We start from the raw sequence: 461,373 nt of genomic DNA, 5'->3' as shown, positions 1-461,373 counted from the left end.
TATCATCAGGGGCAGTTGCCCGCGCGCGAGCAGCGCTATCTGGACGCCGTGCTCCGGCTGGCGAGCCAGGCGCAGCGGAGGAAGCGCACGCTGATCGTCGGGGTGATGGCGGGCCTCGCGCTGCTGGTCGCCGGGGCGACGCTGGGGATCATCAAGGTGGTCCGCCAGAACCGGGTGATCACCGCGCAGCTCGAGGAGATCCGCCAGACCGAGTACAACCTCGAGATGGCGCTCGCGAGCGAGCGGGCGGCGCGAGAGGCCGCCGAGAGGGCCCGGCAGGACACGGAGGACCAGCGGAAGCGCGACGAGCGCTTGCAGAGGGACGCCGAGGAGCGGAGGGCCAGGGAGGCCGAGCACGAGCGTCGCAGCCGGGAGCCGCTGGAGCGGCCCGGCCCGCGGTCCGTGGAGGGCCTCGGGGAGGGGCGCCGGTAGCGGGCGCCTGGCGCGCCGAGCCGGCGCGGCGCCCTGGGAGCGCGGGGCGGCCCTGGCCGGCAGCCTGGTTTGGTAGGATGGTCCCGTGCATCGCGAGACCTGGATCTTCGGCTACGGGTCGCTGATCTGGCGGCCGGCGTTTCGCTTCGAGCAGATGGCGCCCGGGTACGTCACGGGGTGGGCGCGCCGTTTCTGGCAGGGCTCCACCGATCACCGCGGCGTCCCCGGCGCGCCGGGCCGGGTGGTCACGCTCATCCCCGAGCCAGGCGCGCGCTGCTGGGGGATGGCCTACCGGGTCGCGGAGCCCGATCTCGACGAGGTGCTCCGCGCGCTCGATCACCGCGAGAAGGGCGGCTATGCCCGCCACGACATGCCGCTGTTCATGGCGGACGACACGGCGTCACGCGCTGCGCGGACAGCCATCGTCTACATGGCGACTCCGGACAACCCGGACTACCTCGGTGAGGCGCCGCTCCCCGCGATCGTCGCGCAGGTGCTCGCGTCCCACGGTCCGAGCGGCTCCAACGTCGAGTACGTCCTGCGCCTCGCCGACTCCCTTGCGGCCATGAACGCGGATGACGCTCACGTGGCCGAGCTCGCGAGTCTCCTCCGCGCCCAAGAACGGGCCGCGATGTGCCGCTCGGACCCTCCAGCGCGCGGATCGACCTCCACCCCCGTCGCCGAGACATCGCTCTAGCGAGCGCCCCTCGCCGAGCTGGCGATCCAGCGATCCTCCCTCGGGGCCGGCCCCCCCGGCTCTCCCGCCCCCCCCGGGGGGTCTCCACGCTCGCTCAGTTCACGTCGCTGCTGCCGCCGCCGTCGGCCCCGCCGCCGTCGGCCCCGCCGCCGTCGGCGCCCCCGTGATCCGCGACCCCGTTGGTCCCCTCGGCGCCCGGCGGCGTCGACCCGCCGCTCTCCACCGCCTCGGCCGCCTCCGCCGCGAACGCCTCGACCGCGACCACCCGCTCGTCCTGGCCCACGTGCATGATCCGCACGCCCTGCGCGTTGCGCCCCGTCTCGCGGATCTCGCTCGCCTTGGTGCGGATCATCTGCCCGCGGTCGGTCACGATCAGCACCTCGTCGCTCGGGCTCACCATGGCCACCCCGACGACCGGCCCGTTCCGCTCGCTCGCGTCGATCAGGATCACGCCCTTGCCGCCGCGGCTCTGGAGCCGGAACTCCTCGAGCGCCGTCTGCTTGCCGTAGCCGCGCTCGCACACCGTGAGCACCCGGTCGCGCCCGTCGCCGCTCACGCCGAGGCCCACCACCACGTCGCCGTCGTCGAGCTCGATGCCCTTCACGCCCATCGTGGCGCGGCCCGTCGGGCGCACCTGGTCCTCGGGGAAGCGGATGCTCATCCCGCTCCGCGTCGCGATCACGAGCTCGCGCTTGCCGTCGGTCAGCGCCGCCGTGAAGAGCTGATCGCCCTCCTCGATGCGCACGCCGATGATCCCCTTGTCCCTGTAGTTCTCGTACTCGTTGAGCGCCGTCTTCTTGATCTGCCCGCGGCGGGTCAGCGTCACCACGAACGTCTCGCCGTCGAAGCTCGGCACCGGCGTGATCGCCGCGACCTTCTCCCCCGGCTCCATCCCGACGAAGTTCACGATCGCCCGGCCCTTCGCGTTCCTCGGCGCCTGCGGGATCTCGTAGACCTTCTTGACGAAGACCTTGCCCTTGTCGCTGAAGAAGAAGACGTACGAGTGCGTCGACGCCACGAAGAGCTGGCTCACCCAGTCCTCCTCGCGCGCCTCCATCCCCACCATCCCCTTGCCGCCGCGGCGCTGCGCCCGGTAGGTCGAGGTCGGCGTCCGCTTCAGGTAGCCGGCGTGCGAGATGGTCACGACCATGTCCTCTTCCTGGATCAGGTCCTCCATCTGGATCTCGGCCTCGGCCGGCACGATCTCGGTGCGCCGCTTGTCGCCGAAGCGCGCCTTGATCTCCTCGAGCTCCATCACGATCACGTTCATGAGCAGCCCCATGTCCGCGAGGATCGCCCGGAGCCGCTCGATCGTCTGCGACAGCTCGCCGTACTCCTTCGCGAGCTTCTCCCGCTCGAGGCCGGTCAGGCGCGAGAGCCGCATCTCGAGGATCGCCTTGGCCTGCCGCTCCGACAGGAAGTAGTCGCCGCGCCCGTCCGCCTCGACGCACTCGGGCTCCGGGCGGCCGGCGCGTCGGAGGAACTCGCCGAGCCCGCGCAGCGGCAGCTTCTGCAGGTTCTCCCGCGCCTCCTCCGGATCGCTCGAGGCCCGGATCGTCGCGACGATGCGATCGATGTCGCTCGTCGCCATGCCGAGCCCCTCGATGAGCTCGCGCTGCGACTCGGCCTGCCGGAGCTCGAAGCGGCAGCGCCGCGTCACGACCTCGCGCCGGTGCTCGATGAAGTGCGAGAGCGTGTCCTTCAGGCTCAGCACGGCCGGGCGCCCGTTCGCGATCGACAGGTTGATCACGCCGAACGTCGCCTGGAGATCCGTCAGCCGGTAGAGCTGGTTCAGGACCACCTGCGGGAAGATGTCCTTCTTCAGCTCGACGACGATGCGCATCCCCTCGCGATCGCTCTCGTCGCGCACCTCGCTGATCCCCTCGATGCGCTTCTCCTTCATGCACTCGGCGATCTTCGCGACCAGCCGGGCCTTGTTCACCTGGTAGGGGATCTCGGTGAAGACGAGCTGCTCGCGGTCGCCCTTCATCGTCTTCTCGACCTGGCTGCGCCCGCGCATCGTGATCGAGCCGCGGCCGGTCGTGTACGCCTGCACGATCCCGCTCTTGCCGTAGATGAGGCCGCCGGTCGGGAAATCGGGCCCCGGGACGAGGTGGAGCAGCTCCTCCAGCGTGATGTCGGGGTTGCGGATGATGGCGATCGTCGCGTCGATGATCTCGCCGAGGTTGTGCGGCGGGATGTTCGTCGCCATGCCGACGGCGATGCCGCCGGAGCCGTTCACGAGGAGCTGCGGGAACTTGGCCGGCAGGACGCTCGGCTCGAGCTCCGAGTCGTCGTAGTTCGGGACGAAGTCGACCGTGTCCTTGTCAAGGTCGGCGAGCAGCTCGACGGCCATGCGCGACAGGCGCGACTCCGTGTACCGCATGGCCGCGGGCGAGTCGCCGTCGACCGAGCCGTAGTTGCCCTGCCCGTCGATGAGCGGGTAGCGCAGGCTGAAGGTCTGCCCCATGCGGACGAGCGCGTCGTAGACCGCGAGATCGCCGTGGGGGTGGTACTTGCCGAGGACGTCTCCGACGACGCGCGCGCACTTCTTGTGCGCGCCGCCGGGGCCGATCTTCTGCTCGTTCATCGAGTAGAGGATCCGGCGGTGCACCGGCTTCAGGCCGTCGCGCACGTCCGGGATCGCGCGGCCGATGATCACGCTCATCGCGTAGTCGAGGTAGCTCGTCCGGAGCTCGTCCTGGATGCTGACCGGAACCTTCTGCTGGATGTTCGACGTCTCTTCCATGGGATCTGCACCCGAGGCGCGGGGGCGAGCGCGGCGCGCGCGGCCCCGTCGTAGAGGCCCATCCCAGCGCGGCTCGAGCGTCGAGCGGGTCGGCGGAGGCGCCTCTGGCCTCTATCGACGAGCGACGAGGTCGAGTTCAGCCTCCGCCGCGCGCCCTTGACCCGCGCTGTTCAGGGGATGCGACGGATGCGTTCAGGTACTCCAAGGGGCAGGCCGGCGCAAAGGGTTTGCCGGCCCCGGGGCGTCTCTGGCGAGCGGGACGCGCGGGCGGGACGCGCGGGCGGATCGAGGCTGCGCCGGAGGCTCAGGGGAGGCGGGTGCAGGCGGCGCGGGTCGTCGCGCCGGGGCGGACCTCCCCGCGGCAGGTCGCGGAGAGCGCCGAGGCCCCCTTGGCGTCGCGCACCTCGACCGTGGCCTCGTACGCGCCCGGGGCGAGCGCCTGCAGGAGCGCGCGATCGCCGCAGAGCACGGGGCCGACCTCGAGCTTCTCCGCCCCGGGCTGGTCGCCCGCGGGCGGCGACACGGTCGCGGTGTAGGTGGACGCAGCCGCGCCGCAGGCGAGGTCCTCCTCGGCGAGGAGCGCGCCGAGGTCGACCTCGAGCGCGCCCGTCGCGGACAGCCCGTCGCAGGTCGCCGTCACGGTGACGCCCTCGCTCGCCGCGGCGAAGCAGCTCGCCGCGAACAGGAGGTCGCCCGCGGCGTCGTTCGCCTCCAGGCGGAAGACGTAGGCGCGCCCCGGGTCGACGCCGAGGTCGTAGACGACCGGCTCGGCGGGCGGGCAGCCGACCCCGAGCACCGGCGCGAGCGCGCCGTCCTGGGGGACGATATCGAACGACGCGATCGCGCCGTCGTCGCCCTCGCAGCGCAGCGCGCCGAGCGCGCTCGCCGGGTCGATCACGATGGCCGAGCCCGCCGGGTCGATGGGCCCCGTGAGCGGGGCGCAGCCCTGGACGACGACGTTGACGCCCGTGGCCGCCACGAGCTTGTCGGCGTCGTCCGCGGCGTCAGGGTCGGGGCACCCCCACGTCCAGCGCGGCGCGACCGGGGCCCCGTCGAGGAGCATGTGGCGGCTGCCGGACGTCTCGTCGCCGACCGGCGTGAGCTCCTCGGCGTACTGCTCGTAGCCGTCGATCCTCGCCGTGTACTCGTGCCCCGCGACGACGTGGGTGAACGACACGCGCGACGAGCAGGGGATCGGCGGGGACGAGGCGAGGGTGAACGGCCCGCCGGCCGCGCTCTCGTCCGTGAGCGTCGCGACGTAGCTGCGGATCGCCCCCGGCTCGTTCGAGCACCGCACGTCGCCCAGGAAGGCGAGCGGGTCGATGGTGAGCGACGTCTGGATCGGCTGGTCGTCGGCAGCGCCGGTCCCCTCCTCGCAGGCCCCGAGCGCGAGCGCGAGCGCGCCGAGCGCCACCGCGCGCCGGCCGGTCAGGGCGAGAGAGAGGAGGGAGGCGTCCCGGCGACGCGCGCCGAACCAGGTTTCGAGAGCAGCACGAGCTCGGCCCATCGGCAGGGGGCACTAGTCCAAGCCGGGGAACGGCGCCACCTGAAACGCGGCGCCGCGCGCGGGGAGGGCGGCGGCCGGCGCGCTCCCCGCCGGGCCGTGCGCTCCGGCCGGCGCGCGGCTTCGGTCAGCGACGCCGCCCCGGCGCGAGAGCGCCCGCCGCGTCGCCTGGCCGCCGCCGGAACAGCTCGCCGGCCTCGCGCGACCTGAACCATCGTGTCCCGGGCGCCGTCGCGATGTCCCTCTGTTGGCAGATCGCGAGTTCAGAAGTGGGGCGCGCTGGATGCGTGGAATTCATTCCGGTTGATGGCCATCAATCGTCAAGAAAAGTTCCTGTTCAGCCACGGGCTCCAGCGTCGGTGTCCTGATCGCGTCCGCGCTCTCCGAGCAACCGGCGTGAGCGACGCGCACGCAGAACATAGTGTGCTTCGCTGCCTGAGATTGCCAAGCACAGCGCCTGCGTCGTCACGTATTTCAGCACCGGAGTTGAGCACCGCGAGGTCTCGTGGAGATCGCGATGCTTTAGGACACCAAACAGGTTGAAACCCCGAGAGAACGAACCACAGAGGCACAGAGGGCACAGAGTTTTTTATGTTGTTCCTCTGTGCCCTCTGTGCCTCTGTGGTTCAAATCTCTTCATTCCTGGGGGTTTCGAGCTGATCGGCGCTCTAGGGATCCGCGGAGCCGCCAGCACCGCCGCCACCGACGTCCGCGCTGCTGCCGCCGCCGCCCCCCTCCGCGCTCATGCCGCCAGCGCCGCCGCCCCCCTCCGCGCTCATGCCGCCAGCGCCACCGCCACTCCCGTCCGCGCTGCTGCCGCCGGCGCCACCGCCACTCCCGTCCGCGCTGCTGCCGCCGGCGCCACCGCCGCCTGCGTCGCCGCCGTCCGGTGCTTTCGTCGGCTCGACCGTCCCGACGAAGGCGCACGCTTCGAGCGCGTGCGCCTTCTCGGTGATCACGACGCAGGGGCTGATCGAGCCATCCTCACCGGCGGCGAGCTCGGCGGAGCACTCCGCCATGGACGCGACCTTGTTGCTCGCGCACGCGCGCGTCGCGCCGACCGCGTCGACGCAGGCCTGGACCTGGGCGTCCGCCGGCTCCGCCAGCGCGGCGCCGGTGCCCGTGCTGGTGGTGACCCCCTTGATGCCGTGCAGGCACTGGTCCCAGTAGAACTCGACGCAGGTCTTCACCTTCTCGTCGGCGCTGGCGGTTCCGACCCACTCCGGGCACACGGCGGCGGCCTCGCACCGGGCCGTCTCGATTCGCCGGCAGGCGTCGACGCCCACGGCGTCGTTGCCGCAGCTCTGCGCTGCGAGGATCACGGCCCCGAGGCCGAGCAACCCGGCCGCGGCCCACGGCGCGGAGCTCCGCCGCGCGGCGGAGAAGACGGCGAGCGCAGTTGAACGCACCCGGCGGAGCTACCACGTGGCCACCGGGGGCGTCGAGTTTTCGGCCGCCCACACGCCCGCAGGGAGGGCGACGGACGCGCCCGCGCAGCGCACACCGCGCCCCGCCGGCGAACCGCGTCGAGGCCGGAGCGGGCACGACCGGCCCGACGCGGCCGCCGGGGCGACGTCGACCGCGCGCCCGCGCCGACGTTGCGCCGACGGCCTGCTCTCCGCGCCGGCGCTCGCGCCGACGTCGCCCCGGCGCGAACGGCGATCGGCCCGGGCCCTGTCCGATCTATGCTCCTATGGCCTCGATCTCCCGATGGATCCGCCGAGCCTCGCACCGCTCAAGCCCGACACGATCTTCCACGGGCGATACCGTGTCGTCCGCGCGATCAAGGCGGGCGGAATGGGGGCGGTGTACGAGGTCGTGGACGAGGTCACCGACCGCCGCCGCGCGCTCAAGGTGATGCTCCCGGGGTCCATCCAGGACCCGAGCATGCGCGCCCGGTTCGCCCAGGAGGCCAAGATCACCGGCGCGATCGAGAGCGATCACATCGTCCCGGTCTCCGACGCCGGCATCGACGCCGACTCCGGGATGCCCTTCCTCGTCATGGACCTCCTCCAGGGCGAGGAGCTCGCGACCCTCTCGGCGCGGCGCGGGCCGCTGCCGCCGGGGGAGGTGGTGCTCTACCTGTCCCAGGTCGCGCGCGCGCTCGACAAGATGCACGCGGCGGCGATCGTCCACCGGGACCTCAAGCCAGCGAACCTCTTCCTGACGAGGCGGGACGACGGGTCCCCGTGCGTCAAGGTCCTCGACTTCGGCCTGGCCAAGGTCGCGGCGCAGAGCAGCATGGCGGACCGCACGGCGCTGGTCGGGACGCCGCTCTACATGGCGCCAGAGCAGATCCGCGGCGACGGCGCCGTCGGGCCCAAGGCCGACATCCACGCGCTCGCGCACGTCGCCTTCACGCTGCTCGTGGGCAGCCCCTACTGGCTGACCGAGGCCAACGTGCTGCCCTCGATCTTCGCGCTCCTGCAGCGGATGGCGGCGGGCCTGCCCGAGCCGCCGAGCGTCCGCGCCGCGCGGCGCCGGACCATCCGGCTGCCGCCCGCCTTCGACGCCTGGTTCCAGCAGGCGACCGCGATCGACCCCAGGGACCGCTTCGAGCGCGCGACCACCGCCGTCACCCTGCTGGCGGAGGCCCTCGGCACGCCCGCGCCGTCGACCCCGCCCCCGGCGCCCGTCCCTCCCACGAACCCCCCGCCGTCGTCCCGCCGCGGGATCGAGCTCGACGACCGGCGCGCGGTCGCGCCGCCCGATCCCGCGCCGAAGCCTCCGGAGCCCGCGCCGAAGCCGGCCGACGCGCGGCAACGCGACGGCGACGCGCGGCAACGCGACGGCGACGCGCGGCACCGCGACGAGGATCTCGCCGCGGTCGTCCACGAGGAGCGGCTGCGGGCCTTCCTGAAGAAGGAGGTCCAGCGCGCCAGGGAGCAGCGGACGAGGAGGCTCTCGTTGCTGCTGCTCGGCGTGGAGGGCCTCCAGGACATCGAGGAGAAGCACGGGCGCGCGGGGGTCGAACGCATCCTCGGCGACCTCGCGCGCGTCGTCCGGATCTACGTGCCGGAAGGCGGCCTGCTCGGGCGGTACCGCCGCGACATCCTCGCGATCGTCTGCCCCGGGATCGGCAGGACGCGCTCGTCCGCGTTCGCGAAGGTGCTCGGCGAGAAGGTGCGCCAGCACCGCTTCCGGCGCATCCCGTCGATGCCGTTCCGGATGGTCATCCGCATCGGCGTCGCGCACCTCGAGGAGGGCGACGTGTCGGGGCACGATCTGCTCGAGCGCGCGGCCCGCGAGCTCCTCGTGCGGGGAGAGTGAGCTCCCGGGGGTCGATCGGCGCCCGCGCCTCGTACCCGCGCGCCCGCGCCCCGCAACCGCGCGCTCACCCTCGATTTCTTTGACGTTTCCCGCGAAGGGGCGATCCTCCCGCGCATGGCCTCTGCCATGATCCTGGCTGCGGGGCTCGGGACCCGGCTCCGCCCGCTCACGGACGAGCTGCCGAAGCCGCTCCTGTGGCTCGGCGACCGCCCGCTGATCGCGCACATCGCCGAGCAGCTCGCCGCGGGCGGCGTGCGGCGCGCCGCGCTGAACAAGTCCCACCTCGCGGAGCGCTTCTCGCGCGACCTGATCGCGGCGTTCCCGGTGCCGGTCGACGTCCTGCACGAGCCGGAGCCCTTCGGCACCGCCGGGGGCCTCGCGAACGCGGCGGGCGCGCTCGGCGACGGCGACGTGATCCTCTGGAACGGCGACATCCTGATCGACCTCGACGTGGCGGCGCTCTGCGCGGCGCACGGCCAGCGCGGCGCGGCCGCGACGCTCGCGGTCGCGCCGCGGCCGGCCGGGGAGGGGACCGTGGGCGTCGGCGCGCAGGGCGAGGTGGTCCGGCTGCGCGGCGAGCGCTTCGGCGAGGAGGTCGCGGGCGGCGACTTCGTGGGCGTCCACGTGGTCGGCGAGGCGCTCAGGCGGCGGTTGCCGCCGCGCGGTTGCATGGTGGGGGACGTGTACCTGCCGTGGCTGCGCGAGGGGCGCGCGATATATCGCGACGTTCGCGGCGCCCGCCGAGTGGCACGACATCGGCACGGTCGCCGCGTACCTCGCGGCGAGCGCGCGCTGGCTCGCGCAGCGCGGCCTGCAGAGCCACGTCGGCCCGGGCGCGTCCGTCGCCGAGGGCGTGGACGTGACCGGCAGCGTCGTGGGCGCGGGCGCGCGGGTCGAGGGGGCCGGGGCGCTGCGCGGGTGCGTTGTGTGGCCGGGGGCGCGGGTGGACGTCGCCGCGCCCGTCGAGCGCGCCGTGGTGACGACGCAGGGGCGCGTCGTGCGCGCGGCCGGCTGATCGCTCCGCCAGGGCCGAACGGCGAGGCGAGGCGCGGCGCGCAGCGCTGCCGGCGCCACGGCCGCCCCCACTGGAGCGACGCCGCGCAGCGGATGAACATCTGGAGTACCGGGACACTGGGCATGGGCCGGCCTTCGCTCCATGTAGCCGCGAAACGACCCAAGAAAGGCACGGTGCACCGGTATGCGCTCGACGTCCTACACGCCCCTGCGACATGTGTTCCTGCAGTTGCCCTTGCTCCTGTCCGTGCTCGCCGGAGGCGCATGCGTGGACGAACGATCGCGGTCGGATCTCCCGCCGCCGTCGCCGCCCTCGATGCCGACGCCGACGCCTCCTGGCGGGCAGAACAGCGGCGACAGCGCCGGTGACGAGGGGGCTGGCGCGCAGGGAGGCGGCGAGCAGGGGCCTGCCGGCCAGACCTCCGGCGGGCAGGACGGCGCTGGCGGCCTCGGCGGCGGGCAGGGCGGCGCCGGTGGCCTGGGGGCGGGCGGCGACCTGGGGGCGGGCGGTGGCCTCGGCGCGGGCGGTGGCGGCGACCTGGGCACCGGTGGCGGCCTCGGCGCGGGCGGCGGCGGCGACCTGGGTGCGGGCGGTGGCCTCGGCGCGGGCGGCGGCGGCGACCTGGGCACCGGTGGCGACCCCGGCGCGGGCGGCTAGCTGGCCGTCACCTGCCCAGGCCGGCGAGCGCGTCCCCGGCGGCCGTCACGCGCCCAGGTCGGCGAGCGCGGCCCTGGCGGCGTTGTGCCCCGCCGCGCCGATGACCGATCCGGCCGGGTGCGTGCCGGCGCTGCACGAGTAGAGCCCGGCGAGCCCGAACCGGTACGGCACGCGATCGGCGAAGCCGAAGCCGTTGTCGATGTGGTGGATGTGCCCCCGCGTGATCCCGAAGTGCCGCTCGATGTCCGGCGGCGCCAGCGTGAACGTGTCCAGCACGAGGTCGCTCATCCCCGGCGCGAAGCGATCGCAGATCGACAGCAGGTGCTTCACGTAGCGCGGCGCGGCCTCGGCCCACGCCTCGCCGCCCGCGAGCGCGTAGGGCACCCACTGCACGAAGAGCGCGGCGTTGTGGTGGCCCTCGGCGTCGCGCAGGCTCGGGTCGATCGGCGTGTGGAAGTACCACTCGATCGCGGGGAACTCGGGGAGGCGCCCGCTCATCGCGTCGCGGTGGGCCTGCCGCAGCGTGCCCATCACGACGTCCTCGTCCGGCAGGAGATGGATCGTCGGCCCGAACTGCCCGCGGTCCTCCGGGAGGCACGTGAACCGGGGCAGGCCCGTCAGGGCCATGTTGACCTTGAGCGTCGAGCCGTCCCTCGCGAGCGCGTCGAGCCGCGCCGACAGCGGCGCCCCGATCGCCACCTCGCCGGCCAGCGCGCGGGTGCGGAACGGATCGGCGTTCGACACGACCACCTTCGCGGCGATGCGCGACCCGTCCTCGAGCAGCACCCCGGAGACGGCGCCCCCGGACGACTCGATCTGCGCGACCCGGACGCCGGTGACGATCTTCGCGCCCTCCGACCTCGCCTTCTCGGCGAAGAGGCGGCTGACCGTGCCCATCCCGCCCTCGACGATCATCCACGTCCCGTCCGCGCCGGGGAGGCGGCACATGTTGTGGACGAGGAAGTTCATCCCGGTGCCGGGCGTGTCGAAGCCGCCGGCGAGCCCGGAGAAGGCGTCGGTCACGGCGTACATCGCCTGGAGCAGATCGCTCTTCCAGCCGAACCGCGCGAGGTACTCGGAGATGGTGCCCCGGCAGAGCGCCACGAACGTCTGCCGGAGGGCGGGGCGCACGTAGCGCTCCGCGGTCTCCTCGATGGAGAGCGGCTCCTCTAGCCAGGTCGGGGCGATGTCGTCCCGGAGCGCGGCGAGCTCGGCCTGGAGCGCGCTGTTCGCCTCCCAGTCCTGCTGGGAGAAGAACTCCAGGAACTGCCGCTTCATGGCGGCCTGGTCCGAGCCGAAGAGCAGGTAGCGCCGGTCGGTCGTCGGGACGAAGTAGTGCGGATCGCGCCGCCGGAGGGGCAGGTCGACGCCGACCTCGCGGAGCAGCTCGGGCGGGGCGAGCCCGAGCAGGTAGGCGCCGCTCGAGACGCCGAGCTTCGGCGCCTTCGCGAACGGGTGCTCGGTCTTCACCGCGCCGCCCACGGCGTCCTTCTCCTCGAGCACCACCACCTCGAGCCCGCGGCGGGCGAGGAGGACGGCGGCGACGAGACCGTTGTGGCCCGCGCCGACGATGACGACGTCGGCCCGGGCCGGAGCTTCACTGCGTTTCACGGGGCACCTCCAGCGTTGTGCGCGTCCTCTGCCGCGGCCCGGCGCGCCGGCGCCCGGCCACTCGCGCGAGGTGTTGCACGGATGGTGGGTCGGGGAGAGGCTTTTCGCGCCCCGGAATCCCGACGAGCGCGCCGCGCTGGCCCGAGAGCCGCCGCGTCGGGGGGCCCTTTCCAGTCTGTCCTCGGCGCAGCGCGCGCTGCGCTGACCGCTCGCTCCTGGCCGGGATCACCTCCCCGCGGCCGCCCCCGGCGCCTCCCACGCGGCGGCGACCTCCTCGGCGATCGCGCGCACGGTCAGGGGCGCCGACCCCTCAGCCTTGTTGTTCACGAGCACGAAGCTCTCCATGCCCAGCGCCGCGGCCTCGCACACGATCCGCGCGACCTCCGCGCGCATGGCGGGATCGGGCTCGACCACCCGGTCGAAGGGGTGGAACCGCCGCTGCTCTGCCTCGTAGCGGCGCCCGGGCTTGAGCAGGAGCCGCACGAGCGCGAACGGCGCGTTCGAGACGGGCACCACGTCCGCCTGGGGCCCGGGCGTCGGCATGGTGCGAAAGTAGCTGTAGGTATGGGCGACGCCGCGCGCGCCGAGGATCTCCCGGTACTCGCCGGTGAGGTAGGCGCGTTCCCTGATCTCGACGGCGTAGGTGAGCTCGCGCGGCAGCGCGCCCAGGAAGGCGTCGAGCCGCTCGAAGAACGCGCGCGGCGGGAGCCGGTGGGACGGGCCGACCGGGGGCAGCTCCAGCAGCACCGGCCCCGCGTGGGCCCGGAACGAGGACAGCAGCGGCGCGGCGACGCGCGACAGGAACAGCGGCACCGACAGGAAGTCCGGGTTCGGCTCGACGCGCGCGCGGTCGGCGCGTCGCGCCTCGTCCTCGCCCGAGGGCGTCTGTCCTTGATGCACGGTCTGGGAGACGACGGCGTGCAGCGCCTTCGACACGCACCGGAAGCCGTCCGGGAGCTGCGCTCCATAGCGACGGAAGTCGCTGTCGGGGATGGGGGCGTAGAAGCTGCGGTCGATGCCGACGGTCGTGAGCAGCGGGTGCCGGGCGTACTCGGCGAGGCCGTCGCGCGCGAGCTCCTCCGTGCTCCGCCGCCGGGCGTAGACGATGCCCTGCCAGCCCGGGAAGCTCCACGAGCTGGTGCCGAGGAGCACGCCCTTCGGCAGCCGCGCCGCGACGCGGGCGGCGTCGTCGTAGACCGCCGCCATCGCGTCGGGCTCGCTGGCCGCGGGCGCCTCGGCGGCGGCGGGTCCCGGCGCTGGTTCGAACAGCGAGAGCTGCATGGGAGAGGCGCCACGGCGCCCGGGTGAGCGGCCCACCCGGGGGATTCTACGTCTTCTGGAGCTCCCCGGGACCCGGCCGCGCGCGTCGGCGCGGTTCCTCCGGGAACATCCAGCCCGCCCCGGGGTACAAGCTCGTGACGTGCTGCGCCGCTTCGCCCTCGTCCTGCGCACCCTGGTCTCGACGGCCGGCAAGGACGCCGTCGCGCGCGCAATGCCGCTGTACATGGGGCTCGGCCTCGTCGTGGCGGTCGTGTTCGGGGGCAACGGGATGCACCCCTCGCAGCTCACCGGCCTCGCGGGCGCGTCGCTCCCGTTCCGGCTCGCGCTGTGGGCGGTGTGGCTGCTCGTCGCGATGCCCGCGGCGCGCGCGCTGCTCCGCGCTCCGGCGACCTTCTTCCTGCGCGCGCTGCCCGTCCCGCGGGCCCAGCTCCTCGCGGCGCACGCGCTGCTCCTCGCGGTCGCCGAGCTCCCCTGGGTGGCGCTCTGGGCGATCGGCGTCGGCGCGCTCGACGGCCCGGCCGCCGGGGCGCTCGCCGGCTGCGCCGCCGGCGCCGCGGCGGTCGCGGCGCACGGGATGCTCCTCGCCCGGCCGCGCGGCGCGCGCGAGCTCGCGCCCCTGTCGCTGCTCGCCGGCGCGATGCTGCTCGGGGCGCCCGCGCCGCTCCTGCTCGCCGGCGCCGCGCCGGCGCTCGTCGTCGGGCTGCGCGCGGCGTTCGTGCGCGCGCCGGAGGTCGCCGCCGGCCGCGAGCCCTCGCTGATCCCGTCCGCCGCGCCCGCGCTCGCCTCGCTCTCGCTCGCCTACCTGACGGCGCTGGTGCGGGGCCACCGCGCGGTGCTCGTGCGCGCCGTGGCGCTCGCGGCGCTCGGCGCGTTCATCGGGGCTGCCTATGCCCGGAGCATCGGGCCGCTCGCGGACGAGCCGCTCGCCGCGGCGTCGCTCGTCGCGCTCGCGCCGTTCGTGCTCTGCGCGGGCGCCGGCCTCGCCGGCCCGGTGCTCCGCGAGGAGCGGCGGATCGCATGGCTCCTCGCCGCCTGCGGCGCGGCGGCGCCGCTCAGGGCGGGCGCCGCCGCTGCGGCGGTCGCCGCGCCGGTGACGGCGCTCGCGCTCGCGCACGGGGCGGCGGTCGGGGCGCTCCACCGCGCGGCGCCCCTCGCGGCGCTGCGCGTCCTCGGCGGCGCGGCGCTCGCGGGGTTGCTCCTGTCCGCGGTTGCGCTCGGCTGCGTCCGCTGGTCGGTGCGGGAGGACGGCCGCGACAGCAGCCGGGTGCTCCTCACGGTGCTCGCCGCCGTCGTGGCGGCGACCGCGACCGCGTGGACGCTGCGCGAGCTCGCGCTCGCGGCCTGGGCTCCCGCGGCCGCGTGGCTCGCGGTGCCCGCCGGCGCGCGCTGGTCTTCGCGGAGCCGCGGGCGCGGCGCCGCGGTACGAGAGAGGGCGGCGCGGTGATGCTGGAAGCGACGGGGATCCACAAGCGGCTCGCGGGCAGGGACGTGCTCTCTGGCGTCGATCTCCGCTGCGGGCCTTCCGACGTGGCGGTCGTGATGGGCGGCAACGGCGCCGGCAAATCGACCTTGCTGCGGATCGTCGCCGGGGTGCTGGAGCCCGATCGCGGCGCGGTGACGCTCTCGGGCGATCCCATCCACGGCGGCGGGGCCGCGGCGCGGCGCCGCCTCGGCTACGCGCCCGACGCGACCGAGGCGCTGCCCGACCTCCAGGTCGCCGAGCTCTGCGCGCTCGTGCGCGCGCTCAAGCAGGCGCCGCCGCTCGACCGCGCGTGGGTCGAGCGGGTCGGCGCCGGTGCCTTCTACAGGCAGCGCCTCTCCGGGCTGTCGTTCGGCCAGCGCAAGCGCGCGCTGCTGCTCGCCGCGCTGGTGGGCGACCCGTGGCTGCTCGTGCTGGATGAGCCGACGAACGGCCTGGACGCCGAGGGCGCGCGCACGGTGATCGAGCTCATCGAGCAGCGCCGCGCCGAGGGGAAGGCGACCCTGCTCACGACGAACGACCCGGCGCTCGCCGCGGCGCTCGGCGGGCGGCCGCAGCGGCTGAGCGCGGGTCGGCTCGGCGCGCCCGGCGCCGGAGACGCTGCGGGCGTGGTCCTGGAGGGGGGAGCGGGGCAGGGGGGGCACCGCCCGTGAAGGCCCGGCGCCGGACGCTTTCTACCGGTCGGTCCGCCTGGGCGGCTGCGGGCAGAGCAGCTTCTTCAGCTCGTCTGTCGCCGCTGCGCCCCGCACCACCGCCGAAGCCAGTCGTTGCACCTTGGGCGCGAAGGAGCAGTCGACAGGCTCGTTGGGCGCCTTGTGCAGCAGGGATTCGACCTGATCGGCGGGGCCCTCCACGCTCTTCCTCGTGCAGAGGATCGGGCTCCCCTGGTGGTAGTAGTATCTGCGCTGCAGAAGGCGGGTCGCCGTGACATCGCCGAAGGGGAAGGCGTCATTCAGGGCGAAGATCAGCTTTCCGCCGTCGTAATAGAACTGGTAGGTGGACCCGGCGTCTCCCGCGGCGATGTCCTTGAGCTCTGCCCTCGAGACGGCGTTGTTCTTCTGGTGCAGCCGAATCTCGGCGCTCCCCTCGTCAGCAGGACACGCCATGCGGAACTCGCTCTTCGTCAGCGCCTTGTCCGCCTGGATCTCCGCGTATCTCTTACGGATTTCCTCGATGCGCGGGTCGTCCGGCGCCTCCCGGGCGGCGCTGGGGCTCTCGGCGCCAGCCGCTGCGTCGGGGGTCGCCGTGGGCGGCGCGGACGGAGCGGACGACGCCGTGGCGGCCGGGGTCGCGGCCGCGGAAGGCTGAGCTCGATTCTCGGTGCCGGGCACCGCGGCTGTCGTGGATGAGGCTGGCGCCACGTCGCCGCGCCCGCAGGCGGTGGCGAGCAGGACGCCTGCGAGGACCATCGCAGATCGACTCATGACGTGTTCCTATTCTCCATCGGGCGTCGAATCCACCTCGGCGCTCCGGGCGAGCGGCAGCAGCCGCAGCACCCGTGTCTCGCGCTGCTCGCGGCCCTCGAGATCGAGCGAGGTCGGGACGAGGTAACGCGCGATCTCCTCGACGCCTTCCGTCGGGCAATACGAGCGCCCCGGATCCCCCACGAGCACCGCCGCCGCGTCCCTGGCCTGCCAGCGCAGCCACGGAAGCAAGCGGTCGACCATCGCGCGCTCGTAGCAGACGTCGCCCGCCACGATGACGTCCCACGCGCCGCCCGCGGCGCTCGCCGTGAGATCCTCCGTGATCACGTCGAAGGCGACGCCGTTCAACGCCGCGTTCAGCCGGAGCGCCGCGGCGGCGAACGGATCGATGTCCGCGGCGCTCACGCGCGCCGCGCCGGCGCGGACCGCGGCGATCGCGACGACGCCCCCGCCGGCGGCGAGATCGAGCACGCGCTTGCCGGAGACGACGGCGGGGTGGTCGAGCAGGTACCGCGCGAGCGCCTGCCCGCCGGCCCACGCGAACGCCCAGTAGGGCGGCGGCACGCCCGCGCGCGCGAGCGCCGCCTCGGTCGCGTGCCAGAGCGGCGTGACCTCGGTCGCGAGGTGGAGCCTCACCTCGGGGACGAACGGCGGGCAGGCCACGGCGGTCTCGCGCGCCACGAACGCCGCGGCGCGCTCGTCCCGCGCGAGGTCCTCTGCCGGCTGCTGGGGCGGCTCCGGTCGCGCAGGCGCCCTCGTCACAGCGCCTCGAAGATCCGCAGCGGATCGGCGACGCGCGCGGCCCACGCCGCCTCGTCGTGCGTCGCGCCCGCGTGCCAGGCGTAGAACACGCTCTCGCCCTCCACGTAGGGCGACCCCGCCCTCGTGAGGACGTCCCGGAGCTGGAGGTTCTCGCAGTAGTTGTCGGTCGCCGCCGGGTCGTCGTCCTCGATGCCGTCGCCGTCGCCGTCGACGCAATCGCCGCCGCCGCCCGAGTCCAGGTAGAGCGTCGCCGCGCGCTCCGTGTGCGCCGCGTACCGCTCGATCATCGTCTCATGGCGGACGTCCGCCCCGATGCTGCCCCAGCCCATCGTGCCGGACAGGCTCGCGGCGAACGCGTACTCGCCCCGGTGGCGCGCGGCGGCGTGGAAGCTGATGAGGCCCCCGAGCGACGAGCCCATGACCCCGATCGGACCCGGCTCGCCGTACCGCGCCCTGATGAACGGCCGGACCGTGTCCCTCAGGAAGTCGGCATGGGCGTCGCCCTCTCCGCCGATCAGCGCGCCGCCCTCCTCGATGCGATCCTCGACGTGCGTGTACTCCGCGAGCCGCGCCGGGGTGCTGTCGACGCCGACGAGGAGCACCCCCGGCGGCGCGTGGTCCTGGAGGTGCCAGCCGCCCGCCGGGCCCGCGGGATCGAAGAGGTTCTGGCCGTCGTGCACGTAGAGGACCCGGTCCACGGCCCCCTCCGGGACCCACACGCGCACGGTCCGCGGCGCCATCGACGCGTCGCCCACGGCGAAGTGGCGCTCGAGGTGCGCCTCGCGGGGCGCGACGAGGCTCATCTCGCCGAACTCGTCGTAGGTGCATGCGTGCGACCACGGATCGGCCGCCCACGCAGTCCCATCGGTGAACTTGTAGCGAGCGCCCGCGGGCACGTTCAGCACGATCCAGTGGAAGCCGGCGTCGCCGGTCATCTCCGCGCCGGTCCACGCGTCGTGCTCGCCCGCGAGCAGGCGCAGGGTCGCGCTGGTCGAGACGAAGAGGTAGCCGCCGTCCACGGGGACGGGCCAGCCGGTCCGCGCCGCGTGCGCGAGCAGCGCCGCGTCGCGGTCCTCCCGCAGCTCGGCGACGATCGCCTCGACCGGCGTCTCGCTCGCGCCGCCGCCCTGGCCACCCGCGCCGGTCGCGGCGCCGTCCGACGCGCGCGGTGAGCCGCCCGGCTCCGCGTCGCCGCAGCCCGCGAGCGCGGCGAGGATCCCCGCGCCTGCGGCCGCGCGCCGGGCCGCCGCGTCCCACCCCGGCGCGGCCACGGCTACTGCGCCGCCACCCGCGCTTCCGCCGCGCGCAGCGTCGTCTCGAGCAGCGAGGCGATCGTCATCGGGCCGACGCCGCCCGGCACCGGCGTGATCCACGCGGCGCGCTCCCTGGCGGCGTCGAAATCGACGTCGCCCACCAGCTTGCCTGCCTCGTTGCGGTTCAGGCCGACGTCGATCACCGTGGCCCCTTCCTTGATCCAGTCGCCGTGGATGAGCCCCGGACTGCCCGCGGCGACGACGAGGATGTCGGCCTCGCGGCAGAGCGCCTGAAGATCGCGCGTGCGGGTGTGGGCGATCGCGACCGTCGCGTGCTGCGCGAGCAGGAGCGCCGCCATCGGCCTGCCGACGAGGTTGCTCCGCCCGACAACCACCGCGCGGGCCCCGGCGATCTCGACGCCCGCCTCGGCGAGCAGGCGCATGCACCCCCTCGGCGTGCACGGCGCGAGCACGCCCGGGCGGCCCATCGCGAGCAGCCCCGCGTTCACCGGGTGGAGCCCGTCGACGTCCTTCGCGGGATCGATGGCCTCGAGCGCGCGTTGCTCCCGGATGTGCCCCGGCAGCGGGAGCTGGACGAGGATCCCGTCGACCGTGTCGTCCGCGTTGAGCTCCGCGATGCGCGCGAGCAGCGCGTCCTCGGTCGTCGCGGCCGGGAGCGTGAGGAGCCGGCCCCGCATGCCGACCTCGTTCGACATCCGCTCCTTGGTCCGCGTGTGGGTCACGCTGGCCGGGTCCTCGCTGACGAGCACCACGTCGAGGCCAGGGGGCCGGCCGTGGGCGGCCGCGAAGCGGGCCACCCCCTCCCGCACCTCGTCGCGGACCTTCTGCGCGATCGCCTTGCCGTCCAGGATCTTCGCTGCCACGGCCGCGGAGCTTAGACCACCCGCGGCCATCCCGGGGGCGCGGCGTGGGGAACGCGACGACCGGAACATCCGCCGCGCGATGTTCAGGTTGACCCTTCCGTCCAGCGTCTCTAGCCATGAGCGGTGGACGCGCTGCACACCGACCTCTACCAGCTCACGATGGCGGCGGGATACTTCCACCGCGGCATGACCTCGCGCGTCGCGACGTGCGAGCTCTTCGTGCGGCGGCTGCCCAGGCACCGCCGCTTCCTCGTCGCGATGGGGCTCGACCGGGTCGTGCGCTACCTCGAGGGGCTCCGCTTCACCGACGAGCAGATCGCGTACCTGAGCGCGATCCCGGCGCTCGCCGACGCGATGACGCCGGCGTTCTGCGCCTACCTGCGGAGCTTCCGCTTCCACGGCGACGTCTGGGCCGTCCCCGAGGGGACGGTGTTCTTCCCGAACGAGCCGCTCCTGCGGGTCACGGCGCCGCTCATCGAGGCGCAGCTCATCGAGACGTTCGCCCTGTCGGCCATCAACCACGCGACCACGATCGCGTCGAAGGCCGCGCGCGTCGTCCTCGCCGCCGGCGACGCGGGCGTCATGGAGTTCGGCACCCGCAGGGCTCACCCGGAGGCGGCGCTCGACGCGGCGCGGGCCGCGTACGCGGTCGGCTGCGTCGGCACCTCCAACGTCGAGGCCGGGATGCGCTTCGGCATCCCGGTGCTCGGCACGGCCGCGCACATGTGGACCATGGCCCACCCGACCGAGGAGGCCGCGTTCGAGAGCTACGTCGCCGTCTTCCCGAGCGCGGCGATCCTGCTCATCGACACGTACGACACGCTCGTCGGCGCCGCGCGCGCCGCGGCGATCGCGCGCGACAGGCTGAAGGGCGTGCGCATCGACTCCGGCGATCTCGGCGCGCTCAGCGTGGCCGTGCGCAGGATCCTCGACGCCGCGGGGTGCGCCTCGGCGAAGATCGTCGCCTCCGGCGATCTCAACGAGCACCGCATCGCCGAGCTCAGGCGCGCCGGGGCGCCCATCGACCTCTACGGCGTCGGCACGGACCTCGTGACCTCGATCGACGCCCCCTCGCTGGGCGGCGTCTACAAGCTCGTGGAGATCGGCGGCGTCGAGCCGGGCGCCGCCGGCGAGCGCACGCCGATCGCGAAGTTCTCGGAGGGGAAGGCGACCCTGCCCGGCGCGCACCAGGTGCACCGCTTCCGCGATCAGGCCGGCAAGCTCGCGCGCGACGTCATCGCGCTCGACAGCGAGCCCCTGGGCGCCGGGGCCGAGCCGCTGCTCGCGCCCGTGATGAAGCGCGGCGCGCGCGTCGCGCCGCCCGAGGGGCTCGACGCGATCCGGGCGCGCGTGCGCGAGCAGCTCGGCGCGCTCCCGGAGGCGATGCGGCGCATCGACGACGATCCCGCGCCGGGCGCGGCGTTCGCGGTCGAGGTGTCGCCGCAGCTCGGCGCGCTCGTCGAGACGGTGCGCGCCCGCGTCGTCGCCGGCGCAAAGTAAGGAGCGCGCGGGGCGCCGCCGCGCGCTGCGCGCCTCCACGCGAGAGGAGAGAGGACATGGCGAGTGGCAACATGACCCGGCAACCGTCGCCCCCGAGGGTTTTCGTCGATGTCGACGTGCAGCGGGACTTCTGCGATGAGACCGGCGCGCTGTACGTGAAGGGCTCGCCGAACGCGCTGTTCCGGCGGCTCACGGAGCACGCGGTCGCGCGCGGGATCCCGATCGTCGGCTCGGTCGACTCGCACGCGTGGGACGCGTGGGAGTTCGGCTCGAACGACACGCCAGCCCCCGAGGGCGGCAAGCCGGGCTTCCCCGATCATTGCGTGAAGGGGACGCCGGGCTGGCTGAAGGTCGAGGGCACGCTCCCGCCGCGCTTCCGCTTCATCCCCAACGTCCCGCACGCGCCGGTCGACACGGCGGTGCGCGAGCTCGCGACCGGCCAGACCCACGGCGTCTACTTCGAGAAGGAGGTCTACAGCCTGTTCGCGAACCCGGTCGCCGAGGGGTTCCTGCGCGAGCTCTCGGCGGCGCTCGGCGGCGCGCCGGAGTTCGTCGTCTACGGCGTGGCGACCGACTACTGCGTCCGCGCCGCCGCGCTCGGGCTGGTCCAGCGCGGCTGCCGCACGACGCTCCTGACCGACGCCGTCGCCGGCATCACCGAGGCCGGCGTCGCCGCCGCGCTCGGCGAGATGCAGGCCGCCGGCGTCGCCCTCACGACGTCGTCGGCCGTGCTCGGCTGACGAGGGCGCGCGGGGCGGCGCTCCTCGCGCGACGCCCCCGCGCCGGCGACGTCAGCGGCCCGCCGGGGAGCCCGTCGGGTCCGGGTCGCTCGGGTCGCCCTGGGCGCGCAGCGACCCGCAGAGGTCCACGAGCGGCTGCGGCTTGTCGAAGTGCCACCCCTGCGCGTAGTGGATGCCCATCGACGTGAGCAGATCGGCGATCTCCTGGTTCTCCACCTGCTCGGCGACGGTCTTGATGCCGAGCGTGTCGCCGATGCGGTGCACCGACTCGACGATCGCGCGGTGGAGCGAGTTGTCGTGCAGATCGCGCACGAACATGCCGTCGATCTTCACGTAGTCGACCGGCAGGCTCTCCAGGTAGCCGTACGACGCGTGCCCGCTGCCGAAGTCGTCGATGGCGAACCGGCACCCCATGGCGCCGAGCTCCTGCATGAACCACAGCACCTCGCCGAGGTTGGCGAGCGCCGCCGTCTCGGTGATCTCGAAGCAGATCTTGCTCGGCGGCACCTGCGCGCGGTGGAGCTGCTCGACGAGGAAGTCGAGCAGGCCCTCGCGCAGCAGCGACACGCCCGACAGGTTGATCGAGCACGTGTCGAGGCGCCGCAGCGCGTGCTGCGGCAGCGCGCCGATCAGCCGGAACGCCTGCCGCGCGACGTAGCGATCGATGACGTGGATCAGGCCGCTCTGCTCCGCCGCCTGGATGATGCCGACCGGCGAGTAGAACCGGCCGTCCTCGCCGAGCTGCCGCACGAGCACCTCGAAGTGCGCGCCCTTCGGCGTGTGCGCCGCGCCCGGCTTGACGAGCGGGTGGATCCCCTGGGCGTAGAGCCTGAGCCGCCCCTCGGCGAGGTGGCGCTGCAGGCTCGCGACCCACTGCATCGAGCGCCGGCTCGTCGTCATCTGCTGGTCGTCGAGGTAGACCTGCAGCCTCCCGCGCCCGTTCTCCTTCGCGATCCGGCACGCGTGATCCGCGGCGCCGAGCACGTCGACGGCCCGCTCGAAGTGGGGGGTCAGCACCACGAGCCCGATGCTCGCGCCGATCGAGAACGTCTTCTCGGCCCACCCGAACCTGAACTCGAGCAGGCAGATCTGCAGGTCGCGCGCGATCCGCTCCGCCTCGCGCTCGCCCTTGTCGGCGAGCAGGAGGACGAACTCGTCGCCGCCGATCCGCCCGGCCGCGTCCTTCGGCCCGACGATCTCGTGCACGCGCGTCGCGACCCACTGGAGCAGATCGTCGCCCGCCTCGTGCCCGCACGTCGCGTTCACGAGCCGGAACCGATCCAGGTCGATGTAGCAGAGCGCGTACGGCGTCCCGTTCTTCCTGCAGTCGTTCAGCGCCTCCTCGATGCGATCGATGATCGCGTACCGATCGAGGAGCCGCGTCAGCGCGTCGTAGCGCGGCTTGGCCGGGTGGATCGGCAAGGGCCCCGGGGCGCCGAGCTCGCGGAAGAGGACGATCTGCCCGGGCGGGGGAGGCGGCTTCGAGTCGCGCTGGCTCTCGCGCGTCGGCCGCCCGGTGAGCGCGCCGATCGTGTGGAGGATGGGGAGCACGGACCCGTCGCGGCGCTCGAGCAGCGCGGTGTACCGCCCCTGCGGCCTGGCCGCGGCGCCCGCGTCCGGCGCGGCGAGCGGCGCGCCCGGCGTGCGCAGCGCGCCCTCGTCGATGATCACCGGCGCGAGCGGCACCACGGGCTCGCGCCGCGGCGTGAGCGCGGGCGGCGCGGCCTTCGCGGGCGCGCCCTCGTCGAACAGCTCGTTCATCTCGCCGACGTCGATGTCCGGCTCTCCGCTCGTCGCCCCCGCCGCGGGGATCAGCCGGAGCACGCGATCGAGCAGCGCGCCGCGCGCCTCGACGATCGACCAGCCCGTCAGCCGCTCCGCCGCCCCGTTCAAGCGCACCACGCGCTGCTCGGCGTCGATCTCGATCACGCCGACGTCGACCTCGGACAGCCACGCCGTGAGCTGTTTGTCCGGCGAGCCACGATGCGCGTCCGAGCGATCGAACGTGGCGTGCAGGCTCGACTCCGGCCGGTCTTCGATCTTTGCCACCACCCCGTCATGGTAGTTGCATTCCCGGAGAAGCGGACTTCTTAAGCGCCGACGGCGAGGAAACTCACGGCCACGGCCCCGCTGGGGTAGGCTCGGGGCCATGGGTGGTCACGAGGAGAACATGCGCCCCCGGACGGCGCTGAGCGCCCGCGCCGCCGCGCTTTCCCCGACGTCGCGGGCTTTTCTCGATCTCCGACGCTGCTGGCGCTCTCCGGGGCGTACGGCAGGGAAGGTAGAGAATGGTGCGACGCGTCACGACGGCGCATCGCGATCGACGGACGGCGTCGGCGCGCGCTCTGTCCTCGGGGGGAGCTGCGGCGCGATGGGGCTCGTCCTGTTCGGGCTCACGGGCGGCCTCGGATCCGGCAAGAGCACGGTGGCCGCTCGCTTTCGCGCGCAGGGGCTTCCGGTGATCGACGCCGACGCGCTCGCGCGCGAGGTGGTGGCGAAGGGGACCGAGGGGCTCGCGGAGGTGGTCCGCGCCTTCGGTCCGGAGGTGCTGTCGCCGGACGGATCGCTCGATCGCGCGCGCGTCGCCGCGATCGTGTTCGCGGATCCCGACAGGCGCCGGCAGCTCAACGCGATCGTGCACCCGCGCATCACGGCGCTCACGCTCGAGCGCGCCGCCGCGCTCGAGGCGCAGGGCGAGCCCCTGGCATGTTACGAGGCGGCGCTCCTCGTCGAGAACCGGGTCACCGACGCGTTCCGCCCGCTCGTGGTGGTCGCGGTGCCCGAGGCGGTGCAGATCGCCCGCGCGATGGCGCGGGACGGCGCCACCGAGGACGAGGTGCGCGCCCGGCTCGCCGCGCAGCTCCCGCTCTCCAGCAAGGTCGCGGTCGCCGATCACGTCATCGAGAACTCCGGCGATCGCGCCGCGACCGAGCGCCAGGCCGACGAGGTGCTCGCCGCGATCCGGGCGAGGTTCGGCGTCCCCGCCGGCGCGGCCCGCCCCGCATCCGGCCAGGGCTCCTGACGTCGCTTCGCCGGACCACTGACTTGATGCGCAGTGCCCGGCGTGGAAGTCTCGGGGCCGGCCGATGACGTCGTTCAAGTCGAAGCTCGCGCGGCTCGGGCCGCTCCCGATGGAGCAGCGCAGCGGCGCGCCGCTCGCGCCCGCGCGGCCGCCGCTCGCCCGCGGGGTCGCGGCGGAGGACGCTCAGCCGCCGATCGTGCCGGTCGCGACGCCATCTGCGCTCGACGCAGCGCCGGCCTCGACGCCGCCGGCGTGCGGCGTGGCGGACGACGCGACGTCGTCATCGGCGCCGTCTGCGCGCGACGCGGCGCCGGCTGCTCGCGAGGCGGCCCGGTCCGCGGCGATTTCCCCGGCGTCGGGCGGCGCGCGGCCGTCGCTGGACGAGCTGCGCGAGCGCATCTCCCGCATCGTCGCCCGGGGCGCGCCGCCCACCCCCAGGGCCGACCCGGCGCGCGGCGAGCTCCCCTTCCTCGTCGAGCAGACGCCCGGCGGGCCGCTCTATGTGAGCCGCACTCGCTCGCTCGCGGCGGCCCGCGTCGGTCGCGCGCCGCTCGTCGCCGCGCGCGACGCCGACCCGGCGATGCTCGCGCTCCTGGCGCTCGACCCGGCGCTCGCCGGCTGCGACGTGCGGAGGGCGCTGTTCCTCGACACGGAGACCACCGGCCTCGCGGGGGGCACGGGCACCGTGCCCTTCCTCATCGGCCTCGCCTGGTTCGACCCCGGGGGCGCCGGCGCGGGGCCGCTCGGCGAGCCGTCGTCCGACGGCTTCATCATGGAGCAGCTCCTGCTGCGCCGCCTCGGCGAGGAGGAGCCCATCCTGCGCCGCCTCGCCGAGCGCCTCGCCGACGCCTCGATGATCATCACGTACAACGGCAAGGCGTTCGACATGCCGCTCCTGCGCACGCGCTACGTGATGAACCGCCTGCCGCCGCCGCCGGAGCTGCCGCACCTCGATCTCGTCCACGTCGCGCGCCGGATCCACAAGGCGCGCCTCAAGACGCGCACGCTGATCGCCCTCGAGCACGACGTGCTCGGCCGCGTCCGCGTCGGCGACGTGCCCGGCGGCGAGATCGTCGCCTGCTACGCCCACTTCCTGCGCACCGGCGACGAGGAGGCGCTGCTCGGCGTCGTCGAGCACAACGCCGCCGACGTGCTCGCGATGGTCGCGCTGGTCGGCCTCTACGGCGAGCCGCTCGGCAGCCTCGCCGCCGGCGATCTCGCGGGCGTCGCCGCGACGCTGCGGAGGGCGGGCGCGCTCGAGCGCGCGGCGGAGCTCGCGGACGCGGCCGTCGAGCGCGGGGGCGGCGCGGCCGCGCGGCGCGCGCGCGGCGACATCGCGAAGGCGCGCGGCGACAAGGCGCGGGCGCTCTCGGACTACGAGGCGCTCGCCGCCGAGATCGACGACCCCGCGGTGCGCCTCGAGCTCGCGAAGCTCTACGAGCACCACGTCCGCGCCTTCGCCCGGGCCCTCGAGCTGGCCGACCAGGGCACCGCCGAGCCCGAGCCGGCGCAGGCGCGCCGCCGGGCCCGTTTGCAGCGCAAGATCGACCGCCGATCCGGCGGCGGCGCCGCCCTCGCGCTGCCGTTCGATCAGGCCGAGGGCGCCGGGGCGCGCCCTCGCGAGGGGGGCGCCGCCGCGCCGCGCCGCGAGGGCGAGGAGTGAGCGGGCATCCCGCGCCCCGCGCTCGGCCTGCGCGCCCCGCCCCGCGCTCGCCGCTCTTGCCACTCCCGACGCGCGCCTCGCGCCCGCGCTGCGCGGCGGGGCCCCGGCGCGGGACGCGCTGGCCGGGACGCGCGGGACAGCGAGCGGCCGAGGGGTCGCCGGGGGCTCTGGGCGAGCCCGTCGAGAAATCCATCGCTCTGGCTTCTCGCCGGGGCGTGCGTGGGCTAGGGTGGGGGCGATGATTACCGTCGGCTGCGCCGGTTTCCCCGTCCCAGCGACGCGCTATTTCCGCGAGTTCATGTTCGTGGAGGTGCAGGAGACCCATGTGTCCCTCCCGGGACCTGGAACGATCCGGCGCTGGCGGCGCGAAGCTCCGGTCGGATTTCGCTTCGCCTTGCTGGGTCCGCGCGAGATCGGGCAGGAGGGTTTCAGGGACGGCAAGGTGATCGAGACGGCGCTGAAGAGCATCGAGGCCGTCGCGGACGAGCTCGAGGCGAAGCTCGCGGTCTTCGTCGGCCCCCCGGAGTTCACGCCCACGCGCGCGAACAAGGCGATCCTGCGCGACTTCCTCGTCAACGTGAAGAAGCGCTTCGACCGCGTCGTCTTCGAGCCGCCGCCCGGGTGGGATCCCGACGAGAGCGACGAGCTCACGCAGGAGGTCGGCGCGCTCGCCGCGCGCGATCCGCTGACCGCGGGGCTCTCGCGGCTGAAGGTGGCCTACTACCGCCTTCACGGCCCGGCGGGCCACAAGTCGCGCTACGAGGACCCGGCGATCGAGCGGCTCGCGGAGATCGCGCGCGGGGCGAAGCACGACGACGCGACGTACGTCTTCACGAACGTCGACATGTTCGCCGACGCGAAGCGCTTCAAGAAGGCGATGAAGCTGTAGGGCCGCGCGTCATCAGGCGGGGATGCTCCCGGCAGGCCGGGGATGCTCGCCAGCGCTGGCCCGATCCATGCGTCCGGCAGATCTGCTACGCTGCTGCGCATGTCCTTCTCGGCCGAAGAGCTCCTCGATGAGGCGATGAAGCTCCCCGAGAGCGAGCGGCGCGTCCTCGCGCTGCGGCTGCTGGAGAGCGTGGGCGACGAGTCGTCGGAAGAGGTCGAGCGCGCGTGGGTCGAGGAGGCCCGGGAGCGCTTCGATGACATCCGGTCGGGGCGCTCCCAGCCTGTTCCCTTGGATGAGGCCCGCGGCCGCATGTTTGCGCGGGGCTGAGGTGCCTCGCCGTCCTGTCGTCCTCGCGACAGAAGCAGAGCGCGAGGTCCACGAAGCGTTCCTGTGGTACGCCGCGCGCGCCCCGAACGTCGCCGATCGCCCGCCGCCCCGGGAGCTGGCGACGCCGGGGCCCGTGAGCTCGGGCGACGCCTGCGACGCCTTGGTCTGCGCCGCGGCCGCGCTCAGCCCGCGACGCGCTGGCGGCGCCAGCGCTCCGGGCGCGTGAACAGCGCCATCGCGGCGATCACGACCGCGGCGGCGTACCACGGGATGTCCTGCACGGTCCCGTAGACGGTCCGCGCGCGCATGAACCGCGCATCGCCGAGGAGCGACTGCTCCTTGAAGGTGTCGCTGTGCACCACGACGCGGCCCACCGGATCCACGATGGCCGAGACGCCGCTGTTCGTGGCGCGCACGAGGTAGCGGCGGTGCTCGATCGCGCGCATCTTCGCGAGCGCGAGGTGGATCCACGGCTCCGTCGTGTCGCCGAACCAGGCGTCGTTCGTGAGGTTGACGAGCAGGTCCGGGTCGCCCTCCGCGACAAGCTTGTTCACGAAGTGAGGCAGGATGTCCTCGTAGCAGATCATCGTCGCGAGCCTGTGCCCGTTCCACTCGAGCGGCGCGAGCGACGTGCCCGGGCTGAAGCGGCCCGAGTTCGGCGACAGCGTGTAGAGGTACGGGATTGTGTCGCCGAGCGGGAGGTACTCGCCGAACGCGAGCAGGTACTGCTTGTCGTACCGCCCGAGGATCTCGCCCTCCTCGCCGGCCATGAGCGCCGTGTTGAAGCTCACGCCGCGCTCGTGCGTGTTGGGGGGTAGCCGGTGGACGACCGTGCCGACCACCGTCGGCACGCCGAGCCGGCTCGTGAGCGAGCGCTGGACCTCGGTCTTGTAGGCCGACTCGCGGAAGGCCTGCGGCACGCCGGCCTCGCTCCACACGACGAGCCCGGCGCCCTGCTTCGCGAGCTCGCGGGTCCGGTTCACGTGGATCTTGACCGCGTTCCGGCGGTCGAAGAGCGCCAGGTTCGGCTGGACGATCCCGATCGTGATCGGTTCGGCCGCGGCGGCGGCCGCGTCCACGGCGCGCATCCGGAGCACGCCGTACACGGCGGCGAGGGCGGGGGCCGCGACGCCCACCGCGAGGACCGCGCGGTTCAGCGGGCGACCGCGCCCCGGCGGGGAAACGGCGCCGCGGTAGGCATGCGGATCGCGGTGCGCGCCCGGGGGCGCGGCGCGGAGCAGCCCGCGATCCAGCCGGAACATCACGAGCTCGGCGAGGGCGAGGTTCGCGGCGACGAGCACCAGACCGACGAGGTACGGGCCGCCGAGATCGGCGACCTGACCCATCACCGGCGCGTTGTGCACCGAGGCGCCGTAGTACCAGGGGAAGAGCAGCGGAAAGACGAGCTCGCTGGTCACGAACGCGAGGGCGAAGGCCACGGGGCCCGGCCAGCCGCGCGCCTCGGCCCGCCCGTAGAGCCAGCCGCACAGGGCGATGCGCCCCGCCTGGTAGGCGCACAGGATCGCCATGAAGAGCGCGCAGAGGATCGTCGGGAATCCGCTGAACACCCGCAGCATCTCGAGCAGCCAGTAGAAGCCGGTCATCGTCATGACGAAGCCGGCGATCCAGCCGAGCAGCGCCGCGCGCCCCGGCGTCTGCCCGCGCAGCGCCACGATCAGCGGGACGAGGCCGAAGAACGCGATCGGCCAGAGATCCATCCCCGGGAACCCGAGGAAGTAGAAGAACCCGGAGAGCGCCGCGAGCCCGTAGGCGAGACGCGCGGGCAGCGGACGCACCGCGCTCGGGGCGCTCGCGGCGCTCGCGGCGCTCGCGTCGCGCGCCTCGGGCCGAGGGAGGCCCGCGGCCTCGCCGCCCGCCGGGTCTGCGCCGGGAGCCTCGCTCTCTTGCTGGTGCGCGGTCGTCATCGGGAGCGCCGGAAGAAGAGGAAGGAGAAGCAGCGCGCCGCCGTGACGGCGCGGTGGAACCTGAAGGGGCCGGGCATGGCGGCCCCCGTATTGAAGGGGCGCCGCCGCTACGTCAACCCGCTCGGCGCGAAGCTCGATGACGCGCTCGGCGCGAGCCCGATGACGCGCTCGGCGCGAGCCCGATGACGCGCGGCGCGCGTACGCCGCGAGCGGACGATCCGGGCATTGCCGCGTCGGCGCACGCTGGTGATGGCGGCGGAAAGTCGCGCAGAACGTGCCTGATCCCCGTCGTTCGTGACTACTATGCGCACGTAGAGCCCATGTCGAAGATCCTTCACATCGAGGACGATCCCGCGAACCGCCTGCTCGTCCGCAAGCTGCTCCAGAACGCCGGCTACGAGGTCCTCGAGGCCGCCGACGGGCTCGAAGGGGTGCGCCTCGCCTGCGCGCAACGCCCGGACCTCGTCCTCGTCGACCTGAACATCCCGGGCCTCGACGGGTTCGAGGTCACCCTGCGCCTGCGCGGCGAGGCGTCGCTCGCCGGCGTCCCCATCGTGGCGATCACCGCCGAGGGCGACCGGGACACGAGCCTCGCCGTGGGTTGCGACGGCTTCCTCCAGAAGCCGATCGACGCGCGCTCCTTCTCCGCGGTCATCGCCCGCTACCTCAGCGGCGCGCGCGAGGAGCTCCCCGCGTCGCAGGGGCCGCTCCGGCTCCGCGAGCAGAGCCAGCGCATCGTCGCCCACCTCGAGCAGAAGGTGGCCGAGCTCTCGCGCGCCAACGCCCGGCTCCGCGAGCTCGACGCCGCGCGCACCGAGTTCTACCGCAACATCTCGCACGAGCTCGCGACCCCGATGACGCCGATCGTCGGGTACGTGAAGCTGCTCGCCGACGAGGAGCTCGGCCCGCTCAACAAGGCCCAGAAGAAGGCGCTGCTCGCGATGGAGGACTGCGTCCGCAGGCTCCGGTCGCTCATCGACAACCTGCTCGACGTGACCGGCATCGAGACGGGCCGGATGCGGTTCATGCACTCCGAGTACGACTTCCTCGACACCACGCGGCGCGCCCTCGCCCAGGTGGCCGACCGCTTCGCCGAGGGGAAGGTCCAGCTCGTCGAGGACCTGCCCCGCGGCCCGCTGCCCGCGTGGGGCGACGCAGGGCGGCTGCAGCGCGCCATGATCCAGCTCTTCGAGAACGCGGCGAAGTTCACGCCCGCCGGCGGCACGGCGGGCGTGCGCGTCAGCGTGCTCCAGTCGGGGCACTACGAGCTCTGCGTCGCCGACACGGGGCCCGGGGTGAAGGCCGACCGCCAGCTGCGCATCTTCGAGCCGTTCTACCAGGTCGACGGCTCGGCCACGCGCGCCTACGGCGGCGTCGGCGTCGGGCTCGCGATCGCGCGGCGCACCGCCCGGGGGCTCGGCGGCGACATGCGCGTCGTGTCGCCCAGCAACGAGGTCATCGAGGGCGAGACGCTCACCGGCGCGGCGTTCTACCTGACCGTCGCCCGGCGGGCGCCCTTCCAGGACGACGGCAGCTCGCCGGGCCGGCTCGGCCCGCCCTCGTCGCCGCCGGCCGATCCGTCTGGCTGATGCGCTCGGTCGCCCGCGTCATCTACCTCGACTGGAACGCCACGACGCCGCCGCACCCGGAGGTCCTGGCAGCGATGCAGGCCGCCGCCGAGGTGGCCTGGGCCAACCCGGCCAGCGTGCACGGCCCGGGGCGGCGGGCGCGCGCCTTCATCGAGCAGGCGCGCGAGGCGGTGGCCCGGCTGACGGGCTTCGACGCGCGCGACGTGACGCTCACCTCGGGCGGCACCGAGGCGAACAACCTCGCGCTGTGGCACGCGTTCGGCGATGAGACCTCCGGGGCCGGCGCGCCGGCCTGGGGGCGGCTCCAGGGCGCGCTCGTGGTCTCGCGGATCGAACACCCCTCGGTCGCCCGCGCCGCGGAGGCGCTCGCCGGCCGCGGCGTCGAGGTCGCCTGGGTCGATCCGGAGCCGTCCGGCCGGGTCGCGCCGGAGGCGCTCGCGGCCGCCATCGATCGCGCGGCGGCGGTCGCGCCCGTGCGGCTGGTGAGCCTCCAGGCGGTCAACCATGAGACGGGGGTCGTGCAGCCGGTCGCCGAGGCCGCGGCGCTCGCCCACGCCCGCGGGGCGCGTCTCCATGTGGACGCGGTGCAGGCCGTGGGGCGCCTCCCGCCGGAGGCGTGGGCCGGGGCGGATCTGGTGTCGGTCGCGGCTCACAAGATCCGGGGACCCAAGGGGATCGGCGCCCTCGCGGCGCGGCCGGGCATCCGGCTCCGGCCCGTCCTGCTCGGCGGCGCCCAGGAGCGCGGGCTCCGGCCCGGGACGCAGGACCCGATCGCCGCGGCCGGCTTCGCCGTGGCCGCCCGGCGCGCGCTCGACGCCCCCGCCCGGTACGCCGCGCTCGCGCCGCTCCGCGACCGCCTCGAGGCCGAGCTCCTCGACGCGGGGCGCGCCGTCGGCGGGGCGCCGGTCCGCAACGGGGAGGGCGCGCGCGCGCCCCACGTCGCGAACCTCTCCTGGCCCGGCTGGCGCGGCGACGAGCTCTGCGCCGCGCTCGACCTCGAGGGCGTCGCCGTCTCGAGCGGCTCGGCCTGCAGCGCCGGGACCGCCGAGCCGTCGCCGGTCCTCACCGCGATGCTCGGACCCGAGCGCGCGGCGTCCGCCGTGCGGTTCTCGATCGGCGAGGAGACGACCGAGGCCGACGTCGTCGAGGCGGCGCGCCGCGTGGCCCGCGTGCTCTCCCGCCTGCGGCCGCTTCCAGCCGGAACCTGAGCCGATCCGGCGGCTTACCGCGAGGCCATTGGTTCTTGAACCATCCCTCGAGCCATTCCGGACAACCGCGCAGAGAAGGGTGAGTCCACAGGGGTAACTCCAGGCAAGAACTTGTGTTTTCAGGGGGGGTGTGGATTCTTTTTCTCGATCCATTGAATGGATCGAATCGGTCGTCTTCCTGGGAGCCTGTTCAGCAATGGAGCTGGCGCTCGAATCGTCATGAGGTTCAGATCGTATCTGTTTGAAATTGCTTATTAATATGACGTAGTAAGGGATCTACCGACGGCGCGTCCGGGGGCCCCCGCAGTGCTCGAGGGCGCCGGCCGCGGGCGCATTGCTCGATCAATGCGGGCCATTCTTCCCCCTGGACCAGGGGGTCACCCGCGGCGCGCTCGGATTGTTCTCCAGCGCGCTTGCCCTGCTCACTTCATCACGCCGGCGCAGGGTCCCGCAGCGCGGGCTCGCCCCGCTCCTCGGGGCACCTCGGCCGCAGGGTCTCGCGGCGCGCGCCGGCCCCGCCCGCCGCGGCACCCCGACCGACCCGACCTCGCCGCGCGCGTTCGCTGCGCTCACCGGGGCGCCCGCGCGCGCGCTCCGGCGCGGGCCTCCGCAGGTCTTCTGCCGGGCTACGCGCGCGCCGCGCGGCGCTGGCGGACGACCTCGTAGAGCGCGATCGCCCCGGCGACCGAGGCGTTCAGCGAGGAGATGGGGCCGGTCATGGGGAGCCGGGCCACGTGCTGGCAGACGCGGCGGACCGAGCGCCGCGTGCCCTTGTCCTCGGCGCCGATGACGATCGCGACAGGGCCGGTCAGGGGCAGCTCGCCGAGCTCCACCGAGCCCTGCGCGTCGAGCGCGATCGCGGCGACGCCGCGCGCGGCGAGCGCCTCCAGGGCGTCGGGCAGGGAGCGCACCCGGCAGAGCCGCGCGTGCTCGATGGCGCCCGCCGAGGCCCGGAACGTCGCCGGGGTGAGCGGCGCCGAGCTGTGCTCGGGCCACAGGATCGCCCGGGCGCCGAGCGCGACGGCGCTGCGGATCACCGCGCCGAAGTTCTGCGGGTCCATCACGCCGTCGAGCGCCACCGTGATCGTGCCGCCGCCGGGCTGGCCCTCCTCGACGACCGGGATCGCGTCGACCCCGACGATCTGGAGCTCCGGCGCCGACGCGACCGCCCCCTGGTGACGGCCGCCGGCGCTGCGGCGGTCGAGTTCGCCGCGGGGCGCGCGCTCGGTCGGGATGCCCTGGCCCTCCGCGAGGCGCGCGAGCGCGTCCAGCTTCGGGCCGCCGTCGCGCTGGACGAGGACCCAGCCGACGCCCGCGCCGTGCGCGCGGATCGCCTCTCGGACCGGCTGAAGACCGTAGACGAGTCGGCTCACGTCAGCGCGGGGGGTGAAGCGTGTGGGCGATTTCCTGCACGATCGACCGGGCCGCGGCGAGCGGGTCGACCGCGTCGCGGATCGGCCGGCCGACCACCAGGAGATCGGCGCCGGCCGAGATCGCGGCCGACGGCGTGGCGATGCGCTTCTGATCGTCGGCGCGGGCGCCGTCCGGCCCCGGACCGAGGCGGATGCCCGGCGTCACGAGGAGCTCGCCCGGCCCGAGCGCCTGCCGCAGCGCCGGCACCTCCTGCGGCGAGGCGACGAACCCATGGATGCCGGCGGCGCGCGCGAGCCGCGCCACCCGGACCACGTGCTCCGACGCGCTCCCCTGGATGCCCTGCGCGGCGAGATCGGCCTCGTCGAGCGACGTGAGCATGGTGACGGCGAGCAGGATCAGATCCCGGGAGCGCGCCGCCTCCTGGGCCGCGCGCCTCAGCATCTCGGCGCCGCCGGCCGCGTGCACCGTCAGGTAGCGGACGCCGAGCGCGGCGGCGCTCGCCACCGCGCCGGCCACCGTCGCGGGGATGTCGTGCAGCTTCAGATCGAGGAAGACGTCGAGCCCGAGCTCCCTGCCGATCTCGACCGCGTGCGGCCCCTCGCGGACGAACAGCTCCAGTCCGACCTTGAGCACGCCGATCGACGGCGCGACGCGGGCCGCGGCCGCCCTGGCCTCGTCCAGGCTCGGGTAGTCGAGCGGGAAGACGAGCCTGCGGCGCGCCTCGTCGAGCGAGCTGCCGCCGAGGCTCGTCCTCTGCCTCACGGAGTTGGGCATGCGGTGAACCTGTCCCGATCAGAGGCAGCTACAGAGCGGATCGCCAGGGGCGCAGTTGCAGGGAGCCTTGGTGCCACCGCCGCTCGCCGGGGCGCCGCCGGCGGCCGGGCGGCCGCCGCCGCCGCGACGGAGCTGCTCCTGCTTCTGCTGCTCCTGCTCGAGCTGCTTCTGGAGCGAGAGGCGCGTCGCCTCGTCCTTGGCGGTCGCGAGCTGATCGCGCAGCCCGGCCATCTTGCCCTCGGACTCCTTGAACTGCGCCTCGAGGCGCTTGTTCGCCTCCTCGAGCTCGCGCGCCCTCGCGGCCTCGGCCGCGATGCGCGCCTCGTTCTCCTGGGCCGACTTGACGGCCGCGATCGTGACGCCGCCGATCACCAGCACGCTGGCGACGGCGCCGCCGATGAGGAGCTTGCGCAGCTTCTTCTTCGACTCGTCCTGCTGCAGCGCCGCGAGCGAGCGCTCGTGGTGCTGCTGCGCGGCCATCGCCTCGAGCCGCGCCTTCTGCTCGGCCTCGACGCGCGCCTTCTCGATCTCGGCCTGACGGATCGCCTCGAGGCGCGCGGCCTCCTCGCGGGCGCGGCGCTCCTCGTTGCGGCGGCGCTCCTCCTCGGTGCGGATGCGCAGCTCCTCGGCCTCGCGCGCGGCGCGCTCCGCCTCGACCCGGGCCTTCTCGGCGGCGGCGGCGGCGGCGGCCTTCTGGGCCTCTTCGGTCTTGATGCGATCCTCCTCGAGGTTCATCAGCTCCTTGAGCGAGAACAGGACCGAGCTTTCCTTCTGTTCCGACATGACCTCGTGGCTCCTTCGATCGAGCGCGTGCGGTTTGGCTACCGGGGGGCGTTGCGGAGACCCTGCAGGTCGCCCTGGGCGGGGCCACCAAGCAGGGAGATTGTGACCCGCAGAGCGGCTTTCACGCAATTATTCACGACAACCGCGACCCTCGTCACGCCGAGGAACCGCGGAGCCGGCAGGCAGATTATCGCCGTGGTGCACGGTAGGTACCAGCGGAAATCGCAGCGCTCCGTCCCTTCCACGTCCGCTGCCGTCCGTGAGCGTCCGTTACCACCGTTGCCCTCCGCGTATACCCGCCTACCGCGCCGAGGACCGCGCCGCGGATACGCCGGGCGACCTGTGCCGTCGGGGAGGGTGCCCGGGGCATGCTCGGACGGGGAGCACCCGATGCGGCGCCGCCGCGCGCGTCCTGGGTACGGTCCCGTTGGATTCTCGACGGCTCTCCGGTAGCTTCGCGCGCCCATGGCAAAGGTCATCAAGGCGCACATCACCGGTACGGTCTGGAAGATCGAGGTCAAGCCGGGCGACAAGGTCGAAGAGGGGACCGTCGTCGTCATCCTCGAGTCCATGAAGATGGAGATGCCCGTCGAGGCGGAAGACGAGGGCACGGTGGAGGAGATCCTCGTCACCGAGGGGGCCTCGGTCACCGAGGGCGCGCCGCTCGTCAAGCTGGCCTGACCGCCCGGGCCGGCCGGCGCCCGTCCTTCGCGTCCGCGGCCGGCGCGCGCCCGCGCGCGCCGGCGTCGACGACGTCGGCGCGCGGCGGCGCTCACTCGCGCCAGAAGAACTTCCAGGGGTTGTGCTTGAGGTCGCGCGCGAGCTCCTGGAGGTCATCGAAGAGCTGCTCGTCCATCACGAGCGCGCCTACCGTCCCCTTGCCGCGCTTGACGTGGGCGAGGACCTCCTGGGCGTCGGCGGTCGCCGACCTCGCGCGTCCCGCGATCTCGGCGATGTCGTCGAGCGTCTTCTTGATCTTGGCCTGCTCCGCCTCGCTGCCCACGGTGGCCGAGAGCCGGCGCGCGTTCGCCAGCGTCTCGCGCGCGTCCGCCATGAGCGGCGGCAGATCGCGCGCGGCCGTGCCGCTCACCTGATCGGCGTTCGCGAGGATCCGGTCGATCTGCGGGTTGTTCACGTACTTCTGCCGGGCGTCCTTCACGAGCTCGGTGCCGTCGAGGCTGATCTGCTCGACGTTCTCGGCGATGCGGTCGAGCCGGTCCTGGTTCCGGTGCATGAAGTCGCCGGTGCCCTTCAGCGTCTTCCGGAGCCCGTCGAACGCCTCGCCGACCTCCTCGCGGTGCTCGCGCATCGCCGAGACGGTCGCGTGCAGGAGCTCGTATCCCTCGGCCAGGAGCATGTCGAGGCGCGGCGGATCGAGCCCGCGGACGACCGCGTTCTCGGCGAGCACCGGCCGGTCGTGCGAGCCGGGCTCGATCGCGAGGAACTGCTCGCCGAGCACGCCCTGCGTCGTGACGTAGAAGGTGGCGTTGTCGTGGATGCTCTGCTGATAGCGCTCCTCGACGCGCACCTGGATCCGCACGAGCGGCTCGCGCCGGCCGTCCTTGCCGGGCTGGCCGCCGCGGAAGTGGATCTCGCTGAGCTTGCCGACCTCCACGCCGGCGATCTTCACCGGCGCCCCGGTCTGGAGGCCGCCCGGGTTGTCGAAGTCGACGTAGATGGAGTACTTCGGCTGGAAGTTGACCCCGCCCATCACGAGGATGAAGGTGGCGAGGAGCCCGATCGCCGTAAGGATGAGGATCCCGACTTTGACCTCGATCGACCGCGGGCTTGCCATGGGCCTGTCATCTTCTCCTATCTTGCGGCGGGGAGGTGAGGGAAATGGGCCAGGATCCGCCTGTCGCAGCGCAGTATCCCACGTCAGCGCCGTGACGCTTCGCGCTGCCCTGTCGCTGCATCGCGCCGCCTCACCGCTGTCATGCGTTGCCTTACCGCTGCCATGACCTCACTTGCCCTGACGCAACCGTTCTTGCCTCGAAAACCGCGATGATTTCGTTCCGGAATGTCAGAAAATCCTTTGGAGCCAAAGAGGTCCTGAAGGACGTCTCGTTCGACGTCGCCGACGGTGAGGTGTTCTTCATCATCGGGCAGTCGGGCGTCGGGAAGAGCGTGCTCATCAAGCACCTCGTGGGGCTGCTCTACCCGGACGGGGGGGAGATCTGGCTGGACGGCGAGGACGTCAGCCGCTTCGACGAGGCGCGGATGTACCCGGTGCGGATGAAGTGCGCGATGGTCTTCCAGCACTCGACGCTGTTCGACTCGATGACGTGCGCCGAGAACGTCGCGCTCCCGCTCCGCAAGCACAAGGGGCTCAAGCCGAAGGAGGCGCTCGCGGAGGCGCGGCGGCGGCTCGAGCAGGTGCACATGCGCGAGTTCGGCGACCGCTTCCCGCCGGAGCTCGGCGACGGCATGCGCAAGCGCGTCGCCATCGCCCGCGCGCTCACGCTCGACCCGCGCTACGTGCTCTTCGACGAGCCGACCACGAGCCTCGACCCGGTGAGCGCGCGCCGCGTCGACAAGCTGATCCGCGAGCTCAGCGACACGCTCGGCGTGACCAGCATCGTCGTGAGCCACGACCTCGTCAGCATCTTCACGATCGCCGATCGCATCGTCATGCTCTATCAGGGGCTCGTCCGGCTGCTCGGCGATCGCGGCGCGTTCCAGGGCTCGCCGGACCCGGTCGTGCGGCAGTTCATCACCGGGAGCGCCGAGGGGCCGATCGAGTGAGGCGTCGATCGCGGTGAGGGGCCGGCGCGCGGCTAGCGGAAGATCAGGAAAGAGGCCGCCGAGATCAGCATGTTCAGCACGATGACCGCGAGCGAGGAGTTCACGACCGCCCGCGTCGTCGCCCAGCCGACGCCCTCGCTGCCGCCGAACGTCGACAGGCCGGAGTGCCCGGAGACGACAGGGATCGCGGCGCCGTAGGCCAGGCACTTCGCGAGGCCGGTCGCGAGGTCGCCCGCGTCGACGAGGCTCACGTTCATGAACGTCTCGGGGCTCACGTCGAACATGCTGTACGCGGTGATCATCCCCGTGGTGAAGGCGACGGCGGCGCTCCAGACGAGCAGGCACGTGGTCATGAGCAGGCTGGCGATGAACCGCGGCTTGAGCAGGTAGTCGATCGGATCGGCCGCGCACATGCGGAGCGCGTCGACCTGCTCGGTGACGACCATCGAGCCGATCTCGGCGGCGATGCCCGCGCCGACCCGCGTGGCCAGCATCAGCGCGCCGATGGAGGCGGCGAGATCGCGCACGAGCAGCTCGAGGTAGGTCGCGCCGAGCATGGTCAGATCCGGGATGACCCGCTTCGCCTGCTGGCCGGCCTGGAAGACCATGATCATCCCGATGAAGCCCATCACGACCGTCAGGAAGAAGAGCGATCTGTTGCCGATCTCGTACATCTGCAGGAGCACCGCGCCCGGCTCGCGGCGGCCCTTCACGCAGTAGTAAAGCGTCCTTACGAATACGGAGTAGAGCTCGCCGGCGGACCGGAAGAGCGACAGCGCGGCGCCGCCGAGCGCGGCGACCCCGGACAGCTCCGGCGCGACGTCCCGGAGCTCGCTCGAGGGGGGGCCCGCGCTCGCGCGATCCCGGAAGCTCTGGTCGGAGTGGTCCATGCGCGGCGCCGTCGATCAGTCGAGCGTGAACGAGACGAAGTAATCGAGGATGAAGATGCCGGCGGCCGAGGCGACCACGGTCGCGTTGACGGCGCGGCCGACGCCGGGGGCGCCGCCGGTCACGCCGAGGCCGTACTGGCAGCTCGAGAGCGCGAGCACGACGCCGAAGACCACGCTCTTGACGAGGCCGCTCATGACGTCGCCGATGCCGAGCAGGCCGCTCGTGAGGCCGTTGTAGAAGACGGCCGGCGCGACGCCGAGCAGGAGGTCGCCGGTGAGCGCGGCGCCGATGAGCGCGAGCGCGTCGGCGAAGATCACCGAGAGGAGCAGCGTGAGGACCATCGCGAGGAAGCGCGGGGCGATGAGGAAGCTCACCGGGTCGATCGCGAGGACGCGGAGGGCGTCGATCTGCTCGGTGACGACCATGGTGCCGAGCTCGGCGGTGTTGTTGGCGCCGACGCGGCCGTTGATCATGAGCGCCGTGAGCAGCGGGGCGATCTCGCGGAGCGTGCCGAAGCCGGCGCCCCAGCCGAGCAGGCCGTGCGCGCCGAACCGCTCGACCAGCGGCGCCGCCTGGATGACCATGATCGCGCCGGTGAAGAGGGCGGTCACCACGACGATGGGCATCGACTTGACGCCCATCTTGTAGAGGTTGCGCATGAACTCGGCGCCGTCGACGCGGAGCGTGGCCACGCGCGCCGCGATCTGCCCCGCGAGCACCGCCATGCCGCCCACCGTGGCGGCGATCTGGAGGAAAGAGCCGCCGAGCTGGTGGACGCCGGAGGGCTCCGCCGCGATCGGCGCGCGCCGCCGCGCCGGGCGGGGGCCGCCGGAGGGGGCGAGCGCCGCCGGGCCGCGCGCGGCGGTGCCTGGGCCAGCGGGAGACGTCATGAGACCCGGGAGCTTAGCCCAACGCCCCGGCGGAGCGCGGCCCGATCCGACGCGATCCGACCCGCGCGGACGCCTGGACGTCTGGTCAAGCGGGTGATCGTCCTCTACCTGAGATGGGGCTCCCACGCTCGACCCCCTGTGCGATGGCAAACGCGTGGTTCCACGCGCAATGCCGTCGCGCCTCACGCCGGGCGAGCGCCGGCCGGCAAGGACGGTGACGGCGGCGAGGGCGATGTCCGGTCTGCATCGCTTGATCTTCGTGAGCCGCCGTCGTGAGCCGCGTGGACCTTTGAAGCCCGTGAAAGAGAGAGAAGCGGAACCCATGTCGATCGGCGAGCGCGTACACGCCTTCAGCGACGAGCACCGGACTGGCCTCCTCGACGACGGCCGGACGTTCGCCGTCCTCTCCGCGGCGACGTTCGCGCTGAAGGCCATCTTCGTGAAGCTCGCGTACGCCGCGCACCCCATCGACGCGGTGTCGCTGCTCGCGCTGCGGATGGGCATCGCGCTGCCGTTCTTCCTGTGGCTCGCCCGCCGCGAGCGCGACGCGACCGCCGAGCCCATGACGCCCCGGCTCTGGGGCGGCGTGCTCGTCGTCGGGTTCCTCGGATACTACCTGTCCAGCCTCTTCGACTTCATCGGGCTGACGTACATCAGCACCGGCCTCGAGCGCCTGATCCTGTTCGTGTATCCGACGCTCGTCCTCCTGATCGGCGCGGTGTGGCTGAAGCAGCCGGTGCGCGGGAAGGCCTGGGGGGCGCTCGCCGTCTGCTATCTCGGCCTCGCGGCGGCCGTCTGGCACGATCTCGAGCAATCCGGGGACGCGCGGGCCGTCGCCGTCGGGGGAGCGTGGGTGTTCGCGAGCTCGGTGACGTACGCGCTTTATTACATCGGCGTCGGCAAGCTCGCCTCCAGGGTCGGCTCGACGCGCCTCGCGGCGTACTGCGGGGCCGCCTCGTGCCTGATGGTGCTCGCGCACTACGCGGCGACCGGGAGCCCCGCCAGGCTCGCCGAGCTCCCGGCCTCGGTGTGGGGGTATGCGGCGGCGATGGCGACGATCAGCACGGTGCTGCCGATCGTGCTGCTCGCGGCCGCGATCCGGCGGCTCGGCGCGGGCCGCGCCGCGACGTTCTCGACGCTCGGCCCGGTGCTCACGATCGCGTTCTCCTGGGTCATCCTGGGCGAGCCGTTCACGTGGCAGCAGGTCCTCGGGCTCGCGCTGGTCGTGGGCGGCGTGAGCTGGCTCGGCAAGGCGCGCTGACCCGGCTCAGCCGGCCTGCGCCGGCTGGCCGAAGAGCTCGCTCCGGACGCGCTCGCGCTCGCGCTCGATCTGCTCGGCCGTCGCGCCGAGCCGCACGAGCAGGCGCTCGGTCATCGAGAACGCGACCTCCGCCTCGCCCGTCACCACGACGTCGGCGCCGGCCTTCTTCAGCGGCGCCACCTCGCGCAGGTAGAAGGCGCGCGCGAGGACGAACAGGCTCGGGTTGATGCCCTTCGCCTGCTCGATCACCCCGTCGCCGGGCGCGCCCGCCGACGTGAACAGCAGGCTGTCCGCCTTGCCGATCCCCGCGCGCTCGAGGATCTCCCGCTGCGTGGCGTCGCCGTAGATCGCGCAGATGCCCTGCGCCTGGAGCGTCTTCACCGTGTCGAGGTTCAGCTCGACCACGGTCGGCTCGATGCCGTTCTCCCGGAGCAGCCGCGTCAGCGTCCTGCCGACAGGGCCGTAGCCCACGACGATGGTGCGGTGCGCGAGCTCATCCACCGCCGCCGCCTCCTCGCCGGCGGCGCCCCCGGCGGCGGCCGCGGCTGCCTGGCGGCGCAGGAAGAAGGCCGACGTCCACCGCGCGAGGCGGTCGCGGGCGCTGAAGAGCAGCGGGTTCAACGTGATCGACACGATCGAGGCGACGACGAGCACCTGCGTGGCCTCGTCCGGCATGACGCCGAGCTGCCGGCCGAGCGTCGCGAGGATGAACGAGAACTCGCCGATCTGCGCGAGCGAGAGGGCCACGGCGAAGGCGGTCTTCATCGGGCGGCGGAGCAGCACCACCACGATGAGCGCGGCGAGCGGCTTGCCGAGCAGCACGACGGCGAGCGTCGCCGCGGCCACGGGCCAGCTCGCGGCGAGCTGCGAGGGGTCGAGGAGCATGCCCACCGAGACGAAGAACAGCACCGCGAACGCGTCGCGCATCGGGAGCGCCTCCGAGGCGGCGCGCGAGCTGAAGTCGGACTGGCCGACGACGAGGCCGCCGAGGAACGCGCCCAGCGCCATCGACGAGCCGAAGAGCATCGCCGAGCCGACCGCGACGCCGAGCGCGACGACCAGCACCGTCAGCGTGAAGAGCTCCCGCGAGCCGGTCCTCGCCACGTAGCCGAGCAGCACGGGGATGGCGCGCTGCCCGACGATGAAGGTGAAGGCGACGAGCCCGGCGAGCTTCAGGACCGCGAGCCCCACGGACATCGCGATGCCCGCGCCGCCGCCGGAGGCGCCGCCGACCAGGCCGGGGAGCAGCACCAGCACGAGCACGGTGAAGACGTCCTCGAGCACGAGCCAGCCCACGGCGAGGTGGCCGGCGGGGGTGTGCAGGACGTGGCTGTCGCTCAGGACCCGCGTGAGCACGACGGTGCTCGCCACCGAGATCGCGATGCCGAAGACGACCGACGCGGCCCACGACCAGCCCGCGGCGTGGCCGACCAGGGCCCCGAGCGCCGTCGCGACGGTGATCTGCAGGAGCGCGCCGGGAACCGCGACCTTCCGCACGGCGAGGAGCTCGCGAACGTGAAACTGCAGGCCGACCCCGAACATCAGCAGGATGACCCCGATCTCCGCGAACTGGTCCGCGATCGCCTTGTGGGCCACGAAGCCTGGCGTGAACGGGCCGACGAGGATCCCGGCCAGCAGGTACCCGATGATCGGGGACAGCCTCAGGCGCTGGGTGATGAAGCCGAGCGCGAGGGCCGCCGTGAGCCCGCCCGTGAGCGTGAAGATGAGGTCGAGTTCGTGCGGCATGTCCGGCACTAGTAGCGCTTCTCGTCGTCGGCCGCAGCCGCTGCTTCGCGCGGCGACGAGGTTCGCGGCGCGCGCGGCGCGGGGCGGGATCGCGGCGCGTCGGGCGCGGCCGGACGGCGAGCTCCCCTACTTGCCGACGACGCCGATTGCCTCGTACTCCTCGATGAAGTGCGGCTCCTCCCTGGCCTTCGCGATCCACTGCTGCATCGCGGGGAGCCTCAGGATCGACTCGACGTAGCGCCGCGATACAGCGTCGAGCTCGACCCCGTACGTGTCGAACCGCGTCGCGACCGGCGCGTACATCGCGTCCGCCGCGCTGAAGCGCCCGAACAGGAACTCGCCTTCCTGGCCGAAGCGCGCGCGGCAATCGCCCCAGATCGACTGGACGCGCGCGATGTCCTGCGACGCCGCCTCCGTGATCGCCACGCCCTGGATCTTCCGCCGCACGTTCATCGGCAGCGCGGTGCGGAGCGCCGTGAAGCTGCTCGCCATCTCGGCGCTCACCGCCCGCGCGACGGCGCGCGCTTCGCGCGCGTCCGGCCAGAGCTTCGCCTCGGGGAAGAGCTCCGCCACGTACTCGGCGATCGCGAGCGACTCCCATACGGTGAGCGCGCCGTGCTTCAGGGCAGGCACCTTGCCAGAGGGGGAGTGGCGCTGGATCTCCGTCGTGCGTTGGCCCGGCCCCCGGAGCGGGATCATCACCTCGTCGAACGCGACACCGGCGTGCTTCAGGAGAAGCCAGGGCCGGAGCGACCACGACGAATAGGACCTGTTTCCGATGTAGAGAGTGAGCTCTGCCATGCGGCCGAGCCTACCATCGCCGACGACCCGTGACGGCGCGCAGCGCGCCTCACGCCGCCGGCTCGCCCCCGAACACCTCGCTCGCCAGCGCCTCGACCGCCATGCGCACCGCCTCGTCGCTCGTGTGGCGCACGCGAAAGCCGAGCGCGGCCAGCTTGCTCGGATCCATGCGCGATCGCGGCACGTCGCCGGGCCAGCCGCGCTCGCCGCCCTGATACCGGATCACCGCGTCCGGGTAGGGCGACGCCGCCACGCACAGCTCCGCGATGCGGGAGACGCTCGTCGCGTCCTCGGGCGCGAGGTTGTAGATGTTCAGCCGCTCTCGGGCCCGGTCGAAGCCGAACAGCATCCCCTCCGCGCAGTCCCGGACATCGAGGTACGGCTTGGACTGGCGCCCGTCGCCGAGCACCTCGAGCTCCGTCCGCCGATCGCGCAGCTTCTTGAGGAAGTCGAGCGCCGCGCCGTGCGTCCCGCGCGGGCCGACGACGTTGCCGAAGCGGTAGATCCACGCCGTGAGGCCGAAGCACTCGACATAGGCGCTGATGAGCGCCTCGCCCGCGAGCTTGCTGGCGCCGTAGAGCGAGATGGGCAGGGCGCCGAGGTCGCCCTCGGCGCAGGGGCGCGCCGTGTCGCCGTAGACCGTCCCGGAGGACGAGAAGATGAGCCGGCCGACGCCCGCGCGCCGCGTCGCCTCGAGCACGTTGTACGTGGCGATCGTGCCCTGATCGAGGTCGAGCCGCGTCCGCGCGAGCCCCCAGCGGGCCTCGGGGTTCGCCGCGAGGTGCACGACGAGGTCGTGGCCCGCCATGGCCCCGGTGAGCCGCTCCAGATCGAGGGCGTCCGCCTCGATGAGCGTCGCGCGCCCGGAGGCGAGGTGCGGCGCAACGAACGCGCGGCGCCCGACCGAGAGGTTGTCGTACAGCGTCACGGGGCCGCGCTCGACCAGCCGATCCGTGAGGTGGCTGCCGATGAACCCGGCGCCGCCGACGACGAACGATCGGAGCTCCGTCATCGCGCGCCCCCCGAGGCCTGCGCGGCCGCGCGCTCGATCCGCGCCGCGAACTGCAGGCGATCCTGGGTGACGAGGCGGAACGGCAGATCGTGGATGCGCAGCGGCCACTCGAGGCCGGTGATGCGCCCGCCCGCGCCGCGGACGAGGTCGACGAGCTCGCCCGGGGTGAAGTAGGTCCCCCGCACCTCGACGCCCGGCGCGGCGTTCCCGACCAGATCCATCCAGAGCAGGATCTTCTCCGAGACCGGGCCGAAGCGGAAGTGATCCTTGAGCGCGACGACGCGCGACGCGACCCGGAGGGCCTCCGCGAGCAGCGCGCCGGGGCGCGCGCAGTGGTGCAGCACGTCGGAGAGGAGCACGGCCTCGAACTCCGCGTCGGGGAAGGGGAGGCGCTCGCCGTCGTACGCGACGACCGGCAGCGCCGCCCCGGGCCGCGCCTTCACGTCCACGCCGACGACGCGCGGCGCGCCCACGCGCCGCGCGACCTCGAGCGCGACGGTGCCGTCGCCCGCGCCCACGTCGAGCAGCGACGCCGCGTGGCCCACCTGCGCGGCCAGCGCCCGCGCGACGCGGCCCACGCGGGGCACGTGGACCAGGCGATGGTGCAGCGAGAACAAGGCGTGTTCCAGGACCGTCATCTCACATCCCACATCCGCCCCGGCGCCGCCCGCGCCGGAGAGCCGCGCCACGCTAATCGAGCGCACGGGGACCGGCAACGCCCCGGGGCCACCCGTCATCGGACGGCGTGCGCCGAGCGCCGGGAGCCCGCGGGCAGCCCTCGCGCGCCGGGCGGCGCGGCCTGACAGCGGCCTGACAGGACAGCGACGACATCGCGAAGAACAACCCATCTCCAGGACTGCCCTCAAGGCGCGCTGGACCGCGGAATCGGCGTCAGGTCGGCGCACCCCCGCGCACCTGACATGAGGCCTGAACCGCGGACTTCATGGCTGTCGACCCGAACGGAGGGCCGCCGAGAGACAGGCACTCTTCCAGGGTCTACGGCGATGACCGGTCCGGGCTCGCCGCTCGCGCTGTAGTCGCCCGCTCGGGCTTGACCGATTCGCGACATCGAACATAGCTGAATCGATGGTCGGCACGCGCGGAAAGGGCTTCATGAGACATCGTGTGCGCTGGTTTTGCCTGGCCTCTCTCTACATCGCTGTTCCGGGGTGCAGCGGAGAGCCTGGAGACAAGGAATCGGGCCAGGACACCGCGCCTCCGGGCGGCCCGGCGCCCGGCGAGGCGACGTTCGCGCCGGATGAGCCGACGGAGCTCTGGTTCGTGGAGTTCGAGGGCGCGCCGGCCGTGAGCGGCGGCGGGCGCGCGCGCGTCAAGGGCCTCTCCGACGAGGAGCGCGAGCGGTTCCGGCGGACGGCCGCGGAGCGAGGGCTCCGGTACAAACAACGGTTCTCGTTCGATCGTCTCTGGAATGGACTCTCCGTCCGCGTCGCGCGCGAGGGCGCCGAGGCGCTCGCCGACATGCCCGGGGTCAAGGCGGTCTATCCGGTCGTGCAGGTCGACCTCGACGTCGTCCGCGCCGCGTCGGCGATCGAGCCGGACCTCGCCGTCGCAGGCGAGATGTCGGGCGCGGACGTCGTGCGCCGGGACCTCGGCGTGAGCGGCGACGACATCCGCGTCGGCGTGATCGACAGCGGCGTCGACTACCATCACCCCGATCTCGGCGGCTGCTTCGGCCCGGGATGCCGCGTGGCGTTCGGCCACGACTTCGTCGGCGACGACTTCGCCTCCGGCGACGCGAACCGGCAGCCCGCCCCTGACGACGACCCCGACGATTGTCTGGGCCACGGCACGCACGTCGCCGGCATCATCGGGGCGAACGGGATCGTGCAGGGCGTGGCGCCCGACGTGACCTTCGGCGCCTACCGCGTGTTCGGCTGCCGCGGCGGCTCGCGCTCCGACATCATCCTCAAGGCCATGGAGCGCGCGGCCGACGACGGCATGGACGTCGTCAACATCAGCATCGGCACGCCGTTCCAGTGGCCGGACTACCCGACCGCGGCCGCCGCGAGCGCGCTCGTGGCGCGGGGCGTCGTGGTCGTCGCCTCGATCGGCAACAGCGGCGAGAAGGGGCTCTGGGCCGCGGGCGCGCCCGGCGTGGGCGAGGCGGTCATCGGCACCGCGTCGATCGACAGCGCGCGCGTCACCCGCCTGTCGTTCACCGCGGCGCCGGGCGACGTGGCGATCGGCTATACCCGCGCGGTCGGCAGCCCGCCCGCGCCGCTCTCGGGGAGCGCCCCCCTGGCGCGCACCGGGACGCCGACCAGCGCGCGCGACGGCTGCGCCCAGCTCCCGGCGGGCAGCCTCGCGGGCAAGATCGCGCTCATCCGGCGCGGCGGCTGCCAGTTCCCCGAGAAGGCCGCGCGCGCGCAGGCCGCGGGCGCGGTCGGCGTCGTGATCTACAACGATCGCGCCGGGACGATGACCCCCTCGGTGGTGGGGCGCGACCGGATCACCATCCCGGTCGTGGGGATCGCGCAGGCGGACGGCGAGCTCCTCAACGCGCGCCTCGACGCGGGCGCCGTGACCCACACCTGGACCGACCGGGCCGTGGCCGCGCAGAACGGCACCGCGGGCCAGATCTCGGGCTTCAGCTCGTACGGCCTGAGCGCGGCGCTCTCGTTCAAGCCGGACCTCGCCGCGCCCGGCGGCTCGATCTACTCGACGATCCCCGTCGAGCAGGGCGCGTACGACTCGCTGAGCGGCACGTCGATGGCGGCGCCCCACGTGGCGGGCGCCGTCGCGCTCCTGCTCGGCGCGCGCCCGGAGCTCTCCCCGGCGCGCGTGCGCGACGTGCTGCAGAACAGCGCGATCCCGGCGCCGTGGGGCGGCGATCCGGGCGCCGGGTTGCCGGAGAGCGCGCACCGGCAGGGGGCCGGGATGATCCGCGTCGACCGGTCGATCCGCGCGACCACGCTGATCAGCCCCGGCAAGCTCGCGCTCGGCGAGAGCGAGGGAGGACCCGCCGCGCGCACGCTGACGCTCGAGAACGTGGGCGCGCACGACGTCACCTACGACCTGTCGCACGCGCCCGCGGCGTGCGCGACGGGCGACGACCACTGGGCGCCGAGGAGCGGGACGACCGGCGCCGCGCGCGTGGACTTCAGCGCCCCGAGCGTCACCGTGCCCTCCCTCGGGAGCGCGACCGTCTCGGTCACCATCCGGGCGAGCGACGCGCTCGCGGACGGCGGCCTCTTCGGCGGCTACCTGGTGTTCACGCCGCGCGGCGGCGCGGCGGACGGCGCGCTGCGGGTGCCGTACGCGGGCTTCAAGGGCGACTACCAGCGCGTGCCCGTCCTCAAGCCGTCGGGGCACGGGGCGCCGTGGCTCGGCAAGGTGAACGGCACGCGCGTGACCCCCCAGCCGGGCGGCGCGACCTACACGCTGGAGTCGGGCGACGTCCCGCTGGTGATGGTCCACTTCGACCACGGCGCGGAGCGCCTGACCCTGGACGTGGTCGAGGCCGCCACGGGCAAGCCGTGGGGGCGCGCGCTGGAGCTCTCCCATGTCGGCCAGAGCTCCTCGACGACGGCGGTCACGCGGTACGCTTGGAAGGGCACGACGAGGCACGACGGTCGGTCCGTCGTCGTGCCGGACGGCGGTTACCTGATCAAGCTGCGCGCGCTCAGGGCGCTCGGCGACCCGGGCAACGAGGCGCACTGGGACACGTGGACGTCGCCCGTCGTCACCCTCGACCGGCCGTGACGGGCATGACCGCGCTGAGCGCGCCGTCCTCGGTCCGCGCGAGCCGCGCGAGCGACGCGCTGCGCGCGCCGCTCGCGCCGTCCGGGAGCCACGCCCAGCGAGCGCGGCGCTACGTCGCCTGACGATACGAGTGCGCGTGCGCGGCGCACTGGCGCTCGGCGACGGTCGCCACGTAGCGGAGCATCCGGCGCGTGACGAGCTGCATCAGGGGCGCCGTCAGCGCGTCCCAGAGGAACAGCTGCCGCCGCGTCCGCGTGTCGGTCGCGCGGATCCGCGCCTCGTACGAGAGCAGCGTGCGGCGCTGCCCGTAGGGCGTCACGACGAAGCTCGCGGCCCCCTTGATGTGCCCGGGGCAGTCGAACGCCTTGAACTCGGCGGCGGTCCGCCCCGAGAACAGGCTCTCCGTGCTCATCGGCCGCGCGATCGCGCCGACGGCGATCTCGGAGCCCTCCTTCTCGGCCAGCTTGATCTGGCCGTAGTCCTGGACGTTCTGGAGCGAGACCCGCGCGGGCGCGGGCAGCGGCGCGAGGCCGAGCCGGCGCCGGGCGCGCCGCACGTCGGCCACCCGGAGCGCGAGGACCGCGCGCAGCACCAGAGAGCGGCTCTTCGCGAAATCCACCCTCCTCAGCGCGGCGTAGGTCACCTCCGGAGGCGCCATCACCACGATCTCCTGGTTCACGACGATATCGGCCTCCGGCAGGAACGACTCGAGCAGCGTGGGGCCAGCGGCGGCGCGCTGCTGGCCCTCGTGCGGGACCTCCGTCGTGGCCTGTCCCTCTTCGTGCCGGCTCTCACCCTGTTGTGTCGAGATGCTCTGCATGGCGAACTACCCCCCGCGGAGATTCCTTGGGACAGGCGCGACGGATCGCCACCGGGCGTCTCCTGCTTCTGGATCGCGAGGGAGGGAGAGCGCCTGGAATGTCAGGTGGGTTCACAGGATGCGAGAACGACGCGATGACGACGTGGAAACGCGCGATGACGATGAGAGAAAAAGAACAGGAACCACAGAGGGCACGGCGGGCACAGAGGACATCAGGGAGAGAGAGATGTGCCGTCCGCGCTCACGAGGGCTCGGGCTTCAAGGGGGCCGCCGCATGGGCGCCCGGGTGGTCAGCCCTTGATACGCCGGGAGGACTCCGCCATGCGGTGGGCGATGCGGAAGGCCATCTCGAGCGACTGGCGGTAGTTGAGCCTCGGATCGCACAGGCTCGCGTAGCGGCGGTCGAGATCGGACTCGGTGAGCCCGGCCCCGATGCACTCGGTGACATCCTCGCCGGTGAGCTCGAAATGGACGCCGCCGAGGTGCGAGCCGAGCGACTCGTGCACCTCGAAGCTGGCCTCGATCTCGGTGAGGATATCCTCGAAATTCCGTGTCTTGATCCCGCCGGACGTCGTCTGGGTGTTGCCGTGCATCGGGTCGCACATCCAGAGCACCTTGCGCCCCGCCGCCCGCACCGCCTCGATGAGCGGCGGGAGCCCGTCGCGCACGCGGCCGGCGCCCATGCGCACGATGAGCACGATCTTGCCCGGCTCGTCCGCCGGGTTCAGCCGGTCGAGGAGGCGGATCACCTCGCCGGGGAGCGTCTTCGGGCCGAGCTTGATGCCGAGCGGGTTCTGCACCCCGCTGAAGAACTCGACGTGCGCGCCGTCGGGCTGCCGCGTGCGCTCGCCGATCCACGGAAGGTGGGTCGTCAGGTCGTAGTAGCCGGGGCGGCGCGCGACCTTCCGGGTCTGCGCGGACTCGTAATGCAGGTTGAGCCCCTCGTGGCTCGTGAAGAACTCGACCCGCGACAGCTCCCCGACAGGGACCTCGGCGAGCGCCTCCATGAACCGGAGGGCCTCCCCGACCTGCTCGGTCATCCGCTGGTAACGCTCGCGCAGCTCGCCGGGCAGATCCGCCCGCTCGAGGAAGCTCAGGTCCCAGTATTCCGGGTGGTGCAGATCGGCGAAGCCGCCCTCCGACAGCGAACGGATGAAGTTCAAGGTGAGCGCCGCGTGCTGGTAGCCCGCCACCATCAGGTTCGGATCGGGGCGGCGGGCGGCGGCCTCGAAGGGAGCCCGGTTGATGAGATCCCCGAAATAGCTGGGCAGGCTCACGCCGTCGCGCGTCTCGACCGGGCTCGAGCGCGGCTTGGCGTACTGGCCGGCAAAGCGCCCGAGGCGCACCACCGGCTGCCGGGCGCCGTGCACCAGCACGAGCGACATCTGGAGGAGAATCTTGAGCTTGTTCGTGACGATGTTCGGGCGGCAGTCGTCGAGCGTCTCCGCGCAGTCGCCGCCCTGCAGCACGAACCTCCGGCCGAGCTGCGCCTGGGCCAGATGGCCTTTGAGCCGCTCGACCTCCCACGAGGTCACGAGCGGCGGCAGCGCGCGGAGCTTCTCGACGGCCGCGACGACGGCCTCGGCGTCGTCATAGGGCGGCGGCGCCGCGTTGGGACGTTCACGCCATGAATCAGGCGACCAGGATTGAGCAGGAACGGACATGAGTTGAGCCCTGATATGGCAAAGGCTCCCACCCGCGCAACCCTCGGTCAACGTCGTCGATTCGCGGGCGCGATCATCGACCCTCGGGCGCCGGGGCCGCCCCGGGCGACGGCCCGGTGCGCGCCTCGATCGCCTGGATTGCCGCCTTGATCTCGCCCGCGATCGAGGCGCACGGCGCCGCGCAGCGGCTCATCCCGAGGAAGCCGCATCCCTTGCCCTTGCCGGCGATGAGCGGCGCGAGGACGTCGACCGCGCGCCGATCGCCTTCGGCCGTCGCGCGCGCGAGCAGCGGCTGCCGCGCCTTGCAGGAAGGGGCGACGCGCAGCTCGTGCGCGATGCGCAGCGCGGGCGTCGCCCGCTCCAGGACCGCGGCCTCCGCGAGCCGCCGGGCGGCGCGCTCCTTCATCGCGGAGCTGCCCACCGAGAGGTCGTAGAGGAGGTCGGCCCCCTGGCTCCCCATGGAGCCCGCCATGAGGTCGAGCGCGGCCGACGCGGCCTCGGGCGGCCCCGCGGCGGCGCTCGAGACGACGCGCCTCACGTCGTCGTCGGCCGCCGCCCCCGGATCGAGCTCGAGGAGCCGCTTCGCCGCGGCGAGCGAGGCGGCGTGGTAGGGCGGCGGGAGCGCGTGCCGCAGCATGAGGGCCCGGAAGATCGTCGGGTCCTTGGGGTAACGCGCGGCGAGCGCCTCCAGCGCGAGCACGCCGCCCGCGTTCGCCGCGGCGAGCTCGTCGGCCGGGACCGCGTTGCTCGGGCGCGGGACGACCGGGCGCCGCGGCGCGGAGCCCTCCGGCGGCGCGCGTTCGGCGCTCGCGGCCGCCTCGAGCCGGTCGAGGGATGCGTCGTCGCGCAGCAGGGCGGCGGCGCCCATGAGGGCCGCGGCGGCGGCCGCGCCGATGACCATCCACCGCGCCGCGACCGGCGCCTGCGCCAGCATGGACGCGCGCGGGGCCGCTGCGGTGACGCTCGTGGCGAGCGCGCTGCCTGTCCCGGGGAGCGAGCCCGGTCTGTCGGGGGAGCTGGCCCGGCTGGCGCCCGTTCCAGATGCCTGCGCTGGCATGGTCCGCTCCCCTAACACAGGCGCGCGCCGCGGCCCATGGCCGGCGTCGCGCGGCCCGGCCACAGCGGGCTCATCGGCGATGTTCCCGCCACTGGAACACGGCGGCCGCGAGCGCGGCGCCCACGCTGATCAGGAAGAGCAGCGCGTCCCATACCGGCCAGGCGATGCCGACCGCCCGCCGCAGGAACACCGCCTCGAGCAGCCGCACGAGCAGCGACGCGGCGCCGTAGGCGACGAGGGCGAGCACGACGGGCGTCGTGAGCCGCGGCGCGAGCGCGTTCAGCCGGACGTCGTCGCGCCAGATGTGGCGGAAGACGTAGAAGCCGCCGAGCAACCCGACGCCGAACACGGCGCACAGGATCCCGAACGTGAGCAGCGCGGCGCCCTGGCCCGACAGCGCCGCCGCATCGCCGCGCGCCGCGCGCGCGAGGCCGGCGAGGCTGCTGACGAGGCCGGCGCCGAGCCATCCCAGGCCGAGGCTCGCCGAGAGGAACACCATCTGCCGCGTCAGGTACGCCTCGGACGCGGGCGAGGCGGGCAGGCCGAAGGCCTGCGAGAGCGCATAGGGCCGCCCGAGCACGACGGAGGAGCGCGCGAGCGGCGCGCGCGTGCTCGACGGCATCTGCCCGGGCGCGGCGGCCTCCTCGTACGGCGCGAGGTCGCTGGCGAGCTCGCTCATCGAGGCGTGGCGGCCCTCCCTGTCCTTCGCCATGGCGCGCTGGAGGACGAGCTCCAGCGCCGGCGGGATCTCCGGGTTCAGCGAGCGCGGCGCCGGCGGCTCCTCCGTCATGACCGCGAGGAGCATCGCCGTCGGGTCGCTGCGCTCGAACGGCCGCTGCCCGGTGAGCGCGTGGTAGAGGACGGCCCCGACGGCGTAGATGTCGGCCCGGAGATCGATCTCCTCGCCCTTCGCCTGCTCCGGGGCCATGTAGGCCGGCGTTCCGAGGACCATGCCCGTCCTCGTGAGCGCCGACGGCTCCGAGGTCTTCGAGATGCCGAAATCGAGGATCTTCACCGTCGGACACGCCGGGTCGCCCGCGAGGAAGATGTTCTCCGGCTTGATGTCCCGGTGCACGATCCCGGCGGCGTGCGCGGCCGCGATGCCGTCGCAGACCTCGCGCGCGATCCGCACCGCCGTGCCGACCGGCAGCCGTCCTCCGGACGCCGCGAGGAGCTCGCCGAGCCCCTGGCCGTCCAGGTACTCGGCGATGATGCACGGGCGGCCGTCGTTCAGGCGGCTCACGTCGTAGATCTCGACGACGTGCGGGCTCTTGATCGACGCCGCCGCCTCCGCCTCGCGCTGGAACCGCGCGAGCACGGTGGGCTGCTGGGAGAGCTCGGGGTGGAGCGTCTTCAGCGCGAACCGCTTGCCCGGGATGCGGGTGTGGTGCGTCTCGTAGACGCGGCCCATGCCGCCCTCTCCGAGGAGGCGGGTGATGAGGTACGCGCCCGCCACCGTGGTGCCGACGAGCGGGTCCGCCTCGGAGGGCCGCTCGCCCGGCGCGCTCCCCGGGGGAGGCGCGGGTGGACGGACCGTGTCGGCCGTCGCGTAATGCGATGCGGCCCGGAGCCCGGTGGGGACCGCGGGCGGGCGGACCGTCTCGGGCGCCATGTCGGGCGCCGCCGTGCTCCCGGCGCCGGGGGGCGGAGGCGGGCGGACCGTCTCCGCGGTCGTGGACGCGGCGGGCGCGATGGGCGTGGCCGTGGCCGACGCCTGGGCCAGCGCTCCACGCACGGCGGCCAGAGCGGCTTGCCGCTCCGTGTCGCTCATGACGCGGGTCGGCCCGTCGCCCTCCTCGGGCACGTTGGAGGGCGCGCCGCCCGTAGGACCGGACGAGGGTACGGCAGGGCTGCCCGAGCGACCGGGCGAAAAGCTCGAATCCGACACGCTCAGGGCCTCGCTCCCATGAATCCAGGTCGGCCCGCGCTGGAGGCGGGGACCGACGATCCGTCGCCGAACCGCAGGCGAACACCGCGAGGCGACGCTACCACGGATCGCGCCGCGCGAGGACGCCGACCTTGCCGGACCTGGATCGGCACGCGACGTCGAGGCCTTCGCGCGGCCGGTCCGGCCATCGCCGCACGGCGGTCCGCGGGTCAGCCCGTGGGCTGCTCAGCCTGGGCGGGCTTCTGCTTGGCGGCCTTGCGCTGCTCCGCATCGAGCAGGCCGATCCGCGCCTTCTGGCAGCGCTTCAGGCGCTTCTTCTTGAGCGGGGTGGCGAGCCATTCGTGACGCAGACGGACATTCCACTTCGGGGTATTGGCCATGATCGTAGGACTTTCTCTGCGAGGGCGGCGGAGACTACACAAACGTACGGGGGCGTCAAGCTACCAGTGGGGTCGTTCGCTTCGCTTTTGTCGTCGAACGTTCGCTCGAGCATCCGCTCCTGGAGGCGGATCCAGAGCGCGCGTGAGGCGTCGGACGGACGCAGAGGCGGGAGCGCGCGCGCGGCGCGCAGCAGGGACGCAGCGGTGGCCTCGAGGGAGCGCTCCAGCGCAGGGAGGGCGCGCAGGGCGCTGCGGCGCTCGCGGGACTGGCGCGCGACCGCGGCGCGGAAGTCCTCGCGGGCGAGGCGCAGGCGGGAGCGGACCGTGTTCTCCTTGAGCTGGAGCTCGCGGGCGATGTCGGCCACCGGGACGCCGAGGACGTCGTACATCACGAGGATCACGCGCCGCTCGGGCGCGACCTTCAGGAGCAGCGCGGTCACGATGTCGGCGCGGTCCGCGCTCGCGAGCGATTGCTCCGGCGTCGGCGCCGGGTCGCGCCCCTCGAAGGGCCAGGCGCCGCCAGCCCCGGACGGGATCTCGCGGCGCCGGTGGGCGCGCGCGTGGTAGTGGCTCGTCTTCCGCCACGCGATGCCGAAGAGCCACCGGTGCAGCGCCGCCTCGGGCTTGATCCGCAGGGGCGGGGGCCCTGCCGCGGACAGGTCGGCCCGAGGCGCCGCGTGGTAGCGCCACGGCTCGTAGGCGCCGAGGCCCCGGTAGGCCGCGAGGAAGATCTCCTGGAGCACGTCGTCCAGATCGTTCGCCGCGACGCCGAGCCAGCGGAGCGCGTGGTGGAGGAACGGCAGGCCCACCGCGTAGACCGTCTCGAACGACGGGCGTGCCGGAGAGAAGGGCGGCGAGGGCAGCGTCATCCGGCGCCCCGCGCCGCCGGGAGGTCCGCGCCGGCGTAGAGGGGGTAGGGGCGCGGCGCGGGCTGGCTCGCGGGCAGATCGAGCGGCGGGAGTGGCGAGAGCGGCGGGAGCCAGCGCTCGATCGGCTCGAGCTCGACGAGCATGTCGAGCGACGTCCGGAGGGAGAGGCGGAAGTCGTCGTCCTCGGCGGCCCGGGCGCTGTGGAACGCGACATAGAACAGCACGGTGCCGAGCTGGGTCGCGCGCGGATCCCCGCGGCGTTGCAGGAAGCGATCGGCGAGATCGCACAGGTCGTGAAACAGGCGGCCCCCCGGGCGACGGCCCTCGGGGCCGCACACGTCGAGCGTGGAGCGCCGGCGGGCGCGCCGGGCTGGTTTCTTGGTGACAGACGCGCAGGTCAACGCCTTCGAACTGCTCCGCTTCGGCATACTCCCGTCCACGGTGAGGGTTGAGGTCGCGATGGCTGCTGCGGGCCGCCATCACCATGGATTACGGAGAGCGATCGAGGATGATTTCGACTTCTGCGGTCGCGCGACGGCGGAGCAGCGGAGGGCGGCGCCGAGCGGTGAGGACCGGAGGAGCTCGGTCCGGCGAGATCGTCACTCCGGCACGCGCGTCATCTGCACTTGCAGGTGGACCGGCGGGTCGCCGCTCCTGGCCTCGACCAGGCGGTCCCACGCGAAATAGCCGACCTTCTCGACCGTGATGCGGTGGGTGCCGGGCGGCAGCGCGACGCCGCGGGCGGCGACGAAGGCGAGCGCGCCGACGTACTGGTCGTCGATGGTGACCGACGCGTCGGGCACGTTCCCCTTCATCCGCAGCGAGACCGTCGCCGGCGCGCGCGGGACGCACGCCGAGAGCCCGAGCATCAGGAGCGCCGCTGCGGCGCGCGTCCTCTTCGCGCTCGCGCCGGTCATCGTCTTCGCGCTCGCGCCGATCATCGTCACTCCCACTCGATGGTCGAGGGCGGCTTCGAGGACACGTCGAGCACCACGCGGTTCACGCCGCGCACCTCGTTGATGATCCGCGAGCTCGCGCGGGCGATGAGGTCGTAGGGCAGCCGCGCCCAGTCGGCGGTCATGCCGTCGGTCGAGTGCACCGCGCGGAGAGCGATCGCCTCGTCGTAGGTGCGCTCGTCGCCCATCACGCCGACGGAGCGCACCGGGAGGAGCACGCAGAAGCTCTGCCAGAGCGACTCGTACAGCCCGGCGGCGCGGATCTCCTGGTCGAAGATCGTGTCGGCCGCCCGGAGCACGCGGAGCTTCTCTGGCGTCACCTCGCCGAGGCACCGCACCGCGAGCCCGGGACCGGGGAACGGCTGGCGATAGAGGATCTCCCGCGGCATGCCGAGCGCCTCGCCGGCGGCCCGCACCTCGTCCTTGAAGAGCTCCCGCAGGGGCTCGATCAGGCCGAGGTTCATCCGCTCGGGCAGGCCGCCGACGTTGTGGTGGCTCTTGATGACGGCGCTCGGACCCTTGAACGAGACGCTCTCGATGACGTCGGGGTAGAGCGTGCCCTGGACGAGCCACTTCGCGCCCTGGACCCGCTTCGCCTCCTCCTCGAACACCTCGATGAACAGGCGGCCGATCACCTTGCGCTTCTGCTCGGGATCCACGACGCCGCGCAGCCCCTCGAGGAACCGCGCCGACGCGTCGACGGCGTCGAGGTTCATGTGGAAGTGGTCGCGGAACGTGCGCTCGACCGTCTCGGCCTCGCCCTCGCGCAGGAGGCCGTTGTCGACGAAGATGCACGTCAGCCGGTCGCCGAGCGCGCGCTGGCACAGGACGGCGGCGACCGAGGAGTCGACGCCGCCCGAGAGGCCGAGGATGACGCGGTCGTGCGGGCCCGCCTTCTCGCGGACCGCGGCGATCGCCTCCTCCACGAACGACGCGGGCGTCCAGGTCGGGGAGAGGCCGGCGACGTCGAAGAGGAACGCCTGGAGGATCTCCTTGCCGCGCGGGGTATGGACGACCTCGGGGTGGAACTGGAGACCGTAGAGCTTGTCGCGCTCGCGGGCGACGGCGCAGAGCGGGCTGCCGGGCGAGGTGCCGAGCGCGACGAACCCCTCGGGCAGCCCGGCGAGGCGGTCGCCGTGGCTCATCCAGACGTCGATGGCGTCGCCCTCTACGAAGCGCGAGAAGATGCCGGTCGGGCGCTCGATGCGCACCGTGGCGGGGCCGTACTCGCCCCCCGTGTGCGCGCGCTCGACCTTGCCGCCGAGGTGGTGCGCCATGAGCTGGAGGCCGTAGCAGATGCCCAGCGTCGGGACGCCGAGCTCCAGCACCTCGCGGGAGCAGTGGGGCGCGCCTTCCCCGTACACGCTGGCGGGGCCGCCGGAGAGGATGAGCGCCCGCGGGGCGAGCCGGCGCAGCTCGGCGACGGGCACGTCGAAGCGGTGAATCTCGCAGTAGACGCCAGACTCGCGCACGCGCCGGGCGATGAGCTGCGTGTACTGAGAGCCGAAATCGAGGATGACGACGAAGTCCCGCCGGGCTGAGAGCATGGCTGCCGCTAGCACGGCGGGCCGGGATCCGCCAGGGGCGGCAGAGCGCGTGCGGCCTGGGCGCGGCGGGCGCAGCGGACGGGCGGTCGCCGTTCCGAGGCGGGAGGGGGCGGGCGATCGCGCGGCGGCGCGCGTGACGCGGGTGACGCGCGTGACTGGCTATGTCGCGGACAGCGGCGAATGCGGCGTCGCGCTGCGGCGCCGCGCCGGTGCCCTCGAGAGATCGATTCGGCTACGCTGAAGCGCCTATGGACGGCGCCGGGGGACGAGGGATGCGTGCCAGAGGCGTCGCTCCGCAGCGCGCGGGGCGAGCGGGCAGGCGGCTCGCGCTCGTCGCCGCGGCCGCAGCCCTCTCCGCGTGTGGGGGCGACGCGCAGCGCGGTCGCGCCGTGGAGACGACCGAGGCCGCCCCGCACGCGTGCCGCGGGGCGACGGGGTGGCCGCGCGAGATGGCGCTCGACGTCGCGGAGGGGGGCGTGGTGCTCCTCCCGCTGTCCGGCGCGCGCATCGCCTCGTTCACGGCGGAGGGCCCGGCCCTGGAGGCGCAGCGCAGCGAGCGCGGCGACTGGGTTCGCCTGCTGTTGAAGGCCGCGACGGCGTCCCTCGTCGTCATCGACGACGGCGGCGGGCGACACGCGATCTCGATCCGCCGGGCGCCCGATACGCCAGCGTTCGCGATCATCACCCGGAGCGGATCCACGTTCCACGCGACCCGGCTCCCTGGCGGCCGCTATCACACCGGGGGCCTCCCCCACGTCGACTTCCCGACGCTCGAGGCCGCGGGCGAGGCGCTGCAAGACCACGAAGAGAAGGCGGTATTCCCGCCGAAATGCTGAATACGCCGCGCGAGGCCGAGCGCGACGCCGACGTGCGCCCGGGCCACGCGATCTCGTTGTCGCCGGCACGGCGATTTCGATGGCTCGAGGCCGGCATACCTGCTCGTCCATTATCGATTTACAAGTAATTCTGATTGCGCTTAGCTGTGTCCCTGCCCGATTGAATTCAATCGCGGGCGGGGGAGGGGACCGTGCCGAAGGAGCTCAGGTACCGCGGGCGTGTCGTCGTCATTCCCGATTACACGTCGGTTCACGCTCGGCCCGAGGCGACCCCGGAAGCGCACGCCCCTGCGGAGCACGTGGCGCACGACGCCGGTCCTGGGCACGAGCACGCCCCTGCGGAGCACGTGGCGCACGGCCCCGGTCCTGGGCATGAGCACGCCCCTGCGGAGCACGTGGCGCACGACGCCGGTCCTGGGCATGAGCACGCCCATGGCGGGCACGAGCCGCACGACCACGGTCACGGACATGGCGCGCCCTCTGGCCATCCTGAAGGCTGCCAATGCCCCGATCACCGCGATCCGGAGAAGGATACCGCTCCGGTGCATGGCGGGCATGGGCCGGCCATTCTTTTGAATATCGACGGCAAGGACGTCATGGTCCACGAGGTCGGGCCTGGCAAGTTCCACACGCACGAACTCCCGTTTCAAGCGTTTCCCACCCTCGAGGCCGCGGCGATGGCCGTGATCAACCATCTCGATTTCGGGGTCTTCGATGGGCGTACGAAAAAATCAGAATAAGCTGACCAGCGCCGAGAAGGCGCGGTTCGTCAACGCCGTCAAGAGAATGAAGGCGGACGGGAAGTACGATCCCTACCCCTCCATTCACGCAAACGCGTTCGCTGGCGACCCCGACACGAACCCCGCGCACATGGGCCCGGCGTTCTTCCCGTGGCACCGCCATTTCCTGGCGCTCTTCGAGAAGGACCTCCAGGACGCGGACCGCGCGCTCGGGCAGGACGGGAGCGTCACGCTGCCTTACTGGGACTGGACCCACGACAACGGCGATCGACCGAACCGGCAGCGGGGATCGATCTGGAGGGACGATTTCATGGGCGGGTTCGGCAGCCCCGTGACGACGGGACCGTTCCGCCAGGGCCAGTGGACGCTGTTGGGCGGCGGGAGCCTCGTCCGCGCGCTCGGCCGAACCTCGATCGACCCGAACGCCGTCGCGACGCTGCCCGACAGGTCGCAGGTGAACCAGGCGATGGGCATCGCCGGGTTCGATCACGCGCCGTGGGACATCAACGTGACGGGCCCGGCGGTCGGCGAGCCCGCTGCCCCGGCCCTCACCGGCGCCGCCGGCGGCAGCCTCGGGCCAGGGATCTACCGGGTCTCCGTCACGCTCGTGAACCCGCGCGGAGAGACGCGGCCGTCGCCGGAGGCGACCATCACGCTCGGGCCGACGGCCGTGCCCGCGAATACGCACGGGACCATCCGGGTCGCGTCGCCCCCGGCGAGCGGGTCGGCCACGCACTTCAACGTCTATGTCTCGGCCGCGAACGGACCTGCCCGCTCCGGCACGAGGCAGGGCGCGGCGATCGCCATCGGGACCCAGGCCACGATCGCCAGCGTGGCCGCCGGCGCCGCATTGCCCACGATCAACACGACGGGCAGCTTCCGGAACGTCCTCGAGGGGTGGGCCGGCGCGAGCGGACCCGAGAACCACAACCGCGTTCACGTCTGGGTGGGCGGATCGATGGCACCCGGCACCTCACCGGACGATCCCATCTTCTTTTTGCACCATTGCAACATCGATCGTCTGTGGGCGCTCTGGCAATTCCGCCACCCGGGCCAGAACTATCCGCTCGTCGTCCCGAGGACCGGATCCGCGGGCAATCGGCCGCATGGCCTCAACGATCCCATGCCGCCGTGGACCGCGGGGCCCGGCGTCAAGCGGCCCATCGACGTCCTGAACCACACGGCCCTCGGAACCACGTACGACACGGATCCGGTCGGCGCGAGCATCAACGTATCGCCCTGAGAAACGAGCGTCCGCAATGACGAACTTCCTCGGAGAGATCGCCACCGGGCTGCGTTGTGCGCTCGAGCCGCTGCAGGACGCGTTCTCGAACGAGCTGCGCGTGCGCCAGTTCTTCGCCGAGCTCGGCTGGGACGTGAACGTCGCGCCCGGATCGGTCGCCCTGCTCCGCACCGGCTTCGCGCTCGACGCGACGTTCGACGCGGCGAAGGCGGTCGCGGACCAGCTCGAGGACGGCGCGGGGGACACGACGGCCCTCGCCCGGGCGCTCGTCGAGGCCGTCGTCCGGATGATCGACGCGCTCAAGGCGCTCGCCACGGCGCCGCCGGGAGGGCTCCCGTTCCCGTTCGACCAGCCGGCGTTCTGGAGCGAGATACCGTCCGCGCTCGCCGATTACCTGCTCCTGCGCCTCCTCGAATCCCAGGTGCCAGCGCTCCACGGCGTGCTGCGTCTGGTCGGGCTCGCGACGCTCACGCACGAGGCGCCCGCCGGCGCAGGGCGCGTTCCGTACATCAAGAGGGCCATTCGCTGGGACCGCATTCCGCGGCTGGTCAGCGACCCGGTGGGGCTGTTCAAGGAGATCTACCGGTGGGACGTCGCGGGGCAGCCGCTCGATCACCCGGCGCTGCTCGAGGCGCTCCAGGACTTCTTCCACGGGGTGCGCTTCCCCGCGCGGCTGCACGCGCCCGGCCCGCTCGCTGCCCGCTACTACGACCCCGCGAACCCCGCGCTCGCGGCGATGCGCCAGCTCTCGGTGCCGGTGTTCATGACGGCGAGCGCCGACTGGAGCAGCTTTGCCGAGGTCGGCGTCGCCGTCCTGCCGATCCCGCCGAAGGGCGGCCCCGCGCAGGCCCCGGTCGGGATCGTGATCGCGCCGCTCGCCTCCGGCGCGTTGAGCGGGGCGACGGGCGCGCCCGGGACGGGCTTCTCGATCGCGCTGCGCGGCGGGTTCCACGACGACGGCGTGTTCGGCGCGGAGATCCGGCCGTCGGGCGTCGAGCTCTTCGCCGCGCCGGGGAACATGACCGTGGACGCCGAGCTCGTGTTCTCGGCGCGGCCCGAGGCGCCGTGGCGCCTGCTCGGAGATCCCGACTCGTTCCGCCTCGAGGTCGGCGGGTTCACCGCCGGGATCGGGATCCGCGGCCAGCTCACCTCGCCGGAGGTCCTCGTCAGCGCCGGCACCGGGCGCGGCGCGAGCCCGCCGAAGCTGGCGGTCGTCCTCCAGACATCGAGCGCCGACGGGTTCCTGAGCTCGCTCATCGGATCGAACCCGATCCGGATCGAGCTCGGCGGGACGATCGTGTGGTCGTCGCAGACCGGGCTGCACTTCGACGGCGGCGGCGGCTTCCAGGTCGCGTTCCCGTTGCACCTGAACCTCGGGATCGCCGAGATCAGCGTCCTGTCGATCGGGGTCAGCGGGTCACCGCAGGGCCTCGCCTTCGAGGCCGGCGTCACGGGGAAGGCGATGCTCGGCCCGCTCACCGCCGTGGTCGAGGAGTTCGGCTTCCGCGCGACGCTCGATTTCTCGGGGTCCGACGGCAAGCTGGGGCCCGTCGACGTCGGCTTCGGGTTCAAGCCGCCGAAGGGCGTCGGCCTGTCCGTCGACGCGGGCGTCGTGAAGGGAGGCGGCTACCTCTACTTCGACGTCGAGAAGGAGGAGTACGCCGGCGCCCTCGAGCTCGTCTTCAGCGGCTTCGTCGCGCTCAAGGCCATCGGCCTCGTGACGACGCGGATGCCCGACGGATCGCGCGGCTTCTCGCTGCTCATCATCATCACCGCCGAGTTCGGGACCGGCATCCAGCTCGGGTTCGGGTTCACGCTCCTCGGCGTCGGCGGCCTCATCGGACTGAACCGCACGGTGCTCCTCGAGCCGCTCGCCGAGGGCGTCCGCACCGGCGCGGTGAACCGCATCCTGTTCCCCGAGAACGTGGTCGAGAACGCGCCGCGCATCATCAGCGACCTGCGCGCGATCTTCCCGGTGCAGCAGGACCGCTTCCTCATCGGGCCCATGGCCAAGCTCGGCTGGGGTACGCCGACCCTCGTCAGCCTCTCGCTCGGCATCATCATCGAGATCCCGGGCAACATCGCCATCCTCGGCGTGCTGCGCCTCGTGCTGCCGACGAGCGAGGCGGCGCTGCTCGTCCTCCAGGTCGCCTTCGTCGGCGCCATCGAGTTCGACAAGAAGCGCGTCTTCTTCTTCGCCTCGCTCTTCGAGTCGCGGATCCTGTTCATCACGATCGAGGGCGAGATGGGCCTGCTCGCCGCCTTCGGCGACGACGCCAACTTCGTCCTCAGCGTCGGCGGCTTCCACCCGCGGTTCACCCCGCCGCCGCTGCCGTTCCCGAGCCCGCGCCGGATCGCGCTCAGCATCCTGAACGAGTCGTGGGGCCGCATCCGCGTCGAGGCGTACTTCGCGGTCACGAGCAACTCCGTCCAGTTCGGCGCGCGCGCGGAGCTGTTCTTCGGCTTCAGCGCCCTCTCGCTGGAGGGGCACCTCGGCTTCGACGCGCTGATCCGCTTCTCGCCGTTCTATTTCATCGTCGAGATCGGCGCCTCGGTGTCGCTCAAGGTGTTCGGCGTCGGGCTCTTCAGCATCCGGCTCGAGTTCGCCCTCGAGGGGACGTCGCCCTGGCGCGCGCACGGCCGCGGCTCGCTCTCGATCCTGTTCTTCGAGATCTCGGCCGACTTCGACGTCACCTGGGGCGAGCCGCGCGACACGACGCTGCCGGCCTCGCCGGTGATGCCGCTCCTCAAGGGCGAGCTCGACAAGCTCGAGAACTGGCGCGCCGCGCTGCCCGCCGGCAGCAGCCTGCTCGTGTCGCTGCGCAAGCTCGATCCGGCGTCCGACGCGCTCGTGCTGCACCCGGTCGGGACCCTGCGCGTCAGCCAGCGGGCGGTGCCGCTCGACATCTCGATCGACAAGGTCGGGAGCCAGAAGCCGAGCGACGCGCGGCGCTTCACGCTCGGCGTGACGGGCGGAGGCTTCACGAAGAAGGGCGACGTCCTCGAGAAGTTCGCGCCCGCTCAGTTCCAGGACATGAGCGACGCCGACAAGCTCTCGCGGCCGGCGTACGTCGACGACCACGGCGGCGTCGAGCTCTCGCCCGGCGCCGAGCTCGCGGCGGCGAGGATGGTCAAGCGCGTCGTCCGCTACCGGGAGATCGTCGTCGACACGAACTTCAAGCGGTTCGTCCGGCCGTTCATCCTCCTCGCGCCGGGCGTCTTCGCCCACTTCCTGCGCGGCAACGCCGCCGCGCAGAGCGCGCTCTCGCGGCAGCGCAAGAAGCAGGTCCAGCCGTTCGACGCGAAGGTCACGACCCGCTCCGAGGCGTTCGCCGTGGCGCTCTCCCAGGACAACACGGCCCACAGCGCGGCGGCCGCCTCGTTCTCCAGCGAGACCCTCGCCCGCGAGCACCTGAACGCGCTGATCGCGGGCGATCCGTCGCTCGCGGACAGCCTCCACGTCATCCCGCGGCACGAGCTGAGCGCCCCATGACAGACCTCCTCGCCACCTACTCGTTCCTGCCGTGGCTGCGGCAGGGCATCGCCAACAAGATCACCGCGAGCGATCACGACCCCGCCGTGAAGCTGCGCGCGACGATCCCGGTCGCGCTCCAGCTCACCGGCGACGGGCTCGGCGCCACGGTCGCGGAGGCGATCTCGAAGGACGTCCAGCTCTTCGGCCCCGGCGACATCGTCGGCGTCGACAGCCGCGCCATCATCCGCGTGGATCCGCGCCCCTCGATCGCGGACTTCGAGCCGAACTACCTGCCGTGCATCGAGTTCTACGACGAGGACTTCCCGTGGCGCTACACGCCCGCGGCGCCCGACGGCGCGCGGCTCCGCCCCTGGATCATGCTGGTGGTCCTCAAGGAGGGCGAGTTCGAGGAGGGCGCGCGGACCGGCGACAGGCCGCTGCCGAACATCAAGGTGGCGAGCCCGGCCGTGTTCCCGCCGCTCGAGCAGCTCTGGGCGTTCGCGCACGTGCACCTCAACCGCGACCTCGGCGCGTCGCCCGCGGAGATCGTCTCGGCCGACATGGGCGCGGTGCTGCCGAAGCTCGCGGCCGCGCTGCACGAGAACCCGGATCACGGCTACTCGCGGATCGTCTGCCCGCGCCGGCTGGAGGCGGGCGCGGCGTACCACGCCTTCCTGATCCCGGTCTTCGAGAGCGGGCGGCTCGCCGGCCTGGGCCTCGACCCGGGCAAGGCCCCGAGCGCGACGCACGGCGCGTGGGCGGCCTACCCGAGCGGGACGCGCGAGGCGCCGGACCTCTATCCGTTCTACCACCGCTGGTCCTTCCGGACGGGCAGCGCCGGGGACTTCGAGTACCTCGTGCGCCTGCTCCTGCCGAAGGCGGTCGACCCGCGCGTCGGCGCGCGCGACATGGACGTGACGCGGCCGGGCTCGAACCTGCCGGGCATCACCGACCTGGCCCTCGGCGGCGTTCTCAAGCTCGGCGGCGCGCTCCGCGTCCCGCGCGCGAGCCTCGACCCGGACGCGCTCGCCGAGGCGGACAGGTACGACCAGTGGGCGGCGCCGTACCCGCACCCGTTCCAGGAGGCGCTCGCGGGCTTCCTCAACCTGCAGGCCGAGTACGCGGCGCAGGGCGCCGAGGCGGCCCACGCGGCGGCCGGCGTCGACCCCGAGGACGGCGATCCCGATCCGCTGATCACCCCGCCCATCTACGGCCGCTGGCACGCTCTGATGAACCGGCTGCTCACCGAGGCCGACGGCGCGCCGATCACGCCGGACGACAACTGGGTTCACGAGCTCAACCTGGACCCGCGCTTCCGGGTCGCCGCGGGCCTCGGCACGCGGGTCGTCCAGCAGAACCAGGAAGAGTACATGCGCCTGGCCTGGGAGCAGGTCGGCGACGTCCTCGAGGCGATCCGGCGGATCCGCGCCGCGCAGCTCGCGGCGCAGGTGTCGCTCGTCTGGCACGGGCACCTCCGGGCGCTCCAGGCGGCCAGCGTCGCGAAGAGCTTCGCGCTCACGGCCCCCCTCCACGCGCGCGTCGTCGCGGGCGGCGTGACGGTGCGCCACGAGGTGAGCCGCAGCGCGCTCCCGCGGGCGGCCGTGTCGGCGGCGATGCGGCGCATCACCCGACCGCGCGGCCGCCTGGTGCGGGCGCTGCCGTTCGACGAGCGCGTCAGGCCCGACGCGCTGCTCGAGCGGCTCAACAAGGGCGACGTCCACGCGGCGCCGTCAAAGGCGGTCCCGGCCGGCGTGAACACCGTCGACAGCGCCGCGGCCAGCTACAGGCCGGCCGCCGGCCTGATCTCCGAGCGGGCGCAGCACCCCGACAAGGTCGGCTCGCTGCCGCGCAACCCCGAGTTCAAGGTGCGCGAGCCGAAGGAGGGCGCGGAGGGGCCCCGGGAGGGCGACGTCGACAGCAAGGAGGCCGAGCGGTTCAAGCGCGGCCTCATCGACGCGTACGCCCTCATCGACGCGAGCGCCCGCGTCTCGGTCGAGGCGCCGAGGCCCCCGCTCGATCTCCACGCGCTCGCCGACGCCGTCCTCGCGAAGCTCCACCCGAGCCTCACGATCCCCCGGCGCACGTTCGCGGGGATCGACGTGCCGCCGCACATCGCCGGGCTCCTGGTCGAGCAGTTCACCGAGCCGATGGTCTACCCGCAGATCGACGTGCCGATGTACGGCCCGCTCAAGGACATCTCGACGGAGCTCTTCCTCCCGAACGTGCACCTGATCGAGGAGAACAGCGTCACGCTGCTCGAGACGAACCAGCGGTTCATCGAGGCGTACATGGTCGGCCTCAACCACGAGTTCGGCCGCGAGCTCCTCTGGCGGGAGTACCCCTCGGACAACCGCGGGAGCTACTTCCGGCAGTTCTGGGACGTGAGCGCGTACCTCGATCTCGAGGGCGGCGACGAGGAGGCCGCGCGCGAGCGGCTCCGCGACATCCCGCCCATCCACCGGTGGAGCAAGGCCTCGCGCCTCGGCGATCACGACCACCGCGAGGTGGGCGGGGCCAGCGAGGAGGAGGCGGTGCTCGCGATCCGCGGCCAGCTCCTCAAGCGCTACCCGAACACGGTGATCTACGCGCACCGCGCCGAGTGGCAGCGCGACGCGCACGGCAACATCGATCGCACGAAGGAGCGCCGGATGGTCGCGCTGACGGCCGCCGAGGGCGCGAGCCCGCCGCGGTCGCTGGTGAGGACGCCGCTCTACGCGGCGAAGATCGACCCGGACATCTACTTCTTCGGCTTCGATCTCGTGCTCGACGAGGCGCGCGGCGGCACCGGCGAGGATCCGGGCGACGATCCCGGCTGGTTCTTCGTGCTGAAGGAGCGGCCCGGCGAGCCGCGCTTCGGCCTGCGCGAGGCGCCCGCCGGGAGCCTCCAGGTCTGGAGCGATCTCGCCTGGAGCGACGTCTCGCCCGGCGGCGCCGCGGGCGGCCACATCCCGGTCGGCAGCGCCGCGCACCCCCGCGCGCTCACGGAGCCGACCGCGCCGGAGGACCAGGAGAAGGTGGTGCAATGGCAGGACGACCGCGCGGTCGCCTGGAACGCGGGCGCGAGCGCGGCCGACCTGGCCTACGTGCTCTTCCAGGCGCCGGTGCTGGTGGCGATCCACGCGGCCGAGATGCTGCGGAGAGGGTGACGGAGGCAGCCAATGGCCGACTTTGCCGACGCGCGAAACGACGTGATGAAGGCGCGCTCCGAGCGGGAGCGCGCGGAGGCGGACCTCTACGCCGCGGTCGAGCAGGCGAGGAAGCTCGACGCCGAGATCGCCCGGCTCGAGCGGGTGGCCGCGAAGGGCGCGGCGGGCAGCGACCGCCTCGCCGAGGCGCTCAAGCGGCGCGAGGAGGCGGAGAAGGCGGTGAAGGAGCGCGGGCGCGCCCTGGACGAGGCGCGGGAGCGCGAGCGGCGCGCGGTCGACGGCTTCGCCCCGCTCACGGACCCGAGCAAGCTGCTGGAGGCGCTCGACGACGCGACGCCGTTCCTGCTGTTTCCGCTCCGCGTCGAGACCCGCTTCAAGACCTCCGCGGCCGACGGCAAGCCGCAGCTCTGGGTCCGCGTCTACCCCGACGACTGCCTCATCGATGCGTTCGAGGAGCTGCTCTCGGAGGCCGAGGTCGCGAACGCGCGCCTCTTCTGGATCGACTGGTGGCGGGCCGGCCGGAAGGAGAGCCAGCGGCGCGCCGCCTGGCGCGCGCTCGTCGCGAGCCACGGCGCCGGGCGCGCCACCTACATCGTGCAGCGCTACCGGCCGGTCAACCCGCACGAGGAGCCCACGAAGGCCGACGACGCGGACATCGTCCTCACGATCCCGGCCGAGGAGGCCCTGTCCCCGGCGGCCGCGACCGCCGCGTCCGCCTACTGGCGCGCGGCGTGGCGCGCCGCCACGCGCGCGGAGCTGAGCGCGGCGGAGCAGGCGCTCACGGCGGCCGTCGGGGCCAGCGACGCGAGGACGATCGTCGAGCGCTACGTGCCCAGGAACCTCGGCGAGGCGCCGGCGCCCCCGCGCACCAGGGCGAGCGTGTCCGTGAGCGTCGCGTTCGTGATCTTCCCTGCCGCGGACGCGACGGCGACGAAGCAGCGGTCGTGGACGCGCGCCCCCAGGGTCGGCCTGCTGCCCGATCGTCTCATGCTGCTCGCTTACGAGGGCGACGTCGAGGCCGTCCGGATGCTCGGCGAGCTGATCCCGCAGCCGCTCGTGTGCGGGCTCGATCCCTCGGCGCCCGCGGAGGACCAGCTCCGGCCCGACGGCGGCGACCTGGCGATCCCCGAGGACATGCGGTGGATGGTCGACTTCGAGCGCGCCGTCGCCTCGGGGCTCGGGTTCAAGGTCGATCTGACCCGCGCGCAGGCGAGCAAGGGCTTCGACCGCCTGCTCGTGCTGGGGGCGCGCCTCTCCGCCGACGAGGAAGCGAGCCGGGCCCTGCTCGAGGAGCTGATTGGGCACCACCAGCACAGTGGCCGGGGCGTCGCGATCCTCCCGCACGGGACGCCGACGAACAACACCGAGGGCGCGAGCGCGGGCCACGCGCGCGGCGACGACGCCGACGGCAGCTACGACGACCTCTTCGTGCGCGGCGAGCTCTTCGAGGAGGTCGAGGATCCGCTCGACAAGCGCGACGGCCAGCGGCTCGCCGAGCTGCTCGGCATCGACCCCGCGCGGCTCAAGAAGGTCGCGGGCAGCGGCGGCGCCGACCAGATCGAGGGCCGGGCCATGAACGTCGCGCTGTGGCCCGCGACGCTCGGGTACTTCCTGCAGACCATGATGCACCCGGTCGTCGACGAGGCCGACGTCGACGATACGCGCTGGTTCTTCACGCGCTTCGTCAGCGGGCGCGGCGCGCTGCCCGCCCTGCGCGTCCAGCGGCAGCCCTACGGCGTCCTGCCCACGACCGCGTTCTCGCGCCTCCGGCCGATCAAGGCGTCGCGCGGCGACGACGAGCGCCGCGCGCGGTACCTGGAGCGGCTCCACGCGCTGCTCCGCAAGGTGGACGCGGACTGGACCGCGCGCGTGGCCGACGTCTCGCGCGTGGGCAAGCCCGGCGATCCGCACCAGATCCTGCTCGACGTCGTGGGGCTCCACCCGAGCTCGGTCGAGTACCACCAGCGCTACGCCGAGAGCCTCGAGCACCTCTTCAACGTGCTCCACCTGCGCGGCCTCGGCGGGGTGCTGATCGCGGCGCTCATCGCGGCCGGCTACCTCAAGCGAGGCACGGAGCTGCTGAGCTCACTCGGCTACGGTGGCGCCGACGTCCCCGACATCCTGAACAGGTTCTTCTTCACAGGCCAGAACCTGCTGCGAGGCCCCGTGGTCGACGACCGGCCGCTCTCGGAGCGAGAGCCGATCCGGCCCACCACCCGGGATGGCCAGAACTACATCCGCTGGCTCATCGAGGCGGCGAGGAAATCGCTCGAGGTGCTGCGGAAGCAGGAGGGGTTCGCGGACGACCGGGCGCCCACCGCGCTGCTGTACCTCTACCTCCGGCACGCGCTGATGCTCGGCTACTGGGACAGGAGCCTCCGCCTCCGCCGCGAGGCGGCGGTGCTCACCCCCGCCCAGGTGAAGGCCGCCCGCCGCGAGCGCGCGTTCGTCCACGTGTCCGGAGGCCCGAGCGAGAGCCGCTTCGACCCGCTCTACACGGCCGAGACGGCGGTCACCGGGGATCCGAAGGTCACGGTCGCGGAGTTCATCGCCGGCGCCCTGGGCAGCTCGCGCACGCCCGAGCTCAACGAGCAGCTCGCCGCGCTCGAGCGGCTCGCCGACGCCCCGACCGCGAGGCTCGAGCGCGCCTTCGCCGAGCACATCGACTGCTGCTCCTACCGCTTCGACGCGTGGATGCTCGGCCTCGTCCACCACCGGCTCTCGAGGATGCGGTTCCCCGACGAGAAGGAGGGCAAGGAGGCGCGGCGGGGGATCCACCTCGGCGCCTACGGGTGGCTCGAGGACGTGCGCCCGGAGGGCAAGAAGCTCGAGCCCGTCGCGCTGCCCGGTGAGCTCGACGGGATCTTCAACAAGAACCCCGCGGAAGCGCCGCTGATGCGCGATCCGACGAACGGCGGCCACGTGATGACCCCGTCGCTGAACCACGCCGTCACGGCCGCGGTCCTGCGCAACGGGTACCTGTCGAACGCCACGCCGGAGAGCCCGTCGCCGCTCGCCGTGAACCTGTCGTCCGGCCGCGTCCGGCGCGCGCTGTCGTTCCTGGAGGGCCTCCGCGGCGGGCAGAGCCTCGGCGCCCTGCTCGGCTACCAGATCGAGCGCGGGCTCCACGATCGGCACGCCGTGGCCGAGGTTGACGCCTTCATCGCGGCCCTGCGCAAGGAGTTCCCGCTGCGCGCCAACCGCATCCAGCCGACCCGGGTCGACGACGCCGACGTGGCCGTCGAGCGCATCGAGGCGCGCAACGTCGTCGACGGCCTGCGCCTCCTCGAGCACGTCCGCGCCAGCGGCGCGGCCTCGTACCCGTTTGGCAGGCCGCTGCCGCCCGCGTCGCCCGCCCAGGCGAGCGCGATCGACGCCGAGGTCCAGGGGCTCCTCGACATCCACGACGCCATCGCCGACCTGGGGCTCGCGGAGAGCGTGCACCAGGCGGTCCAGGGCAACTTCGACCGCGCCGCGGGCACCCTCGACACCTTCGCGAAGGGGAGCACGCCGCAGGAGCCCGACATCCTCAGGACGCCGCGGACGGGGCGCGTGCTCACCCACCGCGTCGGGCTGCACCTCAAGGTCGGCGTCCCGTCCACCGCCTCGCCGGTCGACGGCGTCGCGATGACCCCGCGCGCGAAGGCCGAGCCGGCGGTCAACGACTGGCTCGCCGCGGTGCTCCCCGCGCCGGACGTCGTCGCATGCGAGGTCCGCCTCCACGACCCCGCGTCCGCGGCCACGGTCGCGCGCGTCGTCACGCAGCGCGATCTCGGGCTGCAGCCGATCGATCTGCTCCACGTGCTCCGCCTCGAGGATCGCCAGGCGATGAGCGAGCTCGACGACCGCATCCTCGCCCACGCGTCCGCCGCATTCGCGCCGCGGCCGGACGCGAGGATCGAGGTCCGCTACGCGGCGCCCATCGACGGCCGGGTGACCTTCTTCGAGCTCGCGCCGCTGATCCGGCACCTGCGCGCGCTGCTGCTACGGTCGCGCCCGCTCCGCGCCGGCGACGTCGCCCTGGGCAACGAGGTGCGGCAGGCCGACGACGCGACGGTCTCCCTCCCGAGGGCCCGCGCCGAGCTCGTCCAGGCCGACCTCGACGCGCTGCGCGCCGAGCTCGTCGCCTTCGTCGCCGGGCTGACGCCGCTGCTCGACGACCTGCCGAACCGGCGGGCCGACGTCCTCGCGGCCATCGACGCGACCTTCGCGCGCGCCGTCGAGCTCCTCGAGCGCGCGAGCCGCTTCGGCCTGCCGCAGACCGGGTGGGGGTTCGCCCTCGAGTGGCGGCAGGCCCGCTTCGCGGCCCTGATCGGCAAGGTGACGGGGCTCGTCGAGCGCTGGGGCGCGCGCCTCGCCGGCTTCGATCAGCTCGTCGCGGCGTACGACGCCCTGCCGGGCGGCGCGACGGACGACGTGACGTACGATCAAAAGATCGCGCTCCTCCGGCGCGCGGAGAGCGAGGTGAGCACCCTCGCGATCGCGCCGCTCCCGGCCACGCCGGACGACCTGAAGGCGGCGATCCTGGCGAAGCGCGGCGCCTTCGCGGCGCGGCTCGCGGCGTTCGCCGCGGTCGCGGCGCTCGACACGACGTCGCTCAGCGCCTTGCTCGGCGCCGTCGCGGCGCTGCTGCCGGTCTCGGACGTCGACAGGGAGCCGTTCGTCCTCGCCGACGTCGAGGACGCCGTCGTCGCGTTCACCGCGGACGTCGCCGCGCGCGCCAGGGCGCTCGCCGACGCCGCCGCGGGGATCCTCGCGAAGGTGGCCGCGGATCTCGCGGCGCACGACGCGGCCACGACCGACGCGCAGCGGGTCGAGCGCGTGACGGCCGCGCTCCAGCGCATGCTCGGGGACGACTTCAAGGTCGTGCCCGCGTTCGCGGTCCCGGCGCATCAAGGCGACGAGTGGGAGCTCGCGCTCGCGGCGAGCGAGGGCGGCGCGCTCCTCGAGCACGCCGCGTCGCTCCACGACTTCCCCGTGGACGACTGGCTCTACGGCGTCGCCCGCGTGCGGGACAAGCTCCGCGCCTGGGAGCAGGCCGTCATGCTGAGCGGCGCGTTCCTGGGCGCCGAGCCGTCGCTCGTGCCGCTCCAGCTACCGTACCGGAGCGACGACCGCTGGCTCGGCCTCGAGGTGCCGGACAGCGTCGCGATCGACGGCGACCGCCTGCTCTACACGGCGCACTACGCGGCGCCGTTCGAGAAGGGGGAGCCGCAGTGCGGGCTCCTGCTCGACGAGTGGACGGAGGTCATCCCGACCCGCGAGGAGACGGTCGGCCTGACGTTCCACTACGATCGGCCGAGCTGCGAGGCGCCGCAGTGCCTGCTCCTCGTCGCCCCGCCGGAGCTCACGGGGGCCTGGCGCTTCGACGATCTCGCCGCCGCCGTGCGCGAGACGTTCGATCTCGCGAAGAAGCGCGCGGTCGAGCCGACGCACATCGACGCGACAGCGTACGCGCAGTTCGCCCCGGCCACGGTGATGGCCGCGGCGCTCCACCCGATCACCATCGCGACGACGATCGCGGTGAACAACGGCGTGCTCGCCGCCCTGGCCGACCATGAGTGACAAGCGCTTTCTCATCGAGGACATCCGCGAGGCGATCGCGAAGCAGGCGTTCCCGACCGTCACGCTGTGGAACCGGCTCGAGGGCCGCCCCCGCGCGCCGTCGTTCGACCGCGCGCTGCGCGCCGAGGTGCGTGACGCGCTCTGGTTCCTCACCCGCCAGTGGCAGATGGGCGAGCTCACGGGCGACGACGCGGGGACGCCGGTGCTCGCCAAGCTGCACGTGAGCACGACGCGCCTCACCAAGTACCGCGCGGCCGGCGGCGCCGTGGAGCCGTTCGACGACGGCGTGCCGCTCGAGGCCAAGGTCGAGCGCAGGCCGGTGCAGCTCACCCAGAACGGCCGCCCCGCCTCGCTCGACCTGCGGCTGCTCATGGGCCGCCAGTGGCTCAAGCTGGTCGACGCGGTGGGCGACTACCGCGCCGCGTACGTCGCCCGCTACCCGATCGCGCGGCCCGATCCGAGCCTCAAGGAGGACGCACCGTCCGCCGCGCACATCGAGGCCCACGCCACGTTCGCCGCCGTCGCGCAGCGCCGGATGGACGGCGCGAGCCTCTACCTCTACCTGCGCGGCGACCCCGCCCGCCGCGCGTTCGACGGCATCGCCGTCGCCCCGCAGGACGAACCGAAGATCGACGCGATCGCGGCCAGGTTCTTGAAATGGTTCGAGGATCTGTTCCTTCAGCCCGCCGAGGGGCAGGGCGACGCCTGGCAGCCCGCGCGGCTCGAGTACGCGTTCGCCTGCTCGGCGCCGGGCGACGGCGGCGAGAGGGTCCTCACCGCCGACGAGTACTTCCACGGCCACCTCGACTGGTACAGCTTCGACGTCGACCCGGGTGCGTCCTCGCTGGGCGGGCTCCCGAAGGAGGCCGCCGATCCGCGCGCCCCGGTGACGCAGACGTCGATCCCGGTCCCGATCGCGTTCGAGGGCATGCCGAACCCCCGCTGGTGGGCGTTCGAGGACGGCAAGACCAACTTCGGCGACGTGAAGCCCGACACGACCGACCTCGCGAAGCTGCTCCTGATCGAGTTCGGGCTCGTGTACGCGAACGACTGGTGCCTGATCCCGCTCACGCTGCCCGCGGGCAGCCTCGCGCGCGTGGAGGGCCTCGCGGTCACGAACGTCTTCGGCGAGCGGACCTGGATCGAGCCTGCCGGCGCGGGCGGCGACGACGACTGGCAGGCGTGGCGCTTCCTCTCGCTCAGCGCGAAGGGCGACATGAACGAGCCCGCCGACACCAGCTTGCTCCTCGTGCCGGCCGCCGCGAAGGTGCACGAGGGCAAGCCGCTCGAGGAGGTCGCGCTCGTGCGCGACGAGATGGCCAACATGGTCTGGGGCATCGAGCAGCGGATCCCGCTCGCCACCGGCGAAGGAAAGCCCGGCGCCGAGGCGGCCGCCGAGACGCTGAGCTACCACCGGCGCCTCCTCGGCGAGCTGCTCGCCGGCTCGCCGCCCGCGCCCGCGAGCGTCGCCTCGATCCGGTACGAGCTGATGAACACCGTGCCCGAGCACTGGATCCCGTTCGTCCCGGTGCGCGTCCCCGGATCGAGCCGGGAGGTGCAGCTCCAGCGCGCCGCGATGCCCCGCGTCCTCGAGGGAGACCCCGAGCGGCCGGTGAGGGTGCGCCCCCGGACGGGCCTGCTCCGCGAGGGGCTCGATGCTTCCCCGCCGTCTCCCTATTTCGTGCACGAGGAGGAGGTCCCGCGCGCCGGCGTCCGCGTGTCGCGGTCGTTCCAGCGCACGCGCTGGCTCGGCGGCAAGGTGCTCGTCTGGCTCGGCGCCCGCAAGCAGACGGGGCGAGGGGAGAGCTCGAGCGGGCTCGCCTTCGATCGCATCGTCCCCCGCGACCGGAACGGCTGATCCGGCGCGAAGCGAGGCCGCGGCGCCTGCGGAGCGCCCGCCCGCCTCGCCGGGGTTCACGGCTGCGTGGGAGGCGGCGGCGGCGTGGCGGCCGGCGGCGCGCCCGTGGGCGGCGCGGCCGGCGACGGGGCGAGGAGCGGCGCGCCCGGCGCCGCCGCCGGATCCTCCGGCGGCGGCGGGGCGTCACCGGGGGCGCCGCTGCCCGGCGCGCCGCCGTCGAACGCGCGCGGGGGCTCGTACTCGGGCGGAGGACCGCCCGGGAGCGGCTTCGGGGCGGACGAGCACGCCGCGGCGAGGAGCGCGGCGGCGATCGCGGCGATCGCGGCGATCTGCGGGGCGTTCTGGGCTCGTGTCATAGCTGGACTCCGCTCCCCGCGGCGCTCCCGGCAGGATCTGGAGCCGGCGGCAGGTCGGGAGGGCCGAACGGATCGGGCGGGATCTGGAGCCGCTCCGGATCGCCGAACGGCGCGGAGGGGATGGAAGGTGCCGTCGGCGCCGTCTCGAGCGGCGCCCCGCGCGCGTTCGGCGCCGCGAGCGGGATGCCCGTGCTCGGCGGGGCGGGCGCGTCCTCGGCCGCGTCCAGGCCGCCGCACGCCGCGGGCGCGAGCGCCGCGAGCATCGCCCCCGCGACGAGCGCCGTCGCGGCGCGCGGCGCGCGACAGACCGGGCGGGAGCGGCAGGCGAGGAACACCTGGATCGACCTTCGGAGATCGCCGGACACGGCCGGTACGCTAGCACGGACGCGCAGGAGAACGGTTGGCCCGCGCAGGGAGGCGAGCTAGGTTCCCGCTGTGGAACAGAGCAACGTCGATCTGGAGGGCACGCTGCGAGCGCTCTGTCAGCGCGCCCGGAAGGCTGCCCGGGCCCTCGCCCCCCTGGACCGGGCTCAGAAGGACCGCGCGCTGCGCGCCATCGCCGAGCGGCTGCGCGCCGAGGCCGGCGAGGGCAAGCGCTCCGCCGTGCTGGCCGCGAACGCCGAGGACGTGGCCGCGGCCCGCGCCGCGGGCGTGTCCGAGTCGCTCGTCGACCGGCTCGTGCTCGACGAGGCGCGGCTCACGGCGATCGCCGGCGCGGTGCTCGACGTCGCCGCCGCGGGCGATCCGGTCGGGCAGGTCGTCGGGATGGAGCGGCGGCCGAACGGGCTGCTCGTCGGGCAGGTGCGCGTCCCGCTCGGCGTGATCGCGATGATCTACGAGTCGCGCCCCAACGTGACGGTCGACGCCGCGGTGCTCTGCCTGAAGAGCGGCAACGCCGCGATCCTCCGCGGCGGCAAGGAGGCGGCGCGCTCGAACGCGGCGCTCGCCGCGCTGATCTCGGACGCCCTGCGCTCGGTCGGGCTGCCGGCCGACGCGGTGCAGATGGTCCCGTCGCTCGATCGAGAGGCCACGCGCGTCCTGCTGGGCCTGACCGGCATGATCGATCTCGCCATCCCGCGCGGCGGCGAGGGGCTCATCCGGTTCGTGGCCGAGAACGCGCGCGTCCCGGTGATCCAGCACTACAAGGGCGTGAACCACCTCTACGCCGACGCCGGGTGCGACGTCGACATGGCCCTGCGCCTCGTCGAGAACGGCAAGCTCCAGCGCCCCGGCGTGTGCAACGCGCTCGAGTGCCTGCTCGTCCACGAGAGCGTCGCCGCGCCGCTGCTCGGGCGCGTCGCCGCCCTCGCGGAGCGCGGCCTCGAGCTGCGCGGCGACGAGGCCACCTGCGCGCTCGTGCCGTCGGCGCGCAGGGCCTCCGAGGACGACTACGGCCGGGAGTTCCTCGCGCCGATCCTCGCCGTGCGGGTGGTGCGCTCGCTCGACGAGGCGCTCGAGCACATCGGCCGTTACGGATCGATGCACACCGAGGTCATCTGCACGCCGCGCTACGATCACGCGCAGCGCTTCCTCCGTGAGGTCGACGCGAGCTGCGTGCTCGCGAACGCGTCGTCGCGGTTCAACGACGGCGGCGAGCTCGGCCTCGGGGCGGAGATCGGCATCTCCACGACGAAGCTCCACGCCTATGGCCCGATGGGGCTCGCGAGCCTGACGGCGCTCAAGTGGATCGCGTACGGCGAGGGCCAGACCCGCTGACGCGGGCGAGACGAGGGGCCCCTGGCGAAAGGGGCCGGGCACAAGAAAGCGAGAGAACGTTGGCGACGAAGAAGGACGCAGGCGCAGGGAGCAGCAAGCCGCGGGCGAAGTCGGGGTCGAAGGCGGGCGAGGGCGCGGAGCCGCGCGTCCCGGCGCGCAAGAAGGCGGCCACGGCCAAGGCGGGCGCGGCGGGGCGGGCGTCGTCCGCGACGAAGACGAAGCGGCCGGCGTCGCCCCGGATCCGCGCCTCCCACACCGGCGTGGGCGATCCCGCGGCGACGAAGGCGGCGCGGGCGCGCCGCGCGGCCGGCGGGGGCGACGAGGGGGAGCAGCTCGAGCGCCCGGCGCGGCCGATCCCGGCGGACCGGCCGGCGACGAGGGCGCGGCGCCCGGCGCGCGGCGACGGCGACGCGCCGCGGCCCACGCGGGGCGGCGGGGAGGGCGGGGCGAAGGCGGCGCTGCCGCTCGCGGGGCGGTCGCCCGCGCGGGCCAAGGCGCCGCTCGCCGGCCCGAAGCGCGCGGCCGCGCGCCGCAGCACGCCGCCGCCGATCCCCGAGGCGTCGGCCCCGGCGCGCGAGCTCGCGCTGACGCTGGCGGCGGCGGGCCTCGACAAGAAGGCGATCGGCGTCGAGATCCTGGAGGTGGTGGGGCGCGTCGACTACGCGGACTACCTGGTGATCATGACGGGCCGCTCCGACCGGCACGTCCACGCGATCGCGACGGGCCTGGAGGAGGCGACGCGCAAGCACAACGTCGCGCCGCTCTCCATGGAGGGCCTCGCCGCGGCGACGTGGGTGCTGATCGACTTCGGCGACGTCGTGGTGCACGTGTTCCAGGAGGAGACGCGCCGCCTGTACGACATCGAGGGGCTCTGGATCGACGCGGGCCGCGTCCCGGTCCCGCAGGACAGCCCGCCCCCGGGGGCGCAGCCCGCCCCGCGGTTCGACCCGAGCTGAGCGCGGCCGTGCGTCTCGTCGTCGCGGCCGTCGGGCGCGTGAAGGACAAGCCGCTGCGCGCGGCGATCGACGAGTATCTCGGTCGGATCCGCCGCTACGTGGCGTGCGACGAGATCGAGATCCCGGACGGCCCGCCGGCGAAGGTCGGGCCGCTGCTCGCGCGCGCGTCGGCGGGGGCGAGCGTCATCGCCATGGAGGTGAACGGCAAGGCGCTCGGCAGCGAGGCGTTCGCGGCGGGCGTCGAGCGGTGGGGCTCGCGCGGCAAGGGGGTGGTCACGTTCCTGATCGGCGGGGCGGACGGGCTGCCGCCGGACGTCTCCGCCGCCGCGGACGACCGGTGGAGCCTGTCGCCGCTCACGTTCCCCCACCGCCTCGCGCGGCTCGTGCTGATCGAGCAGCTCTACCGCGCGATGACGCTGCTGCGGGGCGAGCCGTACGCGCACTGAGCGCGCGCGGTCACTCCTTCGGCCAGTCCGGCGCCGCGAGGTCCATCGGCCCGTCGCGCCAGCTCGCGTAGGCCGCCTCGTCGGCCTTCCGGTACGGGCCGAACGTCTTCTCGAAGTACTCTCCCCAGTGGGGCTGCCGGCCGTCGACGTCGGTGAATCCGTACTCGCGGGCGAGGTCCCACGAGCTGAAGACGCGGCCGGCCTTGGCCGCGACGTTCGGGTCGGCGGCGAGCGCCGCGACGGCGCGGCCCACGAAGAACGGGGTCTCCGAGGCGATGAAGTGCGGGTCCTTCGCGGTCGCGTCGCGCCAGTTCTCCTCGGTGACGCCGAAGCCGTCGAGCATGGCCTCCGACCGCAGGAAGCCGGGCGTGATCGCGAGCGCCGTGATGCCGGGGTGGCGGCGCAGCTCCCAGGCCATGGCGAAGGCGAGGCGGATGACCGACATCTTGGCGAGGTCGTAGAAGAGGTTGCCGCGGTACCCGAAGTTGTCGCCGTCGGTGACCTCGACGATGAGCCCCCGGTCGCGCTCGAGCAGGATCGGCACCGCGTGGCGGCTCGTGACGATGTGCGAGGTCACCGCGCGCTCGAGCAGGAGCTTCCCCTTCGGCACGGAGAGCTTCCAGAACGGCTGGCCGAACTCGGCGAGCTCGTCGCCGCCCCAGACGTCGTTGACCAGGACGTCGAGCTTCCCGTGATCGCGCCGGATCCGCGCGCAGAGCGCCTCGACCTGCTCCTCGACGGTGTGGTCGACCTGCACCGCGATGCCGAGTCCTCCGGCCGCGGTGACCCGCTCCGCGGTCTCCTCGATGGTCTCGGGGCGCTGGCCGGTGGCGGGCCGGCCGCGGACGCTGCGTCCGGTGCAGTAGACCGTCGCGCCGGCCTCGCCGAGCGAGCAGGCGATGGCGCGCCCCGCGCCGCGCGTGGCTCCGGTGACGAGGGCGATCTGTCCTTCCAGCGGTTTCATTCGGTGTCTCCTCCTTCGTGGGGACCGGCGCGTGGCTGGCGTCGCGCGCCGCGCCGCGCGTGCTGCGCCGAGGCGCCGCCGCTTCCGGTCGTCTTCCGCGAGGCTACGGGGCAATTCCTGACACCTCCTGTCATGAATTGCGCGTAGGCTGGGAACCGGGTCGAATCGGGGTCGAATCGGGGTCGGATCGAGGCCAGGACCACGGACGGACTTCATGCGCGCGGATCGGCTGCTCAGCTTGATGTTGCTCCTCCAGCAGGCGAAGGGCCGGCAGCTCACGGCCGAGGACCTCGCGCGGCGCCTTCAGGTCTCGGCGCGGACGATCTACCGGGATCTCGACGCGCTCTCGTCGGCGGGCGTGCCTGTCTATGCGAACCGCGGCCCGAACGGCGGCATCGCGCTCCTGGAAGGGTGGCAGACGAGCCTGACGGGGCTGACGCAGCCCGAGGTCCAGGCGCTCTCCGCGGTGGCCGCGCCGGGCGCGCTGGCCGACATCGGCCTGTCGGCGGCGCTGGAGAGCGGCCTGATCAAGCTGTCGGCGGCGCTCCCGGTGGTGCAGCGGTCCGCCGCGGAGCACGCGCGGCAGCGGCTCCACGTGGACTCGTCGGGGTGGTTCCAGGGCAGGGAGGTGGTGCCGCACCTCGACGTGCTGCGGGAGGGGGTCTGGCAGGACCGCAAGGTGTGGCTCGCGTACCGGGACTTCGACGGCGAGGCGAGCGAGCGGGTGGTGGACCCGTACGGGCTCGTGATCAAGGCGGACCGCTGGTACCTCGTGGCCGGGACGGCGCGCGGGCCGAGCGTGTTCCGGGGCGCGCGCGTGGAGGGGGCGCGGCTCCTCGACGAGGGGTTTGCGCGGCCCGAGGGGTTCGACCTCGCGGCCTGCTGGAAGGAATGGTGTCAGCGGTTCGCGGAGCGCCGTGCGAGCTACGTGGTGACGCTCCGCGCGAGCGAGGAGGGCGAAGCGGCGCTCCGGCGGGTCCGGCCCGCCGGCGAGCACGAGCGGTGGGGGCAGGGGAGCCGCGGGCGCGACGGGACGAGGACCGTGACGGTCGACTTCGAGCGGGAGTCGATCGCGGCCTCGCAGATCATCGGTCTTGGCAGGGGCGTCGAGGTGCTGGAGCCGGCGGCGCTGCGGGCGCGGCTCGGGGCGATCGCGGAGGACCTGCGCGCGGTGTACCGGGCGCGCGGTGAGGCGCGGGCGAGCGCCGGGCCCGGCGTGGCCGACGGCGCGCTCGCGCGATGCCGCTGGCCGGATCTCTCGCCGAGGTACGCGACCGCGCTCCGCGCGGCGGTCGACTTCGTGCTCGAGCGGTTCGAGCCGCTCGCCATCGTCGCGGCCGGATCCATCGTCCGCGGCTGCGGCGACGCGTCGAGCGATCTCGACGTCTTCGTGATCCACGGCGCCCCGTACAAGCAGCGTTTGCAGCGCTGGTTCGGCGACGTCCCCGCGGAGATCTTCGTGAATCCTCCCGCCGCCGTCCGCGAGTACTGGGCCGCCGAGCACCAGCGCGGGCGGCCGTCCACCGCGCACATGCTCGCCACCGGCTTTCCGGTCCTGGGATCTCCGCTCCTCGACGAGCTCAGGGCGGAGGCCGCCGCGTGGCTCGCGCGGCGCGCTGCGCTCACGCCGGAGCAGGACATCTGGGAGCGGTACAGCGCCGCGACGCTCCTCGAAGATGCCCTCGACGTCGTCGAACGCGACCCCGTGATGGCCAGCGCCCTGCTGGCCGAGGCCGTGCTCGCGATGGTCCGCCACCACCTCCGGGCGCGCAACGGCGTCCTGCCGCGCACCAAGGAGCTCTTCGCCGAGCTCGAGAGGTGCGACCCCGAGGTCGCCCGCTCGGCGCGCCGGTTCTTCGAGGCGGCCTCCCTGGAGAGCCGGATCACCGCCGCGCACGCGATCGCCGACGCGTGCGTCCGCGCGCGCGGGTTCTTCGCGTGGGAGTCGGAGCGCGTCCCCGTGGCGGCGCCCGTCTCGGATGGTCACCGGGATCCTGCCTGAAGCGGGCGCGCTGGCGCTGCTGCTGCCGTGACGTGCGCGCGGGGCAGGCTATCCGGAGCACGCGAGCACTGATATCGATCGGCACTCACGACAAGGAGGGGAGCGCCGCATGTACCACGCTCGTTCTGGATTCGTGTTCTTCGTCGGGCCCGTCGAGGTCTGGCGAACGCTCACCTTTCGCCTGCAATTCCGGATGAAGTGACCGTCGCAGGTCGATCCAGGCGTCAAGCAGCATTGGAGCAGCAGGACGATGGGCCCGTCTTGCCGTGGACGAGAGCCGATGGTCACGAACCTGATGAATCCGCCTTGGGCCCTCGGCGCGCGACCTCGTCGAGGATCTCGTCGGCGAGGAGCGACTCGCACACGGGAAACAAGTCCCGCTCTTCGAAGCGCACGTGCTCGGCGAGCTCTGCTCCGAACGCCCGAGCGGCGCTCGCGTCGCCCGCCGACGCCGACGCGGCCGCGCGTCGCAGGCGGGCGTGGTCGCGTTCAACGCGTTCGCAGAGGTCGAGCCGGCCCGCGGCGCGCAGCGCGGGCAGGAGCACCTGCTCCTCCGCGAGAAAGTGAGGCTCGAGCTGCCGATCGAACTGCTCGCGGAGGCGTGCGCCGTCCGACGTCGACCAGGCGTCGATCTGCCGCTCGATGACGCGGGCCAGGACGAGCGCGTGGTGATGCTCGGACGACAGACCGCGGAGCCGCCGATCGCGCTTCATGACGGCTCCGGTCCCTGCAGCGCGCCGCCGTCGACGACGTCGGGCGGGACCGCGTGGGTCTCCGGGCACGCGCGACACGACACCTCGAGCGACAGGTGGTGGGCAAGCTGGGTCGAGAGCATAGGCGACTCCTTTCACGGGACGCTTTCACGGGATTCTGGAGCAGGAGACGTGCCATCAGCTAGCGCTGTACTCGCGCAGCTTGCGCCAGAGCGTGTTGCGCCCGACCCCCAGCACGCGCGCGGCTTCGGCTTGAGAGCCGCCACAAGCATCGAGAACGCGGAGGATGTGCTCTCGCTCGACCTCCGCGAGCGACCGAAGCGCGACGGGCGCGCGAGGTGGGGGCAGCGCCGTGAGCAGCTCCTCCGGGAGGTCCTCGGCGTCGATCGACGCGCCGGTCGCGAGCGCCGCGCCGTGCTTCACGGCGTTCTGCAGCTCGCGCACGTTGCCCGGCCAGTGGTGGCGAAGGAGCACGGCTTTCGCGGCGTCGGTGAAGCCGTGCGCCCTGGTGCGCTCCTCGCCCAGCATGCGGCACGCGAGCGGGAGGATGTCGTCTCGCCGCTCACGGAGAGGCGGAACCAGCACGGAGAGAACCTTGAGGCGGTAGTAGAGATCTTCCCGGAAGCCACCCCCTCGCACGCGCTGAAGGAGATCTCGGTGCGTAGCGCAGACGATGCGGACGTCGCTCTCGAACGCCTGGTTCTCGCCGACGCGCCGGATCTCGCCGTCCTGCAGAGCGCGCAGCAGCTTGGCCTGCAGCGGCAGAGGCAGCTCGGCCACCTCGTCGAGGAAGAGCGTTCCCTTGCTCGCCGCCTCGAACAGCCCACGCCGAATTTGCGTGGCGCCGGTGAAGGCTCCCTTGCCGTGCCCGAAGAGCTCGGACTCGAGGAGCTCGGCCGGCAAGGCCGCGACGTTGACCGGAACGAAGGGGCCGGACGCGCGCGGTGAGTTCGCGTGCAGCATCCGCGCGACGACCTCCTTGCCGGTACCCGTCTCGCCCAGGACAGCGACAGGCGCCTCGCTCATCGCGAAGCGCGCCACCCGTCGAAACACGGTCTGCATCGCGGCGCTACGGGCGACCACGTCGGTCGCCCCCGACAGGCGCGGTGCGCGCGGGATCAGGCCGCAAACCTCGCAGCTCTGCGGGCACTGGTGTTCCATATGTTCCATTTTGGAACGCGCCGCGGCAGGGGGCAAGCTAGCCAGCGATTTCGAGGGCGAAACCACGCGGATTCGTGCGCGATGGAGCGCCGGCACGCGCCGTGCTGCACGGACGGCAGGAGGTCCACCGTGCTGAGCCCAACCCAACCCGTCGCCAACATCGTCCTTGATCACTCCGAGTGCGCCCAGGTCTTCCAGCAGCACCGCATCGACTTCTGCTGCCGCGGAGAGCTCAGCCTCGAGCAAGCCGCCAAGGAGCGCGGCGTCGAGCTCACCGCGCTCCTGGGGCAGCTCGAGCGAGCCATCGCGGAGCGGCGAGGCGACACGCCGGTCGCGATGCGCGAAGCCTCGACGCCCGCGCTCATCGACCACATCGTGGGCAAGCACCACGCGTATCTGCGAAAGGCGCTGCCCTTCGTGCGACCGCTCGCGGCGAAGGTCGCGCGGGTTCACGGGGAGCACAACCCGAAGTTGCGCGCCCTCGACGGCGCGGTGGGCGAGCTCTCGGAGACCCTGCTCGCGCACCTCGACGACGAGGAGGCGAACCTGTTTCCGGCGCTCCGTTCGGCGGGCGCCAACGTCGACCCGGAGACGAGACGGGCCCTCGCGGCGATGCGCGACGAGCACCTCGCGGTGGCGAAGCTCCTCGAGACCCTCCGTGATGCGAGCGACGATTTCGCGCTCCCCGACTGGGCCTGCGGCAGTTATCGCGCGCTGTTCGGCGAGCTTCAGGCGATCGAGCGGGACGTCTTTCAGCACGTTCACCTCGAGAACCACGTCCTCGCGCCGCGCTTCGGTCACGGTCAGGACGCTGTTGGCGCTCAGGCTGGCTGATGGTCCGCCGAGCAGGCCCACACCCGGTGGTGGCGGGCGACGGCGCAGGGGGGCTCCCGCGGCGCGCGGGAGCCCGTGTGCAGGAGATCGGGGCTGCGGGGCGGCTAGGGCGCGCCCGCGTGCGTCATCGTCTCCCAGCCGATGTGGTTGCCGACCCGGGTGGAAGCGCTGCTCATCGCCCTGATGCGCGTGATGAGCTCCTGGGTCTTCGGCATGCTGATCCCGCGCCGGTTGCGGAATTCGTTGTACCCGATCTCCCAGCCCATGACCGCCGAGCCGCCGCCGGCGGTCTTGGCGAAGCTGCTGCATGGCCAGTTCCGCGCCGGCATCCAGCCCGCGGGCGTCACCTCGACGCCGACCCGATTGCCCGTATTGTCGAGGTACTGCAGCACGTAATCGGCGTTCAGCTCGAGCGCCTCCCGCAGGCGGTTCTCGTGATGAACCGGGTCGTCGCCGTAGGCGCTGCGAGCATCGCCTTGGATGCGAAGGGTCTCTGCCATGTTCGCCAGCGAGCTCATGCCCATCTGCATGTGCCCGAGGTCGCGGCAGGTCTCCTGCTCGAGGCCGGCGATGTAGCGCGTCGGGTTGCTCCAGATCCCCGCGAGATCGCCCTTCGCGTCGTTGGTGTAGCGCAGCTTGCCCTGATAGATGGGATAGAGCGGCTGGCGGCCGTCGCTCGGCATGTAGACCATGGCCTTGCTGGAGTGCTCTACCTGGCTCACGACGTACTCGTACTTCTCGCGATCGTTCGTGAAGATCGCGATGCCGAGCGCCGTCTCGTTCATCACGGAGGTCCGGTTCGCGCCGCCCGTCCAGCCGTCTTTCACCAGGTCCCAGTAGACGGTCTTGAAGTGGTTCTCTTGCAGCGCCGTGTCCTCGGCCGTCCAGCCGCTGTACGTGTAACGCAAGATCTCCGCGGCCCGCAGGAAGTTGGTGCCTGCCCAGCCAGCGGCGAAGTGGCCGTTGGCGTAGACCTGGCCGTTGTTGTCCGGGAAGCGGGGCTGATCGAACAGGATGGCGGTCAACGTGCGCGCCCAGGCGTCGAGGATGCGCCTCGCGTTCTCGGCATACTGTGCGTCGCCGCTGTAGTGCCAGAGCAGCGCCTGCGTATAGGCGGCGTTCGCGTCGTCGACGATCTCGCTGCAGCCCGCTTGCTCGTAGCCCAGATCGAGGGCTTTTTGCTTCGAGCCAGGCGTGGAGCACTTCACGACCGGCACCGGGCTGGCGACGTAGTCCCGCCGCGCGTGCCTCGAGCCCCTGGCGAGCTGGTACTCCTTGCTCCAGGGCTGCTGACCGCTGCCGATCTTCGCCTTGACGAAATCCAGTTGCTCCTTGCTGACCAGGATGCCCGGATGGACGAAGGCGCCGGCGGGGGCCGCGCTGCCGGAGATCTGGAGCTCCGTCACGCTGGCGTAGTCGTTCACGGTATTCCCGTTGACCGTGAGGCGGACGTACCGCGCGTCGACGGCCTGGACCTCGACCGGCTGGAGCGCGGTGTTGGGCAGGCTCTTCCCCGCGAAGAGCGGCGAGAATTCTCGGCCGTCCGTGGACGTCGAGAGCGCGTAGTCGTAGATGCGCCCATCGACCCCGCCGTTGTACCAGCCCAGAGAGATGCCGCAGATGCGCTGCGTCGCGCCCAGGTCCGCCGTCACGTAGGCGCCCTTGCCGCGGCCCGACCAGCGGGTGGCCAGGCTGCCATCGGCGACGTTCGCCGCCGGGTTCTCGGCCTGCGCGACGCTGGCGACGAGGCTCGTCGGCGTGAGACGAACCGTGCAGCCAGGCGCCGCGAGCGGCGATTGCTGCTGGTCACCGACGTGATCGCCGTCTGTCGCGGCGCCCTCGTCAGCGCCCGTATCGGCGCCCACGACGCAGCCCGCGAGAACGGCCGCCAGGGCGACACACAGTGTGGGGGCGACAGTGCGCAAGCTCAACGTGTTCTCCTTTCGGTGGATCATTTCACCCGCATCAGGGAGGGAGCGTGTGCGATGGTGCCACCAAGCAAGATCAAGGCTATCAAAGAGATGAGATACGGTATTCCCGGGCATTGTCAAGACTGTGCCGGGGAGCCTGTTTCAGGTTGAGATCTCGTCGCTTTGCCTGTGGTTTAATTTGCCTCTCTCCTGGAAGAAGGATGCGTTCTGGAGACGAGGATCCCGCCCGGCGTCGATCGACATGTGGCCTGTGTAGGTGCCAGTGTGACCGTTCGAATCCACGACAAATGACGCTCTCATGAGCTCATCCACCCTGGGGCGGTTCGCCATCGGCGTCACCTGGGTTGCACCATGTATATTTTGTGGTTAGTTTCCTCTCCGTTATCGAGCCGCTTAACTGGAGAGCTGCTTAACAGTAACCGAAAGGAAACCTACGTTGAATTTGACGAATCTCGGCGCCAGAGCCTGCGTCGTTGGCGCGATCTCGCTGCTTGGATGGGCTGGCTGCGTCTCCCCCGATCTCCAGGGCACGGACCTCGAGGGCGAGAGCGCCGGTGAGATGGGCGAGGCCGCCCAATCCCTCTCGACTGTAACCTTCCGCTCCAGCTCGACAGCGACCGCGAAGAACGTGACCTCGTTGGTCGTCGCGAAGCCGGCGGGCGTCGTGCAAGGCGATGTCCTGATCGCGCGCATCGCCAACCGGGACCACGTGGAGGCGGTGATCGCTCCGCCGGCGGGATGGACGCTGCTCCGCTCGGATCAGAGCGCGTCCGCCGTCAAGTCCTGGGTCCTATGGAAGGTGGCGACCAGCGCGGAGCCCGCGAGCTACTCCTTCGGCTTCGACGTCTCTGCCTACGTGGCGGGGAGCATCGTGGCGTTCAGCGGCGCCGACCCCGCGAACCCGATCGACGCGGTGAGCGGCCAGAAGAACGGCAACTCCGCGACCCTGGCCGCGCCCGCGGTCACCACGACAGCGGCGAACGGCGTCGCGGTCTGGTTCGGCACGCAGGTCTGGACGGGCTCGGCCTGCCCGGCGAGCCCGATCCAGCCGCCCTCGGGCTTCACCGAGCCCTTCGATACGTGCCTCCTCTCGTCGTCCACGGGGCTCCTGTTCGACGCGGCGTACGCGCAGCTCGGCGCTGCGGGCGCGCAGCCGGCGTGGAGCGGCAGCTCTCCGTTCCCGAACACGAACACCGCGCAGGTCGTCACGCTGAGGCCCGCCGGTACCCCGAGCTGCTCCGCGGGCGATTCGTTCGCCAGCACCTACACCACGCTGGGGAAGCTGGCCTCGACCGACATCGTCGAGATGTCCGGGCTCGCCGCGAGCCGCGTCAACCCGGGCATCCTGTACGCGCACAGCGAGAACAACGCGAACTTCGTCGCGATCAACAAGACCAACGCCGCGCTGGTCGTCGGGAACTACGTCGCCGGCGTGCTCCCCTGGGACTGGGAGGACATCGCGACCGGCCCGTGCCCCGCGGGGAGCTGCATCTTCATGGGAGACATCGGCAAGATCAGCGGACACGACCCGCCCGAGCCGACGACGTTCGCCGTGTACCGCATGCGGGAGCCGAACCTCGCCGCGGGGGAGACGAGCGGCACGGTGTCTGGCGACAGGTTCCCCTTCCAGTATCCGGACACGCCGCAGAACGCGGAGGCGCTCATGGTGCATCCGACGACGGGGGACATCTACGTCGTCACGAAGAACGGCACCACAGGGCTGAGCAAGGCGTACAAGTTCCCCAAGCCGCTTCCGGCGCCCAACACCATGTCCACGCTGATTCACGTGGCAGACCTCCAGATACCCCTGGGCGTGGACGGGAACGCCCGATCGGTCACCGCTGGGGCCATCCATCCGTGCGCAAACCGGTTCCTGTTGCGCACCTACCGGGCCGTCTACGAGTACCGAGCGCCTGCCGGAGGGAGCTTCGAGTCGGCCTTCGCGGCGTCGCCCGTCGCGCTCACGGACACGAACGAGGTGCAGGGCGAGTCCATCGAGTACGATACGGACGGCTCCGGGTATTTCACGATGACCGAGCTGGAAGCTGCGCCGTACCCGCTGAAGCGCGTCGCTCGCCAGTAGGGCGAATCGGGGGATCTCCTCGGCGGCGAAGCGCGCCGAGGCCGAGCAGCACGCTGCGGGGGCCTGGCACCTCCTGAAGCACCACGCGGCCCTCGCTGGCACATCGGCGGTCTATCACCGCTGTGGGCCAGTGAGGGCCTGCGCCGCCGTCAGGCGCGCGCGGGACGCGGGCCGCACAGCGGGCGTAGCGCGTCGCGCTCGGCCGTGGACAGCACCGTGACCGCGTACCTGGGATTGCCGCTCGCGCGATCGAAGAAGGGGTGTGGCCAGGCGTTGCCGCGCAGCTTCCAGCTGATCAGCTTCCGGATCGTGTGCGCGAGGAGACGCACGTCCGGCTTCAACGACCCGGGCGGCGGCTCGCCGATCGCGAACTTGCCCATGATGCGCCCGCGCGGCGCGCCGAAGACCTCATCGCACGGGCGCGCGCTCGGCGCCTGCTGGAACAGCTCGGTGACGATGCCGATGAACGGCACGCGCGGCGTCAACGAGTTGCCGAGAGGCGTCTTGCAGCAGCTCGCGTACCAGCGATAGAGGCCCTTCGGCGTGAGGCGCAAGGCGGCGACGAGCTCGCTGCCGCGGTCGAACGAGATCATCGAAGGAGCGACCTGCACGATGTCCGAGCCGCCGCGCTCGTCGAGCAGCTCCGCGCGGCCGAGGTGGTGCAGGAAAGCCTGACAGTCGTCGCAATAGCAGACGACGCGGTTCGACGTGCTCGGCGACGCGTCGCGCAGCCATCCATGAACCTTTCCGCAACGACACTGGAGCTCGACGTCTGTGGACATGCGGCTCGCCTATCACGTCTCGCGGCCCGCCGCGCGCGCTTCACGAGCCCGCCTGCCCGCCGCTCACTCCGGGAAGAACGTCTCGATCGTGAGCGCCGGCGCCCCATCCGGGTGGGCCCCGCCGATCAGCGCGAGCGTCCCGTTCGGTGCGGGCACGGCGGTCGCGCCGCGCCGCGGCTCCCGCAGCGGCAGCTCCTCGACCTCGGCCGCCGCGACGTCGACCACGAAGCTCCTCGTCAGCCCCCCGTCGCCCGCCTCGGAGCCCACCGCGAGGACGCGCCCGCCTGGCAGGGCGAACGCGGCGACGTCCACGACCGCCGCGGGCAGCGCGGCGCCCGCGACCTCCGCGGCGGCGCAGCTCGCCGCGCACCCCGGCGCGAGCCGCCGCGTCGGCGCCGGCGCGCCGCCCTGGACCCCGCCGACGAGCGCGATCTCCCCGGGCCCGGTCACCGCGGCGCCCGCGCCGCGCGCGGCGTCCGGCGGGAACGCCCTCGGCAGGAACGCGGTCGCGCCGTCGCCGAGCACCTCCACCCCCGCGCCCTCCGCGCTCCCGCCGGCGACGACCAGGCCCACTCCCTCCACCCACACGGCCGCGGCGCCGGCCCGCGCGTGTCGGAGCCGCGCCACCGAGAGCGTCAGGTCCGCGCCGACGACGAGCACCGCGTCCGACGGCTGGCCGGGCGCCTCCGCGGGCTCGCCCGCGCGCGCGGCGCCGACCACGAACGAGCGCCCGTCCGTGGCCTCGATCGTCCGGCCGCCCGCCACCTCCGCGAACGAGCCGAGCCCCGTCGGCAGCGCCGCCTCGGCGCTCTGCCCGGCCACCAGGTCGGTCCACGTCGCGCCCTCGTCGTCGATCGCGAGCAGCACGTCCCCACGGACGACGAGCGACCGCGCCGCCCGCGGGAGCGCGCCGCTGGAGGCGCTCCCGCCCCATAGGGCGATGTCGTACGCGTCGATCCGCGCCGGATCCACCGCGCCCGCCGCGGCGCCGGCGCTGGCGACGGCGGCGCCGCCGGTGAGGATCAGGTAGCGCTCCGCGAGCGCCGCGCCGGGCGCGCCGACGCGGGACGCCGCGAGCCCGCCCGGCGGCCGCGCCCACCGGCCGGTCCGCTGGGCGAAGAGCGGCAGCACCTCGCCCGACAGCGCGGCGAGGTAGATGCCCGACGCGGAGCGCCCGCGCGCCACGGTCGCGCCGCCCGCGTCGAGGCCGCGCACCTCGAACGTGTACGCGCGATCGTCCGGGATCTCGCCGAAGTCGAGCGCGCCGCCCGGCGCGGCCCACGCGGACACGGCGACGTCGCCCTCGATCGCCGCGGCGGTCACCTCGACCCGGGCGACGGGCGGATCTTCCTGGAAGGCGCCCGTCTCGTGCCCCGGCACGACCTCGACCGTGATGGTCCGCGGCTCGGAGGCGCAACCGACGCAACCGAGCAGCAGCAGGCCGAGCGCAGGATGGGCGCGCCCCGGAGGCTGGGTCTTCATGAGGGCGGAGTCATAGCGCCTCGCGCGCGCGAAATCCCAGCGGACGCGCGGAGCGGCCGACGGCGGGGCCGCGCGCCGCGCGCAGACCGGCCCGGATCGATCGCGACAGCCGCCCGGTGCGCCGGCCTCGGGCGGCGGCGGGGGCGCGGCTACAGGTCGACCTGCACGCCGAGCTCCACCACCCGCTCCGGCGGCAGCCTGAAGTAGCCGGGGACGGCGCCGGCGTTGCGCGCCATCACCGCGAAGATCGTCTCCGCGACCCTGCCCATCCGCCCCCGGTCGGTGGCGAGGATCGTCTCGCGGCCCAGGTAATACGTCACGTCCGCGAAATCGATCGGCAGCCCGTGCTCCGCCGCGGCCCGCCGCAGGAGGGCCGGCACGTCGGTCGACTGCATGAAGCCCGAGCGGATGATGAGCCGGTGGACGCCCTTGTCGAGGCTCGTCAGATCGAGGCGATCCTTGTCCGCCACCCGCGGGACGTGCTCCGTGACCACGGTCAAGAGCACCACGGTCTCGTGGAGCACCTTGGTGTGCTTGAGGTGGTGCGCCAGCACGTACGGCGTCTTGCCCGTGCGCGAGCTCAGGAACACCGCCGTGCCGGGGACGCGCGCGCGGCACGACGCGTCGAGCCCGCTCACGAACGCCTCGACCGACGGGACCGCCCGCGCGAAGCGCTCGACGAGGAGCGCGCGGCCCCGCTTCCAGATCACCATCATCGCGAACAGGACCGCCGCGATGGCGACCGGCACGTACCCGCCGTCGAGGAACTTGAGCAGGTTGGCCCCGAGGAACGGCAGATCGAGCGCCAGGAAGAGGAGCAGGAGCGGCAGCGCCCTGGCGAGCGGGACACCCCACGTGCGCCGCAGCACCACGAAGTAGACGATGGATGTGATCCCCATCGTGCCGGTCACGGCGAGGCCGTAGGCGGCGGCCAGCCCGCTCGATCGCTGGAAGATCAGCACGAGCGCGAGGCAGCCGGCCGCGAGGGCCCAGTTCGTCGCGGGGATGTAGATCTGCCCCTCGGCCGTGCTCGAGGTGTGGAGCACCTGGGTCCGCGGCAGGTACCCGAGCTGGATGGCCTGGTGCGTGAGCGAGTAGGCGCCGGAGATCAGCGCCTGCGACGCGATCACGGTGGCCATGGCGGAGAGCGCGACCAGCGCGTAGGTGAGGGGGCCCTTCGGCACCATCGCGAAGAACGGGTTCGCGGCGGCCTCGGGCGCCTGCAGCAGGAGCGCGCCCTGACCGAAGTAGTTGAGCGCGAGCGCCGGCAGCGCGAGCCCGTACCACGCGAGCCGGATCGGGCCGCGCCCGAAGTGCCCCATGTCCGCGTAGAGCGCCTCGCCGCCCGTGATGACGAGGACGACCGACCCGAGGATCGCGACCCCGTGGAGGCCGTGATCGGCGAAGAAGCGCGCCGCGTGCGCGGGGCTCAGCGCCGCGAGCACCGCCGGGTTCCTGGCGATGAACGCGAGCCCGAGCGCGGCGAGCGCGGTGAACCAGAGGACCATGATCGGGCCAAAAACCTTGCCGACGCGCGCCGTCCCCCAGCGCTGCACGCTGAAGAGCCCCACCAGGATCGCGCAGGTGAGCGGCACGATGAGCGGCTCGAGCGCGGTCGTCGCCACCGCGAGCCCCTCCATGGCGCTCAGCACCGAGATCGCGGGCGTGATGACCCCGTCGCCGTAGAGCAGCGCCGCGCCGACCACCACGAGCCCCGCGACCCAGCCGACGCCCTCCGTTCCCCTGGCGCGGAGCCGCGCCGGCACCAGCGCGAGCAGGGCGAGGATGCCGCCCTCGCCGTCGTTGTCGGCGCGCGTGATGAAGGTGACGTATTTGATCGTGACCACCATCATGAGCGACCAGAAGATGAGCGAGAGCACCCCGAGCACGTTGCCGGGCGTGGGCGGCACGCCGTGCGTCGGGCTCACGCACTCCTTGAGCGCGTAGAGCGGGCTCGTGCCGATGTCGCCGAAGACCACCCCGAGCGCGGCCAGCGCGAGCGCGGCGGCGCCGCCGTGGTGGCCGTGCGCCTGCGCCGCGGCGTCGTCCGGGCCCTGCCCAGGCGCCCCGCCGCGCGCCGGCCCGGCGTCGTCGCGCGTCGCCTCCGGCTCCGTCGATCCAGGCGCATCGGGCCGCGCGCCAGGAGGGCGCCGTTGGTCGTTCATGGTGCGCAGTCATAGCGCCGCCGCTCGACGCCACACAGCACCTGCTCGGCCCCACCGATGTCGAGGTGAGCGGACGCGAGGCCTCCGCGGAGTTGCCATGTCCGCGGCCATCACCCGCACGCCAACGCGGCCCGGCGCCCGCAGCCGGGAACTTTCCCCGCGCGCGCCCCGCGTGCGAGGCTACCCGGCCCAGCGGAAGCGCGGGCTCACCGCCGATGCGCTCTCCGTCGAGGCCCCTCCGGCGGATGTAGGATAAAGTGAGACACGAAAGTTGTCGCGTCTCGGATGGGCAGGGTAGACGGGCCGAGGAGGAAGCATGAGGCGCAGCAAAGGCGAGAGCATGGACACCGGGGCGGTGCGCAACCTCGAGGAGATCCAGGAGGAGGATCCCGGGGCTCGCCCATCGCGCGCGGGCGCGCTGGTGCTGGCCTCGCTCGGCGGGGCGTGCATTGTCTTCGCGGCCGTGGCGCTCCTGCGCGCTCCGCAGCGCGAGCGGCCGGTCAGCGCCGATCCGCTCGGCGATCTGGTCGCGCGCGCCCACCCGGCCGGCGTGAAGCCGGCGCCGCGCCCTGCCACGATCGGCGAGGACGTGACCTTCCCGGCGATCCTCTCCGACGCGGAGCACCCGACGACCGCGCTCGAGGCCGTGCGCGATCCGCGGGCCGCGAAGGCGGCGGCCTCCGCTCAGCCTCCCGTCGCCGACGCCGCTCCGCCGTTCCCCGCGGACCGGCTCCCGGTGGTCCCGCTGCCGGCGCAGCACGTCCTCGGGCCCGCGGCGGGCGAGGTCGCTCCGAACGACACGCTCACGGCGATGGCCCGCCACGTGTCGCGCGAGGAGGGGCCCGAGACCGAGCGGGGCGGGCCGGGCGGCTACCAGCTCCAGGTGAGCTCGTTCAAGGAGCCCGCCGACGCCGAGGGCTTCGCGGCGGCCCTGCGCCGCCGTGGTCACAAGGCCTACGTCGAGCCGGCCTACGTCAAGGGCCGCGGCCTCTGGCACCGCGTGCGGATCGGCCCCTTCAAGTACAAGCGCTCGGCGGTCATCTACCGGCAGGAGTTCGAGGCCAAAGAGCGCCTGGTCACATTCATCGTCGATCCGCCCAAGACGACCGTGAAAGTCGCTGACACTACCGGCGACGACGCGTAGATCAGAAGCTCAGGAGAGCTCCGATCTGATGCATGTGCGAACGGTGCGGCACCTCGTGTCGCGGCGAACGGTCACGCTCCTCGTCGCGAGCCTCGGGGCGCTGCCCGGGTGCGCCGCGCTCTCGGGGCTGAGCGAGCTCCAGTTCGAGGGGGGCTCGGGCGGCTCCGGGGGAGCCGGCGGCTCCGGTGGCCTGGGCGGCGCTGGCGGCTCCGGTGGCGCGGGCGGCGCTGGCGCGGGCGGCGCTGGCGCGGGCGGCGCTGGCGCGGGCGGCGCTGGCGGCGCGGGCGGCGGCTGTCCGGAGGGCGTCTGCGGTCCCGTGGAGATGGCCGTCGGGCTGAACAGGCCGCTCGGCATCGCGGTGGACGCGACGCACATCTACTGCGCGATCCAGGGGGAGCCGGGGGCCCTCAACGGCTCGGTGATCCGGGTGCCCCTCGACGGCAGCGACACGATGCCCCCGCCGCTCCAGGACGGCCTCGACGAGCCGGCCAGGATCGCCGTCGACTCGAGCTGGGTCTACTGGACGAACTACGCGGGAGGCAAGCTGGAGGCGGGGAGCGTCATGAAGGTGTCGCTCGATGGAAGCGACAAGCCGCCTCCGATCGCCACGGCGCAGAGCGGCCCGTTCGGGATCGCCGTCGTCGATGGCCACGCCTACTGGGCGAACCGCACGGGCAGCCGGGTCTACGGGCCGGCCGTCGACATCGCGGTGGTCGGCGAACCCAACAGCATCGCGGTGCGCGACGACCGCGTCTTCTGGTCGAACACGACCGACAGCTCGATCGAGAGCTGGCAGTTCGGCGCCTCGGCCTTCGGCAACATGGTCTCCGGGCAGGCAGGCCCGACCGGCGTCGCGGTCGACGACGAGAACGTCTACTGGGTCAACACCGACGGCGGCACCGTCATGAAGGCGCCGATCGCCGGCGGTGGACCGATCGAGCTCGCCTCCGGGCAGGACCATCCGTACCTCATCGCGGTGGACGCGGATCATGTCTACTGGACCAACTTCGGTGGCATGGGCGCCGCGAACGGCTCGGTGATGAAGGTGCCTGTCGCCGGCGGCGAGGCGCTCGTGCTCGCTGACGCCCAGGACGCCCCGACCGGGATCGCCGTGGACGAGACCCATGTCTACTGGGCGAACGAGGGCAGCGGCACGATCGTGAAGCTGCCCAGGTGACGGGCCGCGTCAGCCCCGCTGCCGGCGCGCGTCCTCGGGCGCCGCATCCGGGAGCGCCGCGGCCGGCGTGAGCGCGCAGGACAGCACGCCCTTGGCCCCGGCGAGCTGCCCCGCGAGCTCGGACAGCGCCGCGCCGCGGCCCCTGAGCGCCATCACCTGGAGCAGCCGGCCCTCGTCGAGGCGGACCAGCAAGCTGGAGACCACCGCCCGCGCGTGCTGCTCCTCCAGCGCGGAGATCCGCTGCACGAGCTCCCGCACCTCGGGCGCGTAGACGACGGTCAGCGTCGCCGCCACCTCGGCCCCCTCGTCCCAGGCGGCGCGCGTCAGATCCGCGCGGACCAGATCCCGCAGCGCCTCGGAGCGGTTCTCGTAACCCTGCGCGGCGATGCGCCGATCGAACTCGGCCAGCAGCGCTCGATCCATCGCCACACCGAAGCGGACCAGGTCGCTCATCGTGGGCGCAGGCTAGCGGCGCACGGGTGCAGGCGGGAAGGGGGCTCGCCGCCGGGCGCGCGCTTCGCCGGCGTCATCCCCGAGCGCGCCGCGCCGGCGTCGGCGTCGGCGAGCCGCTCGCCCGCCTGCCCGGCGCTCGCGCCGGCCCCTCGCGGCGTGCTGCGTCAGCTCTTGCGCCGCTCGAGGTGCCGCCTGGCGGCGTCCTTCACCGGCGAGGTGACGTTCTTGCTCTTCGCGATGCCCCGGAGGTCCGACTCGCGCAGGTGCTGGACCAGCCGCGTCGCGACGAGCACGGGCGTCCTCGGGTTCTCCACGAGGTTCCGCTTCACCGTGTAGCTCTTCATCCACTCCGGCGTGGTCGCGACGATCCGCAGCACCTCGTCGGAGATGTTCCGGTTGCGGGTGATGAGGACGACCTCCTCCTCCTGCATCTGCGGGCTGCGCACGGCGGCGCTGGCCACGAGGCGGTTCGAGTCGCGCACGAGCAGCATGCGCTCCTCGCGCGAACCGAGCATCGCCCGCCGGATCCGCTGCGACATGGTCATGTCGGCGAGGCGCTTGTAGAGCGGCACGTACTGCTCCTTGATCTCCTCCTTGCCCTCCTCGTCCTCGACGTGGGTGTCGACCGGCTCGTCGGCCGCGAGGGCCTCGGCGAGCGCCTGGGTCTCGCTGAACAGCACGTCGTCGGGCGTGGGCTCCGGCGACGGCTCGGCGATGAGCTCGTCCTTGATCGCGAGGCTGACCTCGCGCCACGCCGGGATGCCCGTGAGCTCGACCCCGTTGCGCGACGCGAGGTCGACGAGCCGATCGGCCGTCGACATGCGCGTGTGCTTGTTGAGGTAGAGCCTCTCGATGATGCGCGGGTTCTTGAGCAGCCGCTCCTCGTTGACGGCGATGAGCTCGGTCACCGCCTCGGTCCCGGTCCGCGCGAGCTCCTCGAGCGTCTCCGCGGCGATCGTCGGCATCGCGCAGAGCCGCTCGACCACCGGGATCCGGCCCGCGTGGAGGCGGGCCAGCCGATCGACGACCGCGGGCTGCAGGTCGCCCCCGAGCGCGCCCTGGAGCAGCGGTTCGGGGAGCGCGGACAGCGTCTTCTCGGCGGTCTCGCGGGCGGGTTCGTCCTCGCGCGACGCGAGCAGCACGAGCAGCGTCACCACCTCGCCCGGCTTGAGCCCGGGGGCGATGCCGCGCGCCGCCATCTCCCGCATCTTCTGCGGCGCTCCCGGCTGAGCCACCTTCTGCGCGGGCGCCGAGAGGGCGCCGACGTCGATCGGCGCGATCATCGGCGGCGCCTCCCCGGCGCGGCATCGCGCCAGGCATGCCGGGAAGACAGGCGCGTCGCTCGCCGAGCGACGGAGCTCGCGGGCGGTCGACGCGGAGCCTGCGAGGGTGGCGGAGGTGGCGCGAGCGAGGCGACGGGCATGCGATCCTCCCCGGCGGGGGCATTGCTGCCCCGCGATCTGCGGATTATCTTGAGCTCGCTGTGTGCCTGAAGGGCGCGGCGATCGTCAACGGATAACGGACAGCGCAGGTGGAGCGCGCCGCGTGCCGAGAAGAGCTCGAGGCGGGGGCACGGCGCGGGCACGCTCGTCAATCCAGCACAGGCAGAGGAGCGCGACATGGGGATTTTCGATTTCGTGAAGAGCGGCGTCCGCGAGATGATGATCGCGCGCCCGGACGCGGCGAAGCATCTCATCGTCTACAAGCACCCGGACCAGAACGTCCCCTTCTGGTCCCAGCTCACGGTCGACAGCGATGAGTGTGCCCTCTTCTTCAAGGACGGCAGGTACATGGGTTACCTGCCGACGGGGCGCCACACCCTGCAGACCCAGAACATCCCGTTCCTGAACAACCTGGTCAACAAGTTCACGGGCGGGGACGTCTTCATCGCCGAGATCTTCTTCGTCAAGACGCAGCCGGTCCGCGGCGTGCCCTTCGGCGGGCCGCTGGAGTCGATGGAGGACCCGATCCTCTACGAGTTCGTGACGCCGCGCATCTTCGGCGAGTTCTCGCTGGTCGTGGTCGACCCGGTGCGGTTCGTCGTCGGCTACCACGGGCAGTGCGGCGGCAGCGGCGACAACGACGTCGTCCTGAGCTGGATCAAGGGCAAGTTCTTCATGAGCGTGAAGACCGTGATCGGCCAGGTCTGCGCGCAGCAGCAGAAGAGCCTCCTCAACCTCGGCGGCATGAGCATGGAGCTCGGCGCCCGCATCGTGCAGTCCGCGCCGAACCTCGAGGAGATCGGCTGCAAGATCCTCGAGATCGGCAACTTCAACATCAACTTCTCGGCCGAGGACCAGCGGCTCCTCCGCGAGGCGAACAAGGCGCGCGGCGAGGCGCGCCGCGGCATCGGCGTCGCGCAGGACTCCGCCCGCGCGAAGCAGTTCGAGCTCGATCAGCGGTTCCAGCAGGACGCGCGGTACGTCCAGCAGCTCGCGGGCAACTGGCAGAACTACGCCGCCGGCCAGGCGATGATGGGGGCCGGCCAGGGCATGGCGCAGGGCGGCGACGGCAGCGGCGTCGCGGGCCTCGGCGCGCAGGTGGCGATCGGCGCCGGCCTGGCGCAGGCGATGAACCCCGCCATGGCGGCGCAGGGCCAGCCCCAGTTCGTGCCGCCGCACATGCAGCATCCTGGCGCGCCGCAGCAGGGTTACCCGGGCGCGCCGCAGCAGGGCTACCCGGCCGCGCCGCAGGCCGCCCCGGCCGCGGGGCCGTCCATCGAGCAGCGCCTGGAGCGCCTCGCGGACCTCAAGAACAAGGGCCTCATCACGGACGAGGAGTTCCAGGCCCGCAAGGCGAAGATCCTGGAGGAGATCTGACGCCCTCCGGGCGCCCTGCGCGCCGCGCCGGGCGCTCCGTCGAGGCGGGCGCTCGCCCTCCGTCGCCACGATGCTGCCATCTGATCCGAAACACCGCGCGCGCTTTCGGCTAGACTCGCCGGGGTGCCAGTAACGCTCCGCATGGCCGGGGATGCTCAGTCCGAGATGACCGCCGGCGACTCCGAGACCGCCGAGCTGTTCCATCGGGACGACATCCCGCGGCCGCACGGGGACCTCGGGACCACGCCGCCGCCGGCCCGCAGCGACGCGCCCCCGCGCGGCGACGCGACGGGCGCTCACGAGGACGCGCCGCCGGCGAGCGGCCACGGGCTGCCGGTGATGCAGGCGCTCCCGACGCGCGGCGACATGTTCCAGGCGCGCCGGGGGAAGGTGAAGCAGATCCCGCGCGCGCGGCGCTGCCCGACCTGCAAGCTGACCTTCTCGGGCGACTCCAGGTTCTGCCCGTTCGACGGCGATCCGCTCGTCGACGCGCCCGACTGGAACCCGGCCGCGGATCCGCTGCTCGGGCGCACCATCGACGGCCGCTACGAGGTGCAGGCGGTCGTGGGCGAGGGGGGCATGGGGACGGTGTACGAGGTGCGCCACAAATCCCTCGGCCGCCTCTTCGCCCTGAAGGTGCTGCGGCGCGACATCGCGCAGGACGCCGAGCTCGTCGCCCGCTTCATCCAGGAGGCCAAGGCGGCCGCGGCGATCGGCCACCCCAACATCGTCGCGGTGAGCGACTTCGGCGCGATCGAGGTCGAGCCGGCGCAGCCGGAGCTGCCGTTCTTCGTGATGGAGTTCCTCACCGGGACCTCCCTCGCGGCGCTCCTGCGCACCGAGAAGACGCTGCCGTCCGAGCGGGTCGGGCAGATCATGCTCCAGTGCGCGGCGGCGCTCGGGGCCGCGCACGCCGCGGGCGTCATCCACCGCGATCTCAAGCCCGACAACGTGTACCTCGTCCGCAACGGCGACCAGGAGTTCGTCAAGCTGCTCGACTTCGGCGTCGCGAAGGTCGCCGGCGGCAAGCGGCTCACCCGCATCGGCATGGTGTTCGGGACGCCGCACTACATGAGCCCGGAGCAGGCGGAGGGGAAGCGCATCGACGGCCGCGCCGACATCTACGCGCTCGGCGTCCTCATGTACGAGTGCTTCGCGGGGCGCGTGCCCTTCGAGGCCGACACGTACATGGGCGTGCTGACCAAGCACATGTACATGTCGCCCGAGCCGCTCGAGCAGGTGATGCCCGACGCCTCCGCGCTCGGCGCGTTCGGCCCGATCGTGATGCGCTGCCTCGCGAAGAGCCCCGAGGAGCGCTTCGCCTCGATGGCCGATCTGGCGGCGGCCATCGAGCTCGCCCTCGGCGCGCCGGGCCGCGCGGCCGCCTCCATGCTCCAGGACGAGCACCCGCGCCGCGATCCGCTGAAGCTGCGCGAGCGCGACGAGATGCTCGGCCCGGTCCAGGTGCCCCGAGAGCCGGCCGACTCGCTCTCGATGGGCGCGCGCGTCGCCATCGCGCTCGCGGCGGTCCTCGTGCCGATCGCCATCGCCCTCGGCTTCCGCGCCCTGCGGGCCTCGGCGCACGAGGCGACGCCCGACGCCGCCGCCCCCGGCGCGCTCCAGGCGCCGGCGGCGCTCGAGCGGGCGTCCGACGAGCCCCCACGCGCGGTGCGCGACGAGCCCCAGCGCGACGCGCGCGACGAGCGCCAGCGCGGCGAGCCGCCGCCCGGGAGCACGGCGGCCGCGCCGCCCGCGCAGGACCCGCCCCGCCTGCAGGGGACACCGGTCGTGAGCCCGGCGAGGCCGCCCGTGGCGACGGCCCGACCGGCGGCGACCGGGGCGCCGAGCGCGCCGACCGTGAGGTCGCCTTCAGCCGGCGATATCATCGATCCCTGGAAGCGCTGATCGCGGGCGCGGCGCTCGACGAAACCTGGCCTTTCCAGGCGTGATGTGCTCACGATGGGCGCCGCCGATCACCGGGCTCACGGCCGCGGGACAATGCGATCGTCGGCAGCGGCGACGCTCGGGGCGGACGCTTGACAGCGTCCGCTCGGGCTCGCCATCCTTCGCGAGGGCGGAAACCTCTAGTGGCCAAGCAACAGCTCCTCCTGGTCGACGCGGATCCACGCAGCGTTCGGGTCCTCGAGGTCAGCCTGAAGAAGGCCGGTTACAGCGTGACCACCGCGAAGGACGGGGCGGACGCCCTCGCGAAGCTCGAGGTCTCCACGCCGGACCTGGTCCTCAGCGACACGCGCCTGCCGAACGTGGACGGCTACGCGCTCGTCCGCAAGATGAAGGAGCACGCCGACTGGGCCGCGATCCCGGTCGTCTTCCTCACGAGCCAGCGGTCCATCGAGGACAAGATCCGCGGGCTCGAGCTCGGCGTCGAGGACTACCTGACGAAGCCGATCTTCGTGCGCGAGCTCATCGCGCGGGTGACGCTGCTCCTCGCGCGGCGGACGCGCGAGGGGATCACGACGCGCCACTTCTCGACCACCGGGCGGACCCGGTTCTCGGGCTCGATCCTCGACATGAACGTCGTCGATCTCCTGCAGACGTTCGAGGTGAGCCGGAAGAGCGGGATCGTGCACCTCTCGCACGGGGACAACGAGGCGCAGGTCTACTTCCGCGAGGGCAAGGTCGTCGACGCGACGCTCGGCCGGCTCTGCGGCGAGGAGGCCGTCTACCGCGCGCTCCTCTGGAACGAGGGGACGTTCGAGGTCGAGTTCTGCAAGGTCGACAACCCCGACGTGATCGAGACGTCGACCCAGGGCCTGCTGATGGAGGGCATGCGCCGGGTCGACGAGTGGGGCCGGCTCCTCGAGGCGCTGCCGTCGCTCGCCACCGTGTTCGAGGTCGACAGCGAGGAGCTGCTGGAGCGGCTGAACGAGATCCCCGACGAGCTGAACGGGATCCTGCGCCTGTTCGACGGCAAGCGGACGCTGATGCAGGTGGTCGACGCGTCGCCGTTCGAGGATCTCTCGACGCTCTCGACCATCTCGAAGCTCTATTTCGAGGGGCTGCTGGTCCCGGCCGCCGCGCTGCCGCCCGACGACGTCGTGCCGAGCGAGCCGGACGCGGCGTTCCACGACGAGTTCTCGCCGCTCTCGTCGCCGTCGAGCGCGCGGCGCTCCTTCCATCCCGAGGGGGGCCCGGGCAACGCCGGCGCCGACGACCTCGAGGACGCCGCCGTGGTGCCGGCGCCGCTCTCGAACCGGGTGTCGCCCGGGGTGCTCCCGCGCTCCCGGTCCGGGCAGGAGATGCTCGCGCAGCAGGCGGCGGACCCCGACGCAGAGTCGTCCGGGCGCCCGGTGACGGCCCGCAGCGCGGTCCACGGCGCGGTCGGCCGCTCGGCCGGCGCGGGGCGGCCTGGCGCGGAGGGCGGCCGGGCGCCGTCGGATCCGCCGCGCAGCGTTGCGTCTGGCGCGGCGGGTGGCCGCGTGCCGTCGGAGCCGCCGCGGGGCGGCGCGTCGGCCGCCGCGGGGCGGTCTGGCGCGGCGGGTGGCCGCGTGCAGTCGGAGCCGCCGCGAGGCGGCGCGTCGGCCGCCGTGGGGCGGCCTGGCCCGGCGGGGGGCCGTGTGCCGTCGGAGCCACCGCGGGGCGCCGCGTCGGCCGCCGCGGGGCGGCCTGGCGCGGCAGGGGGCCGTGTGCCGTCGGAGCCGCCGCGGAGCGCCGCGTCGGCCGCCACGGGGCGACCTGGCGGGGAGGGCGGCCGGTCGCCGTCGGAACCGCCGCGGAGCGCCGCGGCGGCCGTCGAGGCCGTCTGGGGGCGCGTGGCGGCGGGGGTGGAGATCGACAAGGACACCACGCTCGCCAGCAGCGATGAGGCCCCGCTCACGCGGCCGCTGGTGACGCCGCGCAGCTTCGCGCAGAAGCAGCGCCCCCCGAGCGACAGGCCCCCGGCCTCGAGCCCTTTCGAGAAGCGCTTCCGGTCCTGGCCCCCCGAGCCGCCCGCGTCCTCCCGGGCGCCCGCGTCGTTCCGGGCACCCGCGCCGCCGTCGTTTCCGCTCGCTGGGCTGCCGCCGCTTCCGCCCGCGGGGCTGCCGCCGCTTCCGCCCGCAGGGCTGCCGCCGCTTCCGCCCGCAGGGCTGCCGCCGCTTCCGCCCGCAGGGCTGCCGCCCCGTCCGGCCGTGGCCCCGTCGCCCGAGGCAGCGGCGGCGCCGGCCGCCGGGGAGGAGCGCGCCGCGGCGGCGTCGGCGAGCCCGACGCTGCGGCCCCGCCCGCCGAGCGACGCGCCGCCCGCGGTCGTCATCCCGCGCGACGCGCCGCCCGCGCAGGCGCCGTCTGCTGGCGAAGCGACGGCCATGGAGGCTCGCTCGCCCGAGGCCGCCGCGGCGGCGCCGGACGACGCGCCGGCCGGCGACGCGCCGCCCGGAGAGGCGCCGCCCGGAGAGGCGCCGCCGGCGAGCGTCGTGGCGGCGCCGGACGACGCGCCCCCGAGCGAGGGCGAGCCGCTCAGCGAGAGCGAGCGCTTCTTCCTCCGCGCCGGGCAGGACCCGCCGGAGAGGCCGGCGCTGCGCGCGCCGTCGTCGACCGCCGAGGACGCCGACACGACCGCCGGCGCGGTCGAGGCCACCCTCTGGGCGCCGCGCCAGGAGGCGCGCCGGGCGCGCGCCGCGCGGATCGTCGCCGGCCTGGTCACCGCGGCCGCGATCGGGGTCGCCGGCGTGTGGTTGATGAGCCAGGACCGGCGCTCCGCGCCTTCCGCGCCGGTCGACCCGTCGCTCCAGGGCGAAGACCAGAGCCCGACCGCGGCGGCCCCGACGCTTCCCGCTGCGCCGGAGCCGGAAGGGGATCCGACCGGCGCCGTCGCGCCCGGGCTCTCCACCGCAGGCACGGCCGATCCCCCGGCTGGCCAGCCGAACGACCCCGCGGCGAGCGCACAGCCCGGACCGGCGGCGACGAGCCCCGCCGCGCCGACGGCGCAGACGGCCGCTCCGGCGACGACGGGGCAGGCCTCGCCTGCGCCCCGGGAGGCGCCGCGATCGGCGCCGCCGACGCCGGCGCCCGCCGCGCCGGACGAGGAGGGCGGGCCCCTCTCGGCCCGCGTGATGCGCGCGCTGGAGTCCGGGCAGACCGGCAAGGCGGTGCAGCTCGCCCAGCAGCTCACGGCCGCCTCCCCGGGGAGCGCCACGGCGTGGCACCTCCGCGGCGCCGCGGAGCAAGCCGCCGGCCGCGGAGGGCGGGCGTCGTTCCGCAAGTGCGCCGAGCTCTCCTCGGCGGACTCCCCGCTCGGCGCCGAGTGCCGCGCGCTCGCCGGCATGCCCTGAGCGCGCGGTTCGCCGGCCGCGACCGGCCTGAACGCGCCCGCCGCGCTCAGCGCGGCCGCGATCGGAGCCGGGGATCGAGGGCCAGCGCCGCGAGGTCGAGCGCCAGGGTGGCGAGCACGATGGCGGCCGAGGCGAAGAGCACCGTGCCGACGATGAGCGGGCCGTCCCGGTTCTGCAGCGCCTCGACGGCCATGCTCCCGACGCCGGGCCACCGGAAGAGCTTCTCCGTCACGATCGCGCCGCCCGCCAGCGCGCCGAAGTCGAGCGCGGCGAGCGTGGCGAGCGGCAAGAGCGCGTTGCGCAGCGCGTGGACGACGAGCGCGCGCAGGCGAGAGGCACCCTTGGCCCGCGCGGTCCGGATGAAGTCCTGGCGCAGCAGCGTCCTGAGCTCCTCGCGGACGATGCGCGCGTAGAGGGCGCTGCCGAACAGGCCGAGCGTCAGCGCCGGCAGCACGAGCGAGCGCAGGTGATCGGCCGCCGTGGCGCCGTACCCGTCGTACGGCAGGAGCCGGAGCTCGTGGGCGAGCACGTACTGCAGCGCGGGTCCGATCACGAAGGTCGGGGCGCTGGCGCCGACCAGGGCGGCGCCGAGCGCGGCGTCCTCCCAGATCGTCCCGCGGCGGGCCGCCGCGACGATCCCGAGCGCGAGGCCGAGCAGGAGCTGCACCAGCAGGGCGGCCAGCGCGAGCTCCACCGAGCGCGGCGCCTTCGCCTCCAGCAGATCCACGACCGGCTTACGGTAGTGGAAGCTGTAGCCGAGATCGACGTGCACGCCGAGCGGCCCGGCCGCGCAGCTCCGGTGCTCGGGATCCGCGCGCGGGCGCTGGCCGCCGCCGTCGCCGCCCCCCGCGGGACCGAGGTGCACGAGCCGGCGGACGAACCGCGCGAACTGCACGGGAACGGGGCGATCCAGCGCGTAGATCGCCCGGACGCGCTCGAGATCCGCGGCCGAGGCCTGCGGGCCGACGAGCATCCGCGCCGGGTCTCCGGGCAGGAGGTACGCGATCCCGAACGAGACGGCGGTGACGCCGGCGATCAGGATCGCCGCCCACGCGAGGCGCCGGAGCAGGTGCGCGAGCGCGGCGCCCGTCGCGGAGGCGCGGCCCGCGCGGGGCGCGGCGGTGGGGCGCGGTCGCGGGGCGCTCATCGCGGAGGCGCGGTCCGCGCGAGAAGCGCCCGCAGCGGCCCGCCGGGCCGGGAGCTGTCCGCGCGCGGCCCGCCGCCGCCCGCGGGCCGCGCCGCCGGGTCGAGCCAGACCTCGTGGAAGCGCGACGGGATCACGGCCGAGCGCTCGTAGCCGCGCAGGTACGGGTGCCAGAGCTCGATCAGGCGCGCCGTGTGCGTGGGCACCCAGGGCGCGAGATCGCGGACGATGCGCTCGGCCTGATCGTAGAGCGCGAGGCGCCGCGCGCGGTCCTGCTCCGCGTGGGCGGCGTCGAGCGCGCGATCGAGCGCCTCGCTGCTGAAGAAGGCGTAGTTCTGCGAGCCCTCGTCGCGGATGGCGCGCGACGAGAGCGTCGGCTCGAAGATGCTCGCCGGATCGGGGAAATCGGCCTGCCAACCCACCCAGCCCATGGCGACGGCGCGGCGGCGCGAGACCTCGGCGAGGTAGGTCGCCCAGCTGACGAGGCGCAGGCGGACGCGGAGGCCCACCCGCGCGAGCTGCTGCTGGAAGATCTCGCCGAGCGCCTGCTCCAGGGTGTCGGGGACGGCGATGTAGTCGATCGTCTCCGGGTAACCGCCCTTCCCGGTCGCCGGGTCGTACGGGTAGCCGGCGGCGGCCATCTGCGCGAGGGCGCGCGCGAGGTCGTGCCGGCGCATCGGCTCGTGGCGCGCGGGGCCCGGGATCGACGGCGGCAGCACCCGGTCGAGGGCGACGAGATCGGGGCGCACCTTCTCGAGCACGGAGGGGTCGAGCGCGAAGGAGACCGCGCGCCGGACGGCGAGCCGGTCGAACGGCGCGAGCTCGGTGTTGAGGAAGACCGCGTTGGTCCTGTGCCGGGTCACCCAGCGCATGCGCCCGGCCCACGCGGGGTCGGCGCGGTAGGTCGCCGCGTCGATCGCCGTCAGATCGCGCAGGTAGTCGAGCTCTCCCTCCTCGAACTTGTAGCGCTGCGTCGTCGCGCGCACCCCGGTCTGCCACGCGATCCCGTCGAGGTACGGCAGGCCCGGGCGGAAGTACCCCTCGTGCCGGGCCAGCCCGATGCTGCCGTCCTGGTCCCACCGCTCCAGGCGGAACGGGCCGGCGCCGCAGGGCGGGGGAGGGCTCGCCGCGTCGACCACGGCGCCGGACGAGGGGCACACCGGCGCCATGAACGCGAGCGTCATGCGCGGCAGGAACGTCGCGTCGGGCGCGCGCAGATCGATGGCGACGGCGTGGTCGCCGAGCACCCGCACGCCGGCGAGGTGCGGCGCCGCGCCGCTCCGGTACGCGGCGAACCCCTCGATCATGTCGTACTCGCTCGCGCCCGGGCTGGGCGTCCCCCGGTGGAGCGTCCGCTCGATCGAGCGCTTCACGTCCGCGGCGCGGAGCTCCGCGCCGTCGTGGAACCGCACGCCCTCGCGCAGCGTGAACACGTACGTCTGCCCGCCCCGCTCGACCGCGATCGCGCGCGCGAGATCGGGCGTGAGCTGCCCGTCGCGGTCCCACGTGACCAGGCGGGAGAAGACGAGCTCCGCGACCGCGGTCGAGAGCTCGTCGTAGGCGATCGCCGGATCGAGCGTGCGGACGTTGACGGTGGTCGCGAGGCGCAGCGTCCCGCCGCGCACGGGCGCCTCGGGCGCGCCCGGCGGCGCCTCGCTGCCGAGGGGCGGGCGCACGCGGCTCGGCGAGCCGGTCGAGAGCAGGAGCAGCGCCCCGCCCGCGAGGAGCAGGTCGACCGGCAGGCGCCGCCCGCGCGGCAGCTCGGCGCCGCCCGGATCGAGCGCGTCGCGGAGCCCCTCGCTCGCGCGGTGGAAGCCGAGCACGGCGAGCAGGATGGCGAACCCCGGCGCCGCGACCAGGAGCGGCTTCACCCCGAGGTACGGCTCCGCCTCGTGCAGCATGCGGCCCCAGGTGGCGGTCGGCGGCTGCACGCCGGCGCCCAGGTAGCTCAGGGCCGCCTCCGCGAGGATCATCTGCCCGGCGCTGATCGTCGCGAGCGCGAGCAGCGTCCCGCCGACGTTGGGCAGGACGTGCCGGCGGACGACGTGCAGCGGCCCGGCGCCGAGCGCGCGCGCGGAGACCACGAAGTCGCGCTGCGCGAGCTCCAGCGTCTTCGCCCGGACGACCCGCGCCGCGCCGGTCCACCCCGTGAGGCCGAGCACGAGCAGGATCGTCCCCGCGTCGGCCCTGCCCACGGCGACGCCGATCGCGGTCACGAACAGGAGGTAGGGCAGGGCGAGGATCACGTCGACGAGCCGCATGAGCGCGCCGTCGAGGGCGCCCGCCCGCGTGCCGCTGGCCATGCCGGCGGCGACGCCGACGAGGGCGCCGAGCCCCGTGGCGACCGCCGTGGACGCGAGCGCGATGCCGAGCGAGAGCCGCGCGCCGTGCGCGAGGCGCGCGAGGAGGTCGCGGAACAGCGGGTCCGTCCCGAGCCAGTGGGCGGCCGACGGCCCGGGCGGCGCGCCGAAGGCGTCGCGGGACAGGCTGAAGTCGCTCGCGTCCGGGTCGTGGCCGACGACCGCCGGCCCCGCGACGGCGAACAGCGCGAGCAGCGCGACGATCGCGAGGCCGAGCAGCGCCGACCGGTCCGCGAGCAGGCGCGCCGCCGCGTCGTCGCCGAGGAGCGCCCGCGCCGCGCGCCGGCCTGCCCGCGCCGCCCCGCGCGCGGGCGCGAGCCGGGCAGAGCGATCCATCACCGCTTCCCTTCGAGGAACTGCGTCACGAGCGCGACGAACTCCTCCGGGCGCTCCTCGTGGGGCGAGTGCCCCGCGTCCATGATCTCGAGCATCGCGCCCGAGATCTCGCGGGCCAGCCGCTGCGCGCTCGCCGCCGGGAAGATGCGGTCGTCGCGACCCCACACCACGAGCGTCGGCGCCGTGACCCGGGTGAGGCGCGCGACGACGGGGCGCGCGTCGAGCACCGCGCGCATCACGGCGTGGGCGCTCTCGCGCGCCGAGGGGGCGTTGAAGAGGTCGTAGTGCCGGTCGACGCGCGACATCGGCACCGCCGCGTCCGCCCGGAAGATCTCGTCGCGGAAGAACGACCGGAACGTCCCGCGGCCGTGGAGCTGCTTGAAGAAGATGCCGCCCACGATGGGCAGGAGCGGGAGCTTCATCCTGAAGCTCTTCGGGAACGGGTAACAGAGCGCGTCCTCCAGGACGAGCCGCTGGACGAGCTCCGGGTGCTCGGCCGCGAGCGTGAGCGCGACGGCCGCGCCCATCGCGTGGCCGACGATGTGCGCCCGGCCGACGCCGAAGGCCGCGATGAGGTCGGCCACCGCCTCGGCGAACGTCTCGATGCCGTAGGCGTACCGCGCCGGGCTCGGCTTCTCGCTCTCCCCGAACCCGGGGAGGTCCGGGGCGATGACGTGGAAGCGCTGCGCCAGCGCGTCGATCACGTCGTCGAACTCCAGGTGGCTGACGAGGAAGCTGTGGATCAGCAGGAGCGCCGGGCCGTTGCCGGCCCCGGCGACCAGGACCCGCATCCTGACCCCCCGGGCGGTGACGTCCCTGATGACGCGTTCGACCGGTCGGGGCGCGGCGGGCGGGGCCGCGCCCCGACCCTCGCTGGCGAGGGCCTTGGCCATGGTGGCGACGAGACTATCAGCCCTTTTGTCTGAATTGGCCGATGTGTGTCAGGGTAAGGGCGATGTCGCCGCACGAGCTCCCCCGCGCGCCGGGCGCCCCCCCGCTCCCACCCATTGCCCCCGGCGCCCCGTTTTTCCCCCCTGGCCCCCGACTTCGCGACGTGCGGAGCGGATCGAGCCGCGACCACGACGGACGAAAAATGTCCGAGGCGTGTCAAGAACCCCAGGAAAGCACCGCGTCCCGCGACAGCGACACAATAATCGTAGTCGCGTCAATTGACTGTATTCCATTCAGTGGAATAGAGTCGCCCGCGTCGGTTGGGTAGGGCCTCCGGCAATCGATGGGAGGACCGGTGCAGAGGATCCCCGAGGACGTGCTGGACCGCATTGAGCGCGAGCACGCCCAGGGGATCACCTCGAGCGATATCCTCGAGCTGTTCGCAACGCATGGAATCAAGTTCAGCGAGGCGACGCTCCGGAAGTACGTGCAGCTCGGCCTGCTCCCGCGAAGCGTGCGGGTCGGGCGCAAGGGCAAGCATCAGGGTTCGCAGGGGATGTATCCGGCCACGGTAGTCCGCCAGGTTCAGCGCATCAAAGAGATGATGGCCCAGGACTACACCATCGAAGAGATCCAGCGTGAATTCCTGTTCGTGAGAGGTGATATCGAGGAGCTCGAGCGCACGATGACCAAGGTCTTCAGCGCGCTCAGGGATGCCGCGAAGGAGAGGCGGAGCGAGACGAGCGGGAGGGCGATCGCCCAGGACCTCGCGAGCGCGGAGACGCTCGCGCGGGAGCTCGTCGCGAAGCTGTCGTTGATAGAAGAGCGCTTGATGGCGCAAGCGCGGCTCACGAAACAGGCGGCCTCGTCGTGAGGGGCCGAGTCGCAGGACCTTCGTCTTCGTTGATGTGATCGGGGCCGCAAGCGCGGCCCCTCCTGGGGACTGGTGCGATCGACGGAACGGGCGTCGGCTCGTTTCGTCGTAATTTTTCAGGGACGGCATCCGGCGTTACGTCGGGCAGAGAGCGGTGACCTTCGCGCTCGAGCTGGGACTCGGGACGTTGAGGGAAACGCGCGCGCTTGAGAGCGGAGACGCTACCAAACGGAGGCAGCGCATGGCGACGGTGTCTGAGAGCGAGCTCGAGATCTTCGGCCTGGACGGTGCGGATGCGGTGGGCGGTGAGTGCGACCCGGCCGGCTCGAACGAGCCAGTCGTGGAGGGGGCGCTCGCGCTCCAGGTCGACCCCGCGGCGCCCGGGAACCCCATCACGCGCGAGCAGCGCCGGTCCCGGCGCAAGCGCGAGATCCGGGCGCGGACGATCAGCGTCAAGCGCATGACCAAGCGCGAGCTGGAGATCGGCCGGATGCTCTATCCGGAGACCGATTATTACAAGCCGCGTATGCGCGCCGAGTGCGTCGACGGCCCGAGGCCGTGCCCGTACGTCTCGTGCCAGCACCACCTCTATCTCGACGTGTCGGCCAGGACCGGCGCGATCAAGCTGAACTTCCCCGATCTCGAGGTCTGGGACATGAACGAGACGTGCGCGCTCGACGTCGCCGACCGCGGCGGCACGACGCTGGAGGACGTGGGCGCGATCATGAACCTGACCCGGGAGCGCATCCGCCAGGTCGAGGTCAAGGCGCTCGCGAAGCTCGAGGCGCTGAAGGACATGATGGCGCTCCGCGACTACATCGACGAGGGCCCGGTCGGCAAGCGCCGGCTCCCCGTGCTGACCCAGCCCGAGGAGGACGAGGACGAGGACGAGGTCGCGCTCGACGAGGACGAGGACGAGGGCGCGGGCGGCGACGCGGAGGACGAGGGCCTCGAGGCGACGGGCGCCGAGCGGACGTCCGGGATCGAGGACGCCGGCGACTTCGACGGCGGGGAGTGATCAGTCGGGCCGTGCTTCCACGGTCACGATCGCGTCCGCGCCGAGCGCGCCCGAAAGGAAGGCGCGCCACGCGGCGAGCGTGGCCTTCGCCGGGGGCGTGCGCGAGGCGCGGCCGCTGAAGAGGTTGATGAGCCGGCGCCGGGGCTCCGCGAGCGCGTCGCGCTCGCGCCGGGCGACGAGGGCCTCGGCGCGGCCGAGATCGGCGTCGGTGACGCGCTGCGCGAGGCCGGCGAGGAGCTCCTTCACGCGGGTCGAGGCCTCGCCGAGCTCGGCGCCCGGCGCCCGGATCTCCACCGCGAGCGCCGCCGCGCGCGTGCCGCCGAGGACGCGGGCGCTCGCGCGCGCCGCGAGCTGCCGCCGCGAGGTCGCGGCGTCCGGAGCCGCGGTCGCTGGCGCTGCCGGGGAGGCCTGGACGCTCGGAGGGGCCGGCGCGGTCGCCGGCGCGGCGAGCGCCGCCGCGAGCAGGCCGTCGGCGCCATTGAGGGCGGCGACCGTGAGCTCGGCGAGCTCGCGCGCCGTGGCCTCTCGCGCGGCCGGGAGCCGCGCGCCGACGACGGCCTGCGAGAGGGCCGTCCCCGCCGGCAGGCGGGCGTCGTGGTGACCGGGGCGGGGCACGACCGCGCCGTCCGGTGAGCCGCACGTGCGCGGCGCGAGCCGCGGCGAGAGCCAGCGCTCGGCCGCCTCCGCGGCGGCGGCCGCCTGCGCGGCGTCGGCGTTGGCGAGGACGGCGAGCCGGAGCGGGCCGGTCGCGAGCGCCTGCCAGCGGAGCTGCACCGTCTCGAGCGCGCCGCTCGCCACCCGGTCCCAGACGCCGAACGGCTCGATCCAGGACGGGTGGTCGGGCGCGATCGCGGAGGCGAAAGCCTCGAGCGCCGCGGCCCGCCCGCCGGAGAGGCGCTCCAGGTGCTGGAGCGCCGCGGCGCGCGCCTGCGTGAGCGCGTCGGGGCCGAAGGTCGTCGCCGCGACCGCGCGCGCTGCGGCGCTCGCCACGCGGCGCCCGAGCTCCGCCGGGGTCTCGCGATCGTCGCGGAACGGCGCGTGCGCGATCACCCCGACGGCGTCCGCCGTGACCCAGGGCTCGATCGTCACGTCGAGCTCGCGCCGCCGCGTCTGCACGGCGGCGAGCGCGGCGAGCGCGGTCGCGCCTGCGTCGTAGAGCCCCTCCTCCGCGACGCCGCACGGGCTCGCGAGCAGCACCCAGACCTCGCCCTGCCCGCGCTCGACGAGGGCGCGCCGCTCCAGCGCGGGCTGCGCGCCCGCCGCGAGCGCGCGCGCGAGCTCGGCCTCGAAGGTCCGCGCGCCGGCCTCGCCGGCCCCCGCGGGCCGCGGCGGCTCGGCGCTCGGGGGGACGCCGAGCGCCGTCGCCCAGCGCTCCGGCGGCGCGCCCGGGGCGCTCCCCGAGAGCGCCCACCAGGAGGCGCGCGCGCCGGCCTCGCGCGGGTCCTGCGCGGTGAGGATCTGCCGCGTGACGACCGCGGGGCCCGGCGGCGCCGCGAGGTCGCGGCGGATCTCCTGCCGCGCCACCGCGGCCGCGAGCGCCGCCGAGGTCTCGACGGGCGGGGCCGCGGGCAGGTCCGACGCCTCGATGGTCACGCTCACGCAGCCGCCGCGCGGGCGGGCGATCCCGAGCACCTCGACGGTGCGGAACGGGGAGGGGAGCGCCGAGAGCCGCGCGCGCAGCGCCGACCCTGGCGCGCCGAGCCGCTCGGCCGCGGCGACCGCCGCCTGCGGGCTCGCGACGCGCGCGGCGATCGTGACGCGCGCGGCGCGCCGCTCGATCTGGTTCGTCGCGTACACGCCGATCGTGTCCGCCGCCGGCCACGCGTCGGCGGGCGGGCCGCCCGCGGGCCAGCCGCCCGCGCCCTCGGCCGCGCGCGCGGCCTCCGCGCAGAACGCGGCGGGGCCGACCGCGGCGATCGAGGTGCGCCCGGCGTGCAGCGCCGCGGTCCGCCACCCCTCGAGCTCGCGCACGCCCGCGGGCGACGCCAGGTCGACCACGGGCTCGGCGCCCGCGAGGCCCAGCCGGCCGGTGCACGCCGCGATCGGCGAGAGCTCCGGCGCGTCGAGCGGGCTCGCGCGGAGCGCCCGCACGCGCTCGATCGCGCGGGCGACCTCCGGGCTGCCGGCGACGATGGGCTGCGCGAACGCCGTCGAGAGCGCGCGCAGGAACGGCGCGACGCGCGCCGCGTCCTTGACGAGCAGGCGCACGCGGAACGCGCTGCGGTCGATGCGCGCGTCCACGTCGAAGCCGGCGGCGAGCAGCCGCGCCTCGACCACAGTGGCGAGCGCCGTCGTGGCGACGGAGCCGAGATCGGTCGCGACCGAGGCGACGAGCGCGGGCGCGGGGTCGCCGTCGCGCGAGACGAGCGTGAGCCGCGGCCGGGCGTCGAGGTGGCGCACCTCGATGCGCCCGACGCTGCCGTCGGGCGTCGAGACGAGCGCGTTCCCCGGGGACGGCGGGGCGCCGCGCGTCGCGCCGGCGCAGGCCGCGAGCAGGACGAGCGGCAGCGGGAGCGCGGGCCTCAGGGAGCGCATGCGTCGTCGACCGGGAGCGGCGCGTCTTCCGGCTGGAAGTCGGCCGGGCATCGCGGGGCGATCTTGAAGCCGTAGAAGTAGGTGAGCACGCCGGTGACGGAGCGGAACGAGGCGCCGGCCGCGAGGGGCGGCCCCTGGGCCTCGAGGTCGTAGAGCTCGTTCGACAGGCTCGGGACGTCGGCGGCGGGCACGCCGGCGCCGACGTTGATCGACGCGGTGTAGCGGCCGCCGCTGCTCCTGGGGTCGCCGGCGAGCTTGATGCCCTCGACCCGCACGAGCATGCCGATGTACCTGCGGGCGGACGCGTAGCGCTTCAGGTCGTCGAGCGGCACGCGGATCGGCCTCACGGGGCCGTCCTCGAAGCGGAAGCTCATGGTGCCGCCGATCTCGGGCAGCGTGCGGCAGTCGCCGAACCGGCCGGCCGAGGGGCCGAGGAACTCGGTGAGCATGCCGCTCAGGTCGACCACGTCGCCCGGGACGAGCCGCAGGTCGGGCGGGCTGAACGCGGGCTGGAAGACCGTGATGCCCGAGTAGGCGACCGGCTCGTCGGCGAGGTCTTGCACGTAGTGGTTGCCGTGCGCGCCCTCGCCGGTCTCGTCGAAGCGGTCGATGGCGATGAGGGTGGCGCCCGTGACGTGGGCGCGGCGATCGGGCGGCACGGCGCAGCGCTCGCTGTCCTCGTCGTCCGGGTCGAGCCACCCGGCCTCGCCCACGAGCTCCGCGATGCGCGCGCCGCCGCCGCGCTCGTCGGCGAGGGGGATCCAGGGGGCGTCTCCGTTGCCGCCGCCGCACGCGGCGAGCAGCGGGGCGGCGGTCACGACGACCGCGGCCGGGAGGGCGGAGGAGGTGCGAAGCGAGCGGGCCATCCTCTCCGGCTCATACCACAGGGCCGACGGGCGCCGAGCCCTCTTCGGGCCCTTCGATGCGGGGCGCCTCACGCCGCGAGGCGCGCGTCCGACAGCATCGCCTCGAGGCGGCTCTGGATCTTGTGCCGCTTCGTGTAGACGGTCTTCACGCTGATCCGCATCCGCTCCGCGATCTGCTCCGGGGGCAGGCCCTCGCCGAAGTAGAGCGCGACGAACTCGCGGTCCTTGTCGGAGAAATCGTGGAGCACCTGCCCCACGAGCGCGGCGCGCTCGCGGCGCTCGGCGTGGTCCTGCGGCGACGGGCGCTCGCACGGGAGCTCGACCGCCGCGTCGTCGAGCGGGGCGCAGCGCGGCGCGCGCCGCGCCCCGCGCAGGTGGTCGTAGGCGCAGTGGACGGCGAGCGTGCCGATCCAGGAGCTCAGCCGCGCGCCGCGGCCTTCGTCGAAGGTCCTCAGCTTGCGCATGTCGTTCGAGAGGAGCTGCATGAGCAGCGTCGCGTGGATGTCGCGGATGTCGTCCTGCGCCACCACGGCGGAGAAGCGGGCGATCACGCCGGCGATACACCGGTGGACGAGCCGGTCGTACCGGGCGTGGAAGGCGCGCCAGGCGCGCTCGTTCCCCGCGATCATCTCCTTCACCAGCGCCCCTTCGGCGACATCGCCGAGGTCTTCCGATCGTTCCTTGCCGCAGAGAAGCACGTCGTTGGACATGCCGGGGACGAGTGCACCCAGCGTGCCAGCGCCGCCAGCGCGGGAGAGAACGGCGGCATGGGGGCGGTGTGCCGCCGCGGGCCTGTGACCGTACCTCGATCGCTGTTAACGAGGGTTCACTGCGCTCCGAGCTCCGGCGCAGGGCGCGGAGCGCTGACCGCCGCGCCCCCTGTCCGGGGGGCCTCGCGGGCCGGCGGTGGTCACGGGTAGCGCTCCGCGGAGACGCCGCGGCCGAGCGCCACGTCCTTCAGCACCTGCGCCCTGAAGAAGTGCTTCTCGACCTCCTCCTTCGAGATGCGCGTGCGCGCCTCGAACGCGTAGAGCTTCGCTGGCTTGTGCTTCTTCTCGTCGCGGTAGCGCTCGGCTCCGGCGCTCGGGATCGCCCAGATAGTCAATCTGATATCGACCTTGAGAGCATGGTTGCTTCCCCCGGGGACGCCGGCGCGTGCTGCCGGCGAGCAGAGGTGTCGTGTCCGTCGAGGCGCCGGCGGGCGCGGCATCGACGGAAGCGCGATCGTGAGTCCTGGAGCGCGTGTCGACGCCCGTTGCTCAGCGCCGGCGCGGTGTTCGATCGCGTCTTCGCGGGCACGACGTGATCGCCGTCCTGAGGTCGGGCGCGGCACGTCACCCCAACTCTCCCCGGGAGACCGCGTGCTCGGGATGGGCCCGGCCGCCCCGGCGACGCTCCGCGGGCGCGCGCCGCACGGCGTGAGGAGGTGGGTCGCCGCCGAGAGGTGACCCCCGCTACCCGGGTGAAAAGATCCAACCACGCGCCCCTGGCGCGGCGTCGCTCCGGCGGCGCCGCGCACATCGGCTCTGCGCGCGGCCAAGTTTCGGGCTATGGACGGATCGTGCTTTCCGGTCGCGCCCTCGCCCTCGCGGTCCTCGCGTGGTCGTTCCTCAAGGTCGCGGTGCGCCGTCTCTTCGACGGGCCGAGCGGCCTTGCGCTCTTCCACGAGAACTACGACGCCGATCGCCTGCCGCCCCTCTCGCCCGCGGAGCGCGCGGCCCTGCCCGGCTTCTCCCGCTGCATCGCGTGCGGGCGCTGCGACCTCGGGGAGGCCGAGCGCATCGCCGCGTCCGGCGGGGCCTACCCCGGCCTCATGACCGTGGTGCTCGCGTCCTCGCGGAGCATGCCGGACTTCGACGCCGCGGCGCTCGCGCTCGCGCACGTGCCGGAAGCGGTGCTCGCGGAGAAGGAGCGGATCTGCCCGACCGGCGTGCCGTTCCGCGAGCTGGCCAGGTTCGTGCGGTCCAAGGCCAGCGCCCAGGCGGCCCTGTCCGCGAACGGGGAGGGGAGCGAGCCCGCCGCCCTCGCCCTCGTCGCCGCGGTCACCCCGCCCGCCGCCGACCTCGACCCCTCGTCGGCCGACCGCGCAGCGCCCGAGGCGACGTGACGACGCCGCAGGGGCGCCGCGTCGCGGGGAGGGCGCTCGCCTTCCTGCTCCTCTTCTGTACCCCCGCCTGCGCCGCCCACCAGCCGGTCGCCCCGCGGACGAGCGCCGAGCCGATCGCGCGCACCGTCGCGCCGAGCACCGCGCCGGTGCCCCCGCGGGGCCGCGACGACGACGAGCCGGACGAGGACGACGGCCGCATCTCCACGCCGGTCGCGCCCGCGAGCGCGCGCGACGCGAAGAAGGGGGTCGCGATCCAGCGCGGGCGCGCCACCTACTACGCCGACAAGTTCAACGGCCGCGCCACCGCGAGCGGCGAGCGCTACAACCCCCGCGCGCTCACGGCCGCGCACCGGACGCTCCCGTTCGGCGCGCTCGTCGACGTGATACGCCGCGACGGCCGCCGCGTGCGCGTGCGGATCAACGACCGCGGCCCGTTCAAGCGCGGCAGGATCATCGATCTGTCGCGCCGCGCCGCCGAGCGGATCGGGCTGATCAAGGACGGCGTGGCCGACGTGACGCTCGAGCTCATCTGGAAGCCGTCCCGGCGGCCGCGCTGACGCGCGCGCGGACGTTCGGCCGCGCGACGAGGCCGGACGTCCGCGCGCGCGGCCCGCGCCGCCGCGGCGGCGCGGGCCGCCGCTACTGGACGAGGCTGAGCCGCGGGGCCGCGGCGAAGGCGGCGAGGTGGCCGCTCTCCTCGGCGACGTAGACGTCGCACCGCTCGTCGACGCGCAGGAGATCCGGGATGAGATCGGTCGGCACCTTGCCGAGCAGCGCGCCGTCGCGCGGCCGGACCACGTGCACCTCGTTCTGCGGCACGAACAGCGCGCCCGAGCGGAGCACCGGCTCGAGGCGCCGCGGCCTGTCGCCCTCGACGCCGCCCGCGATGACGTGCCGGTACCGGACCGCGCCGTCGTGCGCGCCGACCCCGACGATCTCGCCCGCCTCGCTGTTCACCACGACCACGTCGTCGACCATCAGGCACGAGGCGGTCGCCGCGCACGCGGTCAGGTCGAAGCGCGTCGCCCCGGTGCGGCGGTCGAGCCCCACGAGCCCCGTGCCGCGCCGCCCGTGGGTCACCACGCACACCGTCTCGGGCCCGAGCAGCGGGGCGCCGACCGGCGCGACGTGCTTCGGCAGATCGACCGTCCACCGCGCCTCGCCGGACCACGGGTCGAGGTGGTGCAGCCGCGCCCCGCCGCGGCCGACGAAGGCGCCGTCGCCGGCGACGGCGAAGAGCGCGTCGTGGTCGACCGCGACCGGCGACGCGAACGGGAGCCGGTCGCAGAAGCGCCAGACGACCTCGCCGCTCAGCACGTCGAGCGCCGCGAGCGCCGGCTCGCCGCTGCCGACCACGACGAGCTTGCCCGCGCGGCGCAGCCGGAAGTTCTCGCCGCGGCGCGCGGCGTAGCGCCAGCGCACCTCGCCGGAGTAGAGGTCCACCGCGGCGAGGTGGCGCGTCCCCTCGCTCACGATGAGCATCCGGGGCAGCCCGGGGGCGCTCACCACCGCGCCCGAGGCGTTCGCGCCGACGCGCGGCGAGAGCCGCGTCGACCAGGCGACCTCGCCGGACGCGAGCTCGTGGAGCTGCAGCGTGCCGTCGGGCAGCAGCCGGCCGAGGCCGACCGGCGTCATCACCGAGACGGCGCGCGGCGCCGGCTTGCGCCACAGGCACTCGCCGGTGCGCCGGTCGATGCAGGTGAGCTCGCGCGTCGAGCCCACCACGAGCACGTCGCCGCACAGGAAGGTGGCGCGCAGGTCGAGCGACGGGATCGCCGCGATCCACCGCGCGGTGAAGCGCAGGCGGGTCCGCCCGAAGGTGTCCTCGGCCGCGGCCTGCGGGCGCGCCGCCGCCGCCGCGAAGGCGCGGTACGTCTCCGGGGCGACGTTGATCTTCGCGTCGTTGCGCGTCAGCTCGCGGAGCCGCTCGGCGAGCTCGCGGACGCGCGCCCGGAACTCGAACAGGCGCAGGTTCGACGCCTGCCCGCGGTCGCGGCGCACGAGGCTGCGCGCGAGCGCCCGCCCGAACGCGACGACGCCCTGGGCGAGCGCCGCGACGTCGACGGCCGGGAAGGTCCAGGTCTGCGCCCGGTCCTCGGCGGCCGAGAAGGCCGAGCCGCGGCCCGGGCCGAGCGCGCGGGGGTCGGCGGACCCGGGGCGGCCGGCGCGGGGCACGCCGAGCGTGAGCGACAGCGCGCCCTCGCTGTGCAGCCGCACGCCGAGGATGGCGCCGCCGACGGTGAGCCGCCGGTGGTACGGCTGCCGCCGCGCCCACGCGTCGAGCGACTCGAGCGAGAGCGACGCGAGCTGCTCGGCGAACGGGAAGATGAAGACGTCGGGCAGCTCGCGCGCCTCCTCGCCCACGAGCACGCGGAGCTTGCCCCGGAAGAGGAGCGAGAAGAGGTCGGCGCGGAGCACGGCCGGCTGCGCGGCGGCCGCGCCCTGCGACGTGCGCAGGAGCGCCTCGGCCGCGATCACGATCGGGATCTCGCCGGTCGGCTCGACGCCGACGATCGCGGGCTCTCCGCCCGGATCGTCGGACGAGAACGGGAGGGCGGCGGTGAGCGCCCTGCGCGCGGCGGGGAGCCGGAGCTCGCCGAGCCCGCCGCGCTCCGCGTCGTTGTCGGCGAGGGCGGCGTCGCGGCGCAGGGCCGCGCTCCTCGGCGGGGCGAGCCGGTCCATGGCCGCGAGCAGGCGCGCGCAGAGGGCGTCGCCGTCGAAGCGCCGCTCGTGCAGGGCGATCTCGGGCACGTCGCCGCCGTGGAAGACGGTGACGAGCAGATCGCGGCCGACGCGCTCCAGCCCGAGCTCCCAGGGGTCGGGCTCGAGGCACAGGCGCACGACGGCGCGCGCGCGGCGTCCGGCGGCGAGCTCCGCGGCGGCCTCGGCGAGGTCGCAGAGGAGCGGCAGCGCCTCGGTCTCGGCGCGTAGCGGCAGCGCCGCTTCATCGAGCGGAGGGGGCGTGTTGCGCGCCCCCTCCAGGACGAAGTCGAGCAGCTCGTGCAGCGACGTGCGCTCGGGCTCCGGTGAGCATCGGGTGGTGTCGGCGACAAGAGACAGTCCGGGCATCCGTTGCGGGATGCTAGGCAGGGCGGAGCCGGGTCCTAAGTTTTGTGCGCGGATAGCCGCGGAGTGGACAAGCCCGTGGCACCTGACTAGACAGCGCCGCCGCCGGGGGGCCCGCTGTCGGCGCGGTCGTTCGAGGAGCGCTGCGGCGGGAGGGCGGCTCGGGTACGCTGGCGCGCCGCGCGGATTGGTGGGCAATCCAACCGGACGTGCAACCCTCCGCACCCCGAGCGCCATGTCTCCCGAAAGACCGCCCCATTTCTCGATGCTCCGGTCGTTCGCGCTGGCCGATTTCGTCACGCTGGCGAACGCGGCGAGCGGGACGCTCAGCATCCTGCTCTGCCTGAACTACGTGGCCGAGCGCGAGCGCATCTACATCTGGGTGGCCTTCGGGCTCCTGCCCCTCGCGCTCGCGTGCGACGTCCTCGATGGCACGATCGCGCGCTGGCGGCGCAAGCACTCGCCGCTCGGGGCCGATCTCGACTCGCTCGCCGACGTGGTCTCGTTCGGCGTGGCGCCGGCGGTGCTCGGCTACGCGCTCGGCCTGCGCGGGCCGTGGGACGCCGCCGCGCTCGTCTACTTCGTCGCGTGCGGGATCAGCCGGCTGGCGCGGTACAACGTGACGGCGGCCGAGCTGTCGGACGAGCGCGGGAAGGTGCGTTATTACGAGGGCACGCCGATCCCCACGAGCCTGCTCATCGTGCTGCTCTTCGGGGTGCTCTTCGCCATGCATCGCGTGCACGAGCAGCTCTGGCTCGGATCCATCGCGCTCGGTCCGTGGTCGTTCCACCCGCTCAGCCTGGTCTACGTCGTGAGCGGCAGCGCGATGGTCAGCGGGACGCTGCGGATCCCGAAGCCGTAGCGGGGAGGGGGCGGCGCAGCGCCGATCGGATCGGCTCTCCGGCCCTGCTCCTCCACCGCCTTGCCCCGCCGCACGCCCCCGGGCAGGCTTCGCCCATGGGCCAGCCCGCCGAGAAGCCCCGCCGCGCGACGTACGCCGACCTCGAGGCCGTGCCGCCGAACAAGGTGGCGGAGCTCGTCCGCGGCACGCTGCACGTGTTTCCCCGGCCGGCGCCGAAGCACGCATGGGCATCGTCGGGCTTGGGGGCCGAGCTCATCGGCCCCTTCCAACGCGGACGCGGCGGCCCGGGGGGCTGGATCATCCTGGACGAGCCGGAGCTGCACTTCCTCGACCCGGGCGCGCCGGGCCAGGTCGACGCGCTCGTGCCCGACCTCGCCGGATGGCGTCGCGAACGCATGCCCGCGCTGCCAGACACGCCCTATTTTGAGCTCGCCCCGGACTGGATCTGCGAGGTGCTGAGCCGGTCGACGGAGGACGTCGACCGCGACGAGAAGATGCCGATCTACGCGCGCCAGGGCGTGCGGCACGCGTGGCTCGTCGACCCGAACGCGCGGACGCTGGAGGTCTACGTGCTCGGCCAGGATCGTCGCTGGGGGTCTGCGGTGGTCCACCGCGACGCCGCGTGCGTCCGCATCGCGCCCTTCGACGCCATCGAGCTCGATCTCTCGGTGCTCTGGGCGAAGTAACGGAGGGAGCCGCGCCGGCCTGACCCGGCTCCTCACCGCCTTGCCACGCCGCGCGCCCCCGGGCACGCTCATGGCCATGGGCCAGCCCGCCGAGAAGCAGCGCCGCGCGACGTACGCCGACCTCGAGGCTGTCCCGTCGAACAAGGTGGCGGAGCTCGTCCGCGGCACGCTGCACGTGTTCCCCCGCCCGGCGCCGCGGCACGCCAACGCCGAGGGAGCCCTGCAGGGCGAGCTGTTCGGCCCCTTCCATCGCGGTCGCGGCGGTCCGGGCGGATGGTGGATCCTCCCCGAGCCCGAGCTGCGCATCCCCGACCCAGACGCGCCGGGCGAGATCGACGCGCTCGTGCCCGACCTGGCCGGCTGGCGCCGCGAGCGCATGCCCGAGCTGCCCAAGACGGCCTATTTCGCGCTCGCTCCGGACTGGATCTGCGAGATCCTGAGCCCCTCGACGGAGCACCTCGACCGCGACGAGAAGATGCCGATCTACGCGCGCGAGGGCGTTCGGCACGCGTGGCTGGTCGACCCGATCGCGCGGACGCTGGAGGTCCACGTGCTCGGCCAGGATCGTCGCTGGGGGTCTGCGGTGGTCCACCGCGACGCTGCTCGCGTCCGCGTCGAGCCCTTCGACGCCATCGAGCTCGACCTCTCGGTGCTCTGGGCGTAGGGAGATCTCCGCTCATCATCATGGCGCACCGAAGCCGCTCGTTCGGCTCCCGAAGCCGTCGCGGGGAGGGGGCGGCGCGCGGCGGGTGCCGTTCCCCTTTTCGGGCCGACCGCGTCTCCGCGCGGACTGGCTCCCGTCGCGACCCACCGGGACGCGGCGCGGGTCCGGATCGGGCCCTTCGACGCCATCGAGCTCGACCTCTCCCTGCTGTGGGCGAAGTAGCGGGCGGCGCGCAGCCTGTCGCCATCCCTGGTTGCCCCCTTCGAACCCCTCGATCCGGGCCGCTGCGCGCCGTGGCGAGGCAGCGCCGCTCACGGTCGCTCTCGATCGCGGGCAGCCGCCGGCGATAGACTGTCGCGATGCGGCCCTGCAGGAGCTGTGGCGCCTCGCTGGAGGCAAGTGGTCATGGGGGGGTCGCATGTCCGCGCTGCGGCGCCGAGAACCCCCCCGTCCGCGGCGCGGCCGCGCCGCCGGTCGCGCCGCCCGCAGCGCCGCTGAACGCCCCTGCGCCCACCCCGGGCCCGTCGAGGGCGGTGAAGGCGCTCCTCGCCGCGACCATGGCCGTGGTGGGTGTCGGCTTCGCGGTGATGTTCTTCGCGCGCGTCGAGCAGCCGCAGGAGCCGGCGCCGCGCGCGCGCCAGCTCACGACGCAGCTCGACGCGCTCTGCTTCGTGGACGCGAACGGCGACGACGCGCCCGACCCGGTGCTGTGGCAGGACGGCAAGACGCGCGGGCGGGTCGTGGCCATCGACGGACGGAGCGGGCAGGGGCTCTGGTCGTCGCAGGAGTTCGAGCGTCCGGACGCGCTCGCCTGCCCGAACGGGAGCACGGTGCTCGCGGGCGGCGGGGAGGAGCCCAGGCTGCGCGCGCTCGACGCCCGCACGGGCCAGGAGCGCTGGGCGGCGAGCCTGCCCGCGGTCCCCGACGAGGTCGCCGGCGGCGAGGGCTGCGCGACCGTGGTGATGAAGGACGGCGCGGCGATGGGGATCGCGCTCTCGGGCGGCGAGGCCGCCGACTGCCCGACCGCGCCGGCGCCGGCGGCGATCACGGGGCACTTCTGGGAGCGCAAGAAGAACCCCCGCGTGGTCCAGGTCGGCGACGTGGAGGTCGCCCTCACCGTGCCCGCCGAGGGGCCGCCGCGCCTCACCGCCGAGGGGCGGCGCGGCGGCGCGTCGATCTGGAAGCGGGATCTCCCGGCGCGCGCGCCGGTCTCCGGCGGGCGGCCGGACCTGTTCCTTGTCTCGAGCGGCGGCGCCGCCGTGGTGCTCGGCGTCGACGTTGTGGGCGGCACGGAGCCGCGGATCATCGCCCTCGATCCCGCGTCCGGGGCGAGCCGGTACGAGGTCCCGGCGGGCTACCTCGGCGAGCGGCTCCTCGTGGCGAAGGCCTCGGGCCCCTACGTGTACATCGTGAGCGGCGCGGCCGTGAGCGGCGCCGCGCTGCGCGCGATCGATCCGGCGACCGGAGGCACCGTGTGGCGCGCGACCCCGCCGACGCCGTGATCCGGCCCTGCGGGCGCGCTCAGCAGAGACAGCCGACGAACGTGCCCGAGAACAACGGCCGCTCCATGACCGCGGCGCCGCACGTCGGGCAGGTGTCGCCCAGCTTCAGCTCGCGGGGCGGGGGCGCCTGCTTGGCCGGCTTCGCCGCCGGCGCGCCCGCCGACGCGGCGGTCGCGGCGAGCGGCTGGAACTCCACGATCGACACCCGCGAGAACCCCTGCCTCGGGGTGGCGCTGCGCTGCGGTGAGGCCAGGAGATCCTGCTTGGTGCGGACCGGCAGGATCGGCCTCGACATGTTGATGTACGCGAGCTCGGACGTGTAGAGCGCCGGATCGAGCATGCGCGGATCCTCGGGCTGGACGATCCCGTGCTGGAAAGCCTCGATCAGCATGTCGACGTCCGTGCGCGCGTTGCGGTTGCGCGCGGCGTCGACCAGGAAGAGGCCGTTGCCGTAATAGGCGGCGTTGAGCCAGAAGCCGGTGCCCGCGGTGTGGTAGCCGCCTGTCGCCCACTTGTAGCCGCGCAGCGAGCGGACGTGCGTGGTCAGCGCGTTCGCGAGCGCGTAGGACGTCATGCCGAGCGGCAGCAGGCTCACGAGCGCTGCCGGATGGAAGTTCAGGCAATCGCTGCAGCAGACAGGCACAGTCGGCACGAGCGCCTGCGCCGGATCGATGCAGACCTGGACTTCCGATTCGCTGCGATAGCAGCCGGTAAAACAGGAGTGCCGCTCGACGGCGGCCAGGAGCGCGGCGGGAAGTGCCATGCGAGCAACTATACCGTCCACGAGGGCGCATGGCTGCCGCCGCGAGCCGCTGCAGCGGCTCCGTCGCCGCTCCCTGCGAGACGACGACGCGGGACGCCGGGCCCAGGCGTTCACGACGTCCGCGAGCTCTGCGGCGTGCACACGCGTCCACGTCGATGCGCCCCCACGTCCCCATGAGCCTTTACGCGCCTCCACACGCTTTCATCCGCCTCGATGCACGGTTGCGAGCAGGCGAGCGCGATTGCGTCCCTCGTGCGCCTGCCACAGGATCGCTGCACGTGGCGAACGCCGTACAACACGAACGCATGTTCCCCGGGCGATGCGTCCTCGATGAAGCGCGACCGGGGGAGCGCGCGATGCCGCCGGGGGCGGGCGCCGGCTCCTCCTGCCGGCCCGAGCGCCGCGCGGACGCACGGGCGGCGTGACGGGGCGGAGGCGCGCGCTGCTGGTCGCGCTCGCCGGCGCGCTGTCGGCGCTGCTGCCCGCGCTCGCGCTCTCCGGGTTCACTGTCGACGACGCCCTGATCACGGCGCGCTACGCGCACCACATCGCGCGCGGGCTGGGCTACCGCTTCAACGCGGCGGGGCCGGTGACCGACGGCGTGACGCCGCTCGGGTGGGCGTTCATGCTCGCGCCGTTCGCGGCCGGCGGCCCGCTCGCCGCGCTCGCGGCCGCCAAGGCGATCGGCGTCGCCGCGTGGACGCTCGCCGCGGGGGTGCTGGCGCTCGCGGTCGACCGGGCCTCCGACCGACCTGCGCGGTTCGCGGCGCTCTTGCTCGTGCCGGCGTCGGCCCCGCTCGGCGCCTGGAGCGCGGCGGGCATGGAGACGGGGGTCGTCGCGGCGCTCGGCGCGCTCGCCGTCGCGCTGCCGGCGCTCGGCCAAGCCCTCGCCGGCGCCGCCTGCGCCGGGGTCGCGGCGGCGCTTCGGCCGGAGCTCCTTCCGTTCGCGCTCGTGGTGGCGGTCGCGGCCTCGGCGGCTCCGCGAGGCGGCGGCCGGGGCGAGGCGGCTCCGCGGCGCGACCACGATGGCCAGGCCGAGGCGCCACCGCGACCGGCGCGGGCGGCGTGGGCCCACGCGCTCGCCGCGCTCGCGCTCGCGGGCGCCCCGTTCGTCGCCGTGGCGCTGACGCGGCTCGCGATCTTCGGGCGCGCGGCGCCGCTCGCCGCGCTCGCGAAGGCGCCGGACGCGGCGCTCGGGGCCCGCTACGCGCTCGCGTGCTTCCTGCTCACCGGGCCGGTGGCGCTCGTCGCGCCGCTCTCGTGGCGCGCGCTCCCGGCGTGGCCGCGCGGGCTGCTCGCGGCGGTGGCCGTGCACTTCCTCGCGGTCGCGGCGGCGGGCGGCGACTGGATGCCGCTGTCGCGGCTCGTCGTCCCGGCGCTGCCCGCGGTGGTGCTCGCGGCGGCCCACGTCGCCGCCGCGGCGGACGCGCGCGCCACGGCGACTCGGATCGCGCTCGCGCTCGCGGGCCAGCTCTTCGTGATGGTGCGGATCGGGCCGACCGCCGCGCGCGTGGCCGGCGAGCGGCTGCGCGTCGTCGAGGAGCTCCGCGGCGCGCTCGCCGGCGCAGAGGTCGTCGCGGCGCTCGACATCGGCTGGCTCGGGGCGGCGACGGCCGCGACCCTCGTCGATCTCGCGGGGGTCACCGACCCGGCCGTCGCCGCGCTGCCCGGCGGGCACACCACGAAGCGGATCCCCGCGGCGCTGCTCGACGCGCGCGGGGTGGACGCGCTGGTGCTGCTGCTCGCCGAGGGGCAGGCGCTCGCGTCGCCGTGGACCGCGTCGCGGTTCGCGCGCGGGGTGGAGCAGCGCCTCGCCCGCCTGCCCGGCGCCGGCGAGGCGTTCGCCCCGGTGGCGGTGAGCGGCGTGCCGCACCTGCGGTACGTGGTGCTGCGGCGCACCGGCGCGGAGGGCGCGGGCGCCGCCCCGCGCTGACGCGAGCGCGGTCGAGGTGCGCCGCCCTGCGCGCCGCGCGCCGCGATGACGCCGGGCGCGGGCGAGGTGCGCGCTCGTGCGCGGCGCGCGCCGCGTCGCCGTGGCCGCTGGCAACGTGAGCCGGCACGCGCGCCGCGCGACGTCGAAGCAGGCGGCAGTGGACGCCGGATGCGCGTCGCTGGCACGCTGCGTAGAAGCGGCAGTGCGCCCGCCCGGAGCGCGTCAGCTCGATGCAATCAGGAGAGGTCGTCGACGACCGGTTCGAGATCGAGGAGCACGCCGGCTCGGGCGGGACGGCGCGCGTGTACCGCGCGCGCGACCGGCGGTCCGGCGAGCTGGTCGCGCTCAAGCTCCTGCAGACGGCCGCGACCCCGGCGCTGAGCGCCCTCGCGCGCGAGGCGCTCGCCCTCGCGACGCTCAGGATCCCGGGCACGGCCCGCCACGTCGCGCACGGCGCGACGCCGGGGGGCCGCCTCTACCTCGCGACGGAGTGGATCGAGGGCGAGACCCTCTCGGAGCGGCTCGACCGCGCGCCGCTCACCCTCGGCGAGAGCCTGACGCTCGCCGCGCACGTGGCCGAGACGCTCGCCTCCGTTCACCGGCTCGGCTTCGTGCACTGCGACCTGAAGCCGGGCAACCTCGTCCTCGAGGGCGGCGACCTCCAGCGCGTCAGGCTCATCGACTTCGGCGTCGCGCGCCTCTCCGGCGACGAGGAGGAGTTCCCGACGCTCGGCGAGATCCGCGGCACGCCGCAGTACATGGCCCCGGAGCAGGCCCGCGGCGAGCCCCAGATCGACGCGCGCGCCGACGTGTTCGCGCTCGGCAGCGTGCTCTTCGAGTGCCTGACCGGGCGCGCCGCGTTCGCCGGCGACGACCCGCTCTCGGTGCTCATGAAGGTCCTCCTCGAGGAGCCGCCGCGGCTCAGGGAGCTCCGCGGCGACGTCCCCACCTGGCTCGATCGGCTCGTCGCGCGGATGCTGTCGAAGCCGCGGGAGTCCCGGCCGCGCGACGGCGCCGCGGTCGCGGCGGCGCTCGCCTCGGAGGCGCACGATCGGCGCGTCGACGCGGGGCCGCTGTCGCAGCCCGCGTCGTCCCACCCCCCGTCGCACTGCGCGCGCGAGATCACGACCAGCGAGCGGAAGGTCATGTGCCTCCTCCTCGCGCGCGAGGGCCACGCCGACGCGGAAGCGACGCTCTCCGACGCCCAGGACGAGCGCCGGACGCAGGCGATCCGCGAGCTCGTCGAGCGCCACCGCGGCCGGATCGAGCTCCTCGACGCGCGCTGGCTGCTCGTCACGCTCTCGGGCTCGTCCGCGCCCACCGACCTCGCGGCCCAGGCGGCCCGCTGCGCGCTCTCGCTCCGGGAGCTGCTCGGCGACGCCCGCCTCTCGCTGGTCACCGGCCGGGCCGAGGTCGCGGCGCGGCTGCCGGTCGGCGCGGTGATCGATCGGCTGGTGCAGCTCGTCCAGGGCTCCCGCGAGCCGCGCCGCCCGGCGGCGATCCGCATCGACGACACGACCGCGGGCCTGCTCGGCGCGCGGTTCGACGCGACCCGGGACGCGTCGGGGTGCTGGCTCCACGGCGCGCGCGAGGAGCCCGAGACGCCGCCCCCGCTGCTCGGCCGGGCGACGCCGTACGTCGGTCGCGAGCGCGAGCTCGAGCAGATCGCGGCCGAGATCGACGGCTGCCTCCGCGGCGGGGCCCCGGGCGCGGTGCTCGTCACCGGCGCGGTGGGCGCGGGCAAGTCGCGGCTCTGCTACGAGCTCATCCGCGCGCTCAGGGCGCGGGGCGAGCCGCTGGAGGTGTGGGTCGGCCAGGCCGATCCGATGAGCGCTGGCTCCGCCTTCGGCCTGCTCCAGCGCGCGCTCCGCCGCGCGCTCGGCCTGCACGACGGCGAGCCGATCGCGTCGCGGTGGCGCAAGATCCAGGGCCGCGTCGCGCGCCGCTGCGGGGCGGCGGCGGTCGCGCGCGTCTCGCCGTTCCTCGGCGAGCTCGCGGGCGCGCCGTTCCCGGACGACGACGACGTGCGGCTCCGGGCGGCGCGGCGGCGCCCGCTCCTGATGAGCGACCAGCTCCGCCTCGCGTGGGAGGACTTCCTCGACGCCGAGTGCGCCGCGCAGCCGGTGCTCCTCGCGCTCGACGACCTGCACTGGGGCGATCTGCCGACCGTGACGCTGGTCGAGGCGGCGCTGCGCAACCTGAAGGGCAGGCCGTTCGCGGTGCTCGCGCTGGCCCGGCCCGGCGTGCACGACCTCTTCCCGGGGCTCTGGGGGTCGCGCCTCGTGCGGGAGGTCCGCCTCGCGCCGCTGCCGTCCGCGGGCGGCGAGCGGCTCGTGCGCGAGGCGCTCGGCGACCGGGCGAGCGCGGAGCTCGTGCGGACGCTCGTCGATCGCGCCGACGGCAACGCGCTCTATCTCGAGGAGCAGATCCGCGCCGCCGCCCGCGGCAGGACCTCGGCGCCGCCGGAGACGGTGCTCGCGATGGTGCAGGCCGGGCTCGACGCGCTCGGCCCGGAGGCGCGCCGGGTGCTCCGCGCCGCGAGCGTCTTCGGCGAGGCGTTCACCGAGGCGGGGGTCGCGGCGCTGGTGGGCGGGGCGGAGGTCGCGCCCGAGCTCGACGAGCTCGCGCGGCGCGAGACGATCCTGCGGCTCACGCCGCCGAGCGCCGAGGGGGACGCGGCGTACCGCTTCCGCCACACGCTCCTCCGCGAGGCCGCCTACGGCATGCTGACCGAGGGCGACCGGCGGCTCGGCCACGCGCTCGCGGGCGGCTTCCTCGCGCAGCGCGGCGAGGCCGACCCCATGGCGCTCGCGGAGCACTTCGAGCGCGGCGGCGAGCCCGCGCGCGCGGCCACGGCGTACCTCGTGGCGGCGCGGCAGGCGCTGCGCGGCAACGATCTCGGCGCGGTGCTCGCCCGGGCGGCGCGCGGCGTCGCCTGCGATCCCGCGCCCGCGACCGTCGGCGAGCTCCGCCTGCTCGAGGGCCAGGCGCACTTCTGGCGCGGCGACGTCGCGCTCGCCGAGGAGCGCGCGGAGGCGTCCGCGGAGCACCTCGCGCCGGGCAGCGCGGCGTGGTTCTCCGCGGTGACGCAGATCATCCTCGCCGCGGGCACGATGGGCGGCCACGAGCGCGTGGAGCGCTGGGCCGGCGTCGCGCGCGACGCGCCCGCGCCCCTCGACGACGGGAGCTCGGCGAAGAGCGTCTGCCTGAGCTCGGCGGCGCTCATGCTGGTCTTCGGCGGGCGCTACGCGCTGGCCGACGCGCTGCTCGAGGCCGCGGAGGGCGCGATCGAGGGCGCCGCGACGCCGGATCTCGACGCGCTCGCGAACCTCCACGAGGCGCGGGCGATCCGCGCGCACGCGAGCGGCGACGCCGGCGCGAGCCTCTCGGGCATCGAGGCGGCGCTCGCGGCGTTCGAGCGGGCCGGCGACGTGCGGCGGGCCTGCATGGCGTGGATGAACCTGGGCTACTGGTATGGCCAGGCGGGTCAGCTCGAGGAGGCCGAGGCGGCGCTGCGCCAGGCGCTCGCCGAGTCGGAGCGGATGGAGCTGCGCGGCACCACGGCGTATGTGCTCCAGAACCTCGGCCTGGTGCTCGCGTACCGCGGTCGGCTCGACGAGGCGAGGTCGGTCGAGGAGACCGCGTGCGCGATGCTGGAGCGCCACGGCGACGTGCGCATGGAGGGCTGCGCGCGCGTCTACCTCGCGAGCATCCTGGTGCTCGCGGGTGATCCCGAGGCTGCGGCGCGCGAGGCGCGGGCCGCGGAGGCGCTCCTCGAGCGGGCCCCGCCGCTGCGCGCCTACGCCGTCGCGGTGCTCGGCCGCGCGCTGCTCCACCTCGGCCGCGCGCCCGACGCGCTCGCCGCCGCGCAGCGGGCGCGCGCGTTGCTCGACGAGGTGGGCGTGGAGGAGGGCGAGTCGGTGGTGCGCCTGGTCCACGCCGAGGCGCTCTGGGCCTGCGGTCAGAGCGCCGAGGCCGCGCAGGCGATCGCCGCGGCCCGCGCGCGGCTGCTCGAGCGCGCGGCCAAGATCCGCGACGCCGTGTTCCGGGAGCACTTCCTGGAACGCGCGGCCGACAACGCCCGCACGCTGGAGCTCGCGCGGGCGTGGCTGGGCGAGGCGGCCGAGTAGGAGCGCTCACGCGGCGAGCGCTCGATCGCCTCTCCTGGCGAGGTGCTGCGCGGCGCGCGCTGCGCTGCCGCGCGTTGCGCCGCCGGGCGGACGTGGTCCCGGAGGCAAAGCGGCGCACACGCATCGGCAAACCCACCCGGAACGATGCAATGCCATCGACGTGGCATCGCTCGAGGTAGGCTCGGCGTGCCCGCGCGGAGCCCGATCTCGAGATGCGACAGCTCTCCCTCTTCGAAGGCCGCACGCTCCCCGCGGAGCCGCTCGGCGGGGCCGCGGGGCTCTCGCCAGGCGGCGGCGCGCGCGCCGGTCAGCTCGACCTGTTCGCGCAGCGCACGTTGCAGCTCTCGCTCGCGGCCGAGGCGGTCGCCGCGGGGGAGCTCGGCGAGGCGCGGCGGATGCTCGCGGAGCTCGCGGCGCTCCACCCGGCCGACGCCGACGTGCGCCGCCAGTCCGAGCGCGTCGCCGCGCTGGAGCAGGGGCTCGTGCAGGCGAGCGGCTCCGCCGCGCCGGCGGCCGCGCTGCTCGGGGTCGCGCGCAGCCTCGAGCCCGCGAGCGGCCCCTTCGCGTCGCTGCACCGCGTGCTCCTGCGCCGGGTGGCGGGGGCGCTCCGCGAGGCGGACGGGGACGACGGTCGGCTCGACGGGCAGCCTCCCGGCTACTACTGGCTGGCCGCCGGCGACGCGGCCGAGGCGCACGCCTCGCTCTCGGCCGCCGCGCAGGCGCGGCGGAGCGCGCGCACGCTGTTCCTGCTCGCCGATGCGGCGACGGCGCTCGGGGAGCCTGCGGCGCGGCGGCTCTACCTGGAGGCGCTCCTCTGCGATCCGTTCGACGCGGCGCTCGCGTCGGCGCGCGACGAGGCGGTGCGCGGCCTGCCCGACGTCGCGCGCTACGAGCTCGAGATCGAGGAGGAGCCTGCCGCGTGGTCGGCGCCCGTGGGGATCGTGATGGGCGTGCTGCCGTCGCCCATCGGGATCGCGCTCGACGAGGTGGGCTCCGGGGCGGCGGTCGCGCCCGGTGGAGCTGCGGTCGCGCAGCCGCGGTCGGCCGGGCAGGGCGAGGCGCTCTCGCGTGCGCGGCGCTTCGTCGCGGCGCTCGCGACGGCGTCGTCGCGGGAGGCGCGCCGGTCCGGCGAGGCGGTGATCGAGGCGCGGCGCGCGATGAAGCGGCTCGCGCCGGCGCTGTTCGCGGCGTACATGGCGCGCGGCGGAGCGACGCTGCGGGGCGGGTGAACCGCGCGCTGCTGGGCAGACAGGCGCGTTGCTGGGCGAGCAGGGCGGCTACGCCGGAGAGAGCGCGCCGGCGAGCGCCATCGTTTACGCTCGGGGGCGATGAGGAGCCGTCCGTTCATCGCGCTGCGCCTGCCCGAGGTCGTGCATCCGGGCGAGACGTTCGACGTCGAGCTCTCGCTCGACAGCGCCTCGGTGACGCCCATCGACTTCGTGCGCGTGACCCTGAAGTACACGCAGACGCTCTGGTCGATGGGCCGCCAGGATGTCCTCCAGGCGCGCGATCGGCTCGTCCTCAGCGAGGAGGTGACCGGGCGGGGGCGCCTCGACGAGGGCGTGCATCGCTACCGGGCCTCGTTCACGCTGCCCGGCGATGTCCCGCCGACGCACATGGGGCTCGTCGCCGAGCTCCAGTGCGGTATCCGCGTGGTTGTATCCATCCCGTGGTGGCCCGACGCGGAGGAGAGCGGGGACGTCGTCGTTCGGCCCGCGGTCGGGCCGCGGCCGAGGACCGAGCCGTTCACCGGCGCGAGCGCCCGTGGGGCCGGCGCGTTCGTCGAGGTATCGCTGCCGGATCGCACGTTCGCCCCCGGCGACATGCTGACCGGCGCCGTCGCCTTCGGCGGGCTCGGGGGGCGTCGCGCCAGCGCCCTCGAGGTCGCCCTGGTCGGCGTCGAGCGGGTCCATGCAGGAGGGCAGCGCTCGTCGAGCGAGACCCACAGGCTGTCGTTCTTCCGGGATCTCGGGGGGACCCATGAGGGGCAGGAGGTGCCTTTCCGCATCGAGGTGCCGGGCGATCTCGCGCCCACCTTCAGCGCCGAGGAGGTCTCTCTGGAGTACGCGCTGGAGGCGGTGCTGGAGCACGCGGCTGGCCGGGTGGTGCACCGTGTGCCGGTGGACATCGGCTCGTTCGCGCCGCGGCCCGGGGGCGACGCGAAGCGTCCACGGGTCGGCGCGGCCCGATGGCGCGCGGTCTGGGCGCGCGCGGGCGAGAGGGCTGGTCTCTCGCTGCGTGAGGGGGTGGACGGGCTGGGGCTCCGCGGCGTCCAAGCGGGCTGCGTCGTCGAGGTGGCTCCGGTGGACGAGCGGTCGGCGCCCGGCCTGGGCGCGACGGTGCACATCGCGGAGCCCTGGGGCCTCGATCTTCAGGTGCGGCCGCGGCGCGCCCTGGAGCGCGTCGGCGTGGTCACCGGGGATCCCACGTTCGACGGGCGTTTCCGGGCCTCCGGGCGGGAGGACGCGCAGGTGCTGGCGGCGCTCGCGCCTGCCTTGCGGGCTGCGCTGGGCGCGTTCCGTGGGGTCGACCTGAACGACGCGCGGGCGCGGGTGCGGAGCGCCGTGGGGGCGTTCGACGAATCGGTGCTCGGCCTGTTCCTGGATCAGGTCGCGGCGCTTGCCCAGGCGATCGCGGAGGCCGGTGCGGCCCTGCCGCCGCCGGCGTCGATGGCGGCGTGGTTGCCCTCGTGGCGGCGCTTTGCAGAGGAGAGCGATGGGGCGCTGCATGTTGGGCCGATGCGGCTCTCGGGGACCTTCGAGGGGTCGCAGTTCGAGGTGCGGACGCGGTTCAAGGGGGCTGCGCCGGCCGGCACGCGGCTCGCGGTGCGGCTGGATCCGCCGAGCGGGGGGGCTGGAGGATCGATGAAGCCGCCGGGAGAGGCGATCGCGGCGGAGATCCTGGACCAGGCGGCGCGGCTCGGGGGCGTCGTGGAGGAGGAGGGGATCGCGGTGGCGCCGGGGGAGATCGCCGTGGCGCTCGCGGCGCCGCTCGCGGATCCGGCGGCGGCGCGGGAGGTGCTGCGGTCGATGCTGGCGCTCGCGCGCGAGCTGCGGGGGGAGCGACGGGGAGGGCCGTACCGGTGAGGGGCGCGGCCAGGGACGTGGCCGGGGAAGCTAACCGGAGCGCGCTCGGAGCGCCTCGACAGCGCGCCGGATGCCGAGCGCCACGTCAGTCCAGGCTTCGTCGCGATCCCGCCAGAGGGTGACCGGTCTGGCCTCCTTGGGTAGCGCCTGGAGCCTGGCGAACGGCGCGCTGTGCCAGTCGCTCTTCCGGAGGACGACCGGGATGACGCGGGCCTGGCCGGCGTCGTGGCGTTCGAGGGCGCGCTTCATCTCCGTGTCGAAGCGGTAGTCGGAGGCGAGAAAGTCCGCGCTGACGAGGAGGAGGATCACGTCGGCCTCGTCGAGGTTCCTGTCGATCTGGCCAGCCCACTCATCGCCGGCGGCGATGCGTCGGTCGTGCCAGCTCTGGAGGAGACCTTCGCGCTTGAGGAGGGCGAGATGGGTCTCCAGCTCGTCGCGGAGGGCCTCGTCCTTGTGGGAGTAGCTGAAGAAGAGACGGATGGGCCTTCTCGCAGTAAGGCTTTCCTCTTGAGGTTCCGAGTTCGTGAAATAGAGATGCCAGAGGTTGCCGTTTGCGTCGCCCGCACAGAGAATCTGCTGCGACACAGCCACGCTGACGAATGGGCTGGTCCCGCGCGCTGAAGCCAGGAGTTCCCCTTTCAAGCTGTCCCAGACCTTGAGCGTGCTATCGTACGATGCGGAGACGATGCGCTGGCCGTCGGGGCTGATCGCGCAGGCATTGACCCCCAAGTAGTGGCCTTCGAGCGTGGCGAGGAGCTTGCCGGTCGCAAGGTCCCAGACCTTGAGCGTGCTATCGTGTGATGCGGAGACGATGCGCTGGCCGTCGGGGCTGATCGCGCAGGCATTGACCGCCTCGGAGTGGCCTTTGAGGGTGGAGAGGAGCTTGCCGGTCGCGAGGTACGAGACCTTGAGCGTGCTATCGTGTGATGCGGAGACGATGCGCTGGCCGTCGGGGCTGATCGCGCAGGCATTGACCGCCCGGCGTGGCCGTGCAGTGTGCGCTCCTCTGCGGTCCACATCCGTACCGGATGCCGCAGCCGGATCCTCGGTAGGCCGCGCGGCAGCTGCAGCGTTCGCGCGATGCGCTCCGCCTCCCATCCGGCCGAGCGCAGCCGGTTGTAGACCAGCTCTGGCAGCGCCTCCGGCGCTCCAATGAGCCAGTGCGACTCGGCCCGCACCGCCCGGTAGAGCAGATCGAGCTCGTCGTCCCCGAGCTCCTTCGCCCCGAGGCTCAGCGCATCCTCGAGCGCATCCGGCCCCTCCTCGCGGCAGAGCGCCTCCAGCAGCCCGAGCTCCCGGCAGAGCCCCCGCACCTTCTCCCATTCACCCGCCGCGAGCGCATGGGCGATCGCGTGGCGCGCCGCATACCGCCTCCGGAAATCGCTGTCCCCCTCTGCCGCTGGCCACCGCGCCGTTGTCTCCAGGAGCCGCCGGTGCAGCTCGGCCATGCGCTTCGGCCCGAGCTTCTCCGCGAGGAAGGCGCGAAACGCCTCGTGGTACGGCCGGTACGCCCGCGCGCCACGCCACGACGCCGGCTCCTCGAGGAGCAGCGCCCGCGCAGCGCGAAGGAAGTCTTCCCCGGCCTCGATGTCGTTCCACCCCCACGCCGCCTCGATCTCCTCGAGCGGCAGCGCCTCCCGCGCCGCGCAGATCAGCCCGAGCCCGTTCGCGACGAGCCCGAATTGCTCGCGCGGCAGGCTCCGGAGCTGCTGCCAGATTTGCTCCAGGAACCCGTTCAGCCCCCGCGGCAGGCGCTCCACGCGCCTTTGTTCGACCGGCTGCTCCTCGAGCCATTCCCGCAGTTTCACCGCATAGAGCAGGTTCCCCTCCGCTCGCGCGATCGCCTCCTCGACGAGCCGGCTGTCCAGCCTCGGCGTGAACCGCGGCGCCTGGTCGGCCCAGAACGCGCGGCAGGCCTGCTCGTTCGAGCCCGTCCACTCGGGCGCGTCGAGATCGATCCGCCGCACGTTCCCTCGGCTCTCCAGCCACCCGAGGTGCGGGTACTGCGGGCGCGAGGCGCAGAGCGCGTGCACGCGCGGCGGCAGCGCGTACGGCAGGAAGCCCGGCAGCGGGTTCTGCCCGGCGCCCTCGCTGCGCGCCTCGTCGAGGCCGTCGACGACGAGCACCAGGCGCTCTCCACGGGGGACGAGCTCGTGCTTCGACACCCTGGCGAGGAGCTCGATCAGCCGGCTCTCCGGCCTCGCCGCTGGGTCCTTCTGCGCCGGGTAGTGCGCCTCGATCTGCGCCGACAGGGAGCGCGTGACCGCCTCGGGCCGATCCCAGTCCATCACGTCGCGCCGGAGGAAGTGGTGCGGCGCCCTGCGGCCGCGCTGCTCCTCCAGGTCGAGCCATCGCGAGAGGATCGCGCTCTTGCCCATGCCGGGCCCGCCCGTGACGAGCACCCAGCGCCCCGACGCCCCCGCGCCTTCGAGGTGGCGATCGATGGCCGCGAGCACGTCCTCGCGGCCGAAGAAGTGCTCGTGGCGGCTGCGCTCGATGCCGAAGTCGATGAGGTCTGCCGCCACGGCGTCAGTCTAACAGACGACCTTCTCGGGCCGCCGCATGGGCCTGCTCAGGACGGGGAGGGTGCGCAGCGCGCGGCGCACGCACGGCGCACCCTCCACATCGTTCAACGGGTCATCCGTCCGCGATCCCGGCCGGCGCGCCGTCCGTGATCTCGGACGGCGTCTCCGCCGGTGCCTCCTCCTGCGCCGCGGCCGCCCCGTTGCTGCCGAGCGCGACCGCGGCGCGGAGTGCCGGCAGCAGCTCGTCGGCCTTGCGCTTGCCGAGCGCGACGGCCGCGAGCACCTGGAGGTGGTCGTAGCGCTCGGCGACGAGCGCCGCGATCCGGTCGCGCAGGATCGCCTCCTCGGTGCGCTTCGGCACCGCGGCGGCGGCGTTGCCTGGGCGTACCTGCTGCACCAGCGCGCCGCCCAGCGTGGCGAGCAGGTCGAGCCTGTCGGCCGGGAACGGGTGCTTTCCAGCGAGCGCCGCGGAGAACTCGGCGAAGAGCCCCGGGAGCGCGACGAAATCGCGCGCCTTGTCGAGCTTGCCCGAGCCCGCGCGCACGGCGGCGACCCGCTCGCGCGGCAAGAGGCCGAGCAGCGGGTGCGACGCCACCTCGAGGTAGCTCAGCATCAGCTCGCGCCACGGCGCGCCTTCGGCCAGCATCCTGTCGATCTCTCCCGCGCTGAGCGTCGCGACCGGCACGCGCGCCGCGCTGAAGTCGAGCGCCATGACCAGCGCTGGCAGCTCGAAGACCTCCTTGAGCCTGGGCTCGCGCAGCGCGCTCACGGCGGCCGGAAGGTGCGGCTCGAGCGCGTCGAGCGCGGCCCTGACGTTCGCGCGCATGAGCAGCGGCTGCCCCGTGAAGACAGGCAGATCCGCCGCCGGCACCCGCTCGGCGAGCGGCCGGAAGTGCGCGAAGGCGCGCTCGGGGGCCTCGTCGGTGAACGCGTCCTTCCGGGCCTCCGCGATGAGCGCCGCGGGATCGACGCCCGCCCGATCCCGCTTGCGCGCGCTCCGTGCCTCGTTCTTGCCGGCCTTCGCGGCCTTCACGTCGTCGCTCTTGCCGGCCTTCGCGGCCTTCACGTCGTCGCTCTTGCCGGCCTTCGCGACCTTCGCGTCATCCCTCTTACCGGCCTTCGCGCCAGCCTTCTTGTCGGCCTTCGCGTCCTTCGCACGAGCCTTCTTGTCCTTGTTTCCGCCCATGGGTCTCCCTCCGCGTCAGCGCGGTTCGTTCAGCCGGCGACCGTGCCACGGCGCCGGCGACCTGTTCAATCCGACCGCACTGACCGCGCCCCGCACGCACCGGCGAAATCGTGCCCGCGCGACGGCCCCGGCACCGGAGGCGCGACCTGCATCCCTCCGACCGACGCGACGCGCCCGGCGTCGCCGTGCGCTCAGGGCTCCGTCCCGTTTCGCGGGGCAGGCGCAATCTGGCTTACAAACCTGTCACCGGGGTGGCGGGCAGCCCGTGGTTGGGCCTGGGGGGACGTGTCCGATCCGGCGGGTAAGCGTTCCCGGGCACCCCATCCGGTCCCGGCCGCGAGCCGCTACCGTCCTGTGCGCGCGCATCGCGGCGCGCGTCTCCTCCTCGAGCGACGCGCCGATCACCTCCGGCTCCGGCCACGTGTCTTGATCGCCACGGCGACCGTCGCCGCGACGAACACGATCTGAAGGAGCGTGCGCGGCACGAGCGGCGTCACCGGGCTGCCGCCGAGGGTGAGCCCCGCGCGCGCGGCGTGGACGTTCGCGGGGAACATCGCCAGGAGCAGGATCGTCAGCCCGATGGCGGCCCAGGGCGCGAGCCTCGGCACGAGGAGCGCCGCCGCGCCCGCGATTTCCAGGACCCCCGTGGCGGTCACGAGGAGCTCGGGATCGGGCAGCGCCGGCGGCACCATGGCCACGAGCTCCGCCCGCCGGCTCCCCCAGTGGGCCGATGCGGTGAGCAGGAACATCGCCGCGAGGGCGTACCGCAAGCACGTCACCCAGCTCGCGAGGTGTTGGACGCCGAGCCGACCGAGGACGAGGAGCAACGCGAACGAGACCGTGAGGACAAGGAGAGGTGCCATGCACGCAAGGTGGCAATCGGCCCTTCAGCCGTCTTGAACCAACTGGCTACGGCGTCTCAGGTCGGAGGGGCTCACCCCGAACATCCGGCGGAAGGTCCGGGTCATGTGCGCCGCGTCCGCGAAGCCGGCCGCGGCGGCTGCCTCGGCGAGCGGCGCGCCGCCGGCGATCGCCGCCCCTGCGCGCTCCAGCTTGAGCCACAGGAGGTACGGGCGCAGCGGCACGCCGACGCTCTCGGTGAAGGCGTGCATGAACCGCCCCGGCGAGAGGCGCGCCATGCGCGCGAGCGCCTCGAGCGACGTGTCCGCGCTCCCGCCGTCCGCCCGCAGGTGGCGCAGCACCCGCTGGATCCCCGGGTGCCGCGGCCTCGGCGAGGGCGCCGGGAGCGAGACCCCCAGCGCCTGGAACACGCCGGGCAGCGCCGCGGCGAGCTCGCCGTCGCCGACCGCGGCGATGCACGACCGCAGCCGGTCCGCCGTCTCGCCGCCCACGATCTCGAGCTTCGACGCCCCGAGCGCCTGGGCCAGCCCATCGCCGGCCGCGCTCTCCGGCTCGACGAACACGAGGAGCACGCGCCTGCCCGACGCGTCGATCGCATGCGCGACGTCCGGGGTGGTGAGAACGGCGCTCCCCGGCTGAGACGGGCTCTTGTCGGTCGTGCGGACCTGAAGCTCTCCCTCGAGCGCCAGCACGAGGTGCCAGCAGTGGTGGGCGTGCAGCGTGCTCCGCTCTCCAGGGCCCCACGTCGCCAGCACGGAAGGCCACGGACGCGCCACGCCTGCGGGGGCGGCGAAGCCGGTCGCTTTCGGGGGGAGGAGCATCGGCCGGAGTCTAGGCGGGCTCGGCGGATGCCGGCCTGCCAGAGGGGTCCCGGAGCAGCGAACCTCGCCCGCGCACGTTATTCCCGGCGCTTCCGCGAGAACCGGTGCTGCCGCTCCCGGGGTGGGTGCTGCGCCCCTACCGTCCGATGCGCGCGCGGATTGCAGCGCGCGTCTCTGCCGAGAGCGTGTCGAGGTAGGAATCGGAGAGCGCCCGGAGCACCTCGTCCGGCAAGGCGAGCAGCACCTGTTCGGGCGGCAGGCCCGCGACCCGCTGCTCCGGCGGCAAGCCCGCCATGCGCTGCTCCGGCGGCAAGCCCGCGAGGCGCTGCTCCGGCGGCAAGCCCGCCATGCGCTGCTCCGGCGGCAAGCCCGCGAGGCGCTGCTCCGGCGGCAAGCCCGCCATGCGCTGCTCGGGGGCGTAGGCCGACAGCACCCGCTCGGGCGGCAGGGTGGCCAGGAGTTTCCTGATCACCTCGTCGAAGCCTTCCAAATCGTGCATGTCCATGGCGATCTCCTCGGCTCCAAGCTGCTGCGAGAGCCACCGGCGGGCCTCGATGGTGCGCGCCTCGCCGTGCCCGAACAAGCGTAGCAGATCGTCGTCCTCGGCCTCCGCCGCGGCGTCGATCTCCACGACCAGCAGCGCGAAGGCCCCGCCGTGGAGCCGCCAGTAGCCGCCGCCGAGGTCGCCCCATTCCAGGCCGAGGTCGGCCACGTCCGCGTCGAGCGACCTGGTGCGCGACGGGACGAGCAGCACGCCGCACAGGTCGCTCCGCCGCTCGATGCGCTCGGATTCGTCGGCGCAGTACAGGTGCAGGTAGCTGCACAGCCGGTCGAGGTTGCGCCGGCGGTAGGGCCGGCCGATGCTCTTGAACTCGACGATCGTGTCCCTGGGCAGCAGGTCCCAGAGCCGCTTCAGCGTGCCGGCCGGCTCGCTCGGCCCCGCGCTGCCGCGCAGCAGCAGGTAGTCTGCGCGGAGCGGCTCCGTCGAGAGCGGCACCTCGCTGCGCACCTCGAACCGCCGCGAGCCGCGCTGGCTGAGCAGCGCGACGAGCAGCACATGCCAGGCCGTCCGGGTCGAGCCCATCGGGCGCCGTCTACAGGCGTGTCCGGGGCGGGGCCAACAATCCGCGCTGTCCCGCGAGCGGGGACCGAGGCCGAGGCCTCGCCTGTACGACCGTGGGCGGGATCGAGGTGGTCAATCGCCCTCGATGTCGAGGTCCTCCCACCAGATGGAGAGATCGATTTCCATCTCTTCGAAGGGCTCGGCGCGCACCCGCTCCGTCGGGCCGTGGACGCCGAGCTCAAGCCACCTGCCGTCGATGAGACGGCTGACCGACAGCGATCTCGCCTCGGGGTCCACGTACCAGAGGTGGCTCACGCCGATCTCGGCGTAGAAGCGCCGCTTGACGATGAGATCATGAGCGCGTGTCCCGGGTGACAGGACCTCGCAGACCCAGTCCGGCACGACGCGGATGGGCTCCTTCACGGGCAGGCGAGGCAGCCGCTCGCGCCGCCACCCCGCGACGTCCGGCGAGATCTCCGGGGCGCGAGGGAGCTCGACGCCCGGCTCGATGAGGATCCACCAGCCCCCTGGGCCGTTGCGCCGCTTCTGAAAAGGGCCGTGAAGGTCGGTGGCAATGCTGGTCTCGAGGCTCCCGTGCGGGGCGCGAGGGCGAGGGAAGGCGTAGAGGTTGCCGTCGATGATCTCGCCACGCATCGTGTCAGGCAGCGCGTCGAGGTCCGCCCTCGTCGCGGGGTGATCCAGCTTTCGGGCAATGCTCATCGAGAGGCTCCTGGGTCGCGCGGAGCTTACCTCAGCCGGGGCGCGGCGCGAACGCTACCGTGGCAGCGGCCGGCCAACAGGCGACGCCCCTGGTAGCCGAGCAGCCGGACGACGCACGCGCCTCGACCGCGATTGGCCGGGAGCGGCTTACCTCTCGACCACCCTGCGCTCATTCCCCGCGAAGCGTAGGCCGCTCGGGGAGCAGCGGCTCGTCGTCCGGGATGCGCAGGCCAGGGATGAGCGCGTCGAGCTCGCCTGGCTCGAACCGGCAGAGGTTAATGGCGTGCCAGAAGCCGCCTGCGACGTTGCCGCCGAGCTTGTAGCGACCGTCGGGGCGAAAGGCGACCCAGCCCTCGGGGAGCTGGAGCAGCACGGCGAGGCACGCGCCGGTACGCACGTCCCAGAGGCGGATTGTATTGTCGGAAGAGCAGGAAAAGAGCGTCCGGCCGTCGGGACTGAACGCCATGCTCAGCACCGCATCCGAATGCCCGAGGAGTGCGCGAACGAAGGCTCCAGTCGACACGTCCCAGAGCCGGATGCTCTCGTCGGATGAACCCGACGCGACCCATGCGCCGTCCGGGCTGAAGACCACGCTGGTGATATGCGCGGAATGACCCGGCAGCGTACCGAGCATTTCGCCGGTCGCCGCTCGCCACAAGATGAGCTCGTGATCGGAGCCGCCGGAGGCCAACGTCGCGTTATCAACACTGAAGGCCACGCTCAGGACGCTGCCGTTGTGCCTGCGTAACTCGTGAATCATGCCACCATCCGCGACGCCCCAGATCCGGACGGTCCCATCTCCCGAGCCGGAGGCCAGGGTGGAACCATCAGGGCTGAAGGCCACGCTCCTGATGCCGCTGCCGCGCGTGTGACCCCGGAGCACGTGCAGCAATGCGCCCGTCGTCGCCGCCCATAGCCGTATCGTGCTGTCCTGGGAGCCGGTGGCCAGCGCCGCGCCGTCTGGGCTGAACGCGACGCTCAACACCGAGTGAGAATGCTCTTGAAGCCTGTGCACCAGCTTGCCGGTCACGACGTGCCAGAGCCGGACGGTGTTGTCGTACGAAGCGACAGCCAGGGTCTCGCCATCGGGGCTGAAGGCGAGATCCATCAAGTAGTCGCGGTGCCCCACCTGAGCGCACGACACATCTCCCATCGACACGTTCCAGAGCTGAATGCTGCCTTCTGCGGAGGCGGAGGCGAGCGTCGCGCCGTCACGGGCCAGCGCCATGTTCACCATGAGCTGGGAGCGCCCCTTCAGCACGCGCAGCGTTTCGCCGGTCGACACCTGCCAGAGCCGCACCGTGCCGTCGCGAGCGCCCGTCGCCAGCGTTGCGCCGTCAGGGTGGAACGCCACGCTCAAAACACGATCTGAGTGGCCCTCGAGGACGCGCAGCGTTTCGCCGGTCGACACCTGCCAGAGCCGCACCGTGCCGTCGCGGGAGCCTGAAGCCAGCGTCATGCCGTCGGGGCTGAACGCCACGCTCAGCACCGAATCCGAATGGCCTCGCAGGACGTGCAGCATTTCTGCCGTCGACACCCGCCAGAGCCGCACCTCATTATCGCGGGAGCCTGAAGCGAGCGTCGCTCCATCGGGGCTGAACGCCACGGTCGGCAGCCAGGCCGCGTTGCCACCGACCTCTTGCAGCAATCGGCCTGCTAACGACTGCCAGAATCGCGCCAGCACCATGGCGTCCCGGGAGCCCGAAACCATCGTGTTCCCCGAAGGACTGGCGGCCACGACCAACGGCGCATAGGGCTGATTTTGCAGCAGTCCGATTTCATTGAGGGTCGCCACTTCCCAGATGCGTGCATCCTGATTCCAGGTGCTCGAGGCCAGCGTCATGCCGTCGGGGCTGAACGCCACGCTCATCACGGCGCGCGAATGTCCTTTCAGCAAGCCGAGCGGATTGCCTGTGGAAACGTCCCATAGCCGAACGGTGCCGTCCTTCGCGCCGGAGGCGAGCGTGTCGCCGTCAGGGCTGAACGCGATACTCATCACCGGTCCGGAGTGCCCCAGCAGCATGCGAAGCGCGCTGCCGGTCGCCATGTCCCACAGGGCGAGGCCGTCAGCATGGCCGGATGCGAGCAACGCCCCGTCAGGACTGAACGCCACAGCGTTGCATTCCGCGACCTGCACCCAGCTCGGCTCGAACCTGGCCGCGTTTGGCAATGCCGCGCCGAACGTGTCGCACTCCTCGAACCGCGCGCCCCGCGCGCCCACGAGCTTCGCCCCGCGCAGCCTCACCGACGCGAGCGTCGCTCCGGTCAGATCCGCGCCCACCATCCGCGCCCGCACCGCCGTCGCACCCGTTAGATCCGCCCCAGCGAGCGCCGCCCTCGAGAGATCCGCTCCATCGAGCAGCGCCCCCTCCATCCGCGCCCCGCTCAGGTTGACCCCCACGAGCTTCGCCCCCCTCAGGTCCGCTCCCCGCAGGTCGCAGCCGCTCAGGTCCTTCCCCGAGAGGTCCTGCCCCCGCAGGTCCGCCCCGGCGAGGTTCATCCGCTCGCGCACGCCGAGCCCCATTCGCCCGTCGATCCGCAGCGCGTTCGCCGCCGCCACCGCCCCCCACGCCCCGCCGAGCGCCACCCGCGCCCACGCCGCCGCCGCCTCGCGCCCCGCGAGCGCCCCGAAGAAATCGGCCATCAGCTCGCTCACCTCGCGCTGCGCGAGCGCCGCCGCCTCGCCGGAGCGGTGCACCTCCTCGGCCGCCTCCCGCGCCACGAGCCACTCGAGCACCGACTGGTGGATGAACCGGAAGTTCTCCTGGTCGTCCCACACGAGCAGCGTGCCCGATCCGATCTCGTGCGTCGCCACCCCCACGTCGAGCTCGTGCCGCCCGAGCGCCTGCAGCGCCGCGATGAGCTCCGGCGGCAGCTCGCGGATGCTCACGCTCTGCTCCGTGCGCTGCCACAGCCGCGTCGCGAGCGCCGTCACCGCACGCCACCGCTGCGCCACCGACAGACCCGGCTGCGCGCCCCTCGGGTGCGCGCGCTCGTACTCCCAGACGAGCCACCGGTCCAGCAGGAGCCGGTACAGCCCCGCCGACGTGATCTCCCCGTCGCCCGCCTTCGCCTGCCGGAGCTGCGCCTCCTCGATCTCCGCGATGAACCCCAGCATCCGCGGGTTCGCCGACAGGCCGAGCAGATCCTTCACGTCGGCGAGCAGCCGCATACGCGCGTCCGCGGCCTCCTCGCTGCCGAGCCGGTTCACGAGGAACCGGTGGATCTGCGCCCCGGTGAACGGCAGGAGGCGCGCGAGCCGGTAGCCGGGCAAGAGCGCCGCCTTCTCCGCGAGCGCCGAACGCACCTGCTGCTCCGAGATGAAGTGCTGGCTGCGGCTCGTGACCACCACCTTCGCCGCCTTGCCCTGCGCCGCCTGGATCAGCGTGTCGAAGTGCTCGACCGCGCGGTCGTAGGTGACGCGGAAGGCGAGCTCGTCGAAGCCGTCGAACAGGAGCGCGATCCGCCCCTCGGCGAGCATGTGCCGGAACGCGGGCAGGTCGATCTTGCCGAGCCCCGCGAGCGCGAGGTGCTGCGCGATGAGGGCGTTCAGGTCGCGCGCCTTCTCCAGCGCGCGCATCTCGATCAGCACCGGCGTCAGCGGGCCTCCAGCCTTGCCCATGCGCCGCGCGAGCTCGCGCAGGAGGAACGTCTTGCCGGTGCCGAAGTCGCCGAGCACCAGCACGAACCGGCTGTGCTCCGAGTCGAGCAGCTCGATGAACGCGTCGAGCGCGCGCTCGCGCAGCGCCTCCTCCTGGCCCATCGTGAGCGCGATGCGCTGCTCGACATAGAGCGCCGACGGGTACGTCGGGTCCCGATCGAGCCTGGCGTTCTGCCACGCCAGGTAGCCGCGGAAGTCGATGAGCCCCTGGTACTCGAGGAAGCGCACGAGGCGCACGCGCCGCGCGCTCGCGTAACGCACGAGCTCCTCCGGCGCGGGCTCGCCGCCGTAGACCAGCGTGGACACGAGGCCCGGATCGTCGCGCCGGTACGAGGCGTCGATGCTCTCCAGGAACGCGGAGACCGCCTCGGTCGAGATGCCGCTCTCGAGCGCCGCGAGCGGCGCGATCCGGACGATGCCGCCCTCGTTGACCGACACGCGCAGGTAGACGCCGAAGGGGAGGGGCGCGTCGAACCACTCGATCTTGACGCCGTCCGGCTCGCGCAGCCTGCACACGCGCTCGACCCGCGAGAGGAAATCGTCGCTGCGCCCCTCGCCCGGCAGGAGGATCTCATCGCCGTGCGGCTCCGCGTGGCCGCCCCGCGCGCGCGCCGGGAAGCGGCGCAGCCCGCGGCCTCGCCCGGCGTGCTCGGCGCGCCCTGGCGAGAGGGTGCGCCGCAGGAACGCGAACAGGAACTCCGCCGAGGCGCGGCACGCGAACGCGCGGAAGCTGTCGTCCTTGTCGTGGTCGCCGTGGTCCGAGACCGCCTTCGCGATGATCGACCGCCGCCCGAGGCGCTCCGCGACGTAGCCGATCGCCGCGGCCTCCATCTCGACGCCGAGCACCTTCCGACCGATCGGCCTCAGCCGCTCGAACAGCGCGGGGTCCTCCTGCACGGCCTTGCCCGTGACGATCGGGCCGACGTGCACGCGGAACGGCCGGGCCGGCGGCGGGCCGTCCGGGTGGATCACGCGCTCCCGGCGCACCTGCGCCACGCCCGCCTCCGTGAGCTCGAGGCCGCGGTCGCCGATGCAGAGCACGCCCTCGGCCTCCAGCTCGCCGACGCGCTCGGTCCACCCCGGGCACCGCGCGGCGCGCTCCGGCAGCGCGACCGGCGGCGGCGCCCCGTCGACGACGCTCGCGTAGAGCGCGTGCCGGAGCCACCACGCCTGCGACGCCCTGGAGGGCGGGCGCTCGCGCGCGAGCGGCGTCGCGCGCTCGAACTCGCGCGCGAAGAGCGCGGCGTCCATGTTCCACGTGCGCTCGAGGTTGTACGTCTCGATGTCGTGGAAGAAGCCGGCCTCGCCGTCGCCGCCGGGCGCGACGCGCTTGCCCTCGTCGTGGCTGTAGACGCGGTCGGCGACGATCACGTCGCCGAGCGACACCTCGCCGCGCTTGCCGGCGCAGATGCCGCACATCGCGAGGCACCCCGGATCGAGCTCCTCGATGAGCCCCTGCGCCCTCGCCGCGGCAGCGCTCTCGCCCATCCGCCCCGACCACGCCGCGGCGACGCGGAGCGGCTGGCCGCGGTCGTTCGGGAGCTCGCGGACGTAGTACGGAAACCCGGCCGGATCCCGCGCCTCCCGCCAGCCGTCCCGGCCGCCCTCGCCGAGCGCGAGCACCGCCTCGAGCTCGTCCTGCAGCGCGGTCACGACCAGCGCGTCGACGCGCCCTGCGAGGATGTCCGGCGGCACGAGGCCACTCTACCAAACAAGCGCGCGCCCTCGACCGGGCCGATTTTCTTGGACGACCGCCCTCTCCCGGGGCTTTCATCCGGGCCATGGCGAGGCTCGTCGAGGCGCTGAATCGATTCTTCGGGCGGGTCGAGATCCTCGCGCTCGGCCTCGAGAACGAGCGCAGCGCCGCCGAGGCCGCGCTCGGGAAGGGCATGCCGCTCGACGCCCGCGAGCACGCCCGCACCATCCTCTCCGTGCTGCCCGACTCGGCCGTCGGGCTCGCGCTCTGGGCCGACGCCGCAGAGGAGGCCTGGCTCGACGAGGAGGTCGTCACCGCGCTCGCGGACCTCTCGAAGCGCGTGCCCTGGCGCGCCGACGTGTGGCTCCGCCTCGGGCGCGCGGGGCAGCGCGTCGGCTGGGAGGGCGCGCGCGACGCGCTCGAGCGGGCCGCGTCGGCCCCGGAGGAGCGCGACGCGGCGCGCCTCGCGCTGCTCGACCTCTGCGACCTCGACCTCGCCGCCGGCGATCCGGCGCGCGCGCAGCGCTGGCTCGACCGCATCCCGGCGCCGCTCTCGACCGTGCCCGACCGCGACGCCGCCCTCCGCCGCGCCGCGTGCGCGCTGGCGCGCGGCGACCTCGACGGCGCGCGCGCCGCCGCGGAGATCCTGGGCGAGCCCGCCGCCATCGAGGGGCGCGCCGCCCTCGTCCTCGCCCAGCTCGCGCTCGCCGAGGCGAGCGCCGCGGCGGGGCCCTCCGCGGGGGCGCCGCCGCCCGCCGTCGTGGCGCGCGCGCTCGACCTCGGGCTCCGCGCGCTCGTGCTCGACGTCCCCGGCGCGGCGGAGCTCTGCGCCGCGCTCGTCGCCGCCTCCCGCGACGTGCTCGTCGTCGATCGCGTGCGCCGCGTCGTCCGCGCCGCGGGCGCGCTCGACGAGCCGACCTGGGCCGCCGCGTTCGCGTTCGCCGAGGGGCGGCGCGACGACGCGCGGCGCGCGCTCGCGCGCGGCCTCTCCGCCGGCGACCGCGCGGCCGCGGCGGCGCTGCTCCGCATGGCCGTCGAGACGCGCGACCTCGGCGCGCTCGACGCGCTCGCCGCGCGGGCGGCGGGCGAGGATACGCGCGGCGCGACGGCGCCGCCGCTCTCGCCCGACCTCGTCCGGCTGCGCGACGCCGCGACGATGGCGTCCGAGGGGCAGGGGAGCAAGGCGCTCGACGCGCTCGACGCGGTGACCGGCGAGGGCGCGGCGTGGGCCGAGGACATCCGCCGCTCGATCCTGCGCGGGTGGATCCCCCCCGCGGAGGGCGGCGCCGCGCCCCGCCCCGCCGCCTGGGGCGACGTGCTGCGCGAGCTCGCGCGCACGGCCAAGCTCCTCGACCGGCTCGACCTGCTCGCGGGGACCGAGGCGCTCGCCGTCGAGCGGGAGCGCCCGCTCCGCGCCGCCGTGGTCGGCGAGTTCAACGCCGGCAAGAGCACCTTCCTGAACGCGCTGCTCGGCGAGGACGTGGCGCCGACCGGCGTGCTGCCGACGACCGCGACGCTCCACTGGGTCGCCTGGGCGCCCGATCCGTTCGCGCGCATCGTCGTGCGCGGCGGCCAGGACCGCGTCGTGCCGCACGCGGCGCTGAAGGACACGCTGCGCGCCCTCGCCGCGGCCGGCGACAAGGTCGCGCGCGTCTTCATCTACGCGCCGATCGAGCGGCTGAAGCGCGTCGAAATCCTCGACACGCCCGGCTTCAACGCGCCGGACCCCGACCACATCGCCGAGGCGCGGCGGGCGTTCGACGAGGCCCACGTCGCCCTCTGGCTGCTCGACGCGCCGCAGGCGATGAAGGAGTCGGAGCGCCGCGTGCTCTCCGAGATCAGCGCGCTCGGCGTGCCCGTGCAGATCCTCGCGAACAAGGCCGACCGGCTCAAGCCGGACGCCCTGGAGACGGTGCTCGCGCACGTGCGCGACAGCCTCGCGGCGAGCGCCATCGCCTCGCTCGCGCCGCCGATCGCCTTCTCGGCGCGGCTCTCGCTCAGGGGGCGGCTCGGCGACGAGGCGGCGCTCGCGGCGTCGGGGTGGGCCGAGGTCGAGGCGCTCTTCGCCGAGCAGATCGTCGACGCGAGCGAGGCGCTCCGCGAGCGCGCGCTCCGGCGCAAGGCGGGCCGCATCGCGGTCGAGCTCGCCCAGGCGGCCTCCGCGCGCGCCGCGGAGGACCGGGAGGCCGTGCGCCGCGCGCGCGCCGAGGCCGACCGGCTGCGCGCGAGCGCGGCGTACCTGCGCCGCGAGCGGCGCACGATCGCCGCGGTGATCGACAAGGCGCTCGAGCCCGCGCGCCGGGAGCTCGCGGCGGACCTGCGCCCGATCGCGGCGCTGCCCGAGGAGCGCAAGCGCACGGACGCCGGCGTCCGCGCCTACGTGCAGGAGCGGCTCGTGGCGCGCCTGAGCTGGCCGCTCTCCGCCGAGATCGCGAGGGCGGCGGCCCACGCGGCCCACGCGGGCGGGGACGCGGGGGGCCGCGCCGCGCGGGGCGAAGACGCCGAGCCGTCGCCGCGGGCGGCGGCCCACGTGCGCGCGGTGCTGATGGGCATGGTGGCGGTGCACGACGCGCCCGACGAGCTCGCGGCGCGCCCGATCGAGGGCGTTGTCGAGGCCGCGATCGACGCCTTCGCGATGGCGCTGTCGGCCGAGGCGGAGGCGCCGGTGCCGCCGCCGGCCTCGGCGGCGATCGAGCAGCGCGCGCTGGCGCTGCGCGTCGCCTTCGAGGCGCCCGCGGCGCCGGCCGACAGCTGAGCGGCCGCCTCTGCGCCCCGGCCCGTGCGAGGCCGCGAGGCGTCAGCGGCTCAGGAAGAACGCGATCACCCCGAGCGCCAGCCCGATCAGGATCGCGATCGGCACCACGAGCCGGACGAGCCAAATGTCCGTCGCGTGGGCCGGCGGCCGGCGGTCGCGCCGGACCAGGAGCGCCGGCGCGCCCTCGACCGTGGGCAGCGCGGGTGGCCGCGGCAGCGGGGCGGCGGCCTGCGGCGCGGCCGGCCGGGGGGACGGCGCGCGGGCGCCCGCGGCGGGGAAGAGCGGCGGGAAATCCTTGCGGTCGCGGATCACGATGTCGCTCGACGGCGGGTCGCTCGAAGGGACGTTGATCCGCGCCTGCGGGAGCGTGCGCGAGAACTCCTCCGACGTCGGCCCGGCCAGCGCGTCGTGCCCGTGGCCGCCGGGCAGCGCCGCGGCGCGCGACGAGATCGCGCTCGACGGCGGCCCCTCCGACAGCGCGCCCTCGCGGAACATGGCCTTCGCGAGCACCTCGCCGCGCTGCGCCGGCGGCGGCGGCGGCACGTCGATCTCGCGCAGCGGCGGCGCCGCGGTCATCGTGCTGCGGATCGACACCGGCATCGCCGACTCGATGGTCGGCGCGTCCTCGGGCGCGCTCGCCGACGCGGCGGGGAGCAGCGCCTCCGACAGGTGCGGCAGGAGCCGCTCGAGCTCGTCGCGCAGGTCGCGCGCGGTCTGCTGCCGCTGTCCCGGCAGCTTCGCGAGCGCCGTGAGGATGATCGACTCGAGGCCGGGGTGGATCTGCGGGACGAACAGGCTCGGCGCGGGCGGCCGCTTCCGGATGTGATCCATCGCCACCTGCCACACGACGTCCGTGGGCGGGAAGGGGAGCCGGCCCGTCAGGAGCAGGAAGAGCAGGACCCCGCACGCGTACACGTCGCTGCGCCCGTCGATGGCGTCGCCCCGGCACTGCTCCGGGGACATGTACGCCGGCGTGCCGACGACCACGCCCACCGTGGTGACCGAGCCCCACACGCTGATGGGCGCGCTGTTCGGCCCGTCGTCGCCGGCCCGCGTGCCCCCCTCGACCATCTTCGCGATCCCGAAGTCGAGCACCTTCACGCGCTCGACCGACGGATCCGCGGGATCCCGCAGGATCATCACGTTCTCGGGCTTGAGATCGCGGTGCACGATGTTCCGCTCGTGCGCGGCGGCGAGCGCGTCGGTGATGCCGATCAGGATCCGCGCGGCGCGCGCCTCGGAGAGGCGGCGCTCGGCGAGCAGGAGCTCGAAGAGGTCCTGCCCCGAGACGAGCTCCATCACGATGTAGGGCAGGTGCCCTTCGACCCCGGAGTCGACGATCTGCACCGTGTTCGGGTGGCGCAGGCGCGACGCCGCCTTGGCCTCCCGGTGGAAGCGCGTCACGAACGTCGCGTCGCCGAGGAGCTGCGGGTGCATGATCTTGATGGCGACGTCGCGCGGCTCCGCGTCCTGCACGCCGCGGTAGACAGCCGCCATCGCGCCCTCGCCGATGAAGCCCGTGATGTGGAAGCGGCCTGCGATCGTCCGGCCGATGAGTTGCGGGCCCGCGCTCATGAGCGAGACTTCACCATAGAGTCCTCTTGGAGAGCTACCAAGGCCATCGCGATCTACGGCTTCGCCGGCGCGGGCCGGGGCTCCGCCTTCGTCCCGAGGATCGCCTCCAGGATCGGCCGTGACCCCTGCACCGCGGTGCGCTGCGAGTAGAAGTGGAGCCCGCGCAGGCCGCCGAGCTCCTCGCCGCCGCCGGCGCGGCCCGGCCCGCCGTGGATCGTCTGCGGCAGGACGGTGCCGGGGCCCGGCGCCTGATCGGCGATCCGCTCGCTGCCGAGCAGGACGCGGCCGTGGTACGGCGCGACGCCGAGCAGCACCTCCGCCGCGAAGCCGCGGTCGTCGCTGTAGACCGCGCAGACGAGGCTCCCGCGCCCGCGGCGCAGCAGCGCCACCGCGTGCGCCGCCCCGCCGTCGTAAGGGAAGAGCGTCGCGACCGGGCCGAACACCTCGTGCTCGTGCGCGGCGGGGGCGCCGTCGGGGCCGCCGGCCACGATCAACGTCGGCGGCACGAAGTACCCCTTTCCGTCGGGCACCCCGATCTTCTCGAAGGGCCCGGTGCCGCCGAGCGCCACCGTCGCGTCCGCCGCGAGCCGCTCGATGCCCGCGCGCACGCCGCGGAGCTGGTCGGCTGTGGTGAGCGGACCCACTGTGACGCCGTCCTGCGCCGGATCGCCGACCCGCGCGTCGCGGAGGCGGTCGACGAGGTCGTCGCGCACCGTGGCGAGGACTGACGCGGGCACGAAGATGCGCCGGATCGCCGTGCACTTCTGGCCGGCCTTCTGGGTCATGTCGCGCACGACGTCGCGCAGGAACATCGCGTACGTCTCGGAGCCCGGGGCGGCGTCGAGGCCGAGGACCGCGCCGTTCAGGCTGTCGGCCTCGACGTTCACGCGGACGCTCTCGCGCGCGAGGCCCGGCAGCAGCCGGAGCGCCGCGCCGATGGCGCTCGAGCCGGTGAAGGCGAGGACGTCGTCGCCGCCGAGGTGATCGAGGAGATCGCCCGGCGGGCCGGCGACGAACGAGAGCGCGCCGCGCGGCAGCGGGGCGCTCTCGGTGAAGATCTTCATCAGCCGGAACGCGACGAGCGCCGTGCTCGTCGCGGGCTTCGTGATGACGGGCATGCCCGCGAGGAGCGCGCAGGCGGCCTTCTCCGCGAGCCCCCACGCGGGGAAATTGAAGGCGTTGATGTGCACCGCCACGCCCGGGCGCGGCACCAGGATGTGCTGGCCGAAGAAGCGCGGCGAGCGCCCGAGCTGCACGCCCTCGCCGTCGGCGAGGAGCCGCGCGTCGCCGAGCTGGGCACCGAGGTCGGCGTAGTAGGCGAGCGTGCCGATCGCGCCGTCGATGTCGAACTTGGCGTCCCCGCGGGTGTTGCCGCCGTTCTGGATGGCGACATCGAGGAGCGCGTCGCGGCGCGCGTGCGCGGCGCGCGACATGGCGCGGAGCAGCTCGCCGCGCTCGGCGAACGTGAGCGCGCGGAGCGCGGGGCCGCCCTCGGACCGCGCGAACGCCACGGCGGCCGCGAGGTCGAGCCCGTCCGTGCTCGTCTCGGCGAGCGGCTCCTCCGTCGCCGGGTTGACGAGCGTGTGCGGCGCTCCCCGACCGGCGCTCCACTGCCCTTCGACGTAGCTCTCGAGCCGCTCCATGGGGCGCGTAGCCTACTCGCGCGGTCGCTCGGCACAACCCCCAGGCGAGCGGGGCGCGGCGCTCATCGCTCGCTCGTGCATTGCTCGAGCGTTGCGCGGGTTACCGCGCATCGCGACGCGCGCGGCCGCGCCCGCCGCGTCCGTCACCGCAGGCATCACTTGCACATCACTTGCACGAGGCGGACGCGAGCAGCGCCGTGATCTTCGCCCTGACCACCTCGAACTCCCGCACCGCGAGGTCGATCTCGGCCTCGCGCTGCCTGCGGCCGGACTCGACCAGATCGAAGCTCGTCACGGTGCCGGCCTCGAACGCGACCTGCGTGAGGCGCGCTGTCTCGCGCGCGAGGTCGCGCGCCTGCTCGGCGACCGCCCGCGCCTGCTCGGCGACCGCGACGCCCCGCACCGCCTGCGACGTATCGAGCTCGGCCGCGCGCTCCGCCAGGCCGATGCGCGCCCGCTGCTGCTCGACAAGGGCCCGGTTCACCCGGAGATCGCCGTAGCGCGCGCCGCCGTCCCAGATCGGGATGGTGAGCACGGCGCTGATGGACCACTCCCACGACCGCGTGCTGATCCCCTGATCGTTCCCGAACCCCGTCTGGCCCTGCAGCGTGCTCGACAGCTCGGCGTACGGGGCGAACGCGAGCTTCGCGTCGGTGAGGTTGCGCTCGGCGATCTCCAGCTCGGCCCGGGCCGCGCGGACGTCGGCGCGCTGATCCGAGCGCCCCTTTGCGCACTGCGACTGCATCTCCGCCGCGATCCCGTTGAGCGAGAAGGTCTGCGGGACGCCGACCTCGCCGCGCTCGCCCAGCACCGCCCCGAGCGCCTCGCGCGCCCTGCGCAGCGACTCGTCGCCGGTGACGAGCGTCGCGCGGGCGAGCGCGACGTCCTGCTCCGCGCGCACGACGTCGAGCTTCGTGCCGGTGCCGAGGCGCTCGCGCCGCCGCGTGAGCTCGAGCCGCTCGAGCGCGCTCCGCAGCCCGACCCGGTTGACCTCGCTGACCCGCTCGGCCGTGACGATCGAGACGACGGCGTCCGCGACCGCGCCGATCGTGATACGGCGGCGATCCTCCAGGCTCAGCTTGGCGACCTCGACCGACAGGTTGGCGGTGCCGATGCCGTACCACGCGCGCGGGGCGAGGATCGGCTGGCTGAGCGTCAGCGACGCCGAGGCGTTGGTCGGAAAGAGATCGGAGCGCGAGGTGCTCGGGACCGTCGGATCCGGATCCGCCGGTAAACCCACCGTGGTCTGGTCGCCCGCCAGGCGGTGGGTGAGGCTGCCCCTCGCGTCGAGGCTCGGCAGCGCCGCGGCGAGCGCCCGCCGCGCGATGCCCTCGGCGCGGGCGACCTCCTGCACGGCGATGACGAGATCGACCGAGCGCTGATCGATGATCGCGCGCGCCTCGTTCCAGCTCGTGAGCGTGCGCGCCGGCGGCGGGACGGGCGCGAGGGCCGGGTCGTTCACCTCGATGCGCTGCAGCGCCGGCGTGGCCGCGGGCGCCGCCGCCGTCGGGGCTGCCGCCGTCGCCGCCGCGGGGGGCTGCTGCCCGGGTCGCCGCTGAGGCTGCTGCGCCGGCGGGGGCGCCGGCTGCGCGAGCGCTATCCCTTGATGCAGGGCGAGGAAGGCGAGGGTGCGGAGAGCGACCATGCAGAGCCGGGGACGGGGCATGCGCGACTCGATGCGATGTCCAGCGCGCGACGACAAGCCCGAAGCCAAGCAGGCCACGGTCCAGGCCTGCGCGCGTGTGCGAAACCGTGGGCGGCGCGACCGCGCGGCGGGCCAACTCGTGGCGACGGAACGCGGATGCGCCACTATTCTGGACCCTCGATGCCAAGCCGGTTGCCCCCGAACGACATCTGCCTCGGCTGCGGAAAGCGGCGGCGATGCGGCGCCGCGGACCCGTGCGCGCGCTGCGGCGCGCCGCCTCACCGCGCCGTGTGGCGCCGATCCGAGCAGCACGGCGCGTCGCCGAAGATCGAGCTGTTCCTGAGCGCGATCACGAGCTGCTTGCTGCTGGCATACACGGCGCTCTACATGCTGCTCCTGACGGGCCTGGCCGGGTCCGCGGACGGCTCCCTCGCGGGCGCGGCGCTGTTCGCCGCGATCCTGGCGCTCAGCGTGAAGCTCTCGCGGTGGATCGTGCGCTCGCTGTTCGAGCTCTGGGGCACCACGTGGGCCTACTGCTCCGCCGACGGCGCGCGATGGGGCACCGTGAGCACGCTGTTCGGGTGGTACGGCGCCGGCGAGGGCGTGTGCCTCGAGGAGTTCGAGCCGACGAGCGCGGGCTCGACGCTCTTCTGCTCCTCGGACGCGATCGAGGCGGGGCTCCCCGTCGTCGCCGCGAACCTCTCGCGCATCGCGGGGGCGAGGGGCGGCGACGCGTTCTCGCCGTTCGAGGTGCTGATGCTCAGCGCCTTCACGGGCCTCGTCGCGCGCGGCGAGGCGACCATCAGCCGGGCGACGGCGGTGCGCTGGCGCAAGGACTGGCTCGGCGTCGCGCGGCGCGGCGCCCCCCACACCGTCTTCACGATCGAGCGCGCCAGCGATCGCGAGGAGGGCAGCGCGCTCGAGCGCGAGATCCTCTCGGCGCTGCAGGCCAAGGCGGACGGCCTCGCGCCGATCGCGGAGCCCGCGCGGCCGGGGGGCTACCGGGACGCCGCGCGGCGGCCGCCGCCCGTGCGGCTCCGCATCGAGGAGGTGCTGCGCCCGCGCGCGCTCGCGCTGGCGGCGAGGGCGCTCCGGAAGGAGCCCCGCGGCGGCGCCCCGGTCGCGGTCGCCGCGGCGCTCGACGAGTTCGGAAAGCGCGACCCCGCCCGGCTGAGCCACCTGCGCACGCTCCTCGCCGAGCACCCCCGCGGCCCGCTCTCCGCCTGAGCGGCGGCGCGGCGGCGGGCGAGCGACGCCCGCGCGCCCCGCGGGAGCGCGGCGCTCAGTGCCAGACGCCGATGCCGGCGCTCACGCTGTCGTAGCGGGGCGCGAAGTCCATCGACGCCTGCAGCGTGTACGCGACCTCGGGGAGCAGCCCCCAGAAGGTCGTCGACAGCACGCGGAGGTCCGCGCCGAACGTGAAGTGCTGCCGCCCCACGCGCCCGCTCCCCAGGCGCCCGAAGCGGTTCGGCTCGTAGTAGCTGCCGAACCGCGTGTGCACGCGGCCGGGGATCGGCTCCGTCTCGATCCCGAACCGCGGCGAGAAGCTCACGTGCGCGCCCGACGTCGAGTCGCCGCGGTCGCTGCCCGGCTGGTTCTGCGCCAGGAAGTGCTCCAGGCTCACCCCGTTCGCCACGGCGCCCGTGACGAGGAGCTCCGCCGTGATGAGCAGGTGCTCGCGCGGCCAGTTCCAGTAGCGCGCGCGGCGCTCCCGCTCGAGGATGTCCGGCCCCGCGGCGAGCTCCCGCTCGTCCGCGGCGCGCTCGCGCGCGCGCTCCGCCGAGAAGGCGCGCTCGCGCGCGGCGCGCTCCTCCGGATCGGCGATCGCGCGGAGCTCGAACTCCCGCCGCGCTTCCCGCTCGGATCGCCGGCGCGCGATCATCTCCTGGAGCTCGCGCTCCTGAGCGCGCGGGTTGATCCACGCCGGGTTGAGCGGGCGCGGGCCGACCTGCACGGCGAGCCCGAGCTCGATCTCCCAGGGCAGGACGACCTCGTTCGGCAGGATCAGCCCGCCGGCACGCCGGACCCCGCGGTCCACGACCACGCCCTCGCCGAGCAGCCTCCCTCCGTTCACCGGCAGCCGGAACGTGGCGCCGAGCCGGTATGACGCCCAGTCGGGCCGGATGAGCACGCCGACCTCCGGCGAGATGCCCGCGATGGTCAGGTCGGTCTGCTCGGCGCCGAGGCCGAGCGTCACCGCGCGCGCGCCGGCGCCCACCACGAGCGCGTCGCCGAGCAGGCGGACTCCGCCCAGGAAGTGGTACTTGCCGGTCACGACCGTGGTCGTGCCGCCGGCGGCGTCCGTGAGCGAGTACTGCTGCAGCTCGGCGTTGACCCCGACGCCGAAATCGCCCGCCTGGAGCTGGCCGCCGAGCGTCAGGTACACGAAGTTCGAGTAGTCGAGGTCGATGGCGCCGCTGTTGTCGAAGTCGTTGTTCTCGAAGAGCTCGATGGGGATCGAGATCGACGCGGCGACGTCCCACTCCAGCCAGCGAAAGCTGAAGGGCTCGCGGACCGCGGGCGCCGCGGCGTTGGCCACCATCCCGGCGATCCCCTCGGCGTAGCCGGCGTACGCGCCTGCGATCCCGGTCACACGCAGCGGCGCGAGGATCGGCCCCTGGAAGAGGTCGAGGGCGTACGCGTTGTCCTGGAGCGGCTGGGCCGACGCGGCCGGCGAAAGCCCCGCGAGGGCCAGCGCGGAGAGCGCCGCGGCGGCGCGGCGGGGGGCGCGGAGGGCCGTGGTCGTCTCGGTCACCTCGCGCTGCTCCGGTCCAACAGCATCTCGTCGCGCCCGCGGCGAGGTGATAGCACTGGCCCGCACGGAAGGGACCGCGGAAGCGGAGCCCCGACCCGCGGCGGCTGCCCCCGGCCCCGTAGCTCCCCGGCTCGCGAGAGATAAGAAGAGGGGCTCGCCCGCCGCGCAAGCGCCCGCGCACCACCCGCCGCCCAAGGAATCTCCGCTCTCATGCCCGCCCAAGCTCCCGCGCCCATCGCCCCTGCCTCGGCCTCGCCAGGGACCCAGGCGCGAGCGCCCCGCGGGCGGCGCCGCGGGCCTCGCGCCCTCGGCCGCCGCATTGCCCAGGTCGCTTATTACAGCGTCGCCGCGCTCATCATCGTGGCGTGCACCCTCCAGATCATCCGGCAGGTCTTCTTCCTGCCGGTCGTCCCGTCGCCCTACGGGAGCTGCCAGGAGGGCCTGCTGGCGCTCGTCCGCGCCGTCGATCGCGCCAGGGACGCCGCGCCCGGGACCGACGGGGAGGACGCCGCCCTCGCCCGGTTCCGGAGCAAGCTCGCCCCGGAGTGGACCTACCGGGACGGAGTCGCCGTCTCGTGCCGGGGCTCTACAGAGGACGAGCGCGCTCTCGACGCCATCGAGCGGCTCCGCTATGCGGAGGAGCACGCAGCGCGGCGCGAGGCAGGCGATCTGGCTCCGCTGCGGCGCCGGGTCCGGGCGATTGTCGATGGCCAGCTTGGGCCCGTATCCCCGAGATAACTCCCCGACGCGGCGATCACGCAGGACGATATGACCGACATGACCGTTCCTTCTCCCCCTGCCGCAGTGGCGGGTGAAGCGCAGACCGGCGAAAAGCCCCAGCCGCCGCCCACCTTCGATGTGCTGCCCCTGTCGTCCGAGCTGCGCGAGACGCTCGCGGAGATTGGCTACGTCCACCCGACGCCGGTGCAGCTCGCCGTGTGGGAGCCGGTCACGCGCGGGCGCGACGCGGTGGTGCAGGCGCGCACCGGCACCGGCAAGACGGCGGCCTTCGGGCTCCCGATCGTCGACCACGCCGTCAAGCGCTCGCTCGCGCAGGCGCAGGTGCTCGCGCTGTGCCCGACGCGCGAGCTCGCGCTCCAGGTCTCCGCGGAGATCGAGCGCCTCGGCAAGCGCAAGGGCATCAAGGTGGTCGCCGTCTACGGCGGCGCGCCGATGCAGCGCCAGATCGACGCGCTCGCCGCGGGCGCGCAGGTGATCGTCGGCACGCCGGGCCGCGTGCTCGACCACCTGCGGCGCGGGACGATCGTCGCCAAGCACATCCGGCTGCTCGTGCTCGACGAGTGCGACGAGATGCTCTCGATGGGCTTCGAGCGCGAGCTCACCGCGATCCTGGCCGAGCTGCCGCCGGAGCGACAGACGCTCCTGTTCTCGGCGACGCTCCCGCCCGACATCGAGCGCATCGCGCGCAGCAAGCTGCGCTCGCCCGAGTTCGTCACCCTCTCGGGCGACGCGGTCGGCGCCCTCCAGATCCAGCACTTCGTCTACCTCGTCACGGGCGACAAGCACGCCGCGCTCATCCGCATCCTCGAGGTCGAGAACCCCGAGAACGCGGTCGTCTTCTGCAACACGAAGGACGAGACCGAGGCGGTCGCCGCGGCGCTGAAGCGCCAGGGCTACGACGCCGACTGGCTGAACGGCGATCTGCCGCAGTCCGATCGCGAGAAGGTGATGAGCGCCACGCGCGAGGGGCGCCTGCGCTTCCTCGTCGCCACCGACGTGGCCGCGCGCGGGATCGACATCTCGCACCTCACGCACGTCATCAACTACGACTTCCCGCAGGACGCCGAGGCGTACGTGCACCGCACCGGCCGCACCGGCCGCGCGGGGCGCACCGGCACCGCGATCGCGCTGATCACGCCGCAGGACGTCGGGCCGCTCTACATCCTCCGGCTGACGTACAAGATCCGGCCGCTCGAGAAGCAGCTCCCCACCGAGGGCGAGCTCAAGACGCGCGCCGAGGCCGATCTCGTGTCGATGCTCGCCGAGGCGTTCCTGCCGAAGGGCACGCACCCCGAGGACCTCTCGCTCGCGCGCCGGCTGCTCACGCACGACCAGGCCGAGGCGATCGTGGCGGGCCTCCTGCGCGACCACCTCGGCGCGCGGCCGACGGCGCAGGAGGAGGCGAGCGCCGCGCGGCGCGCCCAGCAGCCGCGGGCGGCGGCGCGCGAGGCCGCGGTCCCGTCGACCCGGCCCGAGCCCGCGGCGCGCGGCGGGAGCGAGCGGGGCGAGGGCCGCCCGGCGCGGGACGCGATCCCGCGCGCGGCCGACTCCGTCGACCCGCGTTCGCCCGAGACGGAGCGCAGCAGCGAGCGCGATATCGCGCGCGCCGCCGGAGGCGCGCGCGACGCCGATCGAGACGCGCGAGACGGTGATCGCGACCGCGGGCGGGAGCGCGATCGTCGATCGCTGCGCCTGCGTCGCGACGAGGGGCGGCGAGGGCCTCGCGGCGCGGACGCGCCCGCGGGCGACGAGCCACGCGAGCCGCGCCGGCCCGAGGTGACGAGGGCGCGCGACGAGGGGCCCGTCTCGGTCGAGCCGCTCACGCGGCCGGAGCCGCTGATGCGGATCGAGCCGCCGCGGGCCGAGGGCGGGCCGGGCCGCGGCCCGGCCGAGCGCCTGCGCGAGCGGCCGGGCGCCGCGACGCTGCTGTCGGCGCGCCGCGGCCCCGCCGTGGCGGGCGTCGCCGGCGCGCCGGGCAGGGCTCACGGCGGCGCGCCGGGGCAGCCGTTCTCGCGCCACGCCGACTTCACCATGTGGCAGCCGCCCGAGGAGGAGGGCGACGACGAGCCGATCCTCGGTGAGCCGCCGTCCCCGCCGCCTGGCTCACCCGCGTCGCGCGGCGGCGATCGCGAGCGCGCGAGCGGCCCTGCGCCCTTGCTCCCCGTCGAGCCCGCGGTCGAGATCGAGAGCGTCGATCCCGGCGACTCGCCCCGCGCCGCGGCCGTGCGCGACGAGCCCGAGGGCGAGTTCGTCGAGGTCTTCATCAACCTCGGGCGCCGCGACGGCGCGCGCGCGGCGGATTTCCAGCGCGTGCTCGTCGAGCGCGCGGGGATGGCGAAGGGCGACATCCGGCGCATCCGGGTGCGCGAGCGCAACGCGTTCGTCAGCGTACCGAAGGCCGAGCTCGCGCGCGTCGTGGGGGCGCTGAACGGCGCGACGATCGCGGGCAAGGAGGCGCGCGCGGAGCAGGCTCGGGAGCGCACGTCAAGCGCCGAAGAGGTGGCGGAGGACGCCTGACCGCGCGGCGCGCCGGCCCGCCTTCAGGAGGCGCCGGTCTGCCACCAGGCAGCGCCGGCCTTCCTTCAGGCGGCGCCGGCCTGCCGCCAGGCATCGCCGGCCTGCTGCAAGGCATCGACATCGCAGGCTCCGCGCCGACGTTCCACGCTGTCCGCGCATGCGCCAGACACCGCCCGCCGGCGTACGTCGGTGGGCGCTCGCGTGCGACGCCGTCCAGGCGGCGCCTCCCGGCGCGCAACGCGCTAGCCAAGCCCGCCCACTGGTCGTATCACGGAAGGGATGGCGCGCAGTGGAGCGGAGGATATCGACCGGCTTCGACGGGACATCGATCGAGCGCTTGCTGACAAGCTCGACGCGGAGAGGGTCCTCCCGCTGCTCGCGCGCCTGGCCCGCGCGACGGTGCCCGGGAGCGAGCCGTGGCTCTATGCGCACCGCCACCTCGCGGAGATGGGCGTCGAGCACGACCCGTGGCGCGCCGCGCTCTTCGCCCGCCGCGTGCTGCAGTTCCACGAGGAAGACGACGGCGCGTGGGCGGTGCTCGGCCTGGCGCAGTCGCTGCTCGGCAACTACCGCTACGCCGCGCGCGCCTACGAGCGCGCGCTGGCCATCGCGCCCGACAACCCGTGGTACGCCCATAACCTGGGTCACCTCTACGACGTCGCGCTGAACCGCCCGCAGGACGCCCTGCCGCTCCTGGCGCAGGCCACCGAGGCGCAGACGGGCGAGGCCGACATCGCCGCGAGCTACGCCCACGCGCTCGCCCGGTGCGGCAAGCTGGTGCTCGCCAAGAAGATCTTGAAGCGCGCCATCCGCCACGGCGCGACGGCCGACCAGATGGCGCTGTGGCGCTGGCTCGACGCCGGCGCGCCCACGACCGGCGACAGCGGGCCTGACCCTCAGCGGCCGGCCGACTCGAAGCGCAAGACCAAGCGACGCCGCGCCCGCGAGCGCCAGAGCCTCGGCGACTGACGATCTTTCAGCGCCGTTTGCCGGGCGAGCTCCTGCGCGCACCCGCGCAGGGCGCGCCACGCGAGGAGCCCCACGTGCGCTCTCGCCGTTCATCTCCAATGATCACGGAGCGGCAGGGAGCGCGCCGGCCGGGCTCGACCGCAATGCAGCGCGGCACGCGCTGACGCTCTCCTCTGTGACGCGAGGCACGGGCGAGGTTGTGCGGACACGGGCTACCTCGGCTGGGCGGTGTGCACGGTGGCGCCACAAGCGACATGAACGGCCGACGCGAAGCTTGACGGTGGGTTGCCCGGTTGGCGATAAGCTGTGTTTCTCGACTGGTGCTGGACACGATCCCCGTTCGGCGGGACAGGGCACCCTGCGAGGAGAAGACATGGGCGTAACGAGCGTGCAAAGGACGGACAGGACGGCGCAGCGCGACGCGCGCTCCGCGGCCGCTTCGTCCGGCTCGCGCGGCTCGTCCTCCCGGCGCGCAGATCTCGGGCGGTTGGACAAGAAGATTCGCCGCGCTGCGCACCGGAGAGATGCGCTGCCTGGCGCTCCGCGGGGCGAGCGCGGGCTTAGGACGGAGAGTTCGCGATGAGCGAAGAAGCTCTGCAGCAAGAGGTTGCGAGGCTCACGGAGCGCATCGCGACGCTCGAGCAGCAGATCGAGGCGCACGAGCGCGCGGCGAAGGAGCAGGCCGCGCAGCTCGACCGGGCGGAGCGCGAGGCGCGCGAGCGCAGCGAGCAGCTGGCCCGCTCGGAGGACGAGCTGCGGCGGCAGGCCGGCATCTTCAAGCTCGTGCTCGACAGCATGGCCGACGGCGTCGCCGTCGTGGACGACAAGGGCGAGCTCCTGATGCGCAACCCGGCGGCGGAGCACATGCTCGGCCGCGCGCCGCTCGACGTCTCGTCGGGCGACGGCCAGGGCTCCGGCGACGCGACGCTGTTCTTCCCGGATCAGGCGACGCCCTGGCCCGTGTCCGAGCACCCCCTCGCGCGCGCGCTGCGCGGCGAGACGGTCGACCAGGTGGAGCTCTTCGCGAGGAAGCCCACCGAGCAGGACGCGCGGCTCGCCCGCCGGCCTCAGGCCATGGCGGGGAACTCCCTGCCGACCCTCGCGCCCGCCTCGGGGGCGCAGGGCGATGACGTCGAGCCGCGGTCGGTCCGCGTGCCGCCCACGTTCGTCGAGCCGCGCGCCGAGGCCGGGCCGGCGTCGGGGTTGTTCCTGACGGTCAGCGCCAGCCCGATGCGGGGCAAGGACGGGTCGATCTCCGGCGCCGTCGCGGTCTTCCGCGACGCGACCGAGAAGAAGCGCCTCATCGAGGATCTCGAGGAGAAGAACCGCGACCTCGTCGAGAGCGAGAGCGCGAAGAGCGAGCTCGTCGAGCGGCTCCGCTATGCCATCGACGAGATCTCGACGCCGATCCTCGAGCTCTGGGACGACGTCCTCGCGCTGCCGATCATCGGCGTCGTCGACTCGCGCAGGAGCGCGCAGATCATGGAGCGGCTGCTCGACGAGATCGTCCGCCGCCAGTCGCGCTACGTCATCATCGACGTGACGGGCGTCGAGGTGATCGACACGCGCACGGCGGACCATTTCATGAAGCTGATGAAGGCCGTCGAGCTGCTCGGCGCGCGGTGCCGCATCACCGGGGTCCGGCCCGCGGTCGCGCAGACGATGGTGGAGCTCGGCATCAACCTCGGCACCGTGCGCGCCGCGCGCAACCTCAAGCACGCGCTGCGCGAGAGCCTGGCGTTCGCCGGCCAGAAGCCGACGCTCTCGTCCCTCATGGGCCGCCGCGGCGCGGCCAGGGGCGACGAGAAGCAGGCAGGACAAGCGTTCACCCATGGCGGCCCAGAGGCCGCGTTCGACCCGTCCGGCAGCGGTCCCATGAACACGACACAGCTCCAGCTCAGCGCGAGGAAGGAGACGTCCACTTGATGCAAGCGGGTAGGGTCCCCATCGTGGGCCTCTTCGGGAATTTAATCGTCTCGGTGCAGGGCGGGCTCACCGACGGACAGGTCGAGCAGCTGCGCGACGACGTGACCGGGTCGATCGAAGCGCGATCGCCCCGCGGCCTCATCGTCGACCTCTCCGGTGTCGAGATTCTCGACAGCTATCTCACCCGCGCCATCCGTGACATCGCGCTCACGGCCCGGCTGATGGGCGTCCGGACGGCGGTGTGCGGCTTGCGCCCCGCGGTCGCGATCGCCCTCGTGGAGATGGATCTCGAGATCCCTGGCGTCGTGACGGCGCTGAACCTGGAGCGCGCCGTCGAGATGCTCGCGCCGTCCGCGGAGGACGACCTGATGCCGCCGGAGCTCACGAACGAGGTGTCGCATGAAGATCCCTCCTCGTGACGGACCGCCCTCCAGCGGCGGCGCCACGGGGCCGCCTTCGAGCCGGTCCGGCGGACCGGTCTCGACGCGCATGCCTGGTTCGCCGCAGTCGGCGCGCGGCCCTGCGCCCCCGACGCCGCAGATCGTCGGCCGCTCGATCACCGATCAGATCGAGACGGTGCTGGCGCAGTTCCTCTCGCCCGCGGTGAGGAAGAGCGTCATCGACTGCGGCATCCGGCAGGCGAAGGTCGATCCGCTCTACGCGCGCGAGGGCGATCTCCGGCGCTTGCTCGTCGAGGTCAAGCGCGGGGTGAAGCTGTTCGTCCGCGACCAGGCGCAGCTCGATCGGTGCATCACCGAGCTCGGCGAGCTCGATCACGCCGCCCCTGCGCCGCGCGAGATCACGATCGACGTGCGCAACGAGGAGGACGTGCTGCGCGCGCGGTCCGCGGGCCGCGAGCTCTGCATCGAGCACCTCGTCAGCGACGTCCTGCAGACGAAGATCGTCACGGCGATCTCCGAGCTCGGGCGTAACATCGTCAGGTACGCGGGCAACGGGCAGATCATCGTCCGCTCGCTCACCTCGCCGATGCGCGCGATCGAGATCATCGCGCAGGACCACGGCCCGGGGATCTCGAACCTGCAGGAGATCCTGAGCGGCAAGTACCGCTCGCGCCACGGCATGGGCGCGGGCCTCCGCGGAACGAAGGCGCTCATGGATGCGTTCGACGTCAAGACGGCGCCCGGCGCGGGCACGACCGTGACGGTCAGGAAGTACCTCGGATGACGGTCGCCATCGGGACCGCGTGCTGCGTCGCCGCCGGCGAGGAGGTCGCCGGCGACGAGGCGGTGGTGGTCCGGCAGCCTCCCTGGGTGCTGATCGGCCTCGCGGACGGGCTCGGGCACGGGCCCCTCGCCGCGCAGGCGGCGTCCGCCTTCTGTCGCTACGTGGAGGACCACGCGTCGATGCCGCTCGAGGATCTCCTGACCGGGGCCGGCGAGCACATCGCGTCGACGCGCGGCGCCGCCGCGGCGCTCCTGCGCATCGACGAGAGCGCGGGCGAGCTCGAGTTCTCGGGCGTCGGCAACATCGCGATGAAGGCGATCACGCGGACCGCCATGCCGATCTTCTGCTCCGCCGGGATCCTCGGCCGGCGCGTGCGGCGGCTCCGGAGCTTCCGCTTCCCCATCTCGCCCGGCGATGTCGTCCTGCTGCACTCGGACGGCGTCGCCAGCGGCTTCGATCTCGCGGCGTTCCGCGACCTCGACCCCGAGGTGATGGCGCGCCGGATCGTCGACGTCCACAAGAAGTCGTTCGACGACGCGACGTGCGTCGTCGCCGTGCTCCGCGACAACAGGGCCTCGGCGTGACGCAGCGCACCCCGCCCGTCTTCAGCATCCCGGTCACGCGCGAGGAGGATCGCTTCGCCTGCGCGGCGGAGGGCGCGCAGATCGCGCGCTGGGCGGGGCTGTCGGAGCGCGCGCAGCACGAGCTCGCGATCGCGATCGCCGAGCTCGTGTCGAACGCGGTGCGCCACGGCGGCGGCGGCAGCATCAGCATCCGCGCGATCCGCGACGAGGCGGCGGCGGGCGGCGGCCGCTGGGGCGTCGAGGTGATCGTGCGCGACTCCGGCCCCGGCCTGGATCCGCGGATCGCGCTGCTGGAGGAGGTCGGTCCGAAGAGCGATCGCAGCCCGTCCTCGTCGAGCTCCGCGCGGCTCACGCCGAGGATGCCCGGTCAGGGGCTCGGCGTCGGCCTCGGCGCCGTGCACCGGCTGATGAGCTCCGTCGTCATCCGCTCGTCCCCCGGCATCAGCACCGAGATCACCGCCATCAAGTGGAAGTAGGCGGCGCCCTCGGGCTCCCGCGCGGCGCGCGAGGTCCCTCGACGCGAGAGAGCCGCCGCCGATCGCCCTGAAGCGGCGGCAAAGCGCGCCCGCGGCCCGCTTCGGCCCCTGGGCGCGTGCTCGTCTGCGCGCGGGCGGCGAGCGCCCGCGGCCGTCAGTTCAGCTCTTTCTCGGTCCGCTCGTTCTGCTCGGCCTCGAGGAACGTCGCGGTGATCTCGCGCTCGAGCGCGAGGTTGATCTCGCGGTCGAGCGCCTCGATGCTGCCCGCGAGGCGCGCGACGTTGAGGGCATAGACGAAGACCCGCGCGCAGGGGTGGACCTCGGCGCTGCCGCGGAGACCCCGCTCGCGCTCGTCGGCGTTGAGGCCGTCGAGGAGGACCAGCGCGCGGGGATCGACCCCCTCGGCCACGAGCTCCATCCCGGGCACGTCGGAGATGTAGAGCTCCGCCCCCTCGACGTAGCGCCGGAGCACGGGGTTCAGCGCGGCGATCGTCTTCTGGGCGAGCGTCATGAAGCCGTCGCGGCTCGGCGCCCAGGGCGGCATCCCGAGCTCGACGTCGAGCTCGCGCGAGCGCAGGAAGGCCTGCGTCGCGCCGCGGACGTCGCCCCGCTCGTCGCGGATCAGCCCGAGGTAGTAGTGGGCCTCGGCGTGGCGCGGATCCTTGAGCGCCGCCTCCTCGATGAGCGCGGCGGCCTTGTCGGCCTGGCCGATCTCGTAGAAGGCGCGGCCGACGAGGAAGGTGTGGTTCGGGTTGTCGTACGGGCCCTCGGGGATCCGGGCGGCGACCTGCGCGGCCTCGTCGAGATCGCCCTTGCCGAGCAGCGCGTCGAACTTGAGGAGTAGCGCGTCGATGATCTCCTCGTCGACCTCGGCCAGATCGAGCGCCTGGTCGCACATCTCGATCGCCTGGTCGAAATCGCCGAGCGGGTGGATGTACACCTCGGCGGCGTTGAGCATCGCCTCCAGGTAGGTGTCGTCGAGGGCGATCGCCTGGCGGTACGCCTCGATCGCCTCCTCGCCCTCTCCCTCGAGGGCGGCGACGAAGCCGAGCAGGTTGTGAGCCTCCGGCGAGTTCGGATCGAGCTCGAGCGCCCGTCGGGCCGACGCCTCTGCTCCGCGCGTGTCCCCGCGCTGGACGAGATCCCACCCGCGGTCGAGGTGCGCCGAGAACTGGTCCATGGCGGCTCCACAAGTGTGCGAAGGGGGCCCCCGAGTCAAGAGGGAGCCCTGTCAAAGCAACCGTTCAAGCTGTTCCGGGCACGACTTGCCCGGATTTCCAGCGCCCTGCGCGGCGCTTCATCAGGAGGGCGGCAGGTGGCCGCGCCCGTCCCGGCGCGCCAGGGCGGGGGAGGGGTGGCCCCCGCTCGCTCGTGGCCCGCTCATTCGTGGATGGAGACGAGCGTGCCGCGGTTCTCCGGCGTCGCCCAGACGCCGTGCCAGCCGCGGGGCAGCCTGGGCTCGCTCCAGAAGAAGACCTTCTTCGCGTCGAGCGGCGAGAGGTTCACGCAGCCGTGGCTCATCTCCCGGCCGAAGTTGCCGTGCCAGAAGGCGCCGTGGAGCGCGTACGACCCGTCGTAGTACGCGACGAACGGCACGTCCTCGATGCTGTACGGCAGATCGCCCGCGACCGTCCCGTCGCCGTCCATCGTCGTCGCGATGTGCTTCTCGCGGATGCGGTACACGCCGGTGGGCGTCGGGTGGTCCTTCTTCTTGTCCTTCGAGCGCCTCCCCGGGGAGACGAGCGCCGCGAACACCGGCCTGTCGCCCTCGATCGCGACCAGCGTCTTGCGCGACAGGTTCACGTCGATCCATTTCTCGCCCGGCGCGAGGTCCGGCGGCGGGCTGCCGACGTCGGTGTACGTCCCGTCGGCGCCCTTCATCCACCAGCCCTCGGTCGTCTTCCGGTACACGACCGACCTGTGCTTGTGCACGTCGCCCGTGAGGCCGAACGCCGCGAAGCGCTCGAGCGAGCCCGCCACGGAGACGGAGCTCATCTCGGCGTCGAACTGGTACTTGCTCGACGTCTTCGAGAGGATGAAGCCGACCGCCTTCGCGCCCTCGGGGAAGTCGATGCCCTGCGAGGTCGGCGGCTTGATGATGTACATGCGGTCGCTCGGCGCGACGAGGCCCGCGGTCGTCTTGTACCAGCTCCGGCTGTTCCAGCCGAAGGTCTTGTCGACCGCGACGAAGAAGCCCTTCACCATCCGCTTCGCGACGGTGGAGTCCGCGTCCTTGTCGAGATCGGCGAGCGTGACGTTGAGCGGCCGGCCCTTGTCGTCGACGTTCTCCCACCAGGGCTTCTCGGGCTCCTCCTCGGCGGGCGCCGGGGCGATGCCGAGCGACGCGGCCGCGGCGACGGCCGCCGCCTTGTCCTCGGCCGCGGAGGCCTCCGTGGCGACCGCGGTCACGGCGGGGGCGGGGGCCGCCCCGGCGCTCGCCACCGCCGCGGGGGTCGCCGCGGGGCGCGGCGCGGCCGCCTCGGCGGCGACCTCCTTCTCGGTCTGCTCGTAGAGCTCCTCGGCCTGCTGCCGCTGCTCTTCCTTCTTCTTGCGCTTCGACGACTCGAGGTACGGCTCGTAGCGCGCCATCTCGTCCTTCGAGGGGACGGAGCGGTAGAGCGGCGTGCCGTGCGTCGTGTTGAACGCGTACTTGTACGGCAGCACGTCGTCGAGGTTCGGCGGCGTGATGCCGAGGCGGACCTGGGGGTTCGACAGGTCGGTCGTGGCCGACCTCCCGCAGACGTAGCCGCCGTCGAGGAGGCGGTACCAGCCCTTGGCGCAGCTCCCGCCCTTGATCGGCTTCGGATCGACCGGCACCTTGCCGCCGAGCCGGATGTAGCCGAGCCGCTGCTTGGAGAACTCCATCGTCGGGTAGACCGGCGCCTGCGGCACGATGGAGCCGAGCAGCGGCCCCGTGTAGGGCTTGTCGGGCTCGGGGGGCGCCGGGGCCGCGGAGGGCTCGGCGCTCGCGATCCCGTTGGGGGCCTCGGCGGACGCCGTCGCGCGCGCCGAGGACGTCGGCGCCGGGCGCGGGAGGGACGTCGTCCGCTCGTGCGGCGGGTGGCCCTCGGTGGACGGGCCGGGAGGCGCCTCGCCCTGGCAGCCGCTCGCCCACGCCGCGGCGCCGGCGACGGCCGCCGCGGCGACGAACCCGAGCGCGCTGGAGACGATCGAGGCGCGGGCGGCGCCACCGCCTGGAGCGCGGCCGGGGTCCGGCGCAGGTTGCGGCTTCCGCGCGTCGCGGGTGCGGACGTTGCCGCTGCCCTGCGGTCGTGCGAGGTCGTTCTGCCCGCGGGGGCGGGGCGCCTGAGAGCGGTTCATCGCATCCACAGCGTTGGGCGAGGACCGGCCGTCCCGATCCTCGCGTTCTGGTGATCGACCCGTCGGGTCGGGTCGGCTCGGCGGTCTTAGTACCTGGTCGCTCACGTGTCGATCCACTTCTCTGCGGAGCGCGCCCCCGCGACTTCGCGAGGGCGGACGCTGCGGCAGGCGACATCGCGAGGGAGCGAAGGACATGCCACGCAGCCGCGGCGCGCGGCGAGGCCGGCGCCCGCGGCGCAGATGCCGTTCGGACGGCTGCTGCTAGGGTACCGCCGTGGCGGAACGGACCCCGGTGCGTGGCTCGAACAACACGACGACGTCCCCGCGCGCGGGCCGGGGAGCGGGGGTCGTCCCGCTCGTGCGCGCCGCCTCGAGGCGCGCGCTGGCGACCGCGGCGGCCGTGGCGCTGCTCCTGCACCTGCCGTTCTTGCCGACCCCGCTGTTCTCGTGGCTCGAGGCGATGTTCGCGCTGCGGGGCGAGCTGACCGACTACGACGCGGGCGAGACGATCGTCCCGATCGACCTCGACCTCCTCGCGGACGACCCGAGCGCTGTCGCGGCGGCGCCCTCCGCGACCGGCGCCGAGGCCGCGCCCTCGGGGGCGGGCGCCGCGGCGCCCTCGACGCCGCCGCCCACACCGCCGCCCCCCGTCGCTTCCGCGAGCGCCGCGCCGCAGGCGCCGGACGCGGGCGCGCCCACGCCGCCGCGCCGCAGGCCGCCGGGCGACGCGGGACCGGACGCGGCGGGCGACGGGGGCACGGGCGACGAGAGCGATTCCCCGAACCTGCGCACCCCGCTCAGCGCCGCGGGCGCGCCGGGCAAGCTCGCGTCGAAGGACCCGAACGTGCAGGTGCTCATCGCCGGCGACCGGCTGCGCACCCACGAGCTCGGGGAATGGTTCGGCCGGATCCTGACGACCATCCCGCAGTGGCAGTCGTTCTTCAGCGACACAGGCGTCGACCCGATCCGGGACATCGACCACCTCCTCATCGCCGGGCCGCAGCTCCGCGACTCCAGCAAGGTCGTCGCCGTCATGGACTACCGCGCGCCCGACGAGACCATGCGCGCGGCCGTCGACGTCATCGTGCAGCGGTCGAACGGCTCGTGGATCGAGGACGCCCCCGTCCCCGCCGCCCGCGCCACCGCCGAGCGCAGCGAGCGCATCTTCGCGATGGTCCCGGACCGGCGGCTGCTCGTGGTCCTCCCTGCTGATGAAGAGGATCAATTATCCAAGTTGAAGTCCATGAAAGGCTTCAATAAATCGTCTGCCGCCGGCATCGTGATCTCGATGCTCACGCCCGCGAACGCCTTCCGCGGGGTCCAGGCGCTCCCGCGCAGCCTCGCGTGGATGCGGCTCACCGTGACGCCGACGAAGGACGGGGGCGCCGACCTCGCGCTCACGGCGGGCGACGAATCCGCTGAAAAAGCGCTGGAGCACGCGCAGGAGCTCACGAGGACCTTGAACGCGCTCCGGACCATCAACCTGGGGATCACGCGGATCGACGTGGTGGATGAGGTCACCTTCAACACCGACGGGAAGGTCATCTGGTCGAAGCTCCACGTCACCAACCGGCAGCTCAAGCTGATCATGGGCTTCGTGGAGCAGGCGCTCCGGGACCAGGCCCGCGCCCGGCAGAAGTAGAGGGAAGTCGTAGAAGAAGGAGCGCGCGGGCGGCGCTGCTCCGCGCGGGACGCCGGCCAGGCCGCTCGGAACACTAGCCAAAGAGGCGGCGTTCAGTTAATCCGACCAGCCCGCGCCGATGACGCCCGAACACTCTCCGCACACCGTGCTCGATGAGCTTGCCGGTCACCCTCATGGCGATGACCTCGCGCGGGTCGTGCATACAGCGGCCTTCGCCGCCGCGGACGAGCGGCGGACGACCCTGGAGGGCGGCCTCGCGGAGCTCGTCGACCGGGCGGGCCTGTCGGCCGCCGACGCGGAGACCCGGTTCGGGAACGTGATCCGGGCGCTCGAGCGCGGCACCAGCGAGGGCGCGGGGAGCGCGACCCGGGTGCTCCTCGCCACGCTCCTCGCGCGCGGGGTCGCGCTCTCGCCGCCCGAGGGGCCGGAGGCCGAGGGGCGCGTCGCCGAGGCCCTCGTGTGGCTGGCCACGTACACGTCCGTCGACGCGCTGACCGCGCTGGACGCGGCGCTGGGCGAGCGCGCCGCGGGGCTCTGGCGCGCGGTCGCCGCGCTGGTGCGGCGCGCCGACCAGGGCGCGCTGCCGCAGCTCGGGCGCGCGGGCGCGATCATCGCCGCCGCGGCGCTGCGCGGGAGCGCCTCGCCGGCCGCGCGCGCCGAGGCCGCGGCGCTGGTCGACGAGGTGCGCGACCCCATCGTGCGCTCGCTGCTGCGCGACGCGGTGTCGCCCGGCCGGCGGCCGAGCCGCGCGCCGGGCGCCGACGGCGCGGGCCCGGACGAGGCCTGGGCGGCCGGCGCGCCGGAGCTCGAGGGCGGGGCTCCGGCGCGGCTCGCGGGCGAGCTCTCGCCGCCGCCGCGCGGGCCGGTGGCGCTCGTGCTGCTCGCGGCGACCGGGATCTTGCTGGTCATGCACGCGGGCCGGCTCGCCGGGCGGTTCCTCCTGCGGTACCGCCGGCCCGCGGCGATCGAGGTCGGGCCGCGCGGCGTGACCGTCCGGAGCCGGACCGAGCTGCTCGGCCGGGCGCTGCGGGAGCAGGAGACGTACATCCCGGTCGAGGCGCTGCTCCGGGCGACGCGCGAGGTGCGCTACCCGCGGCTCGGCCTCTACGCGGGGCTCGTCGCGCTCGGGCTGGGGACGTACCTCGGCATGTCGCTGCTCGTCGACGGCGCGCGGGCGGGCTCCCCGGAGCTGCTCGGCATGGGCGCGCTCGTCTTCGCCTTCGGCGCGGCGCTCGACTTCGGGCTGTCGCACCTGGAGACGGCGACCCGCGGCCGCTGCCGCGTTGTGCTCATCCCGCGGAAAGGCCCGGCCGTCGCGCTCGCGGGCGTCGAGCGCGCCGCCGCGGACCTCGCGCTGGGCAGGCTGCCGCGCGCCTGAAACTTGGCCGGAGCGCGCCGCCTCCGCTAGCCGAGGGGAGCGAGGTGATGGCGATGCGCTCGAAGACCGAGGCGATGGCGGGGCTCAGGCGGATGCTGCACGACATGCTGATCGCGCGGGAGGGCGGGGAGAGCGCTCCCCGCCTGGCGCGCGCGCAGGGGACCGTGGACGGCGCGATGCGCGCGCTGCTCGACAGCGGGCAGGCGAGCCCCCAGGAGCTCCTCGAGCTCGTGGCCGCCGAGCGCGCGCGCGTCAGGGGCCCGGCGACCGCGGAGATCGGCCCGGCCTCCCTGAGCGCCTGAGCGCGCCGCCGCGCGGCTCACTGCTGCGGGCAGCTCGTCTTCGCGCCGAAGTCCCAGCACGCGCCGCTCACGCCCGGCGCGCCGTTGCTCGTGGCGGGGCCTTCGCGGCCCACGGCGCCGCCCGCGCCGGCCGTGCCTTCCAGCACGCTCAGCGCCGGCGCCTGGCTCGGCGTGACCGAGTAGGCGATGCCCACCGCGTGGCCGCCTCGGCCGCCGGCGCCGGGGCCGCCGTCGCCGCCCGCTCCGCCCATGCCTCCTGCGCAACCCTGAATCGAGCCGGACACCTGGACACGTGCCCCGCCGTTGGCGCCCATGCCGCCCAACCCACCAGGGCTTCCATCCCCGCCCGTGCCCCCGTTGCCCGCCTTGCCCACGGCGACGGTCACGTCGGTCAGCACCAGGCTGGTCCCGAGGCTGAGGATCCCGATGCTCGACCCCCCGGCCTTGCCGCCGGTCCCCGCTTTGCCGCCGCAGCCGCCAGCCCCGCCGCCGCCACCGCTGGCGCCGACGCCGTCGGCGAAGGTGCCCCCTCCGGCGGCACAGAACTGTCCTGCCTTGGCGCCGCCGCCGCCGCCGCCGCCCTGACCTCGCACCCCGCTCATGCCGCTCGTGCCGTTGCCTCCGGTGGGACCCGCAAGCGTCAGCGTGGTCTCGATGCCGGGGTCGCCGGAGTTGCCGCGTGCCCCGGGCACGCCGTCCTTGCCGCGCGCGCAGTTGGACTGCGCGACCGCCTGTCCGGCGCCGCCGAGGCCGTTCCCGTCGGGGTTCTCTGTCGGAAGGGGCGCTCCGTCCTGGCCCTTTTGACCGTTGCCGCCGTCCGTCGCGGGCATGCCGCCGAGCCCGCCAACGCCGCCGCTCGTCTCACCATCCTCGCACGTCGTCGCGCCCGGCAGACCGCCGTAGACCGTTCCGACGCACGCGTTCGAGACGTCATCCGGCGCGCGCGCCCCGTCCGACCCCGCCGTCGGCGTCTCGCCCCTCGCGCCGTCCATCCCGTTGCCCGCGACCACGGCGACGCTCGAGAGCTCCGCGTCGATGTCGTCGACCGCCACGCCGATCGACGACCCGCCCGCCTCCGTCGCGTCGGCCGCGACGATCTTGAAGCTCCGCAGCTTCGCGCCGCTCGCGCCCTTCGTCAGCGTGAGCGCCGCCTTGTTCGCGTCGCCCTCGATGATGCTCTGCGCCTCCGCGCTCCACGTCCAGTCCGCGTCGCAGTCGAAGCCGCCGATCACCTCGGCCGCCACGCCGACCGTCACGCTCCCCTTGAACTCGCCGCTCGTGCACGCCAGCACCCGCTTGCCGTTCGCGTTCTCGATCGCATCCGCGAGCGACGCGTACGGCCTCGCCTTCGTCCCGTCGCCTCTGGCCGCCGCGCCCGCGCGCGCGAACACCGCGCACTGGTCCCTCACCGCGCTCGGATCCTGGGTCGGATCCACGTCGCAGGTGGGGTCGGGTTGGGTGGTGCCCCCACCCCCGCCGGTCCCGTCGGGGGTGCAGTACCTGGCGTCGTCCTCGCATCGCTCGGAGTAGGACAGCGGCCAGCACCCGGCGAGGTGCAGCGCCGCGACGGCCGACGCGGCGGGGACCACGCACGAGGTGAACAGGATGCCGATCTTCCGTCGCGGCGTGGCGCGCCGCGTCTGCGCGCCGCCCTCGTTCAGCGCCCCGTCGGAGCCGGGAGGGGATGCGTTGCCCACCGCCTTGCTGCTCGTTCGTCCCGTCGATTTCATGGTCCCAAGCCTTTCCTGTGACGCTTCGCTCCACCTGCAGACCGCTGCAGAAGCCGCGCGCCCGGCGCGCCGCCCGAGCATAGTCAGCCGATCGATCGCCCGATCAAGGGCGATCCACCGGCCGCACGGTTCGGGCGGGATTCGGCGCGCGGCGTCCCGCGTCGCACGCGCGCCTGTCCGGCGCTCAGGGGGCGACGAACGCCACGTCGCCCTTGGTGGTCTGCCCGCCGACGCGCCACCAGTTCGCGATGAGCAGCCGCCCGTCCACCTCGACGATCCGCGAGAAGGCGCCCGCGAACCCCTGCTGCTCGATCGCCCGCACGAACCAGCTATGGCCGTCGCCGCTCTTCGTCCCGATCGCGAGCCGCAGCGTACCGCTCGTCGCGTCCTGGTAGCTGATCCGCACCTCCCCGGACGGCGTCACGAACACGTTCGCGTCGTCGCCGACGAGGTGCTGCCCGTCCTCGAAGGGGACCCCCTCGATCCCGAGCCCGTCGTCCGCCACCTCGGCCGCCTCGACGTCGGTGCCGCCCTTCACCCGCGCGTACCGCAGCCCCTCCGAGCGCCCATCGGCGTACGCGAGGTGCCAGTCCCCCGCGCGATCGATGAACAGCGAGGTCCCCATGCCCACGTCGCCCGTGTCGGTCGCCCCGTCCGGCGTCGCCCCGTCCACGATCAGGGTCCGCCATTCCCCCATCGCCCTCGACGCGATCACCACGTTGCCGTGGATGCGATCGTAGAACGCGAGCCCGAACCCGCCCGCGGCGTCGGGCGCCAGGGCGATGTAATCGCCGATCGCGTCGGGGTACGTGTCCGTCCGGCTCCCGTCGGAGACCACGGCGCACACCGGCGAGCCGCCCTCGTCGATGCACGCCTGCCCCGAGGCGCACGCCGGCTCGCAGTCGCTGCCTGCGAGGGGCTTCTCGCAGCGCCCGCTGGTCCGGATGCACTTCATCCCTCCGCCGCAGAGGAACTCGCGGCACGGCGTCGCCTCGTCCGTGGCGACGTCCTCGAACCGCCACGCGCCCTCCTGCGGCGTGGCGCTCTCTCCGGTCGCGAGCCGCACGCTCGACGTGACCGCGCCGTCCTCGCCCGGCTCCATGGCCAGGTACGCGATGACGGGCAGCCCCTTCACGAAGAGGAGCTTCGCGTAGCGACCGATGTCGCTGTTCGCCGCCTGCTGCACCGAGCTCACGACCCACGCGTCGCCCTGCTTCTGCGCGAACTTGAGCCCGCGGTTCGTGCGGTCGTGGTACGCGACGGCCGGCTCGCCGTCCGGGCCCACCGCGATGGAGGTCCAGAGGCCGACGTCCTCGCCGGGGTCGACCTGGCCCCCGCGGAACCCGTTCACGTCGAACCGGGTCGGGTCGACCTCGGGCTCCGTGGGCACCCCGTCGATCGCCTCCCACGCGACCGCCTCGCCGTCCCACGCTCCGACGACGAGGTCGCCCCACTGGAAGGCGTTGTGCCAGTCGGCCTCCGCGTAGCCCGCGACCCAGACCGTGCGCTTGTCGGGCGCGACCGCGACCGACGTGTAGGCCCCGATCAGGCCGTACTGCAGCGTCATGCAGTCGGGCGCGACGCACTCCTGCTTCTGCACGGCCGGCTCGTCGCTGCACGAGCAGCCGGCGTGCGAGCCGAGGAGCGCGGTCACGGCGACGCCGGCCAGCGCGCCCCGCGCGCGGCGCCCGCGGCGTCCAGCGTCGCGCGGGGTCGGCGCGCGCGGGGCGCCGCCGCGCCGCGCGAGCCGCACGACCGCGGCGATGGCCGCGAGGCCGAGCCAGATGCCGCCTGACGGCCCCTGGCTGGGGCCGCCGGCCGTGACGCAGCCGCAGCCCGCCGGATCGATGGGCATGCGGCCGCGGAGGATCGGTTGCCGCGCCGTGCCGACGTTGCCCTCCTCGTCCACGGCCTCGACCTCGATGTCGACGGCGTCGCCGACGTCGACCGTCCGCATCTCCGCCGCCGTCGCCCACGGCGACCACGCCCCGCCGTCGAGCCGCACGCGCACCTTCGCGCGGTCCGCGTCCGAGACCACGTCGCGCACCTCGAGCGGCACGTGGCCGTCCACCGCCGCGCCCACCGAGATGACCGGCGGCTCGACGTCGACCACCATCTCCACGGTCGCCGGCGTGGGATCGAGCGACAGCGGGTCGCCCGCGATCCGGGACCGCACCGAGATCACGTGGCGCCCCGGGAGCCGCAGCCAGTCGTCGCGCAGATCGACGATGCGCTCGCGCGTGAACGGGCGCCACACGCCGCTGTCGACCCGGTACGAGTACTCGACCACCCGGGTGCCGTCGTCGAGCGGCGAGCTCATCACGAGCCGCGCCGTGGGCCCGTTGTCGCGGGTCATCGTCGGCAGGCGGAGCCCCTCGGCCTGCACCTCCTTGCGGCTCAGCTCGGCGCCCGTCTCGCTCTTCATCGCGCGCTGCTGCGCCGGCATGCCGAACGCCGCGAAGATGCCGAGGTAGTTGTCCTGTCCCTTCGTGAGCTTCCGCAGGCCGGGGGAGCCGGCGCCGTCGGTCGACTCGGGCACGACCAGCGAGAGCCCGAGCCCCGAGAGCGGCCCGTTGAGGTCGATCGACGGCAGGCCGCCGCCGATGAGCTGGCCTACCTGGCTGCTGAGGAGCCCGCCCAGCGCGTCCGCGATCGACTCCGGATTTTCCCGGAGCAACCCGTTGTTGGTCACCTTGCCGTTCGTGACCGTCAGCTCCTCGATCACCGGCGTGAGCCCCTCGGGGGTGACGGTCAGGTTCATGGGCACGTCGACGTCGAACGTCGCCGTCATGAACCGGATGAACCGGTCGAGCGACCACATGTAGAAATCGAAGCTCGCCTGATCGAGCTGGATGCGGATCAGCGGGTCGTCGCTGGCGCTCGTGCCGTTCCCGAACGTCACCCGGGGCGGCGTCTGCGGGCGGACGACGAGCGCGACCTGCTGCGACTCGCGCTGCAGGGCGAGGTCCTTGGCCGACGACGCCAGGAGCCCCAGCGTGCCGGAGTTGAGGAGAGGCACCGTCTCCGTGGAGATCCCGAGACAGAGGAATCCGCTGTTGTATAGACCGTTCAAGGCATAATTCGCGAAGCGCTCGGAGATCGCGAGACCGATGTGCGGGCCGGGAAGATCAGCGGGCCAGCCAGAGACGGTGTTGGCGACGAGCTCATCAGCGATCGGGATCCCCGCTGGCAGCGGTATATCCGACAGCGACACACACTTCGAGATCGGCAGCGGCTCGGCGCCGCCGTAGAGGCCGAGGGTGACGCCGTTGCCCACGGGGTTGAGGTCACCCCAGGTGAGATCGGAGCCGTCGTCTCGCTCGCTCGTGCCGCCGCCGGCGAGCAGGAGATCGAACCCGCCCTGCGTGCCGGGGGAGACCCCGGCGAGCAGCCGGCCGAGGTCGAGGTGGCCCTCGACGCCGAGGAGGATCGATGCGCACTCGTCGGTCGCCTGCGTGCCGTAGCGGCAGACGCCGCCGATGTCGTTCGTGCCGTCGGGGCAGGCCGGGTCCAGGGTCGGATCCGCCTTCAGACAGAGCTGCTGGTCGAGCTGGGCCTTCAGCGTGTCGGACATCGATCCCATGAAGCTCGTGATGATCGGCTTCACGAAATCCAGGGCATCGCCGACCCACGTGCCGCCGCAGTCGAGGTGCAGGCTCGACTCGAGCTGATCTTGGTCGATCGAGAGCCGGACGACCTTGACGCGCGAGTAGCCTTGCCTCGAGTGCTGCGGGTTGACGTCGATCTCGACCGAGAGATCGACCTCGACATCGATGTTCGTGAAGGTCTGCTCGGCGGGCGGGCACGCGTCGTTGCCGTTGAGGGTGACGTACTGGGTGCTCTCGCCGAGGATGCCGCCGTCCAGGAAGATGGGCAGGCTCTGCATTCGTACCGGCAGGGGCCCCCCGATGACCAGGTTGTGCGGGGCCTTGGGCTGGATCTGCAGCGCCGCGCGCCCCACGTCGATCTCGGCCGTGCATGTCGGCGGCGTCGACGCGGGATCGGCCCCGCCGGGACAGAGCGTGTAATCGATGATGCCGCCGAGAACGGAGCCCGGGGTCCGGGGGACGGAGAACGTGATCACGCCGCTCTCCCCGCCGCCGAGCAGCGCGCGCCCGAGGACACCCAGGTTCTGCTCGAGGAACTCGATGCCGGACTGCGTGAGCCGGGCCGCGCCGGCGTTCTCGATGCGGTCCGCGGGCTTGAAGCCGGCGGGGAGGGGGGTCATTCCGCAGCCGGCGCACCCGCCGCCCGAAGCGGCGCATCCGGCGATGACAAGGAGGACAAGGATGGAGGAGAAATGCTTGATGACGCGGGGCATAAGGAACCCTCCGAAGAGCACGACCCGCAGCGCCGAGCCCGCTGGGCGCGGACGTCAGGACGCCACGACGGATCGTACGCTCCCCGGAGAGCCCCCCGCAAGCGCTACTGTGGACAGAGACCGGTGATCTTGACGGCGCTCGCGGCGTACTCGGCGCCGAGCGCATAGGCGTCTGCGCAGTCGTCCGTCGCAGCCGAGTTTGTCGCGCTGCACCAGTCGCCCTTCAGCACGATCTGGTCGTTCTCGTCGCGCTTGCAGGTATTGGGCTCCCCACCGGTTCCGTATTCTCCGATATCGCCCGAGAGCACGACACAGAGGCTCTGGTTGACCTCGGGGACGATCACCCGGTCGACCTCCTCCAGCGTGATGTACGCGGAGAGCTTGCCGCCGTTGATGAACGCGGGCGGGTCGCCGTCCTGGCCCGGGAGGCAAGCGTTGAGCGGGTCGAGCTCCTCGCTGTTGCGCCGCCCGATGCAGTTGTTGTCCGCCGACACCTTCGCGTCGGTGAGCTTCACCTGGTGCAGGGGCAGGATGATCGGATCCGGGCTCGTCTCCAGGAAGATCGGGACATTGAGCGCCTCGGCCTCCCCGCTCCAGGCGCCGTCGGTCAGGGGCGCGTCGATCTCGGTCGGGGCGATCTCGAACTCGCCGGCGGTCATGTTGGCGAAGCAGTAGCCCGCCAGCGGGTCCTCCGTGGGCAGCGCGCCGCCCGTGCGCAGCTTGCCGGTCATCGTGTCGAACTCGAGGAGCCAGGAGAAGGTCCCCGTGCCGTTCAGGTAACACAGGGGCAAATTCATCGTTAACCCCTGGGCGACGAGCCGGGCGATATAGCCGGTCGCGAGCACGTCGGGCTTCGTGATCGTGAGCTGCGCCATGCGCATGCCGAACCTGGTCGAGCCCTGGTTGTCGTGGACGGCGATGCAGTCCGACGCGACAGCCGTACAGACCGGGTGGCGCAGCGTGCAGTCACCGCTGGGCCCGCCGCCGGTGCCCCCGGGCGAGTTCGAGCTCGTCCCGCCAGGATCGTCTCCCCCGCAGCCCGCCATCGCGGCCGCGCCCGTCAGCGCGGACACACCTAGTACGTAAACGACCTTCAGAAACCGCATCTCTTGCCTCCTCCGGAGTTGAAAGCTGCGGAGTATAGGCGACCGCATTGCGATGACCACGCAGGAGCGGCGACGGCGCACCGCGTCGCCATCGCTTCCTCTTCGTGACGCTCCGGGGTGTTTGCGTCGCGTCGCGAGCCGCGCGGCCTAGCGGCGCTCGTAGCGGTCGCCGAGGCGGTCGCCCACGGGGAGCGCGCGCAGGAGGCGAATCATGGTCCACACCGTGCCGGCCAGCTTGCGCAGCTTCGAGGTGCCCACGCGCTCGTTGTAGTCGATGGGCATCTCCACCACGCGATAGCCGCATTTGGCCGGAAAGAGCAGCGTGTCGATGGGCAGCGCGTCTCCCTCGCCGTCGAAATCGAACGCGCGAATCACCGAGCAGCGGTAGGCGCGCATGCCGCTGTGGACGTCCGAGGTGGGGATGCCGTGCATCGCGTGCGCCATGGCCGCAAAGGCGCGGTTGGCGAGGTAGTTCGGGACCGGCATGGCCGCGGGCCGCGTGCGGGTGCGCGCGCAGTTCACCACGTCGGCGCCCTCCTCCTCGACGAGCCGCCGGAGCACCGGGATGTTCTCGGCGGGGTAGGTGAAGTCGCAGTCGAGGTAGATGAGCAGCTCGCTCCGGGCGGCGGCGCTGTACATGAGGAGCTCCATCGCCGGGCCGTGCCCGCGCGGCGGGACCTGCCGGAGCACGCGCGCCCCGAGGCCGGCCGCGATCTCCGGAGTCCTGTCCCGCGTGGAGCTGTCGACGCAGAGGATCTCCGCGTCGGGCGCGACCCTCCTGATCTCGCCGATCATCGCGCCGACGCTCTCCTCTTCATCCATCGTGAGCATGCCGACGGTGAGCCGCATCCGGCGGGGGCGCGGCGGCTTCCTGGCGACGATCACGTGCTGGAACGCGAGGAGCCCGGGCGCGCGGTCGGCGACGACGTCCTCCAGCGGGCGGACGAGCGCCTGGTACGTCTTGTAGGGCAGCGAGCTGGCGAGATCGGTGGGGTCCTCGCCCGCGCCCATGCCGCGCAGGATGAGGCCCTTGGCCGCGCGCACGAGCATCGGGTTCTGCTCGACGCGGAGCACCTCGAGCCCGGCGCGCTCGACGAGCCCGATCGCCGACGCGCGCGTGAAGAAGCGCAGGTGCGAGTCGTCCAGGATGCCGCTCGGCGCGTACTCGAAGCGCCCGGCGAGCAGGCCGAGGCGCACCGGCCAGGCCGCGACGTTGGGGAGCGAGACGATGACGTGGCCGTCCTCCTCGAGGTGCGGCAGGAAGCGGCAGAGCACGGCGAGCGGGTCGGCCGTGTGCTCGAGGACGTCGGCGAACAGGAGCAGATCGAAGCGCCGATCGCCGAGCGCCTCGCGCACGGCGGCGTCGCTCGTGATGTCCGCGGCGAGGACCTCGTCGAGCACCGCCCCGGCGCGCGCCCGCGACCCGGGCGCGATCTCGATCCCGGTCACGCGCGCGCCCGTGCGCTTGACGGCGGCGCCGTTGAGCCCGATCCCGCACCCCACGTCGAGCACCGTCCGCGGCCTGCCGGCGGCCGCGACGAGGGCCCGGTTCACCTCCTCGACCGCGTACTTGCGGGCGACGGCGTCCTCGGGCGCGGCGGGTCGCGGCGCGCTGGGGGCCCGGTCGTCCTCGCCTTCGGGAGGGCGCGGCCCTCGAGATTCCCCTTCGTTTCGCGCGCGGCCGGGCTCGGCGTTCACGCGCGGCTACTTAGCACGCTTCTCCCAGGCGGCGTTGAATTCGCGGATCGTCTCCTCGGTCTTCGGGTTGTGCAGCATCTTCCGCAGGATGGCGGGCGGCACGGTCACGATGTGCGCGCCGGCGTCGAGCGCCTCGTTCACGTCCATCAGGTGGCGGATCGAGCCGACGATGATCTCGGCGCGCAGCCGCTCGCGCTCGAGCCGCGCGCGCGTCCGCTCGATGACGGGGGTCGCGGCGTAGCCCATGTCGCGGATGCGCCCGCTGAAGATCGAGACGTAAGCGCCGCCGGCGAGCGCCGCGAGGTACGCCTGGTTGAAGCTCATCACGCACGTGACGTTGGTGCGCACGCCGCGCGTCGCGAGCGCGTGCGTCACCTTGAGGCCGACGTCGCTGAACGGCACCTTGATGCAGATCCGATCGGGCGCCCACGCGTGGTAGGCGCGCGCCTCCTCCAGCATCGCCGCCTCGGTCTCGCTCGTGAGCTCGACCGACACCGGGCCGGCCGACGCCGAGAGCACCTCGCGGATGCGCCGCTCGAGGTCGACGCAGCCGGCGTCGCGCGAGAGGATGAGGGGGTTCGTGGTCACGCCGGCGAGCACGCCCCAGGAGAACATCTCGCTGATCTCGGCCGGGTCGGAGCTGTCGAGGAAGAACATGGATCGCGCTCCTCGGGGCTCGCCCGAGCCCCGGCGGCGAGGGTCTAGGCCAGTTCGTCGAGACGGAGAAGGACAAAACCGCCCACGTTGCGCGGCGGCCCCGGCCGTTCGGCCCGCGGTGTTGCGCCGTCGCTTGCGTGAACGGCGTTGCAGGCGAGGGGAGTCCGCGCTTCAGTTCTGGTTGTCGGGGTTTACCCTCCGACTGAACGGCCTTGCACGGACGGCGCGTCGATGAGCAGCGGACGAACGTCGATAGACCCGGTGGAGCACAGCCCCTTGCTCGCGGCCGGCGCGCCGGCGGGGCTCTACGTCGCCTCGCTCGACGGCCGCCTCGTCGACTGCAACGAGGCGCTCGCCCGGCTGCTCGGCTACGGCTCGCGCGAGGAGGCGCTCGCGGCGGCCGACCTCGTCCTCGGCGGGTGCGTGGCGGGCGCGAAGCCGACGTCGACCGGCGCGATCGAGAGCTGCCTCACGCGCCGCGACGGCTCGGCGGTCCGCGTGATGCGGACCGAGGCGCTCACCGAGGCGGGCGGGGAGCGGCTCGTGGTCGGGGCCGTCGTCGATCTCTCGACATCGCGCAGCAGCGAGGACCGCCGGCGCGAGCTCTCGGAGGAGCTCCGCCAGGCGCAGAAGATGGAGGCGGTGGGGCGGCTCGCAGGCGGAATCGCCCATGATTACAATAACTTGCTCGCGATCATCCTGAACTACACGAGCCTCGTGATGGAGGAGCTCGACGAGCAGAGCCCGGTCCAGAAGGACCTCGCCGAGATCAAGCGCGCCGCGCAGCGGGCGGCGTCGCTGACGCGGCAGCTCCTCACGGTGAGCCGGCGGGGGCTCGCCCAGCCTGTCGTGCTCGACCTGCGGGACGTGGTGCGGGGGATGGACGGCGCGCTCCGCGCCGCGGTCGGCGGCGCGGTCGACGTCGCGATCGCGCTCGGCCCCTCGGGCTGCCGGGTGCTGGCGGACGCGGGGCAGCTCGAGCAGGTGGTGATGAACCTCGCGCTCAACGCGCGCGACGCGATGGAGGAGGGCGGCAAGCTGTCGATCGAGGCGCGCGCGGTGCGCGTCGGCGCCGCGGGGAGCCTGCACGACGCGCACCCGGCGCTCCCGCCCGGCAGGTACGCGCGCCTCGTCGTGCGCGACACCGGCAGCGGGATGAGCGACGACGTGCGGACGCGCGCCTTCGAGCCGTTCTTCACGACGAAGCCGCGGGGGAAGGGGACGGGCCTCGGGCTCGCCACCGTGTACGGGATCGTCAAGCAGTGGCGCGGCCACATCGAGCTCGCGTCGCAGCCCGGGCAGGGCACGCGCGTCGAGATCTACCTGCCGCTCGCGGCGGCGCGGCCGGCGGCCTCGCGGCGCGGGCGCGCGGCCCGGGCGGCGCCGGGCCGGGGCGAGGGGGGGACGGTGCTCGTCACCGACGACGAGGACGCGGTGGTCACGCTCGCGAGCCGGATCCTCGCGCAGGGCGGCTACACGACGCTGACGGCGCGCGGGCCGCGCGAGGCGATGCGCGTCTGCGAGGCGCAGCGCGGGCGCATCGACCTCCTGCTCACGGATGTGCTGATGCCCGAGATGTCGGGCTGCGAGCTCGCCGAGCGGCTCGCGAAGCTCAGGCCGGACATGAGGGTGCTCTTCATGTCCGGCTACACGGGCGACGCGCTCGACGGCCCCCGCGCCGCCCGGCCGGGCGCCCCGCTGCTGGCGAAGCCGTTCACGGCCGAGTCGCTCCTCCGCGCCGTCCGCAAGGCGCTCGAGGGCGCCGCGTAGGCCGGGCGCCGGCCTCGCGGGCGGGGCCGCCCGCGCGGCGCTACGGCGCCTCGCCGCGCTGGATGCCGTACGCGCGGATCTTCTTGTGCAGGTTCGTGCGCTCGACGCCGAGCACCACGGCCGCGCGCGAGATGTTCCAGTCGAGGCTGGCCAGCACCTCGACGATGTACCGGCGCTCGGCGCGGTCGCGGAACTCGCGCAGCGTGAGGCGAGGGCGCTCCGGCTCGTGGCGGGCCGCGCCCGCGGGCGGCTCGGCCGCGCCGGGCGGCGGCGGCGCGATCGATCCCTCCCCGGCGGCGCCCTGCGCGTCGTCCTCGAACGGGTTCTCGTGCGGATCCTCCGGGAGATCGGCGATGGTGACGACGTCGCTCGAGAGGATCGCCGCCCGCTCGATCACGTTCTTCAGCTCGCGGACGTTGCCCGGCCAGCTCCGGCGCTCGAGCGCGGCGTACACCACCGGGTCGATCGCCTTCTGCTTGAGGCCGTTCTCGTTGCAGAACGCCGCCATGAACGCGTCGGCGAGCGCGCGCAGGTCCTCCATGCGGTCGCGCAGCGCGGGGCTCTTGATCGGGAACACCGCGAGGCGGAAGAACAGGTCCTCGCGGAAGCGGAGCGCGGCGACCTCGCGCGACAGGTCCTTGTTCGTCGCGGCGAGCACGCGGACGTCGACGTGCCGGCTGTGCTCGCTGCCCACGCGGCAGATCTCGCCCGACTGGAGCGCGCGCAGCACCTTGGCCTGCGCGGCGAGGTCCATGTCGCCGATCTCGTCGAGGAACAGCGTGCCGCCGTGGGCCTGCTCGAAGAAGCCCCGCTTCGGCCCGCTCGCCCCGGTGAACGCCCCGCGCTCGTGCCCGAAGAGCTCGCTCTCGATGAGCTCGCGCGGGATCGCGGCGCAGTTCACCCGGACGAATGGGCCCCGAGCCCGCGGCGACAGCCGGTGGATGGCGCGGCTGATGAGCTCCTTGCCCGTGCCGCTCTCGCCCGTGATGAGCACGCTCGCCTTCGTGGGCGCGACGCGATCGATCTCCTTGAACAGCCGCTGCATCGCGGGGCTCTGGCCGATCATCTCGTAGCGCGACTGCACCTGCGCCTTCAGGTCCTCGACCTCGCGCGCGAGCCGCGAGTTCTGCAGCGCGTTCTTGACCCCCACCAGGACGCGCTCGCGGTTGAGCGGCTTCTCGAAGAAGTCGCTGGCGCCGAGCTTGATCGCCTTCACGGCGTCGTTGACGGTCGCGTGGCCGCTGATGACGATCACCGGCAGCTCGCGCGTGGCGTCGTCCTGGCGGACGCGCTGGAGCAGATCGAGGCCGTTCATGCCGGGCAGCAGCAGGTCGACCAGGGCGAGGTCGACGGGGCTGTCGCCGTGCGCGAGCAGCTCCAGCGCCGCCTCGGCGCTCGGGGCCTCCGCGACCTGGTACCCCTCGCCCTGCAGGACGAGCCCGAGGGTGCGGCGGATGTTGCGCTCGTCGTCGACCACGAGGACCGTGGGCGCGGCGGCGCCGCCCGGGTGCAGCGTCGGGGCCGGGGCCGCTGGAGGAGACGCCGGAGAGGAAGCGGGCATGGCGTCGACCATACCCCAGCTCCGCCGCGCGCCACGACGCGGGAGCAAAGCGCCCACGGCCGGGCTCCGCGGCGGAAGCCCTGGCGCGCCGGCGCCGGATTGGGTACGAGGCGTGCTCGATGAGACCCTCCGCCGCTGTCCTCGCCCTCGCCGGGTGCCTCGCTGCCCTGGGCGGGCTCGTGGGCTGCGACTTCGAATTCAACGACGGCCGCACCGCCACCCTCACGTACACCGAGGACGCGCGCGCCGCGTACAACGAGGCGATGGCCGCCTTCCAGGCCAAGGACTGGGAGGACGCGCGCGCCCTCTTCACCGAGCTGAAGCGGCGCTTCGCCTACAGCCGCTACGCGCGGCTCGCCGATCTCCGGATCGCCGACCTCGAGTTCGAGCAGGGGAAGTACCCCGAGGCGATCTCGGCGTACCGCGCGTTCATCCAGGAGCACCGGACGGATCGGAACGTCGAGTATGCGAAGTACAGGATGGCGAAGGCGCTCTTCCTGGACATCGACGACACGGTGTTCCTGCCGCCGGCCGAGGAGCGCGATCAGGCGACCACGATCGAGGCGCACAAGGAGATCCGGACGTTCCTCCGGCAGTTCCCGCGCAGCCGTTACCGCGAGGACGCGGCCTACATGCTCGAGGTCGTGACGGGGCGGCTCGTGCGCCACGAGCTCTACGTGGCGCGCTACTACCTCAAGGAGGACGCCTTCGACGCGGCCCTCGCGCGGATCGACTACGCGCTGAAGACGTTCCCGGGCTCCGGGCTCGACCCTGAGGCGCTCGTGCTCAAGGGCGAGACGCTCCTCAAGATGAAGAAGCGCGACGAGGCGCGCGCGGTGTTCGAGTCGGTCATCCGGGACTGGGGCGGGCCGTTCGCCGTGACCGCGCGGCGGTTCCTCGACGAGATGGGCGCCGGCCGCGCGCCCGCCAAGGCGGCGTCGGCCCCCGCGCGCTCGAGGCCGCGGCTGTGACGGAGGCCGCCGGTCGGCCGTCCTCCGGCGCTCGCTACGTGCTGGAGCAGACCGACGCCGAGGGCGCGCCGGGCGAGTTCGTCTACCGCGGCCTGGTGCGGCTCCCGGACGCGGACGTCCCGGTCGAGGTGCGCATCGCCGAGGCGACCGGCGCGGCCACGGCGACGGTGGACGCCGCGGCCGTGCCGCCGGGCGGGCCGCGCCCCGAGGACCTCTCCCGGACCGCGGCGGCCCTCGTCCGGAGCGCGACGAAGTCGGCGGACGCCCACGCGCGGCGGCCGCCGCGGAAGATCGTGCGCTGGCGGGGGTAGGGAAGCGCGGCAGCCCCGGCGGGCGGCGCCTGCCGGGTCGTTCCGCGTCCGCCGGCCTGGCAACGTCGTCTCCCGGCCGGGAGCCATGCTAAAAGCGTCCCACCATGTCCTCCGAGAAAGTACCGATGACGCCCGAGGGGCAAGCGCGGCTCCGTGAAGAGATGCGACGGCTGAAAGAGGTCGACCTCCCGCAGGTCGTCAAGGACATCGGAACAGCCCGCGAGCACGGAGATCTCTCCGAGAACGCCGAGTACCACGCCGCCAAGGAGCGGCAGGGCATGATCGTGGCGCGCATCAGCTACCTCGAGCAGACGCTCTCGCGCGCCGAGGTGATCGATCCGTCGAAGCTGAGCGGCAGCAAGGTCCAGTTCGGCGCCAAGGTCAAGCTCGCGAACGTGGACACGGACGAGCAGCAGAGCTTCCAGATCGTCGGGCCCGAGGAGGCCGATCTCAAGGTCGGTCGCATCTCCGTCGCCTCCCCGCTCGCGCGCGCGCTGCTGGGGCACGAGGTCGGCGAGGAGGTCCGGGTGATGATGCCGGCCGGGCCGCGCACCTACGAGATCCTCGAAGTCACCTTCGCATGACCGCTCGCAACGGGGCCGCTCCGATGCGCCCGCGGGGCCATGGGGGCGCCGGCCGTCACCCGGGGGGGCCCGTGCCCTCCGGGCGAGGCGCCCTGAGCAGCCGGCCTGACGCGACGGCCGCCGCAGAGGCGCTCGCGGGCGCCTCCGTCCAGGGCGCGCCGGGGCACCGCGCTCCGGCGGCGCCGCGCCCGCAGGCCGGGCCGTCGCGGCCGTCCACGCCGGCGCCGGCGCCGAGCCGCGCCACGTTCCCGAGCGGGAACTCCGAGGCCCCGCCGCGGAAGCTGGAGACCGAGATCGGGTGGCGCATGGCGGACGCTTACCTCGCGCTCGCGGCGCTCGCGCTCGCCGAGCTCGTGGTCGTCGGCGCCCTGCGGTGGCGAGAGCTCGTCGGGCCCTACGAGCTCAGCCGCGCCGCGCGCGATCTCCTGCCGCTCGCGCTCGCCGCCGCGGCGCCGTGCGCCGCCCTCCTCGGCGCCGTGCTCGAGATCGTCATGCGCGCCGAGCGCACGGGGTTCCGCGCCGTGGCCGCGCTGCTCGCCGGGGCCTTCGGCGGCGCGGTGGGCTTCGGCGTCTCGGCCGGCCGCATGTTCGAGGGGGGCCGGCGGGCGCCCTTCGTCGCGGCGCTGGCGCTCGTCGCGGCCGGCGCGACCTTCGCGGCGGCGCCGCGCGTCGCCCGCGCCCTGAAGCGAGCGCGCGCCGTCGCCGCCGGCCGGTGGCTCCTCCTCGCGGCGATCTGCGCGGTCGTCCTGCTCGAGGTCGCGAACGCGCGCATCCTGCCGCGGCTCTACGCCGCCTTCCACCTCGGGCTCGCGGCGCTCACGCTCGCGGCGGCGACCTTCGCGACCCCGGCGCTGCCCGTGCGCGCGGCGCGCGACGGCGGTGAACGTGAGCAACGTGAGCAGCGCGACCGGCGCTCGCCCAGGCTGGTGCGCGCGGCGCTCGCCCTCGTCCTGTTCGCGTTCGGCGCGGCGCTCGCGCCCGGCGCGGCGGACAGGCTCGCGCTCGCGGACAACATCCGGCTGATCTACGCGACCCACGGCCCGCTGCTCGGCCACGTGGTCGAGCTCGCCGCCGTGCTCTCGCCGCCCGAGCCGCTCGACGCCGCGCCGCTCGACGAGCGCGCGAGCGGGCACGCGATCGACCTGCGCGGGCGCGACATCGTGCTGATCAGCGTGGACGCCCTGCGCGCCGACCACGTGGGGGCGTACGGCTACAGCCGGAAGGTCACGCCGAACCTCGACCGGCTCGCCGCCGAGGGCGTGCGCTTCGACGCCGCCTACACGCCGACGCCGCACACGTCGTACGCCGTGTCGTCCCTCATGACGGGCAAGTACATCCGCCCGCTCGTGCTGCAGGGGCTCGGGGAGGACTCCGAGACGTTCGCGCAGCACCTCCGCCGCTACGGCTACAAGACGGCGGGCTTCTACCCGCCGGCGGTGTTCTTCATCGACGGCGAGCGCTTCGGCGCGCTGCGCGACCGGGCGCTCGATTTCGAGTACCAGAAGATCGAGTTCGCGAGCGCGCAGCTCCGGGTGGAGCAGGTGCGGAGCTATCTCTCCGGGCTCGGGTCGGACGAGCGCGCGTTCCTCTGGGTGCACCTCTTCGAGCCGCACGAGCCGTACGAGGCGCACCCGGAGCACCCGCTCGGCGATCGCGACATCGACCGCTACGACGCCGAGATCGCCGTCGCGGACGCGGGCGTGGGCGCGATGGTGGACGAGATCCGCAAGCGCCGGCCGGACGCGGTCGTGATCGTCACGGCCGACCACGGCGAGGAGTTCGGCGAGCACGGCGGGCGCTACCACGGGACCACGGTCTACGAGGAGCAGGCGCGCGTCCCGCTCATCGTGAGCGCGCCCGGCCTGCTCTCGCCGCGCGCGGTGCAGGCGCCGGTGCAGCTCGTGGATCTCCTGCCGACGGTGCTCGCGGGGCTCGGCATCCCGCGGCCGGCGCGCGTGCGTGGCGCCGATCTCGGCCCGCTGCTCGCGGGCGGCGACGAGGCGGCGGAGCAGCGCCAGGCGACGCCGCCGGGCGCGCCGCCCTCGCTCCCGGGCTTCGCGTTCGCCGAGACCGACACGCAGACGCTGCTCGCCAAGGGCACGCTGCGGCTCGTCTGCGCGCGCAAGATCGGCGCCTGCGCGCTCTACGACGTGGCGACCGATCCGCGCCAGGCGCAGGACATCTCCGCGCTGCGCCCGGCCGAGCTCGGGGCGATGCGGTCGGAGCTGCGCGCGGTCGAGGCGTCGCACGGGCGCTACGAGGTCCGCGGCCTCCGGAAGGAGGGCAAGGGCTGGCCTGACGCGCTCCGCCGCGGCATCGCCGGCGACGCCGACGCGGTGGTCGAGGTCGCGGCGCTGCTCGACGACGCGGACGTGGCGATCCGCCGCAAGGCGGGCGAGGTGCTGTTCGATCTGCGCCGCGCCGAGGCCGCCCCGTCGCTGCGGCTCGCGCTCGTGCGCGACGAGGACGACGAGGTGCGGCGCTGGGCCGCGCTCTCGCTCACGCGGCTCGGCGAGGGCGCGCCGCTCACGCGCGATCTCGTCGTCGATCCCGATCGCAAATGGCGCCGCCTCGCGGCGCTCGCGCTGGCGGAGGCGGGCGATCGCCGCGGCGACGACGTGCTCGTGGCGTGGCTCCGGCAGGTGGTCCGGGGCGCGGAGCAGGACGGCGGCACCCCCGATCCGGCCGAGGTGACGCCGTTCGAGCGGGCGCGCGAGATCGTCGAGGCGCTCGCGAAGATCCGGGTGAAGGCCGCGCTGCCGCCGCTCATCGCGGCGCTCGGCGACGTGCGGCTCCGCCCGCACGCCGCGGCCGCGCTCGCCGCCATCGGCGAGGACGCCGCGCGGCCGGCGCTCGCCGAGCGGCTGAGCCAGGAGCCGTACCAGACGGCGCGCGTCGCGATCGCCGAGGCCCTGGTGAAGCTCGGCGCCGGCCCGGAGCTCCGGGCGCCGCTCCTGCGCATGCTGGGCACGCCCGATCCGCTGCCCGGGGGGCTCGGCTTCGCGCTCCGGGCCGACATCCTCGACCTGCTCGGCGGGCCGCGCGAGCGCGATCTCGGCCGGCTGCGCCGCTTCGCGAAGAGCGGGGTGGGGCTCGGCGTGGTGATCCCGAAGGCCGGCAACGGCAAGGGCGTGCGCGTCCTCTGCCGCGCGCGGACCGACGACGGCCGCCCCGGCGAGGTGCGCTTCGGCAGCCCGAAGCGCGGCGCGCGCCCGCCGAAGCGGGACGGCGCGTCGATCGTCCCGGCCAGCGCGCCGGAGCTCGACGCGGACCGCGCGGTCACCCTCGTCATCCCGCCGGGGAGCGAGCCGACCGAGGCGTTCGCGGCGCTGCCGCCCGCGACGGGCGCCCAGCCGGGCAGCTACGCCGATTTCGTGGTCTACGCGACCCAGAACGTCGAGGTCTTCGCGTGCGCGGTCGTCCCGCTGAGCGACGAGATCCCGCCCCCGCCGCCCGCGCCCTGGTCCCCTGGCGACGCGGGCGACGCCGGCGCCCCGCCGCGCTCTGGCGATGAAGCGCCCGCGGCTCACCGGCCAGATTGACGCCGCAGGCCGCGAGACTAGAGTCCGCCGCGTGTCGGACAAGGACCGAGAGAAGGCCGAAGAGAATCTCGCGCGGGGTGACGAGGGCGCTGCCGCGCGGAGCGATGGCGACGACGGGGCGGCGGAGGCGGCCCCGGCGCGGCCACCTCGCGGCGCTCCGGTGACGGACGCCGACGACGAGCGCGGTGATGACGCTGCCCAGCGCGTCGCCGAGGCGCTCGGCGTCGCCGACGAGGACGAGGCGCCCGCCGCGACGGACGCGGCGGCCGGCGAGGAGGCGGTCGAGGCCGCGCCGAACCGCGCTGCCCGTCGCCGCGAGGAGGCCGCCACGCGCCGTCGCAAGAAGAAGGCGACGGGCGAGGAGCTGCCCAGGGACAAGAACGCCCGCGCGAAGGAGCTGCTCGCGCGCCGCAGGGAGCAGGCCGCCGGGCGCCGCCCGGTCCAGCTCCTGCCGGGCGAGATGGTCGAGGACGCGCTCAGCCGCATGACCACGGGCGCTGGGCGGTGGATCAAGAAGAACTTCCACATCCTCCAGTGGGGCGCGCTGGCGGCGCTCGTCGCGACCGGCGGCGTGCTGTTCTACCTCTCGCGCGCCGACAAGAAGGACGCGGTGTCGTCGTCGGCGCTCGCGAGCGCGGTGGCCGCGGACCGCGGCAGGGTGCTCGCCGAGGACTCGCGCACCGACGAGGAGAAGGAGCTCGACGTCGCGAGGACCTTCAAGACCGCGGACGAGCGGTCGGACACGGCGCTCGCCGCGTACAACAAGGTCATCGACGAGCACGGCGGCTCCGGGGCGGCGATCCTGGCGAAGCTCGGGCAGGCCGGCGTCTTGCTCGACAAGAAGGACTACGCGCACGCGCTCGAGGCGTACAGCGCGGTGGTCTCATCGCCGCTCGCCGGGGCCGATCCCGACGTGAAGGGGCGCGCCATCGAGGGCATCGGCTTCGCCAAGGAAGGCAAGGGCGACCTGGACGGCGCGCTCGCGTCCTTCAAGGAGCTCGAGGCGATCGACATGCGGGGCTACAAGGAGCTCGCGCAGTACCACCAGGCGCGGATCCACCTGGCCAAGGGCGAGAGCGACAAGGCGAAGGAGCTGCTCAAGAGCGCGCACGAGAAGCTCCAGGCGCCGTCGACCGAGGGCCCCGCGTTCCAGTTCCTCGGGGCGGTCGTCGAGGAGATGCTGCGCAAGATCGATCCGGCCGCGGTGCCGCCCCGCGCCGCGTTCGGCGGCCCGAAGGGCCAGTCGATGACGCCGGAGGAGATCGAGCAGCTCATCCGCCGGGCGCGTGAGAACGCAGAGAAGAAGGCGGGCGATGCGCAGCACTAGCCGCGTCGCGGGCGTCGCGCTCCTCGGCCTGGGTCTCGCGTCGCTGGGCGGCTGCGGCAACCTGGGCGTCGCCGCGGCGCCGGACGCGCCGCTCTGGCTGCACCACCCGGGGAGCGCGCTCGGCATCACGATGCGCCGCGACCTCACCGCCGAGACGCGCAAGGTCGGCGAGGCGTACGAGCGCGGCCGCCCCGAGATCGACGTGGAGCACCGGCGCATCTTCGTCGGTTCGAGCGACCACGGCCTGTACGCGGTGCGCGCCGACACGAGCGACGTCCTCTGGCGCTTCGAGACGCTCGGCCCGGTGCAGAGCGAGCCGCACTACGACGCCGCGTCGGACACGGTCTACTTCGGCTCGAACGACGGCGCGCTCTACAAGGTGCGCGCCTCGGACGGCAAGCTGCTCTACCGCTTCATGACCAACGCCGAGGTCACGCGTCGGCCGGTGCTGCGCGACGGCGTGGTCTACGTGACGAACGCGAACGACACGCTGATCGCGCTCGACGCCGCGACGGGCGCGATGCGGTGGCACCAGCACCGGACGCCGGCGTTCGGGATGGAGATCTCCGGGTACGCCGGCCCGGCGCTCGGGCGGGACAAGGTCTACACCGCGTTCTCCGACGGGGTCGTGATGGCGTACGACCTCAAGAACGGGTCCGAGCAGTGGGCGCTCGTCGATCTGGCGGCCGAGGCCGAGCAGAGCGCGGGGGGGCAGACGCCGAAGTACCTCGACACGGACACCACGCCGGTCTTCGGCCGCATCGCCTCGGGCGACGTGGTCTTCGTGGCGGGCTACGCGGGCGGGGTCTTCGCGCTCGACGCCGAGAACGGGACCCGGGCCTGGGTGAACGAGGCGGCGGTCGGCGTGACCGAGCTCGTGCTGTGGCACCAGCCGGCGCATCAACCTCGGAGCGGCGGCGGTCCGGTCGTGCCCGAGCGGAAGGTGCTCCTCGCGTCGTCCGGCATGACCGGCCTGTGGGCCATCGATCCCGAGGACGGCCGCACGATCTGGCGCCGGGAGCTGCCCGACGGAGGCATCTCGGCCCCGGTGCCGTTCGCCGGGGCGCTGCTGGTGACGACCACGCGCTACGGGCTCTTCCTGTTCTCGCCGCTGGACGGGGCCGTGATCGACGGCATCGAGACCGGCGGCGGCATCGCGATGACGCCGGCCGCCCATGGCCGGCGCGCGTTCGTCATGACCAACGGCGGCGCGCTGCTCAGCCTGGACGTCGAGACGCCGCCGGTCCCGAAGGGCTGAACGCGCGTTCCGGGAGGGTGACGCTCTGAGGCCGGCGGGCCGAAGAGGGCGCGGGGGTGCGCCAGGAGGCCGGGGCAGAGGGCGCGTAACGGCGTTCGCAGCGGCGACGGGTCGGGATGTGCGCCGTGAGGCCCTGAAGGGCGGCCGCGGTGGTCTTGGCGGGGTGCCGCCGGATAGACCCGGGTTGCGGCGCGGAGGCTGACCCGGGTTCGCGCGCAGCGGGCGGCGGACCCGACCCAGGTCGGCGGACCCGACCCAGGTTGCGGCGCGCCAGGTGACGGCGCCTGGTTCGCAGCCCGGTCAATGGACGCCATGTGCTCGGATTTCCTGCTGAATCCGAGGGGAAAGCCCCCTGCCCTAGGACCGGGCTTGGATCGCATAAGAAACATTATGTCAACTCAGCTCCCGGGCGGTGTTCGGGGCCTTCGGCTCAGGGCTCAACCTCGGCCGGCTCAGCCCAACGTCGGTCGGCTCAACCCCGGTCGGCTCAGCCCAACGTCGGTCGGCTCCGGTCGGCTCAACCCCGGTCGGCTCAGCCCAACGTCGGTCGGCTCCGGTCGGCTCAACCCCGGTCGGCTCAGCCCAACGTCGGTCGGCTCAGCCCAACGTCGGTCGGCTCCGGTCGGCTCAACCCCGGTCGGCTCAGCCTCGGTCGGTCCGACTCCGACCCCGGTCAGTGCCACCCCCCCCGGGTCAGCGCCCCCCTCTGTCGCGCGCCCTGCTCCTGGGCCGCCGGCCTGCCCCCTGCTACCGGCCGGCCTGCCCGGGTTCAGCTATCGCTGCGCTCGTCGTCGTCGCTGTCGCTCGGTTCGTCGTGCGCTCTCGACGGAATTGTCGCCCACAAGACAACCTCGCCGTCTCGCACCAGCGGCTTCCCGGACGCCTCCTGCTCGCCGCGCCACGCGCGCACCTTCTCCGGCGCCTCGTCGCCGAGCGGCGCGAACCCCGCCTTCCTGAAGAACGCCTGCGCCCAGCTCGCCTTCTCCCTGGAGCGCAGCACCACCTGCTCCATCCCGACCTCCCGCGCCCGCTCCAGGAGCTCCGCGAGCAGCCGCGTGGCGATGCCGCGTCGCTGGTGGTCCGGGTGCACCGCGAGCTCCTCCAGGTACGCGACCCCGGGCGCCTCGTCGCGCCACGCCAGGTAGCCGGCCACCTCGTCGTCCGCCTCCGCGACGCGCACGTCGTGCCGCCGCGTCAGCGCGATGATCTCGGCGAGCGTCCGCGCCGGGACGTCCGCCGCGTCGAAGCCGCTCTCGTGGTACATCGCCTTGCAGGCCTGCTCCAGCGCGACGAGCGTCGGTAGCTGGGCCTCCTGCAGTCCCGTCACACGGATGCGCTTCGGCGCCGTCCGATCGTCATGCATTCCTCGAGGCTACCGCGCGATGCGCGGATTGCCCCACTTCTTGCCGAACCCGCGCCGCATCCTCGCGGCGGATCAGCCTCGGAGCTGGAGCAGCCGCGCGATCGTCTCGCCGTCCCCGGGGCTCAAAGGAACGAGGATCCCGAGCGCCGCGCCCCGCGGCGGAGCGTTCCTCCCGTCCATCGGAACGAGCCGCAGCTCCCCCGTGCTGGAGATGCCGATCACCGCGACCCGCAGCGCCGGCAGCGGCTCGATCTGCGACGCCGGCAGCCTCGGTGGCGGCGCTTGCCATTCCCCCTCGTAAGGCGCATCGCTCCACGAGGCATCCACCCCGGCGGTCCCGCGGTCGTCGCTGCCCGCGGCGCGCCCCCAGGCCGCGGCCTTCCCGTCGGCGCCCTTGGCCGGCTTCGCCCCCGCGCGCTCCCCGTTCGTCAGGGTCGGCTCCGCCTGCTGATCCGCAGCGGCGCCGTCTTCGTCATCCGGCTCGGCCTCGGTCCAGCCGCGATCGTCGGCCCCGTCGGCCTCCGCGCGCGCGTCTCGCGAAGCCTCGGTGGATTCCTCGCCGTCGCCCGCCATCTGCTCCAGGCCGAGCATCGGCGTCTCCTCGTCGAGGTCCTCGATCCGGTGCTCCATGAGCACCCGCTGCTCCTGCGCGGTCAGCGGGCGGCGCGTGGTGCCCTCGTCGTCGCCCTCGGGCCAGAGCCGCGGCCGCCGCTCCGTCGCCTCCTGCGACGAGGCCGCGCCGACGAGCGGCAGCCGCCCGGGCGCCCCCACGATGTTCGTCGGCACCGTCTCGCGCTGGTCCGCCGGCGGATCCACCTCCGTCGCGTGCTGCTCGTCGCTCGCGCCCTTGAGCGCCGCGCCCTGCCCCGGCCCCCGGCCCGCGCGCACGCTGGCCGCCGGGAGCTTGACCACGGGCACCTCCTCGGTCACCGCGGTCGTCGACGACACCCGCGTCTGGGCCGACGTGAAGCCCGCGATCGCGCGCCCCTTGGTCGGGCCGGGCGCCGCGCCCATGGGGCCCGCCGGGAGCGCCGGCGGCGGGCCGGGCGTGCGCCCGGCAGGCGACTGCTGCGTCGGGGTCATGGCGCGCCCGGCCGCTGACTTGACCGGCATCGGGGTACGCTCGGGCCCCGAGCGGGCCGCCCCGGCCGCGGGCCGCGGCCCACCGGCGTCGCGCGCCGACGCCGCCGTCGGGGTCACCGGCCCCGTCGGCGCGCTTCCCGGGCCGACCAGCGGCGCCCGCTTCACGGCCGACGGCGAGCTCGCGCCCGCGCCGCCGCGCTCTGCCCGGCCCGCGTCCGCGCCCGGCGGGCTCGGCGGCCGGGACGGCTGCGCCCCCGGCCCCGGCGCGCCCGGCTTGGGCGGCGGCGCGCTGGCCCCTGCAGGAGGGCCGCCGGGCGCCTGCGGAGGCGCGCTCAGCGGCGCCTTCGGCGGCACGCTCCCGGCCGTCGGCGGCGCGTCGGCGGCGGGCGCCGGAGCCGCATCGATCGCCGAGATCTTCTGCGCGACCTCCGCGGCGGCCTTGAAGAGCTCGAGGGCGCGCAGGTCGGCGTTGGCGTCCGAGGCCTGCTCCGCGGCGCGGCGCAGCCATCTCAGCGATTCCTCGCGTTCGCCCCGCGCCCACAGGGCGGTCGCTGTCGACAGCGCCCAGTGCACGTCTTCGTCGTCTTCGTCGTGCGGCGGCGGGATCGGGCGCAAACTGGCTTCCATGAGGCCTCGTCGAGCAGGTCGCTCCCCCTGTACCACGACTCCGCGGCCCGCGTCTCCCGCGCCCGCCGCCGCGTTCTTCGCGGCGCTCCATTCTCATTTCGCGCCTGCATTTCCACGCGAACATCGTCGCGCACACCATCTCCATCGCGGCGCTCGCTTCACTCCCCTGCCCGGCCGCGTTCGCGTACCCTCTGCTTCGATGAGCCTCTCCCACGCCGCGCGCCTGCCCAGCGCGCGGCGCCCTGCGTGCAGGAGCGCTGGCGCGGCGAAGGCGTCCAGGGAGCGCGCGACGCCCGCGCAGAGCCGCGATGGCGCGTCGCTGCGCGCCGGGGTCATCCGCCTCAGGCCCGGCGAGCTGAGCGCTCACGAACACGGCTGCGCGCTGGCGCTCGCAGCCGATGTCAAGCCTGAACGGGCTCTCTCCCCGCGGGCCAGCGGCTCCGCGTCGAGCGCCTCGGCCCCCACGCGCGCTTCCCGGATCCCGTGGCGGATCGTCAGGACGATCGCGACGGTCACGGCTGGATCCGGCGCGAGCGCTTCGGCCCGGAAGCCGATGAGATCATTACCCTCGGCCGCCTTCGCGCCCGAACTTGAGGTCCGTGTCCGCTTCGTGGCACCCTGGCTTCGCGGAACCTCCTTCGTGACGTGCGGGGCGACGGCGCTGTCGCTCCGGCCGACGTCGAGGCTGCGCGCCTCCACGAACGTAACGGCGGCACTCGAGCACCACCCCTCCAACTCCGCCTCCCCCTTCTAGGATCACCGCGTGCAGATCTTGTCGGACCTCAAGCCTGGAGACACGCTGGGCCGCTACGAGATCCTCATGCCGGTCGCCCGTGGAGGGATGGCGGCCGTCTGGGCGGCGCGCCTCGTGGGCTCCCGCGGGTTCCAGAAGATCGTCGCCATCAAGACGATGCTGCCGGAGTTCGGCGACGACCCGGCCTTCGAGGCGATGTTCCTCGACGAGGCCCGCCTCGCGTCCCGCATCCGGCACCCCCACGCGGTCGAGATCGTCGAGCTCGGCGACGAGAACGGCGTGCTCTACATCGTCATGGAGTGGGTCGACGGCGACACCATCTCCACGCTGAACAAGCAGGTCAAATCGACCGGCGGCGTCCCCCTGCCCATCCTCCTGCGCATCGCCTCGAGCATCTGCGCCGGCCTGCACGCCGCGCACGAGCTCCGCGACGACGAGGGGAAGCTCGTCGACCTCGTGCACCGCGACATCTCGCCGCAGAACGTCATGGTGTCGTTCGACGGCATCGTGAAGATCGTCGACTTCGGCGTCGCCAAGGCCACGGGCCGGCTGCACGAGACGCGCGTCGTCGGCCAGCTCAAGGGCAAGATCCCGTACCTCTCGCCGGAGCAGCTCACGTCGGGCAAGGTCGACCGGCGCTCCGACATCTTCTCGCTCGGCGTCCTCCTCTACACGACCCTCAGCGGCTACCACCCGTTCCGCGGCCGGACGGACGCCAAGACGATGGAGAACATCCTGCGGTTCGCGCCCGTCCCCCTCCGCGAGCTCATGCCGGACGTCCCCTTCGATCTCGCGGTGGCGATCGAGCGCGCGCTGGCCAAGGACCCGGCGGACCGCTGGAACGACTGCGCGTCGTTCCAGCGCACGCTCGACCAGATCGCCATCTCGATCGGCACCCCCGTCACCGACGGCGACGTCGGCCGCTTCGTCCGCGAGACGCTCGGGGACATCGTGGCGGAGCGCCGGAAGAAGCTCGCGACGGCGATCCAGCTCGCGGACAGCCGCATGACGTCGCGGGGCGAGCGCACCACGTCGACGGTGCGTGGCGACCGGCGCGCCAGGCAGCAACAGGCGCCGGCCGGGAGCACGCCGCTCCCCGCCACCTTCGCCGGCATCCTCCCCGTCTCCCTCGACGACGCGCCCCCCAAGTCCAGCTCGCAGGCGCCGCCCTCCGCCGGCCTCGCGCAGCCGGTCGCCTCCGCGCCGCCGGCCCTGGTCACCCCGGCGCCGCGCCCCCGGCGGCGGTGGCGCCGCCGCTTCCGCCTGGCCCTGTTCGTGGTCCTGCTGCTCGTCTCAGGCGCGGCGTTCGCGGCCCGCGCGGGCATCTTGCCCGTGCCCGGCGCGGTGCACGGGCTCGTGCGCGACGGGCGCGAGCACCTCCGCGGCGCGCGCGAGGCGCTCCGCGGCGTGCTCGAGCGGCTGAGCGCCCTCCTCGCGGACTGACCTCGCCCGCCGGGCCGGCCCGGGATCGCCGCGCCGCCTCGCGTCGCCGCCAGCGCCGGGCCGCGCGCGCCGCCGTTCATCGTCGCCGGGCGGCGGCGCGGACGACCGCCCGCCCGGGGGACGTCACTTGATGCCGGAGGACGGCTCGGGGAGGCAGACGCCGAGCGTGCAGAGCAGGAGGTTGACGTCGCCGGCCGCGCAGTAGACCTGCCGCGCGCAGTAGTCGTCGTAGCCGCAGAGCTGGTGGCAGGACGCCTCGTTCCCGAGCGCGCCGGTGAAGGTCATGCAGGACCAGCCGCTCGAGAGCCACATCCCCTCGGGCCGCTTCGCGTCGAAGAGGCACGCCTCGGCGCGCGCCTCCGGATCGAACACCTCCGCGGTGCACGCGTCGCCCCCGGACAGCTTGCTCCGCGCGGCGGACATCGTGTTGAGCAGGTAGGTCACGTCGCACGTCTGCTCGGACGCCGAGTCCCGCACGATCCGGGCGCGCAGCTCGTCCTTCCTCGCCGCGTAGGCCCGGACGGCGCGGATCGCGCCCATCACCTTGTTGTTGCCGTCGTCGGGCTTCGTCCCCTCGGCGAGCGCCTCGAGCACCCGCTGGACGAGCTGCTCCGCCTCGGGATCGGCGCCCGCCGCGCCGTCCTTCGCGTAGCCGATCCGGATGTACGAGGTCGGCGTGCGGGGCGTACACGGCTTCGCGTGCGCCCAGAGCTCCTCGCTCACGATCGGCGGACGCTTCGTGAACGGCTGCTTGCAGACGCCCATCGCGCCGGGCGGCAGCGAGCCCGAGGCCCGGGGCGTCGGCTGCCCCGGCCCCTCGTTGACGTACTCGGTCGACGCGCAGCCCGCGGCGCCCGCCATGGCGGACAGCGCGAGCAGGCAGCTCACCGAGAGAGCTGCGGCGCAGCGAAGCGGAGCGATTGCCACGGCCGCACGGTAGCAGAGCCGGACCGCGAGCAGAAATTCTCGTCTACAGGCCCAGGCTCGATTGCTCGATCAGGTCGTCGACCACGGCCTCGAAGCTCTTCGTCCGGGCGTAGACCGCGAGCTGGCGATCCGCGCTCGTCCCCTCGTCGAGGATCGCCCGGATCCGATCGAGCTCGCCCTGCGACCCGAATATCTCCGCCGACTCCTGGACGAACTCGAGCAGCTCCCCGACGAGGAGGCGGACGGGGACCTGCTCCTGCTTGCCGAAGTCGATGAGCTGCCCGTCGATGCCGTAGCGCACGGCGCGCCACTTGTTCTCCTCGATGAGCTCCTGCCGGTACTCGCGGAAGCCCAGGTTTCGCCGGTAGAGCAGGTACAGCTTGCCCATGACGGCCTGGACGAGCGCCGCCAGCGCCACCGTGTCGTCGAGCCGCGTGGTCATGTCGCAGATCCGGATCTCGACCGTGTCGAAGAACGGGTGGGGGCGCACGTCCCACCAGATCTTCTTCGCGTTGTCGATGCAGCCCGTCTTCACGAGGAGGTCGACGAAGCGCTGGAAGTGGCCGTGGGACTCGAAGAGCCCCGGGATCCCGGTGCGCGGGAAGCGCTTGAATATCTCGCTGCGCGTGCTCTTCAGGCCCGAGGAGCGGCCTAGCCAGAACGGAGAGCTCGTCGACAGCGCGAGGATGTGCGGGAGGAAGTAGCGGACCTGGTTCGCGAGGGCCATCGCCACCTCGCGGTCCTTGACGCCGACGTGCACGTGCAGCCCGAAGATCAGGTTGGCGCGCGCGACGTCCTGCAGGTCCTCCACGATGCCCCGGTAGCGCTCGCCGTCGGTGATCTCCTGCTTCTTCCAGTCGCTGAACGGGTGCGTCCCCGCCGCGACGATGCGCATCCCCCCTTGCTGCGCGAGCGCCCGCAGGCTGCTGCGCAGCTCGGCGAGCTCCTCCCGCGCCTGCCGGACGTCGCGGCAGATGCCGGTGCCCGTCTCGACGACGGACTGGTGCATCTCCGGGCGGACCCGCTCGCGCAGGAGCTTGTGCCCCTGCCCCCCCTCGAGGAGCTGGCTCACGTACGACCGGAGCTCGCGCGTCTCCGCGTCGACGATCTGGAACTCCTCCTCGACGCCGAGCGTGAACTGGCCGTCGAGGAGCCCTTCGACGGCCGTCATCTCGGGGCCCCGAGCCGCACCTTCTCCGCGGAGGGGCGGACCAGCTTCGACCACGCGTACCCGTCGCGCGTCCGGCGGTCACCGCGCGCGCACTCCACGGCGAACGCGACCATCCAGTCGACGGCGATGTTGAAGTAGCGCTCGCGCAGGTGCTCGATGTGCATGTCGGGCGCCGGGTTCGTGAAGTCGATCGCGTAGGGGACGCCGTCCCGGATCGCGAACTCGATCGAGTTCATGTCGTAGCCGAGCGCCCGGTTGATCGTGGTCGCGTCCTCGATGATGCGGTCGTGCAGCGCCTTCGGGAGCCACCGCTCGTCGTCGTGCTGCACGTAGCAGCCGCGGAGCCCGGTGGGGCCGATCGCCTTCGGATCGTACTGGATCGGGAGGATGCGATCCTTGCCGATGCAGATGCAGCGGACGTAGTCGTCGAAGTCGATGAACTCCTGCAGGGTCATGACGTTCTGCCCCGAGGCGTTGTAGGCGGCGAACAGCTCCTCCTGGGTCCGCACGACCGACACGTCCTTCCAGCCGCCGCCGTCCGCGGGCTTGAGGATCGCCGGGAAGCGCACGTAGTCGATGATCGCCTCCCAGTTGAGCGGGTACTCGAGGTTGCGGAGGCTGCGCTCCTTGACGATCGCCGGGATGTAGTCGCGCTGGGGCAGCATGACGGTCCGCGGCGTCGCGATGCCGATCTGCGACGCGAGCGAGTAGCCGAAGAACTTGTCGTCCGCGCTCCACCAGAACGGGTCGTTGATCACGAACGCGCCGCCGAGCGCGGCGGCCTTCAGGTGGAAGCGGTAGTGCTTCACCTCCTGGCTGATCCGGTCGATGAGCACCCGGTAAGGGCTCTCGAAGCGCTCGGGCGTGCCGCCGATCCTCGCGATCTCCGCCCGGACCCCCGGCACCTTGTTGCACCTCTCGAGGAAGGCCTGCGGGAACGACTGCTCCCAGCCGACGAGGATGCCGATCTTCTCCGCCATACGTTGCTATCTCCTCCCACCACGTTTGTTCACGGCCACCGCCGCTGACGCACAGCGTAGCGCGGATACCCAGGAATTTTACGCTAGAAGTGTAGCGATGAGTCGGCTCGACCTGCGGGCAGGCGGCCCGATCCGCCCGTGTCAGCCCAGATCGGGTGGCGTGGGGCGCGGAGCGTGCGAGCGGAGCGTGAAAGGGAGAGCCCGAGGGAGCAGAGGGGACCAGCCGGGCCCGAGCCGGCGCGAGGGCGACACGAGATCGAGCGAAATCAGGCCAGATCGGCCATGGACGGAGCTGTCGCGAAAATAGATGTTGACGGACGCGGTTCGGCGAGTAGAGTCGCGCACCTCTCCGACGGGGCGGGTAGCTCAGCGGCAGAGCGTCGGCCTTACAAGCCGATGGTCGCAGGTTCGACCCCTGTCCCGCCCACTCCTGGGTCAGGGCCTGGGTTGAGTCTGGATGTGAGTTTGGGGTGGTAGTTAAGTTGGTTATAACGCCGGCCTGTCACGCCGGAGGCCGCGGGTTCGAGTCCCGTCCACCCCGCCAACTTTCCTTCCCTGTCTCCGAGTCGCCTTTCATCTGAGCCTCCTTCAGGACCGCATCGAGGATGCGGTCCTGTGAGGAAGTCGGACTGGGGTGGTAGTTAAGTTGGTTATAACGCCGGCCTGTCACGCCGGAGGCCGCGGGTTCGAGTCCCGTCCACCCCGCCAACTTTCCTTCCCTGTCTCCGGGTCGCTGTTCATCGAGCCTCCCTGTGCAGGGCTGCATCACCGATGCTGCCCTGTGAGGAAGCCGGGCTCATGAGGAGCTGAGCACGAGCAGGCGCCGCGCGCGAGGCGCGCATGGGCTGTCGTCGTCGCGACCGGCCTGCTTGCTTCCCGCAGGGGGGCAGCGCAGGGTGCGTTCATGGGCTTCCCCGCCGAGAAGCGCCAGCGCGCCACGCTCGCCGACCTCGAGACCGTCCCGCCCAACCTGATCGGTGAGCTCATCCGCGGGACGCTGTACGTCTTTCCTCGCCCCGCGCCGCCGCACGCGCACGCGTCGACTGCGCTGACCGGGGAGATAGTTGGGCCCTTCCAGCGCGGCCGCGGTGGACCGGGCGGGTGGCGCATCCTGGATGAGCCAGAGCTCCTCCTCGGCCCCGCGGGGGACGAGGACGACATGGTCCCCGATCTCGCCGGCTGGCGCATCGAGCGCATGCCGCGGCTCCCCCAGACCACGAAGTTCACGCTCGCGCCGGACTGGGTGTGCGAGGTCCTGAGCCCCAGCACCGTGGTCACCGACCGGGCAGAGAAGATGCCGGCGTACGCGCGCCACGGCGTCCGGCACCTGTGGCTGCTCGACCCCCTCGCGCGCACGCTCGAGGTGTTCGCGCTCGAGGCGGGGCGCTGGGTCGTCGTCGGCGTCCACCACGGGAGCGCCCGGGTCCGGGCCGAGCCGTTCGACGCCATCGAGCTCGAGCTGTCGGCGCTCTGGGACGAGGCCGAGGAAGCGCCTCAGGAAGGCGCACCAGCGGCCACCGCGGAAGGGCCGGCGCCGGCGCCGCGCAAGAAGCCGCCGACCGCCACGAAGAAGGGCCCACGGAAGGGGCGTACGCGGGCCTAGCAGGCGCCCCGGACCCCTCCCGGGGCGCTCAGGGCGCCGCCATCACGCGCTGGATCGCCGCCTCCAGATCGCGGAAGCTCACCGGCTTGATCAGGTGCTCGTGGAAGCCGACGCGCGTCGTCTTGCGGCGGTCCTCTTCCATCCCGTAGCCGCTCAGCGCGATCGCCCTGATCGCGCTGCCGGCGGAGCGGAGCGACTCGAGCAGATCCGTGCCGCTGCCGTCGGGCAGCCCGAGATCGCTCACGAGCAGATCGAACGCCTCCGCGCCGGTCAGGTCGAGCGCGCCGCGGACGGTCCGGGCGATGCGCACCGTGTGGCCGGTCAGCGTGAGCAGCTCGCTCATCATCTCCGCCGTGTCCTCGTGGTCCTCCACGAGCAGGATGCGCAGCGACCGCTTCGGCGCGGCCGCCCCGGCGGCCTTCGCCTGCGCCGGCGTCGCGGCCGCAGGGGGCCTCGCCGCGGGGAGGAAGACGCGGAACGTCGCCCCGGCCCCCCGCCCCGGGCTCGACGCCGTGATCGTGCCGCCGTGGAGCTGCACGATGGCCCGCGAGATCGCGAGCCCGAGGCCGAGCCCGCCGAAGTGCCGCGTCGTGGCCGTGTTGCCCTGCTCGAACGCGTCGAAGATCCGCGGCAGGACCTCGGGCTCGATGCCGACGCCCTCGTCCCCGACCTCGATGACCACCTGCTCGCCCTGCTGGTAGCACCGCAGCGCGATGTGCGAGCCGGGATAGCTGAACTTCACCGCGTTCTTGAGCAGGTTCCAGACCACCTGCTCGAGCCGGGCGACGTCGGCCGACACCCAGTGCTCGCCCGGCGCGACGTCGAGCGTCAGCCGGATGCTCTTGGCGTCGATCTCGTCGGCGCAGATCTCCATCGCGTGCTCGAGCACCGTGCGCGCCGTGACCGTCTGCGTCACGAGCTCCAGCTTGCCCCGGACCACCCGCGTCAGGTCGAGGAGATCGTCGATGAGGCGCGCCTCGAGCTCGGCGTTGCGCTGGATCATCTCGACGCCGCGCCGCACGTCCTCGGCCAGGTCGTCGCGGCGAAGCAGCCGCGACGCGGCGGTGACGACCGGCGTGAGCGGCGTCCTGAGCTCGTGCGACAGGACGGCCAGGAACTGATCCTTCGTGCGGTTCGCGTGCTCCGCGGCCTCGCGCGCCGCGATGAGATCCGCCTCGACCTGCTTGCGGCGCGTGATGTCCTGCACCACCGCCATCGTGCGGACGACGCGGCCGCCCCCGTCCCGCATCGCCGTCACCGTGGTGCTCGCCCAGAGGCGCTCCCCGCCCTTCGTCACGTAGCGGTTCTCCAGCGCGAAATCGGCGATCTCGCCGCGCAGCAGGCGGCGGTACAGCTCGCCGACGCGGCCCAGATCCTCGGGGTCCGTGACCTCGTGGAGGGGCTTGCCGAGGAGCTCGGCCACCTCGTGGCCGAGCATGCCCGCGAACCGCCTGTTCACCCGCACGAAGCGGCCCGTGTCGGGCTCGCACTGGACCTTGCCGACCACGGCGCTCTCGAAGATCGAGCGGAAGTCCTCCTCGCTCGCGCGCAGCGCCTCCTCCGCGCGCTTGCGCCGCGTGATGTCGTTCACCATCGCGGACGCGCCGATGATCTTGCCGGACGCGTCGCGGATGGGCGCGAGGTTGATCGACACGTCGATGCGGCCGCCGCCGCGCGCGACGCCCACCGTCTCGAGGGCGTCGAGGCGCTCGCCGCCGACCGCCTGCTCGAGGACGGCGCGCAGCTCGTCGGCGCGCTCGGGCGGGACGAGGACGTGGAGGGGGCGATCGAGCGCCTCCCGCTCGCCGTACCCGAACATCCGCTCGGCGGCGGCGTTCCATGTCGTGATCGCCCCGCCCACGGTCGCGCCGATGATCGCCTGCTCGGCCGACTCCACGATCGCGGCGAGCCGGGCCCGCTGCACCTCGGCCTCCTTCAGGGTCGTCACGTCCACGAGCGTGACGACCACGCCCGAGATGACGTTGGCCAGCGTGCGGTACGGGAGGACCCGCATCATGTAGCAGCACTGGCCGTCCTCCAGGCGCACCTCCCGCTCTCGCGGGGTGAGCGTCCGCAGCACGTCGCGGGCGTCCGACGCGAGCGACGCGGCGTCGAAGCGCGCCGTGATGTCGAGGATGGACCTGCCGACGTCGCCCTCGATCAGCCGGAACACCTCCGTCGCCGCGGGCGTGAACCGGCGGATCCTGAGCTCCTCGTCGAGGAACACCGTCGGGATCCGCGCGCTGAGCAGGAGGTTCTGGAGATCGCCGTTCGCCGCGTCGAGCTGCGCGATCTTCGTCTTGAGCTCGGCGTTCAGCCCCTCGAACTCCTGGTTCAGGCTCTGGAGCTCCTCGTTCATGCTGAGGAGCTCCTCGTTCGAGCTCTTGAGCTCCTCGTTCGAGGTCTCGAGCTCCTCGATGGTCGTCTGGAGGTGCTCCCGCGTGGCCTTGAGCTCGTGCTCGAGCTGGTCGACGAGCGACGCGCTCTCGCGCCGGGGCCCGGGCGGCGGCGCCTCCCCCCGCGCGGCCGGCCGGAGCTCGTCGAACAGGACGACGAAGAGGCCGAGGTCGTCCTCGAGGTCGCCGAGGGGCCGCACGACGAGGTTGAGGCGCTGCGTGCCCGCGATGGTCTCCACCGCGATGTTCTCGTGCACCACCTGCTCGCGCGCCCTGACGGCGCGGTGCACGGCCGACCGCACCTCGGGGCGCAGCGCGCGCAGCACCATGTTCGAGACGTTGACGTCGAGCGCCCCCGTCGAGGGCGCCAGGTACTTCCCCGTCTCGCCGGACAGGTACACGATGTCGCCCTGCTCGTTCACGACGACGCACGGCGGCCCGTAGCGATCGAGCAGGCGCCGCTCGATGGTGCGCTCGATGCTCTGGTCGGGCGGCCAGGCGCCGCGGGAGGGCTCGCCCGCGCGCCGGTCCGCCCTGGTCCGCTCCGCGAACGGGAGCCGCGGCGGCGCGTGCCCGGCGCCGCGCTTCCTCTGGAAGATGCGCCGCTTGCCGTCGACCGCGCGGAACAGCTCGCTCCGCTGCGACACGCTCTCCGCGGGGCCGAGGAGCAGGTGGCCCCCCTCGACGAGCGCGTAGTGGAAGACCCCGAGCACCCGCTTCTGGAGCTCGCCTTCGAGGTAGATGAGGACATTGCGGCACGAGATCAGGTCGAGCCGCGAGAACGGCGGATCCTGGATGAGATCGTGCCGTGAGAAGACGCAGAGATCGCGGATCTCCTTGGCCACCGAGCGGGCGCCCCCCTCCTCGGGGACGAAGAAGCGCGCGAGCCGCTCCGGCGAGATGTGCTGCGTCGCCTCCTCGGGGTAGCGGCCCTGCCGGGCGATCTCGATCGCCTCGTCGTCAACGTCCGTGCCGAAGATCTGGACGCGCGGGGCCGCGGGCAGCGTCGCGATGTGCTCCGTGAGGAGCATGGCGATCGTGTAGACCTCCTCTCCGGTGGCGCAGCCCGCCACCCAGACGCGGAGCTGGCCTTCCGCCCCCCGGCCGGCGAGGAGCGCGGGCACGAGCTCTTGCCGAACGACCTCGAAGGTCTCCGGGTCGCGGAAGAACTCGGTCACGCCGATGAGGAGGTCGCGGACGAGCTGCACGGGCTCGTCCGCCTCGCGCCGGAGCAGCGCCAGGTAATCGGCGACGCTGGTCGCCCGCAGCACCCGGGCCCGGTGCTGCACCCGCCGGAGCAGCGTCGTCCGCTTGTACTGACGGAAGTCGTGGCCGGTGTGCTCGAGGAGCAGGGCGCAGATCTCCGGCAGCCGCTCGGCGATCTCTTCCTCGACGAGGCGCGCGCGGTCGCCCTCCAGGCGGAGGCGCCGCGCGTGCTCGAGCAGCGCGGCCGGCATGTCGCGGAGGGCGAGCACGTAGTGGACGAGCCCCGTCGCGATCGCGTGCCGCGGCATCTCCGGGTGGTGGGCCGTCGCCGGGAGCTGCGCGATCGTGAGCCCGCCGTGCTCCCGGACCGCCTTGAGACCGACCGCGCCGTCGAGCTCCGACCCGGAGAGCACCACCGCCGCCGCCCGCTGCTGGCTGTCCTCCGCGAGCGAGCGGAACAGCGCGTCGATCGCGGTGCGATGCCCCCGCGGCTCCGCGAGCTTGCTCAGGCGGAAGACGCCGTCGTGGAGGGTCGTGGCGACGTTCGACGGCGTGACGTAGACGTGATCGGGCTCGATCGGCAGGCCGTCCGCGGCCTCCCGCACGGGCATGGCGGTGTGCGGCGCGAGGAGCTGCGGCACCACGCCCGCGTGGTGCGGATCCAGGTGCACGAGCACGAAGGCGAGCCCGCTGTCGGGCGGCATCGCCGACAGGAAGGTCCTGAAAGCCTCCAGGCCGCCCGCCGACGCGCCGAACGCGACGATGAGGCTGTCGGCCGAACGCGTCCGGGGCTGCGACCCGTCGCCCGGCGCACCATCGCGGGTCTCCTCGTGACTTTGTATCAAGGCGCCCCGACGCTTAGTACACGTCTGGGACAGCAGCCAGCGAACGTGCGCGCAAGGCAAGCTCGACCACCGAATAAGGAACTACCCGACCGCGATCTCGTGCGGGCCCGCCTCACGGCAGCGTCGTTGTCGCGCGCGCGCCTCATCCCATTGCCGGGCGCGCGCTCGCGACGCTTCTCCTTGACAACTCACGAGATCTCCGCGTGCATAGCCGCCGAGCGGCCGAGCTGGCCGCCAGGACAGAGAGTTCTTCAATGAGCAGGTTTCTTATCTTCTGGAGGGCGACGCCCGTCGCGGTGAAGGCCGCGGCGGTGTGCCTCGTGGTGGTCACGCTGGGCGCCGTGGTGCTCGTCGGGCGCTGCGCCGTCACGCAGACGCGGACGGAGCAGGCCGGGCCGGCGCTCGTGAGCGGCGCGGTGATCACGATCGACACGGTGCCCGCCGCGCCGCCGGGGGTCGTCGTGGTCGGGCAGGCGACGGACTTCGGCGGGCCCCTCACCGCGGGGGTGAACGCGCTGCGCGGCCTCGTGTACTTCGTGCCGAGCGGCACGTCGCACCTCCTCAACACCGCGTCTCTGAGCCCGGTCGCGGTGCTCTACACGTCACGTCTCGACATCTCGCCGCGCTCCTGGGAGAGCGGCTTTCCGGGCGTGCCCGGCGGCCGCAACGAGTGGTTCCAGATCGCGTACGAGGGAGAGTTCGTGACCGCGCGCAGCGGAGCTCACCAGTTCGAGCTGCTCTCCGACGACGGCTCCAGGCTGTTCATCGACGATCACCTGGTGATCGAGAACGACGGCCGGCACCCTCCGGCGAGCGCGCAGGGCGCCGTGGTGCTCCAGCCGGGGAAGCACCGGATCCGGGTCGGGTACTTCCAGGGGCCGCGCTTCGAGATCGCGCTGCAGCTCTTCGTGACGCCCCCGCAGGGCGCGCGGCAGATCCTCGACATCTCCCGCGTGCTGTGATCGCGCCGGGCCTCAGCCGCCGCGCTGCGCGAGCGTGAGCAGCGCCTTCACCTTCTTGTACGAGATATGGGGGTTGTCCTCGGAGCCCCCGAGGTCGTCCTCGTCCTCGTCCGCGCCCTGGGCGCGGACCGGCATCCAGACGTAATCCGGGTGCAGCTCCTTGCCGTTGACCCCGTTGATGATCGACGGGTTCTTGATCCACTCGCCGCCGAGGATCGTGAGGTTCTCGTCGAGCTCGAGCACGTAGTGCAGCTCCGACACGGAGAGCGGCACGTTGCGCTGATCGGGCGGGAGGCGGAGCGTGTCGCCGGTGACCGAGTCGGAGATCATCCAGAACCGCCCCGCCACGCGGGCGAAGCGCCGCGCGTTCGGGTTGAACCTGTAATTGAAGCAGTCGGCGCCGTGGTACGCGCCGCCGCAGAGGAGCCGCGCGGCCTCCGTCACGTTCACCTCCTCGATGACGTCGATCGAGAACTGCTTCACGGGGAAGCTCCACACCTCCACGTCCCAGGTGTGGTCGACGACGAACATGAGCCGCTGCCGCTCGGTCGTCGCGCTGTTGAGCGGCTTCGCGCCGACCCCGAGCAGCCCGGTCATGGCGACGTGCATCGTGGCGGGGTTGAGATCGCGGCAGGCCGGGTCGATGGGCCTGCCGTAGACGTCGCGCATCGTACGGTCGGCCCGCGTCTCGCAGCGGCGCCCCGAGAAGGTCACGGTGTCGCTGAAGTAGAGCTCGCTCATCAGCGCCTCGATGTCCGCCATGCGGAAGAGCACGCAGCCTGTCTCCGCCGCGGCGCACTCGGTCACCTTGTCGTTGACGAGCTTCACCCGGACGTCGCGGCGCGGCCCGGCGCCCTCGGCGGCGACGTAGGCCGACCACCCGTTGCAGTGCCCCCACCAGTACTCCGGATAGACGCCCTGGTAGAGCCCGTGGTGCTGCAGCTCCCAGCGCGTCGCCGGGCCGGCCGCGACCACCGCGGGCTGGATGTACGGCGGGTTGCGCAGGTACTGGGGCCTCCTCAGGTCATCCATGCTCCACGTGGCGATGCCCGCGAGCGACTCGTGCTGCCCCGGGTGGACGAGGAGGTCGTATTTCTCGACCGGAGAGATGTTGTCCGGGTCGGAGGTCAGGTCGGAGTAGTTCTTGTTCAGCGAATTCCAGCGATCGGCGATGCCGTTCTGTCGCTGCGGCCACCAGTTGGAGGCGAACGCGCTCGTCTGCGCCTCGCCTTGCCGGAGCGACGTGTTGAGCTGGAGCAGGGAGCCCTGGAGATCCGGGTGCAGGAACGAGGGCGAGTTCGCGCCGTCGATCGCCTCGCGGCCGCCGGGCGTCGGGAGGAGGAGCTGGTGGGAGCCGCCGAGGATCTGGCCGGTCTCGGGCGAGAAGCCGAGCACGTAGGGCACGGACCCGCCTTCGATGAACCGGAAGGTCGAGCCGTTCACGCTGCTCTCCGCGACAGCGACGCTCTCTCCCGGCGCCGGGTCCAGCTCCGCGCAGCCCAGGACCAGAAACATCGAGCCCACGAGGCTCGCCCTCATCCGCGTCTTCATCGCTGATCCCCCCGGAGCCCGACCACCGCCGGCCCCCGGGGCGCTCTCTGCAGACGCCGCGCCACCGGGCTCGGCAGCAAAGAGCGCAGCCATTGCACGCGCGGTGGATCTCCGCGGAGCGCCTGCGCTCGCTCACCGCGCGCCGATACGCCAGAGCACGACCTTCACGGTGTCGATGAGGATGGAGATGTCGAACCAGAGCGAGAAGCTCTTCATGTAATAGAGATCGTACTGGAGCTTCTCCAGCGCGTCCTCGGCGGACGCGCCGTAACGGCATCGCACCTGCGCATGTCCCGTCACTCCCGGCTTCACGCAGAGCCGCTGCCGGAAGAAGGGGATCTGCTTCTCGAGCGCCTCGATGAACTCGGGGCGCTCGGGCCTCGGCCCCACCATGCTCATCTCCCCGACGAGCACGTTCCAGAGCTGCGGCAGCTCGTCGAGCCGTGTCTTCCGGATGAACCGCCCCACCCGGGTCACGCGCGGATCGTTCTCGACGGCCCACGCGGCCCCGTTCTTCTCGGCGTCGGTCCTCATCGATCGGAATTTGTGGATCATGAACGGCCTCCCGAGGGCGCCTGTCCGGATCTGCGAGTAGAGCGCCGGACCCCTGGAGTCGAGCTTCACCGCGATCGCCGTGAGCGCCATCAGCGGCAGCGCCAGCGCGAGCCCCGCGGCCGCGCACACCACGTCGAAGATCCGCTTCGCGACGAGCGTCCGCCGCCGCACGCCGAACCCGTGAGCGAAGATGATCTGGCTCGGCTTCAGCTCGCGCACGAAGATCTTGCCTGTCACGCGCTCGTAGAAGTCGATGCCCTCCTCGATCTCGACGCCGCGGAACTTCAGCTCGAGCAGCTCCTCGAGCGGGAGGGCGGCGCGGCGGTCGGAGGTCGCCACGATCACGGTCGCCGCGCCGCGCTGCTCGACGAGGCGCCGGAGATCTCGATATCTCCCCGCGACGTCGGGCGCGTCGATCGGCTCCTCGTCGCGGACGAGCCGGCCCGCGAGGCGCAGCCCGAGGACCTCGCCGTCCTTCTGGATGAGGCCCGCGCACGAGCGGGCGAGCTCGCCGGAGCCGAGCACGACGGTGAGCTTGCAGAAGCTCTCGCTCCTCAGCACCCGGCTCCACGCCGCGCGCCACGCCGGGAGCACGAGCGCCGCCGCCCCGAGCGAGATCAGGAGCACCCGGTCGCCCACCTCCACGTCCGGCACGATCCAGAACGCGAGCCACAGCACGGCCGCCGCCACGCCGAGCGCCCGGAACGTCGTCAGGAACAGCGCGCGCGCTCGCAGCGGCTCGGGCCCGTAGACGCCGTGATAATAAAGCGACGTCAGCGCCACCAACGAGATGCTCAGCGTCCGCCCGAAGCGCTCTCCATCGAGCGCGTGCTCCCAGCCCACGAGCACGCCCGGCGCGCAGCACACCAGCAGCGACAGCAGGCTGGCCTCGACAAACCACACCATGGCCCGGCGTGGCGACCGGAACAGCTCCAGCATCGTCCCTCCACTCGTCGGCCCCAGGCGGTCGCGCATCACGGCGCATCGCCTCTGACGGGGCACACACGGTTGTAGTTGAGCCCACATTAGGGCAGACCAGGGCACAACGCCAGATGCCTCCGACGAATCTCGTTTCACGTCGGCGGACTGGACCGCAGCGCGCGGCGCCGGGCGCGGCGAAATCGACGCGGTCGCCGCCACCCGCGCCGGTTCTGCGCGGGCTGTCGCGGAGCGGCGTCGTGGGGAGTCGCGGCGCGAGGACGCGGACGCCATCGACGGACTGCGTGCGTCGATCCCGCAGCGCCGCTCAGGCGTTGTATCGAGTCGCCGTGTGGCGGGCGCGTCGCTCCTGGACGGAGGGGGCCTCGCGTGCGAGCGGAGAGGGGGTTATCGCGTGGCGGCTGGCGCCGGCGCTCCGCCCTGCGCAGAGCGCGCGGGCGCGCTGGCTCGCTCGGAGCGCTCGGGCGGCGGCCCGTCCGACGCCTCGCCGGCGACGCCGCCGCGGTCGTCGCGATCGCGGCCCGGCTCGGGCGCCTGCCAGCGGCCGGACGGCATCCCCTGGATCATCGCCTGGCGGCGCTCGTCGTCCCAGGCGCCGTCGGGATCGCGGCGCAGGGTCCGGTGCCGGTCCGTCGACAGCGTCCCCGAGATCCCGGCGCTCACGATGCTCCTGAGCGAGCCGCCGGCCTCGCCTGCCCGCGGCGCCGGATCGAGCGCGGCGCGGACGTACTCCAGATCGACGCCGCCTCGCAGCGCGACCCCGCGCGCGCCCGGCAGCGGACAGGCGATCTCCGCGCCGGCGAGCGCCGTGATCGTGGACAGCGACCCTTCCCTGGACGGCGCCGGCGAGCCGGGGGCGAGGTGGAGCGGCGGGCTCGCGGCGACGGGGGCGCTGCCGGACGAGAGGCGGGCGACGCCGGTGACGACGAGGTCGCGGGTCGCGCCCCCCCGAACGGGCCGGAAGCTCGCTTCGACGGACGCCTCGTGCTCGTGCCCGAATCCGATCCTCGGCCCGAGCGACGTGTACGCGTAGGCATACCCCGCTGTCAGCCGGTAACGCTCGGCCACGTAGGTGAGCCCGGCTCGCGCCGTGGGCGCGATCACCGCGTCGCGCGACGCCAGCACGGGCGGCGGGCTCGCGACGGTGACGCCGCCGGAGACGCGCGTCGAGAGGTTCCGCGTGAGCTCGTGGGACTCGGCGAGGAGCGCCTCGCCCGCGTGGACGCGCGCCGCGCCGCGGGTGAGCTCGGTGTCGAGCAGCGCATGGTAATACTGCGTGACCTCGTACCGGAGCTCGGGTGTCAGCGTGTCGAGCGGGCCGACGTCGATCGAGGTGCTCGCCTCGGCGCGCCCCGTGTGCGCGTCGACCCCGACCGCGGCTGGGTCGTCGGCCGACAGCGCGCCCGCCTGCTCGTATCCGGCCCCGACGCGCACCGCGGCGCGCCGCGATGTGGTGATGGCCAGGGCCGGTCCGCCGGAGAGCGTGTATTGCAGGCGATTGCCGAACAGGAACGGATCGCGCGCGGCGAGCGCGTCGTCAGCGCGCACGCCGAGCCGCGTCGCGAGGTAGCCAGCCGCGGCCATCGAGAGATCCGCGACCGGCGATATCGCCCAGCCCGCTCCCCCGCCGAGCCGCGCCGAGGCGCTGTCGGACGGCGCGGCTCGGGCCGAGTCGAGCGAGATCTGAAAGACCCGCTCGTAGCTCCCGTCGAGGCCGAATCCATAGCGCGACACGGCGCCTCGAAGCGAGCCCTCGACCGATCCCTGGACACCCGCCATCAGCGCGCCCGTGCCCACGTCCCCGACGTTGGACGCCACGCTCTGCTCCACCGCCGCTCGCGCCGTCACGTCGGAGTCCCACATCGGCAAGACGAACCAGAACACGCGCCCCCCTCTGCCGAGCGGCAGGGCCCGTGGAACGGAGCGACCCGCTGCGTCGCCCTCCCCTCCCCGGCAGCGCGCCCGGCACCCGGAGCCTCCCACGCTCGATGATGTTTGCAACATCACAAATACGACCTTGGCATGCCGCCGGTAGCTCTCGAACGCTGCGCGGGCGGCGGCACCAGGGACGCTCCAGCGCGGGCGAGGCCGGATGCCGGCGACAGCTCGGGAAGCGTGGACGTGCGCGCACGGGGCGGGACGTACCCCGGAGTCCACCTCTCTCCCGCTGGGGGCGGCCGAGAACCAAGTGATGTTTCTCACACTGGAAATGTCTGGTGTGGAGGTGAGGGCATGGACGAGGAACGCAGGCCGAGGCCGCTGCGCGTTCTGTGGGTGACGCGCATCTTTCCGAACCGGGTCGAGCCGCTGTCGTGCGCGTTCCAGCGGCAGCAGCTCGCGGCGCTGTCGCGCCGCTGCGCGGTGGAGGTGCTCGCGGCGATCCCGTACCACCCGGGCGTGTCGCTCCTCGGCGAGCGCACGCGCCCTGGGCGCCTGACGGCGGTGCCCGCGCGCGACGAGATCGACGGCGTCCCGGTGGTCCACCCGCGCGCGCCCTACCTCCCGGGGGCGGGCCGCGTGCTGGCGCCCGTGAACGCGCCGCTTTACCTGGCGGGGCTCCTGCCGCACGTGCCGCGGCTGCGCGGGCGGTTCGACGTGGTGCTGGGCGCGTGGCTCTACCCCGACGCCTGCGCCGCGGCGCTGCTCGCCCGGATGCTCGGCCTGCCCTACGCGGTGAAGGCCCACGGCACGGACGTGAACGTCGTTGCCCGCTGGCGCTCGGTCCGCCCGCTCGTCGGCGGCGCGCTCCGGTCCGCGGCGTACTCCATCGGCGTGAGCCGGCCGATGGTCGAGGCGCTCGTGGCGCTCGGCGCCCCGGAGGAGCGCGCGGTCCTCGTCCGGAACGGGGTCGACCGCGCCCTCTTCCGCCCGGCCGACCGGCGCGCCGCCCGGCGCGAGCTCGGGCTCCCGGAGCGCGGGCGCGTGGTGACGTTCGTCGGGCACGTCAGCCGGGAGAAGGGCATCCACGAGCTGCTGCGCGCCTTCGAGGCGCTCGGCGGGGACGGCGGGGGGGCGGAGCCGGTCCACCTCGTGGTCGTCGGCGATGGCCCGGAGCGGGGCGCGGTCGAGCAGGCGTCGGCGCGGCGCGAGCGCGCGCGCCGGGCGAGCGACGGGCGCGACGTGCGCGGGCGGATCATCGCGGCCGGGGCGCGGCCGCTCGCCGACGTCGCGCGCTACCTCGCCGCGACCGACCTGCTGGCGCTGCCGAGCTGGGCGGAGGGCACCCCGAACGTGGTGCTCGAGGCGCTCGCCGCCGCGCGGCCCGTGGTGGCCACGAGCGTGGGGGGCATCCCGGATGTGGTGGAGTCCGGCCGCACCGGCCTGCTCGTGCCGCCGCGCGACGCCGGCGCGCTCGGCCGGGCGATCCGCGAGGCGCTCGCGCGGACGTGGGACGAGCGCGCGTTCGCCGAGGCGGCGCCGCCGTCGTGGGAGGAGAGCGCCGAGGCGCTGCGGCGGGTGCTCGCGCGGGCGGCGTTCGGACAACCACGGCGGGTCGCGGCCTAGGGCAGGGCGCGAGCGGCGCGTCCGCGCCGCGGACCGCTCGACGCGCTAGCGCGCGCGCTCAACCCCAGGCGATCGACCAGCTGCACCGCGGCGACCCGCGGTGCCTGCACGCCGTGTGCTCGACCGCGATGCGCCGGCTGCCGGAGAGCGCGAGGCCCGCCTCGATCCAGCCCGAGATCCCCTGGCTGCACATGTAGAGCGGCAGACCGCCGCCCACGAGCGTGGCCGTCCCCGCGACATCGCTGGTCGCCTTCACGGTGAAGTCGCCGTATTTGAAGTATGTCCTGTACACGAGGCCGAAGCGCTTGAAGAGCAGCGACGGCGAGCCCGCCATCGTCTTGTAGACGGTCGTCAGATCGTTCCGGGCGACGTCCGCGCCGAAGTGGCGCATCTTCTCCATCCTGCCGGCAAACAGCCCGTTCAGGAGCGCGCAGTCGAGCTCGATGAGCGGCCCGAAGTCGTTCCAGGTCGAGGGCATCGGCGGGTCATCGAGATAGCGGGCCGCCTGCGGCGAGACCCGGCGGCTCAGCTCCGCCACGACCCGCTCGCCATAGTTCTGCCGCAAGGCGACGGCGCGGGCGCTGATCAGGGTGCCTTTCACGAGGTTGCCCTCGCCGAGGATCCGCGGGTCGCCGATGAACGGGGCGAAGGCTGGCGCAAGCATACTTCGGAGCGCTCCCATCTTCTCCGAGTATAGCGGCACGTTCGCTTCGGTGTGTGACAGAACCGCGTCTTCCCCTCCTTTGTGACAGAGCCCTTTTCACACGCTTCGCGCGCCCGGTCTGCGGAGACGGACGCGCCGCGTCGTTCACTGCGCTTGAATTGCGCTCGAATCTCGACGGTAAGCACCATCGCCCAGCGCGCTGCCGCGCCAGCGCCGTCGGGCGTTATGCGCCGCGTCGAGCGCGTCGCGCAGGAAACCGACGCCGTCGGCGCGCTCTACCGTGGACGCATGGCGCTTTCCGGGTGACGCGCGGCGGGCGCATGCGCCCGGCACGACGCGTGCTAATCAGCGACGACCCACGTCGGCCGACGCGGCAGTCCGCGTCGAGCAACAACGAGAGACGGCATGCGACCGATTCAAACCATCCTCCTCACCGCGGTGCTCTCCTTGTGCCTTGTCGGAGCGTCGGCGCGCGCCGACGCAGCGCCCGTCACCGGTCACCCGCGACTCTGGCTCACGAAAGACCACCTCCCCAGGCTGCGCGGCTGGGCGGCCGACAGCCGCAACCGCATGTACAAGGAGGCCATGCTGCCCGCGCTCCAGGGCGCGATCGCGGCGTACGAGACCCGCTTCTTCCCGAATGGCCGCCCGAACCCGACCTGGCCAGACGGCGGCACCAACGCCTACGTGCAGTATCCGACCGAGGCGTATGCGGAGTTCTTCGCCTTCATGTCGCTCATCGATCCGGACGTCGCGGCGCGCCCGACGCACGCCGCCAGGGCGCGCAACCTGCTGATGTACGCCGTCGAGGAGGCGAGCAAGGGGCGCGCCGACGGGAAGCCGTTCCGCGGCGCCGGGTTCGCGACCGGCGATCGCTCGCGCTGGTGGGGTGAAGGCTTCCCGCTCACGGTGGACTGGATCTACGGCGCGACGGACGCGGGCGGCCGTCCCGTCCTCACCGCCGGCGACAAGGCCAAGGTGCGGCAGGTCTTCCTCCGGTGGATCGACGACAACCTCAAGGCCGCCACGGCGGGCAACGAGCACCCCCACCCGATCGGCGTCATGAACGATCGGGCCCTGCTCCGCGATCCGCTCCAGCTCCGGTGGGCGGCGAACAACTTCTATCTCGGCCACCTGCGCCAGGTCACGCTGATGTCGCTCGCGCTGGACGACGCGGACGACCGCCCGCTCGATCCGAACGCCCCGCCGGAGGCGCTCGGCAACACGCTGCGCAGCTACCGCGCGAACGCGACCGGCGCGTGGCTCTACCAGGCCTTCTCCGTCTTCGAGGCCCCCGAGATCGCGGCCAAGGCCCTCGGCGTCCCGCCCGACGGGCTCGGGGTGGCCAGCGGCGGCCTGCCCGTGGAGGGCTTCCTCTACGGCGGTGGCCTCGCGAGCCTCCACCAGGCGCTCCTCGCGCTCCACACGTCAGGTCACGCCACGCGCGCCCTCGCAGGACCGCAGATCGGGCTGCTGGGCAGCGGGTACTGGGACCGGTTCACGGACGGGTTCCTTCACTCGATCGCGCCGGCCCCGACAACGTACCCGTCGAGGACCGATCTCGGGCCTGTCTACGAGGCGGCGAACTACGGCGACACCCTGCGCCTCTGGGTCGAGCCGCGCTTCACCGAGGTGTTCGGCTCGCTCGGCGTCTATGACCAGCTCACGGGCAACACCGCGCGACTCCAGCGGTCGCGCTGGATCGTGGCCAACGCGTTCGAGGGCGGCGCGCCCCAGCTCTACGCGCGCACGTCGAAGGTCTGGGGCTCGCCCACCCCGAGCCGCGCCATCCTGAGCTTCATGCTCTTCGACCCGGCCGCGCCGCTCCCGCAGGACCCTCGCCCCGCGATGCCCACCGCCTTCTTCGAGCGGGCGCCGGGCCGCGGCGCCGTCCTCGCGCGCACAGACTGGACGAAGAGCGCGACGTGGTTCACCTGGCGGTGCGGCTGGGCCACCATCAATCACCAGCTCGGCGACTGCAATCAGTTCGAGCTCTACCGGAAGGGAGAGTGGCTGACCAAGGAGCACACGAGCTACTCGAACAACCTCATCGGGGCCACGGTCGATTACCACAACACGCTGTCGCTACAGAACGACAAGCCATCGCAGATTCGCTGGTACGAGAAGGAGATCGTCGCGCGAGGCGGCCAGTGGCGCGAGGGGCGCGCCGCCGGCGATCCGACCGCGCGCATGAGCCGGGGCGCGGGGTACGTGTTCGCGGAGGGGATCGCGACGGAGCTCTACAACACCCGCCAGAACGCCTGGGTGCCCGCGGACGTCGCGCGCGACATCGTCCACGCGAGCCGGTCGATCGTGTGGCTGGAGCCCGATCACGTCGTCATCTACGACCGGGCCGCGTCGCGCACCGCCGGCCGGTTCAAGCGGTTCAACCTGATGACGACCGCGGCGCCGCAGATCGCGGGCCGGACCGCCAGCGTCGTCACCCCGCGAGGGCAGACGCTGTTCGTCCAGAGCCTCTTGCCGCGGAGCGCCACCATGAAGGCCGCGCCGGTCGAGGACGTCGACGACCGGGCGCAGATGGAGCCGACGACCCACCGCCTCGTCGTCGAGGACCCCGCCGGCCCCGCGGACGTCCGCTTCCTCCACGTGCTGCAAGGCGCGGACGCCGGCGCGACGATGGACGCGGCCGTGCGGATCGAGGGCGGCCAGGGCGCCGGCTTCGAGGGCGCGCTGGTGGCCGGCAGGGCCGTCCTCTTCCGCTCGACGCTGCAGCCGAGCTCGGGCCAGCAGGCCAGCCTGGCGCCGCTGTCCTATCGGGTGCCCGCCGCGACGCGCCGGCACGTGATCACCGGCCTGCAGCCGAGGGCCGGCTACGACGTCGTCGTCACCGCCCGGGGCGCGAGCCTGGAGGTCCGCGTCACGCCGGGCAGGGCCCACACAACGGACGACGCCGGCGTGCTCGCGTTCGGCGCGCCGTAGCGGCGCCTCGAAGGCGGCCGGCGTGACGGGATCGGGATCGCCGCGCCGGCGATCCCCCTCATGCCGGCCGGGAGAAGACCTTGTCGAGCTCCTCCTTGCCGAGCACCGGCGCCCACGGCAGGAGCTCGTACTGCGCCACCCCCTTCTGGATGAAGGGGTCGGCGTCCCGGATCTGATCCAGCGTCGCCGCGACGGCCTCGTCCGGCACCCGGAGCAGGAGCGCGCCGCCGTGGCGGGGATCGAACGGCCCTGACGCGAGCAGCGTGCCCTGCTCGAGGAGCCGCTTCAGGTAGGCGCGGTGCTCGTCGACGACCTTCAGCACCTCGTCGAGCGGCCGCCGGTAACGAATGATCGCAATCGCGTACATGATTCCTCCGCGCGCGACTTTACCTCCTCCTCGCCGCTACACGGCAACGATGCCGTGCAGCGGCGCGCCGCCATTCCGTTCACCGGCGCCGCCATGCCGCGCAGGGCGCGCAGGGCGGCGCGGATGAGGCGCGGCGGTGCCGGGCGGGGAGGCTCGTGGACCGTCGTCGCACGCACCCCTTTCCCTTCGCGCTTCCGTCTGGCAGTGTGCGCGCCCTCCGCTGGAGACACATGTATGGCGCGACCCCCGAAAGCAGCACCTGCTCCCGTTCTCCCTTCCTCGCCGGCCGCCGCGCTCGCGGCGTACGGCCGCGTTGAGCCGAAGCTCCTCGAGCTCGGCCCCGAGGACCTCGTGACCGTCTACGTCGAGGTCCCCAGGGCCGTGAGCTCCGTGCTCTCCGCCCTGCCCCACCTGCGCGAGCTCCGCGACGAGATCGTCCGCGATCTCCCGAACCACCCGATCGACATGCTGGATGAGCTCGAGGACTACGCCCTCGCGGCCTGGTACGCCGACCTGCTCTACAGCACGCCCGCGACCGAACTCGACGCGAAGAAGCTCACCGAGGAGGCGGGCACGCTGCGCGAGGGGCTCCTCGTCGCGGCCGAGGCCCTCGCCTACCGGAACCTGCTCGACAAGCAGCGCGTCGCCGACATCCGCAAGGGCAAGGGCCACACGGATCTCGCGAGCGATCTCATCGCCCTCGCCGAGCTCTTCCGCGGCTCCTGGGACAAGGTCCGCGCGAAGACCGCGGTCGAGGACGCGGAGCTCGAGCGCGCCGCGGACCTCGGCGTGCGCCTGCTCGCCGCGCTCGCGGCGAGGCCCGGCAAGGGCTCGTCCGCGGCGCCGAAGATCACCGACGCCGCCGATCGCCGCGCCCGCGCGATCTCGCTGGTCGCCAAGGCCTACGAGGAGTGCCGCCGCGCCGTCGCCTACCTGCGCTGGCACGAGGGCGGCGACGGTGACCTGGCCCCGTCGCTCCTGCAGAAGCCGCGCGGCCGCCGCCCGAACGCCGAGAAGGCCGCCGCCGCGGCCGCGGCCGGCGCGTCCTCCGAGGCACCGGCGAAGCTGTCCGCCGACGAGGAGGGTTCGGCGGCCGCCGACGGCGCGCTCTCGTCGGCCGAGCCGGCGAACGACGCGGAGCCCGTCGCCAACGCCTGACCCTCGCGCGCGTCGCAGCGCCGCGCGACGCGGTGAAGCAAGGCGCGGAGGAGACGGAGCGGCCGTCCAGCCCTCCGTCACCTCCGCGCCCTCGGGTCACCGGTTCCGGCTCGACTCCTCGATGAGCTCGACCTTGTAGCCGTCCGGATCCTCGACGAACGCGATCACCGTCTTGCCGTGCTTCATCGGGCCCGGCTCGCGCGTGATCTTCCCGCCCGCGGCGCGGATGCGGTCGCAGGCCCCGTGGATGTCGTCCACGCCGAGCGCGATGTGGCCGTACGCCGTGCCGAGCTCGTATTTCTCGACGCCCCAGTTGTGCGTGAGCTCGAGCTCCGCGTGCTCCGGGTTCTTCCCGAAGCCGAGGAAGCACAGCGTGAATTTGCCCTCGGGGTAGTCCTGCCGCGACAGGAGCTGCATCCCGAGCACGTCCCTGTAGAAGCCGATCGAGCGCTCGAGATCGCCGACCCGCAGCATCGTGTGCAAGATCCTCATGCCGACTCTGTCTCCTCCCGCGGCCTCTGCGCCCGCGCGGCGCTCAGCCGTACCGCACCGAGATGATCTCCATCTCCGCCTCGCCCGCCGGCCGGCGGACCGTGATCACGTCGCCCGCGCGCTTGCCGAGGAGCGACCGACCGACCGGCGAGCGCCAGCTGATGCGCCCGGCCGCGCTGTCGATCTCGTCCTCGCCCACGATCTGGTAGGTGTGGCGCGCGCCGTCCTCGTCCTCGATCTCGACCGTCGCGCCGAAGAAGACCTTGTCGCCGCGCTGCTCGGACGGATCGACCACGACGGCCTTCTCCAGCCGCTTGGTCAGGAAGTGCATCCGCCGGTCGATCTCGCGCAGCTTCTTCTTGCCGTAGATGTACTCGGCGTTCTCGGACCGGTCGCCCTGCGCCGCCGCGTCGGCGACCTCCTGGACGATGCGCGGCCGCTCGACGGAGCGGAGCCGCGCGAGCTCCTCGGACAGCTTCCTGGCCCCGCTGGGCGTGATGTAAGCCGGGTCGGACATGGTTCGATGGCGACGGAGCCTACGCCGCGCCGCGCGGCAGATCCACCGCCGTCGCGCCCGGCGCGGGGGCGCCCCGAGCCCCCCGGGGAACGCCCCGATCTCCCCGGATCTCCACGGGATAACCGCCGCGTCGCGGACGCATGTTGACGCGACGCGGCGGCATGCTACGCGAATGAAGAACTATGCCGCGGCTGCGCGGAAGACCGGGAGGAGACCCGGCTGCCAGCGCCTGGCGCCGCGGCGACGAGGAGGTCTCCCATGTCCAATGCCCAAACCCACCAGAACCGCTACAAGGCTGACCTCCGCGAGATCCGCTTCCTCCTGTTCGAGCAGTTCCGTCTGGACGAGCTGCTGGGCAGCGCGCCGTACGACGCGTGGGGGCGCGACGAGGTCTCGATGGTGGTCGACGAGGCCTACAAGTTCGCGTGCGAGGTCTTCGGCCCGCTCAACGCGGTCGGCGATCGGGTCGGCTGTCGGATCGAGGCGGGGCAGGTAAAGACCCCGCCGGGGTTCAAGGACGCGTGGGACAAGCTGTACGAGGCCGGGTGGAAGTCGGTCTCGGTCTCGCCGACGTACGACGGGCAGGGCGGCCCGTTCACGCTCTACACGGTGGTCGAGGAGTTCCTCTGCGGCGCGAACGCGGCGCTCAACATGTACCCCGGGCTGACGTACGGGGCGGCGGAGGTGATCGAGCACTTCGGGACGCCGCGGCAGCGCGACATTTTCCTGAAGCGCATGTACGGCGGGCAGTGGAGCGGGACGATGTGCCTGACCGAGCCGCAGGCGGGCTCGGACGTCGGCTCGTCGCGCACGAGCGCGGTGAAGCAGAAGGACGGCAAGTACCTCATCCGCGGCACGAAGATCTTCATCTCGGGCGGCGACCAGGACCTCACCGAGAACGTGGTGCACCTCGTGCTCGCGCGCGTCGAGGGCGCGCCCCCCGGCACGAAGGGGCTCAGCCTCTTCGTCGTGCCGAAGTTCCGGGTGAACGACGACGGCGCGCTCGGCGAGCCGAACGACGTCCTCGTCGGCAACATCGAGCACAAGATGGGGATCAACGGGTCGTCGACGTGCGTGCTCAACTTCGGCGAGAACGACGGCTGTCTCGGGGAGCTCGTCGGCACCGTCGAGCACCAGGGCATGCCGCAGATGTTCCGGATGATGAACGGCGCGCGCATCTCCGTCGGGCTGCAGGGCGTGTCGGTCGCGTCCTCGGCGTACCTGAACGCGCTCGACTACGCGAAGGATCGCAAGCAGGGCTCGTCGATCCTCCAGTGGAAGGACGCGACCGCGCCGCGCGTGCCGATCGTCGACCACCCGGACGTGCGGCGGATGCTGCTCGACATGAAGAGCCGCGTGGAGGGCATCCGCGCGCTCATCATCAAGCTCGCGCGCCACCAGGACGCGGTCGCCGTCTACCAGGGCAAGGACGACCGCGCGGCCGCCTACAACCAGGGCCAGGTCGACCTGCTCGTGCCGCTCGTGAAGGCCTACTCGTCCGACCAGGCGTTCCGCGTCTGCGAGACGGCGATCCAGACCTTCGGCGGCGCCGGGTACACGAAGGACTACCCGGTCGAGCAGTACTGCCGCGACGCGAAGGTCTTCTCGATCTACGAGGGCACGAACCACATCCAGGCGATGGACCTCGTCGGGCGCAAGCTCGGCCAGGCCGGCGGCGCCAACCTGCAGGCCTTCCTGAACGACGTGGCCGAGTTCGTGAAGGCGCACGAGAAGCACCCCGTCCTCGCCTCGAGCGTGAAGGAGCTCCGCGAGGCGCACGAGGCCGTCGCGGGCACCGCCATGCGGCTGCTCTCGTGGTTCCAGATGGGGAAGATGCCCATGGTGCCGCTCGCCGCGAACCGCTTCCTCGAGATGATGAGCGAGCTCGCGATCGGCTGGCTCCTGCTCGACGGCGCGGCCATCGCGCTCAAGGCGCTGGAGGGCCTCCCGGCCGGCGACGCGGGCGCGAAGGACCGCGCGTTCTACGAGGGCAAGAAGCACGCGGCCCTCTACTTCGCGGCCAACGTGCTGCCGCACGCGAAGTTCTCCGCCGAGCTCCTCGGCCGCGAGGACTCGTCCGCGCTCGACATCCCGGTCGACGCGTTCGCGACCGTCTGATCGCCCGCCCCCGTCCCCTCCCCGCGCACGCCGCGCCCTCCCGCGGGCCTCGCCTCCGGGCGGGGCCGCGGCGCGCGGGCTCACTCCGGGACGGTGAGCCGCTCGGCCAGGTCCCGGAGGGGCACCGGCATGGTCGGGTCGCGCGACACGGCCATGATCTCGGCGCGGAGCGCGCGCGCCTCCGTCAGCCGGAGCCACGAGAGCGCGAGCCGCGTCATGCTCGGCAGGCCCCTCGCGAGCACCGCCCGGACGACGTCGGCCGCGGGGAACGAGAAGGCGACCTCCTCGGGCGGCAGGCCCGCGGCCCGGGCGGCCTCCTCGATGCTCGCGTCGAAGTCGTCCCGCTTCGACTCCAGCACCTCGAAGACGATCGGCCCGCCGCGGTCGGGCGCGAAGGCCTGAGCCGGCCCGCCGCCTTCGGGCGCGAAGACCCAGGCCGCCGCGCTGTCGAGCCCGATCCGCGCGCCCGACTCGAGCGTCACGAGCGGGAGGAAGCGGCCGCCCTCGATCGGCTCTCCGCCGCCGCCCTCGAGCAGCTCGCGCACGAGGTCCCTCACGCTCGCGCTCATCGCCTTCGCGCTCATGGGGCCATGTTCTCACGAAAGCCCCGGCGACGGGCAACTCGTCCGGCGCGCCCCCGCCCGGGCGCGCCGCCGCCGTAGCTCGATGCGTGCATGCGCGCTCACGCGCGTACGCCTCACGCGCGCACGCGTACGCGCGTGAGGCGGTGTCCCGCGGTGGGCGCGTCCGTCGCGCGGCGAGTCGGGTCACCGGGAACACAGCACGTCACTTTGGCTGGAAAACGCGCCGCGTCGGCCGGAATAAGGCCAGATCGCGCAGGACACGGCATGTCGATTGGGTACGTCGCTTTGGCTGGAAAACGCGCCGCGTCGGCCGGAATAAGAATAGTATGGGATTTCAATTCAAACACGACGCGGTGGTATTGGTAGGGTTCATTGCTGTTGCGACAGCGGCGACGAGCGGTTGCGCGGCGGACGAGATGGGGAACGGCACCCTGGGGGGGTACACCGAAGATAAGTTTCCCAACGAGGCCTGTGTCCCGAGCAAGAACATAGAGGGGGTCGACCCGGCGTGCGGGGTCTGGGTCGCGAGGACCGGCGACGACGGCAACGCCGGGATCCCGAGCGCGCCGCTCGAGACGATCGCCAAGGCGCTGGAGCTCGCCTGGCACCAGGGAAAGCGCGTCTATCTCTGCGCCCAGGAGTTCGAGGAGACGCTGCTCGTGCCCGGAGGAATCGAGATCTACGGCGGCCTCCATTGCAACGACAACTGGCGCTGGATCGGCGAAGCGGAGAAGACCACGATCACCGCGCCCGAGGGCGAGACGCCGCTCTCGTTCCACGGCGGCAACGGCGTCGTCGTGCTCGAGGACCTGCACGTCATCGCGCGCTCGATCCTGCCGAGCCACACGGAGCTGGCTGGCCGCTCGTCGATCGCGATGAACACCTCGGGCATCCCGCTCTACATCCGGCGGAGCACGATCGAGGCAGGCGACGGGGCGCCCGGGGCTCCAGGGGATACGTTCGAGAACAACGCTGCCGAGTCGGGGAAATCCGGCAACTTCGGCAACGCCGCGTGCACGTCGGCGACGGTGCTCGGCGGCACCCCGGTGAGCAACACCTGCGGGACGCCCGACGATCGCTCCGACGACTCTCGCGGCGGCACCGGCGGAACGGGCGGGATCGCGTCAGGCGCTGACGGGACCAACGGGGTGCCGGGCGAGTCGATGAACGGCGGGAGGGGCGAGGCCGCGTCGAGCCGCTGCACGGCCGGCGAGGACGGCGAGGACGGGGCGAACGGCGCCGCGGGCGTGGGGGCGACCGGCTTCGGCTGGCTGTTCCTGGAGGGCTATACGGGCCCTCTCGCCGGCAACGGCGCGCCCGGGAAGCCTGGGCAGGGCGGCGGCGGCGGCGGCGGCGGGAAGGGCGGGATGGGCGCGCTGATGTGCCCCTTCGCGAACTCGGCGGGCGGCGCGGGCGGCGGCTCGGGGGGCGCGGGCGGCTGCGGCGGGCTCGGCGGCATCGGCGGAGGCGCCGGCGGGGCGAGCATCGCCGTGTTCGCGGGCAGCGCGACGGCGCACTTCGACGACGTGGTGCTGAAGACCGGCCGCGGCGGCGACGGCGGAGACGGGGGCAAGGGCCAGGAGGGGGGCGAGGGCGGACCGGGCGGGTCGGGCGGCATCCTGGGCAAGGCCAGCGAGCTGAACTCCGCCTGCGCGGGGGGCCACGGCGGCAGGGGTGGCAACGGCGGCGATGGCGGCGGCGGGCTCGGTGGCCACTCGATCGCCGTGGCGTTCGCGGTCAGGGTGCCCGACCTCAAGAACACGACCGTCTCGCTCGGCGAGGCCGGCGTCGGAGGGCGCGGGGGCAGGGCCGCGTACAACGGCGCGGACGGCGTGACGGCCGAGATCTACGATATCGAGGAGGAACTCGGGCAATAGCGCGGCGCAGCCGCCCGTCCGACGGCGCCTACTCCGGCCCCGGCGCCGTGGGCCAGCTCCGGTCTTCCTGCATGCAGCGGAGCTGCGTCACGCGCCGTCCGGCCGCGGTGGTCACCGCGATCTCCTTGATGGGCGTCTCGCGCCGCGCGCGCCGGCTCAGCTTCTCGACCACGAGGAAGCCCTCCCGCTCGCCCGCGAGGAAGAGGAACTCGTCGAAGAGGTCCACGTGCGCGCCGCGCGCGCCATCCTCGGCCGTCGCGATGCGCCGCTGCGTGGCGACGCCGATCGCCAGCGTATCGCCCCGCGCGCGCACCACCATCGCCGGATCGAGCCCGCGCTGGCTCTCGTCAGGCACCGTCCAGATCTCCGCGACGTCCGCCTCGGAGAGGCGCCGCTTCATGTAGTAAAAGGCCGACTCGAGGGTGCTGTTCCGGTACGGGACGGCCCTCGATTCCATCGGATCGACGTGGTTCCGCCAGAACGCGATCAGCGCGTGCGCCCAGCGCCGTCCGTCCAGCGGGCGGTCCCGGAGCGGCCATTCCTCGGCCATCGCCTCCGCGCAGGCGCGGAGCAGCGTTGTCTCGTGGATTCCGCGCGTCGCCAGGCATCGCGCGCAGTGCATGTACGCCGTGCCCCGATCGAGAACGACGCCGCACATCGAGCAGACGTCGTTGCCATGGCCAGGGCCCATGTACCGGAGCCACCCGGCGCCGAGCGCCTGGTGAGCAGCGCGGCGCTCCTCGTTCCGAGCGAGCTCCCGCAGCCCGTGCTGGAGGGCCCTCGAGGCCGCGCGCCGCTCGTCATCTCGCTGCGTCATCCGCTGTCCTCCAGCGTGAGCCCTGTCCCCGACGGCTCCCCACAGTGTAACGCCCGAGCCTCGGCCGCGCTTCGCGGCGACCCCGGACCCCCGCGGGCCCGCGCCGGCGCCCCGGCGGAACGCGAGGGGCTCTTGTTGACATTGACTTTCACTTACGGTTTCGGTATGCGTCGGAGACATGTCGCGATTTGCGCTGTTTCTCGCACTTCCGTTGCTCTCCAACGTCGGCTGCGGGGCGGAGTCCGGAGACGACGAGCCCGATCCGCTGGCGGGCATCCAGATCATCAGCGACGACCTCAGCGACATCCCGTTGCGCGGCGCTTCCGCGGAGCAGGTGGCCCGGTTCAAGGACGGCGACAGGCTCTTCGACTTCGTCTTTCGCGAGCGCGACGGGCTCGGGCCGCTCTACATCCGCACGTCGTGCGCCGGGTGCCACGAGGGGGCCGCGCGGGGCCCGGGCGCCGTCCAGAAGATGGTGCTCGTCGAGGCCGACGGCGTGACGCCGGCGACGGACCAGGCGGGGCTCCCCTACGGCAACACGATGCGGCCGTACGGCGTCGGCGGGGCGACGATCCTCTCGCAGCCCGAGGGCACGCTGACCCTCAAGCTCTCGCAGCGCCTCGGTCCGCCGGTGTTCGGGCGCGGGTACATGGAGGCGGTCGACGACGCCGAGATCGAGCGGGTCGCGGCCGAGCAGGCCGCGCGCGGCGACGCCATCCGCGGGCGCATCAACCGCGTGGTGTTCCACTCGAAGAAGAACGCGGACGAGGCGTTCCACACCTTCGCCGAGGGCGACGAGAACCTCATCGGCCGCTTCGGGTTCAAGGCGCGGGTCGCCACGCTCGACGACTTCACGGCCGACGCGTACCAGGGCGACATGGGCATCACCTCGCCGCTCCGCCCCCACGAGCTGCCGAACCCCGACGGGCTCACGGACGACGCCAAGCCGGGCGAGGACGTGGACGTCGACACGGTGAACGCGGTGGCCGACTACATGCGCCTGCTCGAGATCCCGAGGCGCGCGCCCGCCGACGCGCGCGGCGAGGCGCTGTTCGCCGAGGCCGAGTGCGCCGCCTGCCACGTCCCCTCGCTGCGGACGCGCGCCGACTACCCGATCGCGCAGCTCGCGGACATCGACGCGCCCGTCTACACCGACTTCCTGCTGCACGACCTCGGCCCCGACCTCGCCGACGGCCTCGCCGACGAGTCCGCGAGCTCCGCCGCCTGGCGGACGGCGCCGCTCATCGGCATGCGCCACAGCACCTCGTACCTCCACGACGGCCGGGCCCGGACCATCGAGCAGGCGATCCTGCTCCACGACGGCCCGGGGTCGGAGGCCGCCGACTCGGTCGCCGCGTTCCGCGCCCTCTCCCGCGAGGATCGCGAGGCGCTCATCGACTTCGTGCGCTCGCTCTGATCGCGAGCCGCGCGATCGCGAAGATCCACCGCGCGCGCTCGCCCCGGCGAGGCGCGACAAGGAGCTCGGACATCCATGCGAATCTCTCTCCGCCTGCGGTCCGGTCTGGCCATCGCCGCCGCCGCCCTCTCGCTCCCCGCGTGCGGGAGCGACAACGAGACGCTGCTCACCGACGCGAAGTACGAGCAGAACGCCGTGCAAGACGTGAAGCTCTTCATCCAGGACAACCTCGATGCGTTCGCCGCCGCCACGGCCGAGCTCCAGGCGGCCGCGCCCGAGCCGGACGAGGACGGGTGGAGCGCGACGACCGACGAGGAGGCCGTCGACGCGATGAAGGCCGCGTGGAAAAAGGCGCGGCAGTCGTACGAGCGCGTCGAGGGCGCCATCGCGGTCATCTTCCCGGATTTCGACTACTCGACCGACGCCCGCTACGACGCGTTCATCGAGGTGACGGCCGACGACGACCTCTTCGACGACGAGGGGGTGACCGGCGTGCATGCCGTCGAGCGCATCCTCTGGGCGGACCAGATCCCGGAGCCCGTCCTCGCCTTCGAGTCGGCGCTCACGAACTACGAGGCCGCCGCCTTCCCCGCGACCGAGGCCGAGGCCGCCGCGTTCAAGGACGAGCTCTGCGCGCGCCTCGTGGCCGACGCCGAGACGATGCGGGCCGACTTCAAGAGCCTCGCGCTCGACGCGCCGTCCGCGTACCGCGGGGTGATCAACTCCATCCTCGAGCAGGTCGAGAAGACCAGCAAGGCGGCGACCGGAGAGGAGGAGTCGCGCTATGCCCAGTACACGCTGGCCGACATGCGCGCGAACGTCGCGGCCGGCGAGCGGACCTACCAGGCCTTCCAGCCGTGGGTCCTCAGCAAGGGCGCCGAGGGCGCGGAGGTCGACGAGGCGGTCCTCGCCGGCTTCGACCGGCTGTCGAGCGCGTACGACGCCGTCGAGGGCGACGCGCTGCCGCCGCTGCCCGAGGGGTGGAGCGAGCAGGCGCCGACCGAGGAGCAGCTCGCGACGCCGTTCGGGAGGCTGTTCTCGCTCGTGGAACACGAGAGCGACGACGCCACCCCGGGCACCCTCGCCTACGACATGACCCGATCCGCAGATCTCCTCGGCATCGACGCCCTTCCTTAGGCGATCGGGCGTCTGTCGGGCGAGGCGGTCGGGGGCGGCGGCCGCGTCAGGCGGCGGGGGTCCACCGGACGAGCACGCAGGTCACGTTGTCGGGGCCGCCGTGCAGGTTGGCGAGGTCGATCAGCGAGCGCGCCGTCGCGGCGAGGTCGTCGCCCTGCGCGAGCGCCTCGGCGATCTGCGGCTCGGGGACCGGACCCGAGAGGCCGTCCGAGCAGATCAGCAGGAGATCTCCGGCCTCGGGCTGCTCGAGGCGCGTCGCGACGTCCACCGTCTTTCCCATCCCGAGCGCGCGCGTCACGACGTTGCGGGCGAGCAGCGGGTCCACGTCGTCGGGGAGCTGCTCGCCGCTGTGCAGGTGCTCGTTCCAGAGCGAGTGGTCCTCGGTGAGCCGCTCGAGCCGGCGCTGGCGGTACCGGTACACCCGGCTGTCGCCGACGTGCGCGATGCACGCCGAGGTCGCGTCGGCGTAGACGCCCGCGAACGTGGTCCCCATGCCGTAGAAGCGCGGGTCGCGCTGCCCCACCTCGAAGATGCGCTCGTTGGCGCGCCAGATCGACGAGACCAGGCGCAGCTCGAGGGGCGCCGTCAGCTCGTCGTAGCCGGTCGGCTGGGTGATCTCGGTCTCGCTGTCCTTGCAGAACGACTGGACGATATCGACCGCCATCCGCGACGCGATCTCCCCGCCGGCGGCGCCGCCGATGCCGTCCGCGACGATGAAGAGGCCCAGGTCCAGGTCGACAGCAAAGCTGTCCTCGTTGTGCTCGCGCTGGCGGCCAACGTGGCTGTCACCGGCGGCTTCGATGCGGAGCGGGGGGTTCACGGAGCTTCCTCGTCGGCGGTACGTGGGGATACCCGGGCAGCATCCAGCGACCGGACGCCTCGCGCAAGTCGGGAAGGGCGCCATTCGCGCGGAGGGCGCGCGGAGGGCGCCCGCGCGCGGGCTCGTCACGTATCGTCACGAAAAACGGGCACGCGTACGCCGACCGTCACGTGCGAAGCGCGGCGGTCGCGTGCGGCGGGAGCGGCGCGAGCGGCTCGCTGCGCTGCCCGGCCGGCGGCGGGACGCTCGCCGCGAGGGCCTCGAACCGGCCGCTCTTCCATGTCACGAGCCCGCCCGAGAGGCGGGCGGCCTTGCCCGCGCGCGGGTCGGATTTCAGCCAGACCAGCGGGCGCGCGGCGAAGACGGGCTTGGTGCACGCGACGTCCTGGAAGGCGGCGGACCACGAGCCGGTGTTCCCGAAGAACAGCCCGCCCTCCCAGACGCCCTCGGGCGTGTGGGTGTGGCCGAAGACGACCGCCCTGGCGCGGTGGGCCCGGGCGACCTGGCGCGCGGCGCGGCTGACCCGCTGCCAGGTCGCGTCGAGCGGGAGCTTCGGCACGAGGCGCTCGTAGACGACGAGCCCGGCCGGCCCGACGAGCGCCGCCGGTGCGAGCCAGCCCGGCGCGAGCAGCACCCACACGAGCGCCACCGCGACGGCGAGCAGCCCCAGGATCGCCCGGTCGAGCCAGAGCTCGCGCGCGACGAGCCCGAGCCGGTCCTCGGCCGGGGGCGCGAACAGGCGGGCGTGGCGGGCCACGGCGCGGAGCGGGGCGCCCGTCTCCTGCGCGGCGGCGGCGAGGCTCTCGCGCAGCCGGGCGCGCCGCTCGGGCTCGCGCCGGCGCACGAGCTCGACCACCGTGCGGAGCGCGCCGAGGGCCCAGGCGACCGCGAGCGATCGGCGCGAGAACATGTAGTAGCGCGCCCAGTGCGCGAGGTAGCCGAACGCGGACAGCATGAACGAGCTGTCCACGTGCGGGTTGAAGTAGCCCATCCGCGAGACCAGCAGCCGGCACACGAGCGAGCCCATGGTCGGCTGGATCTCGCCCGGCTTCCGCCCGAACGGGACCATCGGGTAGCGGTAGCTGCAATACGCGTCGTACTGGTTGCCGTGCTCCACGATGATGCCGTCCGGCGTCTTGTGGAACCAGGCGCGGAACACGACGCGCGCGCCCAGCGATGCGCGCGCGTGCGCCGCGTGCGCCTCGTGCGCCTCGTGCGCCTCGTGCGCCTCGTCGGAACGCGGCGCCTCGCCCTGAGCGGCGAGCGCCGCGTCGACAACGCGGGCCCGGATCAGATCGCGCACCTCGGGCAGCGTGAGCTGAACGTCATGGTTGCCGGAGATGAACACGACGGTGTGGCCGTCCGCGACGACCCGGCCGAGCGCCTCGATGAACACCGGGTGATCCGCGAGGATCGCGCGCATGGCGGGGACCGCGTGCTCGGCGCTGCGGGGGAGGTCGTGAAAGACGCTCTTCTGGTCGATCACGCGCGGCGCGTCGAAGTCGAACACATCCCCGTTGAGCACCAGCGTGAGCTCATGGCGCCCCGCGCCGCGCGCGGTGCCCTGCGCCATCTCGTCCCGGAGCGCGTCCAGCATCGCCGCGACCTCGCTGTCGGGGGAGTAAGGAGCCTGACGGTAGCGCATCCACAGACCGTCACCCGGCTCGAGCTCACAAAGATGGATATCTGAGATTGCCACCGTATGGAGCATTCGAACAAGGTGACACACCCGCCAGTTCACGATTGTCAGGGAACTGTCACGACTCCATGTCGGGCCATGAAGGAATGGCGGGAGACAGGGCGCCGGCGCTCGGTCGGCCGGTCGTTCCACCCGGACGATCCCGCGATCCGCGTCGCGGCGTGCGCCCTGGACTGCGAGCGCTGCTGGGCGCCTGGCATCCGTGGTGGCGGCGTGTGCGAGGCCCTGCGCAGCGGGGGTCAACGAGCGCGCGAGCGCGCGAGGCCACGCCGGCTGCGGCGCGGGCGCGACAGGGCGCCTTGAGGCGCCGTGCGGGCGAGCGTGGGTATCGTGGCGATGCGCCGCGGTCACGTCCGTGCAATCGCCTGCCGCCTGGGGAGGCCCAGGCGGCAACAGCGACACGTTGCGGGGAGCGGCGGTGTGGGGGCCGATGCCTGATCGGCCATCGCGTGCCGCGCGTCAGAGCCCCTGCCGGAGCCAGGTCGGCTTTCCGTGGCGGGCTACGCGCGGCACCGGCGTTGTTTCATCGGGGCCCCGCCCCGGCCCTCTGGTCCGCTTCACGGCCGGCGTCAGCAGCCGGAGCCGTGGAGCCGGTCTCCCCGGCGGAACCGACAGGGACCCGAGAGCGCATCGTGGCGATCCTACTGGTGGCCGTGGCAGTGGTGGTGATGATGGTCGTTGCGACGGTCGTCCATGAACCTGAACATCTCATCCAGGATCTGCGCGATGGCGATGTTGTTGTTGTTGTTGTTGCTGACGATCGGGAAGCCGCCGAAGCCGCCGCCGAAGCCGCCGAGGCCGCCGAAGCCGAGGCCGCCGAGGCCGCCGCCGAAGCCGAGGCCGGGGAAGCAGCCGAAGTTCCGAGCGCCATCGCGGCCGCTCTGGCCCTGCGCGCCGCCGACCAGATCCTGCAAGCCCGCCTGCGCAGACCCCACCTGGCTGAGCTGACCGATCGGCGCTTGGCCGACCTGACCGATGGGCGCCTTGCCGAGCTGACCGACGGGCCCCTGGCCGAGCTGACCGACGGGCCCCTGGGGCCCGAGCATCCCCTTCTTGGACGGCCCGCCCTTGCTCGGCCCGTACAGGTCCTTGCTCGGCGCCTGGGCCTGGTACCCGCCCCGCTCCTCCTCCGCGCTCTCCTCGAGGGCAGCGGCGGTCGAGTCGAGCGCCTCGACCTCGTCAAGGCCCGCCTGCTCGAGATCTGCGTCCGCCGCGTCGACGGCGCACCCCGTGCCCAGCGCAGCCACCACCACCGCGAGTCCCAGCACCTTGCTCTGAATCGAGATCATGTTGTCCTCCTCAATGTCCCAAGATGGCCCGAAGCCCCGAACCATCTTGAGCTCATCGAAGAGCAGGTTGTGTGCCTCAGCCCACGTGTGCAGACACTGCCGCTTCAATATCCCACCTCCGGCCGCGCGACGCGCGAACGGCAATCTCTGGATCTTTGCAGTCGTTGGTCTTCCGATATCTCGACGCGAACACCGGCGGGACGGCCCCCGCGCGGGGCGCGTGTCGCCCACCGGCCGAGCGCGCCATGTGGGTGATGACGAACTCGCCACCATGGCGGCCGGCCCACCGCGCAGCGGGCTGCGCTCCTGTCGCGCATTCGCGCGCCTCGCCGGCGGCGCGGCCGTCGCGGAGTGTCCGAGGCCGTGCGCGGCGGGGGTCAACGAGCGCGTGAGCGCGCGAGGCCACGTCGGCTGCGGTGCGGGCGAGACAGGGCGCCTTGAGGTGGCGTGCGGGCGAGCGTGGGTATCGTGGCGATGCGCCGCGGCCACGTCCGTGGAATCGCCTGCCGCCTGGGGAGGCCCAGGCGGCAGCAGCGACACGTTGCGGGGAGCGGCGGTGTAGGGGCCGGTGCCTGCGTTGCGGGGAGCGGCGGCGTAGGGGCCGATGCCTGCGTTGCGGGGAGCGGCGGCGTAGGGGCCGATGCCAGATCGGCCATCGCGTGCCGCGCGTCAGAGCCCCTGCCGGAGCCAGGTCGGCTTTCCGTGGCGGGCTACGCGCGGCACCGGCGTTGCTTCATCGGGGTCCCGCCCCGGCCCTCTGGTCCGCTTCACGGCCGGCGTCAGCAGCCGGAGCCGTGGAGCCGGTCTCCCCGGCGGAACCGACAGGGACCCGAGAGCGCACCGTGGTGATCCTAATCACACCAGCCGTGGCGATGATGGTCGTGACGGTCGTCCCGGTTAAAATTATGGAAGAGGTGGTCCAGGATCTGCGCGATCACGATGTTGTTGTTGTTGTTGTTGCTGACGATGGGGAAGCCGCCGAAGCCGCCGCCGAAGCCGAGGCCGCCGCCGAAGCCGAGGCCGGGGAAGCAGCCGAAGTTCCGGGCGCCATCGCGGCCGCTCTGGCCCTGCGCGCCGCCGACCAGATCCTGCAAGCCCGCCTGCGCAGACCCCACCTGGCTGAGCTGACCGATCGGCGCTTGGCCGACCTGACCGATGGGCGCCTTGCCGAGCTGACCGACGGGCCCCTGGCCGAGCTGACCGACGGGCCCCTGGGGCCCGAGCATCCCCTTCTTGGACGGCCCGCCCTTGCTCGGCCCGTACAGGTCCTTGCTCGGCGCCTGGGCCTGGTACCCGCCCCGCTCCTCCTCCGCGCTCTCCTCGAGGGCAGCGGCGGTCGAGTCGAGCGCCTCGACCTCATCGAGGCCCGCCTGCTCGAGATCTGCGTCCGCCGCGTCGACGGCGCACCCCGTGCCCAGCGCAGCCACCACCACCGCGAGTCCCAGCACCTTGCTCTGAATCGAGATCATGTTGTCCTCCTCAATGTCCCAAGATGGCCCGAAGCCCCGAACCATCTTGAGCTCACCGAAGAGCAGGTTGTGTGCCTCAGCCCACGTGTGCAGGCGCTGCCACTCCAATCTCCCACCTCCGGCCTCGCCACGCGCGCGAACAAGGCAATCTCTGGATCTTTGCAGGCGTTGGTTTTCCGATATCTCGACGCGAACACCGGCGGGACGGGCCCCGCGCGGGGCGCGTGTCGCCGCGGGCCGAGCGCGCCATGCTGGAGATGACGAACTCGCCACCATGGCGGCCGGAGCCCGTCGCGCAGCGGGCTGCGCTGCTGTCGCGCATTCGCGCACATCACCGGCCGCACGGCCGTCGCGAACGCGGCGGGATGGGGCCTGTCCGGGCTCGCCCATGGACGGCGCGCGGCGCCGCGCCGCCGGTCATATGACCCGGCCGCACCGCGCCTGAGCCGTCCTGGAGATACCGAGCCTCCTGCGCCTGACCTGCTCAGGCTGCGCCGTTCGTGCATCGATGAAGGCAAGACACGAGTCGATCGACTCGGGCCGTAACCGTCCGCCTCCATCACCGCAGCTCCGCGGCGGGCGGTCCGAGACGAGCCACGCGGACATCCCCCGTCGAGCAGCAGCGTGAGCTCGTGGCGCGCGGCGCCGCGACCTCGCCGTCGGAGGCAAAGGAGCCTGACGGTGGCGCATCCACAGACAGTCGCCCCGAACGAGCTCACGAGGATGGATATCCGAGATTGCCACCGTATGGCGCATTCGAGCGCGTTGACACACCCGCCTGTTCGCGATTGTCAGGGAACGTCACGACGCCAACTCGGGCCATGGCGGAAGCGCGGGAAGCGGGGCACCGGCGCTCGGCCGGATGGTCGGGCGTTCTGCGTTATGTGCGATACAACTCGCTGCGATCGCCCTGGACTGCGAGCGCTGGATACATAGGCTCCGTGGTGGGGCGATGTGCGATGCTCTGCGCAGACACGGGTCGACGCGCGCGCGAGGCAACGCCGGCTGCGGGGCGGGAGGGGCAGGGCGCCTGGCGGCGCACGGCGGGCGAGCGCGGGTGTCGCGGCGGCCCGCCGCGGTCACGTCCCCGGCGTCCCGGCGCGCCCGGGCGCGAGGCCCAGGCGGCTGGAGAGTAGAGCTGCGGAGAGCGGCGGTGCCTTGGCCGATGCCTGATCGGCCATCGCGTGCCGCACGTGTCAGAGCCCCTGCCCGACCTCTGGCCGCTGCTTCGCGGCGCGGTGCGCGCGGCACTGGCCTGATGTCTCAGGGCCTCGCCGGCCCCGTCGTCGCTTCGCGGCCGGCGTCACCAGCCGTTCGGCGCCCTGTTTCCCCAGCCGAAGCTGGCGGGACCCGCGACCCCATAGGGGATAGCGGGGACATGGGAAGCGCCGTGGCAAGAATGGATGTCATGCGGCCAGAAGTTCGGCGGGCAGTCGCGGTGCATGTCCCGGAAGTGATCCATGAGCGCGATGACGATGTTGTTGTTGTTGTTGTTGATGGTGACAGGGGAGAAATTGCTGAAGCCGAAGCCACTGACGAACCGAGACACACCGAAGGCCGGCACGCCGAATCCGCCAAAACCCGGCACGCCGAATCCGCCGATGCCCGGCGCGCCGATCCCCCCCAGGCCCGGCACACCCACGGGCGCAGGCACCGGCTGGCCGACGGGCATCTGGCCGATCGGCACCTGGCTGATCGGCGCCTGGCTGATCGGCGCCTGGCTGATCGGCGCCTGGCCGATCGGCGCCTGGCCGAGCTGGCCAACGGGCGCCTGGCCGAGCTGACCAACGGGCGCCTGGCCGAGCTGACCAACGGGCCCCTGCGCCCCGAGCAGCCCCTTGTCCGGCACGCCCTTGCCCGGCCCGAGAAGATCCTTGCCAGGCGCCTGGAACCCGCCCCTCGCGTCCTCCTCGCCCTCCTCGAGCGCCGCGGCGGTCGAGTCGATCTCCGCGGCCTCGTCGAGGTCCGCCTGATCGAGCTCCGCGTCCGCCGCGTCGACGGCGCACCCCGTGCCCAGCGCCGCCATCACCATCGCGAGTCCCAGCACCTTGCCATGAATTGAGAGCATGTATCGTCCTCCTCGATGTCCCATGATGGCCGGAAGCCCCGAGCCATCTTGGGCTCATCGAAGAGCAGGCTGTGTGCCTCAGCCCTCGTGTGCAGACACTGCCGCTCCGAGCTCCCACCGCCGGCCTCGCCGCGGGCGCGAAAAGGCAATCTCTGGATCTGGGCAGGCGCTGGTTTTCCGATATCTCAACGCGAGCACCAGCGGGACGGCCCCCGCGCGGAGCGCGCGTCGCCCGCGGGTCGGGAGCTTCATGTTGGAGATGGCGAACTCACCACCATGGCGACCTGGGCCCGCCGCGCCGCGCGCAGCGCTCCTGTCGCGCATTCGCGCAGATCACGGGCGCCGCGGCGGTCGCGAGCGCGGCGGGATGGCCCCGCTCTCCGCTCGCACACGGACGGCGCGCGGCGCCGCGGCGCCGGCCATATGACCCGGCCGCACCGCGCCTGAGCCGTCCGGGAGACATCGAGCCTCCTGCGCCTGACCTGCTCAGGCTGCGCCCTTTGTGCATCAACGAAGGCAAAGACACGAGCCGATCGACTCGGGCCGTAACCGTCCGCCTCCATCGCCGCAGCTCCGCGGCGGGCGCTCCGAACGAGCCACGCGGAAGCGCTCATGCGCCATGAGACCACCAGAGAGGCGCAGCGGGGCGGATGTAAGCAAACATGCGCACGCCGGTTCGGGCCCGGCGAACTTACATTTACCCACGGCCGATGGGTTGGTAGAATTTTCGTCTGGAGGGCGCATGAGCGAGCCGAGCGAGACGGAAGGGGCCGACACCGGCCGCCGCTGTGTGTTGGACGCGGTCGCCACGACCGCGGCGGCCTTCGCCGCTGGTCGCGGGCCGGCGGCGCCCGCGGCGCCTCGCACCGCCGCGGAAGCGCCGCCGCGCACGCTCGGACGGACGGGCGCGCAGGTGGACGCGGTGTCGCTCGGCGGAGAGGGGATCCTCCGGACGACCGGACGCCACCGGGAGGCGGTGCCGGTGATCCTGGAGGCGCTGCGCCTCGGGGTCAGGTACTGCGACACCGCGCCTGCGTACCAGCAGAGCCAGGACTACTACGGTGAGGCCTTCCGCGCCGCCGGCCCGAAGGCGCGCGAGCAGGTCTTCCTCGCCTCCAAGACGCACGCGCGCGATCGCGACGGCGCGCTCCGGCTGCTCGACGACAGCCTGCGCCGCCTCGGGACAGACCACCTCGATCTGTGGCAATTGCACGATCTGCGCGAGCTCGACGAGCTCGACGCCATCTTCGGCAAGCGGGGCGCGATCGAGGCCGTGGAGCAGGCCAGGGCGGACGGCCGCGTGCGGCACGTGGGGATCACCGGGCACCACGATCCGCAGATCCTCGTCGAGGCGATGCGGCGTTATCCGGTCGACACGGTGCTCTGCGCGATCAACCCCGCGGATCCGGCGCGGCTCCCCTTCCTGACGACGGTGGTCGAGGAGGCGCGGCGGCGCGGCGTCGGCGTCATCGGCATGAAGATCATGGCCGCGGGCCGCCTGCTCCAGGACCGCGCGGCGAGCCCGGGTGAGCTCATCCGCTACGCCGCCAGCCACGCCGACACGGTGATCATCGGCTGCTCGTCGGTCGCCGAGGTGCGCGAGAACCTCGGCGCGCGGTCCCTCCCCTTCCCCATGCCGCCCGCCGAGCGCGCCGCGCTGGAGGCGCGGGTCGCGCCGCGCGCCGGCCGCTACGACTCGTTCAAGGCATGAGCGCCGCCTCGCCGCCCCGCGGTCTGCGGATCGGCCGCGGCCCTCACGGCGGTCCGACGTCCTTGCAGCAGCGGAATCCGAGGTGGTAGTTCGCGTGGCTGGACTTGCTCATGAGCCGCGTCCCGTGCCAGTCGGGCGCGCGCCAGCGGCAGTCGTCGGCGTGGACATCCATCGATGAGAATGCGAACCAGCTGCCTTTCATCTCGGTGAAGCCGCGATCGCCGTGCCGCGCGAGCTCGCCGGGCAAGATGGGCAGGCTCATGTGCTCGGCCACGTTGCCGTGCAGATCGAAGACGCCGAGGCTGCTCCGGCACGCGGGGAAGGCGCCCGCGGGATAGGTGTTGGAGCCGCAGCGGTCCCACCCGCCGCCCGGGCAGCCCGGCGTGCGCGAGCTCCCGGTGCCGCAGAGCGCGTGGTTCTTCTCGGGGCCATGACTCCACACCTTCTCGCGCAGCAGGTTGTGATGCCAGCTCGCCTCGTCGCGCGGCCTCTCCCACTCGTACTCGACGTCGGGCTCCCTCAGGGCGCCGGCGCACGCGCCCTCCCACTCGTGCGCGTCGCAGATCCGCTTCCCGATCGCCCTGCACAGGAGCGCCGCCTCGCGCGCCCGGACGTGCACCACGGGGTACTCGCAGGCGATGTTGGGGAACTCGAGCTGATCGATGCAGACGCGGGCGCTCTCTCTGGTCTGCCCGCGCGTCGGGTCGAAGAGCGGCACCATCCCCGGCGCGCCGCAGGCCGGCTCGCGCGCCGGCGCGACGCCCGAGAGCGTCCGGATGCGGCGGCACTCGGATCGCGACATCGGGTGGCGCGTGAGCGCCGGGTTGCCCTGGCCGAGCACCGGCGAGGCCGCGAAGATCTCCTCCACGCGCCGCATCGCCTCGTCGGAGAGCGCGAGCTCGCGCCGCATCGCCCCGAACAGCCGGCGGCGCTGCTCGTCCAGCGTGGCAGGCGCGCTGTCCTCGTCGTCCACCGCGAGCGTCACGCGCTCGGGCGGCGGCGCGGGAGGCGTTGGCGGCGCGCGCCCCCGCAGCGCGGCTGAGACGAGGGGCGCCGCGCCGCGCGCCGCCGGCGTGGGCGCGAGCGCCCCGATCCACACGACCACGCCCGCGGCGGCCACGACCGCGACGGCCGCGCCCGCGGCGACGACGGCGGCGGCCTTTCCGCGGCCGCGCCCGCGCGCGGGCGCCTGGGCGGCGCGCACGCCGGCCGACAGCGCGGGCAGCGGATCGCTCGGCGCGGGCGGCCGTGGCGCGCATGCCGGCTCTCTCGGCGTCTCGGGGCAGGACATCGGCGCGCGATCTCGCGCTACCAGCTACGAGCATCCATCGATTCCGGCAAATTTCGGGGCGCGCGCGGCCGCTTTCCGGCCCGATCGGCGGCTTGACGGTGCTGCCCGGGGCACGTCAAATGGGACGCTGTGCGAAGGGCGGCGCTCCGAGTCCTCTACCTGGCGCTCTTGCCGGTGTTCGTCCTGTTCGCGCTGGCCCTCGCCCCCGCCGTGGTCGCCTCGCGCCTCGCGAGCCGAGGCCACGTGTGGCGGCCGGAGACGTGGAAGAAGATCTCCTACGGGAGCCGCTATTTCCGGTCCTCGTTCCGGGGGAGGCTCGGCGAGATGGTCGACGTCATCGACGTCCTCCGCGATCGCCTGATCCTGCTGTTCGTCGTCGTCGCCGCGCTCTGCGTCCTCGGCGGGCTGGTCGTGCACCTGCTCGACATCGGCGTCCCGAGCTGGGCTGCCGCGTGGCCCGAGGGGTCGATCGCCTCGTTCATCGCGTCCGATCTCGCGCTGTTCCCGGCGGGCGGCAGGCTCTCGTTCCGCAGCGGCGCCGCGCTCGTCCTGGCCGGGTGCACGGCGCTCGCCCTGCTCGCCCTCGGGATCTCGCTCTACGCCTGGCTCGCGTTCGCCCTGGGCGAGGCGACCCGCGTGATCCTGCGGTATGGCGGCGCGGCGACGCTCTTCCCCGACCCCGGGGACGCCATCCCGGGCGGGCGGCTCGTGCTCTGCCAGATCTCCGATCTGCACATCACCGCGGACGGCCGCGAGCCGTACGAGCTCGAGGAGGGGTCGGCGGCGTGGCCCGAGGGGGTCCCTCGCCCCGACACCGCCGAGCTGACGGGCCGCCTCCGGCGGCTGGTCGCGGAGATCGCCGCCATGAATCCGCCGCTCGTGGCGCTGACGGGCGACATGACCGATCTCGGGGAGGAGGCGCAGTGGGACGCGCTCGAGGCGGCGCTCGCCGGCATCCCGGCGTCGTCGCAGGTGCTCATGGTGCCTGGCAACCACGATGTCGCCATCAACGTCGGCACGTCGCCCGATCCGTACCTCAAGAAGCGGGCGGAGCGCGAGCAGCGCTTCATCGACGTGCTCACCCGCGTGGAGCGCGGCCCGTTCCAGCCCCGCCTGCACGTCCCGGCCCGCAAGCGGGCGCGCCGGCGGCTGCGCGCGATCGCCGGCCTGTATCCGAGGCGGCTCGAGCTCGAGGGCGGTATCCGGATCTTCGGGCTCAACTCCAACCGTTACCGGTCGCGGTTCGTGGGCTCGAACGCCATCGGGCAGATCGGCGGCAGCCAGCTCCGGCGGCTGGCCCGCGCGCTCCGGCGGGGATCCGGCCCCGTCGTCGTGCTCCTGCACCACCACGTGGCGCGCCTCGCGGGGCCGATCTCGCTCAACGACACGTTCATGATCGCCATGGATGGGCCGCGCCTGCTCGAGATGCTCGCGGCGTACCAGCAGAAGAACCCGAGGAAGAACAGCGCCCTCATCCTCCACGGGCACAAGCACCTCGCGTTCTTCGGCCACTACCGCTCGAAGAGCGGCGGCCGCGTCAGCGTCTATGCGCACCCCTCGTCGACGCTGGGCCACGAGACGGACGGGCACCTCGATGGAGTCGCGCGGTTCGCGGCCATCCGGCTGACGGACGAGGGCATCTGGCGCGTCGAGACGCACCCGCTCCGGACGGCCCGCGCCGCCGTCGAGGCGCCGCCGGCCGCCGCCGAGGCCGCGGTGTCCTGAGGACCTCGTATCTCCTGGCGCTGAGCCCGTCGCGGTCCCAGAGCACCCGCCCGTCGCGCAAGGTCATCGCGCACTCGAGCCGCCGGTCGCCGTCGATGCGCGCGCCCCTCGTGTCGACATAGCCGTACCGCCCCGTCTCGAGGCGCAACACCGCGATGTCCGCCGCCGCGCCCTCGCCGAGGGTGCCGAGCTCGGGTCTGCCGATGATCGCCGCGGGGGCCGCCGTGCTGCGGCGGATGAGATCGGGGAGCGACATGCCGAGGTTCAGCATCTTGGACACCACGTCGACCATGTCCCCCATCGCCCCGTTCAGGCTCTGGAGGTGCATGTCGGTGCTGATCGAGCTCGGGAGGAAGCCCTGCGCGAGCGCGGGCACGGCCTGATCGAACACGAAGCTGCCGCCCCCGTGGCCGAGATCGAAGACGACGCCGCGCCGCGCTGCCTCGAGCACGTACGGGCGCACGCGGCCGCCGGCGTCGACGACAGGCGTTCGCCCGGGGATGTCCGCGTAGACGTGCGTGAAGATATCCCCCGGCCGGAGGTGCGTCAGCAAGAGGTCGCGCAGCGAGAGCTCGGGCACGTGCTGGCCGAAGTCGACCATCACCCGCCCCCCGGACGCCCGCGCCGCCTCGACGGCCCGCAGCACGGGATCCCACGCCGGCCCGGCGTAGTGCGCGACCTTGACGCCGACGACCTCGTCGCGGTGCGCCCGCGCCGCCGCTGCCGTCCTGGCCGCATCCATGTCCCCGAGATCCTGCTCGGCCTGCCCGCCGCGCATGCCGCCGCCGACGATGTTGAGGAACGCCAGCACCCGGGTCTTCGAGTGCGCGATCGTCTGCGCCTTGAACAGCTCGACGTCGCGCCAGCCGGAGCTGCCCGCGTCCACCACGGTCGTCGTGCAGCTGCGCGGCGCGAAGCTGTCCGGCGCGACGGCCTGGTAGCTGTTGTTGAGGTAGGTGCCGTCGGCGGTCCCGAAGAACACGTGCGTGTGGATATCGACGAACCCGGGCGCGACGACGAGGCCCGTCGCGTCGACCACGGAGCGCGCGCGCGCAGGGTCGATGTCCACAGCCACCCTGGCGATGCGCCCGTGGCTCACGGCCACGTCCAGGATCCCGTCGCGGCCGTTCGCCGGGTCGATGACCCTCCCTCCCCTGATCAGCAGATCGTACTCCCGTGCTTGCGCCGGCGGGGCGGCCGCAACCACCGCCGCGGCGACGACGAGCGGGCCCAGCGCGGACGCGCGCCGCGCCCCGAAACAACGCAGGTACGAGAGCGGCACCCCGCGCATCCCATTCACCTCCGCGCGGGCACGTAGCTCTGTAGTCCGCCATACGGTAGCCGCCCGCGCGGTCCGGGTCGCCCGCGTCGACCGAGGCGTCGTCCGCCGAAGCTGTATCTTGACACCCTGCGGCATTCCCGCCCACGATGCGCAGGTGACACATCGCCCGCTGACGTCGCCCGCGGTCCCCGCTGTCCCCCGCCCCTCCGCCACGGTCCTCACCGTGGCGCTGTCGCTGCTCGCCGGCGCGTGCCAGGGCTGTTCCAAGGGCACGAGCCCGGCCTCCGACAAGGGCGCTGCGTCCAGCGCCGTGGCCCCGACGGGCGCGCCGGCGGGCGAGGCTGCGCCGACCGCGGGGTACAAGGTCGGGATGGTGCTGGTCGGCCCCTACAACGACAAGGGGTGGAACCAGGCCCATTACGACGGCATCCGCGCGGTCCTCGCGAAGATGCCGGACGTCAGCTTCGAGTACGTCGACAAGGTGAACCCGGCCGACCGCCCCAACGTGAAGGGCTCCCAGGTCGCGGACGACCTCATCTCCCGCGGCGCCAGGGTCGTGGTCTACAACTCCGACGACTACAAGGACGACGCCCTCGAGACAGCGCGCAAGCACCCGCTGATCAACGTCATCCATGTCTCGGGCGATTACGCCTGGAAGGACGGCAAGAACCACAAACCCCAGGCCAACATGGGCAACATCATGGGGCGCATCGAGACCGCCAAGCACATCTCGGGGTGCGCCGCGGCGCTCGGCACCGAGACGGGCAAGATCGGGTATCTCGGCCCGCTCGTGAACGACGAGACCCGCCGGCTCGTCACCTCGGCGTACCTCGGCGCGCGGCACTGCTGGGAGACCTACCGGAAGAAGAAGCCGGAAGAGCTCACGTTCAAGGTCACCTGGATCGGCTTCTGGTTCAACATCCCGGGCGTCACGCTCGATCCCACCAAGGTGGCCGACGACTTCTACAGCAGCGGCTTCGACGTGCTCCTGACCGGGCTCGACACGCCCGAGGCCGCGCTGCAGGCCAAGAAGGCGAGCGGGGCCGGCAAGAAGGTCAAGTACGTCCACTACGACCACAAGGCAGGCTGCGATCTCGCGCCGGAGATCTGCCTCGGCGTCGCCTACTACAACTGGGCGCCGCTCTACCGCGACGTCATCGAGAGATCGCGCGCTGATAAGTACACGAGCGAGTTCGTCTGGGCAGCGCCGGACCTCCGCGACCTGAACGGGGAGGCGTCGGTCATCGGCTTCCTGCCCGGCCCCGCCCTGGGCGAGCAGAAGGCGCAGCTCGACGCGTTCATCCAGGCGCTCGCCGGCGGGCTCGACCTCTTCAAGGGGCCGCTCAAGTTCCAGGACGGGACCGAGTTCCTGAAGGACGGTGAGGCCGCGACGCCCCAGCAGATCTGGTATCTGCCGCAGCTCGTCCAGGGGATCACCGGGCCGAGCAAGTAGCCGCGTCGGGGCGGCGCTCCATGCGGATCGAGATCGAGCGCATCACGAAGCGGTTCGGCCCGGTCACGGCCAACGACGGCGTGTCGCTGACGATCCAGGCGGGCGCCGTCCACGGGCTGCTCGGCGAGAACGGCGCCGGCAAGAGCACCCTGCTCCGCATCTTGGGCGGGCTCCTCCGGCCGGACGCCGGCCGCCTGCTCTTCGACGGCCGCCCTGTCGCGCCCGCGAGCCCGGCCGACGCCCTCGCCGCCGGCGTCGGCGTGCTCCACCAGGAGCCGCTCGACTTCCCGCCCCTCACCGTCCTGGAGAGCTTCCTCGTCGCGAGGCCGCGCGCGGGAGGCGCCGCGCGATCGGCGGTGAGCCGCGCGCGCGCGGCGGAGATCTTCCTCCCCCGCCGCGCGGCGCGCGACGAGCTCCTCGCGCTCGCGGCGCGGTTCGGCTTCTCCGTCGATCCGGACGAGCAGGTCGCCCGGCTCACCCTCGGCGAGCGCCAGCAGATCGAGCTGCTGCGGCTGCTCTCGCTGGGCGTCCGCGCGCTGCTGCTCGACGAGCCGACGACAGGGATCTCCGCCGCGCAGCAGGAGGCGCTGTTCTCCGCGCTGCGGCGGCTCAGGCAGGACGGCCAGGCGATCGTCCTCGTGTCGCACAAGCTCTCGGACGTCGAGGCGCTCTGCGACCGCGTGACGGTGCTGCGGCAGGGCAAGGTGGCGGGAGAGGCGGAGATGCCGGCCGGGGCCGACCGCCTCGTCGCGCTGATGTTCGGCAAGGCGCTCGCGCCGCCGGAGCGGCTGCCGACCGCGGGCGACGGCGCGGCGCTCTCGCTCGAGGACGCGAGGTTCGGCGATCACCGGATCGAGCTGCGCGTCCCGCGCCTGGCCGTGCGCCGCGGCGAGGTGCTCGGGCTCGCGGGCCTCGAGGGGAGCGGCCAGCGCCTGCTGCTCCGCGCCTGCGCGGGGCTGCTCCGGCCGCGGCGCGGCCGCGTCGCCGTCGGCGAGGCCGACCTGACCGGCCGCCCCTACCAGGCCTTCCTGCGCGCGGGCGTGGGGTACCTCCCGGCGGACCGCCGCCGCGAGGGCCTCATCGCGGGCCTCTCCATCGAGGAGCACGTCGCGCTGCGCGCGCCCCGGCCGGGGCTGCTCCTCCATCCGCGCGAGATCCGCCGCGCCGCCGAGCGCGCGATCGAGGCGCTCCGGATCCGGGGGCGGCCGGAGACGCCCGTGGAGCTGCTCTCCGGCGGCAACCAGCAGCGCACGCAGCTCGCGCTGCTCCCCGCGGACCTCACGCTGCTCCTGCTGGAGCACCCGACCCGGGGGCTCGACATCGAGTCGGCCCGCTGGGTCTGGGAGCAGCTCCTCGCGCGGTGCAAGGGCGGGACGGCGCTCCTGTTCGCGTCGTCCGAGCTCGACGAGCTCATGCGCTACAGCGACCGGATCGTCGTGTTCAGCGGCGGGCGCGTCTCGCGGCCGGTCAGCGCGGCCGAGCTCACCCTGGACCGGCTCGGGCGGATGATCGGCGGCGAGCTCGACGAGGTCGCGCCCGCGGAGCACGGCGCGGAGCACGGTCGATGAACGCCGGGCCGGACGACCGAGCGGGGGCCAGCGCGCGCGCGGCGTGGGCCGGCGAGCTCGCTCCCCGCCTGGCGCCGATCGCCCTGTCGCTCGCGCTCGTGGCGGGCCTCTGCGCCCTCCTCGGGGCGTCGCCGGTCGCGGTCGCCTCGAGCCTGTGGGAGGGCGCCTTCGGCTCCGCAGAGCAAGCGGCGCGGGTGCTCGCCACCCTGGCGCCGCTGCTCCTCTGCGGCAGCGGTCTGCTGTTCACATTTCGCGCCGGGCTGTATCACCTGGGCGTCGAGGGGCAGCTCGTCATCGGGGCGCTCTGCGCGACCGGCGCGGCGCGCGCGCTGTGGCCGGGCCTCCCCGCGGGGGCGGTCGCCGCGCTCTGCGTCGCCGCGGGGGCGCTCGGCGGGGTGCTCTGGGGCGCCCTCACGGGCGCGCTGCACACGCGCGGCCGGGTGAGCGAGATCTTCGCGGGCCTCGGCATGAACTTCGTGGCCCAGGGGGCGGTCCTCTACCTCGTCTTCGGGCCGTGGAAGCGCCCCGGCGTCGCGTCCATGGCCGGCACCGAGCCGCTCGACGCCGCGCTCTGGCTCTCCACGCTGGGCGGCACCGAGCTGAGCCCGGCCGCGCTCCTGCTCGCGGCCCTCGCGCTCGTCGGGACCGCGGTGGTGCTCGGGCGGACGCACCTCGGGCTCCGGCTGCGGGCGGTGGGGCTGAGCCCGGAGGCCGCGGAGGTGCTCGGCGTCCCGGCGGCGCGGCAGATGCTCCTCGCGTTCGCGATCTCGGGCGCGCTCGCGGGGGTCGCCGGCGCGCTGCAGGTGCTCGGGACCTTCCACCGGCTCATCCCGAACGTCTCGAGCAACCTCGGGTTCCTGGCGCTGCTCGTCGTGATGCTCGCGGGCCGGCGCGCCGCGCTCGTCGCGCCGATCGCGCTGTTCTTCAGCGCGCTGAACGTCGGCAGCCTGAAGCTCCCGATGACGCTCGGCGTGGAGTCCTCGCTCTCGGGCGTGCTCCAAGGGGTGCTCGTGCTGCTCGCGATCCTGTCGCCCTGGGACATGCGGAACATGCGCAACATGCGAAACATGCGCAGAATGCGCGGCGGCGGCCGGCCGGAGGAGGCCTGATGGACGTCGGCGCCGAGCTCCTGCCGCTCCTCGCGACCGCGCTCGCGGCGTCGACGCCGCTCGTCTACGCGGCGGTCGGCGAGACGCTGGCCGAGCGGGCCGGGGTCATCAACCTCTCGGCCGAGGGCGCGATGATGCTCTCGGCCATGGTGGGCTTCGCGGCCGCGCTGACGACAGGGAGCGTGCTCGCCGGCTTCGCCGCCGCGGCCGCGATCGGGGCGCTCGTCGCGCTCGTCGTGGCGATCGGCGGCGTCCACCTGCGCCGGTCGCAGATCGCGATCGGCTTCGTGCTGGCGATGCTCTGCGCGGATCTCTCGTCGGTGCTCGGCGGCCCGTTCGTGCGGGTGCCCGGGCCGACGGTGCCGGGCGCGTCGATCCCCGTGCTGCGGGACGTGCCGGTCCTGGGGCCGCTGTTCTTCCAGAGCGATCCGGTGGTGTACGCGAGCTACGTCCTCGTCGCCGGCGCGTGGCTCTTCCTGTACCGCACCCGCGCGGGGCTCCTGCTCCGGGCCGTCGGGGAGCAGCCGGCGGCGGCCCACGCGCGCGGGGCGCGCGTGACGCGCGTGCGCACCGCGGCGACGCTGGTGGGCGGGGCGCTCGTGGGCATCGGCGGCGCGGCCTACTCGCTCGACTTCAAGGCGGGCTGGAGCCACCGCCACACGGCGGGCTACGGCTGGATCGCGCTCGCGATCGTGATCTTCGGCGGCTTCCACCCGGTGCGGGCGGCGCTCGGCGCGTACCTCTTCGGCGTGCTGTCGTCGATGGCGAGCCTCGGCCAGAGCGCGCTGCCGTCGGTGCCGACGCAGGTCTTCAGCGTGGCGCCGTTCGCGCTGATGATCGTGGTCCTGGGGCTCACCTCCAGCGGGCTGCTGGAGCGCCTCGGCGCGCTGCTCCCCGGCGCAGCGCGACGCCCGCTGTTGCGCGCGTTCGACGCGACGCCGCCGGCGGCGCTCGGGAAGCCTTACCCGGCGGACGCGGACGCCACCGGCGAGAAGCCGCGGGGCGCGGCTCAGGGCGCGAGGTAGCAGACCTCGAGCCAGGGGCGGTCGCTCTGGTCGGGGTGGTCGCTCGAGCGGTAGGACGTGGTCCCGGTGGGATCCTCCTCGAGGAGGAAGCCGTGGTTCGGCGCGGCGCCGTCGACCCACGCCTGCACGAGCTCGGTCAGGTCGGCGGTCACGGCGTACGAGCCGACCCAGGCGAGGTCGGCCTCGACGGCCCCATCGTAGCTCGCGGCGAAGCTGCGCCAGGTGACGTTGCCCTCGCTCCACGGCGCGGTGACGCGGTGGACGCGGACAACCTGGTCGCTCGATCCGAAGGCGACGGCGCCGAACTCCGCGGACGTGACGGTGGACCCGACCGGGATGCCGCCGAGCCCGAACCAGTAAAGCGCTTGCTGGCGGGCGCCGTGAGCCTTGCCTGTGGCGGTGTAGGGGCTGAGTCCGTCGTTGTAATCGGGGTACGCCTCCAGGAGCAGCGCGTCCGAGACCTGGCCGGAGGCGCCTCGCTTGAGGGTGACGCACACGCCGACGCACGCGTCCCCGTGGCCGTCTCCATTGCTGTCGACCTGGTCTGGATTCGGGGTGTCCGGGCAGTTGTCGACCGCATCGCAGACGGCATCGCCGTCGCTGTCGCCGCGGGGACAGGGGTCGCACGCGTCGCCCACCCCGTCGGCGTCCGCGTCGGCCTGGTCCGGGTTGCTCGCGTCGGCGCAGTTGTCGCAGGCGTCGCCGATGCGGTCGCGGTCGCGGTCGGCCTGGCCGGGGTTCACGGCGTCGCGGCAGTTGTCGGTCGCGTCGCAGACGCCATCGCCGTCGCGGTCGCCGCGCGGACAGGGGTCGCAGACGTCGCCTACCCCGTCGCCGTCCGCGTCGGCCTGGTCCGCGTTCTTGTGGTAGGCGCAGTTGTCGCAGCCGACGCCCAGGCCGGGCGCGACGCCGTCCCCGTCGTAGTTCCCGAGCGACGTGACCGAGCGGTGATAGGCGTCGCAGACGTTGCGCTCGGCGCACGGGGTCCGGCTGGAGAGCGCGTCGAACAGGCAGAGGCGCGACGAGCCCTCCGTCGACGCGACGTCGACGCTGACGAAGCCGAGGAACACCGACTGGCCGCGGTTGATATCGACCCGCACATCATTGCATGTGTTCGGATCGTAGAGGGCGAGCACCGCGGGATCCGTGAAGGTCTTCCTGAGCGTCAAGTTATTGCAATAGCAACGCTTGTCGCTCGCGACCGTGTCGAGGCGAACCCCGTTCAGGTACAGCGCGAACTCGGCGCTGCCGCAATCGGCGTGGCTGATGTTGAACGTGATCGCGGTCGCCGCCCCGAACGCCGTGCCGGGGAACGCCGCGAGCATGAAAAGCACAAAGTAAGCGCGCGCGGCGCTCGTACGGATGTGTCGCATGGTACTTCTTATATTCTTCCCGCGCCCAGCACACAACGCCCATGATGGGGTCTCGCGTGCGCTCTGCCCGGGCCTGGCACGGCGTGGCGTGCGTGGCGTACGGGTCGGCGCCGGGGTCAGGCCGCGGCGCCAGGGCGCGGATCGGGTGGTGCCGCTTTCAATTCGACGCGGCGCGGGCGTGGCGCGCGTTCAGGTGGTGGGGCATTGATGATTTTTTCCGGTGCTCCGCTCCGACCGGCGGTCGCTGGGCGAGCGGGGTGCGGGTGGGATGTGCGGTGACGATCGGGCGTGCGCTGATCTGCCCGGACACCGACAGGAGAAGACGCGGAGACGAAGCGAGCCTTGAGCGGCGCAGGCAGATTCAGCGTCAGGTCCTGGGCGCGGCGCCCGCCTGGGCGCGGGGCGCCCTGCGCGCGGCGCGACGGAGCGGCGCGACGACGGCCAGGAGCAGCATGATGAGCGCCGCCTTCGGCGTGGAGCTCCGCGCGAAAGCGCAGCCCGACGCCTCGTGCTCGACCTGCAGCACCTCGCTTCGCTCGCCCTCGTTGCCGGCCTCGTCGATCGCCGAGACCGCGATGTAGACGTCGCGACCGACGTGTTCCTCGTCCACATAGAGGAGCATCGCGTCGCCCTCGAGCCACGCGTCCGGCTGCGCCTTGGAGCGCGCTTGCTCCGGGCTGAAGCCCACGTACACGGCGTAGACCAGCGCCTCCGCGGGCGAGTGATCGTCCTCGCTCCGCTCGGCCAGATCGAAGGTGAGCGTGGTCATGTCCCCGCAGCTGCTCGCTCCGCAGGCGGGCTCGTTCGCCTGGAACTCGACGTCACCGCGCGCGAGCACCGGCGCGCTCGGCGCGGCGTCGTCGATGACGTCGGAGGTCCGGACGAGGCGCTCGACGGTTGGCCTCAGGCGCAATCGGTACGTGGTGCTGGGCGCCAGCGTCTCGGCGGGGCGAAGCACGCTGTAGCCCGGCGGGGCGACGGGAACGTCGGAGCCCGCACCGGCGACGGAGGCGCCGGTCGCCTCTTCGACCAGCAGGTGCGAGAGCTCCGGGAGGCCGCCCCAGATCACGATCGCCACATTGCGTGGCACCGTGGTGAGCTCTCCCGGAGCGCCAGCCGCGGTGAGCTCGGTCGGTGCGCCGGCGCGCAGGAAGCCTTCCGAGACGCTGGTATCCACCGGGTCACAAGCGCTGGCGCGCCCGCCGGCTGTCAGCACGCCGAGCCCGATCGCGAGCGAGAGGCACGTTCCGAGGTTCATACCGGCGTATTAGAGCAAGCGGCACGCCACGCGACCGCGTGCCGTCAATCGGCCGGAATGGCGCCATCGGGTCTGATCGCGGCGTCGTGCCCTGCGCCCGCCTACACCGCCACGCCGGGAGGCGCGCCTCAGACAGGCGGTTCGACGTCAGCGCGCCGGCGTCATTCGATGCGGTCCGGGCAGGAGGCGGAGTCGCCTCGGAGCCTGCCGTGAAGTTCAGACAGGCTGCGGTATCGTACCGAAACCCACGTGGTTCCTCGGCGACGTCGACCTGCGCCGTGGACCATCGGAGGGCGCCGCCGCCGATCGCATTCGCAGGCGTGCGGGCGCGAACCAGGTTCACGAAGCCCAGATGCCACAGGTTCCGGGATGTCGGTGCCATGAAGGATCATGCAGAGGACGCCGGAGCGCGGCGCGCGGGTTGCGCGCGGCTTCCGCTGCTGAGCAACGGGTCGACGTCATTCATGAGTTCCGGACAGGGCTGCGGAGCCATCTCGGAAACGACACGCCGCCACCGGGGCCGCGCAGCAGCGCCTCGCCAGCGCCGCCGCGCGTTCAGACGCGAGGCCGGATCAGCTGATCCCCATGGGCGCGCCGCCCTCGGCCACGAACCGATCGGCGATGTCCACGAGCAGCGCGTCGGTGGCGGGCTTGCTCTTCACGGTGACCTGCGTCTCGTCCGGCAGGAGCACGAACGAGCCGACCACCTTGCCGTCGAGCCGCACCTCGTGACTCCCGCCAGGCGGAGCAGAGGCGACCTCATACACCTTGCCGTCACGTGCCTTGATCTTCATGCCCTAGCGGTAGCACGCAGCGGCGCCGCGCGCGTTTGCCGGCCGCGAGCGCGGCGGAATCCCGGCCGCCCAGGGCGAGCGCGCCTCGGCAGGCGGACCGCCGCGGCGCGGGCGCGACGTCGGCGAGGAACGACGCGGCGCGACGCCGCGGAGCCGGCGTGAGGGGGCGCGGGCGCGGCGCGCGGCAGGCGAGAGAGCTCCCACCGCGAGCGGATTGCAGGGTAAGATGCGCCCGCGCGCCGAGCGCGAGGAGTGTGCACCGTGCCGAGATTCGATCTGGTCCTGAGCCCGTCGCTCGCACCGGCGAGCCGGGGCTCTGCGAGGAAACGATCCAGGAGACCGTCGTGAGCGCGGCCTCCTCGCAGAGCATCGAACCACGGACCGCCGCCGCGGGCATCCCGCGCTACCTCGATTGCTGATGTCGATGCCAGAGTCTGGCCAGCCCTCCGAGGGCGGCGGGTGGATCGTCCTCGGCGTCCTGAACGAGATCCTCCTCAAGCTCGCGAGCCAGCCGGACCTGAGATCGCTGTGGGAAGAGGTCTGCTCGAGCGCGCGCTGGATCGTGCCGTCCCAGCGGCTCTGCGTCGTGCTCGGCAACGACGGCGGCGGCGCCCGGATCGCGGCGAGGTACGCGCACGGCACCTTCGAGTACGGCGCGCCCGAGGGCGGCGGCGTCGTCGTGGACGCCTGGATGGTCGCGGCCCTGGAAGCGCAGCGCGCCGCGTGGTTCAAGGGCCCCTGGACCGAGGCGCGGGAGGCGGACCTCGCGCGCGCGTGGCTCCTCGCGGAGGGCCCGGACGTCGTGTTCCACGTGCCGATCCAGGTCTACAAGAAGACCATCGGCACGATGCTCTTCGCGCTGGAAGACCAGCGCCAGATCGACCGGAAGGCGCTCGCGAGCGCGACCACGTACGCGCTGTACGTCGGCGCCACCTACACGATGCTCAAGAACTCGCTCGACCTCGCCGACGCGAGCGCGCAGCTCCGCGAGCAGAACGAGGAGCTCGAGCGCGTGCAGATCGAGCTGCGCGTGCAGCTCGATCGGGTCCGCGCGCAGCACGAGGCGATGCTGGAGATGTCGACGCCGATCATCCAGGTGTGGGACAGCGTGCTCACGCTGCCCGTGATCGGCACGGTCGACGGCGCGCGGGCGGCGCGCATGATGGAAGAGGTGCTCGCCGCGATCGTCGCGCACAGCGCCCGGTTCATGATCGTGGACCTCACCGGCGCGCAGGCGACCGACCCCTCCACCATCGAGCACCTCCTCCGGCTGTTCGCGGCGACGAGGCTGCTCGGCAGCCAGTGCATCGTCTCCGGCGTCCCGGCAGGGATGGTCAGGCGCATCCTGGACGCCGGCGGGAGCCTCGAGGGGATCCCGGTGTTCAGCACGCTGAAGAGCGCCCTCGAGCACGCGATGGGCGCCATCCGACAGAAGCCGCGGTGACCGCCTCCGGGAGGGCGCCCGGACACGGAGGCGCGCCCCCGTGGTACGCCCGCGATCGCAGACAGGAGCGTGAGAGATGAAGCTCGCAATGATCGGACTCGGGAGGATGGGCGCCAACATGGCGCGCCGGCTCATGCGCGGCGGCCACGAGGTCGTGGCGTACGATCTGAACCAGGAGAGCGTGAAGCAGCTCGCCGCGGACGGCGCCGAGGCGGCCTCCTCGCTGGGCGACGCGGTGGAGAAGCTCGCGCCGACGCGCGTCGTGTGGGTCATGCTCCCCGCGGGCGGCCCGACCGAGCGCGTCGTCCAGGAGCTCGGCGAGCAGCTCGCCCCTGGCGACGTGATCATCGACGGGGGCAACACCTACTTCAAGGACGACGTCCGCCGCGCCAGGGAGCTCGCCCCGCGGGGCATCCGCTACGTGGACGTGGGGACGAGCGGCGGCGTGTGGGGGATCGATCGCGGCTACTGCCTCATGGTCGGCGGCGCCCCCGAGGCGTTCTCGCTGGTGCTGCCCATCCTGCGGACGCTCGCGCCGGGGACGGGGGACATCCCGCGCACGCCGGGCCGGCAGGAGGCGCAGAGCACGGCCGAAGAGGGCTTCCTCCACTGCGGCCCCGTCGGCGCCGGGCACTTCGTGAAGATGGTCCACAACGGGATCGAGTACGGCCTCATGCAGGCCTACGCGGAGGGGTTCGACATCCTGAAGAACGCGGCCACCCCGCGCCTGCGCGAGGAGCACCGGTACGACCTCGACCTCGGCGAGATCGCCGAGGTGTGGCGGCGGGGCAGCGTGGTGGGCTCGTGGTTGCTCGATCTCACCGCGATCGCCCTCACCGAGAGCCCGGATCTGGGCGGGTACAGCGGCTTCGTGCAGGACTCCGGGGAGGGCCGCTGGACCGTGATGGCCGCGATCGAGGAGGCCGTGCCCGCAGAGGTGCTCTCCTCGGCGCTCTACGCGCGCTTCCGCTCGCGCCACGACCACACCTTCGCCGAGAAGATCCTCTCCGCGATGCGCCACAAGTTCGGCGGGCACCTGGAGCGCCCGACCGGGGGCTGAGCGGCGCCCCGCCGGGCGACGCGGCGACCCTCCGCGGCCGCGCCCCGGCGCGTCGGGGGCGCCGCTCCGCCAGCTCACCTGCCCTGCGCTGGAGAGGCTCGCGGGACGCATCCAAGCTGCCGAAATTACTGTTTTTTAGCCGATGTCCCCGGTCCGGAAGCTCTCCGGCGGGTCGCACTCTTCGGGCTGCGCTCGCTGGCCGGCGGCGAGGAGCGCCTCGGCCAGGAGCATCGCGTCGACCGGCCAGAGCTCGGGGGGGCGCGCGCGCTTCGCCCCTGCCTCGGGCAGCGGTCGGCAGGAGAGCACGAGGCGGCGAAAGCGGTCCGGGACCGCGTCCCGGCCGTGCGCCGCGCCGAGGAGCGCGCCGGCGATGGCGGCGTTCGTGTCGGTGTCGCCGCCGGCCATCACCGTCTCGACGAGCCCGCGCTCGAGCGAGGGCGCGTGGAGGAGCTGGTAGAAGGCGTTCTGCAGGGCGATGAGGACCCAGCCGGCCTGGTGCGAGAAGCCCCGGGGCGGCGCGCGGCGCGCGGCCTCCAGCGCGGCGAGGACCACGCGCTCGCCGCCCCGGTCCGCCTCGGCGCAGGCCGCCTCCCAGGCGCCCCCCACGCCGGCGCCGCCCACCGCCGCGGCGACCGCCGCGACGAACGCGGCGGAGGCGGCGCAGCAGACCGGGTGAGGGTGCGTGAGCGCGCTGTCCTCGCGCGCCCACGCGGCGGCCTCCCGCGGGCGGCCGGCGCCGAGGATGCCGAGCGGCGCCGCGCGCATCACGGAGCCGTTCGCCTCGCTGGTCAGGCTCGCGGCCGCCCGGGCGCGCTCGCGGCGCGCGCCGGCCAGCGGCGCGCCCGCGGCGGCCGCGAGCGCGGTCGCCGTGGTGTTGCCGATGTCGAACGGGCGGGAGCCGTACCAGTGCACGTAGGCGTCGAGCGCGGCCTCGGCGACGAAGCCGCGCTTGCGCACGATCGACCGCGCCAGCATGAGCGCCATCTCGGAGTCGTCGGTCGGCTGCCCGGCCAGCGTGTTCCACGTGCCGCCGTCGGCGAGATCGCTGACGCCGCCCGGATAGAGCGGCGCGATCTCCTCCGCGGTCCGGAACTCGACGAGCGCGCCGAGCGCGTCGCCGGCGAGCTGGCCGAGCAGGCAGCCCTGGGCGCGGGAGAGCGCGCCGGGATCCGCGACGAGCAGGCTGTGCGCAGGGCGCAGGAGGCCGTACGCGCCCTGCGGCGCGGGGATGCGGCCGTGGATGACGGCGTTCCACGGGCGCCGCGCGAGCTCCCGCACGACCGCCGGCGCGCCGCCGAAGAGGCGGCAGATCTCGCCCTCGCGCTGCGCTGTGTACGCGATCGGCGCGCCGTCGTCGTCGACGAGCTCGCCGCCCGCGGCGCGCACGAGCGCGTGCCCGGCCGCGTAGTCCCAGCTCTGCGGCCGGCTGAGCGAGACAGCGGCGACGCCCTCGCCGACCGCCGCCAGCGCGAGCCGGTAGGCGAGGCTCGGGAGCGAGAGGAACCGCGCCGGGGCGACGCACCGCGCGTTCCGGGCGGGGAGGTAGTCCGCCGATTGCGAGAGCAGCACGACGGCGTAGCGGTCGAGCGCGCCGCCGGCGAGCGAGGCCGAGACCGCGGCGCCGTTGCGCCGGATGGGCCCGGTGCCCTCTGCCCAGGCGATGAGATCGCCGTCATCGTCGGGGTAGGCGTACGCGAAGACGACGCCGAGCACCGGCGTGCCCTCGCGCAGCAGGCCGATCGAGATCGAGGCGCCGCGGTAGCCGTGCAGGAAGGACGCGGTGCCGTCGTTCGGATCCACGACCCAGCGGTGCGACGGGTCCGCGCCGTCGCGGGCGCCGGTCTCCTCGCCGAGGAACGCGTAGGGGGTGGCCCGGGTGAGCGCGTCGCGCAGCAGGAGCTCGACCTCCACGTCGACGGCGGCGTGCGTCCCGGCGCCGCGCGGGCCGCCGGGGCGGTGGAACTCCGCGCGGAGGATCGAGCCCGCGCGGCGCGCCGCCTCGACGGCCAGCGCGAGGTCAGCGTCGTAGCCCATGCCGGTCCCGTGGCTCCACCGGGCGCAGCCTAGCCCAGGTCGGCGCGCCGGCCGCCGCCGGCGTCGCGATCGCGCCCGGGAGGCGCGGCGTCGGCCGCTCCCGCCGGCGCGGCGCCGTAGCTGCGGAGGTCGGCGACGGCCGCGTCGACCTGCGCGACGATGGTGCGGGCGTGGTCGAGGAACGCCGTGCCGGCCGGCAGGAGGCGCATGCCGCGCGCGGTGCGCTCGAAGAGCTGCGCGCCGAGCTCATCCTCCAGGCCGCGGATCTGCCGGCTGAGGGGCGGCTGCGCGATGTGGAGCCGGCGCGCGGCGCGGCCGACGTGGCCCTCCTCGGCGACGGCGATGAAGTAGCGGATCTGCGACAGGCTCACGCGGACGATAGTACCGCGAACGCCGCCCGGGTGAGGAGCCGCGCGCGAGCGCCCGAGATCAAAACAGTATTGGATGGGCGGGCGCCGCGCGCGCATACGCCTCGCATGAACGTGGACATCCTCGGGCCTCGCGCGTGCGAGGCGATGCGGCGCGCGGGCCGCGCGGCCGCGGCGACCCTGGCCGCCATCGGGGCGCGGCTCCAGCCCAACGTGACCACCGCGGACATCGACCGGTGGGTGCGCGACGACACGGCGCAGCGCGGCGGCCGCCCGAGTCAGCTCGGATACAAGGGCTTCCCGGCGGCGGTGTGCACGAGCCGGAACCACGTCGTATGCCACGGGATCCCGCGGCGCGACGAGGTGCTCGCGCCGGGCGACATCCTCAACGTCGACGTGACCACGGAGCTCGACGGCTACCACGGCGACACCTCCGCGACGTTCTTCATCGGAGAGCCGAGCGCCGAGGCGCGGCACGTGGTGGACGTCGCCCGGCGTTGCCGGGACGCGGGCGTCGCGGTCGTGCGCCACGGGGCGCGGCTCGGCGACATCGGGGCGGCGATCGAGGAGGTCGCGCGGGCGGAGGGGTGCAGCGTGGTCCGCGAGGTGGGCGGGCACGGGATCGGGCGGAAGATGCACCTGCCGCCGCACGTCGCGCACACCGGCGTGCGCGGCGCGGGCATGCGGCTCCGCGCCGGGATGGCCATCACGATCGAGCCGATGGTCAACCTGGGCTCGCACCGCATCCGCACGCTCGATGACGGGTGGACCATCGTCACCGAGGACGGCAGCCTGTCGGCGCAGTTCGAGCACACCGTGCTCGTCACGCCGGACGGCTGCGAGATCCTGACGCTCTCCTGAGGCTCCGGGGCCGGCGACGGCGGCCTCACGGGCCCAGGGAAGCGTCACCTCCCCTTGGTCACCCACGCCCACACGAACTCGCACTCCATCGGCGTCGCGCCGCTGTCGTCCGTCACCGTGACGGCGACGGTCACGTCGCCTTTCGGCTGGTCCTCGAACGAGCGTCGTTGCTCGGACGAGAGCGTCGCGACGGCGCGCAGGCCCCCCTGGGCGCGGCGCTTGTAATCGACCTTCATGCTGCGCAGGAGCGGCAGCTTGTCGTCGGGCAGGTTGACGGCGACGACGAAGCCGGTCGCCGTCTCGGCCAGGAGCCCCGCCGCCGCCGCGTGGACGCCGCCGATGTGGTTCTGCACCTTGCGCCCGTTGGCGAGCCGCAGCGCCACCCGCTCCGGGCTCACCTCGTCGAACTGGATCCCGGCGGTGCCCGTGAACGGCACCATGCGGTGGAACAGCGCGGTCTGCGCGCGAGAGCGCAGGAAGGACGGAAGAACCTGGAGCGGGGCGATCGAACGGGCGATGAGGTTCATCTTGGACATGACGGCCTCCGGAGGCGGCGAGTGGCGAGCTGCGAGCAGCGAGCGCGGCGAGCTTAGCGCATGCCGGCGCCGCGCCGCCCCCGGCGCAGAGACGACCCGCGCGCTCCCGGGATCAGCGCCGCCGGCGCTGCGCCCTGCTCACCGCGACCGCGGCCTCGTCCTCCGCCAGCTCCGCGTGCTCCATGTCGGGACGCGCCGTGTCCGCCGCGACGCGCACCCTGCCCTGCCGGTCGCCGCCCGCCGGCTCGACGCGCTGGCGCAGCGCCGCCGCGGGGCGCGCTCCGCCGATCGCCCGCGCCATCGCCACCTCGTGCCTGCGGCGGTGATGCTCGTGCCACCACCGCATGCGCTCGGCCTCCTCCGCCCAGTCGTCCTCGTGCGCGGTGAACGCGACGAGCCCGTGGATGGCGAGGCCGATCGCCCAGAGCAGCGGGACCAGCAACCCCCAGAGCTGCTCGACGCCGACCATGCCAAGGAGCACGACGAGCACCGCGTTGACGATGACGTAGATGCCGAGGTGCCGGTAGAAATCGCGGCGCTTGCGCCGGAGCCACGAGGCGCGCTCGGCGGCGGTCGATTCGACGGCCTTGCGCTCCACGTCGCGCGCGCGCAGCGCCCGGCTCGCCTCGCGCAGCGCCTCCGGGGCGACGCCCACCTCTTCCGCCGCGGCGAGCAGCTCGTCGAAGCCGAGCCGCGCGTCGCCGCGCGGCGCGGGCGGCTCCCCGCCGTCCGCCGAGGCCTGCCGCTCGATCGCGCGCGCGAGGACGTCGCGGACCTCCTCGGTCGAGAACCGCTGCGCTTCGGTCACGCCGCCGCGGGGCGCCTCGCCCCCCTTCGCGACGGGCGCCTGCGCGGGCGGCGCGACCGCCGCGGCGGGCGCCTCGCCCCGCCCGGCCGCATCGAGCGCGCGCACGAGGTCATCCATCGACGCGAACCTGTCCTCGGGGCGCTTCGAGAGGGCGCGCAGCACGACCGCGCTCACCGCGGGCGGCACCGAGGCGGCGTCGAGCAAGGCGCGGTCGGCCTCGTCCGTGAGGATCGAGGCGACGACCGCGAGCATGTCGCCCGCGCCGCGCCAGGGCAGCCTGCCGGTGAGGAGCTCGAACGCGAGCACGCCCCACGCGAACTGGTCCGCGCGCCCGTCGAGCTCCCCGCCCCGGATCTGCTCCGGGGCCATGTAGACCGGCGTCCCGAGCTTGACGCCCAGGGCGGTCAGCGTCGGCAGCGCCGGGGCCTCGGTCGAGGCGATCGGATCCGCGTCGCCGGCGGCGCGGCGGGCGATGCCGAAATCGAGCACCTTGATGACGCCGTCGTCGCGGACCATCACGTTTTCCGGCTTGATGTCCCGGTGGACGAGCCCCCGCCGGTGCGCCGCGGCGAGCGCGCGGCCGACGTCGGTGAGCCAGGCGATCCGGGTCGAGGCCGGCACCCCGGCGCCGCCGATGGCGCTGCGCAGGGTGCGGCCGGCGACGAGCTCCATCACGATGAACGGCGTCCCCTCGAGCTCGCCGACGTCGAAGATCGAGACGGCGTTCGGGTGGTCGAGCGCGGCGGCCGCGCGCGCCTCGCGGAGCAGGCGCGCGGCGGCGTCCGGGTCCACGGTGCCGCCCGCGATCACCTTGACCGCCACGCGCCGCCCGAGCCGCGCGTCGTGCGCCCGGTAGACGCAGCCCATCCCGCCCTGCCCGATGGCGGCCTCGATCGTGTAGCGCTCGAACGAATCGCCCGGCTTCAGCATGGCCGGCGGCGAGCGTAATGGATCGGCGCGGGCTTGGACAGGCAGCCCGGCGCCGCGACCCGCCCGATGAGGCGCGCCGCGGCGAGGCGGACGCCGAGGAAAGGCGCACGGCGGCGGGCCGCGGGGGCGAACTCGGCGGCTCACGGCGTCGCGGCTTGTGTAAGGTGGCGCGATGTCATCGCATCGAACGATGCTGCTCGGGGTCGCGGTCGGGGCAGCGGGCGGTCTGACGGCGAACGCGGTCGCGGCGGGCTCCCCGGCGCTCGTCTGGTTCGTCGATCACATCACCTATCCGGTGGGCCAGATCTTCCTGCGCCTGCTGTTCATGCTCGTGCTGCCGATCCTGTTCTCGGCGCTCGTCATGGGCGTTTGCGAGCTCGATCTGAAGCACGTCGGCCGGCTCGGCCTGCGGACGCTCGGCTACACGGCCGTCGTCTCGACCATCGCGGTGCTGATCGGCCTCGTCCTCGTGAACCTGATCCGCCCGGGCGACGGCCTGCCCGAGGCGGTCCGCGGCCTCGCGAGCAGCGGCGGGATCAAGGCGGCGACCGCTCCGGCCGACACCTCGCCGGTGGGGATGATCATCGCGATGGTGCCGGACAACGTCATCAAGGCGGCCGCCGCGGGCGACGTGCTCGCCGTGATCACGTTCTCGCTGCTCTTCGGCCTCGCGCTGTCGCTCACCCCGACCGAGGCGGCGACGCGGCTCCGGGAGTGCATCCAGGGGCTGTTCGACGTCTCGATGCGGCTCATCGAGGGGGTGCTCCGGTACGCGGCGATCGGCGTGGGGGCGCTGCTCTTCACGATCACGTCCCGGATGGGCATCGGCATCATGCAGCAGCTCGCGGCCTACGTGCTCACGGTGCTGCTCGGCCTCGGCCTGCACATGTTCGTTGTGTACTCGCTCTCGGTGCGCTTCCTGGGCGGGATGTCGCCGATCGCCTTCTTCCGGGGGAGCCGGACGGCGATCGTGACGGCGTTCTCGACCGCCTCGTCGAACGCGACGTTGCCGACCTCGCTGAAGGTGGCCGAGCAGGAGCTGCGGCTCCCGCCGTCCGTGGCGCGCTTCGTCCTGACGGCCGGCGCCGCGATGAACCAGAACGGGACCGCGCTGTTCGAGGGGGTGACCGTGCTCTTCCTGGCGCAGGTCTACGGCGTCACGTTGACCCTCGGACAGCAGGCGATCGTGATGCTCATCTCGGTGCTCGGGGGGATCGGCACCGCGGGCATCCCTGCCGGCTCGCTCCCCGTCATCGCGATGATCCTGGGGATGCTCGGCATCCCGCCCGAGGGGCTTGGCCTGGTCCTCGGGGTGGATCGGTTCCTCGACATGTGTCGGACCGTGATCAACGTGGTGGGGGATCTGGCGGCGGCCGTGTACGTTTCGCGGGATCAGCACCCGAAACCGCAGGAAGAGGCCGGGACGTGACCTGAAATGGCCGACGCCTGCGGGTGATGCCTCCAGGGGGAGGTCACGCGCAGGCGTCGCGCTCCGTGAGGTCTGGAGCTGCCGTCCCGGCGGCTCGGGGGGTCGAGCCGCGCGGTTTCACCGACATCCCGGCGGGCGTCGCCACGCCGGGATGCCTGGTGTCAGGCCGCCATCTTCATTCCGGGCATCATGCCCATCATGCCCGGCATCATCATGTTCGGCATCATGCCCATCATGCCCGGCATCATCATGTTCGGCATCATGCCCATCATGTTCGGCATCATGCCCATCATGTTCGGCATCATGCCCATCATGTTCGGCATCATGCCCATCATGTTCGGCATCATGCCCATCATGTTCGGCATCATGCCCATCATGCTGGGCATCATGCCGCCCATGCCCATCATGCCCATCATGTTGGGCATCATCGGCATCATGCCGCCCATCGGCATCATGCCCCCCATCATCGGCATCATGTTCCCCATCATCGGCATCGAGCTCATTGGCATGTTCATCATGGCTAGTCCTCTCCGTCAGTCGTTTCGAGTGTTTGAATAACTCCCTGCCCGGAACGGAGCAACGTCGAAGACCTGGAGCACATCGCTTTCCTCCACGGGAGCGGACGGCCGTTCGTACGGAGCGGATGGCGTGTCGAGCGGAGCGGAGGAGCATCCACAATAGCGACAGCCCGTCGATGTCCTGGCCGGAGCAGACTCCTGGGAGAGGCGCGACGTGCGCGAGATCTGGGCTTCATTGCTGGCACGTCACGCGACGGTTTCGAGCCTCTGCGAGGCATGTTCGCCACTCTGCAGTGACTTCAGCAGGCACGATCCAAGGTTGAGTCTGGTCGCTCTCGGGCGACGGACCGGATCGGCTGGCTGATGGTAAGGGAATGTCCTCACACCGTGGCCGAGCTCGCCGGCGGGAACATGGGCGCAGGCGCGGCCGCCGCCCGCGGAGGCGCCGGCGTCGCGGCGCCGGCTCTTTTACCGGTGCTTGATCGTCGATCCCGTCGCAGGATCGCGCAGCAAGATCGGCACGTCCGCGTCTTCCTCTCGGCTCTTCAGGCGCGCCCGAGCCTCCTGGATCGACGCATCCACCGCTGCCGTCGCTTCTTCCGCCGCCTCCTGCGCTGCCTCCCCCGCCCTCTCGACGCTGCCGCCGAACTGGGCCGCCCGCTTGTCCTCCTCGGTCCGCCGCGCCCGCTCGCGGTTCGCCTCGGTATCGAGCGCATCGCTCGTCCGCCCGACGGGCACCGCCCCCACCTGGAAGTCCCCCACCCGCAGGCCCTGCAGCTCCTTCTTCAGATCGCTCATCGCGTCCGTCCTCCCGCCCTGCATGAGCTTGCCGCGGTTTCGCTCGAGCGACCACCCCCGTGGTCATCGACGGCCACGTGAAACCACCATGGAACAAAACGGCGCGCGGCCGAGGCACTGCCCCGGCCGCCGCGCCGACTCGCGAGGAGCACTCACGCGACCATCATCAGGAGAACGAGCGGTGCTCCGGCCGGACGCCCGCTGCCGTCGTGGTGTAGGCCGAACGGTAGTCCGTCACGAGCCAGACCAGGGCGACGGCCACGCCCGACACCAGGAAGAAGTTCCTCGCAGCGTTCGCCTCGTCGAAGTTGAACAGCCAGGGCGCCGCGACCAGGAAGACGGCGACCACGGCCTCGAGCGCTCCGTGAACAGGGAACGGGATGACCTTGGCGGCGCCCAGCGGATACGCGGTGAGCAGCGTCATGCCAACGTGCACGGCGCCCAGGATGTAACACAGCGTCTCGGGGAACCCGCTGAAGCCGAACAGCGAAGGGGCCAGGAGGAACAGAGCCGCAACCGCGTAATCGATGTATCCATGAACTCGAGGCGACAGGATCTTCATGACCGACTCCTTGCAAAACCAATGTTCTGTTTGATTGCCTTCGTCGGTCCGAGAGATTGCAAGGTGCATGCCGCAGAGCGGCTCGGCCGAGAGGATCCGTCCACCCGGCGAGCTCAGCCAGCCTTTCATCGATCCATCGCGCGGGGTACGGTTGTCTGCGGGCCTGTGCTGGCCTTGCGCGATGAACTGCCCACGTCGACAGCAGCGCTCCGGGACAGCCGTGCGCCGCCTCGAGGCGCACGGCCCCCGGCGGCGAGCGCTCTTCGTGTGGCACATTGCCCCGACAGGGCCCACCCGCCACATGACATCGTCGCACACGCTTCCTGCATGGCAGAAAAGGCGCGTTGTTCCGGCTGTCCAGCGCGCTCGCCCGGCGCCCCGGCCCCGGGTTGCCGCGGGCCGGCAGCGTCGGCCCCGGCGAGCGCCGTCAGGGCGCTTGTTCGAGGAACTTCACGAGCGCGTCCCGGTATTTCTCGAACGCCTCGACCTGCGGCAGATGGCCCACGCCGGGGAGCTCGACCAGCTTGGCGCCGGGGATCGCCTGCGCGGCCTTCTTGCCGAGCGTGGTGTAGTCGCCGAGCGCGTCCGCGGCCTCCTTCGGGGCCCACGCCTTGCCGAGCGCCGTCCGGTCCCGCAGCCCGATGACGAGCAGCGTGGGCGTACGGAGGCGCGGCAGCTCGTAGACGACGGGCTGGGTGAAGATCATGTCGTAGGTGAGGGCCGAACACCACGCGACGCGCGGATACTCGGGGTGCTCCGTCCAGCCCGCCTGGATCTCGATCTGGCGCTCATACTCGGGCTTCCACGCGCCGTCGTAATAGCTCTTGCGCTGGTAGTCGCGGATGCTGTCGCGCGTCGCCTGGAGCTCCTGCTTGAACCAGGCGTCGACGGAGCGGTACGGGACCACCGTCTTCCAGTCCTCGAGGCCGATGGGGTTGACGAGGATGAGGCGCTCTGTGCGATCCGCGAACATGAGGGCGAAGCGCGCGGCGAGCATGCCCCCCATCGAGTGACCGACGACGGCCGCGCGCTGCACGCCGAGGGAATCGAGCAGCGCCCGCGTCGTCTCGGCAAGACCGTGGAAGCTGAACTGGTAGGCAGCGGGCTTCGTCGATTTGCCAAACCCGATCTGATCGGGCGCGATGACCCGAAAACCACGCTCGGTCAGCGCCCGGATCGTCGGCTCCCAGGTGCTCGCGGAGAAGTTCTTGCCGTGGAGGAGGAGCACCGCGCGCCCGTTCGGCTTCTCGGGCTGCACATCCATGTACGCCATCCGGAGCTTCTGGCGCTGCGACTCGACCTCGAAGTACCGGACCGGGTAAGGATACGTGTACGAGGTGAGCTCCGGGTCGAGGCCCGCCGCAGGCGCGGCCGGCGGCGCCGCCGAGGGCGCGGCCGGCGGCGCCGCAGAGGGCGCGGCGGGCTGGAGATCGGCGCGGGGCGCCGGCGCGCACCCCGCGGGGGCGAGCGAGAGGAGGAGCGACGCGAGGACCGAGGCGAGCGAGGGCGTTCTCAACAGGAGACCTTCCAGGTGACGTGCCAGAGGGGATGACGAGGGCCGCGGCGACTCGGCCGCGGCGCGGCGTGGCCCCTCCCCGCCCGCGCCGCCGGGCCGCGGGCAGTTCGGGGCGCGGGCCGTCATTTCGCGGGGGTGACCAGGAGCTCGGGATCGACGCGCGTCTCGAAGAGGTTCATGCGCCAGTCGAGGTGCGCGCCGTTCGTGCGGCCGGTCATCCCGACGGTGGCGATCACCTGACCCTGCTTGACCTCGTCGTTCACCTTGGCAGCGAAGGCGTGCAGGTGGATGAACGTGGAGGTCAGTCCGTGGCCATGATCGATGATCATGGTGTGGCCGCTCAGCGGAAGGTTCTTCTCGACGAACACGACCTTCCCGCAGGCGGGCGCTCGCACCGCCGCTCCGACGGGCGCCGCGATGTCCACGCCCCAGTGGATCCCGCCGTCCGTGCCGTTGAGCACGCGCGGCTGGCCGTAACGCGACGTGATCGGGCCCTTCGACGGCCAGATGAAGCCGTCCTTGTAACAGTTCTTCTTCGTGTACTTGTTCCGGATCGCGTCGAGCTTCTTGTCGGTCTGCGTGAGCTTCACGCGCGTCGCCATGTCGAGATTGACCATGTTCTCCGGCAGGTTGTCGACCTTGTCGACCTCGAACGTGCGCTGCTCCACGTCGAAGAGCTTCTCGAGCACCTGTCCATCGTCGAACGTGATGGTCAGCTTCTCCTGCGCCGGCGCGTTGCGCGAGAAGGCGATCAGGAACTCCCCCTCGTCGCTCACGGTCACGCGGTGGCCCGGGAACGCCATGCGGCGCAGCTTGCCCGTCAGCTTGGCGCGGAGGAGCCCTCCCTGGACGGCGCGCCCCTCCACGGAGAGGCGGCTCGCGTCGGCCGCGGGCGGGCCGGCGTCCGCCGCGTCCGCGCTCGCCGCCGGGGCCGCGGAGGCGCCGGCGTCGGCCGCCGCGCCGGGATCGGCCGATGCGGGAGGCGGCGCGCTCGCCGAGGCAGGCGGGGCCGCCGAGGCGGCCGGCGCGGCGTCGGCGGCGGCTTCAGCACCCGCGTCGGGCGCGCCCGCGGGAGCACCGCGATCACACGCAGCAACGGTAAGCAGGCTTACAACGATGGCGGAGATACGCATGCGCGCGATCGTGCCAGAATTCGCGCACATCGACGAAAATAATGCGAATGCACGCACGGAGCGATGCCGGCATGCAACCGTGAGGTGGAGCGGTGGAGCGGTGGAGCGGTGGATCCGCGATCGACGAGCGATCGATCAGCCCGCCGCCGCTGCTGTCGGCGAGCGTGAACAGCGGGTGATGCGAGCCGGCCGCGACACCCGATCTGGGCGAGCGCGGCGCGGCCAGTGCGGAGGTGGCGGGCGGATCAGCGATCCGCGCGCTGGCTGTCGTGCTGCGGCTGCGGTCGGCCCTGGGGGCGACCTTGCTGCGGCCGAGCCTGCGCCTGCGGGCGACTCTGCCCCTGCGACCCGGCGTGCGCCTGCGGGCGACTCTGGCCCTGAGGCCGACTCGGGTCCTGAGGCCGACTCTGGCCCTGAGGCCGACCCTGCATCTGCGGGCGCCCCTGCAGTTGCGGGCGACCCTGCCCCTGGGGCCGACCTTGCGCCGGCGGACGGCCCTGCCCCTGCGCCTGCATCGCGGGCCTGGGGTCGATCTGGGCGCCGACGAGCCCCGGGATCTCGAGGATCGGCAGGCGCTTCTGGATGAGGCGCTCGATGTCGGCCAGGAACGGGCGCTCCTCGCTGTCGCAGAACGAGAGCGCCACCCCCGACGCCCCGGCGCGCGCCGTGCGGCCGATGCGGTGCACGTAGCTCTCCGGGATGTTCGGGAGGTCGTAGTTGATCACGTGCGAGATGTCGTCGATGTCGATGCCGCGCGCGGCGATGTCGGTCGCGACGAGCACGCTCGTCGTCCCCTGCTTGAAGCTCGCGAGCGCCCGCTCGCGCGCGCCCTGGGACTTGTTCCCGTGGATGGCGACGGCCTCGATGCGCGCGCGGCCGAGCTGCTGGACCACGCGGTTGGCGCCGTGCTTGGTCCGGGTGAACACGATCGCCCGGCGCAGGGCCGGATCCTTGAGCACCTGCTCCAGCATGGCGCGCTTGTCGGACCGCTCGACGAAGACCACCCGCTGGTCGATCTTCTCGGCCGTCGTGGCCACCGGCGCGACCTCGACCCGCACCGGACGGCGCAGGATGCTGTTCGCGAGCTTCTGGATGTCCGGCGGCATCGTGGCCGAGAACAGCAGCGTCTGCCGGCGCTCGGGCAGCATGGCGAGCACGCGCCGGATGTCGTGGATGAACCCCATGTCGAGCATCCGATCGGCCTCGTCGAGCACGAGCGTGTCGAGCCGGCCGAACGGGGCGACGCCCTGCGAGCACAGGTCGAGCAGCCGGCCCGGCGTCGCAACGAGCACGTCGACGCCGCGGCGAAGCGCCTCCATCTGGGGGCGCTGCCCCACCCCGCCGAAGATGACCGCGGTCCGCAGGCCGAGGTTCTTGCCGTACGTGACGAAGCTCTCGCCGATCTGCGCGGCGAGCTCGCGCGTCGGGGTGAGCACGAGCACCCGGAGGGCGCGCGGGCCGGCCGGCACGCCGCCCTGCGCGAGGCGCTGCAGGATCGGCAGCGCGAACGCGGCGGTCTTGCCGGTGCCCGTCTGCGCGCACCCGAGGACGTCGTTGCCCTCGAGGATGGGGGGGATGGCCTGCTCCTGGATGGGCGTCGGGGCGGTGTACCCTTCGGCTTCGATGGCGCGGAGCAGCGGTTCAATCAGCTTGAGATCGGCAAATTGCATGGACATCGGGCTCCAGAGGAGCGCCTCCTGACAGGTCGAGACGTGCGCCGCGGCACCGCGCCCTCCATCGCGGAGGGATCGATCACGGAGAGCTGCCGCCCTGCGCCTCCTTGAACGGAGGCTGCGAGGCCCACTTGACAGCGACCGAGCACCGCGACCCGTGCCAGGTCAGTCCGAGGCCGCGACTCTAGTACGCGATGGTGAGGAAGTCGAGGAGCGACCGCGCGTCCGTCGGCCGCGCGCAGTACGATCAGCGCGCCCCGCGGCGGCGGCGCGATCGCGGATCGCCGGCCTCTTTCGGCTTCCGGGGCGCACGCCCGCGCGCGAGCGGGCTTCGTGAGCTCGGCGCGTCGTGCTACACCCTCGCCCGCGGCGGGGGCTCGCGCTCGCGTCGCCCCGCGCCTCGCCGCGTCCCTTCTTCCATCCGTCCTTCCGCAGCACCGCAGCACCATGGCCGAAACCGCCGAAGCCCCGAACCCGCCGGCTCAGGCCGGGCGCTCTGCTCCCGAGGACCACGGCGTTCCGCGGCGCCGCGCGAAGTCGAAGCTGCGGCGCTGGATCCTCGGCTCCCTGGCCGTCTCGGCGGTCGCCGGCGCCGGGCTGTGGATCGCGGTGCACCGCGTCCCGTGGATGGGCCCGCTCGTCGCGAACGGGCTGCGCTCCGTGATCGGGGCCGAGAACGTGACCGCGATCGAGGAGACCGCCTACGGCGTCGAGGACCGCGTCCACCAGCTCGTCCGCAAGAACGAGCCGCCGAAGACGTACTGGGAGGTGCCCGCGCAGGCGCCGGAGCCCGCCGCGCCCGTCGCGAGCGCGGACGCCGCGGTCGCCCCGGCCATCGTGACGGCGGCGTTCCGGCCGAAGGACGTCGGCCCCTCGCACACCGCCTGGCCGGCGCCCGGCGACGGGCAATGGGTGCCCATCGTGGATCGCGGTCGTCCGGGCGACCCGCCGCGCCTCTACAAGACGCTGATTCACCCGGATCCGCGCCGCTCCTGGGCGGAGCTGTTCGTCGTGGCGGTGGATCTCTCGGGGGTCGACGTCCACCTGATGGCCGGCTCGCGCGAGCCGGCGGCGACCACCGACGAGGGCAAGGCCTACGAGCGGCTCGCGAAGATCCCCGAGGCGCACCACGGGCGGCTGCTCGCGGCGTTCAACGGCGGCTTCATGACCGAGCACGGCCAGTGGGGGATGCGGGTCGACGACGTGACGCTCGTGCGCCCCCGCGACAAGGCCTGCGCCCTCGCGCTCTACCGCGACGGGCGGATGCAGGTCGCGCCGTGGAGCAGGATGGCCGCCGACGAGGGCGGGATGCGGTGGTGGCGGCAGACGCCGAGCTGCATGGTCGACGAGGGCGAGCTCCACCCGCTGCTCGGCGGGTCCGGAGGACGCAACTGGGGCGCCACGCTGGACGGCAACACGGTGATCCGTCGCTCCGCGGTCGGGCTCGACCGCGACGGCAAGGTCCTCTTCGTCGGCATCAGCAACCACACGACCGCGCAGGCCATCGCGCTCGGGCTGCGCCACGCCGGCGCCACGGCCGTCGCGCAGCTCGACGTGAACTGGTCGTACCCGAAGTTCCTGACCTACGAGCCCGGCGAGGGCGGCGCGCTCATGCCGGTCGCGCTCGCGAGCGGCTTCGAGTTCTCCGAGGACGAGTACATCCGCAAGCGGTCGCTGCGCGACTTCTTCTACCTGACCCGCAAGGACCCGGCGCCCGGAAGCGGCGCGCCGTGATCGCGCGCCGCGCGCGGCCCCCCTCCCCCGGCGGCGGCGCGTCGCCGCGGCGGAGGCGGGCTCAGATGGAGCGGCACGCGAAGATGTGCTCGACCGCGTCGACCACGAGCTGCTCGACCTGGTACGCGGCGATCTCGGCGGCGCTCGCGAAGCGCAGGAGATCCATCGGCGGCGGCCTCACGACCAGGTAGGCGAGGATCTCGGGCGCCGCGCGCCGCTGGATGACCGAGAAGGCGATGAGGTCGCCCCGCGGCGCCGCGCTCACGCCCCGGATCCCGAGGAGGAGCTCGATGCTCGGCGTCTCGGGCGCCTCGTCGTAGGCGACGCGCGGGGCGTGGCCGGCGGACCGGAGCTCGGCGGCGATCTCCTCGAGCACGGGCCGGATCACGGCGTCGCGCGCCGCGCGGAAGGCGTCGTCGAAGGCCTGGCGATCGCCCTCGAGCTTCTCCTGCTGCCGCGCCGCGTAGCGGTCGGTGATGAGCGCCAGGCGGTTCTTGCTGTGGTCCCTCACGGCGCCAGGAGGAGCACCTTGACCTGGCTCGGGACGATCGACACCGCCGGGCAGTTGGTCGAGTTCGTGATCGTCATGCTGGTCATGCGCGTGGCCGGGATGCCGCCGACGAGCACGGTGAAGGCCGCCGTGACGTGGCGCGACGGGCCCATCACCATGCCGGAGGCGACGCCGAGGGCGACGCCCGGGTTGTCGCCGTTCGTGAGCGGCACGGTGGTCGCCATGTTGTGCGCCGGCGCGCACATGAACAGCACGTTGTACGCGGCCGGGATGCCCATCGGCTGCATCGCGATGTTGGGGTACGGGATGGGGGTCGGCGCGGGCATCGGCGTGAGGCACACGTCGGGCGCGCCGAGCGACATGCCCATCATCTGCGTGTTGGCGAACATGTCGTCCTCCTCTCAGCCCAGGTGGATCTGGGAGCCGTCGATCTTGGTCAGCCCGCCGCTGTTCACGAGCGTCGTCTCCGCCTTCACGTGGAACGCGGCCCGCGCCTCGAACTCCAGGTACTCGGCGCGCACCACCTCGGACCGCGCGATGAAGCGGTAGGCCCGGTCGAGCCGCTGCACGAGGCGCTCGGCGACGGTCTCGACCGACTGCGCCACGGTCTTCACGCGGTCGACCTTCGCGGTGAGGCTGTCGCCGAGCAGGCTCAGGACCCCGACCACCGCGTCGGCGCGCCCCGCCTGGAGGCGCGCGGAGCCCGCCGCGATCGCGGCCTCGCCGGGGGTCGCCACGTCGACCCCGTCGCGCCCGCTCACCGAGAGCCTGCCCGACGCCGCGGCGATCTCGAGATCGCCCTCGACGGAGAGCCGCGCCGCCGTCGCGTCGTCGCGCTCCAGCACCGCGAGCACGTGCGAGCCGCGCTCGTGGTGCGCGACGAGCACCTCGTCGCCGAGGGCGGGCTCGAGCAGGCAGCTCGCGGCGCGCCGCGCCTCGAACTCCCCCGAGCTCGACCTGAGGCGCAGGCCGCGACCCGAGACCCCCACCACGGTCGCGACCTCCTGCATCGGCCACGCGAGCTTCCTTGCCAGATTGTCTCTCATCGGTACCTCCGTCCTGACCCCTATCGGCTCTCCGAGCGCCGCTCCGCCTCGCTCAGCTCCTCGTCGTCGCCGAGCGCCGCGGACCGGTTCGTGAATCGCGTGTCCTGCTGGCGCGTCCGGTGGAACCGCGCGCGGAACAGCGTGCAGCGCGAGAAATCCGCGTTCGCGAGATCCGCGTACGAGAAATCGGCGTACGTCAGATCGGCGCCGGCGAAGCTCGCGCCGGCGCAGCTCGCGCTCTTGAAGATCGCCTGCTGCGCGCTCGCGCCCTCGAGGCTCGCGCCGTCGAGGCGCGCCTTCACGAAGAGCGCCTGACCGACCTTCGCGTTCTTGAGCGTCGCGTTCGTCAGGCTCGCCTCCGCGAAGAGGGCCCGCTCGAGGTTCGCCTCGTCGAGGCGCGCGCCCACGAGGGAGGCCCCCTTGCAGTTCACCTGCACCATCCTCGCGCCGCGGAGGTCGCAGCCGGTGAGGTCCACCTCCATGAGCTGCGCGAGCGTGAGATCCATCCCGGAGAGGTCCTGGCCGCCGAGCTTGCCCCCGATCAGCATGGTCCGCTCGAAGAGCGCGCCGCGCAGGCGCGCCGTCGACAGGTCGGCCTTGAGCAGCGCGGTCTGCTGGAGCCGCGCGCCCTCGAAGACCGCCCGCGCGACCTCGGCGTCCACGAGCGCCGCGCGGTCGAGGTTCGCCGCCTTCAGGCTCGCCTCCTCGAGGCGCGGCTTGAGGAGGCTCGCGATGGTCAGGTCGGCGCCGTCCAGCGTGGCGCGCGACAGGTCGCACTCCACGAGGCTCGCGGCGACGAGGTCGGCCTCGCGCAGGTCGGCCGCGAGGAACGTGCACCGGTCCCACACCCCGTGGCGGAGGCGCGCCCCCGGGAGCTTCGCCCCCTCGAACCGGCAGTCGGAGAAGACCGACTCGTGGAGCTTCGCGCCGGTCAGGTCGGCTCCCCGGAAGGACACGCGCTCGAACACGGCCCCGGAGAGATCGGCGCCGCGCAGGTCCGCGCCCGCGAGATCCTCGTCGGTCACGGGATCCGCGTTCGCGACGCGCTCGAGCAGATCGTCCTTGGTCATCGCTTTCGCCTCGGGAACAAGGTCCGGACGACGTGGGCGTCCTTGAAGGTCGTGCGCGTGTCGCCCTCGGCGCCCATCAGGTTCGCGCGGAACAGGTTGGCCCGCAGGAACGAGGCGCCGTGCACGCGCGCGTTCTGCAGCATCGCCTCCATGAGGTTCGCGTCCGACAGCTCGGCGTCGCCGAGATCCGTGCGCATCAGCCGCGCCCCCTTGAGGCTCGCGCCCGCGAGGCGCGCTTCCTTGAGGTCCGACTCGCTGAGATCGCAGCCGTCGGCCCGGGCGCCGGTCAGCCCGGCGCCCTTCATCGAGGCGCCGCGCATCGTCGCGAGCTCGAGCTCCGCGCCCGAGAAGTCGGCCCCGCCGAGCCGGCACTCGAGCACGAGGCGCAGGTTGTTCGCGCGGGCGCCGCGGAAGCAGGCGCCCTCCGCGCCCGTCTCGACGAGCGCCGCGGCCTCGATCACGGCCTCCGCGAGGCTCGCGCCGGCCATGCGACAGCGGAAAAACGTTGCTTTTCGCAGACTTGCACGATCGAGGCGCGCCCCCTCGAGGTCGCACTCGTAGAAGAGGACCTCGTCCGCGATCGCGCCCTCGAGGTCCCCGCGCGGCAGGCGCGCCTCGAACAGGTCGGCGCCCCGGAGGTCGGCGCGGGCGAACCGCGCCTCCGCGAGCTCGCCGCGGTGCAGGATCGCCCTGGCGAGGCGCGCGCCGCCGAAGTCGGCGCCGCGCGCGCGGACCTCGCCGAGGTTCGCGCCCTCGAGGCCGACGCCGTCGAGCCGCGCGCCCTCCAGGTTGGCGCGCGCGAGCACGGCGCCCGACAGGTCCGCGCCGGCGAGCGCGCAATCGCGCAGGTCCGCGCGCTCGAGGAGCGCCTCCCGCAGGACGGCCCCGGACAGGTCCAGCCCGCGCAGATCCGCGCCGGTGAGGTCCCAGCCGGTCATGGGGGCGCCCGAGGCGAGCGCGGCCTCCACCCGCGCGCGGAGGTCCTTCAGCGCGGCCTCGTCCGGGACGGCCGCGGGCGCCATGTGGTGCGCGGCCGTCCGGTAGCCGAGGAGCTGGGCCTCCTCGAGCTTGCGCAGCTTCGCGAGGAACGCCGGATCCTCGATCTGGGCCTCGAGCTGCTCCATCGGGGCGCCGAGCTCGCGGCCGGCCTGGGCGGTCTCGCGCATGCGGGCGAGGTGCTCGTCCGCGCGGAACCTGGGCGGCCCGCCCTCGCTCTTCGATTTCTCGATGACCGCGTCGAGGTCGATGCCGTGCTCGGCGAGGCTCTGGCGCGCCTGCCCGAGGGCCTCCTCCTGCCTCGCCCTGGCCTCGGCCTCGATGCGGGCGGCCTCGGCCTCGACCCGCTCGATGTACTCGGGCAGCTCGTCGAGCTTCGGCGGCGCCTCGGGCGGCGGCAGCTCGCGCGGGATGCCCTTCTCGTCCGGATCGAGCCCGAGCACGCGCACGGACATGCGGGCCTTGTCCAGCTCGCGCTGCGCCCGCTCGCGCGACCGCCGCTCGAGCACGCCCTCGCGGCGCAGGAGGTCGTCCATGTCGCTGAACTTCTCGTCCGGCGGCGCGGGGGCGCCGGGGCCGGGCTCCGGCAAGAGGTCGCGATCGCGCAGCGCGACGAGGTGGCCCTTGTTCTTGTCGAGGCGCTGCTCGAAGGCGGCCTGGTAGTGGGCCTCCGGGCGGGGGGCGCCGCGGCGCTCGAGCGCCGCCAGCATGCATTTCACGTCGCGCGCGTCGTCCTCCTCGACGCGCGCGACGCCCCGGAAGATCGCGATCATGCGCCGGATGTTGGGCAGGAGCACGACCGTCTCGAGCCGCGTCGCGACCTCCTCGAGCGCGTCTCCGCGCGAGGCCCGCGTCACGAAGCAACGCGCGGCGAGCTCGGTCACGCGGCCCGTCAGCGTGGCCTCCTCGGGGTGGAGGTGCTCCAGGGCGAACGGCTCCCCGCCCTGGAAGAAGCCGGGCAGGCGCTGATCGGGCGGCGCGACCATGAAGTACTCCGGGTCGAGATCGCGCGCGAAGCCCGGGAAATCGTTCTCGAGCCACGCCGCGTCGTACGTCCCGAGCTTCGACTGGCGCTCGGGCCAGGTGGCGTCGAGGGGACCGAACGCCGCGGGCGGCGGCCGGTCGTTCGGCGAGGTGATGAGGTGCTTCGGGTGCTCGATCTGCGGGAGCGGGTGGGTCTTCTTCCCTTCCTCCTCGACCGTCGCGAGCCCCGTCCCGATCGGGTTCGGCGCGAAGCCCGGCCCGCCGAACGCCTTGTCCCAGCCGAGGGAGAGCTCGGTCAGCGGCTCGGGCTCGCTCGGCACGCCGCGCTCCCAGCGGCGCTTGCCGACGACGTACACCGCCTTGTCGACCGGGCCGACCTGGACGCGCGCCCGGAACGCCGGGCGCGGCTTGCCGGCCGCCGCGAAGGCCTTGCCGAAGACGAGGACCTCGCCGCGCGGCTTCGGCAGCCCCTCGTCGAGGGCGACGTCCTTGCCGAGCTGCCGCGGGATCTCCTGCCACATCGAGATCTCGGGGAGCGGGAGCTCCGGCGCGTCGAGCGGGAGGTACGCGGTGAGGCCGAGCGCGAGGAAGCGCTGTTGCTTCAGCTCGAACACGCGCTGCAGGATGGAGATGCGCTGGGGTTTGATGATCCGCATAGGGTTATGGGCTCACGCCGGAGGGCCGCTCACCGCTCGCTCTTGTTCATCACGCTGCGCGCCACGTACGAGCGCGAGAATCTGGCCCAACCCACGTCGGGGTAAACGCGCTCGGGATCGTCGCTGTCGATCTTGACGGCGACGGGCTTGCCGGGCTCGACCATGGACAGGGAGCTCGTGTTCATCTCCCACTCCGTGTTCGCGAGGTACGCCGCCCCGCTCGACGGCTGCACCTCCAGCCGGAGATCGACGAACGCCATGGCGCCGTCCTCGAACGTGCCGCGCGTCCGGCTCGAGACCACCCTGGCCTGGGCTGCCCGCGCGCGGGCCGTCCGCTCGCCGAGCTCGGCCATCCCCTCCTTCACCGCGTCCATGCGGGCGTCCTCCCGGCGGAAGACGAAGAAGAGGACGACCGCGACGACGAGCAGCGGCACGAGGATGGCGGAGATGGCGATGATCGTACCCATGTCGCTGCGCGATCTTTCCTTGTGGCTCACGGGCGCTGCGCTGCGGCCCGCCCGCAGGTGGCGGCGGTCGAGGTCGAGCTGCTCGAGGACGGGGAGAGCGGGCCCGGCTCGCGCTCCCCGTCGCTCGCCCTGTCAACTGAGCACATGGACACCGGAGAGGTGGTAGCGCAGGGCGGTCATCGCGAGCCGCGTCGGGAGCTGAGAGATCTTCGCCGCGCCCGTCTCGATGGATGTCGGCTTCACGGTGAGCTCGATCGCGCTGTTGATCGCGAGCGAGGCGCCCCATTTGTACGAGAGCGCCACGCCGCCCGTGATGTCGAGCTTGGCCGCGTACGTCGCCGTGAAGGCGGCGGAGAGCTCCAGGGTCGCCTTCACGCCGACGAAGGTGGAGACGGCGGCGCCGACGGCGTTCGTGTTCGAGGCGCCGAGGAACGTATCCGACTTGACCCCGGCGACGACGTTGACGTTGTTCGACGCGTAGAGCTTCTTGAACGGGCCGTGCGTCTTGAGCTCCTCGGCGCCCTTGATCTCCCCCGTCAGGTTGCCGTCGACCTTCTGGATCATGTTGCTCTTGACGCTGACCTCGCACTGGTCCTGCGTCTCGAGCGTGAGCTTGCCCTTGCTCTTGACGGTCGTCGTCCCTGCCTGCGTGTCGACGAGGGTGTTTCCGGCCTTCGTGGTGACCGTCGTGTCCCCGGTGTTGATGTTCACCGTGTAGTTGCCGGTCTTCACCGTCGTCGTGGTGTCCCCCTCGACGTTGGTGGTCATCTGGCCCGCGTCGACGTCGGTGAAGAGGTTGCCGCTCGTGACGTGGAGCCACGTGTCGCCCTTGACCTCGGTGTACGAGGTGCCGGCCTCGACGTAGAACTCGTGGATCCCGGACTGGACGTGGGTGATCCAGTTGTCCTTGATCGTGGCGACCCACGAGCCGCCGCCGTTCAGGCCCACGGTCTGGTCGAAGTTCTTTCCCGCGTCGAGCAGCGTGTTGTCGTCCGTCTTGACGATGAGCTCGTGATCGTCGTTCGGCGCGCCCATGCGCAGGTACGTGTTCGAGTACGGCGTCGACAGGGTGACGCGCTGCTGCCCTGTCTTGTCCTCGAGCTCGAGCCGGTTGCGCCCGCCCGTCTGGATGACGTTCTTCGTGTGGTTGCCGCTCGTGATCGGGCTCGGCGTGAGCGCGTTCGGCACGACGCCCGAGATGACCGGCCGGTCCGGGTCGCCGCCGAGGAAGCTCAGCACCACCTCGGTCCCCCGGCGGAGCGGGAAGTGGAAGCCCTCGATGCCGCCGCCGTGCGGCTGCATCATGCGCACGAACGTCGAGCCTTTTCCGCCCTTGAGGTTGCTCTCGTCGAACTTGAACTTGACGTTGTACCGGCCGAGATCGTCGATCTGCGCGTATTCGCTCTCGGCGGGGCCGTCCACGGTGCCGTTCTCGTAACCGTAGATGCGCGGCCAGGGCGTGCGGCACTCCGCGCGCATCTGCGTCTTCGCCGGGATGGCGGTGAGCTCGACGAAGTAGGCCTCCTCGTGCGGCAGATCGAGCAGCTCGCGGTACCCGGTGGCCCCGGCGAGCTGGTTGCCGTAGTGGTGCGCCTCGATGGTGAGGTGCTTCGCGTTGAACGCCGCGCGCGGGTGATCGTCGAGCTCGAACGTGTAGCCGGGCCGCAGGTGCAGCCGCGTGCCCGTGCCTCGATAGAGCACCTGCCGGGCGCGCAGCTCCTCGGCGCGGAGCCTGGCGAGCCGATCGCCCGCGGCCGGCGAGAAGAAGCGCTCGCCGTAGAGGCTCACCTCGCCCGCGCCGCTCGGCGACACGCGCGCCGAGCCGGAGATGTTCAGGTTCGGCCGCGCATAATCGTAGTCCTTCAGCTTGATCGACGCCGGGAGGGTCGTGTGCTGGCTCGTGAACGTGCGGAGCGACATCCCCGCGCTCACGTCATACCCGATCTGCGGGTGATAGCGGACGGGCGCGCCGATCGGGTCGTCCTCGTACGTCATCGCGTCGCAGAAGACGATCTTGTCGCCTTCCAGCGTGTGCTCGAAGTAATAGAAGATGCCCTCGCGCTCCATCCACCGCGAGATGAAGTCGAGATCGCTCTCGCGGTACTGGGAGATATGCTCCTCGACCTCGTAGCTGCCGAGGCGCATCTCGTACTCGTCCGGCCCGATGCCGTTCTCCTCGAGGACGGCCTTGATGACGTCGGGCAGCGCCTGCCGGGTGAAGATGCGGCTGTGCTTCGAGAGCCCGAGCAGCCACAGCCTCGGGACGAGCACCGCCCGGAGCAGCGAGCGGCCGTCCATCTCGTGCACCACGCCGGCGGTCGCGAGGACGCCGGAGAAGACGAAGGGCGGCAGGTTGTCCTTGGGCCAGTCGAGCACGAGCGAGGCCTTGGCCCCCACCGCGTCGGAGAGGTCGAGAGACTCCGCCTCCTCGCCCTGGAGCAGGAGGAAGATCTCGATCTGATACGGGCGCGAGATGGCCTCGACGCCGCGGAAGCCAATGACGCGCGTGGTGACGGGGAGCGCGCCCGAGGAGATCTTGATAAGGTCGTCCATGGCTTTTCCTGGTTCAAGAGGGCACTTGCTGGTGCCGCTAAGGGGTTCGTCCGGCTGACCGTCCGGGGGCGCCGCTCACAGAGCTAGGCAGAAATCCGTCATGCGGTCAACCTCCTGAGGAACCGTTGATGCCGTCATCGGCGGGTGGAATCTCGACGAGGGACCGCAAGATCGCGCCGCTCGATCTCGCGTTTGCGAGCTTGACCCCATAGACGTTGGCGCCCGCGAGGTCCGCGTCGCGCAGGTCGGCGCCGTCGAGGTTGGCGCAGGGGAGCCGCGCCTCCTTGAGCTTCGCCGAGCGCAGGATGGCGCCGGCGAGGTTGGCGCTGGCGAAGCTGGATCTCGAGACGTCGGCCTTGCTCCCGTTGACGTCCGCGAGGATCGCCCGGTCGAAGACGGACTCGGTGAGGCGCGCCTGCCGCAGGTCGGCGCCCTCGAGCGACGCGCCCTCGAAGCGCGCGTTCGACCCCCTCGCGAACGCGAGGTCCGCGCGGTCGAGCAGCGCGGAGGAGAGCTGCGCGCGGTCCAGCGTGGCGCGGGAGAGATCGGCGCGGGTCAGGTCGGCCGCGTGGAAGCTCGCGTCCGTCAGATCCGCGCCGCTCATGTTCACCCCGGCGAGGCGCGCCGAGGCGAAGTTGCACCGGGTGAGCGTCGAGCCGGCGAGGTTCAGGCGCTCGAGCGAGGCGCCGCTGAAGTCGATGCCGTCGAGCTCGACGCCCGCGAGCTCCAGGTCGTGTAGCGGCTGCCCGCTCCTCAGGCGGGCGAGCAGCGCGGCGCGCAGGCCCCGCGCCTCCGGCTCGGGCGAAGGCGCGGCCGGCGCGGCGGCGATGGCGCGGGCGGACGCCGGCGCGACGGGCGCGGCGGAGCTCGGGGGTGCAGCGCGGGTGGACGCTGGCGCGGCGCCGTTCGCGAGCGCGGCGCGCGTGGACGCCGGCGCGGCGCGCGTGGACGCCGGCGCGGCGCGCGTGGACGCCGGCGCGGCGCGGGTGGACGCCGGCGCGGCGCGCGTGGACGCCGGCGCGACGGGCACAACGCCGCTCGCGGGCGCGGCGCGGGTGGACGCCGGCGCGGGAGCCGGCTCGTGAACGAACGGCGGGGCGACCGCAGGGCTCTTGCCGTCGAGCGCCTCGGGTGACGCCACCGGCGGCGCCGCGAGCTCGTCGAGGCGCAGCAACGGGTCGCTCCCCGGGCGCGCGAAGGGCATCGCAAACGGCACGGATCCCGGCGGCAGCTCGCCCGGAGGCGGGGGCGCCGGCGTGAACGGCAGGACCGGCGACGGCGGCGCGGGATCCTGACCGTCGGTGGTGTGCGCATCGGCCCAGGGCGCGAGGAGGCTGCTCACCCCGGTGAGCGCCGCCTCGATTTCCGGCGTGAAATGGCTGACCGCGCGGGACGGCGGGCGCAGCGGCGTCGCCCGGGAGCGCGTGCTCCAGGGCGCTCCCGGGATCGTGCTCCCCCGGGCCGGAGGCCCGCTCCCCGGCTCGGCGAGCGCGAAGGGCGCGAGCGGCTGCCCCATGCCCGCGACGAGGTCGGCGACGCGGGTCTCGGCCGTGATCTCGTCCTGGATCACCGGGCGCCTGGCGCTCTCCGGCTCCTCCTCCACGAGGCCTGGCACCTCCGGGCCGCTGCGGGACGAAGGCGGCGCCGCGAGCGGCGCGGGCCAGACCAGCGGCCGCCCCGGCAGCTCCACGCCCGCGACCACGCGCATCCGCGCCGGCGTGTCGCCTGGCTGCAGGGCGACGTTCCCCCGCCAGATCAGCGAGCAGAGCAGGCGATCCGCGTCGATGCTCAGCGTGTCGGCGACGAGCTCGATCGGCTGCCCGTGGTCCTCTCCGCCCGCGCCGGCGCGGTAGAGCCGCGCGAGCCCGCGCGCCGAGGGCAGGCTCGACCGGAGCCAGGGGTAGTGCGGGTGCAGGCCCTCGAGGAAGATCCACTCGTCGCCGCGGAGGAACTCGATCTGCTGATCCGGGGGCGCGGCATGGAAGTAGCGAAAGTCGAAGCCCGCATCGAGCTCCGGGACCGGCCGGTCGGGCGCCTGATCCCGCGCGAGGAGGTGCCTCCTCGGCGCCCAGTGCCTGGCGATCGGGCCGAAGCCGGCCGGCCGCGTCGGGTCGGCCGGATCGACGATGCTCGGCAACGCCGCGTCGGCGCCCACGCCCACCGGGTTCGCGTCGACATGCGGGCCGCCGTAAGCGCGCTCATAGACGATCGGCACCCGGCTGAACGGCCGCGGGCTGGGCGCCGCGCGCGTGTAGTCGCCGAAGACGTGGAGCACCTTGTTGAGGATCCACCGATCGTCCCGGAAGAGCGCGACGCGCACCGAGAGCGACGTCGCTGTCTCTCCGGCCGGCGCGCAGGCGTGCCCGCGCACGAGGACCCCCGCGCTCGGCAGATAGGGCGCCGTCTCGCACGCCTCGTCGAGGCTCCCCCACCCCTCGCGGGGCTGGTCGGAGCGCGCCAGGTCGGCCGCAGCGGTGAGCTCGGCGCACCGCTCGTGGACGAGGGCGAACGTGGCCTTGACGACGACCGTGAGCCGCTCTGCGCCCTGCATGCGCCACAGGACGGCACCGCAAGACGATGGCGTCAGGGCAACGACGGAGAGGGGCCAGGGCGATTGCACAGCGCGGGTTGACGGGGCGTTTGCTCGATGCTGCGGAGGACCCCAGGTTCGGCAACATAGCGCCCCGCGCCTCGCCGACGCAAGCGCAGGACATGGCCGCGAGGGCGCGCTGTCATCGGGCTTTCTCTCTCTCGACCATGTCCCTGTGAAGATCTTCCTGTGCCCGCTCCATGTGGGATGTCCGCGGGCATGGTGTGAGGATGAGATGGAACCGCCTCGGCGCAGGTGGGCAAAGATGAGCGGCGGCGCGCTGAAGCAGCGGAGCTCCGCGCGGTGGTCCCGCCTCCCGATGACAGCTCTCCCGATCTCGAAGACTCGATCGGAGAGGAGCTCTCGTCTCGACAGACGGACTCCGCGCGCGTGTCGCTCCGCGCGCGAATGGTCGAGACATCGACCCAGGATCAGAGTCGGAATCAGAGCGGGCGGCGACAGCCGCGATCGAGCCTCGATGACCCTGCTCGATCCCGCCTGCGTACGCATGCTCGGCCGGGCCTCTGTCTTCCAGACGGGCGAGCCCGTCGGATCGCATTACGCCGAGCGTCGCCGCTTTACCAATCGCAACACTCCGCCGCAGGGCGTGAGTCTTTACGTTTGCGTGCATGAATTTTCCCGCTTGTTTTCGGCCGAAATGGCGAAACCTTCGATTGACAGCGCGAGGAAGCTCTCGAATAGGAACGACACCACACGACGGCCCACCATGCGTTTCTATGCTGACCTTCACGTGCACTCGAAATACTCCCGGGCGACGAGCGGCGATTGCGACCTCGCGCACCTGAGCTACTGGGCTCAGCGCAAGGGCATCGCGGTGATCGGCACGGGGGACTTCACCCATCCGGCGTGGATGGCCGAGCTCCGCGAGAGCCTCGTGCCCGCCGAGCCAGGGCTCTTTCGCCTGCGGGACGACCTCGGCCGCGCGGTCTCGGAGCGGCTCCCCGGCGCGTGCCGCGGGACGACCCGCTTCGTCCTCTCGGTGGAGATCTCGACGATCTACAAGAAGGGAGATCGGACCCGCAAGATCCATCACCTCCTCTACGCGCCCGACTTCGAGGCTGCGGACCGGATCGTGCGCGCGCTGTCCAGGGTCGGCAACCTGACCGCCGACGGGCGGCCCATCCTCGGGCTCGATTCGCGCCACCTGCTCGAGATCGTGCTGGCGTCGGGCGAGGGCTCGTACCTCGTGCCGGCGCACATCTGGACGCCGTGGTTCTCGGTGCTGGGCTCGAAGGCCGGCTTCGACGCGGTCGAGGAGTGCTACGGCGATCTCGCGCCGCACATCTTCGCGCTCGAGACGGGGCTCTCGTCCGATCCCGCGATGAACTGGCGGATCTCCGGGCTCGACCGGTACCGGCTCGTCTCCAGCTCGGACGCCCACTCGCCCGCGAAGCTCGGCCGCGAGGCCACGGCGTTCGACACGGCGCTCGATTACTTCGCGATCCGGCGCGCCCTGGAGACCGGTCAGGGCTTCTGCGGCACCGTGGAGTTCTTCCCGGAAGAGGGGAAATACCACCTCGACGGCCACCGCAAGTGCAATGTCGTGCTCTCGCCGGCGGAGACCCGGGCGCTCTCCCTGGCGTGCCCCGTGTGCGGCCACCCGGTGACGGTGGGCGTGCTGCACCGGGTCGAGGAGCTCGCCGACCGCGAGGAAGGCGTGCGGCCCGAGGGCGCGAGCGCGTTCCGCAACCTGGTGCCCCTGCCCGAGGTGCTCGCCGAGCTCCACGGCGTCGGCGCCTCCAGCAGGGCGGTGCAGCGGAGCTACGACGCGGTGCTGTCGCGGATCGGCCCCGAGCTGTTCCTCCTCGGCGACGCTCCGCTCGAGGACATCGAGCGCGCGGGCACGCCCCTGCTCTCCGAGGCGATCGCGCGGATGCGGGAAGGCCGCGTGATCCGCGACGCGGGCTATGACGGAGAGTACGGCGCGATCCGGGTCTTCCAGCCGGACGAGCTCAAGCAACGCCGCGGCGGCGGGCTCCTCTTCCAGCCGGAGCCCTCCGCGCCGGAGCCGCCTCCGTCCGGGGGACCCCCGCCGTCACGGTCGCGTCCTCCCGCGGCAGAGCGCCCTCCGGCGCGCCGCGGCCGGGCGCCCGCCGACGCCGCGCCGCGCCCGGCCCCGTCCGGGGAGGCGGACCGCCCCGAGGCGCCCGCGGCGCGCTCGTCGTCGGGGCCGGGCGGCCCGGGGCTGCTCGACGCGCTCGACCCGGAGCAGCGGGCCGCGGCGGAGCTCACCGACGGCGCGCTGCTCCTGCTCGCGGGGCCGGGCACGGGCAAGACGCGCACGCTCACCCACCGGATCGCGCACCTCGTCGTGGACCTCGGCGTGCCGCCCGAGCAGTGCCTCGCGATCACGTTCACCCGCCGCGCCGCCGACGAGATGCGGGAGCGGCTCGTCGCGCTGCTCGGCGAGGCCGGCGGTCGCGTCCTTGCCATGACCTTCCACGCGCTCGGCCTCTCGCTGCTCCGCCAGCACGCGGCCGGCGGCGCTCCCCCGAAGATCGCCGGCGACCACGAGCGGACGGCGCTGCTCGCCGCGGCGCTCGGGGTCCCGGAGCGGCGGGCGGCCCGGCTGCTCGCCGACATCGCGGCGCTGAAGCGGACCTACCCGCGCCACATTGACGCGCACCGGCTGCGGGACGGCGCCGCGCCGGACGGCGGGGAGCTCGACCGGCACGTCGATCGCGCGTGGAAGGTGTACGAGGACGAGCTCGCCGCGCGCGGGCTCGTCGACCTCGACGACCTCATCGGGCACGCGATCCTCCTGCTCGAGGAGCGGAGCGAGGCGCTTTCCGACGCGCGCGCGCGGGCCCGGTATCTCTCCATCGACGAGTACCAGGACATCGACGAGCGCCAGTACCGCCTCGTGCGCGCGCTGGTCCCCCCCGGCGGGAACCTCTGCGCCATCGGGGATCCGGATCAGGCGATCTATGGCTTCCGTGGCGCCGACGTCGGCTTCTTTTTCCGCTTTCAGCAAGATTTTCCAGATGCACGCGTCATTCGACTGAAGCGGAACTACCGGTCGTCGCGTCCCATCGTCGAGGCGGCGCTCCAGGTGATCGCGCCCTCGCCGACGCTCGGGGCGCGGGAGCTCGTGCCGAGCGCCGGGGGCGCGGAGCATGTCGCGATCCACGAGGCGCCCACGGAGGCAGCGGAGGCCGAGCACGTGGTGCACACGATCGAGCGGATGCTCGGCGGGTCCACGTTCTTCTCGATGGACAGCGGGCGGGTGGCCTCGCCGCTCTCGGGCGGCGAGGTCGCCTTCTCGGATTTCGCGGTGCTCTACCGGACCGAGGCGCAGTCCGAGGCGCTCCGGGAGGCGTTCGCCCGCTCGGGTATGCCGTTCCAGCGGCGGTCCGAGCGCCGCGTGGCCGAGCGCGCGGCCTCCCAGGCGCTCGCGCGGGCGCTCGCCGGCACCCCTCCCGGGCCGCTCGCGGCGCGGCTCAAGGGGGCCGCGGCGCGGCTCCGGGAGGAGGTCGCGCAGCCAGGGCCGTCCATGCCCGCGGAGGGCGCGGCGGCCCCGGCGGAGGCCGACGCCGCGCGCCTCGGCGAGGCCGACGTGGACGCGGCGCTGGAGCTCTTGCTGCCGCTCGCGGAGCGCTGCGGTGGGGACCTCGACCGATTCCTGATCGAGCTCGCCGTGTGCTCCGAGGTCGACGCCTGGGATCCGCGGGCCGAACGCATCTCGCTCCTCACGCTCCACGCGGCCAAGGGGCTCGAGTTCCGGGTGGTCTTCCTCGTCGGGTGCGAGGACGGCCTGCTGCCGCTCCGGTTCCCCGGCAGGGGCGAGCCGGACATGGACGAGGAGCGCCGGCTCTTCTATGTCGGCATGACGCGGGCGCGAGAGCGGCTGTTCCTCACCCGCGCCCAGCGGCGCGCGCGGCACGGCAAGGTGGAGGAGACCGAGGTCTCGCCGTTCGTGCGCGAGGTCGAGGAGCGATGGCTCCAGCGGGTCGGCCCGTCGCCGGAGGCGCAGCGGCGCTCGCGCGCGGGCGCCGATCGCCAGATGAAGCTGTTCTGACCGCCGGGAGCGCGGTTATTTGCTCGCGCCGCCGAGCCGCTTCTGGCTGGCGCACGCCGCCTTGTCCTGCGTCCGCGCGCACTGGTCGGCGTAGAAGGCGCGCGCTCGCTCCTTGTCCTTGCTCTCGAGCAGCGGGCCGAACGCGTCGCACGCCTTCTTCTCCCTCCACTGCGTGCAGGCCTGCTCGTACAGCGAGAACGCCCGCGCCGGGTCGGCCTTCACCCCGTCGCCGCGCTGGTAGATCTCCGCGGCGCGCAGGCAGCCGCCCGAGCCGCAGACCTTCTCGTAGAGCGCCGCGGCGCGCGCCATGTCCTTCGGGATGCCGGTCCCCTTCTCGTACATCGCCGCGAGGCTCATGCAGGCCTCGGCGCCGAAGCCCTTCTCCGGACAGCCCTTCTCGAAGAACGCATAGGCCTTCGCAACATCCCTCGGGAGGCCATCGCCGGCCGCGTACACCGAGCCCGCGGCGTTGCAGGCGCGCATGTCCCCGAGGGTGCAACCGCGCGTGTACGCCACGAGCGCCTTCACCCCGTCCTTCGGGGCCCCCTGCCCCTTGCGCAGGATGTCCCCGAGCTCGAGGCAGTCCTCGGGCTGGCCCGCCTCGCACGCGCGCTGGAGCACGCCCACGGCCACGGCGACGTCCTTCGCCGCGAGCTTCCCCTCGACCAGCATGTTGCCGAGCGCGCTGCAGCTCGGCCCGTGCCCGAGATCGCAGCCGCGTCGGAGGAGCGCGACAGCGCGCGTCGTGTCCCTGGGCAGGACCGCCTGCGGGCCCTCCCGCAGGTACCAGTCGGCCACGCTGAAGCACGCCCAGCCGTCGCCCAGCTCGCACGCCTTGTCGCCGAACTCTCGCACCTTGGCCCGCGCCGCCGCGTCCGGCGGCACCTTGGCGCTCAGGACATCGCGCATCTGCTGGTTCCCCCGCGCGTAGCAGGCCTGCGCGACGCCGGCGCCGCAGGCCTTCTCGAACAGCTCCGCCGCCCTCGCGTCGTCGCGCGGGAGGTCCTTGCCCGTCAGGTAGTGGATCCCGAGGTGATAGCAGCTCCCGACGTCGCCCTTCCCGCACTCCGCCGCGCACGCCCTCGAGTCCGCCGGATCGCACAGGTGCGCGGGCGCGAACGAAGGCGGCGAGCATTTCGCCCCGCTCAGCACCGTCCCGGCCGGGCACGGGCTCGACAGCGCCGGGAGCTCCGCCTCGCCCTGCTTCGCCGCCGGCTGCTCGGACGGCGGCGCCTTGCTCGCCTGCAGCGGGACGAGCTCCAGGCGCAGCGGCGCCTGACACCGCTCCGTCGGCGTATGCGCGTCGGGCTTCGCGCTCCGGCACGCCTCGAGCTCGCCTTCCTTCGTCGTGGTGCCGCCCTGGCCCGACGCCGCGGCGGACGTCACCGCCGCGAAGACCTGATCGACGGTCCGCGCCGCGCCGCGGCTGCCCGGCGTCATCGCGAACGCGCCGAGGAGCGCTGCGCGCACGAAGTGCGTCGCGCCGTCGCAGCTCCCCGAGAGATCCTGCGGCGAGACCGACGCGACCGTGGTCGCCATCTTCCCGGTGGGCACGAGCGCCACGTCGATCGCGTTCGCCCCGCCGCCCTCGATCGCGGTGCTCAACGCCGGGGCGCCGAAGGGAACATTCGCCTGCATCTCCGCAGGATTTGTCAACTGTATGACGCTGTCTCTGCGCGCCACGCCGGCGTAGGAGTAGGATCCTGCGAGCTTGCACTGCGGGAGGAGCTTCAGCGTGGTGCAGTCGTACGAGACGACCGCGACGCCTTCTTTCATCGCGAGCCCGAGATCGGAGCGGCGGGTCGCGAGCCAGTCGACGATGAGCGGCTCGGTGTGGCCGATGGCCGGACACCCGCCGCTGCTCGCGCTGGCGCTCGCCTCCGGCGAGACGATGGGCCGGGGCGCATGCACCACGACCTCTGGATCCAGGCCCGGTCCACAGGACGTCGCTGCGAGCGAGAGCCCAACCACGCACATGTCGAAGGCGCGCTTCATCGAGGCGACAGAACCATGAGCCGTGGGGTCCGGTCAATAAGGCGAGCGCGGCAGCGGGCGGGCCACGCTGGCCGCGCCGAGCCATGCTCGCGCGCCCCGAGCCGCCATGAGCACGCCCAGGTCCCAGGAGAGACTACAAGAGAGCCTGAGCCTGGTAACTCAGCTCCTCGAAAAGCAACGCGTCATCGAGACCCTGACCCACAAGCAGGAGAGCAAGAACAAGGAGCTCGTCGAGCCGCTGGTCCACCGGCAAAATCTCGCCCTGCTGCAGAGAAAGCTGAGGGATCTGCACCCGGCGGGCCTCGCCCACATCATCGAGGTGCTCCCCCAGGCAGATCGCATTGTGGTCTGGGCTGAGCTCGAGCCCTACCGCGCCGCACAGGCGCTGCCAGGGCGCTCCTCGTCCGGGGCTGCCCCGCGTCGGCGAGGCAGCGCTACGATCCGGCATGGACACCAACCCTGCGCCGCAGCGGCCGCTCGTCGCCATCCGGTATTGCCCCAAGTGCCGCTGGCTCACCCGCGCCGCCTGGCTCGCCCAGGAGCTGCTCATCACCTTTCCTGACGAGATCGACGTGCTCCTGTCGCCGGGCGCGAGCGGCATCTTCGACGTCACGCTCGACGGCGCCCTGCTCTTCTCGCGCGCCGCCGCGGAGCGCTTCCCGGAACCGAAGGAGCTCAAGCAAGCGATCCGCGACCGCATCGACCCGGAGCGCTCCCTCGGCCACTCCGACAGGTGAGCCCCGCGGCCGTTCAGATGTCGAAGTCGAGGATGGCGGCGTCGATCTCGGAGCCGCCGACGATCGCCGGGATCTGCGAGGGCGAGGCGACGCGCAGGCGCGGCGCCTCGATCGCCACGCGCTGGCCGCCGGCGACGCTCTTCGTCAGGAAGACCGAGCCGCCCACCACGCTCCCCTGCCCCAGCACCGTCTTGCCGCCGAGCACCGTGGCGTTCGCGTAGATGGTGACGTCGTCCTCGACCGTCGGGTGGCGCTTCAGCCCGCGCGCGCCGCGCGAGTGCTGGGGCAACGACAGCGCGCCGAGCGTCACGCCCTGGTAGAGCTTGACGTGCGCGCCGATGTCGGTCGTCTCGCCGATGACGACGCCGGTGGCGTGATCGATGAAGAAGCTGTCGCCGATGTTGGCGCCCGGGTGGATGTCGGCGCCCGTCCTCGTGTGCGCCCACTCGCTCATGATCCGGGGCATGAGCGGCACGCCGAGCAGGTACAGCTCGTGGGCGACCCGGTGGACCGTCACCGCGAGCAGGCCTGGATAGGCCAGGATGACCTCGTCCATCGACGCCGCCGCGGGGTCGCCGTCGTAGGCCGCCTGCACGTCGAGCAGGAGGCGCCGCCGGACCTCCGGCAGCCTGCTCACGAACGCCCGCGCCACGTCGCGCCCGCGCTGCCGGCACTTCGGGATGTCGATGCGGTTCGCGTCGACGGTCTCGTCCTGGAAGCACAGGCAGCGCTCGATCTGCCGCTCCAGCTTGGCTTGCAGCGTCGAGACCAGCGTGCCCACGTGGTAGAGCAGGTCCTCGTCCGACAGGTCCTGCCGCCCGTGGTAGCCGGGGTAGAAGATCTGGAGGAGGAGATCGATGATCTCCGTGATCTCCTGGCGCGACGGGGTGAAGCGCTTGTTGATGTGATGGCCGCGGGGGTCTCCCCGGTAGCCCGCGATCAGCGCCTCGACGACGCCATGCAGATCGCCCGCTGGGACAGGGGCGTCATCACACTTCTTCCTCACATCGACCTCACGAGGCCTTCATGCTCTCGACCTCGGCGAACATGCCTTCGAACAGGGGCCCCGAGAGGTAGCGCTCGCCGGCGTCCGGCAGGACGACCACGATGGTCTTCCCTGCCCACTTCGGATCGCGCGCGAGGCGGCTCGCCGCGACCATCGCCGCGCCGCAGGAGACGCCGCAGAGGATGCCCTCCTCGCGCGCGAGGCGCCGCGACATGGCGATCGACTCGTCGTTGGAGACGGCCTCGACCTGGTCCACGAAGGAGATGTCGAGGTTCTTGGGGATGAAGCCCGCGCCGATGCCCTGGATCTTGTGGGGCGACGGGGTGAGCGGCTGGCCGGCGATCGTCTGCGCGATGACGGGCGAGTGGATCGGCTCGACGGCGACGGAGTGGAGGGCCTTGCCGCGGACGCGCTCGAAGTAGCGGCTGACGCCGGTGAGCGTGCCGCCGGTGCCCACGCCGGAGACGAAGACGTCGACGTTGCCGCCGGTGTCCTCCCAGATCTCGGGGCCGGTGGTGGTCTCGTGGATCGAGGGGTTCGCCGGGTTCTCGAACTGCCGCATCAGCACGTACCGGCCCGGGTCGGAGGCGGCGAGCGCCTCGGCCCTGGCGATGGCGCCGTTCATCCCCTGGGGGCCCGGCGTCAGGAGGAGCTTGGCCCCGAGGGCCACGAGCACCTTGCGCCGCTCCATGCTCATCGTCTCGGGCATGCTGAGGATGCACTCGATCCCGCGCGAGGCGGCGGCGAAGGCGAGCGCGATGCCGGTGTTGCCGCTGGTCGCCTCGACGATCGCCTTGCCGGGGCCGAGCAGCCCGCGCTGCTCGGCGTCCCAGACCATGGCCGCGCCGATGCGGCACTTGACCGAATAGGCCGGGTTCCGCCCCTCGATCTTCGCCAGCACGGTGGCGGACGCGCCGTCGGTCACGCGGCGGATCCGGACGAGCGGCGTGCGGCCGATGCTCTGGGTGTTGTCGTCGTAGACGCGGGGGAAGTTGGTCATGGGGGGCCGTCGTGGTGAGGGGGAAAGAGAGGAGATCCAGAGGCGCCCCTCGCTGTCAAGGCCCACGTGCGCCGCCCCTCCGTCGCGCCGCATTTGCAGAGCGCGGCGCCCCGCCCAGGTCGTTCCAGCGCGCGACGAGCGGCCTGGAACGACGCCGGTCGCGCCTCTGCGCCTGCTCGCCCGGCGCGCGCGGGGTCGCGCGGGGAGCGCCCGATCAGGCAGCGGCGCGGCGGGGTGAACGCCGGGTCGCGCGCCGCGTCCGCGCGGAGGCGCACCGCGCCGACCGGGCGCACCCCCGTCGCGTCGCGGCGACCCGTTGGACCTGCAACGGCCCGCACGGGGATGTCGGGACGCCGGGAGGCATGGTGGTCAGTCTGCCAGGCGGCGGAGGCGCTCTGCGGGAGACGCGAAGTCGACTACGCGCGAAGGACAGGATTCATCGAGGCCTGTCTCGAGAAGAACGGGCGACATTGAGGATGCATGGTTGTCATGCGCTGCCACGTCCCCGTCCGGGGTTCTCGCTCTCGAAGGATCGATGACGCAGCGCGCCCAGGAGCGCCCTCAGGGCGAGGAAATCTCTGCCGGAATGCGTCAATTTTTACGCGCTGGCGATCGTTGGAACACCAAGTGCCACACCAGGTGCGACAGCGCGCCGGCGGATCCATCGGTGCTCAAAAGATCTCGTGGGCGCCCGAGCAAGTAAGGTGATTTCCTGAGGAATCCGTGGACCATCACCATGGGACCACGTCGGACCATGTCCACCGTCTTGACGTGCGCCGATGTGAGCTTATCTTGCTGAATTTCGCGCTTGCCCTGTATGGCATACGCCTCGCATCATGGCTGAGCATGTTCCCCGCTGAGCCCCCCCGCGCGGAGGTCCAACTGCTCGACGACGATGACCAACCCACTTTAATTTTCCGTCGTCCGCCCGCGTCGCTGGCAGGGTTGGCGCTGCCGGCCGCGGCGCCGGCCCCGGTCATCGCAGCTCCGACGCGGCGCTCCACATCGCGTCTTATCGGCCTGAGCGCGGCAGCGGGCATGAGCCTCGCCGCGGTGCTGGGCGCGCTCGTGTCGATGCAGCTCGGCGCGACGGGCTTCGATCTCCGCGCGGGCTCGGTGCTCCAGCCGGCCGCGGCGGCGGCGGCCGTCCTGCGCACGACGGGGATGGCGGCGCCCATCGAGGTGAAGGCAGCGCCGGCGGCGCCGGTCAAGGCCAGGGCGGAGGCGGCGGCGCCGGCCGTGGCCGTCGAGGATCGCGCCGACGCGACGCTCGATCGCTCGACCGTGATCCCCATCCCCGACGGGATCATCACCATCCCCGCGTCCTTCTCCTCGGCGGATGGGGCTTATGATCTCGTGGTCCATTTCCACGGCGTCAACGATGTTGTCCAGGCGGGGTTCGAGCGCGCCGGGCTCAACGCGGTCGTGATGATCATCAACATGGGCATCAGCTCGGCGGCGTACGAGACCCGGTTCTCTATCCGCTCCTATCTGCCGGTGCTCCTCGCGAAGACGCAGGCGGCGCTCGAGGCGCGCGGGCTGCGCGACGCCCGGCTCCGGCGCGTCGCGCTCTCGGCGTTCAGCGCGGGGTACGGCGCGGTCCGCGGGCTCCTGAACCAGCCCGGGTTCGCCGACAAGGTGGACGCGGTGCTCCTCCTCGACGGCATCCACACCGGCTACATGCCGCTCGACCATAGCCTGGACATGGAGCGCCTCAAGCCGTTCGGGCGCTTCGCCGAGCTCGCGGCCACCGGCAAGAAGCTGATGTCGATCACGCATTCGGAGATCACCCCCGTGGGGGACTACGCCGGCACCCACGAGAGCACGGACGCGCTCCTCAAGCTGGCGGGCGCGCAGCGCGCTCCGGGCGCGGGCGCCGACGCGCAGGCGGTCTACGAGCTGTCGGGGACGGCGAGCGAGGCGAAGCCCCGGTTCGTGCCGCTCTCCGAGGCGCACAAGGGCGCGCTCCACGTCCGCGGCTACGCAGGCACCCAGAAGCCAGACCACGTCAGGCATCTCACCCGCATGGCAGAGACGGCCTTGCCGGATCTGGTCCGCCACTGGAGCGACACCCCCGCGCGGTGACGGGCGGCGACGGCGCGTCGCGAGCACGCCCGGGCGAAGGACGCCAGCGTGGCACAACGCCTCATTCCGGGGCGCGCAGGCCGAGCTCAGCAGAATGTGCCCTGCGTTGAGAAGCGCAGAACGCGGCGCCAGGCAGCGACGCCATTACGGTATCGCATTTGCTTTTCCACCACGAAATGGTGGTAAGCGCGACCATGGCAGGACAAAGGCAAGCGCGAAGCGCGGCGCGGCGTACTCAGGAGGAGCGGCCCACGACCCTGGCCGCTCGCCGCGGGCGCGGCGCGAGCGCGGCGGAGGCGGACAGCGCGCGCTCGTCTGCGGCGAAGGGACAGGCGGACGGCGCCGCGGCGACGCCGCGCCCGACATTGACCTATGCGGATGCGCTCGAGGGGGCCCGGAAGGGCCCGTTCCCTGACGAGGTCGAGCCGCAGCTCGCGACGCTCGTCACCGGACCGCCCCAGGGCGAGGGGTGGCTGTACGAGGTGAAGTTCGACGGCTACCGCATGATCGCGAAGCTCCGCGGCGGCCGCGTGACGCTCCTGACCCGCCGCGGCCAGGACTGGACCGAGCGGTTCCCGAGCGTGCGGGACGACCTCGCACGGCTGCCAGCGCGGGAGGCCGTGCTGGACGGCGAGATCGTCATCGTGGGGCAAGACGGCGTGACCGATTTCCAGGCGCTCCAGAACTCGCTGAGCGACGGCAACGAGGGGCGCGAAGGACGCCTGATGTACTTCGCGTTCGACCTGCTCTACCTGGACGGCCGCGACCTCCGCGGGTGCGCGCAGGTCGCGCGCAAGCGGGCGCTCCAGGCGCTGCTCGCGGAGGTCCCGGAGGACGGGACCCTGCGCTACACCGAGCACCTCGAGGAGGACGGGGCCGCCGTCTACCAGCACGCCTGCAAGCTCGGGATCGAGGGCGTCATCGCGAAGCGACCGGAGGCCCCCTACCGGAGCGGGCGCGGGGCGAGCTGGCTCAAGGTGAAGTGCGGCCGGCGGCAGGAGTTCGTGATCGTCGGCTTCACCGAGCCGACCGGCGCCCGCAAGGGGCTCGGGGCGATCCTCGTCGGCGTGAACACGTCGGGCAAGCTCGTCTACGCGGGCAAGGTCGGCACCGGCTTCACGGCCAGGACGCTGACGGCCCTGCGCGGCCAGCTCGAGTCCATCGAGCGCGCAAAGCCGGCCTTTCAAGGGGCGCCGCGCATGCGGGGCGTGCACTGGGTCGAACCCAGGCTCATCGCGGAGGTCCACTTCGCGGCCTGGACGCGCGACGGACGGCTGCGACACCCGTCGTTCGAGGGGCTCCGCGAGGACCGTACCCCGGAGTCGGTCACCGTCGAGCGCGAGCAGCCGCCGCCGCAGCTCCCACCGAACAAGACGGCGGGCGCGTCGAGCAAGTCGGCAAGCGCGGCGACGGGCAAAGCCGCAAGCGCGGCGACGGGCACGAGCAAGACGGCAAGCGCGGCGACGGGCAAAGCCGCGAGCGCAGCGACGAGCAAAGCCGCAAGCGCAGCGACGAGCAAGACGACGGGCAAAGCCGCAAGCGCGGAGCCAAGCAAGGCGACGCGCGGGGGCCGAGGCGGCGGCGCGGAGAAGATCGAGGTCGCCGGGGCGCGGCTGACGAACCCGGACAAGGTGCTCTATCCGGCTCAGGGGATCACGAAGATCGCCCTCGCCCGCTATTACGCCCAGGTCGCCGAGCACATGCTGCCTTATGTCGCAAACCGGCTGCTCACGCTGGTCCGCTGCCCAGAGGGCCAGGGCAAGCCGTGCTTCTTCCAGCGACACGAGGCCGTGGGGCTCTCCGAGGACATCCGGAGGACGACCGTCGAGGAGGAGGACGGAAAACGCACCTACCTCTACGTCGAGACGACGGAAGGGCTCGTGTCCCTCGTCCAGATGGGCGCGCTCGAGATGCACATCTGGGGGAGCCGCGCGGACCGGATCGAGCAGCCGGACATGATGGTCTTCGACCTCGATCCGGCGCCGGAGCTGCCGTGGGAGCGCGTGGCGGACGCCGCGAGGACGGTGCGGCACCTCCTGGAGACGCTGGGGCTGCGGAGCTTCGTCAAGACGACAGGCGGCAAGGGCCTCCACGTCGTCGTCCCGATCGAGGCGCGCAGAGGCTGGGACGAGGTGAAGCCGTTCACGAAGGCCGTGGCCGACGCGCTCGTGCGGTTCGATCCGGCGCGGTACATCGCGACGCTCTCCAAGGCCAAGCGCACCGGCAAGGTCTTCGTCGACTACCTGCGGAACGGGCGCGGTGCGACCGCGGTCGCGCCCTACTCGACGCGCGCCCGGCCCGGCGCCGCCGTGGCCACCCCGCTCTCGTGGGACGAGCTCGACGCGCCGCTCGATCCAGCCTCGTTCACGATCGAGACCGTGCCGCAGCGGCTCGCGACCGTCCCCGATCCGTGGGCGGAGCTCACCGGCGTCCGCCAGTCCATCACGAGCGCGATGATGAAGAAGGTCGGGCTCTGACCGCCTCCCCGACGCCGCCGCCGAACCCAGGAGTCGGTGAGCACACCGAAGAAGAACGACACGAACGAACCAGCGAATGCTTTCACTGACGTTCCGTTCAGCGTGGCCGGAATGTTACGATAAGGCGGCGAACGCTTGGTTGACGGGCCCGCGCACGGGCTGCATCGTCCCCCAGGGTCGGCCATGGCAAAGGACCGGGACTCCAGCGCACTGGCGGAAATCGCCGAGCGACTCCACCAGTTCGACGGGGAGCCGCTGCGGGTCGCGTTCCTGGCGCGCGGGATCGACGCGCTCGCGCAGGTCGCGGAGCGGCTCGATCAGAGCGAGCTTGGCGAGGCGGTCGCCTCGCCCAGCAACGCGGGCGCCCTGCTGACGGCGCTCACGCAGCCGAGCGCCGTCGGCCTCTTCTCCGCGGCCGATCCGCTCACGCCGGCCCGCCTCCGCGGCCTCCAGGCGCGGGACGCGCTCCTCGCCGCCGAGGGGGGGGCGCTCACCGCGGAGGACGTCAGCGAGGTGCTCCACCTCTCGCCCGACGCCATCGAGGCGCGGCGCGCTGCCGGCAGGCTGCTGGCCGTGGACGTCGGCCGCCGCGGCCACCTCTACCCTGCATGGCAGTTCGCGGACGAGGGCGTGCTGCCTGGGCTCGAAGAGATCCTGGCCCTGCTCGAGGAGCACCCCCCGCTCGCGAAGATGCGGTTCTTTCTCTCCGGCAACCACCGCCTGGACGGCGAGCGGCCGCTCGACCGGGTTCGCCGCGGCGACCTGGAGCCGGTGCGGCGCGCCGCCCGCACGTTCGGCGAGCACGGCGCCGCCTGAGAACGCCCCGCGATGACGAGGCCGCCGCGCTCGCCAGGGGTCACGGCGGAGGCGCTCCGCGCAGGGCGCGACGGCGGCGAAGGAACAGCGCAGGAGGCGGACGTCGACCGCGCCAGCCGTCGCGTCGTCCGTTCGCGCGGGGCGGGATCGACATGAAGCTCACGCTCGGGCCGCATCCGGATCCGCCGCTCGATCTCGCGACGAGGCCGCTCCCCGTCACGATCTTCCGGCGGTGCTGGTTCCGGATCCATCGGCTCGCGCAGGCCCCGCTCTTCTTCGGTCGCTCGGGCGACAACCGCTTCGACGCGCCGGACGGCGAGTTCGGGGTGCTGTACGCGGGGAAAGACGAGCGTTGCGCGTTCATCGAGGTGTTCGGTCACGCGACGGGCGTCCGGTTCGTGGAGCAGGGCGAGCTCGCCGCGCGCGGGCTCGCGCGCATCGCGCCGAGGCGGCCGCTCCGGCTCGTGAACCTCGCGGGCGAGGGGCTGGCGCGCCTCGGGGCCGACGCTCGCCTGACCTCGGGGGAGTCCTACGCGGCCGCCCACCGGTGGGCGCTCGCGATCCACGACCACCCGAGGAGGCCTGACGGCATCGTCTACGCTGCGCGCCACGACCCGAGCCGCGTCTGCGCCGCCCTCTTCGATCGCGCCAGCGCGGCGCTGGAGGTCACGCCGCTCGGGTCCCTCGCGGATCCGGCGCGCGCGGCGCTCCTCGCCAGGCTCCTGGATAGGTACAGATTCGGGCTCGTCTGAGGCGCGACGAGCGCGCTGCGCCGCGGCGCCTCCGGGCGCTCTGCGACACGCGACGCGCGACGCGGGGCCGGGCGCGCGGCGGTGCGAGCCCCGCGCGCGGGGCCCCGCCGGCACAGCCGGTGCTTTCCGTGGAGGGAGGCGCGCGGCGGCCGCGGCGTCAGGGGCGGTGGTCGCGGGGCGCACGGGCCGAGCGGCGGGGGGGTCGATGAAAATCAGGAATCTGCGGCTGGAAACAGGCTATCTCGTGGAGCCGATCTCGCTCCAGAGAGGGATCGCGACGCATCAGATCCAGATCGCGACGGTCGGCGAAGAGGAGGCGTCCCGCGTCCAGATCGCGCTCGATCCCAACCGCTGCACGGTCGACAGCTTCGGCGAGGCCAAGGCGTGCACGAAGGTGGCGCCGGTCCACCTGGAGGCGGACGTGGAGCTCCTCGCGGAGTGCGACGGGAAGCAGCTCCTCGCCCTCAAGTTCCAGGGAGGCAACGGACCGGCGATCCGGCTCGCGCTCCTGCCCCTCTGCGGCAAGGGCCACGAGGCCATCGTCGCGCGGCTCCTGATCTTCGGGGAAAACGGCGAGCTCAAGGCGATCGTGCCGATGCAGGGCACATCGGCGGGCTGCGTGGTGGCGTGAGCGCGGCGGCGCGGCAGCGCCGCTCCCTGCGGGCCGGGCGCCGGGAGCCGGACGGCGCTCAGGCGCCCTGAGGGCCGCTGCCGCCGGGGCCGAAAGGGCCGAAAGGACCAGGCGTCCCTCCGGCGCCGCCGGGGCCGGGGCCATAGGCGCCGGGAGCGCCGGGCGGCGCGCCGTAGGCGCCGGCGGGTGCATAGGCGCCGGCGGGCGCGCCGTAGGCGCCGGCGGGTGCATAGGCGCCGGCGGGCGCGCCTGGCGCGCCATGGGCGGCGCCCGGGGGCGCACCGTGAGCCCCACCGTAGGCGCCGGCGGGCGGGCCGTAGGCCGCGCCAGGCGGGGCTCCAGCGGGCGCGCCGTAAGCGCCGGGCGGCGCACCATACGCGGCGCCGGGCGGGGCCCCAGCGGGCGCGCCGTAGGCGCCGGGGGCCCCACCGTAAGCGCCCGCCGCCGGTGCGCCGTAGGGGGCGCCGGGCGCGCCCCCCGGGAACGCGCCGTAGGCACCCGGCGGGGCCCCGGCAGGCGCGCCGAAAGCGCCCGGCGGCGGATAGCCTCCGAGCGGCGCCGCGGCGGCGGGACCTTGCCCGGGCGGATAGGCCGTCTCCATGGCGACGCGCCGCGGATTGGACGGGTCGTAGCGCACCGTGACGATGCACCCCGGCTGGATCCGAGGCGCCGCCAGCACCGACACGAGCGCGACCGTCTCCACCTGATACGGCGGCATGCCCGGCGGCATCACCTCGAGGAGCAGCTTGAGGCTGTAGGAGTCCTGTGCGCCCATGGACACCTTCATGCCCGTCTCCTGGTACTGCAGCACGCGGGCCGCGCAGGATACGCCGATTCGCAGGAGCTGCTGCTGCTCCTGCTGCTGCGCCCTGAGCGGGCCGAGGACCTTCTTCCAGACCCCCCAGAGGACCACCGCGGTGATCCCGAGCGGCACGATGACGCTGAGAAGAATGACCAGCAGATTGACCGTCATCGCGCCAGCGTACAGGCCGGCCGCCGGAAGCACCAGCGCATCGACGCCCCGACAACGCGCGATGATCCCCCACCCCGCCCCTCGAGGCGACCGAGGCAGCGCCCCCGTGGACGGCAAGACGGGGAGGCGGGAGAACAGACATCATCTCCCGCGCTCCCCGTCTTCCTCAACCCGCCTCGCGCGACCGGTCCAGCCGCTCAGGACCCGATTTGCCGCGCCGCGCGGCCGGGCGCGCGAGGCGCCCTGCGGACCTCAGGGACAGCGGCGGTACGTGAGCCCATACTCGATGTGGACCTGGACGTCCGTCGTGTCGTTCGTCAGGACCCCGGAGTGCAGCGGCGCCATGCGGTTCGTCACGAACAGGCTCGTCTTGATGTTGAGCGGCCGCACCGTGCCGCACTCCGACCAGACCGTGGTCGCGAAGTTGTCCGTGCGCGAGAAGTTGTTCGTGAAAGGCCCGATCATGTTCCACGTGACCGGCCCGGAAGTGAGCGGCGATCCCGAGAAGTAATACGACGTCTCGTGGAGCGCCTGGACGCTCGGCTCCAGGTCGGCGAAGCCCCGGTACGTGGCGTCGAACACGGCCACCTGCCACCCCGCATCGAACTGCAGATCGACGGCGAGCTGGCAAAATGCGCGGTTCGCGGCGCGGGCGGTGCCCGGGCCGGCCTGCGCCTCGAACTGGTCGAAGATGACGGTCAACGCCTTCTGATCGGGGGAGATCACCCCCGCGGCGGAGCCGACAGGACATCCGCTGCCGGCATACGTGAACGACTGGATCCGCGCGTTCTGCGCCAACGCCGGAAAGGCGAAGAAGAACACCGAAGAAAAGACGAACGCCCATCGCAGCAACATGCTTGCCCCCTTCCACTGACTGACGACCATCGCGTCGCCGTGCGGCGGCCCCCGCGCGCGTCACCGCCGTCGCAGGTCAGCCGACATGTCCTGTCGAGGATGCGATACGTGCGCGCCCCGCGCAACCTGCGCGGCGCGCTCTCACATCATCGCGGCGACGCGCTGGATTCGCGGGGTGACGAGGCGCCGGCGGGACTCACGGACATCCGGCGAGATCGCGGAGCGCGGCGAAAACAGCCCTCAACGCGCCAGAGCGAACCGCGCTGACGCCTCACGGTCGCGCGGCAGACGTGGCCAGAGGAGGCCGCGCCTCCGCGCGCGCTCACGGGAGCGGTGAGGTGGCGACCCGGAATACCGGGACCAGATTCACGCGCTCGTCCCAGGACGGGTGGCGCCGGTAGAAGAAGTCGAGGCGAGCCGCGGAGTCCTTCGCGAACGCAGGATCGCGCAGGCGCGCCTCGAACTCGGCGCGCAGCGCCGGATCGGCGGCGAGCATCTTGCGGGCTTCCTCCTCGGCGACATAGGCCTCCATGTACTCCTTGCGCTCGAAGGCGGCGTTGAAGAAGCCCCAGGCCACGAGCGAGTCGGGCGCGAGCGGCTCGAGCAGGTGGAGCACCAGCGGCGCCCGCGGCTGCGCGATGGGGACGAAGAGCGAGCCGCGCGGCAGATCGAGCCGCTCGGGCCGGAAGGCGCCCTGGAGCTTCACCGGCGCCCGGCCCTCGAAGGACGGCTCGAAGGTCACGGCGTCGGCGCGGAACGCCTCGACGGCGAAGCCGGGGCGCGCCTCGGGCAGGAGCTCGTAGCGCACGCCGTGCAGGCGCAGCTTGTCGGCCACCCAGGCCGCGTGCGCCGTGGGGACGACATACCCGGCGGCGGGCGCGGTGACGGTCAGGTCCGGCTCCAGCCGGTCGAACAGCGGGATGCGCCAGATCTCCGGGCGAGACTCGTCGTAGCGGATCCACGTGCCGCCCGAGATGTCGGAGGCGCGCTTCTCGTACGCGAACCCGCGGAACGGGAAGTCGCGCGGGACCGGCGCCACGCGGTGCTTGAGGACGAACGGGGCGCCGGCGAGGCGCGCGGCGGCGGCGTCCGCGCGGTCGGCCGCCGCGCGCAGGGCGCCCGCGCCGGAGGCGACGCGCTCGAAGAGCGCCGCGAGCAGGTCGTGGACCGCGCGGACGCGCCGGGCGTGGGTGGCCCAGCTGTGCGTCTCGACGAGCACGCCGACGCGGTTGCGGGCGGCGCTGTAAGACTGCGAGAAGCGCGGCGGCCCCGGCCTGGCGGCGATCCCCGACGACGGGTCGTCTTCCGTGCGGAAGGACGGGTAGAACGGGAGCGGCAGGTGGCCGAGCGCCGAGAGGCGCGCCTGGAGGGCCTCGGAGAGCCCGCGCGCCTCGGCGTCGAGGCCGCCGGGGTGCGGCGCCGACGGCTCGACGATGACGGCGACGTCGTGCTGGAACTTCGCGCCGTCGGTCGCGTGCAGATCGACCTGGACCACCGGGTCCCAGGCGTCGAGGAGCGCCAGCATCGCGCGCATCTCGGGCGCCTCGGCCTTCATGTGATCGCGGTTCAGGTTGAGGTTCTGCCCGGTGGTGCGGAAGCCCATCTCCTCGGGGCCGCGCTGGTTGGGGCGCTGGTTCGGGCGGAAGCGCTCGTGGCCGTCGATGTTGAACACCGGGACGAACACCGCCGTGACCGCGGCGAGGGCGCCGGGCGCCATCGCGCCGTCGAGCAGCTCGCGGAGGGCCCAGAAGCCGCCGTCCTTGCCGTCGATCTCGCCGGCGTGGATGCCGCCCTGGAACAGGATCACCGGGCGGCGCTTCGCCCGCGCCGCGGCGGGGTCGAGCGCGCCGTCGGCGGAGGCCGCGATCGCGAGCATGGGCCTGCCCTCGGGCGTGGTACCGAAGCGAAAGCAGCGGGCGCGGCCCGGATAGGCCTGCTCGAAGGCGGGGCACAGCCGCTCGACCTCGGCGTAGCGGCCCGTGCGCTGGAAGCCGGTCCGCTCGGCCTCGGTGACGAGCGAGGGCGGCGGCACGGCCGGGACGGGCGGCGTGGGCCGACCGACGGTGGGGGCGGCCGGGCCTCCGGGCGCGGGGGCCTGGCAGGCAGCGAGCAGCGAGATCAGCGCGATTGCACGGGAAATGACGCGGCCGGCGAGCGCGGCGCGGGGGCGAGACATCGCGGGAGTCGACCAAATTCCGCGCTCAACGGCAAGGCGTGCTCCCTCGGCCGGGGGCGAGGTAGTCTCCGATGAGGATGAGCGCGCTCCCTTCCCGCCGTGCGCTGGCCCTCGGAGCGGCCCTGATCGGCGGCGCGGCGCTCCTCACGCCGCTCGGCATCGCGTCGCTGCGCCGCTCCGAGGCGGAGCGGGGCGAGCCCCCGGCGGGATCGGCGGCGGCCACGCCCGCGCCGGCCGGCGCGGCGACGGCGCCCGCGGACGGCGGGGCCCTCCTGGCGGACGGCGAGGCGGGCTGGATGGCCGACGGCGGGGCCGGCTCGATGGCCCATGGCGGCGGGGACGCGGGCCCGGCGCTGTTCGAGAAGCCGGTGTGGTCGGCCGCGTCGCGCGCCGCCTCCTACGGCGGGCTCTCGAGCGACGCGTGCGACCGGGAGCTGAAGCGCCGCGGGATCCCCCACGCCCCGGCGCCGCGCGGCGCCCCGCTGGTCGACCGGCCGGTCCGGATCACGGGCCCGCTGCACGGGGTGACGTTCCACGGCGACGGCGTGGCGAAGCCGCGGTCGACCTCCGTCTTCGACATCGCCGATTGCCGGCTGGTCCTCGCGCTCGACGATCTCGCCGCCTTCCTCGCGACGCGGGGGATCGCGGAGGTGGTGCACGTCAGCATGCACCGGCCCGCGCCCGCCGGGGCCGTCGCGCCGAAGACCGTCGCGCCGAAGAAGGCGCCCGCGAACGCGCCGAAGAAGGCGCCCGCGAAGGCGAAGCCAGGCAAGAAGGCCGCGAAGGGCGCTGGCAAGGGGGCGAAGCCCGGCGCGCGCGCGCCGAAGAAGCCGGCGGCGGCGCCCGCGCGGCCCAGCCAGCACGCCCTCGGGCTCGCCATCGACGTCGCCGCCCTCGTGAAGGCCGACGGCGCGCGGCTCGACGTGAAGGCGGACTGGCACGGCGCCATCGGCGCGCCGCCGTGCGGGCCCGGGTCGGAGCCGAAGGAGGCCACGCCCCAGGCCCTCGAGCTGCGGGAGATCATCTGCGCCGTCTTCACGAGCGGGCTCTTCAATGTCGTCCTCACGCCCAACGCGAACGAGGCGCACGCGGACCACTTCCATTTCGATATCAAGCGCGACGCGCACTACTTCCTGCTGGAATGAGCGGCTGGACGGCGCGGCGCCTCGCGGGGACAGCGCCGCTCCGCTGCATTCGCCGGCTGGAGTGCGGTGGGCGCGGGGAGAAAGAGAAAGAGGCTCGCGAGGAGCGCAAGGAGAGAGAAGAGCCGCACAAGTACCGTGACAGCGTTGTCCGGTCCGGAGCCCCGCCCGGCGCACGCTGGCGTCGACCAACCCACATTGAATGCGAAACATGCTTCGCGGTGAGGCGACGCGGCCGACCCATGTGGACGTGATAGGCGTGCAATCTGGACAGATGCTTCGCTTCGTGCGAACTCTGTAAGGAGAACATGTCGGTCACGTGTCGCAGCCATGTTCGCGTCCTCTCCGCAGGCGAGATCCACTGGGAAGAGTGGAGCCCTCCCCGGAACAGCGGCGCGGGCAAGCGCCCCGTGGTCCTGGTACACGGCCTGTCCGATAGCTGTAGGACCTGGAACCGGCTCGCCCCCGCGCTCGCGGCCGGGGGGCGCCGCGTTGTCGCGCTCGACCTGCCCGGCCACGGCCAATCCGCCCGGCCCGACGCGCCCTACACGGTCGCATGGTATGCGAACGTGGCCGCGGAATGGATCCGCGCCCTCGGGCTCAGCGATTTCGATCTGGTCGGGCACTCGTTCGGGGGCAGCATTGCGATGTGCGTGGCCATCGAGCGGCCGGGGCGCGTGCACCGCCTCGGGCTTGTCGCGGCGGGCGGCTTCGGGAGCGAGGTGGCGCTGCCGCTGCGCTTCGCCGCCGTGACAGGGCTGCTCGAGCTGGCCGCGCCTGTGCTCATGGGCGTCGGGACCCACGCGGGGATGCTGGTGCTCGGCGGCAACTTCAACGCAGAAGAGCGCCGGTACCTCGCCCGCGTGAACGCCCGGCCCGGCACGGCGCGCGCCCTGTCGCGCACGCTCCGCCACGCGATCGACCTGCGCGGGCAGCGCGAGCACCTCATGGACATCGCCCACCGGCTGCCGGAGATACCGCCGCTCGCCGTCTACTGGGGCGACCGCGATCCGGTGATCCCGGCGCGCCACGCGGCGGACGTCGAGCGCTACCTGGAGGGCGTGCCCGTGCGGCGCTTCGCCCGGGCGGGGCACTACCCGCACCGCGAGGCGGTGGCCGATCTCGCCCCGGACCTCGCGCGCTTCCTCGACGCGCCGCAGCCCACGCCGCGCCTCCGCGCCGGGGCGCGCGCGCCGCGCGCGGCGGCCGTGGCGGTCGCGCCGCAGGGCAGCCCCCGGTGGCAGCCCTGGCCGGACGCCCCGGTCCGGCAATGGGCGCAGCGCTCGCTCGCGCCGCTGCTCCGGCAGACACCGCAGCAGGACAGCGACGGCGCCGCGTCTCCCGCCGACCTCGGGAGCCGCCCGCCGCCCGTCCCCTGCTGACGCGCGACCCGCTCCCGCCGGCGCCCCGCCCGTTCCCTGTTGACGCGGCGCCCCCGGGTGCTGTTCCCTCGGTCGCCGGTGCAACTCGAGTGTGAGACCTGCGGCGCGTCGCTGCGCGTCGAAGCGGACCAGCGGACCGCGGTCTGCCCCTACTGCGCCTCGCCTTCCGTGGTCGAGCGGCCGCCCTCGCACGGCCGCCCGCCGCCGCACTTCGTCCTCGGCTTCACCATGTCCCGGGAGAGCGCCCAGGGCGCGGTCAAGGCGTGGCTGGGCAAGCGGAGCTTCTTCGTGCAGTCCGGCGTCAGGGCGGGGTCGATCGACTCGATCCGCGGCGTCTACACGCCCGCCTACCTCTACTCGGCGATGGCGCAGACGCGCTACGCCGCGGAGATCGGCGAGAACTACCAGGAGAACGAGACGTACACGACGACCGACGAGAAGGGGAACACCGTCACCCGCACCCGCGTCGTCACCAGGACCGAGCACCGGCACCTCGAGGGCCTGCGCGCCACCTACGTCATGGATGTGCTGGTCGTGGCCTCCCGCGCCGTCCCGAACGCCGAGCTCGAGGCGATCGAGCCGTTCGACCTCCGCACGATGCGGCGCTACACGCCCGCGGTGCTCAGCGGCTGGATCGCCGAGGAGCCGACCATGAACCAGGACGAGTGCTACGCCCTCGCGCGGCGGGAGGCGCTGGAGAAGATCGGCCGCGACCTCACGGCCTTCATGCCCGGCGATAGCCACCACGGCCTCGTCCACGAGACGCGCCTCGATCGCGAGACGCTCGAGCTGCTCTACGTGCCGCTGTGGGTGCTCGCGATCCGGCACGACCCGCGCGAGCCGCCGTTCCGGGTCCTCATCAACGGCCAGACGGGCGCGATCCACGGCAAGGCGCCCCTCTCGTGGATCAAGATCGCCCTCGCCGTCCTGCTCGTGCTGCTGCTGATCGCGGCGCCGTTCGTCCTGGCCGCAGCGCGCGACAGGGGTCAGCCCGAGCGGCGCGGCGTCGCGCGGCCGCAGGCCCCCGCCGCGGCGCCCGGGCCGGCCGAGCGCGCCCGTCCGGGCGGCACCAGGCCCGCGCCGACCGGAGGGCAGCGATGAGCCTCAGCATGGGGACCTCCGGGGCGATGGCGCGGTGCTGCGCCCGCTGCCAGGGCCCGCTGGAGCAGGGCGACCTGCGCTGCGCCGTGTGCGGCCTCGCCGCGCCCCTGGACCGCGCGCCGGCCCCGCAGCTCGTGCAGGTGCTGCGGTGCACCGAGTGCGGCGCCGCGGTCTCGTACTCGGCCGAGGCGCAGGCGCCGAAGTGCCGCTTCTGCGGGGCGGTCACGCGGCTGGAGCAGCCGGTCGATCCGGTCGACCAGGCCGACTGGCTGCTCCCGTTCGGGGTGGCGCCGGAGCAGGCCGATCAGGCGCTGCGGCAGTGGATGGCGACGCTCGGCTTCTTCCGGCCGTCGGACCTCGGCCGCGCGGCCACGGTCGAGGGGCTGCACGCGATCTGGTGGGCGGGCTGGATCGTCAACGTGGACGCCCTGGTGAGCTGGACGGCGGACTCCAACGCGGGCGCCCACCGGAGCCCCTGGGCCCCGCACGCCGGACAGACGGAGCTGCCCTTCCGCGGGCTGCTCGTGTCCGCGTCGCGCGGGCTCTCGCTCGAGGAGGCCCGGGAGCTCGCGCCGTCCTTCCGGCTCGACCGGATGGTGCCGGCCGCGCACCGGACGGAGCAGCAGCTCGGCCCGGCGGACGCGGTGCTGGAGCAGTTCGACGCCCAGCGCTCGGCGGCCCGGAAGGTCCTCAGCGAGCGGATCGCCGCCACCGCGGAGGACGCCCTGCAGCGGGGCGTGATCCCCGGGTCCACGTTCCGCCACGTGCGCGTGGCGGTGCTGCTGCGGGCGCTGGAGACGCGCCGGGTGGCCCTGCCCTCGTACGTGCTCGCCTACCGCTACAAGGGGCGGAGCTACCGCGCCGTCGTGCACGGCCAGGACGCGAGCCGCGTCACGGGGTCGGCGCCGATCGCGTGGGGCAAGGTGGCGCTCGTGATCGCCGTGGTGATCGCGCTGGTGGTCATCGTCGTGGCGGCGGTGGTGCTGGCGCGCGCGGGCTAGCAGCGCGGCGCGCGACGAACAGGCCACCTCGGGCCCGCCGTCCGCGCGGGAGCCGGGACGAACGCGGGGGACGCGGTGGCCAGCGCGCGGCGCGTCGACGCGGCGATCCGCGCGATTTCAGGGGCGCGATGCGCGCGAGATCCTGTGGCGGAATGCCCCGAGAGCACGCCCGGTGCGGCGCAGAAGAGCCATGGATCTCGCTGACTTGCGCGTGAGCTGGCGCTGGTCCGGATCTCGCAACTGCCGCCGGAACCGCAAGGAGGAGCACATGGAAACCGGGTCACGCGAGAAGCTGCTGGAGATCCTCAAGAAGTTCCGCAACGCCATGCTCGTCACGCAGGCAAACCACGGGATGCTGCGCGCGCGGCCGATGGCGCTCATGAAGGTCGACGACGCGACAGGGGACATCTGGTTCATGACGAGCATCGACTCGGGCAAGATCGACGAGATCGAGTCGAACCCCGAGGTGAACGTGACCCTCCAGGAGGCGCGCCGCTTCCTGTCGCTCTCGGGCCGGGCCTCGATCGTGCGCAGCCGGGCGAAGATCGACGAGCTGTGGTCCGAGGAGGCGAAGGTCTACTTCCCGAAGGGCAAGGACGACCCCCACCTGGCGCTCATCCACGTGAGCCCGCGCGAGGGCGAGTACTGGGACAACGACGGAGCGGCCGGGCTCAAGTTCCTTGTCGAGGCGGTCAAGGCCTATGTCACCGGGACGACCCCCAAGACCGACGCCTCCCAGCACGCCACGGTGTCGCTCAACGGCGGGGCGCCGAGCGACAGGATGACCTCTGCGCGGTAGCGACGCTCCGCCGGCGCGCTGCGCCGGCCCGCCGCGACGACCGCCGCCGCGCTGCGCCGCGCCCTCACCTGCGCGGTGCGGCGCCACATGCGACATCGCGCCTCACGCCGGGCGCGGTGCTCCTGAGTCTGTCCCCCTCCAGATCGACCGAAGAGCCTGCGCGTAGCAGATCGCACCGCCGCGCGCAGGGTGGTCTCACGTCCGCGCCCATCGAGGCGCGCGCGCGGCGGGACGCGCGGGGCAGCGAGCCCATGAATCCCGCGGGGGCCGCGCGCCTGCCCTCGCCACGCGTGGAGGAACCAGCGGGACGGAGCGTGGCGCATCCCTTGCTTTTCCCGGAATGACCCGCGCGCTCTCCTCGGAATCGGACGTGAGGCGCGACGCGGGAACCCGGCAAGCGAGGTTTGGCATGGGGATCTTCACGATGTCTCGTCGAGCTCAGATGGTGATGATGGCGGCGGCGTCCGTCGTGGTCATCGTGGGCTTGCGCTATGCGGAGCCGTTCCTCGTGCCGGTGCTCTTCGGGATCGCGCTCGCGGCGATCTCGTCGCCCATCGCGAGCTGGGTGACCCGCCGGGGGCTCCCGCCGGCCGTCGGGGCGCTGGCCGCGCTCGTGGTCGACCTGGCGATCCTGGCCTTCGTGGGGGCGGTGGTGACCATCGCCGGGGTGGAGCTGGAGGAGAAGGTGCCGGCTTACCTGGCGCGCGCCTCCGAGGCGACGGTGGCGATCGCCGCGACGCTCACGGAGCGCGGGCTGCCGGTCAACCCGGAGTTCCTGTCGAAGACGCTGCACACGGCGTCGCTGGTGCCGCTGCTCGGCGGGGCCGCGGTGACGGTCGCCAGCGCGGCGTCGAACCTCGGGGTGGTGCTCCTCGTTGTCTTCTTCGCGCTCTGCGAGTTCGCGGGCGCCGGCGCGAAGCTCCGGGCGGTCCTCGCGGACCCCGCGCGCGGGCTGGAGCACGTCGACCGCATCGTGCGCGAGGTGAAGAAGTACCTGGTGGTGAAGATGCTGACGAGCCTGCTCGTGGCGGTGCTCGCGTACATCATGCTGGTGCTCCTGGGCGTGGACCTGGCGCTGCTGCTGGCGTCGAGCCTGTTCGTCCTGCACTTCATCCCGAACATCGGCGCGGCGGTCGCGACGATCCCGGCGGTGCTCGCCGCGCTGGCGAGCCAGGGACCGGGCACGGCGGCCATCGTGGCGCTCGGGTACCTGCTGATCAACCTGCTGGTGGGCAACGTCCTGGAGCCGCGCGTGCTCGGGCGGACCCTGGGGCTGTCTCCGCTCGCCGTCCTCCTCGGGATGCTCTTCTGGGGGTGGCTCTGGGGGCCGTCGGGGGCGCTGCTGTCGGTGCCGATCATGATGGTGATGAAGATCACGCTGGAGAACGTCGAGGGGCTCTCGTGGATCGCGCGGCTCCTGGAGCCCGCGCCCGAGGAGCAGGAGACGGCGGCGCCGGTCAGCGAGGACGCGCCGAGGTCGCTGCTGAGGCCCAGCGTGGCGGGGGCGCGGAGGTCCGGGTAGCCCGGCCATTGCGCAGAAAGGCGCATGGCAATCGGCCCCGAGCCCCGTCAGGGTCCCGTCGCGGGCGCGATCCCGAAGACGCGCTCGTGGCGGGCGCTCTCATGGCAGCCCATGCAGGACGCGACGCGGCCGGCGGAGGTCACCTCCCCCTCGGGCGTGACCGTGCCGTAGACCCAGCCCGCGTCGGTGCCGGGCGTCTCCTGCGCCACCTTGAGCACCACGTAGGCGCCGGCGAGGCGCGACGCGCGGTAGACGCGGTCGCCGTCGCGCAGGTAGGGATCGAAGTGATCCTCGGCGCCGTGCGGACTTTCCGGCCGAGAGCCGCCCGGGAGCTCGGGCGCCGCGCTCTTCTCCACGAGCTCGGGATGATAGCTCTCCTTGACGAGCACCTGCCCGACCGGCTGGGACACGGGCTCCGGGCCCTGCACGAACGGATATCGATCGCGGTGCCGGGCGAAGACCGAGTAGAGCTTGCGGGCGTGACCGCCGTCGTCGGCGGCGCTCATGCGCGCACGGCCGGGCATCGGCAAACGGCAGAGCCAGGGAGCCCAGCGGAGCTCGTCGTCGACACGACCCCAGGCCCTGTACTCGCGGAACGCGGAGGCGATGAGCGGGGCGAACCGCGCGTCGATCTCCGCAGCGCCGGCAACCGGCGGCGCGGACGGGGCGGCAGCAGGCGTCGCCGAGGAGCTCCCGGCCGGAGGGCGCTGCGTCGTCGCCGCGTCCGGCGAGACGGGCTCATCCATCGGCTGGCTGCATCCAGGCGCAAGCACGAGGAGAAGGAGCAGGTGGATACGCATGAGGCCGATCGTACGATCAGAGCGGTCGGAAGATCTGCCAGACGAACCACGCGCGCCGCGCGAGCGCCGGGCACGATGACGGTTCGCCGCCCCGGACGACGCTCAGGCTGCGGAGGTCACGGCGCCGGCGGCGCTGATCCGGCCGGCGGCGCTGATCCGGCCGGCGCAGGCTCCGGCGACGGCGGGGCGGCGCGGGTCGGCTGGCAGCGGGGACAGAAGTAGGTCGAGCGCATCATGGTCCCCTGCCGGCGCATCTGGACCGCGGCGCCGCACTCGTAGCAGGCGCGACCCTCGCGGCCGTACACGCTGACCGGCCTCCTGCCGCGGTCGAAGCCGGTGCGCGTGGTGCGCGTGTGGAGGTAATGCGCGGTCGGGCCGCGGTACGCGCCGGAGGGGTCCCGCGGCTCGACGTTGGCCTGCAACAGACGGCGGCCGAGGTCGATCATCGCGGAGAGCTCCTCGTCCGAGTAGGCCCGGACCGGGGCGAAGGGGTCGAGCTTCCGCCGGAAGAGGAGCTCGCTCTTGTAGACGTTGCCGATGCCGGCGACGACGCGCTGATCCATGATCGCGACGCCGAGCGGCACCTCGTCGAGGGACCGGAGGCGGCGGAGCGCCTCCGCGGCGTCGAAGCCGTCGGCGAGCAGGTCCGGGCCGAGGCTGCCGAGGAGCCGGTCGCCGCGCACGGCGCTCGCGCGCAAGAGCCGCACGATGGGCGCGCGGAAGCAGACGGCGACATAGCCAGGGACCGCGAGGATCGCCGACGCCGTCGCCTCGGACCGCTTCCAGCGCTCGCCCTCGCGGTAGAGGTGCCAGGCGCCGCTCATGCGCAGGTGCGTGTGGAGGACGGTGCCCTCGTCGAAGTAGATGAGGAGGTTCTTGCCGCGCGCCTCCACGCGCTCGACGCGGCGGCCGACGAGGTGGTCGCTCCGCCTGTCGCTCCGGGGCAGCTCCAGCGCGATGACGCGCGCGCCCTCCAGGGCAGGGCCGAGGGCAGCGGCGATCCGGAAGAGGGTGTCGCCTTCAGGCATGAGCGCTCCCGGAGCCTCTGGGTGCGGCCCGGCCCGATCGCAAGGGGTTCAATCGCCAACAGCGGCAAGCGGCGCGACCGGAGCGCGCCCCGGCCCGCGACTTGACCTCGGAGCGGCACCTCGTGAATCCTCGCGCCATGTCCGGGCTGCTTTGCGCGCACGTCGAGGAGCCGGTGTGATGGACCTCGGATTCGATGACGTCCTGCCGTACCTCGCCAGCGCGTACCGGCGGGGCGTGCTCGCGCCGTTCATCGGCTCGGGGATGAGCAGGCCCGCCTGCACGGGCTGGCTGGACCTGCTCCGGGGACTCGCCGACGCGGCCGGCGTCGAGGTGCCCGAGCACCTCAGGAAGGCCCGACCCGAGGACAGGCTGGACACCTCGGAGCTGTACCGGCTCGCCGACAAGGCGGTGCTCGGCCTGGCCGCCATGGACGCGGCGTCGCGCGCGGACGCGTACCGTGAGGCGCTCAACGAGGGCGGGAAGGCCGCGGGCGACTGCGCGGTGCCGCCGCAGACGGAGGCGCTCGCGCGCTGCCCCTGGCCGCTCGTGCTCACGACCAACTACGACGATCTGTACGTCGTGAGCCGGATGCGGCAGTCCCGCGCCGGCGAGCCGTCCCGGGAGGCCCGGCGGGACGAGACCGACGTCCCGGAGGTGCTCGGGCGCAGCGTCGAGGACTGCCACAAGGTCCTTCGCTCCCTCGAGTCGCCGACGCGGCCCGTCCTGTGGGCGCTGCAGGGCTTCGTCGGAGGGCAGGCCGCGCGGCTCGATGAGCTCGACGAGGCGCTCGTCCTCGACCCGCGGCGCCGCGCCGAGCTCGCGGGCCAGGTGGTGGCGGGCTACCAGCAGTATCAGTACGCCGTCAACGCGCAGCCGCACTTCCGGCGCGCGTTCGCCGAGGTCCTCTCCCGGCGCTCGCTGCTGTTCCTCGGCTCTGGCATCCTCGAGGACTACCTCATCAATCTTTTCGGGGAGATCGCCCACCACTACGGGCCCGGGCCCCACCCGCACTTCGCGCTGTTCTCCAGCGACAGGAAGGACACCCTCGACGTCCGCTTCCTGCAGACACGGCTCGGCATCGCCCCGGTGTTCTACGGGCACTATTCCGAGCTGACGGGGCTGCTCGGCCGGCTGACCGATGCGGTCTGGGAGCGCAGGGCCCCTGCCCTGTCGGGCGCCGCGAGGCCGCCGGTGGCGTGGATGCCGGACGAGCTGGGGTTCAGCCTCTCCGACGGGTCGACGTGCCCCTCGGGCGAGGCGAGGAAGCTCCGGCTCCGGTATGCGCCGCTCTCCGTGCCCGCCGCGGGGGACGGCCGCGCGTGCGTTGTCGTCAGCGTGGGCCGGATGCCGGCAGATAACCGCGCCATCCAGGGCACCCAGGCGAAGCGCCTCCTCGCCGAGGCGAAGAAGGCCGGGGTGGTCGCGGATACGGAGCCGGGGCGCTGGCGTCCCCTGGACGAGGCGCCGTCGTACGCCTACCGGTTCGGCGACGCGCCGATCTTCGGCGTCGCCGCCCGCGAGCGGAGGACGGATCTGCCGCCGGGCAGCGGCGACGACGGTCCGGAGGACAGCCGGGACCTCGGCGTCATCGCGGACGCGGTGTGCGCGACCCTGCGCGCGGCGGACGAGGCGGGGTTCCGCCGCGTGCACATCGGCCCGGTGGCCTCGGGCAAACACCGCCTGTGGCACCCGCTGCACCCGTTCGTCCAGACGCTCGCCGGACTCCGGAGCTTCTTCGGCGAGGCCCCTGCGCCGGGCATCGAGATCGTCGAGCTCCACGTGATCTCCCCGGCGATCTGGTTCCCGGTGATCGCCGGCAAGGTCCCGGTCGCGGAGATGCTGTCGTCCGCGATGAGGAAGATCTGGGTCGATATCCGGGACGCGAACGGCAGCTCGGAGATCTTCGCGGTGACCGTCTGCGGCCCGACGCGCGTGGGCGACATCAAGGCGCTGTGCGGGCTTCCCGCGGCGCGGTGGAGCACGGAGATCCTCCCCCGGCCGAGCAGGGTCGAGCCGTCGAGCGCGGACGATCTTCTGGTGGCGCCCACGTCGATCGTCGTCTTCTCGCCGCGGCGCTAGCTTCGCATCGATCAGGTTGTTTCCAGACGGGGCGGCCTCCCGGTGCCAATGCGCGCGCGGCGTCGCAATCTGTCACAGGCGTGCGCCGGGCGCATGGCCGTGCGCCGGAGCGGACACGCGCGATTCTCAGCGCACAGGGCCACGGAGCCCCAGCAGAAGCAGCGCAGAGCGCCGTGGCACGGACGGTGCCTGATGCTCGAGGCGTTGAGCTTGGTAGCGGGCCCGCGGCGCACGGTTGCGAAGCGGGCTACGCGTGAAGCCGCCATCAGACATTCTGGCGAGCTGCGAGAGAGGAAACCATGATGCACAAGTGTCTCTGGGCTTCTTTGGCCACGACGATCTTCCTGGTTGGTGCCGCCGGCTGTGACGACGCCGCGGACACGGTGAACGACGTGCTGCCCGGCGAGGCGTCGCGCGAGGCGCGCATAACGCAGATCGCCGAGGCGGCGTGCGACCGGTACGCCGACACCGAGGCGGGCTGCCCCGGCTACGGCACCGGCGATGATCAGGAATATGAAACTGAGGCGGACTGCCAGCGCGATTTCGAGGACCGCGCGGCCGACCTCTGGCCCGCGAGCGAGTGCGGCTCGGGACAGATCAACGATAGCCGCTACGAGGTCTGCGAGGAGCGCGCCAAGGCGGCCGCCTGCTCCCAGGGCGTCTTCGACGCGATCGCCGCGCTGGACGAGTGCAGCGCCGAGAGCGTGTGCACGGATCCCGCCGATAAGTGACGACCCCTCTCGGCGGGCTGCTGCTGGTGCGGCAGCCCGCCAGGATCCCCCCACCACAAGGTCTCTCCCCGCGTCTCCCTGAGCTCGCGGTGGCCGGGCGAGCGGCAGCTCGGAGCTCGTCGAGAGCTCGCTCTCCGCTGCGCCGGGCGCGACCTCTGCCCGAGCCACGGCGGAGACGAGGGGGACGCCGTCGCCCCGTCGGGCGAGGGGGCGACGGCGACCGGCGGTCCTGCGGTTTCAACTCACGGAATGGAGTCAGTTACACTCCCACGCGGGCTGGCAGGTCGGCGTGATCGGGTTCTCGAAGAAATCCCATTGACAACAGTTGGACAGGCACTTGGCGTCGCGCGAGCATTGCTGACCGTCCTGTTTGTCGGGCGCGCACACGTTATCGGCCGGTCCCGCCCCCATCTTGTGACAATACTGCGTGGTGGCGCAGTCCGCGTCAGAGGTGCACTCACCCGCGGCGGCGAACGCCAGCTCATCGATGGTCTCGGGCGGCTCCTCGCTGACCGCGTCCGCGACAGGGACCTCCGCCTGAGCCGACCGGCTCGGCGCCGCGCTGGCCAACAGACCAGCCGCCGCGAACACACCCATGTTCATCCAGAGACCACGTGCGTTGATCATTGAATACCTCCCATCAGCGTTCGGTCACCACACTTCGCAATGGCCGTGCCGTCGGGCGGATGAGCGATCGGGTGGTCCGCGCTCCGGGCCGGGGCGATGCGCTGCGCTGGCCGCGCCCTGAGCGCCGCAGCCGGCTCACACGGACACGCGCCGCTGCCCTGCCACACGCGATGAGACAGGGTCAATGTGACAGGGTCAATGTGACAGGGTCAATGTGACAGGAGACAGCCGGGCCCCTGGGAAGATCCCGTTGTAGGGCAGCTCGATGAGCCCCGGAGCGAACGATTAACGGGGCACCAGCACCGAGACGCTGTGGGCCGGCATCGCGTACGTGAAGGCGTTCGTGGCGCCCGGGGTGATCGGCTCCGCCGCCACGAGATCGGCCTCCGACGCCGTGAGTTGCCACACGTCGACGGACGCGTACGTCCCGTAGGCGGCGAGGGTCACCGCGGCCGTGAGCGGGGCCGTGGTCTTGTTGATGGCGACGAGGACCATGCGGCTCGGGTCGGCCTCGTCGATGCTCGCGTAGACGGTGGCCTTCGCGACGTCGCTCGTCTCGGCGTGGACGGAGGTGTCGCCGAAATGCGCGCCTTGCCCGTCGTAGCTCGTGAAGGCGCGCACGCCGGCCCGGAGCATCGAGACCTCGTCGCCGGGATCCCAGATCGTCGCGACGAGCACGCCCTCGCGGCCGAAGACGCCGAGCGCGTCGGCCTGGGCGATCGCGCCGGAGATGTGGTTGCCGCCCCCGAAATTGTACTCGGTGAAGCCGAGCGCCGTGCCCGGGTAATGGGCGTCGATCAGACCGCGGAGCCACGGAATGAGCGTGATCGGGCCGTTCACGACGTCATTCGCGATCCAGCTATCCTCCACGAAGGTGGGATCCCAGAGCGAGCGCGGCGCCTGGACGCGGGCCTCCACGGACTCGGGCGAGGCGTCGTCGCCCGTGATGCGCTCGCCGTTCGCGTAGATCTCCGTGTACCAGTGCAGGTCGAGCACGTCGACCAGGCGGCGCCCCGCGCTCGCCTCGGCGGCCTTCATCGCGTCGAGGTAGTACTCGATGAAGTTGCCGTCCGCGTCGGGCGCGCCCTGCAGGCTGACATAGCCGGAATAGCCGTACGAGACGAAGCCGGTGACGAGCGCGTTCGGCGCGACGTCCTTGATCGCGGACGCGAACTCGATGTTCTTGTCGACGAGCTCGGCGTACGTCACCGGCTCCGGGTGGATGCGCTCGTGCGTGTGATTCCAGAGGTCAGGCTCGTTGTCGAGCGAGAACAGGACGCTCGCGACCTCGCCCTGGAAGGCGTCGGGGAAGGCCTGCTTCATCCAGGCGACGAACTCGTCCTGGTACACGGCGTCGTCGCCGAGATCGGGCGACGAGGAGAAGGGGGCGCCCTTGCGCGCGATCGTGGGGTGAAAGCGGGTCTCGAGGTAGTTCGCTGTCTGATTGACGTCGCCGTCGCCGTCCTTGTCGGCCGCGACATACCCGCAAAGGGGGACGGTCGCGATGAACGCAGCGCCGTGCGTCAGCGCGTCCTCGGCCAGCATGCGCACCGCCTCGCCGGGGACATCGCCGCTCTGGCTGTTCCCGACGAGGTGGGCGTCGTTCTGGTGCATGTAGTCCGAGCCGGCGTTGGAGGCGTTGTTCTCCCAGTTGTACGCGGTCATGCGGTTGCCGCCCATGCGCACGACGGTCGTGCCGCGCTGCTCGCCGTCCAGGTCCTCCGCCCAGTTGACCCCGTAGATGAGCGGGCTGATGGGGCGCACCCCCTGATCGGCGCGCACCGTGAAAGTGACGTCGCCCGGCCCGGGATCGCCGGGCTCGACGAGGCCCGCGGGAGGATGGCCGCCCGACCCGCCCTGCCCGCTGCTGGCGGTGCCGGTGCCGCCGCCCGAAGCGCCGGCACCGCTGCCAGCAGCGCCGGCGCCGGCGCCGCCGCTGCCGCTGCCAGAGGAGGTCTCACCGTCGTCGCCGCACGCAAGGATGGCGGTCGACGCAAGGAGGACGAACAGGGCGCGAAGGAAGGGAGCGCGACGAGAGGGCGTGGGGCGATGGGCTTCCCGCTCGGGAGCACGCACACGTGGGACAAGACGACGCATCACAATGGCCTCCTGCTGGCCATCATTCCCCAGGTCGATCTAAGTTAGATGCATTTATTAAATGATCCTCCTGTTCAGGCCGCGACGCACCTCATGCGTCGGCATCGCTGCGCGTCGCTACCTGCGGATCAGCGCCGGATCCATCGGGTCCACGGCGTCGGCGGGAGGCGGCCTGGCGGCACGGCGCGCGCGCTCGACGGCGGGCGCCGCAGGGGGGCCGTCCTTGGCCGGCGGCGCGGGGGCCCGGGCGCGCGCGCTCGACGGCGGACGTGCTGCCGGGCTCGGCGACGGCGTCCGCGGCACGGGCCCCGCGCTCGGCCGAGGCGGCGCGCCCGCCGACGCCGCTGCGTCCGGCGAGGACGCCGTCGGGGTCGCCGTCGCCGCGGGCGGCGGCAGGGGCGCTGCGCTGCGCAGGAGGTCCGGGCCCGGCGTGACCTCGGGCGGGGGCGCCGTCGGCGCCGCCCCAGCGGCGGAGGCGGACGCCGCGGGGGCGCCGTCCGCGACCGCCGGGGAGCGTCGCGACGCGAGCAGCGCGGCGCCGAGCGCGAGCGCCGCCGCCGCACCCAGGACGAGCGCGCCGCGCCGCCCCCTGGAAGCCGTCGGCGCGTCCCAGGTGTGCGCGGTGGTCGCGCGGTCCTCGGCGGCGACCTCCGGACCCGCGGCCGCCTCGTCCGCGACCGCGGCCGCCTCGTCCGCGACCGCGGCGCCGGCCGCGGCGACGCGCGTGATGCGGTCGACCGAGAGCCGAGACCCCTCCGGCGCGTACGGCCCGAGCGCCTGCGCGAGCTCGGCGATGCTCTGAAAGCGCCGCGCCGGATCCTTCTCCAGGCAGCGCAGCACGACCGCGGCGAGGCCCTCCGGCGCCTCGGGGCAGCGGTCGCGGAGCCTGGCGGGAGCGCCGGCGGCGATCTTCGCGCCCATCGCCATGAAGCTCTCCGCCTCGAACGGCGGACGGCCGGTGAGGAGCTCTTGCAGGACGACGCCGAGCGACCAGATGTCCGCGCGCGCGTCGGCGCGCTTCGTGCTCTCGAGCTGCTCTGGCGACATGTACAGCGGAGAGCCCATGACCACGTCGGGCGCGGTGATGCTCGCGTCGACCGGGAGGGCCTCCGATCGCGCAGCGTCGCTCGCGCGCGCGATCTTCGAGATGCCGAAATCGAGCACCTTGACGAGGGGCGAGCCGTCCCTGCGGAGCACGAGGAACAGGTTCGACGGCTTCAGATCCCGGTGGACGATGCCGAGCGCGTGCGCCTCGGCGATCGCCTCGCCGACCTGGAGCACGTGGTCCACCGCCACCCCGACCGGCAGCCGCTTCTTCTCGCGCAGGACCTGCCCGAGATCCTTGCCGCTCAGGTACTCCATCACGATGAACGGCGCGCCGTCGTCCAGCGTGCCGACGTCCATCACCCGCGCGACGTGCTCGCTCTCGAGCCGCGACGCCGCCCGCGCCTCGCGGAGGAAGCGCGCCACCTCCCCGCCGCCCTTCCTCCCGCGCAGCAGCTTGAGCGCCACGCTTCGATCGAGCGCCTCGTGGCGCGCGAGCAGCACGACGCCCATCCCGCCGCTGCCCAGCGTCCGGATCACCCGGTACTTGCCGGCGATCAGGGTCCCAGGCGCCGCGGCCTGCGCGGGGTCGCCGGCGTCCGGGGCCGGGGCGGCGTCGAGGTCGTCGTCGGCGAGGAGGGCGGCGAGCTCGCGCGCGACCTCGGCGGCGCTCGCCGGGCGGCCCTCGGGGGCCTTGGAGAGCATCCGCGCGACGAGCGCCTCGAGCGCCGGCGGGGCGAGCGGACGGAGCTCCCGGACCGCGGGCGGCCGCTCGACGAGGATCTTGACCAGCACCGCCTCGGTGTCCGCGCCCAGGAACGGGGCCCGGCCGGTCAGGCACTCGAAGAGCACGGCGCCGAGCGCGAACAGGTCGGTGCGCGCGTCGGGGGACGCCGCGCCGCGCACCTGCTCGGGCGCCATGTAGCTCGGCGTGCCGACGAGCGACCCGGCGCCCGTGACCGCGGGCGCGTCCTTCCCGCGCGCGAGCCCGAAATCGAGGAGCTTGACGCGCTCGACGCTGCCGTCCTGCAGGAAGATGTTGCTCGGCTTGATGTCCCGGTGGACGAGGCCCCTCTCGTGCGCGGCCGCGAGGGCCGCGGCGACGCCGTGGCCGACGCGCGCCGCGTCGCGGACGCCGAGCGGGCCCTCGGCGAGCCGCTCCGCGAGCGTCACGCCCACGAGCCGCTCCATCGCGAGGTACCGCTCGCCCAGCGCGGTGCTGCCGTGGGCGACGTGGCCGACGATCCCCGGGTGGGACAGCGCGGCGAGCGCCCCGGCCTCCCGGTCGAAGCGCGCGCCCGCCGCCTCGTCGACGTCGCGCAGGAGCTTGAGCGCGACGATCCGGTGCGCCTCGCGGTCCCAGGCCTCGAAGACGACGCCCATGCCGCCCTCGCCGAGCAGCGCCTCGATCTCGAACCTGCCCGCGACGACCTCGGGCTCCGCCGCGAGCGAGACCAGGCGCCCCACCCCCGCGTCGTCGAGGAACGTCACCGCGCGCCCCCGAGCAAGGCCCGGCGCTCGGCCTCGAACTCGGCGTCGGAGCCGGTGATCTCCCGGAGCTTCTCGAGGAGCAAGCCGCGGAACTCGCGCCGCGCCGCGGCGAGGTAGTTGGTCACGTCGGTGACCTTGATCCCGAGCTCCGCGGCGAGCGCGGCATAGGTGGGGCGGTCCTCGGCGTCGTCGTCGAGCACGTAGCGCTCGAAGACCCGGAAGGTGAGCTGCTTGCCGCCCCGCTCGCAGCGCTCGCGGAGCGCGTCGACCGCCATCCCGACGAGGTGCCGCCGCCACTCCCGGTCGAAGCAGGTGTCGAGCGCGTCGGGCGCTGGCACGTCGAGGGCGCCGATCTCCCGCTCGGCAGAGGTGAAGTCCAGACTGAGGGTCACCGCGTGTCCGCCGCGCTTCTGGCGCCCGCTGCTCTCGGCCTCCTTCATCGCGTGCCGGTCGAGGCACATCTTCAGATAGGTGCGGAACAGGGCGCGCGAAGGGTCGTAGGCGGAGAACGTGCGTTGCTCGAGCGCCCGGGCGAAGAAGCCCTGCGTGACATCGGCGGCGTGCTCGTCGGAGAGGCGCCAGCGGACGCGGAGGTGCTTGTAGACCGGCTTCCAGTAGGCGCGCACCAGGATCTCGAACGAGCGCGCCCGCTCCGCGGGGTCGTCGCTGCCCACCGCCACGACGGCCGACCTGTGGGTCGTCGGAAACCTGCCTCGCCCGGGCCCGCGCGAGAAATCGTCGGCCATGTCTAAAGGAACGCGAGGGCCACGCGGAACAGGATCATCGACGAGGCGAAGCTACCACAGGCCAACCCCGGACGGGAGCTCGATGGTTGAACTCGCCTTGCGTGAAGAGGAGAACAGAACATGAAACGTGCATCTATCCTGGTCCTCGGCCTGCTGCTCGCTGCGTGTGAAGACGAGCGGATGACATTCGGGATCTCCGTCCAGGCCTGCGAGCCTGAGACGCCGTGCTCTGTCTGCATTTTGCCGGGGCAGACCGAGAGCCTCGGCAGCCTCATGACCTCCGACGGTCCGCAGCGGCCACGCTACGAGTTCGAGGTCGAGTCGGACGCCGACGAGCAGGTCTACCATGTGCGGGTGTCCGCCGTGACCGCGTATGACGAGGAGACGAAGACGGCCACGTCGCTGGAGCTCCTCGAGGAGCGGACCTACGACAGCGCGTTCGGGGAGACAGGCGACCAGGACTCGTTCGTCGTCGACGTGAAAGGGGAGCAGGTTACGCTCACGGTGCTGGGCATTCCGGCCTCGGGCGGGTGCCCCGGGGCCGATCCGGCAGACCCGAGCGACGCCCCGACGACGTCCGACCTCTGAGGCGCCCCCGAGGACAACGTGAACGCGCTCCGTCCCCTTCGCTCCACGCTCTGCGCTCCCCTCGCGGGAGCGCTCCTCGGCGCGTCGGCGCTGCTCTCGGGTCGGCAGGTCGCCGCCGAGGAGAGCGCCGCCGAGAGGCTGTTCCGGGAGGGCCGCGCGCTCCTGGTCGAGCAGCGCTTCGCCGAGGCCTGCCCCAGGCTCGAGGAGAGCCAGCGGCTGGAGCCGAGCCTCGGGACGAAGCTCAACCTCGCCTTCTGCCATGAGCGGCTCGGCGACGTGGCCACCGCCTGGGTCGCCTTCCAGGAGGCGCTGGTCACGGCGCGAACGGCGGGAGACGCGGCGCGGGAGGCGTTCGCCAGGGCCCGTCTCGACGCGCTCGCGCCGCGCGTGCCCTGGCTCCGGGTGCGGCTCTCGGCGGGAGACGGCGGCGCGGCCGAGCGCGCGATCCTGCTCGACGGGGCGGCGCTCGATCCGGTCGCGTGGGACAAGGAGCTGCCGGTGGATCCGGGCGAGCACGTCGTGGCCGCGGCGCACCGGGGCGAGATCTTCTGGCAGACGACGGTGGCGTTGCGGGAGTCGGAGCGCGTGGACGTCGTCGTCCCGGCGCCCGCGCCGCCGGAGCCGGCTCCGGTGACCGCGTCGAGAGCGGAGCGGCCGCCCGCCGCGCCGCGCGACGGAGCGCGCGAGGAGACGAGCGCGCGCCCCCCCGAGCCGCGTGCAGCGGGCCGCCTGGTCTACGAGGCAGGCGTGTTCATCGGTTATCTCTGGATTGGAGCAGACAAGACAGATACCTGCAGCGACGGGTACGGGAATTGCGTTTTCTATGCCGGGGCCAGCAGCTTCCTCGCAGGGGCGACGGGGTTCATCGGATACACGGCGATGGATCGCCTCGATCTCGGCCTTCGTGCGCAGATCGGCGTCCATCACAACGCCGGCGCTCTCCTCGCGCTCGGCCCCTCGGCGTCGTTCCTGCTCGGCGAGCGCTTCAGGGTGGGACCGACGCTGCTCTTCGGCACGGCGACGCTGGCCAGGGGGGCCTACGAGCAGGGCGACGATGTCGGTCTGGTCCAGACCGGCATGTCGCTGGAATTTTCCATGGGCCTGAGCGCCGAGCTCGGCATGGAGCTCATGGATGGCGCGGCGGGCTCGCTCTTTTTGCAGGCGACGCCGCTGTTCCTCATTGGCGCTGACGGCCTGGCGGCCTCTCTACCGCTCGGCGCGGCGTTCCGATGGAACTGACGAGGGTGTAGGTTTCGTCGCGCACGGGGCGGCGCGGCTCGGTCTCGCCTGGCTGGTCGCCCCGGGGCGGTGTTCGTTCACCGCCGCGAGCACGGCAAACCAGAGAGGAGCACCGGACCATGTACGAGACGAAGGCTTACTCCGCCGCCAGCGCGACATCGCCGCTGGCCTCCACCCGGATCCCGCGGCGCGATCTGACCGAGCACGACGTGCAGATCGAGATCCTCTTCTGCGGCATCTGCCACACGGACCTCCACGTGGCGCGCAACGAGTGGGGCAACGCGACCTACCCCGTCGTGCCGGGCCACGAGATCGTCGGCCGTGTCGCCAAGGTGGGATCGGCGGTCACCAGGTACAAGCCCGGCGACCTCGCCGCGATCGGCTGCCTCGTCGACTCGGACAGGACCTGCCCGAGCTGCCAGGAGGGTCTGGAGCAGTTCTGCCCGAACCAGACCATCGTCTTCAACTCCCCGGACAAGCACCTCGGGGGCGTCACGTACGGCGGCTACTCCGACAGCATCGTCATCGACGAGCGGTACGCGCTGCGCGTCCCCGCGAACCTCGACCCTGCCGCCGCGGCGCCGCTCCTCTGCGCCGGGATCACCATGTACTCGCCGTTGCGCCACTGGGGCATCACCCAGGGCAAGAAGGTCGGCGTGGTCGGTCTCGGCGGGCTGGGCCACATGGGCGTGAAGTTCGCCCGTGCCTTCGGGGCGCACGTCGTCGTCTTCACCACCTCGCCCGGCAAGACGGAGGACGCGCTCCGGCTGGGCGCCCACGAGGTCGTCGTCTCCCGCAACGCCGACGAGATGCGGAAGCACGCCGGCAGCTTCGACTACATCATCGACACCGTCTCTGCGGACCACGACGTCAACGCCTTCCTCAACCTGCTCCGCCACGACGGCAACATGACCCTCGTCGGGGCGCCCGCGAAGCCCCTGGCCGTCGCCGCCTTCGGCCTCATCCTGGGGCGCCGCAGCCTCTCCGGCTCGAACATCGGCGGCATCGCCGAGACCCAGGAGATGCTCGACTTCTGCGGGAAGAACGAGATCACCGCCGACGTCGAGGTCATCCCCATCCAGAAGGTCAACGAAGCGTACGAGAGGCTGCTCAAGTCCGACGTGAAGTACCGCTTCTCCATCGACATGGCCTCTCTCCGATCCGGGTGACATCGCGGCGTCCTCGCCAGGGAGGGCGGCCGACCGACGGCCGGGCGCAGCGGAGCGCCGGCCGGGACGCGGCTCGGGCAGGCGCGTCTGCCGCTGCCCGAGCCGCCGCGTCGGCGGGGCGCGAGATCAGAACTGCGTGAAGAAGTTCCAGATGGCCGAGCTCGCGAAGCTCGGCGTCTGGTGGTCACCGGCAAACTCGCAGCGGTGCACCGGGTATCCGTCCCGGCACCCTTGATAGGCGACGCACGAGCTGGGGCCCACGGGGCTCGTCTCGGTGCTGCAGCCGTTCTTGCGCACGAAGACGTCGAGCGCCGCCCTTCCGGCCGAGACGGGGACGACGCTGTCGGACAGGCCGTGCGACATCCAGACGGCGACGGGCTGCGTGTTGGACTGGTTGCAGCCGCTGTAGAGGGCGCCGGACATCGGCGCGATGGCCCGGAAGACGTCGGGCATATCACAGCCGAGCGCGTTCGACATCATCCCCCCGAAGCTCCATCCGGTCGAGAAGACGCGGCTCGTGTCGACGCACAGGTTGGCTTCGAGGGTGTCGACCATGGCGCGTGCGAAGGCGATGTCGCGCCCGCCCGTGTTGGCCCAGCCGTTGTCGATGCCGTTCGGCGAGACGAAGATGGCGCTGCCGTTCGCCAGCGCCTTGAGCCCATAGTACCCGTTGTTCACGACGTCGTTGGCCGATCCGCCGCGCCAGTGCCAGCCGAACACCAGCCGATACGCCTTGTTCGGGTCGTAGTTCGCCGGAACGTCGAGCACGTACTGGCGCGTGGTGCCGTTGACGTTGATGGTGCGGTTCCCGCTGGTGAGAGAGGGGGAAATGCCGCAGCCGGCGCTGCGCGTGACGCCGGAGCCGCCGCCACCGGCGCCGCCGCCGCCGGAGCCGCCGGAGCCGCCGGAGCCGCCGGAGCCGCTGCTGCTGCTGCTGCTGCTGCTGGTGGTGGAGCTGCTGCTGCTGCTGGTGCTGCCGGTTCCCGAGCCCACGGGCGTGACTCGGAACTGCTGATTGGTCGCGCCGCTCCACGACCATTGAATCAAGGCGGTGCCGTCCGCGGTGCCGCGGCCGTTGACGTCCAGGGACTTGCCGCTGTGGCGCGCGGTGATGCGCACGACGCCGCTGGCGACGTCCGTGAACGCAAACTGCTGGTTCTGCCCGCTCCAGCAGGAGTATTGCTGGAGGGCGGCGCCGTCGCTGGTGGAGGCGCCCGTGACGTCCATGCAACGGTTGCTGTTGACGTTGCGGATGCGATAGTAGCCGCCGCCCGCCGATTCCATGCGGAACTGTTGCCGCGTCGAGCCGTTGCAGGTGGCGATCTGCATGGCCGCTGCGTCCGCGGTGCTGCCTCCAGCCACCTGCACGCACTTCCCACTCTGGACGCCGGTGATCGTGTAGACCGCGCCCGTATCGACCGTGATGGCGCCCTCGAGCGAGCCTTTCTCCTCGAGCTCGGCGTCGTACGCCTCCTCGGGGTCGATGACGCACGACACGGCGAGGATGCCCGCCGCCGCCGCCGCAAGCAAGCCCTGCTTGGTTCCGAATCTCATCCTGTCCTCCTCGTCCTGTCAAATGAGTGAAACTGCCATCTTCTCACTGCTCGACGCTGCCCTTGCGTGGGTCGGGGTCGCTCGCCGCGCGCTCGAGGCTGCCCGAGGGGCCGCCGCGCCGGCCATCGCCGCTGCGGGTGGATGCCGAGACGCGCGCAGGGTGGATAGGCTCGCTCTGCGTGCGCCAGGGTCGGTCAGACCGCCCTGCTCCTCGGAGCAGGGCGGTCCGAGAGCGAGCCACCTAGGGCAGGTTGGCAGAAGAGACCTGCCAGCTCCTGTCCGTGCAGAAGCGGCAGCTCGGGCCGACGAGCGCGCCCTTGCCGGTGGCCGATTCGTCGCCCTTGAGCCACCAGTTGAGCCACGCCAGGTTGACCTGAGTGAACTCGCCGCCGTTGCGGGCCCACAGATCGCCCCCATGATCCGCGCCGACCTTGGCGAACATCATGACCGGAATGTCACCCAGGGCGGCGATGTTCGTGAAGTCCCTTGCGCCGTTCGCGTTCGCACCCAAGCTATCCGCGGTCCCGGTGACGATCAATACGGGTGTGTGGATCGAGTTGTAGAACGACTGATTCGCCGAGAAAGATCCGCTGCTCGTGTGTCCCCAGGTCGTCATTCTGGGATCCGCAGCAGTCCCCGCCGCCATCAAGCCGCCGCAGGAGAAGCCGTTCGCGGCGACCTTCGTGGTCTCGATCTTCTGGTAGTAGGCGCTGCAAGGCTTGTCGTTCTCGGCGATCACCCAGTCGACGTAGGCGCGCAGCACGTCGCCTCCGCTCCCGAGGTCGCGGTTGGGCTGGCTGTTGACCGGTGTCCCGTCCGCCACCACGAAGTAGCCATGCGAGGCGATCTCGGCCATGGCTGCTTGATTCGAGAGCCCGTCTCGCGAGCATCCGCCCTCGCCCCAGACGAATATCGGATACTTGGCGCCTCCACCGAGATCCGCCGGACGAAAGATGGTGCCCTGGTTGATGCCCGGGTCCGCATTCGTCTCGACGACCACCCTGTGAGGGCCGCTCCCCGACACGTTTCGACCGGTCGGTTGTGACGCGGTGCACGTGCCGCCGGCGCCGCCGGAGCCGCCGGCGCCGCCGGCGCCGCCGGAGCCGCCGGCGCCGCCGGAGCCGCCGGAGCCGCCGGAGCCGCCGGTGCCGCTGGTGCTGCTGGTGCTGCTGGTGCTGCTGGTGCTGCCGGTTCCCGAGCCCACGGGGGTGAGTCGGAACTGCTGATTGGTGGCGCCGTTCGACGCCCATTGAATCACGGCGGTGCCGTCCGCGGTGCCGCGGCCGTAGACGTCGAGGGACTTGCCGCTGTGGCGCGCGGTGAGGCGCACGCCGCCGCCGGCCACGTCCGTGAACGCCCACTGCTGGTTTTGCCCGGTCCAGCAGGAGTATTGCTGGATGGCGGCGCCGTCGCTGGTCGAGGCGCCCGTGACGTCCATGCAACGGTTGCTGTTGACGTTGCGGATGCGATAGTAGCCGCCGCCTGCCGATTCCATGCGGAACTGTTGCCGCGTCGAGCCGTTGCAGCTGGCGATCTGCATGGCCGCTGCATCAGCGGTGCTGCCTCCGGCTACCTGCACGCATTTTCCACTCTGGACGCCGACGAGCGTGTAGACCGCGCTCGTATCGACCGTGATGGCGCCCTCGAGCGAGCCTTTCTCCTCGAGCTCGGCGTCGTACGCCTCCTCGGGGCCGATCACGCACGACACGGCGAGGACGCCCGTCGCCGCCGCAAGCAAGCTCTGCTTGGTTCCGAATCTCATCTCGTTCTCCTCGACATGCCAAGTAAGTGAAACTGGAATCTTCTCGCTGCTCGACGCTGCCCTTGCGTGGGTCGGGGTCGCTCCTCACGCGCTCAGGGCTCCCGAGCGGGCCGCCGCGCCGGCCATTGCCGCCGTGAATGATCGTCGAGATGCGCGCAGAGTGGATAAGTTCATTCCGCGTGCGCCAGGCGACACGACGAGAGTATCTATTGTTCCGGGCTGGCATGTCCGTCAAGCCGATTGTGCATCGCGAGCGGGCCTGACCCTCATGAAGGTGCGATAAGCTCAGATGCGGAGTCATGATGGTAACTCGACGCCGACATGGGACCGATTCCTCGACGGGCGCGACCGCCCGGCGCGCCAGGCGCGCGAATCTCGTCGAAGACCGCCAGGGATCAGCGAACCGCGCCTGCCGAGCCTGCCGCGCTCAGTCTGCCTCACTCCTGGAAAAGTGATGCTGTATCAAACTTATACGTGCATCGAACGGGCCGCCTTCACTCCACGGCCTGCCATCTCTCGACTGCACGTCGCCGGCCCTGGCTGTTCATGAAGCGCGCCACGCCGAGCGCCACGGGACCCGCTGCATGGCGATGACGCGCACGAGCAGCAGCCACCCCATCATCGAGAGGCTGGCGCTGCCGTACAGCACAACCAGGTGTCCATCGCGCAGCCCCCTGAGAGGTCTGCTGCTGGGTGGGATACGTCGAATCGCTTCCGGGGTTCCCGCCGATGCCGGCTGCACCGCGGTCCCAACGCCGCTGGGATCTTTGCTGCACCAGGGTCGCCGCTGGCCAGGACCGCGATCCCAGCCGCAAGCAACATGACCGCTCGCTACTTCACGACCGTCCCCTGGACGCGCATGACGGCCCATCCGGAGCGAAGCAAAAGCATGACTACCGGTCGACAGTGTGAGCGTTCACATGTTCGGTGTCAACTTCGATCGACCAGCCCGCTCTCGGCGAACGAGGAAAGCGCTGCTGTGTGCATTCACAAATTCACCCAGCCAGCGCGCTCGCCTGCTGAGCCGGGTCGCTTCCGGGCGCGAAGATCGCGATCTCGCGCCGGCCGCGCTCGCCGAGCCGTACAGCCACGCTGCATGCGCTGGTTCACACAGAGAACCTTCCGCGATCTGCATCAGCAGCGTATTCATGCATGAGGGGCCGCTTTCACCCCAGAGCCTGCGGGGAACATCCTGCCCGCGTCGCCCGGAGACGTCACCGCTGGGCCCCTGCCAGAGCGCGGCGGTCTTCACGAACGTGCGCTGCGGCGCCGCGCCCCCGCAGGGCCCCCCCATCCCTCCGCGATCGAGCCGTGCGACGAACGGGCAGCTCCGCGGAGGCCCGTTCGTCGAACGGCGCGCGCCTACTTCGCCGCCGCGTCTGTGGCCTTCTGCGCCTTGCGGTAGGCGGCCACCTGCGTCTTCGTCGCCTGGAGGATCTGCGAATACACCGCGTCGCTCCCCGCTGACTCGCACGTCTGGGCGTCGGCCCCGAACAGCGTGTCCTTCAGCAGCCGGCGGGGCCTCGACTTCGCCTGGGCGACGAAGTTCATCCCTTTCTCTCGCCAGAGGGCGCAATCCTCTGCCCCCAGGTCTTCGCACATGCGTGCGTCCAGATCCTCACAGACGTTGCACCCCATCGCCAGGGCACCAACAACACATAACATCAAAACGTTCATCTTCGACTGCATGGAATGACTCACGAGCGGAGGGTACCCCAGGTCCGCCTCCGTGAACAGGGCTACGGAGCGACGGCGAACCGCGGTGAATGACGAGCCGCACGCACCTGGGGGCCGGCGAAGCTGGACGCACACGAAGATCCGCTCGCGAGAAAGACGATCAGAATCGTCACGCCGGACGAGGAGCTCGGCCCGACCTTTGTGGGCACGAACACACCTTGCGGTGATGGCCGTCTCTCTCCTCCTCGTGCACGCAACGCATCGCGGGAGCGGCCGACCAAGAGGGTGGGACGAGAGCGCTTTGCAGCAGCCGGGGGTCTTCCTGTGCGCTCAGCGCGGGCGGCGCTTCGAGCGACCGAGCAGCAATCCCAGCGCCGCGAGGAGGAGCCCCGCCTGGGCGCCAGAGTCTCTCGCGTCGTCGCCCAGGGCGCAGCTGCATCCCGAGTTCGAGCTCTCTCCTGTCGTCGAGCCGCCGGTCCCCGAGCTGGCGTCCTGTCCGTGCCCGCCCCCGGAGCTGGCGCCGATCGCGCCGCCGCTGCCCACGCCGCCGCCTGCGCCACCTTCCGTCACCCCGCCGGCCCCCCCGGTTCCTTCCGCGCCACCCGCGCCTCCGGTTCCTTCCGCGCCACCCGCGCCTCCGGTCCCGGCCGCGCCACCCGCACCCCCGGTGTCGTCACCACCGGGAACAGCACCGGGACAAGCCGCCGTCTCTGGATCCTGATCACTGGCCTTGTCGAGGCCGAAATAGGCGGCGACGGCGGGTCCGTCGAACGGCACAGAATGCCCGACGCCGTCCATCGAAAAGGCCTCGTAGACCGTGTAACCGCAGGAGCTCTCCCAGAACTGGCGCGTGGTTCCGGCCCTCGGCGTGTCGGTCCCATCCGGGGTCTCGTTCAGACCCAGGACGTTCGTCCACTCCTTGACGTCTTCAGCCATGTTCTTGTAGCTGAGGATCGTGTCGGCGGTGCCATGCCAGTGCTGCAGGCGCGGGCGATGGCCAGTGTAACCGGGATAGTACGAGCGAACGAGGTCTCCCCACTGCTGCCCGGTCTTCGTGACGTTGCCGCCCCCGCAGGGCCCGCTCCACTGGGCAGTGCTCCCTGTCCCGGTGACGTCGTTGTAGCCCTCGGCCCAGCAGCCGCACGGAACGCCCATCAGCGACACGCCGGCCATGAACACGTCGGGGTACACACCCAGCAGCGCCTCGGTCATGATGCCGCCCGACGACCCGCCCACCGAGTACACGCGGCCCGCGTCGCCGTCGTACTTCGCGAGCGTGTATTTCACCATCTGGACGATGGCTCCCGTGTCCCCACCACCGTCGTGGTTGAGCGATCTCGTCGATCCCGCGTCCCAGCAGTTCTGCCCGGTGGCCTCCGGGAAGATCATGATGAAGCCCCTGGTGTTCGCTATGGAAACCAGGGTCGACATCTCGCTGAACGTCCCCGGGCCAGTTCCCTGGCAATGATGGGGAGCGACGACGATGGGAGGCCTGGTCGCCAGCGCGTCAGGCACGTAAATATAGAAGTTGACGTAGCTGGGGAGGCCGTCCACCCCCCACTCGCTCTGGTCGACTTTTTGTAGCGATGCCCCGCGCGCAGGCAGCGCAGCGAGCAGCGTCAACGAGAGCGATGCGAGCCCGAGGAGGTGACTTTGGAAATGGTCCATCGGGCAGAGATACTACACCAGCGCCAGCCTGGTACGCAATCCAGCATCGCTTTGCGTCGCGCGCATGGGAGCGAGCAGGGGCTGTACCAGGCTCGGCTGAGAACCGATCTAGAACTGGCTCAGGAAGGTCCAGACTTCCTGGGGCATCCACGACATGCCCTGCCCGGCGTCGTTCGGCGACGGAGTATGACCGCCGTCGTAATCACACCAGCGGGTGGGATGACCCGCCGAGCAGCCCTCGTAGTCCGAGCAGGCGTGGCCACCTCTGGGCGCCTTGGCCAAGCTCTCCACCGCGCATCCATTTTGCCCGGCGAAGAAATCGCTGTTGGAGGTCTGTCCGGCTCCGCCGCTCTCCTGCTGACCGAGCGAAGACATGAAGGCGATCGGCTGACAGCTCGCGGGCCGGGCGAGACCGCCGCCGGAGTGGACCACCGCGGCGCGGTACACGTTCGGACGCGCGCAGGCCAGCGTCCACGCCATGGCGCCGCCCTGGCTGAAGCCTTCGAGCTCGATGCGCGAGGTGTCGATGCAGAGATCGTCCGTGACCTGCTCGAGGATGTCGTCGACGAAGGTCACGTCGTCGTCGGCTGACCAGAAGCCGCTGACAGCGTCGGGCGCGATGAAGATGGTGCTCCCTTCGGAGAGCGACCAGAGCCCGAAGTACGAGGGAGCAACCTGGCTGCTGTCGCCCGTGGCCCCGTGGAAGGAGAGGATGAGCCGGTACGCGTGGCTGTTGTCGTACTCGTCAGGAACGCGCAGGGTGTACTTGCGGCTCTTCCCGCCGCTCATCACGGTGCCCGCGCCGTCCTGGAGCGTGCGCACCTTGCCACAGCCGGCGGACTTCACCACGTCACCTCCGGCTCCGCCTCCGCCTCCGCCGCCGGCCCCGGCTGTGCCGGCCCCGGCCGTGCCGGTCCCGCCCGCGCCGCCCGTCCCGCCCGAGCCCGCTTCACCGGAGCCCGCTGTCGCTCCGCCGCTACTGGCTGCATCGCCGCTGCTCGTGACACCGGGAGCAGCGCCACCGCCGGAGCCGCTCGCGGAGGTCTCACCGGCGGCTGAGCCGCCAGCGTGGCCGTCGTCGCTACAGCCGAGGCTGAGCGCGGCACAGAGGCCCAAGGCGCCCCAGACCGGTCCCAGCCAGCGCGAGTGACGGTGAATGCGATCGTAGCCCACAGAGCCAGCACTGGACGGCATGGGTGCTCTCCTCGGTTGACAGCCGACGTGACGCGAGGTCATTCCCAGTTCTTGCGCTGGGGGTTCACCCAGGGCGAGGTGCACATCACGCAGTCATCGCCGTAGAAATAGTGCTTCCCACCGGTGTCGTTGTAGATCCAGTAACGGAGCCAGGCCACGATCGCCGGCCGCTGGACGCCTCCCACGTCGCGCGTGATGTACCCGTGATCCGCGCCCATCACCGTCGCCAGGAACGTCTGGGTCTGGGACATGTCGTAGGTTTTCTGCTGCATCGGCAGCCCGACCGTGTCCTGCGTTCCGCTGGTCTGCAGCATGGGCCCGTGCAGGGCCGCCGTCGCGATGTGGCCGTGGATCGAGACGACGGTGGCCACGGCTTCATGGCCGCCGATCTCCACGGCGGCAGTACCGCCGACCGAGTAGCCCATGGAGACGGCGTGCTCCACGTCGATCGCGCCCTGGTAGACGCTGCCCTCCTCGCTGTTTTGCTCGATGATCCACTCGAGCCCCTCCAGCATGGCCTCGCGGTTGTTCGGAGCGTTCGGGCCGCCCGTGAGGAGATTGGCCCCAACCACCACGAAGCCGTGAGAAGCGAAGTTCTTCAGGAGGTCCGTGTAGCTGGTCACCTGGGTGTTGATCCCGGGCCCGAAGATGATCGGCGCGTGCAAGAAACCGCCCTCGGCCAGGCGTTCAGGCCTGAAGATCGTGTGGTTTCCGCCGGGCCCCGAGTTCCGCTCCACGATCGTCGCGAACGGCCCCTCGGCAGCGTAATCCGTGATCGGCGGGAGCGGCGAACCACCGGCCCCGCCCGCGGCATCGCCGCCGTCCCCTGCTCCGCCCGCGCCCTCGCCTGCTCCGCCCATCCCACCGTCGCTGATGTCGGCGCCGCCACTGCCGCTGGCAGCGCCGCCCGACCCGGCGGTTGCGCTGGTGGACGCCCCGCTGGTGGCTGACACGCCCGAGCTGCTCGCACTGGCAGCCTGCGCCGCGTCGCCGCCATCTTCGCTGCACGCCAGCAGCGCGACGCTCGCGAGCAAGCAGAGGACACTGAAGCGCCTGACGGCTTTCTTTTCGTTGTACACGGGGCCTCTCTGGTCACGTCACGCCGGCGCGAAGCGCTCGCTTCGGGCCGACGGTGGCGAAATTGGCAGACAGGTGGCTGCCAGACGTTTCGCGTCGGAGCGCGCCCTGATGCCATCCCAGGCCGGCCCCGACGGCTGCTCCATTCCCCCTGCGTGCGCCTCGTCTGGAGCCATGGCGCGACCGTCAGGGTGAACGCGCACGAGAACGCAGGGCCCGCTGCGCATGACGGCCTGTCCAGGGCAAGACGAAGTGATAGCCGGAGCGCCAAATGTGAACGTTCACAGAGCCTGTGTCAACAAAAACCGGCGCGCGGCCGCGGGGCGGTCGCCGGGGAGGCTCGGCCCGTCGCCGAGCAGCGCGGAGAGGGCGCTCAGCGGCCGCGCGCCCGGCCCGACGGGGGCCGTCGTGGGCCTCGCTTGATGCGGACCCGCCCTGCTGACACCATGGCGCCAGCATCCGTGCGACGCGCCGATCGCCTCTTTCAGATCGTCCAGATCCTGCGCCGGAAGCGGGGGCCGGTCACCGCGGCCGCGCTCGCGGAGGAGCTCGAGACGTCCAGGCGCACGGTGTACCGCGACGTCGCGGATCTCCTGGCCCAGCGCGTGCCGATCCGCGGCGAGGCCGGCACCGGCTACGTGCTCGAGCGCGGCTTCGACATGCCGCCGCTGATGCTCACGCCCGACGAGATCGAGGTCGCGGTCCTCGGCGCCCAGTGGGTCTCCCACCGAGGTGACGCCGCCCTGCGCCGGGCGGCGGAGGACCTCATCGCGAAGATCGCGGCGACCGTGCCCGAGCGCCTGCGCGTCTTCGTGCTCGAGCCGGTGACCGGGGCGCCGCCCCCGCTGGACCCGGCCCCCGATACGCTCGACATGGCCGAGGTGCGCGCCGCGATCCGCGCCGGCAGGAAGATCGCGCTCCGCTACCGCGACGAGCAGGAGCGCGAGAGCGAGCGCGTCGTGTGGCCGGTGGTCGTGGGCTATTTCGAGTCGATGCGCATCCTCGTGGCGTGGTGCGAGCTCCGCCAGGGCTTCCGGTCCTTCCGCACCGATCGCGTGGTGGCCGCGACGTTCCTGAAGGAGCCCTGCGGCGAGCGGCCGAGCGCGCTGCGGGCGCGGTGGCGCAAGACGCTGCCGCGGGCGCGGTGAGGCCCGCGCGCGGACGAGCGGGTCGCCTGGGGGCTCAGCGCGGTCCGAACACGTGCGTGTCGGCGGTGGGTCTCTCGACGAAGTTCTCGCCGCCGAACTGCACGATCCCGCTCGTACCCGGGTCCTGCGCGGCTGCCTGGTCGCTGCGGAACGCGTCTTTCAGGAACCAGTCCGGCCGGTTGTGCCAGGCGTCACCGTCCCACGTCCAGACGGACAGGGCTTCCGGTACCTGGAGCGGCGCCACCATCTGCGTGGCGGGATAGCTGAATCCGCCGAACAGGACGACCTGCTGGAGCGCTGGATGCCAGGCGAAGATGGCCTGTCGTCGACCCCAGGGCAGCGTGTCGCCCGGCGTGCCGCCCGCGTTCACCTGATGCCAGCCGCTGTCGTCGAGCATCCATACGTCGTTGGGATACCCGTCGAAGCTCGCAGAGTATTCGGACGAGCCACCGAAGAGCCACAGGACGTCACGAGCGGGGTCGTAGGCGAGCTGCGAGCCCACGCGGCCGTCGGGGTGCTCGGCGCTGTCGATGGGGTGCCAGAAGTCGTCGATCAGCTCGTAGGAGTCGGCGCGCACCGAGACGGAGATGTCGTTGAGGGCGGAGCCGACCCCGGAGAAGGCGACGAGGTGGCCTCGGCCCTTGTGGAACGCGAGCGCGTGGTCTTCTCGGCCAAGGGGGCAGCCGAAATTGCAGAATGCGGTGATCTCCTCCCAGGTGGAGCCGTTCCAGCCCATCATTCCCCCGCCGCCGCCGTTGAGGACCACCTGCCCTCGCACGGGATCGTACGCCATGGCGTGGCGGCTGCGGGGACCAGGCCACACGCCGTCCCTGGCGACCTGCGTCCACGTCGAGCCATCCCACTCCCAGAGATCCTCGAGGTCGTTCTCCATCGTGCAATCGGGGAAGTCCGCGCACTCGAGGCCTCCGAAGAGGACGACCACCTTGCGTTGCTCGTCGTACGCCATCGCGGCGGCGGTCCGGGCGGACGGCCCGGCCGCGTCGATCTCCTTCCAGGTGAGGCTCTCCGCCGGAGGGGCGCCGCCGGTGCCGCCCGTGCCTCCAGCGCCCCCCGTGCCGCCGGTCCCGTCGACGCCGCCGGAGCCGCCGGTGCCGCCGGTGCCGCCGGTGCCGGTAGCGCCGCCGCTGCCCTCCGCCGGCGTATCCGGCGGGGAGCTGCCGCACGCGGCGAGGAGAATGGAGAGCGCGAGCCAACAAGAACCGTCGTTACGCATGAGCGCTCGACGGAGCGCGGCGCGCCGGCATGCAGGAGGGCGCCGTCGGAACCATGCTGGACGTCGGCGAACGGCTGGCGAGCACGGCGGCCGGCGTGTCCGCCTCTGCCCCCTCGCTCGCTCCTGGAACGACAGGGCTGCCGTCGCCGTTGCGGCGCCGGGCCGGAGGTGAATAGAGTGGCCGCGTGAATTCCCCTCATCAGGAGTCTGTCTTGCTCGTCCGTGCCCGCTCCCGCGCGCTCGCCATGGGGCGCGCTACCCTCTCGGCCTCGCTTCCAGCGCTCCTCACCTGCGCAGCCGCCTGCGGCCCTGCCGCGCCGGCACAGGAGCCGACCCAGCCGCCCGCCAATTCCGCAGAGCCCGCGCCCGCCCCTGCCCCTGCGCAGCCCGCGCCGGCGACGCCCGCTGTCGACACGGCGCTCGGCGGCCGGCTCTTCGACAAGTTCTACGGGAAAAAGCCGCCGTTCTCGGCCTTCGTCCCCGACAGCTCGAAGACCCAAGGGGTCCTGGACGGTCAAGGCGGTCCCTCGGGCAACGGGACGCTGAAGCTCGGATCCGGAGAGGTGATGAACAACGACGCCGGCCATGACTACCGGCTCAAGAACTTCTTCGGCTGGGATCTCAAGGGGCGCGAGGGCATCTATGGACCGACCGCCATGGCGAAGGGATACGCCGTCTCGCGGAACCTCCTCGGGGGACGCGAGACACAAGAAGAGCTCGTCGCCCTGTTCACGAAGGGGGATCGAGAGATCCCCGCGTACGGCGACGTGCTCACGCCCCCGCAGGTCGAGGCCATGGCCGCATTCGTGATCGGCGTCCGCGACGGCGCGCTCCCGCACCCCGACCAGATCTTCGCGATCAAGCCGCCGGCCCAGGGGCATTACGCGCTCCTGCCGGGCGGCGACGCCGCGCGCGGGAAGGCCCTCATCAAGGAGCGGTGCTCCTCGTGCCACGGCGACGACGGGACGAAGACGCTGTTCGACGACGGCGCCTACTCGCTGGGCTCGCACGCGCGGCAGAAGGCGTACGAGGACTGGCACAAGATCCTGAATGGGCAGCCGGGCTCGCCCATGGGCCGTCAGGTCCGCGGGAGCACAGGCAAGGAGATGGCGAAGGAGCTCCTCGATATCCTGGCGGCGCTCTGCGATCGCGGGGCGTTCCCTCCCGGAAAGGCGACGGCGAAGGACGTCGAGAACGGCGACGGGCGCTGCGGCGCGTACTTGAAATGACCCGTGTGACCCCCTGATCGGCGCGCGGCGCCGGCCGCCGCGCGGGCGGCACGAGCGCGCCGCGCCCGATCCAGCGAAGGGACGGCGCGGGGATTCATCGACAGCGTTCACCGTCGATGCGGGCACGCGTCGTGGGATACTTCCCCAGGAACTACGCCTTCGACGCGGGATTTCTTCCTCGGCGCGCGCGGTGGCAATCCTTGCTGCTTCTCGCCCAGATGGGGATGGCAATCGTTGCTAGGACGGCAAGGTTTGCCACGCACACACCGGACCCGCAGGCGAGCTCGCTTACGCGGCAACCGCTCCGTGCGGCGCGAGCGGTGCGCCGCGCCGCACGGTTCTCCTCGATGAGCCCCCTCCCTCGGGAGGGCGGCACGCCGGTTGCGATGAAGCTCTGCCAGCCGGGCTCGCCGGTGATGACAGAGAGAACAAGCCATGAACAAGATCCAGAACGTCCTCCTCCATGCCTCCTTCCTCGGCCTCGTCGTGATGGCCATGCCGGGTTGTCCAGGCGAAAGCGAATCGCCGGTGGAGCAAACGCCCGCGGAGCAAGCGCAGGCCATCTGCACCAAGTTCGAGGAGTGTGGGGAGCTGGGCGAGGACCAGACAGCTCAGCAATGCGCGACCATTCTCGAGGCACTCTACGGCGAGGCGCAGAATGATGACCTCTGCGGTCCTGTGATCCAGCAGTACCAGACGGCCGCGGCCTGCTTGTCGCAGGTGATGACATGTGAGGAGCTCGAGGATGGCCCCGGCGAAGAAGGCGGCCCCTCGAAGGGTCAACCGTGCTTGGAGGAGATGGAGAGCGCCGCGAAGGCCATGGAGGAGGCGAAGAAGCGGGATAGCGAGAAGTTGAACGGTTGCTTGCTCGCTTACGCGTTCTCCGTGATGGCCGCCCGAGAGGGCGAGATCTTCGAGGCCCCGGAGGGACACGGCGCGCCGTGCACGACGGCAGAGGAATGTCCTGACATCCAGTGCCCGGATCCGGAGCGCAGCGGCCAGGTTTGCCTGAACGGCACGTGCGCCACGGAGGAAGACCTGTGCGAGTGAGCGCGCCCCACCAGCTCGCCGGGGCGGCGCGCGTCCCTGCGCGATGAGCCGCCGGAACGCCTCCGGCGAGCGCTGCCCGGCCCTCAGGGGATGCCCATCCCGTCCTGCGGCGCTGGTTCGGCCGAGGTGAGGCCGGCGCCCTGGCCGCCGTTGCGCGCCCCGCGCGGGTGCTAGGGTGGCGCTCATGTCGAACGCGCTCCGGGCGACGCTCCTGAGCCTCGTCGGCAGCCTCGCCCTCGGCTGTGCCTCCCCGGGTCCGCCCGCCGCGACGGCGGCGGCCTCGACGCCCTCGACGCCCGCAGATCTCGTGATCACGGCCGGCGTCGTCCGGACGATGGACCCCGGGAAGCCGCGCGCGGAGGCGGTCGCCGTGCGCGGCGAGCGGATCGTCTTCGTGGGCAGCGCGTCCGACACGAAGGCCTTCGTCGGGCCGGGGACGCGCGTCGTGGAGCTGCCGGGGCGCGCGATCGTGCCCGGCCTCGTCGACGGGCATGCCCATCTCTACGGGCTCGGCGTCGCGCTGGAGACGCTGAGCGTACGCGGCACGAGGAGCGCCGAGGCGGCGGCGGCGCGCGTGGCCGAGGCGGCGAAGGCCCGCCCGCGGGGCGAGTGGATCACCGGGCGCGGCTGGGACCAGAACCTCTGGCCGGGCGCCGCGTTCCCCACGCACGCCCCCCTCGACGCGGCGGCGCCGGAGCACCCGGTGGCGCTCCGCCGCGTCGACGGGCACGCGCTCTGGGCGAACGCGGCGGCGATGCGCGCGGCCGGGGTCGGCAGGGGCACGCAGGATCCGCCGGGCGGTCGCGTCCTGCGCGACGCGGCGGGCGAGCCGACGGGCGTCTTCGTCGACAACGCGATGGGCCTCGTCGAGGCGAGGATCCCGGCCGACCCGCCCGCCGTGCGCGAGCGGCGCATCCTGCGCGCGGCCGAGGAGGCGCTCTCGGTCGGGCTCACGGGCGTGCACGAGATGGGCATCGACGACGGGACCGTGGCGGTCTACCGCGCGCTCGCCGCCGCCGGGCGGCTGCCGATCCGCGTCCACGCGTACCTCGCGGGCGAAGGGAGGCTCGAGGGGCTGAAGGGGCGCGCGCCCGACGTGGACGCGACGGGCACGGCGATGTTCGTGCTGCGCGGGGTCAAGCTCTTCGCCGACGGCGCGCTCGGCTCGCGCGGCGCGGCGCTCCTCGAGCCGTACGCGGACGAGCCCTCGACGAGCGGGCTGCTGCTCATGGATCGCGAGGCGCTCGCGCGCGCGGCGCGGCTCGTCGCGGACGCGGGCTTCCAGCTCGCGGTGCACGCGATCGGCGACCGCGCCAACCGCGCCGTGCTCGACGCGTTCGAGGCGCTCGGCCCGGGGCGGGCGGCGGCGCTGCGGTTCCGGGTGGAGCACGCGCAGATCCTCTCGCCCGACGATCTGCCGCGCTTCTCGGCGCTCGGCGCGATCGCCTCGATGCAGCCGACGCACGCGACGAGCGACATGGCGTGGGCGCCCGCGCGGCTCGGCGCCCAGCGCCTGAGGGGCGCGTACGCCTGGCGGTCGCTGCGCGCGTCGGGCGCGCGCCTCGTGTTCGGCTCGGATTTCCCGGTGGAGGAGCCCTCGCCGCTGCTCGGCATCCACGCGGCGGTGACCCGGCAGGACCTCTCGGGCCAGCCCCCGGGCGGGTGGATGCCTGAAGAGCGGCTCGACCTCGACGAGGCGCTCCTGGCCTTCACCGCGGCGCCGGCGTACGCGGCCTGGGCCGAGGGCCAGCGGGGCCGGATCGCGCCTGGCTACGTGGCCGATCTGACGGTCCTCGGCCGCGATCTCTCGCCCGATCGCTCGCTCGTCGACACGCCGATCGAGATGGTGGTCGTGGGCGGCCGCGTGGCGCGCGCGCCGGCGCCGCGGTGAGCGGCGCCTCGTCCGAACCGCCATGACAGGTCAAGTCCACGCAGACGAAAGGAGGAATGAGCGCATGCTGGCACGCTACCAGATCGTTCGCGGACACCGTCCGGAGGGCGATCCGCTGCCGGAAGGCAAGCGGTACGACACGCGCAAACACACGCACCACATCCTGAGGCCCACTCCGGAGATCGTCGAAGAGTTCCTGACCGACCCCTCGCAAGCAGGCTTCAAGCGGTTTCGCGCCGCGTACATCGCGGTGCTCGATGAGCGGTTTGCGGAGCAAGCAGGGCGCTTCGAGGAGCTGGCGCAGGAGGCCCGGCAAGGCGACGTCTTCCTTGGCTGCAACTGCCCCACGGCGCGCCAGCCCGACGTTCGGCACTGTCACACGTGGCTGGCCCTGGAGTACCTCGCCCGCAAGTACCCGGACCTCGACGTGAGGTTCGGCCCGCGGTGAGCGGTGTTCAGGCGTGCCCGCGGCGATCGGGGCGGCTCGGGGTTCGCGCCGGCGCCGGGCGCTGCGCGAGCCCCGCGGTTCAGCGCCGCAGCCGCCGGAGCGCGCGGAGCTCATCGGCGCATCCATCCAGAGAGCGTCGCCGGCCGCCCGTCGCATCCGTCGCACGAAATTTGTGCGCCTGGTTCGGAGGGGCTCGCGCTGCGGAGCCGCGAAGCCCCTCCCCGCGCTGGGACCGGGGCCAGCGATGGTGCCGCGGGCGCCGCGGCGTGGGGCCATTTTGGTGAAACTCCAGGCTAGCTCGCCGCGCACGTTCTGGGCTAGGGTGCGCGGCATGGAGCTCGCCTGCGAGCCGACCCCACCCGGTTCGGGGGGAATCGTCGTGCTCGCGCTGAGCGCGCCACCCAGCGACCTGGGCCCGTGACAGCGGCCCATGGAGTCTCGACCATGAACGAACTCTTCGACAACCGAAGCGCGAGGCGCCGTCCCGGCCCTCGCTCCTGGCCCGGCGCCCATCGCGTGTCGCGGCGACCCACGGGCCTCTCGCCTCGACTCGCCCTCGCCTTGCTCGTGGGCGTGAGCCTCGGCGCGGCGGCCTGCGGCGGCGTCACCGCGTTCGAAGGGGGACGGGCGTTCACGATCGTGGGCCAGCCGCCCGCGCCGCCCCCGCCGCCTCCTCCGCCCGAGAAGAAGCGCGTGGAGGTCACGGAGAAACAGATCGTCATCAACGAGAAGATCCTCTTCGAGCACGACAAGGCGGCGATCCGGACGGAGTCGCACAGCCTGCTCAACGAGGTCGTCGACACGATCAAGAAGCACCCGCATATCAAGAAGATCGCCATCGAGGGGCACGCGAGCTCCGATGGAGCGGATGACCACAACCTGAAGCTCTCGGATCGTCGCGCCAAGGCCGTGATGGAGTACCTCGTCCAGCACGGGATCCCTCAGGGCATGCTCACCGCCAAGGGCTACGGCGAGACCAAGCCCATCGCGGACAACGAGTCGGAAGAGGGGCGTGAGAAGAACCGCAGGGTCGAGTTCAACATCGTCGAGCAGGACGCCGCGAAGGCCGCGGGGGGAGAGCAGTAGATGCTGGTCCTGGGTCGAACCACGAATGCTGCTCCCGGCAAGGAGGCGCGCATGAAGCAATGGCTCTTCGGAATTGTCCTGGTGGCCTCGTCGAGCGCGTCCGCGGGGTGCTCCTTCGCCCTGCGGAGCCCGGAGATGTACCGGGACGACACGGCCGCGCTGCTCGCGACGCGGGAGGAGCAGATCCGGGCGTGCTACGACGCGGAGCTCGCCCGGAATCCCGGCGCCGAGGGCAAGGTCACCATCACCTTCCTCGTGCTCGAGGACAGCGGCCGCCTCACGGACATCGTCGTCGACGAGGAGGGCACCACCGCCTCGAAGGAGGTGTCGAAGTGCGTCGTGGAGTCGATCGACGGGCTCGTCCTGACGCCGGCGGATGAGAACAAGGGCAAGGGGAAGTTCGTCTGGGAGTTCACTCCCCGGGCCCCGAAGGCGTAGCCGAGACGTCGAGCGGCCGGTCGCCGGAGGACGCGGCTACGGGAGCTCCCACTCCTGCGCGTCCCCCCGGCACTCAGGCCCGCACGCTTCGCCGTTCGGGTACGAGACCTGGTACCTGGGGGTGAAGCTCCGCTCTCCGACGACGTCGCCGTCCCGCCGCAGCACGACGTCGACGCGCGCCGGCGTGCCGCGAACCGTGATCCCCTGGACGGACTGGCCGGGGATCGGGGTGCAGGACTGCGAGATGGCGTCGCCGTTCGTCGTCACCGTGCATCGCATCGCCGCATTGATCGAGACAGTGACCGCCTCGCCGCACTGGACGAACACGCCGCCTCCGCCGGGCTGGGGCGTGTTCGTCCAGGTGTAGGAGCACGACACCTCGTCTCCGTCCACCGAGATCTCCAGGGCGTACTCTCCCGCTGCCCAGGTCTTGTCCGCCGTCGTGGTGATGATGGAGAAGTTGTCGTCGCAACCTACCTCCGTGCAACCCAGCGTGACGCAGCCGTACGCGGCGGCGCTCGTGGCCAGCACGGCGACGAGCGCGACGGCATTGCGCGCGCAGGGTCCGAGTCGAACGAGGCAAGAAAGAGATCGAGTCATGGGGGGCATCCTCTCTCCGGCGGAAGCGCCGTGGTTCGAGGCGAAGGCGTAGCAATGGGCAGGCCACCTGCGCGGACGCAAGAGATCGGCTCTCCAGGGGACTTGCTTCACGCGCGCCGGAGCGACCCATGGCACGCGTGTCACGCTGTTGCGCGCCAACGCCTCTCGGGATCACCGCCGCAGCAGCGCCTCGGCCCCTGCCTGCGTGCTGCCCAGGCTGGCCCACCGCCCCGCGAGCTGCCTGCCCTCGATCGCATAGCTCACCACGCCGACCGGCTGGCCCGGCGACCAGCCCACGACGAGCTGGTCGCCCGAGCGGAGGCCCACCCCCTTCAGCGTGCCGGTGCTCAGCGTCCAGGTCACCGCATACGTGTCGCCCGCCGGCGCGATGACGACCGTCCCTTTCCGGGGGCCCTCCACGATACGATAGCTGCCGGTCAGGCCCTCGGGCCCCTGCAGCGTCTCGACCTCGATCTGGCCAGGCCGATCCGTCGAGATCCACTGCCCGCGCAGGCGGTCGCCGTCGATGCGGTAGGCGGCCGCGCCGTACGGGCCGCCGCTCGCCCAGCCGACGGCGAGGGTCTGCCCCTGCACGAACGCGATCCCCTCGTACCCGGCGCCCTTCGTGATGATCCAGGCGATCCGGTACGTGTCCCCGCTCCTCGACAGGAGGACGTTGCCCGCGTAGCTGCCCTGCCCGCCCGGGTTTCTCGACGACGTGATGTCGTACGTGCCGGCCAGGTCGAGAGCGCTGCTCGCCGCAGCGCCGGATGGCCCGAGCGGCGTCGGCGCGCTGCCGGTGGCCGCGCCGGCGCTCCCGTACGACGGCACGAGCGGCGCTGTGACGGTGCCCTCGGCCGCGCTCATGCGCTGGAAGATCACGAGACCGCCGATCACGGCGGCGGCGACGGCGAGCAGCCCGCCGACGACGATCGCGAGCACGAGGCCCAGGGGCGCGCTGCGACGCGCCGGGACCGGGACCAGCGCGGAGGTGCCGCCGGCCATGCCGCCGACCTCGGTGCGGGCGATCGGCGGATGGGTCGGCCCCGGGTAGGCCGGCGGAGCCGGCGTGAGCTGGCCGGGCGGCGGCGCCGGGGGCCGGTGCGAGCCCGTGGGCCCGTGCGCGGCCGCGGCGAGCACGGGGTCGAGCGCCGCCATCGCCTGCGCCGCGTCGGGGAAGCGCGCGCGGGCGTCGCGGGCGACGCACCGGGCGAACCAGGCGTCGAAGCCGGCGGGGATGACGTGGGGGCAGCCGAGGTGCGCGGCGCGGGCGGACGGAGGCTCCAGCGGGTTGAACAGCACCTCGCGCATCAGCGACATGACCGAGGCGCTCGGCCCGCGGACCGGCTCGACCCAGTAGAGGCGCCCGGTGAGCAGGTAGAAGGCGAGCAGCCCGAGCGCCCAGACGTCCGACGCCGGGGTGACCTGCGCGGCGAGCTCGGTCTGCTCGGGCGCCATCCAGAGCGGCGTCCCGACCGACGCGGTCATCGACGAGGTGGCCCGCGTCTCGGCCACGACCTTCGCGACGCCGAAGTCGAGCACCTTCACCTTGAAGCGGACGTTCTGCTGCCGCGGCCGCGCGATGAAGACGTTCTCGGGCTTGATGTCGCGGTGCACGACGCCAGCGCGGTGGGCCGCCCCGAGCGCGTGGCAGAGCTGCCCCATCAGCTCGCGCACCTCGTCGGGCGGCAGCGGGCCGCGCTGCGCCACCACCGCCGCGAGGTCGGACCCGTCGAGCAGCTCCATCGCCAGCCAGGGCGTCTGCGTCGCCGGATCGACGCCCGCGGCGACCACCTCGACCACGTGGTCGCTCTCGATGCGCGCCCCCACCCTCGCCTCCCGCTCGAAGCGCTCGCGGAAGTGCGGGTCCTGCGCGAGTTGCGCGTGCATCAGCTTCACCGCGCGCGGCTTGCCCGTGGAGATCTGCTCGGCGACGAGCACGGCGCCCATGCCCCCCTGGCTCAGGGGCCGGACGATGCGGAAGTCGCCCCCGAGGACCGTGCCGGGAGCGAGCGGTGCGGCTGTCGTGGTGTGGAACATGGCGAGAGGGGACCCTTCGGGCGATGCCGCGCATCGCGCCCCGGTAGCGTACCCCCGGACGCGCGCGCCAGGGGGCGCCACGGAGCCCCCGGCGCGCCGGGAGCGCTCAGCCCCCCGTCCTTCGCGATCTCGACCAGGATCCGGTTCGTTGCGCTGAGCCGGACAGGATAGGTCTTGAGCCCCTGCCCGCCGCTCAGGGCCTCTTCCGTCTCCACGTTGAGCTCACGGCTCAGATCTCCGCCAGGCCGATGTCGAGGGTCGCGAGCCCGCGCACGCCTTCGGGCGCGCCGACGGAGAGCTCCAGCACGCTCTCCGGGTGGATGTCCTCGACGATGACGAGCGGCACGTGGATCGCCGCCTTCGCGCCGAGAGGGAAATAACGCATCGGGTGGCCGTCGCGCGTGAGGAGCAGGTAGATGAGCTCGGCGCTGGAGTTGCCCGCCCGCAGGTAGATGAGCTGCGCGCGCTTGTCCCGCGGGACGGTGTATCCGATCGCGGGTCGGAGGGGGACCGGTCGTTCCAGGCCCTGCCCCTCGAACGCGTAGACCCCCTGTATGAACCTCGGTGTTTCCAATGGGACCTCCCGGGCGATCACCGGACGAGCGCGCACCGAGCGCGCCGCGCGCGGCGCTCTGCGACGGCACGGGAGTGATACGGCGTGCACGGTTTCGAGGGCACGTTGCCGGGCGACGCGATCCCGTGTAGGTCGTGTTTCCAAGGTGTTGCGATCGTCGTTGTCGTCCTCGTCCCGCCCGGACAGCGCTGCAGAGCTCGTCGTTGTCGGGGCCGGCTCGGCCGGGGCCGTGATCGCCGCGCGCGTCACCGAGCGCGCGGATCGCGAGGTCCTGCTGCTCGAGGCCGGCCCGGACTACCCGGACCCCGAGCGCCTGCCCGCCGACCTGCGGGACGGCACCCGCAACTCGTGGCTCGCGCACGACTGGGGCTACCGCCACCGGCCGACCCCGGGGCAGATCATGTTCCTCTTCCCGCGCGGCAAGGTGGTCGGCGGCTCGTCGGCCGTGAACACGTGCATCGCGATCCGCGGCCAGCCGTACGATTACGACGAGTGGGCCGCGCTCGGCCTGCCCGAGTGGGGCTTCGACGCCTGCCTGCCCTACTTCAAGCGCCTCGAGGACGACCGCGACTTCGGCGAGCCCTGGCACGGCAAGGGCGGCCCGGTGCCCATCCGCCGCGCCCGACGCGAGGAGCTCGTGCCCTGGCAAGCGGCGTTCGTGGACGGGTGCAGGGCGCTCGGCCACCCCGCGTGCGAGGACACGAACGATCCGCGCGCGCCCGCGGGCGTGGGGCCGCACGCGATGAACAAGATCGACGGCCAGCGCATGAGCGCGGCGCGCTGCTACCTGACCGCCGAGGTCCGCCGGCGGGAGAACCTGCGGCTCCGGCCGCGCACGACGGTGCGGCGGGTGCTCGTGCGCAACCGCCGCGTCGAGGGGGTCGAGATCGAGACGGACGGGCGCGTCGAGGTGGTCGCGACGCGCAAGGTGGTGCTGAGCGCGGGCGCGATCGCGACGCCGGGGATCCTGCTGCGCAGCGGGATCGGGCCGCGCGCCGAGCTCGCGCGCCTCGGCGTGCCGCTCGTGTCCGACGTGCCGGCCGTGGGGGCGCGGCTGCTCGACCACCCGGGGGCGGCCATCGGCCTGTGGCCGCGCCGCCGCGGGCTGATCGACGTCCTGCGCCAGCCGCTCGTCCAGACGGTGCTCCGCTACACGTCGCGCGGCAGCGCGTACCCGAACGACATGCAGCTCCAGCCGGGCTCGTTCTTCCCGCTGCACCCGCGCCTCACGATCCCGGCGTTCGCCATCGCGTGCTGCATCGGCAAGCCGCGCGGCGTCGGCCGCATCGAGCACCTCAGCGCGGACCCGCACGCGCGGCCCCGCATCGTCTCGAACATGCTCGTCGACCGCGACGACCTCGGGCGCGCGGTCGACGCGATGCAGCTCGCGTACGAGGTCGCCCGCACCGCGCCGATGCGCGAGCTCGGCTGGTTCCTCTGGCCCACGGAGCGCACGCTGATGCGGCGCGAGGCGCTGGAGCGGTGGATCACCAGGAGCTGCGGCTCCGGCTACCACCCGTGCGGGACGGCCCCGATGGGGCCCGAGGGGGACCCGGCGGCGGCGGTCGACGGGCGCGGGCGCGTCCGCGGCGTCGAGGGGCTGATCGTCGCGGACGCGAGCATCATGCCGACCATCCCGAGCGTGAACACGAACCTCACCGCGCTGATGATCGGCGAGCGGTTCGGCGAGTGGCTCCGCGAGGGGGCGGCGTAGAGCCTGCCTGTTGGTCTACGCCGCCTACGTGGCGGACTGCATGCTCCCCCGCGCCGCGCGGTAGTCGGTGAACATCGATCCCACGATGTTGGCGGCCCCTGTGGCAATCTGGACCATCGCCGCGAGCGGTGCGCGCTTCGTGTACCCGAGCACGAACGGCGCCGCGATCACCGACGCGCTCCACGCATAATCCAGCACTTCATGCACCTCGATCGGGATCAGCTTCGCCAGGCTGAGCCGGTAGTCGGTGAGCAACGACACGGAGATGACCGAGGCGCCCAGGATCGCACCGGCGATCTTTGCCTCACGGCGGTTGGAGGCGAGCCCGGCCATGGCGACCATGAGGCCGTTCGAGTAGTCGAGGACGGAGTGGACGTCCTGGGGGACGACGCGCCGGATGGGCAGGACGCCGAAGAGCAGCTTCGACGGGATCGCCGCGTTCTCCTGGACGGCCGGCGCGGCGGTGCCGGGGCGGGTGACCTCGGGGGACAGCATATCTTCGGTGCTCGGATAGATGGCGGATTGCGTCATGAGAAACCTCCCGCCTCGCGCCCTAGCAATCCGTGGACCGGCGACCGCGCGCCGTGGAACACCCGATCGCGGCCGCGCTCGCTCGCCCCGCGTCTCTCGCGATCACGCGGGGACACCAGACCTGGCTCGTCCACTGCTGATCTTCCCGCAGGCTGGGCGGGCAACCCAGAGTATCCGCGAGCCGGCTCTCACCTGATCGAGGCCCGCTACCGGAGGATCTCCTCGAGGAGCGCGTTCGGCTCCCCGCGCCGATCGTCGCCGAACGAGGCGACGCCGAGGCCGTGGTACTGGTTCATGATCGTGAACCAGAGATCGCGGAGCTGGCGGTCGCTCCCGACGGGATCGTAGGCGACGTGCGCGTCGTTCAGGAAGACGCCGTCGCCGCCCAGGAGGACGATGGGCAGGTCGTACGCGTCGTGATCGTGCGTGCGCATCTCGCTCATGTACACCATCACGGAGTGGTCGAGCACCGTCCCGTCGCCCTCGCGGATGGCGTCGAGCCGCTGCGCGAGCTGCGCTGTCTTCTGGCCGAGCCAGCAGTTGATCGCCGCGAAATCGAGGTTGCTCTCCTCGATGATCCTGTATCTGCCGTCCTCGGTCGCGCGGTCGAGGTTGCCCGCGAGGTGCTGGGAAGCGTGGAAGTGCAGGCTGCTCTCTGCCCTGTACTCGAGCCCCACCTTCGCGCGGACGTCCTCCGGGATGCACCGGTACTCGAACTCGGACCGCGAGTCGTCGAGCATGTGGGTGACGACGCGGGTCACGTCGCATTGAAGGGCCATGACGATCAGATCGATCATCACATTGGCGTGGTCGTCGTGCCTGTACTCGCCGGCCTCGGTGCTGTCGTTCTCGTTCAGCCCCTCCTCCGGGCCCGGCGGCTCCGGGACGACCCCGGGCTCGCGGACGGGGCTGCAGCCGGTCATCGTCGCCTGGACGCGGGTCACGTTCTTCTCGGTCTCCCGCAGCGCGTCGAGGTACTGCTGGACGATCTGGCGATCTTCCGCGCCGACCCGGTTCATCAGCGAGCTCGCGTCCGCGAGCACGGCGTCGATCACGCTCTTCTCGGTCGCCGCGCGGCGCTCGGCCTCGATCCTGGCCTGCGCGGCGGTCTGCCCGGCCGCGGGCTCCGCGTACGCCGCGCCCGCGTTGACCAGCGCGTCGAACACCGCCTTCGGGTTCACCGAGCGCTTCAGCGGCTCGCGCGGGCGCTTCCAGGAGATCGCCTGGTTGTAGGCGTAGCTGCGCTCGTCGAAGAAGCCGGGCTTGACGCCGAGCCCCGTCTGCAGCGATGGGACGCGGGTCGCCTGCAGCGGGCCCGCCTTCTGCGCGATGATCTGGTCGACCGAGACGCCGTTGCCCACCCACTCGCCGAGGTCCTGGCCGAGCTCCCGCCCGAGCTCGTCGGCGTCCACGCAGGTCGACAGCGCGGCCGTGAGGCGCGAGTGGGAAGGCTCGATGTAGGGGCTGAGCTCCTTGTTCCACGTGTAGTTGCCGAGGCGGCTGATCATGAGCATCTTCGACTTCACCGGCGCGAAGTGCTCGAGCACCCTCGGCAGCTTGAAGTCGGCGCCCTCCAGCGTCTTGCCGAACGCCGGCGCCGTCTCCCACCAGTGATGGGGCGCCCCGTTCGGGAAGGTGCAGAGCAGGAATCGCTTCGGGGTGCCGGCCTCCCCCGCGCGCGCCCCGCGCGGCTCGAGGCTCTCGAGCCACGGCAGCGCCAGGCAGACGCCCGCGCCCCGCAGCAAGGTCCTGCGCGACAGTCGCCGCTTCATGTGCACATCGCTCCTTCGCGCCCGGCGCGGCGCGGAGACGACGCGGACAGCCGTCGCCGCGTCACTGGGCCCTTCCCTTCGCGAGGCGGAGGCGGAACGCCTCGCTCGTCACCACCTGCTTCACCAGCGCGGCGACCGTGCCGGCGCCCCAGCGCGCGGTGATCTCCGCGATCTCGGGCCTGTCCTCGCGCGTCGGGCTCCGGCGCAGGGCGTAGGCGAAGAGCTGCTCTGTGGGGCATGTCCCGGTCCGGGCGGCTTCCTGGAGCGCCGGCACGAGGCCGGTGACGTCCTCGAACGCCGCGCCGTCGTACACGCCTGTCGCGTCGATCGGGTCGCCGTTCGGGTACTCGGCGCGGTAGGCGCCGATCGCGTCGAAGTTCTCCAGGCTCAGCCCGATCGGGTCGAGCAGATCATGGCAGCTCGCGCAGTCGGGGGACTCGCGGTGCTTCTCGAGCTTCTTCCGGACGTTGTCGATGGGGACCGAGTCCCCGCCCGCGGCGCCCAGCTCCGGGATATCCATGTTGGCGGGCGGCGCCATGGGCACGCAGAAGAGCTGCGCCAGGATCGTCTTGGCGCGGGACGTGGGCGAGGTCCGATCCGCGTGCGACGACAGCGTGAGGAACGCGGGGAGCGTGAGGAACCCGCGCCGCACGCCCTCGGGATCGTTCGCGAGGAGCGGGGCGATCAGCGGGCTGTCCGGGTGGGGCGCCGTGAGGAGCTCGGCCCAGGTGCGCTCGCCGGTCGTGACCTCGGCGAAGAACGCGTTGGCCTGGTCGATCATGGCGCCCTTGAGCTCCTGATTCCAGAGGGGGAACAGCGTGGCATCGACGGTGTGGCTGGGGAGCGTGCGGGTCCCGAGCCACTGCCCGAAGAAGTTCTGGAAGAACGCGGCGCTCTTCGGGTCGGCCAGCATGCGATCGACCTGCCGGAGGAGCTCGTCTTCCGTGGCCAGCTCGTCGCGCCCCGCCGCGTCGAAGAGCGCCTCGTCCGGGAGCGAGCTCCAGAGCAGGTACGAGAGGCGCGACGCGATCTCGAAGCCGTTGAGGGCGCCCGGCGCGCGCGCCGAGTCGGGGCCGAGCTCGATCCTGAGGAGGAAATGCGGGGACGTCAGCAGGGTGCGGACGACGTGCTGCACCGCCTCGACGGGGGGCATCTCGAGGGCGGCGCGCGCGTGGGTGTACTGCGCGACGTAGCGCTCGACCTCCGCCGCCTCGAGCGGGCGCCGGAAGGCGCGCAGCCCGAAGCGCTCGATGATGTCGCGCGCGCACCCGGCGTCCGCGGCCTGCGCCGGGTCGCACACGAGGATCTTCGCGCGCTGCGCCTCGCTCGAGAACGCGTCGGCGGCGAGGTTCCTCGCGGCGTCGTAGTACCCCTGGAACAGGACCTGCGGGAGGCTCGCGAGCGCGCTCGAGTTCGCGTCGAAGCCCTTCGCGCCCGAGGCCGGGAAGCCGTCCGCCGGCCGCAGGCTCGTCCCGAGGAGGTGGGCGACGGTGCTGTTGTACTCCGCCGCGGTCATGTGGTGCAGCGGCATCCCGCCCGGCGCGGCGGCGACCGGCGCTGGCTCTCGCGCGTCGTCGCACCCGAGGAGGCCAGCGCACGAGATGCTCATGAGACAACGGAGCGCGCGTGGCCACCGTGTCACGAGTCGATGGAGCGCGTGCATCCGGGAGAGAAACTCCATAGGTCTTCTCGAAAGTCAAGCACCTCGCCCCCTCCAGCGCGGCTCGGGTTTCCCCCACGGAGCCATCTCCGCCGGGGCCCGGAGCTTGCTCTCTCCTGCGCAGGTGCGCGTTGTGGCACCGGGAGGGGATCATGCGGACTTCGAAGACGGGGAGAAACGGCCTTGGGGCAACAAGGGGGAGAGGCGTCGTCCAGGGGCTCGCCGGGCTCCTCGGGATCGGCCTCTGTCTCGGCATCTCCAGCGCCTCCGCGGCCGGCGCGACACAGGCCATCTCGCCTCAGGCGTCGGCGCAAGGCAGCCTCGGGCCGCAGCGGGCCACGCAGCCGTCCGCGCCCGCCACGTACGCCGCGAACCCCCAGAAGCGGCGCTGGATCGTCGCGGGCGCGTCGACCCTGGGCGGCTTCTGGACCGCGTCCGCGATCGCCGCCGCCGGCCTCTCCCTGGAGAAGCCGCAGTCCCGGCTGGGAACGCAATGCACCAAGTACGCTTGCTATCTCGCCCCGCGCCGCCATCAGCGCGCGCCCAGCCCCGCCTCGCTGATGATCCCCCTCGCCGGCCCCTGGATCCACCTCGGCACCGCGAATCCCTCTGCGGCTGGCGCGATCGGCCTCTCCGTCCTCGGCGTCGGGCAGGCCGTCGGCCTCGGAATGCTGCTCGGCGGCATCGCCATGCCGGCGCGGGTGCGCGTGCCGATGCAGCACGGCCGCGTGCTCCAGATAGGCGCAGCCCCGCTCGTCAGCCCCGACGGACTCGGCCTCTCGATCCACGGCGCGATGTAGCCGCGCCCCTCGTCACGGCGGTAGGCCCAGGATCGCCCGCACCCGCAGCCGCTCCTCGGGCGTGAACGCGCCCGCGAGCAGCGCCTCCTCGGCCTCGCGCCGCGCCTCCGGATCGGCCACGGTCGCCTCGATCGAGGCGCGCGCGCCGGCGAAGGCGTCGACGCGCTGCTGCCACGCCGCCCGCTGCCGGTCGAGCGCCGCGAGCCGGTCCGCCGCCTCGGCGCCCACGGTCGCGACCCGGTGCGCGTGGAGCGCCTCGTCCGAGGCGCCCGCCTCCCGGAGCGCCTGCTCCTCGGCCTGCTGCACGAGCGGGCGCACCGCCGCCTCCCGCGCCTCGCGGATGTCCTCGGGGAGCGTCGCCTCGACCTCCGCGATCCGCGCGTCGCGCTCGTCGGGCGAGAGGGTCGCGTCCGCGAGGATGCGGGCCTGCGCGATCGCCGCCTCCCCCTCCCGCTCCTCGTCGCCGAAGAGCCGCGCCGCGGCCGCCTCGCCGAAGTGCGCGCGCCGGATCTCGCGCAGCGCGGCGAGCCGCGCCGCCGGATCGGCCTCCGGCGCGACGAGCTCCGCGCTGGCCGCCTCGCGGTAGCCGAGGTACCGGTCGAGCAGCGCGATCGCCTGATCCGCCGCCCTCCCCTCGGCCCGCTCCCGGATCGCCGCGACGATGCGGGCCCTGATCACCGCCGCCGGTTCCTCGCCGGTGGCGCTGAGGAAGTGGTCGAACAGCGCGAGGATCTCGGGGCCGATGACGAGGTCGCCGCGCGGGTCGACGATCACCGCGCCGTCGACGTCCGCGCCGCGGAGCGAGGGCGGCGCGGGCGCCGCCTCCGGCGCCGCGGGCGACACCGCCAGCGCCCGCTGGACGCGCGCGGGGGCCGGCGACACCGACAGCGCCGGCACCACGCCCTTGCGCCGGGAGGACGCGGCCGCCCCGCTCGACCGGGCGGCGGGCGCCGGCCGCTGCCGCTCGCCCGCGGCGAGCCACCCCGCGCCGATCAGCGCGGCGAGCGCCATCGCCGCGGCGAGCCTCCTCTTCCCACGACGCTCCATGACGCCCTCCGCGGCTCAGAGGCCGGCGTTCTTGAGCCGGCTCGCGTGCGACCGGAACACGGACTTCGGGTTCGGGCCAGACAGGTTGATGAATCCGAAGAGCTGATTGACCTCGTCGAGGTGGTTCATCCCGTAATCGTCGCGAATCACCTCTCCGAAGTGGGAGCTGCACCTGCCCACCATCCCGTCGTTCGACTCCGAATACAGCTTCGAGATGAGGCCGAGCGTCAGGTCGGTCGGATCGACGACGCTGGTGAGGATCCCTGTCCCCGACCACGAGAAGAAGCGCACGCCGTTCTCCTCGCCGGCGCCCTGCCCGCACCGGCTGGCGGGCAGCCCGGCCGGATAACGCGCGTTGAACGCGCGCATCCCCTCGGCGGAGAGCGACCTCACGGCGGCGATCGAGTCCTGAGGCGTCGAGCGCCCGCTGAGCAGGCTGAGCACCGTGCCGAGGCTGTTGGCCAGGAACGAGAGGGCCCCCTGCGCGACCCCGCCGTCACGAAGGTTCTCCTGGAGATAGCTGGCGAGCTCGGCCCCCTGGTGCGGCGAGCCGATGGTGGTGATCGACGCGACGAGATCGGGCCGCACCGCGGCGACATACCGGACGTCGAGCCCTCCATGGCTGTGCCCGATCAGGTTGACCTTCCCGCTCCCGGTGCGCGCCACGATGTCCTCGACCTGCGCGAGCAGCGCCTCCCCACGCGCCTCCGTGCTGTCGAACTGGGGCACCGCCGTGGCGTACACCTCCGCTCCGCCGGAGCGCAGCGTCGACGCGACCCCGCCGAAGTAGTCGACCACACCGAACATGGCCTTGAAGCCCGCCATTCCGTGACAGAGCACGATCGGATACCGCGTCTGCGCGTAGCTCTCCAACGCCAGCGCGCCCTCGCCGATCTCGGCGCCCTCCGCCTCCACCGGCTCGTCCGTCGACGCAATGCATCCTTGCGAGAGCAGCGCCACGAGCGCCCCTGCCGCACAGCGCAATGCGTCAATCCGCAATCGACGCCCGGTCCCTCGTTTTCTCTCGACTCTCTCTCGATTTCGAGCGGGTGTGACGGTGGGAGGTAGTACAGCGCTTGAGTTGCTGGAATGAGCTCGTCTGATCACCTGTCACCTCTGATAGAGTATTTTTTTAATTCGAATCAAGCAGAACTCACAGGCTCTCAGCGCGACAAGCAACTCCCCCACCCTGGACAATCGGCAGACACGTGTCCTCCCTCTCACGTATCGCGTCGGTCCAGGCGAGGCGACAGACCATCAGCGCGGCGGCGGGCTCCTGGGGGCTAGGACGCCTGTGCTGCGCGCGGAGGGCTCCCTTCGCCCGCCTGCATGGCGCCGTCGTCCGTCGCCGCGGCGCCGCCCCGGACGACGCGCGCGTTCTCCGGCACCGCGGTCAGGAACCGCTCGCGCCGCCGGGGGTCGGCGATCCGGTCGGCGCGCGCGAGCAGGCTCTCCCTCGCCTCCGCGAACACCGCCGCCGCTTCTCGGTGGGCGCCGGACGCCGCGAGCGCCTCGGCGTACGCGAGCCGCACGAGCGACTCGCCTTCCTCGAGGGACCCGAGCGCGGCGAGCTCGCCGAACGCCGCCCGCGCGGCGCCGAGCGCCGCCGCGACGTCGCCCGCCGCGAGCAGCGCGCGCGCGCGCACCGCCACGGCGGGCGCGCGCAGCCGCGGGGCCACGTGCAGCGCCGCCTCGGCCGCGAGCGCCTCCCGCTCGGCGGTCGCGGCGTCGCCCGAGAGCAGCGCGATCTTCGCGAGGTAGGTCCGCGCCACGCCCTCCATGCGGAGGTCGCCCCGCTGCTGGAACGCCTCCACCGCGCGCCGCTCGACGAGCTGCGCCTCGTCGAGCTTGCCGAGCTGCCCGAGCACGTGGCCGAGGTTGTGCATCGCCACGGTCGCGAGCTCGCGCAGCCCCAGCCGGTCGGCGGCCTCGAGGGCGGCGCGCAGCACGGACTCGGCCGCAGAGAGCTCGCCGAGCTCGGCGTAGATGAAGCCGAGGTTCGCGCCGATCACGCACGCGCTGCGCCGGTCCCCGGCCTGCTCGAAGGCCGCGAGCGCCGCCTCCAGCCCCTCGAGGCACGCCTCCGGATCACCGCCGGCCGAGGCGCGGATCGCGCGGAGCTGCTGCGCCATGGCGACGAGCTCGGCGTCCGGCGGCGGGGGCGCGCGGAGGTCCTCGTCGACGCGCGCGAGCAGCGCGTCGGCCTCGGCGTAGCGGCCGCCGAACACGAGCTGCGCGCCGCACTCGCAGAGGCACGCGATCCGGGCGCGGCGAAGGCCGGCCCCGCTGGACGGCGGCGTCGCCGATGCGCTGGAGGGCGGCGCCACGGCCCAGCTGGACGGCGGCGTCGCCGAGGCGCTGGAGGGCGTCGCGACGCCGCTTTCGGGCGGCGGCGCCGCGCCCCCGTCGCGCGCCGCGGACAGGCCCTCGGCGACGGCGGCCCACCGCGCCACGCGGTCCACCGCGCCGAGCTTCCCGGCGGCGGCGGCGACCTGGGTGATCGCCCGGAACCACCCGGGCGAGCCGGCCGGGAGCAGCTCGGCCGCCGACGCGCCGAGCCCCTCGGCGGCGGCGAGGTCGCCCTCCCAGATGTTGGCCTCGGCCGCGACCAGCCGGAGCGCGCCGAGGTCCTCGCCCGCCGCGCCGCACGCCTCGCCGCACGCGGCGCGCTCGATCGCGGCGCGCAGGTCGTTCGCCTCGAGCGACTGCTCGGCCGCGCGCCGGTACCAGCGCACGGCGCGGTCGGGCTCGCCGCCGCGCCGGAAGTGCTCGGCCACGACCCGCGGGTCGGCCGACGCGCTCCGCTCGAGCCACGCGGCCGCGAGGCGGTGGCCGAGGGCGCGATCGCGCTCGGTCAGCATGGCGTAGGCGGCCTCGCGGACGAGCGTGTGGCGGAAGACGTAGTCGGCGGCGTCGCCGAGGCCGGCGGGCAGGCCGACCGGCGCGACGAGCTCGCGCTCCGCGAGCGCCGAGAGCCACGCCTCCACGTCGTTGAGGCGCTCCTCGCCGCCGAGCAGCGCCGCGACGCCGCGCTTCGAGAAGCGATCGCCGAAGATGCTGGCCGCCCGGAGCACGCGCTTGCCCTCGTTGCCCTCGGCGTCGAGCCGCGCCTCGACCGTGCCGAGCACCGAGTCGGGCAGGACCTCCCCGTTGCCGCTCGCGACCGCCCGGATGAGCTCCTCGAGATAGAACGGGTTGCCGCCGGCGCGCTCGACGAGGTGCGCCGTCACGCCCTCCGGCACCGCCGCGCCGAGGGCGGCGCGCACGAGCTCCGCGCCCGCGCGGCGCGGCAGCGGGCCGAGCTTGATCGTCTGCACCTCGCGCTCGGCCCACAGGCTCGGGAACTGCCGGTGGACGTCGGGGCGCGCGAGCGCGAGCAGCATGAGCGGCAGCTCGCGGAGGTTGCGCAGGGTCGCGTCGAGCAGGCGCACGGTGGCGGCGTCTCCCCAGTGCAGGTCCTCGAGCGCGACGAGCACCGGGCGCGCCGCGCACTCGGCCGCGAGCCAGTCCTCCCACGCGGCGCGCACGCCGTCGCTCATGCCGGCGGCGCTCTGGCGCGCCGCCCGCAGGAGGCGCGCGTGCTCGGGCGACGGCGCGCGGGCGACCTCGCCGAGGAACGCGGCCGCGCGCTCGAGCTCCGGGCCGCCGAGGTGGCGCCCGAGCCGCTGCTTCAGCTTGCGGTGCCGCGCGCGCGTCGGGTCGCGCTCGCGCAGGCCGGCGGCCCGGCAGAGGACGTCGGCGATCATGCCGAACGGCGAGCCTGCCGATCCCGAGTCGGCGCGGCCCCAGAAGATCTCGATCGGCTGGTCCTGCCGCCGCAGCGCCGCGAACAGCTCCAGGCGGAGCCGGGACTTGCCGGCGCCGGGCGGCCCGAGGACGAGCACCGCGCTCGCGAGCGACTCGGAGATGCAGCCGGAGAGCACGCCGTGGAGCATCGAGAGCTCGCGGGCGCGGCCGACGCACGGCGTGCGCTTCCCGAGCAGCGCGGGGGCGACCTCGTCGACGGCGCGCTCGCCGGACAGGACGAGCGCCTCGTCGGGCGCGCGGGGGTCGTCGTCGTCGCCGCGCGCGGTGCGTGCGTCGCGCTGGGCGCGTGCGACGCGAGCGATGACGAAGCGCGGCCCGAGCATGTCGGCGGTCGCGCGGTCGAGGCGGACGGCGCGCGCCTCCCGCGCGTCGAGCGCGGCGCGGAGCTCGGCGACGCCGCGATCGATGACGTCGCCCTCGACGAGCCCCGCCGAGAGGACGCCCCGCCCGGTGATCACGCAGAGCGCCGCGCCCGGCAGCTCGGCGCGGAGGGCCAGCGCGCACTGGGCGGCGCGCTCGGCGCGGTCCACGGCGCTGCCGGGGCCGGACATCATGACGAGCTGCGCGCCCGGCGCGAGCTGCGTGAGGCGGCCGCCGTGGAGCTCGACCAGCGCGCGGATCTCCGCGGCGCGCCCGCTCGACGCGGGCGGCCGCGATCCGGGCGCGCTGGGCGGCGGGGCCCCCTGGAGGTCCGCGGCCTGCAGGGCGGCCCGCGCGGACGACCGCGGCGCCTGGGCCGGCGCGTGGTCGGCCTCGCCGAGGAAGATCAGGCTCACGAGGCGCTGCTCGCCCAGGGTGAGCGCGACGCGCTCGCCGGAGGCGGCGCCGCGCGCCGGCGGGCCCGCGCCGTCCGCGAGGGCGGGCGCGTCCGGGGGCACGCTCCCGGAGAGCGTCGGCGCGTCCGGGGGCGCGGTCCACGCGCCGTCCAGCGCCACGATCCGGTCGAGCTCGGCCGCGACCTCGGCGGCGTCGCGCGGTCGCTCGCCGGGCGCCCTGGACAGCATGCGCGCGACGAGCTGATCGAGCGGCGCGGGCGCGTCCGCGCGGAGGTCGCGGAGGCGGGGCGGCTCCTTGAGGAGCAGGTCGCTGAGCGCGGCCATGGGGCTCGCTCCTGCGAAGGCGGGGCGGCCGGTGAGGCACTCGAACAGGACGCACCCGAGGGAGAACACGTCGCTGCGCGGATCGGGCGCGGTTCTGGCCTCGATCTGCTCCGGGGCCATGTACCCGGGGGTGCCGAGGACGCCCCCGGTGACGGTGACGCGCCCCGCCTCGGCGCTGGGCCGCGCGATGCCGAAGTCGACGAGCTTGACCCGCGCGGCGTCCCCGCCGGGGAGGAACAGGTTGCCCGGCTTGATGTCGCGGTGGACGATGCCGCGCGCGTGCGCGAACGCGAGGGCGTCGGCGGCGCGGCGCACGAGCGAGAGCCCCTCGCTCGCGGGCAGGAAGCGGCGCGCGAGGCGGGCGGCGAGGTCCTCGCCCTCGAGCCACTCCATGGCGAGGTAGCGGTCGCCTGCCGGCGTGCTCCCGTGCGCGACGTAGCGCACGATGCCAGGGTGGACGAGCGCGGCGAGGAGCGCGGCCTCCCGCTCGAACCGCTCGATCTGGATCGCGCTCCTCAGGCGGACGATCTTGAGGGCGACGGCCGCGCCGCCGACGCGGTCGTGCGCCCTGTAGACGGTGCCCATCCCTCCGGAGGCGGCCTCTCCTTCGACGACGAAGCGCCCCGCGATGACCTCCGCGTAGCCCACGTCAGCGCACGAAGACGGTGACCGAGCCGGCGTGCGGCGTTTTCCCGGCGGCGAGCTTGCCCGAGGGGCGGCGGACCGCGCTGCGGCAGTTCGGGAAGCTGCCGTCGTCGGTCGGCTCATCGCACAGCGCGTCGCACGGGCCGGCAATGTCGATGGCGCACGCCTCGATCGAGGGCCCGCAGACGCGGGGGATGGCGGAGGCCCCGGGCGGGAGGCAGGCCTGGTAGACGGGCTGCTCCGCGAAGATGTCGCCGTAGTACGTCGCCTCTCGCGTGGGGAACGCGGCGCGCTCGGCTTTGTCGGCCTCGAGCTCCTCGCGGTCTCCGCGCACGGAGATGTTCACCTTCTGGCCCAGGTAGTTGACGCGCGCGAGGACGCAGCCGCTGACCCAGCTCCGGCACGCGCCGTCGCACGAGCCGCCCTCCTGTCCCCAGGCCGGCGCGAGGCCGAGCTCTCCCGGGAAGGAGAGCCTGACGCCGTCGACCGCGACGGTGAGGCGCTCGCCTGCGGGCAGCGCGCAGCTCGCGATGTACTTCAGCAGGGTGCGCGCCGCCGGGTCGCGGAGCGCCTCGACGGTGAGCGCGCTCGCCGAGAGCGCCTCGTCGGTGAGCGCGCTCGACGTCAGCGCGCTCGACGTCATGACGTCGGCCGTCAGCGCGTTCGACGTCAGCGCGTTCGACGTCAGCGCGTTGTGCGTCCGGACGGCCTGCGACGCGGTGTCCTCCGCGTCCTCTGCCGGGGCTTCCGGATCGAGCGAGGCCACGCACGCGCTCGCGGAGAGGGCGGTGATGGCCAGGACGAATGCGGCGAGCTTCGGCGAATGCTCCATGGATGAAGTGCCCCCCTGGGCGCCCACGGGCGTTGACCCGTGAGCGCCCGAAACGACCGGCGCCGAGGCGCCACAGGGGCGCGCCTCGACGGTCGGTGCGTACATCTTGGTTCAACTGCACGGTCCGCGAAGACGTCTACGGGCCGGCGCGGCGGAGCAGGCCATCTTCGCTACAGCGACAAATGGTAAGATGTCACTGATAACCCGACTGGCAAAGAGCGACGCGCACGCAACAGGTTCTTTTTTTGTGTCGAGCGGCGATCGCTCTGTCGTTGCGACACACCCGCTCTGTCCACGGCGCCATGGTCGACGACGCCCGCACCGGGGACGGAGGAGCGATGTGGGTGAGGTGAAGTCCTGACGCGGACACGCACCTTCCTGCCGGGAGGTGTCCGGAGGGCGCGCGCGTCACGCGGGGGTTGCCGGAGCGCTCGGCGGCGCCGTCGTGCACCCCGCCTTCCTGTCGGCTGCCGGGACCGGCGCCGTGGGAGGAGATAGAGATGCCGGGAGGTACAGGAGGAAGACGACGAGTCCGTCTGCTCCTCGAACCCCTGAGCGCCGTGAGGGGGTCTGTGCGGCGCGCGGCCGAACGCGTCCGGTGGGGCCTGACAGCCGCCTGCGTATCTTCATGTAGACCTGCCGCGCGCCGCGCCTGCTGACGGACGGACTGCTCGGCGCGTCGCGTCGGTGCGCCCTTGACGCCGCGGCGGCTCGATCATTACATGGCGCACACCATGAAGGGGCATGCGCGCAATCTGATGACCGAGCGCGTGATCGCGCTGGAGCAGGGCACGCCGGTCACCGACATGTTGCAGCTCTTCGCCAACGAGAACCTGAGCGGCGCGCCGGTCATCGACCAAGGCCACCGCGTCGTCGGGTTCGTGAGCGAGACGGATCTCCTGGGCGCGCTCCTGCGCGCGGAGTACGAGGGCATGACGGCCGCGGACGTGATGAGCACCCCGCCCATCTCCGTGGACGAGTTCATGCCCACCGACGACGTGATGACGTTGCTGCGCGAGAACCAGATTCACCATCTGCCGGTCGTGCGCAACGGACGGCTCGTCGGGATCATCACGCCCCAGGACATCCTGCGCTACCTCGTCGAGCGCGTGCTGCCGATCCCGCCCGACCCGGCCTGAGGCGAGGGGCGTCGAGAGCGGGTCTCGCCGCGCCAGCGATCCCGATGCGCCGTTGAGGCCACGGGAGCGGGCGCCGTCGCGCGTGGGGTCGCGCGCGAGGACGTGGCGTGAGGTTCGGCCGGAGGTCGTCGTGGCTCACCGGGGTACGATCTGCGGCAGCGGTCGCTTTTGTGTGATGCCGCGAAAGGCTTGTTCGTAATGGGGAGAGATGAGCGACCGAATCCGCGCGATGAGCGCGGCGATACCGGATCGCGAAACGAGATCATCGGATCTCGCGCAATGCCACTCTGAACGGCTCGACCGTTCGCACGCGCATCGCATTTCCTGCCGCAGACTTGCCTTTCGCGCCTCGGTCAACGAGGGTTGCTTCATGCCGAAGTCGCCGCGCGAACGTGCGTTGACCTCCCCCCACGATGCGCTGTTCCAGTGGACTTTCTCTCAGCGCGAGCACGCCCTTGGCCTGCTCAAGGCCGCGCTGCCGCGGCCGGTGGTCGCGGCCGTGCGCTGGAGCACGCTGCGCATCGAGAAGGGCAGCTTCGTGGACCGCGCGTTGCGCAGCCGCCACAGCGACCTGGTGCTCTCGGCCCGCATGGGCGCGGGGCGCATCTACTTCTATGTGATCGTCGAGCATCAGCGCGACGTCGAGGCGCTGATGGTCTTCCGAATGGGCCTCTACATGATGCGCCTGTGGGAGCGGATCACCCGCGATCGGCCGGGGCTGACGGAGCTGCCGCCGATCATGCCGGTGCTGATCCACCACAGCGATACGGGGTGGACGGCGGCCAGGGCCTTCCAGGACATCGTCGCGGCCACGGGGCCGGAGCGGGCGGCGCTCCTGCCGCACATTCCCTGCTTCGAGTTGCTCCTCGTGGACGTCAGCGGCGGGCGGGCCGGCGACGTGGTGGAGGAGGCGCTGACGGCGCTGGGAAAGGTGGTGCTGTGGTGCCTGTCCGTGTCCGGCGACGACGCGCGGCTGGAGCGGGAGATCGGGCGCATCGCGGCGGCGCTGGACGAGGTGCTCCGGGCGCCGAGCGGCCTCGCTGCGCTGGAGGCGCTCCTGCGCTACCTTGTGGCCACGCACGAGCGCTTGAATGTGCAGACGATCGGCAGGATCTTGGAGAAGGCGGTGGGCCCACGGGCCCAGGAGGCCATCGTGACGGAGCTGGACGAGATCGAGCGTAGGGGCGAGCGCAGGGGGCGCGCCCAAGGGCGCGCGCAGGGGCGAGTGCAGGGGCGCGCGCAGACGCTGCTGGAGCTGCTCACGACCCGGTTCGGCGCGTTGCCGGCCGAGGTGAGCGCCCGCATCCTCACCGCGGACGAGGCGACGCTCGTCACGTGGACGGCGCGGGTGCTCACGGCGCCGACACCGGACGACGTGCTCGGCGACGAGGACCAGCGCGCCTCACCGGCGCGGCGCCCCCCGGCGCGCAGGCGCGCCCGGCGTACCTGACGGGACGATGCCACGCCGTCGCCTGATGCCCCCTCAGGTTCGCAGGCCCTCCTGTAAACATCGGGACACACGTCGTGTCACTTCGCGGGCCCTCCTGTAAACGCCGGGACACACGTCGTGTCACTTCGCGGGCCCTCCTGTAAACGCCGGGACACACGTCGTGTCACTTCGCAGGCCCTCCTGTCCATGGCCGAGCTCGCGTCGCGCCCCTCCGCACGGAGACGGCTCGGCCCCCACGCGCCCGCCTGCACGGTATCGCCGATCGCTTACGCCCCCGGCGCCCGGCGTCCCCGCGATCAATGGACGCGAGAGGTCACGAACCACTCCGGGGAGATGTACCCGTCGGTCCGCGAGATCGGGTGCGTGCAGGTGGAGTCGAGCGCGGTGTAGGACTCGATCCGGGTCTCCTTGTCCAGGTGCCCGACCGTCGATTGGGTGCCGCAACCGTCGTACCCGAGCGGCGCGCCGCCGCCGTCCTCGAAGCGCGCGCACTCGGCGTCGGAGAGCACCGTGTAGTGCAGGTGCGAGTTGCCCGCATTGCAGGGGAAGCTGTCGTCCGCCGGGCACTCCGTCCATTTGTCCGCGCAGTGAAGGTTGTGCTGCCTCGGGATATCGTCCCAGTAGGCGATCTTCCCGAGCGGCGTGTCGGTGCCGATGTCCTGTCCCACCAGGGTCATCGCCAGCTCGTCCACGTCGAGGTGCCCGTAGAACGAGCAGAACCGTCGCTCCTCGCCGTTCTCCTTGAAGCGGTGCTCGACGAGCGCGATGCCGAGGTACTGCGAGCAGTTGATGCCGGCCCGCAGGAGCTTGCCCGGGGCGATCGGGAAGACATACGTGCCGTCCGTCCGGCCGCTCGCCTTGGCGATGTCCTCGCCGAGGTGCCGGCCCTCTGCCCAGTCCGGCTTGTGACCGATGTTCTGGATCATCCTGTGATCGGGAAACGGGAACCGGAGCGTCCCCGTGGGCGCGCGGCACGCGTCGTTCACCCGGTCGTTGATCGTGCACCCCATCGGGCAGTAGACGGCGTGGTCGAAGAGGTAGATGCGCGTCCTCTCGCGCCCGCCCCGGCCGTCGCCCTCGTGCCCCTCGCAGGGCACCAAGTGCGTCTGCGCCCCGTCCTCGCGCTCGCAGTACGCCTTGCAGGTGTAGAGCATCCACGGATCGCCCGTGGCGTGAAGGCTCGGGTTGTGACCGCAGTACGCAGGGTCGTTCAAGAGGACGTCATCGTCGTTGTTGCACAGGATCTCCTTCGGATCGGCGGTGATGCCGCTGCACGTGTTGCCGAAGAAGTCCGTGATCGACTTGCAGAACGAGCTCTGGACCTTGTACGGGTCGGGGCCGCAGATCCCGCACGCCGTGCCGCACGAGATCCCCGTGGCGTGCCAGCCGTCGGGGCGGTAGAGCTGCCGATCGCGGCACTCGAACACCTGCCCGCCGCGGGCGCAGACGCTGGCGCCGCGCCGCCGCGCCGTCACGGGGACCTCTTTGTCCTGGTAATCGACGATCGCGTCGCAGCGCGACGAGGGGCTCGGCTCCGGCGCCGGATCCGGGATGCCGAACGGCTCCTGATCCGATCGGGCGTCACACACGTCGTGCTGGCTCCTGGCATCGCGCGGAAGGCACGCCGCGGAGCACTCCTCGTACGGCACGGGACGGCCCACGACGGCGCTCGTCGACTCCGCCGAAGGCGGGCAGTACGACCAGTCGTCGTAGGCGCAGTGGTACAAGGTCCCGACGCGACCGGTGACCCCGTGCTGCCCGCAGAACTTGTGGCGGCAGAGGTTCTCGCCGCCCGGCCCCCCTTCCGCGACGGCATAGTACGCGTCGGCGCTCGTGGGGCACGCCTGGTCGCAGCGGTCCCAGTCGCGGATCGTCCGCGCGCCGGCCTGGGGCAGCGCGCCCGTGGCCTCGTGGTAATGCATGGCCGGCAGCTCCCGCACGGGCTTGCACTCCCCGGTGCCGCCGAGCGCGGAGCAATCCTGGTAAGGCACCGGGCGGGCGCCCGGCCCCGGGCAGGCGAAGAGCTGCGTCGCCTTTCCCTTGATCCGGATCAGAGGCTCGCCCAGGCTCCGCGCGAGGTCGTTGTTCCACGGGCTGCGAAAGACCTGATCGCCGCAGAAGGTCTGGCCTCGTTCAACCGACTTCCAGGTGCCGTCCTTGTCCTGGAACTGCTCCGGGCAGCGGCCGAAATCCGCGCCCTCGTCCTCCGGCTCGCCCGGCTCGCAGGGGCGGTTGAGATCGAGCCACCCCTCCTCGCCGCAGACCCATTCGCTGCGGTTGCCGTGGCCGAGGCCGCAGATCGTCTCGCCGCAGGCGGTCGTGGTCACCTCGTTGCCGAAGCTGTCCTGCACTCCACGGCAGGCGTTGCAGGTGCCTGCGCGCTGCGAGCACGAGAGCCCCAGGCTCTGCCACCCGTCCGCGGTGCACACCTTCTGGACACCGGCGCTGCCGGCGCCGGTCGGGAAACACACGCGTTGCCCGCAGGTGCGCGGGATGTGCTCGCCGCCGGCCACGGGCGGGACCTCGCACGGGCACTCGCTCGTCGGAGCGTCGGTGCACGCCCCGCGACGGCAGCCCCCCTCGCAGATCTTCCATTCGACCGGGATCTGCCCCGCGCCCGGGCACTCGTACAGGGCCGCGGGCTCGCCGTTCACGACGTCCGCGCCGCAGAAGGTGCCCGCGCCGGTGCACGAGAGATCACCGCACATGTTCCCCGGGAAGCTGCGCCAGGTGTCATTCGCGCCGAGATCGACGCAGTGATAGGCGATGAGGTCGCGCCCGCAGACGAAGGTGTCGCATCGGGTGTCGTCGACCGGGATCGGCTCGCCGTTGTAGTAATAGCCGTCGCGGCACGCGCACGCGTCGTCGTTCGCCTGCGCGCCCAGGGGGGGCGCCGCGACGGCGGGGGGCGGCGGCTCCCGACCGCACCCCATTCCAGCCAGCATCCCGGCGGAGAGCAGCGCGGCGAGCGCGCCGAGGAGGCGCGCCGCGCGCGCGTCCCGGAGGCGGCGGCGGACAGGACCACGGTGCGACGAACTGCCCTCGACGACATGGTGCATGCGCGGTGTCTCCCGGTCCCTGTTCAGCTCACTTCGCGATCTTGCGGACGTGCCCCGCCCGGGTCGCCCAGTAGACGGACGCCTCGTCGACCGCGACCGCGATCGCATCGAGCTGGCCGACCGCGAGCGTCGTCACGTCGCCGCCGGCCTTCGGGACCTTGCGGATCGAGCCGGCGCGGTTCGCCCAGTAGACCGCGCCGGCGTCACCGGCATCGACGGCGATGCCGGCGGGGCTCGGCTGGTCGTCGGCGAGCACCACCAGGTCGGAGCCGTCCTTGGCGAGCCGGAACAGGAGGCCGTTCGGGCTGCTCCAGAAGAGGTGGCCTGCGTCGGCGGCGAGGTAGTGGGGCGTGAGGTTCGTGGTGTCCACGACCTGACCGGACGCGATCTGGCGGCGCTCGGTGCCGTCCTTGCGGAGCTTCACGATCGTGCCGTCGGTCCGGGCCCAGTAGAGGTGCGCCGCGTCGCTCGCGAGCGCTCCCCCCGGCTCGGAGAAGACGCCGGTGATCTCCTGGGCGCGTTGCCCGCTGGCGAGGGCGTCGACGCGGTAGATCCCTCCCTGGGAGAGGGAGGTGAACCAGACGTCGCTGCCGTCGGTGACGACGGCCCAGGGGTCAGGGACGGAGGTCGTGAGGGGGATCGCGGCGCCGCCGAGCGAGGGGTACCGGAGCACGCCGGGCGAGCCGGTGACGATGGCGTCGGCGCCGATGAGGGCGACGTCCTCGAAGCGGTCGGCGCTGCACCCCCCGAGCCCGGGGGGCGCCGCGGTGGCGAGGCACGTCGCGCCGCCGGAGACCTTGTCGACGCGGACGGCGATGCCGCCGGCGGGCTGGAAGCCGACCAGGTAGAGGGCGCTGTCGTCGACGACGAGGGCCGAGGGCACCGCCAGGCCCGACGCGAGCGACGTGGCGCCGGGGCTGCACTCCCCTGCATCGCAGAGGCCCCCCGCGCAGTCGTTGCCGCACGCGCCGCAGTGGAACGGGTCCGAGGCGAGCGCGACCTCACAACCGGTGAGGGGGTCGCCGTCGCAGTCGGCGTACCCTGCGTCGCACGCGACCACGCAGGCGCCCCCGACGCAGGTGGCGGCGGCGTGGCGCTCGCTGCAGATCGTGCCGCAGGAGCCGCAGTTGTTCACGTCGCTCCCGACGTCGGCCTCGCACCCGGTCGCGGGCTCGCCGTCGCAGTCGTCGTGGCCGAGGTCGCAGGCGAGCGAGCACGTGCCGGCCGCGCACGAGGGTGTCGCGTGCTGGTCGCCGCAGACATTGCCGCAGAATCCGCAGTTGTTCACGTCGCTCGACACGTCGTCGCAGCCGCCGCCCCCGCCCCCTTCGCCGCCGTCGCCGAGGCAGAGGCCGAACGCGCGGATCGAGCTGGTGAACGCCTCGCAGCGGCCACGGACGCCGGAGATCGCGGCCAGATCGCACGCGTAGGCGAGCTCGGGCTCGAGCGTCGCGCAGCATGTATCGAGCAGCGCGTCGCACGGGGCCGCGCTGAACGGCTCCTCCTCGGCGTGCCTCGGACACCGGCCCGCGTCGGCCGCGCCTCCCAGGTAGTCGAGGCACCGCGCGGCGTCCGACGCTCCGGCGAGCGCGGCGCAGCGCTCGCGCGCCCCCTCGGGGAGCGAGGGACAGCAACGCTCCGACAGGTAATCGCAGCTCTCGGCCGCTGGATCGACGTCGGTGCAAAAGCCGTTGTCCCTGGCGTCGCTCTCCAGGAACTGGTGACATCGCTGCTCATTGCCGCGGAAGCCGGTCGCGTGGCAGGCTTCCCTGAGCTGCGCCGGCAGCGCGGCGCAGCACTCGTTGAGCAGACCGGCGCAGCTCGGGCCATGAGGGACGCCCCCCGGAGCGCCGCCGGCGCCCTCGCCGGGCCCGCCGGTGCAGAGATCGGCCGCGTTGGCGCTCGCGAGGAAATCGTCGCACGCGGCGTCGTTCGCCTGGCTCACGGCGGCGTTGCAGCCCGCGAGGAGCTCGGCGGGGAGCGCGGGGCAGCACGCTTCGCCGAGGTGCGCGCACCCTTGTCGAGGGCCGCCCGCCACAGGGGCGCACGCGCCGAGCGCCGTGCCCTCCTCGTTGCACTGCTGCGCGCCGAGCGTCCCGTCGGGGAGGAAACAGGCGGACAGGGCGCCTGGAGAACAGATGGCATCGTCGCCGCAACCGGCCCCGAGCAAGGCGAGCGCGAGGAGGTGAGCGATGCCGAGGCGCGAATCGAGGCGAAGCTTGGCCATGAGAAGACAACGCTACCGTGCGCCGGACAGGGCGAGAAGGCAGGAAGAACATCGCTGTTCTCGCCGCGTCTCCGCAGGGACGCCGCCTACCGTCGATCGAACTGGTACCGCGCCCGCTCGGCGCCCTCGATCTCCACCACGATGCGCTTCGGGCCGAGCCGCGCGACGGCGTGCGCGGCGGCGGGGCGGCCCGGCGCGTCGTCGTCGAGGTTCTCGATCAGGCTCTGGAGCGTCACGTACGGGATACCGCGGATCACGTCGAGGTGGTTCCAGTGCAGGTGGCCGTTGAACACGGCCAGCACGCCGTGCTCCTCGAAGAGCTTCCGCATCGCGCGCCGCTCGCGCACGAGGCAGATGTGCGGGCTCCCCTCGAACCAGCGGTTGCCACGGAGGTCCTGATCGGCCGCGCTGTGGTGCATCAGCACGACCTTCGGCAGCGGCGACGCCGCGAGATCCTCGGCGAGCCAGGCGAGCTGCTCCTGCCCCAGCGAGACGTCGTGATCCTTGCGCTCGCGCGTGTGGAGGACGGTGAAATGGAAGCCGCCGCGGTCGAAGGCGTAGTGGAGCCGCGTCACCTCGGGCCTGCCCCAGGCGGACAGGAGATCGGCCTCGCTCAGATGGATGACGTCGTGGTTGCCGGCGACGTGAAAGAGCTCGGCCTTCACGCCGCGGAGCGCGGCCATGCACTCGCCGTAGCGCGCCCTGTCGGCCTCGGGCCCCTCGTCCTCGATGTCGTCGCCCAGGTTCACGACGAGGTCGGGCCGCGTGACCTCGTTCATCCGCTCCACGAAGGCGCGCGTGAGCGCGGGCGCCTCGCCCGTGAGCTTGCGCAGCTTGCCCCCGAACGACGCCTGCGGGCCGAAGTGCAGGTCCGAGACGAACGCGACGACGAGCTCCATGCGCGCCTCGCCGCTCAGCTCGACTTCGCGCCGGGCTCCGGCGACGCCTTGGAGCCGCCCAGGCACGCCGGAGAGCGGAAGTCCGCGCCGCCCTGCCGCTCCCACTCGTCCGGCGTCATCGCGCGGATCGTCAGGGCGTGCAGCCCGGCGCCGAACTCCTCGCGCACGATGTCGTTGACGCGCCGGTGGCGCTCGAGGGGGCTCAGGCCCCGGAACGCCTCGCTCACCACGAGCACCTTGAAATGGGTCTCCGAGCCCGCCGGCACGCTGTGCATGCGGCTCTCGTTCTCCACATCGAGGTGCACCGGATCGAGCGCCTGAACGAGCTTGCTCTGGATCGACTCCTGCCTCGTCGTCATGCCGCGCGAGCTTAGCCTCCGCCGCGCCGCCGGTCACCCGGCGAGCGCCTCCGGGAGGCGCGCGGCGGCGCGCTCCCGCCCGCGGGGGAGCAGGCGCAGGGGACCTCCGCGGACGAAGAGATTGCCCGGCGCCACGCCAACGGATACACCGCGCGGCATGGCATCCCCGATGGTTGCGCGCCTCGCGCTCGTCCTCGCCGCCGGGCTCGCCGGCGCTACCGGCTGCAGCGACGAGGAGACCGCGAGCGCCCCCGGCCCGACCGGAACGCCCGAGATCACGATCGTGAGCCCGAAGGACGGCGCGTGCGTCGCCATCGGGGCGCCCTCGGCCGACCCTTCGGCCGACGAGCCGACGATCCCGATCCACGTCGGCGTCTCGCAGCTCCTCCTCCGCCCGCCGGGCACCTGCGGGACGTACACGCAGTGCGGGCACCTGGTGCTCAGCCTCGACGGCGAGAAGAACAGCGCCGGGGCCGGCCGCGTGATCGACGTGCGCCTCGGCGCGCTCGATCCCGAGGAGCGCGAGGGCGAGCACACCATCACGGTCGCGGTCGTGAGCGACACGGGCGAGCCGATCCTCGGGGGCGAGAGCAGGCAGGAGCCGCTCACCCGAAGCCTGTCGCTGACGGTCGCGGCGTCGTGCGGAGAGGGCAGCGGAGGCGGCGGCGCGGGTGGCGCCGGTGGCTCGGGTGGCGCCGGTGGCTCGGGTGGCGCCGGTGGCTCGGGCGGCGCTGGCGGCTCGGACGGCGCCGGTGGCTCGGGTGGCGCTGGCGGCTCGGACGGCGTGGGAGGCTCGGGCGGCGCTGGCGGCTCGGGCGGCTCGGGCGGTTCCGGTGGCCCCGACGGCGCGGGCGGCGCTGGCGGCTCCGGCAGCTGAGCCGAACACCCGGCGCCTGGCTCGCGAGGCGCTTCTCTCGTCCTGAGCACCGCTCCAGGTCGGCGCCCTGCTCAGGTGAGCGTCACTTCTCCTGCGGGTCCGATCGCGGCAGGCCGCGCTCGTCGAACAGGAGCGCGATGTCGACGTGGAACTGCGCCCTGCGCGAGGACGGCGGCGCGGAGCGCGAGCTCGGCGGCGGCGGCGTGGGGTAGAGCCCGCGCGCCTCCTCTCCTGGCGCGCCCGACGCCGGCGCATCTCGCGGCGAGGGCACCGCGGCCGGCGGCTCGCCCGTGGCCTCGTACCGTGGCTGCGCCGCCGCCCGCTGCGAGAGCGGCACCGGCGTCTGCCGCCGCGCCCCCGGGGCCGCAGGCCGGGACGACGGCGCGAGCGTCTCCCGCCGAAGCGGCGCCGCGACCGCTTGTGCCTCCCGCCGCGAGCTCGGCGCCCCCGGCCACGACGACGGCGCCGCAGGCCGCGAGCTCGGCGCCCCCGGCCACGACGACGGCGCCGCAGGCCGCGACGACGGTGCCCCCAACCACGACGGCGGTGCCGCAGGCCGCGAGCTCGGCGCCCCCAACCACGACGACGGCGCCGCAGGCCGCGAGCTCGGCGCCCCCGGCCGCGACGACGGCGCCAGCATCTCCCGCCGCGCGCCCGTCGGCGCCGCCTGCGCCTCGTGCCGCGGATGCCCCCCGGCCCGCTGCGTGATCGGCGCCGGCGTATCTCGCCGCGCATACGGCGCCGCAGGCGGCATCTCCCGCGCCGGATACCCCCCGGCCGGCGGCGAGCCCGCCACCGGCGTGTCCCGCCGCAGAGACGCCCGCGCCGGCTGCTGCGGCGGCATCGGCGTCTCCCGCCGCGCGTACACAACGCCGCCCGGCGCCGGCGGCTCGCGCCGCGGCCGCGACGAGGACGGCCCCGCCCCGAACCCCGACATGACCCCGATCCGCTCCGACCGCGGCGCATCCGCCGGCCGCTGCGCGGACACCGCGGCCGCCACGCGCTCGCGGTACGCGTGCTCCTGCGCGCCCGCGCTCCGCGGCCCCGAGCGCGGCAGCGGCGTCGCCTCGGCGTCGCGCCGCGACGACGCGTCCGCCGTCATCACGCCGATGCTCCACCGCTCGGACCGCGGCCCCGAGGCGCCGTCGTCCGCCGGCATCAGCGAGTAGCGCCCCGGCGTGAGCTGCCTCGTGCGCTGCTTGCGGCTCTCGCGCGACGCCGTCGTCAGCATCGCCCCGAGCTCGTCGTCCGTCAGCGCCTCGTCGACGCGGACGAGCGTGCTGAGCACCTCGCGCGCGATGTCCTCGAACCCCTCCGGCGCGAGCGCGTAGGTCGACGACGTGACCACGATGGCCACCGGCCGGCGCTCCTCCGCGAGCGCCGCGGCCATCGAGACCGGACACGCCTTGACGATGATCCCGACATCCATCGCCGCCGCCTGGCAGCGCTCGAGCAGCGCCTGATCGCCGCCGATGAGAAGGGCCGTCGGGATCTGGGCGCGAAGCGTGGCGTCAGAAATTCGCGGCATCGGTCCAAGGATCCTAACCTCCCTGCCCCAAACACAGGTCAGGAAAATCCTGTCATCGGACATTCCCCGTCATGTCTGGACAGCGAGCTCAACCGATGTCGGGCGCCCCACGCCCGCGGATCACCCTACGGATGCGTAGGTACGGTGGGTAACTCGGTGAGGTGGCAAGCAGCCCAGTGTCCGGGACGGCGCTCCTCCAGCAGAGGCGCCTCGATGCTGCACCGCTCCATCGCATAAGGACAGCGGGTGTGAAAATGGCACCCCGAGGGCGGGTTCAGCGGACTCGGCACTTCGCCGACCAGCGTCAGGCGACGCCGCTTGCGCTCCACGTCGGGATCCGGGACCGGGATCGCCGAGAGCAGGGCCTGCGTGTACGGATGCTGCGGCGCGCGGAACAGCGCGTCGGGGCGAGCGCGCTCGACGATGCGGCCGAGGTACATCACCGCGATCTCGCTTGACAGGTGGCGGACGACCGCGAGGTCGTGCGCCACGAACACGTACGTGAGCGAGAGCTCGCGCTGCAGCGAGGCGAGCAGGTTGACGATCTGCGCCTGGATGCTCACGTCGAGCGCGCTGACCGGCTCGTCCGCGATCACGAGCTTCGGCTTCAGGGCGAGCGCGCGGGCGATGCCGATCCGCTGCCGCTGACCGCCGGAGAACTCGTGCGGGTAGCGCCGCATGTACGACGGCGAGAGCCCCACCATCTCCATCAGGCGCGCCACCTCGCGGAGCGCCTCGTCCCGCGACCCCACGAGATCGTGGGTGAAGAGCGGCTCGGCGATGAGGTCGTGGACCGTCATGCGCGGGTTCAGGCTCGCGTACGGGTCCTGGAAGATCATCTGCATCTCGCGGCGCGCCTTGCGCAGCGCGCGCGGGTCGAGCGTCAGGATCTCCCGGCCGTCGATCTTCACGCTCCCCGACGTGGGCGGCACGAGGCGGAGGATCCCCCGCCCGGTCGTCGACTTGCCGCAGCCGGACTCGCCGACGAGGCCCAGCGTCGCGCCGCGATCGACGTCGAACGATACGCCGTCGACCGCGCGCACCGTGCCGACCTGCCGCTGGAGCAGGCCGCGGCGCACCGGGAAGTGGATCTTGAGATCGCGCACCGACAGCAGCGGGGCGCCCTGCGGCGCAGGGGTGGCGGCGGCGGTCGTCATGGCGCTCCTCCGGAGACGTCCTCCACGTGGCACCGCACGACGTGCAGCGCCTTCCTGTCGCCCTCGCCCGAGACGACGCGCGGCAGCGGCGCCTCCTCCCGGCACACGGCGACCGCGTGCGCGCAGCGCGGGTGGAACGGGCAGCCCGGCGGCAGGCGCGCGAGCGACGGCGGCATCCCGGGGATCGGGACGAGATCCGCGCCGCGCGCGTCGTCGAGCCGCGGGATCGAGCGCGACAGGCCGATCGTGTACGGGTGCCTCGGGGCGTGGAAGATCGCGCCGACCGGCCCCTCCTCGACGATGCGCCCGGCGTACATGACCGCGACGCGGTCGGCCATCTTCGCGACGACGCCGAGGTCGTGCGTGATGAGCAGGACGGCCGCGCCGAGCGCCTCCTTGCGCTCGCGGATGAGGTCCAGGATCTGCGCCTGGATCGTGACGTCGAGCGCCGTCGTCGGCTCGTCCGCGATGAGCAGGTCGGGATCGCAGAGCAGCGCCATCGCGATCATCACGCGCTGCCGCATCCCGCCCGAGAGCTGGTGCGGGTAGTCGTCGATCCGCGACGCCGCCGCGGGGATGCCCACCGCCTGGAGGATCTCGACGCTGCGCCGGCGGGCCTCGGCGCGCGCCATCCCGCGGTGGAGCTCCAGCACCTCGATGAGCTGCTCGCTCACCCGCAGGTACGGGTTCAGCGACGTCATCGGGTCCTGGAAGATCATCGCGATCCGGTCGCCGCGGATGCGCTCCATCCGCGCCTCGCTCGCCTCGGCGAGGTCCTCGACGATGCCCCGCTCGGACTCGAGCAGGATCTGGCCGCCGACGATCCGGCCCGGCGGGTCGGGGATGAGCCGCAGGAGCGACAGGCTCGTCACGCTCTTGCCCGAGCCGGACTCGCCGACGATCCCGAGCACCTCGCCGCGGTCGACGCTGAAGGAGATGCCGTCGACCGCGCGGACCACCCCTTCCTCGGTGAAGAAGTGGGTCTTCAGGTTCTTGACCTCGATCAGCATGGTTCGTCTGGGCGCGCGCGCGGCGTGGATCGGCGCGGCCCTTCAGTCCTTTCGGATGCGTGGATCGAGGGCGTCGCGGAGCCCGTCGCCGAGGAAGTTGAAGCAGATCAGCGTGAGCGCCAGCATCAGCGCCGGGAAGATGAGCTGCCAGGGGTAGAGGTCCATCGCGTCGGCGCCCGTGGACGCGAGCAGCCCCCAGCTCGAGAGCGGCTCCTGCGTGCCGAGGCCGAGGAAGCTGAGGAACGCCTCGGTCATCATCACCTCGGGGATCGTCAGCGTCGTGTAGACGATGATCGGGCCGAGCGCGTTCGGCACGAGGTGCCGGAAGATCAGCGCGGCGTGGCCGACGCCGATCGAGCGCGCCGACTCGATGAACGGCTGGCTGCGCAGCGCGATCACCTGGCCGCGGACGATGCGGGCCATCGTGAGCCACGAGATGCCGCCGAGCGCCCCGAAGACGACGACGATCTGGAAGATGGGGAAATAGCTCGGGTCGGACGGGTCCTTGACGGCGAGGCCGAGCACGGCCTTCCAGGCGCGGTAGAGGACGGTCTGGTCGTTCGCGAAGAAGACCATGAGCAGGATGACCAAAATGAGGAACGGGAACGTGTAGAGCACGTCCACGATGCGCATCATGATCGCGTCGACCTTGCCGCCGAAGTAGCCGGCGACGCCGCCCCAGCTCACGCCGATGACGAAGCTCACGAGCGTCGCGACGACGCCGACGGCGAACGAGATGCGCCCGCCGAAGAAGACGCGCGCCATCATGTCGCGGCCGAAGTAGTCGGTGCCCATCCAGTGGTCGAGCGACGGCGGCTGCGCGCCGAGCTTGAGGTCGGCCTTGTCGTACCGGTAGCTCGAGAGCTCGGGGACGAGGACGCAGGCGACGACCATCGCGACGAGCACGACGCCGCAGACGACCGCCGCGCGGTTCTTGCGGAGCCTCCGCCACGCGTCGCGCCCGAGGCTCGACCCCTGCTCGAGCGCGTCGAGCCGCAGCGGGCCGGCCGGCCGCGGCGCGGCGCCGCCGGGGACGGCGGGCAGGTCGCCGGGGGCCGCGGGAGAGGCGGCGGGCGGCGGGGGGGCGGCGGGGGGCATGGTCAGCGCAGCTCCACGCGCGGGTCGATGAAGGCGTACGCCACGTCGACGAGCGCGTTGAAGAGCATGAGCAGGAAGCCGTAGACGAGCATGACCCCCATCACGAGGTTGTAGTCGCGGTTCGTGGCCGCCTCGACGAAGTAGCGGCCCATGCCGGGGATGTTGAAGATCTTCTCGACGACGAGGGAGCCGACGAGCAGGCCGCTGAAGCCGGGGCCGAGGAAGCTCACGACCGGGAGCAGCCCGCCCCGGAGCGCGTGCTTCAGGACGACCTTGCGCTCCGAGAGCCCCTTGGCGCGCGCGGTGCGGATGAAGTCCGATCGGATCACCTCGAGCATCCCGCCGCGCGTGAGCCGGGCGATGTAGGCGGCCACGGGGAGCCCGGCGCAGATGACCGGGAGCACCATGTGCCGCCACGTCTCCCACCGGGCCACCGGGAACCAGTACAGCTTGAGCGAGAAGACCAGCATCAGCAGCGGCGCGAGCACGTACCGCGGCACGCTGAGGCCGACCATGGCGACCGCCATGGCCGCGGTGTCCTTCCAGGTGTTCTGGCGGATCGCCCCGACGACGCCGAGCGGGATGCCCATCGCGAGGGCGAACAGCATCGCCCAGAACCCGAGCTGCATGGACACCGGCAGGCTGAGCGCGATGATCTCGTTGACGGTGCGGTTCGGGTACTTGAACGTCGGTCCCAGGTCGCCTTTCGTGACGAGCGCAAGGAGCCAGTCGCCATACTGCTTCAGCACCGGATCGTTCAGGTGGTACTTGGCGTCGAGCTGCCGCTGGACCTCGATGGGCACGGCCCGCTCCTGATCGAACGGCCCGCCCGGCACGATGCGCACGAGGATGAAGACCAGGGTGGCGACGAGGAAGAGCGTGGGGATGATGGAGAGCAGCCGCTTGATGGCGTAGGTGCTCACGGCGCGCCGCCTCCCCGCCGTCGAGCCGCGCCGCTCCCCGCGTCATCCCGCCGTCGTCCGTGGATCCCGAGCGATGTCACGAGGTGACCTCCGTGATGCCGTCGTTCATCCGCGCCTGTTCACGGCTGCCGCTTGAGCTTGCCCTGATCGCGGAGCTTGACCAGATCGGCGTAGCCGCCTTCGAGGACGCCATCGACGAACACCATGGGGAACGTCGGGAAGCCGGCCCAGAGCTTGAGAGCGAGCCGCTCTTTCCACTTCGAGAGATAACTGCCGTACTCCAGGTAGGTGTACTTCACGCCCTCTTGATCGAGCAGCTGCCGCGCCTTCTTCACGAACGGATTCTGAGCCATCCCGACGACCACCACCGGGTCGCGGCTCACCGCCGCCGCGGCTTGGTCGACGACCTCGCGATGGAAGCTGGCGACCTGAGACTTCACCGTCTCGGACATCTTTTCGGGAGCAAGCAGGGGACGTTCGGCCATGGGGTGCACCTCCGCGCCGGCAGGCTAGCGGCGCGGAGGCGGCGCGGTCAACGATGGAATCCGGGCGGCCGCTGACGTCACGAGCCACCGAGAATCCGATCTCCTGGCGTCGTGGCAATCCAATCTTCTTACCCTCTCATGGCGTCTTTGCGCCTTTGCGTCTTTGCGTTAAAAATTCTTCTCTTCTCGACGCCCCGGCGGCTCGCACCATGCCCGTCCGCCCTGCGCGCTACGGGATGAGCAGCACCTTCCCCGTCGTCGCCCGCCCGGCGAGCGCGCGGTGCGCCCCGGCGGCCTCGGCGAGCGGGTACGTCGCGCCGATCGCGATCGTGAGCTCGCCGCGGGCGATCGCGCCGAGCACGTCGGCGGCGCGGTCGAGCAGCTCCTCGCGCGTCGCGGTGTAGTGCTGGAGGCTCGGGCGCGTGAGGTAGAGGGAGCCCTTCTGGTTCAGGATCTGCGGGTCGAACGAGGACACCGGGCCGCTCGACTGGCCGAAGAGCACCAGCGTGCCGCGCGGGCGCAGCGCGCCCAGGCTCTTCGCGAACGTGTCGCGCCCGACGCCGTCGTAGACAACGTCGACGCCGGCGCCGCCGGTGAGCCGGCGCGCCTCGGCCTCGAAGTCGGCCTGCGTGTACAGGATCACCTCGTCGGCGCCGGCCCCGCGCGCGAGCCGCGCCTTCTCCTCCGTCGAGACGGTGCCGATGACGCGGGCGCCGAGCCGCTTCGCCATCTGGCAGAGCAGCAGGCCGACCCCGCCCGCGGCCGCGTGCACGAGGCACGTGTGGCCCGGCCCGAGCGGGAACGTGGAGCGCACGAGGTACTGCGCGGTGATGCCCTGGAGCATCGCGGCCGCGGCCTGCCTGGCGCCGACGCCCGCGGGCACGGGGACGAGCTTCGCGACCGGGATGCGGACGTGCGTGGCGTACGAGCCGGGACCGCCGGTCCACGCGACCTCGTCCCCTTCCCTCACCTCGGTCACGTCAGGCCCCACGGCCTCGACGCGCCCCGCGCCCTCGAGCCCGAGCGGGATGGGCGGCTCCATCTTGTACTGGCCGCTCCGGTGGTAGATGTCGATGAAGTTCACCCCCGCGGCCTCGATGCGGACGACGGCTTCACCGGGGCCCGGCGCGGGCGTCGGGTGCTCCTCCAGCGTCATCACCTCGGGACCACCGGCGGATTTCGGACGGATCGCGAGCATGCCGCCCATGTTGTCGAGCCAACGCGGGCCGTCAAGCGAGCGGCGCGCGCATCGACGCGCATCGACCCCATTGCTGTCCACCGGGCGCCGTGGATGATGCGCTCATGTCCGCTCCCAATCCTTCCGAGTCGCTCACCCAGCACAACGCCTCTGGAGCCTCGCCCGCCCTGTCCGCCGCGGCAGCCTCATCCGCCTCCGCGCCCGCGTCTCCGCCGGCCGCCTCGACCGGCGCCGACCCGGCGGGCACCACGGCCGCGCCATTTCCCGCGGACTTCCTGTGGGGCACCGCCACCGCGGCCTACCAGATCGAGGGCGCCGCCACCGAGGACGGCCGGGGCCCGTCGGTGTGGGACGTCTTCTCGAACACCCCCGGGAAGGTATTCGAGAGCCACACAGGGAACGTCGCCTGCGACCACTACCATCGTTACAAGGACGACGTCGCGCTGCTCGCGGAGCTCGGGGTCAAGAGCTATCGCTTCAGCGTCTCGTGGACGCGGGTCCTCCCGGAGGGCACGGGCAAGGTCAACCCGAAGGGGCTCGACTTCTACGATCGCCTCGTCGACGAGCTGCTCCGCCACGGCATCGTGCCGATGTGCACGCTGTTCCACTGGGACTTCCCCCAGGCGCTCCAGGATCGCGGCGGCTTCCTCCAGCGCGACGTCGCCGAGTGGTTCGCCGACTACACGACCCTCGTCGCGAAGCGGCTCGGCGATCGCGTGCCCTGGTGGGTGACGCAGAACGAGCCGCAGGCCTTCATCGGCAACGCGCTCCTCGACGGGCACTTCGCGCCCGGGCTCAAGCTCCCGTACCGGGAGTACCTGACCGCCGCCCACAACCAGATGCGCGCCCACGGCAAGCAGGTGGACGCCCTGCGCGCCGCGGCCAGGGGGGCGAAGGTCGGCTACGTGCTCGCGACCCAGGTCCAGCGCCCGGCGACGGAGGACCCGGGCGACATCGAGGCCGCGCGCGAGGCGATCTTCTCGGTGTACGAGCGGCACCCGTGGAACAACGCCTGGTGGATCGCCCCGGTGCTCGAGGGGCGGTATCCGGAGAGCGGCCTCGAGCTCTTCGGCAACGACGTCCCCGACTTCCCCGCCAGCGACTTCGACGAGATCAAGCGGCCGCTCGACTACCTCGGCCTCAACATGTACACGTCGGGCACGTGGCGGCGGGGCAAGGACGGCAAGCCCGAGCGCGTCACCTCCCCGCCCGGCTACCCGCGCGCGACGCTCGACTGGCTGCAGGTGGTGCCCAGCACGCTGTACTGGGGCTCGAGGTTCTTCTGGGAGCGCTACAAGCTGCCGATCGGGATCACCGAGCACGGCACCTCCACGCGAGATCAGGTCTTCCTCGACGGCAAGGTGCACGACCCGCAGCGCATCGACCTGATGCACAGGTACCTGCTCGGCCTGGCGCGGGCGGTGAAGGAGGGAGTCCCGGTGATGGGGTACTGGGCCTGGTCGCTGCTCGACAACTTCGAGTGGGCCGAGGGCTACAAGGAGCGCTTCGGGCTGGTCTACGTCGACTACCAGACCCAGCGCCGCATCCCGAAGGACTCGTTCTCCTGGTACAAGCAGGTCATCGCGACCGGCGGCCGATCGCTCCTCGGGCCGACCGCCGTCGCCTGGGACAACGTGACCGGTTGAGCCGCGGCGGCCCGCGGCCCGGCGGAAACACCGGGCCGCGGGGCCTCCTCGCGCGCAGCGCGAGGCGCGCCGAGAGCTCGATTCTGTCTCCTGCCCTCCCCCTGCGCCGTCTTCCGCGATGGTACCGTGCGGCGCCGGGAGACAGGGATGAACAGAACAGGGTCCGATCTGGGGTGTGTTTCTCTGGTCGCCGCGCTGGTCACGTCCGGCTGCGGCGCGAGGAGCAGCCTGGACATCGAGTCATGGACCGCCGTCGACGGCAGCGGCGCCGGGGCCGTCGACGGCAGCGGCGCCGGGGCCGTCGACAGCAGCGGTGCCGGGGCCGGCGGCGCTCGCGCGTGCGCGCCGGGCTGCCTCGCGCTCGATTTCGCCCGTCATTTCGACCACGCCGAGCCGCAGGGCCTCGCCGTCGACGCGCAAGGCAACATCCTCGTGACGGGCTATGTCAACGGCGCGGTCGACTTCGGAGGCGGTCCTCTCGTGAGCACGGGCAGCGCCGACGCGTTCGTCCTCAAGCTCGACGCGCGCGGCAACCACCTCTGGAGCCGGCGGTTCGGCGATGTCCCATCCGCCCTGCCCGACGATCAGGTCGCCCTGTCCATCGCGGCCGACGCCTCCGGGAACATCGTCGTCGGGGGCCGCTTCGTCAGTTCGATCGATCTCGGCGGCGGCGCCGTGAACGACGAGGGAGGCCCGAGCGGCTTCATCGTCCTGCTCGACGCTTCGGGGCAGCAGCTCTGGAGCAGGGAGATCCGCGCGCACGGCGCGCAGGCCGCCAACGTCCGCGGCGTCGCCTTCCATCCGGCGGGCGGCATCGTCGTCGTCGGCGACTACGCGGGGACCGTGGACCTCGGCGGCGGCCCCCTCACCAACGACGGCGGGGACGGGCTCAACGTCTTCGCCGCCAGGCTCGACGCATCGGGAGGCCACGTCTGGAGCAGGAGCTTCGGCCGACAGAGCGCGCAGACCCCCACCGTCGCCATCGATGCGGCGGGGAACATCGCGCTCGGCGGCACGTTCCACGACGTCGTCGATTTCGGCGGCGGCCCGCTCAGGTCCGCGAGGGTCTCGGGTGACAGCCTGTCGGCCGACGTCTTCGTCGCCTCGCTCGGCCCGCAAGGCGAGCACCGGTGGAGCCGGGGTCTCGGCGGCGTGCAGGCCGAGGACCACCTCGGAACGGCCGTGGACGGGGCGGGCAACGTGGCCACGCTCGGCTTCTTCACCGGGTCGCTCGAGTTCGACGGCGCCACGCTGACGAGCGACGGGTACGACGTGTTCGTCACCAAGCTCTCCGCCGGCGGCGCGCCGCTGTTCGCCAGGCGCTTCGCGGCAGCGCACACGCTCGCCGCCGACGCCGCCGGCAACACCTGGCTGGCCGGCGCCGTCACGTCGGACGCGGATTTCGGCTGCGGCCCGCTGACCGCGCGCCAGGTGGGGCTCTTCGTCGCGGGCCTCGACCCGCGAGGCAACGGGCTGTGCAGCGTCTCGTTCGAGCCTTCGGAGTTCGGAGTGACGTCCCGCCTCGCCGTCGATCCGGCCGGATCCCTTGTCGTCGCGGGGACCTTTCAGGGCACGATCGATCTCGGCGACGGGCCGCTCTCGAGCCCCCCGATGAAGCAGTCGATGCTCATCGCGAGGCTCATCCCGTGACCGCGCTGCGCCCTGACGCCGCGACGCCCTCGAACCGGACGTCCAGGCGCAGCCGGCGTACGGCGATGGCAACGACGCCGCCTTCCTAGCTGTGTTATCGCCGCGGGGGCCCGTCTCCAGCGCGCAAACGCTCCGCGGTCGGGGTGCGAATCGGCTAGTCTCTGCCTCTTTGCGCGTGCGCGCGCCCGCGCACAGGCGCTCACAAAGGACACGAGATATGGCCCTGCGCAACGTTGTAGTCACGATCACCGCGACAGGTGTGATGTTCCTCGCCGCGTGCGACCCCGGCGATCCTCCTCCGGCCGACGGCTCGGGTGGGGCTGGCGGCTCGGGCGGCGCCGCCGAGCCGCGGTGCGGTGCGCCGTCCGGCGGCCCGACCCTCCACGAGGGCGATCTCGACGAGAGCGAGACCTGGACCGCGGAGGGCAGCCCGCACATCGTGGGTTTCCCTGTCCGCCTCCGGGCGGGCGTGACGCTCACGATCGAGCCCTGCGCCGAGGTGCTGCTCGAGGAGGACACCGGCATCTCCGTGATGGACGAGGGCGCCGAGCTGCGGGCCGAGGGCACGGAGGCGCGGCCCATCGCGTTCCGCGGCAGCGAGGGCGCCCGCTGGAATGACGTGCACGTCGCCTGGCCGGGCAAGGCGACCCTCCGGCACGTGGCCCTCGAGGGCGGCGGCGGCGATCGCTTCCACGCGAACGCGACGCTCTCCGCTTACGGCGGCTCCGTGACCCCGGCGGCGCCGGCGCTGCTCGTCGACAACGTGACGGTGCGCGGGTCGCTCGGCGCCGGGGTCCTCCTGCTGCGGGCGTCGTCGTTCGCCGAGGGCTCGACGGATCTCGTGATCACCGAGAGCGGCAGCGACGAGCACCCGTATCCGCTCGAGCTCGGCGAGCAGGCGCTCGGCTCGATCCCGACCGGCGTGTACACCGGCAACCGCAAGGACGAGATCCTGATCCAGGACGAGGGCGCCAATCAGACCTCCGGCCTGCAACAGGACACGACCCTGCGCGACCGCGGCGTGCCCTACCATTTCGGGGACTGGCGCGACGCCCGGTTCAACATCGGCGCCGGCGGCGAGGGCGCGCCCTTGACGACGCTCACCATCGAGCCCGGCGTCACCATCCGCTTCGAGCCCGGCAACTTCTTTCAGATCGAGCACTTCACCGGCGAGTTCGCGGCGAGCGGCGCCCTCCGCGCGCTGGGCACGCCGGAGCGGCCCATCGTCTTCACCTCGGCCGCGGAGAGCCCCGCCCCCGGCGACTGGGGCGGGCTCTGGTACGGCGGCATCCCGCGCCAGGAGAACGTCCTCGAGAACGTCATCATCGAGTACGCGGGCTACGATTGCGGCTGCATCCTGCTCTCGTGCAACGATCTCTCGACGTTCAACGGCGCCGTCATCTTCAGCCAGCCGCCGAGCAGCGCGTTCATCCAGGGATCGACGATCCGCCACGTCGCCGGCCACGGCGTCACCCGCGGCTGGAACGGCACCGCGGGCCCCGATTTCGTCACCGGAAACACCTTCGAGGACGTGAGCGGCTGCGAGCAGACGCGGCCCTGGGTCGAGGGCCAGTCATGCCCGGATCCGAAGCCCCCCTGTCCGGAGGGCTGAGCGTGGGCTGAGCGGGATCCCGGGCCTCAGCGCGGGACTTCGACGGGCACGAAGCAGGAGATGTTCGTCTCGATGTGGAAGTTCGACCCGTCGGTGTGGCGCTCCGCGTGGAAGATATCCATCGTGTACGTGTTGCCCGGAGAGATGCCCAGGTAGTTGGCCTGTGCATCGAAGTCGATGACGCCCGACTCGGGCCCGTGCATGCTGCCGAGGTCGAGGGCGAGCTTGCCGTTGATGAAGATCCACATGTCGTCGTCGCCCCGGAAGCTGAACTCCTGGCCGGCGACGTAGCCGAACTTGAGGTGGATCTCGGTGGTGAAGAGGAAGTTCTGGTTCTTGCCGTTGGGGGGGTTGATCCCGAACCCCTCCTCCGGCGCGAGCGGGAAGAAATCCGTGCTGTCGAAGACGTACCGACCCGAGCCGGCCGGCGTCTCCGCGAGCTCGATCTGCTTGGGGAAGGTCATGTTCACGCCGGGGACGTCGCGGTACCACTGGTCGAACGACGCCTTGCTCGTGATGACGACCTGGTTCGGGTTCCCGCCCCCGCAGTCGAGCGGTGTCTGCAGGTCCGCCTGGCAGCCCACCGAGTCGAGGAACACCGGTTTGCTCTCGGCGTCGAGCGCCGGCTCGACGAGCTTGCGGCGGACCACGTCGCCCCGGAAGTCCATCTCGAAGTCGGGGTGCGTGTCGTTGAAGTCGCGGTAGAGGACATCGAGCGTGCTCTTGCACTCGCTCCCGCCGCCGGCGCCGCCGGACCCGACGGCCACGTTGCCCCCCGAGATGCTCCCGATGTCGTCGCCGCTCGAGCTGCTGCCCTCCGGCGAAGTCGTCCCGCTGCTGCCGCCCGTGGTCGTCCCGCCGCCGGAGCCGGCGGTCGAGTTGCCGTTGTTATCGTCCGACCCCGAAGAGCAGGCCAGGGCTGCGATGGCGAAGGTCACAAGAAAGAGAGAACGAGGGGACATAGAGCACTCCTGGGATAAAGTAGGACAACCACACCTCGTGGAGCCTGTCAACGTCACCCCTGGAATTCTACGCGAGATCTCGCGGCGCAGTCCGCTCGATCTCGTGGAGATCGCTTAATTCAGCCCAGCTGCATCGCTCGGAATCAGCGCTGCCTCGACCGTCGAGGTGCGTAATGCAGCGCGTCGTCCTCATGCAGCCGCTGCGCTCCACAGCCGCCGTGGCGCTATCCTGTGCTCGATGCGGGCAGCCGGGCTCAGATGAGCCGGTGTCCCCCATCGACGTGCAGCACCTCGCCGGTGGTGAACCCGTTGCCCATCAGGAACAGCGCGGCGTCGGCGATGTCCGCGGGCGCGCCGACGCGGCCGACCGGGAGGCGGCGCGCGTGCTGTGTGAAGCGCTGCTCCTTGGCGGCGCCCGCGATGGAGTCCCACACCGGCGTGTCGATCCAGCCGGGCGACAGCGCGTTCACGCGCACCGGCGCGAGCTCGATGGCCAGGGCGCGCACGAGCGACATGAGCGCCCCGTTCACCGCGGCGATGACCGACCCGCCCGGCCCCGGCCGCACCGCCGCGATCCCCGTCGTGAAGACGAGCGAGCCCTCCGGCTCGATCCGCGCGTGCTTGGCGACGTGGAGCGCCGCCAGGAGCTTCGAGTCGATCGCGCGGCGCGCCGCGGCGATATCCATCTCGCGGATCGGCTGATAATGCCCCTGCACCGCCGTCACGACCACGTGACGCGCGGGCGGATGCTCGTCGAAGAGGCGGCGCACCTCGGCCTCCTGCGTCACGTCGGCGGCGAAGGTGCGCACGCGGCGCGCCTCCCCGAGCTCGGCCGCGGCGCCGGCGAGCTTCTCGGGGGAGCGGCTCACCAGGGTCAGCGAGGCGCCGCGCGCGAGGCAGGCCCTGGCCACGCCGAGGCCGATCCCCGACGAGCCCCCGAGGATGACGATGTGCTGTTGTTCAAGGTTCATGACCGAGACGTAGCGTCGCCGCCTCCTCCGAACCATGGGACGCTGTGGCATGCTTCATCCCATGGACGGGATGATCTCGCTCGAGGACGTGCGGCTCTTCGCGGCGGTCGCTCACCACCTGAGCTTCGTGGAGGCGGCGCGGCGCACCGGGGTGCCCACCAGCACGGTGAGCCGCCGGGTGGCGCAGCTGGAGGAGGCGCTGGGCGTGCGGCTGCTCCAGCGCACCTCCCGCCGCGTCGGCCTCACCGGCGAGGGCGCGCGGCTGCTCGAGCGCGCCGGGCCGCTGCTCGACGAGCTCGCGTCGGTGCTCGACAGGGCCGCGGACCGCGACGACGAGCCCGCGGGCAGGCTCCGGGTGACGGCGCCCGTCATGACGGGCGCGCAGCGCATCGCGCCGGCGCTGTTCTCCTTCGCCGCCCGGCACCCGCGCCTGACCGTGGAGCTCACGCTCACCAACGCGGTCGTCTCCCTCGTCGAGGAGGGCATCGATCTCGCCTTTCGCGCGGGGCCCGTTCAGGACGCCGAGCTCGTGGCGCGGCGCCTGTGGTCGCTCCCGTACGCGCTCGCCGCGTCGCCGCGCCTCGTGCGCGAGGCCCTGAACGGCCGCACCCGGCTCCCCCGCGCGTCGCTCGGGTCGGTGCCCGCCGTCCTGAGCCACCCGGGCGGCGCCTGGCGCCTGCGGCGGCGGGACGGCTCGATCGAGGAGGTCCGGCCGCGCGCGCGCTTCTGCGTGAACGATCCGCGCGCGGCCATCGCCGCGGCGGCGCAGGGGCTCGGCGTGGTGTGCGCGCCCCGCGAGGTCATCGAGCAGCAAGGCGAGGCGCTCGTCGAGCTCACCGTGACGGGGCGCACGGTCGAGCCCCGCGAGCTCTTCGCTGTGTACCCGTCACGGCGGCAGCTCTCCTCGCGCGTGCGCCTCGCGCTCGACTGGGTGATGAAGCACGGCTGACCGCCGCGGCGCGCGGCCCCGGCCGTCAGGGCGCGCGCAGCTCGATCCGCTGCCAGTCGGCCGCGACCTCGATCTCGACGACGCCGTCCACCACGCGGTGCGATCGCGCCCCGGTGACGGAGCGCGGCGCCGGCACCCCGTGGACGCGGAGGGTCTCCACCTCGCGCGCGAGCGGCAGCTCGCCCTCCACGCTGCGCTCGAGCGCGAGCGTGCCGCCGTCGAGGCCGCCCGAGATCCGCGTGAGGCGCGACGCGCCGTGGCCGTCGCCCTCGTCCTCGTAGAGGCGGCCGCTCACCGCCTCCGCCGCGTGCACGTGCCAGGTGATCTCCTCCCAGCGCGCGCTCGTCGTGTGCATCCGCGGCGCCGTGAGCGCCACCGCGCCCCCGGCGCGCAGCCACACGGGGACGACATCGAGCGGCGCGTCGGCGATCACGTGGCGCCCGCCCTCCTCGACCTTGCCGGCGCGCTCGAGGTTCGCGAGGTCGAGCCACGCGCCGGCGGGCAGGTACGCGAGCCGCTTCGACTGCCCGGGCCGCACCACCGGCGCGACGAGCAGGTCGTCGCCGAAGAGGAACTGGTCGTACGCGTGGAGCGCCTCGGCGTCGGCCGGCGCCGCGAAGGACAGCGGCCGCAGGACCGGGAGGCCCGTCTCCGCCGCCTCGTGCATCAGCGTGTAGAGCGTCGGCAGGAGCCGGTAGCGCCGCTCCAGCACCGCGCGCGCGAGGTCGAGGAACGGCTCGCCGAACCGCCACGGCTCCTGCGCCGGCCTGCCCCGGGCCGCGTGGTTGCGCATCAGCGGGTAGAACAGCCCGGCCTGCATCCAGCGCACCAGCAGCTCGCCGTTCGCGCGGCCGGCGAAGCCGGGGATGTCGGCGCCCACGAACGGGACGCCCGAGAGGCCGAGGCCGATCAGCATCGGGATCGAGGCCTCCAGGTGCGTGAAGTTGCTGGCAAAATCGCCGGTCCACACAGCGGCGTAGCGCTGGATGCCGGCGAAGGCGGCGCGCGTGAGCACGAACGGGCGCCGCGCGGGCGCGTGGCGCGCGAGGCCCTCGTGGGCCGCCTTCGACATGCCGAGCCCGTAGACGTTGTGGACCTCGAGGTGGCGCCGGGCGCCGTGGCGCGCGTCGTGGGGCAGCGTGCTGCCCTCGATCGTGCCGAGGCCCGAGCTGCGCCCGCCGTTCGGCGCGGGCAGGCCCCGGTCGGGCTGGACGGAGAAGCACGCGGGCTCGTTCATGTCGTTCCAGATGCCGGCGACGCCCACGTCGACGAACGACCTCTGCAGATCGCCCCACCAGCGCTGCACCTCCTCGCGCGTCAGATCCGGGAAGACCGCCGGGTCGGGCCACACCTCGCCCACGAGCGTGCCGCCGCGGGAGAGCCGGACGAGGTAGTCCTTCGCGCGCGCCTCCTCGAAGACGGCATAGCCCTCGTCGGCCTTGATCCCGGGGTCGACGATGGTCACCAGCTTGACGCCCTCGGCCGCGAGCTCGCGCGCGAGCCCCGCGGGATCCGGGAAGCGCGAGCGGTCCCAGGTCCACACGCGGTAAGCGTCCATGTAGTCGATGTCGAGGTGGACCACGTCGAGGGGCAGCCCGCGCGCCCGATAGCCGCGGACCACGCCGCGCACGTCGTCGGCGGTCTCGTAGCCCCAGCGCGACTGGTGCGCGCCGAGGCTCCAGAGCGGCGGCATGGCGGGATGGCCGGTGATCGCGGCGTAGCGCCGCAGGACGTCGGCCGGGTGCGGGCCGGTCATCAGGTAGACGTCGAGCTCGGGCCCCCGCGACTCCCAGGTGATGCGGCCCGGGTCGCTGAGGGCGATATCCACCTCCGAGCGCCACGGCTCGTCGAGGAAGAAGCCCCAGGCGACCCCGCCGCGCAGCGCCACGAAGAAGGGAATCGAGGCGTAGAGCGGGTCGGACTCCACGTGCGGCGGGTAAGCGTCGGTGTTCCAGAACGTGAAGCGCAGTCCGCGCTTGTCGAGCGGGCCGACCTTCTCGCCGAAGCCGAGGTAGGCCTCGGCCTCCGGCGCCTCGAGCGAGATCCGGGAGCGGTATTCGTCGACAGGAAAGGCGGGCTTCACCTCGCCGGAGACGCCCTCGCAGCGCGCGAGGACGCCGCCCTGTCCGTCGCGGAAGGTCCATGTGCCCGAGGCGAGCGAGACCTCGAGAGAGGCGCCCTCGGCGCTCACGTGCAGGGTGTCCCCCTCGCGGCGCGCGGAGAGCGGCAGCGCGCCCTCGGCCACCACGGCGAAGGAGCGCTTCGGCGCCGGCTCGGGGTGCGTGAAGCCCGTCACGGCGGACGAGGGGGCGTGGCGGACGCGCAGCACGCCGGGACCTGGACAGCGGATCTCGACGGCGGCGCGGTCGCCCCAGAGGAGCACGTGAGTCGCGCCGATCGAGGCGTCGGAGAGGTGCATGTCGCGACTCTAGCCGAGCCTGCCCGCCCCCGCCAAGCCGAGGGCGCGTCTCTGCATCCATGGTGTCGTGAATCGCGGTATTGCCGCGATTAGCCGGTAGCTGGGTGGTCCCGATCAGCTTCGCGTCGCAGCAGCCGCTCGGCGGCGAGGAACCCGAGCGGGACGATCGAGAGGCCGAGAACGCGGAGCAAGCTCCTCGCCGAGACCGCTCGCTCGAAATACGCCCGAGACGCGACCGAGAGCAGCACGAGGAAGAGCAGACCGTGAAGGCTTCCGGCGACGCGCACCGCGATCGCCAGGCCGAGACCGTACTTCAGCGGCATGGCGATCAGCAGGAGGAGCAGCAGGGATGTTCCTTCGACGAGGCTCGCCAGACGCAAGGAACGGAGCGAGCTCACTGGAACACCTGCGCCCACGTCGGCTTGAGGACCATGAGCGCGACGACGCCGGCGAGCGGGAGCGCGGCGCACGAGAACGCGCCATGACCTCGCTTGTCGCGCGAGACGCAGTAGACGAGGATGACGTTGGAGCCGACAGAGAGCGCGAGCCCGCCGACGACCCACAGCTCGGACATCCGAAAGCCACCGAGAGCGGTCAGGGCGTATCCGGCGCACCACGTCGCGAGCAGGCTCGGAGAGGCGATGCGGTGCACGGCGCGCTTCCGCTCGCGCGGATCGGCCGCGACGAAGCTCGCGACGAGCCCGCCGGCGTACCCCATCGCGCCGAGGAACTTCAACGTCAGGACCAGCTGATACAACATCATCTCGCGCTCCGGGGGCCTTCCGCCGAGGCCCCTCGTCCCCGTTCGACCACGAACGATGTCATCGCACGCGCGCCGCGGCGGCGCGAGCGGCTGAAACGCCAAAGATCGCCAGGTTCTGGCCAGCCGGCTCGAACGGCGCTGTGGAGCCGAGATGCCCGCCGATCGTCGCGTGAGCTGGCCTGGCGCGATCATGGCCTGCATGCATAATCCGGCCATGCATCGCGTCGCCATCGTCGCCTTCGACGACGTCGTGGCCTTCGATCTGTCGATCCCGACCGAGGTGTTCGGACGCGTGCGGCTCCCGAACGGGCGCCCTGCCTACGAGGTCCGCGTGTGTGCCGCTGCGAAGGAGGTCGACGCTGGGGCCTTTCGCTTGCGGGTCCGTCACGGGCTCGAGGAGCTCCGCAGGGCGGACACGGTGATCCTCCCGGGGATCGCCGACATCGGTCGCCCCGTACCGGAGCGGTTGCTCCGCGCCGTGCGGAGGGCGGCCGGCGCCGGGGCCCGCGTCGCCTCGATCTGCTCCGGCGCGTTCCTGCTCGCCGCGACCGGGCTCCTGGACGGGCGGAGGGCGACGACGCACTGGCTCGCCGCCGGGGAGCTCGCGCGGCGGTTTCCGCGCGTCGAGGTCGATCCGGACGTCCTTTACGTGGATTGCGGACAGCTGCTGACGTCCGCCGGCGCGGCGGCCGGGCTCGACCTGTGCCTGCACATGGTCCGTCTCGACCACGGGGCGGCCGTCGCGGCGGAGGCGGCGCGCCTCTCGGTGATGCCGCTCGAGCGCGACGGCGGTCAGGCGCAGTTCATCGTGCACGCGCCGCCCACCGCCGACGGCAGCTCGCTGAGCCGCGTCCTCGACTGGATCGAGGAGAACCTGCGCAAGGAGATCGCGCTCCGCGACATCGCCCGGCAGGCGGCGATGAGCGTCCGCTCGTTGAACCGGCACTTCAAGGAGCAGACGGGGACGACCCCGCTGCAGTGGCTGCTGCGCGCCCGCGTGCGCAGAGCGCAGCTCCTGCTGGAGACGACGGCGCGATCGGTGGAGCGGGTCGCGTCCGACGCCGGCTTCGGCTCGGTGGCCGCGTTCCGCCAGCACTTCCACCGCGTGGCTGGCACGAGCCCCCAGGCCTACCGGAGCGCGTTCCGGAGCCGCGCGCGCCCGCAGGACGGTCGCCGCGGCTGACCCGGTATCCAGTCAATCATGTGGCGCTCACTGCCCCTCTCCGAGCCGCCCCGGCGGCGGCAGCTCCAGCGCCCGCGGCGGCTCCCCGGCGGGCCTGTGCTGCCAGTCGGGGTCGATCCAGAGCCATTTGACGAGCTGCGTGTTGCGCGCGTTGGGGATGAACCCCCTCACCCACGGCTTCACCAGGGTCGGCTTCTCCTCGAAATACAGCGGGATCCTGCTCATCCCGTCGAGCGCGCGCCGCTCGGCCGCCCGGTAGAGCCGGATGCTCTCCCGCGGATCGGCGATCGCGGCGGCCCTGCGCACCGCCGCGTCGAACTCCGCGTCGGCCCACCCGCTCCGGTTGTTCGGGCTGTACGAGAGGAACGTCCCGAGCCACGTCTGCGGATGGTTGTAATCGGCGTACCAGGCCAGGCGGATCACCTGGAAGTTGCCGTCACGGAGGTTGTTGAGCATCACCCGCCACTCCTCGTTCCGCAGCGTCGCGGAGATCCCGAGGTGGCGCTTCCACATATCCTGGATGGCGACGGCGACCTGCGTGTGCCCCTCTCCCGTGTTGTAGAGGACCTCGAGCGGCGGAAAGCCCTTGGCGCGGAGCTCGTCTCCCTCGCGGACGACCTCGTAGCCGGCCTCCGCGAGCAGCGCGCGGGCGCGCGCGGGGTCGTGGCCGACCTCGGGGCTCGAGAACGGATCCGCGCCGCGCTCCCTTTCCTCGGCCACCTGCTCGGCATAGCCGGATCCGGTGATGTCGGGCACGTAGTGGGTCGCCGGCTTCCCCACGCGCGTGATCTTCTCGACGAGCTGCCGCTTGTCGATCGCGAGGTTCAGCGCCCACCGGACGCGCGCGTCGTCGAGCGGCGGCTTCCTCGTGTTGAGCTCGTAATACACGGTGGAGAGGTACTCGCTGCGCCGCAGGTCCCTCTTCCCGGACAGCCAGCCGAGGTGCTCGTAGGGAATCTCGGCGTTGTCGCCCAGGTAGTCGATGTCCCCTGCCTTGTAGAGCTGCAGGGTGGCGTTGTGCTGGGCGACCTCCATCCAGACGATCCGGTGGATCCTGAGCGCGTCATGGCCCCAGTACGCCGGATTCCGCTTCATCGTGATCTCGTAGCGGAACTTCCACTCATCGAGCAGGTACGGCCCGTTGACCACGATGTTCTCGGCGCGGAACCAGAGATCCGGCTCGCCGCGCGCCTCGAAGGGCTCGACGACGTCGCGGCGCACCGGGAACAGGGTGACGAAGCTCGTGAGGTCGGTGAAGTACGGCGTGGGCTGCTCCAGCTCGACGTCGAGCGTCCGCTCGTCCCGGGCCCGCACGCCGACGGCGGTGTCGTCCTCGACCAGCTCCGACGCGGCGATGAACCCGGCCGCCGCGCCGGACGGCGGCGCCGACCGCGGCGCGGCTGGGTCGTACGTGGGGAGGCTCGCGTGCGGCGCGACGAGCGCGTAGGCGGCGTCCGGGGACGCGGGCGGCGCGAGCAGGCAGCCCGGGAGGAAGCCGCGGCCCTGGGGGCCCTCGACCTCGAACCAGCGGTCGGCGGCGCCGTTGCAGGTGACCGGCGGGCCGGCCGCGAGGAGCGCGACCTCGGCGCCGCGCCACCCGCCGCCGGGGTCGGCGTCGCGCGGGGCGGGCGGCGGGGTCGCGCCGGCCGCGTCGAAGGCGAGCCGCTCGCCGGCGCCGGTGTTCTCGTCGGGCTCGCTGTAGGTCACCGAGGCGACGCCGGGCGGCGGCGCCGCGAGGGGGGTCACCGCCGACGTCACGCGGGCGGGTGACTGGCCGAGCACCACGACGAACGCGCCCTTCGGCAGGGACAGCGCGGCCGGCGCGTCGGGCCGCGGCGCGCTGCGCAAGGTCGCGGCCTCGCGCAGCGCCTTGAGCTTGCCGAGGTTGAACAGCTCGCCGTTCTTGAGGACGTGCAGGTTCGTCGCGGCGAGCGAGGCCGTCGACGGCCGCAGCACGCGCTTCCACGCGTACTCGAAATCGTGCGCCGTCACCGGCTTGCCGTCCGACCAGCGCGCCTCCGGCCGCAGGTGGAACCGGAAGACCCGGTTGTCGTCGCTCTGCTCCCAGCGCGTCGCCACCCCTTGCACCGGGTGGAGATCGCCCGCGGCGTAGCTGGTCAGCCCCTCGAACATCTGCTGGAGCAGCGTGATGCTCACGGAGTCCACGGCCTTGCCGGGATCGAGGAACTCCGGCTCGGCGCCGTTGTTCACGTAGAAGGTGGTGACGTCCTTGCCGGTGCGCGCCGTCGTCCCGACGTGGTCCTCGCGCTCGCCGGTGCACGCCGCGAGGGCGAGCAGCGCGCCGAGGAGGGCGACGCGCGGACGGGGCTCAAGGGCGAGAGCGAACGACGTCATCGCTGATCCTCGGGCCCCGGCGATTCCTGGCTTCATGAGAGAAAAAAAAACCACAGAGGCACAGAGGGCACAGAGGGAAGAGAAGAGATATAGATTCTTTTCTTCTCTCTCTTCTCTCTCCTCTGTGCCCTCTGTGCCTCTGTGGTTCAAATTCCCCTATCAAGGAACCAGGAACGCGCCAGGGAGAGAGTGTGTCAGTCCGCGAACCCCTTTGGATTCTGCTCTTGCCAGCGCCAGCTGTCGCGGCACATGGTCTCGATGTCGCGCTCGGCGCGCCAGTCGAGGAGCTCCGTCGCCCGCGCCGGATCCGCGTACACGGAGGCGACGTCGCCGGGGCGCCGGGCGACGATCTCGTGGGGGACCCGCTTGCCGCTGACCTTCTCGAACGCGGACACCACCTCGAGCACGGAGTAGCCGCGGCCGGTGCCGAGGTTGACCGTGAAGCTGTCGCCGACCGAGAAGATGCGGTTCAGCGCGGCCAGGTGCCCGAGCGCGAGGTCGACCACGTGGATGTAGTCGCGCACGCCGGTGCCGTCCGGCGTCGGCCAGTCGCCCCCGAAGACGCGGAGCTTGTCGCGCCGCCCCACCAGCACCTGCGTGATGAACGGCGTCAGGTTGTTCGGGATGCCGCTCGGGTCCTCGCCGATGAGCCCGCTCTCGTGCGCGCCCACCGGGTTGAAGTAGCGCAGCGACGCGAGCGACCAGCCGCCGGTCGCCGCGACGTCGCGCAGGATGTACTCCACCATGAGCTTCGACTGCCCGTAGGGGTTCGCCGGCCCGAGGCGACACCCCTCGTCGATCGGCACCCGCTCCGGATCGCCGTACACCGTGGCCGACGAGCTGAACACGAGCCTCCGCGAGCCCCGGGCGTCGAGCGCCTTGAGCAGGCACACGGTCCCGGCGACGTTGTTCTCGTAGTACGCGAGCGGCTTCTCGACCGACTCGCCGACCGCCTTCAGCCCCGCGAAGTGGATCGTCGCGTCGACCGGGTGCTGGGCGAGCAGCCGATCGAGCAGCGCCGCGTCGCGGATGTCGCCCTGGACGAACGTCACCTGCTTGCCGGCGATCCGCTCGACCCGATCGACGGCCGCCTTGCTGCTGTTGCAGAGGTTGTCGAGGATGACCACCTGGTAGCCCGCGCGGAGCAGCTCCACGCAGGTATGCGAGCCGATGTAGCCCGCGCCGCCCGTGACCAGGATCGTCTTGCTCATGTCGTTCTCCCGAGAGGGTCCGTGATGCGCTCCCGGGGAGTTGGCCACGGCGCAGGCCAGCGCGTCAATGGGGACCTCTCCTCGGCACGCGCGGCCGAACGACCTGGAAATCCGCTGATTGTCCGCGTCATCGATCTCCCGACGACCGCGCGGAGGAAGGCGTACGTGAACACGCCGGCAGCTCCCTACGCTCCCTACGCGCGAGGAGGGCGAGGCAACGTCGCGCCCGCAGGCCCCCTCAGGGCGCGATCGCCTCGCCCGGGGCCGGGCCGAGCCGGCCGGGCGGCGGGAACTCGAGCTGCGGAAACGCGGTCTCGTTCGACGGGTTGTCGCGCCAGCTCGGATCGATCCAGAGCCATTTCACGAGCTGCACGCTCCGCGCGTTGCCGATGAACCCCTTGACCCAGGGCTTCACCAGCGTCGACTTCGTGTAGAAATACAGCGGCAGCTTGGGCATCTGGTCGAGCGCCCGCTTCTCCGCCTTGCGGAACATCTGGATGCTCTCCCCGGGATCGGCGATCGCCGCGGCGGAGCGCATCAGGTCGTCGAACTCCTTGTCGGCCCAGCCCGTCCGGTTCTGCGGGCTGTACGAGAGGAGGGTGCCGAGCCACGTCGCCGGATGGTTGTACTCGCCGATCCAGCCGAACCGCACGATCTGGAAATGGCCGTCGCGCACGTTCTTGAGCATCACCTTCCACTCCTCGTTCCGCAGCGTGGCGGAGATCCCGAGGTGACGCCTCCACATGTCCTGGACCGCGACGGCGACCTGCTTGTGACCCTCGCTCGTGTTGTAGAGGATCTCGAGCGCCGGGAAGTTCTTCGCCCGGTAACCGTCGCCCTCGCGGACGACCTCGTAGCCGGCCTCGGCGAGCAGCGCGCGGGCCCGCTCGGGGTTGAACACGACGTCCGGCGACGAGAACGGATCGGCGCCGCGCTTCCTGTCCTCGGCCACCGCCTCGTCGTAGCCGGAGCCTGTGTAGTCAGGGACGTAGTGCGTGGCCGGCGTCTGCCCCGCCCGCGTGACCTTCTCGACGAGCTGGTGCTTGTCGACCGCGAGGTTCAACGCCCAGCGGACGCGGACGTCGTCGACCGGGGGCTTCCTCGTGTTGAACTCGAACCAGTACGTGGAGAGGTAGTGGAACCGATGGAAATCCTTCTTGGTCGAGAGCCACGTCACGTGCTCGGACGGGAGAGAGGCGTTGTCGCCCATGTAGTCGAGATCTCCCGCCTTGTAGATGTTCATCGCGGCGTTGTACTGCTCGACCTCCAGCCAGACGACGCGGTGGGTCTTGAGCTTGTCGCGGTTCCAGTAGTGGGGATTCCGCTTCATCGTGATCTCGTAACGGAACTTCCACTCATCGAGCGTGTAGGGGCCGTTGACCACGATGTTCTCGGGGCGGAACCAGAGCTCGGGCTCGCCGCGCTGCTCGAACGCCTCGATGACGTCCTTGCGCACGGGGAAGAGCGTCACGTAGCTCGTGAGATCGGTGAAGTAGGGCGTGGGCTGCTCGAGCTCCACGTCGAGGGTGAGGTCGTCCCTGGCCCGGACGCCGACGGCGCTGTCGTCCTGCACGAGCAGCGCGTCGGGCACGAAGCCCACCGGGGGCTCGCCCTGCGCGGGCGCCGGGGTCGCCGCGGCGTCGTACGTGGGCAGGCTCGCGTGCGGCGTGACGAGCGCGTACGGCTCGGCGCCCGGGCGCGCGCCCTCCGCGGCCGGCGTGAGCAGGCAGCCCGGGAGGAAGCCGCGCGCGCCGCCCCGCTCGAGCTCGAACCAGCGGTCGGCGGCGCCGTTGCACTGGCACGGCGGGCCGGCGCGGACGATGTCGACCACGGCGCCCTTCCAGCCGCCGCCGGGCGCGGGGCCGAGCGGCGCGGCAGCGTCGAGCGCGAGCCGGTCCTCGGTGCCGCCCTTCGCGTCGCCCTTCGTGAACGTCACCGTGGCGGCGCCCTCCGGCAGCGCCGGGAGCGGCGCGATCGCGGCGTCCACCTGGATGGGCGAGCGCGCCAGCACCACGACGAACGACCCCCTGGGGAGCTCGACCGTGGACGGCGCGTCGGCCCGCGGGGCGGCGCGGAGCGGCGCGGCCTCGCGCAGCGCCTTGAGCTTGCCGACGCCGAACAGCTCTCCGTTCTTGAGGACGTACAGGTTCGTCGCGGCGAGCGAGGCCGTGGACGGCCGCAGCACGCGCTTCCACGCGTACTCGAAGTCGTGCGCCGTCACCGGCTTGCCGTCCGACCAGCGCGCCTCGGGACGCAGGTGGAACCGGAAGACCCGGTTGTCGTCGCTCTGCTCCCAGCGCGTCGCGACGCCCTGCACCGGGCGGAGGTCGCCGGCGCCATAGGAGGTCAGCCCCTCGAAGAGCTGCTGGATCAGCGTGGAGCTCGCCGAGTCGTTCGACTTTCCTGGATCGACGTACTCCGGCTCGCTGCCGTTGTTGATGTAGATCGTCGTGGCGTCCTTGCCGACGCGCGCGGTCGTCCCGGCATACCCGCCCTCGTCGCCCTGGCTGCACGCCGCGAGCGCGAGGGACACGAGGCCGAGCGCGACGGCGCCGCGCGCCACGCGACCGGCGCTCCCGCTGCCCCCCTCGCCACCGGCACCTCGTCGCTCCGGAGCCCGTCGCATACGGCGGAGGTAGCACGGCGTCCGAGGGGCAGGAAGCCAGCCCGCCGTCTTCGTGGTAGGTCGCGCGCTCGTCATGCTGCACGATCGCGTGGGTTCCTCGTCGCGCGCTCTCTCGCTCTGCTCGGCGCTCCTCCTCGGGCTCCTCGCCGCGGGCTGCGGCGGCGCCGGTCCGTCGGGTGCAGCGCGCTCGCGCGGGTCGCGCTGCGATCCGGCGCACCTCGATCCGTGCGAGCGCGCCCTCGCCGCGGCTGTCGCCGAAGGCCGCGCGCCGCGCGAGCTCGCCCTGGGCTACGTCGAGGCCCGCGCCGCCCGGGACGCCGGCGACCCGTGGGCGCTCCTGCTCCGCGACCTCGACCGGCGCGACGGGCCGAGGCCGGGCGCCGCGGTCATCGTGGAGGCGGGCGCGGAGGCCGGCGGCCGCGCGCGCCGCGGCGGCTCGGCGGACGCCGTCTGGATCCGCGCCGCGCCGCTGCCGCCGCCGGGGACGCTCGGGACCGAGGCGCTGCTCCTCGCGCTCGGCGAGGCCCTCGGGTACGACCACCTCGTCCACGCGCGCGCTGGCGGCGGCGGCGCGGTCCAGCTCTTTCCGCGCGATCCGCTCGCCCCGTTCATGGCCGGCGTCGCGCCCGTCGCCCGCGGCGACGCGTCGCTCGCGCGCGTCGCGGACGACATCGCGCTCGCCGCGCTCGTGCGCCGCGCCTTCAGCGCCGCCGGAGCCTTCCGCTACGTCGAGGCGGCGCGCGCGGCCGACGCCATCGCGGCCGCCGTGGAGGGGCGCGATCCGGACGACGAGCCGGCGCTGCGCGGCCGCTACGCGCTCCAGCTCCTCGGGACGGCCGGGATCGCGCTCGACGACGACGAGGACGAGCGCCGCGCGACGGGCGCGTCCGGCGCGACCGCCGCGCCGTCGGCCTCCTCCCGGCTGAGCTCTCCGCCCGCCGCCGGGGACACGCCGTACGGCGACCTCCTCCGCGTGCGCACGGCCCGGGACAGCCGCGCGGCGTGGCGCGCCCGCGGCGCCGCGGTGCTGCGGGGGGTGCCCGCGGACCGGCGCGCTGCGCTCGACGACCTGCTCGGGAAGGCCCGCGGCTGCGGCCGTGGCATCGCGCCGCCCATGGAGGGCCCGCGCGACCTCCTCTTCGCCGCGGAGCTCGCCGCCGCGCTCGCCCCGAGCGACGCCGCGCCCGCCGCTGCGCTCGCGGCCGGGAGCGCAGCGACCGGCGCCGCGGCGAGCGCCCCGGCGGCGCCGGGCGGGAAGCTGCCGCTCGAGGCGTGGCTGCCGCGCTACGAGGCGCTCGTCCGCGCGGTCGATCGGACGAGCACCGCGTGGGCCCACGCGCCGAGCCTGCTCCACGAGCGCGGCCGCTGGCCCGCCGCGGGCCAGGCGGGCAGCGCCGTCCACCGGCGCGTCACCGAGCTCGGCCTCGCGCACCTCGCCGCGCTGCGCGCCCTCGCCGAGGCCGAGCCGCGCCGCTACCGCGCGCTCGCGCAGATCCCCCTCGCCTACAGCCCCGGGGTGCTCGGGGACGAGCGCCTCCGCGACGCGATCGTCGACCTCACGCAGGTCGCCGTGCAGCGCCGCATGGCCGAGGCGCGCGACCCGGAGGCCGTCCTCGGCGCCGTCCTCGCCGGCGTCTTCGCGGGCATGTCGTACCCCCCCGAGGTGCAGGCCGCGCACTTCCTGGCCCTGCAGGGCGCGCTCACCGCCAAGCTGCGCGGCGACCTCACCGCGCAGACCGGCTGGGGCGTCGCCGGCCTCTACGCCGCCGACGCGCTGTACCGGACCCTCTCGGATCAGGCGCCCGACCTCGCGTTCTCGTCGGCGCAGATCGGCCGCGCGCTCTCGCACGACGCGGCGCTCCCCCACCCCGGCCTCGCGGCGCTCGCCGCGAGCCTGTCGCGCTACGCCGCGCTCGGCGCCGCCGGCGCGCTCGATCCGCGCGCGATCGACCCGGCCCGGCTCCCTCCGGAGCGCCGCGCGGCGCGCGACGCGCTCCGGCGCGCCGTCGCGGGGCTCGCGGCGCCCGAGGGCGGCGCCGGCGCGTCCGAAGGCCACGCCGCGGCGCCCGACGGCCAGTCCACCGCGCGCGGCGGCGCCGCCGTCACGGCGGGCGCCCCGGAGACCCCGCCGCCCGCGCTCGTGGAGGACGTCACCGCGCTGGCCGACGGCGTGCTCGCCGTGCTCCTCACCGAGCGCTCGCGCAGGCCGCCGCCCGAGAGGGGCACCTGCGCCGCCGCGGGGCGCGGGCCGAGCCCCGAGGCGCGCCGCGCGCTCGCGCGGCTCGGCGACGTCCGCGGGCGGATCCTGCTCGCGCCGCGGTTCAAGCAGGGCGACGGGTCGTGGGCGCGGCGGGCGCGGCTGCTCGTGACGCTCCTCTCCGACGCGATGGACCTGCTCGCGGCGCCGCCCCATCCGACGTCGACGCCGCCGCGCGCCCGCGCGCCCGAGCCCCGCGTGCGCTTCACCGTCCCGACCGCGGACGCCGAGGCCGCCGTGGCCGCCGGCCTCGCCGGCTGGGCCGACCGCGATCTCTCGGACGCGCTCGCCGGCGGCTACGCGCTCGCCCGCGCGCTCTTCGAGTCCGCCACCGCCGAGCGCTTCGCGCAGCAGAGCGGCGCCCCGCTCGGCCGCGTGCTCCGCGGGCTCTCCGCCGCGCTCCGCGGCGGCGCGGCGCGCCCCGAGGCGGCGCCGGGCCCGGCCGGGGCCGCCCTCCTCGACGCGCTCGCGTCCGTGCCCGCCGCCCGGGCGGACGCCGACCTCCGGGGCCTGTTCGTCGGCTACGCCAGGGCGTTCTCCGCCCTCGGCATGCGCGACCAGGCCGACCTCGGGCTGCTCACCTCGCTCCTCGGCGCGGCCGTGCTGGGCGCGCCGCCGTCGCCGGAGGCCGTCGCGCTCGCGAACGAGCGCGGCAGCCGCGTCGCGTGGGCGCTCTCGTACCTGAGCGAGATCGCGAAGGCCCGTCACCACGGGATCGCCCCCGACCCGTCGGCCTACGCGGACGCGATGCGCGAGGCGTCCGATGACGCCTGCCAGACGGCGGACGCGGGGGACGTGCTCGCGATCGTCGGCGCCGCGCGCGACTTCGCCGGCGGCCGCCGCGCCGAGGCCCGCGCCGCGCTCGACCGCGTCCTCGCGGACGCCGACGCGCGCGGCCTGCGCGTGCCGCGCATGACCTACCGCTACGAGGAAAAGACCCCGACCCGCGTCTTCTCGCTCAGCTTCGACGTCTCGTACGGCGCCGGGATCCTCGAGGGGTCGACGGGCTTCCAGCTCGGCCTGGGCCTCCGCACCCGCGGCGAGCCCGAGGGCGCGCTCACCGCGGCGCTCGCCCCCGAGGGCTCGCCCCGGAGCGACGAGGACGCGGCGCGCGCCTACGTCAGCACCGCGTCCCTCGCGGCCGCCTACCACTTCCTCGACGGCGACGCCGACCGCGGCGCCGCGGCGGCGCGCCGGGCGATCGCCGCGCTCTCGTTCGGCCTGCGGCTCGGGCCGCGCGCGCTGCGCTCGGACCAGCCGCTCGCCTGGGGGAAGGACGCGCGCGCGCTGCTCGCGATCGACGCCCAGCTCGCGGCCGAGGCCGGGCACCCCTTCCTGGCCGGCGATCTGTGGACGCTCGTCCGCGGCCTCCTGCCGCCCGACGCCGACGACGCGGCGGTCGCGGCGCTGCTCGACCCGCTCCCGGCGGGGCTCGCCGCGATCGAGGGCCTCGGGCCGCTCGTCGCGAGGACCGCGCGCTCGCTCGCCGCCGTCGCCGGCCCGCTCGCGTGCACCGAGGCGCGGGTCGCGCTCGGCGGCTACGAGGAGCCCGCCTGCGACGCCTACCCGCTCGCGCTGTCGCTGCGCATCGCGGACGTGCTCGGCAAGCTCCCGCACCTCCGGCGCGCCGGCAGCGCGGCGGCGTGCCCGGTCCTGCGCAGCCTCGACGGCTTCCTCACGGCGGCGGAGCGCGGGACGTACGACCCCGACGCGTTCACGGCCGCCGTGGAGGCCCTGCGCCGGAGCGGCCGGCTCTACGACGCCGGCGTGATGCTCGCGCGGCAGCGGCGCGAGGGGCACTGCGGCCCGCTCGTCCTCGAGGCCGCGCGCGCGCTCGGCCGCGCGCCGTCGCTCGGCCCGGCGCTGCGCGCGGATCTGCTCAGCGTCGCGGTGCGCTGCGCGGCGGCGGCGCTCGACGGGAGCGTCGTCGACGACGTGATGGCGCTCGACGGCGAGACGCGCGTCCTCCCCGATCTCGGCCGCAACCTGAAGGTCGTGCTCTTCGCGACGGAGCTCGCGGTGCGCGCGCAGCGCTGGGATGTCCTCTCGAGGCTCGCGCGGCAGCCTGATTTCGTCGCCCGCTGGCTGGGAGAGAGCGACGACGCGGCGGCCACCGCGCTCCTCATCGACGCCGCTGCGGCCGCGCTCGCGGGCGACCCGGCGCCGGGCGACGCGCGCGTCCAGGGCGCGCGCGAGCGGCTCTGCGGGCAGCCTCCCGCCGGCGATCGCGCCGCGCTGTGCGCCGAGATCCAGCGCCTGCGCGCGGGCGCGCTGCCCGAGGCGCAGCGCCGGCAGAGCGCGAAGGAGGCGCTGGAGCGCCTGCTCGCCGCCGCGCGGGCCCGATAAGGACAGGGACAGGCGCAGGCCAGTCTGCTGGACCTGCCCGCGCTCCCCCTCGGTCCCAGGCCATGTCACATTAGGGGTTTGCCCGCCGGCACCGTCGCGCCGGCGGGCTCGCCTGCCGGCTACTTCACGCTGGCGGGCTTCGTCTCGGCCGGCTTGGTGTCCGCGGGCTTCGCGTCCGCCGGCTTCGTGGTGGCGGCGGCGGGCTTCGCCTCCGCGGGCTTCGCGTCCGCCGGCTTGGCGGCGGCGGGCTTCGCGTCCACCGGCTTCAGGTCGACCGGCTTCGCCTCCACCGGCTTCGCGTCGGAGGCCTTCGCGGCGCTCTTCGGCGCCGTGGCGGGCACGCCGGCCGGCTTGAGGCCTTTGGTGGCGGCCGCAGCGCACGCGAGCTCGACGCCGGTGTCCTTGCCGTCGAACCGCATGATCTTGATCTCGACCCGGCGGTTCTTCTCCTTCGCCTCCTCGGTCTCACCCGCGTCGGACGCGCAGTGCGCCCCGTAGCCGGCGGGCCGCATCCGGTTCTTCTCGACGCCGAGCGCGACGAGGGCCTTCACCACCGCGTCGGCGCGCTTCTTCGTGAGCGCCACGGTGGCGGCGTCGCTACCGACCTTCTCGGAGTACGCCGCGACCTCGACGAACTGGACCTGCGGATTCTCCTTGATGACCCGGGCGATGTCCGCGAGGAGCTCCTGCGAGGCGGGCTCGATATCGGCCTTCCCGGCGGCGAAGGCGATCTTCTCGTTGAGCTTCACCTCGTTGTCGGTGAGAGCGACCCTGGGGACGTCGGGACAGCCGTCATCGTCCTTGTAATTGTTCTTGACCTCAGCCTCGCTCGGGCACTTGTCGGCCTCGGCCACGATGCCGTCTCCGTCCGGGTCGTTCGACTTGCAGCCGTCCTTCGGGTCGGGCGGCAGGCCGTCCTCCTTCTCGGCGACGCACTTGTCACCGCCGTCGTCGATCACGCCGTCCGCGTCCGCGTCGGGGGGCGGCGGCGGGGGCGCCGGCGGCGGGGGCGCCGGCGGCGGGGGCGCGGGCGCCGCGGCCTGCACCTGGGGATCTCTCGCGCAGCCGGCGTTCGCGGCGAGCAGCGATGCTGCGAATGCCAATCCAAGCCATCTCGTGGTTCGCATCTCCTGGGCTCCTTCCTTGGCGTCCTTGATTGCGCCGAGCGGCTGCGTGTTTAGACGACTACGCCGGAAACTGCGAGATGTAATCGCACGGCGCGCGCTCGTGCTCCTCGGCAGCGGGTCAGACGTCGCACAGGCGCTGACAATGCCGCTGACGAGCCATCGAGATCGACCCGGTCGGGCGCGTCGCTTGCTTTCCCCGCGCGCCCCTAGCGGCTCTCGGGCGAGAGATCCACTTTCCTGGTCGCACCGCTCTTCTTCATGTTCTTCAGGTCCAGGTCAGACGGCATGGACTTCAGGCCAGACGGCATCGGCTTCTTCGGCTGGAACCGCGTCTCCGCGGGCCCGGTCGCGCTCGGGGTGGGCATCGGCGCCAGCGGCGGAGCGCTCTTCGGGGTGGGCGCCAGCGGCGGAGCGCTCTTCTGAGTGGGCGCCAGCGGCGGAGCGCTCGTCGTGGTGGGCGCCGGCGGGGTGGGCGTCGGCGCGCGGAGCGCGTCGAGCGCGCGCTCGCGCGCCGCGGCGACGTCGAGCGCGCCACGGCCCGCCGGGTCGAGCCGGTCCGCCTCGTCGAGCTGATCGAGGCACCGGCGCCACGCCGCCTCGTCGCAGGCGCGCAGCGCCTCGGCCCGGAGAGAGCGCGCGCGGTCCAGCCGATCGAGCGGCGCCTCGCGCGGCGGCGGCTCGGGCAGGGGCGCGACCTCGGGCAGGTCCTTCGCCGACCGCAGGAGCCGGACGACGACGATCGCGAGCAGCGCCAGCGCGGCGACCGCGGCGAGCTCCGCGAGCCAGCGCTCCCGCATCCACCGCCGCATGCGCGACACGCGCTGCCGCACCCGGGCGGCGGGCACCTGCTCGTCGGCGGCGATGCTCTCGAGCTTCTCGCCTTCGCCTTCGCGGGCCATCCACGAGAGCGTCTGCTGCGCGTCCCGGTTCGCGGCGGCCTGCTCTTCTGCCCAGCGCGCCAGCTCGCGCGCCTCGACCGGCGGCGGTCCGACCGGCAGGTCGGGCAGCTCGGCGGCGGTCTCCCGCGACGCGCGCCGGTGGTGGTCGGCCACCTTGTGGCGCGCGATCCCGAGCAGCCATCGCCGGAGCTCGGCGGGATCGGCCGGGCGCGCGGGCGAGGCGAGCGCGTCGCAGAGGACGGTCTGCACCACGTCGTCGACCTCGCCGCCGGGCACGCGCCGGCGCACGAACTCCTCGAGGGCTCGGCGGGTCCCTGGGTCGGCGAGGGGGTTCGGCGCGGGGGTGCGGTGCTCGGTCGTCATCGGCGTGCTCATCGACCTCTGCATCGCGCCGCCGCGGCGGAGTGTGACGCGCCCGATCGAGAATACGCCAGCCCCCGCTCGGGCGTCACACTCCGCGGCGGCGCGCCGACCGATCGGGCATGGTCCTCAGGCTCCCCGCAGTGCTCGCCGCGGCGTCGCTCGCCGCTCCCCTCGCCCTCACGGCCCCGTCCCTGACCGCCGGCCCGGAACGCGCCCTGGCCGCCGCCCCGGGGCGAGCGCCGCCCGCCGCGCCCGTGCCGGACGCTCCGGCCGCCGCTGCGCCCACGGCAGGCGCTCCGCCCGCCGCTGCGCCGACACCCGTCGCCGCGACCGCCAGCGCTGCCACGCCCACGCGAGGCGCTCCGGCCGCCGCCGCGTCCGCGCCCGGCGCCCCCTTGCCGCGGGTCACCGAGATCCGGATCGACAAGAGCGAGCACACCCTCGATCTCGTCGCGAACGGCGAGGTCGTCCGGTCCTACCGGGTCGCGCTCGGGCCGGGCGGGCCGGGGCCGAAGCGCTACGAGGGCGACCGTCGGACGCCGGTCGGCACGTACCGCGTCGCCGGCCGCATCGAGGGCCTGTTTCATCAGTTCCTTGTCGTGAGCTACCCGAACGACGAGGACCGGCGGCGCTTCGCCGAGCTCAGGCGTCGCGGCGAGGTCCCGCCCGGGCGCGGCGTCGGGCACAGCATCGGCATCCACGGCGTCGGCGGTGGCGGCGGTGTACTGCGCGCCGGCGTGCACAAGGACACCGACTGGACGCTCGGGTGCATCGCGCTCGATGACGACGAGATTGACGAGGTCGCGCGGCGAACGCCGGACGGCGCCAAGATCGTGATCACCGATTGAACGGGCGGTGCTAGGGTAGCCGGTCAAATCGACGGGCTGTCCGTCGAGGATGGGAGCGCGACGGCCCGACCGGCGGCGCCCTCATGCCTTCCCGGGAGATCGTGCATGTCTCGCCGTTACTGGCTGATGAAGAGCGAGCCTCAGAAATATTCTTTCGCGCAGCTCGTGCGCGACGGCCAGACGATGTGGGACGGCGTCCGGAACTTCGAGGCCCGTAACAACATGCGGGCCATGAAGGAGGGCGACCTCGTGCTCTTCTATCACTCGAGCGAGGGCATGGCGGTCGCGGGCGTGGCGCGCGTCAAGCGCGAGGCGTACCCGGATCCGACGGCCGACGCGGAGGAGGACTGGAGCGTCGTGGACATCGAGCCGGTCGCGCCGCTGAAGGTCCAGGTGACGCTCGACACGATCCGCGGCGACGAGCCGCTCGCCGAGATCGCGCTCCTGAAGCGGTCCCGCCTCAGCGTCGTGCCGCTCTCGAAGGAGCACTTCGATCGCGTGCTGAAGCTGGGCAAGACCAAGATCGCTTGACGCGGGGACCCGGGGTAACGACTAATCCCGGCGTGAACCTCCGCCCTGGAGCCCGAGCCCTCGTCCTCCTCTCCCTCTGCGCCGCCGCGTGCGGCGGCCCGCCGTCGCCGTCGCCGATCGAAGGCGAGCCGGTCTGCGCCGACTTCGAGATCGGCGCGACGCGCGCCCCCATGCGCGGGAGCCTCCGGTTCCCCGTCACGCTGACGGTGCTCGAAGGCGCCGACCCGATCACCCGCACGACGATCACCGGGCGCCGGTCGAGCGACGACCCGGCGACGCGCATCCTGCTCGCCGACGACGACGCCGAGTACGAGATCCAGTGGGCGCAGTGCGAGAACCAGCGCGCGCCCCGGGCGCGCACGCTGGCGCGCGACACGAAGGACACCGCCGAGTACGCCTGCGGCAACGCGGCGGTCTACAAGACGGACAAGCTCGTCACCCGCAAGGGCGACGCCGCGTCGCGCCGGGTCCACTTCGCCGCGCCCCCGAAGCCGGAGTGCTGGGAGAGCGAGCTCCCCGCGGCGGACTCGCCCCCCGCCGTCCCCGCGGTGCCCGACCAGCCGCCGCCGGACGCGGCCGCCGCCGACGCCGAGCCGGCAGCCACCGTCGACGCGGGCGCCGCCGACGCGGGCGCCACCGGCAAGGCCACCGCCGACGCGGGCGCCGCCAGCACAGGCGCCAGAGGCGCGGCGCCCACCGGCGCCACGGGCACCGCCAACGCCGGCGCCACCGACGCGGGCGCTGCCAGCGCGCGCCCTGCCGGTGCAGCGGCCGCGCCGGCGGACGCAGGCGTCCCCCGCGGTGACGCGGGCGCAGGCGGCCCGGCGACGCCCCCTCGCACCGGAGGGGGCGACGCGGGCAGCCCGCCCCAGGGCAGCTAACATCGCGCCGCCCCGGTTCATCCCTGGTTCATGAGAGAATGAACCACAGAGGCACAGAGGGCACAGAGGGAAGAAAAGAGAGAGATAATTAATCTCTCTTCTCTGCCCTCTGTGCCCTCTGTGCCTCTGTGGTTCCAATTCTCCTCATCGCGGAACCAGGGACGCGGCCCTGGAGACGCTCCTGGCGTAGTGGCGGTCCTCCTTCAGCCAGGCGACAGGAGGCGGTCGAACGCGCCCTCGGGGAGCTGGTCGAGCCGCTCGACCGAGAGGTCGGCCCCGAGCTGCGCGTGCCGCGGGCCCACGCCGATCACCTTCATGCCGCCGCGCTTGCCCGCGAGGACGCCCGCGGGAGCGTCCTCGACCACGACGCACCGGTCCGGCGGGGCGCCGACGCTCTCGGCCGCCCGGAGGAAGACCGCGGGGTGCGGCTTGCCGTGCGGCACCTCCTCGCTGCTGATCACCGCGTCGAACACGCCCGTGAGCCCGGTCGCCGCGAGGATCGCGTCGAGGTTCTCGCGCGGCGCGGAGGACGCGATCGCCATCCGGAAGCCGCTCCGGGGGAGCGCGCTCAGCCACGCGCGCACGCCGGGCAGCGGCTCGACCCCCGATTCGGACACGAGCTTCCGGTAATGCCGCTCCTTCACGTCCGCGATGCGGGCGATCTCGGCCTCCGGGATCTCGGGGCCGATCAGGCGGCGGAGCAGATCGTCGTTGCGCATCCCGAACACCGCATCATGGTCGGCGTGGTCATAGGAGCGCCCCTCGGCCGCGAGCGCCTCGCGCCAGGCGATGAAGTGGTGCTCGCTGGAGTCGACCAGCGTCCCGTCCAGATCCCAGAGAACGGCCTTCGGCTTCGATAGCGACATGGAGAAAGACTATCATCTGCTGTTCCGCGAAACCTGACGGCAACAGCAACGCCGACAGCGACGCTCGGTCGCTCGGACCCCTGTTTCTTGCTATCGCTGCCCCGCGCTCGTCCGCGGCCACCTGGATCGCGGCCTCGCGCCGTCGCCGCGCCGCGCGCGACCGCTGTTCTCGGGGGAACCCGTTCCCTAGAACGCGCTCCACCCCGCCGCTTCCACCGTCCCTTTCAGCCCCGGATCCACCGACCCCTCATGCCCGCTCCGCAGATGCCACCGCCCCCGGCGCCCCGCCCCTCTCCTTCCGTTCCCCGCGACAGCTCCCGTGACGCATCCGGCGAGACGCCTCCCCGCGTCGCGCCGCCGTCCTCGAAGGGCGGCGGGTTCGCCGCGCGGATCGCCGAGCTCCAGGTGAACCGGCCGGCGCTGCCGCTGCTCGTGACCGGGCTCCTCACGATCGTCGCCATCTTCCTGGCGACGCGGCTCTCGGTGCTGACCGGGTTCGAGTCGCTCTTGCCGGCGTCGCGGCCGAGCGTGCAGGAGCTCGACCGGGTCGCGGCCAAGACCGCCGGCGTCTCCACGCTCTTCGTCGTGCTGCAAGGCGGCGAGGGCACGCCCACGGCCGCGCTGCAGCGGGCCGCCGACGCGCTCGTGCCCGAGATCGAGCGGCTCGGTCCGCCGTGGGTCGGCAGCGTCGAGGACGGCGTGCACGAGGCCTTCCGCTACCTCTCGCCGCGCGCCGGGCTCTACGTCGATCGCGACCGGCTCACGAAGCTGCGGGACGACATCGAGGCGCGCTACGCCTACGAGGTCAACAAGGCGACCGGCGCGCTGCTCGACGACGACGAGCCCCCGCCGGAGGTGAGCGCGCGCTCCATCGAGCAGAGCCTCGGCCTGAACGGGGTCGACGCGGGGCGCTACCCCGACGGCTACTACCAGTCGAAGGACGGCAAGACCGTCGTCGTCGCGATCCGCTCGAAGGTGATCGCGAGCGACTTCGCCGCCGGGAGCGAGGCGATCCGGCGCGTGCGCGAGGTGGTCGAGCGCGTGCGCCCCGCCTCGTTCGACCCCGGGATCACCTACGGCCTCGCCGGCGACCTGCAGACCGGGATCGCCGAGTACGCGGCGATCAACGAGGACCTGACCGACGTCGGCGTCGCGGGCGCCGTGCTCATCGCCGCGGTGGTGTTCCTCTACTACCTGCGCGTGCGCACGCTCCTCGCCATGCTGATCACGATCGGCATCGGCGTCGCCTGGACGTTCGGGGTCACGCAGCTCGCGATCGGCCACCTCAACATGGCGACCGGGTTCCTCTTCTCGATCGTCGCCGGCAACGGGATCAACTTCGGCATCATCTACATGGCGCGCTACCTCGAGGCGCGCCGCGGCGGCGCGAGCCTGCTCGAGGGCGTGCGCGTCGCCCACCGCGAGACCTGGCTGCCGACGCTCACGGCCGGCTGCGCCGCCTCGGCCGCCTACGGCTCGCTGGTCGTCACCGAGTTCCGCGGCTTCCGCGATTTCGGCCTCATCGGCGGCGTCGGCATGGTGCTCTGCTGGGTCGCCACGTTCGTCGCGCTGCCGAGCATCCTCGCCGTGACGGAGCGCCTCATCCCCCTCGAGCAGGGGTCGCCGGGCCCGCTCGGCAGGCTGCGGCAGCGCACCCAGGGCGGCCTCGCGTTCGGCGCGCCGTTCGCGCGGCTCGCGGCGCGGGGCCCGGCCGCGATCACGCTCGCCGGCCTCGCCCTGGCCGCGGTCGGCGTCGTCGCCACGGTGGCCTACGTGCGCGCCGATCCGATGGAGTACGACCTCCGGAACCTCCGCAACGACGAGCGCGCGCGCGCCGAGCAGATCCGCCTCGGCGAGCTCGCCGAGGAGATCACCGGCTACGTGGGCACCGACGGCATGGCGATCCTCGTGGATCGCCCCGAGCAGGTCGAGCCGCTCCGCGCGGCGCTCTACGCGAAGCGCGACGCGGCGCCCGAGGGCGAGAAGCCGTTCAAGGAGATCTACGCGCTCCAGGACCTGATCCCGAGGGACCAGGAGGCGAAGATCCCGCTCCTCCAGGAGATCAAGGATCGCGTCGTCCGCGCGCAGAAGCGCGGCCTCATCGGCGACGACGACTGGCGCCGGATCCAGGCGGTCATTCCCCCGGACGATCTCGCGCCGTTCGGGATCGGCGATCTGCCGGTGGGCGTGGCGCGCGCGTTCACCGAGACGGACGGCACGCGCGGGCGCATCGTCTATATCAGCCCGATCTCGGCCGAGAGCGTGCACGACGCGCACTACCTGTTCCGCTGGGCCGACGCGTACCGCGAGACGCGGCTCCCTGACGACAGCGTCGTGCGCGGCTCGGGGCGCGCGGTGATCTACGCGGACATGTGGGCGGCGGTCATCGACGACGTGCCGCCGGCGGTGCTCTTCTCGCTGGCCGCGACGGTGCTCGTCGTGCTCGTCGCCTTCCGCGGCGGCCGCCCGGCGTTCGCGGTGCTCGGCGCGTTGCTCGTCGGCGTCTCCTGGATGGCGGGGCTGCTCGTCTTGATGGACGTGAAGCTCAACTTCCTGAACTTCATCGCGTTGCCGCTAACGTTCGGCATCGGCGTCGACTACGCCGTGAACATCGTCCAGCGGTACGCGCGCGAGGGCGCCGGCGGCGCGCTGACCGCGGTGCGCGAGACGGGCGGCGCCGTGATCCTCTGCAGCCTCACGACGGCGCTGGGCTACCTCGCCCTGATCCGCTCGCAGAACCACGCGGTGCGCAGCCTCGGCGTCGCCGCCGTGATCGGCGAGCTCGCCTGCCTCTTCGCCGCCGTGCTGGTGCTGCCCGCTGCGCTCGTATGGCTCGACCGGCGGCGCCCCAAGGGCGCGGAGAGCTTCCTCGCCGTCGGCCGCCCGACGACCTGAGCGCGCCGGCATCGAACGGCGCCGCCCTCACCCGCGGAGCCGGCCTCCGGGTGGACGGACCCCCGGCGCCCGGCCCCCGCGGAGCACTCGATCCGTTGCGGCCCCCTACGGGCGCCCCCTCGCAACGGTTTCGATCCGTACCAAGGTCGCGGTCAACATCCTCCACGGCCCAGGCGAGGAGCCGTCCGCGCTGGAGCGCTGGTACGCCACCGATCAGGGCGCCCGGCAGGACGCGCGCATCAGCGCCGAGATCGCGGCGATCTGTGTGCCAGAGAGCGGTCAGGTCGGCCCGTGCTATGAATCCGGGAAGAAACGTCATGCCCCCGAGGATCGCGCGCCTCTACGTCAACAACTACCGCTGCTTCATCAATTTCGAGCTCCAGCCGGAGCGACGCAGCTTGCTCGTGGGGTGCAACGGCGCCGGCAAATCGTCCCTCTTCGATGTGCTCGCCGCGATCCAGGATCTCGTCATCTGGAACAAGGAGGCCTCCGAGGCCTTTCCGCCGGAGACTGTCGCCAAGTTCGGCGGCTCGATGGAACAGCGGTTCGAGATCGACGTCGAGTCAGAGTGGGGCGTGTTCCGATACGCCCTGCGCCTGTCGCACGACGTCGATCGAGGCGAGACCGCGATCGCGTCGGAGGAGGTGACGCTCGGCGGAAAGCCGCTCTACGGCTTCCTCGAGCGGGAGGTGCAGCTCTACGGGGACGACCACAAGCCGGCGAAGGAGACGTTCTCGTTCTCGCCGCGCAGATCGTTCCTCGCGTCCATGGAGCCGAAGCCGATGAACACGAGGCTCACCTGGCTCAAGACGTTCCTCCACCGCATCTGGGTGCTGCGCCTCGAGCCCGCGCGCATGATCGCGCTGGCGCGCACGGACAGCGACATGCTCCTGGAACGCGACGCATCCAATTTCGCGTCCTTCTGTCGCTATCTCCTGCAGGAGGAGCCGGACGGCTTGCAGCGCGCTCAGGAGCCGCTCCGCGAGATCATCCCGGGCTTCCAGCACCTCCGCATGCAAACGGCGGGTCGTACGAAGGTGCTCGTGGCCAAGTTCGGCTATCCAGGTGGCGAGGCGTATGAACTCGACTTCGACGCACTGTCGGATGGTCAGAGGACGCTCATCGCGCTGTACGTGCTGCTCCACGCCGGCATGCAGCATGCGACCGTCCTCTGCCTGGACGAACCGGACAATTTCGTCTCGATCAGCGAGATTCAGCCTTTCCTGGTCGCGCTCGCGGATGTGAGCGACGAGAGCGGGCAGCAGGTGCTCCTCATCTCGCATTCCTCCGAGGTCATCGACTACGTCGGAGCCTCGGAGGCGATCCTCCTGGAGCGGCCGGAGGGCGGGCACACCCGCGTCGGATCGATCGCGGCGGGAGGGCCGCTGCGCCTGTCGGAGCGCATGGCGCGAGGATGGCATGCCGCATCCTGAGGTCAGGCTGATCGTCCTCTATGAGGACAGGGCACACGACAGCTTCTTGCGCCGCTTCTTCAAGAAGCACCCGGGTCACGGGCGCGTCCGCTTCGAGAAGTGCGTCGACTCGAGCGGCGTGCTCAAGAGGCTGGGCGCCGAAGTCGACGCGCTGCGCTCGCAGAAGCACCAGCAGAACCTTGGCCTCGTCGTTGTCATCGACGCCGACGAGAAGGGGCTCTCTCACCGGCTGGGCGAGCTCGATGCCCGCATCGGGGCCGACACGAGCGACGGCAGACGCACCGTGACAGAGCGCATCGCCCTGGTGGTCCCTGCGCTCGAGATCGAGACCTGGTACGTGCACCTTTGTGATCCCTCGGCCCGTCCGGTCGACGAGACCAAGGACTACAAGACGAGCCCCACATGGAGGGAGCTGGCGAAGGACCTCGGCGCCGCCTCGCGCCGCGCGGTGGATGCATGGCCGCTCGCGCCCGACCGTCCGGATCCAGCCTCCCTCTCCGCCGCGCGCAACGAGCTGAGGCGCGTCGGCCTCGACTGACGTCTCGGCGTGGCGCCGTGATCTTCGCGGCGCTCTCGCGGCGCGCAGATCACGGCCCGCGCAGATCCGCGCAGCACCGCACGCCGGTCGAGTAGTCGAAGTACGCGACATCATGCGAGGTCACGCGCGCCATGCACCCCTCCCGGGTCGCGCGCGCATAGAACCCGCCGACGAAGGTCCCCTCGGGATCGTCGATCCACTCGTCGAGGTTGCCGACCATGTCGCTCGCCGCGTCGTCCTCCCACGCGCTCGCGCACGTCGCGGTCTCGCCCGTCCGCCGCAGGAGCGGCGCGCCGGCGACGCGCACCAGGTTGAGCCGCGGATCGCTGTGCCCGAGGGTCACGTCGCGGTGGAGCACGGCGGCCGGGTGGCCCTCGCGGAACACGTTGCACTTCCCGTCCGCGTAGGTCGGCCCGTACGGGAACTGCTCGTCGCGCTCGCCGCGGCACGCCGTCCGCCACTCGTCGAGCGTGCAGAGCCGCTTGCCCGCGTTCCGGCACGCGAGCTCCGCCTGCGCGCCGGTCGTGTAGCCCTGCGGCAGCACGCCCTTGCGCGACACGGCGCGCGGCTCGAACTCGCGCTGCTTCTGCCAGCCGGGCAGCAGCGGCAGCTCCATCTGCCGCGCCTCCGCGTCGCCGAGCTGGAGCCGCATCTTCGACCAGGTCCGCTCGACGGACGCGGCCGCCTGCCGCGACGGCGGGTAGAACGCCGACAGCTCGAGCCCGGTCTCCTTGTCGAGCAGCACCGCCTCGTAGCGGTCCACGCAGAACCGGCGCGCGACCCGCACCATCTCCGGCGGGCAGCGCGGCTCGGCCGGCGGCGCGGGCGGCCTCGGCCCGGCAGGCCCCCCGACGAGCGGCGGCGCCGCCTCGGGGGCGCCCGCGTCTGCCGCGCCCGCGCTGACCGCGCCTGGACCCCCCTCCGCCGCGCCCGCGTCCGCCGTGCCGCCATCCCGCTCCGAGCGGCAGCCCGCGAGCGCCGCGGCCGCGAGGGCGAGCACCGCGAGGCGCTCAGCGGATCGCGCCGGCATAGGGATCGATCGACTCCGGCGCGCGGCAGAAGAAGCGGCGGAGCACGAGGTAGTGATGGATCGGCAGGAGCCTCGTCTCCTCCCGCATCGAGAGCCCCATCCGGCTGATCTCCGCGCCGGGGAACGGCGTCTTCGGGTAGCAGCGGACGATGCCGGAGAGCGCCTCGTACTCGTCGAGGAGCCCGAGCACGTGCCCCACCTCGTGGGCGAGCACGGGCAGCGACCAGCCGGCCCGCATCGCGCTGAAGTACGGCGTCCTGCCGCACGTCGGCGAGAGCGGCACCGCGAGGTCGACCCGCAGCGCCCGCCCGCGCGCCTCGTCCGCGAGCACGAAGTCGAAGTCGTAGCGGACCGGCAGCCCGAAGGCGCGCGCGTCGCGGTTCCAGTAGCCCTCCACCTCGGCCGACCAGCGCGCGAGCAGCGCGCGGATCGCGGCCGGCGTCGCCCTCGCGGAGAACTCGCCGGAGCCCGGGCACGCGTCCGTCGAGCCGGCGCGCGCGTACGGCGTCCCGCGGCACGCGATCGCGCCCCCGAGCGCGCCGGCCAGCCCGCAGTCGGGCAGCTCGAGCCGGGCGCCAGCGCCCGCCGGCGGCTCGACAGCGATGCGCACCTCGACCTCCCAGGCGCCGCCGCGCCGCCGCACGACGTAGCTCATCGGGCCGAAGAAGAGGCCGTAATGCGGCATCATCCCGGCGATCCGCCGCTCCCCCTCCGGCGCGTCCCCGTGGAAGACGCCGCGCGCCGGCGGCAGGCACAGGTACGCGTCCTTCGCGACCGTGTCGGCGAGGATGTCCCGGAACGTCGCCTCGCGCCCCTCGAGGATCGGACCGCTCATCGCCTCGAGCTCCGCCGCGACCGCCTCGATCGTGGGCTCGCGCGCCTCGCCCGCGGGGCGCGCCGCGCCCCCCGCCGCGCCGGCCCCCTCGCGCGCCGCGCCGCCGCAGCCGGCTGCCCCCAGCGACGCGAGCCCCGCGGCCGCGAGGAGCGCTGCGCAGCGCCCCCGCACGACGCCTTGCCAGCCCCGCCGCGGCGCGCCGCAGCGGAGACTTTGTCTTGCCCCCGCCGTCCGAAGCACGTTACGTCGTACGTGAAACGCGGCACGCGGGCTGCGTGTCCACACCGTACGGGACACGCCGCCGGACGCCGTGCGCGCAGGGGGAAGTCGCGTGGGCGTGGAGCTCAACGCCGCTCCCTTACAACGTGGAGGTTCAGATGGCGATGGACATGGGCAAGTCGTTGGCGTTGACGGCGGTGTCGGGCATGGTGGCGGGCCTCGCGGGCTGTGCTTCGTCGCCGCCGCCCGACCCGGAGACGGGGCCCCCCGCCGCCGAGCCGGCGGCGGCCGAGGCGCCCGAGGCCGGCGCCAAGGCGTGCTGCGCCGGCAAGAACGAGTGCAAGGGCAAGGGCGGCTGCAAGACCGACACCCACGGGTGCGCGGGCCAGAACGAGTGCAAGGGCAAGGGCGGCTGCAAGGCCGCCGAGTGCGGCGGCCACGCCCACTGAGCCGCCGAGCCGCGCGACGTCCCGGCGCGCCCGCGGCGCCGGGCGCCGCACGCACGCGGTGACCCATGGCGAACCCCGATCGCATGCGGCTGGGCCTGCCCGACCTCGGCGTCGGCGTCGGGCTGCGCATCCCGCACTACCGTCACGTCTTCGAGCACCGGCCCCGCGTCGACTGGTTCGAGATCATCAGCGAGAACTTCATGGTCGACGGCGGCATGCCGATCGCCAACCTGGAGCGCGCCCTCGCGAGCTACCGGCTCGTGCAGCACGGCGTCTCGCTCTCGATCGGCAGCACGGATCCGCTCGACTTCGACTACCTCCGCCGGCTCAAGGCGCTCCTCGGCAAGGTGCGATCCCCCTGGGTGAGCGATCACCTCTGCTGGACCGGCGCCCACGGGGTCAACCTGCACGACCTGCTCCCGCTGCCGTACACGGAGGAGGCCGTGCGGCACGTCGCCGCGCGGGCCCGCGCGGTGCAGGACTTCCTCGAGGTGCGCCTCGCCCTGGAGAACGTGTCGAGCTACCTGACCTTCACCGCGAGCCGGATGACCGAGTGGGAGTTCCTCTCGGCGGTCGCGGAGGAGGCCGACTGCGGCATCCTGCTCGACGTCAACAACGTCTTCGTCTCCTCGTACAACCACGGCTTCGACCCGGGCGCGTACATCGACGGGGTGCCGCACCACCGGATCGTGCAGTTCCACCTCGCCGGTCACACGCATCACGGCAAGTACATCCTCGACACCCACAGCGATCGCGTGGCCGACGCCGTGTGGGCGCTGTACCGGCGCGCGGTCGGCCACACCGGCGACGTCTCGACGCTGATCGAGTGGGACGACGACCTCCCGGCGTTCGAGGTCCTCGCCGCCGAGGCGGAGAAGGCGCGGTCGATCCGGGAGGAGGTCGCGCGTGCGCGCGCCGCCTGACCCAGCGCCCCCCGCCGAGCTCGTCGCGCTGATGGGCGAGCTCTCCCGCATGTTCACGTCCCCCTCGCCGCTGCCGGACGACGTCGAGCTCGCCGGCCGGTGCCGCGAGCGCGTCGCGGGCAGCGAGCGGCTCACGCCCGCCGAGCAGGCCGACATCTACCGCCGGCAGTTCTGGCTGCGCCACGTCGGCGCGCTGCGCGAGGACTACCCGGCGCTCGCGCACGTCCTCGGCGACGACGGCTTCGACGCGTTCGCCAGGGCGTACCTCGCGGCGCACCCCCCCGCGAGCTTCACCCTGCGCGATCTCGGGGCAGAGATCGTCGATTTTGCCAGCGCTTACGATGGGTTCCCCCCCGCGCTCCGGGAGCTCGCGCGCGACGTCGCGCGGTACGAGCACGCCCTCGTCGACCTGTTCGACGGCGCCTCGCCCCCGCCGATCGATCCCGCGAAGGTGACCGGCATGCCCGAGGAGGGCTGGTCCACGGCCCGGATCGTCCTCCATCCGCTGCTCGCGCTGATGGAGCTCCGCTACCCGGCGCACCTCCTCCGCCGCGAGCTCCGGGAGGGGAGGTCGCCCGCGCTGCCCGCGCCGCGCCGCGTCCACCTCGCCGTCTTCCGCAGCGCCGCCGATCTCACGATCCGCTGCGAGGAGCTCGATCCGCCGGCGTTCGCGCTGCTCGAGGCGCTCGGGCGGGGCGTGCCGCTCGTGCCGGCGTGCGAGGAGGTGGCGGCCGGCATCGGCAGGGCCGCGGGCGCCGACGAGGCCGCGGGCGCCGACGAGGCCGCGGGCGTCGACGAGGCCGCCGCGGGCGCTGGCGAGACGGCGAGCGCGGCGCTTGCTGCTAGCGTCGGCGCCTGGTTCCAGCGGTGGACGAGCTGGGGGCTGATCGTCGACGTGGCGCGCGGCGCCCGCGTCGAAGGCGGCTAAGATGGCGAGGTGACCACCATCGTCCAGCGCACGCTCGAGGTCCGCACGAGCGGCCGAGGTTTCGTGGACATCACGCGCGAGGTCGCGCGCGTCGTCGCCGGGGCCGGCGTCGATGTCGGGCTCTGCGCCGTGTTCCTCCAGCACACCTCGGCGAGCCTCGTCATCCAGGAAAACGCCGATCCCGCCGTGCTCCGCGATCTGGAGCGCTGGATGTCGCGCCTCGCCCCGGAGGGCCGCGACTACGAGCACGACGACGAGGGCCCCGACGACATGCCCGGCCACCTCCGGAGCGCCGTCACCCGATCGAGCGAGGTGATCCCCATCTCCGGCGGCCGCCTCGCGCTCGGGACATGGCAAGCCCTGTACGTCTGGGAGCATCGTAGTTCTCCCCACGTCCGCCGCGTGGTAGTGACCGTGACCGGCACCACAGCCGGGGGGTGAGTGGTATACTCCACGCGTTCCTGACCTGGATGAGCCCGGCGCTCCCCGGAGGGCTGCTCGTCCGCCGTGCCCGGCGAGCTCTGCCCGCGGGCGCGAGCGCACCACGCGACCCCCTCACCTCAAGCGGAACGAGAGCGATGAGCCTTCAGACGACCTTCATGGGAATCTTCGACACCGCCCGGATCTGCTTTCCGACCGTGGTGGACGCGCTGAGGGGCCGGGTGACCCTCGAGCGCTGCGACGAGCGGCTGGACTGGTGGGCGCGCAAGGTCCTCGAGGACGCCGACGTCGATCTCGTGGTGCGCGGGCGCGAGCACGCCGCGGGCACGCGGCCGTTCGTGGTGATGTCGAACCACCAGAGCCTGTTCGACATCCCGGTCGTGTTCCGCGCGATCCCCGGGCGCCTCCGGATGATCGCCAAGAAGGAGCTGTTCAGCGTGCCGGTCTTCGGCCAGGCCATGAAGGCGGCCGGGTTCATCCGGATCAACCGGGGCAATCACGTCCAGGCCAGCGCGAGCCTGCAGGTCGGCGCCTCGATGCTGCAGGACGGCACCCGGGTCTGGATCGCCCCGGAGGGCACGCGCAGCAAGACCGGCGCGCTCCTGCCGTTCAAGAGCGGCGGCTTCCGGATGGCGATCGAGACGAACACGCCGATCCTCCCGGTCGCGATCGACGGCACGCGCCACGTGCTGCGGGCGAAGGACTTCGTGGTGCAGGAGCACCATCGGGTGGTGGTCACGATCATGCCGCCGATCGATCCGGCTCCCTACGGCGCCGGCGGCCGCAACCGCCTCATGCGCGACGTCCGCGCCGCGATCGCTGGCGCGCTCGGCCACGACCCGGGTCTGGTCCACCGCGGCGCGGGGGTCGCGACGTCGCCGCCGGCGTAGCGCGCGCCCCGCGGCTCAGGGCTTTTCGGTCTGCCCTACGCTGACCGGCTCGCCCGGCTGGAGCGTCCCCTCCAGCGGCTGCGCCCTGGAGCGGTGCTCCTCCGGCGGGGGCGGCCTGAGCGCCCAGGGGCTGCGCTTCGGCGCGAGGTCGCCCTGGTCCTCGCCAGGGGGAAGGTGCTCCGCCGTGAGCCAGCCCCAGAACGCGTCGGCCCAGCGCGCGCCGCCCTCCTCGTTCGGGTGGATCTTGTCCTTCTTGCGAGGGAGCGGGCCGGGCACGAGCGCGTCGGAGTCGAAGAAGCGGCACGGGGCCGAGTTCGTCCGGATCACGTCGATGATGCCGGTGTCCTTGCGCCAGAGCGGAGGCGAGACCCACACGCACGGGCGGTCGCCGATCGCCTTGACGATGCGCCGGACCGCCCCGGCGTGCGCCGGCGGGTTGACGTTCTCGACCTCGTTCGCGCCCAGGCTGATGATCACGAGGTCCGGCTGGTAGTTCGCGACAAGGAGCTCCATCCTGGAGGCCCACGTCACCGTGTAGGAGCTGGTCTCCGCCTTCACCGCATAGCGCACACGGAGCGCCTGCATCCGCGGCTTCAGCGCCTGCGCGAAGCCCGCGAGCGCGAACGAGTCGCCGATGTGGAGCACCGCCGTGTTGGGCGGCACCGTGAACGCCGGCGGCGCGCCGTCGTCCGGCCCGCGCACCCCGGCAGAAGAAGCCCCGGCGGGCGCCGGCGGCGCGGCGGCCTCCGGAACGCTGGCCCCGGCAGGCTCGGCCCCGGGCGGCGGGCCCGCGGGCGCCTCGGCGGGGGGCGGCCCGGGCGGCGGCGCGGCGCCGCACGCGATGCCCGCCGCGGCCAGCCCGGCGAGCGCCCATCTCCTGACCCGGATCTCCCTGCCCATGCTCGCTCCGCCGACCCACCCGGAACGCCGCCGCAGGCGCCGGGGAGGCGCGCGCGGCCGCGGAAGGGTCGCGCGGCGCACTCTAGGGCAGGCTGCGTCCGCACGGCAATCATTGAGCAGACGGCCCGCAGGCCTTATGACATGCGCATGAGCTTCCGTCTGTTTGGAGTCTCCGTCGACGTCCAGCTCGGCTTCTGGCTCTCCGCCGCGCTGCTCGGGTACGGGATCGTGGCCGGAGGACAGTACCAGCTCTTCCTGGTGTGGATCCTCGTGGTCTTCCTGTCGGTCCTGATGCACGAGTTCGGTCACGCGCTCGCCATCAAGCGCCACCGGGTCGAGCCGGAAATCACGCTGCATTTCATGGGCGGGACCACGACATGGCGGTCGCTCCTTCCCCTCGGCCGGCTCCAGCACGTGCTGATCAGCCTGGCCGGCCCCTTCGCCGGCTTCCTCGTCGCCGGCGTCCTGCACCTCCTGCTCCGTTACGTCCCGGCGCTCTACTCCCTCCCGCCCATGCTGCTCCGCGGGATGGACATGCTCATCCAGGTCAACGTGGTCTGGGGCATCCTCAACCTCATCCCCGTGCTCCCGTTCGACGGCGGCCACGTCCTCGAGCACGCGCTCGGGCCGCGGCGCGCCCGGCTCACGGCGGCGATCTCGGGCGTGTCCGCCGTGATCCTCGCGATCCTGTTCCTGCGCGCCGGGTTCTTCTTCTTCTCCTTCATCCTCGTCATGTCCGCGTTCCAGAGCCTGCAGCGGTTCCGCAGCGAGCCGGAGGCGCCGTCGCCCGCGATGAACCGCCGGCGCGCCGCGCTCCAGGAGGAGCCGGTGCCGCCCGAGACGGCGGTGCTGCTCCAGCGGGCGCGGCGGGCCGTGGAGGAAGAGCGGACGGACGAGGCGATGGCCCTGGCCAACGAGGTGCTCGCGCAGTCCCCGGCGCCGCCGAAGCGCGCGCTCCGGGAGGCGCACGAGCTCATCGGGTGGTCGCACCTGCTCCTCGGCGACACGAAGCGCGCGGGGGAAGCGATCGCCCAGGCGCGCAAGCACGGCGACCCGGACCCGGCGCTGGTCGGCGCGGTGCACCTCGCGCTCGGCGAGCTGAAGCAGGCGCGCAAGGTGCTCGAGGCCGCCCGCGAGGCCGGCGACGACCGGAAGGAGGTCGCAGGCCCGCTGATCCGGGTGCTCGTCGAGCTGCGCGAGGTGCCGCGGGCCGCGGCCGTCGCGCTCGACATCGTCGAGCAGCTCTCGGAGGAAGACGCCCGGAGGATGGCCGAGATCGCGTTCGAGCACGGCGCCTTCGACTGGTCGGCGCGGCTCTACGAGGCGATCTTCCGCCGCGCGGGCCTGAGCGAGGACGCCTACGGCGCCGCGCGCGCGAGCGCCAAGGACGGAAACGCGGAGCGGGCCATCGAGCTGCTGCGGCACGCGGTGGAGGCTGGCTTCTCGGATCGGGCGCGGGCGTGGTCGGACTCGGCGTTCGAGGCGCTCCGGGGTGCGCCCCTCGAGGCGGTGCTGCCGCGCCCGTGACGGGCTAGGCTCCGGCGCGTGCGCGTCCAGGTCCCTTTTCTTCGCGTCGGGTCCATCGAGGTCCCGCCGCCCGCCTACCAGTCCGAGGGAGCCGTCGGGCTCGATCTCTGCGCCGCCGTCGCCGAGCCGGTGACGCTCGATCCGGGCGAGCGGAAGCTCATTCCCACGGGCTACGCGGTCGCCCTCCCCGACGGCCACGAGGGGCAGGTGCGCCCGCGCTCGGGGCTCGCGCTCCGCCACGGCGTCACCGTGCTGAACACCCCGGGGACGATCGACCCGGATTACCGCGGGGAGATCAAGGTCGTCCTGATCAACCTCGGCGCGGCGCCGTTCACCGTGCGCCGGGGCGACCGGATCGCCCAGCTCGTGATCTGCCCCGTCGCCCTCGCCGACGTGGTCCTGGTCGACGAGCTCGCGCCGACCGCGCGCGGCACGGGCGGCTACGGATCGACCGGCGTGCGCAAGGAGCCGTAGCGCCGCGTCCCCCCAGGCTCGCCGCTGGGGTCACGAGAGAAAAAACCACAGAGGCACAGAGGGCACAGAGGAGAGAGAAGAAAGTTCAAACAATCATCTCTCTTTTCTTCCCTCTGTGCCCTCTGTGCCTCTGTGGTTCCAGTTCTTCTTCCCGCAAGCAGCGCCGCCGCGAGGCGCCCGGCTCACCGCGACCTGAGCTCCTCGATCAGGAAATCCCACACCGCGGACACGCGGGGGACGTCGCGCAGCGCGCGGTGACCGACGAGCCAGAGATCGTCCGTCGGCCAGTCCGCCGCGCTCGCCTCGAGCGCGGCCGCGTACCGCAGCGGCGCGAGCCCGCGCACGTGCATGTACGGCTCCGGGACCAGCAAGGCGCCGAGCCCGGTCTCCGCCGCGGTGAGCTGGGACAGGAAGAAGCTCGTGCGCAGCGCGATGTCCGCCCCGGGCGCGTGGCGCGCGAGCCAGCGCGCGGCCGGGAAGCTGCCGAGATCGCGGTCCCACGCGATCCACGGCAGGGCGTCCCACGACGCGACGCGGCCGGCGTCCTTCACGAGCTCCCTGGAGGCCGCGGCGACCCAGCGGGCCGAGGCGAGCTTCGTCACGACAAGGTCGGCGCCCTCCGGACGGACCGAGCGCAGCGCGATGTCCGCCTCGTGCCGGGTGAGATCGAGCACGCGCACGGACGCGTCCAGCTCGATCCGGATCCGGGGGTGGCGCGCGCGGAGGCGCACCAGCGCGGGCGCGACGAACACATCCGCGAACCCCGGCGCGGTGCTCACGCGGACGACGCCCTCCGCGTCCGACTCCGCGCCCGTGGCGTCGCGCGCGAGGCGCCGGTGCGCCGCTTCCATCGCCTCGGCCGCGGGCAGCACGAGCTCGGCGATGCGCGTGGGGACGAGGCCCTCGCGCGTCCGATCGAAGAGGCGCGCGCCGAGGGACGCCTCGAGCGCCGTCAGGCGGCGGCTCACCGTCGAGGTGTCGAGGCCGAGCCGCGCGCCCGCCTGACCCAGGCTCCCGTGCCGGTGGACGGCCAGGAAGAGGCGCACATCGTCCCACCGCGCGTCGCCGAGGTCCTGCGATCTCACCGCCATGCGCCGCGCTAGCGATCCGACGCGAACAGCCGGAACACCGCGATCCCGATCCCGAGGACCACGAGCCCCACCGCGAGATAGAGGAGCTTGAACGGCCCCACCTCGACGCGCTGCCCCTCGAAGAGCAGCGACGCGGCCCCGAGATCCACGAGCGTGATGAGGACGCCCGCGCCCGCGAGCCGCACCGGCAAGGCGAACATCTCCATGAGCTCCGCCGTGCTCAGGCTCTGGCGCGCGGGCGCGCGATCCATCAACGGCGGCGGCATCCTCGACGGCGCGTGGGACGGCCTCGCGAAGGGCGCGGGCGCCGGCGGAGACCAGTCGAGCGCGAGCGGCACGACCGGCTCGGTGGGCAGGCTGTGCGACGGGAGGCCGCGCGGGAGCCCGTGGGGCGAGGCGCCGTGCGGCGACGGAGGAAGGCGACCGGCGCCGCGCTCCGGCAGGGCGCCGCGCTCGGGCAGATCGATCTCCTGCGTGGCCATGTCCGCGAACGCGGCCTGCGCCGTCAGGCCCGGGCCCGGCAGATCCAGCGCGCGCGTCGACCTCGGCGCCGCGGGCGACACCGAGGCGCGGGCGGCGGGCGGCGCCTGGGAGCGACCGGGCAGCGCGATCGGCGGCGCGCTCCGCGGCAGCCCGAGCGCCTGCTCGACCTCGTCCCAGAACGCCCCGACGTCGCGGTAGCGATCGCGCGGATCGACCGCGAGCGCCCGCCGGAAGACGCCCTCGAGCGCCTCGGGCACGAGCACGCCCTCGCTCCTCGGCGTCGGACGGCGCTTCTCGTCGAGCACCGTCCCCATCATCGCGACGTGGTCACCGGCGATGATCTCGCGGCCGGCGAGCGCCTCGACCACGGTGACAGCGAGCCCCCAGACGTCCGTCCAGGGGCCGGTCTTGCCGAAGCGCTTCGGCGCCCACTGCTCGGGCGCGCCGTACGCGGGCGTGAACGCCGTCGACAGGCCGCCCGACGTGGTGGCGGTCTGTCCGGCCATGACCGTCGCGGCGTCGCGGGCGCGGGCGATCCCGAAGTCGAGGATCTTCACGACCTCCGCGCCGTGGATCTGGGCGAGGAAGATGTTCGCCGGCTTGAGGTCGCGGTGCACGACGCACGTGGGGCCGCTCGGCCCCGGGAAGTGGTGCGCCGCCTCGAGCGCCCGCGCCACCGGCGTGAGCAGCCGGATCGCCTCGACCGGCGGCAGCGGCGGCTGCCGCTGCGCCGCGCGGGCGGCGATGTGGCTCGCGAGCGTGCCGCCCTCGAGCCACTCCAGCGCGATGAACGGCACGAAGACCCCGGTCGCCGCCGAGATCACGTCGTGGTGCAGCGGCCGGACGACTGCCGGGATCGCGGCCGAGAGGCGGAACAGGAGCTCCGCCTCCTCGCGGAACTTCTCCAGGAACTGCGCGCGGAGCTGCTCGGGCAACGTCCCCGGGACCTTGAGGCATTTCAGCGCGACCGGCGCCCGGAACGCCTCGTGGTGAGCCCGGTACACGACGCCGAACCCCCCCTCGGCGACGACCCGCTCCACCGTGAACGCCCCCTGGGTCGTACCGACGATCCCGAAGACGTCCTCGGCCATCCGCTCGAGGCTACACGACCTCGACGGCGCTTCGAAAGGGCGGCCCGGGCGCGGGCTCGCGCCTACCCGCGACCACCAGGGCGCCGCCGGGGACCCCGGGCGCCCGGCACCCGCCCCCCCCAGGGGCCCACCGCCGGTGCTCGTCGACCCGGGCGACGAAGCGGCGAAGCGATCGCAAACAGTCAACAAAATTCATCGGTTACAGCTTCACGTGAAATCTTTCGGCTGAGGGTCGGTCGCGACCGCCGCCCGCCCGCGCCCCTCCCCCGGGGGTCACCCGGGGGCAGCCAGACCGTCCGCCCGGGCCACACTCGGTGGTCCGTTTCACGCCGCGTCGCGCTAGGCTCGCGCCCATGCCGCCGCGTCGACGTGAGGTCGATCGACCTCTTCGCAAAGAAGTCCGCCTGCTTGGCCGCCTGCTCGGTGAAGTGCTGATCGAGCAGGAGGGGGAAGAGCTCTTCGCCATCGAGGAGCGCATCCGCACGCTCGCCATCCGCCGCCGTCGCGGTCCCAGCGACGGGCGCGCGCACGCGGCCGCGGAGCTCACCAAGCTGCTCGCGAGCCTGCCGCACGATCGTATCGAGCCCGTCATCCGGGCGTTCACCGTCTACTTCCGCCTCGTCAACCTCGCGGAGCAGCACCACCGCATCCGCCGGGCGCGCGCGTACCTGACCGACCCCGGCGCGCGCCCGCAGCGCGGCTCGCTCGAGGCCGCGATGCGCACGCTCAAGGACGCCGGCGTGCCCGCCGAGCGCGTGCGCGCCGCGCTCCGGTCGCTCGACGTGACGCTCACCCTCACCGCGCACCCGACCGAGGCCGCGCGGCGCACCGTCCTCGAGAAGCTCTACCGCATCGCGAAGAACCTCGAGGAGCGCGACCGCTGCCACCTCACGCCGGAGGAGTCCGCGCGCAAGCTCGCCGAGATCCGCGAGGAGATCACCGCGCTCTGGCAGACCGACGAGGTCCGGCGCGATCGCCCCACGGTCGGCGACGAGGTGAAGAACGTCGCCTGGTACATCGAGGAGATCCTCTGGGACCTGCTCCCCGAGCTCCCCGCCGCGATCGGGCGCGCGTTCGAGGCCGCGTACGGCGAGCCGCTCGACGCCGAGTTCGTGCCGCTCCGGATCCACTCGTGGGTGGGCGCCGACATGGACGGCAACCCGCTCGTCGTGCCCGCCGTCCTCGAGGACGCGCTGTTCGCCTACCGCATCCGGGGTCTGCGCCGGCTCATCCGCGCGGCGCGCGAGCTCGGCGGCGCGCTCTCGCAGTCGCTGCGGCACGTCACGCCGCCGCCGTGGCTGCTCGCCTCGATCGAGGAGGACGCCGCCGCGATGCCCGAGGTGGCCGCGCACTTCGGCCCGCGCACCGAGGGCGAGCCGTGGCGCCGCAAGCTGCGCTTCATCGAGGCGCGCCTCACCGCGACGCTCGAGCACGCCGAGCACGGCCGCGCCGAGGCCCGCGCGCGCTACGGGCAGGGCCCCGCGCTCGAGGGGCGCGCGTTCGTGCGCCCCGAGGAGCCGACGCACGCGGTTCCGTACCGCGAGCCCGCGGAGCTCGAGCGCGACCTCGCGCTGGTCGCCGACAGCCTCCGCGCCGCGGGCAGCGCGCGGTCGGGCGAGCGGCGCGCCCGCGCGCTGCTCTCGCAGGTGCGCGCGCTCGGGTTCGCGCTCGCGGAGCTCGAGATGCGCGCCCCCGCCGAGGACGCGCGCGCCGCGGCGGCCGAGGTCGCCGCGGGCCGCGTCGAGCCGGCGCAGATGGGGCCGGAGGCGCGCCGCGTGTTCGAGGCGCTCCAGCGCATCGCCGCCGCGCAGCGCGACAGCGGCGAGTCGGCGTGCCGCACGCTGGTGCTGTCGATGACGCAGAGCGAGAACGACATCCTCGCCGCGCTCGAGTGCGCGAGGGCCGCCGGGCTCTGGGACGAGGCGCGATCGTGCGCGCGCATCGACGTGGTCCCGCTGTTCGAGTCGCTCGGCGCGCTGAACGACAGCGCGCGGATCCTGCGCGCGCTGCTCGCGCACCCGCAGTACCGCCCGCACGTCCTCGCGCGCGGCGTGCAGGAGGTGATGATCGGCTACAGCGACTCCGGCAAGGAGGTCGGCCTGCTCGCGGCGAGCGCGGCGCTCCGGCGCGTGCAGGAGACGCTGCCGAAGATCGCGGCGGAGGCGGAGCTGCCGCTGCGCGTCTTCCACGGCCGCGGCGAGTCGGTGGCGCGCGGCGGCGGCCCGGCGCACCAGGCGCTGCTCGCGCTGCCGGCCGGCAGCGTCGGCGGCCGCTACAAGGCGACGGAGCAGGGCGAGGCGCTCGACCACAAGTACGCCCGCCCCGAGCTCGCGATGCGCACGCTGGAGCTCATGCTGAGCGGCGTCGTCCTCCACACGCTCGGCGCGCAGCCCCGGCCGCCGGCCGCGTCCGAGCTGCGCTTCGCCGCGGCGTTCGACGAGCTCGCGGAGACGGGGCGGCGCGTCTACCGGGAGCTCGTCTGGGAGGAGCCCAGGTTCGTGGAGTTCTTCACGGCGGTGACCCCGATCGACGAGATCGCGCGGCTGCCGCTCGGCTCGCGCCCGAGCAAGCGGCGCGCGGGCGGCCTGGAGTCGCTGCGCGCGATCCCGTGGGTCTTCGCGTGGACCCAGAACCGGGCGATCCTCCCGGGCTGGTACGGCGTCGGCAGCGGGCTCGAGGCGATGGGCCAGCGCCCCGAGGGCGCGGAGCTGCTGAAGGAGATGATGGCGTCGTGGCCGTTCTTCCGTGCGGTCATCGACAACGTGGAGATGGTGCTCGCGAAGGCCGACATGACGATCTTCGCGGACTACGCCGAGCTCGCGCCGGCCGCCGCGCGCAAGGCGGTCGCGCCGCGGATCATCGCGGAGTACCGGCGGACGCGCTCGTGGCTCAAGCGGCTCACGGGCAACCGGCGGCTGCTCGAGGGCAACCCGACGCTCCAGCGGTCCATCTCGCTGCGCAACCCCTACGTCGACCCCCTTTCATTCTTGCAAGTCGAGCTCCTGCGGGCGAGCCGCGGCGGCGACTCCGGGTGCGATCGATCGCTGCTGCTCACGCTGAACGGCATCGCCGCCGGCATGCGGAACACGGGCTGATCGACGCGGCGTCGCCGCGTCTCTGCGCGGCGCCGTCGTCGACCACCGCGTCGCTGCGCGGCGCCGTCGTCGACCACCGCGTCGCTGCGCGGCGCCGTCGTCGACCGCCGCGTCGCTGCGCGGCGCCGTCGTCGACCGCCACCTCGCTGCGCGGCGCCGTCGTTCAACGCCGCGCGGCGCGGCACGGTCGCTCGACGCCCGGCGTCGTCGGGCGACCGCATCGAACGCGTGACAATCGCTCGGCCACCCGCGGCGCCGCATGGTAGAAGGCCGGCGCCATGACCAGCATCGTCGAGTTCGGACGTCCCGACACCCTTCCGGCATCGGACAAGCGCCTGCTGCTCGTCTTCGACGGCGGCAATGCCCCCGGCTACTCCTCGGTCGCTGTCGCGCTGACCGAGGAGGCGGCGCGGCGAGGCTACGAGGTGTGGGCCGCGACCGAGGGCTTCCGCTCCCTGACCGCGGACGCGCGCGCCCAGCCGCAATTCGAGCGCCTCATCATGAGCCGCCGCCAGCGCTACGCCCTGCTCGCGCAGGGCATCCCGGCGCGCTCGATGGGGCGCCGCGTGCTCGACGCCGGCAGCGATTTCCGGACCGAGCGATACACCGGGTTCCTCGAGCGCGAGAAGCGCAAGCAGGCCGCCGCGAAGTTCAAGGAGCAGGGGTTCACGCACCTCATCTGCGTCGGCGGCAACGGCACGTTCGAGGGCATCAAGGCGTGGCTCCAGGAGTTCGAGGTGCGCCCGCAGGCCGGCTTCGTCAACGTCTCCATCGACAACGACCTGGAGGGCGATCGCGCGATCGGCTTCCTGTCCGGCGTGGAGACGGGCGCGACCATCGCGCGCGGGCTCTACGAGGACGCGTACACGCACAAGCGCATCTACATCCTCGAGATGATGGGCAACCGCAGCGGGCGGCACGCGCTGCACTGCGCGGTGGCGGCGCGGGCGCACCTCATCGTGCTCCCCTTCTTCCGCTTCCCCCAGGACGTGCTGGCCGAGCTCGCCGAGGGCCTCGGGCGCGCCGACTACGCGCTCGTGATCGTGGCCGAGGGCTACGAGGCCGAGCGCCGCCGCAAGGAGCACCCCGGCATGTCGGCGAGCGAGTTCCTGAAGCACCAGCTCGAGGGCGCCGGGCTCCGCGACGCGCCGGACAAGCGCGTGATCGCCGAGCCGTTCAGCCGGTACATCCGCGGCATCCGCCCCGCGTTCCTCGACGTGTCGGCCGCCTTCCTGAAGGGGTCGCTGCTCCTGTCGGCGTTCGACGAGGGGCGCACCGAGGTGATGCCGTACGTGCTCGCCGCGAACGACGTCGGCGTGCTGGATTTCGCCTCCATCCGGCGCGAGGACGGCGTCGAGCGCGCGTTCCTGCCGCTGCTCGACCGGCTCGACCTGCAGCGCTTCAAGACCTGGATCCTCGACCACTTCATCAGCCTCGGGGGCGCCCGGCCGAGCCGCGCGCCCACGCCGGCCGGCTGAGCCGCGCCGGCTCGGGCGCGCCGGCTCAGGCGACCGCGCGGGTCAGCGCGCCCGCGAGGTGCTCGCGCGCCCAGTCCTCGAACCGCCGCCAACCGATCTCCGGGTAGGCGGCGTGGAGCGCGGCGAGGTCGACGCCGTGGCCGCGGCGCGCGAGCCAGCGGAACAGGGCGGCGAGGTCCTCGCTGCGCGCGCGGACCTCGGCGAGCGGGACCTCGGCGTAGCGGATCTCGCGGCCGGCCACGCGGGAGAGCGCCGCGGTGGCCTCGGCGCCGGTGAGCTCGTCGGAGGCGAGCTCGATCCGCTGCCCGAGGAAGTCGCGCCGGCGCTCGATCACGAGCGCCGCGAACCGCGCCATGTCGTCCGTCGCGAGCTGCTGGAGCGGGCAGCCCCCGGGGAGCGGGACGGCGTACACGCCGCGCCGGAGGGCGTGGAGCGACGCGGGCGCGAGCAGGCTCTCCATGAGGTAGACGGGCCCGAGGATCGTGCACGGCACGCCGAGGGCGGCGATGGTCCGCTCGACGGCCGCCTTGCCCTCGAAGTGGGGGATGCCCGTGCCCCGATCGGCGCCCGCGACCGACGTGTAGACGAGGTGCGCCCCGCCCGCCGCCTTGACCGCCTCGGCGACGACGAGCCCGTGCCGCACCTCGGCGTCGGCCCCGCCCTCGCTCGGCGCGCCAGCGACGAAGACGGCGTCGACGCCGGCCGCCGCGCGCGTGACCGAGCGGGGCTCGTCGAGGCTGCCGTGGACGATCTCGGCCCCGAGCTCGATGAGCCGCGCCGCGGCGGGATCGCCGGGCCTGCGGCTCAGGGCGCGCACGCGGTGCCCGCGCGCGAGCAGAGATCGCGCGATCGCCCCGCCCTGGGACCCCGTCTCCCCCGTCACCAGCACCCGCATGGGCGCGCTATGGGGCCCGCCGCGCGCTCCGTAAGCCCTCTGGCCGCGGGCCGGGGGCGCTCGCCGGGCTCGCTCGCGCGACGCCGCGCCCGGCGGCGCCTCGCTCACGCGACGCCGCGCCCGGCGGCGCGGTCAGGGCTGGCCGCTGAGGAGGCGCGCGATGGTGTAGATGGTCGCGGAGAGGATGGCCGAGGCGGGGATCGTGAAGATCCAGGCCCAGACGATGCGGCCGGCGACGCCCCAGCGGACCGTGGAGAGGCGCCCGCTCGCGCCGCCGACCCCGACGATGGCGCCCGTGATCGTGTGCGTCGTGCTCACGGGGATGCCGAGCGCCGTGGCGCTGAACAGCGTCGCCGCGCCGGCCGTCTCGGCCGCGAAGCCGCCCACCGGCTTGAGCTTCGTGATCTTCATGCCCATCGTCTTCACGATGCGCCAGCCGCCGGAGAGCGTGCCGAGGCCCATCGCGGCGTGGCAGACGAGCACGACCCAGAGCATCGGCTTCGGGTCGTGGCCGCCCCCCTGCACGCCCGCGGAGATGAGCAGCGCCGTGATGATGCCCATCGTCTTCTGCGCGTCGTTGCCGCCGTGCCCGAGCGAGTAGGCGGCCGCGGAGAGGAGCTGCAGCCGCCGGAACCGGGAGCTCACCTTCCCCGGCGTCCAGTTGCGCGCGAGCAGCTGGATCGCGCGCATGAGCGAGTAGCCGATGATGGCGCCGAGCAGGGGCGACACCAGGATGAAGGCCGCCGTCTTGCCGAAGACGGTCGCGTCGAGCACCGACAGGCGCCCAGCGCTCTTCACCGCCGCCCCCGCGAAGCCGCCCATCAGCGCGTGCGACGACGACGACGGCAGCCCCCACCACCAGGTGAGCAGGTTCCAGACGATCGCGCCGAGCAGGCCGCCCAGGATGACGTTCGGGGTGATGAACCCCGGCTCGACGCCCTTCGCGATGTTGCGCGCGACCGTGGGCTCGAACAGGGCGAACGCGATGAAGTTGAAGACGGCCGCCCAGAGCACCGCGGTGCGCGGCGACAGGACGCGCGTCGAGACGACGGTCGCGATCGAGTTCGCGGCGTCGTGAAAGCCGTTGATGTAATCAAACACCAACGCGATCGCGATGATGAGGAGGATGTAGGTGGTCATGCGTGCTCGAGCACGATGCCTTCAATGATGTTCGCGACGTCCTCGCAGCGGTCCGTCGCGTTCTCCAGAAGGTCATAGATGTCGCGCCACTTCATCACGAGGAGCGGGTCGTTCCCCTTCCTGAAGAGCGCCGCCAGCGCGGTGCGGTAGTGCCCGTCCGCCTTGTTCTCGAGCTTGTTGATCTCGACGCAGAGCTCGAGGAGGTTCGGCTGCCGCTTGATGTCCCTGAGCGCCTGGATGGCCGAGCTCATGACGGTGCACGACTCGACCACGGCCTGCGCGAGCTGCCGCGCCTCGGGGAGCGGGCTGTCGATCTCGAACAGCACGAGCCGCACGCTCGCCGCCTCGATGCAGTCGAGCACGTCGTCGAGGCGGGTGATCAGGGCGTGGATCTCCTCGCGGTCGAGCGGGGTGATCCAGGTCTGGTGCAGCGCCGCCAGGCATCCGTGGGTGATCTTGTCGGCCTCGTCCTCGAGGTCCGAGATCTTCTTCGCGAACGCCTGCGCGTCGTCGAGCCGGTCGAGCATCTCCAGGAGGAGCTCGCTCGCGGCGACGCTCCGCTGCGCATGGTCGGCCAGCGCGTCGAAGAAGACCGCGTCACGGGTCAGTCCCATGGGGGCTGGCGTTTAGCCGTCTCCCCGCATCACGTCAACGAGTCGTCACGCGGCAGACAAAACCAGGTAACATCATGAATCTTGGCGCGCGCCACGCACGTGGCGCGGCACGCACCGGGCGCGGCACGCATGTGGCGCGTCGCGCACCGGGCGCGCGCGGGTGACATGGGTATTCGAAGCAAGCTCATCGCGTTCGCCGTGGGGATCGCGGTCCTCGCGGCGGTGGTGTTCGACGGCTACGTCGTGAAGACGCTCGGAGCGGAGCTCGGGCAGCACACGGAGGCCGATCTGGCGGTGCGGACGGCGCTCGTCGCCGAGTCGGTCGCGCGGGCGGGCGACCTCGCGGCCGAGGCGACCGCGCTCGCGGCGACGCTGTCGGAGCGCGCCGGCGCGCGCGTGACGCTGATCGATCCGGCGGGCGTGGTGCGGGGCGACTCGTCGGTGGCGCCGGAGCGGCTCGGAGCGCTCGATCCGCACGCGACGCGCGACGAGGTCGCCGACGCGCGGCACCACGGCGTCGGGCGCAGCGAGCGCGTGAGCAGGACGACGCAGATGCGGATGCTCTACGCCGCGCAGCGGCTCGATCGGCCGGACGGCCCGTGGATCGTGCGGCTCGCGTTCGAGCCGGTCGCGATCGATCGCAGCCTGTCCGCCGCCCACGCGCGCGTGGTGCAGGGCACGTGGCTCGCCCTCGCGCTCGCCGTGAGCGCGGCGCTCGTCGGGGCGGGCGCGCTCTCCGGTCGGCTCGTGTACCTCACCGGCGTCGCGCGGGAGATGCGCGGCGACCTGAGCCGGCGCGCGCGCGTGCAGGGGCGCGACGAGATCGCCGCGCTCGGCGGCGCGCTGGACGATCTCGCCGAGAGCCTGGAGCGCTCGCGGCGCGAGCTCGGGGGCGAGGGCGAGCGCTTCGGCGCGGTGCTCGAGTCGATGCGCGAGGGCGTGCTCGTGACGGACGAGCGGGGCGACATCTCGCTCGTGAACCAGGCGCTCTCGCAGCTCCTCGGCATCCGCGGGGACGCGGTCGGCCGCCCGCCGATCGAGGTGCTCCGCTCGGCGGGCCTGCACGAGCTGCTCGAGGAGGTCGCGCTCGCGCGCGCGGCGGCGACGCGCGAGATCGAGATCGCGCCCGCGACGCCGGGGGCGGCGGGGCCCCCGGGTCGGAGGATCCTCGTCGTGAACGCGGCGCCGCTCGCGCTGCCGGCGCAGAGCCGCGGCGCGGCGGGGGTCGTCGCCGTCTTCTTCGACGTGACGGAGCTGCGGCGGATCGAGGGGCTGCAGCGCAACTTCATCGCCAACGCGTCGCACGAGCTCCGCACGCCGGTCGCGTCGATCCGCGCGAGCAGCGAGACGCTCCTCGGCGGCGCGCTCGACGACCCGGAGGCGGCGCGGGACTTCGTCGAGGTGATCGAGCGCAACGCGGCGCGGCTGCACCGGCTCGTGAACGACCTGCTCGATCTGTCGCGCATCGAGGGGCGCGAGCGGCCGCTGTCGCAGGGTTCGCTCGACCTCGCGGCGCAGGCCGAGGCGGCTGTCGCGCTCCTGCGCGGGCGCGCGCAGGAAAAGGGGACCGAGGTGGAGGTCGACGTGGCGCCCGGCACGCTCGTCACGGCGGATCCGCGCGCGCTGGACCAGATCCTGACGAACCTCGTCGACAACGCGATCCAGCACACGCCGGACGGCTCGCGCGTCGTGGTGCGCGCGCGGAGCGCGAACGGGCGCGTGCTCCTGGAGATCGAGGACGACGGCCACGGCATCCCCGCGGTGCACCAGGGGCGCGTGTTCGAGCGGTTCTACCGCGTGGATCCGGGGCGCTCCCGCGCGTCGGGCGGCAGCGGGCTCGGCCTCTCGATCGCGAAGCACCTCGTCGAGGCGATGCGCGGCGACATCTCCGTGACGACCGGGGCGGCCGGCGGCGCGCTCTTCCGGGTGACGCTGCCGGGCGCGACGGCGGGCGCGCCGCGGTAGGCGCGCGCCACGCTGGCGCTGCGCCGCGCGAGGTCGGGCGCTACGGCGCGGGAGGCGGTGCGAGCGCCACGGCGCGGGAGGCGGAGCGAGCGCTACGGCGCGCAGGCGGTGCGGCAGGAGTCGAACGACTCCTGGCACGCCGTCGGGTTCTCGATCCTGGGCAGACCGCCGTCCGGGGGGAACTTCGGCGTGAGGCAGGTCTGGAGGATCGACTGGCACTTGGCGGCGCACGCCGCGAGCTTGCTCGAGAGCGCGCCCGCGTCGGGCGTCGCCGGCGCGCCCGCGTCCGTCGGCGCGCCGCCGTCCGTGGCCGCGCCCGCGCCCGCGTCCGCCTTCGCTCCCGCGGCGGCGGGCTGCGCTGGCGACGCCTTCGCGGTCGCGGGTGGCGCGGCCGGGGTCGGGGTCGCGGCCGGCACGGTCCCGGTGGCCGCGGGAAGCGGCGTCGGCGCGGGAGGCGCGGTGACGTCGGCCGGCGCGGGGGCGACCTCCTCGGGATCGTCGCTGGACTTGCACGCCGCGATCAGCAGCGCTGGCGAGGCGATCATCACGGCAAAGGCAGCGAAGAGCTTGTGGGCGCGCATGGGTGCTTCATGCTGCGCCTCCGCCGGGAACGCAACCCTCGCGCGGGAGGCGCGGTGCGCGCCCTGCGTGACGCACGCACCTTGTTACAGGCGCGCGCACCCTGGGTGACGCATGCACCTTGTTTCTGGAGGGAAAGAGGGCCCCGACAGGAGCGGGCCTGTCGCGCAGGAGCGCTATTCCGTCCTGAAGATCACGTGGAATCCATAGCGCGTCTCCACGACGTCGCTGAGCTGATGGATGTCGAGCTCGAACGCCGCGTCCGCGAACGGCGGCAGGACGTCGGCGCGCTCGATGGTGCCGAGGGAGCCGCCGCGCGACGCCGCGCCCGCCTCCTCGCTGTACGCCGCGACCACCTCGCTGAAGTCGGCGCCGCCGCGGATCTTGTCGCGCGCCTCCATCGCGCGCAGGCATGCCTCCTCGCGCGTGCGGGTCGCGCCCTCGGCGCGCTCGGCGCCGGCGTGGCGGACGAGGATGTGCTTCACGCCGAGCCGCGGCGGCTCATCGGCGCGTCCCTCCCGCTTCGCGGTGGCGGCCGCGAGGCACGCGGCGGCGTCCGGGGCGCTCGCCTGGGCGGGGGCGGCGCTGTCCGGAGCGGCGGCGTGCGGCGTCGCGGGCGCGCCGCACGCGGTCGCGAGCACCGTGACGAGCGCCGCGCCGAGGAGGACGAGCGGAGAGGGGCGTACGAGCTGCCGCATCGCCGCGAGCATATCGCCAGGCGTTCACGGGATCGGAACATTCCGAGCGGAGGTGCGCCTGGACGACGGAAAGGTGGTGGTCGTCGCACCGGGAGGGTCCTGCGCTGCGCGTCAGCGTCGCTCGAGATGCGTGGGGTTTGCATCGTGCGTCGCATCGCTGGTAAGAAGGCAGCATGCAGCGCCTCCTCCTCGCGGCCGCACTGGGTGCCGCGCTGATCGCCGGTTGCAGCACCGCCTTCCGAGACAAACGCACGCCTTCCGGTGAGTTCTGCAGCGACATGCACGTCGTGCCGGCGGGCCAGCTCCCCGATCGCGAGTACCATCGCCTCCAGCCCATCGCCAGCGATCCCGAGGCCCGGACCGAGGCGGAGCGCCTCGAGTCGCTCCGCAAGGCCGCGTGCGCCGTGGGCGGCGATGCGGTCATCGAGGCGGTCAACGAGGAGATCCGCACCGAGGACGGCCGGTACGCGAGCGTCGCGAGCGGCACCGCGGTGATCTGGGTCCGCCGCACGGATGGAGAGGCGAAGCCGCTGACGTTGCATCCGGCGAACAAGCCCGCCGATTCGGCGGCGCCCGCCGAGCCCGAGGCGCCCCCTGCGGATCCGGCTGAGCCTGCGTCCGACGAGCCTTACGAGGAGACCCCCGCGCCCGCCGCCTCGGCCCCTCCGGCCAAGCCTGGCAAGCCCGGGTCGAAGCCTTCGCCGGCGTCGTCGGCCAAGCCTTCCTCCCCCACCCCGCCCGCCTCGGCTACGCCGCCCTCCTCTCCCACCCCGCCCTCGTCGGCCAAGCCCTCGACCCCGGCGGCGCCCGTGAAGCCCCCGCCGAAGAAGTGAGCGCCTCTGTCCCGGCGCTGCCGGGACACCGAGGATCAACGGCGATTCAGCCGGCGCCCGACGCACGGCGGTGTCTCCTCGAAGCCGATGCGACGGCTCACGGGATCTCGCGCAGCGACCGGTCCTGAACCACGGATACCTTGTTCGAGGCTCTCCGCCTCCCCTGGTGCTGTCACCGGGTTGCCCTGGTCGCATGAGGCGGCGGCCGTAGGCTCCGTGAGAGGGAGTCCGCCGCGCGGCGGATTCCCTCTCACGAGCCGGGCGACTCGGCACGCCCTGAACGCCCGAGAGCGCGGATTCCTACTTTTGCGGAGCAGGCGGCGCCGCCGGCGGCTGGCCCGACGACGAGGGCGCCGGCCCTGGCGTGCCGGATTTCGGCAGAACCTTCGTACCGCTCGGGAGCCCCCCCGCGTCACGCCGGTTGGGCAGCGGAGCCGCCCCGCCCGGCACGCCACCGGCCGGCGGAAGGCTGGATCCACCGCTCGGCAGCACGTTCGGCTTGAGGACCCCCTGCCCGGGCAACGTGCCCTGGGTCGGCAGCGTGCCCTGCGACTTCTGCGGCAGCACCCCGCCTGACGGCAGGATCTGCTCGGTCCCCTCGGGCGCCCCGGTGAGCGGCTTCGCCCCCGCGGGGCCGTAGCGCAGGATGCGGAAGACCACGCGCCGGTTCTTCGACGTCATGAACTGGCAGTCGGGCGAGAGCTGCGCGTCCGGCCCGGTGCAGCCGGTGTCGTCGTAGATGGGCTGCGTGTGCCCGTAGCCGACCGCCTGGAGCCGCGACGGGTCGACGCCCTTCGCGATGAGGTACGCCATGACGCTGGCCACGCGGCGCTGGGACAGCGCCATGTTGTACAGGTCGGTCGCGCGCACGTCGGTGTGGCCCTCGATCCGCACCTCGCGGATGTCCGGGTTGTCGATCAGCACCTGCGCGACGGCCTCGAGCGTGGGGTTCGAGTCCTCGAGGATGATGTCCCTGTCGGTCGCGAAATGGACCTGCTCGGTGATCACGATCTCGTCGCCCTTGACGAAGGCGAGCGGGCAGCCGTTCTTCCCGTGCGGGCCGGCGGGCTTGTCGGGGCACTGGTCGTCGCGATCGAAGAAGCCGTCGCCGTCGGTGTCCAGGTCCGGACAGCCGAAGTTCTCGGGGCTGCCCGGCACGTCGGGGCAGCGGTCCGCCGCGCCGATGAGCCCGTCGCGATCCGGATCGTCGTTGTCGCGCTGCTGCAGGCGGTTGATCTCCTCCTGCTCCTGCGAGGTCTTCGGCTGCCATGTGATGACGTTGAAGAAGCGGATCGCCGGCGCGCCGAAGCCGCAGGCCGCGCCGAAGCTGCCGCCGAAGGTGATCGTGATGCCGTGCTTGGTCTGCCAGCGCAGGCCGAGGAGCGCCTCCGCGGGGATCTGCCCGGGATCATCGGGGTAGCCGGTGAGCGAGGGGTAGCCGTACACCTCGCCGATGACCGAGAGGCCCCAGCGCTGCACGACGTACTGCTCGGCGGCCACGCCGAACTGCGCCATGTCGCCGACGCGGACGCCCGCGAACTGGTTGTCGGGCCTGAGCCAGATGCCTGCGTTCGCCGCGAGGAGCAGCCCGAAGTTGAAGCGGTAGTCGCCGATCAGCGTCACGCCGCCGCTCAGCGCGCCGTCGCTGGCGAACGCGTTCTGGTCGCCCGTGGGGAAGTTGAGGTTGCCCGCGATCGCCATCCCGAACCCCTCCTTGACCTGCTCCTTCCGGTTCAGGTACGGGAGCGAGACCTTCGTCGAGAGGCGGAGATCGCCGACCGTGGAGCTCTTGACCGAGCCCTCGGTGCCGAAGCGCCGGAGGTTGCCGCCCTCCTGGAAGAGGATGAGCGGCATGGTCATCGTGACGTCGAAGACGTCGAAGAAGCCGATGCCCGCGAGGAGCGCGAGCTCGAGCCGCCCGGTGATGGCGTTGACCGCCTGCTTCGTGTCGTCGCCCGCGACGAAGAGCACGAGCGGGTCGGCCGCGATGTCGCTGTAGAGGCCGACGGTCGGGGAGAGGTTCCCGATGACCTCGGACTTCTGGACCATCACGAGGTCGCGCGGCGCGGCCGCCGGGCGAAAGACCTGCGCGTCGAAGCGCCCCTCCTCGGCGAGCGCGGGGCTCCCGGCGAGCAGCGGGGAGAGCGCGAGGAGCGCGAGGAGCGGAGCGAGGAGAGACGAGCGCCTTCTCACGAGACACCTCCGCGGCTCCGCCGGCGCTTTCTTTCGAGCAGGGCCAGCGCCGCGAGGGCGAGCAGCCCGGCGGGCCGCGGGTCGCCGCCCTTCTGGCCGACGACCGAGACGCTGCAGATCTCGGCGAGGGTGCCGCCGCACGCGACGTTGTCGGGCATCGGGCCGAGCGCGCACTCCTTGGCGTCCGCCTCGTCGGTCCAGCGGCAGTGCTCGTTGCCGAGGCAGTCGACGTTCGACTTGCAGGAGATGTCGCACGTGTTGGTCGCGAGATCGCAGGTGTTGCCGCAGGGACACTGGGTGTCGGCGTAGCACTCGACGCACTTCTCGCCGTCGCAGAACGGGGTGTCCTCGGCGCAGGTCGCCATGCACCCCGGCTCGCACGCGTGCGTCTCGGGGTTGCAGGTCGTGCCGGCGCACTGCTCGTCCGAGGTGCAGCGCACGCAGGTCGCGGTCTCGGCGAACTGGCCGAAGCAGAACGGCGTGTCGTCGCCGCAGCTATCGCACCGCAGCCCGCAGCGCCGGTCCTTGACGCACTCCTTGCACTCGCCGCTCAGGCAGTACTGGCCCTCGGCGCAGTCCATGTCGTTGCGGCACGCGGCGCACGCCGTCCCGATGGGCCCCGGGAGGCAGAAATCCACCGGCGGCGTCTGCGGATCGTTCGGATCCTCGGGATGGGCGCAGTCGACGCAGCCCTCGCCGCAGCAGTTGGGCTGCGCGTTCTCCGGGATGGCGTCGACGCAGTGGCCGGTCGGCGTGTGGCAGCGCTTGCCGGCGGGGCACTGCGCGTCCTCGAGGCACTCGACGCACATCGGGTCGCCGCCAGGCTCGACGGCCGCGCAGTCCATCTGCGTGCCGTTGATGCCGTTGGGACAGCAGTTGCACGAGTTGCCGGCGCACCGGTCGGCGGTGTCGCACACGACGCATGTGTGATCGACGCAGATCTTGCCGCGCAGGCAGTCCGCGTCGGTCTCGCACTCGTTCTCCTCCTCGCACTCGTGCGTCTCGGGGTCGCAGCTGAAGCCGTCGCGGCAGTCGGCGCTGGTGCGGCACTCGCCGCACTGAGCCCTGCCCTCCAGGTTGATGCAGAACAGCGTGTCGCCCGTGCAGGCCGAGCAGGATTCGCCGCAGAATTGTGCGGTGTCACACGGGGCGCACAGGGCCGCCTCATTGCAATAGTAGCTTCCAGGACAGCCGTTGGTCCCGGCCTGGCCGGCGAACTGGCGATTGCACTGCTGGCACTGGTCGAGATCGGGGAACGACGGCGACCCGCTCAGCGTCTGGAAGAACTGCGCGGGTTGGAAGAGGGAAAAGTTAGCCGCCTTGAGGCTCTCGCTGCCTTCTACCCGCGCGCCGAGCTCGAAGTCCTCGAACTCGCCAACGAAGTAGGACATCTCGAGTGCCGCGTGCTCGGCGATCTCGACGTAGAGGATCTCGAGCGGGTACAGGCCTGGCTTCTCGAAGATGACGGTGTTCGTGAGGCGCCATGTCGGAAGGCCGAGCCGCGCCGGACGGACCATGACGGGCTTCACGCCGTTGAGCTTGTCCCAGAAGGTGAGGCTTATCGCATCGTCGGCGTAGAAACCGATATGAACGGTTCGACCCACGATGTCCTCGGGGACGAGCAAGAACCCGCGGAGCCTGGAGCCGAACGGCTGGCTGGTGCCGTGGCTGTTCCAGGGGAAGTCGCACCCGCCCTCCTGGCACGTCGTCGACATCAGTCCGGTGAAGTCGCCGTAGCTCAGCGGGCCTTCTTCGATCGGGTTCTGATCATCATCAACGTCGCTGTTGTTGTTGCTGAGATCCAGGACGGTCCGAACGACGTATTCGCGATACCCTGCCACGACATCGCCGTTCTTGCTGGTGATGAACGCATTGACCTTGTCGTTATAAGCCAGACGCTCGCCAGGGTCGTCCCTGGGGAGGGGCACGTAGAAATCCCTATCCACGTTGTCGGACAGGGCCGATGCGGCGCAGAGGCCGGTCCCCTCGACCTCCGGCAGCGTGTCGATGGTGGGCTCATAGAGGGTGACCGGGCCGAATGGCTGCGATTGTGCACGCGCCGGCGCCGGCTGCGCGACGCACAGCGCCGCTGCGGCGGCCAGAGCAAGTCCTCGAACACGCATGGCTCGCTCGCGGCTCAGCATCGCTCACGGTTTCCTGGCGCCGTTCGCGGCGCCCTACCACCTGACGTCAAGAGCACGGTCCTAGGCTACCCGGGGCGCGCCGGCGTCTGCAAGCTCCGAACACCTCGCCAACCGCTCGCTCCAGATGTAGGGGATGGCCCTCCAGCGCGCCGTACTCCGGGATCGCGGCGCGGCGAGCCCCCCCAGGAGCCGCCTCGACCGAAACGCTGCGCCGTGGGCGGTAGGCGCGCGCATCGCGGAGCGACACGGTGCGATGCAGACGCCGCCGCGGCGTCTGTTCGCACCGGATGACGCGCTCGTGGCGTTCCCTCGAGCATTACGCGACGCGGCGAAGCACGCTTGGGTCCCCAACGCAGCGTCCATGCATGGGGGCGCGAGGGCCCCCTCGCGATCCGTGGCGGTGCGGCGTAAAGGGATCGCTCCCATGACGATCACCTCGGGTCTCGCCATCGTTACAGGCGCTTCGTCCGGCATCGGTGCGGAGCTCGCGCGGCAGCTCTCGGCGCGCGGGCAGCCCGTGCTCGCCATCGGCCGGCGGGCGCACCGCCTGGAGGAGCTCTCCGCACGAGCGCGCACCGCCGGGCATGCGCCCATCCACCCTCTCGAGCTCGACGTCACCGCGGAGGGCGCGGCCTTGCACGTGCGGGATCGGGCGCGCGCGCTGGGCGGCGCGGCCTGGCTGGTCAACAACGCGGGAACGACGCGGCTCGGGCCCTTTCTGGACGGCGACCCGGCAGCGCAGGCGATGCTCGTGCGGCTCAACTGCGAGAGCGTCGTCGCGCTCTGCGCGGCGATCGTCCCCGACCTGGTGGCCCGCGGCGGCGGGCGCGTGCTCAACGTCGCGTCGCTCGCCGCGTTCCAGCCGACCCCGGGACAGGCGGTGTATGGAGCCACAAAGGCGTTCGTGCTCTCGATCTCCGAGAGCCTGTCCGTGGAGCTCGGCGGGACCGGCGTCACGGTGACGGCGCTGTGTCCTGGGCCGGTGACCACGGAGATCTTCGACACAGGCGCGCCTGGCGTGCCGCGCAGGAAGGTGCCGTTCGAGCTCACCGCCGAGAGCTGCGCGGCCTACGGCATCGCGGCGGCGGATCGGGGCGACGTGGTCGCCGTCCCGACCGCGCTGAGCAAGGCGACGGCCCAGCTCTCCCGCCTGCTTCCGCGTGCGGCGATCCGCCGGCTCTCCTCACGGATAGGGCTCTCGTTCCTCGGCTATGGCGCGCCGCCTCGAGGCACCCGAGGTTAGGGCGAGCGCGCGCGATACGCCATGGCGATCGAGCAGAAACCCGGCGCCAGCAGCGCTGCCGCCGTGATAGCCTCCGTTCCGGCGTCCGCGCAACCGCTCCCGCGGCAGATCGCGAGCGCGCAGAACATCTCATGCAAGCACGAGCGTACGTCCCTGGTTCGATCGCCGGTCTGATCCTGTGCGCCAGCGGGTGCGCCGCGCTGCTCGGCCTCGACGAGTTCACCGATCGTCAGTCGCTGGGCGGCGCTGGCGGTGTCGGGGGCGCAGGCGGTGCTGGGAGTGCTGGGGGTGCTGGGGGCGGAGACGAGCCCACACCCTGCACACCGGACGCGTCGGAGGCGTGCTACGGCGGCCCGCCGGTCACCTGGAACGAGGGGATATGCCGGGAAGGCGTGCGCACCTGCAGCGCCGACGGGACCTGGGGCGTGTGCGAGGGAGAGATCCTGCCGGCGGTGGAGCGCTGCGACGCGGCGGACGACGAGAACTGCGACGGCCTGGAGTGCCTCGCCTGGACGACCGCATTCAAGCAGACGGGCGACGTCCACCTCATGGACATCGCGAGTGATGCCGACGGCAACATGTTCGTGACCGGCGCCTTCTTGGATACGATCACGATCGGCGGCGATACGCTCTCGTCTGCCAGCACGACCGATATACTGCTCCTCAAGCTGAGCCCGACCGGAGAGCCCCTGTGGTCCAAGAAGTTTGGTGACTCTTACCCGGACGAGCCGTGGACGCTCGCCGTCGACTTCAAGGGCAACCCGATTCTGAGCGGTATCAGCGATAGCGGCATCGACTTCGGCGATGGGCCCCTTCCAGCGGGGCCATTCATCGCGAAGCTCGATGCATCGGGCAAGCGCATCTGGACCAAGGGCCCGGAGGGCGGCGGGATCAGCGCCGTCGCGATCGATGCCAACGATGATGTGATCGTGGCGGGAAGTTTTAGTCGCCCGATCGACTTCGGCAGCGGGCCCATCCAGCCCGACGGTGACTCGGACATCTTCGTGGCGAAGCTCGACGGTGCCACAGGCCTCGTGACTGCGCCGGGCTGTTGGGCCCGCCGCCTCGGCAGATCAGGGGCGTCAGTAAACGCTGCGGCCATTGCGACCGATCGTTCGAACAATATCTTCATGGCTGGCTCGACGCTTGGAACCGCCGAGCTCGATAGGTTCACGCTGGATCGAGGCAGCTTCGTCATGAAACTCACGCCGTCCGGAGTACCGGACTGGATCAGGACGATGCGCCCCATCGGGCCGAGCCCGGCAGGTGTCGACGTGATGGGCATTGCCGTAGATTCCTCGGGAAGGCCTGTGTTGGCCGGAGATCACAGTGGCGAACTGCAGATAGGTTCACACACAATAACGTCGGTCAACAGGGACGTCTTCGTGGTGCAGTTCGAGGCCAACGGCACCGTGGGATGGGTGCGTACACTTGGCGGGACGGATAGTCAGATGGCCCGCGGCCTTGCGCTCGACCCCTTCGACAACGTCGTCGTCGTCGGAAACGCTCAGCAGGAGATCGACCTCGGCAACGGCCCACTCCCTCTGGCGGACGACTCCGGCTTCGTCGTGAAGCTCAGCCCTGACGCGGAGCTCGTCTGGCATCGCTTCCTGGGCAAGGACGCCGTCCCCTACGCCGTCGCCAGCTCGCCGTCCGGCGAGACGCTCGTCACGGGCTGGACGAGAGCCCCCGACGCCGACTGGGGCGCGGGCCCCCTCCCCGGCCCTGGAGACGACGGCCACCAGCGCCTCGTCATCGCCAAGCTCGGCCGATAAGCCCCCGTCGATCCGGCTCCTGGGCCCACCGAAGCGCCAGCGGCCACGAGCCTCCAGTGGTGCGAAACGCCTCACTGTGGCGTGCGCGCCGACGTCCCCATCATCAAGCGAGCGAAACCATCGGTTCCCGCCGCGAGATTACGCCCCCTCTCCGTGGCACCCCCGTTGCTTTGCCCGTCGAGCACCCCGATACGGGGCCGGAGGTCGTTCGATGAGCAAGATTCTGCGTGGGATTGCGGCAGGTTACGGCGCGAAGAAGCTCGGGGGTGGGTGCTTCAGCACCATCCTCATCTTCGTCCTGCTCTGGTGGGTGCTCGGCCATTTCGGCATCTTCCGCTGAGCGCCGCGCGAGCGCGATCGGTCAACGCGATCGGCCCTTCTTCCGCTGCGCCTTGCGCGCGAAGAACGCCCGCCGCGCGTCCGACGACTTCGCGCCTTGCCGCTTCTTCACCTTGGGCGGGGCCTTCGCGAGCGAGATCTCGCTCACGCCCCGCGCCTCGCCCTGGCGGCCCCGCGGCGTGAGCGACGCGCGCTGGTAGGCGATCGTCTCGCCCGCCTTCTCGAACGACTCGTCGCGCACCTCCACGAGGCCCGCGCGCACGAGGCCGCCGAGGAGGTGCTCGAAGTCGCGCCGTTCCAGCGACCCATCCGCGAACACCTCGCGGTGGAGCCGCCCCGTCGGCTGCCCGCCGTCGCGCAGCGCCGCGAGGATGCGCGCGATCGCCTGCGCCTCGTCGCGGCTCGGCGCCCGGAACTCCCGCGCCGCGCACGCGGCCGGCGCGCAGACGTCGCACAGGCCGCACGCCTCGCCGGTGTCCTCCTGGTCGCCGAAATGGCGGACCAGGTGGAGCATGCGGCAGCCGTGGCTCTCGGTGAACCGCGCCATCTGCAAGAGCTCGGCGAGCTTGTGGCGCCGCTGCGCCTCGTAGGGCGCGCGCCACCCCGGCTCCCCCAGCGCGACGCCCCCGTCGGCGTCGACGCGCGCGCCGCCGTGGATCCAGAGCTTCTCCAGCGCCTTGTCCGCGACCTCGGGATCCATCCCGAGATCGCGCAGGATCTCCTCCCGCGGACGAGGCGCCTCGGAGAGCTCCCCCTCGATCCGCTGCAGGATCGCCGGCTCAGGGTAGTCGCGCTCGTGGAAGAACTCGTGCATTCGCCGGTCGACGTACGAATGCATCAGCACGGCCCGCGAAGGGAGCCCGTCGCGGCCGGCGCGGCCGATCTCCTGATAATAGCCCTCGACGCTCCCGGGCAGCCCGGCGTGGATGACCGTGCGCACGTCGGGCTTGTCGATGCCCATGCCGAAGGCGATCGTGGCGACGATGACCTCGGTGCTGCCGTCCAGGAACGCCGCCTGGATCCGGTCGCGCACCTGGGGGGCCAGGCCGGCGTGGTACGCCTCGGCAGGCAGCTCCTCGGCCAGGCCGGCGGCGAGCAACTCCGCCTCTTTCCGGGTCGGCGCATAGACGATGGCGGGCGTGCGGCCTTCCCGCCCGAGCAGCGCGCGCACCCGGGCCAGGCGCTCCCCCGGGCTGACCTCGAGGATCTCGATACCCAGGTTGCTCCGCCGGAAGCCGTGAATGAAGCGCGCCGCGGCCGCGAGCCCGAGCTGCTCGACGATGTCGTCCTGCACGACCGGCGTGGCGGTCGCGGTGAGCGCGATGACCGGCGCCGGACGGAGCGCCGGGAGCCGCTGGCCGAGCATGCGGTAATCAGGGCGGAAGTCGTGTCCCCATTTGGAGATGCAATGGGCCTCGTCGACCGCGACGAGCGCCGGCTTCCGGCGCGCGAGCATCTCGGGGAAGCCGGGCACGCGGAGCCGCTCGGGGGCGATGAACAGGAAATCGAGCGCGCCGGCGAGGTAATCGACGCAGGCCTGCCGTGACTCGGCCCGGCTCCGGCCGGAGTGGATGCGCTCGGCGGCGAAGCCGCACGCCCGGAGCTTCGCGGCCTGGTCCTCCATGAGGGCGATGAGCGGGCTCACGACGAGCGTGGTGCCGCCGCGGGCGATCCCGGGGAGCTGGTAACAGAGCGATTTGCCGGCGCCGGTGGGCATGACCAGCAGCACGTCGCTCCCCGCGGCCGCCGTCCGGCAGACGGCCTCCTGGTAGGGGCGGAAGGCGCGGAAGCCGAAGCACTGCTGGAGCAGCTCGAGGAGATCCGCCGGCCGGCGCTCCCGGGAGGGGGCGATGGCGGCGGCGCGCGCTGGCGACGGCGCGGTGGCTGCGGCGCGCGACGGCGTGATGGCCGCGGCGCGCGATGGCGACGGCGCGATGGCCGCGGCGCGCGCCGGCGATGATGCCGTGTCCACCCCACGCGCCGGAGGTGAACCTGCAACCGCCCCACGCGCCCGCGGGGGCGCCGCCGGCGCGGATCGCTCCGGCATGGGCACCACGGCTGCCGGACGAGCCCGCGCCTGCGCCCGCGCCGGCGACGATGCCGCGGCCGCCGCGACGGTCTGAAGAGCGCCGCGCGACGCGGCGGCCGGCGCGACCGCCCCGCTGCTGCCCGGCGCGCGGCGCGTCGTCGCGCGCGGCGCCTCGCGCTCCCGCGGCGCGGCCGGCGCGGCCGGCGCGGGTTGACGCCCGTTCCCGGGACGCCTCGACTCGCCGTCTTCCCGCGATGGAGACTCCCTGGCTCCGGGCCAGGGCGCGGCGCCCGCCGCCGGACGACGCCCGGCGCTCACCTCCTCGACCACGTGGCGCACGTACGACTCGATGCCTGCCATGAAGGAGGGCAGATCGCCGGCGCCCCGGGCCATGCGGGCGAGCTTCGCCTCCCAGGCGCCCGTCATCGCGGGGCTCTTCACGTCCGCGTGGACGACCTCGATCAGCCCGACGCCCTTGTCCGTCGCGTGCAGCAGCTTGCCCTTGCGCACGAGATACTCGCGCCGCAGGAGCGTCTCGATGATCGCGGCCCGCGTGGCCGGGGTGCCGAGGCCCGAGTCCTTCATCGCCTCGGAGAGCTCCTTCTCGTCGAGGCTGCTGCCCGCCGTCTCCATGGCGGTGAGCAGCGTCGCCTCGGTGAAGCGCGGCGGCGGGCGCGTCTTCTTCGCCAGCGCCTGCGCGTCGAGCACGAGCTGCACCTGCCCCTTCACGAGGCCCGCCGGGAGCTGCTGATCCGCGGTCTCCCGCTCGCGCTCGCCCTCGCCCTCGCCGCCGTCGCGCCCCTCCCCGTCCTCCCTGGCGTCGCCCTTCTTGCGCGGCTTCGCCGGCGGCTTGCCGAAGCCGATGTCGAGCACCTTCCACCCGACCTTCTCCACGACGCTGCCCGCGCTGTGGTAGCGGTCCACGATCGGCGCGCCGGCGCCCTCGCCGCGGCCGCGCGTCGTGATCGCGGTGATGACCGTGGTGATCGACGTGACGTGATCCTCGTGCCACGCCGAGAGCAGGCGCCGGCAGATGAGATCGAAGATCTTCTGCTCATCGGTCGACAGATCCGCGCGCGACGACCGCGCCCCCGTGGGGATGATGGCGTGGTGATCGCCGACCCTGGCGTCGTCGACGAAGCGCTTTCCCAGCGGCCGGATCCCCGTCCCCGGGGCGAGCATGCCGCGGTAAGAGCCCTCGACCGCCTGCACCACCGCGCCGAGCGTCGCGGCGATCTCGGTCGAGAGGTGACGGCTGTCGGTGCGCGGATAGCTGATGAGCTTCCTGCGCTCGTAGAGCGCCTGGGCGACCTCGAGCGTCCTCTGCGCGGAGAAGCCGTAAAGGCGGTTCGCGTGCCGCTGGAGCTCGGTCAGGTCGTAGAGCAGCGGCGGCGGGAGGCGGCGGGACTCGGACCGGATCGCCTCGATGCGCGCCTCGCCGCGCCGGGCCCGCTCGACGATGCGCGCCGCCTCCTCGCCGTCCGGCGGCAGGCGCCTCCGCAGCGGTGCTGTCTCGCGCGCCTCGCCGCCCGCGGCGCCGGGCTGCTCGCCGGGGGGATCCCTGTCGCGGAAATACGTGCCCTTGTACGACGACTCGGCGGCGCCCGCGCCGTCGTCCCGGTACGGGGAGAAGGTCGCGACGACCTCGAGGTACGGCTCCGGGACGAACCGCCGGATGGCGAGCTCGCGCTCGACGACCATGGACAGCGTGGGCGTCTGCACGCGGCCCACCGAGAGGTCCTGGTCGAAGGCGAGGCTGTAGGCGCGCGAGAGGTTCATGCCGACGAGCCAGTCCGCCCGGCTGCGCCCGCGCGCGGCGTCGGCGAGGCCGTCGTAGCTGCGCGCGTCGCGCAGCCGGCGGAGCCCGTCGCGGATGGCGTCAGGGGTGAGGCTCGATATCCAGAGCCGGTCGACCGGCCGGGTGCAGCCGGCCGCCTCGTAGATGTAGCGGAAGATGAGCTCGCCCTCGCGGCCTGCGTCGGTCGCGCAGACGACGCGCTGGACGTCGCGCCGGCCAAGGATCTTCCGGACGATCTCGAACTGCGCCCGCGTCCCGGGGAGGACGACGAGCGGAAAGCGCGCCGGTAGCATCGGGAGAAGGTCGAGGCGCCAGCGCTTCCAGGCGGGGTCGATCTGGTGCGGCTCGGCGATGGCGACGAGGTGCCCCACCGCCCACGTGACGACGTAGCCGCCCCCCTCGAGGAAGCCCTCGCCGCGCCGCGAGGCCCCGAGCACCGCGGCGATGTCGCGGGCGACGGCGGGCTTCTCTGCGACCACGGCGATCATGCGTGCACCCGGGAGGAACGGGCGCCGCCCGCGCCTCCCGCGGGTGCGGTGATAGCGCGTGGCGCCCCCGGGCGGTATGGAGAAGCGCGCCGGCCCGGAAGCGCGCGCCCGGGCCGCGCCCGCGCGCCTCGCCGCGGTCCGGGCCGGGGCGCGGCCCCTGGCGATCGAGGTCGACGGCGGGCCGGCATCTCCTGCCGTCGCCTTGACACGGGTGCGGCGCGCAGGTTCACGTATCTGCCGGACGTTTGCCGTCGCGCCGCGGAGGCGGGCGACGCGAGGAGAGGGGAAGTCGCATGCGGGATCTGAAGGGGATCGTCGAGGTGGAGCTGCTCGTCGAAGAGGGCGGCGCGCTCACGCCGACGCGGGAGTACGTTCAACGCGACACGACGTACGTCGAGGGGCGGTCTGGCCAGCGGTACGCGCTGCGCGTGCGGAACCTGACCGGCGGGCGCGTGGAGGTGGTGCCGTCGGTCGATGGGCTCGACGTGCAGAGCGGCAAGGACGCCTCGTTCGACCTGCGCGGGCTCGTGATCAGGCCTCGCGACTCGTTCGATTTCACCGGATTCCGCATCAGCGACAGCGAGGTCGCGACGTTCCGGTTCGGGAGCATCGAGCAATCGTATGCCGCGAAGATCGGCAAGCCGCGCAACGTGGGAGTCATCGGCGTGGCGGTGTTCGAGGAGCTGGCGCCCCCGCCCCCGCCACCCCCGCCGCCCTTCTCGCCGCCGCCGTTCGGCGGGCCGCCGCCCGGCGCGCTGGGCGCGCCGCCGGCACCTCAGGCGTTCGGCCCGCCTGCGCCGGCGCCCGCGGCTCGCCCGCCGACGCTGTCGCCCTCGGCTCCCCCGCCCGCCCCCGGCTTCGTGCCGGCCCCCGCGGCGCCGAAGGGGCTCGGCACGACGTTCGGCGAGCGGCGCGAGTCGCGCATCACCTCGACGCAGTTCGAACGGGCGACGCCGAAGCCCGCGGCCGTGCTGGTGATCCGGTACGAGCAGCGCGAGGGGCTGCGGGCGCTCGGGATCGACGTCGACGGGCTCTCCCAGCGCGAGACCGCCAGCCCGTTCCCCGCCGAGACGGGCTTCGCCAAGCCGCCGCCCGGCTGGAAGGGGTGAGCGCCGACCGCGCGGGCCCGCGGTCCTCCCGCGGGCGTCGCTAGGCGGCGAAGACCTCGTCGAGGGAGCTCGCGCTCATCGCGCGCAGCAGCCAGCGCTGCAGCGTCGCCGGCTCCTGGCAGGACAGCACGCGGGCGCGGGCCTCCTCAAGGACGGGCAGCCGGCGCATCTCCAGCGCGGCGAAGAGGGCCTCTCTCAGGCCCGCTGCCGGCCGTGGAGCCGCTGCTGACCGTGGCGCCGCTGCTGGCCGTGGCGCCGCTGCCCGTCGTGACGCCGACTCCGGCCGGGGGCGAGCCCCCGGAGCCACCGGCTCCGTCCGCCGCTGGAGGGGCGGCTTCGTCGCCGCCGCACGCGCACAGGCCGAGCGCCAGCAGCGCGAGCGGGAACACGAGAGACCGACCTGACTTGCTGCGTTTCGCGGGGAGCGGCCGCGATGGACGGCGCTGACGTGAGCGGCTGTCCACGAGGCGTCGGCGAAGCTCCCGCCGATGGTCGCTGGTCAACGCGCGGTGGACATGTCGTGCGTCGGCGCCGTCAAGCACGTCAACCCGAGGTTGACTCGGCGAGCTCACGGCGCGCTGCGACAAGCGCCCTGACGCCGCGAGCACAGCGCGGCTTCCGGCGGGTCCGAATGCCCGTCGGCGGGCGGCTTGGAGAGGGCGGCATCGTCATTGCTTATCTGATGTGTTCATGAAGAGTGCTGTTCTCTCGTTGGTCCTCCTGGGTTGCACGCTCCTGGTCGGCTGCTCCGGCGCAGCGAGCTCGCCCCGGCCGAGCGATGAGGCGGCCGGGCAGGGCGGCGCTCCGGGTGGCACGAGCGGGCAGGACGGCGCAACCTCGGTCGGCCACGGCAGCTCCTCGGGCGCGGGCGGCGACGGCGGGGGCGCTGGCATGGGTGCGGGCGGCCAGGGCGGCGGAGCGACCTCGATCGGTCCGGGCGGGGCCGGCGGCGCGCCTCCGGTGCTCGGGGACGGGCCGGACGGGTTCGCGTCCGTGGAGGGCCATGGCGTCAGGACGACCACGGGCGGCGCGGGCGGCCCGGTCGTCACGGTCACCACCACCGAGGAGTTCCTCGATTACATCGCGCGCCCTGGCCCGTACGTCATCCAGGTCTCCGGGGCGATCGCGCTGCCCACCGGCGCCACCGACGGCATGCACGACGTGACGTCCCACAAGACGATCCTCGGCCTCGGCGCCGACGCGACGCTCACCGGCGGCGGCCTCAAGATCGGCCTGCCCGTGGACGACGCCATCACCTCCCCTCCGCCGGACGCGGTCCACAACATCATCATCCGCAACATCAAGATCACCGGAGCTTCGGACGATCTCATCAATATTCAGATGTTCTCTCACCACATCTGGATCGATCACTGCGATCTATCGAACGGGGGCGACGGCGCGCTCGACATCAAGCGGGGCTCGGATCTCATCACCGTGTCGTGGAACCACTTCTACGACCACACGAAGACCTGCCTCCTCGGTCACGACGAGCTCGGCGCCTCTCAGGACATCGGCCGGCTCCGGGTCACCTATCACCACAATTTCTTCGATCGTTCCGATCAGCGCAACCCGCGGGTCCGATTCGGCGAGCCCGTGCACGTCTACAACAACTATTACAACGACAACAGCTACGGGATCGCGTCCACCTGGGACGCCGGGGTGGTCGCCGAAGGTAACTACTTCTTCAGCGTCAACAACCCCGGCCGGGTGATCTTCGAGGACAACAACCCTGGCCGCATGGTCTCTCGGGACAACACCCTCGTCGATTGCAACCACGAGATCGAGGAGGCTGGCCCGGTCGTCGAGCCGAGCACCTACTACCACTACACGGTGGACAGCAGCGCGGATGTCCCGGCGATCGTGATGGCCGGCGCAGGCGTGGGCAAGATCGATCGTTGAAGCTCCCCTGCAAAGTCGGACCTCTCGGAGCTGGGTCCACCTCGACAACGGAGATACCAGTGCACATTCGATTCCTCCGCGCTCGCCGAGCGTCCGACGCGGGCGCCCTGGCGATGCTCATGATACTTGCGGCATGCTCGACCGATCCCGATGGAGGCACGGCGACCAGCGGCTCAGCCAGCGGGCCCGGCGGCTCTACCACCATCGGCTCGGGCGGCGCCGGTGGCTCGGGCGGCGCCGGTGGCTCGGTTACCATCGGTTCAGGCGGTTCGGACGGAACGGGCGGCTCGGCCACCGTCGGTTCGGGCGGCGCCGGTGGCTCGGGCGGCGCCGGTGGCTCGGGACCCGTCGAGGACGTGGGCAACGTCATCAAGGTGACGACCCTCGACGCGGACGGCCCGGGCTCGCTGCTCGAGGCGATCCAGACGCCGGGGCGGCGCATCATCGTGTTCGAGATCGGCGGGATCATCGATCTGAACAAGGCCCGCCTCAACATCACCGAGCCGTTCGTCACGATCGCCGGCCAGACAGCGCCCTCGCCGGGCATCACGCTGATCCGCGGCGGGATGAGGATCAGCACGCACGACGTGCGGATCCAGCACCTCCGCTTCCGCATGGGCGACGCCGGGGCCGCGCCGGCGTCCGGGTTCGAGCCCGACGTCACGACGGACGGGGCCTCGGCGTACAATATCGTGATCGACCACTGCTCGGTGGCCTGGGGCGTCGACGAGAACCTGTCGGTCTCGGGCCCCCGCTTCGACGGCCCCACCGGCACGTCGCGCCGCGTCACCCTCAGCAACAACATCATCGCCGAAGGGCTCGCCGAGTCGATTCACGAGAAGGGTTCCCACTCCATGGGCACTCTCGTGCACGATCACTGCACCGACGTCACCGTCGTCGGCAATCTCTACGCCCACAACAACGAGCGAAGCCCCTGGTACAAGGGGTTCGCGACCGGGGCGATCGTGAACAACGTCGTCTACAACCCCGGCAAGTGGGCGATGCGGCTCGGCCCCGTCGTCCGTGAGTGGGAGAGCTCGGGCGTCACACCGGAACCCCCCAGGGTCAGCATCGTCGGCAACTACATGCGGCACGGCGCCAACACGACGCCGGGGCTCCCGATGGTGGGCACCAACTCCCTGGGATCTGCCTACCTCGAGGACAACATCGCCGTGGATGCCCTCGGCGAAGCGGCGCCCATCGTCTCCCCGCAGATCGTCGTCCTCCCCGAGAAGCCCGTGTGGCCCGAGGGCCTCGTGGCGCTCCCCGCAGCGTCGGTCCTGGACTCGGTGCTCGCGCACGCGGGCGCGCGGCCCAGAGAGCGCGACGAGGTCGATCTGCGCATCGTCGCAGAAGTCCTTTCCGGCGGCGGCATGTTCGTGAACAGCCAGGACGAGGTGGGGGGCTACCCGACGGCAGAGCCGACCTCGCGGCCACTGGTCGTCCCGACCGAGGACATCGAGGGCTGGCTCGAGAGCTTCGCGGACGACCTCGAGTGATGCATCGAATATACCAGTCAGCACGCCACGAGGGCGCCCTCGGCCCCCTGCGCGCCAGGGCACGCTCCTTGCCGTGAACTCCACCGCGAGCAGCGCACGGGCGCCCTGAGCCCGCCGCGCGCCTCGTGGGAATCCAGCAAACGGTTTCGGTGACGCAGGACACTCGCTGACGCGCCTGCTGGCCCCTGCCCGGGAGCGCAGGTGCCGGCAGAGCGACCGTGAGGGCGTCACCCGGAGTCCGCTCACGGGAGGCAGCATGCGGAGAGCATCCTTGATTTGTCACGTCGTGGTATTGGCAGCGCTGTCGGGCTGTGCGACGAGCAGCGACAGCGACAGAAGCAGCGATGGCAGCAGCGGCGATCCGGGCACCGGCGCCGGCCCCGGAGTCGACGACTTCGGCGGCGCGTCGGGGGGCGACCCCGGAGGCGACTTCACCCCTGGCGCCACGACCGGCGGAGAGCAAGTGGACTGCGGGCGTCAGAACTTCGACGTCGAACGCAAGCCGGCCAGCATCCTGCTCGTCCTCGATCGCTCGGCGTCGATGCAGGACGATCCGAGCGGGGACGAGGGCACACCGTCGAAATGGGACATCGTCGTGCCCGCCTTGCAGGAGGTGATCGCGGCGACGAACGAGGCGGCCTCCTGGGGCCTGAAGGTGTTCCCACAGGGCGACAGGACAGGCACCTGCACCGAGGAGAGCTTCCCGCGCGATATCCTGATCCCGATCGCGAGCAACAACGCGCCCACGGTGAATCAGGCAATCTCGAGCACGACCCCCGAGGGGGACGGCACGCCGACAGGCGACGCCATCAACAAGGCGGTCGAGTACCTGCAGGCGATCCAGAACGACGACCCGAAGTACATCCTGCTCGCGACGGACGGAGACCCGTCGTGCCCCAAGAGCGACTCGGACGAGTTCGCCGTGCAGGCGGTGACGAACGCGGCCGCAGCCGGCTTCCATACGTTCGTGGTCGGGATCGCGTCGCAAGAGAGCAAGGTCAAGGCGCTCAACGGCCTCGCCGTCGCGGGGCTCGAGCCGCGCCAGGACCCAGATCCGCTCGCGCCCAAGTTCTACCTCGCGGCCACGAAGGACGAGCTCGAGACGTCGCTGCTGACGATCACGGGAGAGGTCTCTACCTGCCTGTTCCCGCTGAGCGCGCCGCCGCCGAACCCGGACCACGTCGGCGTGTTCGTCGGGGACCAGGTGGTCATGCAAGACACCACGGGCACGAACGGCTGGAGCTACACGGGGCCCGACATGATGACCATCAAGCTCCACGGCCCCGCGTGCGAGCAGGTGGCGATCACCGGCGCCGGCTCCGTCAAGGTGATCTTCGGCTGCAAGGACGATCCGATCTACTGAGCCGCAGAGCGCGCGCCGACCGGCCGGCGTGGATCCGATCGAAAGATCGCCGTCCAGCGCCCCTGCGCGTCAACCGCGAGCGTCAACCGGTGTCGACCTCGCGTTGACACTCCGGCCGCAGCCCACGCCCGCGCGGCGCCCGAAGTCCGCCGCACACCCTGGATCGCCGTTTGCTTTCGCGTCCACCTAGTGGCCAGCCCGGGCCGCGGGTCGTCATCGTGAATCCAGAACGAGAGGTAGCGAGATGAGATTCGGATTGAAGTCAGCCTTCACTTTGCTGCTCGTGATCGGCGCCGCCGGCGCTTCCCAGCTCGGCTGTTCGGACGACGCGGCGACGCCGGACGACGGCAGCAGCTCGAGCAGCAGCACCGCCGCGACCGGCGGGAGCACGACCGCGGGGAGCGGCACCGGCGGCGGCAGCTCGAGCAGCACGACCTCGGGCAGCACGAGCGCGAGCAGCACGAGCGCGAGCAGCACGACCTCGGGCAGCACGAGCGCGAGCACCACGGCCGCGAGCACCACGAGCAGCGGCACCGGCGGCACCGGCGGCGAGGAGCCGCTCGGCGACGAGATCCCGATGGAGATCCCGACGCCCACGAACGGCGACGGCGAGATCAGGACCCAGACGACGGTGCTGAAGAACGCGGCCAACGGCGGGCGGGACGTCTACGACTTCAACAACCAGAAGATCGGCGTGAACAACACCGCGGACTGCGACGACGGAGAGGGCCAGAAGACGGTGTTCGAGGTCGAGGACGGCGTCACGGTCAAGAACCTCATCATCGCGGGTGGCCTCCCCGGCGGCAACGGCATCGTCTGCAAGGGCGACTGCACGCTCGATCACGTCTACTGGGAGGACGTCTGCGAGGACGCGGCGACCAACAGCGCGGACGGCGCGACGATGCGCATCAACAGCTCGATCGCCCTGCACTCCGCCGACAAGATCTTCCAGCACAACGCCAAGGGCGGCTCCACGACCATCGTCACGAACTCGTACATCGCCGACTTCGGGAAGCTCTGGCGCTCCTGCGGCGATTGCACCGCCAACGGCGGCCCGCGCAACCTGGTCATCGACAACGTCCGCGTGGACCGCGTCAAGACGACGGTCGCGGGCGCGAACCAGAACTACGGGGACACGGTCACGATCACGAACCTCTACGTCAAGGGGGGGTACGACGAGGAGGACGACAAACCGAAGATCTGCCAGGAGTACCGGGCCGTCACCGACCACATGGGCGAGTCGGAGAAGCTCCACGGCGGCGCGAGCCAGTGGAACACCGACACGTGCCGCGTGAGCAAGAGCGACATCAAGAGCTGGTGAGCGCGCGAGAGGCGGCGCTCGTCCCGACCTGACCGCCGCGCAGCGATCCGCGCCTGGAGTGCCGCCCGGGGTGCGGGTCGCCCCCGCCGCGCGGGCCGCGCCGCCCCCTGCGAGCCCGCTCCGCCCCGCTACAAGCCCGCCTCGAGCTTCCGGCGCAGGTTGTCGCGCGCGCGCGCCTCGAGGCGCTCCCGGAAATACGGCGACAGGAAGATGTGCTCGAGGGCGAGCAGCCTCTCGAAGAAACGCCGCCGGCCCGCGGCGTAGAGTTCGGGCGGCACGGCGCTGTACTCCGCGGCGATCCCCCTGTCGTACGCGTCGAACGCCGCCGGATCGCTGCCCAGGATCGCCATGTCGCAGTCGAGGAACAGGGCCTCTTCGTCATCGACGTCCGCCGGCCCGAGCGCGCCGTGGCGCGCCGTGAGCAGGATGAGGCGCTCGATGGCGTCCTCGTCGAGCCCCGCGCCGGGCAGCCAGCGCGCGACCGCCTCCCGCGCGAGCGCCGCGCTGCGCGCCTCGTTGTCGTGGCGGCCGGGCACGTACACGGCGTCGTGAAAGAGCGCGGCCAGGAACACCTCGCGCGGCCTCCGCCAGCCGACGTCGCGGCCGACCTCACCCACCCGGCAGAGCACCTCGCGCACGTGGACCAGGTCGTGGTACGCGCGCCCAGGCTCGCCGTACGCCGCGCACACAGCGCGCCACAGCGGCTCGGGCAAGGCGAGATCGGTCGGCGCATCGGGCGGCGTGAGCTCGGGCGTCGTCACGAGAGACAGGATACCCCGGCCGCGGCGCCGTCCAGCGTCCGGGCAGCACCGCGCGCTGGAAATCTGGACGAGATTCGGAGATGCTGGCCGTTCCCTACTCCGTTCCTCCGTCCACCCGCTCAATGCACGACGCCACCCGGACGATCACGACCCTCGGCAGCGACACGATCGAGCTCCCGGACCTGCGCGTCGTCGTCACCCCCCAGAAGAGCCCCCCGATCGAGGCCACGCTCGGCGTCGCGCCGCTCGTGCTCGGCACGAGCGGCGACTGCGATGTCGTCATCCCCGACGCCCGCGTGTCGCGCCGCCACGGCCAGCTCCGGCTCACGCCCCGCGGCGTCGTCCTCACCGACCTCGGCAGCAAGAACGGCACGTACATCAACGACGTCCTGATCCACGAGGGCTTCCTCACGCCGAGCGCCGTCGCCTCGCTGGGCGGCGTCCCGCTCACCGTCCGCGTCGGAGGCTCCCCGGTCCTCGTCCCGCTCTCGACGTCCGCGAGCTTCGGCGAGGCGCTCGGCAGCAGCGTCCCCATGCGCGCGCTCTTCGCCCGCCTCGAGCGCGCCGCGGCCACCTCGGAGACGATCCTCCTGCTCGGCGAGTCGGGGACCGGCAAGGAGGTCCTCGCCCGCGCCATCCACGCGGCGAGCCCGCGCAGCGGCGGCCCGTTCGTCGTCTTCGACTGCAGCGCCGTCGCCCCCAACCTCATCGAGGCCGAGCTCTTCGGCTACACGAAGGGCGCCTTCACGGGCGCCCAGGCCGCGCGCGCCGGCCTCCTCGAGGAGGCGAGCGGCGGCACGCTCTTCCTCGACGAGATCGGCGAGCTCCCGCTCGACCTCCAGCCGAAGCTGCTGCGCGCCCTCGAGGCGCGCCAGGTACGCCGCATCGGCGCCGCGGCGTACACGTCCTTCGACGCCCGCGTCATCGCCGCCACCCACCGCGACCTGCAGGGCCGCATCGGCTCGGGCAGCTTCCGCGAGGATCTCTACTACCGGCTCGCCGTCGTCGAGGCCGTCGTGCCCCCGCTGCGCGAGCGCAAGGAGGACATCCCGCTGCTGGTCGAGCGCTTCCTCGCGGCGCAGGTGCCCCCGCGCTCGCTCGCCGACCTGCCCCCGAACGCGCTGGAGCTGCTGCGCGGGCACCACTGGCCGGGCAACGTGCGCGAGCTCCGCAACACGGTCGCGCGGCTCGTGCTCTTCCCGCACCTCGCCGAGGAGGCGATCGTCAAGGTGGCGCCGCGGCCCGCCGACATGGGCGTCGCCCAGTTCGCCGCGCTGCCGCTCCGCGAGGCGCGCGACATGGTGGTCGAGCAGTTCGAGCGGACGTACATCGCCATGAAGCTCCGGGACCACGGCGGCAACGTCGCCCGGGCCGCCGCGTCGATGGGGGTCTCGCGGCAGCTCGTCCACCGGCTCATGGAGCGCTACGGCATCCGCAGCAAGGGCTGAGCCGCGGCGCCCGGCGCGGCGTGAAGGGCGCGGCGCTCAGAACGAGGCGCGCAGCGAGAGCGCGGCGCCGTCCGGTGAGAAGGACAGGCCGGCGGCCGGCGCGGCGGGGGCGACGGGGTCGAGCTGGAAGTAGAGCAGCGCGCCCACGCCGGCCGCGGCGAGGCCCAGGCCGGCCGAGATCGCGCCGGCCTTCCACGCGAGGTCGATCGCCTCCACCTCGTCCGCCGAGCACCTCGGCGCGCACCTGTCGCGCAGCTCGCCGCGATCGATGTGCCCCTTGACGCCGAGGAACGCGCCCACGCCGAGCGCCACGGCGCCGGCGCCGACGAGCACGAGCGGCCAGCGCTGCCGCGCCGGCGCGGCGGCGTCCGCGGCTCCTGCGGCGCGCGGCGGAGGCGTCGGCGCGGCCGCCGGCGCGGCCGCCGGGAAGCGCACCACGATCGGCAGCGCCTTGTCGCCCGGCGACAGCGTGACCATGGCGACGACGCGCGTCCCCGCCGCGTCCTCGAACGTCAGCGTGTGGCGCCCTGGATCGACCTCGATCGGGTCCTTCGGGAGCGCCTCGACCAGCGGCGCGCCGTCGAGGAGCACCCGCACGCGGCCCGGCGCGCCGCCCTCCGCGGACGTGGCCGACAGCGCGACGCTCGGCATGTCCCGCTCGACCATCTCGCTCCAGCGCTGGCAGTCGTCGGCGAGCGTCGCCGGGCACGAGCTCAGGCAGATCCGGAGCTCCGCCCGCGCGCGCAGGAGCGCCCGGTCGCGCACGAGCTGCTGCGCCTGCTCGTACGCGCCCGCGCACGTCTCGCCGACGCCCTGCGCCCGTGCGCGCGAGCCCGCGAGGAGCGTGACGGCCGCGCTCGCGGCGACGAGGAGGACCCGCTTCATCGCGGCGCAGGCTACACGCTTCCGCCGGTCAGAGGCACTCACGCTTGATCCGCCGGATGCCGCTGCCGTCCACGTAGTAGGGAGGCACGCAGCGCGACCGCGGCCGCGCGGTGGCCGCGGCGCGCTCCCGCGCGGCCGGCGCCGTCTGCGCGGCGGCGGGCGCGGAGGTCGCTGGCGCGCGCGCGGCGGAGGCCCTCGCCGCGGGCGCGGAGGCCACGGCCGGCGCGGAGGCCACGGCCGGCGCGGAGGCCGCTTCCGCGGGCGCAGAAGCCCCCGCCGCGGGCGCAGAAGCCCCCGCCACGGGCCCGAGGGCCGCCGTCGGCGCGGCGGCCTCCACCGCGGGCGCGGAGGCCGCCGCTGCGGGCCCGAGGGCCCCCACGGCGGGCGCGCTCGCCGCGGGCCCCGGCGCCGCGGCGGCGGGCGTCGCGGAGGCGCTCGCGCTGGCCTGCTCGGCCGGCAGCGCTGCGACCCCCGGGCTCGCGCCGCAGCGCCCGGCGACCACCGCCAGCACGAGCGCACCGGCCCCGAGGGCGAGCGATGTGGCGCGGGTGCCCCACGCCCTCGGCTCCCGCGGCCCCGCCGCCCCGGCGACCGGCGTCGCGAGCGCGGAAGCCGCCGGTCGCGCCATGTCCTCGACCGTCCTCGTCATCGTCGCGACCGTCATCGAGGCCCGCGGCGGGCGCGCGCGGTGCCCGGGGGCCCGCGCCGGGCTCGTCTCGATCTCCCGCAGCGCCGGAGCCGCGGCGGCGGGCCTCGCCGGCGCCGGCGCCGGGACGGCGCTCCGCTGGGACGTCTCGATCTCGGCGAGGCTCTTCGCCCGCGCCTCGAGCAGCGGCCCCGCCGTCGCCTCGACCCACGCCCCGACCGCGCGCGGGCTCGCCGGCGGCAGCGCGTCCTCCAGGGCCGCCGCCATCTCCAGCGCGGTCGCGTAGCGCCGCTCCGGGTCCCGCTGGAGGCCCCGGAGCACCACCTCGTCGAGCTCCCTGGGCACCTCGCCGAACGCGCTCGGCGGCTGGACGACGCCCTCGAGGATCCGCCCGTAGATCTCCGCGTCGCACTCCCCGGTGAACAGCCGGCGGCCGGTGAGCGCCTCCCACAGGACCACGGACGCGGCGTAGATGTCGGCGCGGCGGGTCAGCGGCGCCCCGCGGAGCTGCTCTGGCGCCATGTAGCTGAGCTTGCCCTTGAGCTGCCCGACGCGGCTCACCTGGCTCCGCACCGCCGCGCGCGCGATCCCGAAGTCGAGCACGCGCGCGATCCCGTCCTCGCCGACCAGGATGTTCTGCGGCGACACGTCCCGGTGGACGATCTGGAGCGGCGCCCCGTCCTCGGCGGTCGCCTCGTGCGCCGCGTGCAGGCCCGCCAGCGCGCCCGCGACGATGGCGGAGACGACCGGGTGCGGCACCCGGCCCCCCCGCGCGCTCGCCTCGCGCAGCAGGCTCGAGAGCGACTCGCCGGCGATGTACTCCATGACCAGGAAGAGCTCGCCGTCGGCCTGCACGCTGTCCAGCGTGGTGACGACGTTCGGGTGCCGGATGCGCACCGCGAGCCGCGCCTCGTCGAGGAGCATCGACGAGAACTCGGGGTCCCTGGCGAACTGCGGGTGCAGGCGCTTGATCGCGACCGCGCGGGCGAAGCCGTGCGCGCCGACGAGGCGCCCGAAGTGGACGGACGCCATCCCCCCCGAGGCGATCACGCCGTGGAGCGTGTACCGATCGAGGGTCCTCCGCTCGCGCTCCTGCGCCGTTGCCATCGTCGCCCTGTTCTACAACATCTCGGCGGCGTTGCTGGACTGTAACATGCACTCCCACGTTCGCCGGAAATGACGTCGGACGGCGTCGGACGACGCCGTGCGGCGGGGGATGCGAGCCTCATCGCTGCTGTGGTGGTCCGGTGTCACGCGGTGGATGTGCAACGGCGCGTGTCCACAGTGTCAACTCGCGGTTGACACGCATCGACGACGCCGACGCGCCGCGCGGCCTGCTCCGGTCAGAGCGGGACCTCGATCACGCTCTCGCAGGTGAAGTCGACGCTCAGGGCCGCCGCCAGGTCCGCCTGGACCGCGGCACACGTGCCGTCGCAGAGCACGATCTGCGTCGGGTTCGCGGGCTCGTCGTAGCGCCAGGCGTCCGCCGTCGCGCAGCTCTGGTCGTACGGCAGCGACGTCGGCGTGTTCGATCCGCTCGTGTAGTTCACGCGGACCTTCTCCTTGTCGAACGTCCTGCCGTCGGGCGCGGGCGGGATCCCCAGCGTGCACGACACCGACGCGCTGCGGATCCGCTCGACCGCCGCCTTGAACGCGGCCGTGGTCTGCGACGGATCGCCGGTGTCGATGAGGACCGCCTTCTCCGTGCCGCCCGCGGCGGCGATCTTGTCCAGGCTGGACACGGTATCCGGCGCGTCCGGGAGCGGCGGGTTCGCGACCCCGATGACGTACGTCAGCACGTTGCTCGCGAGCGCTTCCTGGGCGTCGGCCACGACGGCATCGATCGTGTCGGAGTCGTCGTCGCACCCCTGGGGGTAGCCGTCCGTCACCAGCACGATCGCGTATTTGCCGGGGGTCTGCTCGCGCTGCGCCTCGATGAACGCGCTCGTGCCCCGCATCACCCACGAGGTCGGCGTGCCGCCGCGCCAGTCGTCCGACGTCTCCGGCTCGACCTCGTCGATCGCCTCGGCGAAGGCGTCGGAGGGGAGCGGCGTCGGCGGCACGTCCGGCGTCGTGTAGGTGTCGGTCGAGCACTTGTCGTCGTCGGCGGGGAAGAACGTGAGCGACGCCGTGAGCCCTTCGGACCCGGGATCCGCGAAGAACTGCTTGGTCGCGTCGACCACGGGATCCCACTTGAGCGCCTTGTCGTGCCAGTCCTTGTCGCCCTTGCCCATGCTGCCCGACACGTCGAACGCGAACGCCAGGTACACCGGCTGGAGGGACGCGGCCGCTGTCTGGCTGGCGCACGTGCCGCCCGTCGGGTTGCCGTCGCCCGTGCCGCTCGATCCGGGCCCGGGCCCGCCGATGTCGGGCGAGCCCCCGTCGCCGGAGCTCCCGCCGGAGGCGCTCGCCGCCCCTCCGCCGCCTGCTCCTCCGCCGTCGCCCGGGCTGCTGCCGCACCCGAGCCCCACCACAGCCACGCTCAGCACCGACATGGCAACAGGAAGCAATCTCATCCTTCGACTCCTTGAACCACCGCGCGCCGGCGCCGCGCCGCCGGCATCGAGTCACCAGGACTGCGCGTGGTCTGACGACGCCAAGCACGCAGGGTGCCATGACGAAGCCGCTCGATCGACGCCGCCCGCGCCGCGGACGACCCCGCCCGCGCCGCGGACGACCCCGCCCGCGCCGCAGACCTCGCCGCCCGCGCCGCAGATCGAGCGCGCAGCGCGCTGGATCTGCTACCTCGGACCAGCGCACCGCATGACGACGTCCTTCAGGCCGGCGTCTGCCGCGTCCAGCGGCACCGTGTGTGGCCGACGAGGTTCGAGAAGCGGTGCGCGGGATCCGGCGCGTCGCTCGTGTAGTGGAACTTCGACCAGGAGATGGTCACGAGATCCGAGCCATGTCCTGATTCCTCGATCAAAAGAAAGAGAATTTGAACCACAGAGGCACAGAGGGCACAGAGGAAAGAGAGAGAAAGCGAGAGGAGAGAACGACATTCATCTTCTTCTCTCCCCTCTGTGCCCTCTGTGCCTCTGTGGTTCATTCTCTCATCAACTCAGGAACAAACCTGAGCGACGCGGCACCAGCGAACCCGGGGCGACGGCGGTCGCCCTGGGGGGCTCACTGGACGGGCGCGACGTGGGCGATGAGGATGCCCATGTTCTTGATGAAGCTCTCCACGGTGATGCCCGTCGGCGCCTCCTTGGGCGGGTACCCCGCGGGCGCCTTGCTCGGCTCGTAGGGCGAGGTGTCGCTGAGGTCGCCGACGTGCGTCGTGGCGTAGGCGTCTTCGAGGTAAGGCTCCGCGGTGCCCGGGCCGATGGGGGGGTTCGTGATGTACGTGAGCTTGACCGGCCAGTAGCCCTCTTCGTTGAGCTCGCTGACGACCTTCTGCGCATCCGCCTCGGTCACCGGCGTGGTCGTCATGGTGCGGCCGACGTAGAGATCGCTGAGCGACACCTCGCGCAGCGAGAAGTATTTCGGCAACTCCGCCGGCTCGTCGGTCTTCAGGGGCGAGCCCGCCGTCAGCTCCTCGGGCGATCTGGCCTTCAGCTCGTCGTAGCGCTTGCGCATGGCGGCGACGTCTAGCTTGCGCGCCTGCCCGTAGTGGCCAATGGGCTTCTCGGGGCTCTTGTCGAAATAATACTCGCCGTTGACGACGTTCGAGCCGCGCCGGTGGACGTAGAGCGGAATGTCGGTCCCGATCTCGATGTACGTGGGGTGCGTGCGATCGGGGAAGAGCTCGATGAGCTCCGGCGTGAACTTGACCTTATCCAGCCAGTCCAGCGCCTCGGGTACGCGGGCGATGTATTTCTCGTCCCCGGTGAGCTCGTAGAAATTGAGGAGCTGCTGGATGTTGTTGGCCGTCGTGTGCGTGGTCAGCGCCGTGGGCTCGTACGTGCGTGCGCCCACCGGCTCGCCCTCGAGCGTGAACTGCAGACCCCACGCGGGCTGCGGCGCGGGCTGCTGCATGGCGACGAAGTTGTCCATGGCGCGCTCGATGTTATCGAGCAGCTGAGGCTGACCGAGCGCCATGCGGCACATGATCAGGAACTTGATGTTCTCCCCGGCCACGTCGTCGTTGAAGGTGACGAGGCTCGTGTAGTCGGGCACGCCCTCCTCCTTGCTCATCAGCGGGAAGCGCTGCGGCCAGCCGCCGCCCGGGTACTGGGCCGTGGTGACGAAGCTGATCGCCTTCTCGAGCGGCCCGCGGAACCGCTCGTCCTTCTTCTCGAGGTACATGCGCAGGAGGAGCTGCGAGGCCACGGCGGTGCCGGCGTCGTCGAACGTCGCGTTGCCGTAGTAGTGGTGGAACTCCTCGAGCCGCCAGCCGTTCTGGCCGATCTTCGTGTACCAGCTCTTGAGCGACTCCTCGCCCGCGAAGTCGTAGATGTAGTTCCAGCCGCCGGCCTCGTGCTGGGCCTCGATCAGGGCCAGGGCCACCTGCTCGGCGGCTTTGTAGAAGAGCTCGTCGCCGGTCGCGTGGTAGGCGTCCAGGTAGGCGTGACCCATCGACGGCGTGCCGGGCGGCTGCACCCACAGCATGGTGCGAAACGCCTCCATCTCGCCCCAGCTCTGGGAGAGATCGGGGAGGTAGCTCCACACGTAACCCCCCTTGTACGCGACCTCCTCGCTCATGAAGGTGGCCGCGCGCTTCATCGCGGCCAGGGCCTCGGCGTGCTCCTCCGGCGGCACGACATCGGGAGGATTGGAAGGACCCGGCTCGTCGCCGCCGCAGGCGGCCAGCAGGACGGGCAAGAGTGTCGACATCGCGAACGTTCGGCGTTTCATGGGCTCCTCGGTCGAGACACGTCCGCTGCGCCGGGCGCAGGGCCGGTACAAAGCAATGGTCAACTGGTGGACTGGAGAGACAGGCGGGCTAGCGCGATCGGGCCATGTAATCTTCGCGGGCGGGGGTGAACACATCGAGCACGACGGACGGCTGGAGCGCCCAGGCCTGGTGTTCGACGCCCCCCCGGACGACGAAGCTGTCCCCGGATCGCGCCTCGAACTCCTCGTCCCCGCACGAGAACCTGAGGTGCCCGTGGATGACGTAGACGAGCTGATCGTGCGGGTGGCTGTGGCGCGCCCCGGCCCAGCCGTTCTCCATGTGGTGCTCGACGAGCATCAGGTTCGGGTTGTGGGCCAGCACGCGCCGCCTCAGCCCCGGCTCCGGCGTGAAGAACTCCACCTCGCCGCCGGACACGCGCGAGAGGCTCGGGACATCTCTCTTCTGAACGTCGCTCATGCTTCTTTGCTCCTCGAGATAGCTAGGCCTGTGCGCTCTTCTTGAGCTCGGCGCGCGCGGACCTGACCACGGACAGGAACTCGCGCGCGCGCTCCGTGAGGACCCCGTCCGCGCCGGCCGCGAGCGCGGCGGTGTCGACGAGCTCGCCGCCGACCCCGAGCGCCACGGCGCCGGCCTCGATGAAATCCCTCGCCGTGGCCAGGTTGACCCCGCCGGTCGGCATCATCTTCACGTCCGGCAGCGGCCCTCGCAGCGCGCGCAGGTACTTCGCGCCGCCCATCGCGGAGCACGGGAACACCTTCACCGCGTCCGCGCCCGCGCTCCACGCCGTGATCACCTCGGTCGGGGTGAGCGCCCCGGGGAAGACCGCCTTCCCGAGATCGTGCGCCGCGCGGATGACGTCGAGGTTGAGCCCCGGGCTCACGATGAACTGCGCGCCGGCCTCGATGCACCCGCGGGCGGCGTCGGCGGTGAGCACGGTGCCCGCGCCGACGAGGACGTCGCTCCCCAGGCGCGAGGCGATCTCGTGCATGACGGAGAGGGCGTCCGGGACCGTCATCGTGATCTCGAGGACCTCGATGCCGCCCGCGTGCAGCGCGCGCGCGGCCCGCACGGCGAGCGCTCCGGAGGGCGCTCGCACCACGGGGACGACGCCGATCTCCTCGATGCGGCGGACGACTTGCTCCCTGGTCATCTTCTGGCTCATCGCTCGATCCTCGCGCTGGCCCCGCCCATCGCCCGCCGCACCTCGCCCAGCGACGCCATCGAGGTGTCCCCCGGGGTCGACATCGCCAGCGCCCCGTGCGCGACGCCGCACTCGAGCGCCCACTGCGGGCTCTGCTCCGTCAGGAGGCCGTAGACGATCCCCGAGGCGAACGAGTCCCCGCCTCCGACGCGATCGAGGATCTCGATGTCCCGCTGCGGGACCTCGTGGAACTCCCCGTCGCAGTACAGGATACCGCCCCAGCCGTTGACGCTCGCGCTCCTCGCCGTCCTGAGGCTCGTTGCCACGACCGAGATGTTGGGATACGCCGCGACGACCTCGGAGATCATCCGGCGGAACCCCGCCGTGTCGAGCCGGCTGTAGCTGCTGTCCACGCCCGACACCTCGAAGCCGAGGGCCGCGACGAAGTCCTCTTCATTGCCGAACAGGCAGTCGACGTACGGCATGAGGGCGCGATTGACCTCGCGCGCCCGCTCCTGACCGCCGAAGTTCTTCCACAGCGAGGGCCGGTAATTGAGGTCGTACGAGATCCGCACGTCGTGCTCGCGCGCCACCTCCATGGCCTCGCGCGCCACGCCGGCGGTCGTCTCGGACAGGGCACAGAAGATGCCGCCGGTGTGGAACCAGCGCGCCCCGCGCTCGCCGAAGAGGGCCTTCCACGGGAGGTCCCCGGGCCGCAGCCGCGAGGCCGCGCTGTGGCCGCGATCCGAGCAGCCGACGGCGGCGCGGGGACCGAAGCCGCGCTCGGTGAAGTTCAGGCCGTTGCGCGCCTCGCGTCCCACGCCGTCGTAGGGGACCCAGCGCACGGCCGACGTGTCGACCCCGCCCTGGAGCATGAGGTCCTCGATCAGCCGCCCGACGGGGTTGTCCGCGAGCGACGTGACGATGGCGGTCCGCAGCCCGAAGCAGCGCCGCAGCCCGCGCGCCACGTTGTACTCTCCCCCGCCCTCCCCGACCTCGAACGTCCGCGCGGTGTGGATCCGTCGCTCCCCCGGATCGAAGCGCAGCATCACCTCCCCGAGGCTCACCTGATCCCATTCACAGCTCTTTGCATCGCGGATCTTCATCTTCGGCTCCTCAACGGCTCATCCATCCGCCGTCGACGACCAGCACATGGCCGTGGACGTACTTGCTCGCCTCCGAGCACAGGAACAGCGCCGCTCCGGCGATGTCGCTCGGCTCTCCCCACCGCCCGGCCGGGATGCGCTCCAGGATCTGCCGGCTGCGCCCCTCGTCGGCCCGGAGCGCGGCCGTGTTGTCCGTGGCGATGTAGCCGGGCGCGATCGCGTTCACGTTGACGCCCCTCGCCGCCCACTCGTTCGCGAGCGCCTTCGTGAGCTGGGCGACGCCGCCCTTGGACGCCGCGTAGGCCGGGACCAGGATCCCGCCCTGGAACGAGAGCAGCGAGGCGATGTTGATGATCCGGCCCGAACCCTGATCGAGCATCTCCTTGCCAGCGATCCGCGAGAGGCGGAACGCGGACGTCAGGTTGACCTCGATCAGGAGATCCCAGTCCTCGTCGGCGTACTCGACCGCCGGCGACCGTCGGATCAACCCCGCGTTGTTCACGAGGATGTCGAGGCGCCCGAGCTCGGCCTTCGTCCTCCGGACGAGCTCCGCGTGGGCCGCGCGGTCCGCGAGATCCGCGGACACCCCGATGGCGCGCCGACCGAGCTTGTGGATCGCGGCCATGGTGGCCTCGCCCGGCTCGTCCTTGCCATGACACGCGACGTCCGCCCCGGCGCCCGCGAGCGCTGTCGCGATCGCGGCGCCGATCCCCGTGGCCGAGCCCGTCACGAGCGCGACCTTGCCATCCAGACGAAACGGATCTCTTGTCATTGTCCTATCCTCGTCGCAGCCGCGCGGCCTCGAGCCGCGGCACGAGCGCATGAATGATGGCGAGCGCCAGGAGGTAGGCAGACGCCGCCATGACGAAGAGCGTCGAGTAGCTCCCGGTGAGCTGCAGGACGCGGCCGGCGATCTGCGCGATGAGCATTCCGCCGATCGCCCCGGCCATGCCGCCGAAGCCGACGGCCGAGCCCACGGCCTGCGACGGGAACATGTCCGTGGTGAGCGTGAACAGGTTCGCCGAGAAGCCCTGGTGCGCGGCGGTGGCCAGCCCCAGGAGGAGCACGGCGACCCACAGCGAGTCGGTACGCGTCGCCAGGAACACGGGCGCGACGCCGAGCGCGCAGACGAGCATCGCGGTCTTGCGCGCCGCGTTCGCGGTCCAGCCGCGGCGCATCAGCGTCGAGGAGAACCAGCCGCCGGCGATGCTGCCCACGTCCGAGAGCAGGTAGATCGTGACAAGGGGCGGGCCGATCTGGAGCAGGTTCAATCCATGCTTGCGGTTCAGGAAGTCGGGGACCCAGAACAGGTAGAGCCACCAGAACGGGTCGGTCATGAACTTGCCGATCGCGAACGCCCATGTCTGGCGGTGCGGGAGGAGCTCGAGCCAGCCGACCTTGCCCGCGGGCGGCGACGGCTCGCTCGTGATGTAGGCGCGCTCCGCCTCGGAGACGCGCGGGTTCTCCGCGAGGGGCCGATAGAGGATCATCCAGGCGACGATCCACAGCGCGCCGATCGCGCCTGTCAGCGCGAAGGCGGCGCGCCACCCCCACGTCACCGCGATCCACGGCACGACGAGGGGACACACGATCGCGCCGATGTTGGTCCCCGAGTTGAACAGGCCGGTCGCGAGCGCGCGCTCCTTCTTCGGGAACCACTCCGCGATCGTCTTGATGGCGCCCGGGAACATGCCGGCCTCGCCGATGCCGAGGGCGAACCGGGCGGCGGAGAGCCCCCCGGCGCTGCCCACGAGCGCGTGCGCGGCGGCCGCCAGGCTCCAGAACCCGACGGCGAACGAGAACCCGCGCCGCGTCCCGATGCGATCCATGAGGCGGCCCATCGTCACCATGCCGATCGCGTACGCGGCCTGGAACGCCGTGACGATGTTGCCGTAATCGATGTCGTTGTAGCCGAGGTCCTTCTGCAGCGTCGTCTTGAGGACGCCGAGCACCTGCCGGTCGACGTAGTTGATCGTCGCCGCCGTGAACAAGAGGGCGCAGATGACCCAGCGATACCCCCCGACGCCTGCGGCCGCCTGCGGCGCCGCGTGCGGCGCGGCGCCGCCTGCGTCTGCGCGGCGCGGCGCCTCCGCGGGCACCTCGACGATGCCCGTGGTGGGCTCCGATTTCATGACCATGAGAAGCACTCCTCCTCCCTGGAGCCCGCGTGACGCTGGCTCGCTCACGCGGTGGTTACTTGAGGCTCGCCTCGAGCCCGGACCCGCGCTGGCTGAACTCCGGCTGCACGTTGACCACGCCGAACACCCGATCTTCCCGCTCGCGGTGCGCGGCCATGAGCCAGACGAAGTTGATCGAGTGCCCGGGCGCCGCGACGTTCGGGTGGTAGCCGGCGGGCATCAGGACGGCGTCGCCGTCCCGCACCACGGCGACCACCTCGGGCGCCTCCGGGCTCGTGTAGACGAGCTGCACGCCGAACGCCGGAGGCGGCATATCGAAATAGACGTACATCTCCTCGAGGATCTCGGTGTGCTCGTGCGGGGGCCAGCTCGTCCAGTGCCCCGGGGCCGAGCGCGTGAAGCCCGCGACGATGCGGCCCGCGTCCACGTTCTTGCCGATCAGGATGTTGAGCTCGCGCTTCGTGGCGTCGCCGCCCGCCGTGAACTTGAGCGTGGGGTTCTCCTCGACGTCCCTGTAGCGCACGACCTGGAGCGGGTAATTCCCCTCCACCTCGGCGCCGCACTCGACGAGGTCGACCGCGGAGGTCGTGCTGACCGCCACCGTCGAGCCGCGAGGCACGTAGAGGGCGTCGTACCGGCCGAGCCCGATCGTGTCGCCGCCGTTCACCTGCACCACGCACTGGCCGGCCATGCAGAGGAGCCCCACCTCGCGACCGGAGGTCTCGAAGACCGCCTTCGGGGTGGTCTGGTCGAGCAGGATGCGGCCGTAATGCAGGCGCTTCATCGGGCTGTCGGCCGGCGTCACGGAGAGCTTCCTCCCCTTGTGGGACGCCGTCGCGCGGACCACGACCTCTCGAGGATTCACTGGATTCATGGACAGAGACCTTCCTGTGTTTGTTAAGCGTGTTGACGATGCCGCGCGGAGGAGCCCGGACGCCCCGTGGCCGCGTCAGAAAGCCGGGCTCGCCTTGATGTTCCACTCGACGTTCAGGCCGATGAAATGCTCCCACGTGCGCTGGCTGAACACGTCGTCCCGCGGATAGAGCGCCTTCGCGCCGTCGTCGCGCCGGGAGACGAGCCAGATGAAGCGGAACTGCGGGCGCTTGAAGTCGCCCTTGCCGGCCACGTTCAGGAACGGCACGAGCCCGAAGCGCACGACGCTCGCGTCGTGGTGGCTCGCTCCGGGGGACGCGCCGGGCGCCGCGGGATCGGCCGGCGGCGGGACCCTCCCGCGCCGTTGCGCCTGGTACGAGCCCTCGACCGCGATACCGCCCCAGTCGCGCAGGTAGACGTGCGGCCGCACGACGAAGATGCCCTCGTCGAGATCGCTGAAATCGAACGAATCGCTCGCGTTGCGGAACGAGCGCACGTACCCCGAGGCCATGAGGCCGAGCGGCCCCGTTTCGTAATTGCCGCTCAGGGTGACCATGAGCTCGTGCGCGCCCGACGCGGTGCCGTCCGGCGCGGGCTGAGAGGGGCTGCCGAACTCCCCGTACGCCGCGAGGTCGCCCGCATAACGGAGGAACAGGTGCAGGTGCCCGTTGTCCACGCCGGTGAACGGGCTGACCTGGGCGCCGATGACGTACCCGCCGTCGCGCGGCAGATCCTCGAAGACGCCCGCCTCCGCCGTCTCGCGCCTGCCGGCGGGCGTCGTGTGCAGCTCGCCGTACAGGACGCCCTTCACGCCGCCCTTCTCCCCGACGGGAACGGTGTGGCTCGCCTTGAAGCTCGAGATGAGCCGCTGGCGATCGAGGACGTTGACGTTCGCCGTGCCAGGCTGGTTGAGCGCGGGCGGGCGCTCCACCGCCTGCTGGTAATACGGCGTGAGCGGCCGGTTGACGCCGGCGTGGACGGCGAAGTACGTGCGCTTCGAGGGCAGGTCGTAACGGACGCCTCCGCCCAGCGTGTTCAGCCAGTCGAGCGGCCAGAAGTCGAGCAGCTCGCTGTTGTCACCGCGGTAGAGGCGCGAGCCGATCCACACGCTCAGCCCCTTGAGGCCGAGATCTCGCTCCTCGACGAAGGCGTTGCGGAGCGACATGTTGATGTTCCACGGCCGCGCGTTGTTGTAATGGAGCGTCGGGGCGTCCACGACCAGGCGGACGGCGACGCGCGTGGTGGCGCCGGTGGACTGCCAGTGATCTTGCCGCTCGAGGTCGAGCTGGACGAAGGTGGACTCGTCGAGGCGCGAGCCCCTCAAGACGATGTCGGCGTCGCGCGGCGCGTCCCCCTCGCCGTCCATGGCCGCGACGGCGCGGCCGACGCCGCCGAAGAAGAACCCGCTCTCCGGCGCCTTCTCCTGCGGCGGCATGCTGGGCTCTTCCTTCGTCACCGGCTGCTGGGACGGGGCCACGGGCTGCGCCGGCTCGGCGCTCCCGGCCGCGGGAGGGGACGGCGGCTGCGCGCTCACGACCGCCGGAGCCGCGAAGAGCGCCAAGAGAGAGAGATGGAAGATGGGCTTCACGGGTTCGTCGTTCTCGTGGCGAGTTGGCGTTGCACCAGCGCAGGCAGCAGGGCTGTCGCCAGGGCGCAAACCACCCTGACGAGCACACCTGATGTGGCCCGTTCATCGATCGGAGCGCGCACGGCGCCCCTGCGCGGACAGGCTCGTCCGCGCTCGTCCTGGTTCGTCCTCGCTCAGAGCAAGCGACGAGCCAGGGACATGAAGGCCCAGCGCGGCGTCATGACCAGGGCATTCTCACCCTTGTCGAGATGCGATTTTCGATTCAGACGGACAGAGCTCGAGGGAGACGCCGTAAACCTCGAGTTGACATGGTTGACGCTGTCGACAGGCGCGGTTGACGCGCGCCGCTCGCAACGAGCTCGCAGGTGCCCCTCACACGAGCAGATGGATGTGGCGCGATGAGCGTCCGTGGAGTCGGCGCCGGCTGGCCCGCACGCGGCGACGCTCTCCCGATGGACCGGGCCGGCGCGAGCGGAGGGCCGTCAACCCGAGGTTGACCGCGTGGACATCGGGTGTTGCGCGCCGCGCGGCGCGGGGCTGCGTCGCCCGGGAGGGCTGCTCCGCCGGGGCGCGCGGCGCGGCTGCCGGCGCTGGACGCCGCGCGCGGGACGCACGCGCGACGTCCAGCGCGGGCAGGCAGGAGCTGCGCGGGACGTGACATCTTGCGTTGCCATGGCCTCTGAGGTAAGGGGGCGGCAATGAGTGGTCCCGAACTCGGCCGCCTCATCGACGAGGTCGATCGCACGGTGGACGTCCAGTTCGCCGCCGTCGGCGATCTCGATGAGCTGAACCGCCTGTATGCCAGCCTGCTTGGGCGCCGCGGCTCGCTCAATGCGCTGATGAAGCAGCTCCCCGGGGCGGCGCCCGAGGAGCGCAAGCAGCTCGGCCAGCGGCTCAACGCCGTGAAGGGCCGCGTGGAGCGCGCCCGCGAGCTGGCCACCGCGCGGATCAAGCGGACCGCGCGCGACCTGGAGCTCTCCGCGCCGCCGCTCGATATCACCCTGCCCGGCCGCTGGCGCGCGCCGGGGCGGCCGCACCCGATCATGCGGACGCTCGACGAGATCGTCGATATCTTCGTCGGGCTCGGGTTCGACGTGGCCGAGGGGCCGCAGATCGAGCTCGCGCGCTACAACTTCGATCTCCTCGGGTTCCCGGCGGATCACCCGGCCATGGACATGCACGACACGTTCTACGTGGCCGGCGATCCCGGGCAGAACGTGCTCCTCCGCACGCACACGAGCCCGGTGCAGGTGCGCGAGATGCTCTCCCACCCTCCCCCGGTGATGATCGTCGCGCCCGGCGTCGTCTATCGCCGCGACGACGACGCGAGCCACAGCCCCATGTTCGTGCAGATCGAGGGGCTCGTCGTCGATCGCGACGTGTCGCTCGCCGACCTCAAGGGCCTGCTCGAGGTCTACAGCCGCCGGATGTTCGGTGAGAACACGAGGACGCGCTTCCGGCCGAGCTACTTCCCCTTCACCGAGCCGAGCGCCGAGCTCGACGTGTCCTGCCTCGTCTGCTTCGGCGCGAACCGCGCTTGCCCGCAGTGCAAGGGGACTGGCTGGCTGGAGGTGCTCGGGTGCGGCATGGTCCACCCGACGGTGCTCCGGAACGTCGGAATCGACCCGGAGGTCTACACGGGCCTCGCGTTCGGCATCGGCGTGGATCGCACGGCCAACATGAAGTTCGCCGTCGACGATATCCGCGCCTTCTACGAGAACGACGTCCGCTTCCTCGGAAGCCTCTAGCCGGCTCACCGCTCTCCGCAGGCCCGACTCCCATGTTGATATCCTACAAGTGGCTTCAAGAGATCCTCGGCGCCGATCCCGGCGTCGACGCGGTGACCTCGGCGCTCGGCCGCGGCGGGCTCGAGGTGGACCGCGTGACGCACGTCGGCGCCGCGCTGCGCCCGGTCGTCCTCGCGGCCGTCGTCGGGACGCGGCCGCACCCGAGCAAGAAGGGCCTCACGCTGGTCCGCGTCGACGCGGGCGGCGCCGGCGAGGGCGTCGAGGTGGTGTGCGGCGCGCAGAACGTCCCGGACCCGGGGGCCCGGGCGCTCGTCTGTTATGCGCCCGTGGGGGCGCAGGTCGTCGACCGCAGCGGCGCGCTCGTCACGCTGACCGAGAAGGCGGTCGCCGGCGTCGCCTCGGCCGGCATGCTGTGCGCCGAGGACGAGCTCGGGCTCGGGTCGAGCCACGAGGGGCTCCTGACGATCGAGGGAGGCCGGCCCGGGCAATCGCTGCTCGACTGGGAGCCGCGCCTCGAGGACTGGATCATCGAGCTCAGCGTCACGCCGAACCGGCCCGACGCGCTGGGCCACCTGGGCGTGGCGCGGGACGTGGCCGCGGTGCTCGGCATCCCGTTCCAGCCGCCGGCCGTCGCCGCGCCGTCGTACGACTTCGCGCGGGCCGCGCAAGCCTCGGTGGAGGTGCGCGACGGGGCGCGCTGCCCGCGGTATGCCGGCCAGGTGATCGAGGGCGTCCGCGTGGGCCCCTCGCCGCTCTGGGCGCGGGTGCGGCTCGGCCGCCTCGGCGTCCGGCCGATCACCAACATCGTCGACGCGACCAACC

General features: G+C 73.0%; 346 protein-coding genes, 3 tRNA genes and 3 pseudogenes (2 of these 352 only partly in view). 158 read left to right on the top strand and 194 right to left on the bottom strand.

Annotation, left to right across the window (positions count from 1 at the left end):
• On the top strand, positions 1-432 hold the final stretch of the coding sequence (locus WME76_RS15560) for an nSTAND1 domain-containing NTPase (RefSeq protein WP_437960901.1). The gene continues 2,199 nt to the left of window position 1, outside the view; the window shows 432 of its 2,631 coding nt (coding positions 2,200-2,631); the start codon falls outside the window, past its left edge; it ends in the stop codon at positions 430-432.
• 85 nt (positions 433-517) lie between these two features.
• Positions 518-1,129, top strand: coding sequence for a gamma-glutamylcyclotransferase (locus tag WME76_RS15555; RefSeq protein WP_437960900.1), 612 nt, complete (start codon positions 518-520; stop codon positions 1,127-1,129).
• A 94-nt stretch (positions 1,130-1,223) separates the two neighbouring features.
• Here the strand turns inward: WME76_RS15555 and gyrA are convergent, their stop codons facing one another.
• From gyrA to WME76_RS15540, 3 genes are all read right to left on the bottom strand, one after another.
• Positions 1,224-3,878 (bottom strand): DNA gyrase subunit A, encoded by a 2,655-nt coding sequence (gyrA, locus tag WME76_RS15550; protein WP_437960899.1) that lies wholly within the window; start codon positions 3,876-3,878, stop codon positions 1,224-1,226.
• Between the two features lie 304 nt (positions 3,879-4,182).
• A complete protein-coding gene (locus tag WME76_RS15545) occupies positions 4,183-5,292 on the bottom strand; it encodes a hypothetical protein (protein ID WP_437960898.1) in 1,110 nt (369 codons plus the stop codon).
• A 758-nt stretch (positions 5,293-6,050) separates the two neighbouring features.
• Positions 6,051-6,791 (bottom strand): hypothetical protein, encoded by a 741-nt coding sequence (locus WME76_RS15540; protein ID WP_437960897.1) that lies wholly within the window; start codon positions 6,789-6,791, stop codon positions 6,051-6,053.
• Between the two features lie 301 nt (positions 6,792-7,092).
• Here WME76_RS15540 and WME76_RS15535 point away from each other — a divergent pair, with 301 nt between their 5' ends.
• The 3 genes from WME76_RS15535 to WME76_RS15525 all read left to right on the top strand — a co-directional run bounded on the left by WME76_RS15535 (position 7,093) and on the right by WME76_RS15525 (position 10,324).
• Entirely contained in the window at positions 7,093-8,652 is a 1,560-nt protein-coding gene (locus WME76_RS15535) for a protein kinase domain-containing protein (protein WP_437960896.1), read from the top strand.
• 114 nt (positions 8,653-8,766) lie between these two features.
• On the top strand, positions 8,767-10,035 hold the full coding sequence (locus WME76_RS15530) for a nucleotidyltransferase family protein (protein ID WP_437960895.1): 1,269 nt from the start codon (positions 8,767-8,769) through the stop codon (positions 10,033-10,035).
• A complete protein-coding gene (locus WME76_RS15525) occupies positions 9,983-10,324 on the top strand; it encodes a hypothetical protein (protein WP_437960894.1) in 342 nt (113 codons plus the stop codon). Before WME76_RS15530 ends, WME76_RS15525 begins: the two co-directional genes overlap by 53 nt.
• A 45-nt stretch (positions 10,325-10,369) precedes the next feature.
• On the opposite strand, the gene WME76_RS15520 is transcribed toward WME76_RS15525, so the two are convergent.
• Both WME76_RS15520 and WME76_RS15515 read right to left on the bottom strand, forming a co-directional pair.
• A complete protein-coding gene (locus WME76_RS15520) occupies positions 10,370-11,935 on the bottom strand; it encodes a phytoene desaturase family protein (protein WP_437960893.1) in 1,566 nt (521 codons plus the stop codon).
• A gap of 225 nt (positions 11,936-12,160) precedes the next feature.
• Complete coding sequence (locus WME76_RS15515) at positions 12,161-13,216, bottom strand: DUF72 domain-containing protein (protein WP_437960892.1); 1,056 nt, start codon at positions 13,214-13,216, stop codon at positions 12,161-12,163.
• A 139-nt stretch (positions 13,217-13,355) separates the two neighbouring features.
• Between WME76_RS15515 and WME76_RS15510 the strand changes: the two genes are divergently transcribed.
• Entirely contained in the window at positions 13,356-14,660 is a 1,305-nt protein-coding gene (locus WME76_RS15510) for a hypothetical protein (protein WP_437960891.1), read from the top strand.
• On the top strand, positions 14,660-15,349 hold the full coding sequence (locus WME76_RS15505; RefSeq protein ID WP_437960890.1) for an ATP-binding cassette domain-containing protein: 690 nt from the start codon (positions 14,660-14,662) through the stop codon (positions 15,347-15,349). Before WME76_RS15510 ends, WME76_RS15505 begins: the two co-directional genes overlap by 1 nt.
• 21 nt (positions 15,350-15,370) lie before the next feature.
• Here the strand turns inward: WME76_RS15505 and WME76_RS15500 are convergent, their stop codons facing one another.
• From WME76_RS15500 to folD, 4 genes are read right to left on the bottom strand one after another with little or no spacing between them, the layout of a single operon-like run.
• Positions 15,371-16,120 carry a hypothetical protein gene (locus tag WME76_RS15500; RefSeq protein ID WP_437960889.1) on the bottom strand — a complete coding sequence of 250 codons (750 nt, stop codon included), beginning with the start codon at positions 16,118-16,120 and terminating at the stop codon, positions 15,371-15,373.
• Positions 16,121-16,129: 9 nt separating this feature from the next.
• Positions 16,130-16,882: a class I SAM-dependent methyltransferase gene (locus tag WME76_RS15495; RefSeq protein WP_437960888.1), complete on the bottom strand. Its 753-nt coding sequence runs from the start codon at positions 16,880-16,882 to the stop codon at positions 16,130-16,132.
• The gene (locus WME76_RS15490) at positions 16,879-18,153 is read right to left on the bottom strand and encodes an alpha/beta hydrolase (RefSeq protein ID WP_437960887.1); all 1,275 of its coding nucleotides are present in this window, start codon (positions 18,151-18,153) and stop codon (positions 16,879-16,881) included. Before WME76_RS15490 ends, WME76_RS15495 begins: the two co-directional genes overlap by 4 nt.
• A 2-nt stretch (positions 18,154-18,155) precedes the next feature.
• The gene (folD, locus tag WME76_RS15485) at positions 18,156-19,019 is read right to left on the bottom strand and encodes a bifunctional methylenetetrahydrofolate dehydrogenase/methenyltetrahydrofolate cyclohydrolase FolD (RefSeq protein WP_437960886.1); all 864 of its coding nucleotides are present in this window, start codon (positions 19,017-19,019) and stop codon (positions 18,156-18,158) included.
• A 123-nt stretch (positions 19,020-19,142) separates the two neighbouring features.
• Here folD and WME76_RS15480 point away from each other — a divergent pair, with 123 nt between their 5' ends.
• Entirely contained in the window at positions 19,143-20,519 is a 1,377-nt protein-coding gene (locus tag WME76_RS15480; protein WP_437960885.1) for a nicotinate phosphoribosyltransferase, read from the top strand.
• 56 nt (positions 20,520-20,575) lie between these two features.
• Positions 20,576-21,259: a cysteine hydrolase family protein gene (locus tag WME76_RS15475; protein ID WP_437960884.1), complete on the top strand. Its 684-nt coding sequence runs from the start codon at positions 20,576-20,578 to the stop codon at positions 21,257-21,259.
• A gap of 51 nt (positions 21,260-21,310) precedes the next feature.
• On the opposite strand, the gene WME76_RS15470 is transcribed toward WME76_RS15475, so the two are convergent.
• Complete coding sequence (locus WME76_RS15470) at positions 21,311-23,308, bottom strand: EAL domain-containing protein (RefSeq protein ID WP_437960883.1); 1,998 nt, start codon at positions 23,306-23,308, stop codon at positions 21,311-21,313.
• 322 nt (positions 23,309-23,630) lie between these two features.
• Here WME76_RS15470 and coaE point away from each other — a divergent pair, with 322 nt between their 5' ends.
• The 4 genes from coaE (at position 23,631) to WME76_RS15450 (ending at position 27,160) form a co-directional block, all read left to right on the top strand.
• Positions 23,631-24,281, top strand: a complete 651-nt coding sequence (gene coaE / locus WME76_RS15465; RefSeq protein ID WP_437960882.1) for a dephospho-CoA kinase — start codon at positions 23,631-23,633, stop codon at positions 24,279-24,281.
• A 64-nt stretch (positions 24,282-24,345) separates the two neighbouring features.
• Positions 24,346-25,944 (top strand): ribonuclease H-like domain-containing protein, encoded by a 1,599-nt coding sequence (locus WME76_RS15460; RefSeq protein WP_437960881.1) that lies wholly within the window; start codon positions 24,346-24,348, stop codon positions 25,942-25,944.
• Positions 25,945-26,182: 238 nt separating this feature from the next.
• Positions 26,183-26,833 carry a DUF72 domain-containing protein gene (locus tag WME76_RS15455; protein WP_061615964.1) on the top strand — a complete coding sequence of 217 codons (651 nt, stop codon included), beginning with the start codon at positions 26,183-26,185 and terminating at the stop codon, positions 26,831-26,833.
• 99 nt (positions 26,834-26,932) lie between these two features.
• Entirely contained in the window at positions 26,933-27,160 is a 228-nt protein-coding gene (locus tag WME76_RS15450) for an addiction module protein (protein WP_437960880.1), read from the top strand.
• A gap of 182 nt (positions 27,161-27,342) precedes the next feature.
• On the opposite strand, the gene lnt is transcribed toward WME76_RS15450, so the two are convergent.
• Positions 27,343-29,085: an apolipoprotein N-acyltransferase gene (gene lnt / locus WME76_RS15445; protein ID WP_437960879.1), complete on the bottom strand. Its 1,743-nt coding sequence runs from the start codon at positions 29,083-29,085 to the stop codon at positions 27,343-27,345.
• Between lnt and WME76_RS15440 the strand changes: the two genes are divergently transcribed.
• The 3 genes from WME76_RS15440 to WME76_RS15430 all read left to right on the top strand — a co-directional run bounded on the left by WME76_RS15440 (position 29,071) and on the right by WME76_RS15430 (position 31,882).
• Positions 29,071-29,271 carry a hypothetical protein gene (locus tag WME76_RS15440; RefSeq protein ID WP_437960878.1) on the top strand — a complete coding sequence of 67 codons (201 nt, stop codon included), beginning with the start codon at positions 29,071-29,073 and terminating at the stop codon, positions 29,269-29,271. The two genes, lnt and WME76_RS15440, sit on opposite strands and share 15 nt — an antisense overlap.
• Before the next feature lie 134 nt (positions 29,272-29,405).
• Entirely contained in the window at positions 29,406-30,674 is a 1,269-nt protein-coding gene (locus WME76_RS15435) for a hybrid sensor histidine kinase/response regulator (protein WP_437960877.1), read from the top strand.
• Complete coding sequence (locus WME76_RS15430; protein WP_437960876.1) at positions 30,674-31,882, top strand: cysteine desulfurase family protein; 1,209 nt, start codon at positions 30,674-30,676, stop codon at positions 31,880-31,882. Before WME76_RS15435 ends, WME76_RS15430 begins: the two co-directional genes overlap by 1 nt.
• Positions 31,883-32,508: 626 nt before the next feature.
• Here the strand turns inward: WME76_RS15430 and WME76_RS15425 are convergent.
• The 3 genes from WME76_RS15425 to WME76_RS15415 are packed head-to-tail and all read right to left on the bottom strand — an operon-like array spanning position 32,509 to position 34,813.
• The gene (locus tag WME76_RS15425; protein ID WP_437960875.1) at positions 32,509-33,255 is read right to left on the bottom strand and encodes a TrmH family RNA methyltransferase; all 747 of its coding nucleotides are present in this window, start codon (positions 33,253-33,255) and stop codon (positions 32,509-32,511) included.
• A gap of 1 nt (position 33,256) precedes the next feature.
• Entirely contained in the window at positions 33,257-34,030 is a 774-nt protein-coding gene (pyrF, locus tag WME76_RS15420; RefSeq protein WP_437960874.1) for an orotidine-5'-phosphate decarboxylase, read from the bottom strand.
• An 18-nt stretch (positions 34,031-34,048) separates the two neighbouring features.
• Positions 34,049-34,813: a hypothetical protein gene (locus WME76_RS15415; protein ID WP_061616324.1), complete on the bottom strand. Its 765-nt coding sequence runs from the start codon at positions 34,811-34,813 to the stop codon at positions 34,049-34,051.
• Positions 34,814-35,278: 465 nt separating this feature from the next.
• Here WME76_RS15415 and WME76_RS15410 point away from each other — a divergent pair, with 465 nt between their 5' ends.
• The gene (locus WME76_RS15410; RefSeq protein WP_061612420.1) at positions 35,279-35,494 is read left to right on the top strand and encodes an acetyl-CoA carboxylase biotin carboxyl carrier protein subunit; all 216 of its coding nucleotides are present in this window, start codon (positions 35,279-35,281) and stop codon (positions 35,492-35,494) included.
• A 91-nt stretch (positions 35,495-35,585) separates the two neighbouring features.
• Here the strand turns inward: WME76_RS15410 and WME76_RS15405 are convergent, their stop codons facing one another.
• The gene (locus tag WME76_RS15405; protein ID WP_437960873.1) at positions 35,586-36,608 is read right to left on the bottom strand and encodes an MlaD family protein; all 1,023 of its coding nucleotides are present in this window, start codon (positions 36,606-36,608) and stop codon (positions 35,586-35,588) included.
• Positions 36,609-36,817: 209 nt separating this feature from the next.
• Here WME76_RS15405 and WME76_RS15400 point away from each other — a divergent pair, with 209 nt between their 5' ends.
• Positions 36,818-37,558 carry an ABC transporter ATP-binding protein gene (locus tag WME76_RS15400; RefSeq protein WP_437291518.1) on the top strand — a complete coding sequence of 247 codons (741 nt, stop codon included), beginning with the start codon at positions 36,818-36,820 and terminating at the stop codon, positions 37,556-37,558.
• 32 nt (positions 37,559-37,590) lie between these two features.
• On the opposite strand, the gene WME76_RS15395 is transcribed toward WME76_RS15400, so the two are convergent.
• On the bottom strand, positions 37,591-38,448 hold the full coding sequence (locus WME76_RS15395) for an MlaE family ABC transporter permease (RefSeq protein ID WP_437960872.1): 858 nt from the start codon (positions 38,446-38,448) through the stop codon (positions 37,591-37,593).
• 15 nt (positions 38,449-38,463) lie between these two features.
• Entirely contained in the window at positions 38,464-39,339 is an 876-nt protein-coding gene (locus WME76_RS15390; protein ID WP_433936914.1) for an MlaE family ABC transporter permease, read from the bottom strand.
• 322 nt (positions 39,340-39,661) lie between these two features.
• Between WME76_RS15390 and WME76_RS15385 the strand changes: the two genes are divergently transcribed.
• Complete coding sequence (locus WME76_RS15385) at positions 39,662-40,600, top strand: DMT family transporter (protein ID WP_437960871.1); 939 nt, start codon at positions 39,662-39,664, stop codon at positions 40,598-40,600.
• Between the two features lie 6 nt (positions 40,601-40,606).
• Here the strand turns inward: WME76_RS15385 and WME76_RS15380 are convergent, their stop codons facing one another.
• The 4 genes from WME76_RS15380 to WME76_RS15365 form a co-directional block, all read right to left on the bottom strand.
• Positions 40,607-42,346: a cation:proton antiporter gene (locus tag WME76_RS15380; RefSeq protein ID WP_437960870.1), complete on the bottom strand. Its 1,740-nt coding sequence runs from the start codon at positions 42,344-42,346 to the stop codon at positions 40,607-40,609.
• Between the two features lie 126 nt (positions 42,347-42,472).
• A complete protein-coding gene (locus WME76_RS15375) occupies positions 42,473-43,147 on the bottom strand; it encodes a glutathione S-transferase N-terminal domain-containing protein (RefSeq protein WP_437960869.1) in 675 nt (224 codons plus the stop codon).
• 49 nt (positions 43,148-43,196) lie between these two features.
• The gene (locus tag WME76_RS15370; protein ID WP_437960868.1) at positions 43,197-44,159 is read right to left on the bottom strand and encodes an NAD-dependent epimerase/dehydratase family protein; all 963 of its coding nucleotides are present in this window, start codon (positions 44,157-44,159) and stop codon (positions 43,197-43,199) included.
• A complete protein-coding gene (locus WME76_RS15365; RefSeq protein WP_437960867.1) occupies positions 44,156-44,797 on the bottom strand; it encodes a class I SAM-dependent methyltransferase in 642 nt (213 codons plus the stop codon). Before WME76_RS15365 ends, WME76_RS15370 begins: the two co-directional genes overlap by 4 nt.
• 475 nt (positions 44,798-45,272) lie before the next feature.
• Here WME76_RS15365 and WME76_RS15360 point away from each other — a divergent pair, with 475 nt between their 5' ends.
• Positions 45,273-47,882 (top strand): S8 family serine peptidase, encoded by a 2,610-nt coding sequence (locus WME76_RS15360; RefSeq protein WP_437960866.1) that lies wholly within the window; start codon positions 45,273-45,275, stop codon positions 47,880-47,882.
• A gap of 109 nt (positions 47,883-47,991) precedes the next feature.
• Here the strand turns inward: WME76_RS15360 and WME76_RS15355 are convergent, their stop codons facing one another.
• From WME76_RS15355 to guaA, 8 genes are all read right to left on the bottom strand, one after another.
• Entirely contained in the window at positions 47,992-48,702 is a 711-nt protein-coding gene (locus WME76_RS15355) for a hypothetical protein (protein WP_437960865.1), read from the bottom strand.
• 290 nt (positions 48,703-48,992) lie between these two features.
• A complete protein-coding gene (locus WME76_RS15350) occupies positions 48,993-50,366 on the bottom strand; it encodes a 3-deoxy-7-phosphoheptulonate synthase class II (RefSeq protein WP_437960864.1) in 1,374 nt (457 codons plus the stop codon).
• 73 nt (positions 50,367-50,439) lie between these two features.
• The gene (locus tag WME76_RS15345; protein ID WP_437960863.1) at positions 50,440-51,423 is read right to left on the bottom strand and encodes a hypothetical protein; all 984 of its coding nucleotides are present in this window, start codon (positions 51,421-51,423) and stop codon (positions 50,440-50,442) included.
• Positions 51,424-51,493: 70 nt separating this feature from the next.
• Positions 51,494-53,194 (bottom strand): serine/threonine-protein kinase, encoded by a 1,701-nt coding sequence (locus WME76_RS15340; RefSeq protein ID WP_437960862.1) that lies wholly within the window; start codon positions 53,192-53,194, stop codon positions 51,494-51,496.
• Between the two features lie 421 nt (positions 53,195-53,615).
• Positions 53,616-54,560 carry an RNA polymerase sigma factor gene (locus tag WME76_RS15335; RefSeq protein WP_437960861.1) on the bottom strand — a complete coding sequence of 315 codons (945 nt, stop codon included), beginning with the start codon at positions 54,558-54,560 and terminating at the stop codon, positions 53,616-53,618.
• Positions 54,557-54,961, bottom strand: a complete 405-nt coding sequence (locus WME76_RS15330; protein ID WP_437960860.1) for a hypothetical protein — start codon at positions 54,959-54,961, stop codon at positions 54,557-54,559. Before WME76_RS15330 ends, WME76_RS15335 begins: the two co-directional genes overlap by 4 nt.
• A gap of 198 nt (positions 54,962-55,159) precedes the next feature.
• Positions 55,160-55,501, bottom strand: a complete 342-nt coding sequence (locus tag WME76_RS15325) for a PEGA domain-containing protein (protein WP_437962116.1) — start codon at positions 55,499-55,501, stop codon at positions 55,160-55,162.
• 2 nt (positions 55,502-55,503) lie between these two features.
• The gene (guaA, locus tag WME76_RS15320) at positions 55,504-57,063 is read right to left on the bottom strand and encodes a glutamine-hydrolyzing GMP synthase (protein ID WP_437960859.1); all 1,560 of its coding nucleotides are present in this window, start codon (positions 57,061-57,063) and stop codon (positions 55,504-55,506) included.
• A 272-nt stretch (positions 57,064-57,335) separates the two neighbouring features.
• Here guaA and WME76_RS15315 point away from each other — a divergent pair, with 272 nt between their 5' ends.
• From WME76_RS15315 to WME76_RS15285, 7 genes are all read left to right on the top strand, one after another.
• Complete coding sequence (locus WME76_RS15315; RefSeq protein WP_437960858.1) at positions 57,336-57,899, top strand: hypothetical protein; 564 nt, start codon at positions 57,336-57,338, stop codon at positions 57,897-57,899.
• Between the two features lie 395 nt (positions 57,900-58,294).
• The gene (locus WME76_RS15310; protein WP_437960857.1) at positions 58,295-58,639 is read left to right on the top strand and encodes a hypothetical protein; all 345 of its coding nucleotides are present in this window, start codon (positions 58,295-58,297) and stop codon (positions 58,637-58,639) included.
• Complete coding sequence (locus WME76_RS15305; protein ID WP_437960856.1) at positions 58,614-59,882, top strand: tyrosinase family protein; 1,269 nt, start codon at positions 58,614-58,616, stop codon at positions 59,880-59,882. The genes WME76_RS15310 and WME76_RS15305 overlap by 26 nt, the downstream gene beginning before the upstream one ends.
• A 16-nt stretch (positions 59,883-59,898) precedes the next feature.
• Positions 59,899-63,375 carry a DUF6603 domain-containing protein gene (locus WME76_RS15300; RefSeq protein ID WP_437960855.1) on the top strand — a complete coding sequence of 1,159 codons (3,477 nt, stop codon included), beginning with the start codon at positions 59,899-59,901 and terminating at the stop codon, positions 63,373-63,375.
• The gene (locus WME76_RS15295; RefSeq protein ID WP_437960854.1) at positions 63,372-66,503 is read left to right on the top strand and encodes a hypothetical protein; all 3,132 of its coding nucleotides are present in this window, start codon (positions 63,372-63,374) and stop codon (positions 66,501-66,503) included. Before WME76_RS15300 ends, WME76_RS15295 begins: the two co-directional genes overlap by 4 nt.
• A 12-nt stretch (positions 66,504-66,515) precedes the next feature.
• Positions 66,516-72,068, top strand: a complete 5,553-nt coding sequence (locus WME76_RS15290) for a hypothetical protein (protein WP_437960853.1) — start codon at positions 66,516-66,518, stop codon at positions 72,066-72,068.
• The gene (locus tag WME76_RS15285; RefSeq protein ID WP_437960852.1) at positions 72,061-73,926 is read left to right on the top strand and encodes a hypothetical protein; all 1,866 of its coding nucleotides are present in this window, start codon (positions 72,061-72,063) and stop codon (positions 73,924-73,926) included. Before WME76_RS15290 ends, WME76_RS15285 begins: the two co-directional genes overlap by 8 nt.
• Before the next feature lie 56 nt (positions 73,927-73,982).
• Here the strand turns inward: WME76_RS15285 and WME76_RS15280 are convergent, their stop codons facing one another.
• Together WME76_RS15280 and WME76_RS15275 are read right to left on the bottom strand one after the other, a co-directional pair.
• Positions 73,983-74,282: a hypothetical protein gene (locus WME76_RS15280; RefSeq protein WP_437960851.1), complete on the bottom strand. Its 300-nt coding sequence runs from the start codon at positions 74,280-74,282 to the stop codon at positions 73,983-73,985.
• The gene (locus tag WME76_RS15275; protein WP_437960850.1) at positions 74,279-74,647 is read right to left on the bottom strand and encodes a hypothetical protein; all 369 of its coding nucleotides are present in this window, start codon (positions 74,645-74,647) and stop codon (positions 74,279-74,281) included. Before WME76_RS15275 ends, WME76_RS15280 begins: the two co-directional genes overlap by 4 nt.
• A 70-nt stretch (positions 74,648-74,717) precedes the next feature.
• Here WME76_RS15275 and WME76_RS15270 point away from each other — a divergent pair, with 70 nt between their 5' ends.
• The 3 genes from WME76_RS15270 to WME76_RS15260 are packed head-to-tail and all read left to right on the top strand — an operon-like array spanning position 74,718 to position 77,400.
• Complete coding sequence (locus WME76_RS15270) at positions 74,718-75,998, top strand: glutamate-5-semialdehyde dehydrogenase (protein WP_437960849.1); 1,281 nt, start codon at positions 74,718-74,720, stop codon at positions 75,996-75,998.
• Between the two features lie 59 nt (positions 75,999-76,057).
• Positions 76,058-76,954 (top strand): ribosome silencing factor, encoded by an 897-nt coding sequence (gene rsfS, locus WME76_RS15265; RefSeq protein WP_437960848.1) that lies wholly within the window; start codon positions 76,058-76,060, stop codon positions 76,952-76,954.
• Between the two features lie 8 nt (positions 76,955-76,962).
• Positions 76,963-77,400: a 23S rRNA (pseudouridine(1915)-N(3))-methyltransferase RlmH gene (locus WME76_RS15260; RefSeq protein WP_437291489.1), complete on the top strand. Its 438-nt coding sequence runs from the start codon at positions 76,963-76,965 to the stop codon at positions 77,398-77,400.
• Positions 77,401-77,410: 10 nt separating this feature from the next.
• On the opposite strand, the gene WME76_RS15255 is transcribed toward WME76_RS15260, so the two are convergent.
• A complete protein-coding gene (locus WME76_RS15255; RefSeq protein ID WP_437960847.1) occupies positions 77,411-78,364 on the bottom strand; it encodes an SDR family oxidoreductase in 954 nt (317 codons plus the stop codon).
• A gap of 214 nt (positions 78,365-78,578) precedes the next feature.
• Between WME76_RS15255 and WME76_RS15250 the strand changes: the two genes are divergently transcribed.
• Entirely contained in the window at positions 78,579-80,366 is a 1,788-nt protein-coding gene (locus WME76_RS15250; RefSeq protein WP_437960846.1) for a WYL domain-containing protein, read from the top strand.
• A 284-nt stretch (positions 80,367-80,650) separates the two neighbouring features.
• Here the strand turns inward: WME76_RS15250 and WME76_RS15245 are convergent, their stop codons facing one another.
• From WME76_RS15245 to WME76_RS15235, 3 genes are read right to left on the bottom strand one after another with little or no spacing between them, the layout of a single operon-like run.
• Positions 80,651-81,079: a hemerythrin domain-containing protein gene (locus WME76_RS15245; protein WP_437960845.1), complete on the bottom strand. Its 429-nt coding sequence runs from the start codon at positions 81,077-81,079 to the stop codon at positions 80,651-80,653.
• The gene (locus WME76_RS15240; protein ID WP_437960844.1) at positions 81,076-81,201 is read right to left on the bottom strand and encodes a hypothetical protein; all 126 of its coding nucleotides are present in this window, start codon (positions 81,199-81,201) and stop codon (positions 81,076-81,078) included. Before WME76_RS15240 ends, WME76_RS15245 begins: the two co-directional genes overlap by 4 nt.
• Positions 81,202-81,256: 55 nt before the next feature.
• A complete protein-coding gene (locus tag WME76_RS15235) occupies positions 81,257-82,336 on the bottom strand; it encodes a sigma-54 interaction domain-containing protein (protein WP_437960843.1) in 1,080 nt (359 codons plus the stop codon).
• Positions 82,337-82,369: 33 nt separating this feature from the next.
• On the opposite strand from WME76_RS15235, the gene ric reads away from it, so the two are divergent.
• Complete coding sequence (gene ric / locus WME76_RS15230) at positions 82,370-83,074, top strand: iron-sulfur cluster repair di-iron protein (RefSeq protein WP_437960842.1); 705 nt, start codon at positions 82,370-82,372, stop codon at positions 83,072-83,074.
• Positions 83,075-83,178: 104 nt separating this feature from the next.
• Here the strand turns inward: ric and WME76_RS15225 are convergent, their stop codons facing one another.
• Positions 83,179-85,005 (bottom strand): discoidin domain-containing protein, encoded by a 1,827-nt coding sequence (locus tag WME76_RS15225; protein ID WP_437960841.1) that lies wholly within the window; start codon positions 85,003-85,005, stop codon positions 83,179-83,181.
• A gap of 628 nt (positions 85,006-85,633) precedes the next feature.
• On the opposite strand from WME76_RS15225, the gene WME76_RS15220 reads away from it, so the two are divergent.
• Positions 85,634-87,088, top strand: coding sequence for a cell wall anchor protein (locus WME76_RS15220; protein ID WP_437960840.1), 1,455 nt, complete (start codon positions 85,634-85,636; stop codon positions 87,086-87,088).
• A gap of 149 nt (positions 87,089-87,237) precedes the next feature.
• Here the strand turns inward: WME76_RS15220 and WME76_RS15215 are convergent, their stop codons facing one another.
• The 3 genes from WME76_RS15215 to WME76_RS15205 all read right to left on the bottom strand — a co-directional run bounded on the left by WME76_RS15215 (position 87,238) and on the right by WME76_RS15205 (position 91,517).
• Positions 87,238-87,870, bottom strand: a complete 633-nt coding sequence (locus tag WME76_RS15215; protein ID WP_437960839.1) for a DUF6151 family protein — start codon at positions 87,868-87,870, stop codon at positions 87,238-87,240.
• 63 nt (positions 87,871-87,933) lie between these two features.
• A complete protein-coding gene (locus tag WME76_RS15210; RefSeq protein ID WP_437960838.1) occupies positions 87,934-89,352 on the bottom strand; it encodes a hypothetical protein in 1,419 nt (472 codons plus the stop codon).
• Positions 89,353-89,501: 149 nt separating this feature from the next.
• On the bottom strand, positions 89,502-91,517 hold the full coding sequence (locus tag WME76_RS15205) for a potassium transporter Kup (protein ID WP_437960837.1): 2,016 nt from the start codon (positions 91,515-91,517) through the stop codon (positions 89,502-89,504).
• Between the two features lie 316 nt (positions 91,518-91,833).
• On the opposite strand from WME76_RS15205, the gene WME76_RS15200 reads away from it, so the two are divergent.
• Positions 91,834-92,661: an SPOR domain-containing protein gene (locus WME76_RS15200; RefSeq protein WP_437960836.1), complete on the top strand. Its 828-nt coding sequence runs from the start codon at positions 91,834-91,836 to the stop codon at positions 92,659-92,661.
• A gap of 28 nt (positions 92,662-92,689) precedes the next feature.
• Positions 92,690-93,838, top strand: a complete 1,149-nt coding sequence (locus WME76_RS15195; RefSeq protein ID WP_437960835.1) for a hypothetical protein — start codon at positions 92,690-92,692, stop codon at positions 93,836-93,838.
• 9 nt (positions 93,839-93,847) lie between these two features.
• Here WME76_RS15195 and nikR read toward each other — a convergent pair whose 3' ends face one another.
• Together nikR and WME76_RS15185 are read right to left on the bottom strand one after the other, a co-directional pair.
• Complete coding sequence (gene nikR, locus WME76_RS15190; protein WP_437960834.1) at positions 93,848-94,291, bottom strand: nickel-responsive transcriptional regulator NikR; 444 nt, start codon at positions 94,289-94,291, stop codon at positions 93,848-93,850.
• 164 nt (positions 94,292-94,455) lie between these two features.
• Positions 94,456-95,574 carry a hypothetical protein gene (locus tag WME76_RS15185; protein WP_437960833.1) on the bottom strand — a complete coding sequence of 373 codons (1,119 nt, stop codon included), beginning with the start codon at positions 95,572-95,574 and terminating at the stop codon, positions 94,456-94,458.
• 336 nt (positions 95,575-95,910) lie between these two features.
• Between WME76_RS15185 and WME76_RS15180 the strand changes: the two genes are divergently transcribed.
• The 3 genes from WME76_RS15180 (at position 95,911) to WME76_RS15170 (ending at position 102,380) form a co-directional block, all read left to right on the top strand.
• Positions 95,911-97,110, top strand: coding sequence for an SPFH domain-containing protein (locus tag WME76_RS15180; RefSeq protein WP_437960832.1), 1,200 nt, complete (start codon positions 95,911-95,913; stop codon positions 97,108-97,110).
• A gap of 165 nt (positions 97,111-97,275) precedes the next feature.
• On the top strand, positions 97,276-99,015 hold the full coding sequence (locus tag WME76_RS15175) for a protein kinase domain-containing protein (RefSeq protein WP_437960831.1): 1,740 nt from the start codon (positions 97,276-97,278) through the stop codon (positions 99,013-99,015).
• Positions 99,016-99,197: 182 nt separating this feature from the next.
• Positions 99,198-102,380 (top strand): response regulator, encoded by a 3,183-nt coding sequence (locus tag WME76_RS15170; RefSeq protein ID WP_437960830.1) that lies wholly within the window; start codon positions 99,198-99,200, stop codon positions 102,378-102,380.
• Positions 102,381-102,426: 46 nt separating this feature from the next.
• On the opposite strand, the gene WME76_RS15165 is transcribed toward WME76_RS15170, so the two are convergent.
• Genes WME76_RS15165 through WME76_RS15155 form a run of 3 tightly spaced genes read right to left on the bottom strand, consistent with a single transcriptional unit; the run spans position 102,427 to position 107,113 of the window.
• Positions 102,427-103,527: an ABC transporter permease gene (locus WME76_RS15165; protein WP_437960829.1), complete on the bottom strand. Its 1,101-nt coding sequence runs from the start codon at positions 103,525-103,527 to the stop codon at positions 102,427-102,429.
• A complete protein-coding gene (locus WME76_RS15160; RefSeq protein WP_437960828.1) occupies positions 103,524-106,220 on the bottom strand; it encodes an ABC transporter substrate-binding protein in 2,697 nt (898 codons plus the stop codon). The genes WME76_RS15165 and WME76_RS15160 overlap by 4 nt, the downstream gene beginning before the upstream one ends.
• Positions 106,220-107,113, bottom strand: coding sequence for an alpha/beta fold hydrolase (locus tag WME76_RS15155; protein WP_061619022.1), 894 nt, complete (start codon positions 107,111-107,113; stop codon positions 106,220-106,222). The genes WME76_RS15160 and WME76_RS15155 overlap by 1 nt, the downstream gene beginning before the upstream one ends.
• A 374-nt stretch (positions 107,114-107,487) precedes the next feature.
• Between WME76_RS15155 and WME76_RS15150 the strand changes: the two genes are divergently transcribed.
• A complete protein-coding gene (locus WME76_RS15150; RefSeq protein WP_437960827.1) occupies positions 107,488-107,985 on the top strand; it encodes a MerR family transcriptional regulator in 498 nt (165 codons plus the stop codon).
• Between the two features lie 241 nt (positions 107,986-108,226).
• On the top strand, positions 108,227-109,003 hold the full coding sequence (locus tag WME76_RS15145; protein ID WP_437960826.1) for a sigma factor-like helix-turn-helix DNA-binding protein: 777 nt from the start codon (positions 108,227-108,229) through the stop codon (positions 109,001-109,003).
• Here WME76_RS15145 and WME76_RS15140 read toward each other — a convergent pair whose 3' ends face one another.
• The 4 genes from WME76_RS15140 to WME76_RS15125 all read right to left on the bottom strand — a co-directional run bounded on the left by WME76_RS15140 (position 109,004) and on the right by WME76_RS15125 (position 113,509).
• Positions 109,004-111,538, bottom strand: a complete 2,535-nt coding sequence (locus tag WME76_RS15140) for a hypothetical protein (RefSeq protein WP_437960825.1) — start codon at positions 111,536-111,538, stop codon at positions 109,004-109,006. It abuts the gene before it with no gap.
• Entirely contained in the window at positions 111,526-112,404 is an 879-nt protein-coding gene (locus WME76_RS15135) for a hypothetical protein (RefSeq protein ID WP_437960824.1), read from the bottom strand. The genes WME76_RS15140 and WME76_RS15135 overlap by 13 nt, the downstream gene beginning before the upstream one ends.
• Positions 112,405-112,472: 68 nt before the next feature.
• Positions 112,473-113,114, bottom strand: coding sequence for an RNA polymerase sigma factor (locus tag WME76_RS15130; RefSeq protein ID WP_061612599.1), 642 nt, complete (start codon positions 113,112-113,114; stop codon positions 112,473-112,475).
• A gap of 200 nt (positions 113,115-113,314) precedes the next feature.
• Positions 113,315-113,509, bottom strand: a complete 195-nt coding sequence (locus WME76_RS15125) for a hypothetical protein (protein ID WP_437960823.1) — start codon at positions 113,507-113,509, stop codon at positions 113,315-113,317.
• A gap of 456 nt (positions 113,510-113,965) precedes the next feature.
• On the opposite strand from WME76_RS15125, the gene WME76_RS15120 reads away from it, so the two are divergent.
• Complete coding sequence (locus WME76_RS15120) at positions 113,966-114,511, top strand: hypothetical protein (protein WP_437960822.1); 546 nt, start codon at positions 113,966-113,968, stop codon at positions 114,509-114,511.
• Positions 114,508-115,068, top strand: a complete 561-nt coding sequence (locus tag WME76_RS15115; RefSeq protein WP_437960821.1) for a septal ring lytic transglycosylase RlpA family protein — start codon at positions 114,508-114,510, stop codon at positions 115,066-115,068. Before WME76_RS15120 ends, WME76_RS15115 begins: the two co-directional genes overlap by 4 nt.
• 82 nt (positions 115,069-115,150) lie before the next feature.
• Here WME76_RS15115 and WME76_RS15110 read toward each other — a convergent pair whose 3' ends face one another.
• Entirely contained in the window at positions 115,151-117,580 is a 2,430-nt protein-coding gene (locus tag WME76_RS15110; RefSeq protein ID WP_437960820.1) for a PQQ-binding-like beta-propeller repeat protein, read from the bottom strand.
• A gap of 232 nt (positions 117,581-117,812) precedes the next feature.
• Here WME76_RS15110 and WME76_RS15105 point away from each other — a divergent pair, with 232 nt between their 5' ends.
• The 4 genes from WME76_RS15105 (at position 117,813) to WME76_RS15090 (ending at position 121,291) form a co-directional block, all read left to right on the top strand.
• Entirely contained in the window at positions 117,813-118,439 is a 627-nt protein-coding gene (locus WME76_RS15105; protein ID WP_437960819.1) for a CDP-alcohol phosphatidyltransferase family protein, read from the top strand.
• A 95-nt stretch (positions 118,440-118,534) separates the two neighbouring features.
• A complete protein-coding gene (locus tag WME76_RS15100; protein WP_437960818.1) occupies positions 118,535-119,125 on the top strand; it encodes a Uma2 family endonuclease in 591 nt (196 codons plus the stop codon).
• Positions 119,126-119,201: 76 nt separating this feature from the next.
• A complete protein-coding gene (locus tag WME76_RS15095; protein WP_437960817.1) occupies positions 119,202-119,789 on the top strand; it encodes a Uma2 family endonuclease in 588 nt (195 codons plus the stop codon).
• 359 nt (positions 119,790-120,148) lie between these two features.
• A complete protein-coding gene (locus WME76_RS15090; protein ID WP_437960816.1) occupies positions 120,149-121,291 on the top strand; it encodes an outer membrane protein assembly factor BamB family protein in 1,143 nt (380 codons plus the stop codon).
• A 19-nt stretch (positions 121,292-121,310) separates the two neighbouring features.
• Here WME76_RS15090 and WME76_RS15085 read toward each other — a convergent pair whose 3' ends face one another.
• On the bottom strand, positions 121,311-122,054 hold the full coding sequence (locus WME76_RS15085) for a hypothetical protein (protein ID WP_437960815.1): 744 nt from the start codon (positions 122,052-122,054) through the stop codon (positions 121,311-121,313).
• A gap of 421 nt (positions 122,055-122,475) precedes the next feature.
• On the opposite strand from WME76_RS15085, the gene WME76_RS15080 reads away from it, so the two are divergent.
• From WME76_RS15080 to WME76_RS15065, 4 genes are all read left to right on the top strand, one after another.
• Entirely contained in the window at positions 122,476-123,987 is a 1,512-nt protein-coding gene (locus WME76_RS15080; RefSeq protein WP_437960814.1) for a hypothetical protein, read from the top strand.
• A 230-nt stretch (positions 123,988-124,217) separates the two neighbouring features.
• Positions 124,218-128,117 (top strand): serine/threonine-protein kinase, encoded by a 3,900-nt coding sequence (locus WME76_RS15075; protein ID WP_437960813.1) that lies wholly within the window; start codon positions 124,218-124,220, stop codon positions 128,115-128,117.
• A 212-nt stretch (positions 128,118-128,329) separates the two neighbouring features.
• Complete coding sequence (locus tag WME76_RS15070; protein WP_437960812.1) at positions 128,330-129,346, top strand: hypothetical protein; 1,017 nt, start codon at positions 128,330-128,332, stop codon at positions 129,344-129,346.
• Between the two features lie 99 nt (positions 129,347-129,445).
• Positions 129,446-131,203 (top strand): hypothetical protein, encoded by a 1,758-nt coding sequence (locus WME76_RS15065; protein ID WP_437960811.1) that lies wholly within the window; start codon positions 129,446-129,448, stop codon positions 131,201-131,203.
• A gap of 30 nt (positions 131,204-131,233) precedes the next feature.
• Here WME76_RS15065 and WME76_RS15060 read toward each other — a convergent pair whose 3' ends face one another.
• The 9 genes and pseudogenes from WME76_RS15060 to WME76_RS15020 all read right to left on the bottom strand — a co-directional run bounded on the left by WME76_RS15060 (position 131,234) and on the right by WME76_RS15020 (position 143,735).
• Entirely contained in the window at positions 131,234-131,794 is a 561-nt protein-coding gene (locus WME76_RS15060) for a toll/interleukin-1 receptor domain-containing protein (protein WP_437962115.1), read from the bottom strand.
• Between the two features lie 108 nt (positions 131,795-131,902).
• Positions 131,903-132,301, bottom strand: a pseudogene (locus tag WME76_RS15055) (WD40 repeat domain-containing protein); the annotation flags it as partial.
• A 914-nt stretch (positions 132,302-133,215) separates the two neighbouring features.
• Positions 133,216-133,728, bottom strand: a pseudogene (locus tag WME76_RS15050) (ATP-binding protein); the annotation flags it as partial.
• A 112-nt stretch (positions 133,729-133,840) separates the two neighbouring features.
• Complete coding sequence (locus WME76_RS15045; RefSeq protein WP_437960810.1) at positions 133,841-134,914, bottom strand: hypothetical protein; 1,074 nt, start codon at positions 134,912-134,914, stop codon at positions 133,841-133,843.
• Positions 134,915-135,315: 401 nt separating this feature from the next.
• On the bottom strand, positions 135,316-135,777 hold the full coding sequence (locus WME76_RS15040) for a DoxX family protein (protein ID WP_437960809.1): 462 nt from the start codon (positions 135,775-135,777) through the stop codon (positions 135,316-135,318).
• Between the two features lie 24 nt (positions 135,778-135,801).
• On the bottom strand, positions 135,802-136,596 hold the full coding sequence (locus WME76_RS15035) for a helix-turn-helix domain-containing protein (RefSeq protein ID WP_437960808.1): 795 nt from the start codon (positions 136,594-136,596) through the stop codon (positions 135,802-135,804).
• 136 nt (positions 136,597-136,732) lie between these two features.
• The gene (locus WME76_RS15030) at positions 136,733-137,680 is read right to left on the bottom strand and encodes a hypothetical protein (protein WP_437960807.1); all 948 of its coding nucleotides are present in this window, start codon (positions 137,678-137,680) and stop codon (positions 136,733-136,735) included.
• A gap of 111 nt (positions 137,681-137,791) precedes the next feature.
• Positions 137,792-138,379: a Uma2 family endonuclease gene (locus WME76_RS15025; RefSeq protein ID WP_437960806.1), complete on the bottom strand. Its 588-nt coding sequence runs from the start codon at positions 138,377-138,379 to the stop codon at positions 137,792-137,794.
• Between the two features lie 169 nt (positions 138,380-138,548).
• On the bottom strand, positions 138,549-143,735 hold the full coding sequence (locus WME76_RS15020; RefSeq protein WP_437960805.1) for a pentapeptide repeat-containing protein: 5,187 nt from the start codon (positions 143,733-143,735) through the stop codon (positions 138,549-138,551).
• Positions 143,736-143,821: 86 nt separating this feature from the next.
• Between WME76_RS15020 and WME76_RS15015 the strand changes: the two genes are divergently transcribed.
• Complete coding sequence (locus WME76_RS15015) at positions 143,822-146,491, top strand: dynamin family protein (protein WP_437960804.1); 2,670 nt, start codon at positions 143,822-143,824, stop codon at positions 146,489-146,491.
• A 42-nt stretch (positions 146,492-146,533) separates the two neighbouring features.
• Here WME76_RS15015 and WME76_RS15010 read toward each other — a convergent pair whose 3' ends face one another.
• From WME76_RS15010 to WME76_RS15000, 3 genes are all read right to left on the bottom strand, one after another.
• Positions 146,534-148,066, bottom strand: coding sequence for a protein kinase domain-containing protein (locus WME76_RS15010; protein WP_437960803.1), 1,533 nt, complete (start codon positions 148,064-148,066; stop codon positions 146,534-146,536).
• Positions 148,067-148,119: 53 nt separating this feature from the next.
• Positions 148,120-149,709: a 3,4-dehydroadipyl-CoA semialdehyde dehydrogenase gene (locus tag WME76_RS15005; protein WP_437960802.1), complete on the bottom strand. Its 1,590-nt coding sequence runs from the start codon at positions 149,707-149,709 to the stop codon at positions 148,120-148,122.
• A 166-nt stretch (positions 149,710-149,875) separates the two neighbouring features.
• Entirely contained in the window at positions 149,876-151,375 is a 1,500-nt protein-coding gene (locus tag WME76_RS15000) for a TolC family protein (protein WP_437960801.1), read from the bottom strand.
• A 171-nt stretch (positions 151,376-151,546) separates the two neighbouring features.
• Between WME76_RS15000 and WME76_RS14995 the strand changes: the two genes are divergently transcribed.
• On the top strand, positions 151,547-152,581 hold the full coding sequence (locus WME76_RS14995; RefSeq protein ID WP_437960800.1) for a hypothetical protein: 1,035 nt from the start codon (positions 151,547-151,549) through the stop codon (positions 152,579-152,581).
• 55 nt (positions 152,582-152,636) lie between these two features.
• Here WME76_RS14995 and WME76_RS14990 read toward each other — a convergent pair whose 3' ends face one another.
• Positions 152,637-154,109: a hypothetical protein gene (locus WME76_RS14990; RefSeq protein ID WP_437960799.1), complete on the bottom strand. Its 1,473-nt coding sequence runs from the start codon at positions 154,107-154,109 to the stop codon at positions 152,637-152,639.
• A gap of 210 nt (positions 154,110-154,319) precedes the next feature.
• Between WME76_RS14990 and WME76_RS14985 the strand changes: the two genes are divergently transcribed.
• From WME76_RS14985 to WME76_RS14950, 8 genes are all read left to right on the top strand, one after another.
• A complete protein-coding gene (locus WME76_RS14985) occupies positions 154,320-154,847 on the top strand; it encodes a hypothetical protein (protein ID WP_437960798.1) in 528 nt (175 codons plus the stop codon).
• Between the two features lie 39 nt (positions 154,848-154,886).
• Positions 154,887-157,367 carry a DEAD/DEAH box helicase gene (locus tag WME76_RS14980; RefSeq protein ID WP_437960797.1) on the top strand — a complete coding sequence of 827 codons (2,481 nt, stop codon included), beginning with the start codon at positions 154,887-154,889 and terminating at the stop codon, positions 157,365-157,367.
• A gap of 279 nt (positions 157,368-157,646) precedes the next feature.
• Positions 157,647-158,336: a hypothetical protein gene (locus tag WME76_RS14975; RefSeq protein WP_437960796.1), complete on the top strand. Its 690-nt coding sequence runs from the start codon at positions 157,647-157,649 to the stop codon at positions 158,334-158,336.
• A gap of 579 nt (positions 158,337-158,915) precedes the next feature.
• Positions 158,916-160,262 (top strand): STAS domain-containing protein, encoded by a 1,347-nt coding sequence (locus WME76_RS14970; RefSeq protein WP_437960795.1) that lies wholly within the window; start codon positions 158,916-158,918, stop codon positions 160,260-160,262.
• Positions 160,263-160,285: 23 nt separating this feature from the next.
• Positions 160,286-160,681, top strand: coding sequence for an STAS domain-containing protein (locus tag WME76_RS14965; protein ID WP_433936837.1), 396 nt, complete (start codon positions 160,286-160,288; stop codon positions 160,679-160,681).
• Positions 160,662-161,447, top strand: a complete 786-nt coding sequence (locus WME76_RS14960) for an anti-sigma regulatory factor (protein ID WP_233562579.1) — start codon at positions 160,662-160,664, stop codon at positions 161,445-161,447. The genes WME76_RS14965 and WME76_RS14960 overlap by 20 nt, the downstream gene beginning before the upstream one ends.
• Positions 161,444-162,031, top strand: coding sequence for a SpoIIE family protein phosphatase (locus WME76_RS14955; protein ID WP_433936835.1), 588 nt, complete (start codon positions 161,444-161,446; stop codon positions 162,029-162,031). The genes WME76_RS14960 and WME76_RS14955 overlap by 4 nt, the downstream gene beginning before the upstream one ends.
• The gene (locus WME76_RS14950; protein WP_433936834.1) at positions 162,028-162,507 is read left to right on the top strand and encodes an ATP-binding protein; all 480 of its coding nucleotides are present in this window, start codon (positions 162,028-162,030) and stop codon (positions 162,505-162,507) included. The genes WME76_RS14955 and WME76_RS14950 overlap by 4 nt, the downstream gene beginning before the upstream one ends.
• Positions 162,508-162,661: 154 nt before the next feature.
• On the opposite strand, the gene WME76_RS14945 is transcribed toward WME76_RS14950, so the two are convergent.
• Positions 162,662-163,687, bottom strand: a complete 1,026-nt coding sequence (locus WME76_RS14945; protein ID WP_061612651.1) for a tetratricopeptide repeat protein — start codon at positions 163,685-163,687, stop codon at positions 162,662-162,664.
• A 200-nt stretch (positions 163,688-163,887) separates the two neighbouring features.
• Positions 163,888-165,828, bottom strand: a complete 1,941-nt coding sequence (locus WME76_RS14940; RefSeq protein WP_437960794.1) for a L,D-transpeptidase — start codon at positions 165,826-165,828, stop codon at positions 163,888-163,890.
• A gap of 274 nt (positions 165,829-166,102) precedes the next feature.
• Here WME76_RS14940 and WME76_RS14935 point away from each other — a divergent pair, with 274 nt between their 5' ends.
• From WME76_RS14935 to WME76_RS14925, 3 genes are all read left to right on the top strand, one after another.
• Positions 166,103-167,470, top strand: a complete 1,368-nt coding sequence (locus WME76_RS14935; RefSeq protein WP_437960793.1) for a hypothetical protein — start codon at positions 166,103-166,105, stop codon at positions 167,468-167,470.
• Between the two features lie 196 nt (positions 167,471-167,666).
• Positions 167,667-168,848, top strand: a complete 1,182-nt coding sequence (locus WME76_RS14930) for a hypothetical protein (RefSeq protein ID WP_437960792.1) — start codon at positions 167,667-167,669, stop codon at positions 168,846-168,848.
• A gap of 53 nt (positions 168,849-168,901) precedes the next feature.
• Entirely contained in the window at positions 168,902-169,150 is a 249-nt protein-coding gene (locus tag WME76_RS14925; protein WP_437960791.1) for a hypothetical protein, read from the top strand.
• Positions 169,151-169,167: 17 nt separating this feature from the next.
• Here WME76_RS14925 and WME76_RS14920 read toward each other — a convergent pair whose 3' ends face one another.
• The 5 genes from WME76_RS14920 to WME76_RS14900 all read right to left on the bottom strand — a co-directional run bounded on the left by WME76_RS14920 (position 169,168) and on the right by WME76_RS14900 (position 178,662).
• Positions 169,168-170,880, bottom strand: coding sequence for a hypothetical protein (locus WME76_RS14920; protein WP_437960790.1), 1,713 nt, complete (start codon positions 170,878-170,880; stop codon positions 169,168-169,170).
• A 184-nt stretch (positions 170,881-171,064) separates the two neighbouring features.
• The gene (locus tag WME76_RS14915; RefSeq protein ID WP_437960789.1) at positions 171,065-175,108 is read right to left on the bottom strand and encodes a hypothetical protein; all 4,044 of its coding nucleotides are present in this window, start codon (positions 175,106-175,108) and stop codon (positions 171,065-171,067) included.
• 197 nt (positions 175,109-175,305) lie between these two features.
• The gene (locus tag WME76_RS14910; protein WP_437960788.1) at positions 175,306-176,307 is read right to left on the bottom strand and encodes a hypothetical protein; all 1,002 of its coding nucleotides are present in this window, start codon (positions 176,305-176,307) and stop codon (positions 175,306-175,308) included.
• 147 nt (positions 176,308-176,454) lie between these two features.
• Entirely contained in the window at positions 176,455-178,005 is a 1,551-nt protein-coding gene (locus WME76_RS14905) for a methyltransferase domain-containing protein (protein ID WP_437960787.1), read from the bottom strand.
• 6 nt (positions 178,006-178,011) lie between these two features.
• The gene (locus WME76_RS14900; RefSeq protein ID WP_437960786.1) at positions 178,012-178,662 is read right to left on the bottom strand and encodes a transaldolase family protein; all 651 of its coding nucleotides are present in this window, start codon (positions 178,660-178,662) and stop codon (positions 178,012-178,014) included.
• Between the two features lie 231 nt (positions 178,663-178,893).
• Here WME76_RS14900 and WME76_RS14895 point away from each other — a divergent pair, with 231 nt between their 5' ends.
• Positions 178,894-180,432 (top strand): ATP-binding protein, encoded by a 1,539-nt coding sequence (locus WME76_RS14895; RefSeq protein WP_437960785.1) that lies wholly within the window; start codon positions 178,894-178,896, stop codon positions 180,430-180,432.
• A gap of 40 nt (positions 180,433-180,472) precedes the next feature.
• On the opposite strand, the gene WME76_RS14890 is transcribed toward WME76_RS14895, so the two are convergent.
• Positions 180,473-181,993, bottom strand: a complete 1,521-nt coding sequence (locus tag WME76_RS14890; RefSeq protein ID WP_437960784.1) for a sigma-54-dependent transcriptional regulator — start codon at positions 181,991-181,993, stop codon at positions 180,473-180,475.
• Between the two features lie 119 nt (positions 181,994-182,112).
• Between WME76_RS14890 and WME76_RS14885 the strand changes: the two genes are divergently transcribed.
• The 3 genes from WME76_RS14885 (at position 182,113) to greA (ending at position 183,859) form a co-directional block, all read left to right on the top strand.
• Complete coding sequence (locus WME76_RS14885; protein WP_061614588.1) at positions 182,113-182,964, top strand: outer membrane protein assembly factor BamD; 852 nt, start codon at positions 182,113-182,115, stop codon at positions 182,962-182,964.
• Positions 182,961-183,275 (top strand): hypothetical protein, encoded by a 315-nt coding sequence (locus WME76_RS14880; RefSeq protein ID WP_437960783.1) that lies wholly within the window; start codon positions 182,961-182,963, stop codon positions 183,273-183,275. Before WME76_RS14885 ends, WME76_RS14880 begins: the two co-directional genes overlap by 4 nt.
• A gap of 104 nt (positions 183,276-183,379) precedes the next feature.
• The gene (gene greA, locus WME76_RS14875) at positions 183,380-183,859 is read left to right on the top strand and encodes a transcription elongation factor GreA (RefSeq protein ID WP_437960782.1); all 480 of its coding nucleotides are present in this window, start codon (positions 183,380-183,382) and stop codon (positions 183,857-183,859) included.
• 55 nt (positions 183,860-183,914) lie between these two features.
• On the opposite strand, the gene WME76_RS14870 is transcribed toward greA, so the two are convergent.
• Entirely contained in the window at positions 183,915-184,166 is a 252-nt protein-coding gene (locus tag WME76_RS14870) for a hypothetical protein (protein ID WP_433936818.1), read from the bottom strand.
• Between WME76_RS14870 and WME76_RS14865 the strand changes: the two genes are divergently transcribed.
• From WME76_RS14865 to WME76_RS14855, 3 genes are read left to right on the top strand one after another with little or no spacing between them, the layout of a single operon-like run.
• Complete coding sequence (locus tag WME76_RS14865; protein ID WP_437960781.1) at positions 184,165-187,401, top strand: sulfatase-like hydrolase/transferase; 3,237 nt, start codon at positions 184,165-184,167, stop codon at positions 187,399-187,401. The two genes, WME76_RS14870 and WME76_RS14865, sit on opposite strands and share 2 nt — an antisense overlap.
• 31 nt (positions 187,402-187,432) lie before the next feature.
• Positions 187,433-188,728, top strand: a complete 1,296-nt coding sequence (locus WME76_RS14860; RefSeq protein WP_437960780.1) for a hypothetical protein — start codon at positions 187,433-187,435, stop codon at positions 188,726-188,728.
• Positions 188,715-189,986 (top strand): outer membrane protein assembly factor BamB family protein, encoded by a 1,272-nt coding sequence (locus WME76_RS14855; RefSeq protein WP_437960779.1) that lies wholly within the window; start codon positions 188,715-188,717, stop codon positions 189,984-189,986. The genes WME76_RS14860 and WME76_RS14855 overlap by 14 nt, the downstream gene beginning before the upstream one ends.
• Before the next feature lie 769 nt (positions 189,987-190,755).
• Here WME76_RS14855 and WME76_RS14850 read toward each other — a convergent pair.
• From WME76_RS14850 to WME76_RS14840, 3 genes are all read right to left on the bottom strand, one after another.
• Entirely contained in the window at positions 190,756-191,349 is a 594-nt protein-coding gene (locus WME76_RS14850) for a GNAT family N-acetyltransferase (protein ID WP_437960778.1), read from the bottom strand.
• Between the two features lie 72 nt (positions 191,350-191,421).
• Positions 191,422-193,059 carry a hypothetical protein gene (locus tag WME76_RS14845; RefSeq protein WP_437960777.1) on the bottom strand — a complete coding sequence of 546 codons (1,638 nt, stop codon included), beginning with the start codon at positions 193,057-193,059 and terminating at the stop codon, positions 191,422-191,424.
• 363 nt (positions 193,060-193,422) lie between these two features.
• Entirely contained in the window at positions 193,423-193,758 is a 336-nt protein-coding gene (locus tag WME76_RS14840) for a hypothetical protein (RefSeq protein WP_437960776.1), read from the bottom strand.
• Between the two features lie 64 nt (positions 193,759-193,822).
• Here WME76_RS14840 and WME76_RS14835 point away from each other — a divergent pair, with 64 nt between their 5' ends.
• A complete protein-coding gene (locus WME76_RS14835; RefSeq protein WP_437960775.1) occupies positions 193,823-195,256 on the top strand; it encodes a serine/threonine protein kinase in 1,434 nt (477 codons plus the stop codon).
• 123 nt (positions 195,257-195,379) lie between these two features.
• On the opposite strand, the gene WME76_RS14830 is transcribed toward WME76_RS14835, so the two are convergent.
• The 3 genes from WME76_RS14830 to WME76_RS14820 form a co-directional block, all read right to left on the bottom strand.
• Entirely contained in the window at positions 195,380-196,144 is a 765-nt protein-coding gene (locus tag WME76_RS14830; protein WP_437960774.1) for a hypothetical protein, read from the bottom strand.
• Positions 196,145-196,226: 82 nt separating this feature from the next.
• Positions 196,227-197,354 (bottom strand): carboxylate-amine ligase, encoded by a 1,128-nt coding sequence (locus tag WME76_RS14825; RefSeq protein ID WP_437960773.1) that lies wholly within the window; start codon positions 197,352-197,354, stop codon positions 196,227-196,229.
• Positions 197,351-198,334 carry an ATP-grasp domain-containing protein gene (locus WME76_RS14820; RefSeq protein ID WP_437960772.1) on the bottom strand — a complete coding sequence of 328 codons (984 nt, stop codon included), beginning with the start codon at positions 198,332-198,334 and terminating at the stop codon, positions 197,351-197,353. The genes WME76_RS14825 and WME76_RS14820 overlap by 4 nt, the downstream gene beginning before the upstream one ends.
• A 355-nt stretch (positions 198,335-198,689) precedes the next feature.
• On the opposite strand from WME76_RS14820, the gene WME76_RS14815 reads away from it, so the two are divergent.
• From WME76_RS14815 to WME76_RS14800, 4 genes are all read left to right on the top strand, one after another.
• Positions 198,690-198,761, top strand: a tRNA-Val gene (locus WME76_RS14815).
• 40 nt (positions 198,762-198,801) lie between these two features.
• A tRNA-Asp gene (locus tag WME76_RS14810) sits at positions 198,802-198,878 on the top strand.
• 87 nt (positions 198,879-198,965) lie between these two features.
• Positions 198,966-199,042, top strand: a tRNA-Asp gene (locus tag WME76_RS14805).
• Between the two features lie 196 nt (positions 199,043-199,238).
• Positions 199,239-199,937 carry a Uma2 family endonuclease gene (locus WME76_RS14800; protein ID WP_437960771.1) on the top strand — a complete coding sequence of 233 codons (699 nt, stop codon included), beginning with the start codon at positions 199,239-199,241 and terminating at the stop codon, positions 199,935-199,937.
• 28 nt (positions 199,938-199,965) lie between these two features.
• On the opposite strand, the gene WME76_RS14795 is transcribed toward WME76_RS14800, so the two are convergent.
• Entirely contained in the window at positions 199,966-204,384 is a 4,419-nt protein-coding gene (locus WME76_RS14795) for a CheR family methyltransferase (RefSeq protein WP_437960770.1), read from the bottom strand.
• 254 nt (positions 204,385-204,638) lie between these two features.
• Between WME76_RS14795 and WME76_RS14790 the strand changes: the two genes are divergently transcribed.
• A complete protein-coding gene (locus WME76_RS14790; protein ID WP_437960769.1) occupies positions 204,639-205,346 on the top strand; it encodes a PA14 domain-containing protein in 708 nt (235 codons plus the stop codon).
• A gap of 12 nt (positions 205,347-205,358) precedes the next feature.
• On the opposite strand, the gene WME76_RS14785 is transcribed toward WME76_RS14790, so the two are convergent.
• The 3 genes from WME76_RS14785 to WME76_RS14775 form a co-directional block, all read right to left on the bottom strand.
• Entirely contained in the window at positions 205,359-206,885 is a 1,527-nt protein-coding gene (locus WME76_RS14785) for a hypothetical protein (protein ID WP_437960768.1), read from the bottom strand.
• A 144-nt stretch (positions 206,886-207,029) separates the two neighbouring features.
• Positions 207,030-208,427: a TIGR03013 family XrtA/PEP-CTERM system glycosyltransferase gene (locus tag WME76_RS14780; RefSeq protein WP_437962114.1), complete on the bottom strand. Its 1,398-nt coding sequence runs from the start codon at positions 208,425-208,427 to the stop codon at positions 207,030-207,032.
• A gap of 351 nt (positions 208,428-208,778) precedes the next feature.
• Positions 208,779-210,275, bottom strand: a complete 1,497-nt coding sequence (locus tag WME76_RS14775) for a hypothetical protein (protein ID WP_437960767.1) — start codon at positions 210,273-210,275, stop codon at positions 208,779-208,781.
• 348 nt (positions 210,276-210,623) lie between these two features.
• Between WME76_RS14775 and WME76_RS14770 the strand changes: the two genes are divergently transcribed.
• Positions 210,624-211,895 (top strand): glycosyltransferase family 4 protein, encoded by a 1,272-nt coding sequence (locus WME76_RS14770; protein WP_437960766.1) that lies wholly within the window; start codon positions 210,624-210,626, stop codon positions 211,893-211,895.
• A gap of 58 nt (positions 211,896-211,953) precedes the next feature.
• Here the strand turns inward: WME76_RS14770 and WME76_RS14765 are convergent, their stop codons facing one another.
• Positions 211,954-212,559, bottom strand: a complete 606-nt coding sequence (locus WME76_RS14765; protein WP_437960765.1) for a hypothetical protein — start codon at positions 212,557-212,559, stop codon at positions 211,954-211,956.
• Positions 212,560-212,964: 405 nt separating this feature from the next.
• Between WME76_RS14765 and WME76_RS14760 the strand changes: the two genes are divergently transcribed.
• Entirely contained in the window at positions 212,965-215,499 is a 2,535-nt protein-coding gene (locus WME76_RS14760) for a hypothetical protein (RefSeq protein ID WP_437960764.1), read from the top strand.
• Between the two features lie 58 nt (positions 215,500-215,557).
• On the opposite strand, the gene WME76_RS14755 is transcribed toward WME76_RS14760, so the two are convergent.
• A complete protein-coding gene (locus WME76_RS14755) occupies positions 215,558-215,866 on the bottom strand; it encodes a YciI family protein (RefSeq protein ID WP_061613976.1) in 309 nt (102 codons plus the stop codon).
• A 234-nt stretch (positions 215,867-216,100) separates the two neighbouring features.
• Between WME76_RS14755 and WME76_RS14750 the strand changes: the two genes are divergently transcribed.
• Positions 216,101-217,024 carry a hypothetical protein gene (locus tag WME76_RS14750; RefSeq protein ID WP_437960763.1) on the top strand — a complete coding sequence of 308 codons (924 nt, stop codon included), beginning with the start codon at positions 216,101-216,103 and terminating at the stop codon, positions 217,022-217,024.
• A gap of 96 nt (positions 217,025-217,120) precedes the next feature.
• Here the strand turns inward: WME76_RS14750 and gloA are convergent, their stop codons facing one another.
• Together gloA and greB are read right to left on the bottom strand one after the other, a co-directional pair.
• Entirely contained in the window at positions 217,121-217,516 is a 396-nt protein-coding gene (gene gloA / locus WME76_RS14745) for a lactoylglutathione lyase (protein ID WP_437960762.1), read from the bottom strand.
• Between the two features lie 43 nt (positions 217,517-217,559).
• Positions 217,560-218,033 (bottom strand): transcription elongation factor GreB, encoded by a 474-nt coding sequence (gene greB, locus WME76_RS14740; RefSeq protein WP_061618284.1) that lies wholly within the window; start codon positions 218,031-218,033, stop codon positions 217,560-217,562.
• A gap of 258 nt (positions 218,034-218,291) precedes the next feature.
• On the opposite strand from greB, the gene WME76_RS14735 reads away from it, so the two are divergent.
• Positions 218,292-220,151, top strand: a complete 1,860-nt coding sequence (locus WME76_RS14735; RefSeq protein ID WP_437960761.1) for an acyl-CoA dehydrogenase — start codon at positions 218,292-218,294, stop codon at positions 220,149-220,151.
• Between the two features lie 80 nt (positions 220,152-220,231).
• Here the strand turns inward: WME76_RS14735 and WME76_RS14730 are convergent, their stop codons facing one another.
• On the bottom strand, positions 220,232-220,735 hold the full coding sequence (locus WME76_RS14730) for a hypothetical protein (RefSeq protein WP_437960760.1): 504 nt from the start codon (positions 220,733-220,735) through the stop codon (positions 220,232-220,234).
• Positions 220,736-221,061: 326 nt separating this feature from the next.
• On the opposite strand from WME76_RS14730, the gene WME76_RS14725 reads away from it, so the two are divergent.
• A complete protein-coding gene (locus WME76_RS14725; RefSeq protein ID WP_437960759.1) occupies positions 221,062-222,612 on the top strand; it encodes a PGRS family protein in 1,551 nt (516 codons plus the stop codon).
• A 28-nt stretch (positions 222,613-222,640) separates the two neighbouring features.
• Here the strand turns inward: WME76_RS14725 and WME76_RS14720 are convergent, their stop codons facing one another.
• Positions 222,641-223,429 (bottom strand): hypothetical protein, encoded by a 789-nt coding sequence (locus tag WME76_RS14720; protein ID WP_437960758.1) that lies wholly within the window; start codon positions 223,427-223,429, stop codon positions 222,641-222,643.
• Positions 223,430-223,607: 178 nt separating this feature from the next.
• On the opposite strand from WME76_RS14720, the gene WME76_RS14715 reads away from it, so the two are divergent.
• Positions 223,608-224,846, top strand: a complete 1,239-nt coding sequence (locus tag WME76_RS14715) for a di-heme oxidoredictase family protein (RefSeq protein WP_437960757.1) — start codon at positions 223,608-223,610, stop codon at positions 224,844-224,846.
• Between the two features lie 75 nt (positions 224,847-224,921).
• Positions 224,922-225,983, top strand: coding sequence for an EfeM/EfeO family lipoprotein (locus WME76_RS14710; protein ID WP_437960756.1), 1,062 nt, complete (start codon positions 224,922-224,924; stop codon positions 225,981-225,983).
• A 46-nt stretch (positions 225,984-226,029) separates the two neighbouring features.
• On the opposite strand, the gene WME76_RS14705 is transcribed toward WME76_RS14710, so the two are convergent.
• The 5 genes from WME76_RS14705 to WME76_RS14685 all read right to left on the bottom strand — a co-directional run bounded on the left by WME76_RS14705 (position 226,030) and on the right by WME76_RS14685 (position 233,328).
• Complete coding sequence (locus WME76_RS14705) at positions 226,030-226,803, bottom strand: PP2C family protein-serine/threonine phosphatase (protein WP_433936789.1); 774 nt, start codon at positions 226,801-226,803, stop codon at positions 226,030-226,032.
• Positions 226,804-226,969: 166 nt separating this feature from the next.
• Complete coding sequence (locus tag WME76_RS14700; RefSeq protein ID WP_437960755.1) at positions 226,970-228,448, bottom strand: hypothetical protein; 1,479 nt, start codon at positions 228,446-228,448, stop codon at positions 226,970-226,972.
• Between the two features lie 695 nt (positions 228,449-229,143).
• Positions 229,144-229,791, bottom strand: coding sequence for a hypothetical protein (locus WME76_RS14695; RefSeq protein WP_437960754.1), 648 nt, complete (start codon positions 229,789-229,791; stop codon positions 229,144-229,146).
• Between the two features lie 851 nt (positions 229,792-230,642).
• Positions 230,643-231,260, bottom strand: coding sequence for a hypothetical protein (locus WME76_RS14690; protein WP_437960753.1), 618 nt, complete (start codon positions 231,258-231,260; stop codon positions 230,643-230,645).
• A 1,303-nt stretch (positions 231,261-232,563) separates the two neighbouring features.
• Complete coding sequence (locus WME76_RS14685; protein ID WP_437960752.1) at positions 232,564-233,328, bottom strand: hypothetical protein; 765 nt, start codon at positions 233,326-233,328, stop codon at positions 232,564-232,566.
• Between the two features lie 742 nt (positions 233,329-234,070).
• Between WME76_RS14685 and WME76_RS14680 the strand changes: the two genes are divergently transcribed.
• Positions 234,071-235,039, top strand: coding sequence for an aldo/keto reductase (locus tag WME76_RS14680; RefSeq protein WP_437960751.1), 969 nt, complete (start codon positions 234,071-234,073; stop codon positions 235,037-235,039).
• A gap of 43 nt (positions 235,040-235,082) precedes the next feature.
• Here WME76_RS14680 and WME76_RS14675 read toward each other — a convergent pair whose 3' ends face one another.
• Complete coding sequence (locus WME76_RS14675; RefSeq protein WP_437960750.1) at positions 235,083-236,330, bottom strand: SUMF1/EgtB/PvdO family nonheme iron enzyme; 1,248 nt, start codon at positions 236,328-236,330, stop codon at positions 235,083-235,085.
• Positions 236,331-236,654: 324 nt separating this feature from the next.
• On the opposite strand from WME76_RS14675, the pseudogene WME76_RS14670 reads away from it, so the two are divergent.
• Positions 236,655-237,812: pseudogene (locus tag WME76_RS14670) on the top strand (metallophosphoesterase family protein); the annotation flags it as partial.
• A 55-nt stretch (positions 237,813-237,867) separates the two neighbouring features.
• Here WME76_RS14670 and WME76_RS14665 read toward each other — a convergent pair.
• Positions 237,868-239,346 carry an amidohydrolase/deacetylase family metallohydrolase gene (locus WME76_RS14665; RefSeq protein ID WP_437960749.1) on the bottom strand — a complete coding sequence of 493 codons (1,479 nt, stop codon included), beginning with the start codon at positions 239,344-239,346 and terminating at the stop codon, positions 237,868-237,870.
• A gap of 145 nt (positions 239,347-239,491) precedes the next feature.
• Here WME76_RS14665 and WME76_RS14660 point away from each other — a divergent pair, with 145 nt between their 5' ends.
• The 4 genes from WME76_RS14660 to WME76_RS14645 are packed head-to-tail and all read left to right on the top strand — an operon-like array spanning position 239,492 to position 244,492.
• Positions 239,492-240,790: a BMP family lipoprotein gene (locus WME76_RS14660; protein WP_437960748.1), complete on the top strand. Its 1,299-nt coding sequence runs from the start codon at positions 239,492-239,494 to the stop codon at positions 240,788-240,790.
• Between the two features lie 20 nt (positions 240,791-240,810).
• The gene (locus tag WME76_RS14655) at positions 240,811-242,358 is read left to right on the top strand and encodes an ABC transporter ATP-binding protein (RefSeq protein WP_437960747.1); all 1,548 of its coding nucleotides are present in this window, start codon (positions 240,811-240,813) and stop codon (positions 242,356-242,358) included.
• The gene (locus tag WME76_RS14650; protein ID WP_437960746.1) at positions 242,355-243,467 is read left to right on the top strand and encodes an ABC transporter permease; all 1,113 of its coding nucleotides are present in this window, start codon (positions 242,355-242,357) and stop codon (positions 243,465-243,467) included. Before WME76_RS14655 ends, WME76_RS14650 begins: the two co-directional genes overlap by 4 nt.
• The gene (locus tag WME76_RS14645) at positions 243,467-244,492 is read left to right on the top strand and encodes an ABC transporter permease (protein WP_437960745.1); all 1,026 of its coding nucleotides are present in this window, start codon (positions 243,467-243,469) and stop codon (positions 244,490-244,492) included. Before WME76_RS14650 ends, WME76_RS14645 begins: the two co-directional genes overlap by 1 nt.
• On the opposite strand, the gene WME76_RS14640 is transcribed toward WME76_RS14645, so the two are convergent.
• The 3 genes from WME76_RS14640 to WME76_RS14630 form a co-directional block, all read right to left on the bottom strand.
• Positions 244,477-245,865 carry a DNRLRE domain-containing protein gene (locus tag WME76_RS14640; protein ID WP_437960744.1) on the bottom strand — a complete coding sequence of 463 codons (1,389 nt, stop codon included), beginning with the start codon at positions 245,863-245,865 and terminating at the stop codon, positions 244,477-244,479. The genes WME76_RS14645 and WME76_RS14640 overlap by 16 nt on opposite strands.
• 367 nt (positions 245,866-246,232) lie before the next feature.
• On the bottom strand, positions 246,233-247,123 hold the full coding sequence (locus WME76_RS14635; RefSeq protein WP_437960743.1) for a hypothetical protein: 891 nt from the start codon (positions 247,121-247,123) through the stop codon (positions 246,233-246,235).
• Positions 247,124-247,695: 572 nt separating this feature from the next.
• Entirely contained in the window at positions 247,696-247,917 is a 222-nt protein-coding gene (locus WME76_RS14630; protein ID WP_061614183.1) for a hypothetical protein, read from the bottom strand.
• A gap of 424 nt (positions 247,918-248,341) precedes the next feature.
• Here WME76_RS14630 and WME76_RS14625 point away from each other — a divergent pair, with 424 nt between their 5' ends.
• Together WME76_RS14625 and gnd are read left to right on the top strand one after the other, a co-directional pair.
• Positions 248,342-249,361 (top strand): STAS domain-containing protein, encoded by a 1,020-nt coding sequence (locus WME76_RS14625; RefSeq protein WP_437960742.1) that lies wholly within the window; start codon positions 248,342-248,344, stop codon positions 249,359-249,361.
• A 76-nt stretch (positions 249,362-249,437) separates the two neighbouring features.
• Positions 249,438-250,421, top strand: coding sequence for a phosphogluconate dehydrogenase (NAD(+)-dependent, decarboxylating) (gnd, locus tag WME76_RS14620; protein ID WP_437960741.1), 984 nt, complete (start codon positions 249,438-249,440; stop codon positions 250,419-250,421).
• A gap of 135 nt (positions 250,422-250,556) precedes the next feature.
• Here the strand turns inward: gnd and WME76_RS14615 are convergent, their stop codons facing one another.
• Together WME76_RS14615 and WME76_RS14610 are read right to left on the bottom strand one after the other, a co-directional pair.
• Positions 250,557-252,455, bottom strand: coding sequence for an inositol monophosphatase family protein (locus WME76_RS14615; protein ID WP_437960740.1), 1,899 nt, complete (start codon positions 252,453-252,455; stop codon positions 250,557-250,559).
• Between the two features lie 29 nt (positions 252,456-252,484).
• Complete coding sequence (locus tag WME76_RS14610) at positions 252,485-252,826, bottom strand: LysR family transcriptional regulator (protein ID WP_437960739.1); 342 nt, start codon at positions 252,824-252,826, stop codon at positions 252,485-252,487.
• 105 nt (positions 252,827-252,931) lie between these two features.
• On the opposite strand from WME76_RS14610, the gene map reads away from it, so the two are divergent.
• Positions 252,932-253,684, top strand: coding sequence for a type I methionyl aminopeptidase (gene map, locus WME76_RS14605; protein ID WP_437960738.1), 753 nt, complete (start codon positions 252,932-252,934; stop codon positions 253,682-253,684).
• A 44-nt stretch (positions 253,685-253,728) separates the two neighbouring features.
• Here the strand turns inward: map and WME76_RS14600 are convergent, their stop codons facing one another.
• A complete protein-coding gene (locus WME76_RS14600) occupies positions 253,729-254,220 on the bottom strand; it encodes a hotdog fold domain-containing protein (protein ID WP_437960737.1) in 492 nt (163 codons plus the stop codon).
• Between the two features lie 112 nt (positions 254,221-254,332).
• Positions 254,333-255,958 (bottom strand): protein kinase domain-containing protein, encoded by a 1,626-nt coding sequence (locus tag WME76_RS14595; RefSeq protein WP_437960736.1) that lies wholly within the window; start codon positions 255,956-255,958, stop codon positions 254,333-254,335.
• Between the two features lie 172 nt (positions 255,959-256,130).
• Here WME76_RS14595 and WME76_RS14590 point away from each other — a divergent pair, with 172 nt between their 5' ends.
• A complete protein-coding gene (locus tag WME76_RS14590) occupies positions 256,131-257,387 on the top strand; it encodes a dicarboxylate/amino acid:cation symporter (RefSeq protein ID WP_437960735.1) in 1,257 nt (418 codons plus the stop codon).
• Positions 257,388-257,548: 161 nt separating this feature from the next.
• Here WME76_RS14590 and WME76_RS14585 read toward each other — a convergent pair whose 3' ends face one another.
• From WME76_RS14585 to WME76_RS14560, 6 genes are all read right to left on the bottom strand, one after another.
• Positions 257,549-257,905, bottom strand: coding sequence for a hypothetical protein (locus tag WME76_RS14585; protein WP_437960734.1), 357 nt, complete (start codon positions 257,903-257,905; stop codon positions 257,549-257,551).
• Positions 257,906-258,373: 468 nt separating this feature from the next.
• Positions 258,374-258,703, bottom strand: coding sequence for a hypothetical protein (locus tag WME76_RS14580; protein ID WP_437960733.1), 330 nt, complete (start codon positions 258,701-258,703; stop codon positions 258,374-258,376).
• A gap of 166 nt (positions 258,704-258,869) precedes the next feature.
• Positions 258,870-259,265: an SPW repeat domain-containing protein gene (locus WME76_RS14575; RefSeq protein WP_437960732.1), complete on the bottom strand. Its 396-nt coding sequence runs from the start codon at positions 259,263-259,265 to the stop codon at positions 258,870-258,872.
• Between the two features lie 427 nt (positions 259,266-259,692).
• A complete protein-coding gene (locus WME76_RS14570; protein ID WP_437960731.1) occupies positions 259,693-260,781 on the bottom strand; it encodes an alpha/beta fold hydrolase in 1,089 nt (362 codons plus the stop codon).
• 122 nt (positions 260,782-260,903) lie between these two features.
• Positions 260,904-261,914 carry a M23 family metallopeptidase gene (locus WME76_RS14565; protein ID WP_437960730.1) on the bottom strand — a complete coding sequence of 337 codons (1,011 nt, stop codon included), beginning with the start codon at positions 261,912-261,914 and terminating at the stop codon, positions 260,904-260,906.
• 245 nt (positions 261,915-262,159) lie between these two features.
• Positions 262,160-263,584 (bottom strand): DEAD/DEAH box helicase, encoded by a 1,425-nt coding sequence (locus WME76_RS14560; protein WP_437960729.1) that lies wholly within the window; start codon positions 263,582-263,584, stop codon positions 262,160-262,162.
• A gap of 450 nt (positions 263,585-264,034) precedes the next feature.
• Between WME76_RS14560 and WME76_RS14555 the strand changes: the two genes are divergently transcribed.
• Positions 264,035-265,321, top strand: coding sequence for a hypothetical protein (locus WME76_RS14555; RefSeq protein ID WP_437960728.1), 1,287 nt, complete (start codon positions 264,035-264,037; stop codon positions 265,319-265,321).
• A 61-nt stretch (positions 265,322-265,382) separates the two neighbouring features.
• Here the strand turns inward: WME76_RS14555 and WME76_RS14550 are convergent, their stop codons facing one another.
• The 8 genes from WME76_RS14550 to WME76_RS14515 form a co-directional block, all read right to left on the bottom strand.
• Positions 265,383-265,832: a hypothetical protein gene (locus WME76_RS14550; protein WP_437960727.1), complete on the bottom strand. Its 450-nt coding sequence runs from the start codon at positions 265,830-265,832 to the stop codon at positions 265,383-265,385.
• Complete coding sequence (locus WME76_RS14545; RefSeq protein ID WP_061607782.1) at positions 265,829-266,221, bottom strand: DUF4150 domain-containing protein; 393 nt, start codon at positions 266,219-266,221, stop codon at positions 265,829-265,831. Before WME76_RS14545 ends, WME76_RS14550 begins: the two co-directional genes overlap by 4 nt.
• A 12-nt stretch (positions 266,222-266,233) precedes the next feature.
• Positions 266,234-266,878 carry a DUF3540 domain-containing protein gene (locus WME76_RS14540; RefSeq protein WP_061621026.1) on the bottom strand — a complete coding sequence of 215 codons (645 nt, stop codon included), beginning with the start codon at positions 266,876-266,878 and terminating at the stop codon, positions 266,234-266,236.
• Between the two features lie 20 nt (positions 266,879-266,898).
• Positions 266,899-267,948 (bottom strand): pentapeptide repeat-containing protein, encoded by a 1,050-nt coding sequence (locus tag WME76_RS14535; protein ID WP_437291371.1) that lies wholly within the window; start codon positions 267,946-267,948, stop codon positions 266,899-266,901.
• Positions 267,945-270,584 (bottom strand): DUF2169 domain-containing protein, encoded by a 2,640-nt coding sequence (locus tag WME76_RS14530; protein WP_437960726.1) that lies wholly within the window; start codon positions 270,582-270,584, stop codon positions 267,945-267,947. Before WME76_RS14530 ends, WME76_RS14535 begins: the two co-directional genes overlap by 4 nt.
• A gap of 29 nt (positions 270,585-270,613) precedes the next feature.
• The gene (locus WME76_RS14525; protein ID WP_437960725.1) at positions 270,614-271,051 is read right to left on the bottom strand and encodes a hypothetical protein; all 438 of its coding nucleotides are present in this window, start codon (positions 271,049-271,051) and stop codon (positions 270,614-270,616) included.
• A 132-nt stretch (positions 271,052-271,183) separates the two neighbouring features.
• Positions 271,184-273,604 carry a type VI secretion system Vgr family protein gene (locus WME76_RS14520; protein WP_437960724.1) on the bottom strand — a complete coding sequence of 807 codons (2,421 nt, stop codon included), beginning with the start codon at positions 273,602-273,604 and terminating at the stop codon, positions 271,184-271,186.
• Positions 273,605-273,710: 106 nt separating this feature from the next.
• Positions 273,711-276,155, bottom strand: a complete 2,445-nt coding sequence (locus tag WME76_RS14515; RefSeq protein ID WP_437960723.1) for a DUF2169 domain-containing protein — start codon at positions 276,153-276,155, stop codon at positions 273,711-273,713.
• Between the two features lie 766 nt (positions 276,156-276,921).
• Here WME76_RS14515 and WME76_RS14510 point away from each other — a divergent pair.
• Positions 276,922-280,233: a UvrD-helicase domain-containing protein gene (locus WME76_RS14510; RefSeq protein WP_437960722.1), complete on the top strand. Its 3,312-nt coding sequence runs from the start codon at positions 276,922-276,924 to the stop codon at positions 280,231-280,233.
• Between the two features lie 15 nt (positions 280,234-280,248).
• On the opposite strand, the gene WME76_RS14505 is transcribed toward WME76_RS14510, so the two are convergent.
• Positions 280,249-282,228, bottom strand: a complete 1,980-nt coding sequence (locus tag WME76_RS14505) for an SEL1-like repeat protein (RefSeq protein ID WP_437960721.1) — start codon at positions 282,226-282,228, stop codon at positions 280,249-280,251.
• A gap of 133 nt (positions 282,229-282,361) precedes the next feature.
• Entirely contained in the window at positions 282,362-282,676 is a 315-nt protein-coding gene (locus WME76_RS14500) for a hypothetical protein (protein WP_437960720.1), read from the bottom strand.
• Between WME76_RS14500 and WME76_RS14495 the strand changes: the two genes are divergently transcribed.
• Positions 282,675-282,965 (top strand): SelT/SelW/SelH family protein, encoded by a 291-nt coding sequence (locus tag WME76_RS14495; RefSeq protein WP_437960719.1) that lies wholly within the window; start codon positions 282,675-282,677, stop codon positions 282,963-282,965. The genes WME76_RS14500 and WME76_RS14495 overlap by 2 nt on opposite strands.
• Before the next feature lie 13 nt (positions 282,966-282,978).
• Here the strand turns inward: WME76_RS14495 and WME76_RS14490 are convergent, their stop codons facing one another.
• Positions 282,979-283,971 carry a serine O-acetyltransferase gene (locus WME76_RS14490; protein ID WP_437960718.1) on the bottom strand — a complete coding sequence of 331 codons (993 nt, stop codon included), beginning with the start codon at positions 283,969-283,971 and terminating at the stop codon, positions 282,979-282,981.
• A 7-nt stretch (positions 283,972-283,978) separates the two neighbouring features.
• On the bottom strand, positions 283,979-284,971 hold the full coding sequence (gene cysK / locus WME76_RS14485) for a cysteine synthase A (protein ID WP_437960717.1): 993 nt from the start codon (positions 284,969-284,971) through the stop codon (positions 283,979-283,981).
• A 1,038-nt stretch (positions 284,972-286,009) separates the two neighbouring features.
• On the opposite strand from cysK, the gene WME76_RS14480 reads away from it, so the two are divergent.
• The 5 genes from WME76_RS14480 (at position 286,010) to WME76_RS14460 (ending at position 291,732) form a co-directional block, all read left to right on the top strand.
• The gene (locus tag WME76_RS14480; protein WP_437960716.1) at positions 286,010-287,056 is read left to right on the top strand and encodes a hypothetical protein; all 1,047 of its coding nucleotides are present in this window, start codon (positions 286,010-286,012) and stop codon (positions 287,054-287,056) included.
• A gap of 365 nt (positions 287,057-287,421) precedes the next feature.
• Positions 287,422-289,533 carry a DNA ligase D gene (ligD, locus tag WME76_RS14475; RefSeq protein WP_437960715.1) on the top strand — a complete coding sequence of 704 codons (2,112 nt, stop codon included), beginning with the start codon at positions 287,422-287,424 and terminating at the stop codon, positions 289,531-289,533.
• Positions 289,534-289,716: 183 nt separating this feature from the next.
• Positions 289,717-290,349, top strand: coding sequence for a hypothetical protein (locus tag WME76_RS14470; protein WP_437960714.1), 633 nt, complete (start codon positions 289,717-289,719; stop codon positions 290,347-290,349).
• 152 nt (positions 290,350-290,501) lie between these two features.
• Positions 290,502-291,101: an RES family NAD+ phosphorylase gene (locus WME76_RS14465; protein WP_437960713.1), complete on the top strand. Its 600-nt coding sequence runs from the start codon at positions 290,502-290,504 to the stop codon at positions 291,099-291,101.
• A gap of 205 nt (positions 291,102-291,306) precedes the next feature.
• Positions 291,307-291,732 carry a hypothetical protein gene (locus WME76_RS14460; RefSeq protein WP_437960712.1) on the top strand — a complete coding sequence of 142 codons (426 nt, stop codon included), beginning with the start codon at positions 291,307-291,309 and terminating at the stop codon, positions 291,730-291,732.
• A gap of 58 nt (positions 291,733-291,790) precedes the next feature.
• Here WME76_RS14460 and WME76_RS14455 read toward each other — a convergent pair whose 3' ends face one another.
• The 3 genes from WME76_RS14455 to WME76_RS14445 form a co-directional block, all read right to left on the bottom strand.
• Positions 291,791-292,705 (bottom strand): hypothetical protein, encoded by a 915-nt coding sequence (locus WME76_RS14455; RefSeq protein ID WP_437960711.1) that lies wholly within the window; start codon positions 292,703-292,705, stop codon positions 291,791-291,793.
• A gap of 252 nt (positions 292,706-292,957) precedes the next feature.
• Complete coding sequence (locus WME76_RS14450) at positions 292,958-293,560, bottom strand: DUF4360 domain-containing protein (protein WP_437960710.1); 603 nt, start codon at positions 293,558-293,560, stop codon at positions 292,958-292,960.
• 322 nt (positions 293,561-293,882) lie between these two features.
• Complete coding sequence (locus tag WME76_RS14445) at positions 293,883-295,736, bottom strand: M14 family zinc carboxypeptidase (protein ID WP_437960709.1); 1,854 nt, start codon at positions 295,734-295,736, stop codon at positions 293,883-293,885.
• A gap of 77 nt (positions 295,737-295,813) precedes the next feature.
• Between WME76_RS14445 and WME76_RS14440 the strand changes: the two genes are divergently transcribed.
• The 6 genes from WME76_RS14440 (at position 295,814) to WME76_RS14415 (ending at position 302,683) form a co-directional block, all read left to right on the top strand.
• Positions 295,814-296,881 (top strand): extensin family protein, encoded by a 1,068-nt coding sequence (locus WME76_RS14440; RefSeq protein WP_437960708.1) that lies wholly within the window; start codon positions 295,814-295,816, stop codon positions 296,879-296,881.
• Positions 296,882-297,186: 305 nt separating this feature from the next.
• On the top strand, positions 297,187-298,260 hold the full coding sequence (locus WME76_RS14435; protein WP_437960707.1) for an alpha/beta fold hydrolase: 1,074 nt from the start codon (positions 297,187-297,189) through the stop codon (positions 298,258-298,260).
• 78 nt (positions 298,261-298,338) lie between these two features.
• The gene (locus WME76_RS14430; protein WP_437960706.1) at positions 298,339-299,361 is read left to right on the top strand and encodes a hypothetical protein; all 1,023 of its coding nucleotides are present in this window, start codon (positions 298,339-298,341) and stop codon (positions 299,359-299,361) included.
• Between the two features lie 8 nt (positions 299,362-299,369).
• On the top strand, positions 299,370-300,362 hold the full coding sequence (locus WME76_RS14425) for a zinc ribbon domain-containing protein (RefSeq protein WP_437960705.1): 993 nt from the start codon (positions 299,370-299,372) through the stop codon (positions 300,360-300,362).
• Positions 300,363-300,630: 268 nt separating this feature from the next.
• The gene (locus WME76_RS14420; protein ID WP_437960704.1) at positions 300,631-301,161 is read left to right on the top strand and encodes a pyridoxamine 5'-phosphate oxidase family protein; all 531 of its coding nucleotides are present in this window, start codon (positions 300,631-300,633) and stop codon (positions 301,159-301,161) included.
• Between the two features lie 424 nt (positions 301,162-301,585).
• Positions 301,586-302,683 (top strand): AI-2E family transporter, encoded by a 1,098-nt coding sequence (locus WME76_RS14415; RefSeq protein ID WP_437960703.1) that lies wholly within the window; start codon positions 301,586-301,588, stop codon positions 302,681-302,683.
• Between the two features lie 47 nt (positions 302,684-302,730).
• Here the strand turns inward: WME76_RS14415 and WME76_RS14410 are convergent, their stop codons facing one another.
• A complete protein-coding gene (locus WME76_RS14410; RefSeq protein ID WP_437960702.1) occupies positions 302,731-303,483 on the bottom strand; it encodes a hypothetical protein in 753 nt (250 codons plus the stop codon).
• Positions 303,484-303,599: 116 nt separating this feature from the next.
• Complete coding sequence (locus WME76_RS14405) at positions 303,600-304,511, bottom strand: Fpg/Nei family DNA glycosylase (RefSeq protein WP_437960701.1); 912 nt, start codon at positions 304,509-304,511, stop codon at positions 303,600-303,602.
• A 178-nt stretch (positions 304,512-304,689) separates the two neighbouring features.
• Between WME76_RS14405 and WME76_RS14400 the strand changes: the two genes are divergently transcribed.
• Entirely contained in the window at positions 304,690-306,591 is a 1,902-nt protein-coding gene (locus WME76_RS14400; protein WP_437960700.1) for an SIR2 family protein, read from the top strand.
• A gap of 299 nt (positions 306,592-306,890) precedes the next feature.
• Entirely contained in the window at positions 306,891-307,322 is a 432-nt protein-coding gene (locus WME76_RS14395; RefSeq protein ID WP_437960699.1) for a DUF6184 family natural product biosynthesis lipoprotein, read from the top strand.
• A 255-nt stretch (positions 307,323-307,577) separates the two neighbouring features.
• On the opposite strand, the gene WME76_RS14390 is transcribed toward WME76_RS14395, so the two are convergent.
• The 4 genes from WME76_RS14390 to WME76_RS14375 form a co-directional block, all read right to left on the bottom strand.
• Complete coding sequence (locus WME76_RS14390) at positions 307,578-307,949, bottom strand: dickkopf-related protein (protein ID WP_437960698.1); 372 nt, start codon at positions 307,947-307,949, stop codon at positions 307,578-307,580.
• A 285-nt stretch (positions 307,950-308,234) separates the two neighbouring features.
• The gene (locus tag WME76_RS14385) at positions 308,235-310,046 is read right to left on the bottom strand and encodes a glycoside hydrolase family 44 protein (RefSeq protein ID WP_437960697.1); all 1,812 of its coding nucleotides are present in this window, start codon (positions 310,044-310,046) and stop codon (positions 308,235-308,237) included.
• A 117-nt stretch (positions 310,047-310,163) separates the two neighbouring features.
• On the bottom strand, positions 310,164-312,581 hold the full coding sequence (locus WME76_RS14380; protein ID WP_437960696.1) for a serine/threonine-protein kinase: 2,418 nt from the start codon (positions 312,579-312,581) through the stop codon (positions 310,164-310,166).
• Entirely contained in the window at positions 312,578-313,327 is a 750-nt protein-coding gene (locus WME76_RS14375) for an RNA polymerase sigma factor (protein WP_437960695.1), read from the bottom strand. Before WME76_RS14375 ends, WME76_RS14380 begins: the two co-directional genes overlap by 4 nt.
• A 120-nt stretch (positions 313,328-313,447) precedes the next feature.
• Between WME76_RS14375 and WME76_RS14370 the strand changes: the two genes are divergently transcribed.
• The 3 genes from WME76_RS14370 to WME76_RS14360 all read left to right on the top strand — a co-directional run bounded on the left by WME76_RS14370 (position 313,448) and on the right by WME76_RS14360 (position 316,323).
• Complete coding sequence (locus WME76_RS14370; RefSeq protein ID WP_437960694.1) at positions 313,448-313,915, top strand: hypothetical protein; 468 nt, start codon at positions 313,448-313,450, stop codon at positions 313,913-313,915.
• 18 nt (positions 313,916-313,933) lie between these two features.
• On the top strand, positions 313,934-315,154 hold the full coding sequence (locus WME76_RS14365; protein WP_437960693.1) for a hypothetical protein: 1,221 nt from the start codon (positions 313,934-313,936) through the stop codon (positions 315,152-315,154).
• Between the two features lie 119 nt (positions 315,155-315,273).
• Entirely contained in the window at positions 315,274-316,323 is a 1,050-nt protein-coding gene (locus WME76_RS14360) for an NAD(P)-dependent alcohol dehydrogenase (RefSeq protein ID WP_437960692.1), read from the top strand.
• A gap of 126 nt (positions 316,324-316,449) precedes the next feature.
• On the opposite strand, the gene WME76_RS14355 is transcribed toward WME76_RS14360, so the two are convergent.
• The 6 genes from WME76_RS14355 to WME76_RS14330 form a co-directional block, all read right to left on the bottom strand.
• Complete coding sequence (locus WME76_RS14355; RefSeq protein WP_437960691.1) at positions 316,450-317,877, bottom strand: RICIN domain-containing protein; 1,428 nt, start codon at positions 317,875-317,877, stop codon at positions 316,450-316,452.
• 241 nt (positions 317,878-318,118) lie between these two features.
• Complete coding sequence (locus WME76_RS14350) at positions 318,119-319,615, bottom strand: RICIN domain-containing protein (protein WP_437960690.1); 1,497 nt, start codon at positions 319,613-319,615, stop codon at positions 318,119-318,121.
• 1,386 nt (positions 319,616-321,001) lie between these two features.
• Positions 321,002-321,241, bottom strand: coding sequence for a hypothetical protein (locus WME76_RS14345; RefSeq protein WP_437960689.1), 240 nt, complete (start codon positions 321,239-321,241; stop codon positions 321,002-321,004).
• A 405-nt stretch (positions 321,242-321,646) separates the two neighbouring features.
• A complete protein-coding gene (locus tag WME76_RS14340) occupies positions 321,647-322,984 on the bottom strand; it encodes an extracellular catalytic domain type 1 short-chain-length polyhydroxyalkanoate depolymerase (protein ID WP_437960688.1) in 1,338 nt (445 codons plus the stop codon).
• 108 nt (positions 322,985-323,092) lie between these two features.
• Positions 323,093-323,833, bottom strand: a complete 741-nt coding sequence (locus WME76_RS14335) for an alpha/beta hydrolase family esterase (RefSeq protein WP_437960687.1) — start codon at positions 323,831-323,833, stop codon at positions 323,093-323,095.
• A gap of 383 nt (positions 323,834-324,216) precedes the next feature.
• Positions 324,217-325,257 carry a poly(ethylene terephthalate) hydrolase family protein gene (locus tag WME76_RS14330; protein ID WP_437960686.1) on the bottom strand — a complete coding sequence of 347 codons (1,041 nt, stop codon included), beginning with the start codon at positions 325,255-325,257 and terminating at the stop codon, positions 324,217-324,219.
• A 459-nt stretch (positions 325,258-325,716) separates the two neighbouring features.
• On the opposite strand from WME76_RS14330, the gene WME76_RS14325 reads away from it, so the two are divergent.
• Complete coding sequence (locus WME76_RS14325) at positions 325,717-326,403, top strand: helix-turn-helix transcriptional regulator (RefSeq protein WP_437960685.1); 687 nt, start codon at positions 325,717-325,719, stop codon at positions 326,401-326,403.
• A 34-nt stretch (positions 326,404-326,437) separates the two neighbouring features.
• On the opposite strand, the gene WME76_RS14320 is transcribed toward WME76_RS14325, so the two are convergent.
• A complete protein-coding gene (locus tag WME76_RS14320) occupies positions 326,438-327,637 on the bottom strand; it encodes a kelch repeat-containing protein (RefSeq protein WP_437960684.1) in 1,200 nt (399 codons plus the stop codon).
• A gap of 212 nt (positions 327,638-327,849) precedes the next feature.
• Here WME76_RS14320 and WME76_RS14315 point away from each other — a divergent pair, with 212 nt between their 5' ends.
• The 6 genes from WME76_RS14315 to WME76_RS14290 all read left to right on the top strand — a co-directional run bounded on the left by WME76_RS14315 (position 327,850) and on the right by WME76_RS14290 (position 333,779).
• Positions 327,850-328,866, top strand: coding sequence for a hypothetical protein (locus WME76_RS14315; protein WP_437960683.1), 1,017 nt, complete (start codon positions 327,850-327,852; stop codon positions 328,864-328,866).
• A gap of 435 nt (positions 328,867-329,301) precedes the next feature.
• Entirely contained in the window at positions 329,302-329,916 is a 615-nt protein-coding gene (locus WME76_RS14310) for a hypothetical protein (RefSeq protein WP_437960682.1), read from the top strand.
• A gap of 184 nt (positions 329,917-330,100) precedes the next feature.
• Positions 330,101-331,807, top strand: a complete 1,707-nt coding sequence (locus tag WME76_RS14305) for an amidohydrolase (protein WP_437960681.1) — start codon at positions 330,101-330,103, stop codon at positions 331,805-331,807.
• 64 nt (positions 331,808-331,871) lie between these two features.
• Positions 331,872-332,255 carry a hypothetical protein gene (locus WME76_RS14300; RefSeq protein ID WP_437960680.1) on the top strand — a complete coding sequence of 128 codons (384 nt, stop codon included), beginning with the start codon at positions 331,872-331,874 and terminating at the stop codon, positions 332,253-332,255.
• A gap of 444 nt (positions 332,256-332,699) precedes the next feature.
• A complete protein-coding gene (locus WME76_RS14295) occupies positions 332,700-333,341 on the top strand; it encodes an OmpA family protein (protein ID WP_437960679.1) in 642 nt (213 codons plus the stop codon).
• Between the two features lie 51 nt (positions 333,342-333,392).
• Complete coding sequence (locus tag WME76_RS14290; protein WP_437291325.1) at positions 333,393-333,779, top strand: AgmX/PglI C-terminal domain-containing protein; 387 nt, start codon at positions 333,393-333,395, stop codon at positions 333,777-333,779.
• Positions 333,780-333,815: 36 nt separating this feature from the next.
• Here the strand turns inward: WME76_RS14290 and WME76_RS14285 are convergent, their stop codons facing one another.
• The 3 genes from WME76_RS14285 to WME76_RS14275 all read right to left on the bottom strand — a co-directional run bounded on the left by WME76_RS14285 (position 333,816) and on the right by WME76_RS14275 (position 336,993).
• Positions 333,816-334,379, bottom strand: a complete 564-nt coding sequence (locus WME76_RS14285) for a hypothetical protein (RefSeq protein WP_437960678.1) — start codon at positions 334,377-334,379, stop codon at positions 333,816-333,818.
• A 171-nt stretch (positions 334,380-334,550) separates the two neighbouring features.
• Positions 334,551-336,419: a protein kinase domain-containing protein gene (locus tag WME76_RS14280; RefSeq protein ID WP_437960677.1), complete on the bottom strand. Its 1,869-nt coding sequence runs from the start codon at positions 336,417-336,419 to the stop codon at positions 334,551-334,553.
• A 229-nt stretch (positions 336,420-336,648) separates the two neighbouring features.
• The gene (locus tag WME76_RS14275; RefSeq protein ID WP_437291322.1) at positions 336,649-336,993 is read right to left on the bottom strand and encodes a molybdopterin oxidoreductase; all 345 of its coding nucleotides are present in this window, start codon (positions 336,991-336,993) and stop codon (positions 336,649-336,651) included.
• A 160-nt stretch (positions 336,994-337,153) separates the two neighbouring features.
• Here WME76_RS14275 and WME76_RS14270 point away from each other — a divergent pair, with 160 nt between their 5' ends.
• The gene (locus tag WME76_RS14270) at positions 337,154-338,707 is read left to right on the top strand and encodes a GMC family oxidoreductase (protein WP_437960676.1); all 1,554 of its coding nucleotides are present in this window, start codon (positions 337,154-337,156) and stop codon (positions 338,705-338,707) included.
• A 24-nt stretch (positions 338,708-338,731) separates the two neighbouring features.
• On the opposite strand, the gene WME76_RS14265 is transcribed toward WME76_RS14270, so the two are convergent.
• The 3 genes from WME76_RS14265 to WME76_RS14255 form a co-directional block, all read right to left on the bottom strand.
• Positions 338,732-339,238, bottom strand: coding sequence for a hypothetical protein (locus WME76_RS14265; protein WP_437960675.1), 507 nt, complete (start codon positions 339,236-339,238; stop codon positions 338,732-338,734).
• Between the two features lie 206 nt (positions 339,239-339,444).
• Entirely contained in the window at positions 339,445-341,010 is a 1,566-nt protein-coding gene (locus WME76_RS14260; RefSeq protein ID WP_437960674.1) for a DUF1552 domain-containing protein, read from the bottom strand.
• A gap of 61 nt (positions 341,011-341,071) precedes the next feature.
• Complete coding sequence (locus WME76_RS14255) at positions 341,072-342,619, bottom strand: DUF1592 domain-containing protein (RefSeq protein ID WP_437960673.1); 1,548 nt, start codon at positions 342,617-342,619, stop codon at positions 341,072-341,074.
• Positions 342,620-342,822: 203 nt separating this feature from the next.
• Between WME76_RS14255 and WME76_RS14250 the strand changes: the two genes are divergently transcribed.
• Complete coding sequence (locus tag WME76_RS14250) at positions 342,823-343,470, top strand: hypothetical protein (protein WP_437960672.1); 648 nt, start codon at positions 342,823-342,825, stop codon at positions 343,468-343,470.
• A 12-nt stretch (positions 343,471-343,482) separates the two neighbouring features.
• Here WME76_RS14250 and WME76_RS14245 read toward each other — a convergent pair whose 3' ends face one another.
• From WME76_RS14245 to WME76_RS14230, 4 genes are all read right to left on the bottom strand, one after another.
• On the bottom strand, positions 343,483-344,517 hold the full coding sequence (locus WME76_RS14245; RefSeq protein WP_437960671.1) for a lipase secretion chaperone: 1,035 nt from the start codon (positions 344,515-344,517) through the stop codon (positions 343,483-343,485).
• Positions 344,518-344,532: 15 nt separating this feature from the next.
• Positions 344,533-345,432, bottom strand: a complete 900-nt coding sequence (locus WME76_RS14240) for a lipase family alpha/beta hydrolase (RefSeq protein ID WP_437962113.1) — start codon at positions 345,430-345,432, stop codon at positions 344,533-344,535.
• Positions 345,433-345,800: 368 nt separating this feature from the next.
• Positions 345,801-350,072 carry a serine/threonine-protein kinase gene (locus WME76_RS14235; RefSeq protein ID WP_437960670.1) on the bottom strand — a complete coding sequence of 1,424 codons (4,272 nt, stop codon included), beginning with the start codon at positions 350,070-350,072 and terminating at the stop codon, positions 345,801-345,803.
• 1 nt (position 350,073) lies between these two features.
• On the bottom strand, positions 350,074-350,901 hold the full coding sequence (locus tag WME76_RS14230) for a hypothetical protein (protein WP_437960669.1): 828 nt from the start codon (positions 350,899-350,901) through the stop codon (positions 350,074-350,076).
• 722 nt (positions 350,902-351,623) lie between these two features.
• Between WME76_RS14230 and WME76_RS14225 the strand changes: the two genes are divergently transcribed.
• Positions 351,624-352,040 (top strand): CBS domain-containing protein, encoded by a 417-nt coding sequence (locus WME76_RS14225; RefSeq protein WP_437960668.1) that lies wholly within the window; start codon positions 351,624-351,626, stop codon positions 352,038-352,040.
• A 229-nt stretch (positions 352,041-352,269) separates the two neighbouring features.
• Positions 352,270-353,490 carry an Rpn family recombination-promoting nuclease/putative transposase gene (locus WME76_RS14220; protein ID WP_437960667.1) on the top strand — a complete coding sequence of 407 codons (1,221 nt, stop codon included), beginning with the start codon at positions 352,270-352,272 and terminating at the stop codon, positions 353,488-353,490.
• Positions 353,491-353,786: 296 nt separating this feature from the next.
• On the opposite strand, the gene WME76_RS14215 is transcribed toward WME76_RS14220, so the two are convergent.
• The 4 genes from WME76_RS14215 to WME76_RS14200 form a co-directional block, all read right to left on the bottom strand.
• Positions 353,787-356,549, bottom strand: a complete 2,763-nt coding sequence (locus tag WME76_RS14215; RefSeq protein ID WP_437960666.1) for a hypothetical protein — start codon at positions 356,547-356,549, stop codon at positions 353,787-353,789.
• A gap of 28 nt (positions 356,550-356,577) precedes the next feature.
• Positions 356,578-358,776, bottom strand: coding sequence for a hypothetical protein (locus WME76_RS14210; protein ID WP_437960665.1), 2,199 nt, complete (start codon positions 358,774-358,776; stop codon positions 356,578-356,580).
• 86 nt (positions 358,777-358,862) lie between these two features.
• A complete protein-coding gene (locus tag WME76_RS14205; RefSeq protein ID WP_061615097.1) occupies positions 358,863-359,675 on the bottom strand; it encodes a metallophosphoesterase family protein in 813 nt (270 codons plus the stop codon).
• Between the two features lie 14 nt (positions 359,676-359,689).
• Complete coding sequence (locus tag WME76_RS14200; protein WP_437960664.1) at positions 359,690-360,034, bottom strand: BolA family protein; 345 nt, start codon at positions 360,032-360,034, stop codon at positions 359,690-359,692.
• Positions 360,035-360,191: 157 nt separating this feature from the next.
• Between WME76_RS14200 and WME76_RS14195 the strand changes: the two genes are divergently transcribed.
• Positions 360,192-360,911 (top strand): hypothetical protein, encoded by a 720-nt coding sequence (locus WME76_RS14195; protein WP_437960663.1) that lies wholly within the window; start codon positions 360,192-360,194, stop codon positions 360,909-360,911.
• A gap of 82 nt (positions 360,912-360,993) precedes the next feature.
• On the opposite strand, the gene WME76_RS14190 is transcribed toward WME76_RS14195, so the two are convergent.
• The 7 genes from WME76_RS14190 to WME76_RS14160 all read right to left on the bottom strand — a co-directional run bounded on the left by WME76_RS14190 (position 360,994) and on the right by WME76_RS14160 (position 368,310).
• Positions 360,994-362,439 carry a hypothetical protein gene (locus WME76_RS14190; RefSeq protein WP_437960662.1) on the bottom strand — a complete coding sequence of 482 codons (1,446 nt, stop codon included), beginning with the start codon at positions 362,437-362,439 and terminating at the stop codon, positions 360,994-360,996.
• A 125-nt stretch (positions 362,440-362,564) separates the two neighbouring features.
• Entirely contained in the window at positions 362,565-363,596 is a 1,032-nt protein-coding gene (locus WME76_RS14185; protein WP_437960661.1) for an ABC transporter ATP-binding protein, read from the bottom strand.
• Positions 363,593-364,606, bottom strand: coding sequence for an ABC transporter ATP-binding protein (locus tag WME76_RS14180; RefSeq protein ID WP_437960660.1), 1,014 nt, complete (start codon positions 364,604-364,606; stop codon positions 363,593-363,595). The genes WME76_RS14185 and WME76_RS14180 overlap by 4 nt, the downstream gene beginning before the upstream one ends.
• 42 nt (positions 364,607-364,648) lie before the next feature.
• Positions 364,649-365,704 carry an ABC transporter permease gene (locus WME76_RS14175; RefSeq protein WP_437960659.1) on the bottom strand — a complete coding sequence of 352 codons (1,056 nt, stop codon included), beginning with the start codon at positions 365,702-365,704 and terminating at the stop codon, positions 364,649-364,651.
• Between the two features lie 2 nt (positions 365,705-365,706).
• A complete protein-coding gene (locus WME76_RS14170; RefSeq protein ID WP_437960658.1) occupies positions 365,707-366,627 on the bottom strand; it encodes an ABC transporter permease in 921 nt (306 codons plus the stop codon).
• A gap of 119 nt (positions 366,628-366,746) precedes the next feature.
• Entirely contained in the window at positions 366,747-367,112 is a 366-nt protein-coding gene (locus WME76_RS14165; RefSeq protein ID WP_437960657.1) for a glutaredoxin domain-containing protein, read from the bottom strand.
• Positions 367,113-367,341: 229 nt separating this feature from the next.
• Entirely contained in the window at positions 367,342-368,310 is a 969-nt protein-coding gene (locus WME76_RS14160) for a quinone oxidoreductase family protein (protein ID WP_437960656.1), read from the bottom strand.
• Between the two features lie 104 nt (positions 368,311-368,414).
• Between WME76_RS14160 and WME76_RS14155 the strand changes: the two genes are divergently transcribed.
• The 3 genes from WME76_RS14155 to WME76_RS14145 all read left to right on the top strand — a co-directional run bounded on the left by WME76_RS14155 (position 368,415) and on the right by WME76_RS14145 (position 373,218).
• Positions 368,415-369,956, top strand: coding sequence for a GH1 family beta-glucosidase (locus tag WME76_RS14155; protein WP_437960655.1), 1,542 nt, complete (start codon positions 368,415-368,417; stop codon positions 369,954-369,956).
• 147 nt (positions 369,957-370,103) lie between these two features.
• On the top strand, positions 370,104-371,606 hold the full coding sequence (locus tag WME76_RS14150) for a hypothetical protein (RefSeq protein ID WP_437960654.1): 1,503 nt from the start codon (positions 370,104-370,106) through the stop codon (positions 371,604-371,606).
• A 217-nt stretch (positions 371,607-371,823) separates the two neighbouring features.
• On the top strand, positions 371,824-373,218 hold the full coding sequence (locus WME76_RS14145; RefSeq protein ID WP_437960653.1) for a hypothetical protein: 1,395 nt from the start codon (positions 371,824-371,826) through the stop codon (positions 373,216-373,218).
• A 26-nt stretch (positions 373,219-373,244) separates the two neighbouring features.
• Here WME76_RS14145 and WME76_RS14140 read toward each other — a convergent pair whose 3' ends face one another.
• Together WME76_RS14140 and WME76_RS14135 are read right to left on the bottom strand one after the other, a co-directional pair.
• Positions 373,245-374,180, bottom strand: coding sequence for a fibro-slime domain-containing protein (locus WME76_RS14140; RefSeq protein WP_437960652.1), 936 nt, complete (start codon positions 374,178-374,180; stop codon positions 373,245-373,247).
• Between the two features lie 254 nt (positions 374,181-374,434).
• Entirely contained in the window at positions 374,435-375,151 is a 717-nt protein-coding gene (locus WME76_RS14135) for an SDR family oxidoreductase (protein ID WP_437960651.1), read from the bottom strand.
• 49 nt (positions 375,152-375,200) lie between these two features.
• Between WME76_RS14135 and WME76_RS14130 the strand changes: the two genes are divergently transcribed.
• Positions 375,201-376,100: a LysR family transcriptional regulator gene (locus WME76_RS14130; RefSeq protein ID WP_437960650.1), complete on the top strand. Its 900-nt coding sequence runs from the start codon at positions 375,201-375,203 to the stop codon at positions 376,098-376,100.
• A gap of 25 nt (positions 376,101-376,125) precedes the next feature.
• Here WME76_RS14130 and WME76_RS14125 read toward each other — a convergent pair whose 3' ends face one another.
• The 3 genes from WME76_RS14125 to WME76_RS14115 form a co-directional block, all read right to left on the bottom strand.
• Positions 376,126-378,519, bottom strand: a complete 2,394-nt coding sequence (locus tag WME76_RS14125; protein WP_437960649.1) for a glycoside hydrolase family 31 protein — start codon at positions 378,517-378,519, stop codon at positions 376,126-376,128.
• An 89-nt stretch (positions 378,520-378,608) separates the two neighbouring features.
• Entirely contained in the window at positions 378,609-378,917 is a 309-nt protein-coding gene (locus tag WME76_RS14120; protein WP_437960648.1) for a DUF3817 domain-containing protein, read from the bottom strand.
• The gene (locus WME76_RS14115; RefSeq protein ID WP_437960647.1) at positions 378,914-379,282 is read right to left on the bottom strand and encodes a hypothetical protein; all 369 of its coding nucleotides are present in this window, start codon (positions 379,280-379,282) and stop codon (positions 378,914-378,916) included. The genes WME76_RS14120 and WME76_RS14115 overlap by 4 nt, the downstream gene beginning before the upstream one ends.
• Positions 379,283-379,496: 214 nt before the next feature.
• On the opposite strand from WME76_RS14115, the gene WME76_RS14110 reads away from it, so the two are divergent.
• Positions 379,497-380,465, top strand: a complete 969-nt coding sequence (locus WME76_RS14110; RefSeq protein WP_437960646.1) for a GlxA family transcriptional regulator — start codon at positions 379,497-379,499, stop codon at positions 380,463-380,465.
• Positions 380,466-380,492: 27 nt separating this feature from the next.
• Here WME76_RS14110 and WME76_RS14105 read toward each other — a convergent pair whose 3' ends face one another.
• From WME76_RS14105 to WME76_RS14095, 3 genes are all read right to left on the bottom strand, one after another.
• On the bottom strand, positions 380,493-382,820 hold the full coding sequence (locus WME76_RS14105; protein WP_437960645.1) for an ABC transporter substrate-binding protein: 2,328 nt from the start codon (positions 382,818-382,820) through the stop codon (positions 380,493-380,495).
• Positions 382,821-383,014: 194 nt separating this feature from the next.
• Positions 383,015-384,031, bottom strand: coding sequence for a UDP-glucose 4-epimerase GalE (galE, locus tag WME76_RS14100; protein WP_437960644.1), 1,017 nt, complete (start codon positions 384,029-384,031; stop codon positions 383,015-383,017).
• A gap of 238 nt (positions 384,032-384,269) precedes the next feature.
• Positions 384,270-386,594, bottom strand: coding sequence for an ABC transporter substrate-binding protein (locus tag WME76_RS14095; protein ID WP_437960643.1), 2,325 nt, complete (start codon positions 386,592-386,594; stop codon positions 384,270-384,272).
• 136 nt (positions 386,595-386,730) lie between these two features.
• On the opposite strand from WME76_RS14095, the gene WME76_RS14090 reads away from it, so the two are divergent.
• Positions 386,731-391,260 (top strand): hypothetical protein, encoded by a 4,530-nt coding sequence (locus WME76_RS14090; protein ID WP_437960642.1) that lies wholly within the window; start codon positions 386,731-386,733, stop codon positions 391,258-391,260.
• Between the two features lie 119 nt (positions 391,261-391,379).
• Here the strand turns inward: WME76_RS14090 and WME76_RS14085 are convergent, their stop codons facing one another.
• Complete coding sequence (locus WME76_RS14085; RefSeq protein WP_437960641.1) at positions 391,380-392,363, bottom strand: OmpA family protein; 984 nt, start codon at positions 392,361-392,363, stop codon at positions 391,380-391,382.
• A 230-nt stretch (positions 392,364-392,593) separates the two neighbouring features.
• Positions 392,594-393,661 (bottom strand): RNA polymerase sigma factor, encoded by a 1,068-nt coding sequence (locus WME76_RS14080; RefSeq protein ID WP_437960640.1) that lies wholly within the window; start codon positions 393,659-393,661, stop codon positions 392,594-392,596.
• Between the two features lie 107 nt (positions 393,662-393,768).
• On the opposite strand from WME76_RS14080, the gene WME76_RS14075 reads away from it, so the two are divergent.
• The 3 genes from WME76_RS14075 (at position 393,769) to WME76_RS14065 (ending at position 395,909) form a co-directional block, all read left to right on the top strand.
• Positions 393,769-394,497: a L,D-transpeptidase family protein gene (locus WME76_RS14075; protein WP_437960639.1), complete on the top strand. Its 729-nt coding sequence runs from the start codon at positions 393,769-393,771 to the stop codon at positions 394,495-394,497.
• Positions 394,498-394,623: 126 nt separating this feature from the next.
• Positions 394,624-395,028, top strand: a complete 405-nt coding sequence (locus tag WME76_RS14070; RefSeq protein ID WP_437960638.1) for an EVE domain-containing protein — start codon at positions 394,624-394,626, stop codon at positions 395,026-395,028.
• A gap of 32 nt (positions 395,029-395,060) precedes the next feature.
• A complete protein-coding gene (locus WME76_RS14065) occupies positions 395,061-395,909 on the top strand; it encodes a hypothetical protein (RefSeq protein ID WP_437960637.1) in 849 nt (282 codons plus the stop codon).
• A gap of 203 nt (positions 395,910-396,112) precedes the next feature.
• On the opposite strand, the gene WME76_RS14060 is transcribed toward WME76_RS14065, so the two are convergent.
• Positions 396,113-396,775, bottom strand: a complete 663-nt coding sequence (locus tag WME76_RS14060; protein WP_437960636.1) for an HAD family hydrolase — start codon at positions 396,773-396,775, stop codon at positions 396,113-396,115.
• Between the two features lie 249 nt (positions 396,776-397,024).
• Here WME76_RS14060 and WME76_RS14055 point away from each other — a divergent pair, with 249 nt between their 5' ends.
• The 3 genes from WME76_RS14055 (at position 397,025) to WME76_RS14045 (ending at position 401,641) form a co-directional block, all read left to right on the top strand.
• Positions 397,025-399,670: an efflux RND transporter permease subunit gene (locus WME76_RS14055; protein ID WP_437960635.1), complete on the top strand. Its 2,646-nt coding sequence runs from the start codon at positions 397,025-397,027 to the stop codon at positions 399,668-399,670.
• A gap of 317 nt (positions 399,671-399,987) precedes the next feature.
• The gene (locus tag WME76_RS14050; RefSeq protein WP_437960634.1) at positions 399,988-401,103 is read left to right on the top strand and encodes an AAA family ATPase; all 1,116 of its coding nucleotides are present in this window, start codon (positions 399,988-399,990) and stop codon (positions 401,101-401,103) included.
• Positions 401,090-401,641 carry a hypothetical protein gene (locus WME76_RS14045; protein WP_437960633.1) on the top strand — a complete coding sequence of 184 codons (552 nt, stop codon included), beginning with the start codon at positions 401,090-401,092 and terminating at the stop codon, positions 401,639-401,641. The genes WME76_RS14050 and WME76_RS14045 overlap by 14 nt, the downstream gene beginning before the upstream one ends.
• Positions 401,642-401,690: 49 nt before the next feature.
• Here WME76_RS14045 and WME76_RS14040 read toward each other — a convergent pair whose 3' ends face one another.
• Positions 401,691-402,671, bottom strand: a complete 981-nt coding sequence (locus WME76_RS14040; protein ID WP_437960632.1) for a hypothetical protein — start codon at positions 402,669-402,671, stop codon at positions 401,691-401,693.
• A complete protein-coding gene (locus tag WME76_RS14035; RefSeq protein WP_437960631.1) occupies positions 402,652-403,677 on the bottom strand; it encodes a hypothetical protein in 1,026 nt (341 codons plus the stop codon). The genes WME76_RS14040 and WME76_RS14035 overlap by 20 nt, the downstream gene beginning before the upstream one ends.
• Before the next feature lie 206 nt (positions 403,678-403,883).
• Here WME76_RS14035 and WME76_RS14030 point away from each other — a divergent pair, with 206 nt between their 5' ends.
• From WME76_RS14030 to WME76_RS14010, 5 genes are all read left to right on the top strand, one after another.
• Positions 403,884-404,174 carry a hypothetical protein gene (locus WME76_RS14030; protein WP_437960630.1) on the top strand — a complete coding sequence of 97 codons (291 nt, stop codon included), beginning with the start codon at positions 403,884-403,886 and terminating at the stop codon, positions 404,172-404,174.
• A gap of 65 nt (positions 404,175-404,239) precedes the next feature.
• Positions 404,240-405,097: an MNIO family bufferin maturase gene (gene bufB / locus WME76_RS14025; protein WP_437960629.1), complete on the top strand. Its 858-nt coding sequence runs from the start codon at positions 404,240-404,242 to the stop codon at positions 405,095-405,097.
• Complete coding sequence (locus tag WME76_RS14020) at positions 405,081-406,025, top strand: HvfC/BufC family peptide modification chaperone (RefSeq protein WP_437960628.1); 945 nt, start codon at positions 405,081-405,083, stop codon at positions 406,023-406,025. The genes bufB and WME76_RS14020 overlap by 17 nt, the downstream gene beginning before the upstream one ends.
• Before the next feature lie 9 nt (positions 406,026-406,034).
• The gene (locus WME76_RS14015; protein WP_434047857.1) at positions 406,035-406,466 is read left to right on the top strand and encodes a secondary thiamine-phosphate synthase enzyme YjbQ; all 432 of its coding nucleotides are present in this window, start codon (positions 406,035-406,037) and stop codon (positions 406,464-406,466) included.
• Positions 406,467-406,603: 137 nt separating this feature from the next.
• Positions 406,604-407,356 carry a lysophospholipid acyltransferase family protein gene (locus tag WME76_RS14010; RefSeq protein ID WP_433936660.1) on the top strand — a complete coding sequence of 251 codons (753 nt, stop codon included), beginning with the start codon at positions 406,604-406,606 and terminating at the stop codon, positions 407,354-407,356.
• 15 nt (positions 407,357-407,371) lie between these two features.
• On the opposite strand, the gene WME76_RS14005 is transcribed toward WME76_RS14010, so the two are convergent.
• On the bottom strand, positions 407,372-408,256 hold the full coding sequence (locus WME76_RS14005) for an SGNH/GDSL hydrolase family protein (protein ID WP_437960627.1): 885 nt from the start codon (positions 408,254-408,256) through the stop codon (positions 407,372-407,374).
• 147 nt (positions 408,257-408,403) lie between these two features.
• On the opposite strand from WME76_RS14005, the gene WME76_RS14000 reads away from it, so the two are divergent.
• On the top strand, positions 408,404-409,783 hold the full coding sequence (locus tag WME76_RS14000) for a site-2 protease family protein (RefSeq protein ID WP_437960626.1): 1,380 nt from the start codon (positions 408,404-408,406) through the stop codon (positions 409,781-409,783).
• 18 nt (positions 409,784-409,801) lie between these two features.
• Positions 409,802-410,257 carry a dUTP diphosphatase gene (dut, locus tag WME76_RS13995; RefSeq protein WP_437960625.1) on the top strand — a complete coding sequence of 152 codons (456 nt, stop codon included), beginning with the start codon at positions 409,802-409,804 and terminating at the stop codon, positions 410,255-410,257.
• A 182-nt stretch (positions 410,258-410,439) separates the two neighbouring features.
• Here the strand turns inward: dut and WME76_RS13990 are convergent, their stop codons facing one another.
• Both WME76_RS13990 and WME76_RS13985 read right to left on the bottom strand, forming a co-directional pair.
• Complete coding sequence (locus WME76_RS13990; protein ID WP_437960624.1) at positions 410,440-411,348, bottom strand: LysR family transcriptional regulator; 909 nt, start codon at positions 411,346-411,348, stop codon at positions 410,440-410,442.
• Positions 411,349-411,356: 8 nt separating this feature from the next.
• Positions 411,357-412,922, bottom strand: coding sequence for a serine/threonine-protein kinase (locus WME76_RS13985; protein ID WP_437960623.1), 1,566 nt, complete (start codon positions 412,920-412,922; stop codon positions 411,357-411,359).
• A 353-nt stretch (positions 412,923-413,275) separates the two neighbouring features.
• Between WME76_RS13985 and WME76_RS13980 the strand changes: the two genes are divergently transcribed.
• Entirely contained in the window at positions 413,276-416,017 is a 2,742-nt protein-coding gene (locus WME76_RS13980) for a phosphoenolpyruvate carboxylase (protein ID WP_437960622.1), read from the top strand.
• Positions 416,018-416,295: 278 nt separating this feature from the next.
• Positions 416,296-417,495, top strand: coding sequence for a 6-phosphofructokinase (locus tag WME76_RS13975; protein WP_437960621.1), 1,200 nt, complete (start codon positions 416,296-416,298; stop codon positions 417,493-417,495).
• 25 nt (positions 417,496-417,520) lie between these two features.
• Here WME76_RS13975 and WME76_RS13970 read toward each other — a convergent pair whose 3' ends face one another.
• From WME76_RS13970 to WME76_RS13960, 3 genes are all read right to left on the bottom strand, one after another.
• On the bottom strand, positions 417,521-418,390 hold the full coding sequence (locus WME76_RS13970; RefSeq protein WP_437960620.1) for an NmrA/HSCARG family protein: 870 nt from the start codon (positions 418,388-418,390) through the stop codon (positions 417,521-417,523).
• A 132-nt stretch (positions 418,391-418,522) separates the two neighbouring features.
• Entirely contained in the window at positions 418,523-419,530 is a 1,008-nt protein-coding gene (locus WME76_RS13965) for an anion permease (protein WP_437960619.1), read from the bottom strand.
• Entirely contained in the window at positions 419,527-420,144 is a 618-nt protein-coding gene (locus WME76_RS13960) for a DUF47 domain-containing protein (protein ID WP_061609871.1), read from the bottom strand. The genes WME76_RS13965 and WME76_RS13960 overlap by 4 nt, the downstream gene beginning before the upstream one ends.
• A 165-nt stretch (positions 420,145-420,309) precedes the next feature.
• Here WME76_RS13960 and WME76_RS13955 point away from each other — a divergent pair, with 165 nt between their 5' ends.
• Complete coding sequence (locus tag WME76_RS13955) at positions 420,310-422,109, top strand: HAMP domain-containing sensor histidine kinase (RefSeq protein ID WP_437960618.1); 1,800 nt, start codon at positions 420,310-420,312, stop codon at positions 422,107-422,109.
• A 92-nt stretch (positions 422,110-422,201) separates the two neighbouring features.
• Here the strand turns inward: WME76_RS13955 and WME76_RS13950 are convergent, their stop codons facing one another.
• Both WME76_RS13950 and WME76_RS13945 read right to left on the bottom strand, forming a co-directional pair.
• Entirely contained in the window at positions 422,202-422,690 is a 489-nt protein-coding gene (locus tag WME76_RS13950; RefSeq protein WP_437960617.1) for a hypothetical protein, read from the bottom strand.
• Between the two features lie 174 nt (positions 422,691-422,864).
• On the bottom strand, positions 422,865-423,386 hold the full coding sequence (locus tag WME76_RS13945) for a peptidylprolyl isomerase (protein WP_437960616.1): 522 nt from the start codon (positions 423,384-423,386) through the stop codon (positions 422,865-422,867).
• Positions 423,387-423,559: 173 nt separating this feature from the next.
• Here WME76_RS13945 and WME76_RS13940 point away from each other — a divergent pair, with 173 nt between their 5' ends.
• Complete coding sequence (locus WME76_RS13940; protein WP_437960615.1) at positions 423,560-424,219, top strand: hypothetical protein; 660 nt, start codon at positions 423,560-423,562, stop codon at positions 424,217-424,219.
• Positions 424,220-424,519: 300 nt separating this feature from the next.
• Here the strand turns inward: WME76_RS13940 and WME76_RS13935 are convergent, their stop codons facing one another.
• Complete coding sequence (locus tag WME76_RS13935) at positions 424,520-426,412, bottom strand: OmpA family protein (RefSeq protein ID WP_437960614.1); 1,893 nt, start codon at positions 426,410-426,412, stop codon at positions 424,520-424,522.
• Positions 426,409-428,535, bottom strand: coding sequence for an outer membrane exchange protein TraA family protein (traA, locus tag WME76_RS13930; protein WP_437960613.1), 2,127 nt, complete (start codon positions 428,533-428,535; stop codon positions 426,409-426,411). The genes WME76_RS13935 and traA overlap by 4 nt, the downstream gene beginning before the upstream one ends.
• A 445-nt stretch (positions 428,536-428,980) precedes the next feature.
• Between traA and WME76_RS13925 the strand changes: the two genes are divergently transcribed.
• The 3 genes from WME76_RS13925 to WME76_RS13915 all read left to right on the top strand — a co-directional run bounded on the left by WME76_RS13925 (position 428,981) and on the right by WME76_RS13915 (position 431,914).
• Entirely contained in the window at positions 428,981-429,799 is an 819-nt protein-coding gene (locus WME76_RS13925; protein WP_437960612.1) for an SDR family NAD(P)-dependent oxidoreductase, read from the top strand.
• A gap of 131 nt (positions 429,800-429,930) precedes the next feature.
• Complete coding sequence (locus tag WME76_RS13920) at positions 429,931-431,574, top strand: SBBP repeat-containing protein (RefSeq protein WP_437960611.1); 1,644 nt, start codon at positions 429,931-429,933, stop codon at positions 431,572-431,574.
• Positions 431,575-431,785: 211 nt separating this feature from the next.
• Positions 431,786-431,914 (top strand): hypothetical protein, encoded by a 129-nt coding sequence (locus WME76_RS13915; RefSeq protein WP_020736078.1) that lies wholly within the window; start codon positions 431,786-431,788, stop codon positions 431,912-431,914.
• A 21-nt stretch (positions 431,915-431,935) separates the two neighbouring features.
• Here the strand turns inward: WME76_RS13915 and WME76_RS13910 are convergent, their stop codons facing one another.
• Positions 431,936-436,228 (bottom strand): DNA topoisomerase 3, encoded by a 4,293-nt coding sequence (locus WME76_RS13910; protein ID WP_437960610.1) that lies wholly within the window; start codon positions 436,226-436,228, stop codon positions 431,936-431,938.
• Positions 436,229-436,521: 293 nt separating this feature from the next.
• On the opposite strand from WME76_RS13910, the gene WME76_RS13905 reads away from it, so the two are divergent.
• From WME76_RS13905 to WME76_RS13890, 4 genes are all read left to right on the top strand, one after another.
• On the top strand, positions 436,522-437,337 hold the full coding sequence (locus WME76_RS13905) for a hypothetical protein (RefSeq protein WP_437960609.1): 816 nt from the start codon (positions 436,522-436,524) through the stop codon (positions 437,335-437,337).
• A 690-nt stretch (positions 437,338-438,027) separates the two neighbouring features.
• On the top strand, positions 438,028-439,236 hold the full coding sequence (locus WME76_RS13900; protein ID WP_437960608.1) for a pectate lyase family protein: 1,209 nt from the start codon (positions 438,028-438,030) through the stop codon (positions 439,234-439,236).
• A gap of 356 nt (positions 439,237-439,592) precedes the next feature.
• Positions 439,593-440,735 (top strand): pectate lyase family protein, encoded by a 1,143-nt coding sequence (locus WME76_RS13895; protein ID WP_437960607.1) that lies wholly within the window; start codon positions 439,593-439,595, stop codon positions 440,733-440,735.
• 286 nt (positions 440,736-441,021) lie between these two features.
• The gene (locus WME76_RS13890; protein WP_437960606.1) at positions 441,022-442,098 is read left to right on the top strand and encodes a vWA domain-containing protein; all 1,077 of its coding nucleotides are present in this window, start codon (positions 441,022-441,024) and stop codon (positions 442,096-442,098) included.
• 213 nt (positions 442,099-442,311) lie between these two features.
• Here the strand turns inward: WME76_RS13890 and WME76_RS13885 are convergent, their stop codons facing one another.
• Complete coding sequence (locus WME76_RS13885; protein WP_437960605.1) at positions 442,312-442,695, bottom strand: hypothetical protein; 384 nt, start codon at positions 442,693-442,695, stop codon at positions 442,312-442,314.
• On the opposite strand from WME76_RS13885, the gene WME76_RS13880 reads away from it, so the two are divergent.
• Positions 442,676-443,419: a pectate lyase gene (locus WME76_RS13880; protein WP_437960604.1), complete on the top strand. Its 744-nt coding sequence runs from the start codon at positions 442,676-442,678 to the stop codon at positions 443,417-443,419. The two genes, WME76_RS13885 and WME76_RS13880, sit on opposite strands and share 20 nt — an antisense overlap.
• A gap of 128 nt (positions 443,420-443,547) precedes the next feature.
• On the opposite strand, the gene WME76_RS13875 is transcribed toward WME76_RS13880, so the two are convergent.
• Positions 443,548-444,180, bottom strand: coding sequence for an HD domain-containing protein (locus WME76_RS13875; RefSeq protein ID WP_437960603.1), 633 nt, complete (start codon positions 444,178-444,180; stop codon positions 443,548-443,550).
• Positions 444,181-444,260: 80 nt separating this feature from the next.
• On the opposite strand from WME76_RS13875, the gene WME76_RS13870 reads away from it, so the two are divergent.
• Entirely contained in the window at positions 444,261-445,628 is a 1,368-nt protein-coding gene (locus WME76_RS13870) for a sigma 54-interacting transcriptional regulator (RefSeq protein WP_437960602.1), read from the top strand.
• A 36-nt stretch (positions 445,629-445,664) separates the two neighbouring features.
• Here the strand turns inward: WME76_RS13870 and WME76_RS13865 are convergent, their stop codons facing one another.
• The 11 genes from WME76_RS13865 to WME76_RS13815 form a co-directional block, all read right to left on the bottom strand.
• Positions 445,665-446,513 (bottom strand): hypothetical protein, encoded by an 849-nt coding sequence (locus tag WME76_RS13865; protein WP_437960601.1) that lies wholly within the window; start codon positions 446,511-446,513, stop codon positions 445,665-445,667.
• Between the two features lie 28 nt (positions 446,514-446,541).
• Positions 446,542-448,266 carry a serine/threonine-protein kinase gene (locus tag WME76_RS13860; protein ID WP_437960600.1) on the bottom strand — a complete coding sequence of 575 codons (1,725 nt, stop codon included), beginning with the start codon at positions 448,264-448,266 and terminating at the stop codon, positions 446,542-446,544.
• Positions 448,267-448,502: 236 nt separating this feature from the next.
• Positions 448,503-449,675: a vWA domain-containing protein gene (locus WME76_RS13855; protein WP_437960599.1), complete on the bottom strand. Its 1,173-nt coding sequence runs from the start codon at positions 449,673-449,675 to the stop codon at positions 448,503-448,505.
• 610 nt (positions 449,676-450,285) lie between these two features.
• Entirely contained in the window at positions 450,286-451,956 is a 1,671-nt protein-coding gene (locus WME76_RS13850) for a pectate lyase (RefSeq protein WP_437960598.1), read from the bottom strand.
• An 88-nt stretch (positions 451,957-452,044) separates the two neighbouring features.
• Positions 452,045-452,413 carry a cupin domain-containing protein gene (locus WME76_RS13845; RefSeq protein WP_437960597.1) on the bottom strand — a complete coding sequence of 123 codons (369 nt, stop codon included), beginning with the start codon at positions 452,411-452,413 and terminating at the stop codon, positions 452,045-452,047.
• 22 nt (positions 452,414-452,435) lie between these two features.
• Positions 452,436-453,107 carry a bifunctional 4-hydroxy-2-oxoglutarate aldolase/2-dehydro-3-deoxy-phosphogluconate aldolase gene (locus WME76_RS13840; RefSeq protein WP_437962112.1) on the bottom strand — a complete coding sequence of 224 codons (672 nt, stop codon included), beginning with the start codon at positions 453,105-453,107 and terminating at the stop codon, positions 452,436-452,438.
• An 8-nt stretch (positions 453,108-453,115) separates the two neighbouring features.
• Complete coding sequence (locus WME76_RS13835) at positions 453,116-454,204, bottom strand: PfkB family carbohydrate kinase (RefSeq protein WP_437960596.1); 1,089 nt, start codon at positions 454,202-454,204, stop codon at positions 453,116-453,118.
• Positions 454,205-454,214: 10 nt separating this feature from the next.
• A complete protein-coding gene (gene kduD / locus WME76_RS13830) occupies positions 454,215-454,976 on the bottom strand; it encodes a 2-dehydro-3-deoxy-D-gluconate 5-dehydrogenase KduD (RefSeq protein ID WP_437960595.1) in 762 nt (253 codons plus the stop codon).
• Between the two features lie 4 nt (positions 454,977-454,980).
• Positions 454,981-456,303, bottom strand: coding sequence for an MFS transporter (locus WME76_RS13825; protein ID WP_437962111.1), 1,323 nt, complete (start codon positions 456,301-456,303; stop codon positions 454,981-454,983).
• A 94-nt stretch (positions 456,304-456,397) separates the two neighbouring features.
• Complete coding sequence (locus tag WME76_RS13820; protein WP_437960594.1) at positions 456,398-457,216, bottom strand: 5-deoxy-glucuronate isomerase; 819 nt, start codon at positions 457,214-457,216, stop codon at positions 456,398-456,400.
• Positions 457,217-457,291: 75 nt separating this feature from the next.
• Positions 457,292-458,803 (bottom strand): carbohydrate porin, encoded by a 1,512-nt coding sequence (locus WME76_RS13815; protein WP_437960593.1) that lies wholly within the window; start codon positions 458,801-458,803, stop codon positions 457,292-457,294.
• Positions 458,804-459,501: 698 nt separating this feature from the next.
• Here WME76_RS13815 and pheS point away from each other — a divergent pair.
• Both pheS and pheT read left to right on the top strand, forming a co-directional pair.
• A complete protein-coding gene (gene pheS, locus WME76_RS13810; protein ID WP_061618972.1) occupies positions 459,502-460,551 on the top strand; it encodes a phenylalanine--tRNA ligase subunit alpha in 1,050 nt (349 codons plus the stop codon).
• Positions 460,552-460,583: 32 nt separating this feature from the next.
• Positions 460,584-461,373 carry the 5' end (the start) of a phenylalanine--tRNA ligase subunit beta gene (pheT, locus tag WME76_RS13805; RefSeq protein ID WP_437960592.1) on the top strand. Its footprint extends 1,703 nt past the window's final position, so the window shows 790 of its 2,493 coding nt (coding positions 1-790); it begins with the start codon at positions 460,584-460,586; the stop codon falls past the right edge of the window.

The organism is Sorangium sp. So ce119 (genome assembly GCF_051524405.1).
Classification (GTDB): Bacteria; Myxococcota_A; Polyangia; order Polyangiales; family Polyangiaceae; genus Sorangium; species Sorangium cellulosum_G.
The sequence above is the reverse complement of the archived record's forward strand: the minus strand, read 5'-3'. Positions and strand labels throughout refer to the sequence as shown.

Coding starts and splice junctions, on each gene's coding strand:
- gyrA (WP_437960899.1), bottom strand. CDS start 3,878: ATGGAAGAGACGTCGAACATCCAGCAGAAGGTTCCGGTCAGCATCCAG.
- WME76_RS15535 (WP_437960896.1), top strand. CDS start 7,093: ATGGATCCGCCGAGCCTCGCACCGCTCAAGCCCGACACGATCTTCCAC.
- WME76_RS15530 (WP_437960895.1), top strand. CDS start 8,767: ATGGCCTCTGCCATGATCCTGGCTGCGGGGCTCGGGACCCGGCTCCGC.
- WME76_RS15525 (WP_437960894.1), top strand. CDS start 9,983: ATGCCGACGCCGACGCCTCCTGGCGGGCAGAACAGCGGCGACAGCGCC.
- WME76_RS15515 (WP_437960892.1), bottom strand. CDS start 13,216: ATGCAGCTCTCGCTGTTCGAACCAGCGCCGGGACCCGCCGCCGCCGAG.
- WME76_RS15505 (WP_437960890.1), top strand. CDS start 14,660: ATGCTGGAAGCGACGGGGATCCACAAGCGGCTCGCGGGCAGGGACGTG.
- WME76_RS15500 (WP_437960889.1), bottom strand. CDS start 16,120: ATGAGTCGATCTGCGATGGTCCTCGCAGGCGTCCTGCTCGCCACCGCC.
- WME76_RS15475 (WP_437960884.1), top strand. CDS start 20,576: ATGGCGAGTGGCAACATGACCCGGCAACCGTCGCCCCCGAGGGTTTTC.
- coaE (WP_437960882.1), top strand. CDS start 23,631: ATGGGGCTCGTCCTGTTCGGGCTCACGGGCGGCCTCGGATCCGGCAAG.
- WME76_RS15460 (WP_437960881.1), top strand. CDS start 24,346: ATGACGTCGTTCAAGTCGAAGCTCGCGCGGCTCGGGCCGCTCCCGATG.
- WME76_RS15455 (WP_061615964.1), top strand. CDS start 26,183: ATGATTACCGTCGGCTGCGCCGGTTTCCCCGTCCCAGCGACGCGCTAT.
- WME76_RS15450 (WP_437960880.1), top strand. CDS start 26,933: ATGTCCTTCTCGGCCGAAGAGCTCCTCGATGAGGCGATGAAGCTCCCC.
- lnt (WP_437960879.1), bottom strand. CDS start 29,085: ATGACGACCGCGCACCAGCAAGAGAGCGAGGCTCCCGGCGCAGACCCG.
- WME76_RS15435 (WP_437960877.1), top strand. CDS start 29,406: ATGTCGAAGATCCTTCACATCGAGGACGATCCCGCGAACCGCCTGCTC.
- WME76_RS15430 (WP_437960876.1), top strand. CDS start 30,674: ATGCGCTCGGTCGCCCGCGTCATCTACCTCGACTGGAACGCCACGACG.
- pyrF (WP_437960874.1), bottom strand. CDS start 34,030: ATGCCCAACTCCGTGAGGCAGAGGACGAGCCTCGGCGGCAGCTCGCTC.
- WME76_RS15415 (WP_061616324.1), bottom strand. CDS start 34,813: ATGTCGGAACAGAAGGAAAGCTCGGTCCTGTTCTCGCTCAAGGAGCTG.
- WME76_RS15410 (WP_061612420.1), top strand. CDS start 35,279: ATGGCAAAGGTCATCAAGGCGCACATCACCGGTACGGTCTGGAAGATC.
- WME76_RS15405 (WP_437960873.1), bottom strand. CDS start 36,608: ATGGCAAGCCCGCGGTCGATCGAGGTCAAAGTCGGGATCCTCATCCTT.
- WME76_RS15400 (WP_437291518.1), top strand. CDS start 36,818: ATGATTTCGTTCCGGAATGTCAGAAAATCCTTTGGAGCCAAAGAGGTC.
- WME76_RS15395 (WP_437960872.1), bottom strand. CDS start 38,448: ATGGACCACTCCGACCAGAGCTTCCGGGATCGCGCGAGCGCGGGCCCC.
- WME76_RS15390 (WP_433936914.1), bottom strand. CDS start 39,339: ATGACGTCTCCCGCTGGCCCAGGCACCGCCGCGCGCGGCCCGGCGGCG.
- WME76_RS15385 (WP_437960871.1), top strand. CDS start 39,662: ATGTCGATCGGCGAGCGCGTACACGCCTTCAGCGACGAGCACCGGACT.
- WME76_RS15380 (WP_437960870.1), bottom strand. CDS start 42,346: ATGCCGCACGAACTCGACCTCATCTTCACGCTCACGGGCGGGCTCACG.
- WME76_RS15375 (WP_437960869.1), bottom strand. CDS start 43,147: ATGGCAGAGCTCACTCTCTACATCGGAAACAGGTCCTATTCGTCGTGG.
- WME76_RS15370 (WP_437960868.1), bottom strand. CDS start 44,159: ATGACGGAGCTCCGATCGTTCGTCGTCGGCGGCGCCGGGTTCATCGGC.
- WME76_RS15365 (WP_437960867.1), bottom strand. CDS start 44,797: ATGACGGTCCTGGAACACGCCTTGTTCTCGCTGCACCATCGCCTGGTC.
- WME76_RS15360 (WP_437960866.1), top strand. CDS start 45,273: ATGAGACATCGTGTGCGCTGGTTTTGCCTGGCCTCTCTCTACATCGCT.
- WME76_RS15355 (WP_437960865.1), bottom strand. CDS start 48,702: ATGCAGAGCATCTCGACACAACAGGGTGAGAGCCGGCACGAAGAGGGA.
- WME76_RS15350 (WP_437960864.1), bottom strand. CDS start 50,366: ATGTCCGTTCCTGCTCAATCCTGGTCGCCTGATTCATGGCGTGAACGT.
- WME76_RS15345 (WP_437960863.1), bottom strand. CDS start 51,423: ATGCCAGCGCAGGCATCTGGAACGGGCGCCAGCCGGGCCAGCTCCCCC.
- WME76_RS15340 (WP_437960862.1), bottom strand. CDS start 53,194: ATGAGCGACACGGAGCGGCAAGCCGCTCTGGCCGCCGTGCGTGGAGCG.
- WME76_RS15335 (WP_437960861.1), bottom strand. CDS start 54,560: ATGACGCTGCCCTCGCCGCCCTTCTCTCCGGCACGCCCGTCGTTCGAG.
- WME76_RS15325 (WP_437962116.1), bottom strand. CDS start 55,501: ATGATCGGCGCGAGCGCGAAGACGATGACCGGCGCGAGCGCGAAGAGG.
- guaA (WP_437960859.1), bottom strand. CDS start 57,063: ATGCTCTCAGCCCGGCGGGACTTCGTCGTCATCCTCGATTTCGGCTCT.
- WME76_RS15315 (WP_437960858.1), top strand. CDS start 57,336: ATGCGTGCCAGAGGCGTCGCTCCGCAGCGCGCGGGGCGAGCGGGCAGG.
- WME76_RS15305 (WP_437960856.1), top strand. CDS start 58,614: ATGGGCGTACGAAAAAATCAGAATAAGCTGACCAGCGCCGAGAAGGCG.
- WME76_RS15300 (WP_437960855.1), top strand. CDS start 59,899: ATGACGAACTTCCTCGGAGAGATCGCCACCGGGCTGCGTTGTGCGCTC.
- WME76_RS15295 (WP_437960854.1), top strand. CDS start 63,372: ATGACAGACCTCCTCGCCACCTACTCGTTCCTGCCGTGGCTGCGGCAG.
- WME76_RS15290 (WP_437960853.1), top strand. CDS start 66,516: ATGGCCGACTTTGCCGACGCGCGAAACGACGTGATGAAGGCGCGCTCC.
- WME76_RS15285 (WP_437960852.1), top strand. CDS start 72,061: ATGAGTGACAAGCGCTTTCTCATCGAGGACATCCGCGAGGCGATCGCG.
- WME76_RS15280 (WP_437960851.1), bottom strand. CDS start 74,282: ATGACACGAGCCCAGAACGCCCCGCAGATCGCCGCGATCGCCGCGATC.
- WME76_RS15255 (WP_437960847.1), bottom strand. CDS start 78,364: ATGAAACCGCTGGAAGGACAGATCGCCCTCGTCACCGGAGCCACGCGC.
- WME76_RS15250 (WP_437960846.1), top strand. CDS start 78,579: ATGCGCGCGGATCGGCTGCTCAGCTTGATGTTGCTCCTCCAGCAGGCG.
- WME76_RS15245 (WP_437960845.1), bottom strand. CDS start 81,079: ATGAAGCGCGATCGGCGGCTCCGCGGTCTGTCGTCCGAGCATCACCAC.
- WME76_RS15240 (WP_437960844.1), bottom strand. CDS start 81,201: ATGCTCTCGACCCAGCTTGCCCACCACCTGTCGCTCGAGGTGTCGTGT.
- WME76_RS15215 (WP_437960839.1), bottom strand. CDS start 87,870: ATGTCCACAGACGTCGAGCTCCAGTGTCGTTGCGGAAAGGTTCATGGA.
- WME76_RS15210 (WP_437960838.1), bottom strand. CDS start 89,352: ATGAAGACCCAGCCTCCGGGGCGCGCCCATCCTGCGCTCGGCCTGCTG.
- WME76_RS15205 (WP_437960837.1), bottom strand. CDS start 91,517: ATGAACGACCAACGGCGCCCTCCTGGCGCGCGGCCCGATGCGCCTGGA.
- WME76_RS15200 (WP_437960836.1), top strand. CDS start 91,834: ATGAGGCGCAGCAAAGGCGAGAGCATGGACACCGGGGCGGTGCGCAAC.
- WME76_RS15195 (WP_437960835.1), top strand. CDS start 92,690: ATGCATGTGCGAACGGTGCGGCACCTCGTGTCGCGGCGAACGGTCACG.
- nikR (WP_437960834.1), bottom strand. CDS start 94,291: ATGAGCGACCTGGTCCGCTTCGGTGTGGCGATGGATCGAGCGCTGCTG.
- WME76_RS15185 (WP_437960833.1), bottom strand. CDS start 95,574: ATGATCGCGCCGATCGACGTCGGCGCCCTCTCGGCGCCCGCGCAGAAG.
- WME76_RS15180 (WP_437960832.1), top strand. CDS start 95,911: ATGGGGATTTTCGATTTCGTGAAGAGCGGCGTCCGCGAGATGATGATC.
- WME76_RS15175 (WP_437960831.1), top strand. CDS start 97,276: ATGACCGCCGGCGACTCCGAGACCGCCGAGCTGTTCCATCGGGACGAC.
- WME76_RS15165 (WP_437960829.1), bottom strand. CDS start 103,527: ATGAGCGCCCCGCGACCGCGCCCCACCGCCGCGCCCCGCGCGGGCCGC.
- WME76_RS15160 (WP_437960828.1), bottom strand. CDS start 106,220: ATGGATCGCTCTGCCCGGCTCGCGCCCGCGCGCGGGGCGGCGCGGGCA.
- WME76_RS15155 (WP_061619022.1), bottom strand. CDS start 107,113: ATGGCCAAGGCCCTCGCCAGCGAGGGTCGGGGCGCGGCCCCGCCCGCC.
- WME76_RS15145 (WP_437960826.1), top strand. CDS start 108,227: ATGGCGACGGTGTCTGAGAGCGAGCTCGAGATCTTCGGCCTGGACGGT.
- WME76_RS15140 (WP_437960825.1), bottom strand. CDS start 111,538: ATGCGCTCCCTGAGGCCCGCGCTCCCGCTGCCGCTCGTCCTGCTCGCG.
- WME76_RS15135 (WP_437960824.1), bottom strand. CDS start 112,404: ATGGCCCGCTCGCTTCGCACCTCCTCCGCCCTCCCGGCCGCGGTCGTC.
- WME76_RS15130 (WP_061612599.1), bottom strand. CDS start 113,114: ATGTCCAACGACGTGCTTCTCTGCGGCAAGGAACGATCGGAAGACCTC.
- WME76_RS15110 (WP_437960820.1), bottom strand. CDS start 117,580: ATGCCCGGACTGTCTCTTGTCGCCGACACCACCCGATGCTCACCGGAG.
- WME76_RS15105 (WP_437960819.1), top strand. CDS start 117,813: ATGTCTCCCGAAAGACCGCCCCATTTCTCGATGCTCCGGTCGTTCGCG.
- WME76_RS15100 (WP_437960818.1), top strand. CDS start 118,535: ATGGGCCAGCCCGCCGAGAAGCCCCGCCGCGCGACGTACGCCGACCTC.
- WME76_RS15095 (WP_437960817.1), top strand. CDS start 119,202: ATGGGCCAGCCCGCCGAGAAGCAGCGCCGCGCGACGTACGCCGACCTC.
- WME76_RS15090 (WP_437960816.1), top strand. CDS start 120,149: ATGCGGCCCTGCAGGAGCTGTGGCGCCTCGCTGGAGGCAAGTGGTCAT.
- WME76_RS15085 (WP_437960815.1), bottom strand. CDS start 122,054: ATGGCACTTCCCGCCGCGCTCCTGGCCGCCGTCGAGCGGCACTCCTGT.
- WME76_RS15075 (WP_437960813.1), top strand. CDS start 124,218: ATGCAATCAGGAGAGGTCGTCGACGACCGGTTCGAGATCGAGGAGCAC.
- WME76_RS15070 (WP_437960812.1), top strand. CDS start 128,330: ATGCGACAGCTCTCCCTCTTCGAAGGCCGCACGCTCCCCGCGGAGCCG.
- WME76_RS15065 (WP_437960811.1), top strand. CDS start 129,446: ATGAGGAGCCGTCCGTTCATCGCGCTGCGCCTGCCCGAGGTCGTGCAT.
- WME76_RS15045 (WP_437960810.1), bottom strand. CDS start 134,914: ATGGGCGGAAACAAGGACAAGAAGGCTCGTGCGAAGGACGCGAAGGCC.
- WME76_RS15040 (WP_437960809.1), bottom strand. CDS start 135,777: ATGGCACCTCTCCTTGTCCTCACGGTCTCGTTCGCGTTGCTCCTCGTC.
- WME76_RS15035 (WP_437960808.1), bottom strand. CDS start 136,596: ATGCTCCTCCCCCCGAAAGCGACCGGCTTCGCCGCCCCCGCAGGCGTG.
- WME76_RS15030 (WP_437960807.1), bottom strand. CDS start 137,680: ATGGGCTCGACCCGGACGGCCTGGCATGTGCTGCTCGTCGCGCTGCTC.
- WME76_RS15025 (WP_437960806.1), bottom strand. CDS start 138,379: ATGAGCATTGCCCGAAAGCTGGATCACCCCGCGACGAGGGCGGACCTC.
- WME76_RS15015 (WP_437960804.1), top strand. CDS start 143,822: ATGGCGAGGCTCGTCGAGGCGCTGAATCGATTCTTCGGGCGGGTCGAG.
- WME76_RS15010 (WP_437960803.1), bottom strand. CDS start 148,066: ATGAGCGCGGGCCCGCAACTCATCGGCCGGACGATCGCAGGCCGCTTC.
- WME76_RS15005 (WP_437960802.1), bottom strand. CDS start 149,709: ATGGAGCGGCTCGAGAGCTACGTCGAAGGGCAGTGGAGCGCCGGTCGG.
- WME76_RS15000 (WP_437960801.1), bottom strand. CDS start 151,375: ATGCCCCGTCCCCGGCTCTGCATGGTCGCTCTCCGCACCCTCGCCTTC.
- WME76_RS14985 (WP_437960798.1), top strand. CDS start 154,320: ATGCCCGCCCAAGCTCCCGCGCCCATCGCCCCTGCCTCGGCCTCGCCA.
- WME76_RS14980 (WP_437960797.1), top strand. CDS start 154,887: ATGACCGTTCCTTCTCCCCCTGCCGCAGTGGCGGGTGAAGCGCAGACC.
- WME76_RS14975 (WP_437960796.1), top strand. CDS start 157,647: ATGGCGCGCAGTGGAGCGGAGGATATCGACCGGCTTCGACGGGACATC.
- WME76_RS14970 (WP_437960795.1), top strand. CDS start 158,916: ATGAGCGAAGAAGCTCTGCAGCAAGAGGTTGCGAGGCTCACGGAGCGC.
- WME76_RS14960 (WP_233562579.1), top strand. CDS start 160,662: ATGAAGATCCCTCCTCGTGACGGACCGCCCTCCAGCGGCGGCGCCACG.
- WME76_RS14955 (WP_433936835.1), top strand. CDS start 161,444: ATGACGGTCGCCATCGGGACCGCGTGCTGCGTCGCCGCCGGCGAGGAG.
- WME76_RS14945 (WP_061612651.1), bottom strand. CDS start 163,687: ATGGACCAGTTCTCGGCGCACCTCGACCGCGGGTGGGATCTCGTCCAG.
- WME76_RS14940 (WP_437960794.1), bottom strand. CDS start 165,828: ATGAACCGCTCTCAGGCGCCCCGCCCCCGCGGGCAGAACGACCTCGCA.
- WME76_RS14925 (WP_437960791.1), top strand. CDS start 168,902: ATGCGCTCGAAGACCGAGGCGATGGCGGGGCTCAGGCGGATGCTGCAC.
- WME76_RS14920 (WP_437960790.1), bottom strand. CDS start 170,880: ATGAAATCGACGGGACGAACGAGCAGCAAGGCGGTGGGCAACGCATCC.
- WME76_RS14915 (WP_437960789.1), bottom strand. CDS start 175,108: ATGACCCCCCTCCCCGCCGGCTTCAAGCCCGCGGACCGCATCGAGAAC.
- WME76_RS14910 (WP_437960788.1), bottom strand. CDS start 176,307: ATGCGGTTTCTGAAGGTCGTTTACGTACTAGGTGTGTCCGCGCTGACG.
- WME76_RS14900 (WP_437960786.1), bottom strand. CDS start 178,662: ATGTTCTTCCTCGACAGCTCCGACCCGGCCGAGATCAGCGAGATGTTC.
- WME76_RS14895 (WP_437960785.1), top strand. CDS start 178,894: ATGAGCAGCGGACGAACGTCGATAGACCCGGTGGAGCACAGCCCCTTG.
- WME76_RS14890 (WP_437960784.1), bottom strand. CDS start 181,993: ATGCCCGCTTCCTCTCCGGCGTCTCCTCCAGCGGCCCCGGCCCCGACG.
- WME76_RS14885 (WP_061614588.1), top strand. CDS start 182,113: ATGAGACCCTCCGCCGCTGTCCTCGCCCTCGCCGGGTGCCTCGCTGCC.
- greA (WP_437960782.1), top strand. CDS start 183,380: ATGTCCTCCGAGAAAGTACCGATGACGCCCGAGGGGCAAGCGCGGCTC.
- WME76_RS14865 (WP_437960781.1), top strand. CDS start 184,165: ATGGCGGACGCTTACCTCGCGCTCGCGGCGCTCGCGCTCGCCGAGCTC.
- WME76_RS14870 (WP_433936818.1), bottom strand. CDS start 184,166: ATGCGCCACCCGATCTCGGTCTCCAGCTTCCGCGGCGGGGCCTCGGAG.
- WME76_RS14855 (WP_437960779.1), top strand. CDS start 188,715: ATGCGCAGCACTAGCCGCGTCGCGGGCGTCGCGCTCCTCGGCCTGGGT.
- WME76_RS14850 (WP_437960778.1), bottom strand. CDS start 191,349: ATGCATGACGATCGGACGGCGCCGAAGCGCATCCGTGTGACGGGACTG.
- WME76_RS14845 (WP_437960777.1), bottom strand. CDS start 193,059: ATGGAAGCCAGTTTGCGCCCGATCCCGCCGCCGCACGACGAAGACGAC.
- WME76_RS14825 (WP_437960773.1), bottom strand. CDS start 197,354: ATGACGGCCGTCGAAGGGCTCCTCGACGGCCAGTTCACGCTCGGCGTC.
- WME76_RS14820 (WP_437960772.1), bottom strand. CDS start 198,334: ATGGCGGAGAAGATCGGCATCCTCGTCGGCTGGGAGCAGTCGTTCCCG.
- WME76_RS14800 (WP_437960771.1), top strand. CDS start 199,239: ATGGGCTTCCCCGCCGAGAAGCGCCAGCGCGCCACGCTCGCCGACCTC.
- WME76_RS14790 (WP_437960769.1), top strand. CDS start 204,639: ATGAGCAGGTTTCTTATCTTCTGGAGGGCGACGCCCGTCGCGGTGAAG.
- WME76_RS14785 (WP_437960768.1), bottom strand. CDS start 206,885: ATGAGGGCGAGCCTCGTGGGCTCGATGTTTCTGGTCCTGGGCTGCGCG.
- WME76_RS14780 (WP_437962114.1), bottom strand. CDS start 208,427: ATGCGCGACCGCCTGGGGCCGACGAGTGGAGGGACGATGCTGGAGCTG.
- WME76_RS14770 (WP_437960766.1), top strand. CDS start 210,624: ATGGACGAGGAACGCAGGCCGAGGCCGCTGCGCGTTCTGTGGGTGACG.
- WME76_RS14765 (WP_437960765.1), bottom strand. CDS start 212,559: ATGCTTGCGCCAGCCTTCGCCCCGTTCATCGGCGACCCGCGGATCCTC.
- WME76_RS14760 (WP_437960764.1), top strand. CDS start 212,965: ATGCGACCGATTCAAACCATCCTCCTCACCGCGGTGCTCTCCTTGTGC.
- WME76_RS14755 (WP_061613976.1), bottom strand. CDS start 215,866: ATGTACGCGATTGCGATCATTCGTTACCGGCGGCCGCTCGACGAGGTG.
- WME76_RS14750 (WP_437960763.1), top strand. CDS start 216,101: ATGGCGCGACCCCCGAAAGCAGCACCTGCTCCCGTTCTCCCTTCCTCG.
- gloA (WP_437960762.1), bottom strand. CDS start 217,516: ATGAGGATCTTGCACACGATGCTGCGGGTCGGCGATCTCGAGCGCTCG.
- greB (WP_061618284.1), bottom strand. CDS start 218,033: ATGTCCGACCCGGCTTACATCACGCCCAGCGGGGCCAGGAAGCTGTCC.
- WME76_RS14735 (WP_437960761.1), top strand. CDS start 218,292: ATGTCCAATGCCCAAACCCACCAGAACCGCTACAAGGCTGACCTCCGC.
- WME76_RS14730 (WP_437960760.1), bottom strand. CDS start 220,735: ATGAGCGCGAAGGCGATGAGCGCGAGCGTGAGGGACCTCGTGCGCGAG.
- WME76_RS14725 (WP_437960759.1), top strand. CDS start 221,062: ATGGGATTTCAATTCAAACACGACGCGGTGGTATTGGTAGGGTTCATT.
- WME76_RS14720 (WP_437960758.1), bottom strand. CDS start 223,429: ATGACGCAGCGAGATGACGAGCGGCGCGCGGCCTCGAGGGCCCTCCAG.
- WME76_RS14715 (WP_437960757.1), top strand. CDS start 223,608: ATGTCGCGATTTGCGCTGTTTCTCGCACTTCCGTTGCTCTCCAACGTC.
- WME76_RS14710 (WP_437960756.1), top strand. CDS start 224,922: ATGCGAATCTCTCTCCGCCTGCGGTCCGGTCTGGCCATCGCCGCCGCC.
- WME76_RS14700 (WP_437960755.1), bottom strand. CDS start 228,448: ATGCGCTACCGTCAGGCTCCTTACTCCCCCGACAGCGAGGTCGCGGCG.
- WME76_RS14695 (WP_437960754.1), bottom strand. CDS start 229,791: ATGATCTCGATTCAGAGCAAGGTGCTGGGACTCGCGGTGGTGGTGGCT.
- WME76_RS14690 (WP_437960753.1), bottom strand. CDS start 231,260: ATGATCTCGATTCAGAGCAAGGTGCTGGGACTCGCGGTGGTGGTGGCT.
- WME76_RS14685 (WP_437960752.1), bottom strand. CDS start 233,328: ATGCTCTCAATTCATGGCAAGGTGCTGGGACTCGCGATGGTGATGGCG.
- WME76_RS14680 (WP_437960751.1), top strand. CDS start 234,071: ATGAGCGAGCCGAGCGAGACGGAAGGGGCCGACACCGGCCGCCGCTGT.
- WME76_RS14675 (WP_437960750.1), bottom strand. CDS start 236,330: ATGTCCTGCCCCGAGACGCCGAGAGAGCCGGCATGCGCGCCACGGCCG.
- WME76_RS14665 (WP_437960749.1), bottom strand. CDS start 239,346: ATGCGCGGGGTGCCGCTCTCGTACCTGCGTTGTTTCGGGGCGCGGCGC.
- WME76_RS14655 (WP_437960747.1), top strand. CDS start 240,811: ATGCGGATCGAGATCGAGCGCATCACGAAGCGGTTCGGCCCGGTCACG.
- WME76_RS14650 (WP_437960746.1), top strand. CDS start 242,355: ATGAACGCCGGGCCGGACGACCGAGCGGGGGCCAGCGCGCGCGCGGCG.
- WME76_RS14645 (WP_437960745.1), top strand. CDS start 243,467: ATGGACGTCGGCGCCGAGCTCCTGCCGCTCCTCGCGACCGCGCTCGCG.
- WME76_RS14640 (WP_437960744.1), bottom strand. CDS start 245,865: ATGCGACACATCCGTACGAGCGCCGCGCGCGCTTACTTTGTGCTTTTC.
- WME76_RS14635 (WP_437960743.1), bottom strand. CDS start 247,123: ATGAACCTCGGAACGTGCCTCTCGCTCGCGATCGGGCTCGGCGTGCTG.
- WME76_RS14630 (WP_061614183.1), bottom strand. CDS start 247,917: ATGAAGATCAAGGCACGTGACGGCAAGGTGTATGAGGTCGCCTCTGCT.
- WME76_RS14625 (WP_437960742.1), top strand. CDS start 248,342: ATGCCAGAGTCTGGCCAGCCCTCCGAGGGCGGCGGGTGGATCGTCCTC.
- gnd (WP_437960741.1), top strand. CDS start 249,438: ATGAAGCTCGCAATGATCGGACTCGGGAGGATGGGCGCCAACATGGCG.
- WME76_RS14615 (WP_437960740.1), bottom strand. CDS start 252,455: ATGGGCTACGACGCTGACCTCGCGCTGGCCGTCGAGGCGGCGCGCCGC.
- map (WP_437960738.1), top strand. CDS start 252,932: ATGAACGTGGACATCCTCGGGCCTCGCGCGTGCGAGGCGATGCGGCGC.
- WME76_RS14600 (WP_437960737.1), bottom strand. CDS start 254,220: ATGTCCAAGATGAACCTCATCGCCCGTTCGATCGCCCCGCTCCAGGTT.
- WME76_RS14595 (WP_437960736.1), bottom strand. CDS start 255,958: ATGCTGAAGCCGGGCGATTCGTTCGAGCGCTACACGATCGAGGCCGCC.
- WME76_RS14590 (WP_437960735.1), top strand. CDS start 256,131: ATGTCATCGCATCGAACGATGCTGCTCGGGGTCGCGGTCGGGGCAGCG.
- WME76_RS14585 (WP_437960734.1), bottom strand. CDS start 257,905: ATGATGAACATGCCAATGAGCTCGATGCCGATGATGGGGAACATGATG.
- WME76_RS14580 (WP_437960733.1), bottom strand. CDS start 258,703: ATGAGCGATCTGAAGAAGGAGCTGCAGGGCCTGCGGGTGGGGGACTTC.
- WME76_RS14575 (WP_437960732.1), bottom strand. CDS start 259,265: ATGAAGATCCTGTCGCCTCGAGTTCATGGATACATCGATTACGCGGTT.
- WME76_RS14565 (WP_437960730.1), bottom strand. CDS start 261,914: ATGCGTATCTCCGCCATCGTTGTAAGCCTGCTTACCGTTGCTGCGTGT.
- WME76_RS14560 (WP_437960729.1), bottom strand. CDS start 263,584: ATGCAATTTGCCGATCTCAAGCTGATTGAACCGCTGCTCCGCGCCATC.
- WME76_RS14555 (WP_437960728.1), top strand. CDS start 264,035: ATGGCCGAAACCGCCGAAGCCCCGAACCCGCCGGCTCAGGCCGGGCGC.
- WME76_RS14545 (WP_061607782.1), bottom strand. CDS start 266,221: ATGTTCGCCAACACGCAGATGATGGGCATGTCGCTCGGCGCGCCCGAC.
- WME76_RS14540 (WP_061621026.1), bottom strand. CDS start 266,878: ATGAGAGACAATCTGGCAAGGAAGCTCGCGTGGCCGATGCAGGAGGTC.
- WME76_RS14535 (WP_437291371.1), bottom strand. CDS start 267,948: ATGACCAAGGACGATCTGCTCGAGCGCGTCGCGAACGCGGATCCCGTG.
- WME76_RS14530 (WP_437960726.1), bottom strand. CDS start 270,584: ATGCGGATCATCAAACCCCAGCGCATCTCCATCCTGCAGCGCGTGTTC.
- WME76_RS14525 (WP_437960725.1), bottom strand. CDS start 271,051: ATGGGTACGATCATCGCCATCTCCGCCATCCTCGTGCCGCTGCTCGTC.
- WME76_RS14520 (WP_437960724.1), bottom strand. CDS start 273,604: ATGGACGACCTTATCAAGATCTCCTCGGGCGCGCTCCCCGTCACCACG.
- WME76_RS14515 (WP_437960723.1), bottom strand. CDS start 276,155: ATGCAGGGCGCAGAGCGGCTCACGGTCGTCGTCAAGGCCACGTTCGCC.
- WME76_RS14510 (WP_437960722.1), top strand. CDS start 276,922: ATGCGTTTCTATGCTGACCTTCACGTGCACTCGAAATACTCCCGGGCG.
- WME76_RS14505 (WP_437960721.1), bottom strand. CDS start 282,228: ATGAAGCGCGCCTTCGACATGTGCGTGGTTGGGCTCTCGCTCGCAGCG.
- WME76_RS14495 (WP_437960719.1), top strand. CDS start 282,675: ATGGACACCAACCCTGCGCCGCAGCGGCCGCTCGTCGCCATCCGGTAT.
- WME76_RS14500 (WP_437960720.1), bottom strand. CDS start 282,676: ATGCCGGATCGTAGCGCTGCCTCGCCGACGCGGGGCAGCCCCGGACGA.
- cysK (WP_437960717.1), bottom strand. CDS start 284,971: ATGACCAACTTCCCCCGCGTCTACGACGACAACACCCAGAGCATCGGC.
- WME76_RS14480 (WP_437960716.1), top strand. CDS start 286,010: ATGAGCCTCGCCGCGGTGCTGGGCGCGCTCGTGTCGATGCAGCTCGGC.
- WME76_RS14470 (WP_437960714.1), top strand. CDS start 289,717: ATGGCAAAGGACCGGGACTCCAGCGCACTGGCGGAAATCGCCGAGCGA.
- WME76_RS14465 (WP_437960713.1), top strand. CDS start 290,502: ATGAAGCTCACGCTCGGGCCGCATCCGGATCCGCCGCTCGATCTCGCG.
- WME76_RS14460 (WP_437960712.1), top strand. CDS start 291,307: ATGAAAATCAGGAATCTGCGGCTGGAAACAGGCTATCTCGTGGAGCCG.
- WME76_RS14455 (WP_437960711.1), bottom strand. CDS start 292,705: ATGACGGTCAATCTGCTGGTCATTCTTCTCAGCGTCATCGTGCCGCTC.
- WME76_RS14450 (WP_437960710.1), bottom strand. CDS start 293,560: ATGTTGCTGCGATGGGCGTTCGTCTTTTCTTCGGTGTTCTTCTTCGCC.
- WME76_RS14445 (WP_437960709.1), bottom strand. CDS start 295,736: ATGTCTCGCCCCCGCGCCGCGCTCGCCGGCCGCGTCATTTCCCGTGCA.
- WME76_RS14440 (WP_437960708.1), top strand. CDS start 295,814: ATGAGCGCGCTCCCTTCCCGCCGTGCGCTGGCCCTCGGAGCGGCCCTG.
- WME76_RS14435 (WP_437960707.1), top strand. CDS start 297,187: ATGTCGGTCACGTGTCGCAGCCATGTTCGCGTCCTCTCCGCAGGCGAG.
- WME76_RS14425 (WP_437960705.1), top strand. CDS start 299,370: ATGGGGACCTCCGGGGCGATGGCGCGGTGCTGCGCCCGCTGCCAGGGC.
- WME76_RS14420 (WP_437960704.1), top strand. CDS start 300,631: ATGGAAACCGGGTCACGCGAGAAGCTGCTGGAGATCCTCAAGAAGTTC.
- WME76_RS14415 (WP_437960703.1), top strand. CDS start 301,586: ATGTCTCGTCGAGCTCAGATGGTGATGATGGCGGCGGCGTCCGTCGTG.
- WME76_RS14410 (WP_437960702.1), bottom strand. CDS start 303,483: ATGCGTATCCACCTGCTCCTTCTCCTCGTGCTTGCGCCTGGATGCAGC.
- WME76_RS14405 (WP_437960701.1), bottom strand. CDS start 304,511: ATGCCTGAAGGCGACACCCTCTTCCGGATCGCCGCTGCCCTCGGCCCT.
- WME76_RS14400 (WP_437960700.1), top strand. CDS start 304,690: ATGGACCTCGGATTCGATGACGTCCTGCCGTACCTCGCCAGCGCGTAC.
- WME76_RS14395 (WP_437960699.1), top strand. CDS start 306,891: ATGATGCACAAGTGTCTCTGGGCTTCTTTGGCCACGACGATCTTCCTG.
- WME76_RS14390 (WP_437960698.1), bottom strand. CDS start 307,949: ATGATCAACGCACGTGGTCTCTGGATGAACATGGGTGTGTTCGCGGCG.
- WME76_RS14385 (WP_437960697.1), bottom strand. CDS start 310,046: ATGCGTCGTCTTGTCCCACGTGTGCGTGCTCCCGAGCGGGAAGCCCAT.
- WME76_RS14375 (WP_437960695.1), bottom strand. CDS start 313,327: ATGGCCGACGATTTCTCGCGCGGGCCCGGGCGAGGCAGGTTTCCGACG.
- WME76_RS14370 (WP_437960694.1), top strand. CDS start 313,448: ATGAAACGTGCATCTATCCTGGTCCTCGGCCTGCTGCTCGCTGCGTGT.
- WME76_RS14360 (WP_437960692.1), top strand. CDS start 315,274: ATGTACGAGACGAAGGCTTACTCCGCCGCCAGCGCGACATCGCCGCTG.
- WME76_RS14355 (WP_437960691.1), bottom strand. CDS start 317,877: ATGAGATTCGGAACCAAGCAGGGCTTGCTTGCGGCGGCGGCGGCGGGC.
- WME76_RS14345 (WP_437960689.1), bottom strand. CDS start 321,241: ATGTGCGAAGACCTGGGGGCAGAGGATTGCGCCCTCTGGCGAGAGAAA.
- WME76_RS14340 (WP_437960688.1), bottom strand. CDS start 322,984: ATGGACCATTTCCAAAGTCACCTCCTCGGGCTCGCATCGCTCTCGTTG.
- WME76_RS14320 (WP_437960684.1), bottom strand. CDS start 327,637: ATGCGTAACGACGGTTCTTGTTGGCTCGCGCTCTCCATTCTCCTCGCC.
- WME76_RS14310 (WP_437960682.1), top strand. CDS start 329,302: ATGAACAAGATCCAGAACGTCCTCCTCCATGCCTCCTTCCTCGGCCTC.
- WME76_RS14305 (WP_437960681.1), top strand. CDS start 330,101: ATGTCGAACGCGCTCCGGGCGACGCTCCTGAGCCTCGTCGGCAGCCTC.
- WME76_RS14300 (WP_437960680.1), top strand. CDS start 331,872: ATGCTGGCACGCTACCAGATCGTTCGCGGACACCGTCCGGAGGGCGAT.
- WME76_RS14295 (WP_437960679.1), top strand. CDS start 332,700: ATGAACGAACTCTTCGACAACCGAAGCGCGAGGCGCCGTCCCGGCCCT.
- WME76_RS14290 (WP_437291325.1), top strand. CDS start 333,393: ATGAAGCAATGGCTCTTCGGAATTGTCCTGGTGGCCTCGTCGAGCGCG.
- WME76_RS14285 (WP_437960678.1), bottom strand. CDS start 334,379: ATGACTCGATCTCTTTCTTGCCTCGTTCGACTCGGACCCTGCGCGCGC.
- WME76_RS14280 (WP_437960677.1), bottom strand. CDS start 336,419: ATGTTCCACACCACGACAGCCGCACCGCTCGCTCCCGGCACGGTCCTC.
- WME76_RS14265 (WP_437960675.1), bottom strand. CDS start 339,238: ATGACGCAATCCGCCATCTATCCGAGCACCGAAGATATGCTGTCCCCC.
- WME76_RS14260 (WP_437960674.1), bottom strand. CDS start 341,010: ATGAAGCGGCGACTGTCGCGCAGGACCTTGCTGCGGGGCGCGGGCGTC.
- WME76_RS14255 (WP_437960673.1), bottom strand. CDS start 342,619: ATGAGCATCTCGTGCGCTGGCCTCCTCGGGTGCGACGACGCGCGAGAG.
- WME76_RS14250 (WP_437960672.1), top strand. CDS start 342,823: ATGCGGACTTCGAAGACGGGGAGAAACGGCCTTGGGGCAACAAGGGGG.
- WME76_RS14245 (WP_437960671.1), bottom strand. CDS start 344,517: ATGGAGCGTCGTGGGAAGAGGAGGCTCGCCGCGGCGATGGCGCTCGCC.
- WME76_RS14230 (WP_437960669.1), bottom strand. CDS start 350,901: ATGGAGCATTCGCCGAAGCTCGCCGCATTCGTCCTGGCCATCACCGCC.
- WME76_RS14225 (WP_437960668.1), top strand. CDS start 351,624: ATGGCGCACACCATGAAGGGGCATGCGCGCAATCTGATGACCGAGCGC.
- WME76_RS14220 (WP_437960667.1), top strand. CDS start 352,270: ATGAGCGCGGCGATACCGGATCGCGAAACGAGATCATCGGATCTCGCG.
- WME76_RS14215 (WP_437960666.1), bottom strand. CDS start 356,549: ATGCACCATGTCGTCGAGGGCAGTTCGTCGCACCGTGGTCCTGTCCGC.
- WME76_RS14210 (WP_437960665.1), bottom strand. CDS start 358,776: ATGGCCAAGCTTCGCCTCGATTCGCGCCTCGGCATCGCTCACCTCCTC.
- WME76_RS14205 (WP_061615097.1), bottom strand. CDS start 359,675: ATGGAGCTCGTCGTCGCGTTCGTCTCGGACCTGCACTTCGGCCCGCAG.
- WME76_RS14200 (WP_437960664.1), bottom strand. CDS start 360,034: ATGACGACGAGGCAGGAGTCGATCCAGAGCAAGCTCGTTCAGGCGCTC.
- WME76_RS14195 (WP_437960663.1), top strand. CDS start 360,192: ATGGCATCCCCGATGGTTGCGCGCCTCGCGCTCGTCCTCGCCGCCGGG.
- WME76_RS14190 (WP_437960662.1), bottom strand. CDS start 362,439: ATGCCGCGAATTTCTGACGCCACGCTTCGCGCCCAGATCCCGACGGCC.
- WME76_RS14185 (WP_437960661.1), bottom strand. CDS start 363,596: ATGACGACCGCCGCCGCCACCCCTGCGCCGCAGGGCGCCCCGCTGCTG.
- WME76_RS14180 (WP_437960660.1), bottom strand. CDS start 364,606: ATGCTGATCGAGGTCAAGAACCTGAAGACCCACTTCTTCACCGAGGAA.
- WME76_RS14175 (WP_437960659.1), bottom strand. CDS start 365,704: ATGCCCCCCGCCGCCCCCCCGCCGCCCGCCGCCTCTCCCGCGGCCCCC.
- WME76_RS14165 (WP_437960657.1), bottom strand. CDS start 367,112: ATGGCCGAACGTCCCCTGCTTGCTCCCGAAAAGATGTCCGAGACGGTG.
- WME76_RS14160 (WP_437960656.1), bottom strand. CDS start 368,310: ATGCTCGCGATCCGTCCGAAATCCGCCGGTGGTCCCGAGGTGATGACG.
- WME76_RS14155 (WP_437960655.1), top strand. CDS start 368,415: ATGTCCGCTCCCAATCCTTCCGAGTCGCTCACCCAGCACAACGCCTCT.
- WME76_RS14150 (WP_437960654.1), top strand. CDS start 370,104: ATGAACAGAACAGGGTCCGATCTGGGGTGTGTTTCTCTGGTCGCCGCG.
- WME76_RS14145 (WP_437960653.1), top strand. CDS start 371,824: ATGGCCCTGCGCAACGTTGTAGTCACGATCACCGCGACAGGTGTGATG.
- WME76_RS14140 (WP_437960652.1), bottom strand. CDS start 374,180: ATGTCCCCTCGTTCTCTCTTTCTTGTGACCTTCGCCATCGCAGCCCTG.
- WME76_RS14135 (WP_437960651.1), bottom strand. CDS start 375,151: ATGAACCTTGAACAACAGCACATCGTCATCCTCGGGGGCTCGTCGGGG.
- WME76_RS14130 (WP_437960650.1), top strand. CDS start 375,201: ATGCTTCATCCCATGGACGGGATGATCTCGCTCGAGGACGTGCGGCTC.
- WME76_RS14125 (WP_437960649.1), bottom strand. CDS start 378,519: ATGCACCTCTCCGACGCCTCGATCGGCGCGACTCACGTGCTCCTCTGG.
- WME76_RS14115 (WP_437960647.1), bottom strand. CDS start 379,282: ATGATGTTGTATCAGCTGGTCCTGACGTTGAAGTTCCTCGGCGCGATG.
- WME76_RS14110 (WP_437960646.1), top strand. CDS start 379,497: ATGCATCGCGTCGCCATCGTCGCCTTCGACGACGTCGTGGCCTTCGAT.
- WME76_RS14105 (WP_437960645.1), bottom strand. CDS start 382,820: ATGACGTCGTTCGCTCTCGCCCTTGAGCCCCGTCCGCGCGTCGCCCTC.
- galE (WP_437960644.1), bottom strand. CDS start 384,031: ATGAGCAAGACGATCCTGGTCACGGGCGGCGCGGGCTACATCGGCTCG.
- WME76_RS14090 (WP_437960642.1), top strand. CDS start 386,731: ATGCTGCACGATCGCGTGGGTTCCTCGTCGCGCGCTCTCTCGCTCTGC.
- WME76_RS14080 (WP_437960640.1), bottom strand. CDS start 393,661: ATGAGCACGCCGATGACGACCGAGCACCGCACCCCCGCGCCGAACCCC.
- WME76_RS14075 (WP_437960639.1), top strand. CDS start 393,769: ATGGTCCTCAGGCTCCCCGCAGTGCTCGCCGCGGCGTCGCTCGCCGCT.
- WME76_RS14070 (WP_437960638.1), top strand. CDS start 394,624: ATGAAGAGCGAGCCTCAGAAATATTCTTTCGCGCAGCTCGTGCGCGAC.
- WME76_RS14060 (WP_437960636.1), bottom strand. CDS start 396,775: ATGTCGCTATCGAAGCCGAAGGCCGTTCTCTGGGATCTGGACGGGACG.
- WME76_RS14055 (WP_437960635.1), top strand. CDS start 397,025: ATGCCCGCTCCGCAGATGCCACCGCCCCCGGCGCCCCGCCCCTCTCCT.
- WME76_RS14050 (WP_437960634.1), top strand. CDS start 399,988: ATGCCCCCGAGGATCGCGCGCCTCTACGTCAACAACTACCGCTGCTTC.
- WME76_RS14045 (WP_437960633.1), top strand. CDS start 401,090: ATGCCGCATCCTGAGGTCAGGCTGATCGTCCTCTATGAGGACAGGGCA.
- WME76_RS14040 (WP_437960632.1), bottom strand. CDS start 402,671: ATGCCGGCGCGATCCGCTGAGCGCCTCGCGGTGCTCGCCCTCGCGGCC.
- WME76_RS14030 (WP_437960630.1), top strand. CDS start 403,884: ATGGCGATGGACATGGGCAAGTCGTTGGCGTTGACGGCGGTGTCGGGC.
- bufB (WP_437960629.1), top strand. CDS start 404,240: ATGGCGAACCCCGATCGCATGCGGCTGGGCCTGCCCGACCTCGGCGTC.
- WME76_RS14010 (WP_433936660.1), top strand. CDS start 406,604: ATGAGCCTTCAGACGACCTTCATGGGAATCTTCGACACCGCCCGGATC.
- WME76_RS14005 (WP_437960627.1), bottom strand. CDS start 408,256: ATGGGCAGGGAGATCCGGGTCAGGAGATGGGCGCTCGCCGGGCTGGCC.
- WME76_RS14000 (WP_437960626.1), top strand. CDS start 408,404: ATGAGCTTCCGTCTGTTTGGAGTCTCCGTCGACGTCCAGCTCGGCTTC.
- WME76_RS13990 (WP_437960624.1), bottom strand. CDS start 411,348: ATGGCGGTGAGATCGCAGGACCTCGGCGACGCGCGGTGGGACGATGTG.
- WME76_RS13985 (WP_437960623.1), bottom strand. CDS start 412,922: ATGGCCGAGGACGTCTTCGGGATCGTCGGTACGACCCAGGGGGCGTTC.
- WME76_RS13980 (WP_437960622.1), top strand. CDS start 413,276: ATGCCGCCGCGTCGACGTGAGGTCGATCGACCTCTTCGCAAAGAAGTC.
- WME76_RS13975 (WP_437960621.1), top strand. CDS start 416,296: ATGACCAGCATCGTCGAGTTCGGACGTCCCGACACCCTTCCGGCATCG.
- WME76_RS13970 (WP_437960620.1), bottom strand. CDS start 418,390: ATGCGGGTGCTGGTGACGGGGGAGACGGGGTCCCAGGGCGGGGCGATC.
- WME76_RS13965 (WP_437960619.1), bottom strand. CDS start 419,530: ATGACCACCTACATCCTCCTCATCATCGCGATCGCGTTGGTGTTTGAT.
- WME76_RS13960 (WP_061609871.1), bottom strand. CDS start 420,144: ATGGGACTGACCCGTGACGCGGTCTTCTTCGACGCGCTGGCCGACCAT.
- WME76_RS13955 (WP_437960618.1), top strand. CDS start 420,310: ATGGGTATTCGAAGCAAGCTCATCGCGTTCGCCGTGGGGATCGCGGTC.
- WME76_RS13950 (WP_437960617.1), bottom strand. CDS start 422,690: ATGCGCGCCCACAAGCTCTTCGCTGCCTTTGCCGTGATGATCGCCTCG.
- WME76_RS13945 (WP_437960616.1), bottom strand. CDS start 423,386: ATGCGGCAGCTCGTACGCCCCTCTCCGCTCGTCCTCCTCGGCGCGGCG.
- WME76_RS13940 (WP_437960615.1), top strand. CDS start 423,560: ATGCAGCGCCTCCTCCTCGCGGCCGCACTGGGTGCCGCGCTGATCGCC.
- traA (WP_437960613.1), bottom strand. CDS start 428,535: ATGCGTGTTCGAGGACTTGCTCTGGCCGCCGCAGCGGCGCTGTGCGTC.
- WME76_RS13925 (WP_437960612.1), top strand. CDS start 428,981: ATGACGATCACCTCGGGTCTCGCCATCGTTACAGGCGCTTCGTCCGGC.
- WME76_RS13920 (WP_437960611.1), top strand. CDS start 429,931: ATGCAAGCACGAGCGTACGTCCCTGGTTCGATCGCCGGTCTGATCCTG.
- WME76_RS13915 (WP_020736078.1), top strand. CDS start 431,786: ATGAGCAAGATTCTGCGTGGGATTGCGGCAGGTTACGGCGCGAAGAAG.
- WME76_RS13910 (WP_437960610.1), bottom strand. CDS start 436,228: ATGATCGCCGTGGTCGCAGAGAAGCCCGCCGTCGCCCGCGACATCGCC.
- WME76_RS13905 (WP_437960609.1), top strand. CDS start 436,522: ATGCGGGATCTGAAGGGGATCGTCGAGGTGGAGCTGCTCGTCGAAGAG.
- WME76_RS13900 (WP_437960608.1), top strand. CDS start 438,028: ATGAAGAGTGCTGTTCTCTCGTTGGTCCTCCTGGGTTGCACGCTCCTG.
- WME76_RS13880 (WP_437960604.1), top strand. CDS start 442,676: ATGGAGATCCCGACGCCCACGAACGGCGACGGCGAGATCAGGACCCAG.
- WME76_RS13870 (WP_437960602.1), top strand. CDS start 444,261: ATGCTGGCCGTTCCCTACTCCGTTCCTCCGTCCACCCGCTCAATGCAC.
- WME76_RS13865 (WP_437960601.1), bottom strand. CDS start 446,513: ATGAAGCGGGTCCTCCTCGTCGCCGCGAGCGCGGCCGTCACGCTCCTC.
- WME76_RS13860 (WP_437960600.1), bottom strand. CDS start 448,266: ATGGCAACGGCGCAGGAGCGCGAGCGGAGGACCCTCGATCGGTACACG.
- WME76_RS13855 (WP_437960599.1), bottom strand. CDS start 449,675: ATGAGATTGCTTCCTGTTGCCATGTCGGTGCTGAGCGTGGCTGTGGTG.
- WME76_RS13850 (WP_437960598.1), bottom strand. CDS start 451,956: ATGAAACGCCGAACGTTCGCGATGTCGACACTCTTGCCCGTCCTGCTG.
- WME76_RS13845 (WP_437960597.1), bottom strand. CDS start 452,413: ATGAGCGACGTTCAGAAGAGAGATGTCCCGAGCCTCTCGCGCGTGTCC.
- WME76_RS13840 (WP_437962112.1), bottom strand. CDS start 453,107: ATGACCAGGGAGCAAGTCGTCCGCCGCATCGAGGAGATCGGCGTCGTC.
- WME76_RS13835 (WP_437960596.1), bottom strand. CDS start 454,204: ATGAAGATCCGCGATGCAAAGAGCTGTGAATGGGATCAGGTGAGCCTC.
- kduD (WP_437960595.1), bottom strand. CDS start 454,976: ATGACAAGAGATCCGTTTCGTCTGGATGGCAAGGTCGCGCTCGTGACG.
- WME76_RS13820 (WP_437960594.1), bottom strand. CDS start 457,216: ATGAATCCAGTGAATCCTCGAGAGGTCGTGGTCCGCGCGACGGCGTCC.
- pheS (WP_061618972.1), top strand. CDS start 459,502: ATGAGTGGTCCCGAACTCGGCCGCCTCATCGACGAGGTCGATCGCACG.